The organism is Adhaeribacter aquaticus DSM 16391, assembly GCF_000473365.1.
Classification (GTDB): Bacteria; Bacteroidota; Bacteroidia; order Cytophagales; family Hymenobacteraceae; genus Adhaeribacter; species Adhaeribacter aquaticus.
The window spans coordinates 3278663-3740035 of the sequence record NZ_KI421517.1 but is presented as its reverse complement, the minus strand read 5'-3'; the positions used below and the strand labels follow the sequence as shown (position 1 = coordinate 3740035).

The 461373-nt window shown below is 39.0% G+C and carries 376 protein-coding genes, 3 tRNA genes and 1 pseudogene (2 of these 380 only partly in view); 163 read left to right on the top strand and 217 right to left on the bottom strand.

Annotated elements, in window-relative coordinates:
- Positions 1 to 627, top strand: the end of a protein-coding gene (locus ADHAQ_RS0118755) for an erythromycin esterase family protein (protein ID WP_084523904.1). It extends 768 nt beyond the left edge of the window; 627 of the gene's 1395 nt are visible here — the last part of the coding sequence; its start codon lies beyond the left edge, outside the window; its stop codon occupies positions 625 to 627.
- A gap of 51 nt (positions 628 to 678) precedes the next feature.
- On the opposite strand, the gene ADHAQ_RS0118750 is transcribed toward ADHAQ_RS0118755, so the two are convergent.
- Entirely contained in the window at positions 679 to 2262 is a 1584-nt protein-coding gene (locus tag ADHAQ_RS0118750) for a T9SS type A sorting domain-containing protein (protein ID WP_169728013.1), read from the bottom strand.
- Between the two features lie 559 nt (positions 2263 to 2821).
- Entirely contained in the window at positions 2822 to 3841 is a 1020-nt protein-coding gene (locus ADHAQ_RS0118745; RefSeq protein WP_026464257.1) for a hypothetical protein, read from the bottom strand.
- Positions 3842 to 4565: 724 nt separating this feature from the next.
- Here ADHAQ_RS0118745 and ADHAQ_RS0118740 point away from each other — a divergent pair.
- Positions 4566 to 5093, top strand: a complete 528-nt coding sequence (locus tag ADHAQ_RS0118740) for a hypothetical protein (protein ID WP_157433460.1) — start codon at positions 4566 to 4568, stop codon at positions 5091 to 5093.
- A 260-nt stretch (positions 5094 to 5353) separates the two neighbouring features.
- On the opposite strand, the gene ADHAQ_RS0118735 is transcribed toward ADHAQ_RS0118740, so the two are convergent.
- Positions 5354 to 5815 carry a hypothetical protein gene (locus ADHAQ_RS0118735; protein WP_026464255.1) on the bottom strand — a complete coding sequence of 154 codons (462 nt, stop codon included), beginning with the start codon at positions 5813 to 5815 and terminating at the stop codon, positions 5354 to 5356.
- A 777-nt stretch (positions 5816 to 6592) separates the two neighbouring features.
- On the opposite strand from ADHAQ_RS0118735, the gene ADHAQ_RS27365 reads away from it, so the two are divergent.
- Positions 6593 to 8149, top strand: coding sequence for a DUF3943 domain-containing protein (locus ADHAQ_RS27365; protein ID WP_051360024.1), 1557 nt, complete (start codon positions 6593 to 6595; stop codon positions 8147 to 8149).
- 44 nt (positions 8150 to 8193) lie between these two features.
- Here ADHAQ_RS27365 and msrB read toward each other — a convergent pair whose 3' ends face one another.
- Positions 8194 to 8640 carry a peptide-methionine (R)-S-oxide reductase MsrB gene (msrB, locus tag ADHAQ_RS0118720; protein ID WP_026464254.1) on the bottom strand — a complete coding sequence of 149 codons (447 nt, stop codon included), beginning with the start codon at positions 8638 to 8640 and terminating at the stop codon, positions 8194 to 8196.
- 195 nt (positions 8641 to 8835) lie between these two features.
- On the opposite strand from msrB, the gene ADHAQ_RS0118715 reads away from it, so the two are divergent.
- From ADHAQ_RS0118715 to ADHAQ_RS0118705, 3 genes are all read left to right on the top strand, one after another.
- Entirely contained in the window at positions 8836 to 9267 is a 432-nt protein-coding gene (locus ADHAQ_RS0118715; RefSeq protein ID WP_026464253.1) for a hypothetical protein, read from the top strand.
- A 231-nt stretch (positions 9268 to 9498) separates the two neighbouring features.
- Positions 9499 to 9933: a hypothetical protein gene (locus ADHAQ_RS0118710; RefSeq protein WP_026464252.1), complete on the top strand. Its 435-nt coding sequence runs from the start codon at positions 9499 to 9501 to the stop codon at positions 9931 to 9933.
- A gap of 193 nt (positions 9934 to 10126) precedes the next feature.
- Positions 10127 to 11692 (top strand): protein adenylyltransferase SelO, encoded by a 1566-nt coding sequence (locus ADHAQ_RS0118705; RefSeq protein ID WP_026464251.1) that lies wholly within the window; start codon positions 10127 to 10129, stop codon positions 11690 to 11692.
- A gap of 126 nt (positions 11693 to 11818) precedes the next feature.
- On the opposite strand, the gene ADHAQ_RS0118700 is transcribed toward ADHAQ_RS0118705, so the two are convergent.
- A complete protein-coding gene (locus tag ADHAQ_RS0118700) occupies positions 11819 to 12058 on the bottom strand; it encodes a hypothetical protein (protein WP_026464250.1) in 240 nt (79 codons plus the stop codon).
- A gap of 242 nt (positions 12059 to 12300) precedes the next feature.
- On the opposite strand from ADHAQ_RS0118700, the gene ADHAQ_RS0118695 reads away from it, so the two are divergent.
- Entirely contained in the window at positions 12301 to 13233 is a 933-nt protein-coding gene (locus ADHAQ_RS0118695; protein WP_026464249.1) for a sugar phosphate isomerase/epimerase family protein, read from the top strand.
- Between the two features lie 86 nt (positions 13234 to 13319).
- Here ADHAQ_RS0118695 and ADHAQ_RS0118690 read toward each other — a convergent pair whose 3' ends face one another.
- Together ADHAQ_RS0118690 and ADHAQ_RS0118685 are read right to left on the bottom strand one after the other, a co-directional pair.
- Positions 13320 to 15815 carry a TonB-dependent receptor gene (locus tag ADHAQ_RS0118690; RefSeq protein WP_051360023.1) on the bottom strand — a complete coding sequence of 832 codons (2496 nt, stop codon included), beginning with the start codon at positions 15813 to 15815 and terminating at the stop codon, positions 13320 to 13322.
- Positions 15816 to 16063: 248 nt separating this feature from the next.
- On the bottom strand, positions 16064 to 16585 hold the full coding sequence (locus ADHAQ_RS0118685; protein ID WP_026464247.1) for a DUF4890 domain-containing protein: 522 nt from the start codon (positions 16583 to 16585) through the stop codon (positions 16064 to 16066).
- Positions 16586 to 16862: 277 nt separating this feature from the next.
- Between ADHAQ_RS0118685 and ADHAQ_RS0118680 the strand changes: the two genes are divergently transcribed.
- The gene (locus tag ADHAQ_RS0118680) at positions 16863 to 17558 is read left to right on the top strand and encodes a uracil-DNA glycosylase family protein (protein WP_026464246.1); all 696 of its coding nucleotides are present in this window, start codon (positions 16863 to 16865) and stop codon (positions 17556 to 17558) included.
- A 74-nt stretch (positions 17559 to 17632) separates the two neighbouring features.
- Here the strand turns inward: ADHAQ_RS0118680 and ADHAQ_RS0118675 are convergent, their stop codons facing one another.
- From ADHAQ_RS0118675 to ADHAQ_RS0118620, 11 genes are all read right to left on the bottom strand, one after another.
- Positions 17633 to 18916 carry a M16 family metallopeptidase gene (locus ADHAQ_RS0118675; RefSeq protein ID WP_026464245.1) on the bottom strand — a complete coding sequence of 428 codons (1284 nt, stop codon included), beginning with the start codon at positions 18914 to 18916 and terminating at the stop codon, positions 17633 to 17635.
- A gap of 71 nt (positions 18917 to 18987) precedes the next feature.
- Positions 18988 to 20355 (bottom strand): M16 family metallopeptidase, encoded by a 1368-nt coding sequence (locus ADHAQ_RS0118670; RefSeq protein WP_211240595.1) that lies wholly within the window; start codon positions 20353 to 20355, stop codon positions 18988 to 18990.
- Between the two features lie 174 nt (positions 20356 to 20529).
- Positions 20530 to 21036, bottom strand: a complete 507-nt coding sequence (locus ADHAQ_RS0118660) for a cupin domain-containing protein (protein ID WP_026464243.1) — start codon at positions 21034 to 21036, stop codon at positions 20530 to 20532.
- A 100-nt stretch (positions 21037 to 21136) separates the two neighbouring features.
- Positions 21137 to 21706, bottom strand: a complete 570-nt coding sequence (locus tag ADHAQ_RS0118655) for a hypothetical protein (protein WP_026464242.1) — start codon at positions 21704 to 21706, stop codon at positions 21137 to 21139.
- A 285-nt stretch (positions 21707 to 21991) separates the two neighbouring features.
- On the bottom strand, positions 21992 to 23203 hold the full coding sequence (locus ADHAQ_RS0118650) for a glycoside hydrolase family 88 protein (protein WP_026464241.1): 1212 nt from the start codon (positions 23201 to 23203) through the stop codon (positions 21992 to 21994).
- Between the two features lie 35 nt (positions 23204 to 23238).
- The gene (locus ADHAQ_RS0118645) at positions 23239 to 24456 is read right to left on the bottom strand and encodes a DUF4861 domain-containing protein (RefSeq protein WP_026464240.1); all 1218 of its coding nucleotides are present in this window, start codon (positions 24454 to 24456) and stop codon (positions 23239 to 23241) included.
- A 218-nt stretch (positions 24457 to 24674) separates the two neighbouring features.
- Positions 24675 to 24836, bottom strand: coding sequence for a hypothetical protein (locus ADHAQ_RS26240; protein WP_211240594.1), 162 nt, complete (start codon positions 24834 to 24836; stop codon positions 24675 to 24677).
- Positions 24837 to 25048: 212 nt separating this feature from the next.
- Positions 25049 to 27436, bottom strand: coding sequence for a TonB-dependent receptor domain-containing protein (locus tag ADHAQ_RS0118635; RefSeq protein WP_026464239.1), 2388 nt, complete (start codon positions 27434 to 27436; stop codon positions 25049 to 25051).
- Between the two features lie 5 nt (positions 27437 to 27441).
- Positions 27442 to 28836: an HTTM domain-containing protein gene (locus ADHAQ_RS0118630; protein WP_245590637.1), complete on the bottom strand. Its 1395-nt coding sequence runs from the start codon at positions 28834 to 28836 to the stop codon at positions 27442 to 27444.
- The gene (locus tag ADHAQ_RS0118625; RefSeq protein ID WP_026464237.1) at positions 28823 to 29905 is read right to left on the bottom strand and encodes an imelysin family protein; all 1083 of its coding nucleotides are present in this window, start codon (positions 29903 to 29905) and stop codon (positions 28823 to 28825) included. Before ADHAQ_RS0118625 ends, ADHAQ_RS0118630 begins: the two co-directional genes overlap by 14 nt.
- A 144-nt stretch (positions 29906 to 30049) precedes the next feature.
- Complete coding sequence (locus ADHAQ_RS0118620) at positions 30050 to 31150, bottom strand: DUF4856 domain-containing protein (RefSeq protein WP_026464236.1); 1101 nt, start codon at positions 31148 to 31150, stop codon at positions 30050 to 30052.
- A 626-nt stretch (positions 31151 to 31776) separates the two neighbouring features.
- Between ADHAQ_RS0118620 and ADHAQ_RS27360 the strand changes: the two genes are divergently transcribed.
- Together ADHAQ_RS27360 and ADHAQ_RS0118605 are read left to right on the top strand one after the other, a co-directional pair.
- Positions 31777 to 32604: a hypothetical protein gene (locus tag ADHAQ_RS27360; protein WP_026464235.1), complete on the top strand. Its 828-nt coding sequence runs from the start codon at positions 31777 to 31779 to the stop codon at positions 32602 to 32604.
- 600 nt (positions 32605 to 33204) lie between these two features.
- Entirely contained in the window at positions 33205 to 33969 is a 765-nt protein-coding gene (locus tag ADHAQ_RS0118605) for a ThuA domain-containing protein (protein ID WP_026464233.1), read from the top strand.
- 161 nt (positions 33970 to 34130) lie between these two features.
- On the opposite strand, the gene ADHAQ_RS0118600 is transcribed toward ADHAQ_RS0118605, so the two are convergent.
- The 17 genes and pseudogenes from ADHAQ_RS0118600 to fucP all read right to left on the bottom strand — a co-directional run bounded on the left by ADHAQ_RS0118600 (position 34131) and on the right by fucP (position 50897).
- Positions 34131 to 34691 carry a sugar O-acetyltransferase gene (locus ADHAQ_RS0118600; protein WP_026464232.1) on the bottom strand — a complete coding sequence of 187 codons (561 nt, stop codon included), beginning with the start codon at positions 34689 to 34691 and terminating at the stop codon, positions 34131 to 34133.
- A gap of 148 nt (positions 34692 to 34839) precedes the next feature.
- Complete coding sequence (locus tag ADHAQ_RS26230; protein WP_211240593.1) at positions 34840 to 35271, bottom strand: energy transducer TonB; 432 nt, start codon at positions 35269 to 35271, stop codon at positions 34840 to 34842.
- A gap of 7 nt (positions 35272 to 35278) precedes the next feature.
- Positions 35279 to 35776, bottom strand: a complete 498-nt coding sequence (locus tag ADHAQ_RS0118590; protein ID WP_026464231.1) for a hypothetical protein — start codon at positions 35774 to 35776, stop codon at positions 35279 to 35281.
- Positions 35777 to 36025: 249 nt separating this feature from the next.
- Positions 36026 to 36175 (bottom strand): annotated as a pseudogene (locus ADHAQ_RS29050) (NADPH-dependent FMN reductase); the annotation flags it as partial.
- Positions 36176 to 36248: 73 nt separating this feature from the next.
- A complete protein-coding gene (locus ADHAQ_RS0118585) occupies positions 36249 to 37337 on the bottom strand; it encodes an FUSC family protein (protein WP_026464230.1) in 1089 nt (362 codons plus the stop codon).
- Between the two features lie 63 nt (positions 37338 to 37400).
- A complete protein-coding gene (locus tag ADHAQ_RS0118580) occupies positions 37401 to 38336 on the bottom strand; it encodes a D-2-hydroxyacid dehydrogenase (protein ID WP_026464229.1) in 936 nt (311 codons plus the stop codon).
- 230 nt (positions 38337 to 38566) lie between these two features.
- The gene (locus tag ADHAQ_RS0118575; RefSeq protein ID WP_026464228.1) at positions 38567 to 39247 is read right to left on the bottom strand and encodes a potassium channel family protein; all 681 of its coding nucleotides are present in this window, start codon (positions 39245 to 39247) and stop codon (positions 38567 to 38569) included.
- A gap of 15 nt (positions 39248 to 39262) precedes the next feature.
- Positions 39263 to 41083 carry a TrkH family potassium uptake protein gene (locus ADHAQ_RS0118570; RefSeq protein WP_026464227.1) on the bottom strand — a complete coding sequence of 607 codons (1821 nt, stop codon included), beginning with the start codon at positions 41081 to 41083 and terminating at the stop codon, positions 39263 to 39265.
- 257 nt (positions 41084 to 41340) lie between these two features.
- On the bottom strand, positions 41341 to 42432 hold the full coding sequence (locus ADHAQ_RS0118565) for an SGNH/GDSL hydrolase family protein (RefSeq protein ID WP_026464226.1): 1092 nt from the start codon (positions 42430 to 42432) through the stop codon (positions 41341 to 41343).
- A 56-nt stretch (positions 42433 to 42488) separates the two neighbouring features.
- Positions 42489 to 44141, bottom strand: a complete 1653-nt coding sequence (locus ADHAQ_RS0118560; protein WP_026464225.1) for a UxaA family hydrolase — start codon at positions 44139 to 44141, stop codon at positions 42489 to 42491.
- A 411-nt stretch (positions 44142 to 44552) separates the two neighbouring features.
- A complete protein-coding gene (locus ADHAQ_RS0118545; protein ID WP_026464224.1) occupies positions 44553 to 45932 on the bottom strand; it encodes an alpha-L-fucosidase in 1380 nt (459 codons plus the stop codon).
- Positions 45933 to 45950: 18 nt separating this feature from the next.
- Positions 45951 to 46739, bottom strand: coding sequence for an SDR family oxidoreductase (locus ADHAQ_RS0118540; RefSeq protein ID WP_026464223.1), 789 nt, complete (start codon positions 46737 to 46739; stop codon positions 45951 to 45953).
- Positions 46740 to 46749: 10 nt separating this feature from the next.
- Positions 46750 to 47583 carry an amidohydrolase family protein gene (locus ADHAQ_RS0118535; protein ID WP_026464222.1) on the bottom strand — a complete coding sequence of 278 codons (834 nt, stop codon included), beginning with the start codon at positions 47581 to 47583 and terminating at the stop codon, positions 46750 to 46752.
- Positions 47570 to 48427, bottom strand: a complete 858-nt coding sequence (locus ADHAQ_RS0118530; RefSeq protein WP_026464221.1) for a fumarylacetoacetate hydrolase family protein — start codon at positions 48425 to 48427, stop codon at positions 47570 to 47572. The genes ADHAQ_RS0118535 and ADHAQ_RS0118530 overlap by 14 nt, the downstream gene beginning before the upstream one ends.
- A gap of 96 nt (positions 48428 to 48523) precedes the next feature.
- Positions 48524 to 49288 (bottom strand): SDR family NAD(P)-dependent oxidoreductase, encoded by a 765-nt coding sequence (locus ADHAQ_RS0118525; protein ID WP_026464220.1) that lies wholly within the window; start codon positions 49286 to 49288, stop codon positions 48524 to 48526.
- A 29-nt stretch (positions 49289 to 49317) separates the two neighbouring features.
- Entirely contained in the window at positions 49318 to 49647 is a 330-nt protein-coding gene (locus ADHAQ_RS0118520; protein WP_026464219.1) for an L-rhamnose mutarotase, read from the bottom strand.
- A 2-nt stretch (positions 49648 to 49649) separates the two neighbouring features.
- On the bottom strand, positions 49650 to 50897 hold the full coding sequence (gene fucP, locus ADHAQ_RS0118515; RefSeq protein ID WP_026464218.1) for an L-fucose:H+ symporter permease: 1248 nt from the start codon (positions 50895 to 50897) through the stop codon (positions 49650 to 49652).
- Between the two features lie 177 nt (positions 50898 to 51074).
- On the opposite strand from fucP, the gene ADHAQ_RS0118510 reads away from it, so the two are divergent.
- Complete coding sequence (locus ADHAQ_RS0118510; protein ID WP_026464217.1) at positions 51075 to 51944, top strand: AraC family transcriptional regulator; 870 nt, start codon at positions 51075 to 51077, stop codon at positions 51942 to 51944.
- Positions 51945 to 51987: 43 nt separating this feature from the next.
- On the opposite strand, the gene ADHAQ_RS0118505 is transcribed toward ADHAQ_RS0118510, so the two are convergent.
- From ADHAQ_RS0118505 to ADHAQ_RS0118445, 11 genes are all read right to left on the bottom strand, one after another.
- The gene (locus ADHAQ_RS0118505) at positions 51988 to 53337 is read right to left on the bottom strand and encodes a glycoside hydrolase family 2 TIM barrel-domain containing protein (protein WP_026464216.1); all 1350 of its coding nucleotides are present in this window, start codon (positions 53335 to 53337) and stop codon (positions 51988 to 51990) included.
- Between the two features lie 289 nt (positions 53338 to 53626).
- Positions 53627 to 54985, bottom strand: a complete 1359-nt coding sequence (locus ADHAQ_RS0118495) for an enolase C-terminal domain-like protein (RefSeq protein WP_026462234.1) — start codon at positions 54983 to 54985, stop codon at positions 53627 to 53629.
- Positions 54986 to 55076: 91 nt separating this feature from the next.
- Positions 55077 to 56630, bottom strand: coding sequence for a SusD/RagB family nutrient-binding outer membrane lipoprotein (locus ADHAQ_RS0118490; RefSeq protein ID WP_026464215.1), 1554 nt, complete (start codon positions 56628 to 56630; stop codon positions 55077 to 55079).
- A gap of 41 nt (positions 56631 to 56671) precedes the next feature.
- Positions 56672 to 59806 (bottom strand): SusC/RagA family TonB-linked outer membrane protein, encoded by a 3135-nt coding sequence (locus tag ADHAQ_RS0118485; RefSeq protein ID WP_026464214.1) that lies wholly within the window; start codon positions 59804 to 59806, stop codon positions 56672 to 56674.
- 559 nt (positions 59807 to 60365) lie between these two features.
- A complete protein-coding gene (locus ADHAQ_RS0118475; protein ID WP_026464212.1) occupies positions 60366 to 61736 on the bottom strand; it encodes an enolase C-terminal domain-like protein in 1371 nt (456 codons plus the stop codon).
- A gap of 145 nt (positions 61737 to 61881) precedes the next feature.
- Entirely contained in the window at positions 61882 to 63369 is a 1488-nt protein-coding gene (locus ADHAQ_RS0118470) for a RagB/SusD family nutrient uptake outer membrane protein (protein ID WP_026464211.1), read from the bottom strand.
- 21 nt (positions 63370 to 63390) lie between these two features.
- Entirely contained in the window at positions 63391 to 66798 is a 3408-nt protein-coding gene (locus ADHAQ_RS26225; protein WP_051360020.1) for a SusC/RagA family TonB-linked outer membrane protein, read from the bottom strand.
- Positions 66799 to 66924: 126 nt separating this feature from the next.
- Positions 66925 to 67935: a FecR family protein gene (locus ADHAQ_RS0118460; protein ID WP_026464210.1), complete on the bottom strand. Its 1011-nt coding sequence runs from the start codon at positions 67933 to 67935 to the stop codon at positions 66925 to 66927.
- A gap of 209 nt (positions 67936 to 68144) precedes the next feature.
- On the bottom strand, positions 68145 to 69389 hold the full coding sequence (dgoD, locus tag ADHAQ_RS0118455) for a galactonate dehydratase (protein WP_084523900.1): 1245 nt from the start codon (positions 69387 to 69389) through the stop codon (positions 68145 to 68147).
- A gap of 155 nt (positions 69390 to 69544) precedes the next feature.
- The gene (locus tag ADHAQ_RS0118450) at positions 69545 to 70786 is read right to left on the bottom strand and encodes a mandelate racemase/muconate lactonizing enzyme family protein (protein WP_026464208.1); all 1242 of its coding nucleotides are present in this window, start codon (positions 70784 to 70786) and stop codon (positions 69545 to 69547) included.
- 68 nt (positions 70787 to 70854) lie between these two features.
- Entirely contained in the window at positions 70855 to 71889 is a 1035-nt protein-coding gene (locus ADHAQ_RS0118445) for a LacI family DNA-binding transcriptional regulator (RefSeq protein ID WP_026464207.1), read from the bottom strand.
- Positions 71890 to 72232: 343 nt separating this feature from the next.
- Between ADHAQ_RS0118445 and ADHAQ_RS0118440 the strand changes: the two genes are divergently transcribed.
- The 4 genes from ADHAQ_RS0118440 to ADHAQ_RS0118425 are packed head-to-tail and all read left to right on the top strand — an operon-like array spanning position 72233 to position 76595.
- A complete protein-coding gene (locus ADHAQ_RS0118440) occupies positions 72233 to 73543 on the top strand; it encodes a sialidase family protein (protein ID WP_026464206.1) in 1311 nt (436 codons plus the stop codon).
- Positions 73544 to 73555: 12 nt separating this feature from the next.
- Positions 73556 to 74560: a 2-dehydro-3-deoxygalactonokinase gene (locus ADHAQ_RS0118435; RefSeq protein WP_026464205.1), complete on the top strand. Its 1005-nt coding sequence runs from the start codon at positions 73556 to 73558 to the stop codon at positions 74558 to 74560.
- A 6-nt stretch (positions 74561 to 74566) separates the two neighbouring features.
- Positions 74567 to 75223 (top strand): bifunctional 4-hydroxy-2-oxoglutarate aldolase/2-dehydro-3-deoxy-phosphogluconate aldolase, encoded by a 657-nt coding sequence (locus tag ADHAQ_RS0118430; protein ID WP_026464204.1) that lies wholly within the window; start codon positions 74567 to 74569, stop codon positions 75221 to 75223.
- A 46-nt stretch (positions 75224 to 75269) separates the two neighbouring features.
- Positions 75270 to 76595 (top strand): MFS transporter, encoded by a 1326-nt coding sequence (locus ADHAQ_RS0118425; RefSeq protein ID WP_026464203.1) that lies wholly within the window; start codon positions 75270 to 75272, stop codon positions 76593 to 76595.
- Between the two features lie 78 nt (positions 76596 to 76673).
- Here ADHAQ_RS0118425 and ADHAQ_RS0118420 read toward each other — a convergent pair whose 3' ends face one another.
- Together ADHAQ_RS0118420 and ADHAQ_RS0118415 are read right to left on the bottom strand one after the other, a co-directional pair.
- Positions 76674 to 78176 (bottom strand): outer membrane protein assembly factor BamB family protein, encoded by a 1503-nt coding sequence (locus ADHAQ_RS0118420; protein ID WP_026464202.1) that lies wholly within the window; start codon positions 78174 to 78176, stop codon positions 76674 to 76676.
- Positions 78177 to 78273: 97 nt separating this feature from the next.
- Entirely contained in the window at positions 78274 to 78891 is a 618-nt protein-coding gene (locus ADHAQ_RS0118415; RefSeq protein WP_157433459.1) for a hypothetical protein, read from the bottom strand.
- Between the two features lie 434 nt (positions 78892 to 79325).
- Between ADHAQ_RS0118415 and ADHAQ_RS0118410 the strand changes: the two genes are divergently transcribed.
- The 3 genes from ADHAQ_RS0118410 (at position 79326) to ADHAQ_RS26220 (ending at position 82061) form a co-directional block, all read left to right on the top strand.
- Complete coding sequence (locus ADHAQ_RS0118410) at positions 79326 to 79952, top strand: RNA polymerase sigma factor (RefSeq protein ID WP_026464200.1); 627 nt, start codon at positions 79326 to 79328, stop codon at positions 79950 to 79952.
- Positions 79953 to 80120: 168 nt separating this feature from the next.
- Entirely contained in the window at positions 80121 to 80366 is a 246-nt protein-coding gene (locus ADHAQ_RS0118405) for a hypothetical protein (protein WP_026464199.1), read from the top strand.
- Between the two features lie 309 nt (positions 80367 to 80675).
- Positions 80676 to 82061, top strand: a complete 1386-nt coding sequence (locus ADHAQ_RS26220; protein WP_051360019.1) for an MFS transporter — start codon at positions 80676 to 80678, stop codon at positions 82059 to 82061.
- Positions 82062 to 82099: 38 nt separating this feature from the next.
- Here ADHAQ_RS26220 and ADHAQ_RS0118395 read toward each other — a convergent pair whose 3' ends face one another.
- From ADHAQ_RS0118395 to ADHAQ_RS0118375, 5 genes are all read right to left on the bottom strand, one after another.
- Complete coding sequence (locus tag ADHAQ_RS0118395) at positions 82100 to 82975, bottom strand: NAD(P)-dependent oxidoreductase (RefSeq protein ID WP_026464198.1); 876 nt, start codon at positions 82973 to 82975, stop codon at positions 82100 to 82102.
- Between the two features lie 82 nt (positions 82976 to 83057).
- Positions 83058 to 84377, bottom strand: coding sequence for a sensor histidine kinase (locus ADHAQ_RS0118390; RefSeq protein ID WP_026464197.1), 1320 nt, complete (start codon positions 84375 to 84377; stop codon positions 83058 to 83060).
- Position 84378: 1 nt separating this feature from the next.
- Positions 84379 to 85053: a response regulator transcription factor gene (locus ADHAQ_RS0118385; RefSeq protein ID WP_026464196.1), complete on the bottom strand. Its 675-nt coding sequence runs from the start codon at positions 85051 to 85053 to the stop codon at positions 84379 to 84381.
- A gap of 13 nt (positions 85054 to 85066) precedes the next feature.
- Complete coding sequence (locus tag ADHAQ_RS0118380; RefSeq protein WP_157433458.1) at positions 85067 to 86053, bottom strand: hypothetical protein; 987 nt, start codon at positions 86051 to 86053, stop codon at positions 85067 to 85069.
- 79 nt (positions 86054 to 86132) lie between these two features.
- Positions 86133 to 87470, bottom strand: a complete 1338-nt coding sequence (locus ADHAQ_RS0118375; protein WP_026464194.1) for a hypothetical protein — start codon at positions 87468 to 87470, stop codon at positions 86133 to 86135.
- Between the two features lie 490 nt (positions 87471 to 87960).
- Here ADHAQ_RS0118375 and ADHAQ_RS0118370 point away from each other — a divergent pair, with 490 nt between their 5' ends.
- Positions 87961 to 90084, top strand: a complete 2124-nt coding sequence (locus tag ADHAQ_RS0118370; protein WP_169728012.1) for an alpha-galactosidase — start codon at positions 87961 to 87963, stop codon at positions 90082 to 90084.
- Between the two features lie 75 nt (positions 90085 to 90159).
- Here the strand turns inward: ADHAQ_RS0118370 and ADHAQ_RS0118365 are convergent, their stop codons facing one another.
- From ADHAQ_RS0118365 to ADHAQ_RS0118335, 6 genes are all read right to left on the bottom strand, one after another.
- Positions 90160 to 90621, bottom strand: a complete 462-nt coding sequence (locus ADHAQ_RS0118365) for a DUF4268 domain-containing protein (RefSeq protein ID WP_026464192.1) — start codon at positions 90619 to 90621, stop codon at positions 90160 to 90162.
- A 123-nt stretch (positions 90622 to 90744) separates the two neighbouring features.
- A complete protein-coding gene (locus ADHAQ_RS26215; protein WP_051360018.1) occupies positions 90745 to 91200 on the bottom strand; it encodes a response regulator in 456 nt (151 codons plus the stop codon).
- Between the two features lie 408 nt (positions 91201 to 91608).
- The gene (locus tag ADHAQ_RS0118350; protein WP_026464191.1) at positions 91609 to 92730 is read right to left on the bottom strand and encodes a glycerate kinase; all 1122 of its coding nucleotides are present in this window, start codon (positions 92728 to 92730) and stop codon (positions 91609 to 91611) included.
- Positions 92731 to 92737: 7 nt separating this feature from the next.
- A complete protein-coding gene (locus ADHAQ_RS0118345) occupies positions 92738 to 93994 on the bottom strand; it encodes a GntP family permease (RefSeq protein WP_034256914.1) in 1257 nt (418 codons plus the stop codon).
- Positions 93995 to 94180: 186 nt separating this feature from the next.
- Entirely contained in the window at positions 94181 to 95503 is a 1323-nt protein-coding gene (gene mtaB, locus ADHAQ_RS0118340) for a tRNA (N(6)-L-threonylcarbamoyladenosine(37)-C(2))-methylthiotransferase MtaB (protein WP_026464189.1), read from the bottom strand.
- 221 nt (positions 95504 to 95724) lie between these two features.
- The gene (locus ADHAQ_RS0118335) at positions 95725 to 97482 is read right to left on the bottom strand and encodes an LTA synthase family protein (protein ID WP_169728011.1); all 1758 of its coding nucleotides are present in this window, start codon (positions 97480 to 97482) and stop codon (positions 95725 to 95727) included.
- Positions 97483 to 97810: 328 nt separating this feature from the next.
- On the opposite strand from ADHAQ_RS0118335, the gene ADHAQ_RS0118330 reads away from it, so the two are divergent.
- Entirely contained in the window at positions 97811 to 100000 is a 2190-nt protein-coding gene (locus ADHAQ_RS0118330; RefSeq protein WP_026464187.1) for a glutamine synthetase III family protein, read from the top strand.
- Positions 100001 to 100311: 311 nt separating this feature from the next.
- Here ADHAQ_RS0118330 and ADHAQ_RS0118325 read toward each other — a convergent pair whose 3' ends face one another.
- Both ADHAQ_RS0118325 and ADHAQ_RS0118320 read right to left on the bottom strand, forming a co-directional pair.
- Positions 100312 to 102606, bottom strand: coding sequence for a TonB-dependent receptor (locus tag ADHAQ_RS0118325; protein ID WP_051360017.1), 2295 nt, complete (start codon positions 102604 to 102606; stop codon positions 100312 to 100314).
- A 148-nt stretch (positions 102607 to 102754) separates the two neighbouring features.
- Positions 102755 to 103267, bottom strand: coding sequence for a hypothetical protein (locus tag ADHAQ_RS0118320; protein WP_026464185.1), 513 nt, complete (start codon positions 103265 to 103267; stop codon positions 102755 to 102757).
- 154 nt (positions 103268 to 103421) lie between these two features.
- On the opposite strand from ADHAQ_RS0118320, the gene ispG reads away from it, so the two are divergent.
- Positions 103422 to 105398, top strand: a complete 1977-nt coding sequence (ispG, locus tag ADHAQ_RS0118315) for a (E)-4-hydroxy-3-methylbut-2-enyl-diphosphate synthase (RefSeq protein WP_026464184.1) — start codon at positions 103422 to 103424, stop codon at positions 105396 to 105398.
- A 55-nt stretch (positions 105399 to 105453) separates the two neighbouring features.
- Here the strand turns inward: ispG and ADHAQ_RS0118310 are convergent, their stop codons facing one another.
- The 4 genes from ADHAQ_RS0118310 to ADHAQ_RS0118295 form a co-directional block, all read right to left on the bottom strand.
- The gene (locus ADHAQ_RS0118310; RefSeq protein WP_026464183.1) at positions 105454 to 106044 is read right to left on the bottom strand and encodes a hypothetical protein; all 591 of its coding nucleotides are present in this window, start codon (positions 106042 to 106044) and stop codon (positions 105454 to 105456) included.
- 137 nt (positions 106045 to 106181) lie between these two features.
- Positions 106182 to 107171 carry an SPFH domain-containing protein gene (locus ADHAQ_RS26210; protein WP_084523897.1) on the bottom strand — a complete coding sequence of 330 codons (990 nt, stop codon included), beginning with the start codon at positions 107169 to 107171 and terminating at the stop codon, positions 106182 to 106184.
- Between the two features lie 5 nt (positions 107172 to 107176).
- Positions 107177 to 107629, bottom strand: a complete 453-nt coding sequence (locus tag ADHAQ_RS26205) for an NfeD family protein (protein ID WP_051360016.1) — start codon at positions 107627 to 107629, stop codon at positions 107177 to 107179.
- Between the two features lie 187 nt (positions 107630 to 107816).
- The gene (locus ADHAQ_RS0118295) at positions 107817 to 109055 is read right to left on the bottom strand and encodes an ABC transporter permease (protein WP_026464182.1); all 1239 of its coding nucleotides are present in this window, start codon (positions 109053 to 109055) and stop codon (positions 107817 to 107819) included.
- A 217-nt stretch (positions 109056 to 109272) separates the two neighbouring features.
- Here ADHAQ_RS0118295 and ADHAQ_RS0118290 point away from each other — a divergent pair, with 217 nt between their 5' ends.
- A complete protein-coding gene (locus ADHAQ_RS0118290) occupies positions 109273 to 110481 on the top strand; it encodes an asparagine synthetase B (protein ID WP_245590636.1) in 1209 nt (402 codons plus the stop codon).
- A gap of 89 nt (positions 110482 to 110570) precedes the next feature.
- Here the strand turns inward: ADHAQ_RS0118290 and ADHAQ_RS0118285 are convergent, their stop codons facing one another.
- From ADHAQ_RS0118285 to lpxK, 3 genes are all read right to left on the bottom strand, one after another.
- Positions 110571 to 111179, bottom strand: coding sequence for a MiaE family protein (locus ADHAQ_RS0118285; protein ID WP_245590635.1), 609 nt, complete (start codon positions 111177 to 111179; stop codon positions 110571 to 110573).
- A 132-nt stretch (positions 111180 to 111311) separates the two neighbouring features.
- Positions 111312 to 113177: a putative porin gene (locus tag ADHAQ_RS0118280; protein ID WP_026464179.1), complete on the bottom strand. Its 1866-nt coding sequence runs from the start codon at positions 113175 to 113177 to the stop codon at positions 111312 to 111314.
- Between the two features lie 23 nt (positions 113178 to 113200).
- Entirely contained in the window at positions 113201 to 114235 is a 1035-nt protein-coding gene (gene lpxK / locus ADHAQ_RS0118275; RefSeq protein ID WP_026464178.1) for a tetraacyldisaccharide 4'-kinase, read from the bottom strand.
- A 76-nt stretch (positions 114236 to 114311) separates the two neighbouring features.
- On the opposite strand from lpxK, the gene ADHAQ_RS0118270 reads away from it, so the two are divergent.
- The 13 genes from ADHAQ_RS0118270 to ADHAQ_RS0118205 all read left to right on the top strand — a co-directional run bounded on the left by ADHAQ_RS0118270 (position 114312) and on the right by ADHAQ_RS0118205 (position 128711).
- Positions 114312 to 115409, top strand: a complete 1098-nt coding sequence (locus ADHAQ_RS0118270) for a Nif3-like dinuclear metal center hexameric protein (RefSeq protein ID WP_026464177.1) — start codon at positions 114312 to 114314, stop codon at positions 115407 to 115409.
- Positions 115410 to 115417: 8 nt separating this feature from the next.
- On the top strand, positions 115418 to 116149 hold the full coding sequence (locus ADHAQ_RS0118265; RefSeq protein WP_026464176.1) for a zinc ribbon domain-containing protein: 732 nt from the start codon (positions 115418 to 115420) through the stop codon (positions 116147 to 116149).
- A gap of 42 nt (positions 116150 to 116191) precedes the next feature.
- Positions 116192 to 117664, top strand: a complete 1473-nt coding sequence (locus ADHAQ_RS0118260) for a tetratricopeptide repeat protein (protein ID WP_026464175.1) — start codon at positions 116192 to 116194, stop codon at positions 117662 to 117664.
- 22 nt (positions 117665 to 117686) lie between these two features.
- Positions 117687 to 118985 carry an anthranilate synthase component I family protein gene (locus ADHAQ_RS0118255; RefSeq protein ID WP_051360014.1) on the top strand — a complete coding sequence of 433 codons (1299 nt, stop codon included), beginning with the start codon at positions 117687 to 117689 and terminating at the stop codon, positions 118983 to 118985.
- A gap of 109 nt (positions 118986 to 119094) precedes the next feature.
- Positions 119095 to 120525, top strand: coding sequence for a tRNA (N6-isopentenyl adenosine(37)-C2)-methylthiotransferase MiaB (gene miaB / locus ADHAQ_RS0118245; RefSeq protein ID WP_026464173.1), 1431 nt, complete (start codon positions 119095 to 119097; stop codon positions 120523 to 120525).
- A gap of 142 nt (positions 120526 to 120667) precedes the next feature.
- Positions 120668 to 121951, top strand: coding sequence for a sigma-54 interaction domain-containing protein (locus ADHAQ_RS0118240; RefSeq protein ID WP_026464172.1), 1284 nt, complete (start codon positions 120668 to 120670; stop codon positions 121949 to 121951).
- Positions 121932 to 122456, top strand: a complete 525-nt coding sequence (locus tag ADHAQ_RS0118235) for an LptE family protein (protein ID WP_026464171.1) — start codon at positions 121932 to 121934, stop codon at positions 122454 to 122456. The genes ADHAQ_RS0118240 and ADHAQ_RS0118235 overlap by 20 nt, the downstream gene beginning before the upstream one ends.
- A 67-nt stretch (positions 122457 to 122523) precedes the next feature.
- A complete protein-coding gene (locus ADHAQ_RS0118230; RefSeq protein WP_026464170.1) occupies positions 122524 to 123894 on the top strand; it encodes a hypothetical protein in 1371 nt (456 codons plus the stop codon).
- Position 123895: 1 nt separating this feature from the next.
- Positions 123896 to 124258 (top strand): preprotein translocase subunit SecG, encoded by a 363-nt coding sequence (secG, locus tag ADHAQ_RS0118225; protein WP_026464169.1) that lies wholly within the window; start codon positions 123896 to 123898, stop codon positions 124256 to 124258.
- A 277-nt stretch (positions 124259 to 124535) separates the two neighbouring features.
- Entirely contained in the window at positions 124536 to 124823 is a 288-nt protein-coding gene (locus tag ADHAQ_RS0118220) for a co-chaperone GroES (RefSeq protein ID WP_026464168.1), read from the top strand.
- Positions 124824 to 124901: 78 nt separating this feature from the next.
- On the top strand, positions 124902 to 126533 hold the full coding sequence (groL, locus tag ADHAQ_RS0118215; protein WP_026464167.1) for a chaperonin GroEL: 1632 nt from the start codon (positions 124902 to 124904) through the stop codon (positions 126531 to 126533).
- Positions 126534 to 126763: 230 nt separating this feature from the next.
- A complete protein-coding gene (locus ADHAQ_RS0118210) occupies positions 126764 to 127825 on the top strand; it encodes a DUF4056 domain-containing protein (RefSeq protein WP_026464166.1) in 1062 nt (353 codons plus the stop codon).
- Between the two features lie 382 nt (positions 127826 to 128207).
- Complete coding sequence (locus tag ADHAQ_RS0118205) at positions 128208 to 128711, top strand: GAF domain-containing protein (protein WP_026464165.1); 504 nt, start codon at positions 128208 to 128210, stop codon at positions 128709 to 128711.
- Positions 128712 to 128933: 222 nt separating this feature from the next.
- Here ADHAQ_RS0118205 and ADHAQ_RS0118200 read toward each other — a convergent pair whose 3' ends face one another.
- A complete protein-coding gene (locus ADHAQ_RS0118200) occupies positions 128934 to 129224 on the bottom strand; it encodes a hypothetical protein (protein ID WP_026464164.1) in 291 nt (96 codons plus the stop codon).
- A 210-nt stretch (positions 129225 to 129434) separates the two neighbouring features.
- On the bottom strand, positions 129435 to 130958 hold the full coding sequence (locus ADHAQ_RS0118195; RefSeq protein ID WP_026464163.1) for a malate:quinone oxidoreductase: 1524 nt from the start codon (positions 130956 to 130958) through the stop codon (positions 129435 to 129437).
- 273 nt (positions 130959 to 131231) lie between these two features.
- Here ADHAQ_RS0118195 and ADHAQ_RS0118190 point away from each other — a divergent pair, with 273 nt between their 5' ends.
- Entirely contained in the window at positions 131232 to 131975 is a 744-nt protein-coding gene (locus ADHAQ_RS0118190) for a Mut7-C RNAse domain-containing protein (RefSeq protein WP_026464162.1), read from the top strand.
- A gap of 8 nt (positions 131976 to 131983) precedes the next feature.
- On the opposite strand, the gene ADHAQ_RS0118185 is transcribed toward ADHAQ_RS0118190, so the two are convergent.
- Complete coding sequence (locus ADHAQ_RS0118185; protein ID WP_026464161.1) at positions 131984 to 132748, bottom strand: oxygenase MpaB family protein; 765 nt, start codon at positions 132746 to 132748, stop codon at positions 131984 to 131986.
- A gap of 293 nt (positions 132749 to 133041) precedes the next feature.
- Between ADHAQ_RS0118185 and ADHAQ_RS26200 the strand changes: the two genes are divergently transcribed.
- Positions 133042 to 133743, top strand: a complete 702-nt coding sequence (locus ADHAQ_RS26200; protein WP_034256910.1) for an HAD family hydrolase — start codon at positions 133042 to 133044, stop codon at positions 133741 to 133743.
- 276 nt (positions 133744 to 134019) lie between these two features.
- Here the strand turns inward: ADHAQ_RS26200 and ADHAQ_RS0118175 are convergent, their stop codons facing one another.
- Positions 134020 to 135120, bottom strand: coding sequence for a DUF3810 domain-containing protein (locus ADHAQ_RS0118175; RefSeq protein ID WP_071781186.1), 1101 nt, complete (start codon positions 135118 to 135120; stop codon positions 134020 to 134022).
- Between the two features lie 259 nt (positions 135121 to 135379).
- On the opposite strand from ADHAQ_RS0118175, the gene ADHAQ_RS0118170 reads away from it, so the two are divergent.
- Positions 135380 to 137587, top strand: coding sequence for an ATP-binding protein (locus tag ADHAQ_RS0118170; RefSeq protein WP_026464159.1), 2208 nt, complete (start codon positions 135380 to 135382; stop codon positions 137585 to 137587).
- Positions 137588 to 137761: 174 nt separating this feature from the next.
- Here ADHAQ_RS0118170 and ADHAQ_RS0118165 read toward each other — a convergent pair whose 3' ends face one another.
- On the bottom strand, positions 137762 to 139948 hold the full coding sequence (locus ADHAQ_RS0118165) for a bifunctional alpha,alpha-trehalose-phosphate synthase (UDP-forming)/trehalose-phosphatase (protein ID WP_026464158.1): 2187 nt from the start codon (positions 139946 to 139948) through the stop codon (positions 137762 to 137764).
- Between the two features lie 530 nt (positions 139949 to 140478).
- Here ADHAQ_RS0118165 and ADHAQ_RS0118160 point away from each other — a divergent pair.
- The 3 genes from ADHAQ_RS0118160 (at position 140479) to ADHAQ_RS0118150 (ending at position 143513) form a co-directional block, all read left to right on the top strand.
- The gene (locus ADHAQ_RS0118160) at positions 140479 to 141588 is read left to right on the top strand and encodes an endonuclease/exonuclease/phosphatase family protein (RefSeq protein ID WP_026464157.1); all 1110 of its coding nucleotides are present in this window, start codon (positions 140479 to 140481) and stop codon (positions 141586 to 141588) included.
- Positions 141589 to 141741: 153 nt separating this feature from the next.
- Positions 141742 to 142050 carry a hypothetical protein gene (locus tag ADHAQ_RS0118155; protein ID WP_157433457.1) on the top strand — a complete coding sequence of 103 codons (309 nt, stop codon included), beginning with the start codon at positions 141742 to 141744 and terminating at the stop codon, positions 142048 to 142050.
- Between the two features lie 380 nt (positions 142051 to 142430).
- Positions 142431 to 143513 (top strand): sensor histidine kinase, encoded by a 1083-nt coding sequence (locus tag ADHAQ_RS0118150; RefSeq protein WP_026464155.1) that lies wholly within the window; start codon positions 142431 to 142433, stop codon positions 143511 to 143513.
- A 105-nt stretch (positions 143514 to 143618) separates the two neighbouring features.
- Here the strand turns inward: ADHAQ_RS0118150 and ADHAQ_RS0118145 are convergent, their stop codons facing one another.
- Positions 143619 to 143879 carry a hypothetical protein gene (locus tag ADHAQ_RS0118145; protein ID WP_157433456.1) on the bottom strand — a complete coding sequence of 87 codons (261 nt, stop codon included), beginning with the start codon at positions 143877 to 143879 and terminating at the stop codon, positions 143619 to 143621.
- A 434-nt stretch (positions 143880 to 144313) separates the two neighbouring features.
- On the opposite strand from ADHAQ_RS0118145, the gene ADHAQ_RS0118140 reads away from it, so the two are divergent.
- Both ADHAQ_RS0118140 and ADHAQ_RS0118135 read left to right on the top strand, forming a co-directional pair.
- The gene (locus ADHAQ_RS0118140; RefSeq protein ID WP_026464153.1) at positions 144314 to 145795 is read left to right on the top strand and encodes a sensor histidine kinase; all 1482 of its coding nucleotides are present in this window, start codon (positions 144314 to 144316) and stop codon (positions 145793 to 145795) included.
- Positions 145796 to 145820: 25 nt separating this feature from the next.
- On the top strand, positions 145821 to 146255 hold the full coding sequence (locus ADHAQ_RS0118135; RefSeq protein ID WP_026464152.1) for a response regulator: 435 nt from the start codon (positions 145821 to 145823) through the stop codon (positions 146253 to 146255).
- Positions 146256 to 146259: 4 nt separating this feature from the next.
- Here the strand turns inward: ADHAQ_RS0118135 and nhaA are convergent, their stop codons facing one another.
- Positions 146260 to 147450: a Na+/H+ antiporter NhaA gene (gene nhaA, locus ADHAQ_RS0118130; RefSeq protein ID WP_026464151.1), complete on the bottom strand. Its 1191-nt coding sequence runs from the start codon at positions 147448 to 147450 to the stop codon at positions 146260 to 146262.
- A 103-nt stretch (positions 147451 to 147553) separates the two neighbouring features.
- Positions 147554 to 148330 carry a 5'/3'-nucleotidase SurE gene (surE, locus tag ADHAQ_RS0118125; RefSeq protein ID WP_026464150.1) on the bottom strand — a complete coding sequence of 259 codons (777 nt, stop codon included), beginning with the start codon at positions 148328 to 148330 and terminating at the stop codon, positions 147554 to 147556.
- Between the two features lie 286 nt (positions 148331 to 148616).
- Between surE and ADHAQ_RS0118120 the strand changes: the two genes are divergently transcribed.
- The 3 genes from ADHAQ_RS0118120 (at position 148617) to ADHAQ_RS0118110 (ending at position 153550) form a co-directional block, all read left to right on the top strand.
- Positions 148617 to 149522 (top strand): magnesium transporter CorA family protein, encoded by a 906-nt coding sequence (locus ADHAQ_RS0118120; protein ID WP_026464149.1) that lies wholly within the window; start codon positions 148617 to 148619, stop codon positions 149520 to 149522.
- Positions 149523 to 149731: 209 nt separating this feature from the next.
- Positions 149732 to 150964 carry a multidrug effflux MFS transporter gene (locus ADHAQ_RS0118115; RefSeq protein WP_026464148.1) on the top strand — a complete coding sequence of 411 codons (1233 nt, stop codon included), beginning with the start codon at positions 149732 to 149734 and terminating at the stop codon, positions 150962 to 150964.
- A 357-nt stretch (positions 150965 to 151321) separates the two neighbouring features.
- On the top strand, positions 151322 to 153550 hold the full coding sequence (locus ADHAQ_RS0118110) for an outer membrane protein assembly factor BamB family protein (RefSeq protein WP_026464147.1): 2229 nt from the start codon (positions 151322 to 151324) through the stop codon (positions 153548 to 153550).
- 142 nt (positions 153551 to 153692) lie between these two features.
- On the opposite strand, the gene ADHAQ_RS0118105 is transcribed toward ADHAQ_RS0118110, so the two are convergent.
- The 6 genes from ADHAQ_RS0118105 to dnaG all read right to left on the bottom strand — a co-directional run bounded on the left by ADHAQ_RS0118105 (position 153693) and on the right by dnaG (position 160302).
- Complete coding sequence (locus ADHAQ_RS0118105; protein WP_026464146.1) at positions 153693 to 154379, bottom strand: hypothetical protein; 687 nt, start codon at positions 154377 to 154379, stop codon at positions 153693 to 153695.
- Positions 154380 to 154608: 229 nt separating this feature from the next.
- Positions 154609 to 155811, bottom strand: coding sequence for a bifunctional 3,4-dihydroxy-2-butanone-4-phosphate synthase/GTP cyclohydrolase II (locus ADHAQ_RS0118100; protein WP_026464145.1), 1203 nt, complete (start codon positions 155809 to 155811; stop codon positions 154609 to 154611).
- An 82-nt stretch (positions 155812 to 155893) separates the two neighbouring features.
- A complete protein-coding gene (locus ADHAQ_RS0118095; protein WP_026464144.1) occupies positions 155894 to 157063 on the bottom strand; it encodes a glycosyltransferase in 1170 nt (389 codons plus the stop codon).
- Between the two features lie 287 nt (positions 157064 to 157350).
- Positions 157351 to 157650: a hypothetical protein gene (locus ADHAQ_RS0118090; RefSeq protein WP_026464143.1), complete on the bottom strand. Its 300-nt coding sequence runs from the start codon at positions 157648 to 157650 to the stop codon at positions 157351 to 157353.
- 304 nt (positions 157651 to 157954) lie between these two features.
- Complete coding sequence (locus ADHAQ_RS26195; RefSeq protein ID WP_281172391.1) at positions 157955 to 158326, bottom strand: ion channel; 372 nt, start codon at positions 158324 to 158326, stop codon at positions 157955 to 157957.
- Positions 158327 to 158391: 65 nt separating this feature from the next.
- Positions 158392 to 160302, bottom strand: a complete 1911-nt coding sequence (gene dnaG / locus ADHAQ_RS0118080) for a DNA primase (protein ID WP_026464141.1) — start codon at positions 160300 to 160302, stop codon at positions 158392 to 158394.
- Between the two features lie 208 nt (positions 160303 to 160510).
- Between dnaG and ADHAQ_RS0118075 the strand changes: the two genes are divergently transcribed.
- On the top strand, positions 160511 to 161965 hold the full coding sequence (locus tag ADHAQ_RS0118075; protein WP_026464140.1) for a phytoene desaturase family protein: 1455 nt from the start codon (positions 160511 to 160513) through the stop codon (positions 161963 to 161965).
- A 163-nt stretch (positions 161966 to 162128) separates the two neighbouring features.
- On the opposite strand, the gene ADHAQ_RS0118070 is transcribed toward ADHAQ_RS0118075, so the two are convergent.
- The gene (locus ADHAQ_RS0118070; protein WP_026464139.1) at positions 162129 to 162371 is read right to left on the bottom strand and encodes a hypothetical protein; all 243 of its coding nucleotides are present in this window, start codon (positions 162369 to 162371) and stop codon (positions 162129 to 162131) included.
- 39 nt (positions 162372 to 162410) lie between these two features.
- Here ADHAQ_RS0118070 and ADHAQ_RS0118065 point away from each other — a divergent pair, with 39 nt between their 5' ends.
- The 5 genes from ADHAQ_RS0118065 (at position 162411) to ADHAQ_RS0118045 (ending at position 167258) form a co-directional block, all read left to right on the top strand.
- A complete protein-coding gene (locus ADHAQ_RS0118065; RefSeq protein WP_157433455.1) occupies positions 162411 to 162926 on the top strand; it encodes a hypothetical protein in 516 nt (171 codons plus the stop codon).
- A gap of 147 nt (positions 162927 to 163073) precedes the next feature.
- Positions 163074 to 164177 (top strand): Mrp/NBP35 family ATP-binding protein, encoded by a 1104-nt coding sequence (locus ADHAQ_RS0118060; protein WP_026464137.1) that lies wholly within the window; start codon positions 163074 to 163076, stop codon positions 164175 to 164177.
- Positions 164178 to 164183: 6 nt separating this feature from the next.
- Positions 164184 to 164462 carry a NifU family protein gene (locus ADHAQ_RS0118055; protein WP_026464136.1) on the top strand — a complete coding sequence of 93 codons (279 nt, stop codon included), beginning with the start codon at positions 164184 to 164186 and terminating at the stop codon, positions 164460 to 164462.
- Positions 164463 to 164817: 355 nt separating this feature from the next.
- Positions 164818 to 165708 (top strand): hypothetical protein, encoded by an 891-nt coding sequence (locus ADHAQ_RS0118050; RefSeq protein WP_157433454.1) that lies wholly within the window; start codon positions 164818 to 164820, stop codon positions 165706 to 165708.
- A gap of 5 nt (positions 165709 to 165713) precedes the next feature.
- Positions 165714 to 167258 (top strand): vanadium-dependent haloperoxidase, encoded by a 1545-nt coding sequence (locus tag ADHAQ_RS0118045; protein WP_026464134.1) that lies wholly within the window; start codon positions 165714 to 165716, stop codon positions 167256 to 167258.
- 64 nt (positions 167259 to 167322) lie between these two features.
- On the opposite strand, the gene ADHAQ_RS0118040 is transcribed toward ADHAQ_RS0118045, so the two are convergent.
- From ADHAQ_RS0118040 to porX, 3 genes are read right to left on the bottom strand one after another with little or no spacing between them, the layout of a single operon-like run.
- Entirely contained in the window at positions 167323 to 168549 is a 1227-nt protein-coding gene (locus ADHAQ_RS0118040) for an alanine dehydrogenase (protein ID WP_026464133.1), read from the bottom strand.
- A gap of 1 nt (position 168550) precedes the next feature.
- Complete coding sequence (gene tsaE / locus ADHAQ_RS0118035) at positions 168551 to 168979, bottom strand: tRNA (adenosine(37)-N6)-threonylcarbamoyltransferase complex ATPase subunit type 1 TsaE (RefSeq protein WP_026464132.1); 429 nt, start codon at positions 168977 to 168979, stop codon at positions 168551 to 168553.
- A 9-nt stretch (positions 168980 to 168988) separates the two neighbouring features.
- A complete protein-coding gene (porX, locus tag ADHAQ_RS0118030) occupies positions 168989 to 170554 on the bottom strand; it encodes a T9SS response regulator signal transducer PorX (RefSeq protein ID WP_034257454.1) in 1566 nt (521 codons plus the stop codon).
- Positions 170555 to 170772: 218 nt separating this feature from the next.
- On the opposite strand from porX, the gene ADHAQ_RS0118025 reads away from it, so the two are divergent.
- The 5 genes from ADHAQ_RS0118025 (at position 170773) to ADHAQ_RS0118005 (ending at position 176055) form a co-directional block, all read left to right on the top strand.
- Complete coding sequence (locus ADHAQ_RS0118025) at positions 170773 to 172002, top strand: HD domain-containing protein (RefSeq protein ID WP_026464130.1); 1230 nt, start codon at positions 170773 to 170775, stop codon at positions 172000 to 172002.
- Between the two features lie 25 nt (positions 172003 to 172027).
- Positions 172028 to 173050 carry a UDP-3-O-(3-hydroxymyristoyl)glucosamine N-acyltransferase gene (gene lpxD / locus ADHAQ_RS0118020; RefSeq protein ID WP_026464129.1) on the top strand — a complete coding sequence of 341 codons (1023 nt, stop codon included), beginning with the start codon at positions 172028 to 172030 and terminating at the stop codon, positions 173048 to 173050.
- A gap of 26 nt (positions 173051 to 173076) precedes the next feature.
- Positions 173077 to 174474, top strand: a complete 1398-nt coding sequence (locus ADHAQ_RS0118015) for a bifunctional UDP-3-O-[3-hydroxymyristoyl] N-acetylglucosamine deacetylase/3-hydroxyacyl-ACP dehydratase (RefSeq protein ID WP_026464128.1) — start codon at positions 173077 to 173079, stop codon at positions 174472 to 174474.
- Between the two features lie 161 nt (positions 174475 to 174635).
- Positions 174636 to 175430, top strand: a complete 795-nt coding sequence (gene lpxA, locus ADHAQ_RS0118010; protein WP_026464127.1) for an acyl-ACP--UDP-N-acetylglucosamine O-acyltransferase — start codon at positions 174636 to 174638, stop codon at positions 175428 to 175430.
- On the top strand, positions 175420 to 176055 hold the full coding sequence (locus tag ADHAQ_RS0118005) for an ABC transporter ATP-binding protein (protein WP_026464126.1): 636 nt from the start codon (positions 175420 to 175422) through the stop codon (positions 176053 to 176055). Before lpxA ends, ADHAQ_RS0118005 begins: the two co-directional genes overlap by 11 nt.
- An 80-nt stretch (positions 176056 to 176135) precedes the next feature.
- Here ADHAQ_RS0118005 and ADHAQ_RS0118000 read toward each other — a convergent pair whose 3' ends face one another.
- Positions 176136 to 176864 (bottom strand): DUF4197 domain-containing protein, encoded by a 729-nt coding sequence (locus tag ADHAQ_RS0118000; RefSeq protein WP_026464125.1) that lies wholly within the window; start codon positions 176862 to 176864, stop codon positions 176136 to 176138.
- A 59-nt stretch (positions 176865 to 176923) separates the two neighbouring features.
- Between ADHAQ_RS0118000 and ADHAQ_RS0117995 the strand changes: the two genes are divergently transcribed.
- From ADHAQ_RS0117995 to ADHAQ_RS27355, 3 genes are all read left to right on the top strand, one after another.
- A complete protein-coding gene (locus ADHAQ_RS0117995) occupies positions 176924 to 178174 on the top strand; it encodes a competence/damage-inducible protein A (protein ID WP_026464124.1) in 1251 nt (416 codons plus the stop codon).
- Positions 178175 to 178281: 107 nt separating this feature from the next.
- The gene (locus ADHAQ_RS0117990; protein ID WP_026464123.1) at positions 178282 to 179661 is read left to right on the top strand and encodes a dihydrolipoamide acetyltransferase family protein; all 1380 of its coding nucleotides are present in this window, start codon (positions 178282 to 178284) and stop codon (positions 179659 to 179661) included.
- Positions 179662 to 179717: 56 nt separating this feature from the next.
- Positions 179718 to 180215, top strand: a complete 498-nt coding sequence (locus ADHAQ_RS27355) for a hypothetical protein (protein WP_026464122.1) — start codon at positions 179718 to 179720, stop codon at positions 180213 to 180215.
- 65 nt (positions 180216 to 180280) lie between these two features.
- On the opposite strand, the gene ADHAQ_RS0117980 is transcribed toward ADHAQ_RS27355, so the two are convergent.
- Positions 180281 to 182908 carry a valine--tRNA ligase gene (locus tag ADHAQ_RS0117980; protein ID WP_026464121.1) on the bottom strand — a complete coding sequence of 876 codons (2628 nt, stop codon included), beginning with the start codon at positions 182906 to 182908 and terminating at the stop codon, positions 180281 to 180283.
- A 133-nt stretch (positions 182909 to 183041) separates the two neighbouring features.
- A complete protein-coding gene (locus tag ADHAQ_RS0117975; protein ID WP_026464120.1) occupies positions 183042 to 184508 on the bottom strand; it encodes a nicotinate phosphoribosyltransferase in 1467 nt (488 codons plus the stop codon).
- Between the two features lie 207 nt (positions 184509 to 184715).
- On the opposite strand from ADHAQ_RS0117975, the gene ADHAQ_RS0117970 reads away from it, so the two are divergent.
- Positions 184716 to 185909, top strand: coding sequence for a lactonase family protein (locus tag ADHAQ_RS0117970; protein WP_026464119.1), 1194 nt, complete (start codon positions 184716 to 184718; stop codon positions 185907 to 185909).
- A gap of 60 nt (positions 185910 to 185969) precedes the next feature.
- Here ADHAQ_RS0117970 and ADHAQ_RS0117965 read toward each other — a convergent pair whose 3' ends face one another.
- Positions 185970 to 186563: a hypothetical protein gene (locus tag ADHAQ_RS0117965; RefSeq protein ID WP_051360011.1), complete on the bottom strand. Its 594-nt coding sequence runs from the start codon at positions 186561 to 186563 to the stop codon at positions 185970 to 185972.
- 152 nt (positions 186564 to 186715) lie between these two features.
- Positions 186716 to 188251, bottom strand: coding sequence for a peptide MFS transporter (locus tag ADHAQ_RS0117955; RefSeq protein WP_026464117.1), 1536 nt, complete (start codon positions 188249 to 188251; stop codon positions 186716 to 186718).
- 220 nt (positions 188252 to 188471) lie between these two features.
- Here ADHAQ_RS0117955 and ADHAQ_RS0117950 point away from each other — a divergent pair, with 220 nt between their 5' ends.
- From ADHAQ_RS0117950 to smc, 3 genes are all read left to right on the top strand, one after another.
- Positions 188472 to 189182 (top strand): 16S rRNA (uracil(1498)-N(3))-methyltransferase, encoded by a 711-nt coding sequence (locus ADHAQ_RS0117950; protein ID WP_026464116.1) that lies wholly within the window; start codon positions 188472 to 188474, stop codon positions 189180 to 189182.
- A gap of 16 nt (positions 189183 to 189198) precedes the next feature.
- The gene (locus ADHAQ_RS0117945; protein ID WP_026464115.1) at positions 189199 to 189861 is read left to right on the top strand and encodes a DUF4159 domain-containing protein; all 663 of its coding nucleotides are present in this window, start codon (positions 189199 to 189201) and stop codon (positions 189859 to 189861) included.
- A gap of 325 nt (positions 189862 to 190186) precedes the next feature.
- Positions 190187 to 193714 (top strand): chromosome segregation protein SMC, encoded by a 3528-nt coding sequence (gene smc, locus ADHAQ_RS0117940; protein WP_026464114.1) that lies wholly within the window; start codon positions 190187 to 190189, stop codon positions 193712 to 193714.
- Between the two features lie 79 nt (positions 193715 to 193793).
- On the opposite strand, the gene ADHAQ_RS0117935 is transcribed toward smc, so the two are convergent.
- The 6 genes from ADHAQ_RS0117935 to ADHAQ_RS0117910 all read right to left on the bottom strand — a co-directional run bounded on the left by ADHAQ_RS0117935 (position 193794) and on the right by ADHAQ_RS0117910 (position 199396).
- On the bottom strand, positions 193794 to 195272 hold the full coding sequence (locus ADHAQ_RS0117935) for a glycosyltransferase family protein (RefSeq protein WP_026464113.1): 1479 nt from the start codon (positions 195270 to 195272) through the stop codon (positions 193794 to 193796).
- Positions 195273 to 195374: 102 nt separating this feature from the next.
- Complete coding sequence (locus ADHAQ_RS0117930) at positions 195375 to 195923, bottom strand: 1-acyl-sn-glycerol-3-phosphate acyltransferase (RefSeq protein WP_026464112.1); 549 nt, start codon at positions 195921 to 195923, stop codon at positions 195375 to 195377.
- A gap of 93 nt (positions 195924 to 196016) precedes the next feature.
- Positions 196017 to 196640: a hypothetical protein gene (locus ADHAQ_RS0117925; RefSeq protein ID WP_026464111.1), complete on the bottom strand. Its 624-nt coding sequence runs from the start codon at positions 196638 to 196640 to the stop codon at positions 196017 to 196019.
- 77 nt (positions 196641 to 196717) lie between these two features.
- Positions 196718 to 197479 (bottom strand): patatin-like phospholipase family protein, encoded by a 762-nt coding sequence (locus tag ADHAQ_RS0117920; RefSeq protein ID WP_026464110.1) that lies wholly within the window; start codon positions 197477 to 197479, stop codon positions 196718 to 196720.
- 8 nt (positions 197480 to 197487) lie between these two features.
- Entirely contained in the window at positions 197488 to 198330 is an 843-nt protein-coding gene (locus tag ADHAQ_RS0117915) for an MBL fold metallo-hydrolase (RefSeq protein ID WP_026464109.1), read from the bottom strand.
- Positions 198331 to 198445: 115 nt separating this feature from the next.
- The gene (locus ADHAQ_RS0117910) at positions 198446 to 199396 is read right to left on the bottom strand and encodes an acetyl-CoA carboxylase carboxyltransferase subunit alpha (RefSeq protein WP_026464108.1); all 951 of its coding nucleotides are present in this window, start codon (positions 199394 to 199396) and stop codon (positions 198446 to 198448) included.
- 242 nt (positions 199397 to 199638) lie between these two features.
- Between ADHAQ_RS0117910 and ADHAQ_RS0117905 the strand changes: the two genes are divergently transcribed.
- Both ADHAQ_RS0117905 and ADHAQ_RS28900 read left to right on the top strand, forming a co-directional pair.
- A tRNA-Asp gene (locus ADHAQ_RS0117905) sits at positions 199639 to 199712 on the top strand.
- A 223-nt stretch (positions 199713 to 199935) separates the two neighbouring features.
- Entirely contained in the window at positions 199936 to 200061 is a 126-nt protein-coding gene (locus ADHAQ_RS28900; RefSeq protein ID WP_281172371.1) for a hypothetical protein, read from the top strand.
- Between the two features lie 25 nt (positions 200062 to 200086).
- Here ADHAQ_RS28900 and ADHAQ_RS0117895 read toward each other — a convergent pair whose 3' ends face one another.
- Positions 200087 to 200950, bottom strand: a complete 864-nt coding sequence (locus ADHAQ_RS0117895) for a helix-turn-helix domain-containing protein (protein WP_026464107.1) — start codon at positions 200948 to 200950, stop codon at positions 200087 to 200089.
- A gap of 329 nt (positions 200951 to 201279) precedes the next feature.
- Between ADHAQ_RS0117895 and hxlB the strand changes: the two genes are divergently transcribed.
- The 4 genes from hxlB to ADHAQ_RS0117875 all read left to right on the top strand — a co-directional run bounded on the left by hxlB (position 201280) and on the right by ADHAQ_RS0117875 (position 204846).
- A complete protein-coding gene (hxlB, locus tag ADHAQ_RS0117890) occupies positions 201280 to 201864 on the top strand; it encodes a 6-phospho-3-hexuloisomerase (RefSeq protein WP_034256908.1) in 585 nt (194 codons plus the stop codon).
- 141 nt (positions 201865 to 202005) lie between these two features.
- On the top strand, positions 202006 to 202638 hold the full coding sequence (hxlA, locus tag ADHAQ_RS0117885) for a 3-hexulose-6-phosphate synthase (protein WP_026464105.1): 633 nt from the start codon (positions 202006 to 202008) through the stop codon (positions 202636 to 202638).
- A gap of 389 nt (positions 202639 to 203027) precedes the next feature.
- On the top strand, positions 203028 to 204539 hold the full coding sequence (gene zwf, locus ADHAQ_RS0117880) for a glucose-6-phosphate dehydrogenase (protein ID WP_026464104.1): 1512 nt from the start codon (positions 203028 to 203030) through the stop codon (positions 204537 to 204539).
- A gap of 233 nt (positions 204540 to 204772) precedes the next feature.
- A tRNA-Asp gene (locus ADHAQ_RS0117875) sits at positions 204773 to 204846 on the top strand.
- Between the two features lie 130 nt (positions 204847 to 204976).
- Here the strand turns inward: ADHAQ_RS0117875 and ADHAQ_RS0117870 are convergent.
- The 3 genes from ADHAQ_RS0117870 to ADHAQ_RS26180 form a co-directional block, all read right to left on the bottom strand.
- Positions 204977 to 206473, bottom strand: coding sequence for a calcineurin-like phosphoesterase C-terminal domain-containing protein (locus tag ADHAQ_RS0117870; protein ID WP_026464103.1), 1497 nt, complete (start codon positions 206471 to 206473; stop codon positions 204977 to 204979).
- Positions 206474 to 207126: 653 nt separating this feature from the next.
- Positions 207127 to 208125: an SMP-30/gluconolactonase/LRE family protein gene (locus ADHAQ_RS26185; protein WP_051360010.1), complete on the bottom strand. Its 999-nt coding sequence runs from the start codon at positions 208123 to 208125 to the stop codon at positions 207127 to 207129.
- 226 nt (positions 208126 to 208351) lie between these two features.
- Positions 208352 to 209113, bottom strand: coding sequence for an MBL fold metallo-hydrolase (locus tag ADHAQ_RS26180; RefSeq protein WP_034256907.1), 762 nt, complete (start codon positions 209111 to 209113; stop codon positions 208352 to 208354).
- A 436-nt stretch (positions 209114 to 209549) separates the two neighbouring features.
- Between ADHAQ_RS26180 and ADHAQ_RS0117855 the strand changes: the two genes are divergently transcribed.
- Positions 209550 to 211190, top strand: a complete 1641-nt coding sequence (locus ADHAQ_RS0117855; RefSeq protein WP_026464102.1) for an alpha-amylase family protein — start codon at positions 209550 to 209552, stop codon at positions 211188 to 211190.
- Here the strand turns inward: ADHAQ_RS0117855 and ADHAQ_RS0117850 are convergent.
- The 4 genes from ADHAQ_RS0117850 to ADHAQ_RS0117835 form a co-directional block, all read right to left on the bottom strand.
- Entirely contained in the window at positions 211187 to 212134 is a 948-nt protein-coding gene (locus ADHAQ_RS0117850; protein WP_051360009.1) for a helix-turn-helix domain-containing protein, read from the bottom strand. The two genes, ADHAQ_RS0117855 and ADHAQ_RS0117850, sit on opposite strands and share 4 nt — an antisense overlap.
- Before the next feature lie 329 nt (positions 212135 to 212463).
- The gene (locus tag ADHAQ_RS0117845; protein WP_026464100.1) at positions 212464 to 213024 is read right to left on the bottom strand and encodes a YceI family protein; all 561 of its coding nucleotides are present in this window, start codon (positions 213022 to 213024) and stop codon (positions 212464 to 212466) included.
- A 56-nt stretch (positions 213025 to 213080) separates the two neighbouring features.
- Positions 213081 to 213350 (bottom strand): hypothetical protein, encoded by a 270-nt coding sequence (locus tag ADHAQ_RS0117840; RefSeq protein WP_026464099.1) that lies wholly within the window; start codon positions 213348 to 213350, stop codon positions 213081 to 213083.
- Positions 213351 to 213445: 95 nt separating this feature from the next.
- Positions 213446 to 213967: an NADPH-dependent FMN reductase gene (locus ADHAQ_RS0117835; protein WP_026464098.1), complete on the bottom strand. Its 522-nt coding sequence runs from the start codon at positions 213965 to 213967 to the stop codon at positions 213446 to 213448.
- 381 nt (positions 213968 to 214348) lie between these two features.
- On the opposite strand from ADHAQ_RS0117835, the gene ADHAQ_RS0117830 reads away from it, so the two are divergent.
- Complete coding sequence (locus tag ADHAQ_RS0117830) at positions 214349 to 214660, top strand: hypothetical protein (protein ID WP_026464097.1); 312 nt, start codon at positions 214349 to 214351, stop codon at positions 214658 to 214660.
- Between the two features lie 517 nt (positions 214661 to 215177).
- Positions 215178 to 215687, top strand: coding sequence for a GAF domain-containing protein (locus tag ADHAQ_RS0117825; protein ID WP_026464096.1), 510 nt, complete (start codon positions 215178 to 215180; stop codon positions 215685 to 215687).
- Between the two features lie 92 nt (positions 215688 to 215779).
- Here ADHAQ_RS0117825 and ADHAQ_RS0117820 read toward each other — a convergent pair whose 3' ends face one another.
- On the bottom strand, positions 215780 to 216238 hold the full coding sequence (locus ADHAQ_RS0117820) for a YybH family protein (RefSeq protein WP_026464095.1): 459 nt from the start codon (positions 216236 to 216238) through the stop codon (positions 215780 to 215782).
- Positions 216239 to 216359: 121 nt separating this feature from the next.
- Positions 216360 to 216914: a glycine zipper domain-containing protein gene (locus ADHAQ_RS0117815; RefSeq protein WP_026464094.1), complete on the bottom strand. Its 555-nt coding sequence runs from the start codon at positions 216912 to 216914 to the stop codon at positions 216360 to 216362.
- A gap of 628 nt (positions 216915 to 217542) precedes the next feature.
- Here ADHAQ_RS0117815 and msrA point away from each other — a divergent pair.
- From msrA to ADHAQ_RS29045, 3 genes are all read left to right on the top strand, one after another.
- On the top strand, positions 217543 to 218097 hold the full coding sequence (msrA, locus tag ADHAQ_RS0117810) for a peptide-methionine (S)-S-oxide reductase MsrA (RefSeq protein WP_026464093.1): 555 nt from the start codon (positions 217543 to 217545) through the stop codon (positions 218095 to 218097).
- 281 nt (positions 218098 to 218378) lie between these two features.
- On the top strand, positions 218379 to 219641 hold the full coding sequence (locus tag ADHAQ_RS0117805) for a hypothetical protein (protein WP_034256904.1): 1263 nt from the start codon (positions 218379 to 218381) through the stop codon (positions 219639 to 219641).
- A 341-nt stretch (positions 219642 to 219982) separates the two neighbouring features.
- Positions 219983 to 220267 (top strand): tail fiber domain-containing protein, encoded by a 285-nt coding sequence (locus ADHAQ_RS29045; RefSeq protein WP_084523891.1) that lies wholly within the window; start codon positions 219983 to 219985, stop codon positions 220265 to 220267.
- 118 nt (positions 220268 to 220385) lie between these two features.
- Here the strand turns inward: ADHAQ_RS29045 and ADHAQ_RS0117795 are convergent, their stop codons facing one another.
- The 3 genes from ADHAQ_RS0117795 to ADHAQ_RS0117785 all read right to left on the bottom strand — a co-directional run bounded on the left by ADHAQ_RS0117795 (position 220386) and on the right by ADHAQ_RS0117785 (position 227598).
- On the bottom strand, positions 220386 to 221063 hold the full coding sequence (locus tag ADHAQ_RS0117795) for a hypothetical protein (RefSeq protein ID WP_026464091.1): 678 nt from the start codon (positions 221061 to 221063) through the stop codon (positions 220386 to 220388).
- A gap of 351 nt (positions 221064 to 221414) precedes the next feature.
- On the bottom strand, positions 221415 to 226478 hold the full coding sequence (gene porU2 / locus ADHAQ_RS0117790) for a putative type IX secretion system sortase PorU2 (RefSeq protein ID WP_026464090.1): 5064 nt from the start codon (positions 226476 to 226478) through the stop codon (positions 221415 to 221417).
- Positions 226479 to 226494: 16 nt separating this feature from the next.
- Positions 226495 to 227598: a putative type IX sorting system protein PorV2 gene (locus ADHAQ_RS0117785; RefSeq protein ID WP_245590634.1), complete on the bottom strand. Its 1104-nt coding sequence runs from the start codon at positions 227596 to 227598 to the stop codon at positions 226495 to 226497.
- A 284-nt stretch (positions 227599 to 227882) separates the two neighbouring features.
- On the opposite strand from ADHAQ_RS0117785, the gene ADHAQ_RS0117780 reads away from it, so the two are divergent.
- Together ADHAQ_RS0117780 and ADHAQ_RS0117775 are read left to right on the top strand one after the other, a co-directional pair.
- Positions 227883 to 228221, top strand: coding sequence for a PadR family transcriptional regulator (locus ADHAQ_RS0117780; protein WP_026464088.1), 339 nt, complete (start codon positions 227883 to 227885; stop codon positions 228219 to 228221).
- 4 nt (positions 228222 to 228225) lie between these two features.
- Positions 228226 to 230724, top strand: a complete 2499-nt coding sequence (locus ADHAQ_RS0117775) for a GIN domain-containing protein (RefSeq protein WP_026464087.1) — start codon at positions 228226 to 228228, stop codon at positions 230722 to 230724.
- A 375-nt stretch (positions 230725 to 231099) separates the two neighbouring features.
- Here ADHAQ_RS0117775 and ADHAQ_RS0117770 read toward each other — a convergent pair whose 3' ends face one another.
- Complete coding sequence (locus ADHAQ_RS0117770; RefSeq protein WP_026464086.1) at positions 231100 to 232668, bottom strand: glycosyltransferase family 39 protein; 1569 nt, start codon at positions 232666 to 232668, stop codon at positions 231100 to 231102.
- Positions 232669 to 233441: 773 nt separating this feature from the next.
- Between ADHAQ_RS0117770 and ADHAQ_RS28720 the strand changes: the two genes are divergently transcribed.
- Together ADHAQ_RS28720 and ADHAQ_RS0117755 are read left to right on the top strand one after the other, a co-directional pair.
- Positions 233442 to 233684 carry a hypothetical protein gene (locus ADHAQ_RS28720; protein WP_026464085.1) on the top strand — a complete coding sequence of 81 codons (243 nt, stop codon included), beginning with the start codon at positions 233442 to 233444 and terminating at the stop codon, positions 233682 to 233684.
- Positions 233685 to 234042: 358 nt separating this feature from the next.
- On the top strand, positions 234043 to 235257 hold the full coding sequence (locus ADHAQ_RS0117755) for a hypothetical protein (RefSeq protein WP_026464084.1): 1215 nt from the start codon (positions 234043 to 234045) through the stop codon (positions 235255 to 235257).
- Positions 235258 to 235790: 533 nt separating this feature from the next.
- Here the strand turns inward: ADHAQ_RS0117755 and ADHAQ_RS26170 are convergent.
- Entirely contained in the window at positions 235791 to 236543 is a 753-nt protein-coding gene (locus ADHAQ_RS26170) for a polysaccharide deacetylase family protein (RefSeq protein ID WP_051360008.1), read from the bottom strand.
- Positions 236544 to 236746: 203 nt separating this feature from the next.
- On the opposite strand from ADHAQ_RS26170, the gene ADHAQ_RS28195 reads away from it, so the two are divergent.
- The 4 genes from ADHAQ_RS28195 to ADHAQ_RS0117735 all read left to right on the top strand — a co-directional run bounded on the left by ADHAQ_RS28195 (position 236747) and on the right by ADHAQ_RS0117735 (position 238679).
- On the top strand, positions 236747 to 237022 hold the full coding sequence (locus ADHAQ_RS28195) for a hypothetical protein (protein ID WP_157433453.1): 276 nt from the start codon (positions 236747 to 236749) through the stop codon (positions 237020 to 237022).
- Positions 237022 to 237201, top strand: a complete 180-nt coding sequence (locus ADHAQ_RS28190; RefSeq protein WP_157433452.1) for a hypothetical protein — start codon at positions 237022 to 237024, stop codon at positions 237199 to 237201. Before ADHAQ_RS28195 ends, ADHAQ_RS28190 begins: the two co-directional genes overlap by 1 nt.
- Positions 237202 to 237479: 278 nt before the next feature.
- Entirely contained in the window at positions 237480 to 237794 is a 315-nt protein-coding gene (locus ADHAQ_RS27680) for an integrase core domain-containing protein (RefSeq protein ID WP_071781132.1), read from the top strand.
- 153 nt (positions 237795 to 237947) lie between these two features.
- Positions 237948 to 238679, top strand: a complete 732-nt coding sequence (locus ADHAQ_RS0117735) for a glycosyltransferase family 2 protein (protein ID WP_211240592.1) — start codon at positions 237948 to 237950, stop codon at positions 238677 to 238679.
- Between the two features lie 31 nt (positions 238680 to 238710).
- On the opposite strand, the gene ADHAQ_RS0117730 is transcribed toward ADHAQ_RS0117735, so the two are convergent.
- From ADHAQ_RS0117730 to mce, 5 genes are all read right to left on the bottom strand, one after another.
- Complete coding sequence (locus ADHAQ_RS0117730; RefSeq protein WP_026464081.1) at positions 238711 to 240459, bottom strand: glycosyltransferase family 39 protein; 1749 nt, start codon at positions 240457 to 240459, stop codon at positions 238711 to 238713.
- An 81-nt stretch (positions 240460 to 240540) separates the two neighbouring features.
- Entirely contained in the window at positions 240541 to 241953 is a 1413-nt protein-coding gene (locus ADHAQ_RS0117725; RefSeq protein WP_026464080.1) for a CCA tRNA nucleotidyltransferase, read from the bottom strand.
- A 163-nt stretch (positions 241954 to 242116) separates the two neighbouring features.
- Positions 242117 to 244459: a DUF6311 domain-containing protein gene (locus ADHAQ_RS0117720; protein WP_026464079.1), complete on the bottom strand. Its 2343-nt coding sequence runs from the start codon at positions 244457 to 244459 to the stop codon at positions 242117 to 242119.
- Positions 244460 to 244527: 68 nt separating this feature from the next.
- A complete protein-coding gene (locus tag ADHAQ_RS27350) occupies positions 244528 to 245253 on the bottom strand; it encodes a glycosyltransferase family 2 protein (RefSeq protein ID WP_051360007.1) in 726 nt (241 codons plus the stop codon).
- A gap of 80 nt (positions 245254 to 245333) precedes the next feature.
- Positions 245334 to 245735, bottom strand: a complete 402-nt coding sequence (gene mce / locus ADHAQ_RS0117710; protein ID WP_026464078.1) for a methylmalonyl-CoA epimerase — start codon at positions 245733 to 245735, stop codon at positions 245334 to 245336.
- Positions 245736 to 245861: 126 nt separating this feature from the next.
- On the opposite strand from mce, the gene ADHAQ_RS26155 reads away from it, so the two are divergent.
- Complete coding sequence (locus tag ADHAQ_RS26155; RefSeq protein WP_157433450.1) at positions 245862 to 247049, top strand: IscS subfamily cysteine desulfurase; 1188 nt, start codon at positions 245862 to 245864, stop codon at positions 247047 to 247049.
- 437 nt (positions 247050 to 247486) lie between these two features.
- On the opposite strand, the gene ADHAQ_RS0117700 is transcribed toward ADHAQ_RS26155, so the two are convergent.
- The 12 genes from ADHAQ_RS0117700 to murI all read right to left on the bottom strand — a co-directional run bounded on the left by ADHAQ_RS0117700 (position 247487) and on the right by murI (position 263550).
- Positions 247487 to 249382, bottom strand: a complete 1896-nt coding sequence (locus ADHAQ_RS0117700; RefSeq protein WP_026464077.1) for an amidophosphoribosyltransferase — start codon at positions 249380 to 249382, stop codon at positions 247487 to 247489.
- 2 nt (positions 249383 to 249384) lie between these two features.
- Positions 249385 to 250911 carry an NADH-quinone oxidoreductase subunit N gene (locus ADHAQ_RS0117695; RefSeq protein ID WP_026464076.1) on the bottom strand — a complete coding sequence of 509 codons (1527 nt, stop codon included), beginning with the start codon at positions 250909 to 250911 and terminating at the stop codon, positions 249385 to 249387.
- A 42-nt stretch (positions 250912 to 250953) separates the two neighbouring features.
- Positions 250954 to 252663: a complex I subunit 4 family protein gene (locus ADHAQ_RS0117690; RefSeq protein ID WP_026464075.1), complete on the bottom strand. Its 1710-nt coding sequence runs from the start codon at positions 252661 to 252663 to the stop codon at positions 250954 to 250956.
- Positions 252664 to 252700: 37 nt separating this feature from the next.
- Entirely contained in the window at positions 252701 to 254842 is a 2142-nt protein-coding gene (gene nuoL / locus ADHAQ_RS0117685) for an NADH-quinone oxidoreductase subunit L (protein ID WP_026464074.1), read from the bottom strand.
- Positions 254843 to 254889: 47 nt separating this feature from the next.
- Positions 254890 to 255207, bottom strand: coding sequence for an NADH-quinone oxidoreductase subunit NuoK (gene nuoK / locus ADHAQ_RS0117680; protein WP_026464073.1), 318 nt, complete (start codon positions 255205 to 255207; stop codon positions 254890 to 254892).
- Positions 255200 to 255724 carry an NADH-quinone oxidoreductase subunit J family protein gene (locus ADHAQ_RS0117675; RefSeq protein ID WP_026464072.1) on the bottom strand — a complete coding sequence of 175 codons (525 nt, stop codon included), beginning with the start codon at positions 255722 to 255724 and terminating at the stop codon, positions 255200 to 255202. The genes nuoK and ADHAQ_RS0117675 overlap by 8 nt, the downstream gene beginning before the upstream one ends.
- Before the next feature lie 61 nt (positions 255725 to 255785).
- On the bottom strand, positions 255786 to 256400 hold the full coding sequence (locus ADHAQ_RS0117670; protein ID WP_026464071.1) for a 4Fe-4S binding protein: 615 nt from the start codon (positions 256398 to 256400) through the stop codon (positions 255786 to 255788).
- A 3-nt stretch (positions 256401 to 256403) separates the two neighbouring features.
- Positions 256404 to 257507, bottom strand: a complete 1104-nt coding sequence (locus ADHAQ_RS0117665; protein ID WP_026464070.1) for a complex I subunit 1/NuoH family protein — start codon at positions 257505 to 257507, stop codon at positions 256404 to 256406.
- A 117-nt stretch (positions 257508 to 257624) separates the two neighbouring features.
- A complete protein-coding gene (locus ADHAQ_RS0117660) occupies positions 257625 to 260585 on the bottom strand; it encodes an FAD-binding and (Fe-S)-binding domain-containing protein (protein ID WP_051360006.1) in 2961 nt (986 codons plus the stop codon).
- A 157-nt stretch (positions 260586 to 260742) separates the two neighbouring features.
- Entirely contained in the window at positions 260743 to 261960 is a 1218-nt protein-coding gene (locus ADHAQ_RS0117655) for a glutathionylspermidine synthase family protein (protein WP_051360005.1), read from the bottom strand.
- Between the two features lie 17 nt (positions 261961 to 261977).
- Positions 261978 to 262562 carry a Cj0371 family chemotaxis-regulating polar lipoprotein gene (locus ADHAQ_RS0117650; protein WP_026464067.1) on the bottom strand — a complete coding sequence of 195 codons (585 nt, stop codon included), beginning with the start codon at positions 262560 to 262562 and terminating at the stop codon, positions 261978 to 261980.
- A 169-nt stretch (positions 262563 to 262731) separates the two neighbouring features.
- Positions 262732 to 263550, bottom strand: a complete 819-nt coding sequence (gene murI, locus ADHAQ_RS0117645; RefSeq protein ID WP_026464066.1) for a glutamate racemase — start codon at positions 263548 to 263550, stop codon at positions 262732 to 262734.
- 261 nt (positions 263551 to 263811) lie between these two features.
- Here murI and ADHAQ_RS0117640 point away from each other — a divergent pair, with 261 nt between their 5' ends.
- The 5 genes from ADHAQ_RS0117640 (at position 263812) to ADHAQ_RS0117620 (ending at position 269430) form a co-directional block, all read left to right on the top strand.
- Complete coding sequence (locus ADHAQ_RS0117640) at positions 263812 to 264216, top strand: SPW repeat protein (protein ID WP_026464065.1); 405 nt, start codon at positions 263812 to 263814, stop codon at positions 264214 to 264216.
- A 167-nt stretch (positions 264217 to 264383) separates the two neighbouring features.
- Complete coding sequence (locus ADHAQ_RS0117635; protein WP_026464064.1) at positions 264384 to 265850, top strand: sodium:solute symporter; 1467 nt, start codon at positions 264384 to 264386, stop codon at positions 265848 to 265850.
- A 182-nt stretch (positions 265851 to 266032) separates the two neighbouring features.
- Positions 266033 to 267850 carry an ABC transporter ATP-binding protein gene (locus ADHAQ_RS0117630; protein ID WP_026464063.1) on the top strand — a complete coding sequence of 606 codons (1818 nt, stop codon included), beginning with the start codon at positions 266033 to 266035 and terminating at the stop codon, positions 267848 to 267850.
- Between the two features lie 107 nt (positions 267851 to 267957).
- Positions 267958 to 268467 carry a hypothetical protein gene (locus tag ADHAQ_RS0117625; RefSeq protein WP_071781131.1) on the top strand — a complete coding sequence of 170 codons (510 nt, stop codon included), beginning with the start codon at positions 267958 to 267960 and terminating at the stop codon, positions 268465 to 268467.
- A gap of 96 nt (positions 268468 to 268563) precedes the next feature.
- Positions 268564 to 269430 (top strand): DUF2911 domain-containing protein, encoded by an 867-nt coding sequence (locus tag ADHAQ_RS0117620; RefSeq protein ID WP_026464061.1) that lies wholly within the window; start codon positions 268564 to 268566, stop codon positions 269428 to 269430.
- A gap of 64 nt (positions 269431 to 269494) precedes the next feature.
- On the opposite strand, the gene ADHAQ_RS0117615 is transcribed toward ADHAQ_RS0117620, so the two are convergent.
- The 11 genes from ADHAQ_RS0117615 to ADHAQ_RS26145 all read right to left on the bottom strand — a co-directional run bounded on the left by ADHAQ_RS0117615 (position 269495) and on the right by ADHAQ_RS26145 (position 284032).
- Complete coding sequence (locus ADHAQ_RS0117615; RefSeq protein WP_026464060.1) at positions 269495 to 270691, bottom strand: glycosyltransferase 87 family protein; 1197 nt, start codon at positions 270689 to 270691, stop codon at positions 269495 to 269497.
- A 30-nt stretch (positions 270692 to 270721) separates the two neighbouring features.
- On the bottom strand, positions 270722 to 272410 hold the full coding sequence (locus ADHAQ_RS0117610; RefSeq protein WP_026464059.1) for a sodium:solute symporter family protein: 1689 nt from the start codon (positions 272408 to 272410) through the stop codon (positions 270722 to 270724).
- Between the two features lie 135 nt (positions 272411 to 272545).
- A complete protein-coding gene (locus tag ADHAQ_RS0117600; RefSeq protein WP_051360210.1) occupies positions 272546 to 274987 on the bottom strand; it encodes a PIG-L family deacetylase in 2442 nt (813 codons plus the stop codon).
- A gap of 313 nt (positions 274988 to 275300) precedes the next feature.
- Complete coding sequence (locus tag ADHAQ_RS0117595) at positions 275301 to 277781, bottom strand: TonB-dependent receptor (protein ID WP_051360004.1); 2481 nt, start codon at positions 277779 to 277781, stop codon at positions 275301 to 275303.
- Positions 277782 to 278107: 326 nt separating this feature from the next.
- Positions 278108 to 279475: a HAMP domain-containing sensor histidine kinase gene (locus tag ADHAQ_RS0117590; RefSeq protein ID WP_026464056.1), complete on the bottom strand. Its 1368-nt coding sequence runs from the start codon at positions 279473 to 279475 to the stop codon at positions 278108 to 278110.
- Positions 279475 to 280155 carry a response regulator transcription factor gene (locus tag ADHAQ_RS0117585; protein WP_026464055.1) on the bottom strand — a complete coding sequence of 227 codons (681 nt, stop codon included), beginning with the start codon at positions 280153 to 280155 and terminating at the stop codon, positions 279475 to 279477. The genes ADHAQ_RS0117590 and ADHAQ_RS0117585 overlap by 1 nt, the downstream gene beginning before the upstream one ends.
- Before the next feature lie 241 nt (positions 280156 to 280396).
- Positions 280397 to 281206, bottom strand: coding sequence for a DUF4097 family beta strand repeat-containing protein (locus tag ADHAQ_RS0117580; protein ID WP_034256900.1), 810 nt, complete (start codon positions 281204 to 281206; stop codon positions 280397 to 280399).
- Positions 281207 to 281243: 37 nt separating this feature from the next.
- Positions 281244 to 282083, bottom strand: coding sequence for a DUF4097 family beta strand repeat-containing protein (locus ADHAQ_RS0117575; RefSeq protein ID WP_026464053.1), 840 nt, complete (start codon positions 282081 to 282083; stop codon positions 281244 to 281246).
- 16 nt (positions 282084 to 282099) lie between these two features.
- Positions 282100 to 282909, bottom strand: a complete 810-nt coding sequence (locus tag ADHAQ_RS26150) for a HEAT repeat domain-containing protein (protein WP_051360003.1) — start codon at positions 282907 to 282909, stop codon at positions 282100 to 282102.
- Positions 282906 to 283469 carry an RNA polymerase sigma factor gene (locus ADHAQ_RS0117565; protein ID WP_245590633.1) on the bottom strand — a complete coding sequence of 188 codons (564 nt, stop codon included), beginning with the start codon at positions 283467 to 283469 and terminating at the stop codon, positions 282906 to 282908. Before ADHAQ_RS0117565 ends, ADHAQ_RS26150 begins: the two co-directional genes overlap by 4 nt.
- 185 nt (positions 283470 to 283654) lie before the next feature.
- Positions 283655 to 284032, bottom strand: a complete 378-nt coding sequence (locus tag ADHAQ_RS26145) for a DUF3140 domain-containing protein (RefSeq protein ID WP_051360002.1) — start codon at positions 284030 to 284032, stop codon at positions 283655 to 283657.
- Positions 284033 to 284392: 360 nt separating this feature from the next.
- Here ADHAQ_RS26145 and ADHAQ_RS0117555 point away from each other — a divergent pair, with 360 nt between their 5' ends.
- The 3 genes from ADHAQ_RS0117555 to ADHAQ_RS0117545 are packed head-to-tail and all read left to right on the top strand — an operon-like array spanning position 284393 to position 285992.
- Positions 284393 to 284614 (top strand): CDGSH iron-sulfur domain-containing protein, encoded by a 222-nt coding sequence (locus ADHAQ_RS0117555; protein ID WP_034256899.1) that lies wholly within the window; start codon positions 284393 to 284395, stop codon positions 284612 to 284614.
- Between the two features lie 38 nt (positions 284615 to 284652).
- Entirely contained in the window at positions 284653 to 285501 is an 849-nt protein-coding gene (locus ADHAQ_RS0117550; protein ID WP_026464050.1) for an MOSC domain-containing protein, read from the top strand.
- Positions 285498 to 285992 carry a GNAT family N-acetyltransferase gene (locus ADHAQ_RS0117545; protein ID WP_026464049.1) on the top strand — a complete coding sequence of 165 codons (495 nt, stop codon included), beginning with the start codon at positions 285498 to 285500 and terminating at the stop codon, positions 285990 to 285992. Before ADHAQ_RS0117550 ends, ADHAQ_RS0117545 begins: the two co-directional genes overlap by 4 nt.
- On the opposite strand, the gene ADHAQ_RS0117540 is transcribed toward ADHAQ_RS0117545, so the two are convergent.
- Entirely contained in the window at positions 285989 to 286504 is a 516-nt protein-coding gene (locus tag ADHAQ_RS0117540) for a DUF2062 domain-containing protein (protein ID WP_026464048.1), read from the bottom strand. The genes ADHAQ_RS0117545 and ADHAQ_RS0117540 overlap by 4 nt on opposite strands.
- 226 nt (positions 286505 to 286730) lie before the next feature.
- Here ADHAQ_RS0117540 and ADHAQ_RS0117535 point away from each other — a divergent pair, with 226 nt between their 5' ends.
- The 3 genes from ADHAQ_RS0117535 (at position 286731) to ADHAQ_RS0117525 (ending at position 291008) form a co-directional block, all read left to right on the top strand.
- Positions 286731 to 288641: a DUF2339 domain-containing protein gene (locus ADHAQ_RS0117535; protein WP_026464047.1), complete on the top strand. Its 1911-nt coding sequence runs from the start codon at positions 286731 to 286733 to the stop codon at positions 288639 to 288641.
- Positions 288642 to 288717: 76 nt separating this feature from the next.
- Entirely contained in the window at positions 288718 to 289446 is a 729-nt protein-coding gene (locus ADHAQ_RS26140; protein WP_051360000.1) for a peptidylprolyl isomerase, read from the top strand.
- Positions 289447 to 289463: 17 nt separating this feature from the next.
- Positions 289464 to 291008, top strand: a complete 1545-nt coding sequence (locus ADHAQ_RS0117525; RefSeq protein ID WP_051359999.1) for a PQQ-binding-like beta-propeller repeat protein — start codon at positions 289464 to 289466, stop codon at positions 291006 to 291008.
- Positions 291009 to 291112: 104 nt separating this feature from the next.
- Here ADHAQ_RS0117525 and ADHAQ_RS0117520 read toward each other — a convergent pair whose 3' ends face one another.
- The 6 genes from ADHAQ_RS0117520 to ADHAQ_RS0117495 form a co-directional block, all read right to left on the bottom strand.
- Complete coding sequence (locus tag ADHAQ_RS0117520; RefSeq protein WP_245590632.1) at positions 291113 to 293236, bottom strand: M13 family metallopeptidase; 2124 nt, start codon at positions 293234 to 293236, stop codon at positions 291113 to 291115.
- Between the two features lie 81 nt (positions 293237 to 293317).
- The gene (locus tag ADHAQ_RS0117515) at positions 293318 to 293662 is read right to left on the bottom strand and encodes an MGMT family protein (RefSeq protein WP_026464044.1); all 345 of its coding nucleotides are present in this window, start codon (positions 293660 to 293662) and stop codon (positions 293318 to 293320) included.
- A gap of 162 nt (positions 293663 to 293824) precedes the next feature.
- Complete coding sequence (locus tag ADHAQ_RS0117510) at positions 293825 to 295144, bottom strand: TolC family protein (RefSeq protein WP_026464043.1); 1320 nt, start codon at positions 295142 to 295144, stop codon at positions 293825 to 293827.
- 27 nt (positions 295145 to 295171) lie between these two features.
- Positions 295172 to 298267: an efflux RND transporter permease subunit gene (locus tag ADHAQ_RS0117505; protein ID WP_026464042.1), complete on the bottom strand. Its 3096-nt coding sequence runs from the start codon at positions 298265 to 298267 to the stop codon at positions 295172 to 295174.
- A gap of 8 nt (positions 298268 to 298275) precedes the next feature.
- Positions 298276 to 299409, bottom strand: a complete 1134-nt coding sequence (locus tag ADHAQ_RS0117500; protein ID WP_026464041.1) for an efflux RND transporter periplasmic adaptor subunit — start codon at positions 299407 to 299409, stop codon at positions 298276 to 298278.
- A gap of 439 nt (positions 299410 to 299848) precedes the next feature.
- Positions 299849 to 300526 (bottom strand): response regulator transcription factor, encoded by a 678-nt coding sequence (locus ADHAQ_RS0117495; protein WP_026464040.1) that lies wholly within the window; start codon positions 300524 to 300526, stop codon positions 299849 to 299851.
- A 356-nt stretch (positions 300527 to 300882) separates the two neighbouring features.
- Here ADHAQ_RS0117495 and ADHAQ_RS0117490 point away from each other — a divergent pair, with 356 nt between their 5' ends.
- Positions 300883 to 301230, top strand: coding sequence for an STAS domain-containing protein (locus ADHAQ_RS0117490; RefSeq protein ID WP_026464039.1), 348 nt, complete (start codon positions 300883 to 300885; stop codon positions 301228 to 301230).
- 153 nt (positions 301231 to 301383) lie between these two features.
- On the top strand, positions 301384 to 301701 hold the full coding sequence (locus ADHAQ_RS0117485) for an STAS domain-containing protein (RefSeq protein WP_026464038.1): 318 nt from the start codon (positions 301384 to 301386) through the stop codon (positions 301699 to 301701).
- 12 nt (positions 301702 to 301713) lie between these two features.
- On the opposite strand, the gene ADHAQ_RS0117480 is transcribed toward ADHAQ_RS0117485, so the two are convergent.
- A complete protein-coding gene (locus ADHAQ_RS0117480) occupies positions 301714 to 302802 on the bottom strand; it encodes a M48 family metallopeptidase (RefSeq protein ID WP_026464037.1) in 1089 nt (362 codons plus the stop codon).
- Between the two features lie 408 nt (positions 302803 to 303210).
- On the opposite strand from ADHAQ_RS0117480, the gene ADHAQ_RS0117475 reads away from it, so the two are divergent.
- Positions 303211 to 303633 (top strand): response regulator, encoded by a 423-nt coding sequence (locus ADHAQ_RS0117475; protein WP_026464036.1) that lies wholly within the window; start codon positions 303211 to 303213, stop codon positions 303631 to 303633.
- Positions 303634 to 303673: 40 nt separating this feature from the next.
- Here ADHAQ_RS0117475 and ADHAQ_RS0117470 read toward each other — a convergent pair whose 3' ends face one another.
- The 5 genes from ADHAQ_RS0117470 to ADHAQ_RS0117450 are packed head-to-tail and all read right to left on the bottom strand — an operon-like array spanning position 303674 to position 307696.
- The gene (locus ADHAQ_RS0117470) at positions 303674 to 305011 is read right to left on the bottom strand and encodes an ATP-binding protein (protein ID WP_026464035.1); all 1338 of its coding nucleotides are present in this window, start codon (positions 305009 to 305011) and stop codon (positions 303674 to 303676) included.
- Between the two features lie 5 nt (positions 305012 to 305016).
- On the bottom strand, positions 305017 to 306039 hold the full coding sequence (locus ADHAQ_RS0117465; protein WP_026464034.1) for an ATP-binding SpoIIE family protein phosphatase: 1023 nt from the start codon (positions 306037 to 306039) through the stop codon (positions 305017 to 305019).
- The gene (locus ADHAQ_RS0117460; protein WP_026464033.1) at positions 306029 to 306442 is read right to left on the bottom strand and encodes an anti-sigma regulatory factor; all 414 of its coding nucleotides are present in this window, start codon (positions 306440 to 306442) and stop codon (positions 306029 to 306031) included. Before ADHAQ_RS0117460 ends, ADHAQ_RS0117465 begins: the two co-directional genes overlap by 11 nt.
- Entirely contained in the window at positions 306426 to 306824 is a 399-nt protein-coding gene (locus ADHAQ_RS0117455; RefSeq protein ID WP_026464032.1) for an STAS domain-containing protein, read from the bottom strand. Before ADHAQ_RS0117455 ends, ADHAQ_RS0117460 begins: the two co-directional genes overlap by 17 nt.
- A gap of 11 nt (positions 306825 to 306835) precedes the next feature.
- On the bottom strand, positions 306836 to 307696 hold the full coding sequence (locus tag ADHAQ_RS0117450) for an STAS domain-containing protein (protein ID WP_026464031.1): 861 nt from the start codon (positions 307694 to 307696) through the stop codon (positions 306836 to 306838).
- A gap of 646 nt (positions 307697 to 308342) precedes the next feature.
- Between ADHAQ_RS0117450 and ADHAQ_RS0117445 the strand changes: the two genes are divergently transcribed.
- Entirely contained in the window at positions 308343 to 308591 is a 249-nt protein-coding gene (locus ADHAQ_RS0117445; RefSeq protein ID WP_026464030.1) for a hypothetical protein, read from the top strand.
- 214 nt (positions 308592 to 308805) lie between these two features.
- Here ADHAQ_RS0117445 and ADHAQ_RS28390 read toward each other — a convergent pair whose 3' ends face one another.
- The 6 genes from ADHAQ_RS28390 to ADHAQ_RS0117415 all read right to left on the bottom strand — a co-directional run bounded on the left by ADHAQ_RS28390 (position 308806) and on the right by ADHAQ_RS0117415 (position 311474).
- The gene (locus tag ADHAQ_RS28390; RefSeq protein WP_169728010.1) at positions 308806 to 308970 is read right to left on the bottom strand and encodes a hypothetical protein; all 165 of its coding nucleotides are present in this window, start codon (positions 308968 to 308970) and stop codon (positions 308806 to 308808) included.
- A 227-nt stretch (positions 308971 to 309197) separates the two neighbouring features.
- The gene (locus tag ADHAQ_RS0117435; RefSeq protein ID WP_026464029.1) at positions 309198 to 309518 is read right to left on the bottom strand and encodes a hypothetical protein; all 321 of its coding nucleotides are present in this window, start codon (positions 309516 to 309518) and stop codon (positions 309198 to 309200) included.
- A 343-nt stretch (positions 309519 to 309861) separates the two neighbouring features.
- Positions 309862 to 310044, bottom strand: coding sequence for a hypothetical protein (locus ADHAQ_RS0117430; protein WP_026464028.1), 183 nt, complete (start codon positions 310042 to 310044; stop codon positions 309862 to 309864).
- A 103-nt stretch (positions 310045 to 310147) separates the two neighbouring features.
- Positions 310148 to 310510 (bottom strand): hypothetical protein, encoded by a 363-nt coding sequence (locus ADHAQ_RS0117425; RefSeq protein ID WP_026464027.1) that lies wholly within the window; start codon positions 310508 to 310510, stop codon positions 310148 to 310150.
- Positions 310511 to 310561: 51 nt separating this feature from the next.
- Entirely contained in the window at positions 310562 to 310942 is a 381-nt protein-coding gene (locus ADHAQ_RS0117420; RefSeq protein ID WP_026464026.1) for a hypothetical protein, read from the bottom strand.
- A 244-nt stretch (positions 310943 to 311186) separates the two neighbouring features.
- Positions 311187 to 311474: a hypothetical protein gene (locus ADHAQ_RS0117415; RefSeq protein WP_026464025.1), complete on the bottom strand. Its 288-nt coding sequence runs from the start codon at positions 311472 to 311474 to the stop codon at positions 311187 to 311189.
- 870 nt (positions 311475 to 312344) lie between these two features.
- On the opposite strand from ADHAQ_RS0117415, the gene ADHAQ_RS0117405 reads away from it, so the two are divergent.
- From ADHAQ_RS0117405 to ADHAQ_RS0117395, 3 genes are all read left to right on the top strand, one after another.
- Complete coding sequence (locus tag ADHAQ_RS0117405) at positions 312345 to 312557, top strand: hypothetical protein (RefSeq protein ID WP_026464024.1); 213 nt, start codon at positions 312345 to 312347, stop codon at positions 312555 to 312557.
- 221 nt (positions 312558 to 312778) lie between these two features.
- Complete coding sequence (locus ADHAQ_RS0117400) at positions 312779 to 313195, top strand: hypothetical protein (RefSeq protein WP_026464023.1); 417 nt, start codon at positions 312779 to 312781, stop codon at positions 313193 to 313195.
- 79 nt (positions 313196 to 313274) lie between these two features.
- Entirely contained in the window at positions 313275 to 313691 is a 417-nt protein-coding gene (locus ADHAQ_RS0117395) for a hypothetical protein (RefSeq protein WP_026464022.1), read from the top strand.
- A 32-nt stretch (positions 313692 to 313723) separates the two neighbouring features.
- Here the strand turns inward: ADHAQ_RS0117395 and ADHAQ_RS0117390 are convergent, their stop codons facing one another.
- The 11 genes from ADHAQ_RS0117390 to mltG all read right to left on the bottom strand — a co-directional run bounded on the left by ADHAQ_RS0117390 (position 313724) and on the right by mltG (position 326635).
- A complete protein-coding gene (locus ADHAQ_RS0117390) occupies positions 313724 to 314794 on the bottom strand; it encodes a PAS domain-containing sensor histidine kinase (RefSeq protein ID WP_034256897.1) in 1071 nt (356 codons plus the stop codon).
- A 557-nt stretch (positions 314795 to 315351) separates the two neighbouring features.
- Positions 315352 to 316626 (bottom strand): hemolysin family protein, encoded by a 1275-nt coding sequence (locus tag ADHAQ_RS0117385; RefSeq protein ID WP_026464020.1) that lies wholly within the window; start codon positions 316624 to 316626, stop codon positions 315352 to 315354.
- 230 nt (positions 316627 to 316856) lie between these two features.
- Positions 316857 to 318296, bottom strand: a complete 1440-nt coding sequence (locus ADHAQ_RS0117375; protein WP_026464019.1) for a TolC family protein — start codon at positions 318294 to 318296, stop codon at positions 316857 to 316859.
- The gene (locus tag ADHAQ_RS0117370; RefSeq protein ID WP_026464018.1) at positions 318283 to 321453 is read right to left on the bottom strand and encodes an efflux RND transporter permease subunit; all 3171 of its coding nucleotides are present in this window, start codon (positions 321451 to 321453) and stop codon (positions 318283 to 318285) included. The genes ADHAQ_RS0117375 and ADHAQ_RS0117370 overlap by 14 nt, the downstream gene beginning before the upstream one ends.
- Positions 321454 to 321482: 29 nt before the next feature.
- A complete protein-coding gene (locus ADHAQ_RS26135; protein ID WP_051359998.1) occupies positions 321483 to 322631 on the bottom strand; it encodes an efflux RND transporter periplasmic adaptor subunit in 1149 nt (382 codons plus the stop codon).
- Between the two features lie 87 nt (positions 322632 to 322718).
- Entirely contained in the window at positions 322719 to 323111 is a 393-nt protein-coding gene (locus ADHAQ_RS27345; RefSeq protein WP_051359997.1) for a hypothetical protein, read from the bottom strand.
- Positions 323112 to 323601: 490 nt separating this feature from the next.
- Positions 323602 to 323775, bottom strand: coding sequence for a hypothetical protein (locus tag ADHAQ_RS28185; protein ID WP_157433449.1), 174 nt, complete (start codon positions 323773 to 323775; stop codon positions 323602 to 323604).
- Between the two features lie 188 nt (positions 323776 to 323963).
- Positions 323964 to 324048, bottom strand: a tRNA-Ser gene (locus ADHAQ_RS0117350).
- Between the two features lie 100 nt (positions 324049 to 324148).
- A complete protein-coding gene (locus tag ADHAQ_RS26125; protein WP_034256896.1) occupies positions 324149 to 325072 on the bottom strand; it encodes a YihY/virulence factor BrkB family protein in 924 nt (307 codons plus the stop codon).
- Positions 325072 to 325482, bottom strand: coding sequence for an acyl-CoA thioesterase (locus ADHAQ_RS0117340; protein WP_026464017.1), 411 nt, complete (start codon positions 325480 to 325482; stop codon positions 325072 to 325074). Before ADHAQ_RS0117340 ends, ADHAQ_RS26125 begins: the two co-directional genes overlap by 1 nt.
- Positions 325483 to 325573: 91 nt before the next feature.
- On the bottom strand, positions 325574 to 326635 hold the full coding sequence (gene mltG / locus ADHAQ_RS0117335; RefSeq protein ID WP_026464016.1) for an endolytic transglycosylase MltG: 1062 nt from the start codon (positions 326633 to 326635) through the stop codon (positions 325574 to 325576).
- 140 nt (positions 326636 to 326775) lie between these two features.
- On the opposite strand from mltG, the gene ADHAQ_RS0117330 reads away from it, so the two are divergent.
- A complete protein-coding gene (locus tag ADHAQ_RS0117330; RefSeq protein ID WP_026464015.1) occupies positions 326776 to 327408 on the top strand; it encodes an L-threonylcarbamoyladenylate synthase in 633 nt (210 codons plus the stop codon).
- A 194-nt stretch (positions 327409 to 327602) separates the two neighbouring features.
- Positions 327603 to 329012 (top strand): BamA/TamA family outer membrane protein, encoded by a 1410-nt coding sequence (locus tag ADHAQ_RS0117325; protein ID WP_026464014.1) that lies wholly within the window; start codon positions 327603 to 327605, stop codon positions 329010 to 329012.
- Here the strand turns inward: ADHAQ_RS0117325 and ADHAQ_RS0117320 are convergent.
- On the bottom strand, positions 329009 to 329905 hold the full coding sequence (locus ADHAQ_RS0117320; protein WP_026464013.1) for a lysophospholipid acyltransferase family protein: 897 nt from the start codon (positions 329903 to 329905) through the stop codon (positions 329009 to 329011). The two genes, ADHAQ_RS0117325 and ADHAQ_RS0117320, sit on opposite strands and share 4 nt — an antisense overlap.
- Positions 329906 to 329999: 94 nt before the next feature.
- On the opposite strand from ADHAQ_RS0117320, the gene ADHAQ_RS0117315 reads away from it, so the two are divergent.
- The 5 genes from ADHAQ_RS0117315 to ADHAQ_RS0117295 all read left to right on the top strand — a co-directional run bounded on the left by ADHAQ_RS0117315 (position 330000) and on the right by ADHAQ_RS0117295 (position 337100).
- Entirely contained in the window at positions 330000 to 330629 is a 630-nt protein-coding gene (locus ADHAQ_RS0117315; protein ID WP_026464012.1) for a WbqC family protein, read from the top strand.
- 75 nt (positions 330630 to 330704) lie between these two features.
- Positions 330705 to 333284 carry an ATP-dependent Clp protease ATP-binding subunit gene (locus tag ADHAQ_RS0117310; RefSeq protein WP_026464011.1) on the top strand — a complete coding sequence of 860 codons (2580 nt, stop codon included), beginning with the start codon at positions 330705 to 330707 and terminating at the stop codon, positions 333282 to 333284.
- A gap of 131 nt (positions 333285 to 333415) precedes the next feature.
- A complete protein-coding gene (locus ADHAQ_RS0117305) occupies positions 333416 to 334975 on the top strand; it encodes an acyl-CoA carboxylase subunit beta (RefSeq protein WP_026464010.1) in 1560 nt (519 codons plus the stop codon).
- Positions 334976 to 335146: 171 nt separating this feature from the next.
- Positions 335147 to 336217, top strand: coding sequence for a M42 family metallopeptidase (locus ADHAQ_RS0117300; protein ID WP_026464009.1), 1071 nt, complete (start codon positions 335147 to 335149; stop codon positions 336215 to 336217).
- Positions 336218 to 336296: 79 nt separating this feature from the next.
- Complete coding sequence (locus tag ADHAQ_RS0117295; RefSeq protein WP_342667296.1) at positions 336297 to 337100, top strand: ABC transporter substrate-binding protein; 804 nt, start codon at positions 336297 to 336299, stop codon at positions 337098 to 337100.
- A gap of 52 nt (positions 337101 to 337152) precedes the next feature.
- Here the strand turns inward: ADHAQ_RS0117295 and ADHAQ_RS0117290 are convergent, their stop codons facing one another.
- Together ADHAQ_RS0117290 and aroB are read right to left on the bottom strand one after the other, a co-directional pair.
- Positions 337153 to 338394 carry a 3-phosphoshikimate 1-carboxyvinyltransferase gene (locus tag ADHAQ_RS0117290; protein WP_026464007.1) on the bottom strand — a complete coding sequence of 414 codons (1242 nt, stop codon included), beginning with the start codon at positions 338392 to 338394 and terminating at the stop codon, positions 337153 to 337155.
- Positions 338391 to 339428, bottom strand: a complete 1038-nt coding sequence (gene aroB / locus ADHAQ_RS0117285) for a 3-dehydroquinate synthase (RefSeq protein WP_026464006.1) — start codon at positions 339426 to 339428, stop codon at positions 338391 to 338393. Before aroB ends, ADHAQ_RS0117290 begins: the two co-directional genes overlap by 4 nt.
- A gap of 156 nt (positions 339429 to 339584) precedes the next feature.
- On the opposite strand from aroB, the gene ADHAQ_RS0117280 reads away from it, so the two are divergent.
- On the top strand, positions 339585 to 340775 hold the full coding sequence (locus tag ADHAQ_RS0117280) for a proline dehydrogenase family protein (protein WP_026464005.1): 1191 nt from the start codon (positions 339585 to 339587) through the stop codon (positions 340773 to 340775).
- A gap of 292 nt (positions 340776 to 341067) precedes the next feature.
- On the top strand, positions 341068 to 341778 hold the full coding sequence (locus tag ADHAQ_RS0117275; RefSeq protein WP_425393684.1) for a hypothetical protein: 711 nt from the start codon (positions 341068 to 341070) through the stop codon (positions 341776 to 341778).
- A gap of 144 nt (positions 341779 to 341922) precedes the next feature.
- On the opposite strand, the gene ADHAQ_RS0117270 is transcribed toward ADHAQ_RS0117275, so the two are convergent.
- From ADHAQ_RS0117270 to ADHAQ_RS0117250, 5 genes are all read right to left on the bottom strand, one after another.
- Entirely contained in the window at positions 341923 to 342606 is a 684-nt protein-coding gene (locus tag ADHAQ_RS0117270; protein ID WP_026464003.1) for a hypothetical protein, read from the bottom strand.
- Between the two features lie 657 nt (positions 342607 to 343263).
- Positions 343264 to 343647: a helix-turn-helix domain-containing protein gene (locus ADHAQ_RS0117265; protein WP_026464002.1), complete on the bottom strand. Its 384-nt coding sequence runs from the start codon at positions 343645 to 343647 to the stop codon at positions 343264 to 343266.
- 36 nt (positions 343648 to 343683) lie between these two features.
- Complete coding sequence (locus ADHAQ_RS0117260; RefSeq protein ID WP_169728009.1) at positions 343684 to 344679, bottom strand: Hint domain-containing protein; 996 nt, start codon at positions 344677 to 344679, stop codon at positions 343684 to 343686.
- Between the two features lie 79 nt (positions 344680 to 344758).
- Positions 344759 to 345946 (bottom strand): pyridoxal phosphate-dependent aminotransferase, encoded by a 1188-nt coding sequence (locus tag ADHAQ_RS0117255; protein ID WP_026464000.1) that lies wholly within the window; start codon positions 345944 to 345946, stop codon positions 344759 to 344761.
- Positions 345947 to 345999: 53 nt separating this feature from the next.
- Positions 346000 to 347592 (bottom strand): flavin monoamine oxidase family protein, encoded by a 1593-nt coding sequence (locus ADHAQ_RS0117250; protein WP_342667294.1) that lies wholly within the window; start codon positions 347590 to 347592, stop codon positions 346000 to 346002.
- A gap of 570 nt (positions 347593 to 348162) precedes the next feature.
- Here ADHAQ_RS0117250 and ADHAQ_RS0117245 point away from each other — a divergent pair.
- Positions 348163 to 348630: a RidA family protein gene (locus ADHAQ_RS0117245; RefSeq protein ID WP_084523887.1), complete on the top strand. Its 468-nt coding sequence runs from the start codon at positions 348163 to 348165 to the stop codon at positions 348628 to 348630.
- Positions 348631 to 348785: 155 nt separating this feature from the next.
- Here the strand turns inward: ADHAQ_RS0117245 and ADHAQ_RS26120 are convergent, their stop codons facing one another.
- The 5 genes from ADHAQ_RS26120 to ADHAQ_RS0117220 form a co-directional block, all read right to left on the bottom strand.
- Entirely contained in the window at positions 348786 to 350120 is a 1335-nt protein-coding gene (locus ADHAQ_RS26120; protein ID WP_034256894.1) for an aminotransferase class V-fold PLP-dependent enzyme, read from the bottom strand.
- Between the two features lie 70 nt (positions 350121 to 350190).
- Complete coding sequence (locus tag ADHAQ_RS0117235) at positions 350191 to 351321, bottom strand: FAD-dependent oxidoreductase (protein WP_026463997.1); 1131 nt, start codon at positions 351319 to 351321, stop codon at positions 350191 to 350193.
- 25 nt (positions 351322 to 351346) lie between these two features.
- Positions 351347 to 351793: a hypothetical protein gene (locus ADHAQ_RS0117230; RefSeq protein WP_026463996.1), complete on the bottom strand. Its 447-nt coding sequence runs from the start codon at positions 351791 to 351793 to the stop codon at positions 351347 to 351349.
- A 31-nt stretch (positions 351794 to 351824) separates the two neighbouring features.
- Complete coding sequence (locus tag ADHAQ_RS0117225; protein ID WP_051359995.1) at positions 351825 to 353297, bottom strand: SusD/RagB family nutrient-binding outer membrane lipoprotein; 1473 nt, start codon at positions 353295 to 353297, stop codon at positions 351825 to 351827.
- A 41-nt stretch (positions 353298 to 353338) separates the two neighbouring features.
- Positions 353339 to 356485: a SusC/RagA family TonB-linked outer membrane protein gene (locus ADHAQ_RS0117220; protein ID WP_026463994.1), complete on the bottom strand. Its 3147-nt coding sequence runs from the start codon at positions 356483 to 356485 to the stop codon at positions 353339 to 353341.
- Positions 356486 to 357317: 832 nt separating this feature from the next.
- On the opposite strand from ADHAQ_RS0117220, the gene ADHAQ_RS0117215 reads away from it, so the two are divergent.
- The 3 genes from ADHAQ_RS0117215 (at position 357318) to ADHAQ_RS0117200 (ending at position 360955) form a co-directional block, all read left to right on the top strand.
- Complete coding sequence (locus ADHAQ_RS0117215) at positions 357318 to 357902, top strand: RNA polymerase sigma factor (protein WP_026463993.1); 585 nt, start codon at positions 357318 to 357320, stop codon at positions 357900 to 357902.
- On the top strand, positions 357889 to 358560 hold the full coding sequence (locus ADHAQ_RS27340) for a TonB family protein (protein WP_026463992.1): 672 nt from the start codon (positions 357889 to 357891) through the stop codon (positions 358558 to 358560). Before ADHAQ_RS0117215 ends, ADHAQ_RS27340 begins: the two co-directional genes overlap by 14 nt.
- 289 nt (positions 358561 to 358849) lie before the next feature.
- Positions 358850 to 360955 carry a carboxy terminal-processing peptidase gene (locus tag ADHAQ_RS0117200; protein ID WP_026463991.1) on the top strand — a complete coding sequence of 702 codons (2106 nt, stop codon included), beginning with the start codon at positions 358850 to 358852 and terminating at the stop codon, positions 360953 to 360955.
- Positions 360956 to 361021: 66 nt separating this feature from the next.
- Here ADHAQ_RS0117200 and ADHAQ_RS0117195 read toward each other — a convergent pair whose 3' ends face one another.
- Positions 361022 to 361936 (bottom strand): PorP/SprF family type IX secretion system membrane protein, encoded by a 915-nt coding sequence (locus ADHAQ_RS0117195; protein WP_026463990.1) that lies wholly within the window; start codon positions 361934 to 361936, stop codon positions 361022 to 361024.
- Positions 361937 to 362289: 353 nt separating this feature from the next.
- Here ADHAQ_RS0117195 and ADHAQ_RS26110 point away from each other — a divergent pair, with 353 nt between their 5' ends.
- The 10 genes from ADHAQ_RS26110 (at position 362290) to ADHAQ_RS0117145 (ending at position 370109) form a co-directional block, all read left to right on the top strand.
- The gene (locus ADHAQ_RS26110) at positions 362290 to 363321 is read left to right on the top strand and encodes a hypothetical protein (RefSeq protein WP_051359994.1); all 1032 of its coding nucleotides are present in this window, start codon (positions 362290 to 362292) and stop codon (positions 363319 to 363321) included.
- A 295-nt stretch (positions 363322 to 363616) separates the two neighbouring features.
- Entirely contained in the window at positions 363617 to 364219 is a 603-nt protein-coding gene (gene yihA / locus ADHAQ_RS0117185) for a ribosome biogenesis GTP-binding protein YihA/YsxC (RefSeq protein ID WP_026463989.1), read from the top strand.
- Positions 364220 to 364282: 63 nt separating this feature from the next.
- Positions 364283 to 364693: an energy transducer TonB gene (locus ADHAQ_RS0117180; RefSeq protein ID WP_026463988.1), complete on the top strand. Its 411-nt coding sequence runs from the start codon at positions 364283 to 364285 to the stop codon at positions 364691 to 364693.
- Positions 364694 to 364708: 15 nt separating this feature from the next.
- Positions 364709 to 365212: a DUF5606 family protein gene (locus ADHAQ_RS0117175; protein WP_026463987.1), complete on the top strand. Its 504-nt coding sequence runs from the start codon at positions 364709 to 364711 to the stop codon at positions 365210 to 365212.
- Positions 365213 to 365348: 136 nt separating this feature from the next.
- Complete coding sequence (locus ADHAQ_RS0117170; RefSeq protein WP_026463986.1) at positions 365349 to 365804, top strand: Fur family transcriptional regulator; 456 nt, start codon at positions 365349 to 365351, stop codon at positions 365802 to 365804.
- 36 nt (positions 365805 to 365840) lie between these two features.
- Positions 365841 to 366473 (top strand): peroxiredoxin, encoded by a 633-nt coding sequence (locus ADHAQ_RS0117165; RefSeq protein ID WP_026463985.1) that lies wholly within the window; start codon positions 365841 to 365843, stop codon positions 366471 to 366473.
- A gap of 197 nt (positions 366474 to 366670) precedes the next feature.
- Positions 366671 to 367102: a hypothetical protein gene (locus ADHAQ_RS0117160; RefSeq protein ID WP_157433448.1), complete on the top strand. Its 432-nt coding sequence runs from the start codon at positions 366671 to 366673 to the stop codon at positions 367100 to 367102.
- Between the two features lie 69 nt (positions 367103 to 367171).
- On the top strand, positions 367172 to 368413 hold the full coding sequence (locus tag ADHAQ_RS0117155) for a 3-deoxy-D-manno-octulosonic acid transferase (RefSeq protein ID WP_026463983.1): 1242 nt from the start codon (positions 367172 to 367174) through the stop codon (positions 368411 to 368413).
- Between the two features lie 5 nt (positions 368414 to 368418).
- The gene (gene rsgA, locus ADHAQ_RS0117150; protein WP_026463982.1) at positions 368419 to 369342 is read left to right on the top strand and encodes a ribosome small subunit-dependent GTPase A; all 924 of its coding nucleotides are present in this window, start codon (positions 368419 to 368421) and stop codon (positions 369340 to 369342) included.
- 305 nt (positions 369343 to 369647) lie between these two features.
- The gene (locus ADHAQ_RS0117145) at positions 369648 to 370109 is read left to right on the top strand and encodes a peptidylprolyl isomerase (RefSeq protein WP_026463981.1); all 462 of its coding nucleotides are present in this window, start codon (positions 369648 to 369650) and stop codon (positions 370107 to 370109) included.
- A gap of 161 nt (positions 370110 to 370270) precedes the next feature.
- Here ADHAQ_RS0117145 and ADHAQ_RS0117140 read toward each other — a convergent pair whose 3' ends face one another.
- From ADHAQ_RS0117140 to ADHAQ_RS0117130, 3 genes are all read right to left on the bottom strand, one after another.
- The gene (locus tag ADHAQ_RS0117140) at positions 370271 to 371806 is read right to left on the bottom strand and encodes a sigma 54-interacting transcriptional regulator (protein ID WP_026463980.1); all 1536 of its coding nucleotides are present in this window, start codon (positions 371804 to 371806) and stop codon (positions 370271 to 370273) included.
- Between the two features lie 131 nt (positions 371807 to 371937).
- Positions 371938 to 373035 (bottom strand): vWA domain-containing protein, encoded by a 1098-nt coding sequence (locus ADHAQ_RS0117135; RefSeq protein WP_026463979.1) that lies wholly within the window; start codon positions 373033 to 373035, stop codon positions 371938 to 371940.
- A 185-nt stretch (positions 373036 to 373220) separates the two neighbouring features.
- Complete coding sequence (locus tag ADHAQ_RS0117130) at positions 373221 to 374201, bottom strand: acyl-ACP desaturase (protein ID WP_026463978.1); 981 nt, start codon at positions 374199 to 374201, stop codon at positions 373221 to 373223.
- 414 nt (positions 374202 to 374615) lie between these two features.
- Between ADHAQ_RS0117130 and ADHAQ_RS0117125 the strand changes: the two genes are divergently transcribed.
- Positions 374616 to 375509, top strand: a complete 894-nt coding sequence (locus tag ADHAQ_RS0117125; protein ID WP_026463977.1) for a hypothetical protein — start codon at positions 374616 to 374618, stop codon at positions 375507 to 375509.
- Here the strand turns inward: ADHAQ_RS0117125 and ADHAQ_RS0117120 are convergent.
- The 5 genes from ADHAQ_RS0117120 to ADHAQ_RS0117100 all read right to left on the bottom strand — a co-directional run bounded on the left by ADHAQ_RS0117120 (position 375504) and on the right by ADHAQ_RS0117100 (position 379987).
- The gene (locus ADHAQ_RS0117120; protein WP_026463976.1) at positions 375504 to 376481 is read right to left on the bottom strand and encodes a hypothetical protein; all 978 of its coding nucleotides are present in this window, start codon (positions 376479 to 376481) and stop codon (positions 375504 to 375506) included. The two genes, ADHAQ_RS0117125 and ADHAQ_RS0117120, sit on opposite strands and share 6 nt — an antisense overlap.
- Before the next feature lie 43 nt (positions 376482 to 376524).
- Positions 376525 to 377460: a hypothetical protein gene (locus tag ADHAQ_RS0117115; RefSeq protein WP_026463975.1), complete on the bottom strand. Its 936-nt coding sequence runs from the start codon at positions 377458 to 377460 to the stop codon at positions 376525 to 376527.
- A gap of 68 nt (positions 377461 to 377528) precedes the next feature.
- Positions 377529 to 378485 (bottom strand): glycosyltransferase, encoded by a 957-nt coding sequence (locus tag ADHAQ_RS26105; RefSeq protein WP_034256892.1) that lies wholly within the window; start codon positions 378483 to 378485, stop codon positions 377529 to 377531.
- A gap of 72 nt (positions 378486 to 378557) precedes the next feature.
- Complete coding sequence (locus ADHAQ_RS0117105; RefSeq protein WP_026463974.1) at positions 378558 to 379559, bottom strand: hypothetical protein; 1002 nt, start codon at positions 379557 to 379559, stop codon at positions 378558 to 378560.
- Positions 379560 to 379636: 77 nt separating this feature from the next.
- On the bottom strand, positions 379637 to 379987 hold the full coding sequence (locus ADHAQ_RS0117100) for a sugar 3,4-ketoisomerase (protein WP_026463973.1): 351 nt from the start codon (positions 379985 to 379987) through the stop codon (positions 379637 to 379639).
- Between the two features lie 678 nt (positions 379988 to 380665).
- On the opposite strand from ADHAQ_RS0117100, the gene ADHAQ_RS0117090 reads away from it, so the two are divergent.
- Positions 380666 to 381271, top strand: a complete 606-nt coding sequence (locus ADHAQ_RS0117090; RefSeq protein ID WP_026463972.1) for an IMPACT family protein — start codon at positions 380666 to 380668, stop codon at positions 381269 to 381271.
- Positions 381272 to 381362: 91 nt separating this feature from the next.
- The gene (gene corA, locus ADHAQ_RS0117085) at positions 381363 to 382478 is read left to right on the top strand and encodes a magnesium/cobalt transporter CorA (protein ID WP_026463971.1); all 1116 of its coding nucleotides are present in this window, start codon (positions 381363 to 381365) and stop codon (positions 382476 to 382478) included.
- Here the strand turns inward: corA and ADHAQ_RS26100 are convergent.
- Positions 382408 to 383250 carry a sterol desaturase family protein gene (locus ADHAQ_RS26100; protein WP_071781130.1) on the bottom strand — a complete coding sequence of 281 codons (843 nt, stop codon included), beginning with the start codon at positions 383248 to 383250 and terminating at the stop codon, positions 382408 to 382410. The two genes, corA and ADHAQ_RS26100, sit on opposite strands and share 71 nt — an antisense overlap.
- Positions 383251 to 383350: 100 nt before the next feature.
- The gene (locus ADHAQ_RS0117075) at positions 383351 to 386068 is read right to left on the bottom strand and encodes a hypothetical protein (RefSeq protein ID WP_026463970.1); all 2718 of its coding nucleotides are present in this window, start codon (positions 386066 to 386068) and stop codon (positions 383351 to 383353) included.
- 194 nt (positions 386069 to 386262) lie between these two features.
- Here ADHAQ_RS0117075 and dtd point away from each other — a divergent pair, with 194 nt between their 5' ends.
- Together dtd and ADHAQ_RS0117065 are read left to right on the top strand one after the other, a co-directional pair.
- Positions 386263 to 386715: a D-aminoacyl-tRNA deacylase gene (gene dtd, locus ADHAQ_RS0117070; protein WP_026463969.1), complete on the top strand. Its 453-nt coding sequence runs from the start codon at positions 386263 to 386265 to the stop codon at positions 386713 to 386715.
- Positions 386716 to 386798: 83 nt separating this feature from the next.
- Complete coding sequence (locus ADHAQ_RS0117065; protein ID WP_026463968.1) at positions 386799 to 387125, top strand: nucleotide pyrophosphohydrolase; 327 nt, start codon at positions 386799 to 386801, stop codon at positions 387123 to 387125.
- A gap of 2 nt (positions 387126 to 387127) precedes the next feature.
- Here ADHAQ_RS0117065 and ADHAQ_RS0117060 read toward each other — a convergent pair whose 3' ends face one another.
- Complete coding sequence (locus ADHAQ_RS0117060; RefSeq protein WP_026463967.1) at positions 387128 to 387850, bottom strand: 2-phosphosulfolactate phosphatase; 723 nt, start codon at positions 387848 to 387850, stop codon at positions 387128 to 387130.
- Positions 387851 to 387944: 94 nt separating this feature from the next.
- A complete protein-coding gene (gene gcvT / locus ADHAQ_RS0117055; RefSeq protein WP_026463966.1) occupies positions 387945 to 389033 on the bottom strand; it encodes a glycine cleavage system aminomethyltransferase GcvT in 1089 nt (362 codons plus the stop codon).
- Between the two features lie 181 nt (positions 389034 to 389214).
- On the opposite strand from gcvT, the gene ADHAQ_RS0117050 reads away from it, so the two are divergent.
- The 3 genes from ADHAQ_RS0117050 to ADHAQ_RS0117040 all read left to right on the top strand — a co-directional run bounded on the left by ADHAQ_RS0117050 (position 389215) and on the right by ADHAQ_RS0117040 (position 391616).
- Positions 389215 to 389577, top strand: a complete 363-nt coding sequence (locus ADHAQ_RS0117050; RefSeq protein WP_169728008.1) for a CZB domain-containing protein — start codon at positions 389215 to 389217, stop codon at positions 389575 to 389577.
- A gap of 91 nt (positions 389578 to 389668) precedes the next feature.
- On the top strand, positions 389669 to 391150 hold the full coding sequence (locus ADHAQ_RS0117045) for a sensor histidine kinase (RefSeq protein ID WP_026463964.1): 1482 nt from the start codon (positions 389669 to 389671) through the stop codon (positions 391148 to 391150).
- A 31-nt stretch (positions 391151 to 391181) separates the two neighbouring features.
- Positions 391182 to 391616 (top strand): response regulator, encoded by a 435-nt coding sequence (locus tag ADHAQ_RS0117040; RefSeq protein ID WP_034256891.1) that lies wholly within the window; start codon positions 391182 to 391184, stop codon positions 391614 to 391616.
- 66 nt (positions 391617 to 391682) lie between these two features.
- Here ADHAQ_RS0117040 and ADHAQ_RS0117035 read toward each other — a convergent pair whose 3' ends face one another.
- Entirely contained in the window at positions 391683 to 392279 is a 597-nt protein-coding gene (locus ADHAQ_RS0117035) for a ribonuclease HII (RefSeq protein ID WP_026463962.1), read from the bottom strand.
- Positions 392280 to 392509: 230 nt separating this feature from the next.
- Between ADHAQ_RS0117035 and ADHAQ_RS0117030 the strand changes: the two genes are divergently transcribed.
- The 5 genes from ADHAQ_RS0117030 (at position 392510) to ADHAQ_RS0117010 (ending at position 398222) form a co-directional block, all read left to right on the top strand.
- Positions 392510 to 393301 (top strand): sialate O-acetylesterase, encoded by a 792-nt coding sequence (locus ADHAQ_RS0117030; RefSeq protein WP_026463961.1) that lies wholly within the window; start codon positions 392510 to 392512, stop codon positions 393299 to 393301.
- 188 nt (positions 393302 to 393489) lie between these two features.
- A complete protein-coding gene (locus ADHAQ_RS0117025) occupies positions 393490 to 393798 on the top strand; it encodes a DUF485 domain-containing protein (protein ID WP_034256890.1) in 309 nt (102 codons plus the stop codon).
- Positions 393799 to 393904: 106 nt separating this feature from the next.
- The gene (gene actP / locus ADHAQ_RS0117020; RefSeq protein WP_051359993.1) at positions 393905 to 395482 is read left to right on the top strand and encodes a cation/acetate symporter ActP; all 1578 of its coding nucleotides are present in this window, start codon (positions 393905 to 393907) and stop codon (positions 395480 to 395482) included.
- 114 nt (positions 395483 to 395596) lie between these two features.
- The gene (gene acs, locus ADHAQ_RS0117015) at positions 395597 to 397492 is read left to right on the top strand and encodes an acetate--CoA ligase (protein ID WP_026463958.1); all 1896 of its coding nucleotides are present in this window, start codon (positions 395597 to 395599) and stop codon (positions 397490 to 397492) included.
- Positions 397493 to 397730: 238 nt separating this feature from the next.
- The gene (locus tag ADHAQ_RS0117010; protein WP_026463957.1) at positions 397731 to 398222 is read left to right on the top strand and encodes a hypothetical protein; all 492 of its coding nucleotides are present in this window, start codon (positions 397731 to 397733) and stop codon (positions 398220 to 398222) included.
- A gap of 255 nt (positions 398223 to 398477) precedes the next feature.
- Here the strand turns inward: ADHAQ_RS0117010 and ADHAQ_RS0117005 are convergent, their stop codons facing one another.
- Together ADHAQ_RS0117005 and ADHAQ_RS0117000 are read right to left on the bottom strand one after the other, a co-directional pair.
- Positions 398478 to 400649, bottom strand: coding sequence for a cation:proton antiporter (locus ADHAQ_RS0117005; protein WP_026463956.1), 2172 nt, complete (start codon positions 400647 to 400649; stop codon positions 398478 to 398480).
- Positions 400650 to 400671: 22 nt separating this feature from the next.
- Positions 400672 to 401259 (bottom strand): hypothetical protein, encoded by a 588-nt coding sequence (locus tag ADHAQ_RS0117000; RefSeq protein WP_026463955.1) that lies wholly within the window; start codon positions 401257 to 401259, stop codon positions 400672 to 400674.
- A 557-nt stretch (positions 401260 to 401816) separates the two neighbouring features.
- Here ADHAQ_RS0117000 and ADHAQ_RS26095 point away from each other — a divergent pair.
- From ADHAQ_RS26095 to asnA, 17 genes are all read left to right on the top strand, one after another.
- A complete protein-coding gene (locus tag ADHAQ_RS26095; RefSeq protein WP_245590631.1) occupies positions 401817 to 403094 on the top strand; it encodes a mechanosensitive ion channel family protein in 1278 nt (425 codons plus the stop codon).
- 48 nt (positions 403095 to 403142) lie between these two features.
- Positions 403143 to 403652, top strand: a complete 510-nt coding sequence (locus ADHAQ_RS0116985; RefSeq protein ID WP_026463954.1) for a DUF421 domain-containing protein — start codon at positions 403143 to 403145, stop codon at positions 403650 to 403652.
- Between the two features lie 69 nt (positions 403653 to 403721).
- The gene (locus tag ADHAQ_RS0116980; RefSeq protein ID WP_026463953.1) at positions 403722 to 404606 is read left to right on the top strand and encodes an alpha/beta fold hydrolase; all 885 of its coding nucleotides are present in this window, start codon (positions 403722 to 403724) and stop codon (positions 404604 to 404606) included.
- A gap of 316 nt (positions 404607 to 404922) precedes the next feature.
- On the top strand, positions 404923 to 406875 hold the full coding sequence (locus tag ADHAQ_RS0116975; RefSeq protein WP_026463952.1) for a sialate O-acetylesterase: 1953 nt from the start codon (positions 404923 to 404925) through the stop codon (positions 406873 to 406875).
- A 71-nt stretch (positions 406876 to 406946) separates the two neighbouring features.
- A complete protein-coding gene (locus ADHAQ_RS0116970) occupies positions 406947 to 407888 on the top strand; it encodes an alpha/beta hydrolase (protein WP_026463951.1) in 942 nt (313 codons plus the stop codon).
- A 160-nt stretch (positions 407889 to 408048) separates the two neighbouring features.
- Positions 408049 to 409617: a glucuronyl esterase domain-containing protein gene (locus ADHAQ_RS0116965; RefSeq protein ID WP_026463950.1), complete on the top strand. Its 1569-nt coding sequence runs from the start codon at positions 408049 to 408051 to the stop codon at positions 409615 to 409617.
- Positions 409618 to 409666: 49 nt separating this feature from the next.
- Complete coding sequence (locus ADHAQ_RS0116960; RefSeq protein WP_026463949.1) at positions 409667 to 410593, top strand: Nif3-like dinuclear metal center hexameric protein; 927 nt, start codon at positions 409667 to 409669, stop codon at positions 410591 to 410593.
- Between the two features lie 181 nt (positions 410594 to 410774).
- A complete protein-coding gene (locus tag ADHAQ_RS0116955) occupies positions 410775 to 411353 on the top strand; it encodes a YdeI/OmpD-associated family protein (protein ID WP_026463948.1) in 579 nt (192 codons plus the stop codon).
- A gap of 725 nt (positions 411354 to 412078) precedes the next feature.
- Positions 412079 to 412702, top strand: a complete 624-nt coding sequence (locus ADHAQ_RS0116950; protein ID WP_026463947.1) for a hypothetical protein — start codon at positions 412079 to 412081, stop codon at positions 412700 to 412702.
- Between the two features lie 67 nt (positions 412703 to 412769).
- Complete coding sequence (locus ADHAQ_RS0116945; protein ID WP_425393695.1) at positions 412770 to 413018, top strand: winged helix-turn-helix domain-containing protein; 249 nt, start codon at positions 412770 to 412772, stop codon at positions 413016 to 413018.
- 93 nt (positions 413019 to 413111) lie between these two features.
- Positions 413112 to 414356: a DUF4153 domain-containing protein gene (locus tag ADHAQ_RS0116940; protein ID WP_026463945.1), complete on the top strand. Its 1245-nt coding sequence runs from the start codon at positions 413112 to 413114 to the stop codon at positions 414354 to 414356.
- Positions 414357 to 414423: 67 nt separating this feature from the next.
- On the top strand, positions 414424 to 414762 hold the full coding sequence (locus ADHAQ_RS0116935) for a hypothetical protein (RefSeq protein WP_245590630.1): 339 nt from the start codon (positions 414424 to 414426) through the stop codon (positions 414760 to 414762).
- A 189-nt stretch (positions 414763 to 414951) separates the two neighbouring features.
- The gene (locus ADHAQ_RS0116925) at positions 414952 to 415803 is read left to right on the top strand and encodes a sugar phosphate isomerase/epimerase family protein (protein WP_026463943.1); all 852 of its coding nucleotides are present in this window, start codon (positions 414952 to 414954) and stop codon (positions 415801 to 415803) included.
- 500 nt (positions 415804 to 416303) lie between these two features.
- Positions 416304 to 417179 carry an alpha/beta hydrolase gene (locus tag ADHAQ_RS0116920; protein WP_026463942.1) on the top strand — a complete coding sequence of 292 codons (876 nt, stop codon included), beginning with the start codon at positions 416304 to 416306 and terminating at the stop codon, positions 417177 to 417179.
- Positions 417180 to 417658: 479 nt separating this feature from the next.
- On the top strand, positions 417659 to 420451 hold the full coding sequence (locus ADHAQ_RS0116915) for an outer membrane beta-barrel protein (protein WP_026463941.1): 2793 nt from the start codon (positions 417659 to 417661) through the stop codon (positions 420449 to 420451).
- 170 nt (positions 420452 to 420621) lie between these two features.
- A complete protein-coding gene (locus ADHAQ_RS0116910; protein WP_026463940.1) occupies positions 420622 to 421647 on the top strand; it encodes a carboxypeptidase-like regulatory domain-containing protein in 1026 nt (341 codons plus the stop codon).
- 280 nt (positions 421648 to 421927) lie between these two features.
- Complete coding sequence (asnA, locus tag ADHAQ_RS0116905; RefSeq protein WP_026463939.1) at positions 421928 to 422968, top strand: aspartate--ammonia ligase; 1041 nt, start codon at positions 421928 to 421930, stop codon at positions 422966 to 422968.
- A 136-nt stretch (positions 422969 to 423104) separates the two neighbouring features.
- Here asnA and ADHAQ_RS0116900 read toward each other — a convergent pair whose 3' ends face one another.
- On the bottom strand, positions 423105 to 425042 hold the full coding sequence (locus ADHAQ_RS0116900; protein ID WP_051359992.1) for a DUF5060 domain-containing protein: 1938 nt from the start codon (positions 425040 to 425042) through the stop codon (positions 423105 to 423107).
- 124 nt (positions 425043 to 425166) lie between these two features.
- Between ADHAQ_RS0116900 and ADHAQ_RS0116895 the strand changes: the two genes are divergently transcribed.
- The gene (locus tag ADHAQ_RS0116895; protein WP_026463937.1) at positions 425167 to 426369 is read left to right on the top strand and encodes a hypothetical protein; all 1203 of its coding nucleotides are present in this window, start codon (positions 425167 to 425169) and stop codon (positions 426367 to 426369) included.
- Between the two features lie 173 nt (positions 426370 to 426542).
- Entirely contained in the window at positions 426543 to 427328 is a 786-nt protein-coding gene (locus tag ADHAQ_RS0116890; protein ID WP_084523883.1) for an SGNH/GDSL hydrolase family protein, read from the top strand.
- 182 nt (positions 427329 to 427510) lie between these two features.
- Here ADHAQ_RS0116890 and ADHAQ_RS0116885 read toward each other — a convergent pair whose 3' ends face one another.
- The 3 genes from ADHAQ_RS0116885 to ADHAQ_RS26090 form a co-directional block, all read right to left on the bottom strand.
- Entirely contained in the window at positions 427511 to 427972 is a 462-nt protein-coding gene (locus ADHAQ_RS0116885) for a heme-binding domain-containing protein (RefSeq protein ID WP_026463935.1), read from the bottom strand.
- A gap of 83 nt (positions 427973 to 428055) precedes the next feature.
- A complete protein-coding gene (locus ADHAQ_RS0116880; RefSeq protein WP_026463934.1) occupies positions 428056 to 428712 on the bottom strand; it encodes a YceI family protein in 657 nt (218 codons plus the stop codon).
- Between the two features lie 127 nt (positions 428713 to 428839).
- Positions 428840 to 431515 carry a TonB-dependent receptor gene (locus ADHAQ_RS26090; RefSeq protein ID WP_071781128.1) on the bottom strand — a complete coding sequence of 892 codons (2676 nt, stop codon included), beginning with the start codon at positions 431513 to 431515 and terminating at the stop codon, positions 428840 to 428842.
- Between the two features lie 350 nt (positions 431516 to 431865).
- On the opposite strand from ADHAQ_RS26090, the gene ADHAQ_RS0116870 reads away from it, so the two are divergent.
- Together ADHAQ_RS0116870 and ADHAQ_RS0116865 are read left to right on the top strand one after the other, a co-directional pair.
- Entirely contained in the window at positions 431866 to 432909 is a 1044-nt protein-coding gene (locus ADHAQ_RS0116870) for a sensor histidine kinase (RefSeq protein ID WP_026463933.1), read from the top strand.
- A gap of 2 nt (positions 432910 to 432911) precedes the next feature.
- Complete coding sequence (locus ADHAQ_RS0116865; protein ID WP_245590629.1) at positions 432912 to 433631, top strand: LytR/AlgR family response regulator transcription factor; 720 nt, start codon at positions 432912 to 432914, stop codon at positions 433629 to 433631.
- Positions 433632 to 433769: 138 nt separating this feature from the next.
- On the opposite strand, the gene ADHAQ_RS0116860 is transcribed toward ADHAQ_RS0116865, so the two are convergent.
- On the bottom strand, positions 433770 to 434279 hold the full coding sequence (locus tag ADHAQ_RS0116860) for a hypothetical protein (protein WP_026463931.1): 510 nt from the start codon (positions 434277 to 434279) through the stop codon (positions 433770 to 433772).
- A gap of 375 nt (positions 434280 to 434654) precedes the next feature.
- Between ADHAQ_RS0116860 and ADHAQ_RS0116855 the strand changes: the two genes are divergently transcribed.
- From ADHAQ_RS0116855 to ADHAQ_RS0116845, 3 genes are all read left to right on the top strand, one after another.
- A complete protein-coding gene (locus ADHAQ_RS0116855) occupies positions 434655 to 435236 on the top strand; it encodes a gluconate 2-dehydrogenase subunit 3 family protein (RefSeq protein ID WP_026463930.1) in 582 nt (193 codons plus the stop codon).
- A gap of 93 nt (positions 435237 to 435329) precedes the next feature.
- Entirely contained in the window at positions 435330 to 437030 is a 1701-nt protein-coding gene (locus ADHAQ_RS0116850) for a GMC oxidoreductase (RefSeq protein WP_026463929.1), read from the top strand.
- Positions 437031 to 437053: 23 nt separating this feature from the next.
- A complete protein-coding gene (locus ADHAQ_RS0116845; RefSeq protein WP_026463928.1) occupies positions 437054 to 437938 on the top strand; it encodes a TIM barrel protein in 885 nt (294 codons plus the stop codon).
- Positions 437939 to 437996: 58 nt separating this feature from the next.
- Here the strand turns inward: ADHAQ_RS0116845 and ADHAQ_RS0116840 are convergent, their stop codons facing one another.
- The 13 genes from ADHAQ_RS0116840 to ADHAQ_RS0116780 all read right to left on the bottom strand — a co-directional run.
- Positions 437997 to 439484 (bottom strand): mandelate racemase/muconate lactonizing enzyme family protein, encoded by a 1488-nt coding sequence (locus ADHAQ_RS0116840; RefSeq protein ID WP_026463927.1) that lies wholly within the window; start codon positions 439482 to 439484, stop codon positions 437997 to 437999.
- Between the two features lie 771 nt (positions 439485 to 440255).
- Positions 440256 to 441809: a RagB/SusD family nutrient uptake outer membrane protein gene (locus ADHAQ_RS0116835; RefSeq protein ID WP_026463926.1), complete on the bottom strand. Its 1554-nt coding sequence runs from the start codon at positions 441807 to 441809 to the stop codon at positions 440256 to 440258.
- A gap of 40 nt (positions 441810 to 441849) precedes the next feature.
- Positions 441850 to 445005 carry a SusC/RagA family TonB-linked outer membrane protein gene (locus tag ADHAQ_RS26085; RefSeq protein WP_425393694.1) on the bottom strand — a complete coding sequence of 1052 codons (3156 nt, stop codon included), beginning with the start codon at positions 445003 to 445005 and terminating at the stop codon, positions 441850 to 441852.
- A gap of 752 nt (positions 445006 to 445757) precedes the next feature.
- On the bottom strand, positions 445758 to 447653 hold the full coding sequence (locus ADHAQ_RS0116825) for a helix-turn-helix domain-containing protein (RefSeq protein ID WP_034256888.1): 1896 nt from the start codon (positions 447651 to 447653) through the stop codon (positions 445758 to 445760).
- A 287-nt stretch (positions 447654 to 447940) separates the two neighbouring features.
- Positions 447941 to 448105 (bottom strand): hypothetical protein, encoded by a 165-nt coding sequence (locus ADHAQ_RS28180; RefSeq protein ID WP_157433447.1) that lies wholly within the window; start codon positions 448103 to 448105, stop codon positions 447941 to 447943.
- A gap of 488 nt (positions 448106 to 448593) precedes the next feature.
- Positions 448594 to 450369, bottom strand: coding sequence for a glycoside hydrolase family 9 protein (locus ADHAQ_RS26080; RefSeq protein ID WP_034256887.1), 1776 nt, complete (start codon positions 450367 to 450369; stop codon positions 448594 to 448596).
- A gap of 206 nt (positions 450370 to 450575) precedes the next feature.
- Positions 450576 to 451877, bottom strand: coding sequence for an MFS transporter (locus ADHAQ_RS0116810; RefSeq protein WP_026463924.1), 1302 nt, complete (start codon positions 451875 to 451877; stop codon positions 450576 to 450578).
- Between the two features lie 70 nt (positions 451878 to 451947).
- Entirely contained in the window at positions 451948 to 453348 is a 1401-nt protein-coding gene (gene uxaC / locus ADHAQ_RS0116805) for a glucuronate isomerase (protein WP_026463923.1), read from the bottom strand.
- 64 nt (positions 453349 to 453412) lie between these two features.
- Positions 453413 to 453814 carry a VOC family protein gene (locus tag ADHAQ_RS0116800; protein ID WP_026463922.1) on the bottom strand — a complete coding sequence of 134 codons (402 nt, stop codon included), beginning with the start codon at positions 453812 to 453814 and terminating at the stop codon, positions 453413 to 453415.
- A gap of 162 nt (positions 453815 to 453976) precedes the next feature.
- Positions 453977 to 456874, bottom strand: a complete 2898-nt coding sequence (locus ADHAQ_RS0116795; protein ID WP_051359990.1) for a glycosyl hydrolase 115 family protein — start codon at positions 456872 to 456874, stop codon at positions 453977 to 453979.
- Positions 456875 to 456895: 21 nt separating this feature from the next.
- On the bottom strand, positions 456896 to 458017 hold the full coding sequence (locus tag ADHAQ_RS0116790) for an endo-1,4-beta-xylanase (RefSeq protein ID WP_026463920.1): 1122 nt from the start codon (positions 458015 to 458017) through the stop codon (positions 456896 to 456898).
- 109 nt (positions 458018 to 458126) lie between these two features.
- Entirely contained in the window at positions 458127 to 460283 is a 2157-nt protein-coding gene (locus ADHAQ_RS0116785) for an alpha-glucuronidase family glycosyl hydrolase (RefSeq protein ID WP_026463919.1), read from the bottom strand.
- A gap of 68 nt (positions 460284 to 460351) precedes the next feature.
- Positions 460352 to 461373, bottom strand: partial view of a LacI family DNA-binding transcriptional regulator gene (locus ADHAQ_RS0116780; RefSeq protein ID WP_034257432.1) — the 3' portion only. 22 nt of this gene lie beyond the right edge of the window; the window shows 1022 of its 1044 coding nt (coding positions 23-1044); its start codon lies beyond the right edge, outside the window; its stop codon occupies positions 460352 to 460354.

Below are 461373 nucleotides of genomic sequence, written 5' to 3'. Positions count from 1 at the left end.
AATGCACTGGTGGCTTATAATGGTGAACGCTACTATCGTACCTCTGTAACCAGCAGCTCGGGCTCCTGGAATATTCGGGACAACCACATGGCGCAAACTTTAAAGCGTTTATTGGATTTTCATGGTCCTGATTCGAAAGCTATTATTTGGGAGCACAATACCCATGTAGGCGATGCCCGCTATACCGACATGGTTAATAGTGGCGAGGTAAATGTAGGGCAACTGGTACGAAAAGAATACGGCGAAGAAAATGTTTTTATTGTTGGTTTTGGCTCTTACAGTGGTACGGTAATAGCAGCCGACCGATGGGGGGCACCGATGAAAAATATGGAAGTACCTGCCGCTCCGGAAGGAAGTTGGGAATACATATTACACCAGCTTAGCCCAACAAACAAAATGATTTTCTCTAAAGACATAAAAGAAAATCAATTTCTGAAGCGGCCCATCGGGCACCGGGCTATTGGCGTTGTATATAATCCTAAATACGAATATGGCAACTATGTACCCTCCGTTTTACCCCGTCGGTACGACGCCTTTCTGTACATCGATAAAACCAATGCCCTGCATCCCATAGAAGAGATTACGGTAAGAAACGAACCGCCTGATCTTTACCCATCTGGAAGTTGAGTTTGGCGGATTTATTTTCCTTAAAATTTTAAAACTAAATAAGAGTCCCTTTTACTGGATAATGATTTTTGAGGTATATGTATCAAGGGCCGTAGTACATCTTAAGATATAAATGCCTTTACTTAAATGACCCACTGAAAATTGTTCGTATACCCCTCCCGGTTTATCAATTAATTTGTTATAATAAATTTTTCCGTCCGTTCCGGTTAAGGTAATGGTAGAATTAGCAGGATTAGAGTTACGTAACCTGACCTGCAGCAATTGTCCCTGCTTAACAGGCACCGGGCTTACCTCTAAAACAGGTTCCCTACCTAATATCTCAACCGCTTTTACAGCCGAATACGTAAACGAGCCATCTAAATCAGTTTGCTTTATGCGGTAATAGTTTACCCCTATAATTGGAAGCTGGTCTGTAGTTTTGTAATTAATGGGTTGGCTCGAATGCCCGGCGGCTTTTAATTCTTTAATTGAATAGTAGGTCACTCCATCTTCAGACCGCTCAACGGTAAACTTCTCACTATTAACCTCCGAAACGGTAGTCCAAGATAGGGTTACATTAGTACGGTTTTGCGTTACTTTATAATTAACCATCTCTACTGGTAAAGTTTGAGGTGTGGGAATATAGGCTGCTATATTAAAATCATATAATTGCGGTTCAGTCTTTATAAGGAGTTCATTAATTCGTTCCGATCCTATATAGCCTGTTTCGTTATTTTTTAAAGCTAAACCCTCTATTTGCCCTCCTCCGAATGCGCTACCTAAACTAACCTGCCGGGTATTACAACTTTCTAAATTTTCACCTTTTAAATCGTATAATAACCACATAAATAAATTGGTGGATTGAGTACTTCTATAAAGATTGGGATAGCTTATTAATGCAATATAATTGGGAGCATTGGGTGAAATAACAGCATCTGTTATTAAACCCCCTACCTGAATAGTTTCTACTTTTACAGCTGTCTGAAGATCTGCACCAGGATTAGCTGCTAACACATAATGAGAAGTATTTTGGCTTATCCATTGCTTTGTGAAGAGATGAATTTTATTATCTTTTACTAAAAATGCCTCACAATCAAAATCAGTATTGTTGTTACCTGTTGGGCTTGTACTGTTTTGATCCTCATATTTAAAATATATAGTTTCAACCACTACAGAAGCAGTAGTTGACTGTAAATCCGATTTATTTATCCGGTAAATTTTAAGGTTTGTACGGGTTCCATCATTATTCCCAAAATCGCCAACATAAATAAAATTTTCATCTCCCGTTATAGCTTCCCAATCAACATTAGTTGCGCCTTCCAACGTTACTGTTTGTAAAATAGCACCATTGGTTTCATCTATCCGATAAATCTCATTGCTCCACCCACTATCATTAATAGTCCAGAGTTGGCCATTAGTATAAAATAAACCTGAGTTCTCGTTTAAACTTGCCGGTAATCGGCGTGGGTTTGTTAATGGTTCAGAAGCAGGAGCATAATTACATTGACAGTTATTAGTTGTGGCATTAGAGTCATAATTAGACGCTTTGGGATCAGTACATCCAGATTGGGACCAGCCTTTGAAAGCAAAGACAAGATTAAATACAAAAAGGAAAAAAAACTTCCAGAAAAACTTACCAAAAAATTTATTTAACATCTTTCTCCCTACATTCATAACCTTACCATTATTGACGCTACAACCCAAACAGTTTCATAAATAAAGGCAAAGGTAAGTGACTTTTTTAGGTTAAACCCAATTTTAAATTAAATTTTTTATATTTACATTATTGAATATCAATATATTACAAAATCAGACTCATTAGGTTAGGCGCAACTATCAGGCAAGGAAATTGACCATATTTTACCTTAAAAAATTTAAGGTCTAGTTTAAACCTTCTATGGATTGAAGAATTTATTGCTTCAGGATAAGTTTAAAATGGCAGATTTTTAGTAAAATTTTTAATCAACCTGCTCAATAAAATATAATATTAAAGTTGCTATCAATTTTGGAAGAAGGAAAAAAGATAATTAGTAAAGCAATAGAGAATTAAGCTGAATTTTATCCCCAAAAAGAATTTAGTATCAAGTAAAAAAATCTTATAAAAAAAGTTAAGCAGGAAATCCTTTAAGTACAAGGTCTACCTACTTAACTTCAAATTTAATGTTATAATGCCCCTGTGGTTACTTACTCAGGTAAACCACCTAATATTTAGGTATTATTTGCTGCTAATATAATTGGCTATTGAAAAAGAGTAAAGCTGAGGAGGTTTATTATAAAAAGAGGTAGTTATTTGTTCAGAAGAAATATATCCATTTCCATTGCTTGTTAAGGTAACTCCTTCTATCTGGCCCTGTAGCGAACTTCCTAAATTTAAACGGCGTTTGTTGCCACTAAAGAATTTATCTTCTTGGTAATCCGAGAGCAGCCACATAAATAAATTTGTTAAATCTTTTGTGTAGCCAATTAATACGATTTCGTTTGCATTACCAGCAGAAATACTAGCATCCGTAATTAATCCATCCACGGCGAAAGTTTCTACCGGGTTAGCTACATGAGTTCCGGGAGTGACAGGCAAAGTGTAATGGGTTGTTTTATTACTTTTCCACTGTTTGGTAAACAAGTGCAAAGTGTTTCCTTTAACTACAAAAGCTTCACAATCAAAATCAGAATCATTACTACCAGTAGGCGTATTCATATCCTGATCTTTATAAGAAAACTGAATTACTTCAGCCGGAACACTGCCAGTAGCACCGGAACCAATTCCAGACTTACTTACCCGATAAATTCGTAAATCAGTCCGGTTACCAGCCAGGTTATTGCCAAAATCGCCTATATAAAAATAGTTAGCATCAGCTGTTATGGCTTCCCAATCTGCATTATTGGCGCCCGCAATAGTTATTGTCTGCTGAATGGCTCCATCTTCATTTATTCGGTAAATGGTATTATCCCCGAACTTATTACTTATGGTCCAAAGCTGGTTATTGGTATGAACTAAGCCTGAACTTTGATTTAGGGTAGCAGGCAGGGTTTTAGCATTGGTTAAAAATACAGAAGCACTGTTATAGGCACAACTTCCATCGTTGCTGGTAGCACCTGCCTTGTAATTATTAGCTGACGGGTCGGTACAACCTGGTTGGACTAATTCTTTTTCCTTTTCCGGCTTACTACATCCGGCGGGGAAAAAACCTAATAAAACTAAAAAGCTAAAATATCCTAAAGACTTCAAAACGCTCATAAATTTACAATTAAGCAACCGTTACCTCCTATTCCAACATTAGGCTGTGCTTCTTTTCAGCACTTTAACCTTTCTTTATAAGAAACTATCATTTTCAATAAGATGAAAAAGTCTCATCATAAACTATTGGTTGCAACACAAAAGAAATAAATATTTACCAGATTTAGTTATAATTTTTTCATTTAAAAGATATAACCTATAAATATTTTTCATCTTCGTTTTACTTTATAAGTAAATTTTAAAATAAAGTTACTGTCTAAATTATAAACATGTAAACGTCATTCTACCACAATGTATTACGATTCCCTATTTTCAAATTAATATAGCCAAAATAAAAAACTTTAACCGTCATTAAGTTCTAGGGATATTTAATTTTAAAGGCAAGGGGAGAATGGCCGTTATTTTCCTAAAAAGCAGCTCGGAAAGCTTTTGTGTTACTTTCCTAAATGTATTTGTAAAAGCATTTGTTTTCAGTAATTCGTTTACAAGAAAACCTTACCACTCCAAAAATAAATTAACACCTTAGAACCTGGTATTAATGTTTATATATTCTATTTCACGCTTAAAAGCATATTGTTTTATTTTACCTTCAGGATATTAGTTCACCTTACAAGGTGCTTAAAATTCTTTAACAGGTATATCAAAAAGTTATTTTATCCAGACTGTAAATAACTTAGTCTTTTTTTCGTTAATTTAAAGAATAAATTAGGAAAACTGTAACGACTTGAAAATCTTAGCTATAACACTCGGATTTTTATTTATTTCTATTCCTGCATTTACTCAAACGCTTACCTTAAACGAGTTGCTACGTTTCAGGCAAATGGTGCAACCAGAAGTAAATAAAAAATTAAGTTTTAGAGGCTGGACCTTTGTTTCCGACACCAAACCAGACTCTGTAACTATGGGAAAAGCCGTTTGGGCTTTTAATCCTATAGGCGAAACAGCTACTGCCTGGTGTATTCTATTTTATTCTAATAGTCTTCCTAGCCGAATTATGTATAATTCAAATGGCGGCACTCCTATTAAAACCATTCAGCAGAAAATAAGGAACCGGAAAATGGAGGTAATTGCTGAAGGCACTACCTTACCCGGAACAGCTAATTTAGAAACTTATCAGGATTTTGCTGATAACTTATATGTAATTCGGCTTTTGAAATACAATCAGCCCGGCAACCAAGGCATTAAAATTTATTTAAAAGAAGATTACTTAAAAAATAATAGAAAAGACACCCCAATTAGCTCTTATAGATAAATTACTTCGCACTACCCGTCTACCCTTATTTTTACACTACTTCCCGTTGAAAAAGTCCCCCTTAGGAGGGAACCTCCATTTACTTATAAAGTTGCTTTAAGCAGCAGTAGGTTAACCACCCAAAAATTAAGCCTAAACCACGGCAAATCTTTTTAATCTGTTTTCCATCAAATTTTTTTATAAAATTATCAAGGAGTTACTTCTAATGTAAGATCAAGCTTTTTGTAAATATTTAGTAGGTATATAAATTTATGATTTTTTTAATTTAAAAGGTAAATCAAATTAGCAAAGATTATAACCTCTATCACAAATACTATGGTACTTGCCTTTTCTTTCAGTTTGAAGCCAATAGCCAGAGTTATTAATACCACTACTGGTAGCAATAACCCTGAAAATATTCTTAACGAATAAACTTCTTCTTTACCTGTTTCTAAGTTCTTAACTGAATTTATTTCTTTGAATATAGGAGAAATCTTAACTTGTATTTCCTGCCCCTGCTTAGCCTGCAGACCAAAGCTTTCTGAAATGTTAAAATCGTGGTTTTCCGTCTGAATGTTCCAGGAAATATGATAGTAGCCAGCTGGGTTGTGGTAACTTTCTTTTCTCTGATTAATAGTTTGAATTTTTTCTACTGATATTTCCCCCTTGATAATAAAATCTATAAGCATAGCAATTGCCAGTAGTCCACTAATGACCATAATGGCGCTTCCTATTTTTACCATAAAAATTTATTTAGTAGAAGTACTTTAAAATTCAGAATACCTTAAACACTAAGCTAAAGCAACTTCCCTAAAACCACGATTACAAAAAACTGTTTCTTTTCTTACTGCCAATATATAGAAAAGCTTTATTAATCTTTTTACAGAGAAATATATTGGCTTAGTACATGGGCTGTTAACCAATCCCTATATTTTGACTTTTAAAAGGAAGTACTATCCTGGTGCCTTTCAAAAATGTTCACATTAAAAACTATTTATTTCCCATACTATATTTTTCTACTTTTCAAACGGTTACCTCGTTGGTAGGTGAATGAAGATTTTTCGCTTTCATTCATCATTTTATTTCAATAGAATCCAAGTCGTGAATAGAGCCTTACTATGAAATAAGAATTTAGGAGGCTTTTGGGGAAACAACCTTAATTTACAGAGATAAAAAGCCTTTAAAATACTTTAATATTTTAATAAGGAGTAAAGGCAAACCTTTTCTTTCCTTATTCAAACTATAAATTTAAGTTTATTAAAATAAATACCCGCTTCCCTGCTTTTAGCTATTAATACTGCAATAACTGCGCCTCCATCTGAATTAAAATTTAAATGCATCTTTTCGGTCTAATGTCTTTAAATAAGACTTAAAAATCGGGAGGGATTAATTAGGCCATTGGGTACATCTGAAATTAAGTCATCTACTCAATATAGGTTTTTTCGTATAGAGTTGCTAAAAGGGAGCTGCTTCTAACCAGAATCAAAGCATAATGTATTTTCCAGACATACTTGCAACACATGAAACATAGTTTTACGGTAATTCTTTTCTTCTTATCCGTTGTATTAGTTAAAGCCCAGGTATTTATTACCCCCGACACCATACAACCGGGAAACGGTACCCGGGAAGAACAGTTACGGCAAATTAAAGAACAAAAAAAACAGCTTCTTACTGATACGCCCGGGGCTCCTGAACCAACTAATGCAGGTATGCTGGACTCCACCATATATAATAAATATGGTGATCTAATAAACGATGACCCGATTTATAACAAACGCCAGCCCATCTGGAAACCAACTGTCCAGGTTTTGGGGGTTAATGCCTTATTTATGGGGTATAACCGATACATCGCCAAAGCCGATTATGGATATGTAGATTTTAATACATGGAAACACAATATAAAAGCCGGGCCGGAGTGGGATGTGGATGAATTTGGAATAAATTTTATTGGTCATCCTTACCAGGGCACGTTATACTTTAATGCCGCCAGGGCCCAGGGTTATAATTTCTGGCAGTCTTTACCCTTTGCTGCTTTTGGCAGCCTGACCTGGGAATATTTAGGCGAAAACACACTTCCCTCCTATAATGATTTAATATATACGCCCTTGAACGGAGTGGCGCTGGGAGAAATTTTATACCGGATAAGTTCCAATTTGCTCGACGACCGGACACGGGGCACCGAAAGAGTAATAAGAGAAATCTCGGCCGGCATCATAAACCCGGTGCGGGGCTTGAACCGTTTATTGCAAGGCAAAACGTTCCAGGTAACTAACAAGGAAGTTTATGAAAAAGAGCCGCTAAATATAACTTTGTTTGCTGGCCTCCACCGTTTGAACAATAACCAGGACGATGTTTTTGGTCCTGGCAGGAATAATGCCATGCTAAACGTACAACTGGACTATGGTAATCCTTTTGAAACCCGAAAACGAAAACCTTTTGATTTTTTCCGATTGCGAACTGAGTTTAGTTGGGGACAGGATACCATTGCCAGCAGAATAAATAACGTAACCGGCTACGGCATTCTGTTTGGCAAGAACCGCCAAATAGGTAAACTATCCTTACTTACCGGTGGATTCCAATACTATGACTATTGGAATACCCGAAATTTTGAATTAGGCACCTTAGGATTTGGTGCGGGTCTATTTACTAAATACCCCTTATCCAATCAAATAAACTTATATACGAACGGACATTTAGGCTTTACTCCTTTAGCCGGCAACAGTACCCGCTCGGCCCCAGATGAATTAGGATTGCGGAATTATGTTTTTGCTACCGGTTTCCAAGGTAAAATAGAAAGCACTTTAAGTTTAGGTAAATACGCCACAGCGGCCTTTGTATATTATCATTATTGGCTAAATAACTTTGAGGGGCTGGCGGGAAATAATTCAATTGGTATTGTCAGGCCCCGGGTTACGTTAAGGTTATTTAAAAACGTTAGCTTGGGTTATGAACATTTCGGTTATAGTACCAACCGGACCTTACGGGATTTTCCGGATCAACGCTCGGTTATAACGGAGCAAAAAATCTTTCTCCAGTTTTTTCATGAAGACCGCCAGCGAAGAGGTCGGTATCAATAACAATACTTTTCATGGCTTTACTTAAATAATTATTTTATTTATTATCAACTTTTTAAAAGCACCATACTGGCCGAATTTATGCAATACCTCAAACCTCCTAGTTTAGGTCCGTCGGGAAATACATGCCCTAAATGACCACTGCATACATTACATTGGACCTCTATTCTATTCATATTATAGGAGTTATCAAAAATATATTTGATGGCTCCTTTGGAAATAGGCTGGGTAAAGCTGGGCCATCCGGATATAGCATGGTATTTCTCCTTGGAATAAAACAAATAGTTACCGCATCCGGCACAAACATAAATACCCGGTTCATACAAACGGCAATAAGCATTCCGGTAAGGAGATTCTGTTTCTTTAAGCCGCAGAATCCGAAATTGATCGGGCAATAAAATCTGCTGCCATTGTTCCTCGGTTTTTTCAATCCGTTTTTCAGGTTCCGGATTACTGTATTTGGCATAAGCAATGATATCACCCCAGCGAAGCATAGTATTAAAATTTATAAAATTAATTTTTTAAAAATGCTAACCTTTGTAGTTATATAGCTACTCTTAGTAGCCAAATAAATTTATTTAATTTTTTTGATTGCACCTGTTTCTTCTTAAAGAAACACCTCCATATTAAATAATCGTATTACCAGGAGTACAATCTTTTTTAAACTTTAATTCTTTACTAATACACGCATGAAAGTAACAGGCAATATTACCCAAATAAAGAACAAGCGTAGTAACCAGCATAAGGACATAGAAATCCACGTAGATAAAATAGAATACATTACCCAAAGAAAGGACGGCCGGTATTATCAACCTTTTGACCTTACGGAAGAACTCGAAACGCCACTGGTTATTACCGGAGATTGCTTAGCCAGGACTGAAGCCCCAAATTCGGAAGAAGGAGAACTGGAATTTAAAGTGTATGATAAAATAGAAGAAGAATACGTACTAAACCCCCATAAGCAACTTTTATTATCTATGGTTTATGATTTTGATGAAGACGAAAACATTCTTACTTCCGTAATTTATTCGGTAACTATAGACAATGAAGAATTTAAAAACTTGGAAAATAAACTAACTAAAGAGAAAATTTTTAAAAACAGGGGTACTAAAAGGAGTTAACTAATAACAAGTATTACCGATTATAAATATCTAATACCGGCTAATTGAGCTAAACCAATCCCAAAGTTCAGTATAAACTAGACTTTAACTGTTTATTATCAGAAATTTAACTAAATTTTATATTTATTATATTAGTTTAAAATATCAGGCTTCAAAAAATAACTTTCTAATAAAATATTAGTAATATTAAATATATTTAAAATATGATTTGTATAGTTATTTTATTAGAGGATGCTTTCAAATGCAGATAATCTTTACGAAGATAGTATTGTTCAAATCTTTAATTATAAAGAACTCTCTATTCTTAAATTAGTTTTTAAGAAACAACCCGAACCAGAGCAATTTAGAAATGGGTATCTGCTGGCATTTGATGCAGTTTCCAGAAAAAATATAAAGTTTTGGGTCACCGATGCCAGCAATATTAAAACCATGTTACCTGACAACCAAAACTGGTTAATGCAAAACATGATGCCCTTTTTAAGCTCTAACAGAATTCAAAAGTTTGCAATTATTATTTCTCCGGAATGCTTTGTTATGACCAATCCTAATCGGGTGTATGAAAAAAATAACGAGGAAAGCAAAGCCAAACCAGTTGGTAAAATTAAAATCCACTTTGATGAAGAAGCCGCTTTAAATTGGATTTACCAGGAAGAAATGGCTGGTTAATTGCTTACCAGATTATTTACTACCTCTTCCTTTTCTATAAACAGGTAACATCTGGCCCTTCCTTTTACCTTAAACTCCGGTTAAAAGTCGCAATTATTAATAGAACAAGAAAAGGAATTTGATTCTTTTCGTATATCCTTAACTGGTATAGAAAATACCGGTTTAATATAGTTGTAACTATTACAGAAAGTTCATGCAAAGCTTAAGTTCGAAAATATATAAAAATGAGTTTGTAAGCACCTTTCAAGGCGATGAAAGTGGTGACTCTACCCCACGGCAGACACCGGGTGTATTTTATAGTAAAGTACTACCTACCCCCGTTAAAAAGGTTTCTTTGATAGGCTGGTCAGAAGAACTAGCCCAGGAACTGGAATTGGAAAAGCCCAGCGAGCAGAAAGATATTGACATTCTGGGTGGAAATTTTGTAGCAGAGACCATGGCGCCTTATGCCGCTTGTTACGCCGGGCACCAATTTGGGCATTGGGCAGGGCAGTTAGGCGATGGCCGGGCTATAACGTTAGCTGAACTGGAAACAACGGCCGGCAAAACCTGGGAAATGCAATTAAAAGGAGCTGGCCTAACGCCTTACTCCCGCCGGGCAGATGGACGGGCCGTACTCCGGTCTTCAGTGCGGGAATACCTGATGAGTGAAGCCATGCACTACCTCCGGGTACCCACAACCCGTGCCCTTAGCCTGGTTACTACCGGCGATATGGTGGTACGCGATATGTTGTATAATGGCAATCCACAGGAAGAACCAGGCGCTGTAGTTATGCGGATAGCACCAAGCTTTTTGCGTTTTGGCAACTTTGAAATTTTGGCCGCCCGGAAAGAACTAGAAAACCTTAGGAAACTGTCCGATTGGACAATTAACCGGTACTACCCCCACATCCAGGGCGAAGGCGAAGCTAAAATAATTGCCTGGTTTAGCGAGGTACTGGACCGAACAGCCACCATGATTGTGGAATGGTTACGGGTAGGTTTTGTGCACGGAGTAATGAATACTGATAATATGTCTATTCTGGGGCTTACCATTGATTATGGCCCTTACTCGTTCCTAGATAATTACGATCCTAAATTTACACCCAATACTACTGATTTACCTGGGCGACGCTATGCCTTTGGCAAACAATCGTCTATTGCCTACTGGAACCTGGGGTGCCTGGCCGGGGCATTAGCGCCTTTATTTTCAGGAACCGAAAAACTGGCAGAAGTATTGGACACTTTTGAAAGTAATTTTTATGGCAAATATTTTACCATGATGGGTAATAAATTAGGCTTGGATGAGGTAAAAGAAAAAGACATTACTTTTTTCACCAACCTGGAAAAGTTTCTTACTTCTTTTCAGCCCGATATGACTATTTTTTACCAACTTTTAATAGACCTGCCGCAGGAACTGAAAGACGAAGAAACAGTTATTACCCATTTCCAGGAAAGTTTTTACCAGGAGCTGGATGGTAATGGAAAAGAAAAGCTTTTTGCACTAATGAAGACATATTCGGAGCGTCTAAAAGAAAACACCTCTGCCCCTGAACAATCGAAAGAACAAATGCGCCAGCATAACCCGCGTTTTATATTGCGAAATTATTTACTGCATCAGGCCATTGAAGAACTGGAAAAGGGTGAGAATAAATTATTTCTGGAACTTCAGGAAGCTTTAAAAGCTCCTTATTCCCGGAATGCTGACAAGTTTTTTGCTAAAAGGCCGGGTTGGGCTAATAAAAAACCAGGTAGTTCCATGCTTTCCTGTAGTTCCTAATTAACCTGATCCTGGTTTATATTGATTTAAAAGTCCAGCATTTGAAAAATGTTATAATACAAAGAAGGTAAAATAAAAAAGAGGTGCTGTAAAAATTACAGCACCTCTTTTTTAAATATATAAAAATTAAATCCACCCTTTACGTTCACTAAAATGATTGCAGCCGAAATTGGCGCCGGTAATCATTTCAAAATCCTTGGGCTTATTGTCCACTAAACTAAATTCATGAACCAAAGGCAATACATATTCCGGTTCCATAGCATGCTGGCCGGTTAATTCATCACAAACACCAAAGGCATCAGTTGGTGCTTTTATTTTTTCGGTATCCTGGTTCCAATGACCACAATGATTGCATGTAGCTTCCATATCTATAAATATTTTAGTTCAACATCAAATAAAGTTGTGTATACTTCTTAAAGTAGATATCAGGTTTCAAAAACACGGCTGTTTATTAAACTGATATTTATAAAAATATTAATAACAAGCTGCTAAATGCAAAAAGAGGTTGCTCTCAGGCGAAAAGACTAGCCTTCATGGATTATGAAACTTCTTATTAATTCTGCATATTTAGGCAAAGAACCAATGTCCTTTTATTTATAAATCCACCCATGAATCGCAGAACGTTTAATAAAAAGTTAGTCCAATCAGCTGCCTTATTGAGTGTAGCTTCACCATTATATAGCTTTCAACCAGTTAATAAATCTGTTCGGTTAGGTGGCCCCGTCTTAGATAAATTTACCAATCCGGAAGAGTGGATTGCTATCTTAAAAAACCTTGGCTACCGGGCGGCATACAGTCCGGTAAAAGTTGGGGCCTCTTCTGCGGAAATTAAAGCTTATGAAAAGGCTGCTAAAAAAGAAAATATCATTATTTCAGAAGTTGGCGTCTGGAACAATCCAATTGACCCGGATAAAGAAAAAGCGAAAGCCGCCATTAAAAAGTGTGTTGATTCCCTGGCCTTAGCAGAAGCCATTGGTGCAAATTGCTGTGTTAATATCAGCGGTTCTAAAAACCCAGAAAAATGGGCAGGCCCACACCAGGATAACTTCAAAAAGGAGACTTTTGATGAAATAGTAGAGGTAACCCGAAATATTATAAAAGAAGTTAACCCTACCCGAACTTATTTTGTTTTGGAGGCCATGCCCTGGGCGTATCCCGATTCAGCAGATTCTTATGTGCGTCTGATAAAATCTATCAATCACAAACAGTTTGGCGTACACCTGGACCCCATGAACCTGATCATTAGTCCGCGTGATTTTTATAATAATGGCGCCCTTATTAAAGAAGCTTTCCAAAAGCTGGGACCAAATATCAGAAGCTGTCACGGCAAAGACATTATTTTAAAAGAAGATGTTTATACACCTCAATTGGTAGAGTGTCGGCCAGGTTTAGGCAAAATGGATTATAAAGTATTTTTAAGTGAATTGAGCAAATTAAAAGATGTGCCCTTAATGCTGGAACACCTTCCAACCAACGAAGAATACAAACAAGCTGCTAATTATGTAAGATCTATTGGCGAACAAGAAGGTATTCTACTCTAGATAATAACAAAAGGCTTACTAGCTATAAAAAGGGCTCCGAAAGACAAATGCTTTCGGAGCCCTTTTTGGTTAACATTTAACTGAATTTATTCCTGGTTTAAGTTTCTTTGTTTACCGCCAATTTGTCCTTGGTTTAGCCGGTAATTCAAAGTCAGGTTTATTTGTCTTCGGCGGGCCTGGCCTTCGCTATTGGTATAAAAGTCCCGGCCTAAATAGGTACCATCATTTTCCAGGATCCTTCCTCTAAAAACAGAACGGGTAATGCGCGTATTAAACAAGTCCAATACATTTAAAGTTAGGGTGCCTTTCCTATTTAAAATTTCTTTACTCAGGGCTAAATCAGCGTAATAAAGTGCTGCCCGGCTTCCCTGGGGCGTTTTTTGCGGCGCTTCGTAATTGGCTCTTATCTGAAAGTCCAGATTTTTAGGCAGGTTAAACCGGGATGTGTGGCGCATAAACCAGCTATAGGTATCGCTGCTGATATTTTGGGCTAAATTGCTTCCATCCGTAATAGCCCGGAAAAAATTTAAACTTAAATCAAGTTTCCACCATTCCTTTAAGGCATAATTTCCGGTAAACTCTGCACCAAAGGCATCTTCCGAGATTAAATTTTCCGGCCGCAGCCTGGCCACGGAAATTGAATCGCCCTGGTATTGAACGACCTCCACCCTCCGGATAGTGGCCATTTTATCTATAGTATGGCGGTAATACAAAGACGAGGAAATAGAACCTTTATCAAAGTATTTAATATGGCCTAAATCAAAAGCATTGGTATATTCGGGATTTAAATTAGGATTACCACCAGCAAAATTCCGACGATCGGTAAAGGTATAATATGGGCTCAAATCAAAATAAACCGGCCGCCTGATCCGACGACTGTAGCTTATTTGCAAAGCATTTTCTTTAGGTAAATTATAGGTAAAGTGAGCACTTGGAAACAGATTAGCATAATTTCTTGGATTTTGTTCGTTTGTTTTCCGCAGCGTTGTTTTTACATCGGTATACTCGCCCCGTAGACCAACCTGATAGGAATATTTTTTACTTTTATTTCCCCAGATACCATAAGCTGCATTTATATTTTCGTCGTAAATAAAATAGTTGGTAAATTCCGGAAGTAAGGTAAGGCCTCCTGCTGCATCCTCATCGCCCACCATGTAATCATTTACCATATTGCGGAAACTACTCCGGAAACCAGCTTCGAATTTACCGCCTTCCCCAACAGGTCGCACATAATCTAACTGGGTTAAATATTGTTTCTCGTACTCATCGTTTACCGAGCGTTGCAATACAGCTTTGGAAACATCCCGGTCTCCTCTCGGGCCAAAGGTGTTTTCTGTAAAAGTCTGGTTTGATTTTTCCCAGTAATCCAGGAAACGAAAATCCGCGTTTAATTCATGTCCTTTGCGGGAAAATGTTTTTTTGTAGCTCAAGGCGTATTCGGCATTTACCTCATCTTCATTTTCGTCCTGTTTCCGGTCGGTATATCGTTGCAACTCCTGGTTTGGTTTGTAGTCCTGGTAACGGATATCAGTTATGCGGTTTGCATCGCTTCTCCGGAACATATAGGATGCAGTTAAAATACTGGACTCTGAAAAGAAATAATCCATACCTCCCCGGATGTTATTATTAAAACCGGTTAAGGTGCCTTCGTTATTTTGCCTTAATATGGAAGTGACTTGATTATTTTTAGTAGTTTCCTGGTAAAGTGAGCTCCAACCTGGTGTAACCCGGTAAGCAAGTCCGTAGTTGACAAAGAAGTTTACTTTTCTGTGGCGGTAATTAATGTTAGCCGCTCCCCCATAATTTGTTGGCTGCCCCGTTATTACCTCAAAAGAGCCGTTTAAGCCATTTTTTTGTTCTTTCTTTAAAACTATATTAATAATGCCCGACATGCCTTCGGCTTCGTAACGGGCAGATGGATTAGTAATAATCTCAACTTTATCTATTAAACTACCTTGTAACTGTTGTAAACCCGCTCCACCTTTAAAACTAACTAACCCGGATGGTTTCCCATCAATTAAGATCCGAACGTTTTCACTTCCCCGTAATTTTACATTACCTTCTGCATCTACTGACACCGAAGGTACATTACTTAAAATTTCAGTAGCCGATCCGCCCGCATTAGATAAATCTGTTCCTACGTTAAATACTTTTTTGTCCAGCGACAACTCCATGGAGCTTTTCTGCCCCTGTACTACCACTTCATTTAAGGTAGTGGCGGCCGCGGCCTGTACTCTGAGAGTTCCTAAATTATGCGAAGGATTATCTTTAGTAAGATTAAAAACCGGTGATTTAAATGCTTTATAACCTATAAACTCAATTAATGCATAATACTGGCCCAATGGGGCATCCATTGCAAATTGCCCTGCTTCGTTGGTTATATTTCCAGTTAATAACTTATTATCCGTTGTTTTAAAAATACGAATAGTAGCATACCCCAACGGTGAATTATTCAGAGCATCTACTACTGTTCCGGATATGGCGGCTTTTTTGCTGTTTTGGGCCACTCCCTGTAAAGGATAAAGTAAGGTAAGAAACAGGCAAAAAGTAATAATTCTTGGTAAAGGTAAAAGTAGAAGCATAAATAAAACTAATGTAGTGGACGTAAGCCATTTAATATAAGCTAGCAAAATACAAATGGTTCTTAAGAAAAGCTAAACTTGGTTAACCAGCCCGCCGAATTTATTGCCTAAATGGTCGAATAAAGGGGTAGGCATTCCAAAAATTTCCGCTAATCCAAATAATATTTTGGAGTTTCAATAAGAAGTAAGATCTTAAAATAAAAAAGCCCGGCATAAACCGGGCCCATTTTTACCAAACAACCTATTAATTAACCGTTATTAGATCTTCTAAAACGGTTTTCTTTTTCACCTTCCCGGCCAAAACGGTTTCCGTGATTAGCCTGCATTTGCTTCCGTTGTTCTTCGAATTTCTGAAATTGCTTTTTGCTAACAATGCCTTTAAATTCTTTTTCCCAATCGGCACGCAGGCGTTTCATTTCTTCCTTTTTGTTTTCATTTCGGTTATTGTCATTATTGCTATATTGGCCGCGCATGCTTTCCATTTGCTGGGCATGTTTCAGGTTCAATGCCTGTAGTTTCTTCTTCTGGTTATTATTAAGGTCTAACTTTTGGCTCAGCATATCTGTGCGGCGGTTTGCATGTTCCTCCGGAGATAATTTTTCCCGGCGCTGGTGCTCCCGTCCCTGAATTCTACCTTCTTGGTTTCTTTCCCAACGTGCCTTGCCCTGATTATCAATTTTATTTCTTTTATCATTCTGCGGGGCATCCTGGGCAAATGTGGTTCCGGCTATTGCCAAACCAAACGCTAACATTGCTACAAACTTTTTCATTTTCTTTTATTTTAGGTGTTTAAAATTTTTAAAAGGATCAGGCTTATTTGCCCGAATTACTTACCTTATTTCAAAGCAAATGCCAGAAGTTATTTATTTTTTGATATGCGCTGGAAAGTGGCAGGTTTCTCGACCAATAGCAACTTTATATCGACCGTTGAGGTAAATGAATTGTTCTTTAAATTTTAAAATCAGCCACCTAAACCAACCATTTAAAAGAGAGCCTGAATTTATCACTGGAAAATAAAACTTTATTGTAAAGCATTAACTAAACCAAATGAGCACTTTTGCCGATAGAGTAATAGCATTTAATAAATCCCTACACTTTACCGGACCATTACCGCCAGGCATCCGCATCCTTAATCCCTTTCAGGAGGATCCAGCTATTATTCCTATTTATTCTGAATTTTACCAGAAATATTATCAGGATAACAACGCCAGGCATCTGATTTTAGGCATAAATCCTGGTAGGTTTGGCGGCGGCGTTACGGGTGTACCATTTACAGATTCTAAGCGGCTTAAGCGCGAGTGCCAGCTTGCCTATAGTGGAAAAGAAAGGCATGAACCTTCTTCGGTTTTTGTTTACGATGTTATAAATGCTTTTGGAGGCCCGGCAGCCTTTTATGCTAAGTTTTTTATTAACTCGGTTTGCCCATTAGGTTTTACCGCTATCGGTAAAAATGGAAATGAAATAAATTATAATTATTATGATAGCCGGGAGCTAACCCAAGCTGTAAATGATTTTATTGTTCAAAGTATTCGAAAGCAGCTTGATTTGAACATTAATACGGATGTTTGCTTTTGTTTTGGAACCGGTAAAAATGAAAAGTTTTTAAAACAACTTAATGCAAAACATAAGTTTTTTCAGCAGATAGTGGCATTGGAACATCCGCGGTTTATTATGCAATACAAAAACAAATCAAAATCGCTCTATATTGATAAATACCTTAACGCCTTTGAACAGGTTCTTTAAAGAAATTAAGTCTTTAAATTATTGGTAATTAAAATTTGCCTATCTTAAACTAATTATATTAATTACATGCTTTTTTAGTAAAAAGCTTCCTGGGCAAGTTGTTTATTGCCTAAAAAGGCCCAGCGTATTCCATTGCTATACTTCTGGTACACGTCAAACATTTCTTTGGTACTTACTTTATCTATCTTTTCCAACAATGTATCAGCTAGCTCCCATCCGCCCATTATTTCGGCTTCGCCTAAATATTCTACTAACCGGCTGGCGCTTTCCTGCCGGCGGTAGTAACTTCTCTTTACTGATTTTTTAAGTAAATCCAGTAACTCCTGCGAGATTTCATTTTTTTTCATACGGCCCACTTCCGTTGCCATAGCCAGTAAAGTAGGTTTTGGGTTAGAGGTGCTGGCGTAAATTGTAGAGTAAGCCATCTGATGCACCTTTACATCCGCCCCGGCTTCATAAGATAAATTCTGCCGGTTTCGAACCTCATTAAATATTCTGCCACTTAAAGCATTTATGGAAAGCAAATAGGCCGGAAAATCAGGATGGTTCATGCTGGGAGCATTAAAAACTCCGCAAAAATAGTTGGTAGCTAGTTCCCGGTGTTCGGTTACCAGTTGCTGATCCTGAAATACCGGACTTTTATAAACGTAAGGCTTATAAGGTAGTACTGGTAAATTTGCAAAAGACTCTTTTATTTTCTGTTCTAATTCTTCTTTTTTAAGATTACCGGCAATTACCAAAAACATCCGGTTCTTATTGAGCAGGTTTTGGTAATAATACTGCTTCAGGCTATCAGAAGTAAATTTTTGCAGCGTCTGTTCCGAACCTAATGGGTCGATGGCATAAGGTGTATTGGCAAAGGCCGCTTGTAAGGCCAACTGTTCCAGCCGTTCTTCCGGGTCAGCAACCTGGTTACGAATAGAAGCGATCATTCTTTCTTTTTCAATGATTAGTTGCCGGGCATCAAAGGTTGGATTTAAAATAGCACTGCTAAATAAGCTCCAACCCTGGCCAAAGAAATCTTTTACACAATTTACTTTGATACTCCCATAATCTAATGCTGACCCACCCGCTATTCTTATTCCAAATTCATCGGCCATATCCCGAAAAACTTCTTCCGGGTACTTTTGGGTACCACACCTGGTAGCAGCATAAAGGGCTAGGTTTTCTAAACCAGCCTGGCCAGGTTTTAAATTTGTAACGCCACCCCGGTAAAACATATTCATACTGATGGTTTCTTTCTGGGTAGGCTGAAAAATCACTTTTAACCCATTAACAGTAAAAGAAGTGGTTTCCTGTTGAGCAAAAAGAGACAGTGCAGCTAAGTAAAAAACCAGAATTAAAAAGAATTGCTTCATAAAATATTTACCTGTAACAGGCGCTGGGTTAATTTTCTTTATGGATTAATTTAAAAGGAACCGAATAAAAATTAATCTGCCTTGAAAAAAGTAGTTGGTTTTACCTGCTGGCTCATTTCTTTATTTATAAGGAGCCCCGCTACGTAAGGTTTATTTTTTATGTATTTCCGAACATAATTTTGCAGATCGGCTTTGGTTACTTTATTCAGGTTTTCCTGGTAAGAGGTATAATAATCAATGGAGGCGGATGCCCACCAAAAAGTAAGCGTATGGGCATATTCAGGGGTTATTTCATTTCGCTCAACCTGCTCGGTGGCCAACAATCGTTTGGCCCTTTCTATCTGCTTTTCCGAAAAATAATCGTCGGCATCCCAAAGTGCTAATTGCTTTTTCATCTCAGCTAAACATTCCTGAATCCGAGACGGATTAGGCGTTACGGTAAAACTGATCGGCCCCACGTACTTTTGAGTATAATAATTTACACCCACACTTAATGCCAGACCCGAGGCTTCCAACGCTTCGCTTAGTTTAGAAGCTTTTTGATTTAAGATAAATGAAAAAACATCAGCGGCATAGGTAGCCGCTACATCGTTTCGGGTATCTGGCCCGTGCCAGCTAAACTGAATAACCGGTACCTGGGCTATATTAGATTCTACTACAAAATAATTGGTTTTAGTAAGCGGTTTGAATTCGGGTATGGGCCACTTCTTAAAAGGATCAAATTTGGAAGGTACCCAGGAGGTAAAGATCCTTTCCACCTCCTGAAATGCTTCCTGGTGCTTAACATCCCCGGCAACTACTAAAATGGAATTATTAGGCCAGTAATATTTATTTTTGATAGTTTCCATTTTATCCGGCGTTGCCGACAAAATAATGGCATGGTTGCCAATCACATTCTTACGGGAAAACAAATCGCCCCACAACTGGTGATCAATGGCATCCTTCAAAGCAAAATAAGGATTGGATTCGTGCCGCTGAAACTCCGCATCCACAATTTCATTTTCCTGCCGCATGTCTTCTTTCCTAAACCGCGGATACCGGATAGCCGAATTCATAAATTCCAGCCCTCCCTTTAAATTTTCCTTGGGCAGGGTAAAGTAATAATTTACCAATTCTTCCCGGGTAGTACCGTTATAACTAATATCCAGCTTATTTACCTGGTTGTTATACTCAGCATGAGTAGGATAATATTTATTCGTCTTAAAAAACAGGTGCTCGTAAAGGTGACTTAATCCATTAAATTCCGGAGGTTCCGTAAAAGAGCCATTCTTAACTCCAATTTCAATGGTTACCATTGGTATGGTATGATCTTCCACTACCAAAACTTCCAAGCCGTTAGGAAGCTTTTGAAAAAACATGTTTTCGGGCAGCTGCATCTGGGCCTGGGCCACACCAAAAACCAGTAATAAAATAAAACTAAATAGATATTTCTTTTTCAAATAAGTAAAGGGCAGCATCTAAGACAACAGAATTATTTTAGTTTATGAAATTAGAGGTTAAAGCTTTATTTAACAATATTCTCTTCAAATTAAACAGGGAAAAAATTTACTTTAAGCAAGAATAGGTAAAGAACTGCCTCCGGTATACCAGTAAACGATTACCAGTCCGAAAAATTACCGGCAACATCTATTTATAACATCAGCCTGCTGAGCAAATTGGGAAAGCAAAACCTCTTTTTCGGCTAATTCAAAATCGGCAAAATCAAAACCTGGTGCTACGGTACACCCAACCAAGGCAAAAGTAGTACCGGGTGCCGGCTCTGCCGCAAACCAAGCTCCAGCCGGCACTACAAACTGAAACACCTCTCCTTTCTCCAAATTGTTTCCTAATTGCACCCTGCTATACGTACCATTGAGTTCCAGCACATGTACATACAAAGCACCTCCGGCATAAAAGTGCCAGCATTCATCACTCTTTATTCGATGAAAGGCAGAAAAATCTTTTTGCTCCAGCAGGTAATAAATAGCAGTAGAAAAACTTCGGTCCCCTTTAAAACGGGCAGGTAGCCCGAAGACAGGAATATTTTCCGGTGCTTTATAGGTTTCTTTGTAATAGCCTCCTTCCGGATGCGCTATCATCTGTAACTGCTCTATATAATAAGCAGCTTTTTTTGCGGACATAAATTGTTCTTTATTTAGAACGGTAAATTATAAAACAATAAAGCACAAAGAATAAACTTTGTGCTTTATTGCTGTTGAGGAAAAGGTAATTACTTTCTACCTACTTTTTTAATGCAGCAATTACGCCGCCGAATTTCCGGTTCAAACTATCCTGGGCAATAATAACGTCTTCTTCGTTGCGCATTAAATGCCGGATGGGAGCATAAGAAAATAAATAAAGATACCCATTGTCAAGTTTAACAACGTATTCCGACACAGCTATTTTCCGGCCCCGGCTAACTGATCTTTTTTGCAGAAAAGGCAAACCTTCTGTCTGGCGGTCTACAAAACCCTGATTTTTGATTTTTTCAGTATCTATAGAAGAATATAAACTACCCACGGCTTCGTAAGGGGTCCGGTCCGGTTTATCTACACTACGGGCATAGAATAATACTTTATCGGCTGGCTTTATATCCATTTTTTTAGCGTAACGGTTATAAGTTCGCCGGGTAAAGCCGGTTAAATCATCCTTTTCCATGTCATATACATATTCCCCCGGAAAAGTTAAATTTAGTTTCAGATTATCGTTATTATAATGGCTGCTCTTGGTTACGTTAGGTGGCGAAGTAGTACAACCCAAAAAAGTAACCACAGCAGCAAAAAGGGTAAGTCCAAAAGGAATTGGTTTCATAATTTTATATTAGTGTTTAGAACAAAATTTAAAGATGCCTCTATCTTAACCAACGGTTTTACCAGGAATGAATCTTAACAAAGTTCTCCTGCTATTCCATTTGCGGTTTTAAACCTGCATCTCTGGAAGTATACTGAAATGGTATAAAAAAGATAACTAACCAGAAACAGGTATTACAACCTATTAAATTTAGCCTCCTGATTCTTCACTCTAATACATAAAAAAACAAAAGAGGCACCATAACCTGGTGCCTCTTTTGTTTTTTTCACTTATTCAGTTTACATTTTATTTACCTAGTTCCTGATAGCGTTTCATGGCTTCCACAAAATAATAGTCACCGTAGGTAAGCGGCACATCTATTTCAGATTGTTTTGGGAAATGCCCCACTCCATGTTTCAGAATAAAACCTCCATTTGTCCCTAAAGAGGCCTTATACTTCGGCATCGACAAAGTACGTAACATCGTCTCGGCATCAGCTATATATTTTGCTCCCGTTGTTTTATCTACGTATCCACTTAATTCTATTAATGCTGAGGCGGTAATAGAAGCAGCGGAAGCATCGCGTAACGACTTAGGAATATTAGGGGCATTAAAATCCCAGTAAGGAACTTTATCTTTTGGCAAATTCGGGTGGTTCAGGTAAAAGCCTGCAATATTATTAGCCTGCTCTAAATACTTGGCATCTTTGGTTTCGCGGTACATAACTACATACCCGTATAACCCCCAGGCTTGCCCACGCGCCCAGGCCGATTCATCGGCATAGCCCTGAGCGGTTTTCTTTTCCTTTACTGCTCCGGTTTCAGGATTGTAGTTGATTACGTGGTAAGAGCTATAATCCGGACGGAAATGGTTTTTCATGGTGGTATTGGCATGGGTAAGCGCAATATCCCGGAAGGTAGGATCGCCGGATACTTTAGAAGCCCAGAATAATAATTCCAGGTTCATCATGTTATCAATAATAACAATAAAATCCTGCTTTTCTGAATCCCAGGAACGAATGGTACCGGTAGTAGGCGAAAAGCGGGTAGCTAAAGAGCGGGCACTGTTCAGCATTATTTCTTTGTACTCTGGTTTAGGAGCAATTCTGTTGGCATTACCAAAACTGCAGAACATCATAAACCCTAAATCATGGGTACCTTTGTTATATTGTTCTTTGGCCAATGGCTTCATTATCCGGAGCGCTTCGTTATAAAGCGACTGGTCTTTGGTTTTTTCAAACAGGTAAAGCAACGTGCCCGGGTAAAAACCACTACACCACCAGTCAGAGCCGCTGGTTACAAGCTTATTGGTTTTAGCATCGTAAGAGCGGGGAAATTCGTCGCCGGAGATACCTTTCATCAGGACTTTGTATTGGGCGGCGGCATCTTTATAATTTTTATTAAAAGTTTGGACTAAGTCTGCTTTAGGTTTAAAGGCTGGTTTGGTTTGAGCCTGAACGCCTCCTGCCAGTACTGAACAAACCAAAAGTGTAGTTGCTAAAAAGCTTCTTCTATTCATATTATAGGTAAGTGATGGAAATTTATTTTAATAAATCAGATTATTTTAATTTCTAAAGGCGACACAATTCTTTTAGCAAAATTAGCTAAATATTGGTCCCATTCTTCTTTGGTCTTAAACTGGGCACTTTTAACCCAGGCAAACCCGGCGTAATACACTACTTTTTTATTTTTAACATTACTCATTACGAGCAAATGACTTTGTTCTTTGGCTTTGCTACGGTGGTCTTTAAAACTTTTTACCAGGGCCGGATTTATAACAATGGCAGTACCTAAATAGGAGTCATCCATGGGTTCCCAGTACCGGAACCAGCCCGATTTGGAATCAACTTTCACTTCTCCTTTCTGGTCGTGCAGGGTAATTCCAATGGTACAATTAGGTAAAGGCTTACTGCTTATTAATTCTTCTTCAAAACGAGTAAGGTTACTTCCTAAGTCTAAACTAATCCGTTTTTTTTCCTGTATAGTGCGTCCATTGGCACTCCAGGGAGCATAGGAAAGTTCAAAAACTGTCCGAATAGGTCCTACCGCAATAGTTTTATAACCTGTAAAGTTTTTAGATACATATAAAGAGTCATTTTCCCAGACACCAATCCCACCAATACCGCGACTTAAACCAACATGGTACGGATCGTATCCCTCACCGGTATCTTTGTGATAAGCTCCATTCTGTTCCTGATTATTGCGGTACCATTTATTTATAATAGGATAGCTCACCCGTTTCAGCCAGGCATCCATCCCACTGGTTAAGGTTCCTCCGGGTTTGCCCGATTCAGTTAATTGCTGGGCTACCGGTCCGTAGGTTCGAAAGGCAACCCGGTCATTTTCCCAGGTATAATCATCGGTTCGTTCCGGCACAAAACGAGAATAAGTGGTTAGTTCGCTTTTAGGACGCTGGCTGGCACCATTAGGTGCACCGCTAATGATAAACCTTTGTTCCTGGTTAGCCTTTATCGAAGTCTGGAAAATAATTTCATCCATGACACCATCGAGATTATTATCAATGGTCTGGCTTACCAAAATTTTGTTGGTGGCGGCATTTTTAATGAAAAGATTATCTGCTTCAAACTTAGCTACCAGCCCCTTTACCACGCTTACCGGTATACTAATGGTCTCAGCCTGCCGGTCGAGGTTTAATTTGTTTTTGACAGCAATGGTTCTGGATAAACCTGCATATTGAAAAGAACTTAAACAAAAAGCCAGTAATAAACTACTACCTGCTTTAAAAGCTCTCTTTTTCGTAAAGTATTTCATGAAAGGCTAAACCACTAATTTATAAATTGAACGAAAGTTCAAGTTACAAAATGCCGAGGTAAGTTTAAAATGATATTAACCCCAATTATTAATCACATACAATTAAAGGTTTGAGACAATGGGACCTTTTAAATATTTGGAAAATAAAATTAGTTAAAAGGAAAAAGTACAGACAATAAAAAAGCAGCCCGTAAGCTGCTCTTTAATATTTTCTTTAGTTACGACCAAAGCTCGGATCGCCGGGCTTTTTCATAATCTAGATAGTCGGGAATCAGCATATTTTCTACTTCGTACTCCCGTACATCATTTACTAATTCCTTGTATTCGTTCGCTTCAGGGGTTTTTGGATCTGCATCGTAAATGGTGTTAATCCTTTTCAATGCATACTCATAATCTTGATCTGTTTGAATTTTCATATCAGCCTGTTTTATGAGGTTGTATTAACGAATTGTTAAGATATTGGTTTATATTTTTTTCATGAATTTTAAATATAAAAAATCTTCTTAATATATGAAAGTCAGAATATTGCATTTATTTAAATAATCTTTACCAACTGCCAATTTTGTCTAATTTTAAGATTACATTCAGCACGTTATAATTTAAATTGCAGAGTTAAATAATAGCCTCTAGGGTCAGAAGGTATTATACCGGGTCCTGGGTAGCCATCGGCTCTGCGGGTAAAATACTTGGCATTAGCCAGGTTATTTATACTGCCATATAAGGTAAACCACTTCCACTGGTAACTGGCACTAAAGTCCATTACCTGATAAGCAGGTACGGCCCCGTCTACGGCCGTTGGGGTAAATTCGGCGTTGGTAGCATCGGAGTATTGCTTGGCCACATAGGAATATTGATAGGTAAGATTAAACCGATTATTACCATACGAAACGCCACTCCGGAAAAGAACCGGTGGCACAAATTCCACTAATTTATCTTTTATGGCCGTTTCTTTTGTTTTGATATAACGAGCATCAATTACCGCAAAATTGGTATAAACCGACAGCTTATAACGGCTATTGCCATGGGTGATAGCTTTCAATAAGTCAGCCTCCACCAAACTTTCAAAACCAATGTTCCGGCTGTCGGCTACGTTGGTACGCAACCTATACACCATGTTGTCTTTATCTTTAGTAAAAATGGAGCCAATCCGGTCATTATACCTTAAATAAAAAACGCTTAAGTCGTAGAAAAGCCAATCATTCATTTTTCCTCTTAAACCGCCATCAGCCGTATAACCCGTTTCATCCTTTAATAATGAATCTACCCGGGCATTGGCATTTACTACTCTTAAATCATTAAAATTGATAGAACGATAATTTTGCGAAATATTAGCATACAACTCTACACTTTTGGCCAGATCGTAAGAAGTACCGATGCCAAATAAAGCGAAAGAACGGTTATTCTCTTTATTTTCATTTACCTTAACATCGGGTACAAACCGCATTGGCTGGAAAAAATAACCATTAGCTCTCGTGGATATGTATTCGACCCGGGCTCCTGGTGTTACACTCCATTTATCTGAAAGTTGAAAAATGTTTTCTACAAAACCCGCTATGTTATTTCCCGGAAAACTATAGCTGGAACGGCTTGGTTCTTCCGATAAAAATTTAAACTGAGGCCCCTTACCGGCATCGGCATCTCCCTGGTTGCGGAGCGTTAATCCTTTATAAACCCGTACTCCAGTCAGAAAAGTACTAGGCAACTTTTTTATTAAATCATAACGGTGTAGCAAACGTATTTCAGATCCATAATTGTCGTAGTTATCCGATAATAAATCACGGGGCCCTCCAGGATCGGGCCGATTTATATAATTTAAAATACCTAAGGCTTCGCGACTAGCCTGTAAGTTATAACTCCGCCAATTAAGCTTGGTCCGGTCACTGAAACGGTAATCTAAAGATACGCTAGCTAAATTCCAGTTCACCCGGAACCAATTCCGCTCCCTTACCGATTGTGCCGGGTCAGCTGCAAAATCAGCATCGGTTAAACCTCCGGGCTGCTGGGCCAGGTAGTGCATATAGGTATATTCTCCGGTAATTTTAAGCTTATTGGTAAAGTCATAATCCAGGTGCACATAAGCTGCATTTTGATCGAAGTGGCTATTAGGCCGCCAGCTGTCGCCTTTTTTATATTGGTAGTAAGCGTAATAATTTAACTTTTTAACCGTACCTCCTACACTGTTAAAAGAATTTAAAAAACCAAATGAACCAGTAGTTTGCCGGCTAACCAAACTAAACGGTTTATTAACCGGGCCTTTTTTTAACTGGAAGTTGATAAGTCCGCCAAATTGGGTACCATATTGTAAACTAGCTGCGCCCCGTACAATCTCAATTTTTTCAACGGCTTCGGTAGGTGGAGTATAATAACTTTCCGGGTATCCCAAGGCATCGGCACTGATATCGTAGCCATTTTGGCGCGTATTAAAATTAGAAACCCGACTAGGGTTTAGTCCTCGCCCCCCTATTCCTAACTGCAGTCCCCCGCCATCGTATTCCCAAATATTTAACCCGGCAATCCGGCTATACACCTGCCTCGAATTATTGGTAGCCAAATTCGCATTAATGTTGCCCATATTAATTACTTCAGTTTTTTTGCCGGCATAAATAGCCATGCCTTCTACCTGTCGTAAACTACCAGCTACTTGTTTATTTACATCCGTAATAGTTACTTCCCTTAACTGCGCATTAGCCGAAGTCAAGTTAATAGTGAGCTCCTGATCCTGGTTCTCCAGGTTTACCCGCTGCCGGTATTCTTGGGCACCTATATAAGTTACAGAAATAATGTAGCTTCCACTTTTTAAAGCAGTAAACTGAAAATAACCATTCCCCTGGCTGTTGGTTTTAAGATTACGCGGCTGTAAAGTAATGGAGGCTCCTTCCGTGGGAACGCCCTCTAAAAGAATGGTGCCATTTACTCGCAGCTGTTGGGCTTGGCTTATTAAGGCAATAAAAAATAAAAAAACAAAGGCAAAATACTTCATGTAAACTACTGTTCAGTTTTTATATAAGGCAACACCCACGTATAGTGTTTCCACCCTACTACTTGTTTAGCTAAGTTGACGGTAGAATCTAAGTACAACCGCGAACGCTCGCCATTTAAGGACACATAACTCTCTGCATAAACAGCAGGTTCTTTTAGGCCCCGCCCGGCATAAACAGCCGCCAGGTGGTGCGCATACCTAATCATCATATCCGGTTGGGTACTCATCATTTTTTCCTGTAAAGGGGTAAGAAATTCCCGGTTATTTATTTCATAGGTTTTTCCGGTAGCTGGCTCCTTAATATAGAAGTAAGCAATTCCAGATTTCTCCATGAGCATTACCCGCCAGGAAAACCGGAAACCTTCTTCGTTCCAAAACAAATGGCCAGGGTATAGCAAATAACGGAAAGGAATAATAACCTGTAAAATAAAGTAAAGGCTAAAAACCGTTAAGAAAAACTTTTGGGTTATTGGCCTTAGGGAGTAAACTTTAAAATTTGCTTCCGTTATAAATGGGGAAAAGATTGGCTCTAAACTTTTAAATATGCCGGCATGAAAATTTGAGCTAAAGAAAATAAAGCTGGAAACAATCATGATGTAAGGAAACATGCCTATACCGGGGAAGAACACCGCCGTGGCTAAATGGAAAGCTAACACAAAAAAGTAAGCTACTGGCCTTGTTTTTCGGTTTATCAGGAAAAAGGCAATTCCTAAATCGTATATAGCCCCAAACCAACTAAAAAAATACGCTACCCAAGGTTCATATAAAAAAGGACCAATTAAGGGTAAATGGGTTTTGGCAGGTAACCAGATTCTCAAAGGCATGGCATTCAAAAGCCAGTCTGGGTGCAGTTTGGCAATTCCGGCAAAAAAATAAACCATTCCCAGCTGTAACCGGATAAGGCCAACAGTCCAAAGTGGAACTTGCTCTCTCCTTATTCGCGGAAAGAAAACTACATCCAATGCCCAATACCGGTTGGCCGGTAACCATATCAGCAAAAAACTAATCAGGCTAACAAAATAATAGTGATTTAAATAATTGGTGCTATCAATAAGCTCTACGTAGGTAAACGTAAGAAAAAACAGAACAGCAGCAGGCCGGTAAAATAACCCCAGCAAAATAAGCAGGGAAGAAATGGCCATTATTGTAAACAACAAATGCATCCCGGTATAACCTAAGGGATGCACCCATTCAAAACCCAGATAAGTAAAATAGAAAGAAGGCTCTACGTATAATTCCGTAATCCAGCCATTAAGCCAGAACCGGATTATGCTTGCTAACATCATCCCTCCAAATAAAATCCGGAAGGTAATGAGGGGCGCAATGTGGATTGGCCTTTGTAACCAGTCCCACCAGCCCGGCAGCCCGTTCTCTCTCCTGTTACTGTTAGTCACCGTCACTGTCCTGGTAAGTTATGCGAACACCGGTAGCTGAGGCCACATCCGTTTTAACATAAGTTAACAAAGTTTGAATTTGCCGATAAGCTGCATCTACTAACTCTTTGTTGTTGGTAAAAGCATTAGACATTGGATCCGGTATAGCTTTTAATTGATCAATGGCAGTATCAAATTGCTTTATGACATCAGAATTTAACTGGTCCTTTTTCAAGGCAACTAAATAATCTGAAATTCCTTTGCCGCTGTTATTTCCTGTATATGCTTTTTTTAAACTGTTTAAATTCTCAACCGCCAGGGCTCCTGAAATACCAGCATAATATCCTTCACTTTTATCGGCAAACACGGTACCTCCTGACATTTTACCAAAAGGCCAACCAATGCGCGGACCTTTAAGCTGATCTAATTCAAAGGCAAATTGGTTAACCAAATATCCAATAGGGCTACCCACATCGGTACGGGTATTAGTCACAAACTGGGTTCTATAATTAGAGTTCCACTCCGTAGCTACAGTATTAACTAAGGATTTACTCCGGTTAATTACATCTTGAATGTATTTTTTCCGGTTGTTATTAGTTGCTTCAGTTAAACGCTGAATTGCATTAGGCGAAAACAGCAAATAATCCAGAGCCGGGAAACCTTGCTGATCCAGGACGGAGGTTTGGGCAAAATTGTAAGTCCCGCTATTGATATTATTTTCAATGGCAGTGGTATTAGCCGGGAAGGTATTTAAGAAGTTGCTTAAAAGAACTGTTTCAGCTGGACCTACTTGGTACACAGAAACGCGTTGAAACTGTAGGTAAGCCTCTTTGAATATAGGCTTTAAGGTTTGTTGGTTAGCCGTTGTAGGAGCATTTAAAAAAGCATTAACGGCAGTCTCCAAAGTTTGTAGTTGCCCTTGTAAATTAGTATAACCCGGAATAATAAGGTTATCAGCGTAGTTGGTTAGCATGGCCGTTTTGTCAAATCCATTATCAGGAGTTGGATCAGGCTTATCGTTTCCATCGCAGGCTAAAACTAAAAATACAATGCTTGTTATTAAAGTTATAAAGCCTTTTTTTCCTGTTAAATTCATGATTTGTAGAAGTTAAGTTTTTTTTTATTCTAGTTGAAGACTGCCATTCTAGCTTCTTAAAAACCCTATACTTATTTTTAATACCAAACTCCCGGGTATATTATATACCGGGAGTCTGCTAAAAAACTAGGTTTGGTCAGGATCTTATAAATTATAAGTTGTCTTCAGGATAGTTTGTGCTTCTTTCAGTTTGGTAAAGTTTGGATCATTAACCAAAGTGTAGTAGTTGGATGAAAGAATATCTATCAGTTTTTGTAAATTAGCATCAGTTAGTTTACTTCCTGGCGCGCGGTATTTTAAGGCAAGCACAAAACCATATCCTTCAGATAAAGCATGAAACTGTGTTCCTAAATTACCTACACTGGAAGAGGCTTGTGGAATGGTAACATAAGATAAAGCTGAAATAGCTGCTAATTTTTCCCATGTATCCTGAATTGTTTTAACCTGCTCGTCACGTACTTTATAATCCTTAACACCTATAGCAGCACGGCCTTTCCGGAAAGCTTCAAATAAAACACCTCCTGCTTTTATAGGACGGCCTCTTTCTCTTAAATAACCACCCCACAATAAAGGGCGATTTACTTCAGTACTCGCATAAACTTTAGCAGAATCATAATCAACTGGTATTCCCAAATAACCAAAAGCTTCATCCCATTTGGTTTGCATAGCAGTTGCGCCCTCCGTTACAGTTGTATTGTTTTCATTGCCAATATTTTTCATGATGCTCATGGCTTCTTTAAACAAAAGACTACCCATCATGCCTTTGGCCACCGCCTGGTTGTATTCTAAGCCCTGCGGGCCAACTAATATTTTACCAGTTCCCCGAGGAATAAACCCTGCCGTACCATTAGTAGCCGGTATATCCTTAGAGCTGCTATAAGCTACGTGTTTATTAATAAAATCCTGGAAAACGGGTACATCAGCTGTTTTAGCTGAAAGTTTAAATCCAGAAGTATTTAATGCCGCATTTGTGAAAGGAGCATTCGTATTATTAAAAAGATTATTAGCCTTAGTCTGATCCAAAACTGTGGAGGTACCAGAACCTAAATAAGAATTTAGCTCAACCGCCATTTGCACCTGGCTAGCACCAGCGTTTATACCAGGACTTGAAAAGGCATAGCTAGCTGGAACCGTATAGGCAGGAATTTGATTTTCATCATCCTCTTTACAAGAGGAGAAGCCTGCCAAAGCGGCCAGACCTAAAACAACAAAATTTTTGTTTTTGATTATGGTAAAATTAAACATAGTTTATGTGTTTTATTTAGACTAATTTTAAATAATGCACAAAACTAGAACGGAATTATATACAAGGCAAGTCTTATTTAGAAATATTTTAAATAAACTTTTAGGTATAATATAGTTTACTAAAAATTAGGAGCAACACCTTTTGTTTAGGTTGGAGTAGTTTATCTCTAATAACCTAGAGAGCTCAAAATGATCTTATAAAATTGTCTTTTATCCTTTGAATTTAGTTTAAACACCTCTCTGAGTTAGAATGGCCAGTACAATACCCTTTCCCTTTTTTAAAAAGTAATAGGTTATATAATAAACTATTTACCACCATTTTCATACTTTCTGCAAGAGTAACTTCTTTAAAATTTGGGAAATCTTTTACAGGCAAATGTTAGCTATTATAAAATTATATACCATTTAATATATATTACATAGTTAAAATGAAGTTTAATGCTGTCAAACTTTAATTTTATTATCTGATCTAGTTGGTTAACAGGAAGTTTTCATTTATATTTCAAATAACAAGTACATAATTATTGATGAAGTTTAATTTTTATGGCTGGTATTTTAATTTATAAGGACAGATTATTTTGATTAGATAAATAGGTTGTATAAATAATAAATTTAAAGTAGCATAAATGACCACCACCACCACCATAAAAACCATTTGCCCGCCAGAGGTTTACTCTGCATTAAAAAACACTTATAAACAACTAAAGTTTATTCAAGTAAACATAGCCAATAAAATAATTCCTCATTATTTAGATATAAGGAAAGAGTTTAACAATTATCAAGCGCAGGATAAGAATACAGTAGTTCCAGCTAAATTTAATTGTTTAACCCAGACGCCGCTTTGTGATATCATGAAAATGCAGGGTTCTGACAAAGCACTTTACCAGGGAGAAGGCAAACACAATTATACTACTTTTTACAACGAAGCTTTTGCACCACTTTCTAAAAAGCCAATCCGATTTTTTGAACTTGGGTTAGGGACTAATAATCCAGACATAAAAGCAAATATGGGAAGTGCCGGTCGACCTGGGGCTTCACTTAGAGGCTGGAAAAAGTTTTTCCCATTAGCTAATATTTTTGGAGCCGATATTGACTCTTCCATTTTGTTTGAAGAAGATAGAATAAAAACTTTTTATTGTGATCAAACAGATAGTAGTATAATAAAAAGAATGTGGGATCAACCTGAATTGCAGGAGGACTTTGATGTTATTATTGATGATGGCTTGCATGAATATTTTGCTAACATAATTTTTTTCCAGAATTCCATTCATAAATTAAAGGTAGGTGGCATTTATATAATCGAAGATATATTAAGAACAGAATTAACCAATTGGGAACATACCATAGAAAATTACGCTAAAGAATATCCTAATCTTAGATTTACCGTTTTAAAAATTCCCAATGTTTTTAATACCTGGGATAATAATCTTATTGTGGTAGAGAGGATATTTTAAGGCAAGGAGGACAAAACACTTTCTCCTAAAATCATTATTGGATTTTCAAATCTATGTATTTTAGGGTTGCTTACCTTTTAACGGTGATTTTGTAAACTATAAGATTGTTCTTTTTAATCCTGGCTAAAAAGAACAATCTTATAAGTGTTTTTATATTCAGCCAACCGGATAATTTGAAATGGCTCAACCCGTCCGGAAAAGTTTCGTATATTGTACATTAAAGTTTTCCATTGTTATTACAAAAGGCGTTACAAAGAATAACGCCTTTTGTATTTTCCCACTTGAGCTACCTGTAAATATTCATAAAAGGCATGAAAATGCCACTCTCACAAAAATTACTTTGATGAATATATTTTTTAGTGGTTGATTATAGCTACCCTCCCCCCTGCCACTCTTATTTGCCTTTCAAAAACCTTTTATTTAATTAAAAATATAAAAACTGCTTTTACTACTATACCTATCTTTCAAGTCCAGTTCAAAAAGAAGCGGCTAATCTTCATTTATCACTTCTCTCCTACCTAGAAACACCAATTACCGGTAAAAATATATTCAGGGGATAAAAAAATTATTAACTTCCGGTTTATAACCAAACTAAACCTAATGAACCGTATTAGAATTATTCTACTTCTTTTTGTATTACAATTTTTCGTTGCTTTTAGCACCATGGCCCAAAAGCAATTTAAAGTTTTATTAGTGACTACCACCAAAGGATGGCATCATGAGTCTTTGCATTCTGGCGTATTAGCCGTGCAACAATTAGGCGTTCGCAATTTCTTTGATGTGGTATTATTGGAAGACCCCAACGGATTTACGGATAAATTTTTACAGCAATTTCAGGCTGTTATTTTCTTGAATACTTCCGGCGACATTTTGGATAATAATCAGCAAAAGGTAATGGAAAAATTTATTCAATCTGGAAAAGGATTTGTTGGCATTCATAGTGCCTCGGACACCGAGTACGATTGGGATTGGTACACCAAGCTGGTAGGAAGAATGTTTCATATCCACCCAGCCGTACAAACAGCGAAAATGAAAGTGCTGGATCCAAAGTTTCCTGGCTTACAGGATTTTACTAATGATAAATTATGGACAGAAGAAGTTTATGAATTTGGCCCGGAAAAAATTTCTGGACTTAACTACATTTTAGGAGTAGATGAATCTACTTATAACCCTAAAGCAGATTGGGGACCAAGAGGCAAAGGGGAAGGAATGGGAAAATTACATCCGCTGGCCTGGTACCATAATTATGATGGAGGGCGTGCTTTTTATACAGCTTTAGGCCACTTACCTACTAATTTCCATGATCCAGCATTTCTAAACCACTTATACGCAGGTATATTATGGGCGGCTACAGGTAAAAAATAGCCGACTTTTTTAAGAGCATTTTCAGTCAGGCATTTTTACCTGGTGGAGATGCTCTTTTTTTTCAACAATATTTATTAGTCAGACTAACTCCTAAGAAATTCCAATAACAGCTTTTCAATTCATTATACTAACCAATAAATAGTTTAGGGAACATAAAAGCTTTATTCTTCCAAAATCCTGATTACTTTACAAGGGTTTCCTGCCGCAAAAACACCTGCAGGTATATCTTTGGTAACTACACTTCCGGCCCCAATTACCGTACGATCACCAATGGTAACGCCCGGACAAATAACCACACTACCTCCAACCCACACATCTTCCCCAATAACTATAGGTTTAGCATATTCTAACCCTGAAGCCCGTTCTTTATAATTCATGGGATGCATGGCGGTGTAAAGCTGTACGTTTGGTCCAAACAACGTCCTGCTGCCAATGGAAACTTCCATTACATCCAATACTACGCAGTTAAAATTAAAGAATACTTTGTCTCCAATTTTAATATTATACCCGTAATCGCAGTAAAAAGGAGGCTGTAACCATAAACCTTCTCCAGCATCAGGAATCAAGTCCTTAAGAATTTGTGCTCTTTTTTCTGCCTCGTCTTCCCGCGATTCATTTAAGGCTTTTAATAGTAACCTGGCTTTTACCCTATCCTCAGAAAGTTGTTTATCAAGCGCATCGTATAACTCCCCCGCCAGCATTTTTTCTTTTTCGGTTTTCATAAAGACTTATTTAGCACCAGGGCTACTGTTTATCTAAAATTCTTAGTTTAAAGCCGCAATATTTTAAAAGGTAAAATATGCCACGAGGGAGAGTAAAAGTTTAAATTTTATACCTTCAAAAAATTAGTACCCTACTTATAAACACCTTTTAAAATTCAAACACCTGTTTACAGCGTACTAATACAATTTGGCCATTTTGCCGGCCCGGTTCAAACTTTGGGAAAAGGTTAATTAAACGTAAGGCTTCTTCATCTAACCCATAACCTAATTTTCCAATTACTTCTGGGTCCAGTATACTTCCATCCAGATCTACTACAAATTGCACCACCACCTGCCCGTGAATGTTAGCAGCTTTGGCCTCTGGCGTATAGGTTACATTCTGTCGTAAGAATTTTGCTAATTTTCGCTCACCGCCTGGAAATTGCGGCATTTGTTCAACCCACGAAAAAATTGGCTTTCCGTCCGAAACAGACACTAACATCATTGGTTTAACTGGGCTATCCGGATCTTTCTCTATTTTAATTAATTGAGCCATTAGGCTCAAGGGAAACAGAAAAAAGAAAAAAAGGATTGTTTTCATGAGTAACTTAATTTTTAGCAATAGCAGCCTCCAGTTCTTTGAGGTAGGTTCTAAAAGCTTCATTTAGCTTTTGAAAACGCCGGTCCCTAAACTTTTTACCAATGGTAATACTGGTTGCTTCATCTTCTATTGGGACTAAGATAGGAGGTGCAAATTTGTTATCATACAAGAGGTAATTTATATCTGTTAATTTATATTGGATTTTTTCTTGCTGATAGGTGAGTGTAATGAAGAAAGAATACTTTTTTTTATTAACTTCTGTGGTGTCTTTGGCCATGAATATACCAGTTTCCGTCTCCTCATTGCCTTCTCCAGCTGCATTAGCTGCCCAAGTTCTGGCCCGATTTAAGAATTCCATTTTATTTACTCCCGGTGTTTCTATAAAACCCTGATAAATAACTTTGCCAAACCTGTTTGCCGGAAAATTTTGCAAACCTTTGTATTCTTGTTTTTGAGCAAACGTTAAAAAAGGGAATAGTAAGAAAACAATCATTAAGCCTTTCATATTCAGAATACTAATTTAGTTCGTAAATTAGTTATAGCAAAAGCAAAATCAAAATTTAACTTTAAAAAGTACAATAAAGGCTTAATTGTTTTTTGTTGCTTAAAGATTTCCTTTAATTAACTCCGATTTCGTGCAATTATAAGGGTCTAATTTATCGGATGCAGAAATGCGTTTTAAAGTTTAAATTCTTAAGATATGGAAAACCTAGACTAGAAAAGAACATTGCTTTATACTTTTTAAAGATTGTATTTAAAAAGTATTGAATGAAAATAAGATTAACTTTCGAAAATAGGAATCTAAACCTTTCTTAAGGGCTCCCGAAGTGCTGTGGTTATATTCCGGCGTTATAAAGACATATGCATCAAACGAAGCAATTCTTTCCGACCTCCTTTTGATATGTTCATGGGCGTAATTATTCTACAATGAAATACATTGGTTTTTATAAGTCGCCAAATACTTCCTAAATCTATCTTTACACTAAAGGGTCAGTTTCGGCAGGAGCAGTTAGTTCCGTTTCTGTTTCCGAAACTATTCTGCCTAAATCGGTCAGGATGCTCCCGACATCCCGCAACGTAGCGAGGGATGTAATGTTATACAGGTTGTTCAGGCAATTAGCTTGTTCAAGAACTGCTAATTCAATGGCTTTTTTCAGGCTATGTTGTACCTCCTCTGATTCTTCTACTGCCGCCTGTCCAAAAATTTCAACGCACCTGGCAGTAGCGGCCATGGCCAATTCCAGTTGCTGTACAAATGGCTCTTCTAGTTGGTAGGCATGCTTAAGCTGGATATCCGCTATACTCCTCCGGATGCCCCTAAGCTGAATGGTAATGCTTTCCAGCTGATGGATACTATTGGCCAGGTGAGCAAGCCTTTTTCGTTTGTGCGTGAGCAGAGGGTTATACTTAAGACTTTGCCTGGCCAGGCTCAAGGCTTTCCGACATTCTTCTGCTTCTTCTATCAAAGCCTCTACTTCCGGACGGCCAGTGGTATTTTTAAGCCCAATATCCTCTAACAAAACTATCAAGCTTTGTAAGGTAGCTGCTGCCTGGCTGCTGAAAATTTTAATGTGTTGCTCAACGGCCGGTATTGCATTTTGTGGTATAATTAACGCATTTATTAAAACAGCAATGGTAGAACCCAGTATAGTTTCAATTATTCTTTCGTACGCATACCCTTGGTTGGTTTGGCCAAAAGCAAGCACCAATAAAGAACTAATGGCCACCTGAGATATAATTTGCTGATTCATTCGGAGCGCCTTTGCAATAGACATCCCAATCAGGATAATAAAGAATATGGAGTAGGCATTTACCTGGAACCAATGCCCCAATAACATACTTAACAAAACCCCCACAATAATGCCTATTATTCGCTGATAAGCTTTTTCTACCGAATCGGCCACTGTAACCTGGACAGTAATAATGGCGGCTACCGCGGCAAAAAACGGATATTCAGAATGAATAAATTTGGTAGCCAATAACCACGACAGGGCTGCGGCAAAAGCAGTTTTTACAATTTGTAAGGTAAGGCCAATCTTATTTAATAACTGAAGTAGCTTACTCACCGGGTATCCTCCCTCTGCTTATACCTTTTTTTATATTTATACTGTTATATAAAAATAAAGGTATTACTGATTCAGAAATTGCGAAATATTGGCTGCAATCTTCTCCATTAATAAGGTTCTGGATTCCATACTGGCCCAGGCAATATGTGGCGTTAAAATCAATTTCTCCTGATCTTTAACCTGAAGCAAAGGGTTATTTGCTCGGATAGGTTCTTTTTCAAAAACATCTATGGCCGCACCACCTATCAAACCTTCGTCGATAGCCCTGGCTAAATCTGCTTCGATTATAATTCCGCCCCTACCGGCATTTAAAAGTAAAGCAGTATTTTTCATAAGTTTTAATCGCTCATAAGTAATCAGGTTAGCCGTAAACTGATTTAAAGGAGCATGAATAGAAACAATATCAGAGGTACGCAAAAATTCCTCTAATTCCAGTCTTAAATAAGGTTGCTGATTATTCTGACCGGAAGCAGAAAAATAAACTACTTCAGCTCCAAATGCTGCTGCAATGCTGGCTACTTGTCTGCCAATATTACCCAGTCCAATAACACCAAAACGTTTACCATTTATTTCCCAAAAATTTCTACCTAAATGGGTAAAAATATCACTTTGAGAATACTCACCCTGTTTAACATAATTATTAAAATAAGAGATATTATTCAGCAATTGCAACAATAAAGCAAAGGTTACCTGCGCTACACTTGCTGTAGAATAATCTACAGCATTTAAAACTGGGATACCTCTTTCCTCCGCAGCCGCTTTATCTATATTATTAGTTCCAGTAGCCGCTACACATATCAGCTTTAAATCCGGAGCCTCCTGAATATGCTCCCGGTTAAGAACTACTTTATTAGATATCAAAATATTTGCTTCTTTTATTCGGTTAGCTGTTTGCTCGGGTGTGGTGGTTTTATAATAAGTAACCTTTCCAAATTGTTCCAGTAAGTGTAGGTTAGGCACTTCCCCCATTGTTTTGGTATCCAGGAAAACGATGTTCATATAAGCTTTTTTAGGTGAGTGTATCATCAGGGAAACTTACTTCTAAGTTAGCTAACATACCAAAATATTAGTAGCCTTACAACCTACGAAATATTAATATTATCTAATACTATTTAAGTAAGGGGAAAAGTAATTTATAAAAGCTTATACCGCTGCAGGATTTGTCTGCTAAAAGCTAATCCTGTACCGGTTATAGAAGTGTCTTTAATTAGAAATGAGGATTTAATAATTTACTGAAGCAATTTATCTATATCGTTTAGGTTGCCAAACAAAACTAAAATATCGTCTGGCTCAAAAACAGTACTAGGACTTACTACACCAATGGCAAATGGCTTATTATGGGCTTTACCAAATATATTTTTACCTTCTTTTTCCCGTATTATGGTCACTACGTTTACGTTGTATTTTTTCCTGAAATTGGCCGCTTCTATGGTTTGCCCCACATACCGAGGCGGTACCCTGGCTTCAATTATGTTATAATCTTCTGTAATATCAAATGAATCAATATAACCCCGCATATCAAGGCTTTTAGCTAGCCTTTCGGCAAATTCCTGTTCCGGTAAAATAATGCGGTCCACTCCAATAGCTTCCAGAACAGTTTTGTGCAACGGTGAAATAGCCCGGCCAATCAATTTATTTACTTTTAATTGTTTAAAATTAGCTACTGCCATAACCGAGGCTCCAAAATCTTCTCCAATCCCCACCAGCACAATATCGGTATCGGCAAGAGGTAAGGTACCTAAAGCCTGAATATCTTTGGCATCCATGCAAACAGTATGCGTTATCTCATCTTTGTACATGTTTACTTTAGTCATGTCATTATCTATTGCAATAACTTCATGGCCCATTTCGGTTAATTTTTTTGATAGAGAAGAACCAAAATAACCTAATCCAATAATAATAAACCGCATTTGTTTAACTTTACTTTAAGTGATGATAATACTTTCGGCTGGGTACCGGTAACTCATAGATTTTACCCTGGTAACCATTCCTGCAATCAGGGTAAAAGTACCTATTCTGCCCAAAAACATAGTAATAATAACGACCAATCTACTCATAGGACTTAATTCGGCCGTAATTCCTAAACTTAAACCAACAGTACTATAAGCCGAGAAAGCCTCAAAAGCTACTTTAATAACCTGTTGCTCCGGGTTAAAATACAGAATAAAGAAAGTAGCCAAACCAATAACCAGGAAAGACAGCAACATAACGGCAAAGGCCTGCCGCACCGATTTTGATTTTATTTCCCGTCTGTAAACTTCCAGTCTTTCTTTCCCGCGGGCTATGGCAAAAACATTTAAAACGGCTACGGCAAACGTAGTAGTTTTAATACCGCCGCCAGTAGAGGCCGGTGATCCGCCAATCCACATTAAAAGCAGGTAGATAAGAATAGTAGGCACCGTTAACTGAGCCATATTTACGGTATTGAAGCCGGCAGTACGAGGAGTAACAGAACCAAATAAAGCCGAGACTACTTTACCTACCCCGGTATGCTCGCGCAACGTACTGTTTGCCTCCGTCATGAAATACAGAATAGCCCCTACCAGAATAAGCAGGCCCGTGGTAACTAATACAATTTTGGTGTGTACGGTTAATAAATGAGAAGTATGGCGATAAGGCTCCCGATAAAGTACTTTCCGCTGCCAATTCAGCAAGAACTGTTTTATAACCCGAATAATATTGGTAATTACAGGAAAACCAAGTCCACCAAAAATTATTAACCCAATTATAATAAGTTGAAATAAATAAGCAAAACGGAAATTGAAATCATATAACCCATCTGTTAAGGTTGAAAATCCGGCATTACAAAAAGCAGAAACGGAATGAAAGACAGAAAATCCTACCCGGTCCCTAATGTCCGGTATGGCTTCCGGACTTATACTTAAGAAAACGAATAAAGCGCCGGTAGCTTCTATAAGTAAGGTAATTTTAATAATGTTTACCAAGGTATGCATGGTTTGGCCCAGGTTTTCTTCGTTAACCAGGTTCTGAAAAAATAACTGGCTCTGGAAGGTGGACCTTTTCTGAAAAAATAGCCCAAGAAAACTGGTAAATGTCATTATACCCAATCCTCCTAATTGAATCAGGATTAAAATAATTACCTTACCAAAAGTGGTAAAGTAGGTAGCTGTATCAACTACTATTAACCCGGTAACACAAACAGCACTAGCCGCAGTAAATAAGGCATCCAGAGAAGAAATACCGCCAACTGTGGCCCGTGGCAACATTAATAATCCCGTACCCAAAAATATCAGCAAAATAAAACTACCAATAAACAGCAAGGTGGGGCTAAACTTGGTTTGGTACAAAAAGGCTGATCTGCGGGAAAGCTCAATCAGAAAAATATAGAATATAATGCCAGTAGTAAGAATATTGTGCCGTAAATAGGCGGCTCCCAAGGTACTGGCTGCCGGCAGAATATGAGAAAATAGTTGTGAAACAAAACCTGCCGTTAACCAAAGCACAACAATTACTTCTCCAATAAACCAACCTTTTCTTATACTGGCCCTGTTTATTAAAAAAAGCCGGACTAATAAAACAACCAGGATGCCTAAGGTATAATAATCATAAAAAGCGCTGAAAAAAGGTTTATTTTCCGGGTCATGCACAAAACCCACATCAAAAAAAACGAAAGCCAGCCCACCTAAGCTAAGGTAGAATAAGATATTATGAATATAATGTAATAAGCGGGACCGGTTTTCCTCGAGGTAGTTTAAACTTTTACCTTTGTTGAATCTCTTAAGCATTTAGTAAAAAATAAGGCCTAATCATATATTAACCCAACATTAATATAGTTGCCTGGTCGCAAAAGTATATATACATAAGTAATATTCCTTTCTTAGCCCTATATAACTTTTGAACTCATTCCTTTACATACTATTCCCCAACGGATAAACAAAACGCCAAGACCATTTTTGAGCCTTGGTGTTTTGTTTGTTAACTCCCAGTAAAAAGCTTAAATACGGAATTTATAAGCTCAATTAATAGCTTAAAATTTTCAAATTTACCATTTTATATTCTTTTCAATAAAACCTATCAAACTATCGCCCATTGCTTTTTGCTCTTCTACTCTCGGATGGCCGGGAGTATTTTTATAAGGGAAAAAGTGGGTATACATTTTTTTATCATTCAGGCGGGCAACCGCACTTGTAATGTACCCCGGCCATGGTGCCCCTTCCTTCGTCGCATCCATGTTACCCAGTGCACATATAATATGGGCCTGTGGGTATTTTTCCCGAAGGGCTTTTACAAACTGGTAATAAGCAGTTACAATGGTTTCTTCTTCGGGTCCTTTGCTGCCAAAACGGGCTTTAAACTGTTCGTGCTCGGGCCGGTTTACCAGCCAGGAATCGTTCTGAAACAAATTTACAACTACTATATCGGGCGTATACTGCGCAAAATCCCACTTGCTTTGCGGATCCTGCGGGTCGATGCGATCATACATTTCGGGCATCGTTAAAGGAAACCAGCTAACCGTAATGCCGATTCCACTTTTAGCTATGTAATTCGCTTCGGCATTAAAATGCCGGGCAGTTAAAGCAGCATAGGATAAATAGTTATTCTCAAACTGACCAGCACCCGAATCATTACCGCTGTAATCCAAAGCCCCATAGCCACAGGTTATGGAATTGCCATAGAACTCTATCTTTCTTTTTTTAGCCGGAGGGGCTGCTAATAACTTAGTGCCCTTATCTAACTCCAAACCATAAAACCAGGCGCGGCCTTTATCCCATTCGGTAATCTTGTAAATCTCTAAAGTATGGTTACCTGGTTTTAAATTACTGGCAAGCATATAAAACTTTTTAGCTGTATCAGGATTAATTTTAACTATGTCTTTGCCATCGATAATAATATTATAAAAATTATCGCGGGTGTTATGTTGCATTAAAGCTTTTAACCCAGTGCCTTTAAAATTAACTTTAATAGAAGTACCCGACCAGTAAAGCTCAGCGGCTTTATTTTCTTTTGTCCCTATCCGGCCTTCGTACCTAATGTTAGTGCTTTTATGACTGATAAAATTTTTGGTTTGGGCCTTGGTTTGGCTTAAAAATAATAGCAGAAAAAATATTTGTAGAATGAAAGAATTAAAACGCATTAACTAAGTTTTTATATAAATTAAAGCTTGAATAAAACATTATAAACACCTGATTTTTACAAAGAAACTCCCCTCTTCCAAGGAATAAAATCATCTTGTCCGTGGCGAACCGCAGCTACTTCTATTTCCCCGCTAGCCACCCCAATTACATATTCCAAAATACGTTCCCCAACTTCCTCAATGGTTTCCTCACCCTCTATAATAGTACCGGTATTTACATCCATAATATCACGCATCCTATTAAACAACTTGCTGTTTGTGGCAACCTTTACTACAGGTGCAATGGGGTTACCGGTAGGCGTACCTAAACCGGTAGTAAACAAAACCACATTAGCTCCGGAGGCTACTTCAGCGGTAGTAGATTCCACATCGTTACCCGGCGTACACAATAAGTTTAAACCAGGACTGGTTACTTTTTCCGGGTAATCCAGTACAGCCGTAACCGGGGAGGTTCCTCCTTTTTTAGCCGCTCCCGCCGATTTTATAGCATCTGTTATCAAGCCATCTTTTATATTACCTGGCGATGGATTCATATCAAAACCCGATCCCACGGCTTGCGCCCGTTGGCTATAACTTTGCATTAATTGCGAAAACCGTTCTGCATTTTGAGTATCTACACACCGGTCACTCAGTTCCTGCTCTACCCCGCATAACTCCGGAAATTCCGATAATATTACGGAGCCACCTAAGGCTACTAATAAATCGGAAGTATAACCAATAGCCGGGTTAGCTGATATTCCGGAGAAGCCATCGGAACCACCACATTCCAGGCCAATACATAATTTACTTAGTGGCGCTGGCTGGCGTTCGATCTGATTAGCTAAAATCAACCCCGCAAAAGTTTGTTTTATGGCTTCCGATAAAAGCGCTGATTCTTTACCAATAGTTTGCTGGTCCAGGATGAACAAAGGTTTATCAAAGGCAGCAGATCGTTTTTTAATTTCGTCCTGCAGCATACTAACCTGAGCATTCTGGCACCCTAAACTAAGTACCGTTGCGCCGGCCACGTTAGGATGGGTAATATAACCAGCTAATAAACCGCAAAGTGCTTGGGCATCCTGTCTGGTTCCACCACAGCCACCTTCGTGCGTCAGGAATTTAATGCCATCTACGTTCGGAAATAAGCGACTTGTTTTGGGTTCGCTGTAGTTTACCTGCAGATCAATTTGTAATATTTCTTCGACACTTTTTCCGGCTTTATACAGGTCTACCAATTGCTTAGCCTGCGTTTGGTATACCTGGTTGCGTCCGTATCCCAGATCATTCACCAATGCCTCCTGTAGTACTTCCAGATTCCGGTTTTCGCAAAATACCATGGGTAATACCAGCCAGTAATTTGCGGTACCCACACTCCCGTCGGAGCGCTGGAAACCCATAAAAGTTCTATTTTCCCATTTAGAAACATCTGGCTTTACCCAATCCGTTTTGCGCTCCCGGATTGTAAAGGTATTGGCCGCATGTTTTACATTTGCTGTAGAAATCAAGCCACCGGCTATTATTTCGCTTTGAGTTTTTCCTACCAAAACGCCATACATGAATACCTCCGAACCTCCTGGCAAATCTACAGCGGCAAATTTATGTTTAGCTGGTATGGCTTCTTTTACTAAATATTCTTCCTCCCCTAACCTAACGGTTTGCCCGGCGCATAAATCCGTTAAGGCAACCAGTACATTGTCCTGGGGATGAATTTTTACAATTTGATTTTTCATTTTATAATGTACTATTTCTACTTATTTACTTTTCCTGTATTTAAACCCTTACTTTTGAGCCCAATATTTAAAATATAACCAGCCCGGCAATTTAGAATAACCTGATCAAATTTTATATGTTTTATATAATTAGCCAATTACTTTTCCTGTCTTCATAGCCGCTATTACTAATTCAACATCTTCCCCAGTAGCATTACAACTGCTCATTACGTTTGCTACCCGTTTATGAAACTTCGGATAATTAAAACCAAAATTTCCTTTTACTACTCGATGATGATAAAGCAGCCTCCAGATGCTAAATTTCGAAACGATATATTTTTATCTCCTGAAATTGAACTGGCTTAGTCGGATTAAACTAAAATTTTCATGGGCTGCTTTTCTTGCTAATCAAGATTCAAAAAAACAGTACTGCTATTTAAAATTTGCTACGCGGAATACCCAGGCATGATTACAGGGAATAGTAGCCGGATTAAGCTCCGGTGCTGTAATGGTGAGTGTATTATTTTTTAAATCGTATTTTACTTCCTTATTAGTTCCCAACATATTTACCTTACCGGCTTGACTAATGCCAGGTACTGCAATGGAATTTTCCGGCCATTTGGTGCAGATAACATACAAATCGTTTCCTTTCACGGTATAATAAACAGTTTGATCTTTCCTGTTCTTGGGCCTTTTGTCCCAGGCTGTGGTTCCGTAAATGGCGGCCCCATTTACTTTCAGCCAGGCCCCCATATCCAGCAATCGTTCCTGCATAATTACCGGAATCAGACCATCCGCTTTAGGACCAATATTAAGCAATAAATTACCGCCATTGCTTACCTTATCAATCAGCAAATCTATTAGCTGTTTAGAGGTAAAATAATGGTCGGTAGTTTCGAAGCGGTTGTACCCGTACGAAGTTCCAATACCCCGGCTCTCTTCCCACGGGTGGGTAGCTTTATCCCCAAAACCCAATTTATCTCCTACTAAGTCGTACTCAGTAGTATAGTAATCGCCGTGTTTACTCCGGGTTTCTTTGCCCCAACGGTCATTGACCACTACAGTCTGCTTCACCGGCGATTCGTTGTAAAGCCAGGCTAAAAATTTTTCACTTTTAAATTGGTTACTAGCATAATCCCACTCCCCATCCGAAAAAATCACCTCCGGCTTATAAGCCATTACCAGCTCTTTCATTTGGGGCAGCATATGCTCCTCTACCCATTGGTTAATGGTGGCGGTTTTGTAAAGGGGATGATTCCATTCCAGCAAAGAATAATAAAAGCCCATACGCAAGCCTTTTTTTCGGACGGCTTCCGTTAAATCACCTGCCAGGTCGCGGTGGGCTCCTATGGCTACACTGTTCCACCGCGGGCTAAAGGCGCTGGGCCAAAGGGAAAATCCATCGTGGTGTTTAGAAGTAAGGACTACGTATTTGGCACCCGCTTTCTGAAACAAATCGGCCCAGGCATCGGGATTAAAATATTCGGCCTTAAACTGCGGGGCAAAATCCTGGTAAGTAAAGTTCTCGCCGAAATAACGGTTATGGTGGTCGGTGAATAATTTATTTTTTTGCAATAAGCGGTTCTCGTAATGCTCAGCGTATTTTTCGTAAACGCCCTCTACTTCATTTACCGGGGCATAGGCCGGTACGGAATAAGGCCCCCAATGAATAAAAATACCAAATTTAGCATCTGTCCACCAGGTAGGCGTTTCCCGCTTATCCAACGATTCCCATTTGGGTTTATAAGTTTGCGCTTCTACTTTGATTAAACTTAAATTCAGTAGCAGACCCAATACCAGAAGCTTTTTCATACAAAATAGTTTGTGTTTTTAAGCGTTGGCCAAAGCCCGGTCTAAATGTACATATCCCCCGTCCACATACAACAATTGTCCGGTAGTATGGCTCGACCTTTCAGATAATAAGAAAACAGCCGTATTGGCAATTTCCTCAGCGGTAGTCATCCGGTTTTCCAGCGGAATCTTAGCGGTTATCTCGGCCAGTTTTTCTTCCGGGTTAGCTAATGTCTTTATCCAGCTTTCATATAAGGGTGTCCAGCATTCGGCCACTACAATGGCATTTACCCGAATCCCATATTTTAAAAGCTCCACGGCCCACTCCCGGGTTAGGGCATTGCGCCCGCCGTTCGCAGCGGCGTACCCCGAAGTTCCGCCCTGGCCGGTATCTGCAACTTTAGAAGTAATATTTACAATAGCTCCTTTTGATGCTTTCAGGGCTGGCAAGGCATGATGAGCCATCAGGTAATAATGCACTACATTTTTATGCAGGGAAGCCATAAAATCATTGTAATTACCCTGCTCTAAACCTACTCCATCGTTTACGCCGGCATTATTCACCAGGCCATCAATCCGGCCAAACTGATCCAGCACCTCCTTTACTGCTTTTTCGGATGCCTCAGGTTGGGTTAATTCGGCTACTACCTGGTAGGCGCGGCCTCCGCTGGTTTCTATCGCGGCTACTGTTTTTAGGTTATCATCTTCGCTTCTGCCAACTATAACCGGAATAGCTCCTTCAGCTGCTAATACTTTTACAATGCCTTCGCCAATTCCTTTAGCACCACCGGTTACAATTATTATTTTATCTTTTAATCCTAAATTCATGTTGTATTTTTTAAGCGAGGTTATAAAAAGCCGTTGCATTGCCGCCAAAAAATAAGGCTTGATCGTGCTGGCTAAAAGCAGCAAAATATTCCTGTACAATTCCCAGCGTTTCAGCATAGGTGGCCGCAACCAGGCAAACCGGCCAATCCGATCCATATAAAATACGGTTGGTACCAAAAGCATTTACTACGGTATCCAGGTAAGGCCGGAAATCTTCTTTTTTCCACTGCTTCCAATCTGCTTCTGTTACCAAACCTGATATTTTACAGGACACATTTTCAAAAGCTGCTATTGCCTCCATATCCTGCTTCCAGGGAGTAATATTTCGATCTTTTATATAGGGCTTAGCCAGGTGATCGATTACAAAGCGTTGCTCAGGGAAGGTTGCTACAAACTCCTTTATGTAGGGCAGCTGGTCCGGGTAAACCAGAATGTCATAGGTATACCCAAACTGATTTAATTTAGAGATTCCCTGCATAAACTTTGGGTTTAACATAACCGCACGATCCACCTCACTTTGAAGGACATACCTAAAACCTTTCAGTTTTTTAAATTGGCTTAATTCTGTTAATCGTTCCTCAACATCGTCTCCCCAAAAGTTTACCCAACCTACTACCCCTTTTATAAATTCATGCTGCTCGGCATTAGCTAACTGAAATTTATTTTCCTCTTCTGACTGGTCTGACTGTACCGTAACACAGCCGTCAAAACCATGAGCCTCGAGAATGGGTTGTAATTCAGCGGGTAAAAAATCCCGCTGAATTACAACCATTTCTTCATTTATCCAGGAATCTCTTACCGGATTAAAATACCAGAAATGCTGGTGAGCATCAATTTTTAGCATAAGCTATTACCCGTTGTTTGGCCGAACCTAAACCATCTATGCCTAACTCTACCACATCGCCTGGTTTTAAATAAACCGGCGGATCAAAGCCCAGACCAACTCCAGCCGGCGTACCCGTTGAAATAACATCACCCGGTAACAAAGTCATAAACTGGCTTAAATAATGCACCAGGAAGGGCACGTTAAAAATTAAGTTAGCTGTGGTACCGTTCTGCATGGCGTGGTCATTTACATTAAGCCACAGGCGCAGGTTATTTACGTCAGCTATTTCGTCTTTTGTAGCTAGAAAAGGCCCTATCGGCGCAAAGGTATCGCAGCCTTTACCTTTATCCCAGGTGCCATTCCGCTCCAGCTGAAACTCCCGTTCTGAAACATCATTGTGCAAACAATAGCCTGCTACATAATCCATGGCTTCGTCTTCCCCAACGTAGGAAGCCTTTTTACCTATAACTACAGCCAACTCCACTTCCCAATCAGTTTTAGTGGAGTTCTTTGGGATCATGATATCATCGTTCGGACCCACCAGAGCAGAAGTGGATTTCATGAAAATTATCGGTTCGGTAGGTGTTTTAGCACCAGTTTCTTTAGCATGATCAGCATAGTTTAATCCAATACACACTATTTTTGAGGGGCGGGCAAACGGGCTTCCTAACCGGGTTCCTTCCGGTACAGTTGGTAACTTATCCTTATTTTGACCCACAAACTGCTGCAACCGGTTAAGGCCATCGTTTTCAAAAAACTGTTCAGTGTAGTCTTCTCCAAATGCTGATGTATCGTAAGAAACATCATTAATAATTACTCCTGTTTTTTCTTTATTCAATTCACCAAACCGAATTAATTTCATAGCTTTTTTTAATTAATTTTATTTAAAGTTAAATATTATAATAACTAATACTTTTCACTGATTAACAAGGCGTAAAAATTACGACTTAGAAATTTTTTAAGTATTAAGCGTTACAAATCCGCCGTCTATTTTATAATCATTACCGGTAATAAAAGAAGCTTCTTCGGAGCATAGATAGAGTACCAGTTTAGAAATTTCATCAGGTTTTGCCATCCTGCCTATGGGTTGCGTTTTCGATAATTTCTCAAACATTTCAGCTTCACGACCCGGATAATTTTTAGCTATAAACCCATCTACAAAAGGCGTATGTACCCTACCCGGAGCAATTGAATTACACCGGATATTATCTTTCAGATAATCTTTGGCTACGGATAAGGTCATGGAGGTAACGGCACCCTTGGTCATGGTATAGGCAAACCGGTCCGGAATACCCACCGTGGCGGCCACCGAACCCACATTTAAAATAACACCCCCACCCTGGTTCTGCATCAGCGGTATAGCAGCATATAAACTATTATACACCCCTTTTACATTTACCTGGTAAACCCGGTCAAAATCTTCTTCGGTGGTGGTATGGGCCTGCCCAATATGCGGAATACCAGCACTATTTACCAGAATATCAATTTTGCCAATTCCTTGATATAATTCTATTACCTGTTTCTGGTTTGTTACATCGCAAGGCAGGGCAAATGCTGCTCCTCCAAATTCTTTAATCTCTGCTATGGTTTGCGCAATATTATCGGCATTAATATCCAAAACATGCACTGTAGCGCCCTGGCGCGCAAAAGTTAAGGAAATAGCTTTGCCAATACCACTTGCACCGCCCGTTACTACGGCAGATTTACCTGTTAAATCAAACATAGATTATAAAGCTTCTTTAAGTTTGTAGATTATAATTCAAATATTTTATTCATTAACACCCACTTTTGGCCAGCCGGAGTCCCCGGAATGGCCTGTTGGTATTGCCACATTAGTTCTTCCCACTCCTGTACTTTTGGATTAGCCTTATCCAAAGCAGTTTTCTTATCAAACGTAAAGGCATCATCGGTTTCCATTATCATAAAAAGCCGGTTCTGGAAGCGGTATATTTCCATATTCAGGATACCTGCCTCCATGATACTTCTTTTAATTTCAGGCCATACATTCCCATGCCAGAATTCATACTCAGCTATTAATTCAGCATCATCTTTCAGGTCGAGGGCTAAACAAAATTTTTGCATAATTAATGAGCGGCGACTAAGGTTAACTCTTTTACTTTTAAATTCCGGCTGGCAAAATATAAAACTACTAAAAAACAAGCGGCAGGCACCAGGTAGGCAATCTGGATATTACTACGATCAGAAATATTACCCATGATAAAAGGAAAAACTGCTCCGCCCACTATGGCCATAATTACCAGAGAAGATCCTAATTTGGTTTTTGAACCTAGGCCCCGAATGCTAAGGGAAAAAATTGTAGGAAACATAATAGACATAAAAAATTCAACACCAACTAAAGCATAAACGGCCATTTCCCCAGATAAAACTACTGCCAGAATAGTCAGCAATATATTAACAATGCTATAAATAGCCAGTAGCTTTGCCGGAGAAATAAATTTCATAAAAAAAGTACCCAGAAAACGTCCTACCATAAAACCTAATAAGGCTCCCGACAAAAGAAAAGCAGCCGCTTTTTCTTCAAAACCTGCTACTTGTCCGGCAAAACGAATAAAAAAACTACTGACACAAACCTGGGCACCTACGTAAAAAAACTGCGCCATTACCCCAATCAACAGGTTCCTTTCTTTTAACACGGACCCTGATTTACCTGTAGTTTCTTCTTCTGTTATTTCCGGCAACCTGGTACGCCAAAGTAATAGAGCCACTGTCAGAACCACCAACCCAATAATTAAAAAAGGCAGTTGCACCGCCGATGCCTCCAGATCCAGATAAGCATCCAGTTGAGAGGAGCTCATCTCCAGTTCTTCCTGGGCTGTCAGCGTTCTGCCCGATAAAATAAAGGTTCCACCAATCAGGGGGGCCAATGTAGCGGCCAAGCCATTGAAAGATTGGGCAAAATTTAAGCGTTGGGTGGCGGTATCAGGGTTTCCTAACACCGAAATGTAGGGGTTGGCTGCTGTTTCCAGAAAAGTAAGACCACAGGCAATTATAAAAAGTGCACCGAGAAAAAATTCATAAGTGCGGGTAGCAGCAGCTGGGTAAAATAAAAAAGCTCCAAGAGCAAAAAGTGACAAACCCAAGCTAATACCGCCCTTGTACCCAAACTTTTTCATGAACTGGCCAGCCGGTATAGCTATTAAAAAATAGGCCATATACGATGCCGAGTCAATCAAAGCTGATTGAGCATCTGTTAACTGGCAGGCCTTTTTAAGGTGGGGAATTAAGATTGGATTTAAGTTCAGGGCAAAGCCCCACAAGAAAAACAGCGACGTAACCAGTACTACCGCTAATTGGTTTCTATTTTTTGCCATGGCAGTTGCATTGGTAAATTTAATTAATAGTTGGTGGATTCAAGGTCAGGCTGTAAGCTAATAATAAGTTTCAAATAAATAAGATATACTGGTTTTTTACTCGGCAAATATTATCTTAGTAATAAGCTATTTTAACATAAGTAAAGTATTTTTTATAAAGCGCCTGAATATTTCTGCATGAAGCCCCAACTACTCAAATTATCTCCCGGACCCGCACATTCTTTCAGTGCCAGAGAAGATAAAGTACCTTTCATTAATAACCGTTGGCATTACCATCCGGAGGTTGAACTGGTTCACTTTCATCATGGTACCGGTACGCAATTTGTAGGCGATCATATTTCGAGGTTTAATACCGGAGACATTGTTTTAGTGGGGGCTAATTTGCCGCACTACTGGCGGTTTGATGAATCTTATCTGGAGGAAATTGAAGAAGAAAAAACTTATGCGACAGCTATACATTTTACCGAGAACTTTTGGGGAGAAGAATTCTTACTTTTACCCGAAAATCAGGCCATAAGGACCATTTTAGAAAAAGCTAAACGAGGTTTAGTAATTTTAGAAGGCAACCGAAAAAAAATTGCCCAGCTAATTCAAAAGGTGCACGTTGCAGAAGGACCTTTTCGGATTATGGCTTTAGTAGAATGTTTAACTGCTATTGCCCATTCTGACCAGCTTACCCCACTTTCTTCTATGGGTTTTCAGGCAGAATTATCAGAACCAGAGAATGACCGGCTAAATGCTATTTATGATTACACTTTCGAAAATTTCAAAAGCAAAATATCTTTAACCAAGATAGCGGATGTGGCCAGATTAATGCCCAATTCTTTTTGCCGGTATTTCAAGGTCAGAACAGGTAAAACGTACTCTCAGTTTTTAATAGAAATCCGGATTGGTTATGCCTGCAAATTATTAATTCAAAATAAATTACCTATTAAGCATTTGTGCTTTGAAAGTGGCTTTAACAATTTTACCTGTTTTCATAAAAACTTTAAAGCCATCACAGGCAAAACACCCCAAATTTATCAGCAGGAATACCTTAAACAATAAATGGCTCTTTTTAAGGTAATCAGGAAGTGCCTGGTGCAATTAATTACTTTTGCACGAAAAACGGAATATTTGCCGTAGCCACATTATTATGTCCATCTGCAGCATAAACAAACAACCGGTACGGGCCTTCTTTAGCGGGTGCTTTTAGCGTTGCCCTACCCCCAGCACCTGTAGTAACTTGACCCGGTATAGGTTGCGGCCGGTCTTCCCGATCGCCACCTTCTCCAAAATTGGTTCCTTCTGGCAATAATTCCCAGCGGTAGGTAAGCTTTTCTTTTTCTGGGTCCTTAACTCTAGCATCTGCTATATAATCACCTCCCGCCTTAACATAAATCTGATTGGTAGATTTCTTCCCATCCAGGAGAAAGGAATCTAACCGCGGAGCCTTATTCTGGGGCCATTTCCCGGACCATAAATACTGTATCACATCCACCACTTCAGTTTCTTCGCCTTTTTCCGTAAAAACACCGTACCAGGTGGGCGTCCGTTCTTGCTTTTGCCCCCACAGAAACACGTAAGATCCCAGGCACCGGGTTTTATCTTGCAAAACAGCCTCTTCATAGCGGCTTTTATAACCAGCTGCCTTTTCGCTGCTGGTTTCTTCTACTGAGGCTTTCCAAGGTGTTTGCGGCCCTTCCCAATGACCTACCGGCCCCCATTCGGTGACTACATAAGGTCCGGTCCAACCTGCATTTTCTAAGGTACCGGGTAATTTGCCTAAGCCTCCGTAGGTCTGGAATGATAACAAATCTAATTCGGGGCTTTGAGCCTTGATGCGATCAATTTCCTTTTTGTTTGCCCCAGCCAACATTGTTGTAGCCGGATGATTAGGATCTACTTCATGAATCATTTTAGCAATATTATTTACCGCATCCCAAACTTTTGGGTTGGTATAACTTAGATTTAATTCATTGCCTATGCCCCACATTAATAATGCCGGATGATCCTTAAATTTTAACACCTCTTCCCGTAGTTCCTGAAGCTGTTTAGTTACAGCATCTGAATTATTATAATCAAACCCATGACGTTCTTTTCTTACATTAAGGCCCATAGTTACTGTTAGTCCCAGGCGCTGTGCCTGATCTAAGATTTCCTGCGCATTGGCTGTACTCCAGGTTCTTATTGAATTACCTCCGTATGCTGCCACACGATCCATGTAGTTGGTACCTCCAGCTCCTTTTATGAAATAAGGTTTACCATTCCGAATTAACTGATATCCTTCTGTTCCTTTTTTTACTTCTACTTTAATGGGTTTGATTTGCCTGGAGTTAATTTGATTAATAAATATAGGCTGACTTGGTTTTTGAATTCTACTGCCTGAGTTAGAAGTAAAGGCTTGTAAGAGTGGCAGCAATCCCAACAGCCAAATATTTCCAGCAAAGCGATTTTTCATGGAGTAAGGGTATGATCTATTTTTAATTTAAGGTTTTAACAAAAAGGTAAATAAAATTCAAAACTGAAGCTTTAACCTAATGAAAAGCTTTAATGAAAAGATCTGTTTTGGGATAGTTTTAGGGTAAGTAATCAGGTTAGATTTAAAGTAAAAAGTACCATCGGCTTTAGCACAAAGCTCCTCCCGCGGTTGCTGGTAACTGAATGCTGAACCTACCACAATTCAGGACTCATATACTGGCGCAACAAGAACATTAACCGATGGCACAATTTACTTTAGAATACCACATTTACGGTCTGACGAGGGTACCATCGAACTTGCGCACCTGCCAGTTACCTGCATTATTGGTGATGGGATATTTAGCCGCTGCTTTTTCATTTATTTCCACCCCCAGTCCCGGCACCTCATTCACGCTCATGTAGCCCTTGTTCATGGTGGGGCAGCCCTGGAACACCTCCAGCATCTTCTCATTAAAGCTCACCGCCTCCTGAATACCAAAGTTCCAGGTGGCCAGGTCCATGTGACACTGCGCCGCGTGCCCTACCGGCGAGACATCTCCCGGTCCGTGCCAGGCCGTCTTGATGTTAAACCACTCCCCCAAACGGGCTACTTTCATGGCTGGTGTTATACCACCTATCTGCGAGACGTGGATGCGGATGTAGTCAAACCACTGGTTCACCATGGCCTCTTTCCACTCGTTCTGGTTGTTGAACAGCTCGCCCATGGCAATCGGCACCGTGGTGTTCTGCCTAAGCATCTGGAACCACTTGGGGTTCTCCGGCGAGAAGGGATCTTCAATAAAGAAGGGCCGGTACTCTTCCACTGACTTGATCAGGTGAATAGCATCCATGGGATCCAGCCGCTCATGAATATCATGCAGCAGCTCTACTTCCTCGCCGCATACTTTCCGGGCTACTTCAAACAGCTTCGGCACTGACTTGCGGTAAGCGACCTGGTCCATGTACTGGTCTTTTTCATTGGCAAAACCAGCGGTTTTAAAATCTGGTTTACTCGATATGGCCGTTGCCCCATAACCGCCCTGCTGCACCCGTACATAACGGAAGCCCCGCTCCATGATCCGCTTGGCATCTTCGGCCGTTTCTTCCGGGCTTCGGCCATTGGCGTGGGTATAGCAAGGCACGGCAAAGCGTACCTTCCCGCCCAGCAGCTGATACACCGGCATGCCGGCTCGTTTGCCTTTGATGTCCCACAAAGCCTGGTCCAGCCCGCTCAGGGCATTGTTGAGCACCGGCCCGTTGCGCCAGTAAGAACTGGTATAGACACTATGCCAGGCATCTTCTATGTTATCGGCATCTTTGCCGGTACACAAATCATTTAAGTAGCGGTTGATGGCGGTCACCACCACTTCGGCCCGCTGGGTAAAGGTAGCGCAGCCTAAGCCATACAGGCCCGGCTCGGTAGTATCTACCCGTACGACTACTAAGTTAGAACCTTGCGGAGCGGTGCCAATGGCCCGTACGCTCTTGATGCGGATGGGCTTCATGCCTTTGGCATAGCTTGGCACTGCTTGCTCTGCCTGGGCGCTGCTGCTGTTAAACAAGCCTAATACGCCGGCCCCGGCGCCCAAGCCCAGCTTCTTCAGCAGCTCCCGACGACTCTCTTGTACTTGCTGTTCCTCTTTGTTCATTCTCTATTCTATTATGATGGTGTTTTAAAGGTTTTTGCAAAGCCGATGTCCAGGCTCCGGCCTTACCAGATCAGTTTAAAAATTAAAAAATTTATTTTTTGTCCCACCAAACCCGGGTATCCAATCTGTTTGGTCCCTGCCGCTTAATGGCTTCATTTATATTAGCCTGGTTAACTACTAACTCCGCATCCGGGTAATTAAGTCGACGAATAAAAGCCTCGTTAATTTCTTTTCCTGGATAAGGGTTAGGGGTAAGTCTTGGGTAGCCACTTCTCCGGAAGTTGGCAAATAACTCTGAACCATTCAGGAAAGACGCTACCCAATATTCTGAGTTAATTTGCTCCAGGGCTTTTTCCTGAGAACTCATATCTAATGGATTTGCCTGCACATAAGTTTGGATATCCGCCGCACTGATAACCGCATTTGGACCATATTCTGCAAATTGCTCCATATTTGCTTTTATAGCGTTGGCATAAATAGTAGCCGGATTTCCGGTTGTCCATCCCCGTAAGGCTGCTTCCGCCAGCAATAATTGGGTTTGGGCAAAAGTAACATGAAAAGTAGGTGCCGTAGTCCGGTTTAGAATGGTATTAATATTAACCTGGGAGAAATCCCATAAACTGGCTACTCCCAATTTTGTGTAAGTCTCAGCAATGGTTACGTTGTCATATCCCATGGGCATGCCAACCTGGCGGGCTGGATCGGTAGTTGCTCGGGAGTTTACTTGCTCCGAACCACTTTTTGCTCCTACATACCTAATGGCAATTACTTTTAGTCTGGGATCATTTTTGTTGCGGAGATAGTTGATAAAAGGTTCTGTCAGGTAATAATTGGCTTTTTCCCGGGCACCCAAATGATCGGCCAGCCAGTTTACATAAAGAGCAGTGTGCCTGGTAGCTGCATTATCGGCATTAGATTGCATTACTCCCCCGGCTACTGCCTTCGTTACGTAAGATTTTGCTAATTCCGGATCAACTTTAGTTAAGCGCATAGCCGCCCGCAACATAAGCGAATAACCAAAACGCTTCCACCTGGCAATATTCCCGCCATACAAAATATCAGTAGATTGGGTAGGTTTGGCTGCATCCAAGGCAGCAGAAGCTTCCTCCAGTTCTTTTAAAATGTCTTTATAAATAAATTCCTGCGTATCGTATTTAGGCGTAATGACATTATCTATAAAACCTTTACCTGCTTCGGAATAAGGAATATCGCCATAAGCATCTGTCAGCATCATAAATGTATAGGCTTTCCAGATCCGGGCCGAATTATAAATATTGTAGTTGCTTTCCACGCCTTTGGTCTGCTGCACTACATCCACTATATCTTTTACCACACTTCTATAATACGTGGTCCAGATTCTGGCCGTATTATCTACGTTGTTCTGGTTGTAATTACCTCCGGACAAAGAACTACCAAAAGGCGTTATTATTTGCTGAACAATGGGGAAAGTATAAGACAAATGCACCAGTGTACCAAATCCATCCTGAAAAGAAGTATTGATAATGGCGTTGTTCATTTGAAAGGAAGGTGACAGCGTGGTAGGATCAACCTTATTCGTATTTAGTTCATCAAACCCCTGATCGCAGCTTGAAAGCAAACAAAAAGAAGTCAGTAAACAGCTTATATAAACTTTTATATTTTTCATAAGATGATTTTTTGATAAAACATTACTTAATCCCGAAAGCACTAGAACTTCACATTTAGGTTAAAGCCAAGGCTTCTAGTCATAGGCAAACTTGGCCAGAAATCGAGCCCGGTTTGGTTATCAGAAGCATTGTTTACCTGCTCCGGATCCATGTTTTCGGTCCACTTTTTAAATACCGCCACATTATTGGCTACCGCATTAAACCGGATGCCTTTAATAAATAAATTTTGTGGTAAATGCTTGGTAAAATCATAGCCCAAGGTAACCTGACGTAACTTTACAAAACCAGCATTAAATACAAAATCTTCGAAAACACCATTAGCATTAGGCCATTCGTAGAAAGGCTGAACCGGCGACCTCGTAGTATTTACTTCCCCGCCCGGGTTTACGCCTTGGCCTATTACATACCCTTCGGCCCGACCGACCAAGGTGCGTTTATGCAGCCCATGACGCAGGTAGTTCATGTTTGATCCGGCAATCATTTTATGCCCTAATTTAAAATCGACTAAAGTAGATAAGCTGATGCCTTTGTAAGTAAAGGTATTGGTAATACCGCCAAAGTATCTTGGAAGCGCATTCCCAACGTTAATTAAACCGCCTCTTATAGGCCGGCCGCTGGTTTTATCAAAAACCTGATTACCCTGTGGATCTCTTAAATAACTAAAGGTATACAATTGGCCAATTTGTTTACCCACAACTTGTCTTAAAGTAGTTCCACCGGAACCTCCTACTACAATCATGGTATCGGCCGGAGTTAAGCCCAAGGTTAAAACTTCAGAAGTATTGTAAGAAGCATTTACACTAACATCCCACCGGAAGGCCGGCGTAGCCACCGGAGAGGCAGTCACCAACATTTCCACCCCTTTATTCATGCTTTTGCCTACATTAATTAAGCGGGTAGTATAAGAAGAGGCATCAGATACCTGAGCAGCTAATATTTGGTCTTTGGTTATCTTACGGTAATAGGCAATATCAAAACCAATAGCATTGTTAAACAATTTCAACTCTAACCCCGCCTCGGCTTCGCCTACGCGCAGTGGACGTAAATTGGGATTTGGTATGGAAGAAGCATTGATACCCCCTACCGGCACTACCTGCCCAAATGGATTAGGGAACAGGTTATTGTTAACCCGGTAATACAATGCGTTGGAATATGGTGCTACGTTATCATCGCCCACCTCGGCATAAGCCGCCCGTAGTTTACCAAAAGAAAGCCAGGTTGGCAGGTTATCAATGGCTTGCGAAAACACATAACTGGCCGTAACAGATGGATACAAAATGCTGCGGTTCTGAGGAGCTAAGGTTGAGAACCAATCGTTACGAGCGGTTACGTTCAGGAATAAATATTCTTTAAAAGAGAAAGTTGCTGCCCCGTATAAAGAATTTACTTTTCTTTCAGATAAACTATATAGTGGATCTTTCACCCGTCCGTTCATAACGGTGTATAAACCGGGTTGAACAAAGTCAGTTACGGTAACGCTGTTGTAATCCATTCTGACATAGCGGGTGTTTCCACCTAGCGTTAGGTCAGCACCAAAATTACCGAAGGTCCTGTTGGCTCCCAGTAAAAAGTCGTAGTTTCTTTCCCGGAACCGGCGGGTATCCTGGGTATAACTTCCGTTTACGAAGCCAACCGGTGCCGGGGCAATGGCCGCGTAACCATTAGGCACGTTGTAGTCCTGATCCCGGGTATAATAGTCCTGGGCTATCCGGCCCATCAGGTATAACCAATCGTTGAATTGGTATTTTAAGGATATGTTTCCAAATATCCGGTCGCGTTTGATATTTTCAAAGTGTTGATTAACCGCATAATAGGGATTATTCCGAACTAAAAACCGGGCGAACGGAAATTCATTACCATTTGGCAAAAGCTGGTTTTGCTCCAAGGCCTCAAACGGCATAGAATTAGCCAAAGTCATTAATACCGTTGGCGTAGAAAACTCTTGCCCGTTTACCTGGGGCGGATTCCGGTTATTCTCGTTTGAGTAATTTAAATTACCTTCGGTAGATAATTTTTGAGAGATCTTTTGCGTGAATCCAATATTTATGGTTTTGCGGTTGAATTTAGAATTAGGCACAATACCAGTATTGTCCGTATTATTTAACGACAAACTAAAGCCGCCATTTTCGCCGCCGTTAGACACCCGAATGGTATTGGAAAAGTTTTTACCTACCCGATAAAACTTCCGGATCCGGTTTCTTACCGGTTCATAGGGCCAAGTTTCTCCGTCAAATAATATCTGGGTCATGCCGGGCTCGAATTTTTCGCCAAAGCTCCAAACCCCGGAAAGCGGGTTGGGTGCTGTAGGCCGAACACCGCCTTCTCCCTGGCCATATTCATATTGGAAATCAGTAAAATCTAAAGGCGTATCGGTGGTTAAGTTTGTATTGTATTCAACACCTAATCCTTTTCCGGCTCCCTTGCTTTTGGTTGTAATCATTACCACCCCATCTTTCGCTCTTGAACCATAGAGAGCAGCAGCCGTGGCTCCTTTTAATACCGTCATGGTTTCAATGTCATCTGGGTTGATACTGGATAAACCATCGCCGCCATCTGAATTATTCATTACCCGGTTACCAAAATTTCCACCCAAGGCATAATTAGAATTATCTACCGGCACACCATTGATAACAATTAAAGGACTGTTTTGGCCGGCAAAAGAAGATTGTCCCCGGATCCGGATTTTACTGGTTCCTCCCGGACCGGTAGCCATGGTAGAAATATTAACCCCGGCCATTTTACCTTGCAACCCGCTCATTACATTAGGGGTCCGGTTTATAGCTATTTGGTCGGCAGTAACCGTGGCGGTAGCATAACCAAGGGTTTTTGCTTCCCGCTTAATACCCAAAGCCGTTACCACCACCTCATCCAAGGCTTTGGCATCGGCAGTCATTTTAACATTAATAACGGACCGGCCATTTACACTAATGGTTTGGTTAGTAAAACCAATGTAGGAAAACACCAGATTGGCATTTCCAGGGGCAGTAATGGTGAAATTTCCGTTCGCATCTGTAATACTTCCCTGCGTAGTACCGCTTACCTGAATGCTTACTCCGGGCAAGCCTTCGTTATCTGATCCGGTTACTTTGCCGGTTATTCTGGTGCCATCCTGCGCAAACGTTTGTGTCTGACATAGAAACAACAGAAGCATAATTAGTTGTATAGCTTTTTTCATCATAAGTGGTGGATTAAGGTGAAAATATTAAAACAATAGGCGCACAATAACTTTTACTATAAAATCTTTTGTTTCATGCTGTCAACTGGTATTGCTACAGGTACAGTAATAACTACTTCTACAGAATTAATAGAAAAGCCACTACTGCTCCAGGAAACCTCTATGCCATTATATAAACTGAATATTGTTCTTCTTACAATATTTAATCGATTAAGCAAAAATAATAAAAAATATATCCCCTTTAATTTAAAACCACCTCATAAACTGTACTTTAAAATATATTTAATCGATTAAGCTAAATGTAAATATTATTAATAATAAAAGCAATATATTAAACCATAAATTTTTACATGGTCTCAGCTAAAGGAGAGAAGATTTTCTTAAAAAGGAGGAAATAGCACTATACCTAAACTTTCAACTAACAAGTTATTAAAGTTGTCAGTTTTTGATATAATGCCACTCCTACTTTTACCACACTACTTTAAAATAATAACATTTAACCTTAATTTATTACCCCTAATAAATAGCATATAATTTCAATAGCAGTGATGGTTTTCTATTATGGACGAATGAGTGTTCCGTCTCGTTTACGTACCTGCCAATTACCTGCCCGATTGGAGATAGGGAATTTGGCAGCAGCCTTTTCATTTATATCAACTCCTATGCCGGGCGCCTCATTTACATACATGTAGCCATTTTTAATGGTAGGACTTCCCGGAAAAACTTCTAATAGGGCATCATTAAACCGCACTGATTCCTGGATGCCAAAATTCCACAGCGCTAAATCCATATGCGCATGGGCCGAATGGCCAACCGGCGAAACATCTGGAGGCCCATGCCAAGCGGTTTTTATATTAAACCACTCGCCTAACCGGGCAAGTTTCATAGCTGGTGTAATTCCGCCAATTTGCGATACGTGCACCCGGATATAATCAAACCACTGATTTACCATGGCTTCTTTCCACTCGTTCTGGTTGTTAAACAGCTCCCCCATGGCAATAGGCACAGTGGTATTCTGCCGCAGCATCTGGAACCACTTGGGGTTCTCCGGGGAGAAAGGGTCTTCTATGAAGAATGGGCGATAATCTTCTACAGATTTTATTAGATGAATAGAATCCATAGGATCCAAGCGTTCATGTATATCGTGCAGCAACTCTACTTCTTCGCCGCATCTTTTCCGCACTACATCAAACATTTTGGGAACAGATTTCATGTACGTTACCTGATCCATGAAAGCATCTTTGGAATTAGCAAAACCCGCATCTTTAAAATCCGGATTTTTAGCTAGTGAGGTTGCCCCGTATAAACCTTGTTGTACCCGCACATGCCGGAACCCCTGGCTCATAAATTTAGCTACATTGTCGGCCAATTCTTCAGGTGTTTTGCCATCGCCGTGCCCATAACACGGTACTGCAAAACGCACTTTACCACCCAGTAACTGATAAAGCGGCAGGCCGGCTCTTTTACCTTTTATATCCCACAACGCCTGATCTAGTCCGCTTAATGCGTTATTTAATACCGGCCCATTGCGCCAGTAAGAACTGGTATAAACCGAATGCCAGGTATCTTCTATGTTGTCTACATCTTTGCCGACACAAAGATCATTTAAATACCGGTCTATTGCTGTTACCACTACCTCAGCCCGTTGGGTAAAGGTTGCACACCCTAAGCCGTATAAGCCTGGTTCTGTTGTATCTACCCGCACTACCACCAGGTTTGGCCCCTGAGGAGCTGTACCAATGGCTCTAACACTTTTAATTTTAATTGGCGCTACACCTTTAGCATAGGTAAATTTATCTTGGTCCCGTTCTTTGGCTTCGGCACCTGATATGCCGCCAAATAAACCTAATAAGCCAGCGGCCGACCCTAATCCTAATTTTTTAATACTATCCCGGCGACTAACATCCTGAGGGAAGTCATTTTGATTCATAAGCATTTTATTTCTTTAGCAAAGGTTTTCACGCAGGATAAGCGCTAACCCTTTATTGTGATGGGGTGGATATTATAATTATTAGTTTTATTCTCTCCTGGTTTTATCACTAAAACCAGGAGAGAGCAATTCAACAATCAAAAAACTATTTACCTAAATTTGGATTAACAGAAGTTTCTGAGAATGGAAGCGGAAAGGTATAATCCTCTTTGCTGATAGACCCAATTACAGCTAAATCATTGGGATGCTTATTGGCATTAGCAGCTTCTACCATTTCCAACCGAACCAAATCAAACCACCGGGTTCTTTCGGCTGCAAATTCCCAGGCACGCTCCTGCACCACGGCATTGGCAAATTCCTGCGGCGATAAAGAGCCAAAAGCAATTGGCGCTAAGCCAGCTCTTTCTCTTATCATATTTAAAGCATTATAAGCTAACTGATCAGGTCCTTGTGGTGTTCTGGCCTTAGCTTCGGCGTACATGGTTAACACATGCGCATACCGCATCAGTGTTTCCGGCACAGAAGAAGCCCAGTTTTTAACTTCTCCTTTTATATAAAACTTCTGATAGTATGGATGTTGCGTCTGGCTTTGTTGCCACGAAACGGTAGAACCATCTGCTTTTTTAAAATTAGTTCTAAACGTTACATCTTTTCTTGGCCCAGCCGGGAAATTATTAAAGAAGTTTATTTCGGCAAAGAAGTCATCCCAACCTGATTCCTCACCCGGCATAGCCGACCAGCCATAATTGGCATTGGTTGTAGAGCCTACCCCCATGAAAGTTGATAATTGAAATACAGCTTCGGCAGTTCCATTTTTACCAGGATCATTCTCAAATACCTCAGCGTAGGTAGGTAATAAACTAAATCCATACGTAGCACGGTTGTCTATTACTTCCTTTGCTTTGGCAGCCGCCAGCGCATATTTATCAGTTTGCTTTAAAGGCCATCCGGCTTGAGTTAAATATACCTCTGCCATATACGCTTTTACTGTTCCTTTATTTGGCCGGCCTGGGTTTCTTTTAGCATTAGGCATCATTTTTTCAGCTTCCAGCAAATCAGCCTCAATTAGTTTATAAACATCAGCTGGTCCTGACTTGGTCATGGTTAGCATTTCATCTGAAAACTCAGCTTGCGTAATAAGCGGAATACTACCGTAAAGCCGAACTAACCAGAAATAAGAGAAGGCTCTTAAGAAATAAGCTTCCCCGGCAATAGCCTCTACCCTGGCTTTATCAGCATCAGAAATGGCTACCGTATTTTTATAATTTGCAATTACATTATTAGCGCCCTGAATAGCTTTGTAACAACCGCTGTATAAAGCCTGGGTTCTTTGGTTTGTTGCCGGAACTGCAAACTGATCAAACTCCCGAAAATCTGCTTTGTTACTGGCTTTATGCGTAGTTACATCATCTCCGCCCATAGTAGCCGCAATAGCAGTAGCATGCACAAAGCCGGTTCCCCAGGTATTCTGCAAACCTTTGTAAGTACCGGTTAATGCAGCTTCTAAACCTTGGACCGATTTTAAGGCACCAGCCCCCAATAAGGCTCCGTTGGCCTCTTCTTCCAAATAATCTTTACAACCTGTGCCAGCTAATAATAGGGCAGCGAGTAAAAGTATATTTATCTTTTTCATTTTAATAGCTATTTCAAATGGTTAAAAGGTTAAGTTTAAACCTACCGTGTAAGTTTTGGAGTTTGGATAAGCACCGTAATCAATACCTTGGGCAGTATCTGTTCCGGCACCAATATTGCTCGATTCTGGGTCTATACCTTTGTATTCGGTGATGGTCCATAAGTTAGTAGCACTACCAAAAACCCGGATATTACCTTTATTCCGCAGCAAGGCTGCAGGCACCTGGTATGATAAGCTAACATTCTTTAAGCGGATGAAATCACCTTTTTCAACAAAACGGCTGGATTGGGTAAATACCCGATTGGTAGCACTAAATGCCGGAATGTCAGAAGTTTCATTTGTTCCAGGTATGTACCGGTTTTTAATTTCAGATAAAATATACTGGCGGGCATCACCACTACCCGACATAGCAGCTGCTCTGGTGTAATTCAGCTTATCAATACCAAAAACACCGGTAAAAAACACGTTCAAAGTAAAGGCTTTGTAGTTGAAGATGTTGTTCCAGCCGGCTGTAGTAGTTGGAATACCTTTACCTATAACCTGAAAGTCATCAGTAGTGATCCGGCCATCGTTATTTAAATCTTCGTAACGGGAGTCACCTGGTTTGGCATCATATTTTGCTGCTAAATCAGCTTCATTTGGTTTCCAGGTACCCAAGTACTTAATACCCCAATAAGAGCCTAACGACTGGCCAGGAATTAACATAAACTCATTGGTTGTAGACATACCGGCACCCACGTTTGTACCCTGCCCTATTCTGGGTGCAATACCACCTAAACTAACTACCTGGTTTTTAACTGTAGACATGTTTAAATTACTGGTCCAGGAAAGGCCTTCTTTTTCCAGAATAGTGGCGCCAATGGCAAATTCAAAGCCTTTGTTCTGAATTTCACCCACGTTTATGGTTTGGGTACCACCACCCACGTAGGCTGGTAAAGAACGGTTTAACAGTAAATCAACCGTGTTTTTAACAAAATAATCTCCTTCAAATGTTAACCGTCCGTTAAAGAAACCTAATTCTATTCCTATATCTTTTTGTTTGGTCGTTTCCCATCTTAGGTTTCGATTACCCGGATTGCCTAACTGAATCCCGCTGCTTACCCCTGCAATGCTAAAAGCAACCGGCGCATTGGTATTGTAGCGTGACATGGTAGCATACGGATTGATAGCCTGGCTACCGGTCATTCCCCAGCTGCCTCTTAATTTCAGGGTACTGAATAGGTTTAGGTTTTTAATGAGATCTTCCTCTGCTAGGTTATAACCAACCCCTATTGATGGGAACACACTGGCCTGGTTGCCTTTGGCAAACTTAGAAGAAGCATCTCTTCTAACGGCTACGGTTAACAAGTATTTATCTTTAAAACCATAGTTAATCCGCCCTAAAGTAGAAAGCAAGCCCCATTCATTATAGCCAGAAGTTGGGGTATAAGAACCGGCTAAAGATAAATTGTAATACCCTAGCTCTGGGTATAGTAAAGAGTTTGAAGTAGCAGTAAAGTTGTTATCAGTAAATTTTTGTGCTTCAAATACGGCTACTGCGTTTATACTGTGTACCTCATTAAACGTCCGGTTGTAGGTTAATGAGTTAGTACTTTGCAAGGTAATTTGCTCGGATGAGAAACGGGAAGCGTTAGCATTATTCCGGGTAACAACTAAACCATTAAATGTTTTGTTTTCGCCGTTCAGGTAATTTACCGCATATTGTAAATCTAAAGCTAACCCTTTAATGGGCAACTTATAATTTATACCACCTATAGCATTTATTATATTCCTTTCTACATCCGTGTTCCGGTCGTATAATAAGGCCAGCGGATTAACGGCTACCGAACCAACAGGGTCAGTGGCAGTAATGCTTCCATTAGCATCGCGCGCCGGAGTAGTTGGTGACCACGCTAAGGCTTGTACTACCGGGTTGGCAGTTCCGCTTTGCAAACCAGTATTATGGTTCATTAGCCTAGAACCTGATATATTTAAACGCAGGGACATTTTATCATTCACCTGAGTAGCAATATTAGAACGCAGGGTATAACGCTTGTAGCTGGTATTTTCAATAATACCATCCTGGTTCAGGTAGTTACCCGAAATAAGAAAAGTAGTTTTGTCGTTCCCACCGGAAACGCCTAACTGGTGCTGTTGGCCATTAGCTCTTCTGAAAACCAGGTCCTGCCAATCGGTACCTCTGGGGTTTTGCCGGATATTTTCCATTTGAGCTGGTGTGAAAATTGGACTGGAACCCAAGGCAGCAGATCGGGCATTCGCTGTTTCAGCAAATTCCTGGGCATTTAATACATCCCATCTTTTTATCACCTCCGAGGTAATGGCCTGCCCTTCGTAATTTACCTGCACCCCGCCTTTTTTACCTTTCTTGGTGGTAATAATAACTACCCCATTGGCGCCCCGGCTACCATAAATAGCCGTAGAAGATGCATCTTTCAGCACCTGAATAGATTCAATATCATTCGGGTTGACGGTGGTAAAATCTGCGCCTACAAAACCGTCCACTACATAAAGCGGATCGTTATTGCCGAGTACCGAGTTAGCACCTCTGATACGTACCCGGGCTTCGCCACCTGGTGCCCCACCCGCCTGGGTTACCTGCACCCCAGCAGCCCGGCCTTGCAACACCTGGTCTACCCGCGTTACGGGCTGTTGGGCAAATTCTTTAGTAGAAATAGAAGACAAGGCTCCCGTTACATCTGTTTTGCGCTGGGTACCATAACCAACCACTACTACCTCTTCCAAAGCTTTGGTATCCGGCGCCAATTGCACATTGATAACAGAACGATTATTGATACTAACTTCCTGAGCCGTATATCCAATATAAGAGAAAACTAACACACCATTTTCGGAACCGGTTGGTACATTTAAGCTATAAGTTCCGTTTGGGTTAGACGTGGTACCATTAGAAGTTCCTTTTAAAACAACGGTTACACCCGGGATTCCCTCGCCGCGTTCATCGGTGATTTTACCTGTTATCTGAATAGCTAAATTGTCAGCATCCAATTCCTGCTGTTGTTCGTTTACCAGGCTTTCATATCTTTCGTTTACCAGCGCCGCATCGGGTAAGAGTAATGATGCTTCTTCTTTTGGCGAAATAACATAAAAGTTTTCGCTAACCTTTTTGTACACCAGGTTATGCGGTACCAGTAAAGATTTCAGTTCATTTTCTACAGAAGTTTTCTGGCCTGCTTTTGCCTCCAGAACCACTATTTTATTCTGAACAAACTCGGTTTTAAAGAAAATGTGCACATTGTATTTGCTCCCTACTTCTAATAAAGATTCTTTTAGACTTATACTTCTGGTTTGTTGGGTAGAAGTTCTATCTTTTTTCAGGGGCACGTTGGAGGCTAAAACCTGTCCGTAGCTTGGCTGGAATATACAACTGTATAACAACAAGCAGGAACTCACGTTACGTACTACTTTTTTCATACATTTAAATTAAATGGTGGATAATACTATTGGGTTTGGGGTCTTTTTTATTAAAATTTAAGCAATACTTTTCCAGGGCTATAATTTATAGCCAAAAATCATCTTCATTTATTTATATTTAAGTTATTATTTTGTTATCACCACTTTATCCCCCTGTCGCTGCATTTTCAAATCAAAAGATTGCGTCAGTCCGGATAATACAACATCCAGATTAGTATTAGGTATGGAGCCAGAAAACGTCTCTTTTAAGATAGATGTATCTCCCACAACTACCTGTACGCCATACGTGTTTTCAATCTGCAAAAGAATCTCATCCAATCGCTGATCATTAAATACTAGCCGATGGCTTTTCCAGGAAGAATATAATTCCGGGGCAGATTTCTTTTTAACATACTTCACTGGGTCCTGATCAAATTCTACCAAATCTCCCGGCTTCATGGTAATGGATTCTTTTTTACCCTGTAGATGGAGTTTTATACTTCCTGAATTTAGAACCACCCGGTTACCTGTTTTGCGGTTAGATATATTAAATTCAGTTCCTAACACTTCTACACAGTACTTATCAGGGGTAGTAACAATAAACTTTTGGTTATTTTTGGTATGCGTAACGGAGAAGTAAGCCTCGCCCCCTAACCAAACTTCCCGTTTTGGTTTATTGGCCATATCAGCATCATATCTGATTTCCGAATTAGCGTTTAATACAATATTTGATCCATCCGGAAGTACAATATTTTTTATTTCGCCATACCCGGTTTTGTATACTACTTCTGAACTACTAACCTGGCGGGTAATAAAAAACCCTCCAATCCCTAATGCTAAAATGAGTACTGCTGCGACTTGAAGCCACGCTATTTTATTAAAGGCTTTTGCTGGTCTATATTGCTCTGATATTCTGGTTTCAATGCTTTCTTTTAACTGAGTTTTCACCTCCTGATAAGTTGCAAAAGATGGTTTTTGCACTTTAAAGGTTAACAGGGTAACGAAAGTTTTAGCCGATTCAAACTCTTTTGTCCGATGCGGATTTTCAGCTAACCATTTGCTCCAGTAAGCCTCTAAATCCAGCGTAGGGTTTTTCACCCACTCGATAAATTTGAGGTTGCTTATTAATTCTTCGGTATTGTTTTCCAGAAAATCCATTTAATTCAAAAAGTATCTTTTCTTTATTGGCCTAATAAAATCGATCTTTATAAGTAAGAGCTGAAAATCAGCAGAATGCCTACATAAAATTTCAATATTTTTTTAATAATTATATTATTTAAGGGTTTTAAAAAGTTTTATTTTAAATTATTTAATTTTACCCTTTAATTAATGATAATTTCTTAATAGGTAATTATTAATCTTAATTACTACCAATCCACTACGGAGCCATCACGAGGATCATAACTTTCCGGGTTTTTCCAGTCGTGCCCAATTTTATCTTTCATTTTATCATCATCCAGCACAATCCCTAAACCAGGACCCGTTGGCACCAGTACCGTTCCATCCTTTTCTAGTTTAAAGGGTTTCTTTAGGTAGCCCTCCCCTAACGATACTTGTTCCTGCACCAGAAAATTAGGAATACTGGCAGCTAAATGCAGTCCAACGGCTAATGAAATAGGCCCCATTGGGTTGTGCGGGGCTACTGGCACATAATAAGCCTCTGCCATACCGGCAATTAACCGGCCTTCGGTAATACCGCCCGCATGGCATAAATCAGGTTGTACTATACTAACGGCTCTTTTCTCTAACAATTCGCGAAAGCCCCATTTCGTAAATATGCGTTCCCCGGCAGCAATGGGTAAATGCGTTCCCCGGGCAATATCGGCTAACACATCTACATTCTGCGCCTGGCAAGGTTCCTCAATAAACATAGGCTGAAAAGGCTCTAACTCCCTGATAAGGACTTTGGCTGTTTGGGGCGAGATATTGCCATGAAAGTCAATGGCTATATCCATATCTTTTCCGGCTGTTTCTCTTAAGGCAGCAAAATTATCGGCGGCATATTTAATAAATTTCGGGTTCTCTACTATCCTACCGGGCAGTTCATGCGCTACACCTGTTTTTATAACCGAATAGCCTTCACTCATTCTGTTCTTCATATCGGCTGGGGTACTGGCCCGACCATAAATCCGAACCCGATCCCGGGTAGGCCCTCCCAAAAGTTCATGCACAGGTATGCCCAACAACTTGCCCTTGATATCCCATAAAGCATGGTCTATACCACTTAAGGCACTGGTTAGAATTGGGCCACCGCGGTAAAAAGCATGGCGGTAGATAGCCTGCCAGTGATGGACTACCTGCCGGGGATCTTTACCTATTAAATAGGGCTCTACCTCTTTTATGGCCGTTTGTATCGTAAGTGCCCGGCCTTCCAGCAAGGGTTCTCCTAAACCAACCACGCCAGCGTCAGTATGTATCTTCAGGAAAATCCAGCGGGGTTTTACCAGAAAAGTTTCGAGGCGGGTAATTTTTACTTTTTCCCTGAATTGCACCTGATTTACAGATGAAGCATATACAGAAGATGGCAACATTAAGGCCATGCCAGTAGCTCCCAAAACCGATTGGATAACATTGCGCCGGGATACGGTATGTTTTTTATTTGATGCTTTCATTTAATCTTTAAATTAATGTGGAGGTAAATTTTAAAGAAAGCCTCTTATGCAGGAATTACACAAAAGGTAAGCTAAATGAAAAGAAAGTACTATCAGAATCAGGCAAAAACTGAATCTATTTTCAAAGGCTAAGGGCTATCTCCTTAGCCTTTTATTTACCAGTTGTGGATTGCTCCATCCGGGCTTTGTAGAATTGGGTGCGGGAATTTTGTTTTAGAGGTAACCTCCATAACAAATGTGGCCTTCTTCGGATCAAACTTTACTCCTAAACCCGGGCTCGGATTTAAGTAGAGTTTACCGTTTTTGAAATTTACAAAATCTTCATTAAAATAAGCTGGCCTTTCCGGCTCACCACCGGCAAGTTCAATCATGCAACGCACTGGGCTGCTCGATCCTAAAGCATGCACTAAACTGGCGGTGGCTAATGGCCCCGTAAAGTGAGGTATAATACCTACATAGTGCGTTTCACACATGGCAGCTATTTTCTTAAACTCCGTTATACCACCCGTATTGGGCACCGTCATGCGGATATAATCAATTAAATGGTTTTCAATTAATTCATTTACCTCCCACCGGTCACCGAACTGTTCACCCACGGTTAATGGCACTTTTAGCATCGGTCTTAGGGTACGGTAAACTCCCGGATTTTCGGAACGAATAGGATCTTCTACAAAGTAAGGTTCTAAATCTTCGATGGCGGTACAAATTTTTATGGCTTCCTGCGTGTCAAACCGGGTATGTAAATCTATTGCCCATTTGCCACCACCTCCTACTGCCGCATCCATTCGTTTGCAAAGCTCTATGGTTTTTTTAGCGTTTTCGTAAAAATCAAACTTAGTTTCCCCGTTGCCCCCGGTCGGACCAATCCGGTAAGTACGCAAACCGGCTGCAATACAGTCCCGGGCCCGATCTTCCTCGTTTTTAGCTTTTGATGCCCGGAAACCAGTAGCATAACATTCTACATAATCGCGGGTGGCTCCACCTAATAAATCATAAACCGGCACACCCAGTGCTTTACCTTTAATGTCCCAAAGGGCCATCTCCAAAGCACCCAAGGCGTGTAACTTTTCCCGTCCCGGCGGATAAAACATACCACGGTACACATTTTGCCATATATGCTCTATCCGGAAAGGATCTTCCCCGATCATCATCTGGGCACATTGTTCTATCAAGTCTTTAGAGCCGCCTTCCCCAATACCAATAATTCCGCCATCTGTTTCTATTTCCACTATGCCCCGGGCCTGGTTAAACAGTGGTTTATTATAGCCGGGAGCAGCATAATAGCGGATTTTAGTAATTTTCATTTTAGAAACCGCCTCTGCTTTCATTATAGGGAAACCCGCTAAAACAGCGGCCGAACCTAACATGGCTGATTTCAGAAAACTTCTTCGTTGCATAGTTTAATCAAAAATAGAGTGGATGTTAAATTTTATTAATCGATTAAGCAAAATATTATAAAAAAGCATTAGCTGCTTTCTTTTACCTGAGAAGATTCTCTGGTCATTAATTTGGCTTCCATTAAAACCTGTTTAATGCCTTCCTCCGGGTTCTGCAGCTTCTTGACTAAAAACTCTACCGCTGTTCTCCCCAAATCGTTCATGGGCTGGTGCAGGTAAGTAATCGGACAATAATAAAGGTCAAAGGTATCTCCTTGTCCAAAACTTACAATTCCGATATCAGTTGGCACTTTTAAATTTAATTCATTCAGATATTTCAATCCATTTACGGCCAAACTATAGGTAGCAAATATCATGGCATCTACCGGGTTTTTACCAGCAATCATTTGATCAATAGAAGCTCTTACCTCCTTCTCAATATTTATAAAATTTACTTCTTTCAACCAGCTCTTTTGAGGCTTAATGTCGTTTTCTTTTAAGGCTTGCTGATATCCTCTAATCCGCTCCTGCATGTGAAAAAGATTAGATTTATAAGCTAATAATCCTATACTTTTGTACCCATTTTTGATTAAATGAGTGCCCGCATCGTAGGCTGCTTTATTATTATTTATAGAAACATAATCGGTATGAAGCTCCGGGAAATGCCTATCCAGCAAAACAAACGGCAAATTTCTTTCCTTTAAATACTGAACCTGCTCTTCCGAATTCTCGGCCGATACTATAATAAACCCATCTACTTGGCGGTTGATCATAACATTAATTAAATCCCAGGAATTAGCGGCCTTTTCATCAGAGCTACCTATAATTACGGTATAATTATGTTTTTTTGCTTCGTCTTCTACAATTCGGGCTATATTGGCAAAAAACGGGTTAGAAATATCTGCTATAATAAGCCCAATGGTATGAGTTTTACCACTGCGTAAACTTTTGGCTAAATGATTTGGCTGATAATTCAGTTCTTTAGCAATTTCTTTAATTTTAGCTGCAATTTCTTTTCCTACTCTACTTTCTTTCTCTTTGCCATTTAGGACGTAAGAAACCAATGCCGTAGAAACTCCGGCTTGTTGCGCTATATCTTTTAAAGAAATTTTTTTATCTTTCATTACTTTTAACTTCCCCTATACTTCTAATCAAACATAAGTTTAATCGTTTAAACATCAAAATAATTTTTTATTTTTCCAACGCCTTTACCACCTTTTTCTTCTCCAAATTTCAGTAAAAATTTTCAAAAACGCTTATTACCCTAAATTTCAATTTATTAAATAGAAAAATACGCATTGCGGCGAACTTTAAAATAAATTTTTACTTTGGGTCTATATTATTTAAAAAAGTAATCCAAAATATTTCGATATTAATTCTTTAAAAATTATTTGTTTTAACGATTAAGCATTTTATATTGCCAATGCTAACCATTTGAGTAGGTCCACCACCCAACTAGTATATAATATGATAAAATTAGCTGGCTCCATTTGTTTAACCCTTTTGCCTTTGCTCGTCTCCAGTCAACATTTGCCTGGCCATGAAAGTACTAGAAGAGGCCCGGTATTAGGAACTATTGATTCCAGTACCAAAAAAGACCATTCTTCTAAAATTAATAACCCATTAGGTTCTTCTAAAAATACCAGTAAAACCAATTCATCCACATCAGGAATAAACTTCCAATCTAATGGTAAAACAGCCATTTTTTTACCTAATCCGGGAAACGATTCCAGGATTACAAACCGGAAATTTGAACAGGTACCATCAGTTGTTGCCAGCGCCGATGGCAAGCAACTATATGCGGCCTGGTATTCAGGAGGAGAAGCACCGGGCCCGGGAAATTTTGTAACAATAGCCGTTAGTTTAGATAATGGTAAAACCTGGCTTAACGACCAATTTGTTGTTTACCCAAGTCAGCCTTCCATTAGAATCTTTGATCCGGGACTTTGGCGCGATAAAAGCGGTCAAATCTGGTTGTTTTATGGAAGTGCCGGCAACAACAAAATCTGGGATTCTAAAGGAGGAGTGAATTCGTTAAAACTTAATTGGGACGGTAGTAAAATCACCTATAAGGATCCGAAACTATTAACCTATGGTGTTATCAGCAACAAACCAACTTATATTCCAAAGCAGGACAAAACCTTTTTTGCTGTTTATATAGACAAGGCTTTACCAGAGGATGTAGCCAAAGGCGAACCCTTACCTAAAGATGGTGCCATAATTTTGGCGCACGATTACAAGAAACAAGGACTGGACATTGATACTTTATTACCTTATTCTACCATAGTTGTTCCGGAGGCTATCAGAATTCATGATGAACCGCAACTGGTTCAAACTGGTGAAACAGCGTTTTTAGGCTTAGTCAGGACAACGAAAGGTATATATGCCACCAGAAGTACCGATAACGGAAAAACATGGAGCAATGTAGCGCCCTTTACTGCGGCCGGCCCCACCACATCCAGCAGGTTTTACATAGGAAAACTAAAGTCCGGCAATATGGTATTAATAGCTAATAGCAGTACTACCCGCAATAATATGACGGCTTTTTTATCGAAAGACGGTGGCAAAACCTGGCCGGGCAAATTATTGCTGGATGCCCGGGAGAATGTTTCTTATCCAGATTTAGATCAATCCAGCGACGGGACTATTCATGTAGTTTTTGACCGGGACCGTACCGGAGCAAAGGATATTCTATACTGCCGTTTTAAAGAAGAGGACGTTCTAGCTGGAAGTACCAAAAAAGTTTTCAAAACCCGAATTAATTCTGTCGGAAAATAAAAACAGAGCTGGATGAAAGATTTTATTTTATGCTGTGATTGGGGAACTTCCTCATTCCGGTTAAGATTAGTGGATGTCAAAACCATTCAGATTCAGGCAGAAGTGGTTTCTGATGATGGTATTGCCCATACCTATAACTGCTGGGAAGAAATAGCTAATAAGGATAGGTTAAACCGGGAAGATTATTTCCGGCAACAGTTAAACACGCATATTAAAGCCTTAAGTGCCGGCGTAAATTTTTCTTTAGATCATATTCCAGTGGTGATATCGGGTATGGCCTCTTCTTCGCTGGGTATGAAGGAATTACCTTACGCCACCATTCCTTTTGCCATGGATGGTAGCCAGGCAAGTGTGGCCTATTTTGAGCCCCAGGCTGATTTCCCGCACGAAATTATTCTGATTTCAGGAGTAAAAAGCGACCAGGATGTCATGCGCGGGGAAGAAACTCAATTAGTTGGTTTGATTCATTTATTAGGTTTATCGGGAGTTAACACAGCTACGGCTATTTATATTTTTCCGGGAACCCATTCCAAGCATATTCAGGTACAGAAAAAGCGATTAGTTGCTTTTCAAACCTTCATGACGGGTGAGGTTTTTAGTATTTTGGCTAACCAAAGTATCTTAAAAGATTCCATAACGCCGAAAAGTGACGCTTTAAACCAAGTGGATATAGAGGCATTTAAAGCTGGCATTCAGGAATCAGAAAACTTTAATTTATTGAATAGCCTGTTCAAAGTACGAACCAATCACTTATTTGATACCCTGGACAAACCACAAAATTATTATTACTTAAGCGGATTATTGATAGGAACCGAATTAAAAACTCTGCAGGATAAGGAAGGCCAGTTATTTTTATGTAGCGGCAATAATTTATTTGAATTGTATAAGCTCGCCATGGAAGAGTTAGGGTTAAGAGCCCGCACCCAAACTGTTCCTCCGGATATAATTGAAAAAGCTACTATTGCCGGACAAATAGATATTTTTCAGCAACATAGTCCAGCTATTAAAATAAATTAAGAAGCAATGAATCCATCTCCATTTTCTTGGGATAAATTCAACCAAATGCCTTTGGTTGGAATAATCCGAAATCTTACATTAGAGGAAATTCAGCACATAATTCCACTTTACAAAGAGGCCGGCTTAACCACCCTGGAAATTACCATGAATACTCCCCAGGCAGCAGATATCATTCATTTTGCTTTTGAAAACTATGGCCAGAACTTAAATATTGGCGCAGGTACAGTATGCAGTGAAGAGGACTTAGAAATAGCACTAGCTGCCGGTGCGCAGTTTATTGTTACTCCCATCATTAATAAAAAAGTAATCAAAGCTTCGGTAAAAAAAGGTATTCCAATTTTTCCGGGTGCTTATACCCCTACCGAAATATATAAGGCCTGGACCTTAGGAGCTTCTATGGTAAAGATTTATCCGGCGACGTCTTTGGGTCCGGAATATATTAAAGATTTGAAAGCACCCTTGAATAGGTTAAAAGTAATGCCTACCGGGGGCATAAGCTTAGGCAACCTAAAAGAATTTTTACTAGCCGGATCGGATGGTTTTGGCATTGGTAGTCAGTTATTTGATAAAAAATTAATAAAAGAAAACGACTGGATGGAGTTACAAGCTCATTTTAAAGCTTATGTAAATGCCTACCTGACCGCTAAGCCTCACCAGACTTAGTTAAACTAGCACGCACAAACAGTATCCACCACCAAATAAATTATCTATGCCTTCTACTACTAAAATCTTAGCCACTTCTGCTAAAATTAAGAATTACCGCTGGCTGGTTGTAGTTCTGTTGTTTACCGCTACTACCATAAATTACCTGGACCGGCAAATTATTGGTTTATTAAAGCCGACGCTGGAAAGAGAATTTAACTGGACTGAAACAGATTTTGCCCAGATAGTAATGGCCTTTACTGCCGCTTATGCCTTAGGATTGGTTTTATTTGGTCGAATTATAGACAAGACCGGAACCAAACTAGGCTATGCCGTCACCATTGTGTTTTGGAGTGTAGCAGGCATGTTACATGCAGTAGCCCGCAGTGCCTTTGGATTTGGCTTAGCCCGGATTGGTTTAGGTTTAGGCGAAGCAGGTAATTTCCCGGCTGCTATGAAAGCTGTTTCGGAATGGTTCCCTAAAAAAGAAAAAGCCCTGGCAACGGGAATTTTTAATGCCGGAACCAGTATTGGCGTAGTAATGGCCTTGATACTTGTACCCTGGATATTAAGTAACTATGGCTGGCAGGAAGTTTTCTGGATAACCGGGGCATTAGGATTTGTGTGGTTAGTTTTCTGGCTGATTTTTTACGACGTACCTGCCAAACAAAAACGCTTGTCTGCTGAAGAGTATGCCTATATTACTTCCGGACAAGACGCCGAAGTACCAGCCACTGAAAAAGCATCTATTAAATGGGTCAAACTTTTTACCGTGCCCCAAACCTGGGCCCTGATTGCAGGAAAAGGGTTAATTGATCCCATTTATTGGTTTTTTCTGTTTTGGTTACCTTCCTATTTTGCTTCTACTTTTAACCTGGATTTAAAGAAGCCAAGCTTGCAATTAATGATAATTTATGCAGCCACCACTATTGGCAGCATCTTAGGCGGCTATTTTTCATCCTGGTTAATAAAAAGAGGTATGCCTACCTTAAAAGCTAGAAAAACAGTTCTCCTTATTTTTGCTTTTATGGAAATATCCATTATTCTGGTTCAATTTGTTACTGATATCTGGGCAGCTGTTTGGTTAATAAGTTTAGCAGTAGCAGTACACCAGGCGTGGGCGACCAATATTTTTACCAGTGCTTCTGATATGTTTCCGAAAGAAGCGGTTAGTTCGGTAGTTGGAATTGCAGGTATGGCCGGGGCTGTAGGCGGTATTCTTTTCCCAATCCTGGTAGGCAGTTTATTAGACAGCTATAAGGCCGCCGGAAATTTAGCAGGAGGTTATAATATTTTGTTTACCATTTGTGGCTTTACTTACCTTACTACCTGGCTGATCATTCATTTTCTAACCCGCAAATCTAAAACAGTTGACATAAATCAGTTAGCGTAACTTCTAATTAAATTATATGCTGCCAGTAAAATATGAGGTTTTACCGGCAGCATATAATTAAATCAACAAGAAAAGAATTTATTTCCGGAATACTCCGGAATAATCACTGCCCATATAGGCACCCCATAGCATGGGCTTTCTCACTTCCAAATTTGTAGCGTAACGGGAAATAAACAGCCCTCTTGGAACAGTTGGGTCATATTTTATTTTTTTGAAATTAACACCTAAATGAATTATATCTAGAGATTTATCCTGATCCAGATTACCAATCCAGGGAGTAGCCGCTAAAACAGTTCCCTCCAGCCTATCTGCAATGGTAAATTTTTTATGGTTAAAAAAATCATAGACTTGTAAATAGTTACTGTAAGTGTCTTTGTTATCTACATATTGTATTTCATTAAAATTAAGCAGACCATCTTCCTGACCATCTGCATTAAAATCTGCCACCAAAGGGCTTGAATATTGAAAGCCGGGTACCTTCTCCTGAAATTCAATTTTTCCGGTTTTACCATTCAGCATATACAGAACAGAATTTTCAATATTGGGGTAAACACCTATTCCGTTGTGGGAAAAAACATCAGGTACGGAATCTTCATTAAAATAACCAATACCCGGTGTGGCATAGCCTTCCGTACCCGGAAGTTCAACCTGCCAAAGGGTCGCATCATTTTTCCCATCTAAGGCAAAAATACGCCCCTCTACCCCACTTACTACCACATCCAGAGTTCCATCCAATGTAAGATCTACCAAAACCGGAGGCGCAATAAACCCTTTTTTTTCACTGGAAGCCAAAACCTTTGCGCTGGAAATATCTCCTTTCATGATATCTTTCAGGGTGGTGCGGTAAAGATGTCCACCCATGGTTTCCCCGCCGGTACCAAACAGCACGTTTAGGTTATTGGTTTGGGAATCGTGGAGGCATACCACCGACATATAGGTTTCTTTACCATCGGGTACCTGCACATTAGCTAAAATTTTACCGGTTTTGCTGCTTATAACCAATAATCTGCCTGTAGGACGATTCGGATCATTTGGTGGTACGGCAGGATTACCACCATTTGCAATAATTAATTCTTTTAAGCCATCATTATCCTGATCAGGAACAAACTGAGGCGTGGTAAAGTTAAACCAACCTGCATCTGCCGGATTAGGTGTTGGCCGCTCTGGATAAAAACTCCATAGCACTTTTCCATCCGCACCATTAATAGCCATTAATTCAGCCCAGCGTCCTCCAATAAATACATCCGGAATTGCATCGCTGTTTATGTCCTGAAAAATGGCTGATCCAACAAATTGGTTTCTGCCCTTTACACTCCATAATGTTTCGCCGGTTGCTCCATCAAAAGCGACTACAGCCTTATCACTTGCCCTATTTTCGCGCGCTCCGGCTCCCAATACAATATCTAATACCCCATCCTTATTTAAATCTACTGTTCTGGGCGAAGAAAAAGTACCAATGTCCGGGATATAGGAACTCCAGATTACACCCGCTTCCTCTTTTTTACTAAAAACATCACAAGCGGAAAAAGCAAATATAAAGAATAGGGCAAAAGCTAATTTTCTAAAATAAACAGAAAGCATACGTAAAATTGAAAACCTATGGAATCAGAAAAGGGAAAGGATAAGAATGGATTGGTGACAAAATATTTAAAAAAATAAATATATCTACCTTAACAGGTTAAAGAAAAGAAAGGGATCCTAAAACTTTATTTTTTATAAAGGCGCCATTACTGTCTTGCTGTTTATGAATTATGGTTACTTGCCAAATCTTATTAGCCTCCATTACAAATATATTCGCAAAAGCAAAAGCCTCATTGTCTTTCCTGAAAGCTCCCAGTTCTTTCACTCCTTTTCTTCCGGAAATAAAAAATGGCTGGTGGGAAAATTTAAAATCTTCGTACTCATTGCTCAGTTCGTTCGTCCAGCCCGAAGCAGCTCCTTCCAAATCCAATTTTGAGCTATTTTTATAATCAACCAAATTAACTTTGATAGTCAAATTATTGCCTTCCTGGAAAGTGTATGATTCAAAGCTATTCAGCATTTGCCCAATATCTTCCTCTAAAGGCTTATTGGCTTTTTCCAGATCAACCGGAGAAAGAAATAGTAAGGTAGGCGCATTACCTATTTGCACTTTCTTCCATTGGCGCTGAGCAATCTCCTCCGTACTATTCGGCTCCGTCAGTTTATTAAAAAGGAGCAGGCAGCAAAGTAAAAAAAATAAACCTAAAAGCACCCCCCTTAGCATTCTAGATTTTTTATGACCTTTTGCTTTTGTAGATCTTGTTGAAGTACTCATTTTATGTTTTTATTCTTAGCAACAGCAATAGAAAAGGGGTGTTTTCCTTTAGGGATATAGGATATCCATTAAAAAATCTTTAGCAAATTTGTTATGTGCGTCCCTTTGCTAAAAATAATTATTATTTTCAGTATTAAACCTCTAAGTTTATTTCTCAGAATTTTATTTAATTATTAGCTTAAAATATAATATTTTTCAATAAACGCCTAATTTTATCACTTTACTCTCACCTTACTGCTTATTCCTACTCCTTTATTGTTGCTTTTATAACAAATAATATTTTTTTGCCTTTCATTTAACAAGTTAAGAAATATTGATACCTTTATTTAATTATTAGCCTTAAAGTGGGGCAATTTTTAATTTTTTCTAATTAAATCTAAAATATTGGCTCTTCTTTCCAGGAATGGCCAAGCCTGAAAAGACAAATATTTTAAATGAAAGTTATTCGTAACGAAGAAGAGGAGCAAATCATTTGGGGCGCTTTCCGGAATGGAAGTGAACAGGCTTTTTTTTATTTCTACGATTCTTATTTTAAAAGCTTGTATAGTTACGGAACCCAATTTTCCAAAGACACTTCTTTTATTAAAGATTGTATCCACGATCTTTTTGTTCAGTTATGGGACAAAAGAGAAAAATTAAATGAGGTACAAGCTCCCAAAGCTTATTTATTTACTTCTTTACGGCACCGTATTGTAAAGGAACTCTCCAGTAAACGAAATAGCTTCTTTAAAAACGAAATACCTGAAGATTATAATTTTGAAGCTACCCTGGATTTTGAGAAGGATTTAATTGAATCGGTCACGTCTACCGAAATTCAGGAAAAACTATTAGCTGCCTTTAACAATTTACCCAAACGCACTAAAGAAGCTATTTTCCTGAGGTTCTATGAAAAATTGGAATATGATGAAATAGCAGCAATTATGGCATTAAGTGAGGTTAAATATGCCCGCACCCTAGTATACCGAGGCTTAGCCGAACTGCGGGAATTAATTGGAAGTAAGGCAAAAGTAAACTTGATTGCTATACTTGTCAATTTTATGGCACTCCATGAACATTGTTAAAGCCCCAGAGGAGCAACTCGTAGATTAGGAATTGCCTCAAATATAAAAGCAAGAGTTCCATCTGATCCGGTATGTTGCTCCGGTGCCTTAATATAAGGTAGAAATCATTTGGCTTAATAGTGACCAAAGCAGACGTAGTAGCAGCTACCCAAGAGTTCTTACCTTCCTTTGTCATCACACCTTACACGGGATTTTATTAACGCAGCCTTCCTAATTTATTTCAACACCAGAGTCGTTAGTATTCGGTTTTTTAGTGGCATTACAGCACCTGTTTTCAATCAGAATCGATTTGATTATAACCGGGCTTTAGCTCAAAATCTCGAAGCTTATTATAATTACCAGGAAACAATTCTATCCAAGGACAAAGAAGTGGTAGATAACTTAAAGCAGGTCGAAAATTACACTCAGGCTTAAGAGTTAAGAAAAGAATAAACTGAAATGCTTTTAAATGTTGTGAATACATTTTATCTTCTTTAAGGAGCCACCTATTCTTCTACCCGAAAGCCATTACTGCTCATAGAAGGGTGCTGGAGGCAGAATGAAGACCTACCAATACCCGCAAAACCTTTCTTAATGTGATTAAATTTATAGAAGGCTTTGGGAGGAAGCTGGGAAAAGCAGTTAAATTAAGTTAGAAAGATTTCTATTAAAGGGTTATAAATAAATTAATCCTTTACCTATTGCCATTTGCTCCTATATTTGAATTTTTATTGCCAACTTCCTATGAACGAAACACTAAAAAACGCCACACCTGCAGAACCACTAACTCCAGCCCCACAAAACAGTTTAAAGTTAGTAATCCTAGCTTCCGCAGCGGGCACACTAATAGAGTGGTACGATTTGTTTTTGGCAGTTACCTTGGCCAATACCTTATCCATGCAATTATTCCCGGCTGGAGATTCAAAATTTCTGGAGACATTAGCCATTGTAGCATCTTCCTATTTAATCCGGCCCATCGGGTCTTTATTGTTTGGTAACATCGGCGATAAAGTAGGGCGCAAATATTCTTTCCTGGTTTCGTTGCTCCTCATGGGAGCTGCTACTTTCTTAATTGGCTGCATTCCTACCTATAACCAAATTGGCTGGCTGGCCCCTTTTCTATTATTAATTTGTCGTTTATTTCAGGGATTAGCAATAAGTGGCGAATATGCCGGGGCCACCATTTATGTAGCAGAGCATTCCCCTGCTAATAAAAGAGGCTTTTATACCGGCTTTATTCAAACTACTTCTTCTATTGCGCTTATTCTTTGCCTCGCGGTAGTATTTACTACCCGCAGCAGCATGAGCGAAGCTAGTTTTAATGACTTTGGATGGCGGATTCCTTTTTTATTTAGTTCAGTACTGGTGATAATGAGTTATGTAATTAGGCGGAAATTACACGAAAGCCCGGTATTCAGCCAGTTAAAGAAAGAAGGAAAAACCAGTAACACTCCCGTTAAAGATACTTTCAAGTCCAAGAAAAATGTCGGCCTTATACTGGCAGCTATATTTGGGGGCAACGCTGCGCAAAGTTCTATTATGCAAACCAACCAGTTTGTGGCGTTGTTCTTTTTACAGCGCACTGTTAAGCTTCCGGATACAACTGCCTTATTGATCATTGCCGCCGGTATTTTATTAGCCGGACCATTCTTCCAGATATTTGGTAACCTAAGCGATAAAATTGGGCGCAAAAAAGTTATTCTTTCCGGCTTATTCCTGGGTTTAGTTATTATACCTTTATCTTTTTACACTTTTCTGGAACTAGGTAACCCACAACGGCTAGATACTGTGCAGGAAATTAGCACCCAAACGACCCTATTATTTATTTTAATGGTGTTCCTGATTACCATGGCCAGTGCTTTGGTTTATGGTCCTATGGCAGCTTTTTTACTAGAGCTGTTCCCTACCAGAATACGATACACCAGCATGGGCTTTACCTATAATATTGGTAATGGTGCTATTGGTGGCTCAACCCCATTTATTACAGAACTTATAAAAGCAAGCTTTGTGGTAGGTGCTGCCTTTGCGCCTTATGTTGGTTTGGTTTACCCAATTGCCTTAGTGGTTTTAGGCATTGTGGTTAATATTTTATTTGTTCCTGAAACCTATAAAAACCAATTAACAGACTAAGGTTTTCTTAGTCTGTTAATCCTCCGCTTAAAACCAAACTACTTAATAAGATCTGGCTTTAACAGCTTTACAATTGCTGAAAAATCTTCTTCTCCCAAACCCGACTGCTGGGCTAAAGCATATAATTCTTTGGTAATTTGCAGCGAGGGTACCGCCACCTTTTGTTCATAAGCGGTAAGACTGGCCAAATGCAGGTCTTTTTGCATCCATGCCAATGGAAATTCGGCAGAAAAATCCCGCTTAGTAATTTTAGGTTGTTTGAGTTTTAAAAAAGGGGCTGCAGTTGGTCCGTTTAATAAAGTCTGATACAGCATTTCTTCTGAAATACCCAGAGAAGTACCTAAACTAAATGCCTCGGCAAAGGCAACCATGGCCTGCGCCAACAGCATATTATTGACCATCTTCATACTGGTGCCGGCTCCATTTTCCTCTCCTACATGAATCGTAGCTTTTCCCATTACCTCCAGTAATTCCCGAACCTGATTCAAATCATTTTCAGCACCACCCACATAAAACAACAACTCCCCTTTTTCCGCCGGAATTAAGGAACCAGCTACAGGTGCATCCAGAAAGCGGTGCCCCATCTTGTTTGCATGCAGAGCCATTTTTTTAGTAAAAGAAGGATTAACTGTGCTGCAATCTATCCATAAAGAATTACCAGGTAAGGCTTTTAAAAACCCATCGTACCCTAGAGCCACTTCCTCCACTGCTTCCGGGGTAGATAACATAGTAATAACCAGGCGGCATGCCTGCCCTACTCTTTCCGGAGAATCGGCCCAAGTTGCTCCCCCCGAAACCAATAAATCGGCTTTAGCTGCTGTTCGGTTATAAATTACTAATTCATGACCTGCTTTTTGTAAATTGGCAGCCATTCGGCTACCCATTATTCCTAAACCTATAAATCCTATTTTCATTTCCGTTATTTTGGGTTTATTAAGCTACCTGTAAAATAGAAAATGTTTTTTACGGAAATAAAAAAGAAATAAAATAAGTAAATCAGGCTTTCGGGAAACTGAAACAAAAGGTGGTACCCTGATTCAGAACAGAATTGACGGTTAACTTTAATTTATGGAATTGAGCTACCGTTTGCACAATAGGTAACCCTAAACCGTGACTTTCACCATCCGGGGCATGTAAGCGTTTAAACCGGCTAAAAATATGAGGCACTTGTTCTTCCGGAATCCCAACGCCGGTATCCGTGATACATAATTCATATGTATCTTTTACCTGTTGACCCGAAACCAAAATTTTGCCTTGATTTCGGTTATACTTAATAGCATTATTTACCACATTAAATAACATAGTAAATAATAAAGAATAATTAGCTTCTTTTAATACCCAAGTATCTTTTAAATCCATTTCCAGGCTAATATCTCTTACTTCCGCTCTTTCAGCAATCTCCTCCACCACGTCTTCTGCCAGCTGTTTTATATTTACCGGTTCATTTTTAAGATACTGCTCGTTTTCAATCCGGGAAATAAGCAATAAAGCCTGGATAATACTTTTCAACCGGTGCAGGGTTTTTTGATTATCAACCAGCTTTTCGAGCAAATGCTCAGGCATGGTAGGATCGGATAATAAATTTTCTAACCGGGTTTGTAAGATAGAAATGGGCGTTAATAATTCATGGGAAACGTTACCAATAAATTCTTTTTCTTTTAAGAAAGCATGCTGAATTTGGCCCATCATGCTGTTTATGGTATTGTTCAGGTAAATAAAATCATCAGTAGAGGTACGTAGCTGCTGGGGCTTAAAGGTACCGGGGTGGCCTATCCGCTGCAACCGTTTTACAATTAAAGTAAATGGTTGGAGAATAATTTTACTAAAAGCCAGATCTATAAATACAGTAAGTAAAACAACCGCTACTAAAAAGTAAAGCGCATATTTCTGCAACGTATCACCTCCTTCTCGTATTGTTGCCAAACTACGGCCAATTTCCAAGAGGTACGTCTCGCCGCCCACCATTTCAAAGGTCAGGCTTAGTACCCGATACTCCACAACTTCGTTTTCGACCTTGCGCAAGCTATTTTCTATAGTATCCGCTGCTGTACCAGGATTAACTTCTTCAATAGAAATAAATTCTTCTTTTAGCAGGTTGTAACTACCATATGCCCCGTTATCTCCTTCCGAAATAAATTGTTCAATGCCCTGCTCCTCTATTATTTGGAGTACCCGGTCTTTTTTTTCTTTTAAGCGGTTATCAGTATTACGCAAAGCCACTTTGTGTATAAGAGGCGGTAAAAGCAACACCAATAATAGCAGAATTGTAATTTTGGAGGCAGCGCTAAATAAAGTAAGTTTAGATTGAAGCCGCATGTTAGATAGTTAACCGGTACCCTACGCCGCGCACGGTTTCAAGCCAATCTGTAGAAGCAAAGGCCGAAAGTTTTTTGCGCAGGTTTTTAATGTGCACATCAATGTAATTAGAATCATAATCATCTTCCAAAATATTGCCCCAAATATGTTCAGTAAGCTGTAATCGGGTCAGAATCCGGTTTTTGTGCAACACCAGGTAATGCAACAAATCAAACTCTTTTTTGGTTAAGGCTATTTCTTTCCCATTATGCCCCACTTTACGAGTTTCGGTGTCCAATTCAAAATTATGAAAAGGAATAACAGAGGTTTTCACCTTGAATTTACGCCGGACCACTGCCTGCATACGGGCCTGCAATTCCAGTAAGGAAAAAGGTTTAGGCAAATAATCATCAGCACCCAAACCAAGACCATGTATTCTGTCTTCTAAAGAACCTCGTGCGGTTAAAATTATAATACCAGGATCGTGTTCCAGTTTTTTAGCTTCTGCCAATAAATCTAAACCGTTATAATCTGGCAAACCCAGGTCCAACAAAATAAAATCATACAAATTTACGGCTATTTTCTCCGAAGCATCCCGGCCGGTATCGGCCCAATCGCATTTATAGTGCTCCGTTGACAGAAAATGTACCAATTCGTTTGCTAAGCTTACTTCGTCTTCTACAATTAGTACATGCATAAATTTTATAAAATTAAAAACTATAAGTTAAGTTAAGCTGATAAAAAGATTGGGCCCTGGATTCGTCTCCGGAAAGCTTATTAACAGGGATTAAATAGCGATAGGCGGGTTCTATTTCGAAGCTACCCAAGGTTATAACAACTGGAAGCTTTAAGTCATAATTTAGTAAATTAAATTTACTTTGAGTAGTGGTGGTAGTCGTCGTGGTGGTGGTAGTGGTAGTTCCATTGTTACCATTATTATTTCCATTATTGCCGTTACCATTACCGGGCAGCAGCGGATCCAATACGCCGCCTATAGGATTGTTATTGTTATTATTCCCATTACCATTTCCCTGATTTTTTCTTTCTTCCACCACAGTGGTGGTATAGGTTTCGGAAAACCGTTGAGTACCGCTTATAATACTAATTTTGGGATCAATACCAATTGGGGTTTTTCCTCCCCACAACTTATTTAAACCTAGGTACCGGGAGTTATCCAATACCACAAATACATCATGTGTGCCGCCAAAAATATAACTCGTAGTCAGGCTGGTAAATAAAATATTCCAATCCAAGGTAGCGTTGGCCGTAGCAATATTTGCCACCACGGATTTAATTAAGGGGTTATTTTTACTGAAAATAAACCGGGAATAACTTAAATTCCCGTTAGCCCGCTTACCCATTTTAAAGGTATAGCCTAAAGATAAATCCGTTTCATCAATGGCCTTATCCGTGTTAAACAATTGGTAAGAGGTGGCAGAAGCCCATAACCCGGATTGATGTACATAGGTTAAAGTACCAGCTACGTAAGGATATTTGGTTAAAGTATACCGCCCGTAAAATGAAGAATTATTGGCAGTTTCCAATCCTACGCTCCAGGTACCCTTTTTATAAATGGTATCGGCCTGGATACTTTGTACACCCGGTTTACCTTTTTCCAAGGTCGCATTAGCTTTCACTGCTTTTGGCATTACCCATACCCAAACCAATAAAATCAGGAGTATTAAATGCTTTTTCATTACCATTAGGTTTCTCTTTTGCGAAACCATGTTAAGCAGCTGTTTACTATTTGACAGCTGCTTAACATAGATTATTTAATTATTTTCCAACTTTAATAATGTTGCCTACTTTTACATTAGCTCCATTATTTACTTTTACTGCACCACTAGCTGAATTCACCGTCTGACCAACATTTACCGGACGACCAGCACCTTGTGGCCGACCAGCCGATAATACCCGACCAGCACCGGTTACTCTGGCAGCTGATCCAGTTACGGCACCAGCTTCTACTTTAACCGGTTTGTCCTGGCGTTTAGCGGTAGCCACTTCTTTTACCAAATGGCCATTTGCTGATCCTTCAGCTTCTGCATCATGCGCAACGCCCGAAACCTTTTGGCCGTGGTTTTCTTTTTCAGCTTCTATTTTGTCTTTTTTATTTTTTCTTTTTTCTCCACCATTTTGCTGAGGTCTTCCAGCCTGCACGAAAGCATTACCTTCCATAGCTACTTCATTAGTAAAAGAAGCATTCAGGTCAGAAAACTGATTTACTGTTTCGGATCCCGTATTTTGAGTTGCTCCTACCTGGCCAGCAACTGTTGCTTCGCTTGATTGGTAAATATCAGTCGCCGCATTTTCTGCTTTTGCTTTCGCTTGTTTGCCTTTGCTAAAGAAAAACATACCTGTATTCTGAGCACTTTCAGCTACGGCCTGGCCATGATTTTCTACTGATGCTTTGCCTTGCACAGCCGCATTAATAGTAGTTTGGTGAGCTACATCAGCAGTAGTTTGACCAGTGGATAAAGCGGCATTCCCCTGTGCTTCAGCTGCCACCTGGGTGCTGTTAGCCAGGTTATTGGTATTTTCGACTGTTCCTGCTAAAGTAGCCTGCGTTTCAGTTGCCACTTTTTGCCCGGCTCTTTCTGTTTTCTCAGCCGCTACCCGGCCTTTGTTTTCTAGCGCCTGGCCTTTCGTTTCTGCCGATCCTTTTGTTTTATGTGCTACCTCCGAAACCGCCTGGCCGTGATTTTCTGCGGAAGCTTTACCATTTGCCGAAGCAGAGGTCTCTGTGCTTTGGACCACTTCTATCGTTGCCTGGGTATTATTCTCATTCGTAGTTTTATTTTTTAAGCTTTCTTTTTTGTTTTTGGCGCTTTCCTTCAAACTGGCAGTTTCTTCCTTCATCTCAGCTTTAGCAACTTTCGCTTTAGAAAGACTTTCTTCTTTTGCTAAACCCTGATTATGATTATTTATTGAGGTCTCAGAAGTTGCACTAACAGTAGTTGCCGACTCTGCGCCAGCGTTTACTTTTTTGTGTTTACCGGTGGCCGAAACCTCTGTTTTATGAGTGGCATTAGCATTAACTTCAGTTTTAGAGTTTTGCGCAAAAGCGGTAGCAGTGGTCATCAGAACAGCTACTAAAAGAGTTATTTTTTTCATGGCTTTGTTTAAGTTTTATTAATTAATAAGCCAAAACTATTAAGTCAAGATGAAGAGAAAATGAAGATTTATTTTATTTCTCAAATTTCTTTCTGGTTCAAGCTTTTGCGAATAAAACTGTCGCTCCAAAACAAAATCTACTTTAAAAGCGTGCCTTATTTCTAGCCGAAAGTTAATTTTGGGTAATAACGTCTCTTAAATCCTAATATTTTAGAATTAGATTGTAAAAAGAAAGATGGTAGTTTTCATTTATTTAACTAATTATAATACAAAAAGCACATTTCTAATTTTGTTTATCACAATAGTTAAATCAATCTAATAACTTGCGAACTCTTTTATCTGGTTCCTTTAAAACTTCTATAACCTATTTATTTAGTTCTGATTAATGAAGATTTCTGCTAATTATTCTCAATTAAAATATTTTTTGAGAAAACCATTTTTGCTGTTCCTGCCTATACTTTTATTAGCAAGTACTTATTCAAGGGCGCAAATGACAACTGTTATTCCAATAGAATCTCAAAACAATGCGTTGGCTTTACAAGTTGGTAAAGATCAACGGGTGGGCATTATCTATTTTGGCACCAAACTAAACAATGCCAGCGAATACCAGCATGCTCCTGGTATGTACCACCGGGGCGATGATTATTCTGGTATCTTAAACTCAGCTTATACTCCGGCTGGTTCCCGGAATTTAGTAGAACCGGCTATTCAGGTAACCCACGCCAATGGCAATACTTCTTTGGATCTACAATATGTAAGCCATCAGGTCCAAACCACTGAAAACAATGTTTCTACTACCAGCATTAAGTTAAAAGATCCTAAATACGCCCTTGAGGTTACTTTATATTATAAGGTGTACCGCAACGAAGATGTCATTGAGCAATGGTCGGTGATTAAAAACAATGAAAAAGGAAATATCACGCTGCACAAATACGCTTCTGCCAATTTGTATCTTTCGGCCGATTCTTACTGGTTAAAGCATTATCACGGCGATTGGGCAAAGGAAATGCAAACCGAAGAAGTGCGGTTAACTTCAGGGATAAAAGTACTGGACACTAAATTAGGCACCCGTGCCAATTTATATCAGCCGCCAACCTTTATGGTATCTTTAGACAAACCGGCTACCGAAGATGAAGGCCGCATATTATATGGTTCGGTGGAGTGGACCGGAAATTTCCGGGTAGATTTAGAAGTAGATCCTTTAAATAATTTACGGGTAATTGCTGGTATCAATCCTTTTGCCTCTGATTATTCTTTGGCGCCTAAACAGGAATTCACCACCCCTGCTTTTTTATATACATATTCCGAAAAAGGCAAAGGCGATGCCAGCCGGAAATTACACCGCTGGGCCCGGAACTATCGCATCATGCAGGGCAATGGTTCCCGATTAACGTTATTAAACAATTGGGAGGCTACTTTTTTTGATTTTAATGAGAACAAACTAGCTGAACTAATCCGCGATACTAAGAAGCTGGGTGTAGATATGTTCTTGTTGGATGATGGCTGGTTCGCTAATAAATACCCTCGCAACAGCGACAAAGCCGGATTAGGTGACTGGCAGGAAAACGTCCAGAAGTTACCTCATGGCATTGGATATTTAGTAAAAGAAGCACAGAATAATGATGTAAAATTTGGTATTTGGGTAGAGCCCGAAATGGTAAACCCCAAGAGCGAATTATATGAAAAACATCCGGACTGGGTTATACGGCAACCCGGCCGGGAAGAACATCTGTATCGGAACCAACTGGTACTGGACCTGAGCAACCCCAAAGTACAGGATTTTGTTTATGGCGTCCTGGACAACATCATGACCAAAAACCCAAATGTAGCTTTCTTCAAATGGGATTGTAACGCCGTTATTTACAATGCTCACTCTGCTTATCTGAAAAAGCAATCGCACCTGTATGTGGAATATGTACGGGGTTTATATAAGGTACTGGAAAGATTCAGAGCCAAATATCCTAACCTGCCTATGATGTTGTGCTCGGGTGGCGGTGGCCGGGTGGATTATGCAGCACTTAAATATTTTACAGAATTTTGGTTAAGCGATAACACCGATCCACTGGAAAGAATATTTATTCAGTGGGAATATTCTTATTTCTTCCCGGCAATTTCGCACGACAACCACGTAACGGATTGGGGAAAACAGCCAATTAAATTCCGGACCGATGTAGCCATGATGGGTAAGCTAGGCTTTGATATTGTAGTAAGCCAGTTGGAGCCGAAAGACCTGAAGTTCTGCCAGGATGCGGTTATAACATATAAAGGTATCAGCGATCTGGTTTGGCACGGAGACTTATTCAGGCTGGCTAACCCGCAAGAAAATGATTACGCCTCCCTGATGTATGTAAATGAAGCGCAGAACCGGGCAGTTATGTTTAACTACCAAACCAGCAGCCGTTACGGTTCGGGAACTTTATCACCTATTAAACTAAAAGGTTTACACCCCGATAAAAAGTACACGGTTAAAGAAATAAATCTATATCCGGATACAAAATCAACCATTACTGGAACAACAGCCTATTCTGGTAATTATTTAATGACTATAGGTTTTAACCCGAATTTAAATACCAAAAGAACCAGTGTTATTTTAGAAATAAATGAACAAAAGTAATTTCTGTTAAAACCATAAAATAAAAAAGCTGCAGTAATTTATTGCAGCTTTTTTATTTTGTTGTTTTACCGGTCTTTATTTCAGGTCTTCAAAGCTATACTGCGCATCGCTCCAAAAGGCGTCCAGGGCTATAATGCGAGGCTTTAGAAAAGATATTATAGCTGGCCAATCTTCTCTGTTGAATACATTAACTCCCTCAATTTCTTTGTATATCCGGGTAATGGTTTGGTAATTTTCGTCTTGCGTATGCAGCACCCAGTCCCATTCTTCTCCAACAGTTTCGTGCAACAAACCTTTTAACGCCAGAAACTGGTCGAAAAATAATTCCTGAAGTTCAATATCAGCATGGGTAATATCAATCCCAATGGACGCTGTTCGTTTATCGGCCCGCATCCGGAAGAAAACGCTTTTTACACCGGTTTTATAATTTAACCAATTTACCTTCAGGCCTTCTGCTGATAGAATAGGAGTCATATACTGGCCAAATGCAGTCCAGAAAGCTTGGCGGAGTAGAGAGGCTTGTTCACGCGTATACATGAAGCAAACTTACGCAAGATTTATAGGTTGGATAAATAATTTGTTAATTTAAATCTGCTTACCATAAGTAAGTAGTGATAAAACTATTTAAAAAATAATGTATTTCTTGTCTGAGGGTAAAATTTATTTTACTACAAAAACTTTTTGTTCCAGGTTAAAAAGGTGTTGAAGCTTTTCGTTTGCTCTTAACTTAGAAATAGAAGCATCATTTAATGGTTTGTTTAGAAAATCCACTACCACCTCATATTCCATAGCTCGTTCTAAATCTTCCAGATCTATGGTAGACGATAAAATAACAATTTTAGTATTTGGTAAAATAGGTTGGTATTTTTCACAATATTCATCTAAAAAATCCCACCCATTCATGACAGGCATGTTCAAATCCAGAAAAATTAAGGCCGGAGCTGGTTCTAACCCGTATTGCCCTGCCTCCTCCAGAAAACCTTCAAAGTATTCAATTCCTTCCAGTCCATTTTTTAGCATTATCACTTCTCTTACGAATTCATAACGCTCCATTATAAATTCACAAAGAATAGATGTTACCTCGTCGTCGTCAATTATTAAAACCCTGTCAATCATCTTTGTTAAGTTACTCTAGGTTAGCAGAATAGGAATAATTATACAATTTTTCGTTTTTATTATTTATTCGAACCGGGAGTAGGTAAAAAAAATCTTAATTAAATTTCCTATGTAGTTAGAATAGTATCCATTTGCTTAGGATGCTAATTCAAATATGTCACTCTTATAGATAACCTCCTATTTCTGGTAAGAATGTTCTAATTTATCATTTTTTAATACCAAATTCAAATATATTATAGCATTATTAGACAAATTATTTTCCAAATTACTATTTATTTTTAAAACAACAGCATGTACTAACTATGGGTTTGTTATATTTATTATTTGCTAAACCCTTGAATATATGCAAAATAAAATTCAAAAAATTTTACTATTTTAAAATTAAGGAGGAGGAATATTTAAATATGATTAAAAAAGTACGCGTGTAACTGCAGTTGTCGTTTGTTCCAGATTTAATTTGCCCTTCCTTAAAGCCTCTTCTAAGGAACAAACTTCCGGAAGAATACCAAAAACAGATTTCAACCCTAACTGGTACAACATTTCGTGGTCGCAAACACGTCCGGCAAAAGCAATAACCGGCTTTTGATATTTCTGCGCTAACTTTACTACCCCCGAAATAGTTTTTCCATTTACCGTTTGATGATCAATACTTCCCTCACCGGTAAAAATAAAATCAGCATCCTTTATTTTATTTTCGATGCCCGAATGCTTTATTACCAAATTTATTCCTGGAACTAAAGTAGCTTGTAAGAAAGCCATTAAACCAGCACCGGTACCTCCGGCGGCACCGGCTCCTGGCACTTGATTTATATCGACATTCAAATACTCTTTAATTTTTTCAGCATAATGTTCTAAGTTTCTATCGAGTTCACTGATCATTTCTTCCGTAGCGCCTTTCTGAGGTCCGTAAATACGAGAAGCTCCGGTAGGGCCAGTTAAAGGATTTGTTACATCGCAAGCTACCTCCACCTCCAGCGGCACATTGTTAGTAATTAACCCTGCCGTTTCAATAGTTGTTATTTTACCCAATTCCCGCCCGCCAAAGCCTATTTCCTCCTCGTTCTCATCCAGGAATCGTATTCCTAAAGCCTGCAAAAGACCAACTCCTCCATCATTAGTAGCACTGCCACCAATGGCTATAATGAGTTTTTTTATACCTTTTGCCAGCAATGCTTTAATTAGTTGACCAGTACCGTAAGTTGTAGTAACTAAAGGATTTCGTTTTTCTTTTGGCACCAAATGTAAACCACTGGCACTAGCCAATTCTACTACCCCGGTTTCCCCATCACCAAGAATGGCATATTCACCTCTAATTAAATTACTCAATGGATCAGTTACCTCCTGGTAAAATACCGTACCGCCTGTAGCATCAGCCAAAGCCTGCATTGTACCTTCCCCCCCGTCGGCTAAGGGTACTTGGATACAAACTGCATCAGGTATTACCTGTTTAATGCCTCTTGCCATGGCCTCGCAAGCCTCTTTGGCGGTCATACTTTCTTTGAAAGAATCGGGAGCAAGAATAAACTTCATAGTAGCTTTAGTTGGCAAAAAAGCCAAAGATTAAAGTTGATACAATAGTTAAAACTAAACCAATTAAAGTCTCATAAGGTATTAGCTGCAAACGCTGACGAATATCCATAAAAACACTGCCACTGGAGGCATGGAAAAAGCTGCCATGGGGTAAATGATCCAATACGGTTGCCCCGGCATGTACCATAGCTGCCGCCGATAGAGCCGGAACACCCAAAGATAAAATTGTAGGTCCAAAAACGGTAGAGGCTACTGCCGTACCAGAGGTTGTAGAAGCTGTAGCCGCCGACATGGCAATTCCCGATAAAGGTGCCAATAAAAAAGCAGGCAACCCAAAAGACTGTAACCCATTGGTTATAATATCTTTTAAAGTAGAGTTAGCTATAATACCGGCAATACAACCAGTACATAGGAGCAAAACAGCTACCCCCAAAGTTTTATCTAAACCACTGCTAGCATACTGGCTTATGTTCTTAATCTTACCCATAAATAAAGCCCCGGCAATACCTCCTACTGGCAAGGCTATCATAGGATCAATTTTTATTCCGGTTAGCGGATTTAAGGCTAACAAGGCAATAGCTAAAACAGGACCGGAAATAGCTGCTAAAAAGGATGGCAAATTTTGATGCTGGTAATTTATATGTTCCTCCCCGACCATTTCTCCTTTTTTATTTAGCACTCCCGCCACCAACGCCGAAGCCACTATACCTACTAATGCCGGAACTATTCCAGCCAACATTACGGTAGTTAGTTCTAATTTAAAAGCATCTGCCGCGGCAATAGTATTGGGGTTGGGCGAAATAATATTGCCAGCTTTGCCCCCACCAATCATAGCTAATAAAATAGCTGCCTTAGACGTATGCGTACGCAAACCAAGGGTTAAAGCAATAGGAGCTACTGTAATAACAGCTACATATATAAATACTCCTGAAGCAGTTAAAATAAAAGTAGATAGGGCCAACGCCCATAAAATACGCTTTTCGCCTACCGTTTTAATAATGGTTTCAGCTATGGTAATGGAAGCCCCTGACTCCATAAGCACTCCGGCTAAAACGCCGGCAGCCAAAACCCGCAATACCGCTGGCAGGATATCTTTTGAACCAGCAAACATAAAATTTACGGTATCCTGCATAGACGCCCCGCCCACAACGCCTCCTACCAGTGCACCCGCCAATAAGGCATAAACCGGGTGTAATTTTTTAAGAATTAAAAAAATAGCCAGAGCCAAACCAATTATGGCCCCAAATGACGATATAACCACCATTAGGTAAAAAACTATGCTTTAAAGTAAAACGCTTATTTGGTAATATTTACTAATTATAATTTAAAATCAGCTTTTAATAATACTACTTTAAAAATATAATTAAATGGTTTTACCTGAATTTTTAGGATAAAAAGAAAAGCCTGGCTAATCAGCCAGGCTTTTCTTTTTATGGTAAATCATAATTAATTAATGTTGTAAAACTTCCTGATAAGCTTCCTCTGCTTCCATTAATCCACTAGCATTAATTTCAGTCAGGCATACAAATTTAGTTTCATTTACCAGAATCGGATCGTATTTAGCTACTACTCTAATATAATTTTCGGTAAAACCTTCCATTAATCCATTATGGATGTCGGCTTCAAATAAAACAGTTGTTTTGGTGCCTAAATTCTGCTCGTAGAACAACCGCTTCTTTTTCTCTGATAATATCCGAAGCATATCTGCCCTACGATTACGTTCTTTTACGGGTACCGTACCGGGTAAATCTACAGCAATGGTATTAGCCCGTTCCGAGTATGGAAATACGTGCAGGTAACTTATATTTAAATCATTCAGAAAATTGTACGTCTCCAGAAAATCTTCCTCTGTTTCACCAGGAAAACCTACAATTACATCTACCCCAATACATGCATGCGGCATTAACGTTTTAATCTTCTGGACCCGACTCGTGTACACCTCGCGTAGGTAACGCCGGCGCATGAGCTTTAAAACTTTATCAGAACCAGATTGTAAAGGAATATGAAAATGAGGCATAAACTTTTTAGAAGTAGCCACAAATTCAATTATTTCATCCCGCAGTAAATTTGGCTCAATAGAAGATATCCTGAACCGGTTTATGCCTTCTACTTTATCTAATTCCTGAACTAAATCATAAAAAGTCTCCTTCCGTCCAATTCCAGCCTGTATACCAAAATCCCCTAAATTGACGCCGGTTAATACAATTTCTTTTACTTCAGTTTGGGCTATTTCGTGCGCTGCCTTAATAACATCAGCAATAGCGTTGCTGCGACTTTTACCGCGTGCTAACGGAATGGTGCAGAAGGTACAGGAATAATCGCAACCATCCTGCACCTTTAAAAAAGTACGGGTCCGGTCGCCGAAAGAATAAGCGGTATGAAAGGTAGTGGCCGCACTAATGGGGCTGGCATGTATGGCTGCTTTTTCAGGTTTTTCAAAACCGTCCAGAATATCTACTAGCTGAAACTTTTCGGCGGCCCCCAACACGGCATGCACACCCGGAATTTCAGCAATTTCTTTTGGTTTTAATTGAGCATAACACCCGACAATTGTGATGAATGCATCTGGTGAATGCTTTAAAGCTTCTTTAACCACTTTGCGGCATTTCTTATCCGCATTATCTGTTACCGAACAGGTATTTATGACGTAAATATCCGCCTTCTCCTCAAACGCTACTTTTTCATATCCTCTCTCCTGAAATATTCGGGATATAGAAGAGGTTTCTGAAAAATTGAGCTTACAACCTAACGTATAAAATGCCACTTTTTTCATCAGGCTGCAAAGGTACGAATTTTAGTTTACAGCTCATAATCCACCATCTACCGTTTTAGTATAACACGCATACCCCATGGCAGATAAGTAAAAGAACCTGGCAATTACTGTTTTTTGATTAAAGCTTATAACAATCTAAATCTACAATATATTTAAACAAATTCTTTTCCATATATTAAAACTGCAAACCCCTAAGGATAGGCTGTGAGGTTTATATTTAGTTACTTCTTCAAAAAATCTTCAAAGGAATATTGCATATACGCTTTGCCTCGTTCCAGCTGATGAACCGGAACTTGCGGATCTTTTTCAATTATTTTTTTGGCTATATTGTCAAAAGTAACGGCACCTTGGGGGCTAACAAAACCAAACCCGTCGTTGAACACATAAAAGGCAAAAGAACTGGCGCCTGGATTTAATAAATTTTTACCCCAAACAAAGGACTGAAAAGGCAAATCCAATTGGGCTAAAACAGTAGGTACAATATCTGTCTGAGAACCAATTTTTGAAATTACTTTTCCTTTTTCCATTAAAGCTCCACCCGACAAAATAAAAGGAATTCGGAATTTGGATGGTTTATTATTTGAATCATTGCCCGGAAAACGATGGCCGTGATCAGCAGCCAGTATAAGCAAGGTATTATCCCACCAAGGTTCTTTTCGGGCCGCAGTTATAAATTCCCCTATGGCAACATCAGTATAATAAACCGAATTCTTGAATTGAGTAGCCTCATCGGTACCTTTAAACTTTTCGGAAATAGGAATATCATAAGGCTCATGACTGCTTAAGGTCATGATGGTAGCGAAAAAAGGGGTTTTCTCCTGGCGCAACTCATTTATCACCTGATTAAATAAAACATGATCGTGCACGCCCCACTTAGAGTTATAATCTTTTTTATCGAAGTCGTATTTGCTCCTTAATTTGTCGTAACCGGCCGTTAACAGATAAGACTTAATATTAGCAAAGGCTAACTCGCCGCCGTAAAAGAAACTGCTTTGGTATCCGGCTTCTTCCAGTATTTTATTTAAATGAGGTAGCTTTTCAGTTTTCCGGGGAGTTTTAACAATGGAGGTGGTGGTTTGTACCGGGTAACCACTTAATAAAGCCACCAAGCCTTTTTCGGTTCTGTCGCCGCTGGCATAAATACTATCAAATACAATCCCCTCTTTAGCTAGTTGGTCTAAATTAGGTGTTACTCCAGGTTCCCCTCCCAGGCATCCCACCAATTTGCCTGTATAACTTTCCAGTATGATAAAAATAATATTAGGTCGTTCGTCTTTTAATACTGGCAGCACTTTTCCGGCCGGATATTTATACATTTCTGCTACATATTGCCGGGCGGTTGAATCCGGAAAATAATGGTAGGGATTCTTTAAATCAAAATTCTTTTTGCTTAGGGAATACATCAGGTTCCAGGGCAGGTTAACAGCCGCATGATTGGCAAAAGCTTTGTCCGAAAAATAAACATCACTTTGGTTAACCGGAATTTGCTGAATACCTCCCCGGATTGGAATAATGAGAATAATCAAATAAAGAAAAGAAACACCTATATATATATATTGCCTCTTGTTTGGTAAAGGCAAATTGCGCCAATACCTCCGGAAAAAGAAAGTTGATAGAAGGATTAATATAAACAAAATAGTGGCTAAAAGGAAAACAGGAGCAGTTCCGGCAGATGCCATCATTTCGTGGGGAGTGGCTAAATATTGCAACGGTGTAGCATCTAACCGGAAGCCCCAGGCATTATAAAGCTCCAGATCTATTACTGTAAATAAACCTATGAGAGCAATTAAAAAATACGTGTAAACCCTAATAAGAGAATGTATTTTTAACTGGGGCAGGAACGCTTGAAGCAATAGCAAAAAGAAAGGGAAAACACTTATATAAGCAGCAAAGGAAACATCTAAGCGTAAGCCATAGCCAAAAATCCTGAAAATCTCCGAAGCAGTTAAATATTTAGCCTGAGAAGTATGGTAAGCCACAAAAATTGCTTTGCACCCTACGAAAAAAATTATCCAAAAGAAGAAATATCGTAATTGTAGTAGCCATTTGTTCATCTTAGCACAAAGATACTATCCATACTTTTGAAAAGTGAATACCATTTATTCCAAGGGTTTCATATTTATTGTCTGATTTTGGAGAGATGTTATATTTTAACCACTTTTTTTAAAAATGCCTTTAAAATAGAACCCCCAATTACAATTTTTATGGTAATTTTTCAAAAAAGATAAAAATTTTAAACCTCATTGCTTTTTATATTCAAATAATTACTACTTTTGAAAAACCTAATAAAAAAACATAAATATAATTATGGCAGTTCTTCGTTTTAAAGCACTTGAAATAGCTGAGAATCGTCAGCCGGTTGAAGTTGCTCCTATTTCTCAGAAGATATCTGAATACTATGGAAAAAACGTATTTGGCTTAGAAGCCATGCGTACAACCATGTCTAGCGAGTATTTCAAAAAACTATCCGCTGCAATTAAACATGGTACAAAAGTAGAGCGTAACGTAGCTGATGCTGTGGCTGCCGCCATGAAAACCTGGGCAATTGCCAAAGGTGCTACGCATTACACTCATTGGTTCCAGCCATTAACTGGTGCTACTGCTGAAAAGCATGATTCTTTCTTTGATTTAAACGCTGATGGTCAGGCCATCGAAAACTTTAAAGGTTCTGCCTTAGTTCAGCAAGAGCCAGATGCCTCTTCTTTTCCGAATGGTGGTATCCGGAATACCTTTGAGGCCCGTGGTTATACTGCATGGGATCCAACATCGCCTGCTTTCATCATTGAAATAGGTAATTCTAAAACCTTATGTATCCCTACGATATTTGTAGCTTATACAGGTGAGGCCTTAGATTACAAAGCTCCATTATTAAAAACTTTAACAGCACTTGAAAATGCAGCCGTTGAAGTTTGTCAATATTTCGACCGCGATGTAACTAAAGTTACCGCCACTTTAGGTATTGAACAGGAATATTTCTTAGTAGACAAAGCTTTATATACAGCTCGTCCGGACTTAGTATTAACTGGTCGTACTTTATTTGGTCATGCTCCTGCTAAAGGTCAGCAATTAGAAGACCATTATTTTGGCTCTATTCCTACCCGCGTGCATGCATTCATGGTAGATTTCGAGCAGGAAGCCCACAAATTAGGTATTCCTTTAAGAACTCGTCACAACGAGGTGGCTCCTAACCAGTTTGAGAGTGCACCTACTTTTGAAGATGCTAACTTAGCTGTAGACCACAACCAACTGTTGATGGACTTGATGGATAAAGTTGCTGAACGTCATCACTTCAAAGTATTATTACACGAAAAACCTTATGCTGGTGTAAATGGTAGTGGTAAGCACAATAACTGGGCATTATCTACTGACACAGGTGTAAACTTATTAGGCCCTGGAAAACGTCCGAAAGAAAACTTACAATTCTTAGCTTTCTTTGCTACTACGTTAATAGCCGTTTACAAAAATGCTGACTTATTACGCGCCAGCATAGCTTCAGCCAGCAACGACCACCGTTTAGGTGCCAACGAAGCGCCTCCGGCTATTATCTCGGCCTTCATTGGTTCCCAATTAAACCAGGTATGCGAAGAATTAGAGAATAACTCTAATATAAATATTGACAAAGGAGATAACATGTACCTGAAATTAGGTATCGATAAAATCCCTGAAATCTTATTAGACAACACTGACCGTAACCGTACTTCTCCATTTGCCTTTACAGGTAATAAATTCGAATTACGCGCTGTTGGTTCTTCTGCTAACTCTGCTAACGCAATGACTGTTCTGAACGCTATTGTTGCTGATCAGTTAATCGAGTTCAAAAAGGAAGTTGATGCAGCTATCGAAAAGGGTAAGAAAAAAGAGGTTGCTATTATTGATGTTATCCGTCGTTATATAATCGAATCTAAACCAATTCGTTTCGAAGGTAACGGATACTCTAAAGAGTGGGAAGAGGAAGCAGCTCGTCGTGGTTTAAATAACGTAAAAACTACTCCGCAAGCTTTAGATTTTTATGTTACTAAATCAGCTGAAGAATTATTCTCACGTTTAGGAATTTATACTAAAGTAGAATTACACGCTCGTCACGAAATATTATTAGAAGAATATCTAAAGAAAATTCAGATTGAAGCCCGTGTATTAGGTGATTTAGCTATCAATCACATTATTCCTACAGCTGTTGCTTACCAAAACAAACTGATCACTAACATCAGAGGTTTACGTGAGTTAGGCTTAGATGAAGAATATACTGCTTCTACTTTAGAAACAATTAAAGATATTTCGAAGCATATCGCAATCATTCAAAAGAATGTAGACGAAATGATTGAAAAACGTAAAGTAGCTAACAAACTGGAAGATACTCGCGAGCGTGCGATCATGTACTGCGACGAAGTAAAAGCTTATTTTGATGTAATTCGCTACAGCGTTGATAAATTAGAGTTAATGGTTGATGACGAAGATTGGCCATTAGTAAAATACAGAGAATTATTGTTCACACGCTAATTCTAAGTATCAGAATAAGAAAGGCTCCTCAATTGAGGAGCCTTTTTGTTTTACTAGATTTTTAACTTTTATATACTCTGGTTTTCACCTAATATAAATGTCATAAGCCTTCAACATTTTATTAAAGACAGGAAGGTGACTCAGTGGTTATAGATTTAACCTATGCGTAATTATTCTACAACAAGAAAAGGGTTTATAAAGGATTTATTTTAGGTTGTTATACCTAAAATAAATCCTTTATAAACCCTTTTACAACCCAATCAAAAATATTTTCTTATAAACTCACTTACAAACTTGTAAGGTGCAGTAAGCTATTTTGCCTTGATTAAATACTTAAGTTGTAGGCCAAAAAACAAGTTGCGACCTGGAGCAGCTTGGAAAAACCGGTTACCAAAAGCATTTAAATCATTTCCTAAGCTGTATCTTTTATCAAAGGCATTATCAATACCAGCATATAGATCTGTCTGCCATTGTTGCCATAATTGTTTCCGGATTCCGCCCCGGGCACCTATTATAAAGAATGGATCAGCATAAAAAGTATTGGCATCATTTAGCGGAACCTCCGAAGTATAATTGCTGGTTACGTTTAAATAAAGGCCATGTCTGCTTTCAGCATCTAAACCTGCCGTTAAAACATGATTTGGCGTACCAGTTAACCGATTACCTGAAAAATCCTGATCGTTTTGCTTATAGTTTAGGAACCGGAAATGGCTATAGGTATAAGCACTCCACAGTTTCAATAGACTCACGGTTTGTAATGGAGCTTGAATAAATGCATACGAAAGAGCAGTTTCAATACCTTTCTGACTGGTATTACCGGCATTATTGAAAACGGTTGTGGTACCACCAGCATTACCAAACGGAATGGTACGACTAACGATGGTTTCTTTTAGGTTAAACTGAAAGGCCACTAAGTCATAAACCAGCTTTTGAGAAAACAAATTACCCCGTACGCCGGTTTCATAATTTATACCATTCTCTGGTTTCAAACCTGCATTAAACCCTGCATTAGAAGGCCTAACTTCTGCATCTGTGGGAGCAGAATAACCGGTGCTAATACTGGCATGGGCCGATACTTGCGGAGAAAACACTTTAACCAAACCTACTCTTGGCGAAATTTGCGGATCCAGGTTGTAATTTCTAATGGCAATATTAGAAGTAACGGCATCTGTTAAGCGATTTAGTTCATAGCGCAAACTATTAACACTAGCTCCTAAAGTAGCAATAAAATTACCGGGTAAATCTGCTTCTGCCTGTGCAAAAATAAAACCTTGTTGTCTTACAATTTCATCGTCCAGATTTAACCTGCCTGGTAAGCCTTGGTTATTCTGGTACCGTCTTGAGTTCGTAAAGCTTCTACTCAATTCTGCTCCTAAGGTAAACCGGGAAGCTATATTACCAAGATTAGTAGTGTAAGTTGTTTTGGTTCTGCCGCCATAGGCCTGATTGGTGTTACGCTCATAATCAGCCGTAAATGGATTATTAAAGAAACTAAATACTCCAAAAATAGAAGTGGTATTACTCCAATTTTCGTTAAATTGGTATTGGTGTCCAATTCCAATATTAATGGCATCTAATTTTATATGGGAATTATTAGTTACGTTCAAATCACGGGCCTGACGCGGGTTAGCTTCATACTGTGCCCGGGTAAGTCCGCCTGGTAACTCATAAAACAAATTAGAATAATACGTGTGGAAAGATAACACCTGCTTATTAGATGGGAATAGTTGCCCCGACAACAATAGTACATCCCGGTCCATAGCGCTCTGAGCCCTATACCCTTCCAGCTTTTGCTTTTCGTAACGTACCAAAATCCCAGACTTTTCAGTAGCAGAACTAACGGCTGCCGAGTAACGGCGTAAGCCAAAAGACCCGGTTAAGGAGCCGACATCTACGCTGGTTTCACCTGCCTTAGGTCGTGCGGTTTCTAAAAGGATTGTCCCACCGGTTCCTGCCCCATAAACACTCCCAGCCGGTCCTTTTATCACTTCTATCCGACCAATGGTGGACGCATCTAATAAATTAACCGGAATGGTGCTATTAGCTTCTATAAGCGGTACTTCATTTAAATACATTTTAACGTTTCGGACGCCAAAAGGAGCACGCAAACTACTTCCCCTAATAGAAATCCGGTAGCTACCGGTGGCCCGTTCTTCCATCCGAACGCCTGGCAAAGTATTTAAAGCCGGTACCAACGTAGCTGGACTAAAGCGATTAATATCCCGGGCATTTAAAAGACCAATAGCTCCGGCGGTTTCGGCTAAAGGTCGATTGGTTTCGTAACCAGTTACCACCACTTCCCGCAAGGCCTGATTCTCCGTTGCTAAGGCAATAGTAAGGTCTCTTGATTTTTTGGGTAATGCCAGCCGGCTAAATTTGTAGCCTACCATAGAAACGTAGATACTATCAGAGCCCGTAGGCACTTCTAGCGAAAACCGGCCACTTTCATCTGTAACAGTACCGAGCTGGGTAGCCGAAACGGTTATGGAAGCACCCACTAATGGTTTACCAGAATTCTTATCCTGCACCTTACCTGAAATGCTTTGCTGGGCTGTAGCTGAATAAAAAATAAAACTAAATAAAATGTAAAATAGATATTGTTTCATGAGTGTTAAATTACTAATCCTTCACTACCAAAATATTACACATATAACAAAAGGATCAGGATTATTTTATGGCAAAATTAGCCACCTATTATTAAGCATCAAACAAAAAAGGCTCCTATTGGAGCCTTTCTTTTAATTTTATAAGCTATTAGGCAGCCGCCTTTTTATCAAAAGTAAATTTATCTTTCAATTGCAATTTTAAGATATTCATTTTTTCTACTTTATCTGTTACACCAATAGCATTAAGAAAATCCTGTACGCGGCCACTGCTTAAAGCTTTTTTACTTACTCTTTTTAAAATAAAAGGTACAAGCAAAACAGCCAGGTTTAATGCCACCGTATTAGGTAATCCAAAACGGATTATGAACCGGGCAACTACCCGTTGGATAATTTTATCCAGGACCAGGTCTTTTCCAACCTTAAAAGCAGAGCTTTTAAGGAAATCAACCACCTGATCATAATTACCATTCTTCAATTCGGCCTGTAATACTTCCTTTACAGTATTTTTAGCTACCGTAATCACGTCAATGGCCTGATGGCTTTTTAAACCTATCCTTTTAGCCTGTATCTGTAATCTGTCCCGGACATCACTGTTAAAAAATTTATTTATCATTTTATTTACTTCCCACTTCATAACATTAACAATTAATGCTAAAATCATACCGAAACAGTATGTCGTTAATAATATAGCATTGTTCTAGTATTTTAACAAAGGTAAGGAAGCAGAAATTCAACAAAATGGTCGTAATTTTACCCCGTCAACATTGAACAATCCGGACTTGCTGGTAGTTTAATATAGTAAGCCTCTAATAGCTATGAATAAAAATTATTGCCCTAGCTTAACCCAATATATTCGCAGGACAACCCGGGAAGTTAAGATTGGTGAAATACCAGTAGGCGGGAATAACCCCATTCGGGTGCAATCCATGACCACGGTAGATACCATGGACACCCTGGGCTCGGTGGAACAGACAATCCGGATGGTGGAAGCTGGCTGCGAATACGTGCGAATTACAGCTCCCAGTGTAAAAGAAGCAGAAAACCTGCGTAATATTAAAGCTGAATTGCGTAAGCGCGGCTACAACGTACCTTTAATTGCCGATATTCATTTTACCCCCAATGCAGCCGAATTAGCAGCCCGTATTATAGAAAAGGTACGCATTAATCCGGGCAATTATGCTGATAAAAAGAAATTTGAATTAATAGAATATACCGACGAAACCTATCAGGCTGAACTGGATCGGATTCGGGAACGCTTTGTGCCGCTAGTTAAAATCTGTAAAGAACATGGCACAGCCATGCGGATAGGTACCAACCACGGATCTTTATCTGACCGGATATTGAGTAGGTATGGCGACACGCCACTGGGAATGGTTGAAAGTGCCCTGGAGTTTTTACGGATTTGTGAAGACCTGAACTATTATGATATTGTGCTTTCCATGAAAGCCAGTAATACCCAGGTAATGGTACAGGCTTATAGGCTATTAGCCCAGAAACTCGAAGAAGAAGGCTTGCAGCCATACCCTTTCCATTTAGGTGTAACAGAAGCCGGCGAAGGTGAAGACGGCAGGATTAAATCAGCAGTTGGAATTGGAACTTTACTGGAAGATGGATTAGGTGATACTGTTCGGGTTTCTTTAACCGAGGCACCGGAATTAGAAGCCCCTGTCGCCAGGATGCTGATTGATCGGTATTCCGATCGGGCCGACCACTCCCCAATTAAACCAGTTTGTAATGTACCTATTGATCCGTTCCAATACCACCGGCGCGAGACTAAAGAGATCAATAATATTGGCGGCCAGAATGTGCCCCGCGTAATGGCAGACCTTAGCCAGTTAACGGATGTGCAATATGCCGATTTAAAATGTGTAGGTCATTTGTACTCCATGCTGCTGGATAAATTTAACATGAATGATTTAGGGGCGGACTTTATTTACACCGGAGACCAACCCATTTCTTTTATGTTACCTAACGGCCTGAAGGAAGTAGTAGATTATAAGGCGTGGGTAAAAGCCGGTAGCCAGGAAGAACACTACCCGCTCTTAACACACGAAGAATACGCAGCTACTACTGTACTTCACCCGGAGGTAAACTTTGTTTCCTTTAGCATCGATAATTTAACAGATAAGGCATTGGCCCAATTAAAGGCTAACCCTACCACTGTAATTTTATTATATACTGAAAATAAACATGCCATGGCAGAGCTTAGGAAAGGATTCTTCCGGTTGATGAACAATGGCATAACTAACCCGGTAATTATTAAACGGCAATACACAGATATGCATGCCGAGCAAACCCAATTATATGCATCTACCGATGTAGGTGGCTTATTATTAGATGGCTTTGGCGATGGTATAATTTTAAGTACAGCGTTATTAAGCTCCAGAACAAAAGAAGCCTGGCTTTCCGAAATTGATGGACTAAATAAACTGAGCTTTGGCATTTTACAGGCGGCCCGTACCCGCATGAGCAAAACCGAGTATATTTCCTGCCCAAGCTGTGGCCGTACGTTGTTCGATTTGCAGGAAACTACCGCTATGATTCGGAAGCGAACCGATCACCTGAAAGGCGTTAAGATTGGGATTATGGGTTGTATTGTGAATGGCCCTGGCGAAATGGCAGATGCCGATTATGGGTATGTTGGGGTAGGAAAAGGTAAAATAGCTCTCTACCGCGGCCAGAATGTTATTAAAAAATCAGTACCAGAAGTTGCCGCTGTAGACGAATTGATAGAACTTATTAGGGAAGATGGCAAATGGGTAGAACCGGCTGAAGTTGCCTTTGCAGAATAAATTAAACTCTATTATTTATAAAAAAGCCATTACTAAAAGAAATGGCTTTTTTATTTTAACTTTTATTTCTAGGCTCTTTGTTCAACCAATACCTAATGCCAAACGACAAACTCATTAAACTGGGATAGCCCGGAATAAATGTTGTTGAAAAATCGTATTTATCTGTAAGTCTATAGTTGTATTCAAACTCCCCGGCATAGCCAATAAACTTATGTTGCCATTTATCTGTTGGGGCTCCGTTGAAAAATCCGGAATCCTGGTATCCTTCTAAACTACTCCAGTTCCGGCGGTAAACAAAGGTAGGACCAAAACCACCGTTAAGAGAATGCCTGTTTTTATTAAAAATTACCCAACGCACACCTAAATGGGTGAAACCGCCTAATTGAGCGGCACAATCAGAATATAATGCTTGAATAAATTTAACTGAAAATTTATCTGGTTTAATAAAATGCTCATAACTCACCGTGCCGCCTAAGTTAAAAACCAAATAACCTTTTTTGTCTGGATTTAAAGGCATCAGTGGGGCATTCACATCGCCTTTAGGGTGCAAACTCAAGCCAAAAAATTTAACATTAATATTATTTTGAGCACGGCTGGTGAAAGAAAGTAGAACCAGTAAAAAGAATAGAATCTGAATAAAGCGCATTCATTAAAACTACAGGAAACCAACATTATCTTCTAACCCATAAATTTTGAAAAAGTTATGGCAGAAAGGATGTTTATTGGCCCTGCATAAGGGTAGTACTTAACAGAATTCTTTTCTAATTGTACTCTAGATTACTATTACGATTCTATCAGGCCTGAATTTCCACGATTTCCTTTATCCAATCCTTTTCGTTCTGGTTTAAAAGCTGGTTCTTCCTTCATCCGTTCCATCACCGATGTTATACTACCCACTACTCCGGAAATATCGGCTAAGTCTGTTGGAATGATCATGCTGTTATTTACTTTGGCTAATTTGCCGAACTCGGTTAAATACTGTTCTGCCACCCGTAGGTTTACAGCCTTCATTCCACCTTCTTCGTTTATGGCCATGGCTATTTCCCTGATTCCCTGAGCTGTGGCAGACGCTATCCGTTCAATTTCAGCGCCCCGACCTTCGGCTTCGTTTATGCGCCGTTGTTTCTCCCCCTCAGATACAGAAATCATTTGGGCCCGTTCGCCTTCTGCCCGATTTATTTTTGCCTGCTTCTCCCCTTCCGATTCAGCAATTGTGGCCCGTTTTTCCCGCTCGGCCCGCATTTGTTTTTCCATGGCATCCCGAATGGTAGCCGGCGGAACAATATTTTTTATTTCGTAACGGGTAACTTTAACTCCCCAGGGATCACTAGCTACATCCACGGCATTTACAATAGAGGCATTTATGGTTTCCCGTTCTTCAAATGTACGATCCAGTTCCAGCTTTCCTACTACACTCCGCATAGTGGTTTGGGCAATCTGAATAGCCGCAAATCGGTAATTATCAATACCATAAGAAGCTTTTGGCGGATCTATTACCTGCAAATAAAGAATGCCATCTACCTCTACCAAAATATTATCCCTGGTTATACACGTCTGGGAAGCTACATCAATGGCTTGTTCTTTAAGGGTATGCTTGTAAGTAATTTTATCAATAAAAGGAATAATAATATGAAAGCCTGCTTCCAGGCTACCATTGTATTTCCCTAACCGCTCTACAATAAATACCGTCCGCTGTGGTACTACTTTTATAGTAGATAAAAAAATGATAATTATAAAAATGGCGAGGCCAACTAAAATAATGGTGCTGTTCATGATTATCAGGCGCTAATAGGTTCAACAAATAAAACAATACTTTCTTTGGAGACAATTCTAACTGTAATGCCGCTCCCTATGGCCTCGTTGGCCTGGGCATTCCAGGTGGTACCCCTGAAACTAACCTTTCCGCCAAACGGACCAGGCAATATATCTTGCACTACCAGGCAGGAGTGGCCAATAAACTCATCTACTAGTTCTTTCCCCGCCTGCGGCTGATTCCGCTTCTTATTAAGGATAAATCTTCTCAGAAAAAATAAACTGATAATAGAGGCTACTATAAATACTACTAATTGTACATTGAAAGATAAGCCAAATACAACAGTTACCAGTGCCGTTATCCAGGCACCTACCCCAAAGAAGATTATAATCAGGCCCGGAAGGGCCAGTTCTGCCAGAAGAAAAATCAACCCTACCGTAAACCAAACCACACCAGGATTTTCAAATAATTCTAACATATTTTCATTTAATAGTTAATTAGTAGCTAATACATAGAACAGGCCTATTTTGCCTGTACTCCTGAGGCAAGGTATGTATTTGGTTTTATATATAATATTATTAATTAATATACTTTTTTTAATAATAGGTATAAGGTTAACTGGTATTACAAAACTTTACCAGTCCATGCTAAAGTGAAGCTAATGTTTATTCGTAACGCAACGACTCGATAGGGTCTAATTTTGAGGCTTTGTAAGCCGGGTAAAATCCGGAAATAAGGCCTACGGCAATGCATACTACTAACCCTATAAAAATCCAGAACCAGGGAATAAAAAAGGCTCCCTGACCTATTAGTCTAGCAATTCCATTACCCATTATTACTCCTAATACCACACCTACCACCCCACCAAGGATACAAACCACAATAGCTTCAATAATAAATTGTTGCCTAATTTGTTTTTTGGTTGCTCCCAGAGCCTTTCTTACTCCTATTTCCCGGGTCCGCTCCGTAACCGATACCATCATAATATTCATTAAGCCAATAGAAGCACCCAATAAAGTAATAAACCCAACTAAAGTTCCGCCTATTTTTAAGTAACCGGAAATATCATTTAAAGACTTTAGCATGGAATCGCTGCGTTTAATCTCAAAGGACTCCGGCTTCCCAAGTTTATCTTGCCGAACTTTTCGCATAGTGCCGGTAGCTTCTGCCATGGCGTAATTTATATTGTTATTATTCAGAATGGTCGTTTTTATGTCATAAGTCAAAGCTTCGTATCGGGGCAACTGGTTACCGGTTTCCAACGGAATGAGTACCATTCGGTCGGCCCCTCCCCCCCGCATATTGCTACCGCTTTTTTCTAACTTACCTACCACTTTATACCGCTTTCCTAAAAAATATATATTTTTGTATATAGGGTTTAGATTAGCGAACAATTTTTCTGCTACTTCATGTCCCAAAATTGCCACACTTGCTCCTGTTTTATGTTCTAAAGCAGAAAAAGGTCGGCCCACCACCACATTGTAATTAGCGTTAATCAGATAATTTTCATCTCCGGCAGTAATATTAATATTGGGGTTAGTTTTAACATTAGCATATTTAATAACCGCGGCACCGCCAATATTCGCACTTACACTTACCCGCATATGCTCACCTGTCAGGTCTTTATACTTTCTTGCCTGGAGGTACGTAATGGGTGGGTGAATTTTTTCTGCTCTTCCGCCACGGCGGTACCGGTTTCCGTGGCCCTTGGCTGCTATATCAAAAGAATTAGCGCCAAAACTGGAAAAAGTTTGGTTTATAGAATATTTTATACTTTCGACGGCTGTTAGAATACCTACCAGCGACATAATGCCAATGGAAACAATCAAAGCAGTAAGAATTGTCCTGAGTAAATTACTTTGAATCGACCGCAGACCTTCTTTTATATTTTCAACTAAAATCATAAATTAAAGCAAATTATATACTTATCTAAAACAAGTTATATACCTAACGCAAAAGTATCCGTTATAAGAACCCAAGGTTCAGCTGGTTAAAGGTAGAATCTTATTTTGTAATTCTGAATCATTTTAAAAGTTTGTTTAATTAGCCTCCCAGCTTGATAGTATGCATATCCGAACTTTACTTACCCTGATCATATTTTCTCTGTTGTCAGTAAAATTAATGGCATCAGAAATAATTATACCCATGGATGAGTCCCAGAAAGACCATTTAAAAGCTTATGGAGTGGCCTATCTGGCCATAAAAAACCAGGTTGAGGTAGACTGGCTTCTGAATTACAGAGGAGGAACCTTTGCTTTTCAGCATAACGCCAAACTTGAGAATGAAATGGTGGTTCGAGGTATAAGTTATAGTGTCATTTCAGATGCGCAATATTCAGGTATCCTTTCCCAGATTAGTAATCCGGATGCCAATATGGATATAATGAAGCTGGAGAAATTACCGAAAATAGCTGTATACTCCCCAAAAGCCAAACAACCCTGGGACGATGCCGTAACGCTGGTGCTCACTTATGCCGAAATACCCTATGACGTAATTTTTGATGAAGAAGTAATGAATGGTGATTTGCCTAAATATGACTGGCTCCATTTGCATCATGAGGATTTTACCGGCCAATATGGCAAGTTTTACATACATTACCGAAACGCGCCCTGGTACATAGCTCAGGTAAAAGAAGCGGAAGCTGTGGCTAAAAAATTTGGCTTTACCAAGGTTACCCAACTAAAAGCTACTGTGGTACAAAAAATGAAGGAGTTTTGTGCCGGAGGTGGATTTATGTTTGCCATGTGCAATGCTACCGACACCTTTGATATAGCTTTGGCAGCACAGGGAGTAGATATTGTAGATGCCATTTTTGATGGAGATGGCATGGACCCTCAGGCGCAGCAAAAACTGGATTACAGCAAAACCTTAGCCTTTAAAGATTTTAAACTAAGTCGCAACCCCTACGAAATTGAATTTTCCAGTATCGATAACCAAACCTTTGAACGTAACATAACGCCGGAAAATGACTTTTTTCAGCTTTTTACATTTTCAGCTAAATGGGATCCTATTCCCACTATGTTAACCCAAAACCACAATAAAACGGTTAAAGGATTTATGGGCCAAACCACAGCCTTTAAAAAACCACTAATAAAATCGGATGTTATTGTGATGGGCGAAACAAAAGCGGCCAACGAAGTAAGGTATATGCACGGCACCTTAGGTAAAGGCACCTGGACCTTTTACGGAGGCCATGATCCCGAAGATTATCAACACATGGTAGATGAAGAGCCAACTGATTTGGCTTTACACCCTAATTCACCGGGCTACCGATTAATTCTGAATAATATATTGTTCCCGGCAGCCAAGAAAAAGAAACAAAAGACCTAATAACTAGCAGCTTTTATTTAAGTGCAAAAAAGGAAGGATTTACTATTAAGTAAATCCTTCCTTTTTTGTTAAAACTTATTAACTTAAAGTTAGTGCATCCTATCCGGACGGTGTTCTAAGTTAGCTATAATATCGGCTTCTATCTTCAACAGTTCCTGTAAACGAGCATCTACCACTTCGACAGGCATATATTCTTTGGCTAACTTCACGAAACTCACAAAATGACCTGCTTCCGACACCATCAGCTCATAGTAAAACTTTTGCAACCCTTCGTCCTGAATATTTTTCCAAAGTAATTTAAAACGCTCGCAACTACGTGCTTCAATTAACGCATTTATCAATAAATGGTCCATTAACTGACGTTCCCGCTTATCGCCCTTCCTAATATGTTTGGATAGTTGCACCACGTACTCATCAGGCCGGTTTCGCCCCAAACTAAACCCCCGCTTTTTTAATTCTTCCAATACCCGCTCAAAGTGCCCCCACTCTTCTGCCACCAAAGCCGTCATTTCCTCAACTAACTTCTCTTTGTCCGGATATTTTACAATTAACGAAATACCAGAGGTCGCTGCTTTCTGCTCACAATAAGCATGATCAACCAAGATATCTTCAATATTTTTTTCAGCAATATTTACCCAGCGCGGATCGGTTGGTAGCTTTAATTTAAGGATGGTCTTATTTAAATTCTGTTCTGACACGGTTCAGTAGAAAATTGAATTTTACAAGTTGACTTGGTCTGGATGATTGGGCACTTTTAACATAAAAACTAATTATTAATACACCTGTATTCTCTATTTGTTCTTATAAAAATTTAAATTACGAGTTAGTATCTAATCGAAAAACATCCATTTTAATCCAAATACGAAACTTCTGGGTAAAGCAGTATAATAAGGGGTAGTAAAATAGCCTTCTGCCGGATAACCCTGATTTACATTGGCCATTTTTAAAAAGATATTAAATGATTTAATATCGGCCGTAACAAATAAATCTATTACCGGATAAGTTTTTACCAGGAAGTTATTTTGTAGAAAAAATGTTTGAGTAACCGGGTTAAAAGCATCGGCCCGATAACTATCAGCCGCATAGCCTTCTACTCCAACCTGACCGAATAAAGCTTTTTTAAATAAGAACCCCTGATAATATATCTTAGAATTAGCAACCCAGGTCGGAATACGAATATAAGCGGCATCTGTACGTTTATTATAACTTACAATATTATCCCAATGAAAATTCTTAATGTTGAGGTGATGATGCATCAGAGCCGTATAAAACGATTGCTGTTCGCCTAATTGCTGGGGCACCTTTGATTCATTAAAAATCACATAGTTTTGTAAATTTATTCTGGCGACCTCTCCTCTAAGGGTATTATGAAAAAACTTTACGTTAATGGCTGCAGCTGTTCTGTCCGCAATAATATTCTCAAAATTGCTATCCCATTTATAATGATTAGATCGGTAAAACTGCTGAATAAGTGTTGGCGAATAAGAGCTGCGGCTCTGTGAAACAGTAAGAAACTTAACCCTTACCGATACATTTGCGAGATAATCCTTAAATAATTGGTATTCTGCAGTTGCCGTTACATTAAATATATCTTTTAATTTAAACTGAGTTTCGCCGCCAATAAAGCTCTGTCCAAATTTCCGGTAAAGGCTTTCGCGCTCAATGTGGGCAGAATCAACCTGAAACCGGATGTTGGCATCCCGCCGTTTGGCGTAAAATTTATAAAAAAATAAGGGATGGTTTCCGGTTATGCCCACCGTATGCTCCCACTCCTTATACATGGTTTTATCATTGGTAGCAGTAGGATCTACGCGGGCCAAGGAAGGGTATATAAAACCTATAGCGTTACTGTTACTTAAATTAGTATCATAATATTTATTCCATTGCCGCCTGTAGTCAGAAGTATGGTAAACTTTTAAAAATTCTTTAGCTACATTAAAAAACTGGGTCAGGTGAAAGCTACTGCGTTTTTCGTGGTTAGCGGCAGTAGTTAGGCGGGCTGCCGGATTATCAATTGATAAAACACTATCGGCTGGCGTTCGGATGTCGGGAACCAGAATTCCTCCGGTTTCTGCTTCTTTGTGGTTAAAATTAGCAATGTTGGAGAACAAGTGATACCGGTTATTTGCACTTTGGATATGGGTAAAAAAAGAAACATTTTGGCTAACAATTAAGCGGTCGCGCCGGCCTATTGATCCGATATTTTTATTGGCCCCAATGCGGCTATACGTAAAACCAAAGGTGGCCAGGTTTTTATAACTCCGGGCGTGTTTCGCTTCAAAAATTGTTTCGCCAACAGCACCCTGCACATAAAATAAATGAGAATAAGGCGATTTGGTATCAAAATAATCTATCCGCGATGGGTCCGGAACATACCGATCAAAAATATTTTTTCCCAGCCGGACTCCTATTCGTTGAGGATAACGGTATAAAATAGGTTGGGAAGCCGTACCTATATTTCCTAAATCCTGATGAAAGGTAGTATCTGCGTACCAGTTCCGGGTCCGGTTCATGTTATTTAAAGCCGTATCGATGGGGCTGGTAGTATAATTGCCTCTTAGATAATCTCCTTCATGAAAAATCCGGGTAGTTTTGGTACCATAGATGCTTTGGGTAGAATCATTTAAAATTTGGGCCCAGGAAGCCTGGGCAAAAAGAAAAGCAAAAGATAAAAGTAGTAAACGGAAGTACTTCACGCGTTTGATTATTATATGGCTAATTAATTAGCCTCTTTTGTTATTAAAGCATTGAAAGCTTCCTGACCTGCCAGAAATGCAACTTTTATTGGCAAATAAAAGAATGGTAGTTCTTTAACTTGGTTTCTGAATTCTAGACTATTTAATTTGGTCCAATCTTTCTGCGTTGTTAAAAAACATAAACCATCCCGGGCTTTTAAGGCCGCAAAATTAATAATTTCTGTTAAATCTTCAGGTTTATAGCGATGGTGATCAGGAAAACTAAAATGTTTAACTACCTCAAACCCATTTTCTTTTAAGTACTGCAACAACGGACCTGGCTGAGCGATGCCGGTAATGAGCACAATCTGCTTAGTAAATCCTATCTCTTTACCAAAAGCAACTGGCTTTAAGTACCTGTAAGTGGTAAAATAAACGGGGGTATCTGGCTTACAATACTTTTTTATCTGGTTAGTAATTTCTGTTTGATCCTTTTCCGGTAATCCTTCCGGACATTTACTTACCAAAATGACATCCGCCCGTTTTGCCCCAAACCTGTTTTCACGTAATCGGCCAGCCGGCAGCACATAATCCTGGTAAAACAAACGGTAATAATCTGTTATTAGTATATTTAAACCAGCTTTAACGGGCCGGTGCTGGTAAGCATCATCCAGTAAAACAACCTCTAAATGGGGCTTTATTTGCAAAAGTTTATTAATTCCTTTTACCCGATCTTCACATACAGCTACGGTTACCCCAAAAAATTTTAAATAGTATTGAAAAGGCTCATCGCCAATGGTGGCAGCAGTTGCGGTTTCATCGGCCAAAACAAAGCCGGTAGTTTGCCGCTTGTACCCGCGGCTCAAAATAGCTACTTGCTTTTTCGCCAGCACCTGTACCAGGTACTCTACATGAGGCGTTTTGCCCGTTCCGCCCACAGTTAAATTTCCTATACAAATTACCGGTACCCGAAAAGAAGAAGATTCCAGCACCTGCGCATCATATAACCAATTGCGGGTACAAGTTATCCCGGAATATAATAAAGAGAAAGGCAACAACGGGTATTTTAGAAAATTCATGCAGCATACTTTCAAAAGCAAAATTAGCATTAATTTTATGCATCCGATTATTTAACCTGCAGGTAAACTTAATTCTATGATTAAAATAAAAGAAATTACCTCTTTTTTACAGCAATTAGCGCCACTTGCCTACCAGGAAAGTTACGATAATTCCGGCTTACAAACCGGCGACCCCGAGTGGAACGTAACCGGTGTTTTGGCAACTCTGGATTGCACCTTAGCTGTTTTAAACGAAGCCCTTGAAAATGACTGTAACCTCATTGTTGCGCATCATCCGGTAATTTTTCGTCCACTAAAACAACTAACCGGGCGCAATGAAGTGGAACAAGTTATTATAAAAGCCATACAAAACAATTTAGCTATTTATGCTTGCCACACGAATCTAGATAATGTTTTACCGGGCGTTAATGCCAAAATAGCCGAAAAGCTTGGCCTAATAGAAACGAATATTTTAGAAAAAAAAGCTGGTAATTTACTTAAACTAGTTACCTTTTCACCGGTTGCCGATACAGAAAATATATTGCAAGCCTTACATAAAGCCGGTGCCGGACAAATAGGAAATTATAAAAACTGCAGTTTTAGGGCAACCGGCACTGGTAGTTTCATGCCTTCCGAAAACGCAAATCCTTACATTGGTGGCATAAATCAGCAGGAATATGTAAATGAAGATCGTTTGGAAGTAATTTTTCCGGCGCACCTGAAAGACAAGGTGGTGGCGGCTCTTCTAAAAGCGCACCCTTACGAAGAAGTTGCCTATGATGTGTACCGGTTAGAGAATACAAACCAGGAACTTGGTGCCGGCATGATTGGCTTATTACCTGAACCTTTAGAAGCGGCGGCTTTTATTTCACATCTAAAAAATAAAATGCAGCTGAATGTAATCAGGCATACAGATTTTTTAAATAAACCTATACAAAAAGTGGCTGTTTGCGGAGGTGCCGGAAGCTTTTTAATAAAAGAAGCGCTGAGGCAGCAGGCGGATGTTTTTATTACAGCAGATTTAAAATATCATGACTTCTTTCTGACTGAAGGCAAGCTGGTAATAGCAGATATTGGCCATTATGAAAGCGAAGTTTTTACAAAGGAAATTTTTTATGATACTATTCTGAAAAATTTTTCTAATTTTGCAGTCTTAAAATCCAAAGTCAATACCAATCCAGTCAGATACACTTAAAGCACTACATGGAAAGTACCGTTGCTAGCAAACTGGAAGCCCTAATGCGGCTTCAGCAAATTGATTCTCAGCTTGATGAAATTAGAAGAGTTCGGGGCGATTTACCTGAAGAAGTTCGGGATCTGGAAGATGAAATAGCCGGATACGAAGTACGGGTAAACAAATTCGACGAAGAGATTCAGGGCTTAAATGACACGATTGCTGCCCGCAAACAAGCTATCAAGGATTCTGAAAACCTGATCCGGAAATACGAAGACCAGCAATCGAACGTTAGAAATAACCGCGAGTACGATGCCATTACTAAAGAAATAGAACTGCAACGGCTGGAAATACAAATCTCTGAGAAAAAGATTAAAGAAGCTTATTATCAGATAGAGCAAAAAAACAACGACATTGCCGGCACCAAGCAAAAGCTGGAAGAGCGTCGTAAAGATTTAGACTCTAAAAATGGTGAGCTACAGGTTATTGTATCAGAAAGCGAAGAAGAAGAAAGACAATTATTAGCAGAACGCGAGGCAGCTTCTAAAGCAATTGAAGATCGTTTACTTAGTGCTTATTCCCGGATTCGTCAAAACGTACGTAATGGTTTAGCCGTAGTAGCCGTAAAACGTGATGCTTGTGGTGGTTGCTTTAATACAGTACCGCCTCAACGCCAATCAGACATTGCTTCGCATAAGAAAATTATTGTTTGCGAGCATTGTGGTCGTATTTTCGCTGATGTTGAACAAAAAGTAGCCTAAATGAATTTTAAAGCAATTAGCTTTATATATTTAAGGAAAAGGATGGCAAAAGCCCATCCTTTTTTTTTGTTTTTATTTTTTTTATCCTTTATACAGGTACCAACCCTGCAGGCGGAAACTGAATTCAATCCACAGGTAGCAGCCGCCTATTCCGAAATTTTTAAGTTAAAGATTGATTCCGGCCGCCGGATTATTCAGCAGCAACTCGCTCAGAATCCTACTAACTTAGCCGCCATTCTGGTAGCCAATTACCCTGATTTTTTGCAACTAATTATTACCCAGGATGCCAACAAATACATAACCAGTATAAAAGCACAGGAAAAACGGTTCGAGCAAATAAAGAAAAGTGAGGAAAAAACACCCTACAAAATGTTTGCTCAGGCTGAAATTAAAATACAGATTGCCTTATGCCAGTTCTTTTTTGATGATGAATTAAAAGCTGCCTGGAACATCAGACAAGCATTTTTATTGCTCCAGGAAAACCAGCGGCTATACCCGAACTTTTACCCAAACCAGAAATCGTTAGGTTTACTTCATTTTGTTATTGGCTCTATTCCTGAATCTTATAACTGGCTATTATCTTTATTAGGAATGAATGCCAATGTAAAAACAGGAATAAATTTTATTACCAAAGCTGCCGAAACCAACCAGCCTTTTCAGCAGGAGGCCAAACTTCTTTATCATTTCATAAATGATATGCTTCATCAAAACGATGATCAATCGGTGATTTTTTTTCAACAACTAGCAACACAGCACCCAGATAATCTTCTTTTTTCATTTGTAGCTCTAGGCGTTCTCCAGAAAAATAAAAAGTGCGATGAGGCATTAACGTTATTCCAGAAACGCCCTGCCGGTAAAGAATATTTGGCTATTGATTATATGCACCACATGGCGGCCGATATGTACTTATTTAAAGGCAACTATTTCCAGTCCATTCAAGAAAACCAATATTTTATTAAAAATTATCAGGGAAAGCACTATCTCAAAGATTCTCATTATAAAATGTATCTGGCCGCTACCTTACTAAACGACAGCCATGCCTCCCGCTATGTTGCTTCAATTTTAAAGGTAGGTACTGACTTTGTAGAAGAAGATCAGATAGCTCTTAAATATGCTAAGAATCCTGATAATATAAATCTCACCTTACTCAAAGCCCGTTTACACGCTGATGGTGGTTATTACAAGGAAGCTGAATCTGTACTTAAAAATTTTGACGCTTCCAGAGCCACTAACAATAAAGATAAAATTGAATACTTTTACCGATTAGGAAGAACTTTTCAGGGGTTAAAAAAATACCCGGAGGCAAAAGAAAACTTTCTTAAAACGATAACTTTGACCGGTAATTTACCATTTTATTTTGCCCCTAATGCAGCACTACAACTAGGTTATATGGCTATGGAGAACAAGAACATTAATGAAGCAAGATATTATTTTAAAAAGACTTTGAGTTATAAAGAACACCCTTACAAGCGAAGCTTAGACTCAAAAGCAAAAGTAGCGTTAGCTGCTCTATAACCTGTTTTCTAATTAATTATTTATGTACGCGCAGTACATTTCTTTTCAGTCTATTTCTTTAACTGCAACTACCTTTCGGCAGAAGGCACTGGCCTGGGCTAATCAGTTTCCAGTATGTGCTTACTACAACAATAATAATCTTGCTTATAACTATCAGGGATTTGAACCATTACTGGCTGTTTGTTCTTCCTCCGACAACTTAATCCAACAGGACCAGGCTTTTGAAAGTTTAGGTAATTTAAATACAGAACCTGATGAGTTACTTTGCGGTATTCTAAGTTACGATCTTAAGAACCAGGTGGAAAAATTAACCAGTCACCATTCGGATAAAATTCAGTTTCCTCTGGCATATTTTTTTAAACCTACTATTTATATAAACTTCCATGAAAGTGGGTTTACCCTTACCTCTACCCAGGAAAATCACCAGGAAATAATAAAGCAGGTAATTAATACAGAACAAATAGAAGAGCAGAAACCATTTGGTATTCAGGTTCAACATAAAGTAGACAAATCAACTTACCTTAAAACAGTAGAAGCCATCAGAAAAAACATTGAAGAAGGCGAGATTTACGAGATGAACTACTGCATCGAGTTTTTTGCCGAAAATGTTTTGCTTCATCCCTTACTGCTCTTTCAAAAACTTAACCTAGCCTCCCCCATGCCCTTTGCTGGTTATTTTAAGTTAAATGAAACTTATTTGCTTTGCGCCTCACCCGAAAGGTTTTTAAAAAAAGAAGGAGATAAACTTATTTCACAACCCATAAAAGGCACCATCCGCCGGGGACAAAATAAAGAAGAAGATGCTTTTTTAAAATCCCAACTGCGCAACAATGAAAAAGAAATTGGGGAGAACATGATGATCATGGACTTGGTTCGGAATGACTTAAGTAAATCATGTCAGATTGGATCTGTTAAAGTGGAAGAAATGTTTGGCATCTATAGCTTTCAACATGTTTTTCAAATGATAACCACTGTTTCCGGAAAACTTAAGCCAGAAATAAATTTTGCCGCAGCCATTAAAAATGCTTTTCCCATGGGAAGTATGACCGGAGCGCCAAAAATCAGAGCCATGCAATTAATAGAAGAACATGAAGCTTCCAGAAGAGGCATGTTTTCAGGTAGCTTTGGGTACATAAAGGGAAATGGCGATTTTGATTTTAATGTGGTAATAAGAAGTTTACAATACAATGCCACAAACAGATATTTATCATTCATGGTGGGCAGCGCAATTACCTACGACTCGGTACCAGAGCAGGAATACGAAGAATGCTTACTAAAAGCGAAAGCCATGATGCAGGTGTTACAGGCTTTAACTAATTAAGTTAAACCTTTTATAACTAGAAGCAACTCTTCTCTTTCTCAGAATATTTCCCTGCCATTCTGTCATTTTCAGGTAAACTTTGTATATTTGCAACCTGATTTTGAATGCCATGGATACGCTTTTAACTGATATAGATTTTATAGATAACCGCTCTGCTGAACAAGCCGCTTGTGAAACCAAGGTAAGCCCTGAAACTAGTACAGGAAATACCCGCAAGCTGTATATTGAAAGCTACGGTTGCCAAATGAATTTCTCCGATAGCGAGATAGTTTCTTCTATTCTTCTTAAAGAAGGATTTGACACCACTTCTGACTTAAATAAAGCTGATGTGGTATTCCTGAATACCTGTTCCATCCGGGAAAAGGCCGAACAGACAGTACGGATGCGGTTATCACAAATTAACTCCCTTAAGAAAACCAATCCCGAACTGATTGTTGGCGTGCTGGGCTGTATGGCCGAACGTTTAAAATCTAAGTTTCTGGAAGAAGAAAAACTGGTAGATTTAGTTGTTGGTCCTGATGCTTACCGGGATTTGCCTAACCTTATCAGCAAAGTAGATGATGGCGATAAGGCAGTAAATGTGCTGTTATCACGGGAAGAAACCTATGCCGATATAACTCCTATTCGCTTAAACTCCAATGGCGTAAGTGCTTTTATTTCTATTATGCGGGGTTGCGATAACATGTGTTCTTTTTGCGTGGTACCATTTACCCGGGGACGAGAAAGAAGCCGCGATCCTCATTCTATTTTAGCCGAAGCCCAGGATTTAGTTGCTAAAGGCTACAAAGAAGTAACCTTACTGGGTCAGAACGTAGATTCTTATAAATGGACGTCTGAGGATGGTAAGGAATATGTGAACTTTGCCGGGTTGCTGGAACGTGTTGCCCTGGTTAGTCCTGATTTACGGGTTCGGTTCTCTACTTCTCACCCGAAGGATATTACCGATGAGGTATTATACACGATAAAGAAATACGAAAACATTTGTAAATACATTCATTTACCAGTACAAAGCGGTAACTCCCGGGTGTTGGAATTAATGAACCGGACCTATGACCGTGATTGGTATGTAAACCGCGTGGATGCCATTCGTCGGATTTTAGGAGAAGATTGTGGCATTTCTTCTGATATGATTGCCGGATTCTGTACTGAAACAGATGAAGAACATCAGGATACTTTGTCGTTGATGGATTACGTGCAATACGATTACTCTTATATGTTCTTCTATTCAGAACGTCCGGGTACCTTAGCCGCTCGTAAATTTGAAGATGATATCCCGCTGGAAGTTAAAAAACGTCGTCTGCAGGAAATTATAGACAAACAACGGGAAATATCTTATAAACGAAATTTATTAACTATTGGCCAGGTGCATAAGGTTTTAGTTGAAGGGCCTTCCAAAAAATCCGAGGAACAGCTAAGCGGCCGCAATGACCAGAACAAAGTTGTGGTATTTCCGAAAGGCAATTTTAAAAAAGGCGATTACGCGAACGTCCGGATTACTTCTTGCTCGGTAGGTACCTTAATTGGAGAGCCTGTTCTTTAGTCCACTATCCGCAGCGATAAACACTTGGAAATTATTCTAGGTGGTTATCGGGAAACCTTAAGGCTAAAGCTTCCTAATAAGTGTTTTATTTAATAAAATAAAATCTATGGATTGTGGACCATGGACTATGAACAATAACTGAATGAATCAATCAGAAATACAAAGCATAAAACAACGATTTGGCATTATTGGCAATTCTCCTTTGCTGAATTATGCCATTCAGGTAGCTGTTCAGGTGGCCCCTACTGATATGACCGTTTTAATAACTGGTGAAAGTGGTAGTGGTAAAGAATCTTTTTCTAAAATTATTCATCACCTGAGCCCCAGAAAACACGGACAATTTATTGCTATAAACTGTGGCGCCATTCCCGAAGGCACCATTGATTCTGAATTATTTGGTCATGAAAAAGGGGCCTTTACCGGCGCTACTGATTTGCGCAAAGGTTACTTTGAGGTAACCAACGGTGGTACTATTTTTCTGGATGAAATTGGTGAAATGCCGCTGGGGACCCAAGCCAGACTTTTACGTGTATTAGAAAACGGTGAATTTATAAAAGTAGGTTCTTCTAAAGTACAAAAAACAGACGTACGGGTAGTAGCGGCCACTAACGTAAATTTACTTAATGCGGTTCAGGAAGGAGCTTTTCGGGAAGATTTGTATTACCGCTTAAATACAGTGCCTATTAGCGTGCCGCCATTACGGGAACGGGGCGACGATATTTATCTTTTGTTTAGAAAATTTGCAGCTGATTTTTCAGAAAAATATAAAGTAAAACCTATTACGCTAACTCCCGAAGCAATTTCTGAATTATTGCGTTTCCGATTTCCAGGAAATATTCGGCAACTTAAAAATATTGTAGAGCAAATTTCCGTTTTAGAATATGAGAGTCGGGAAATAGATGCGGAAAAGCTGCGGACGTATTTGCCCCAAGAACAAACTAGTCGCTTACCAATGTTACTGGGGGCAAGCGACAAGGGCATGGATAAAAATTTTTCAGAGCGGGATTTATTATACAAGGTGCTCTTTGACATGAAGCAGGATATGAATGAATTAAAAAAATTGGTTTTTGATTTGATCAATCCGCAACACCACCAGGAAAACGACGACTTCCTGAAAGAACATGGGCACCTTTTTGAAAATCTGAATAATTACGAACCCCGTAACTTTCATACCCCCCATCCGGAACCAAAGGAAAATTTTATTCTGTCTGTAAAAGATTCGCAGGATTATGATGCCCAAAAGGTTGAAGATATTCCGCACGAAACAGAAGATGAGGTTCTTTCGCTTGAAAGCAAAGAGAAAGAACTGATTTTGAAGGCCTTGAAAAAGCATAATAATAAACGTAAATACGCGGCTCAGGACTTAGGTATTTCCGAAAGGACTTTATATAGAAAATTAAAACAATATGATATTGAAGAATTATAAGCAGCTGCTGCTTATTAGTTTATTTACCCTGTTATTTCTTCCCGGCTGTATTACTTATTCTTTTACAGGCACCAACATAGATCCAAGCATAAAGACCATGACCATCCGGAACTTTGAAAATAATTCCGGTCAAGGTCCTGCTTTCTTAACCAACCTGGTTAGCGAACAATTTAGAACTTATTTTCAGCGCAATACCAACTTGAAATTACTTCCAACCGGCGGTGATGTTGAATTAGAGGGCCAGATATTATCGTATAATGTTAGTCCGGCGGCCATTCAGAAAGTAGATGGCAGGGATATTGCTGGGCAAAACCGCTTAACTATAAGTGTAAAGGTACACTATATAAATAACAAAGATTCTAAACAAGATTTCGAACAAACCTTTTCTAGTTTCCAGGACTTTCCGCAATCGTCTAATATAATGCAATTAGATGATCGTTCTATACAAGGAATTGTGGAGCGGGTGGTACAAGATGTTTTTAATAAATCTTTAGCAAACTGGTAATCAGCGAACCACATCAAAAGTAACTTTTGAGCGCTGAAATAAGCGCAAATTATTGTAACTTGCAGCGATGAATAAATCTGCTTTTTTAGATGTGCTGCACCACGTTTCGTCTATTTCTGAACAAGAAGTAGTTGAACTGGAGAAATTGGTTTCTAGCTTTCCTTACTGCCAAACAGCCCATTTATTATTGGCAAAAGCAGCTTATGACCAAGGCAGCATGTTGTCTAATCAGCGGATACGACGTGCTGCAGCCTGTGCCACCAATCGGCAACTTTTAAAAAGGCTCATAAATACTGCCGACACCAATTTGGTTCTGGAACCAATTGCTACTCCGGAGCCTATATTAACAACGGAACCGGAAGAAGTATCTATGCCAACTACTATTGAATTAGTGGAGGCTTTTTCCCAAAATTCAGATATTGCTGAGGTACCAACAGAAGTGGTACTTTTAAATGAAGAGCCTACTTCTGAATTACCTGTAAATGAAGAATTACCTAAATTACTTGTAAACGAAGAACCTGCATCTACTGAATCAGAAGAACTAAATCAGGAAGTCCAAGAACCTATTCAGGAATTACAGGAACCTGAATCTGTTCCGGCTAATATTTTAACGGATAATTCAGCTTTTGAAGATGAAGATAGTTTATTCGTTGTAGAGCATTTAGCCGCAGCTGCTCCGTTGCAGGAATCCGTTACAGATTTTATCAGCACCCTTACAATAAATTCGGGCGGAGAACTGGAGTTAATAAAAGCTGAGGAAGATACCGTTGAACCGGTTTCTGAAATAGCAGTAGTTGCGCCGACTCAACCAGAAACTGTACTTCCCCCCCTGCCCGTTCCTTTAGATGCAGAAGTAGAAATACCCACTGAACCTGTTACTTTACCTAGCTCAACGGAAGGTTTAATACCAACCCCGGTTGCAGAAGAAACGCTTGTCCTGGAACAGCCTAAGCAGGAAGCTTATAAAGAAGAAATAATTTATAAAGTTTTTGATTCCAATGATTTAGGTTACTGGATGGACTCAAGCCGATTAGGAGAATCATTATCGGTAAAAAATGATTTAACTACAATAAGACCTTATTCTTTCCATCCGGAGCTGTTGTTGGAATACAGCAAGCACCATGAAATGGAAATTTATGAGCCACAACCGGAAAGTATTTTAACCAGCCAACTGGATATCATAGATCAGTTCCTGAAACTGAACCCTAAAATAAAATCTATGAATAATATGCGGATAAAACAGGAAGTTCAGGAGGACCTTTCTTCTAAGAGTACCCGCATCAAGAAACCTATGGCATCCGAAACCCTAGCTAACATAATGGCACAACAGGGTAAGTATAAGAAAGCCATAAAAATATATGAGCAACTTATATTGAGAATTCCGGAAAAAAAGCCTTACTTTGCATCTCAAATTGAAAAATTACAAAAACTGACTTAACATGTACATTGCCCTTATCAGTATAATTCTTTTTGTATGTGTACTGCTAATTTTAGTAGTGCTTTCGCAAAACTCTAAAGGAGGTGGTTTATCCAGCCAGTTTGGTGGTGGTACCAGCAACTTAATTGGAGTACAAAGAACCGGTGATTTATTAGAAAAATTAACCTGGGGTTTAGCTATTGCTTTAGTAGTTTTATCTTTAGGTTCTAATATGATTATTGATAAAAATGCAGGGGCAGTACAAGGCAGAAGTGTAAATCAGGAACGTGCCAGCCAGCAAAGTACTGCTCCTATTGCCGCTCCGGCTACGCCACAGGCCATACCAAATACAGCTCCAACGGCAACTGACACAACTAATAAATAATAATTAAGATCATAAATGAGATCCGGTGAATAAGATTCAAACTTGTCACCGGATTTTTTTTTGGCATTGAATTCTTCCAAAGTATTCGTTCTGTGACAAAGTTTCACTTCAGGTTGTCAGATTAATCTTAACAAACACTGAAATTTTGGCTTAAAATGAACTTTTTTCGGTACTGGCACAAGAAATGATAGTAAAGGAACCAGGGCACTTCCCTAAAAAACATCAACCTTACTATTTCAATATTAACTTATTTAAAACTATCAAATAATTAAAAGTTATGGCATTAAACATTAAACCAATTGCTGGAACATCTAACCGGGTGATTGTAGAACCAGCTCGTGCAGAAGAAAAAACTGCTTCAGGATTATATATCCCTGACACCGCCAAAGAAAAACCACAAAAAGGAACTGTTATCTCTGTTTCTGATGAGGATGGCGACGGCAAAAAACCTTCTGTAAAAGCAGGCGACCAAGTATTGTATGGTAAATATGCCGGAACTGAAATTCAGATTGAAGGTGTAGATTACCTGATCATGAAGGAGTCTGACATTTTTGCTGTATTGTAATTTAATATTGAAATCTAGCTTGTTGCTGAAGCAATAGTTAAAATCAGAAAATTAAAATAAACTAATAAATAAAAAATCATGGCTAAGAATATTTCGTTTGAAACCGAAGCCCGCAATAAAGTAAAGGCTGGCGTTGACAAATTAGCAAATGCCGTTAAGGTAACTTTAGGTCCTAAAGGCCGCAATGTAGTTATCGAGAAAAAATTTGGTTCTCCAGCAATTACAAAAGATGGTGTTACTGTTGCCAAAGAAATTGATCTGAAAGATCCTATTGAAAACATGGGTGCTCAGTTAGTGAAAGAAGTTGCTTCTAAAACTGCTGATCAAGCTGGTGATGGTACAACTACTGCAACTGTATTAGCTCAGGCTATTTATGCTGCCGGTTCTAAGAACGTTGCTGCTGGTGCTAACCCAATGGACCTGAAAAGAGGTATCGAGAAAGCAGTTGCTGCTGTTGTGGAGAACCTTCGTTCTCAATCCAGAAAAATCGAGAACTCAAGCGAAATTGCACAAGTAGGTACTATTTCTGCTAACAACGACCGAGAAATTGGCCAAATGATTGCCAATGCCATGGACAAAGTTGGTAAAGATGGTGTTATTACTGTAGAAGAAGCAAAAGGTACTGAAACTGAAGTTAAAACTGTAGAAGGTATGCAGTTTGACCGTGGTTACCTTTCTCCTTACTTTGTAACCAACCCGGAGAAAATGGAAGTTGAGTTAGACAATCCATATATCCTGATCTACGACAAAAAAGTATCTACCATGAAAGAATTACTGCCTGTATTAGAGCAAGTAGTTCAGACTGGTAAACCATTAATCATTATCTCTGAAGATGTAGACGGTGAGGCTTTAGCTACTTTAGTAGTTAACAAAATCCGTGGCTCGTTAAAAATTGCTGCTGTTAAAGCTCCTGGTTTCGGTGATCGCCGGAAAGCTATGTTAGAAGATATCGCTATCTTAACTGGTGGTCAGGTAATTGCAGAAGAAAGAGGTTTTACATTAGAAAACGCTACTATCGATTTCTTAGGTCAAGCTGAAAAAGTTATCATCGACAAAGACTATACTACTATTGTTAATGGTAAAGGTCAGAAATCTGATATTACTGCCCGTATTGGCGCTATCAAGGCTCAGATGGAAACTACTACTTCTGACTACGATAAAGAAAAATTACAAGAGCGTTTAGCTAAATTATCTGGTGGTGTAGCTATTCTTTACATTGGTGCTTCTACTGAAGTTGAAATGAAAGAGAAGAAAGACCGCGTTGATGATGCTTTACACGCTACTCGCGCTGCCGTAGAAGAAGGTATTGTTGCTGGTGGTGGAGTTGCGTTAGTACGTGCTATTGATGCATTAAAAGACGTACAAGTTGATAATGACGACCAATTAACTGGTGTTAACATCATCCGTACTGCTATTGAGTCTCCGTTACGTACTATCGTATCGAATGCTGGTGGCGAAGGATCGGTAGTTATTCAGAAAGTACGTGAAGGTTCTGGCGACTATGGTTATAATGCCCGTGATGACAAATATGAAAACATGTTTGCCGCTGGTATTATTGACCCAACTAAAGTTACTCGTTTAGCTTTAGAAAACGCTGCTTCTATTGCCGGTCTGTTGTTAACTACTGACTGTGTAATTTCTGAAGAACCAGAAGAAGAAAAAGCAGGTGCCCCAGGCGGAATGCCAGGTGGCATGGGTGGTATGATGTAATTATCTCCTTCCCTATATACATAAAAAAAGCCTCAGCAGTAGCTGGGGCTTTTTCATTAGGCACTTTCTCTTTACTATTTCAACAACTAAATTTAAAGCAGAAAATATATTCAAATTTCTGTCTGTTCAGAAACCAATCTTTCCCTCCTTTGGTTTCTAATGTTCCGATACTTTTCATATCCATCTTAATTTGTTACTTTTGTCTGCTTATGAGACTATTACCATTAATATTGTCAGGATTTATATGTTTAAGTATCTTCCCTTTATTTGCTAAGCCTGTCAATTTAAATTCTAAAGAGCTTTCTACTCCTCCCCCACGCATTATTCGCACCTGCTGTTCTTTTGGCTCCGATTTAAAGTTGGCAGTTATCCCGGTAAAAAAAGTAACCCAGATCAGCTATATCAGTAATTTAGGACCCCACCAGTATTTAGGTAATAGTAAAGAAGGAAATGGCATTATATATACCAAACGTGGTGGCTTTATAGACCTGGGGCATTTACGCGATCAGGCCGACTGGACAGCTTATTTGTATTCTTTAATCCTCGAAAATCAGAAGTATGGGAAAACAATTCACCGCTTAGGTCACGAAGGAGGTACGAAAGAATTAAACCTGATTATACCCGCTAATTTAACTAATACTGATGCATTATTATTAGCTGGTCGCATTTCGTATGATTTATCTATATGGCACGAAATTGCTACCTGGTACGGTGCCTCGGTAATTCCTCTATTAACCGAAAGATATTCCAGTTTTTCTATTGAAGATGCTTACTCTAATTTATTGGGAGTAACTCTGGGAATGGAAGCATTAAAAAGTGATTTGCCTTATGAGCAAGCCATGACTGAGCTAATTGCCAAAACCCTTAAAAACTTAGAGGCAGTTTCTACGGAAGAAGATACCCAAGCCGCAATGGAAAGCGTTCATAATATCTGGTGGACCCGTGACAAAAGATTACCTAGTGGAAAGATCTTACTGGAGCGTCAAATTGAAGTTTATCCAAGTTTACAGCCCTTATTATTACCAGGAACAAGTAACGGAAGCCTAGCTACTAATTTTACACTAAATGTGCCTGAACAAACGCAGTCTGGGGAGCCCCTTATTGATTTGTACAGCCTTATTATCAGGCCAAGCTATAAAATACCACTAAAGGCAATTTTCCCGCAGGAGGAAAAGCATTTTATTACGCATAAAGATTTCGGAGTATTGCTACTGCATGTAGAAAAAGAAGCACGCCGGGACCAACAGGTTCCAACAGGGCCCCATACCGCTAATTCCCGGTCCAACTATTAAATACTTTTAACTTTTTACTCCGAAGTAACAGAAAAAAGCCTTGCCCAATATATGGAGCAGGGCTTTTTTGTTTTATAGCAATTGGTATGAAAATTTTAATTGATTATACATCCTGTCCGGCTTATAGACCAATACACCCAAAAAGGATTATAATATTTGTCTTATAAACCAACCTCTCCTATTACATTAGGCAAAGCACTCCTTTTACTGCTAGGGTTATTTTTTAAATCAAAAGTTGTTTGCCTTCACATCTTTTATACATTAAATTCAATAAACAAATAGAATACGATTAATTAGAAACTAGTAATTAATTGTTTAGGAAAATATTTATTACAACTTTAGTTTTATAATTTATAGCTAAACTTTTTTCTTATTTAGGATTATGGAGAACATGCTGGAAGTCCCTTTTATATCAACTAACGATTGGTTGAGGGTTGAAAAATTAAAATCTTTTAAAATTCTGGATAGCCAGCCCGAAGCACCTTTCAATTACATTGCGGCGCTCGCTGCCAAACAATTTAAAACACCTATTGCCTTAATATCGCTAGTAGATAAATACCGCGTATGGTACAAAGCTGCGATAGGCCTGAATAATATACAGGAAGTACCTCGTAGCGAAAGCTTATGCTCTATGGTTATTCTTCAGGAAACCGTAACCGTTTATGAGGATGCTTTAAAAGAGCCATGTTTATTGGCCAATCCGTTCGTAGCTGGCGACTTTGGTTTACGCTTTTATGCTGGTGCCCCTATCAAAACAACAGATGGCTATAGAATTGGTGCAGTTTGTATTATTGATTCCAAACCAAGAACGTTTTCGGAAGCAGAGCAAAAAGAGCTTCAAAATTTAGCAGACATGGCTATGGAAGAAATTACCCTCAGGCTATGATTCTAAATAAAAACACACTTATCTTTTAATAAAAAATTGCACTTTAACTTATAATTAATAACGTTCATAATTTAATAATACAATATTAGTGCTTTGCATAAACAATCATATTCACCTTTTACACCTTAAAACATCACAAAATACATTCCCTTTTCCTTATTCAATAATATAAAAAAAGGCTCCTAATCTAAGAAGCCTTTTTTTATTAATGTCTGTTAAATACTAAGCTGCCATTTTAAATTTTTTCACTTCTTCTACCGGCCCGTATTGTGTGTTCTTAATTATTTTACCTCTTCTTCTCAAATGCACCTCAACCGGAGCCATAAATTTGGTATAATCAGAATTAATTACTTTACCATAAAATGCATCAGCTTCCTGAAAAGCTCCTTTTCCGAATGTATGACTGGATTGGTTCTTATTTACCAAATGACCAGGGATAACATGATAATTTGTGCAAACGACTTCGTAAGTAGGCAAAAACGGTTTTATTACTTTTAGTAAAAATTTATTCATAAAATAGTTATATTACAATTAAAGTGGCTACCATATATTAAAAGGTTAACCTTCTTGTAAAATTAACATTTAATTATGAATAACCGAAACCCTAAAATGTATATTTTATAACTTTTTTAAGTATACATATTATTATATATTTAAATATACCCAATCTTTTAAAAAGAAAAAGGGGGCTATTGCCCCCTTCCAAATTCAAAAAGGTATAATTTATTTTATTGGTTCAGCATTTACTTCCTGAATACCTAAAACTTCGCCGGTCCAGGATCTAACTTTCTGTAACAGTTCCGGATCTTTACTTAAAGATTCCCCATAAGAAGGAATCATTTTTTTAAGCTTGTTCTGCCATTCATCAGATTTAACTTTATCAGGAAAGCAACGCTTAATAAGATCCAGCATAATAGAAACAGCCGTGGATGCCCCAGGAGAAGCTCCCAGTAAAGCAGCAATGGAGCCATCAGCTGAGCTTACCACTTCAGTACCAAATTCCAAAACACCTCCTTTAACCGGATCTTTTTTGATAACCTGTACCCGCTGACCAGCAACTTCCAATTTCCAATCTTCAATTTTAGCAGTAGGCACAAAAGCTTTCAGCGACTTTATCCTATCTTCAGGTGTTTGTCTTACCTCATTAATTAAATACCGGGTAAGAGGTATGTTTTTAATACCGGCAATGAGCATAGGGCGCAAATTATTGGTACTAATGGACTTTGGTAAATCAAAAAAAGAACCGCTTTTGAGGAATTTGGTGGTGAACCCGGCATAGGGTCCAAACAATAATGCCCGCTCTCCATTAATAATACGGGTATCCAAATGAGGTACCGACATGGGCGGAGCTCCCACAGATGCCTTACCATAAACCTTCGCTTCGTGCCGTTCTATAATATCTTTATTTGTACAAACAAGCCATTGACCGCTCACCGGGAATCCGCCAAAACCTTTACCTTCTGGTATGCCTGATTTCATTAGAAGCGGTAAAGAACCACCTCCAGCCCCAATAAAAACAAACTTGGCATTTACTACTTTTTTTTCTCCAGTAGATAACTTTTTGACTTTTAATCGCCAACTGCCGTCTGATTCCTGGCGAAGTTTGGTAACTTCATTGCCAAAGTGTAAATGAACGCCTTCTTTCTTTTGCAAGTTACTTAACATGCATCGGGTTAAGGAGCCGAAGTTCACGTCGGTACCAATTTCCATACGGGTGGCGGCTACACGTTCGCTTTTATTCCTGCCCTCCATTACTAAAGGCATCCAGGATTTTAATTTGTCCGGATCTTCGGTATACTCCATTCCTTTAAATAAATGGCAGCGGGTTAAGGACATATACCTGGTTTTCAAAAACCTGACATTATCCTCTCCCCACACAAAACTCAGATGAGGTATTTTTCTGATAAAGCTACTAGGAATTTTAATTAAGTTATTCTGGATCAGATAAGACCAAAATTGCTTCGATACTTCAAAAGATTCAGCAATTTTTACGGCTTTATTAGTTTCTACTGTTCCATCTGGCTGTTCCGGAGTATAATTTAACTCACAAAAAGCAGAATGGCCAGTACCTGCATTATTCCAAGCATCAGAACTTTCTGCCGCAGCAACATCTAACCGCTCAAATATTTCTATGGTCAGGTTTGGTTGCAACTCTTTAAGCATTACACCCAAAGTTGCACTCATAATACCGGCCCCAATTAAAACTACATCCGGGTTTAATTCGGTTTCGTTATCGTCTTTAATCATAGTATTTCAGTTACAGAATTCACCCGCTCTAGCCTCCGACCATTCTGGGTAATTCCATGTATATGTGTTTCAAAAGGACATAGTTACTTTTAAGATTAAAATATTCAAAAAGATTATTTTAATTTTATTTTGGTCCTATAAATTAAGCCTGATAATCAGGAAATTATTTTAATACAAAATTAACGTTTTAATCACGATTATACGCATTCAAAACACTATCGATTTTTTTTTGCTTAAATCCTCTAAAATATTTTTGCGTTTTAAAGGAGAAATATGGACTCATACGCGAACTTTCTCTTCCATGGATTATTAAATGACTTTTTACCTAAGGGTAAGAAAAATAACTGGATAAAATATTCTTTTAGCAACCTTCCGGCCGTAAAAGATGCCATAGAAGCCATAGGTATTCCTCATCCGGAAGTAGATATTATTCGGGTAAATAAATCACCGGCCAATTTCGCCACCCTGCTTCAACCTGGACAAAACGTAGAAGTCTTTCCTAAAAATCTTAAAGAGAAATGGCCCGAGCCTTTTTCATTGCTAACAGAGCCGCCATTGCCCATCCGGTTTATAGTGGATGTTCACGCCGGAAAACTAGCAAAATCGTTACGCATGCTTGGCTTTGATACTTATTACGACAAATTTTATGAGGATAAGACAATTGCTAGAATTGCTGAAAGTGAAAATAGAGTGGTACTTACCCGAGATATTGGTTTATTGAAGCATAAGGTTATAAAATGGGGGTATTGGCTCCGGTCGCAACACTTAGAAGAACAGTTAGCCGAAGTAGTTAATTATTATCATTTAAAACTTTATTTTCAACCCTTTACCCGGTGCCTGACTTGTAACTCCCCTATTTCCCCGGTACCAAAAGAAGTTGTTTGGGAGAAACTTTTGCCTAAAACGCAATTACACTTCCAGGAATTTTACACCTGTAATAATTGCCACCAAGTTTTTTGGAAAGGCTCCCACTACGACCACATGCTCACTTTTATACAGAAGCTGGAAAACAAGTAAAATTATTTTTAGCCCGGCCTTTTGTCTAAATCATAAATTTGATTTTTATAGGCAGATGGTAATAAAAGTGCCTTTAATAACCCATCTAATTTTATTTTTTGGCTAACCTGGTAAATCGGCAATATGGGACGCAACAAGGAAACCTGTCCTAAAGCTAATAATTGGTTTACCCTTTCCGGAACCACCAATATCTGAGCTTCTGTTAATAGTTTGAAGCGCAAAGCGCCCAAGTGCTTTCTGTACTGCTTAAATAAATCGGCTGTATAGTTACTATGTTGCAAATCTTTTTCTAAATGCCCTTGCCGCATTATAAGCCACTCCGAATAAGTCTGGGGTAATCCTGGGATGCCCATACGGGTGCCAACCTGGTTAAAAACCTGAAATACTTCTTCTTTTTCGGGATAGGTTAATTTCCGTTCCAATACTTCATAAGAAGCAATAGAATAATGAATGAGCATAAACAGCACATCGCGGTAGGCCCAATCCGGAATAGTCGCACCCCGGTTTGTTTCTACTCCGGCATGAATGGCCCGCATTTTATCTATAGCCTGGTAAGCTCCTTCTTTTCCTGAAAAAACAATTTGCCTGGCATAAGCAACCGTAGAAAATAATCGGCCTAACGGGTCGGCTGGTAATCGTCCTGTAAAATAAAGCCAGTCTACTGCTTTGTTTAAAGCAAATTCAGCAGAAGCACCGGCAAAAATAAAAAGAATGGTGTCGCTTTTTCCCCAGATTTCCCGCACAACAGAGTTCTTCGCCACAAAAAATTCCATACCTATTCATAACGAAAAAATCAGAATTTTAATTAAACCTTAAATACCATATTTGACCAATATTAGGTAATTTTTTTGGGAACAAGTAAAAGCAACCCAACATAGTAAAGTATAAAATATTCCCATTTACTACATTACCAAAACCATAATAAACAAAAGATCAATAACACATAAAGCTATTTTATTGCTATATACTTAATTAAAGCCGTTTTTACCGACCAGCATTTAAAGAGAATATTTAACTTCCTTCTAACTATTACATACTTTTACTTCAGGTTAGCGAAAGCTTATTTATGAAAACAAAAACTATTGCTTTTGATGCAGATGATACGCTGTGGATCAACGAAACTATATTTACCTCTACCCGGGCTAAATTTAAAGCTATGATAGCTAAATATGTTTCTGATGAGTTTTTAGACGATAAGCTTTACCAAACTGAAAAAAGAAACCTCTGCATTTTTGGTTATGGCATCAAGGGCTTTACCTTATCCATGATTGAAACTGCTTTGGAAATTACCAAAGAACAAATTTCCGGCCGGGATATTCACCAGATAATGGCTTTTGCCAAAGACATGTTAGTCCACCCGGTAGAACTGATGGCTGAAGTAGAAAATACCTTGAAGGCTTTAAAAGAAAATTATAGACTAATGGTGATTACCAAAGGCGACTTATTTGATCAGGAAACAAAAATTGCCCGTTCTGGCCTTGCCGATTATTTTGACTTGATAGAAATAGTAAGTGAAAAGGACGAACGAACTTACAGGCATATTCTCCACAAACATAATATATCGGCCGAAAACTTTATCATGATTGGCAATTCTGTAAAATCAGATATTTTACCAGTCTGCGCTTTAGGCGGCAAGGCTATTCATGTACCTTTTCACGAAACCTGGACTCATGAAATAGTACCCGAAGAACAGGCAGCTGCTTATTTTTACGACACCATAACTTCCTTGGCAGAGTTACCAGATTTAATTAAAAATACTTGGTCTTAAATTGTTTATTAAGGCTAAATATTCTTCAAAACAATTAAGTTTTCTATGCACTTGTACTACTATAAGTCTTAACTCTTGTATACTACCTACTTTAATTGTGGCACGACAGAAGAGAGAGATTTTAGCCCATTACCCTTCTGAATAAGGTAGTAATTGTTTGAATTTCCAGTTATTGATTCCTAATAATTATAATAAGTTTTTAAACTAAATCAGAAAAAGCTAATTCGCTACTCTTAGGGTTGAACAAGATATAAGCCCAAAACTTACACTTATACATTAAAAGTCCAGTCCGTTTTTCCGGTACTCGCCCAACAGCAACTCCACTACCCTACTATAACTTCTGATACCTTCTTCCTGGTCATTAGCTTTCAGAAACAAATCATGAATGGTATCCGAAACCACCTCAATAGGATTTTTAAAACTTTCCCAATACTTTTTATTTGCTTCTAAATCCTGCTGCACACCTGGGCTTAGCGTTTTTTTAAATTGTTCAAATAAATCCGGATTTTCGAAGTGCAGGCGATTCATGGCATATTTCATGGCCGAATAATTGGCCGAATATTGGAAGGCCGGCTCCGGGTTATACCGGCAAACCAGGTAAGCCACAAAATTTGCCTCATCTTCAGAAGCTACTCCAATCTGGTGCGCCATTTCGTGGCAAACCGTTTCGGGCAGCAAAAATGCCGGCGGGTCCATATTTACATTAGCCTCCCCGGTGAACGGAAAATATATGCCACCAATGCCAAAAAAAGACATTAATTCAGGTACCAGAACGGATTTTACTGCTGGCCGGGAATAAGTAAGTTCCGGGTAAATTTTGCTTATATGCTGGTAACCAGCCAAGGCCTGCTTTAAAATTTGCTCTTGGCTTAGTAAAATCTTCAAAGGTTTGGTTTCGTCTGCAGAAACACGTTTGCGGCTTTCGTTTGTAAGCAGAATTAGTTTGCGGCATAGGTTCACCAGTTCGGTCCCATTCATTTGGTCTGAATTTATCCGGGTGATTTCTTGTATTGGGCGCCTATGGTAATTAAGCCCCCACATTAGGGTAAACAAAAAATAAAACCCTGATAAAAAGGCCACAGACCGATAACTAACAATTCGAAGAAACTGTGAAAGAGAAACCTGCTTATGAAAAATTTTCTGAACCTGCGTAAATAACCAATAGACCAAAAAACCTACCAGACTATAGAACAATAGCTGGCCCACCGGAAAAGAGGTACTACCAAAAATAAAGCGCAAAAAGTGGCTAAGGGATTTATAAAAACCAAATGTATAATAGGTTTCTACCGAAACTGATTTATCAGCAATAATTTGAATTATTAGTAACTGCAAGGGTAAACTAAGCAGCACAAAAATTCTCCAGATTTTTTTATTCACGGGTACTGTATTCTTTTGCAAATATGGCTAACTACAACTTCTTAACAAGGGTTTTAGATTTGTTTAAACAATAAGCTTTATTTATTATAGACATTAGATTGAAAATCGAAATTTAGCCCTTGACTCTAACGAAAACCATTTTAAGTTTTAACAGTTAATGAAACAAATAACTTTAAACTAGTTTAGTAAATTACTAAATAAAAATAGCTACCAACATATTCCGTAGTATCCATCATTAATTCCATTGCTTTCCCTTTACATGCAGAACTACCAAAATCTACAAGTCGATCTTTCTAATTGTGATAAAGAACCTATTCATATTATTGGCCGAATTCAACCACATGGATTTTTATTAATAATTGATAAAGCCACCACTTTGCTGGAACAGGTTAGTCAGAACACTTATACCTTTTTGGATTTAACCCCTGAGCAACTCCTTAATCAGCCCGTAACGCAATTATTTTCTTCCGACGAGGCTGCTTTTATTACGGAATTATTATGGCAGGAAGAACCTGGAAACCCACATTTAATTTCCCTGAATAACCGCCGGTTTTTTTGTTTTATACATGCCTCCGAAGAAAAACTGATATTGGAGGGCGAGCCATTTATTACACTTTCTGATAATGATAAATTAGAAGATAACAACTTATTATCTCAATTAAAACTAGAGCTTAATAAATTATCCCGGTTAGATGAAGTAGCGAATCTGGTAGCGCAAACTATTCTCCAAATCCTGAATTATGACCGGGTAGAAATTATTCAGTTTGATCCGGAGTGGAATTCAGAAGTAATTGCTGAAGCCCTGACTGAAAAGCAAACTTCCTATTTTGGCCATCATTTTCCGGCCAGCGATATTCCTGTTCAGGCCCGGGCTATACTAGAGACCAAACACATACGCCAAATACCAGATGTAGACGCTGCGGCTGTAAACCTGATTCCATATTTTAACCCTAGTACCGGCAATCCAATTAATATACATGAGTCTGAGTTGCGGAACCCCTCAGAAATACATTTAGAGTATCTGAAAAATATGGGTGTAGGTGCCAGTATTTCTTTTTCCATTATGGTTAAGGGTATTCTTTGGGGCATTATTACGTGCCATAATGCAAAACCCGTTTTTGTTAATGTCTGGAAAAGGCAACTTGGCGATCTAATAACCAAAACTTTTGCCAATGTTATTGCTTCCATTCAGGAAAAGCGCAATATACAGGAGTTAACAAATTACAGGTATGTGAAAGACGAACTAGTTGCTCAGATAAGTAAAGCCAATAGCCTGTGCAAAGGTCTTTTAACCGGAAAGTATACTTTATTAGATATTACAGAAGGCACTGGGGTTGCGATTTTTCTTGATAACAAACTTCATACGATTGGACAAACTCCCCCGGAAAAAGAAATAATGGCTATTTTGGAATGGCTTTCGCAGCATAATAAAGACGCCCAGTTTTGTACCCGGGAATTATCAAAAAAAATACCGGAAGCCACCCATTATAAAGAAGTAGCATCCGGTTTGTTAGCCATTGAAATCTCCAGATACAACCTGGAGTATCTGCTCTTTTTTAAACCCGAAATAAAAGAAACCCGCATTTGGGCTGGCAATCCCGAAAAACCTGAATTAGGAAAGGATGCGCGGATCCATCCGCGAAAGTCCTTTGAAAACTGGAAAGAGATAATCCAGGAAAAATCAATGCCTTGGTCTCAGAATGAACAGGAAATTACCCAGATATTACTTAAGGATATTGTGGCCTTACGTCTCCGGAACCAAACCATTGCGCTCCAACATTTAAATGAATTATTGCAAAATAAAAACAGGCAATTAGAAGACTTTGCTCATATAATGTCTCATAATTTACGGTCGCCTTTAATTTCTGTTGATGGCCTGATGGAGTATTATGAGGAAGAACCGGATCTAGATACAGCTTCTTTTGTTATGAAACATATTAAAGCTATAAATAAAAATATGTTTCATACCGTGGAAGATTTGAACATCATTCTGAAAACCCGCATTGATGAACAAGTTCCTGCTGAAGAAATAGATTTATTGCAGGTAATAGAAAAAGAAAAAGAAAATTTAGGTGCGGCTATTATACAAACCGAGGCGCAATTAGAATTTGACTTACAAGTTCCTTACATTACGTTACCTAAAATATATCTGGAAAGCATACTGCACAACCTTATTTCCAACGCTTTAAAATACCGGTCTCCTCACCGGCAGCCTCTGGTTAAAATTAAATCCTGGGAAGATAACCGATCAATTTTCTTATCGGTAAGTGATAATGGCCTTGGGATGGATCTTAAAAAGGTAGAACACAAATTATTTGGTTTGTATAAAACTTTCCACGTCCATGAAAATGCAAAGGGGTTAGGTTTATATTTAACTAAAATTCAGATTGAAGCCCTAGGCGGCGAGATACAGGTAGAAAGTGAGCCTGATAAAGGAACTACTTTTATTGTTTCTTTTAAATTGTAAAGGTGTTTGAAACACCCTTTTTTTCAACAACTGTTAAAACTTAAATAAATAGCTGTAATTCTTGTAGATTAAAAAAAGGTATCAGGTTTAAATTCCCACCTAATACCTTTTTTAATTTATTATTGAGATATATTTTTTTCAACCCTTAAGATCACCTGCAATATCTGGCAATTGCTATTCCTGCAGGTTATTTAAATTTTTTAGTAGTTCCCGAACCTCTTTAAAAGTTTTTAAATGGAACCGGGCTCTGGATCGCGTACTCCCAACTTTGATGGTATAGGCATTTTCGGGCATAACCTGGAAAGTATCTTCATCGGTTCTATCATCCCCTATTGCCACTACAAATTGACTTGGGTACTCTTCCAGCCACCGCGAAGCCGCTACACCTTTATTTACTTCAATGTTTTTTATTTCCACAATTTTGTCGCCTTCCATTATTTGTAAATTCCGATTGGCAACTAAATAACTCAAATGGCTGCTAAGCTCTCCGGCCCGGGTTTCGCCTAAACCCAAATCTACTTTCCGAAAGTGCCATACCAGCGCATAATCTTTTTCTTCCAGTAAAGCACCAGGTGTCCGGTTCACATAAGTTTCCAAAATGGGCCGGATATCCTCTTTCCAGTCATTCTTCAGGTTCTGAATCATTTCCCAAGAAGTTTCGTGCTTTTGCAACCACACCCCATGTTCCGCTATCATATCAATAGGCAAATGCCCTAGCCAGGAGCCCAATGTAGTATGGTCGCGGCCACTTATAATAACCACCCTGTTTTTTTTATCTGCCGCCAGGCGGGTCAGTGTATCCAGCAACTCGGTATCGGGTTGAGCTTTTTGTGGATCACTGGAAAAGCCCATTAAGGTACCATCATAATCTAAAAAAATAAGACGGGAAGTTGCTTCGGCATACGCCTGTTCTAATTGTTTTTGCTTTCCATCTGTTAATAAACTGGTTTTAAGGGATTGTTGCATTTCCTTTATATAGGCTAACCGGTCCATAAAAATTTTCACCCAGTGATGAATATCATATTTCCGGACAGTTTCCTGCATAATGGTCATGTGGGGTTTCTGTTCCGCTTCGGGTGTGGTCAAAGACTGGAAAAGCGCTTCTGCAATCTGGTTCACGTCATTGGGATTAATCAGAATTGCTTCGGAAAGTTCTTTGGCCGCACCTGCCATTTCACTTAAAATTAATATCCCTGTGCCATCTGTCCGGCTAGCTATATATTCTTTACATACCAGGTTCATGCCATCGCGCATAGGTGTTACCAAAGCCACATCTGCCAAGCTATAAAATGCAGATAACTCTTCCAGCGGGAAAGCATGGTAATAATACTGCACCGGGGCCCACGTAATGGTTCGGTAAGCACTATTTATCCGGCCAACAATTTCGTCTATTTCTACTTTTAATTCTTTGTACTTTTCTACCTGGTCCCGGGAAGGAACTACAATCATAATTAAAGTTACTTTTTCATAGAAATCGGGTCTTTCCTTCAGAAATAACTCAAATGCCCTTAACCGCTGCGGAATTCCTTTCGAATAGTCTAATCGGTCTATAGATAATATTATTTTGCGTTTGTTTAAAGCCTTTCTAAACTCAGCTGCAATAGATTTTACCTTGTCGGAAGAGGCCAGTTGGGCATATTTTTCATAATCAATGCCCATCGGGAAAGCATCCACCATTACATTGCGGTTACCAGTTTCTATAAGTCCTTGCGAAGCCGGGTATCCAACAATATGCGTCACCGAACTTACAAAATGTCGCACATCATCATAGGTATGGAATCCTATTAAATCTGCTCCTAACATGCCTTTTAAAATAGCTTTACGCCAGGGCAATAACCTGAACACCTCATAAGAAGAAAATGGAATATGTTGGAAAAAGCCAATGTTAATATCCGGCAGCGCCTCCCGTACCATAGAAGGTAACAACAGTAACTGGTAATCATGAATCCAGATGGTATCGCCCGGATTTGAACTTTTTACAATCTGATCACAGAATTTTTGGTTTACGTTTACATAGGCATCCCAATAGTCTTGCTCGTAAACGGCGTATTGGGAAAAATAATGGAAAGTAGGCCATAAGGTTTCGTTACTAAAACCTTCATAAAATTCTTTAATTTCAGTTTCCGTCAGAAAAACTGGCAGCATACTTTCATGCTCCAATTCCTGGGTTACTATCTGTTCTTCTTCTTCATCCTGTAAGAATAAGCCCGGCCAACCAATCCAGAGATTTTGTCCTTCTTTATATACGGAACCAAGCCCGGTAGCCAGGCCGCCTTCACTGGGTTCAAAGGTCATGCCGCCTTCTGCTCCCTTTTTTACTTTAATTGGGAGCCTGTTCGAAACAATGATTTTTCTAGCCATAAAGTCTAAGATGGCTAATCTTACTCTTTAAATCAAGTTATGTTTCTGGTTTCCCTGTTCCTGAAGCCTCTGTAAGGACCTAAACTTTCAGCTTTTCAGAAACGGGAAAAGACAAAACCACAACCCCTTATTAACTGGATAGCAAAGGAATAAAAATTTTACCAACCTTATTTAATTGTAAAAAATTACAACTCAAAAAAACCTAAAAAAATTATTCTAATTTACTATCCCTACAATCTGCCACTTTACCAGATCCGGCAAACAATTTAATTGAACGTCGGGCTTTTTTAACCGATTGAATGGCCAGAACGAGATAATTTTTTGCTATCTTAGCAAAGCCCTTTTAGTAGCTTTGTAAGGTCTAAACCTATTGTTAAAAAATAAAAACTATTATACCGGTACTGATATAAACTGCTTTAAATTACCTGATTCAAATCCCGGACTTTTGAAAAGAAAGGATCCAGGATAATGAAGTAAGTAAGCAGCGTTATTACCTTTAATAATTAAAAAATATTTGAATACTAAAGTACTTGAAACTTAAAAAGCCTTTTAAACCTTGGTCTTACCGGTTTATTTTACTTTTAAATATTGTTGCAGCCTTTCTTTTAGGCATTTCCATACTGGCTTCTTACATAAGCCCGGCTTTGGCCTGGCCAGTTGCCTTAGTAGGAATAGCCTACGCCTATTTATTAGTTATTAATATTCTGTTTATAATTTATTGGCTTATACTCTTTAAATGGGAAGTGCTGATTTCATTTATAGTTATAATGGCCGGGCTCCCCAATTTAAGTAACCAGGTGCAGCTACAACTAGGCGAGATACCTGTTTTAAAATCTAAAGATGTTTTCAAGGTACTAACTTTTAATACCCGCCTTTTTGATTTATACCGGTGGACGGGCAGGCCAGAAACAAAAGATCAGATATTTATTTTTTTGCAGGACGAGAATGCCGACATTCTGTGTCTACAGGAATTTTATACCTCCACTAAAAGAAAAGGGATGAATAATCTGGATAGCCTGCAACAATTACTGCATATCCCAAATGTTCATGTAACTTATACTAAAATAAAAAATGGGGCCGACTACTGGGGCATTGCTACATTTAGCCGGTTTCCTATAGTTAATAAGGGTAGTATTTTATTTAGAGAAGTTACCAATAACCTATGTATTTATTCGGATATTAAAATAAATGAAGATACTGTTCGGGTTTATAATGTTCATTTTCAGTCTAACAGGTTAAAAAAAGAAGATTATGAGTTTTTAGATCAACCAAACAAGAAAGAAAAAAAATGGTTGGCCACTCGGTCTATCTTGCAGCGACTTAAAACGGGGGCTATTAAAAGATCGCATCAGGTAGATATTGTAGCCCATCATATCAAGAACTCCCCATATCCGGTTATAATCTGCGGCGATTTCAATGATCCACCCTCCTCTTACACATATAATAAAATACGGAATAATTTAAATGATGCCTTTGTAGAAAGCGGCCAGGGTTTTGGCAACACCTATAATGGCTTAATACCAATGCTGCGGATTGATTATATGCTGCACGACAAAAAAATAACCAGCACCCGGTTTGATAAACAAGAGGTAAATTTATCTGATCATTTCCCGCTTTCCTGTTACATGGAGATAAAATAAAGCTAAGAAGGCGAAATTTCATCATCTTTTGCATGGGTAGTTCTACTAAAATAATTAAGTATATATAAATACATTTTTAAGTATAACTACCTACAAAACAGATTTTTAATAAGTGTTAATTTTACAATATATAAAACTTATTAAACTATGGTTATGATATTGCAAGAGAAGGCGTTGGAAATTAAATATGAATTCATCGTTGAAAGGCTGTTAAAAACAATTAAAGTGTATTCAGTGAGCTTTGATGAGTTACCTCAATTGAGTAATGATATTAAAGAGTTAATGGCCAGAAGCAATACCTTTCCTTATTTGATGCGATTAGAAACCATTTGCCATTATTTAGAAATAATGGGTACTAACAAAGTAATAATAAAACTGTTTCATGAAGCTTTAACAGCAGATTGTGTAGCTTTAAAAGAAGATAAATTAGATTTAGCCGGTCCTCAAGTTTACTGGGATTGATAGCTACTTCTATTGAAAACCGTATTTTAATTTATTAAAAAATATAAAAAAAAGCTGCCTTACCGCAGCTTTTTTTGTTTACGTTTTTCAACCCCTTATTGGAATACAAGCATAAATTTTCCTCTTAAACTACTTTTCCTCCTAAACTACTTTTCTTCATATTGATGCTTATTTTGCTTAATCCGTGATTTAAGCAATCAATTTGTTTTTCCCCATTGCCTGCGCTTAGTCCCCTAGCAGCAGAGCTTAAATACATCTAAAGCCAATTACCTTTTTTCGCCAGAACTACGTATTACCCAATCAGAATCTTGAATAACCTATAAACTCCTAACTAATTAGGAATTTATAACACGTACAGCACTATACCTCAACTGGATAGCATGATACCAAACCTTCTAGAACAAATAGATAAGTCCAGCTCCGAAATCTTCTTTTTGTATAACCTATCTACCGGAAAATTTGACTACCTGAGCCAAGCCCTGGAATCTGTTTGGGAGGAGAAAAAAGAAGATATCCTAATTTCCCCTAGCCTTTTACTTTCCCGCATCCATCCCGATGACCTGGAAGCTGTAAAAATGCGCTTTGATAAAGTTTGTAAAGGCTCAGTTTCTAAATTAGAATTTGATCTAAAATTTTCGAAAGAAAAAGAAAAAAGAATTCGACTAGATGCTTATCCGATTGAGGATGAAAAGGGGCAGGTAAAAGCTATAGCCGGCAAAGCAGAAGATGTAAGCCAACAGGCGCAATATTTAGAATACCTGTTGGAGTTTGGCCGGAAGAAAAACAATGTTTTACAGATAATAGCTCATGATTTACAAAGCCCCCTTGCTATTGTTAAAGGTGTTTCTGGTTTATTAGAACTAGATCATCATACTAAAGCGTACGAAGAAGTAGAGAACTATATAAATATTTTAAACCGGGCCTACGAAGACTGCCTTAACCTAATAAACGATGTGCTAAACGATGAACATATTAGCTCAGTAGCTATTGCGGTGAATAAAGAAAGATTTGATATAGTAAATAAAGTAACAGAAGTAGCCGAAACCTTTTATAAATCTAAAATTATCAAAACGGCTATAGAAATTAAGGGTCCCAACGATAAAATAATTGGCGAATTAGATCCAATTAAGTTTGTTCAAATTATGAATAACCTAATTACTAATTCTATCAAGTTTACTCCTCCGGAAGGAAAAATTTCTATTGCCGTTGAGCAGCAAGAATCTAAGCTGATTATCACCCATTCGGATACTGGGATAGGCATACCAAAAGAACTACACCCTTATTTATTTAACAAAAAAGATAAGAAAGCGATGCGTCCTGGTTTAAACGGTGAACAACCAAATGGCGTAGGTTTATCTATTATCCAGGATTTGGTGGAGTTGCAAGGAGGAAATATCACCTTTGAAAGTGAGGAAAATAAAGGCACCACATTTTATCTCACTTTTCCGGTTTTGGATTTTTAATATAAATTAAATTTAAATAAAAAAAGGAGCTACTTAACAACAGCTCCCCTTTTATTGATTAATCTTTCAATTACGATAAATAGCTATAAGCATTCTAGCCTTTAGTTAGTTTGGCAAAGTGAAATTGGAATAGGTCATTACCGATTCTGAATTACTACCAAAAGTATCTGTCTGAAAAAAAGAAGAACTGCCAGTACTGTTAATAGCTGGCCAAGATTCTGTTGCTTGCTGGTTATCGATGGTACCTAAATCTGAACCACACTGGCCACATTGCACAAAAAGCAATTTAAAATTTTGATTATGAGGCCTTTTGTTGATCACCTCTATTGAGGAATTAGTACACTTTGGGCATGTAGAAGTAGACATAACTTAAGGTGGGGTTAGGTGAAACAATATTCTAATATAATAAAATTATTACGAATTACAGCCATTTCAGGAAAAAGGTTAGCTCTCTTTAACCAAATACATCCGGGCTCAACATTAAATAACCCATGAGTCTAATAGTATAAAATCCTAAATTTCAACTAATTAGATATTATACTTTAACTTAATTTAATTCTCTTTTTATAGAAGCCTCTTTTTAGGCTGCTATATATTTTTATTTTCAAGAATTTTTTAAAATGCACCGTAAGTAATTCCCTCATTTCAAGCCAGCTACAGGTCCGGTAGTAGGTGAATCATCTTTACTCATGGCAATTTATTTTGTAATTAAAAGGAATGAATACCATTTTGCACGTAGCTTTGTGCCTTAATAGTTAGTACGATTGGTTGTTTTTAGTTCTGGTTAAACTAAATTAAGAATGAAGTTATCTACCAAATTATTTGCCGGATTTGTAATTATCTGTTTCATTTTCACGGCAGCCTCCATCCTTAATTTCAGATTATCTGAAGATGTATTAGAAAACAGCAGTTGGTTATCTAAGTCACAGGAGGTACGCAGAAGTTCGGCTGCCTTACAATTAAGCATTACCGACATGGAAACCGGAATGCGTGGTTTTTTACTGACTGGTAATGAGGCTTTCCTGGAGCCCTACACGGAAGCGGCCAAAGAGCTTCCTCATATGTTTTCTAGTTTAACCAAACTAGTAGAAGACTCCCCCGAGCAAACTCGCCAAATAAAAAGAATCCGGGAAATTCATTACCAATGGTATAATCATTTTTCTGATCCTTTAATCAGGGAGAAAAGAACCCAAAACTCAAATATTACTTCGGGTATTAAGGAATTAAAAAATGCTGATGATTTACTCAACTTGCAGGGTCGGCAAATGGTAGATGAGATGCGTACGCTTTTCCGGGATTTTAATGCAATAGAATATAAAGTAAGGCAGGAAAGGGCTGATAAGTTGAGTAGCAGCATTAAGCGAACCCGGCTTATTTCGTTTGTTTTAACCATACTTTCTGTTTTTGTGGGGTTAAGCTGGGCGTATTACATCAGCAAAAGTATTACCCGCCGGATTGTAACCATGGTAAAGCATGCCCAAAATATTTCCCAAGGGAAATACCAGGTTCAGATAGAAGATTTCTCCCAGGATGAGCTTAGTAACTTATCTAAATCTCTTAACATTATGGCTTTTACCATTCAATCTACCATTGAGGAACTGGAAGCCAAAAACAAGGAACTAGATCAGTTTGCTTACATTGTTTCGCACGACTTAAAAGCACCTTTACGGGGAATAGATAATGCTTCGAAGTGGATAGAAGAAGATCTGGGAGACAATCTACCGGAAAACGTTCAGGAATACCTGCGGTTGATGCGAACCCGGGTGCACCGGATGGAAAATTTAATTAATGGAATATTAGCGTTAGCCCGAATTGGCAGAGGCAAGGAGTTGCAAGAGGTCGTAAACGTGAAAGACCTTTTACTAGAAACAATTGATCTGCTTTCGGCACCCAAGCATATTGCAATAGAAATACTTACTGAAATGCCAACCATTTATACCGTTCGTTTTCATTTGCAGCAAGTTTTTTCTAACTTAATCAGCAATGCCATAAAATATCATGATAAGCCCAAAGGACTTATTTCCATAAGCTGTCAGGACAATAACCAACATTATAGCTTTTCCGTTACCGATGATGGACCAGGTATCGATGCGGAATACCATGAGCGCATTTTTATTGTGTTTCAGACTTTACAGGAACGGGACGCAGTGGAAAGCACCGGAGTTGGTTTAGCAATTGTGAAGAAAATAATAGACCGGCATGGCGGCACAATAACTGTTACATCTGAACTGGGCAAAGGTGCCACCTTTACTTTTACCTGGCCAAAAACATTTAATAAATAGAATTATAACAATTACTACAGTATAAATGGCCGAAAACGTAAGCTTAATGTTGATTGAAGACGACTACATAGATGAACGAAATGTAGAGCGCGAATTAAAAAAATTAAATATTAACCTTCCTTTGCATAAAGCAAGAAATGGCCGCGAGGCATTAGATATGCTACGAGCTGAAGGCTACTCCCGGATTTCCCCGTTGCCTAGTGTAGTTATGCTCGATATTAACATGCCCCGCATGAATGGTATTGAATTTTTAACTGAAATTCGGCAAGATCCTATTTTAAAAAGTCTGAATGTATTTATTATGACTACCTCCACGGAGGATGTGGACCGGGAGGCAGCCAAAAATTTAGGGGTTAGTGGTTATATTGAAAAGCCGCTTTCCTTTGAGCAGTTTGGTGGGCAAAACGGCGCAACTATAGATACCTTCAGCTTGTTTCTGGATCTTTTAAAATTAAAATAAGTTATTAGGTAGTAAGCGGATCTGGATATATTTTCTTACCTACTTTATGTAAGAAAATATATCCCAGAAGTCCCGCTAACATGGAGGTTACTAATATTGAAAATTTGGCTTCTGTTTGGAATTCTAATTCCGGGAAAGACAAAAGGGTAATAAAAATTGACATTGTAAAACCTATCCCCGCCAAAAGACCAGCACCAATTATTTGCTTCCATTTTATACCTACCGGCAATATACTAGCCCCTGATTTTACTGATAACCAAGACATAAGAGTAATACCTAAAGGTTTACCTAATAATAAACCTACAATTATTCCTAATCCAAGGTTACTGGTTAACCCTTCCACCATACCACTTTCAAACCTGATATTAGTATTAGCTAAGGCAAATATGGGCATTATGAGAAAATTCACGGGTTTAATTAAGCCATGCTCTAGTTTTTCTAAAGGCGATTCTTTAGCATCGGGGGTAGTTGGTAAAGTTAAAGCCGTAAGTACGCCTGCCACGGTAGCATGTACCCCGGAATGATGAATAAAATACCACATAAATACGCCCGGTACTAAATACATAATTATACTTTTCACCCCAAAAAGGTTAAATGCAATAAGTAAAAAAAAGATTCCGGCAGCATAAAGCAGATAATCCAGGTGGAGCTCGGTAGAGTAAAAAATGGCAATCACCAGAATAGCACCTAAGTCATCTACAATAGCCAATGCCGTTAGAAATACTTTTAAAGAAACCGGAACCCTGTTACCTAGTATAGAAAGTACTGCAATGGCAAAAGCAATGTCGGTGGCCATAGGTATGCCCCAACCATTGGCTGTTGGTGTACCACTATTGAAAAGGGCATAAAACAGGGCTGGTACTACCATGCCACCTATAGCTGCAAAGGCCGGCAATGAAGCTTTTTTGAAGGTAGACAACTCGCCTTCTACCAATTCCCGTTTTATCTCTAAGCCAACCAGCAGAAAAAAGATAGCCATTAAACCATCATTAATCCATAGCAAAACAGAATACCGTAAGAACAGAGATTCGGATTGGTAACCTACTTCCTGCGTCAGAAAATTCTCGAAACCAGCTCCCAAAGGAGAATTGGCGATCAGCAGCGAGATAACCAAACAAGCAATTAATATAAAACCACCAGCTGTACTGGACTGAAAAAAGTCTTTAAATACTCTTAGGTTTATAAATTTAACCATTTCACCTCTGTTTATATCTTTTAATATTTCACCTCTTACGTAAAACGAATAATAGATTGTTTTATTTATATATTAGCCAAAGCTTATTTTAGCAAAAGGTAGCTTAAGCTTTTAAATCCCATTCATTATTTAACCTGGTCATAGCAAAGTAGGCTGTCATATCAAATTGACAGGGAACAATAGAAACGAAATTATTAGCTAAAGCCCATTCATCTGTGTCTTCCCCTTGATCCGGATTTACGAAACTCCCGCTTAACCAAAAGTACCGGCGGCCATTCGGATCTACCCGTTCATCAAACTCCTCCTCCCACCGGGCATTAGCCTGGCGGCAAACTTTTATACCCGCAATTTTCTTTTTAGACTTTTTAGGAAAATTCACATTTAAAGCAGTACCTACCGGAATCCCATTCTTTAGCGCTTCGCGGGCAATATGTTCTACAAATTCTTCCGTATGCGAAAAATCAGCGTCATGGCCAAAATCGCATAAAGAAAAGCCAATGGCCGGTAACCCTTCTATCGCGGCCTCAATCGCTGCCGACATGGTACCAGAATACAATACACTTATGCTGGAATTAGAGCCATGGTTAATGCCGCTTACTACTAAATCTGGCTGGCGTTCTTTCAGTACATAATGTTTGGCCATTTTAACACAATCGGCAGGCGTACCCGAACATTCCCATGCCTCTACATCGCTAAAGGCTAATGATTTATCTAACCGTAAAGTGTTACCTACTGTAATGGCATGCCCCATACCAGACTGCGGACTATCGGGAGCGACTACTACTACATCACCGATTTTTTTCATGACATTTACCAGCGTCCGGATACCGGGAGAAGTTATACCATCATCGTTAGATACTAAAATTAAAGGCTTAGGCATATTTTCCTGTTTAATATGAGGTTGCCAAATTAGGCTCCTCCTTTTACTAAAGCAAATCTATCAATGTTACCTTTCTATTCATAAACAGGAAGGACTTACTCATTTTTTACTTAGGGAAGCTCTATAAAAATCCTTAAACAATTACAAAAACCTATTAATCAGCAACGAAACCGTTACAACTTCCAATTCCAGTGGAGTAAGTCCCGAATTCTACCTTAAGCATTTAATTTATCCTGCATATCAAATAAAGTAGTCTTTCCGTAACTCATAAAAATTGCCTTTTTAAATGGTAAGAAATCTGACAGAACAAAGTACTTGCACTTGGGAATGGGTAGATGTTACAGACCCGACAGAAGCTGATTTTATGGAAATCAGCGATAAGTATAAATTACATCCGGCAGCTGTACTAGATTCTTTACAACCAGATCACTTACCCAAATATGAAGTAATAAACGATTCTATTTTTGCTATAATCCGGGTTTTTGATAAAGAAGTAGGTGCTGAAGGAGATACAGTACAGGATTTAACCAATAAAATTGCCATTTTCTATGGCGATAACTTTCTCATTACAGTACATCGTTTGAAATATCCTTTTCTGGAAGAGATTAAAAGAATATTTGTAGATACTGACCAGTGCCTTAAACCTTATGATTTATTTATTCAGTTGGTAAAGGAAGTGCTGCTAACATTTGAAAAACCGGCTTTAAAATTAGCAGCCGACCTGGATTATTTTGAATCTAAAGTATTTTTACGGCGCACCTATAATTATCCGCTTACCAATGGCATGTATTGGTTAAAACGTAAAGCAGAAGTTTCTAAAAGAATTCTTAATTTATCTAAAATTGTGTTGGATAATCTAAGCCGGGAGAAAGAATACGATCCAAATATTCAGGATGCAAAAGACGTTTTTCTTCGCCTGTTAACCATGTACGAAGAAATAGATAACAGCACCAACAACTTACTTAATATATATATTGGTCTGGCCTCGCAGCGCACAAACGAAATAATGCGGGTCCTTACCATATTTTCAGTATTTTTCCTTCCGCTTACCTTTATAGTTGGTATATATGGCATGAACTTCAAGTACATGCCTGAGCTAACCATGCGCTATGGCTATCCGGTAGTAATTTTGGTGATGCTTCTAATAACCATTGGCATATATATTTGGGTAAAGAAAAAGGAATGGCTTTAATTTGTCCTCACATCCCCTTCTTTTTCACCTGATTAGCTCTTTTTGTTTTGTTAAAAATTATTGCCAGTTGCACCTTTAGTAACTTGTATAATTTAACATACTCTTAATAGTAATATTTCTACTTTTGGCAAATAATTATGACTTTTTCCTGACTTCACCAATCAAACCGCCGTAGGTAAAAAGCTTATTTTGCCAATTATTTTGAAATCATGCTGAGCAAGAGATACTTTTTTATTATTCTGATTTTAGGATTACTTTCTACTATAAGTCCTTTCTCCATCGATATGTATTTGCCGGGATTTCCGGCAATTGCCAAAGATTTAAATACCACCATTGACCAGGTTCAGCTTTCCTTGACCGGTTATTTAATCGGCATTTCGCTGGGCCAGTTATTATATGGTCCGCTGTTGGATCGGTATGGCCGCAAGCTCCCATTGTACATTGGGCTTAGTATTTATTTAATTGCCTCTATTGCCTGTGCCCTAAGTACAACAGTAGAAAACTTAATTATAATGCGGTTCTTTCAGGCTATTGGGGGTTGTGCCGGTATGGTAGCGGCTCAGGCATTAGTCCGCGACTTATTTCCTATTGACAAAACAGCTCAGATATTCTCCCTACTGACCCTGGTGATTGCTATTTCGCCAATGATTGCGCCTACGGTTGGGGGTTATGTCACCATGGCTTTCGGCTGGCACGCTATTTTTGTGATATTAGGAGGTATAACAGCCTTAATTTTAATTGCCATTCATTTTGTACTACCTAAAGGGCGTAAACCTGATCCAACTTTATCCTTACACCCTAAAGTAGTATTAGCTAATTATTTTGCCGTTTTAAAACAGCCTCAGTTTTTGGTGTATACCTTGGCCGGAGGCATTGCCACGGCTGCTCCTTTTGCTTATATAGCAGGTTCTCCGGATGTATTCATGAATTTTTATAAGGTAAGTGAGCAGGAATACGGTTGGATCTTTGCTTTCATTGCTTTTGCTATGATTGGCTCTACTCAATTAAACCATATTTTGCTAAAGCATTTTAAGAGTGAGCAAATTATATTGGTTACGCTTTCTTACCAAACAGTAGTGGGTCTGGTTTTAGTATTGGGTACCTGGGCAGGCTGGTATAATAAATACAGTTTATTGATATTGATGTTTATTTTTTTATCGGGTCAGGGACTTACTAACCCAAATGCCTCTGCCCTTTCCTTAGCTCCGTTTTCCAGGCTAGCCGGAAGCGCTGCCGCTTTAATGGGTAGCTTCCGGATGGGAATGGGTGGTTTAGTTTCGGCCGCTGTAAGTGCTTTGCATAATAATACGGCCATTCCTATGGTAGGGATGATGACAGTATGCGCCGTAACAGGTTTAACGCTTTTACTTTCAGGCAAAAAGCTGGCGCAATATCGATCAAGCCATGCTAGCATGGAAGAAGAATCGCCAATTTTGGTATAGGCATTTTACTCCACTTGCTTTAAACACGATGTATAAAGAAGTGGAGTATAATACCTACAACTGTATTTGAAATCCTACTTTCCCCAATCTTGCTCCTTTCTGGAGCCTAAAAAGCTAGGCACTCTGCTTTATAATTTCTTAACTAAGAAAATTAATGATGCTAGCATGTTTACCTACGTCACTTGCCCAAAAAACCTCTTTATTGTTTTTATAAGAATATGAGTAAACCATCGTTTTAGAATAAGAGCAGGTTTTTAAAAAATTGGCTGTAAATATTTTAAGCCTTATATTAGGCGCAATTTATTTTTGAGCTAACATTATTAATATTCTTCCACCACCAAATAACAAATAAAGTAGATGAAGTACCCTTTAAAACCATTGGCAGTCGGGCTACTGCTATTGGGCAGTTGCGTGAACTCCGGCAGAGAAAAAAATGCCTTGAGCACGCAAAAAGATGCCAACTGGGATTCCTACGGTGGCAACAAAGCCGGTAACCGTTATTCTCCCCTCACCCAAATTAATACCTCTAATGTTCAGAACTTGCAATTGGCCTGGACCTATGACACCGGAGAAAATAAAAACCCGAATGAAAGAGGTATAGATATTCAATGTCAGCCAATTGAGGTAAATGGGATTGTTTACGGAGCTACTCCAAAGATGAAATTATTCGCGGTTAAAGCCACCACCGGCGAAGAAATCTGGAAATTTGATCCGTTTGCTGATCCTAACAAAAAACCTAAATTCCACGCTATCCGAGGTGTCTTATATTGGGAAGACGGGGCCGATAAGCGTATAATATATTCTGTTGGCTCTTCTCTATATGCTATAAATGCCTTAACCGGAGAACAAATAAAAACATTTGGTACTAATGGTGAAGTTGATTTACACGTTGGTTTAGGAGACAAAGAAACTTTAGGCCATGATGTAACCAATCTATCGGTTGATATTACAACCCCAGGCGTTATTTATAAAGATTTATTAATTACCGGTTCCCGGGTATCAGAATACGGAGATGCGGCTCCAGGCTATATCCGTGCTTTCAACATCCGGACCGGAGAATTAAAATGGGTATTCCATACCATTCCGCTTCCAGGAGAATACGGCTACGAAACCTGGCCTAAGGATGCTTATAAAAAAATGGGAGGTGCCAACTGCTGGAGCGGCTTAGTACTTGACGAAAAACGTGGTACTATTTTTACCGGTACTGGTTCGGCCTCTGTAGATTTTTATGGTGGTGAACGCCACGGGCAAAACTTATTTGCTAACTGCGTACTGGCCTTAGATGCAGAAACCGGAAAACGTAAATGGCATTTTCAGACGCAGCACCACGATTTATGGGATAGAGACTTACCTTGTCCGCCAAATTTAATGACCATTAAGCAAAATGGTAAAACAATTGATGTGGTAACCCAGGCCACTAAAGACGGGCTGGTATTTGTATTTGACCGGGATACTGGTACACCTGTATTTCCGGTGAATGAAGTTCCGGTGCCTACGTCTCCGGCCTTACCAGGCGAACAACCATGGCCAACGCAACCAATACCAACCAAACCAGCACCATTTTCTCGCCAAGAGGTTACAGAAGATATTTTAACTGACCGGACACCGGAAGCGCGTGCCTATGTACTAGAAAGATTTAAAAGTGGTTTACAAGGCAGCAAATATTTACCACCCAGTACCCAGGGATCTTTATTATTTGGATTTGGAGGGGGCGCCGAATGGGGCGGTACCGCCGCAGATCCGGATGGCATTTTCTATGTAAACTCCAATGATATGCTTTGGTGGTTAAAAATGCGCGATATGCGTGGCGCCAATACAGGCGCTACTGCCACGCGTGGTAAAACCTTATTCAACTCAAACTGTGCGGTGTGCCATGGCGTAGATGGCAAAGGCTCTGGTGGGGGCGATGGTGCCCAGGCTTATCCGGTGCTGACAGATGTAGGGAAGCGCTTAAATAAAGATCAGATTACCTCTATCATTAAAACAGGTCGTGGTCGGATGCCTTCTTTCTCCCATATACCAGATGCTGATCGGGAATCAATCATAAGCTTTCTATTAAATACAGAGAAAACCGGGAATGCTACAGCTTCATCAGCTACTGATTTTCATAATGCCATGCCAACTGCAGCGGCCAATAAAGGTGATGAATTCCCATACGTACCGCCATTCCTGAATAATGGGTATACTCAATTCCGGGATAATGAACGATATCCGGCTATTAAGCCGCCCTGGGGCACCCTTAACGCCATTGACCTGAACACTGGCGAATACTTATGGAAAGTTCCTTTAGGAGAATACCCAGAGCTAACTAAAAAGGGTATGCCAATAACAGGTACCGAAAACCATGGAGGTCCGGTAGTAACTGCTGGAGGGCTGGTTTTTATTGCTGCTACTTACGATGAAAAGTTAAGAGCTTTTGATAAAAAAACCGGTAAAGTAGTTTGGGAGCATAAATTACCCGCCGGTGGTTTTGCTACTCCAATTACATATATGGTAAATGGTAAACAATACGTAGCCATTGCATGTGGCGGGGTAAGGTATGGTACTAAACCTGGTGGCTATTACGTAGCTTTCGCGCTTCCTTAACCTATTATTGCAGCTCTATAAAGTTAAATTCTTTATAAAAAAACAAAATCCAGAAAGGCTTAAAGCCTTTCTGGATTTTGTTTTATACCCTAAAATATAAAATAGAAAAATATAATTATCTAAAAAATTTAATTCATTACACCTATAATAAACTGTTATAATGTCTGACAATAAGAGCCAAATCCCGGGTGTTATTGTAGGAAAGATTATTATTTTTTACAAACTCTTTCATTTCCTTTTCTTTATTCTGGTCGTTAAATAAATCTTCCAGGTCCCGCTTTGGATTACGTAAAGCTTTTATTTTTTTCTCGGGGGTATACAAGTAAAGTAAATCTATAATTATAGTTTGGTAACGAGGGCCATAGTTACTATATCCGTAGGGATCATAATAACGGCCATATCCTGCATACATCGGATAATTGTTGATGGTATTCTGGGTAGTAACCATTTCTCTTTTTACCAACGTATACTGTCCTTCATTAACTAATTCAAAGAAAGCAGGTGCTTTATAATCACTGTAATCGTTGCCCCGGTTCCAAAGAAAAGGTTTAAAGGTTTGGGTATAGCGGTTATTATCATCGGTAACTGTAAAACTAATTACATTTACAGGTGCATAAGCTCCAATGGAGCCATCTTCTAAAGTAATCCGAATAATATCTTCCGATCGATGGTAAGTGATAGGTCCATATAAAGTATCGCCGGAAACAAGCACTATACGGCCCTTCGGCCACTCCTGAATATCTAGGCGTTGTGCAAAAAGCGCCTGAAGAGAAGAATAAAATAAAATAGCCAGAAAGGCTAAAAGACGGAGGTAGCGACGACGAAACATAACTTATACTTTTTTAATTTAATGCCGAAGTTTTACCTCCGGCATTAAACAGTTCTTCCGAGATTCGTTTTGTTCTACTGTGGCTTCTTCCCTTCTGTTTTCTATCCCACAGCCTGAATAAATATACGTTTTTATAATTATATTTGATACAGGCTAAATAGGATTTACATAATATTATATAGTTTGTTCTATTAATTAAAAGTATTATCTAAAACAGAAGTTTTACTTATTATTTTTTTAATATATCGTGGCCCAGCTTATCACGCTTAGTTGTTAAATAACTCTGATTGTGCTGGTTTGGAGCAATTTCTATTGGCACATTTTCTACTACCTCTAGTCCATACCCAATTAAGCCCGTACGTTTCTTCGGATTATTGGAAATTAAACGCATTTTACAAACCCCTAAATCCCGAAGAATTTGGGCTCCTACCCCATAATCCCGTTCGTCCATTCTGAAGCCTAGTTCTAAGTTTGCTTCTACTGTATCCAGGCCTTGTTCCTGCAGTTTATATGCTCTTAATTTATTTAGCAGGCCTATGCCCCTGCCTTCCTGATTCATGTATACAATTATGCCTTTCCCTTCTTCCTCTATCATTTGCATGGCTTTATGTAACTGGGGTCCACAATCGCAGCGGCAAGAACCAAATATATCGCCTGTAACACAGGAAGAGTGTACCCTTGCCAAAACAGGTTCACCTTCTTCCCAGGATCCTTTTACCAAAGCTAAGTGTTTGGCGCCATTGCTCCTTTGGGTAAAAGCATACAAGTCAAAATTACCAAACTCCGTAGGTAGTTCAACGGCAATTTCCCGGGTTATTAAACTCTCGGCCTGTAACCGGTACTTAATCAAATCCTTTATGGTAATAAGCTTTAAATTAAATCGCTTGGCTACTTCTACCAAATCAGGCAGCCGCGCCATGGTTCCATCTTCATTCATGATTTCTACCAATACTCCGGCAGGCTCAAAACCAGCTAAACGTGCCAGATCAATGGCTGCTTCGGTATGACCAGTCCGACGTAATACACCTTCCTTCTGTGCTTTCAATGGAAAAATATGCCCCGGTTTTCCTAACGACTCCGGGTCTGTTTTTGGATCAATAAGTGCTAATATAGTTTTGGCCCGGTCACTCGCCGAAATACCAGTGGTGCAACCATGGCCAATCAAATCAACCGAAACGGTAAAAGGAGTGGCATGCAGAGCGGTGTTTCTACCCACCATTAATTCCAAACCTAACTCCTCGCAACGATCCTCTATTAAAGGACAACATATTAATCCGCGGCCATGAGTAGCCATAAAATTTATAATTTCGGGGGTTACAGTGCGAGCGGCACAAATAAAGTCACCTTCATTTTCACGGTCCTCGTCGTCAACAACCACTACCACTTTACCTGCTTTTATATCGGTTATGGCATCTTCAATTTTATCAAACATAATTCTTCTCCTCTTTAAAGAAAATAAGCTTACTGCTTAAATACGGAACAAAGGTAAGGAAATATAAGTTTTTAGAAATGTATTAGACAACCGGATTAATTAAAGCTTCGAGCCGGCTGGTAACCGTTTCCCAGTCATACTGGGTTTGTACCAGTTTTTGCCCGCTTAACCCCAAGGCTTCTGCCTCATCCGGGTGATGAAGCAAATACAAAATATGGGCTGCAAACCCTTGTTGGGTTTCTGCAATTAAAACCTGCTCCACCTTTTTAGCCCCAATGGCATTATTTACCTGACTGGTTGTTACACAAGGCAATCCCATGGCCATAGCTTCCAAAATCTTATTTTGTAAACCTGATCCTAAAAATAATGGAGCTACAAAAATTTGGGCATCATTATAGGCTTCCCGCATATCCGCCAGGTCGGCAAGAACCTGCACTTTATACGAGGCCAGAGCTTTTACTTCCGGGGCAGGGTTTTTACCGGCAATTAAAACTTTTGCTTCTTTAAAATAAGGCCATACCAATGGCATTACTTTTTTTACCAGAAATACTGCCGCCGCTATATTAGGAGCATATCGCATGTTCCCGGCAAAAAGGATTTGAAAATGGGTTTCTCTTTTATCCGGAATAAAAAACTGGGTATCTACCCCATTGGGTACCACCTGGATGGTATACTTATGGGTATGTTCTATAAAATACCGGTCTTGTTCCGAAATAATAGTTTTATTATTAAACCAGTCAAATAATTCAGATTCAAATTTTCTTAATCGCCTCGACTCCAATACGAAAAAAGGTCGTTGGTAAAAAGGAGCTGTTTTAATACGCCGCTCCATTCCTTTAGACAAAGCATCCATATAATCCAGGGTTTTGGGAATGTGGGTATACTTTTCTACATATTTGGCCATGCGCACTAATTGGCAAAATATATGGTCGGGCTGCTGCTGCTTTACAAGTTTATCCAATTTTTGCTGAGCACCTTTGTTGTAGTAATAAGCTGCCTGCATAGGCAAATTGCCTGGCAAAGCAACTGCCATCCCATTTAAAGCCTTATTATGCGCGATAGGATAAAAAACTACCTCCACACAGTAAACCTCTAAGGCACTTTTGGCCTCCGCAGGTATAGGCTCATCACTTAAAGAAAAAAGAATTATTTCGTGCCTTTGGGAAAGGTGCTTTATATGGTGAAAAGCTCGTAATTTATCTCCTTTATCTAATTCATAGGGTACCCGAGAAGTCAGAAATAATATTTTCATTTTAAAAAATCCGGTACCTTAACTCCTTTATATTCATGTATTTTATTGAAGCTGAAACAAATTAAATCAAATTTGATAATAAATACCTACCCTACTACTCTTTGTTTTCAGTTACGTAGAGCATATTGAATATTTTTATGAATAGGTCTACTTAACCAGTTAGGTTGCTTCAGCTGGACTACCAGGTGCTTTTACATACTAATAGTTACCCATAAAAGTTAAGATTAAAACAAAAAAAACACCGGCTCATAAACCCGGTGTTTTTATGTCTTAATAAAATAAAGTACCTATTTATTTTTTACCCGCACAGTGGTGTTTTTATGATAGGTTCGGTTAGAGCTAGTATTTGTCGACCTGGTGGCTCCTCCGTTGTTTGAACGGGCGGTGGCACTTACGGCAGCACCTTTGTTAGTGTGTGTACCGGAAGGTGTAGCTTTGGCAGTTGTACTAACCCGGGTACCATGATTTACAGAACTTCCCTGTTTTACACTAGTTTTAGTTTTAGTCTTAGTTTGAATGGTTGCGTTTTGTGCGAATGCAGAGGTTGTCAATAATGCCATACCAACTGCTACTATAAATTTTATCATCGTTTTCTAATTTAAGATTACTTTATGGCAAGGCTTTAAAAATATCCCATGCAAATTGTATTATAATCAGTTATTACGATATGTTTATATATTAGTTGGCAAGGCAAAATGTATTTTTTAATAATTATTATTTCTGAAAAATGGTTAAATGTTATAAAAAAAATAAAATATAAAAAATAATACCTTCCTTTTTAGTTTTTATTTAATTCAATTGATTTCAACAACCTTTTTATTAATTAGAATATTTTTATATAAATACTTTAGTAGATTTAGTATTATTTTTAATTTCAAGGTCTAAAAAAGCTTATTTTACAGGGAAACCCTGAAATTTTATAGGTAAGTTCTTCCAACATCGAGATTCTTGACAAGCTTTACTCCCGTTTCGGCCAAATCCACAGACAATAGTATGACCTGTAAATTTTTTAAGATCCTGATCTGTCATATAATTTTTAAAAATATTGCGTAATTCCCCTTCAAAAATATAAGAACTAATGATGGTAATCAGATAAGCAAAAGTGGCCAGATTAAATAATATATAGAAAGAATTAAAAATCTTCCCGCTGGGAGTAAGGTCATGCACTTCCTTGTAACTACCTGTAGATATGGTAAGCACAGTCATGTAATAGGCCTCCAGAAAAGTAAAGCCCTCCATCCACAAATATCCCGAAACACCTATTACAATACTGGTGATCGCTAATCCTTGAGCAATTAAAAGTTTTAATAACTTATTGTATTGAAATATTACCTGGAAACTACAATTCCTAACTGAGAACCTATCTCAATTTCGTACTGCTGCAATGTCTTTAATATAGTTAATTGCTTTGTAACCTCCCCCGGATCTTTTTCTACTTTTAATAATTCCATATTTTCCCGGATCATGTGCTGTACATTACGCCATTTAAGCCTAAGCACGGCCGTATCAGCAGCAAACTGCAATAACTCTACCTCTTTGGGTACAAAAATTTGGTGGGTTTCCCAGTTAGGACTTAAATCGAACCGTTCCGTTAATAAACTAATAGCCTCTTGCCTAACTTCGGCATCCGGATGATTTATAAAATAGTCAGGAGAAACGAAAGGGGAATAAGCTGCGGCTTCCTTAAAAATATTATACAGACGACTGTATATTGGCGTCTTAAATTCAAGATCTTCTAACTGCTCCAGGAAATACGGTAAAAAAGGAGTATCTTCCGGCAATTTGGAAGCCGAATAATTTACTAATAACCGTATAACTTCCCGCTCGTGGTGTAATAAAATAGCATCATCTGAAGTTACGTCTTCTGCTGGCTTAACTTCTGCTACTGGTTCTTCTGCCGGTATAAAACCTGCCGGAACTACTGGCTTTTGCCGTTCCTGTTTTATTAATTTATTATATTCCGTTATTAATACCTGCTCTTCAATGCCAAAAATGGTGGCACATTGCTGAAAAAAAACAGCGCGTTTGATAGAATCCGGAACCTTAGCAATACTTTCCAGAATATCCCGGATGGCTTCTGCTTTTTTAACCGGGTTATGCTGGGCTTCCTGCGATAATAACTCTGTTTTAAAGGAAATGAAATCTTTGGCGTTGGCATTTATATAATTTTTAAACGCCGTATCCCCTACCCGCCGAATGTAGCTATCCGGATCTTCTTTATCCGGAAAAAGCACCACGTTTACATTTAAGCCTCCTTCTAAAATTAAATCAATTCCGCGCAATGAGGCTTTTATACCTGCCGCATCACCATCGTAAAGCACCGTTATGTTCTTGGTGTAGCGCCCAATTAATTTTATCTGGCCTTCAGTTAAGGAAGTTCCGGAGGAGGCTACCACATTCTCCACCCCGCCCTGGCTTAAGGAAATAACATCCAGATAGCCTTCCACCATGTAGCATAAATCCTGGCTCCGGATGGCCTGCTTAGCCTGATAAAGACCATACAGCACATCACTCTTATGGTAAATATCTGACTCCGGTGAGTTTACATATTTAGGCGTTTTATCGTTCGATTTTAAGGTACGCCCACCAAACCCTAGCACCCTGCCGGACACATTGTGAATGGGAAACATGACCCGGGCCCGGAAACGGTCGTATTGCTTATCTTCTTTAAAAATGGTAAGACCAGTACTTTCCAAATATTGTTTTTGGTACCCTTGCGCTAAAGCTTTAGATGTAAGACCATCCCAGGCTTCCAGGCTATAACCCAATTCAAATTTTTTAATGGTAGCTACAGATAAACCCCGCTCCTGCAAATAAGGCATTCCGATACTTTTACCTTGCTCGTGGTTTAATAATACATCCTGAAAATACTCTTTGGCAAAATTGGACAGGATATACTGGCTTTCCCGATCGCTTTGAGCCTGGTTTAATTCCGGCGTTTCTTCTTCCTGTATTTCAATAGAAAATTTGCGTGCTAAATATTTAAGGGCTTCTACATAGCCAATACCCTCAACGTCCATAATAAACTGCACGGAATTACCAGCCTTACCGCAACCAAAGCATTTATAAATTCCTTTGCCCGGCGATACGGAGAAAGAAGGGGATTTTTCGTGGTGGAACGGGCAGGGAGCCCACATGTTTTGTCCCTTTTTCTTTAAGGAAACAAAATCACCAACCACTTCTACAATATCAGCCTGGGCAATTATCTGGTCAACAGTTTCTTTAGGAATGCGCGACATGGAAATTAAATAATCTTAAAACAAAGATAACACAACCAAACAAGATTTCATCTTTAACCCGGCAATTGTACCAAACCCAACTTTGCTAAACTTCTAACCTGACTATTTTCTTTCCAGCTTATATTTTACGCTTTGTTATCTTATAACTGATTTCGGCAATAACAGTATATTTGATCTATTATTCTGCCAAGGCTAACCTTACTTAAGTGTGAAAGTTTTAGAAAAAAAAGATTTTGATGCAGTTGTAATTGGTTCTGGTCCTAATGGGCTTGCTGCGGCCATAACCATGCAGGAAGCCGGACTATCTGTTTTAATACTGGAAGGCAAAGAAACCATAGGCGGCGGTTTACGAACCAAAGCTTTAACGCTTCCAGGCTTTCAGCATGATGTCTGCTCGGCTATTCATCCTTTAGCAGCCAGTTCTCCGTTTCTGGCAAAGTTACCGTTACACCAACACGGATTAGAGTTTATTTACCCGGAATTTTCGGCCGCCCATCCAGTAGATACCGGAGGAGCCGCTTTGCTAATAAACTCACTTCTAGAAACAGCCCGGTTACTTGGTCCCGATGCCAAGGCTTATGAAAATCTCATGCAGCCAATTGTAAAAAACTGGACCGGCTTAGCGCCGGATATTTTAGGTCCATTAACTTTTCCCAAACACCCTATTAATATGGCTCAATTTGGGGTACAAGCTATAAAACCGGCAACTTTTCTGGCTAATCGTTTTAAAACAAGAGAAGCCCGGGGATTGTGGGCCGGTATGGCAGCTCACTCCATGCAACCTTTATCCAAGATTACTACTTCAGCCATAGGTTTGGTGCTAATGGCGGCGGCTCATTTAAACGGCTGGCCTATTCCCCAAGGGGGCTCCCAAACCATCGCTAATGCCTTAGCTTCTTATTTTACTTCTTTGGGAGGTAAAATTGAAACCAATTTTTATGTTCAGTCATTGGTACAATTACCTTCGGCTCATGCTGTGTTATTTGATGTAACTCCTAAACAATTGCTGCAAATCGCAGGGCTAAAATTTTCTTCTCTCTATACCAGACAACTACAAAACTACCGCTATGGCATGGGGGTATTTAAAGTTGATTGGGCCCTGGATGGCCCTATACCATTTACCTCGCCTGAATGTAACCAGGCCGCTACCGTACACTTAGGTAACACCTTAGAAGAAATTGCAGTTGCTGAAAATCAAACATGGCAGGGGAAACACCCGGATAAGCCCTTTGTTTTACTAGCTCAACCAAGCCAGTTCGACTCGTTAAGGGCTCCGGCCACCAAACATACGGCCTGGGCTTATTGCCACGTACCCAATGGATCCACCATGGATATGACGAATGCCATTGAAAAACAGGTTGAACGTTTTGCACCAGGCTTCCGGGACAGGATACTTGCCAAACATACCATGAACACGGTGCAAATGCAGGAACATAACCCTAATTATATTGGTGGCGACATTAACGGCGGTGTAATAGATGTTGGACAGCTTTTTACCCGTCCAGCGTTAAGGCGTTCTCCATACCGCACCTCTGCCAAAGGTCTTTATATTTGCTCTTCTTCTACTCCTCCGGGGGGCGGTGTACATGGCATGTGTGGGTACCATGCGGCCACAAGGGCCTTGCAAGATATTTTTAAGCTTCAGCCTAAAACTAAAATTTAACTTCAATGGCGCTTTACAGTAACAATCCTTCTAAAAAGGATAAATGATAGTAATTTTGCTACGGCCTAATTTACCTGCATTGTAAAAAATTAGGGAAAGCCATGCTGTTTTCTGGTTAATAGCTTCAAATGGGAAATCCTCACTTTATTTAATTTTATTCCATTTAAAAATAATCTATTCTGTATCCTTGTGATCTGGTTATGGTGCTGGAGTGGAGAGAAATACGTGACAAGCTGTCCTTATAAGGTAACCAAGTTTTAAAGAAGCCTATCTGTTCCGGCGAACATTTGGGGATTATATTTACTAATTGAATGGCCGGTTCAAACACGTAATTTTGCCTTGCAATTTTCGATTCTATCAAAGGAAGCACCGGACCAATCTGAACAATACCTATATTTGTAGCCATTAGCTAAGGAGGTATTATTAAAGATCTTAATATTGTATTGTGTTGATTAGATTCTACAGCATTTTTTTATTTTTCAGCCTACTTCTTTCTTATAAAGCCTCGGGACAAGAAGCCCAACCTGTAACCTATCCACGACTTGCCGGATTTGCTGGCCTGGCACACCCAGTAATTACCTTTAGCAAAGAAGGTACTTCTGTAAATTTCAAAGATTTTTATACTGTTGCCATACCAAGTGGCATCCATATCTGGAAAAGCCCTAAAATCGGGTTTTCTTTGGAAGTCACCCCTATGATAAGAGTAGAAAATAACATCAGTAAAATGAATAATGTTATGATCCATCCCGGGGTGCTGGTAGCTTTAGGCAATGGGTTCAATTTTGCTGGTCGGGTTGCCTTTGAAACCTCCGGCAGATACGGAGTAACTCCTATTTTATCTAAAGTTTTAATCAGGAATAAAGGCAGTAATTTTTATGGAGCACTCCCTTTGGCTTTACGGTTTGGCAACGACCAACCTTCTTCTTTAACCTTGGCCGTCATGTTTGGTGTAGCATTTTAAGTGAACGCGCTAAATTTATTTTTAGGAAAATACAGGCTTTATAATGGCTTATTTAAGAATAGGAAAATCTATCAAAACAGAATAGAATAAGCTTTTCTGGTAAACATTTAGTATCTTTGTTAAATTAAATTTATAGCACAAACTACGATGGCTATTACCAAAGAAGAAGTATTAAAAGCTTTAAGTTATGTAGAGGAACCAGATTTAGGAAAAGACCTGGTAACCCTGAACATGATTGAAGATGTAGAAATAAATGGTAAAGAGGTTTCATTTACAGTTATTTTAACTACACCAGCCTGTCCTATGAAAGACTTGATACGGAATGCCTGTGTCAATGCTGTTCATATAATGGTTGATAAAGAGGCCAGTGTTACGGTAAACATGACCTCGCGGGTGACAACTGCCCGTGCCAACAATTCTGGTATTTTAAAAGACGTAAAAAATATAATTGCTATTGCTTCCGGTAAGGGTGGCGTTGGAAAATCAACAGTTACTTCTAATCTGGCTATTGCATTGGCTCAAATGGGTGCTAAAGTTGGTTTAATTGATGCCGACATTTCAGGTCCGTCCATTCCGGTTATGTTTGATACCGAAGAAGAACGACCACACGTTTTCAAATCACCAGACGGAAGAAATCTGATAGAACCGGTAGAACGCTATGGCATCAAAATGATTTCTATTGGTTTCCTGGCTCCTGCCGAAAGTGCAGTAGTATGGCGGGGTCCAATGGCTAGCTCAGCTTTAAAACAATTTATATCAGATGTTGATTGGGGCGAATTGGACTATTTATTAATTGACTTACCTCCCGGAACTTCTGATATTCATTTAACTATGGTACAAACGGTACCGGTTACCGGAGCCATTATAGTAACGACTCCCCAGAAAGTAGCCCTAGCCGATGCCCAAAAAGGTTTGCAGATGTTTAAGCAGCCGCAGATAAACGTACCGGTTTTGGGAATTATAGAAAATATGGCGTACTTTACTCCTGCCGAGCTGCCAAATAATAAATATTACATTTTTGGCGAAGGCGGTGGCAAACAATTATCCGATCGATGGAACGTTCCTTTGCTCGGACAGGTTCCTTTAATACAAAGTATCCGGGAAAGTGGCGATGCTGGTAGACCTGAGGTTTTGAAACCTGACTCACCAGCTGGTAAAGTATTTGAAGAAATAGCCCAGTCTGTTGCCCAACAAGTTTCGTTGCGCAATGCCGGGCTGGAAAAAACCAAAATAGTACCTATTAATACTTAATTAAATATGGTAGATACAAACACAGAAATTGTTTTTTTGGCTCGCGTAGAAAAAGCACTCGACCAAATCAGACCTTATCTGGAAGCAGATGGTGGCAACGTGAAAGTATTGGAATTAACCGATGATATGGTCTTAAAGCTGGAATTAATGGGGGCCTGTGGCTCTTGTTCCATGTCTACCATGACCATGAAAGCCGGTATTGAACAAGCTGTTAAAAGAGAAGTACCGGAAATCTTATCAGTAATAGCTGTAAACTTAACTGAACCCGAAGTACTTTTAAACTAAAATAAAATAACCTTATAAGAAAAACCGGAGGCTACCTGTAGTCTCCGGTTTTTTTGTTTTATAACTTCAGGGTATTTCTACAAATGGTTATGATCATCTAAATACAAAAGCCTTTTTATAGTTGTTTGACTATTACCTCCGCCCACTACTGCTCCCTTATCCGTTACCAACTTCAGCAAAATCAAATAAGAATTTGACCACTTTAAATCTTATTCTACTCCATTCAAATAAAAGCTAAGATAAGCTTTATTATTTCCTATATAATTACAAGCATAATTCTATCACCATTGTTGATCATTTATTTATGCTGAAAACTTTACTCCCAAAAGTTCTTTTAAACTTGTTGTTTTTATGTATGGGTCTTAAACCAATAATTTCCCTTGCGCAAACCGAAACAGATGCTTTAATGATGCCACAAAATAAGTTATGTATTGCCGGGTTGGCTGGCTATTCCAGCTGGACAAACTACTGGGAAGGCACCTTTAAACGTGAAAATGCTAATATGGGCGCGGTATCTACTAACATAACAATGCTGATGTTTAACTATGGCATTAAAAACAATTTAAATTTTATTGTTAATGTACCTTACCTACAAACCAAAGCCTCCAAAGGAACACTTGCCGGGATGCAAGGCGTGCAAGATTTAGGTTTCTTTATAAAATATAAACCTTTTGAGGCTACCTCAGGCAATAGTTTACTCTCACTTTATGTGGTAGGTGGTCTCTCTGTTCCCTCCCACCAGTATAACATTGATTTGTTACCTATGAGCATCGGCCTGGGTAGCAGAGTTGCTTCCGTCCGATTTTTAGGTGATTTTCAATCCGGAAAGTTTACAGCGTCCGTATCCGGGGCGTATTTGCACCGGAGCAATGTTACCATCGACCGCACCGCTTATTTTACCGATCATCAAATAAACTCTTCGGAAGTACAAATGCCCGATGCTGGTAATTTCCAGGTTCGTTCTGGCTATCGGGATAAGCATTTGATTGCAGAAGCCATAGCAGACAATATGACTACTCTGGGCGGTTTTGACATCCGGAAAAATGACATGCCTTTTGTTAGCAATAGAATGAATAGTACCAGAGTAGGTTTGGAAGCCAAATATTATTTAAAAAAGATTTCCGGTTTAGGTATACACGGCAACTATTTTAGAACGGTGCAAGGACGAAATGTGGGAAAAGCAACCAGCTTCATGGCAGGTGTAAGCTATATCTTAAACACGGGGTCAACCTCTAAAATGGACTAACTTTTATGAAAAAAATATTTACTCCCCTTATTGCTTTTGCCTGCCTATGCTCTTTAATTTCCTGTAACAAAGAAATAGAAGAAGATAATGAGCATTATGAAGCTTTACAACCAAACCAATTAGATGCCGATGCGGGTACCTGGAAAACCTTTATTGTTGCTTTGCCATCAGACTTTCCTGTTCCAGCTCCGGCCTCTCCAACTTCTGCTGCTTATCAAACAGAACTGAATGAACTAAAATCTGTCACGGCTAACTTAACCGATAAACAAAAAAATATTATTAACTACTGGAAAGTTGGCAGTGTTTTACGCTGGAACGAAATTATGCGGAAATTGGTAGCCAAACACAATTTACCACCTTACCAAAATGCTGATGGCACCTACCCCGTACCAAGTGCGGCTAATCCTTTTTCTTATCCGGTCTTTCCATTTTCGAATCCGCCCTATGCGGCCAGAGCATATTCTTATGTTAGTGCCGCCCAATATGATGCCTTGGTAGTGGCTTACCATTACAAGAAGCAGTACAACCGGGCTGCTCCTTATAAAGTAGATACCAACATTAAGCCCTTAGTAGCCCAAAACGATTTACCTGCTTATCCATCTGAAGATGCTGTGGTATCGGGCGCAACTTTAGAATTACTAAAGCTATTATTTCCGGCGGATATTGAATACATCAGGAGCAAGGCGGAAGAAGAGAAGAATTTCCGTTTATGGAGCGGAGCTAATGTAAAAAGTGACCTAGTGGCTGGTGATTCTTTAGGCCGTTGGGTAGCCCGTAAAGTTATTGCCCGGGCCAAAACCGATGGCATGGGAACTGCCGGTGGCAACCAGGCTATTTGGACAAAGCTGGAAACAGATTGCCGGGAAAGAGGAGAAACACCCTGGCTATCTCTTGAATCCCCGAAACGGCCACCTATGTTGCCGCTCTATGGTAATGTAAAACCAATGTTGTTTAGCAGCGCCACAGTTGTTTCTTTGCGGCCAGGACCTCCTCCAGCCACCAATAGTCCTAAAATGCGTCAGGAATTAAATGAAGTTTTAAGTTATACTAAAAATCCAACGCGCGATAATATGAAAATTGTAAATTTCTGGGCCGATGGAGCAGGCACCTACACCCCTCCCGGCCATTGGAATGCCATTGCCACCCAAGAGTTTGTAAAGCATAAATACAGCGAGGTGCGTTGGGCCAGAAATTATGCTTTGCTTAATGCCGCTTTAATGGATGCCGCAATAGTGTGTTGGAATACTAAATATTATTATTTCAATGCCCGGCCTTGTCAATTAGATCCAGCTATTAAAACTTTAACTGGCGTGCCCAACTTTCCGGCTTATACATCAGGACATTCCACTTTCAGTGGGGCAGCTGCTACTATTTTAGGGTATTTATTGCCGGCTAAAGCTCATGAATTTACCGCTATGGCCCAGGAAGCCTCTTTGTCTCGACTTTACGGGGGAATCCATTATCGTGCCGATTGCGAAGCAGGTATAGAAACTGGAAATAAAATTGGGCAGTACGCCATTAACCGGGCCAAAACAGATGGTGCTGAATAAACCAGTACTATAAAAAACAAAGAAGCCGCAAAATACTAGCGGCTTCTTTGTTTTTTATGATACATTAATTTCGGACGGCAATCATTAAACTTAATTCTTTGTAGCGCAGATTAAATTTCTTTGCAATAGCCGCATTGGTTAAGCTGCCTTTATAAATATACACACCGCTCCGATAATGTTCATGGGTAAATAACACCTCATTTATACCGCCATGCTTTGAAATATCCATAAAGATTGGAGTAAAGATATTACTTAAAGCATTTGTGGCCGTCCGGGGTACCCGGGAAGGAATATTGGGTACACAATAATGTATAATATCGTATTTCCGGAAGATAGGTCGGCTCAAGGTTGTTAATTCAGATGTTTCAAAACAACCTCCCTGGTCTATCGCCACATCAATAATAACGGAACCTGGATTCATTTGCGCCACTATTCCTTCCGGAATCATGCCTCCTCTTCCGTCCTGAACAGAAAGGGCTCCAATCACAACATCGGCTAATTTAAGCTCCTGATTAAGTACCGCCCCATCTAATGTTGAGGTAAATAAATGCGGACCTATATTTTGTTTTAGCCGCCGCAGTTTATAAATGTGATCATCAAAAACTTTCACTTCGGCTCCTAACCCGATGGCCGCCCGCGTGGCATATTCGGCAACAGTTCCGGCCCCTAGCACTACCACTCTGGATGGGGGCACCCCGGTAATACCACCCAATATTACACCTTTACCTTCATTGGCCGAGCTTAAATATTCCGCAGCAATCAACATTACCGTACTCCCGGCTATCTCACTCATTGCCCGGACAACCGGTTTCGTATCCGATTCGTCTTTTAGTAACTCAAAAGAAACAGCATTTATTTTTTTACGACAAAGACACCCAATGTATTCGCTTGTCAGGCTACCAAATTGTAGGGCAGAAATAAGTGTTTGCCCCGCTCGCATATAATCAATTTCTTCAAATGTAGGAGGGGCTATTTTGAGAATGATATCCGCTTCATAAACTTCTTTAGTTGAGTAAACAATACGGGCACCTGCCTCAGAAAACTCATGATCGGCATACTTGGATGGACTACCGGCACCAGCTTCTACCCATAATTCATGGCCGTTATCGGTTAGCACCCGTACTGCTTCCGGGGTTAATCCAATCCGGTTTTCTTGTAAGGATGATTCTTTAGGGATTCCAATAAAGAGGCGTTTCTTTCGTGTTTCAACCGCCAACATCGATTCTTTCGGAAAAAGCGCCCGACTAGTAGCAGCCAGCGATTCAAAACCCGAAGGAATATGCTCATTCATATTAATTTCTTTTCAACGTAATAGTACGGGCCTCTCCGGTACCTTTCTCTATTAAAACTTCTACAAAATGGTCGGGCAAAACATTTGCCACATTAGAAGGCCATTCAATCAGACAAGTATTACCCGAATCAAAGTATTCTATTGCTCCCATATCCAGTGCTTCAGCTTCATCCTGTATCCGATAAAAATCAAAATGAAATAGGGTTTTACCATCAGTACTTTGGTATTCGTTTACCAGGGAATAGGTTGGGCTGCTAACTGGCTCTTCCACTCCCGCCAATCTGCAAATTTCTTTAATAAGAGTGGTTTTTCCAGCCGCCATTTCGCCCTGAAATAACAAAATTTTATCGTTTTTTGCAAAATTAAGAACTTCAGCGGCTGCCCTTTTCAAATCGGCCAGCGACTGAAGTTCTATTGTAATTTGGTTCATGCTATTAACTTAGCCATTTTTGGCATTAAGCGTAACAAATGGAATAATAATTTCTTCCAAAGATACACCCCCATGCTGAAAAGTATCCTTATAATAATTTACATAATAGTTAAAATTATTTGGGTAGGCAAAGAAGTAATCTTCCAAAGCAAAAACATAAGCTGTAGATATATTCTCTTTAGGCAAGAAAATACGTTCTGGTTTACGCACTACAAAAACATCTTTCTCAGTAAAGCCTAAATTTTTACCATGTTTATAGCGTAGGTTGGTATTCGTATTACGATCGCCAATAATTTTGAAAGGCTTTTTGCACCGTATAGTACCGTGGTCGGTGGTTATAATTAACCTGCCTTTTTTCTCGGAAATAAGTTTCAGCGTTTCAAATAAGGGAGAATGTAAAAACCAGGAACGGGTAATAGACCGGTAAGCCGATTCATCGGGGGCAAGTTCCCGCACCATATTGCTGTCTGTCCGGGCATGCGATAGCATATCTACGAAATTATAAACAATTACATTCAGCTTATTATTTTCTAAGTTATTAAACTTGGCAACTAAGTCTTTCCCTTGCGCAATATTGGTAATTTTATTATAACTAAATTTTTCGTTTATTTTGTTTCGCTGCAGGTTAATTTCCAGAAAGTCCTGTTCGTGTAAATTTTTACCTTCATCATCCTCATCCGAAACCCACATATTTGGATATTTCTTCTGGATTTCTGATGGCAACATACCCGCAAAAATGGAATTCCGGGCGTAGGCCGTAGTAGTTGGCAGAATGGAATAATAAAGCTCTTCGTTTTCAACAGTAAAATAATCGGCAATAATGGGCTCTAATATTTTCCATTGATCGTACCGCAAATTATCTATCAACACAAAATACACCGGAACTGAGCTTTCCTTCATCATCGGAAAAATACGTTCTTTAAATAGTTCGTGCGACATCATTGGCTTTTCATCTGACTCGTTGTTTATCCATTCCTCGTAATTTTCCATGATAAACTTAGCAAAATTGGTATTAGCCTCGTCCTTTTGCATGTTTATTACGTCGGCCATGCTTTTCCCCTCCGTTTCGTCAATTTCCAGCTCCCACCGTACCAGCTTTTTGTAATTTTCGGCCCACTCTTCATAGCTTAAGCGCTCACCTAAGGCCATTCCCAACACCCTGAAATCACGTTGATAAGAGCTATTGGTTTTTTCAGAAACCAGTCGTTTGTTATCTAAAATCTTTTTTACCGATAGTAATATCTGGTTTGGATTAAGCGGTTTGATAAGGTAATCGGCAATTTTAGAACCAATGGCCTCTTCCATTATATGCTCCTCCTCACTTTTGGTAATCATAACCACCGGAATATTGGGGCGTATCCCTTTAATTTCAGTAAGTGTTTCCAGGCCGGAAATTCCTGGCATATTTTCGTCCAGGAATACCACATCAAAATTAATTTCCTGGAATTTTTCAATGGCATCAGCACCACTGCAAACAGGCGTAATGTCATAACCTTTTTCTTCCAGAAACAGAATATGTGGTTTCAAAAGGTCAATTTCATCATCGGCCCATAAAATATTATATCTTTGTTGCATAGTTTTATTAATAGTAGTAGTTCGGTAATCAGGTTTTAGCAATAGCTTAAATCAATATAGTTGATTTTCTTATTTTATAACATTAGCAAACATACGAGTTATTACGATGTTTTATTGTTGTTCATAAAATTGACAAAACTAATACTGATTCTGATTATGGATTATTCCTTAGCTTATTTTATACGTCGACAACGAACAACGGACAACTTAGTTTTAGCTTGAACAAAAAAAAAATATTTAACGACCCGGTTTACGGTTTCATTACCGTTCACTCTGATTTATTGTTCGATATCATTGAACATCCTTATTTTCAGCGCCTTCGCCGCATAAAACAATTAGGGCTCACGGATTTTGTATACCCGGGCGCTTTGCATACCCGTTTCCACCATGCCTTGGGAGCTATGCATTTAATGGAGAGCGCCCTTCAGACTTTGCGTGGTAAAAATACGCCAATATCTGAAAGAGAATGGGAAGCTTCATTATTAGCTATATTATTGCATGACATTGGCCATGGCCCGTTTTCGCATGCCTTGGAGACCTCCATCTTTACCGATGTAAACCACGAAGAAATTTCATTATTTCTGATGAATAAACTAAATGATGAATTTAATAATCGTTTAGATTTGGCCATTGAGATTTTTACAGGCGAATATAACCGGCCCTTTTTCCACCAATTGGTTTCCAGTCAATTAGATGTAGACCGGCTCGATTACCTGAACCGGGACAGCTTTTATACCGGTGTTTCGGAAGGCAATATTGGCTCCAATCGCCTTTTAAAAATGATGGATGTGCACGAAGGAAAGCTGGTAATGGAAGAGAAAGCTATCTACAGCATTGAAAATTTTCTGGTATCCCGGCGGGTTATGTATTGGCAGGTTTATTTACATAAGACCGTTTTAAGTGCCGAGAATATGCTTATCCGCCTAATCGAACGAGCCCGCCAACTGGTTCAGGCAGGTATTGAGGTTCCGGCCAATCCGGCCTTACTATACTTTTTATCTCAGAATATAACCATCGATGATTTCCACCGGGACGATAAAATATTAGATAGGTTTACCAGTCTGGATGATTATGATATATGGAATGGCATTAAAAGCTGGGGCCGCCATCCAGATAAAATTCTTTCTTTTATGGCAGATTGCATGCTAAAAAGAAAGCTTTTTAAAATTATGGTATCTCCTACCCCATTTGATGAAGATATGCTGCTGGGTATTTCTGAACTGGTACAGGAGCATTTTAAGGTAGATGAGCCAGAGGTACGTTATTTAATGATTACGGGTCAGATTAGTAACAGTGCTTATGTTTCGTCCAGTGGTTCGATTGATATTTTGTCTAAATACGGTGAAATAAGAGATGTAGCAGAAGCTTCTGATTTACCTAACATCCGGGCACTTAGTAAAAAAGTGGAAAAGTATTACGTTTGCTATCCGAAAGAAATCGCGGTTTAAAGAAATAGTTTACTAATTTTACAGCATGGAATTTACTGTCGGACAAATAGCTGAATTGCTGGGAGGCCTGGTTGAAGGTAATGCAGCTGGCAAAATCCGGGAATTAGCGAAGATAGAAGACGCCCAGGAAGGTTCGCTAGCCTTTTTATCAAACCTGAAATACGAACCATTCTTATATACCACCGGAGCGACGGCCGTAATTGTAGCTAAAAGTTTAGAATTAAAACAACCGGTTACCACAGCCCTCATCCGGGTAGATGATCCTTATTTAAGCTTTACGGTTCTGTTAGAAAAATACGAAGAGGCTTTAGCGTCTTTGAAAACCGGGGTAGAACAGCCTTGCTTTATAGGCGAAAACTCGACCATTGGCGAAAATCACTACCGTGGCGCATTCTCCTATATTGGCCAAAATTGTACCTTAGGCCATAATGTAAAAATTTACCCACAGGCTTATATAGGTGATAATGTACGTATAGGCGACAATACTACCATCTTTGCTGGCGCCAAAATTTACGGCAAAACAGTAATTGGCAATAAGTGTACTGTTCATGCCGGAGCCGTAATTGGCAGTCCGGGCTTTGGGTTTGCCCCTCAAAAAGATGGTACCTACCGTGATATTCCACAAACCGGAAATGTAGTACTGGAAGACAACGTAAATATTGGGGCCAATACCACCATTGACTGTGCTACATTAGGTTCTACTATTATTCATGAAGGAACTAAGATTGATAATCTGGTTCAGATTGCTCATAATGTGGAAGTAGGTAAACACACCGTTATTGCTTCTCAAACTGGAATTTCCGGCTCCTCCAAAATAGGAAACTACTGCACAATAGCGGGTCAGGTAGGCATTGTAGGTCATATTTCCATTGCCGATAAAACAATTGTAGGTGCTCAATCAGGTGTTTCTAAGAACGTTACCAAATCCGGCACTATCATTCAGGGCTCCCCTGCTTTTGATTACAAACAGAACCTACGTGCCTTAGCTGTATTCCGGAAATTACCCGATCTGGAAAAACAATTATTTGAACTCAAAGAAAAAAAATAACTTTGCCCATTATTTAGAGCAAACGCATGAATGAAAAACAACACACCATCAAAGCTCCGGTAACTGTTTCAGGCATTGGCCTTCATACCGGTGTGATGGCGAACATGACATTTTTACCTGCACCAACTAATCACGGATATAAGTTTCAGCGAATAGATTTACCAGGACAGCCCATAGTGGATGCGGACGTGGACAATGTGGTAGACCTTTCCCGTGGCACTACTATAGAAAAAAATGGTGCACGTATCAATACCGTAGAGCACACTTTAGCTGCCTTGGTTGGAATGCAAATTGACAATGTGCTGATTCAGTTAGATGGGCCTGAGCCGCCTATTATGGATGGCAGTTCTATTGATTTTGTTACTGCTTTTCAGGAAGTTGGTCTGGAAGAACAAAATGCCCTGCGCAATTATTTTGAAATTCCGCAAGGTATATTTTATAAAGACAGTGAACGTGAAGTTGAAATGGCCGCACTGCCTTTAGACGATTATCGGCTTACGGTTATGGTTGATTACCAGTCCCCGGTATTAGGAAGCCAGCACGCTTCAATTACGGATATAAATCAATTCCCTACTGAAATTGCTTCTTGCCGTACCTTCTGCTTTTTACACGAGCTAGAAACCCTGTATAAGCAAAATCTGATTAAAGGTGGCGATTTAAATAATGCCATTGTAGTAGTAGACCGCGTAGTTACAGAAGAAGAATTAGAAAACTTGGCAACCTTGCTGCGCAAGCCAAAAGTGGAGGTAAAAAAGGAAGGCATTTTAAATAATGTAGATTTACGTTATAAAAATGAGCCAGCCAGACACAAACTTTTAGATTTAATTGGTGACTTGGCCTTGATTGGTCGGCCATTAAAAGGGCAGATTTTAGCTGCCCGCCCAGGCCATGCTGCTAATGTGGGCTTTGCCAAAAAAATCAAGAAGGTAATGCAGGATGCGGCCATCCAGAATGTACCCATTTACGATCCAAAGAAAGAATCGGTAATGGACATTAATAAAATTGTCCAAACATTACCTCACCGGTTTCCTTTTGTTTTAATAGATAAAATTATATACCTGGATGGTAACACAGTAATAGGCGTAAAAAACGTTACCATGAACGAGCCCCAGTTTCAGGGCCATTTCCCTGGTAATCCTGTATATCCGGGCGTTTACCAGATTGAGTCTATGGCTCAAACGGGTGGAATTTTGGTTTTGAGTACTGTACCTGATCCTGAAAATTACTGGACCTATTTTCTGGGGGTTGATAAGTGCCGTTTCCGGAGAAAAGTAATACCTGGCGATACCATTATTTTTAAATGTTGGTTACTGGCTCCCATTAAGCGTGGCATTGCCAAAATGCAGGGTCAGGCTTTCGTAAATGGGAAAATGGTGATGGAAGCCGAAATGTCGGCAAGCATAGTTAGAAAAGATAACGTATAAAATAAATTAGGAATTAGAAATTATTGAATTAGAAATAATTAGAGGTTTTGATCCTTTTGATTTCTGAAAGTTAAATTCTTTAAACCTTAGTGCTTAACAGCCTGGCGTAAATTGAATAAAGATTCTAGTTCTGAATTCATAATTTCTAATTTAAAGGAAAAATGAACCAACCTTTAGCATATATACATCCGGAGGCCAAAATTGCAGAGAATGCAGTAGTTGAGCCATTTTCTACTATTTATAAAAATGTAGAGATTGGCGAAGGCACCTGGATAGGGCCCAACGTAACTATTATGGAGGGCGCCAGAATTGGTAAAAATTGTAAAATATATCCCGGAGCAGTTATTTCTGCCGCTCCTCAGGATTTAAAATATAAAGGCGAACCAAGCACCGTTCAGATTGGCGATAATACTGTTATCCGGGAGTGCGTAACTATTAACCGTGGAACAGCCTTAGATAAAAACACTACCAAAATTGGTAGCAACTGCCTGATTATGGCTTATGTTCACGTGGCGCACGATTGCATCATTGGAGATAGTGTAATTGTAGCCAACTCAGTTCAGCTGGCAGGCCATATAGAAATACAAGATTTTGTTTTCATTGGCGGTACAACTGCGGTACAACAGTTTGTAAAAATTGGCGCCCATACCATGATAGGTGGAGGTTCTTTAGTTCGGAAAGATGTGCCACCTTTTATAAAAGCTGCCCGAGAACCTCTTTCTTATGCGGGTATCAACTCGGTAGGGTTGCGCCGGAGAGGTTATACCAATGAAAAAATTAACGAAATACAGCAAATTTACCGCATCTTATTTTTAAACGGATTAAATTACGCAGCGGCTCTGGATAAGATAGAATTAGATTTGCCACCAAGCGACGAAAGAGATGAAATTGTAAACTTTTTCCGTAGTTCAGAACGTGGTGTAATTAGAGGGTATACTCCAAAAGATGCAGATTAAAACCTCCGGTTTAGGCAAACGCTTTAACTACGAGTGGATCTTCCGGAACTTTTCTTATGAATTCAGCCCAGAAAAAGCTTATGCTATTCTGGGACATAATGGTTCTGGCAAATCAACTTTATTAAATATTCTTTCCGGGTACCTTAGCACTAGCGAAGGTACCCTTTCTCATTCCATTAATGGTAAACCAATAGAGGTAGATCATCTTTTTCGGCAATTATCTTTTACCGCCCCTTACCTGGAACTTATTGAGGAATTTACTTTAACAGAATTGCTAAGTTACCACATGCATTTCCGCCAGATGCTTACTAAAGATAAAGAAGATTTAATTGATCGGCTTTATCTGCAGAAGGCTAAACATAAATTTGTAAAAGATTTCTCTTCTGGCATGAAGCAACGGTTAAAATTAGGATTAGCGATTTATACAGATGCTCCTCTCCTGCTGCTGGATGAGCCAACTACCAATCTGGATCAGGAAGGAATAGATTGGTACTTGGAACATGTAAATCAAAACCGTAAACAAAAGTTAGTAATTGTATCCTCAAATATAGAACACGAATACAGCTTTTGTGACGAATTAATTAGAATTACAGACTATCATTATTCCCCTGCTAACAGATCCTAACACCGCATTTTCTTTTATTATTATATAAAAGAAAACGGCAGCTCTATAAGAAGCTGCCGTTTTCTTTATGTTCTTGGTCCTTAGTTTTGCCGGCCAAACACGCGTTTTAGTAATTGGGTAGTGCGGGCAATCGGATTCTCCCTAATATTTGCTTCTTCCTGAGCTACCAGAACAAATAACCCATCAATTGCCTTTTGGCTCGCATAATTAGTTAAATCAGGGTTAACTTTTTGCACCATAGGCACTCTATTATAATTGTTAATTAGTTCTGAATAATATTTAGTAGCATTTACTTTATCTAGAGAAGCCTGAATTTTAGGTGTAAAGGCAAGAAGCAACTGATCGCTGGTAGTGCGCTTTAAATATTGCGTAGCAGCATCTCTATCGCCGGTTAAAATACCCCAAACATCTTTAATAGTTAATTGCCTGATGGCACTAATAAAAATTGGTTTGGCACTAGTTGCCGCATCTTCAGCCGCCCTGTTCAATGATAAAACAAAGTTATCTACTAAATTGCCCATGCCAATACTACGCATGGTGCTTTCTACCCGTCTTATATCTTGTGGGAAAGGTATCCGAATTAAGGAGTTTTTATAATAACCATCTGGTTGAGCCGCTACCGTCGCTCCTTTACTAATACCTACAGTTAATGCTTCTTTCAAACCATTAGCTACTTCTGTATTCGTAAGTGGTCGATTATTATTAACGGCATCGGTAACAGATTTAGGAAATTGAATTCTCTGGGCAGAAGTGCAGGAAGAAAATCCAAAAGAAAAAATAAATAAAGCCAGAAATGTATAGTTTCTCATAAAATCATCTTGTTAACTTTGAATTATTATTTACGCTTTTGCATAAATCGGACCAAAAAATGGAAACCATCTTAGCAGATATAATTACCATAGGAGACGAAATTCTGTATGGTCAAATAGTAGATACCAACTCCGCCTGGATGGGGGCCGAATTATCTAAAATTGGTATCAAAGTTCGGCAAATTACTTCCGTTTCGGATAACCCTGATCATATAATCAGAATTTTAAATGAGGTAAAGGCAAAAACTTCCATAATATTAATTACGGGAGGTTTAGGTCCGACTAAAGATGATTTAACGAAACATACCCTCTGCCAGTTTTTTAAAACAGAGTTACAGTTGCACGAACCTTCTTTAGCCCATGTCACAGAGATATTTGCTTCCAGGGGCCGGGAACTAACCGACTTAAACCGCCAACAAGCCTTTTTACCTGCCAATTGCACACCAGTTCCCAATGTGCTGGGAACAGCGCCAGGAATGTGGTTTGAGCAGGAAGGTAAAATATTTGTATCCATGCCGGGTGTGCCCTTTGAAATGAAAGGCATAATGACCTCCATTGTATTACCAGAATTGGCTGAGAGATTCCCGAATTCTCAACTTCAGCATCGGGTGGTACAAACAACGGGCATTGGCGAGTCATTTTTGGCCGAAAGAATTGCTTCTTGGGAAGATGCCTTACCAGCTAATATTAAACTGGCCTACTTGCCTTCTTTAACGGGGGTACGCTTGCGCTTAACCGGCACCAGTAATGGTACCGATAATTTAAATGAACAGCTGGATAAAGAAGTAGCAAACTTACAAGGACTAATACCAGAGTATATTTTTGCGCTGGGAGAAGTAAAATTAGAAGAAGCTGTAGGACAATTGTTGCGGCAAAAAGGTTTTACAGTAGCCACCGCCGAAAGCTGTACCGGAGGCCATTTAGCCCATAAAATTACTAGTGTGGCCGGCTCTTCTGAATACTTTATGGGAAGTATTTTAGCCTACCACAATCACATAAAACTAAAGCAATTGGATGTTAACGCCGAGGATTTAACAAAACATGGAGCAGTAAGTGAAGAAGTAGTAAGCCAAATGGCGGCCAATGTCCGGCTATTGCTTAACACGGATATTGGTTTAGCTACCAGTGGTATTGCCGGTCCGGGTGGTGGTACTCCGGAAAAACCGGTGGGCACTATCTGGATTGCCTATGCAGATGCCGAAAAAACCGTGGCCCGTAAAATATTTTTTAATAAAACCCGGCTGCTAAACATTGAATACACCAGTATTAGTGTTTTAAATCTGCTCCGTCAGCAACTCATTAAAGCATAAAATTTCCAAAATTTTATACCTTTGGTAATTATTTCGCATAACCAGTAGAAGCTTTTATATAAAAATTAGGGCTTCTTCTTTAAAGTATTAAATAAGCAACTGATTATATGGCTCTTGTAGAAATGTTGATGCCCAAAATGGGAGAAAGTATCATGGAGGGCACGGTTCTGAAATGGCTGAAGAATATTGGTGACACCATTGAAGAGGACGAAGCTGTTTTAGAAGTAGCTACCGATAAAGTAGATACCGAGGTTCCGGCTATAAATGGTGGCATATTAAGGGAGATTTTGGCCCAGGAAGGTGATGTAGTTGCCGTTGGCAAAGCTGTTGCTATTATTGAAACCCAGGATTCGCCTGCTCAACCTTCTCCGGAAGTACAAGCCTCTTCAAACAATGTTTCAAAACCTGTATCAGTTAACGGAAGCTTCGCAGAAAAAATAATAAATGAAGTTTCTGCTCCGGAGGCGGCCCCTGTTGCACCAGTATTACCCTCGCCACTGGAAGGCCGTTTTTATTCCCCATTGGTCATGAATATTGCCCGTCAGGAAGGTATACCGATGCGGGAGTTGGACCTTGTACCTGGCACAGGGTTAGAAGGCCGCGTTACCAAAAAAGATATTCTGACATATATTGAGAATAGGGTCTCCGGTACTGCCGCTACACCTACCCCGGAATCACCCTCAATGGCTACTCCATATGAATCCGTTGCTGCTTCACCGGCTGTTCAGACTTCTGCCGCTCCGGCACCTGCTGTAAAACCAGCCGTATCTGTTAGTGGTCAGGATGAAATAATAGAGATGGATCGTATGCGCAAAATGATAGCGCAGCGCATGGTAGACAGCAAACGCATTGCCCCGCACGTTACTTCTTTTGTGGAAGCCGATGTTACCAATATTGTGAACTGGCGGAACAAAATGAAGGATATTTATAAACAACGGGAAGGTGAGAATTTAACCTATACACCAATCTTTTTTGAAGCCGTAGCCAAAGCCATTAAAGATTTCCCTATGATTAATATATCAGTAGATGGCGATAATATAATTAAGAAGCGGAATATTAACATAGGTATGGCTGTAGCTTTACCATCCGGTAATTTGATTGTTCCGGTTATCAAAAATGCCGACCAAATGAACCTGGTTGGATTGAGCAAAAAAGTAAATGATTTGGCTAACCGGGCCCGCTTAAATAAATTAACCCCAGATGATTTAGCCGATGGTACTTACACCATTTCCAATGTGGGTCCGTTTGGCAATATTATGGGCACACCAATAATTGTGCAGCCGCAGGTTGGTATTCTGGCTTTGGGTGCGATAAAGAAAAAACCGGCTGTAATTGAAACCCCGCAAGGTGATTTAATTGGCATCCGCCAATTTATGATCTTATCCCATACATATGATCACCGGGTTGTAGATGGCTCACTCGGTGGTTTATTTGTGAAACGGGTAGCAGAATACTTAGAGGCATTTGATCCAAATACAACTATTTAATTTTTGAAAAAGCCTGTTTTTACAGGCTTTTCTTTTTACTCTACTTACAAATCTACATGAAGAACTATCTTTTTATTATATTTTTTGCCTTCAGTTTATTTCTGGCTATTTTTTATTATAGTAAATTTTCTTCTGCCCAACAAGCTTTGGAATTAGCTAACCGGCGGGTATTGGATCGGGATACCATGATATTCCAGTTACAGAAAAAAGTCCAGGGACAACTTGGCGTGGACATTAATTCCCAAACAAATGTAAAAGCGCCAGGAAACTTAGGACATTTAAGTACATCTGAAATAGAGAATTTAAAAGGAAAGGGGTTGAAAAACCCAAATGAAGACCTAAAGCAAAGCTTAATAAAAAATCAGCAAAACCTAATAAAAGTGAACGGATCTGTAGGTGGCACGATGAATATCCGGGAGGTACAAATTTTGAACAACCGGTATGCCCTTGCCTATTTCGAGGACGGTCATATTGGTGGCTATATGATGCTCCGTTACGAGGTTAAATCTTCCACGGATATTTCCTGGCAAGTGTTAGATCAATATATCATGTAGGCCTAAAAAAGTAAAATAAAAAGGGAGCTAATTAGCTCCCTTTTTATTTTATAAACAAATCTACATTAATCAAAAGCTGCAATACTTTGCTCCAAAGCTTTAATTTTAGCTTCGGCATCCGCTTTCTTTTGCCATTCCTTTTCCAGTACCTGGGCTGGTGCGCCGTTAACAAAACGTTCGTTGCTCAATTTTTTATCTACCGAAGCCAGGAAACCTTTGGTGTACTCTAGTTCTTTTATTAACCTATCTTTTTCAGCTTCCAGATCCACGGTACCTTCCATTGGGATAAAGAACTCACTACCACCAATTACAAAGTTAATACTACCCTCCTGGTTCTCCTCAACATAAGTTATACCCGTAATATTGGCTAACTTCTGAATCAAAGCTTCAAAAGGTTTCAAAATTGAATGCTCTTGCGTTTTAATTGCTAAGCTAAGTGCTTTGGTTTGCGGAATATTCTTGGAGTTCCGTACATTCCGTATCCCCCCAACAATATCCATTGCTTTCTCCATCCGCTCCAGCAAAATGGTATCTACCACATCTGCTTTGGGCCATTTTGCTATTATCAAATAATCTTTATCGCTCCGCTCTTTTATATCCTGCCATATTTCTTCCGTAATAAAAGGCATAAACGGATGCAGCAGTTTTAAAATACTTTCCAGGAAAGCAATAGTGGCATCCAGTGTTTTTTTATCAATCGGACTCTGGTAAGCCGGTTTAATCATTTCCAGGTAATAGGAGCAGAAATCATCCCACACCAGTTTGTAAACCGCCATTAGCGCGTCCGACATACGGAACTTACTGAAATGATCTTCTATCTGCTCAAAAGCTGCATTAAATTTAGAGTCGAACCATTTTATTGCCAGCTCGTTCGGGTTCTCCAGGTCTTCATTAACTTCCCAGCCTTTTATTAAGCGGTAAGCATTCCAGATTTTGTTACTGAAGTTCCGGCCTTGCTCACAAAGCTTTTCATCAAATAATAAATCGTTACCGGCCGGTGAACTAAATAACATACCAGTTCTCACACCATCGGCACCGTATTGCTCAATTAAATTAAGTGGGTCTGGCGAGTTGCCTAAAGATTTAGACATTTTGCGACCTAATTTATCCCGTACTATACCCGTTAAGTACACATTTTTAAAAGGTACTTCTTTCCGGTATTCCAAGCCTGCCATAATCATCCGGGCTACCCAGAAAAATAAAATTTCCGGAGCCGTTACCAAGTCGTTGGTTGGGTAATAATATTGAATGTCGGCATTATCCGGATCCTTAAACCCATCAAAAACTGAAATAGGCCATAACCAGGAAGAGAACCAGGTATCAAGAACATCTTCATCCTGCCGTAAATCAGCAGTTGTCAAATCAGTATTTCCCGTTTGCTCTTTCGCCAGCGCTAAGGCTTCTTCCAGGTTATGCGCTACAACAAAAGAGCCATCTGGTAAATAATAAGCCGGAATACGTTGTCCCCACCACAATTGGCGCGAAATACACCAATCCCGGATATTATCCATCCAGGAACGGTACATGTTTTTGAACTTTGGCGGGTGTAGTTTTATCTGGTCTTCCATGACACTACTAAGTGCCGGATCCCGCAATTTCTCCATCCGCAGAAACCACTGCATAGACAATTTAGGCTCGATAACCGCATCTGTACGCTCGGAAAAACCTACATTATTGGTAATGTCCTCGGTTTTTACCAGCTGTCCGTTTGCCTCTAATTCCTTTGCTATTTTTTTTCTAACAATAAAGCGATCCTCGCCCACATACAGCTGTGCTTTACTGTTTAGGGTACCGTCATCGTTTAAAATATCAATGCTTGGTAAGTTGTGGCGTTGCCCTAATTCGTAGTCATTCAAGTCGTGCGCTGGCGTTACTTTTAAGCAACCCGTACCAAACTCCATATCCACATACTCATCAAAAATAATAGGAATAGGCCGATTGATTAGCGGCACTAATGCTTGCTTGCCTTTTAAATGCTGATAGCGGGCATCGTTCGGGTTAATACAAATAGCGGTATCGCCCAAAATTGTTTCGGGACGCGTAGTGGCAACCGTTAAATAATTTCCTTCCTCGCCAGCTATCTGGTAATTTATATGATACAGCTTAGAATTTACCTGTTTATGAATTACCTCTTCATCCGATAAAGCAGTTTTCCCGGCCGGATCCCAATTTACCATCCGGATACCCCGGTAAATATTCCCTTTGCGGTACAAGTCCACAAAAACCTGCAGTACTGCTTCGGTTAAGGACTCTTCCATGGTAAAACGAGTACGATCCCAATCGCAAGAAGCACCTAGTTTCTTTAATTGCTCCAGAATGATGCCGCCGTATTTTTCTTTCCATTCCCAGGCATGGGTCAAAAACTCTTCCCGGCTAATATCGGCCTTATTGATACCTTTTTCCTTCAACATGGCTACCACCCGTGCTTCGGTAGCAATAGAAGCATGGTCGGTACCGGGGACCCAACAAGCTTCTTTTCCCTGCATCCGGGCGCGCCGCACCAAAATATCCTGAATGGTATTATTGAGCATGTGCCCCATGTGCAATACCCCGGTTACATTGGGAGGAGGAATTACTACCGTATATGGTTCTTTTTTAGGATTAGGTTTAGACCGAAAAAAGCCTTTTTGTTGCCAATTAGCGTACCACTTTTCCTCTACTTCTTTCGGATTATATGTTTTTGATATTGCCATGTCTGGATTAAAAATAAACGAGCGCAAAAATAGGGAATAAAGCTTTGGGTAAAAAATAGTCCTTTACCAAATATCTAAATTCTGCGATTTTCTCTTTAAGAAGATTATATAAAACTTTTAGTTAAAATTGAGTTTATTCGCTTTCCCGCAATTGCATAATAATAGAGAGCTTTTTGTTATTTAGCTGCTCTTCCAGGCCAACCGGGTAGATATGGGGATTTAAGAACCGGCGGATGGACGGGTGCAATTGGTTTACCTGTTGCTTCGCGTATTCCTGGATAGCTTTTAAAGTTGGACATTCATATACCAACTCACCTGCTTTAAAAACAGGTATCAGTAAATCCTGGTGGGCTATTCCGGCCGTAATTGTTTTGCGTTTGGTTATATCACTCGGGTCTACAATGGTAGCGGAAGTGCCAATGGGTTGTTCTTTAGAGAATATCATATCGGCCACGAAGCCATCTTCATTGTAAAACCGCCGAACTTGCTGAATGCCCGGCGTAGAAATTTTTATTAATTGTTCGGAAAGTTTTAGTTTATACTCCCACTCACCGGTTTTCTTACGTAAAGCAGCCAGTTTATAGACTCCACCCAAAGCAGGCTGATCGTAGGCAGTAACTAATTTGGTACCTATACCCCAGGTATCTATCCTGGCACCTTGCAATTTTAAGCTTTCAATTAAATACTCATCCAGATCATTGCTCGCTACAATGGATACATCAGGAAAACCTGCTTCATCTAACAGCTTTCTGCCTTCTTTACTTAAATAGGCTAAATCGCCAGAATCTAATCGGACTCCCTGTAGTTCTGCCCCCTGCGCCCGTAATTGCTTAGCCACGGCAATAGCTTTTTTAATGCCTTCTATAGTATGGTAAGTATCAACCAAAAAGGTAGCATCGTGCGGAAATACATCAGCATAAGCGGCAAAGGCTTCTTGTTCTTCTTCAAAAGACATTACCCAGCTATGGGCATGGGTACCTTTAACCGGAATATTAAATATTTTACCGGCCAATACGTCTGAAGTAGCTCCTATGCCGCCAATAAAAGCTGCCCGGGCCGCAGACAAAGCACCATCCGGGCCTTGAGCTCTGCGCATCCCAAATTCTATTACCCGGTCTCCTTTAGCAGCATCTACTATACGGGCTGCTTTGGTAGCTACCAGGGTCTGAAAATTTATGATATTTAATAAAGGGGTTTCTACTAACTGACATTGCAATATAGGACCTGTGATGCGCAGCAAAGGTTCATTAGGAAAAACCAAAGTTCCTTCGGGTATAGCGTCTACCTGGCAGGTAAACTTTAAATCACGTAAATAATCCAGAAACCCGGCCTCGAATAAAGGCTGCTGCCTGCTACCCTGTAAACTACTTAAATAAGCCAGATCATCTTCGGTGAATTTTAAATGCTGCAAAAAATCAATGGCGTCGGCCAAACCTGCACAAACTGTATAACCACCCTGAAACGGATTTTTCCGGAAAAATAAATGAAACACAGCTTCTTGTTCTGCCATTTCTTTTTTCCAGTACCCCTGAGCCATGGTTAGCTGGTACAAGTCGGTCAGTAACCCCAACGACATTTCGTAACGGTCATTTAAATTCATGTCTTTGTATTTAAATATTTGCTTGCAATACGCAATTTTAGAAATTAATTTATGATTTAGAAGCGATTGTTTAAGGCACAAAGTTTGTAAGCAAAAATTATATTTACGCTAGCTTCTTAAAAACAAGTAATAACCTTATATTAATTGCGCAGAATATTTAGTTTTGCTTTTCACAACCAAAAGAAATATAGAAATTTTTAAATATTTATGACCGCTAAAAACCACTCCCGCCGCCAATTTATTAAATCCGCCAGTTTAGGTGCGGCTCTTTTACCTTTTATGAGTCCCCTAAGTAGTTTAGCTAATTCAATTTATAAAGGCAATGAAGTTATGTTCTATGTAGGCACGTATGCGAAACCAGACGCTGAAAGTATTTTTTTATATAGCTTAAATACCGAAACAGGTGCGATAAACCGGGTAGCAGCTTTTAAAGCCGGCGAAAATCCCTCTTACTTAACGCTGGATTCTAAACGACGCTTTTTATATGCGGTACACGAAACAGGTAATTATGAAGGGCAAAAAAGCGGTGCTGTTAGTGCTTTCTCTATTGATCAGAAGAATGGCAATCTTATCTTATTAAATACACAAGCTTCCTTAGGGGCATCGCCTTGTTATATTTCGTTAGATAAAGGTGATAAAAATGCCTTAATAGCCAATTATTCCGGTGGCAATGTAGCGGTGTTGCCTATTCAGGCCAATGGCCAGCTTAGCCCTTCCTCTTCTATGGATCAGCACGAAGGCTCCAGTGTAAATACCCGCCGCCAGAAAGAAGCACACGCTCATAGCATTATGTTGGATGCCGCCAACAAATACGCTTTTTCTGCTGATTTAGGAACCGATAGTATTTACCGGTATTTATATGACGCTAAAAATGGAAAAATAACTGCGACCAACCCGCCTGCCGTAAAAGTTACACCGGGTGCTGGTCCGCGCCACATGGCCTTCCATCCCAATGGTAAATTATTCTACCTGATAAATGAATTAGATGGAACGGTAAAGGCTTTTGCCTATACCGCCCAAAACGGCGACTTAAAAGAACTGCAAACTATTTCTACTTTACCCGCTGATTTTTCTGGGCAGTCATCCTGTGCCGATCTTCATGTATCGCCGAATGGTAAATTCTTATATGGCTCTAACCGCGGACACAACAGTATTGTGGTTTATGCCATTGATGCTAAAACAGGTAAATTAACATTAGTACAGCATGTTTCTACGGAAGGTAAAACACCGCGAAACTTTACCATCGATCCGTCAGGCAAAATATTACTGGTGGCTAACCAGGACTCCAACAACATTATTTCTTTTAAAATAAACCAACAATCAGGCAAATTAACACCTACTGGTAACCAGGCAGAAGTACCCTCACCGGTATGCCTGCAAATAACCACTCCTTTTGCTTAGTTTTTAAAGTTATTATGAAAGTAAAAGCGGGCTATAAAAGAAATAGCCCGCTTTTACTTTTTAGGATTCAATATCCGTAATGGTGATGGTTATGTCATGTGGGGCAACTTCATCTCCTCCAAAATATGGGAATAGTTTGTATTTCTGCGGATTATCGTTACATCCCCTTTCCATTTCTACTGTTTCTCCATTTAACCGGAAAATGTATTTATTTTCCAGGCACTCTAACTCATATACATACTCGGTATTTAAATCAACAGCACTAATAAATTGTTCATACCGAACGCCATCCTTATAAGTATAAGCCAAAACTTCCAGGCGTTTATTAAGCCAACGCCATCCAAACCGGGCACTGTTCGTATGATGGGCAGTACGGCAGTCGGAGAAACCGTAAAGCTTGTTTATATCATACTGGTTTACAGGATCCTTACTTAAATAAATAGCAGAATTATCAAATTTTGTCTTAAACTTAATTCTGTTATTACCCAGAAGCTGGATTGTATTATTAGAGGAATGTTCGTTTTTGGGAATCAAATAAATTTTAGCAATTCTTTCCTCTTTTGGAAGTTCTGGATTAACCGGATCAACTTCGCAAGACTGCGAAAACAAAGCAATAGCAAGCAAAGCATTAGCTTTGCGAAAAAAAGTAAACATGTTTCTATAGGATATGTATTTAGGATTAATAAAAGATCAAACCAATCATTTACAGGTTATTTTATTTAAAAATAAATATACAACATCCCTAAATACAAAAAAAAAGCCCCGGCAAAAAACCGGGGCTTTATTAGAAAATTATAATTATTAAATCAATAAATACCGTGCATTTTATTTTTTAATAGCTTATTCAGGCTCATCATTACTAATCCTGCAACAATTGGAATAGCTGTAAAAATTAAAAAGAAGGTGGCCATGGAATAGTCTTCAATAATTGGATCAATGAAACTACCAGTAATACCTGCTAAATAATTAGCAATAGCGGTGGTTAAAAACCAGATACCAAACATTAAACCTACCAATTTTGGCGGAGCCAATTTACTGATGTAAGAAAGACCAACCGGGGAAATACAAAGTTCGCCCATAGTATGTAAGCAATAAGCCATAATCAACCAAACCATACTTACCGAGGCTGTTTTAGCTCCTTGCGGAATGGAACTACCACCATAAGCCAATAAAGCAAAACCTATACCCACTAATATCAAACCAATACCAAATTTAACCGGACCAGAAGGGTTAAACTTGGTTTCCCAAACTTTAGAAAATAAAGGCGCTAACGAAATAATGAAGAAGGAGTTCAGGATACCAAACCAGGAAGCAGGCACCTCTGTAGCCGCTGCCGAAAACTCCCGTTGCAGCATCCAAACAACTAATCCCCAGATAATTACAAAGCTACTACCCAGGAATAAACTGGATAAGGCAATTTTACTAAAGGTTTGTCTGAATAAGTTTAGCAGAACAAAGGTTAATATAATCATAGGCACCACCACCAGAATAGTATTGGCCCATTTAAAAATAGTTGCGCTGCTACCGGATAAAACCCGATCGGTGTAATCATTAGCAAAAATGGTCATGGAGCCACCGGCCTGTTCAAATGCCATCCAAAAGAATATGGTAAAAAAAGCAAAAACTGAAATAACAATAATCCGGTCTCTGACTACCTTACCCGGCACTACTTCCTCTTCCCTACCATTGGACACATTGGAAACTGTATTATTAATTCCTTTCTTTTGGGGTCTGCCGCCAATTTCGCCAAATAGTTTTTGGGCAAAAGCAAATTGCATCATACCAAAAAACATAAAAATACCTGCCAGTCCAAAACCATAGCTCCAGCCTACTTTCTCTCCAATGTAACCGCAAAGTAAAATCCCCAGGAAAGCTCCGGAGTTTATGCCCATGTAAAAAATAGTATAGGCAGCATCCTTCTTTTCCGGATTATTAACGTACAACTGGCCCACAATAGAAGAAATATTTGGCTTAAATAAACCGTTTCCTATAATAAGACCACCTAGGCCCAAATAAAAAAAGACAGGAGTTTCCAGAGCCATACTGGCATGCCCCAGCGTCATGATAAAAGCGCCCAGAATAACAGCATTCCGGTAACCTAATAATTTATCGGCTATTAAGCCACCTATAATTGGGGTTAAGTAAACCAGACCTGTGTAGGTACCATATAATTGCAGGGCATCTTCCCGGTTCCAGGCCCAACCGCCCTTCAAAGCAGAAGAGGTTAAAAACAAGACTAATAAAGCCCGCATGCCGTAGTAGCTAAAGCGCTCCCACATTTCCGTAAAAAAAAGGATAAACAGGTGAGGCGGGTGCTTAGCTCCGGTTAAAGTTTGTTCCATGTATGTTGATTAAATTGAAATATTTTGTTTTCGTGTTCAAGTAAATCTAACAGTTGGGCTTCAAAAACACAAATATTGTTCCTTTACTATAATTAGCTTATTTTAAGTCAGGAATTAAAATATTGATTATAAAGGCACTATTTTTTTTAGAAAATTTAGTCTAACTTTTTAAGTTAATTAATAAATACCAATACTAACTTAGTAGTAAAACTGTTACCAGATGCACCTTTTCTATACTCCCCAAATTGCCAACAATACTGTATTATTAACGGAAGAAGAATCTAAACATGCCCTGCGGGTTTTACGCTTACAAGCCGGGGACGAAGTACAGTTAGTGGATGGGGAAGGCGGCTATTATAAAGCCACAATAAGTGAGGCTAATCCTAAAAAATGCCTGTTACAAATAAAGGAAACTCAAAAAGATTTTGGCTATCGGCCCTACCGGGTAAAAGTAGCGGTAGCGCCTACCAAAAATATAGACCGAATGGAATGGTTTGTAGAGAAAGCCACTGAAATAGGTATTGATGAGATATATTTTCTGAATTGCGAACGCTCCGAACGGAAGAACATTAACCTAGACCGACTGGAAAAAATAGTAGTTAGTGCCATGAAGCAATCTTTAAAAGCTTATAAACCTGTCTTGCATAATATGATTCCTTTCAAGGAATTTGTGAAACAACCCACTGCCGATCAACTATTTATTGCTCATTTAGAAGAACATAATCAGGTAGCTTTAAGTACAATAAAACCTGATAAATCTACTTGTATATTAATTGGGCCGGAGGGCGATTTTTCTCCTAACGAAATAGAATTAGCTTATAAACAAAACATTAAACCGGTAACCTTAGGTACCAGCCGTTTACGGACCGAAACGGCCGCATTAGTAGCTTGCCATACCGTAAACCTATTGCATGAAATGAATTTAGCTTAATCACGTTTAAAGGATTATGAAATATTTACTGACCCTGCTCTTAAGCTTTATTATCGTTTTTTCAGGTGCCGCGCAGCAAGCCAGCTTCCAGATAGCCAAGCTTAAATACAATGGCGGCGGCGATTGGTATGCTAATAAAACTTCCTTGCCTAACCTTATAAGGTTTTGCAACCAAAACCTGAACATGAATATTAATAAGGAGGAAGGAATTGTAGAGGTGGGCAGTGCTGAATTATTTAGTTATCCTTTTGTACACATGACCGGGCACGGCAACGTAGTATTTTCTGATGCCGAGGCCGAAAACCTGCGGAAGTACCTGATAGGGGGAGGCTTTTTACATGTTGATGATAATTATGGCCTGGACAAATTTGTACGCGCAGAAATGAAGAAAGTCTTTCCGGAGTTGGAATTTGTGAAGTTACCATTTAATCATCCTATTTACCACCAGAAATATAAATTTCCCAAAGGCTTACCTAAAATTCACGAACACGACAACAAACCGCCGCAAGGGTTCGGCTTAATCTACCAGGGACGTTTAGTTTGTTTCTTCTCGTATGAAAGCGATTTAGGCAACGGTTGGGAAGATCCGGAAGTATACAAAGACCCTATAGAAAAACATGAGGCTGCACTTCGTATGGGTGCCAACATCTTATCTTATGCCCTGACCAATTACCAATAGCTGCACATATGGCCTAGCTATTATTCCTTTTTTATAAGGACAGCTCAAATAACTTGTTAATAAATTCTGTAGTCGTTCCTATTCTGGTGTATAAATCAGAAATTTGTTTGTATTTTTATTGTTGGAAAGCTTTTGTTTAAAGCCCTCCAGCGGTTTTGGGATGGCTTTAAATGGCCATTTCCTACAACCTGATAAGTACCCCTGTGAAGTTGGTGACTTTAAATCATTACTATTTTAATCTTGCTTCCAAGGGATTATCATCAGGAAAATATTTACTATTTATTATTAGGCTATGCCTCATAAACCATGGCCTCACGACTATTAAATGCAAGTTTCTAAATTAGAGATCAAAGGTTTTAAAAGCTTTGGCGACAAGGTTACCATTAATTTTGATGACGGGATAACCGGAATTGTTGGTCCAAACGGGTGCGGAAAATCCAATATTGTAGATGCGATCCGGTGGGTATTGGGTGAACAGAAGACCCGTAACCTCCGCTCCGATAAAATGGAGAATGTTATTTTTAACGGCTCCAAAAACCGGAAGCCTCAGCAAATGGCCGAAGTATCGCTTACTTTTAACAACACCAAAGGTATTTTACCAAGCGCCTACTCAGAAGTAACCGTTACGCGGAAATATTTCCGTAACGGCGATAGCGAGTACTTACTTAACAGTGTTCCCTGCCGGTTAAAAGATATTAATGAATTGTTTCTGGATACCGGTATTGGCTCCGATAGTTACGCTATTATTGAGCTAAAAATGGTGGATGAACTTCTGAACGATAAGGAAAACTCCCGTCGGCTATTATTTGAGGAAGCAGCTGGTATCTCCAAATTTAAGGTTCGGAAAAAACAAACGCTGAAAAAGCTGGAAGAAACCGATGCTGACCTGGAACGCCTGGAGGATGTACTGTTTGAAATAGGTAAAAACCTGCGATCATTAGAGCGCCAAGCCAAAACAGCCGAGCGATACATCAAACTGAAAGAAGAGTACAAAACCATTAGCCTGGAATATGCGCGGCGGAATATTTCGCAGCACATGCAAACGCTGGAAAAGCTGGAGAACACCTTAAAAGAAGAAACGCAGCAAAAGAGAAACCTGGCTGATGATGTAGACGCCCTGGAGGAGGCATTAGCCAACCAGAAAACGCAGGCGAACACCTTACAGGAAACTTTAACGGTACAGCAGAAAGAGGTAAATGAAAAAACGTACCAGATCCGCCAGCTCGAAAACGAAATAAAACTAAAATCGGAGCGCACTAATTATTTAAAAGAGCGAATTGCTATGCTGCGGCAGCAAATAAGCCAGGACAATATGGCCCTGGAGCAAACCCAGGACACCATACTGGAGCTGCAACAGAATATTCAGTCGGTGCAGCAACAGTTTGTAGAATCTGAACAACAGGTAAACCTGCTAAAACAGGAAATTGCTCAGGCTAATGAGCATAAAGCAGATTTACAAAAGAACTCGAAAGAAATAACCGACCAGCAGCGCGAAAAACAACATGCGCTTTACCAGGTTCGGAAAGACATTGAAGTAACGCAGGTGCAGATTGTAAACCTGACAACGGAACTGGAGCGATTAACGCAGAATAAACTTTCTGACGAAGAAAATGCCGAAAATTTCCGAACCGGCATGCAGGAAATGGAAGAAATTCTGATTGACCGCAAGGTTGACCTGGAAGCCCTGATTGAAAGAGAAAACTCCCTTAAAATAAAACTGGAAGAGGCCGAAAACGAATTACAGCAGTACAAAACAAATCTGATCGACCTGAACCGGAAAATTGATTCGAAACGCAACCAGTACAGTTTAACCAAATCTTTGGTTGATAACCTGGAAGGTTTTCCGGATGCAATAAAATTCTTATACAAATCTAAAAACTGGGAAAAGCCTGCCCCGCTCCTCTCGGATTTAATTGTCTGCCAACAGGAATACAAATCATTGATAGAAAGTTACCTGGAGCCTTACATGAATTTCTTCGTGGTAGACACCATGGATGATGCCATAGAAGCTATTCGGTTACTAAATAATCAAAATAAAGGCAGGGCCAACTTTATTGTATTGTCAGAGATTGAAGATTTGGAAGTAGGCCCTACTGTTTCTACTACAAAGTTAAAAGCGGCCTACGAAGTAGTTTCGGCGGATGAAAAGTACCACCAATTGCTTTACTACATTTTAAACGATGTTTACATTTCGCAGGAACTCCCTCCTGACTTTTACAGCGGTGATCACCGGACTTTTATTTTGCACGACGGCTCTGTTATTAAAAAGCCTTTAAGTGTATCGGGTGGGTCAGTAGGCTTATTCGACGGTAATCGGATTGGCCGGAAACAAAACCTGGAGACCCTGGAAAAAGAACTGGAAGCCCTGGTAAAAGAAGCCGACCTGCTTAAAATAAAAATAAATACCCAGCAGCAGGTAATCCAAAACCTGAAAGGCGAAACGCAGCAGGACGCTATTAAACAGCTGGAAAAAGAAATATCCATTCAGCAACAAGAGTTAATTACAATTCGGATCCGGTACGAGCAGCAAGCATTAATGCAGCAAAACAACCAGAATAAAGAAGCTGAATTAACCGAACGTTTAGAAGATTTTAGATATAAGAGCTATGAACTGGTGCCTCAAGCCGAAATGCTGCAACAGGATTTACAGCGTCTTGAATCGGATTTAAGTTCCTATACTGAATTATTGGCTAAGCACAATGAATTAATTCAGAACGTAAATCAGGTATTTAACGAGGAGAACATTCAGTATCACCAGTTAAAAAACCGGCTGACCAGCTTGCAGCAGGAAGTAAACTACCGGCAAAAGTCGCTGGAAACAGCGCACCAGCGTATTCAGCAACAACAAGACGAATTACTGCGGGCCGAAGACGAAATTGTAGCCTCGGAAGAATTCATTCTGGATAATACCGATAACCTGCACCAAATGCTTTCGGACCGCAAAGAAATTACAGAAACGCTGGACCAACTGGAAAAAGATTTCTTTACCCTGCGCGGTGAAATCGAAAACAAAGACAAGTATATCCGGGAAGTACAACGCAAACGCCAGAACGCCGATGAGATTATTATGTCCATGCAACAGGCGCTTTCGGAAACTCAGATTAAACTGGTAGCCATCCGGGAAAGATTATCCGCTGAATTTAATATAACCGAAGAAGAACTGGTAAATTATACTGCGGAGCCGCTGGAATTTACTAATGAGGAATTGAGCAGCCAAATAGCAACTGTTAAAAGCAAACTGGACACAATTGGCCCAGTAAACTTAATGGCCGCCGAAGCTTACGCCGAAATAGAAACCCGCGATAAATTTATTAAAGAGCAGCGAACCGACTTAATCAATGCCAAAAATATCTTGTTGGATACCATTAATGAAATTGATACGGTAGCTAAGTTGAAGTTTCTGGAGGCATTTAACATGATTAAGGAAAACTTTACGCGGGTATTCCGGTCGCTTTTCTCCGACGAAGATACCTGTGACCTAATTATATCGGATATAAACAACCCGCTGGAATCTAAAATTGAAATTATGGCCCGCCCGAAAGGGAAACGGCCATTAACCATTAACCAGCTATCAGGAGGAGAAAAAACATTAACGGCTATTTCGCTTTTATTTGCGATTTACCTGTTAAAGCCGGCGCCATTCTGTATTTTCGATGAAGTAGATGCGCCGCTGGATGATGCCAATATTGATAAATTCAACAATATTGTAAAGACCTTCTCTAACGAGTCGCAGTTTATTGTAGTAACTCATAATAAACGCACCATGGCTTCTACAGATGTTATTTATGGCATAACCATGCTGGAACCGGGCGTATCAAGGGTTATTCCGGTAGATATGCGTCAACTAGCTTAAGTTTAAGAAAATATATAAAAAGGCAGGGGGTGAATGGAATCATTCACCCCCTGCCTTTTTTATTGAACGGCTTAATTTATCAAATCCGCTTCAGGATTATCAGCTCCTTCCCTCCCAGTAGTTGCTGAAAGCCAGCCTTCAGAAAATCGTGGTTGGTATAATGAACCAAACCAAATTTATCTATATAATGGTCAGTCAGAATAAGGTAGTCTGCTTTATTGGCCTTGGTTAGGTTTAAAAATTCTTCCTGATAAATCTTGCTGTTTACCCGGTTCAGTTCGCCGTAACACATATCCGCTTGGATAGCCTTAAAACCATCTATGTTACCATAAATAAAAGTCATGGGAGCCACAATCTTAAGATTTTTGGTATCTTCCGGTAAATAGGCTTTTACTAGTTTATTAAATTCTTCTGGTTTATATTTTTGATTAGCCAACTCAAAATCAAAATAGGCATGCACACCAAAATAGAAAACAAATGCCACGGCGAGAAACAGCCTAAGTTTTGGGAGGAATTTCTTATTAAAGGCAAAATCTTCGGAATCTTTTTCCTTAAACAAGTAACCCATACCCAACACCAATAGCATAATCAGGTAGGGCAAAATAATAATGGCGTATTTGGTAGCTTTATGGATTGCCAGCAAACCTAAACATATAGTCAGCAGAAAAGCATACCGGCTTAAATTTTTAAAAGGCTTCAGGTAGGCTTGGGTTAAAATAAAAACTAAAAGAAACAAGCCATAAAAGGTAGCCTCCCGAATACTATGAAAATAACGTTTATGCTCAGTTACTAAATTAAGTAGGTATGATAATCCGTAAGGTAGTTTATTAGCCCGGTCGTGCGAGGGCGTTTCGTTAAGCTGATAAAGCCAGAACCGCCAATTATAACCAGAAGTAAAATCAAAAAAATAAACAGCTATTGCAGGTACAGCAGCCATACCAAATAAAATAGCCTGCTGATATCTTTTATTCCAGACTAATAACACAAAGCCCGCCATTGGAAAAATTACACCATTTAAATGGGTAGCTACACAAACTCCCGCTAAAAAACCACTTCCTGCTACTAAGGCCTGTTTATTCTCTTCTTTAAGGGCTTTCTCCAGTAAAATGTAGGAAAGAAAACCAATAGTCATTACTGGTAATTCGGGGCGGAAAACAAAGGCAAATTCATAAAAAGGCCTGTAAATTAACAGTATGATAAGTGCCCCGTAAAACTGTGGAGGCGAAAGTATTTTCTTATAAGTATACCAATAGAAGATCAGGATAAATAAAACCAGGTATACCAGACTTAAGGCTTTTAAACCATAAAGCGAAAAACCGAATAGATTTACTATTAAAGCACCTTGCAGCGTTAACAGCTTATGATGGCACAGAAACCGGATATGCTGGTAAGTAATACCGCGCATGAGCTCGGATTTTACATAACCTAATTTAGCCAACCAATAGGCATGCTCACCCAACCAAGCATCGTCTATGTCCGGCACCCGTTCTATTAAGCCATAAATAAATAGCAGTATGGTAGCTGCAAGCAGAACCTTTAGATAATTAACAAACTTCATGAGAGATCTCCCGGGCAGCAACCATGCTGCTAGAAAGCTTTAAAGCATACCAAAACGGCTAGGTTATATTCTTTGGGAATTGTTTTTTTAAGGCCAGTGAAATTACCTGACTCCATTCTCTGGATACTTCCCTTTTTTCGTCCGGTAAAAATTCATAATAGTTTCCAAGTCGGCATCAAAGTCGCCAGTTGGGTAAACTATTGGTCCAACACCGGCTTCTTTATTCGGATAATCCAGGTAACCTAGTGCAATGGGTACTTTAGCTTCCACTGCTGTATAATAAAATCCTTTACGCCACCGCGGCTGGTATTTCCGGGTGCCCTCGGGGGTAATCAGAATTACCATTTTTTCTGCTTTGTTCAGAATATTTACCATGGAAGCCACCAAGCTATTATTCCGGGACCGGTCTACTGGCAAAGCACCCATTTTGCTTAGTATCCAGCCAAGTGGCCCCACCATTGCTTCTTTTTTAATGGTATATCGTACATCAATACCCATAATATAAAAAGCCGCCCGGGCATAAATTAAATCCCAGTTGCTGGTGTGCGGAGCCGCAATCATGATACACTTTTTAACATCGGCCGGAATTTCTCCCTTAACGTGCCAACCAGAAACCTTGAATATAGTATGTGCTAAAAGTTTTCCAAACATAAGGCAAAGTTACAAGATTGCTATAAAGTAAAAAAGCTAATCATTTTATTCTGATTAGCTTCTTTTCATCATTTCGCCTGTTTATTGCTTTACTTATTTAGGTATGGTCCGGCGGTGTTTCAATAAGTAGGCCGAAATTCCTAATCTAAATTCGGGGCCATACTCTGAGTTATCACTACCTAACTCCCCACCTAGTCTTTGTTTGTAGTAGTTAAAAACTATCATTGGCTCCAGGGCTATTTTTTTGGTTATAAAATAACTGTAGCCTACCCCTAAATCAGCTGAAAACAAATCTTTTTGAGAGCCCTGTTTAATATTATCCAAACCCATTCCTAATCCTACCTCTCCAAATATTCCGTTATTTAAGTAGGCCCGAACAAAAGGACCAAATAGCAAAGTTGTCTCCACGTTCGGGTCGTTCTCATTCTTTTGCTTATTCCAACTATGCCGGAGATTCGCATTTAAGCCAAAAGCCACATCTTCCATAGCAAAATACCCGACTTTGGTATCTAAATTTATTCTGAAAACGGTTCCCTTATTTATATTTTTTTGATCTCCCCGATCGCTGGAATAACCTTTAAAAGAAGTGGTTAAATTACCTCCCAATAAAAAAGTACCTCTGAGCATAAAGGCATCTGATAAACTACTCTGATTTCTTTGGGCAAAGGCGGTGATACTACATAATAAAATAATAAAAACTGTATAAATAAACCTCATAAATGTACGTAATTAGATTTCTATTAAGATTTTTCTATATACGCATAACCTGCAAACAGAATATAACAATTTTTATATTAAGCTTGCATTGCAGCAAAAAGTTTATCCGATAAGGTCAAGGTGTGCTCGTACCCGGCTAAAAACATTTTCTTTGCGTCTTTTAAACTTAAAAGGCTGTAATGTTTTAGGACTGGCGGCTCTATCAGGAAATTACAAAGTTTTAGCCGGGGTTCCACGTTATTATTAATGGCCAGATGAAAAGTTCTTTCCATTACCCCCCGGAAAGACGTAATCTGAGATTGGTGGTCAAATGGATTAACGTGCACGCCAACTATAAAATCGGCCTCTCCTGTTAAACATTCTACCGGTAAATTATTAATCAACCCTCCGTCAATTAAAAAATGCCCTGGGTAGTTTATAGGTTTACAAACAATGGGTACGGCACACGAGGCGGTTAAAGGTTTTATAATGTCCCCTTCCCTGAAATAAACATTGATACCCTGGTTTAAATCAGTAGTGCCAATAATTAGTTTAGGTTTTAATTCCTGGAGGGTTTTGGTGCCGAAATATTCGCTAAATGCTTTTTCTACCTGGTCCATGTTTATGAGCCCGTAGCGACAAAAAGCTGGTCGCATCAGTTTCAGAATATTTCGCTTGCTTATTAAGTCAAAGGCTGCATCGGGCGAATAACCTGCTGCGTAAAAAGCCCCCGCAATAGCCCCCGAGCTGGTTCCTGAAATAGCACTGATGGAAATATTAAGTTCATCAAATGCCTTTAAAACACCCAGATGCGCAAAACCATGGGCAGCTCCACCCGATAAACACAAACCAATCCGCATAAATAAATTTAAATATCAGCTAAAGTAAATGCTTCGGCTAAACGAATTCCGTGGTCGGTATGTTTTACGGTAATGCATTCGTGTTGCGCATCGTGCTCCAGGAAGAGAATATATTCTTTATCGGCTGCTTCCTGCAAAAAATGCGCTTTCTCTTCCAGGGTAATCAAGGGCCGGGTATCATATCCCATCACATAGGGCAAAGGCAGGTGCCCCACTGATGGTAGTAAATCCGCCATGTATACCAGGGTTTTACCTTTATACTTTATTACCGGCAACATCATTTTATCGGTGTGCCCATTTACATATATTATTTCGAATTGGGTAAATGGCGAAGCTTCTTCTATTTGGGTAAAATGTAGTTGTCCACTTTCTGCAATTGGGTTGATATTTTCTTTTAAAAAGCTCGCTTTTTCCCGGGCATTCGGTTCTGTGGCCCATTTATAATGATCGGGATTGGTCCAGTATTTTGCATTAGGAAAAGCTAATTCCAGTTTACTCCGATCAAGGTTAAAATTTATGCTACCACCGCAATGGTCGAAATGCAAATGAGTATGAAAAACATCTGTAATATCATTGGAAGTAAAACCAAGACCTTGAATAGATTTATGTAAAGAAGCATCGCCATGTAAATAATAATGTTTGGCAAGTTTAGGGTCCATTTTATTCCCCATACCCGTGTCAATTAAAATCAATTTAGCTCCATCTTCAATCAGCAAACACCGCATGGCCCAGGTACACAAATTATTTTCATCGGCAGGGTTGGTTTTTTGCCAAATTACTTTGGGCACTACCCCAAACATAGCTCCTCCATCTAATTTAAAAAACCCGGTTTCGATACTGTGTAACTTCATAGCTCTAAATCAATTTTAAGTTCTGCCGCTAGTATATCTAAATTAAAAAAGAAAACCTGTATCCAACTAAATTAAATGTTGAATACAGGTTTTAAAAATGTTTTAAACAGGTCTTTTATAACTCCTGCACTACCCCCATGTTAGAGAATTTATCAATGCGCTGGTTGATACGTTCCAAAGCACTAATGGCTTCCAATTCATCTAAGGTTTTAAGGATATGCTTTTTCAGAGTACTCACCATTTTTTCGGGTTGCGTATGTGCTCCACCCAATGGTTCTTTTATAATACCATCTATCAATTTAAATTGCAGCATATCTTTTGCTGTAACTTTCATTGCATCTGCTGCTTGTTCTTTATAATCCCAGCTACGCCACAGAATAGTCGAACAATTTTCAGGCGAAATTACGGAGTACCAGGTATTCTCTAACATATGTACGCGGTCGCCGATGGCAATACCTAAAGCCCCTCCGGAGGCACCTTCACCTATTACTATACAAATTACCGGCACCTTCAGCATAAACATTTCTTTCAGGTTACGCGCAATGGCCTCCCCCTGTCCACGTTCTTCTGCCTCCATACCCGGAAAAGCACCCGGCGTATCAATAAAGGTAACAATAGGCTTATTAAACTTCTCCGCCATCTTCATCAACCGCAAGGCTTTCCGATAGCCTTCCGGGTTGGGCATTCCGAAATTACGTAATTGCCTTTGTTTGGTATTACGACCTTTTTGCTGCCCAATAAACATAATGGTTCGGCCATCTACTTCTCCAAATCCGCCAACCATGGCTTTGTCGTCCCTAACATTCCGGTCGCCGTGCAGTTCAATAAATTTAGTGGTTAACCCTGCAATGTAATCCAAAGTGTAGGGCCGGTCGGCATGCCGTGAAAGTTGTACCCTTTGCCAGCGTGTTAAATTAGAATACGTTTCTTTTTTTAATTGCTTAATTTTCTCCTCTAACGCCTTAACCGCTTCCGATACATCTACCTGGCTTTCTTCGGCCAGTTTTTTCATTTCGCGAAGCTTACCCTCCAGGGCTGCAATAGGCTGTTCAAAATCTAGAAGCATATATTAATTCCGGATTATCTTTTTGTGGCTACAAAGTTAATTGTTTCTTATTAGCAAAAGTCAATTAAGCCCACAGAAATTATTTTAAAAATTATTTACCTGATTATCCGTTTATTAGCCTAAAACTGCAAAAAAAGTTATGGAAATATAGCTCACGCACTTGCAGGATTAAATTTAACCCTATACATTTGCATCACTTTAAAGGAACAACGCCACTAAGCGCTGCGAAATTAAAGAGAGTTGGTCCGGTAGTTCAGTTGGTTAGAATGCCGCCCTGTCACGGCGGAGGTCGCGGGTTCGAGTCCCGTCCGGACCGCAAAAGCCCTTCAGTAATCCTGAAGGGCTTTTTTACTTTTAACGGTACAGCAAAGCTTTTTCTGCCCTGGAGCAAAAATTTGAAGCAATAAAAAATCTGCTTAACAAGGAATAATCAACTTTTAGTAACGTTTCTCCTTGCCCCACCCTTATTCCCAATTAGTCATTTTGCGTTTTACCGCTTTTCAATTTTTGAAAATTTAGCTAAATAAAAGCGATTCCCTTTGAGTAAAATTGCTGAAGAACTTAACGAAGATAGCTTTACCACCTGTAATGTGGATATTCTAGTCGGTGCAGGTGCATCAGATTTTAACCGGATAAAATCTACCAGCAGTTTAAATAAATATTAACATTCTATTAAACCAAAATCATATTTTAAACAAGCGTGTTCGCTTTAGAAGCAATATGAACTTGTACCTGCTTCTTGAATTCGTCTGGTGTTTGACCGGTGTGCTGTTTAAAGAAGCGGGTAAAATACGGGGGATCATTAAATTCTAACAGATAAGCTATTTCCTTAATAGTATTCTCACTATGAATAATCTGCCTTTTAGCTTGCAGAATAACCCGGTCATGAATCAGTTGCATACCCGTTTTCTGTAGTTTCTCTTTCAACACCTGATTCAAACGCTTGGAGCTGATGCCTATTTTATCCGCGTAGAATTCAATGTCTCTGGTGTGTAGATAATTTTCTTCCAGCAGTAACATGAATTCATAAACTCTTTTCTGGTTAATGTCCTGACTTGTAAATTCATGTTCTTTAATGCGAATTATATTGAGAAGGAATGCCTTAAGCAAAGCCTGAATAATCAGGATACTGTGCTCGTTTTTCTGGTATTCCTCCTCCAGCAGATCATAAACTTTGCAAAGCTGGTCAGAAAGCTCCTTGCTAACGCCAAGGCAAGAGTATTCGCCTTGAATGTTAAAGATCTTGAATACATCCAGGATAAACTCCTTGGCGTCCTCATCCAGCAGTTCACGCTTAAAAGAAAGTAATACGCCCTTTTTGCCTGCTTTATTTAACTGATGAACCCGGTAAGGTGGTAACAGGTAAATCCAGTGTCCTTTTACAGGTTCACCGCCTTCTGGTAAGGCGTGCAAAGGATACTCGTTTTTGAGCCAAACCACTTCAAAAAAGTCTTTTCGGCTGGGGTCATTTAAGTAGCTGGGTGGGCAATTACCCAAGTTTCTAATATAAATAAGCGTTTGATTCAGTTCTTGGCTTAAGATCGCTTCTGTCATATAATTCTTTCCCCCGGGCAATAAAATCAGCATACCAGTAGAACAAAAGGCAGAAAAAATAATTGTCTATTAACCCAAAGTTAAATAATCTGCTGTATGTCTGGTCGGCAAAAGTAACAGATAGTTCCAGAACTTATAGCCGCAATCCCGTCTAAAATTTCTAGCATGTCTAAATAGTCCAACACTATGCGCAATTTGTATAAGCTATTACGCTTTAACTCAGGCTACCTTTGTGTCAGCTTTAAAGAAGGAGAAAACAGCAATTAATATTGTTGCTTCTTAGATAGTTAAAGCAAAAAATAAAGCGAATAAATGAAGAAGCAAAGCATATGAGTGGATCTGAGAGTCGTGATTTGCCAACTACTGTTCAACGAAATATTGAACTGATATTAGAAGAAAACCGAAAAATAGCAGCAAGTATAGATTTTACACAAGTAGCAGCCATTTTGCCTTTTATTCAAGAGGCCGAGAGAGTTTTTCTGGTGGGTGCAGGCCGGTCTGGCCTTTCCTTTCGCTCAGCCGCTATGCGCTTAATGCATTTGGGCCTGACAGTATTTGTGGTAGGAGAAACTACAACGCCGGCTATTAGAAAAGGAGACCTGTTAATTGCTGCCTCTGGTTCTGGTACCACCGGCACCATAGTGAAAGCAGCCGAGAAGGCGGTAGCAGCAGGAGCGAAAGTTGTAGCGCTGTCTACCACAAACAAATCTCCGTTGGCCGTTTTGGCTTCCCATATTATAATTATTCCGGCGGCTCAAAAGCAAGATCACGGTAAAACTATTTCTGAGCAATACGCAGGCAGCTTATTTGAACAGTTTATTTTATTACTGACAGACGCCTTGTTCCAGACACTCTGGGGCTTAGAAGATGCTCCGGCAGAAGAACTCTGGAAACGACACGCCAACCTGGAATAGCTATTCTGAGATACAAAAAGCTTAACATTATATACAAGACTTTTTAGGGATTATCGACTTAATTTTTTTGAGAAGGTAAATTTTATGCTCCTTCTCTTTTCCAATAATTAGAAACAAATTTTAATAATTCAATTTACAATCATGACTAAATTACAAGTAGCAATTGACCTATTAACTACTGCAGATGCTTTAGCACTTGCTGAAAAAGTAGCCCCATATATTGATATTATTGAATTAGGTACTCCGCTTATCAAAAGCGAAGGCGTGGCAGTAATTACGGCCATGAAAAAGGCTTTCCCGGATAAAATCGTTTTTGCTGACTTCAAAACTGCTGATACAGGTGGATTAGAAGCAGAAATGGCGTTCTCTGCGGGTGCTGACTTAGTTACTGTATTAGCTACTACTGGAAATGCTACTATCAAAGGCGCAGTAGAAGCGGCTAAGAAACACGGTAAAGGTGTTGTAGTAGACACTATCGGCGAAGCTGACCGCGTTAAACGTGCACAGGAAGTAACAGCCTTAGGTGTGGAGTTTGTTGAATTACACGCTGGTTTAGATGAGCAGGCACTATCAGGTTATTCAATCCAGGTATTGATTGATGAAGCTTCCCGCGTAGGTGTGCCTGTTTCAATTGCTGGAGGTGTTAACATCAACAACATTGCTGCGGTTAAGAAATCAGGCGTAAAAGTGGCAGTTGCTGGTGCTTCTTTGTATAGCGCTGCAGATCCGGCGGCGGCGGCGAAAGCTCTTCGCGAAGCTCTTGACGCTGCTTAAGTCTTATTTTTATTAATTAATCTCAAGAGGCAAAGGCTATTTAGTCTTTGCCTTTTTTCCTGCCAAATATTTCTGGTAACTCCTCCATAATGTACTTCCTATTTAATTTTAAGGGTCAGATTTTACATTTGTATTACAAATGAATTCTCATTTTTATGTGTCTAAATATAGCCACATAAGAAGCAATTTAATGACAACTTTTATGACGCTTTTTAATTTGAATTCGAAATTGTATTGGTCTTGTATATAGGCCGTAATCGGAAGCGGCGCTTACACTCATGTGCCCGAAGATTGTGAGGGAGTAAATCCAATGTTAAACTTTAATTTTTGATAAAAGAATTCTTTGCTTAGCAGGGAAAGCTTTCTCTTTCTACTAATAATTTATTTTCATGAAATCAGCAAGCAAGGTGGCTCCCACTATAGCTGTAATTTTCGGCGGAACAGGCGATTTAGCAAAACGGAAATTAATTCCGGCTTTTTTTAACCTGTTTCTGGATGGGCAACTGCCTGAAACCTTTGCTTTAATTGGATTAGGTAGACAATCTTCGGACAGTAATGGTTACAAAAATACGCTGAAACAGGCACTTGCAAAATTTTCCAGAAGCGGATCTCCAACGGAGGAAGCTTGGAGTATTTTTCAGCATTCGCTTTACTATCTTCCATCAGATATAAATGATCCTGCTTCTTTCCAGCAGTTGGCGGAGAAAATAAATGAGATTGAAAAAGCTTGGGGGAGCAGATCGAACCGGCTGTTCTATCTGTCTGTAGCTCCAGATTTTATTGAACCTATTACAGTTAATCTTAGTAAAACAGGCATTGCCTCCAATCCGGAAAAGGATAGAATTGTAGTAGAGAAGCCTTTTGGTTCTAATTTAGAAACTGCCCGAGAGCTGAACCAACTGCTTACCCGTACCTTTGAGGAATCGCAGATCTACCGCATAGATCATTACCTGGGAAAGGAAACGGTCCAGAATATCCTGGCATTCAGATTTGCTAATGCGCTATTCGAGCCGCTTTGGAATCGTAATTTCATTGAGTATGTACAAATCTCGGTTGCCGAAGAAGTAGGTGTAGAGGATCGTGGAGGTTATTACGAAGGATCTGGTGCCCTACGGGATATGATTCAGAACCACCTTTTGCAATTAATGTGCATGGTAGCCATGGAGCCACCAGTCACCTTTGAAGCCGAGGAAATCCGTAACCGGAAAGTAGATGTGCTGCATGCGGTCCGACGCTTTTCTAAGGAAGATGTAGGCAAATATGCGGTACGTGGGCAGTATGGCCCGGGCTGGATGAAGAGTAAACAAGTACCAGGTTATCGTGAGGAGAAAGGAGTTAATCCATCCTCCCAAACGGAAACATATGCTGCAGTCAAATTCCGGTTAGATAATTGGCGCTGGCAGGGCGTGCCTTTTTACCTGCGTACCGGCAAACGCATGCAGGAAAAAAGTTCTTCCATTACGGTCCAGTTCAGGCCAGTGGCGCACCTTACTTTTCCAAGTACTATGTCTGAGAACATTTTGCCGAACCGACTCATTATTAACCTGCAGCCGCAGATGGACATACGTCTCCGTTTTATGGCAAAAAAAACAGGTTTAGAAATGGCACTTACTCCAGCCGAAATGGTGTTTGATTTTAATGGCGTAAAAGAAGGGGGCCCATCTCCGGAGGCATACGAAACCTTGTTACTGGATGCCATGCAAGGAGATGCCACCCTATTTATGCGCTCAGACCAGGTGGAGACTGCCTGGGAAGTAATAACGCCTATTTTGGAGACTTGGGAGTCCCGGCCTTCCCTGGAGTTCCCAAACTATGCCACCGGTATGTGGGGACCAGAGAATGCAGAAGCACTTATTGCCCGGGATGGCCACACGTGGACTGTGACGATGCCACCTGCTTGATAGTTTAATCAGGGAATAAAAATAAAAACCATTTGTTTTGCCGATAGCTCTTTTTTAAAATTATATAAGCTTACTAAGCCCGAACAAACGAGGAATATTTAGAACCAAAATGAAGGGTAAAAATTTTATTTAAACAAACCCCAAAAAATTTAAGCATTTTAAAAATTTAATGTTTACCTTTGCATCACTTTAAAGGAACAACGCCCCAAAGCGCTGCGAATTTAAAGGGAGTTGGTCCGGTAGTTCAGTTGGTTAGAATGCCGCCCTGTCACGGCGGAGGTCGCGGGTTCGAGTCCCGTCCGGACCGCAAAAGCCCTTCAGTAATCCTGAAGGGCTTTTTTGTTTTAAATTCTTAATGGTTGAGTTCCCCACTTCTTCAAAACCAACTGCTAATTTATTCACAGGGAAACCAACTTATTTGTTATAAATAACCTTAACTACACCGCCAGCGTTTCTGTAAATTTTTGTCCAAACCGGTCTGTTACTTCTATTTTGATATCTTTAGCCTTAGCTGAAGGTTTGGCAAAAAATAAATGATCGGTTAAGGAAGGTTCTACAAAAGGATGCTTGGCCGGAAGATTTACCCCTAAATGTAATTCTACTGAAAGCGGGTCGAAATTTATTTCCTGCTTCATAGCTGTTGGAGTATTCCCGTTTTCAGACCACGTTACTTTCCATTCCGGATCCCAATTCCAAACATTTACCACTATTTCGTCTGGGCGGGTGGTCACGCTGCCTTTAGGGTACACCCGAAACTGATAGCTTTTATCTTTTCCCACAGACTTATGGTACCACTTAATTTCCGGACCATTTACCTCGTATACTCCATAACCATTCGGCGTACCATCACTACAAATTGGACCCGTCCACCAGGCACCACAAACAGCACCATGGGTGTGCTCAATGGTATTACCCCCTATTACTTTTTCGTTTACATGAGTATGGCCCGACATAATATGGGTATTAAAAGGTTTAAGTAGCCGGTATAGCTCTGCCCTATTGGAAACAACTCCTCCTAAGGCATCTTCCTTTAAATTGTTGCGTCTTTTATGACCGCTGTTTGCCGGAATATGCAACGACACGACAACAGTGGAACCTGGTTTTACAAAACTTAAATCCTGCTCCAACCATTGCAATTGTTTTTCAGTGAGGTAACCAATATATTTTTTATCGCTTCCCACAAAAAACACATCGTCGAGCACGATGTAATGTACTTCTCCGCGATTAAAAGAATAATAAGTAGGCCCGAACAAGTTTTTAAATGTATTGGCCGATCCTTCATCACTCCGGGCAGTAATATCCATATCGTGGTTACCAATTACCTGAAAGAATGGAATACCGCTAATTTCCACCGCTTTTTTATAATCTTCAAATAAGTCAGGTTTATCCCAAACCAAATCACCGCAACCAATAGCATGGAATAAAGTCTGGTTATCATACTGAGCTACCAGGGCTTTTAAATCCGGAGCAGTACTCGTTACCAATGCCTCTGCATCTTGCTTATCAATTATCTGGGGATCTGCCCAAACCACAAAATTGTGCTTGGTATCGTCAACGTTCAATTTTTGTAGTTCAAAATCAGCAGTAACAGCTGTAGTACTGTTTCTTAAAGGTTTAAAAAAACTAGTCATCCCTTTCTGGTTAGAAAACTCGTACCCCCGGGGAATAGAAATGTATACAAATTCAGCAGTAGCATTACTATCTAAAACATAATGGCCGGCTTTATCTGTTAAAACAACGTTATATCCATCGGTAACGGCCACACCTGAAATACCTTTTCCATTCTGGTGTACCTTCCCTTTAATTAAAATTGGGGTTAAATCATATTTCTGAACCTGTAACCTATTACTGGTCTTGGCTTGAACAGCCGAAATAGGTAAACCCAAACCTAAGCCAACCTTACCTAAACTTTGTAAAAATTTTCTTCTAAACATATACTATAAATTATAAACTGCCTGTTTTGGGATTTGAATTTTCTTAGCCCCAGGTAAAAACCTATCTGGTGTGCCTTACACAAAAATTGAAAGTTTAAGAAACAACCCAAAGCTTATTTGGAAGCTCAAAGGTGCCTATGGGCTATTAACAAAATATTAAGGCTGATTTATAGAATTGTAAAGGTTTGAAGAAGTAAGGGTGCTCTAATTAATTTTAGGCACCTTTACCTTTAAACTAAAATATGGGCTGAGAGCCCACTGGAGCAAATAAAACATTAAATATTATTAACGTTTTGATTCATTCAGTCTCAGATAATTAAGGAAAAGGAAATATGGTCAGACCATGTGTCTGCGAACTTAAAACGTTTACCCCCGTAACAGGTGTGTAGCTAACTAATTCTATTTATTAAAAAATTACAACAGAAACTATTCTTATGGGTGTTATTACTTTGTTTGCATTATTAATTATTTGTGGGTTCCAACACCGTAACCAATAACCAGCTTTTTCTTAAAGACCTGATCCTGAAACAATATGCGGTTGCCGTTGTACAGACTCTCCTATAAAGGACTACTTTGGGTAGTCTTTTTTTATGGGAGAAATCTCAATTAATTATTTCATAATTGTCACTTAATAAATAACAATCGTTTTTAATTTACCCCAGAATAGGTACTTTTAAAATATTAAATTCTAACTGTGAAATATCTCCCTCCATTTCATGAATACGCGAAGTGGTGAAGTAGAATTGATTCTGACTATCAATAGTAAAGGTATCGGGCCATTTAATAGCAGTATCCTGTACTAAGGTCTTTAATTCTCCTTCTGGTGTCCGATACATAATGGCATTTCTTTCCAGGTCACCTAAATACAAATTTCCTTGCTGGTCAAATACCATACCGTCTGGTGCAGGTGTGTTGCCTAAACTTTCTATGTATTCCGCAAGAGCCTCCTTATCTAAACTTTCGTTGTTTAAAGCTTCAGTAGGAATACGGTATAATCCATAACCTGTTAAGGCATGGTAATATAAATATTGCTGATCATTAGAAAGCGCTATTCCATCGGCGTGAATGTGCGGTTTCTCCCCCCCTTTTACCCAATGCTGCCCTTCTACCGTGAGCCAGATAGCTTCGGATTTAGTTGAAAAATGATTCTCCAGCAACCGCCTTATTTTACCGGTATTCATGTCCAATACCAATATAGCCCCAAGGCCTGATTCGGTAATATAAATTTTACCTGCCTCTTGGTCTATCCGTAAATCATTTAAATAAGACTTTTCGGGAGCAACGGTTTTGTCAAAAATCCATTTGTTCAGGAGTATATTCGTAGCCAGGTCAAACTCATACAGCATGGCATTGCCTATTACACCTTTCATTTTCGGACTTGCCGGATCCAGCACAAATAAAGAGTTCTTATGAGCAATTACTGATTGGACACAAGTAAATTTATTTTCTTCCGGATGGCCATTCCAGGTATTCCAGCTTTCATCTGGATAGGGTTTATATTCCCCACTAGAGAACACCTCCACTACCGAGAATGGGAGGTTGTCGTGCCAACGCGGAAAATTAGCAAACAACCGGCCGTTTTGGCTTATGGTAACACCGGTAATCTGAACTCCTTTGAAGGAAGCAACTTTAGTTATTCCTGTAGCATCCATAACAGTAGCTTTTGTTTATAATCAGTAGTTCTACTGTTGAGGCTGTATTTTGTTTTAAGAGCTTAAGCCAGCATTTATTGCCAAAATAAGATTTAAGTTGTCTGCCTTTTCTGTTAATACTTCTTCCCGATATTTTATTAATGCGAAGCGAAGCCTTTTCCTTTCAACCCTGTATTTTACAATAAGTCTCATCCAACCCAACTGCTAAATGTATAAGGTCTTCTATTTATGGGTGTAAATTATTTACTTGCTGATAAAAGGATAAATGGTCTCCCCAAACCTCTTTCATTACATCATCTAAATCTCTGAGAATCTTAGAACAATCCCCATTATAAGAAGAGCCGTGCATGGTGGCCAAGGTTTTGGGTCGTAAAGCAGCCAGCTCGTAAAGCATTTGCTTTGTTTTATGGTTGTAAGGCGTGTAATCCATCAACGGACCTGCTTCATAAAATAACAAGGAATGTTTATGCGCTTCCAGTATATCTTTATCTGTAAGGGCTACCTGGTCTCCGTTCTGGTGAAACAAATCAGAACATAATAAAGTCTTTTCAGTTTCTTCAAACATAACCCCAGCATCCCAACCATGAGGCAAGTGGGGCGTTGGAATAAACCGGTATTTTCGGGTACCAGTCTGGAGAATATCATTCCGTTGTAAGGCCAGCGCAGGTCGTATTGCAAAATCGCTCATATTGACTAATGCCCCTACCTCGCTACAAACAGCCCTGGCATTCGGTGCAATTTGTAACCACTCGTTTAAGGCCCCACACTCATCTACCTCAAAATGACTGAAACCTACCCACCTAATTAGCCGGGGATCAATCAATGTTTGTACTGCCTCTAATAAAAGAGGAAACATTTGCTTTAAGCCAGCATGGAAAAGTAATGGCTCGTCGTCCTTTACTAGGAAATGATTAAACTGTAACTGGAAATCAGGAACAAACACTGAAATCCGGTAAACATCAGGAGCGATTTCATCTATTTTATACATACCTAATGCGTTTATATTAAACACCTTAAGGTACAAATTTTTACTATTACTCCTGCTGTTAAACCTAATAAAACTTATTCATTGTGAGCTGTTTAGCTATCCTGTTCGTATCAAGATCAGGCGCCCATGGAGGTACTATAGCCACCAATTACAAAATTTCAGATAGCTACTTGCTGGTGAAAACACCGAGCAGAAGCTGTTTCATCTATTTAATAATAAATCAAACAGCCTCTGCTTCTTGGATTTTATACACATATTATATGATCCTATAAGATTTCTACCTTACTCTGTTAAAGAAGACTTTTGAAACCAATACTATTTCTTTGAAATACTAAACGTTAAGTTAAAAAAACTCTAGAAGCTCAACTTTCTTTTCCCTCTTTACAACTTTTAAGGATCTTTTATAAGTATACCCCCTAAAATAAATTAAAAAAGAATGATTGAAGACCTTTGGTACAAAAATGCCATTATATATAGCCTGGACCTGGAAACCTTCATGGACGGCGACGGCAACGGGGTTGGTGATTTTGAAGGATTATGCCAGCGGTTAGATTATTTACAGGCGTTGGGGGTGGATACCATCTGGCTGGCGCCATTTCAGCCTACCCCCAATAAAGATAACGGCTACGATATAGCTGATTATTATGGCGTAGATCCTCGTCATGGTTCCAGTGGCAGTTTTGTTGAATTTATCCACCAGTCCGAAAAGCGGGGAATGAAGGTTATTATTGATTTAGTTGTTAATCATACTTCCGATCAGCATCCTTGGTTTCAGAACGCACGCACGGGTAAAAACGCCCGCTACCACAATTGGTATGTTTGGTCAGATAAAAAACCATCGGATGCGGATGAAGGCATGGTATTTCCGGGAGTACAAACAACGACCTGGACTTACGACAAAAAAGCCAAAGCGTATTACCATCATCGGTTCTTCGCGCATCAGCCCGATTTAAACATGGAAAATCCGGAAGTAAGAACGGAGATCAGGCGCATAATGGGTTATTGGTTACAATTGGGAGTTGCCGGTTTCCGGGTAGATGCTGTACCTTTTATTCTGGAGACGCCAGCCCCGGGAAGTGCCGAGCCCACTATGAATTTTGAATATTTAAGGGAGATGCGCCGCTTTCTGCAATGGCGTCGCGGCGACGGCGTATTATTAGGAGAAGCCAATGTACTGCCCAAAGATAATGTTCATTATTTTGGGGAAGAAGGCGATGGTATTCACCTGATGTTTAATTTTTATGTAAATCAGCATTTATTTTATGCCTTAGCAAGTGGCGATATTGCATCTTTAACAGAAGCATTAATAGCTACTCAGGAGCTTTTTCCTACCTCTCAGTGGGCTCAGTTTTTGCGAAACCACGATGAATTAGATTTGGGACGGCTAACGGAAGAACAGCGACAGAAGGTATTTGCCCGCTTCGGACCTGAACCCAACATGCAACTGTATGACAGAGGCATTAGAAGGCGCCTTTCAGCTATGTTGGGAAGCCGGGCACATACGGAATTAGCTTATAGTTTAATGTTTTCCCTGCCGGGCACACCGGTTATCCGGTACGGCGATGAAATTGGCATGGGCGACAACCTGGACTTACCAGAAAGAGAAGCAGTAAGAACCCCTATGCATTGGTCAGATGATCCTCAAGCTGGGTTTTCCAAAGCCGACCAATTAATACACCCGGTTATAGAGGAAGGTCCTTATAGTTACTTACATGTTAATGTAGAGGCCCAGAAACGCGATCCGCATTCTCTTTATAACTGGATGGGAGCTTTAATCAGGTTGCGAAAAGAATGTCCGGCAATAGGTTGGGGCAAGTGGCAAGTCCTGAAAACCAATGTTTCTTCCGTCCTGACCATGCATTATAACTGGAAAAACCAGTCGCTTATTATTTTGCATAACTTTGATGAAAAGCCTTACGAGGTAATACTGGACTTAAAACAACAGCAGCCTGAAAAATTAACCGATTTAATGGCTTCTAATCATAGTGTAGCGGATGCCAATGGTTTACATAAAATAACCCTGGACGCCTATGGGTACCGCTGGTTTAAAACAGAAGACCTTAGCTATTTATTCTAATGGGTTGCCGTACTATAATGCTTTGGATTTAAGCCAGTTTTAAGTTTAAAAAACCGGCTAAAATGAGAGGCGGTATCAAATTCCAGATGATCAGCAATTTCTTTTATGCTAAGTTCAGAATAAGTGATCAGGTATTGGGCTTCACGTAACAATCGCCGGTGAATGATTTCCAAAGCACTTTCACCGGTTTCTTTTTTTACAGATTCGCTCAGGTGTTTGGCTGATATGTAAAGCAAGTCAGCATACTCCTGAACGGTTCGTTTTGTTAAGAAATGCTTTTCTACCAATATTTTAAAGGCATGAGTTAATTGGTATTGGCGGTTCATATGCTTAGTATAACTTAGCAAACATGCCTCGCAAGCCCGGTTCATTTCGTAAAGCAGTTGTAAAGCCTGTAAACGAATAATATTTAAATGAAAAGCGCCACCTTTTTCAAATTCGTTATTTATTTTTTCCAGTCCCTGTTTCATGGCCTCAAAGCTGTAACTGTCCAGATCGTAAATTGGAGGATAATCCGGATTCATCTGCAACAAGTTATTTACTACTGAATCGTTGATAAAGCTTTCGTCGAGAAACTCCCGTTTAAAGAGAAACATGTATAATAACAAGCCTTCCGAAGAATCCTCAAAAGAATTAATGGTATTGGGCGAGATTAAATGAATAGTTTGAGGCTTAACCAGGAAAGTAAATTGACCTACCGTTTTGGTACTGGTACCACTTAAACATAAAATTAAGGCGTAGTGATCTGTTTTAATGGGAGTGCCATTTTGAGTTCCCCCTTCATTACTCAAAATAGCAAAATCTCCTCCGTAATTCAGGTTCTGATATTTGTTCATCCCAAAAGTCTGAGGAGCTGCTCGCTTTTGGGATAAATAATACCGGATAGTAGATTTAATATCTAATTTGGGAGCAATTTCCTGCTGACCATTCTGAATATTGATCATGAAGCTGTTTGATATTTAAAAATTAGATGGAATTCCTTTTCTTATTATATCCAGTAGCAAGTAGTCTGGCAGAAGTTTTAAATGTGGGGTTGAAAAGCCCCTTATAATACTTAATATCGGCCAGATAGATTTACTAAACAGCCTACCTGCTACCTCCCACTACCCCTAGAAATACTGGTTATTAATTCTTTTATTTTATAAAATAAGGAGCCTTTCAGGTCAAATTAATTTTTAAAGAACTACAATCCTTTCTTGGTAACAAATTTTAATTGCCCCTCACTACCTCCCCTTATTGTTTTTATGATAAAATAAACAATAAGCCATCTCCGTTAAACAGACTTTTCCTGAAGAGCTTCTACTTCCTGCACCAGTTGAATATTAGCTATCAGTTTTATTTCTTCTCCCAATACCATACCACCCGTACCGGTAATAGGATTGAAAGTAAGTCCAAATTCCCACCGGCTAATGCTACCACTTACTTCAAAACCTGCTCTTGTATTTCCTTCCAGATCCTTGATAATTCCACCAAACTCCGCATCGAGTTCCACTAGTTTGGTGATGCCCTTAATAGTAAGATAGCCCAATAAATGGTATAAATCGCCTTTAACTTTTTTGAACGTAGTTGACTGAAAGCTTATTTGCGGGTGGTTAGTAGCATCGAAAAATTCGCCGGATCTTAAATGTTTATCCCTGGCTTCCAGATTTGTATTAACACTGTTTACATCCAGCGTAAAATGGATTTCGGCATTATCAAAACCCTGATCGCCATAAACAGTTGCACCTCCATGGAAATTGGTAAAGGAACCAGTTAGCTTAGATATTACCAGGTATTTTACCTTGAATTGCACTTCAGAATGTGCAGAATCAATTACCCATTTCGTCATTTCCATATTACTTTCAAATTTAATGTATATACACTTTTACGAAAAAAACGCTTCTGAGATAATTACTGGCCTTTACTCGTAAAAAGATTAGCAACTAAATTATCTCCGCATATCAGGCTAACCAAATCTTCTATTGAATGAATTAGCCCCTTATTAGGAATCTGGATTTGGTATATTTTTTCTATCACTTTCAGGAAGTCAACCACATCCACCAAGCCAAGTTCCAGTTGTTGGAAAGATTGACTAAAAAGTACTTTACAAAGCTCTACCTGCCTATAACCACTTACCAGCTGAGCAAGCTCAAATCTTATTACATTTCGAACATCATACATAGCAAAACCACCTCCAGGTTATATAAAACTAGCATTATTGCTTGTTTAAAATTTAAAGTAAAGGGCAAAGCATCTTAAACACTATACCCTTTAGATTAAAAAGCAATAAATTTATCTATTTGCTCATCCGTAAATTTTACGGTTTCTTCTTTATGTAAATTATTGTTATCGTCTAATTCGGCTTCTACCCCAGCTAAATACATTTTAAGGGGCAAAACGTGTAAATGCATGTGGTTAGCTACTCCGGTAAAATGGTCTACCCCACGCAGATTACCTTGCCGCCCAGAGGATACACCTACCAAAGCTGCTTTTTTATCATAAAAGCTGGCCGGAAACTCACATGCGTCCACAAAGGTTTTAAGAACACCAGAAAAACTGCCATTATACTCGGGTATTACAAATAAAAACTTCTCTGAATTAGATACTGTTTCCTGAATTTTAGCAAACTCCTGACTTCTGTTACCATACAGGTCCGATTCTATTAAAGTACCTGGCAATTCTGTTAAAGAAAGTATATTGGCCTCATGACCTTTTTCTTTTAATCGCTTTTTATAATAGTTGGCAACGCGCAGGGCGTTACTTCCTGGTCTATTTGTTCCTGAAATAATTGTAAGCATATATTTTTTATTGAATGAATTGGTGTAAAAAGAATAACTAAGTATTTCTTTTTTATTCCTAAACTGAGTGCAAAATTACGGCTGAATAAGCGCCTCAACAATTCCTATACTTCGGTAAAAAAGACCAATTCCACGGATGCTCTCTCCCAATTAATAAAGAGATAGTTTTAAGGATTCCTAACTTTAAAACAGGTTTCTATTTAATGGCTCCTACTGGTATTTCTTCAATTAATTTCTTATAAAAACCTCTTTAGAATATAGAAAAACACTAATGAATTAAACAATAAGTATATATACCCTTGAAAATCAGGATTTTTACATAAAATATTTATAAAAGTAAATGCTTAACTTACTTGTAGTTATATTTTAAAAGGGGGTTGTATGAAAAATGACATACAAGAATTGACGGAAGCCAGCTTCACGCCTATAGTAGAGAAGCTTTTAAAAAATATTGAAAATTACTCTTTAAAATTTAGGGAGCTTAAAAAGGTGCACCAGGACATTTTAATTCTTCTGGAAAAGAGTAGCTCCTTACCCTACCTCATGCGGATTAAGGTTTTAGGTGAATACTTAAAAATTATGGGGCACAAGTCTGGCAGCATTAAAATGTTGCATGTAGAGTTTATGAAGGACTTGGTAGAATATAACAAAAGTAAAACAGACCTAATATACCCCACTATTAATTGCAATTAGGAATATTTGCTAAAAACAGGTAATTCCTACCATTCAGTATTGGCATTTCTTCCCAATTTACGGTTTGGTTGAATTTATTTATTAACCATTTTTATCAATAGGCACCCACCCAAACTTAAAAGGATAACTATATTTACTCAGCTTACCAGAGTTGTTAGGATTTCGACGAAATAAGTTAGTGTAGTGAGATCTGCATTAGAAGATTCCTAATTTAAATTTTGTTTTTCATGTTTTCAACTTCCTTATCTATTCTTAAAACAAATATAGAAGTAGGCGGTTAAGCCTTATAAAGTACTTCATAACCGAGGTTAAAACAACTAATCTTTTACTTATAATACTGAATAAGAAAACTTTGTTAATGGCTTGGCGCTGGTGTTTAGCAAATTATAATATTACTAATTAAAAAGAAGTAAAAGCATTATATCAAACGTACTTAAAACTACATTTTACGTAAAGTTTAAATAACAATATTTAAAAGGAATTGTAAATATTCCTTTATTTGATTAAAATTTAAAGAATGGAAAATACCTTTGGAAAACCCATTATACCATCAGATGAAGAAGAGCGGTTGGCTAACCTGCATAATCTGAATATATTGGGATCTTATGATGAACATGGGCCTTTTAAACATATTGCAGCTATTGCTTCGCGTTTGTTTAATGTACCGATTGCCTTGGTTAACTTCGTGGATAAAGATTATGTCCGGACCAAAGCAGGTGTAGGCATGGACGGGGTAACGGAAGTACCCAGAGGCACCAGCCTTTGCTCCCTGGCTATCCTCAATGATAATGTAACTGCTTTTGAGGATGCTAAAGAAGAACCTTGTTTGCTGGCCAACCCTTTGGTAACCGGGGATTTTGGATTACAATTTTATGCAGCAGCACCTTTAAAAACTTCTAGTGGTTATAATATTGGAGCCGTTTGCATTATAGATAAAAAACCAAGAGAATTTTCTGCTTCTGACCAAAAAATGCTGGAAAGTTTAGCTGCTGTGGTTATGGAAGAAATTGAAAAAGATAAACAGTAGATTTAAAAAATATATTCTGTTAAACCAAGTAATTATAGCAAATAAAAGAAAGACCTCTTTATTAATAAAGAGGTCTTTCTTTTATTTGGTTTTTATTGTGTTTTAATGCGTAAAGGCAGATCCTCTAACTGCGCATAATTTAATTTCCAATTACCATCCTCTCCTTTTTTCCATAAAAGAATATAATTACCTTCTCCGGTAGCCATTGGTTCATTAGGAGCTGTAGGCAAAACATCTACCGAAAAAGTACCTCCTTCATAAGCTATTTTAGAATCGGAGCCAGTATTTAAAGAATAAGTTTTTAAATTTCGGATGGTGGGCATCGTTTCGCGCACCCATTTATCTGATACTTCAGCTTTGCCTTTATATTGGGTATTCGCTTGCAGAAACAGCACATCATCTGATAAAAAAGAGATTACTTTATCGGCATCTTTGTTATTCCAGGCACTTATAAATTGTTGATTAAGTTCAGAAATATTTACTTCTTTGTCCATTTTAGAACAAGAAGAAAATAAAACAATCACCAATAAAAAAGAAAGTAAGGTTCTCATAGATTCAGGTATCATTAGATGAATAATATAATATTAGAATATCTTAATATGGGTCTTATACGGTGTTATTAAAAACCCAAGCTAAATTAGCTTGGGTTTTTTATTAGCAGTAGTAAAAAGATTACCAGCTTTTTCTTCTGTACTCGTATTGGGAATAAGGTTTAGAAGGATCGCCAAATGATGGATTTGGCAAATAAGCAGTATTCATTACCTGTGGAATTGGATTTCCGTAGGCATCATACATAGTAGCAGGTTGAGCTGCATTATAGGCAGCATAAGCAGCAGCGGCCGGAACTGCAGCATTTACAGCTTGGGCACTTCTGGAAGACTGATTACGTTTTGCCACAGCAACTCTACTGGTAGACGCTCTTCGCTCAGCAGCTCTGGCAGCAGCAGCTCTGTTAGCAGCGGCTACCCTGGCAGCTTCTTTTCTTTTATTATCGGTATGTTTACCTATGGCATAACCGGCAGCACCACCAACTACACCCCCAACAACACCACCTACAGCACGGTTGCGTTTATGAATTACAGCACCACCCAGCGCGCCTGCACCCGCACCAATTACCGTTCCTTTTGCCTGCGGACTCCATCCCTTTCTATCCTGGGCGTACACAGCACTTGTTAATAAGATGGCTACCATTAAAACCAAACTTAAAATATAACTTACCTTTTTCATGACTGATAACTTAAAGTTAGAATAATAACATACTTGTCTATCAATTTCCAAGTACCGTGCCATTTTATACGGATGAAGAAACTACACCGATCTATACCAATCACTATATTTTTATAACTATTTAATTTTCAATACCTTATCAAATAAACTTTTTTTTTCACCATACGCAATTTTTTATTTATTAGTACCTGAAAAGGATGATTATGAGCTATAATTAGGTTTTTGTTTACCTAAAATATTCCTATAGTTTTAAAATTTTTATTCAGATTATAATTTGATTTTTAGAGCTAGATTTAAGTGATTAATAAATTGTTTAAAATCATGTCCTGGTGTTTTTCAGCATGTAAATTTTAAAATTAATTTTTAGGACTAGTTTCCTTTCTACCCCCCTATATATTAACTCTTGCTATTTATGAATAAATGGTAGCTATATTCAAAGAATAGATTCATAACATTAACTATATGAATACAGGTACCAGAAAGGCTTAGGTTAGGCTTTTACAATTAACTGTTTTTCGGGCTCCCCGTTAAATGATAAAAATAACTAACCTTACGATAATTTTAAGTTAATTAAACTTTAGATTATTTATATCTTAATTTAGAAGCCGAAAACCTGTCCTATTTAATAATGGAAAATACTTTAGAACAAAACCAAAGTCCTGAACTAGCAACCTTTGCCGGAGGATGTTTCTGGTGTATGGTAAAACCTTTTGATACCTGGCCGGGGGTAATAAAAGTAATTTCTGGCTATACGGGAGGCGATTTGCCAAATCCAACCTATGAGCAAGTCTGCTCTGAAACAACCGGCCATTACGAGGCGGTACAAATAACCTATAATCCAGCTCTTATTTCCTACCCTGAATTATTAGCTATATTCTGGCAGTCTATTGATCCTACCGATCCGGGAGGACAATTCGGTGACCGGGGAAGTTCGTACAAAACCGCTATATTTTATCATTCAGAAGAACAAAAACAACTTGCAGTGCAATCAAAAATAGAGTTAGGTAAAATAGGGCCATTTGCTGGTCATCCGATTGCCACGCCTGTTTTGCCGGCTAAACCATTTTATCCGGCCGAAGAATACCACCAAGATTATTACAAGAAAAACCCATCGCACTACAACCGGTATAGCATTGGCTCTGGCCGGGCAGGTTTCCTGGAAAGGCTCTGGCAGAAAAGCTAAAACTAGTTTTCCTTAACATGACATTCTGCCCAACAACCATTAAAGAAAACTAAAGCTTTCTTTAATGGTTGTATTTTACTGTTAATAACCTTTACAAACCCTTTTTAATATTTCTTTCCTAAACCTGCCTACCTTATTAGTTACTGCCAAAGAGTGGCATTGGATTGTATCTTCAATTAAAAATTAAGTAACTGGTTATGAAGTAAATAATTCTATGCTTTTTAATCATTTAAAAGGAAAAAATAGTAAATTTGGTTACACGCGTTACAATCTAAAGTACTATGATAAAACGCATTACTTTTTTCCTGGCTCTTTTTCTTCCTTTGGTCCTTCCTACCAAAGCTTCGCAAATCCTCATTCCTATGGATGAGACGCAGAAAAACCACCTAAAATCTTACGGCATTGCCTATTGGGTACTGCAACACCAGCAGGAAGTGGATTGGTTATTAAATTATAAAGGTGGTTCCTTCGCCTTTAAACACGCTCCTTTAATTGAAAATGAAATTGTAGCCAGAGGGATTACCTATAGTGTTTTATCGGATGCCCAATATCAGGCCATTGTTACCCAAATTAGCAATCCGGAGGTTAATATGGATGTGATGAAACTGGAAAAGGAACCTAAAATAGCCGTTTATTCCCCTAAAACAGCTTTAGCCTTCGAAGATGCCGTTACCTTGGTAATGACTTACGCCGAAATTCCTTACGATTTGGTTTTTGATGAGGAGGTATTAGATAAAAAGTTATTAAAATACGATTGGCTGCACTTGCATCATGAAGATTTTACCGGGCAATTTGGCAAAACTATGGGGCGCCGCAATTTTGCCCGCCAGCAGGCAGAGCGGGAAGAAGCAGAAAGCATCACTAAAAAATATGCCTTTTCTAAAGTTTCCCAAATGAAATTAGGTGTTGTGAAGAAAATAAAAGAATTTGTGGCCGGCGGCGGATTTATGTTTGCAATGTGCTCTGCTACCGATACCTATGATATTGCTTTATCGGCCGAAGGAGTCGATATTGTCAGTTCCCGATACGACGGTGATGACGCTGACCCACAAGCCCAAAAAAAATTGGATTACAGCAAAACATTCGCTTTCAAGGACTTTGTTGTGTTTACCGACCCGTACGAAGGAGAGTTTTCCAGTATAGATAAGCAAAGGCACGAAAGAAGTGTATACCGGGATAACGATTTCTTTCAGCTATTTACTTTCTCCGCTAAATGGGATCCCATACCTACTATGCTTACGCAGAATCATGAGAAAACCATAAAGGGTTTCATGGGTCAAACTACCGCTTTTAAACGAAACCAGATAAAGTCAGAAGTCAACATAATGGGGGAAACGAAATCAGAAAATGAAGTTAAATATATGAATGGTACTGTTGGTAAGGGTACCTTCACCTTTTATGGAGGACATGATCCGGAAGCTTACCAACCTCGCGGAGATCAAAACCCAACAGACCTTTCCTTCCACCCAAACTCTCCCGGCTATCGCTTAATTTTAAATAATATTTTATTTCCGGCAGCTAAGAAAAAAAAGCCCAAGACCTAATATATAAGAACAACACTCAATCGCCTTAGCTTTCCTAAAAATTTAAGTTGACATCATTATTTAGTACAATTATTAAGAAGTACATTAAAATTTTTACCGTTAATTACAAAGCTATTATTGAGGCTTCAAACTAGCTATTAAGCTCATAAATCCGATTAACCAAATTTTAAATTCCTTATAATTATTTTCAAATTCTTAACTCATAACTTTGGGTTATAAAAATATTTATATTTTGTAATCAATTGTTATGAGAACAAATATAATTTTAAAAAGATAATTACTTTGACACCCTTTTTAACATCGGGCTTTTTAGGTTTTAGCCAAAGTCTACTGGATCAGGAATAAAAAAAAATGTAGAACCGGTTCCCAATGCATTAGCTTACCTACAGAAGCTGGAACTGAAAAAATTTGAATACAACAAAGACAAATACAGCAAACTTAAACTTCCGGCAGGTAAACAATATGGTTTTATTACAGAAGATTTTCAGAAGGTATTGCCGGAGTTAGTTAGAACAAAATCGCAATCCATTATAATTGGCAAAAATACCTATCGGAGTGCCACCTTTAAAAATACAGATTTGAAAGGTTTGATACCGATTTTAGTAGCTGCCATTAAAGAACAGTAGGAACAAATTGATGAAATGAAACGCCAGCTTAATACTAAAGCGAAGTAAAGTTTCTAATTTAAAGCATAAACAAGGCAACTGATGTAGTTGCCTTGTTTATGCTTTAAATATTCTTCGATCAGGAAATTTGTTTTTTTAAATTAGCAATTTCCTGTTTCAATTCATCTACTTTATTTACTTCTGTTTGCAAATCACGTTTTATTTTAGTTTCCCTTTCCCGGGCATGTTGCTTATGCTCTTTGTATTCCTGGCTGATTTCTTCGTAAGACTTTATTTTTTCATCTGTAATTTGCTGACTATTCTTGTATAAATAAGCAAATACCGCTGCCAATACAATTAACCCTAAAATAACAATACAGCTTAACACTACATACAATTGTTTATTAATAGCAATACCTAAAAAAGACAGACTGGCTACATCATGTGCCGTCTTTTGAATTTGCTGTTCTTTCTGCGCATTTTCCTGCTTTAATGCTTCTAATTCATTCTCTAATGTAGCAATTCTAGTATTGGCATTCTGTAAGGCCTGCGCCGTAGATTTACCTGCTTGCCGGATTTTGCTTTCCCGTACCTTTAAAGAATCCTGAACGTTTTGCCAGAAATTATCTAATCTGGTAATCCGTACTATTTTAAAATCACGGCTTTCCGGCTGAAAAGCAGAGCGGTTTTTAATGGTATTAAATTGCTGCTGCAAGGTTTGCGGAACAGTAGGTGCACCAGAAGTACCTGGCTGCTGTGCCTTTAAAGAAAAAATCAGGATTAAGAAAAATAAAATACTTAAAGCCAATGCCTTCATAAAATTCTTATTTCTGGGGGGAGGTTCAGGTTAAATTCAGATATTTTAATATTTAATACGTTTTTTTATAAAACTTGATTTAATATGATAGACTTGATTCCACTATTTTCTTTTACAACCAATATATTAAGAATTAGCAAAGCTAATTTATTTCTTAAATATTTTTTACTTCTAAAAAGATTAAGTCCACTTATTAAAGATATAGTAACCCTTTTCAATTTTTAGCTAATTCACCTACTTATCACAAATAAATAAAACCTATGCTTTTCCGAAAGTGCGAAAATTTTTTATAAAGAAAGCGCTACCGGTGGGGTAGCGCTTTTAAACTTATTAATAACAGGTGATATCAACTTACCGTAGGATATAAATTTTCCCATAGTCCTTTTTGAAGGATTTATCAGCGGTAGTACTTGTTTTGCGGTGCTTAAATTCATCTGCGCCGGTATCCATCACTACCCGATATAAATAAACGCCATTGGCCAGTTTATCCCCATATTCATCAGTACCGTCCCAGGCATATTCACTAATATTATTACCAATTTTTAAAGGTCCAAGCTCTTCTTTCATAATTTCCCGTATTACCTTTCCCGTAATGGTCATAATCTGAATTTTCATGTTTTGCGGAATAGTACTACCAGTTAAAGTAAATACAAACCTTGTTTTACTTGAAAACGGATTAGGGTAAGGATAGAAATGCGTAACCGCTAACTCATTAATTACTTCAAATTCAATAGTGTATGGATCAAAACCAGAGGCATTGTTAGCCATATCTTTTCCTTGAACCCGTAGGGAATACTTACCATCCGGTAAATTCTTAGGAGTATATTCTAACCTGAAATCATTTTTCTCATCCGCCGGATACACTTTTATATCACTTCCGGATAAGTTAACCGGAGTATAGGATGTAGCATTAGGCAACTTTATAAACACCTCCATTTGGCTGGCATCTTTAATAAATGTAAATCTATCCTCATCCTTCAAACTCATGCTGATTATTGGGTTGGGCGAAACAATATCCCCATTCATTATGTGCTGTCCATCAAAAACAACATCCAATACCGGAGCTAAATTAGGCCCAATGGTAAAAGGCAGTTCTAAAGTATTATTGAAATAATACTGCTCCGGCTGCAGGTTAGGATTATTTGTTAAAGGGTTTACGGTTAAACGCAGGGTATACCTGCCAGCTAAACCATTAGTGGCCAGCGCAAATGGGAAAGTTACCATATCTCTTCTGTTCAAAGCCTTTATCTTTACGTCTTTGGTAAATCCATTCTGCCCAATTAAAGTAAATCTGGCCACCAGCGAGTCTTTGAAATCATACTCTGAGATATTCTGGAAAGCAAAACGTAGATCAATTTTCCCCTGTCCGGCCTTCGCCCCCAGGTTAGTGTACTTATCTACCCCAATAGTATCTGTCCGGATAATCCCTTCCGGCACACCGGTATAATGCACCATCCATTCTCTAAGCTGAGGAGGAGTTCTGTCTTCAGCATCCTCTACATCCAGGCTTAACCGTAAGTACGGATATTGTTTAGCATCAATGGCCGAAATATCCAGCACGCGGTCCGTTACCTTTTCAAATAGAACAGCTTCATTTCTACCTTCTAAATTAAGGCCAAATACTTTTAACTGGTAGGCATCATTCCCCTTGCCTGAGTTACGTACTGTATGAAAAAGCTTTTGCCAATCAGAAGCCGGACCTATTAAAGTAGATGTAATCGTTCCGCTTATTCCAGGAGCAGCAATGTCGCCGGTTAGTTCTATGGTTTGCATGCCTGCTACTACTCCGTTTTGGTCTGTAGCAGAAACTTCCTGAACCGAACCGATAGCCGCACCCTGTTGACCAATAATGGCAAAAGGACTTCCTGTAGCTAAATCATCAATTAATTTGGAGCCAATTTTTCGAAAAGCTTCCTTTAATGGAGCTGAAAAGCCGGAGAAAGGTACGTTATTTACGGAACCCAAAACTACAAAATAGCCAGCCGGAACCGCCTCCAAAAATTTCCGCAGATTCTCCTGATTTTGCGCCGAACGTAAGTCACTAAATTGGTAAAATGCTCTAGGCGTCTGTCCGCAAAGCATGCCGTTAAATTCTGCTGGCATAATAAAAGCCTCCAACGTTTTGTTGCTGAAAACTTTTATTAAAACGTTCGGATTTCCAAAACCACAGGAATTATCAAAATCCCGTACCCCATTTACAAAAATACCAAATGGCGGGAAAGCAGGACTTACCTGGCCACCACCGGTTCTGATAGAAATAGTTTTCTTAACCGATGAAAATTCCCAGGTTTTATTCTGCTCGTTCAAACTAATACTAGAACCAGTATTTTTTACCAGCTGGCCATACTCACTTTGCGACCACCCCTCCGGACTGGTTGGAATATAGCGGAATGAACTTGTTCCCCAAATGGTATCAGTACCAGCGGCAATTTCTTTAAATCTAAACCTCCAATAATATACCAAACTATCATTAGGTGCCACATTGGGTTTTAAATCAACCTGTACGGACGGATAAATACCGGCATTGACTATCCGGGTCTGCTTATCTGTACTTTTAAATGTTGGTGACGTATCTACTTCAAAATAGTAATCCCGGTTTTGCTGTAACAAATCGGTAGCCTGCCCCATCAGTTTTACTTTTTGTTTATTTACCAACGCAAATTCATGGGGCCACAATGGCCGCACACTGCTGGCCGGAAAGTTATATTGAAATACCCCTTTATTATTGACCTCGTCTAATTCATCAACTTTATTGGTGTGGTCAACAAAAACTTCGAACTGACTTAACCCAGCCCGGTTAACCGGACGGTTGACGTTTACGAATAAAGTATCCTGATTATAAACCGGAGTAGAAAATACAGAATCAATAACCATTTCATTATTTATAGTTATTGAAACAGACAATGGCTCATTTACTGCTTTACCAAAATTTCTTACTGGTATTACCACCTGAAAGCGGTCAGAGGTCGCTGTAATGGGTTCTCCTTTTGTGAAGGAACGCAAAAATACTTTATCCGCTTCAACTGCATAATCTGGCTTCGAAGGACCAACTACGGCAATAGCCGGATCACCTTGTAATAACATATACATAGCAGAAACAATGTACTCGATATCGTTCCGACTTGCTGTACGTCTGGCGGTTTCTTGTACTATTTGTCCAATGGATTTACCATAAAAGTTTGGATTAGTAAAGGCAAGATTATAAAAATTACTGGAATACACATGTAAAGGAAGGTCCGCACCAGTAGATGAATGAGCTAAAAAGTTTATGGCACCTTTTTTTGGAGTAATTATCCAATCCTCGCCAAACGTACGGGAGTTAGTACCTAAAGAAACATTTCCAGATTGACACCCATTAAGCAAGATCATGGGATATTTACCAAAGTTATTATACCCATTTACCGGGTTAGAAACATAACCAATATCAATATCGGCAACAGTTGTGGAAGAATGGCCAAAAAATGTAATCAGAGATAAGCCAGCGTTTACTTGTTTAGAAAGGTTAATAAATGTAGAAGTTTCAGTAGAACCTAATTTACTGATCGTTTGAACATTTGCACCTAAAAGAGGTCCCTCTGCAATACTTTGATAGGTTCTTATATAGTTTAAGAATTGTTGTTGTTGGGAAAATCCGGCCCCACCACTTAAGTGCATTAAATTTTTCCGCCATTCAGCATTCTCGGGTATGGTTTCGTGTTGTTTAACCTTTTCCAAGTAATTGATTATTTCCTCAGATTTATTTGCAACCAGTCGACCGGTAGGTACTCTAGGGAAAAAAGAATCTCTTTGAAAATCAGCAGTAAATATAACATCTGAAGCAGGCGACCCACCAACAGGTACTAAGTCTCTTACACTAAACCTATTCGGGTCATGGCGATAATTTACACCTCCTACATTTTGGTCTAAATCAATTCCTTTACCTATCAAAAAAAGATGCTTCGGTTGCCCCTTATCTATTAAAAAATTCATCAGCCGACGAATAGCGACTGCAGAATGGTCTCCATAATGAAATTGATCATAGACCTGATCAGCATAAAAAACCAAGGTATCATATTTCCCTCCTGCTGTTGAAGCTCTATAATCAGCATAGGCTCGTACCGGATTTGAATAATCAGAAAAGGATTTAGTTAAAGCCTTATGACTAACAATAATGAAATTAGGCTTAGTTGGGTCAAATATTTTAAAGTTTATGGGTTTGGGTGCTATGGGAACAAAAAAACGTGTAACCGGATTGAGCAAAATTTTCCTTTGGTGTCCAGCCCCTCCTCCAAAAACAAAACTTGACTTTCCTCCTTCTGTTTTACCAATTGTTCTTATTATACTTGTTTCATCTGTTATATCATAAGCTACCAGATTTCCCAAAGATGAATCAAAACTTAAGAAAGAATCTGTTGATTTAGTAGAATCTGCTAATGATATAATGGCCTGTTTGCCTGTTATAACATTTTTACGTCCATAGGTTACTTTAATGTAAGCAGGCATAATCAAATCTGCATACTCACCCTGTGCTACTATTGTATTTACTTTAACTCTCACTGTTAAAATTCCGTCAGAGTTAATATCAGAGGGCCTAAGATTAGCTTTAACTTTAGCAAACTCCCAAGCACCAAAAATAATATTTTCAGCAATTGGCCTTTCAGCACCGGAGGGAGTAACAACAGAGATTGTAATGTTGTGGTCACGCAAATATGCCCCAGAAAATCCTAATTCAATTTTAGGGTCCGGAGCATTAGGTTCAACATGTAAAAGTGAGTCTACTCTAAAAGTGGCTGGATTTGCATTAAATGCCCGATTATTAGCGAGTGCGCCAAAACCTGGACCAAAAAAACCTTCTCCTTGGCTAACCCATGGCAAATAACTTATTCCATTATAAAATCCTAAGTTATAGTTACTGGTAAATAGCACTAGTCTTGATTGGATATGGAAAGGATCTTGAGAAAGTCCAGCATTGGATAAATTTTGGTTAACCATACGCCTGCCGCCAGTATTTGAAACAGTTAAGAAATAAGCAGCAGTATCTGTATATAAACTATAATAACTATGTAATTTTTTGCTTGGATCCTTGTAAAGTTCTACATCTGTTTTCCCATCATTGCGCTCTCCATAAAATTCAATATAATCAGCATTGTCTAATTTCCCATCCTCTTCTCCACTCACAAATATAGCCTGTTCCTTACCTCTCCGAAAGATTTGGAAATTACGAGGATCAACATTAGCTAAACCCGCCTGAGAAAGGTAATTATAATCTAATCGATGAATTCCATTTTTTGCAACCTGAATTTTATAGTACTTCTGCGAATAATTTATCCACTCATTCCCATAGGTGGTTTGAGCCATGGATTGATGGCTACCTATAAAGCTCCAGATTAAAAGGAAAAATTTAAATAAATATTTAAAAGTAAAATGTTTACTCATTTTGTTGTACTATGTCTTAATTAAAAGAATACCCTAAAGAAACGATCACCGAAGATAGCCGGCCATTGCTGGAATAATTATTAGTAGGTGTGGTATCAGCTACGCGGGTTAAAGCCAAATCTAACCGAAGGCCATTGGTAGCAATACCTACGCCAAAATTTGGCTGCGTTTTCCAGGTTTGGGTTTGGTCAAAGTTTTTTATTTGCTGCATATTATTTATGCCTGCCCGAACATAAACCAAATTTTCGTAGCTAACTTCTACCCCAACATGCGGATCAACTGAGAGAGCACTGGTTTCAAACAATACATTTCGTCGACCATCAAAAGTAAAATCTAAATCGGCAGCCAGTAAGGCATTTATTTTATTGGTAAAGGTAAAATTACGGGCCACTCCAAATATTAACCGGGGCAATGTTATTTCAATGCTGTTTTTAACTAATAAAGAGTCTCCGGTTATGGCAGCTGTTTGGCTAAATTTTTCGGAATTATGGACCCAGGCATTAAAAGTGGTGGTAATATCTCTGGCCATTAAGCCAAATTGCCAATTTTGCCTTTGTAACTGGGCCCCCAAATCAACTCCAAAGCCATAGGCGTTGGCAAACTGGCCTACATTTCTATAAATGATTTTGGCGTTTCCTCCCAAACGCAGCCCTTTTATCAGTCTACTTTTACGGGCATAAGAAAGCAATAAGGCATAATCAGCTACAGAAAAAAGAGTAATGTTATCATAATTAATGTAGCCATATTCATTAATTAAATTCCGGGTATCAGCAATATCATCTACCCCGGTCCGGATTAAGGAAATGCCAATTGCACTATTGGTGTCTAAGGGCATGGCATAAGATGCATAGTCGTTTTTGACAATACCCGCAAACAGTTCCGAATGCATAATGGAAAGGTTATGTTTTTGGGAAAGATTTAAAAGTCCCGCAGGATTCCAGAAACCAGCAGTTACGTCATTGGCAATAGCCGTTTGTACATTTCCCATTCCTAAGGCCCGGCCACCTATACCTATATTCAAGAACTCATTGCTGTATTTAGGCGCACTTACCTGGGCATTTACTTGTATACAAACTACTACCATTATAATGGCCCATAGCCTGCTTATTTTAAGAAACATATAGTTTAAAGGTGTAGATATTAATCAATTAACAGTAATTAAAAAATGATTTTTATTATTAAAATACAAAGTAAACATATTTAAATCTTCAAACGGAAAATATCTGTATTGTTTGTACTTCCTTTATTTTGCCAACCTTCTGCTAACTAACCGACCGGGGTAATAGTTTCTAAAATTTTAAATAAAAAACTCTTCTTTCATATTAAACAAAAATTTATTTCTCAAGTACCTTGCTTTACATAGTACCTGCTATTATATTTGTTCATTATTTAACCACAACCAGCATGAAAGTAGAAAACACACAGGTGCAGATGCGGAAAGGAATTCTGGAATACTGCATTTTGGAGATAATCTCTCGAGGTGAAGTCTATGCTTCTGATATGCTAGATGAGTTAACGGCAGCCAAGATGATTGTTGTAGAAGGCACGCTTTACCCGTTACTAACCCGGCTAAAAAACGCAGGACTTCTTGATTATTCCTGGGTCGAATCGACCTCCGGGCCTCCCCGGAAATATTATAAGTTAACGGCTATTGGCACCGAGTTTCTGGAGCAGCTCCGGCAGACCTGGAAAGAAGTAGTAGCCTCCATTGAACACATTACCAATAATAATAAAGCATCCTAAAGCCATGAAAAAAAATATCAGCATCAACTTACAAGGCATGATTTTTCATATTGAGGAGGATGGGTATGAACAACTGAGTCAATATTTAGCAGCCATAAAAAAATATTTCTCAGCGTATGAAGGACATGAAGAAATTATTGCCGATATAGAAGCCCGAATAGCCGAAATATTCTTTACCAAACTTAATCCCAGCAAACAGGTTATTACCCGCGACGATGTGCAGGCCTTGATAACTCAAATGGGCAGCGTTAAAGACTTTCAGACGCTGGAAGAAGAACCAGAGGTGGAGTATTCTACTTTGAATTCTGCTAATCAAGGGTATAAAAGTCAGGAAGAACCTACTTCCAGGAAGATCTTCCGGGACGAGAAAAGGAAAGTTATTGCTGGGGTAGCGGCTGGCATTGCCAATTACCTGACTGTTGATCCTTTATGGACGCGGCTGGCATTTGTATTTTTAACTTTTCTTTTTGCTATTCCCGGCGGTGTTCCGGCTGCCCTTATTATATTTATATACATTGCCTGCTGGATAGCCTTTCCTAAGAGTACTGTTTTACCAGAAACTGCTACCCGTAAATTATTCCGGAACCCGGATGATAAAAAGTTAGGTGGTGTAGCAAGTGGCATGGCGCTGTACTTTGGTTTAGATGTAGCTGTAATCCGGTTAATATTTCTTATTTCAGCTTTTCTTGGCGGCGGCGGCTTATTGATCTATATCGTGTTATGGATAATTTTACCTGAAGCCACCTCTTTTACCGATCGGGCCCAGATGCAAGGCAATCCTATTACACTTTCAGGCATTGAAGAATCTCTGAAAACAAACTTGCGGATGAAAGACGAAGATGGCCGGGAAAGTACATTTGCCCGCATTATTCTCTTCCCAATAAGAATGGTAGCCCAAGTCATCCAGGTATTGGCCCGCATCCTTTCTCCGTTGGCTCATTTCCTAGTTACGTTGGTACGTATTTTAGCTGGCGTGTTACTACTATTTATGGCCGGGACCTTCATATTCGCCTTGTTTGTAATAGCCGCCACTGCCTTAAACGTTATCGATGGCTCCTCTTTTCTGGAAATGAACGATGTTCCTTTGGATATTTTTTTTAAGTCCTTTCCTAACTTTGGTATCGTATCCGGCTTTTTCACCTTACTAATTCCTTGCATCCTTTTTTTAATTCTTGGATTAGGCTTATTATTAAAAAGGTTTTTTATCCGACCTTCCGTAGGTTGGTCTATGTTGGCTATCTGGATATTAGGCTTATTTGTTTTGGTATTAGCTATTATTGATTTCCGCAACGATTTCCGGGAATTTGGAGAATTTACTGCCCAAAAAACTTTTCCGGTAGCTACTTACCAAACAGTATTATTAAAAGCACGTGATACCGGAGCTTTCCGGGATGGACGCGCCAATTTAGAAATTCAAGGGTATAATGGTAACGAAATCAGGTTATTTCAAACCTTTTCTGCCAAAGGATTAACCGAATCAGAAGCCATAAAAAATGCACAGATGGTATCTTACCGCAGCATTCAGGAAGATTCCGTTATTACTTTAGATTATAATTTTAAATTTAAACCTAATGCCATTTATCGCGACCAGGATTTATCTTTAAAATTATTATTACCAGAAAATAAAACCCTGCAGTTATCAGAGAACTTTTCCAGTATGCTTCCTGCCGAATTTTTTGATCACGAAGAATATTCGAATGAAGAGGTAGCCCAACACTTGTGGCAGGTAAAAAAAGATAAATTTATTTGCTTAGACTGCCCTCCCATAGATTCAACTTCCGAAGCCAACGAACAGCTTTCCGCTAATGAAGATTGGGATAATGATCAGACAGAGTTGGATTCGCCGTTACAGGATGATGATGAATATGGTGACAACACCCGGACTTATGATTATACTGATTTCAATAAAATCAGTGTTGGTGGTAACTACCATTTAAAAGTTAGAAGAGGATCCAATTATTCAATAAAAGTAAGAGGAGAAAAAGATGCGCTTCGCAACCTGGAAATAAATAATGATGAGGGTGTTTTAAACATTAAATCCAAGAAAAACCTGTTCCGGTTTTCTTTCGGCGATCAGGAACCCGTACTTATTACTATTTCATTACCGGAACTTTATGAAGCTGATTTATCCGGTGCTGTACGGGCCGATATTAAAGGTTTTGACACAGATGAATTTAATTTCTCTTCTTCTGGTGCCGTGCAAACTGCTTTATCGATAAAAGCCCGGCAATTAAACGTGGATACCAGTGGTGCCACTGAAACTGAAATTGCCGGCAGCGGCAACTCACTAAAAATTGATGCCTCGGGTGCCTGTCAGGTAAAAGCAAGTAAGTTTAAAGCGGAAGATGTAGAAGCAGATTTATCAGGCGCCAGTAATGCACGGGTCTATGTTACCAACAAACTGGACGCTGAAGTCTCCGGTCCGAGCCATGTAACCTACCGGGGCAACCCCCAACACGTGAACGCCGATGAATCGGGAATGGGGCGGGTTGAGAAGGAGTAATTTATATTTAACAATTAAGAATATTGTTTTATTTTAGGTTAGGAATAATAGCAGGTACATTGCTTAAGTTCCTAACCTTTTATTTATTTGGGTGATTTAATGAAAACAATAGGAGCTTCTTCAAAAAAAGCCTAGTAATAGCTGATTTGGTTTATTTAAAATATAATCAATCTTATTAACTTATAAAAAAGGCAAGGCCTTCATTATTGGCTAATATACCATTAAAGTCCTAAGAATGGGAGTAACTCAATGCACACTTCACTAACATAAATGATTTAAGGTATTTTTAATTGATAAAATAATAAAAGTAAGATAAATAGCCTAAATAATTTAGTATTAAAGACAGCTTATTTTTTAAGAAAACCCTAATTTAAATTATTTCAACTTGAATACAGACATGATTTTAAATCCGTCAACATTTATAGTATATACTTCTACCTGATATAGATAAGGCTCAGGATGACCACGATAATCAGTAAGAAAATAAGTAGCCTCCTTTAATGGCACATGTTTTAATCTTTTTCTTTGATCTTTATTCAATATTTCAAGGTTTAACCCGCCTGCTCCGCTAGATGCATTAAAATTTACAATAGCATTTGTTTCTCTTTTTAATAAAAATTCTAGTGCTTGTCTATGTGACAAACCCCAATAGTCAAGTTCGAATTTTTGTTGAATATTATTTTTATTTATCAACTCATTAAAATATACATTTTGGTATGGATGGGATTCAATCATAAATTTAAGTACCATCCCCATATTTATCGCAAAAATTCCCCAAAAGAACGGGATTAACTTTTTACCTAAATACCCCATATTATTTTTTAGATACTCATAAGTATTAACGCCCCCTTTAACTACAATGATTAAAAAAAATGGATAAATGAAATATAAATGGCGCCAACCATCATACAAAATTGCATTTATCCATATAACAGCTATAATAGGTATATAAAAAAGAGAGAACGCAAGAATGTCTTGGTTACAAACCTTATTCAAAAATATTTGTTTTATTAAAATAAAATTACCTAAAATAAAAAAGCAGGTATAAATAACAGGGGTAGAAATAAGAATCCACTCTGGGATATAATACCACGGTAAATTATTAAAAGTTAATATTTGTCCGTTAAATAAAACATGACCTATCATACCGTTTCTGTTTAACTTATTAAATATTGCTAAAAAATTATTTAACGGGCTCTCCCATAAATATGGCCAAAGTAGCCAGACAAAAAAAGTTAATAGCAAACAATATGAAGTACTAGCTAGAACAGCTTGTCTTATTGAAAAATTTCTTTTGTTTTGAATCTTTTCCAAGAAAATGAAAACAAAAGTTAGAAAGGGAAAAAGCAATGCCATGATTCGAATATCAATAGCTAAAGCAGAAGTAAAAGCATGATATACCAGATATTTAAATTTCCTGTTCTTAAAATAAATAATGAAGGTGTAACAACATAACAAACTTGCTGTTAGAAATACAATATCCTTCGAATTATAAAAAGAGTCAGCAAAGATACGGGGACTTAAAACCAATAGTGCAGTTCCGAAAAGGCAAATTTTCCAATCATAAAATTTTTCTTTAAGGATTTTGTAGAAAAGAACTACACCAATATAAAAAACAAGAAAATTAATTAGATGGCTTAAAAGAAAGGTATCACGAGTTCCTTTTACACTAAATATTTCTTTAAATAATAAACATGTAAGTTGAAAATGAGGGCTATAAATACGATCAACATATACATTTAATTGAGGAATATTGTTAATATTCTCAACCAAATTTAAACCTTTTGGATAAAAAAGCTGCAACAAATATTTTAAAGTTACTAAGCCTGTCAAACGTTCTGCTTCCTCATCAAAGGATAACCCATAATCTTTATAACAGATTAATCCTATTATAAGGAACATAATAAAAAAGGTCATTACAACAACCTTAGGAATAATACGCATGACTATATAATACTCTTTTAAAGATTTCCTATTCTAAATTCTTCCGGTACTTTTGTTTTATTACTTCCTTTAATATTAATTTACTGTTTAGTTTTTAATATTAAAGGAAGTATTAGAAGTTGATTAAAGTAAATGAACTGGCAAAAGAATAAGGGTGTAAAAGGATTTACGAAGACACTTTAGACCAATCCCTATTCCGATGGCAGTATTAAGCGAAGATAAAATAAATAGATGGATAGTCCCTTATTTAAGCAAAGGGAAAAGAGGAAGTAAATTACAGGTAGCGTCAGCGGATATACTTTAGCGGCTTAAGTTAGGAAGGAATGTCAATGGAGGGAATTAACATTAAAGAATTATTTTCCAATAAAACTATCAACTGGCAAGGGGTATATCATCATTTTAGGAAGTGGGCTAAAGATGGTAGTTTTAAAAGCCTTTGGTAAGGACTGCTTAAAAGCCAGCGTCAGTTGCTATATTTATCATGTGTGCAACTGGATGGCAGCCAAACTATTTGTAAGCATGGCGGAGATATGGGGTAACAAAGCAGAAAAGCAGCCACTATTTGTAACAGTTTGTTTTTGGCAGATAATAAATGACAGATGTTAGCGTGTAGTTTACCCGTATCAGGAGCACATCCTGATTTATTTGAAATAGAATTAATATTTAAGGAATTGTGTTTTTTGTTGAAACAAGCAGGTATCTCAACAGAAGGCTTGTTCTTAAATGCAGATGCTGGATTTGATTCCCATGTATTTAGAAACTTTTGAGCTGAAATGAAAATTAAGGCTAATACTGGTCCTAATCCTAGAAATGGAGAAGCTAAAGTTGATGTTACTTATTTTTATGAAGAATTCTTTAAAAGAAGAAATGTCATTGAGCAGGCTAATGGCTGGCTTGATAGCTTTAAAGCTTTGCTAGTCCGATTTGAAACCAAAGCTCAGCACTGGATTGCCCTCCATTTCTTAGCTTTTACTGTTCAACTTATTCACAAAATAAACAAACTTAACCTTTACTAAACATGTTCTTGATAAACTTAGTTTAAGTAAAAGTATCAAGCTCTGATATTAAATTAATTATTTTATTTACAATGATTTCTTTCTCTCTCATTATTAGAACCCGAGTTGAAGGAACAGGATACGCAAGCCCTGATTAGCAAATTTTTTTGAAAATCGCACAAAATATTATCGATGGAAAAGGATTTGTTATTACAGCTAATGCATACTGATTGGGTTCAATATAAAATATCTAAATTCAATCCCTCCCCGATAAAGGTTTTGTGCTGCTATAGCTTATTGATATTTTAATTTATCACTTTTTTGAAAAACCTATTATAATATTTTATAAGAAATAAAATCAAAGCCTAATTCAATATTTGTGTCTACTTCAGATTTAAAGTTATTAGCATTATTTTTTATTATTGCAGCAGTTATAATACTACGAGTAACTGTAGAAAGTACAGGCTACAGAGACCCGGACTCTAATGCGTTCTTAGAAGTTTCACAAAATATATTAGATGGAAAAGGCTTTTACCATTCAAAAACCCTTCCTATTCCTGAGATAAAAACCTTAGAAAACCAAACCTACTTTGCTATTTGGCCACTTGGTTACCCTATCCTTATCTCCGGGTTTGCTTATCTTCTATCCCTTCCAGTATTTTGGGCTTCAAAGGTTGTAAATATTTTTTTTTTAGGATTATGTTTATTGCTGTTTCGGAAAATGAACAGAGAATACGCCTATTTATTGACACTGATTATGTGTTCTTTTACTTTTATGGAAATATTTTCCTATACCTGGTCAGAACCCCCTTTTATTTTTTGCTTATTATGGTTCGTATACCTTTTATATAATTTCATGCAGGATGAAAACAATAATAAGTATCTAATTCTACTTTTTATAAGTTCTTTGTTATTGTTCTTTATTAGATACATAGGCGGATTTAGCTTTATAATATTAGGTTTACTTAGCACCTGGTTCCTCTTAAAAAAAAGATTTAAACCTGCTTTAAAACTTCTTTCCATAACTATCCTGCTAAGTACTATAGCCGGATTATATTTGTATAATAATTATATACAAACAGGCTACTTAACTGGTGGAGAAAGATTTTTTCCAGACAGAGAAAGCACAAGCTTGTTTGTTTATTATTTATTCGTAGGTCTTTTTAATGAGCTTTTCGTTATTCGAAATTATTATTGGGGGAATAGTAATCCAGATTTACTTTTTTGGGTTACTGCAATCTTTCAATTTTCTATTATGATTTTTATTTACTTAAGATTTATAAAGAGGGAATTAACTAAAATTTCTTCAGAAGATAATTTAAGTATTTTGTTTGGCATAATTGGTTTTATCTACCTTTTTGTATTGATTTTACTTCGTAAATACTCCCCTTTTGATCCCTTCGATTATCGCCTTTTATCGCCATTTAGTATATGTATTTACACAGCCCTTATGCTTTTTCTTATTAATCCAGTAAGATCTACAACAATTAATAAATCTTATAAATTTATTATATTATTCTTTTTTTCTTCACTCATATTGAATTTACCTAAAGTTTATTTATTTGAAGTCTTTCGAAGTCTGATACAAAATTAATGGAGAATAAGCTGGCGCTATAATTATTTATCATTAGGTATTTTACCAAAAGGTTCCAAGTAACAAACTGATAATGGAATAATGAATTTAATTCCATAGATTATAGTAGCACATAAAGGTAGCCACTCAATATATGGACGTTGTAAAACCAAGGCTAAAACTTCATTTTCAAATAAGGATAATCTCACATAAAAAATCAATAGAGTCAAATTTAATTAAATGAACATGTAATTTACCAGCAAAATAAATTTGCAAATTAGTAATACAAGAAGGAAGAAAGAGAAATAATTAATTTAAATGAAAAAGATCATTACATGTAGTTATATTTAAATGTAATACAACAAAAGAAACTTGCATTTATAAGTTAATTAATTGTTAGAATTAGTTGTACTTGGAGAAAGAGTATGTTGATTAAAGAAACAATCCCTTTTAGCCAACCATTTTATATTTTTGCTGATGTAAAATCTTCAATTCATATGAATTTTTCAATAATTTCAATACTCTAACAAATAAAAGCATGCTAGTTTACTAATCTATTTAGCTGTTAAATCTTTGAATCTATAAAATTCTAGTCCTTTTCGTTTGGCTTCTACTAATATAAATTTTAAAAAGTCTATATCTAATTCATAAGAATTGCTAGCTGGAGAACTCATTGGGATATGCCCATAAACCATTAATACCTGGTTATTGTCACTAGCTCTTTTAATTGCATTTTTAATCATCTCTTTCGTTACCTTTCCATTTGTATCAATTCCTATTGCCGATAATGTACGGTCCCCATTAAAGTCATAATATATTTCATCTATTAAAGTTAAATCCTTTTCCTTATTAATAGAAGTTACACTTCTAAGCACATCAAACTTTTGCAACAACATAAAATCAGTAAACCAATACTTTGCCCCATAAGGATAAGCGAATGATTTTATGTTGAACCCAGCCTGTTTCATAGACCTGATACTTGGATTAATTTCATTCTCCAGATAATCCTTATAAGTATTATTTTTTATATAAAACTCAGACACCACATGTAAAGCTCCATGACTACCAATTTCATGTCCATCACTTTCTAGCTGCTTAAGTTTTACTATTTCAGATGCAGTTAATGAGTCAAATTGAGTTATAAAAAATGAAACTTTTGCATCATATTCATTTAATAAATTTTTTATGGCAAACCATTCATCTACAGAGCGGTCATCAAAAGAAATACAGATTCCTGAAGGGGGCAATTTTGTTTCTTTACAAGAGAAAATAAAGAAGACTAAAATGATTATTAAGCTCTTATTCATAGAAACATTAAACTATCATATCATAAATAAAAATCACAATTTTAAAAGAATAAACTTAATGTAAGTAAAAGTGTCTAGTTCTGATATTAAATTAATTATTTTATTTACAATAATTACTTACTCTCTCATTATTAGAATCTTAGTTATCGGCTCCTCTAATCATGGCCAATTAAAATTAGTTAAAACTAATAACTTTAGATGGCATGAAAAAGACCCGCCTTACCGAAACACAAATTATCAAAGCTCTCAAAGAGCATAAAGCCGGCCGCAATGCTCAGGAGTTCAGCCGGGGGTTAGACATCAGCACCTCTCGCCTTTTACAAGTGGCGCCCGCCCTATTCAGGTTTGAAGGTGAAAGAGCTAAAAAAGATGAAGGAGTTGGAGGAAGAGAAAGCCCGCATCAAATGTATGTTTTTCGAACTCTCTTTAGTCCACCGCGCGCTAAAGGATGCAGTCGAAAAAAAAGGTTTAGGACCTGATGAGAAGAAAGCTATCGTGGGATTCATCCTTACTTAGGCTTATAGGACAGTATTACTGCCCAGGAGCAGCTAGCCATACAAACTTAAAAGAACGGGATGATAATCAACTAATACAAAAGTTGCAATGGCTAGTAGAAAAGCACCCGGCTATTGGCTTCTGGTCCTGCTGCTACCGCTAAAGGCGCAGCGACTATACTTTTAATCATTAGAAAGTATACCGGTCCACACTAACCTGCAACTCAACATTAGAAAAAGGCTTTAGAGACGACAGCCAGCGCAGGTGAAGCAGGGCTTATTTACTCCCAAAAAAAGAATTAGGTATGGTCGGTAGATTTTATGAGCGATAGCTTGTGGGATGACCGTAAGTTCCGACTCTTGAATATTATAGACAATTACAACCAGTAAATACTATCCATGGAGGTGGATTTGTTTATTTTAGCCTTAGATAATCCGGGAGTTGGAATACCTGAAAAAGTTTCGGGGACTGCTCCAGATTATCCGGGTGAATAACGGGCCGGAGTTCATTAGCCACAGGTTTGAAGCCTGGTGCAAAGAAAACAGAATCCAACTCTTGTTTATCCGGCTGGGCAAGCCCATGCAGAATGTTTATGCGAATCGCTGCAACGGCAGCATCCGAAGAGAGTTGCTCAACGCTTTCGTGTTTAGAACATTGGCTGAAATCCGGCAAAAGGCGGAAGAATGGGTGTTTAATTACAATCACCACTGGCCCCATAAGGCCTATTATTTTAAAGCTCCAGCTGAATTATTTTAAAATTTGTAACCTGAAATTTATACTTTTAACTGGCCTAAACTTCGGGTGAGCTTACATTACTCAATACATCATATATATAACTTTTATTACTAACCTTTAAAAGTTATATTTATTTAAAATAAAATTGTTAGACGAATTCGTTTTCACCATTAGATGAACAACATTATTTTGAAGTTATCAATTCTTATTCCTGTTTATAACGAGAGTGCCACAATTTCTAAAATCTTAGAAAATATACAAAAAGTGGTGTTAATCAACGGAATTGAAAAAGAAATTATAATAATCAATGATTGCTCCACAGATGAAACTGAACAAGTTATTAATAACCATTTAGATTTAAATCCTACATTGAATGTTCAATATTATAAACATGAGAGAAATCAAGGTAAAGGAGCTGCTCTACGAACAGGAATTCCTAAAGCTACAGGAGAATTTTTAATTATTCAGGATGCAGATCTTGAATATGATCCTCAAGAATACAACCGTTTATTAAAGCCAGTTATCCGCGGATTTGCGGACGTAGTATACGGCTCTCGCTTTATAGGAGCTTGTCCCCATAGAACCTTTTACTTTTGGCATTCTGTCGGCAACAAACTTATCACTTCATTATCTAATTTAGTTACTAACTTAAATTTAACTGATATTGAAACCTGTTATAAACTATTTAATACAATTACTTTACAAACTATTTTATTAAGGGAGAATAGGTTTGGGTTTGAACCAGAAATAACAATAAAAATTTCAAAAATCCCTCAGATAAGAATTTATGAGGTTGGGATATCCTATTATGGCCGAACTTATGAAGAAGGGAAAAAGATAAATTGGAAGGACGGAATAAGAGCTATCTTATGCATTATTAAGTATGGAATTCTAAAAAGAACCTAATTTTATGTAAATAGCAAAATTGATAGTTTCCTTATTGGTCACTTATCACTTCAAATATTTTTATAGATTCATTTTTATAAACTTCTTTCCCTAAAACTAAAGAAAGATTGATAACCTCCTCGTTTAAATTTTGAGACATCACTACGAAATCGTATTTAACAATCCCATTATCTTCTAAATAAATTTTACAAGGCATATTTGCTGTTTTGAAATAATGATTTAAAAATAAAGCATATGGTGCATCTAATACCAATAGTTGTTTAGCATTATTCTTAAGTAACCACTGAAACGTAATTTTTCGTCCTATTTCTTTAGGATTTAATTCTGAAAGTGATTTCTCAACATAATATATTTGGTAGCTACTGTATGCCAATACTATAATACTAACAAGTAATACCTTATATTTCTCTTTTAAGCTTTTCAAAAACCAAAAAGATAGAATAACTGCTACAAAATACAAGTATATAGACTTATAGAAGAGTGACCTTTCCGGTGCAAATGTTTTGTGCAGGAACATAAGACAATAGGGGAAGAAAAAGGAGAATAAACTAGGTAAAGCAAATTTTAAGAATGAGTTCTCTTCTTTGTCTTGATATATTTTTATAGCTGACAAAATAACTATAAATATTATAAAATATTTCCCTAACCGCTCCTGCCCTAAAAGCCATCCTTCTGTATAATTAAAATACTGGGGAAAAGTAGCCCACAAGGTTTCCCATTCCATAGGCCGAACAAACTTATTATTTATTAAAGCATCTAATCCAGAAATAGCTATAACTGGAATATATAATAGAAGAGTAGCTGTACCAATAATTATTATACTTACTAATAATTTTAAACCTTCTGTTTTTCTTCTTTTTATTAAAAAATAAAAAGAAGAAATAAGAAATGTAGAACTAAATGAGTAAAGAAATGTGGGAACCGTATAAAAGCCTAATAGACTTGAAATAATAAATATAAACCAATATAGCTTGTGTTTATTTGGTTTATACATAATCCTTAGCATTGAAAAGAAATTTATAAAAGCCAAAATAGTAAGCAGAAAATATCCTCTTCCAGCAATTGAATAAAATATTCCTACTCCAGAGAAGCTGAAAATTATTATGCAAAAAGAAGCTTTTTCAAAACCAAAATATCTGGCTATAATAAAATACATTAACAACGTTCCACCCGCACTTATCAGAAACGTTGGAAAACGCATTATAAAAATTTCATTACTACTCAAGTGGGAAAAGGCAGTACTAATAAAATTACTTAAGATATGGTTATTGGGAATAGGGTAATATGCCACTACAGCCAAAGGCCCTTCTTTTACAAAACAATCAAATGAGGCAACTTCATCAGTAGTAAAGTAATAACGCTCCAAATAAAAATATCTTACTAATAAGATCAGGATGATTAAAAATATAAAATTAGCTTTGTCAGTAATATGTTGATTTCTTACAAATCTGCAAGATTTATTGATTATATTGTAAAATTGCCGCAAAATTGCACCAAGCTCCTTTCTTACCCAATTTTCAATTGTAATCCCATGAATAAAAAGCAAGGATAAAAATAAAGTTGAAACCCAAATTATACCTACAAGTAATTCATATGGTCTTCTTTCTAGTGAAATTTCAAAATGATCAAATGCAACATTTTTATATCCAACATTATTAAGTTTTAATACATCAGAATAACCTGTTAAAAGAAAAATTAAGCTAAGATATAAACAGATTAAGAATAGAATGAAAACTAAAACTGCTAGAAAATATCTAATGATAACTCTGTTAGTTTCCAAAATTGTTTTTTTTTAGCTGGCAAAATTTATAGAAGCATTTCGGATTAATTGGAGTAGCAAAACTATATCACATAGGAAATATTAAGGTTGCGACAAGCCCATTGCCCTACCTTTTTCCAACAAGAAATTATAAGCTTCCGGATATTCATTTCGAATTTCTCCTTCCAGAATAGCTTCTGTAATGGCATCTTTTAATATGCCAACTTCGCGGGAAGGTTTTAAACCAAAGGTTTCCATAATAACTTCCCCCGTTATTACAGGTTGGAAGTTTCGCAGTTTATCACTCTCCTCTACTTGCCGTAGTTTCTCCTCCACTTCGGTAAAATTCTGCAAATACCGCTTTACCCGATTATGATCCTTGGAGGTAATATCAGCCCGGCAAAGTTGCATCAGGGCATCAATATCTTCCCCTGCTTCAAATAATAATCTTCTAACCGCCGAATCTGTAACCGTTTCTTTCACCAAGGCTATAGGACGCAAATGCAACCGCACTAATTTCTGAACAAAACGCATATTTTCATTCTGTGGTAAACGCAGTTCCTGGAAAAGTTTAGGTACCATGCGGGCACCCTTATCTTCATGTCCATGAAAAGTCCACCCTACTTTTGGCGAATAGCGTTTAGTATCGGGTTTGGCAATATCATGCATAATAGCCGCCCAACGCACCCATATATCCTTGGTTACCTTGGCTACATTATCGAGCACTTGTAAGGTATGGTAAAAATTATCTTTGTGAGAATTGCCATTTATGGTTTCAATTCCTTGCAAATCAGCCATTTTGGGAAATATCTCCTGCAATAAACCGGCATGAAACAACAGCTTAAATCCATAAGAAGGTGTTTCCGACATAACGATTTTGTTTAACTCATCAATGACCCGCTCTTTAGAGATTATCTGAATTCGCTCCTTATGGGCAATTATGGCATCAAAAGTATCCGGATCTATATCAAATTGTAATTGGGTGGCAAACCGGATGGCCCGCATCATCCGCAACGGATCATCAGAAAAGGTAATACCCGGTTCTAAGGGAGTACGTATTACTTTTCGTTTAATATCCTGCATGCCTTCAAACGCATCAACCAAAGTACCGTAGTCCTCCTGATTTAAACTAATGCCTAAGGCATTTATAGTAAAATCACGGCGTTCCAGATCATCTTGTAAAGTCCCTACCTTTACATCTGGCTTACGGGAATGCCGTTGGTAAGACTCTTTTCTGGCCCCGACAAATTCAACTTCCCAATCATCAGTCCGCAGCATAGCAGTCCCAAAGTTTTTAAAAACAGTAACTTTAGGTTTTCCAGGTAAAAGTTTAGAAACTTCTTCAGCTAGTTTTATTCCATTACCGACACAAACCACATCTATATCTTTAGAGGGTCGTTTTAGCACTAAATCCCGGACAAAACCACCAATGACATAGGCCGATACGTTTAGGCTGGCTGCCGCATTGGCTACAACAGGAAAAATTTTATGGTCCGGTAACTTAATAGATTGCATTTATACTCAAATTAAAACTTGCTTATCTCATGAAAAGCAAGAAGAAAACTTTATTACTATTTATAAGAAAAATATATGTGCAAAATTGCGACTTTTATCTTAACAAAATTTTTATTTTTTATTAGTAGATAAGAAGACTAGTTAATCTTTGAATATTATTTAACTATTGAAGAAAATAATTATTAAAAATAACATATTTCTGAGGAGTAATCATATAAATTTTATGGTTACTAGGTCTTACCAGAAACTCATCTGCAATAATATCTTTACCTTCTATAAAAATTCTAATTTTATTATTTGGACTTTGGAGTTTGAAGGAAAAAGAAACGTTGACCCAATCTTTGTATATTTCAATACAATTTGATATAGCTATATCCTTTGAATCCACAATTTGGTTTAACTCATTTGTTTGTATATATTTTAAATTACCTAATGGTGATTTTGCACTAAGATTTACCCAAACTGAACAAACATATTGTTTGTTGCCACTTTTGACATTTGGAACTAATCCTTTATAAAGCTGGAGTGGACCTACTTTAGCTGTTAAAGCTCCTTCCGTAAATAAAAACTTTGTCGATTTGTTATTATTAAATCCAGAATAAATATAGCTTGAGCTTGAATCTGTTGTATAGATAACATTTGTTTTATAAAGGGAGTCTTTTCTTTCCAGGAACTCCTTGTATTCTTTCTCAATATTATTTTCTTTGAATGCAGATAATGGCAATTTATAGAGAGATAAACTATTACTTATAAAAATCAACTCCCCTTTTTGAATTAGATCTTTTTCAAAATATTGAAGATCACCCTTAACTACAATAAGCAAGATTGGTTTATCTGATGGGAAATAATCAATTAATTCCTTTTGAATAATATTGTTACTAAGGAGTTGGATTGTTTTTAATGCTACCTCTAGAGAAGTTCTTGACATCATCCCATTTATTAATGGTAAGCTTGTCTGAATGGAGGCAGCCATTGCAATTGGCATAGCTTTTAATGGTTGAAAAGTAATTTTCTCAGAACCCGCAGTAAAATATGGGAATGGTAAAATAGCCTGAAAATCTTCAGGATTATACCCATTGGTATTTAAAATTTCTTTGAACCGAATGTTTTTAAGCTCTACAAATACATCATTAAATTTATTTATTTCTGAAATTTTGATATTTTCTTTTTTCACTCCAATAAATGCATCGGCAACATTATTTTGGCGCACGAGAAAAGCTGTTTCTGCAATATTAATCTTTGCCTCTATAGCCCACCCTATTAAGATAAATACTAAAAAAAGAAGTGCTAATTTAGGATAGCCCTGAATCCTTAAGAACCTATAAAGTTGATAAAAATAAAAGGCCATATAAACTGAAAATAAATAATAGAAAATCCAGAGAAACCTAGCTAAGACTCTGAACTGCTTTAAAAATGGCAAATAATCATATAGAAATTCTAGTCCAATTTTAAATGGAAAACCTAAGGCAAAAAGAGCAATTGCAATAGCTGGGAATAGCCCCAGGCGTAAAGGAAATGGTAACACTGGCTTAAATATATTATCAACTTTTTTTTGTATCAGATATTTAAACCTATTGATAAAAGTTAAAACCAAACATAAAGTGCCTACCAGGCCAACATAGCCATAACCGTTATTTGTTAGTTTTTTAAATCCTAAAATTGGCTGCAAATAATGTGCAGTAAAAGAATTCCAAGGGTAAAAGATATCTCCAACTTCTCCTCTGAATTCTGTTAAACCCACAGGTGTTTCTGGCCTATCAATTGAAGCATCCGAAAAAAATAAAAAAGCCTTAAAAGCAATAATAGGTGCAACGGCTAGGAAAATTTGGCATGCAGTAAACTTTAAATATCTTTCAAATACTTTTTTATTAAATATTAAATGAAAAACAACCAGTAGTAAACCACTTAAATAATAGTAAGGATGAATAAATCCAATCAAGAAAAACACTAGTGTTATGGGGAGAACACTTCTAGTTCTATTGGTTTTATAAGATTTTAAAATTAATAACCATTGTAATGGTATAACCCAACAATAAGATAAGGCATAGGCCCCGTAGTAGGGCCCAAACATTACATTTTGCTGTGAAAAAAATACAATAATAACGGCTGCAATAAGGCTATACCAATTAGGTAATAAACAGGACCGCAAAATTGCATAAACAATAATACCCCCAATTAGAAATGATGTTAAAATGATATAATTAAAGATGCCTATTAAATGATCGGATATATCAAATAAATACGTATTTATTAATCGTATTGGATAAGCAAATAAAGGTTGATTATCTGTAAAAATTATATGTTCTCCAAAAGGATAATTCATTCCTGAAAATTGAAACCCTTTGTCAAATAATATATAATAAATAAAAGTGTAGTAGTTTTTAATACCATCAAAATATGGTGCAAACAAATAATCATTTGGGTAAAAGATCACCCCCCGAAACAGAAGGCAGACAATTACACTAATAGTAAGTATTAGAACTACAATTGCTTTAAGATTAATCATTTAATGAAAACAGGAAAAACTTCTTTTTGTCAGGGAACTACAACTTGTATATTAGAAGAATGTACCTATTATTTACTTCTTTGCAAAAAGGAAGAAATCACAAACTTAATAAAACTACTACCTTCAGTAAATAATATTTTTAAATCAAATTTACGAAAAGTGACTCCAGCACGCAATTTAACAGGTACTGAAGTTAATTTTATATTTGAGCCATGTGTCGCCAAAAAAATATATTCTAAATCAAAAAGGTATCTTGGAATTACGGTTTTAAGAAAAATATCACGCCCATTTCTATTAAAGCCTTTGATGCCGCATTGGGTATCATTAATAGGTAATTGGAATAATTTATTATTTATTAATTTTAATAATTTAGAAAGTACGGCCCTAAATCCAGTCATTTCTAAATAATAATTTTCATCCCTTATTCCTACCACCACATCATTTTTATCCTCTAATAAGGCATTATAAACCTGAATAAAACTCTCCTCTAAATAAGGAAAATCTACATCTGTATATATAAAGAAGTCATGATTGGCCAGTTCTACTCCTTTCCGCAAAGCATAGCCTTTACCCATGTTTTTAGGCAATGAGATATAAGTGAAATTATCAAGTGAAGCCTTCAACAAGGCTAAATCAGATGAATTAATCCCTTGACTAGATCCGTCATTAACCAGATATAAATGTAATTCTGTAAAGCTTAATAACTTCTTAAGATTATTAAGATATACTATTATCGTTTCAGCCCAATTTGGAAGTGGGTTGTAACAAGGCACAATAATATCTAACTGCCGCACTAAACTTTAAGTTGGTTAACGATTGCTTAAAGTTGGTATAAAATATTAAAAAAGCAGCACATTGAAATTTTTAAAATGCTCTATTTAATCTCTTGCGTAAGCTCTATAAGAATACCATTAGCACTTTTAGGATGCACAAAACATACTAATTTATTATCGGCTCCCGGTTTTGGTATGTCGCTTAATAATTGGAAACCTTCCTTTTTTAAGCGATCCATTTCAGTTAGAATATCCTCTACCTCAAAAGCGATGTGATGGATTCCTTCGCCATGCTTTTCTAAAAATTTAGCTACCGGACTATCCTCATCCATGGCTTCCAATAACTCGATTTTGGTTTCGCCAATTCTGAAAAAAGAGGTAGATACTTTCTCAGACTCCACAATTTCAGTCTTATAGGGCTCTTCACCCAATAATTTATAAAACAAGCCGTTAGAGGCGCTAAAATCTTTTACAGCAATCCCAATATGTTCAATTTTCTTCATTCTGGATCTTTATTTTAACCTAGATATTTTTAGTTTAATTTGGTTAATTTTGTTTCTATAGTAAAACTCATTCAAGCACCCATCTGTTTTCTAATTAAGAATAGCAGTTACTATAAAGAGACAACTATGCTTAAGTTACCTATATACTTAGATAATAATGCTACCACTCCCATTGATCCTCGCGTGCTGGAAACCATGATTCCTTACATGACGGAACACTTTGGAAATGCCGCTTCCCGGAACCACGCCTTTGGCTGGGCCGCAGAGGAGGCCGTAGATTATGCCCGCGAACAAATAGCAGCTTTAATCAACTGTAACCCAAAAGAAATAATTTTTACCTCGGGTGCTACTGAGTCGGACAACCTGGCTATTAAAGGCGTGTTCGAAATGTACGCGTCTAAAGGTAACCACATAATTACAGCCACTACAGAGCACAAAGCTGTACTAGATACTTGTAAACACCTGGAAAAGTTAGGCGGACAAGTTTCTTACTTAAAAGTAAATGAAGCGGGCCTGATTGATTTACAAGAATTAGAAGCCGCTATTACTGATAAAACCATCCTGATTTCTATTATGTATGGCAACAATGAGGTAGGTGTTATACAGCCAATACGCGAAATTTCGGCTTTAGCTAAAAAACACCGGGTGTTATTTATGACCGATGCTACCCAGGCAGTAGGTAAAATTCCGGTTGACGTAGAAGCAGATGGTATTGACCTGCTGGCTTTCAGTGCTCATAAAATGTACGGTCCTAAAGGTGTTGGTGCCTTGTATGTACGCCGAAAAAACCCTCAGGTAAAAGTTACCGCTCAAATGGATGGTGGTGGCCATGAACGGGGAATGCGTTCAGGCACTTTAAATGTGCCGGGTATTGTAGGCTTAGGCAACGCTTGTGAAATAGCCCGTCTGGAAATGGACAAAGATATGGCCCATGTATCTCGCTTACGCGACCGCTTGGAAGCTGGGTTATTAAACATTGAAGAGGCTTTTGTAAATGGGTCGCGGGTACACCGATTACCACACGTGACTAATATTTCTTTTAAATATGTGGAAGGAGAAGGTTTGATGATGGGAGTAAAAGATCTGGCGGTTTCTTCCGGATCAGCTTGTACCTCGGCGTCGCTGGAGCCATCATATGTATTAAAAGAAATAGGTTTGAGCGATGACTTAGCTCATGCTTCATTACGTTTTGGCCTAGGCCGTTTTACGACCGATGACCAGATCGATTATGCCATCACCCACGTGACTGAAGTAGTTAATAAATTACGGAACCTGTCCCCCTATGGGAAAAATTTCAATAAGGCATTATCCTAAATTCAGTAAAATGGCAGAAAAGTTCCATCTCCTTAAATAATAAAACGAAAGCGGTAGCCTTTTGTAGTTGGTGGCAGCGACTCAAGCTGATCTCACCTACCTGGCTTTATTCAGGACCTGGAACCTTTGGATTAGGAAATTGAAGACAGGGGAATAAAAATAATATTGGAGAGGAAGAGCTTTTTTATTTAGCCAGTACTGCGTTCAAATTATCAGGTAAATTAAACGGCAAAACCTTTTTTTAACAACTAATCTGCCACCCAAACCTGCGGGTGCAGCGATGATTTTTCATGTTAGAACACAAACAATATGTATAAATAAAGAAGCATTTTATAAGGCGCTTCTGTATGTTTCTAACATAAGTAAAATGAAAAATTTATTTAATAAAAAGCCCTGGCTACCAGAAGTAACCAGGGCTTTACTTTTGTTTTTATTGATTAATAAGCTCTTACTTCTTTTTTCTCCATAAAATTCATAAAAGCCCGATTTACAACTTTATTACCCCCAGGTGTTGGGTAGTTACCTGTAAAATACCAATCGCCGGTATGATTAGGGCAAGCTTTATGTAAATTTTCTATAGTCTGATAAATTACCTCAACTTCCGCATTTACTTCAGGGGCTCTTACAATTTCTGAAACCTTAGCAGAAATTTCTTCATCCGTAAATAAATCGAAAAGCTCTTGCACAAAGTTTCTACGTTTAAACTCGGCTCGGCCATCTGCAGCCCGGCACTTATCATACACCTCATCCAGTTTATGATCTAAATGACGATCTTCTAACAGCTCCAGCATGGCCCGGAAAGCAACAAACTCTTTCAATCGGGACATATCAATGCCATAGCAATCCGGGTACCGGATTTGTGGCGCAGAAGAAACAATAATTATTTTCTTAGGACCTAAACGATCCAGCATTTTAATAATACTTTTCTCTAAGGTAGTACCCCGTACAATAGAATCATCTATCATCACAATGGTATCAACTCCTTTATTGATTACCTCATAGGTAGTATCATATACGTGGGCTACCAGATCATCCCGGTTGTCGTTATCGGTAATAAAGGTCCGCATCTTGGCATCTTTAATAACCAGCTTTTCAGCCCTTGGCTTTAATGCTAAAATCCGTTCCAGCTCTTCTTCAGACTCTATTCCTTTTTGAATGGCTTTTCTGCGGTAATCCCGTAAATGATCTTCAATGCCTTTCATCATGCCTATCCAGGCAGTTTCAGCTGTATTTGGAATATAAGAAAAGACCGTATTTTTTAAATCGTAATCTACAGCCTTCAGTACCTGCTCGCAAAGCAGCTTGCCCATATTTTTGCGCTCATTATAAATCTCCGGGTCATTGCCCCTGGAAAAATAAATGCGCTCGAAACTGCAGGAGGTTTTATTTTCCTCCGGAAGAATTTCTAATTCCCGGGTTCCTCCATTTTTATTGACTATTAAAGCATGGCCAGGCGTAATTTCTTTTATTTCAGAATACTCAATGCCAAAAGCTGTTTTAATAGCAGGTTTTTCAGAAGCTACTACTACTACCTCCTCATCTATATAATAATAAGCCGGACGAATGCCGTGTGGATCACGTACTACAAATGAAGCGCCGTAACCAGTTAAACCAGCCATGGCATAACCGCCATCAAAATCCTTACAAGCCCGGCGCAAAACACGCTGCAGGTTCAGGTTTTCTTCTATTAATTGCGTGATTTGAGTATTGGTGTAATAGGATTTTTTGTAGTTTTCGAAGAGCTCTTGATTCTCTTCGTCTAAGAAATGGCCCATTTTTTCCAAAACCGTTACGGTATCGCTGGTATGGCGAGGATGCTGACCAATCTCTAACAGGGCGTTAAATAATTCATCAGCATTGGTCATATTAAAATTACCGGCAACTGCTAAACTACGGCTGCGCCAGTTATTTTCCCGAACCATTGGGTGGCAGTTATCAATACTGTTAAGACCGTGAGTTCCATAACGTAAGTGCCCCAGGTAAACATCACCCAGAAAAGGCATGTTTTTCTTTAACCACTCCGGGTCTTGTGCCTTCTCCGGAAATCTTTTCTTAAGCTTGGCTAAAGTATCACTAATCTTCCCGAAGATGTCATTAATGGCGCGGTTTTTAACTGAACGATAGCGTGAAATATATTCTGAACCGGGAGCGGCATCAATTTTAATACTGGCTACCCCTGCCCCGTCCTGACCTCGGTTGTGTTGTTTTTCCATTAACAAGTACAACTTGTTAATGCCGTACATGGCAGTACCGTATTTCTCAACATAATATTGAATGGGTTTACGCAGCCGGATGAGAGCTATACCACATTCATGTTTTATTGCATCACTCATAATTATTTTGAATAAAGAACAACCTGCTCAATTACATTAGTTAGCCAGGAAGGCTGAAAAAATATAAACAGAACGGGGAAAGCCAGTAAGGCCAATATAATATTTTCCTTCAGGAGCATAACCTTTTTTCCTTCACTTAAATTCCTTTTAAAGAAAAGGAAATAAGGAATTCGGATATAATAGAAGAAGGCAACACCTGTTAATAATAAACCACTTAGCAATAGCACTAATAAGAAGCTGTTACCAGTGGCCGCATAGTTCTGCCAAATGTTAGTAAATAATAAAAGCTTACCTGTAAAACCGGCTGTTGGAGGCAAACCCGTAAGAGATATTAAAAATATAATAGCTAAAATTCCTAGAAAAGGATAAGTTTTACCTAACCCACTTAAACCATTTAAATCGGCTACTTCCAGTTTATCTTCAAAAATCTGAACAATCAAAAAGATTCCGAAATTCATAAAGAGCAAAACAGTAAGGTAGAATAAGATAGCACTAATTGAATTATCAGCTAATGCGGCTAATGCAGCCAAAACAAAACCGGCATGGGCCACCGAAGAATAAGCCAATAAACGGCGGGCTTTTCGTTGCCAAAGCGCCGTAAAGTTTCCTATCACGAGCGTAATTAAAGCAGCTCCACCGATCAGAAGGATTAAATCGTCTTGCAGAATAGTGGCTAGATGATTACGTATTTGGATTAAAAACCGGATAATAACCACAAAACCGGCAATTTTTGGGGCGGTTGAGAAAAAAGCTACCACCGGAACCGGCGCGCCTTCATATACATCTGGCGTCCAGAAATGAAATGGTGCCGCAGCTACTTTGAACAAAAAACCGGCAAATGTTAAAAGAAAGACTGCAATAAATATTGGGCTGCTTAAACGGCTTAAGTTCTGCCAAAACAAGGTATCGGTAAAATTTAGAGATCCGCCAAAACCGTACAGGAAAGACATGCCGTATAACATGACACCGGAAGCTAAAGTACCATAAAGAATATATTTTAACCCAGACTCCATTGCATTCCGTTGCTTTTTAATAACGGCTGTAAGTAAATAGGAGGCAATAGAGACTAATTCTATGGCTACAAACAGCATCAGCAGGTTTACCGACTTAGCCATCAGGTTTAAGCCAGTTAATAATACCAGCAGGTAAGCATAGTATTCGCCTCTTCCGGAAAACTTAACTTTTAAATTTTGGTTTAACAGGGACAGGACAATAGTAAAAATACCCGCCACAGAAAACAAAAGGCCAGCATATATAGCCAGCCCATCCGAAATAAGTAACCCTACAAAAAAATGTTTTATAGAAATAGAGGCAATATTATTTAAATCATTTACCTGCACCATTATACTGGCAACAATGCCTGCAAGCGCAACAAATGGGAGCATTATTTTTACCGCTGTAGCTTTAAACAAATCAAGCCCTACCAGTAACAGGAAAAAGAAAGTCAGGATAATTTCCGGCCATAAATAGGCAAAGCCGGATTGAATGTCGGTTAAAGAATTGATTAACGATTGTGCCGGAATGTTCACAGGTACAAAGTTACAATATTCCTTATAAATGCGATTAATTAATTATTTACCTGCTACTAAAATAAACTGAACTAGCTGATTTATAGCAGGACTAATTTTATCCAGTAACAAAGACGGGAATAACCCAAATACCAACGTCAGGACCGCTAAAGGAACCAGCATTAAGTATTCTCTTCTGGTAAGATCCGGCATATTAGGGGTTTCCTGAACTTCGGGATGGACCCAAATTTTACCAAAGAACATCCGTTGTAATGCCCACAGGTAATAAGCGGCCCCCAACAATAAACCACTTGTGGCTACAATAGCCATCCAGCGCGGTAACATACCCGATACTGTAGCCGAGGCAAACGTTCCAAGTAAAACCAACAACTCCGCAATAAAGCCAGAGAAACCCGGTAAGCCCAGAGAAGCAAAAAAGGCTATTACCACTAATACCGTAAAAGCTGGCATAGTAAATGCCAGTCCCCGGAAATGCTGAATCATCCGGCTGCCGGAACGGTCGTAGATTACACCGGTTATAATAAAGAGCATTCCGGATATTAACCCATGACTGAACATCTGGTACATAGAGCCGTTAGCCCCCTCTACAGTTAAAGAAGCCAATCCAATGAGTACAAAACCCATGTGGGAGACCGATGAATAAGCAATGAGCTTTTTTAAATCAGACATTGCCAGCGCACACATAGCACCATAAATAATTGACAAAACCCCAATTCCCCCTATTAAATGAGCATAGTATGCGGCTCCCTCCGGAAACACCGGAAACACTATTCGGAATAAACCATACCCCCCTACTTTCAAAAGTAAACTCGCCAATAAAACCGAGATAGGCGTTGGTGCTTCCACGTGCGCATCGGGTAACCAGGTATGTACGGGCACTACCGGTAACTTAATGGCAAAACCTATAAATAACAGCAGAAATGCCAGTAACCGAACCGGATACCCCCAAAGCTGGATATTTGAGAATGCATGTAAAATACTGCCCGGAATAAAATTTTTCGCCTGGTACATATCCGGAATAGAAAAAGTATGTACTAGTTTATCGCTGGCAAGCGTACCTGAAACTAAGGCTGATTGCACCTGGTTTACAATGGCTGGTGTGGCACCTGATGCGTTCGTAGCCAATCCGGCGTTTACCGCCGTAGCAGCCGGATCAATAACGGAGGTGTATAATCCGATCATGACAATCAGGATTAATAAGGAACCTATCAGCGTATAAATAAAGAATTTGATAGCCGCATATTCCCTTCTTGGCCCTCCCCAAATACCGATCAGGAAGTACATGGGCAGGAGCATAAATTCAAAGAATAAATAAAAGAGGAATAAATCTAAGGCCAGGAAGCAGCCCATTACACTGGCTACCAATAATAAATAAAGAGCAAAGTATGCTTTTACATTTTTCTTAATGGTCCAGGAAGAAACTACTCCTATAACACCCATTAAGCCAGTTAGCAATACCATGCTTAAGCTAATGCCGTCTACCCCTAAAAAGTACTGGATTTGCAGGTGCCCCAGGCTTTGCAAGTTTAAGCTGATCCAGTTTAACTTTTCTACGAACTGGTAACCCTGATCTGTCGTTGCCGAAGCAGTAGGATTAAAATTAAAAAACAGCCAACAGCTTAACACCATTTGCAAAATGGTGGCAACTAAAGAAACTGATTTGATGGCTCCTTCCATCTGCTTAGGTAAAAGCAGAATAAGCAACACCGTCAGTAAAGGAATAAAAATAAGACTGCTTAAAATATAATCCATTTTTCAGATTAGGTCCACCGGAATTCAGGCAGGTGGTTCAAAACGCCAATATATATAGTATTAATAATATCAAGCCAAAAAGCGAAAAGATATAGTAAGACTGTATCTTCCCGTTCTGCATCAATCGGCCGGATTTACCAATTAAACCAGCCAGCCAGGCAATAAAATTTACCAGGCCATCTACTAGCTTCCGATCTATCCAGCCAATAACTTTAGCTAAAATTACCATCATTTTCCCAAAGGCATTTACGCTTCGGTCAATGATATCTTTATCAAAAATAGCCACTTCCTGCGAAAAGCTTAAAAAAGGTCTGATAAAGATGTTTTCGAAAAAATTATTTAAATAAAAATGCTGGTGAGCAACTTTAAGTACACCTGTTTGACCAGCAAATAATTCTTCATTTGTTTTTAGACTAGCCTTCTGATAATTTCTCCAGGCAATGAAAATACCCACCAGCGCTAAGCCTACAGAGATAATCCCGGTTAAAACATGAATGAAACTGGAGGCATGTAAATACTCCGTTATATGGTTTACCATATTGCCGGTTAAGCCCGTTGTACTGCCCAGGAGCTGTTTCAGGCTAAGCCCTTGAAAAAACCAACTACTACCCGCATCAAAAGGATTGGGAGAAAAGAAAAAGGCAATGGAAAATAAAGCTAACAATAAAACTGGCACCAGTAAAAGCCAGGAAGCTTCTTTGGTAGGTGTATGCCGGTAATCTGCTGGTTTAATTTCTAAACGGTTCTTTCCAAAGAAAATATAAAAGCAATGGCGGGCCATATAATAAGCCGTTAGTAATACCGCACTAAATCCGCCAACCGGAATTAAATAATACAGGCTATTCCCACCCATACTTTTGTAACCCGCCCAAGCCCAGGCCCCACTTAAAATAGCATCTTTGGATAAGAAGCCCGAAAATAAAGGCAGTCCTATTAATGCTGCCGTAGCCGGAATATAGGCGTAAAAGGTTAAAGGCAGGACCTTGCGTAAGCCACCCATGTTTCGTATATCCTGGGCATCTACAAATTCATCGGCCTCATAATGAGCTACGGCATGATGAACAGCATGGATTACAATACCAGCATTCAAAAATAAAGAAGCTTTGAAGAAGGCATGCGTTACAAGGTGCAATAAAGAAGCATCGTGCGCTCCTACCCCCATGCCCATTACCATATAGCCTAATTGCGAAATGGTAGAAAAAGCCAAGATTTTTTTTATATCATTCTGGCCACAAGCCGCTATGGCACCCAGCAAAGCTGTAACCGCACCTATTATGGCAATTACCAACAGGGCATCTTCGGTAAAAAATGGGAAACAGCGCGAAAGCAGGTAAACGCCGGCCGCCACCATGGTTGCGGCGTGAATTAGCGAAGAAACCGGCGTTGGACCTTCCATGGCATCTGGCAACCAAACCTGCAATGGGAATTGGGCCGACTTACCCACACAGCCACAGAAAATGCCTAAACCAGCCAAAGTTAATAAAGTATAGCTTAGCGTTTGGCCATCTGCATTTGGAAAAATAAAACCATTATTTTGAGCTATGGCTCCGCTTACCAGATCTTTTAGTATTTGCAGGTCAAAGGTGCCAAAAAAGGTATACAGCACGAAAATGCCGAAAAGGAAACCGATATCTCCTACCCGGTTAAACAAAAAGGCTTTCTTACTGGCATTAGTAGCTGAATCTTTCTCTAACCAAAAACCAATTAATAAATAAGAAGAGAAACCTACTAACTCCCAGAATATAAATAATAACAGCAAATTATCGGAAAGCACAATTCCTAACATGCTGAAGGTAAACAACCCCAGATAAGCGAAATAATGATGGTACCGCCAATCGCCGTGCATATAAATTACAGAAAACACCTGCACTAAAAGCGAAATAAACGTCACGATTACCAGCATAAGAACGCTCAGGTTATCGAGGTAGATACCAGAAGTAAAGGCAACCAGTTGGTTACCGGCACCTCCTAATTCAAACCACGGAAACCGGACATGCACCACTTCTTTCTGCCAGATATGTAGGAATAAAAACAGGGAAATTAAAAAGGAAATCCCGGTAAAAGTAATTGCTAACCAATCGCCACGACGTGGCAATTTTTTACCTCCTAAAAAAAGAATAAAAAAGGTGAATAAAGGCAACACGCCTACCACCAATGCCCAAAGTACAAGGCTATTCATTTCAGTTGGAGTAGTTATGGCGGGTATTTCCTTCAATGAATATCAAATTAGTTTTCATCCTCGTGATTAATCTGGTCCAGATTAACCGTCTGAAAATATTGGTAAACCTTTAATACAATGGCTAAAGCAATAGCTGCTTCGGCGGCGGCAATAACCATCACAAACAGGGAAAATATTTGTCCTTCCAGGAGGTGGGGCTGTTGCCGGTTAAAAGCTACTAAATTTAAGTTAGCAGCATTAAAAATCAATTCCACTCCCATTAAAACTACAATAGCATGGCGTTTGGTAATAACCGCTAAAATGCCCAGGCAAAACAAAACTGCGCCCAGCAATAAAACCAATGTTAGCGGTATAGTATTAGTCATTTTTATCTTCGGTACTAATGTAAGAAGCACCCATTAACGCAATAAGTAAAACCAGTGATACTACCTCAAATGGGAGCGCAAAATTAGTGATTAATTGAATACCAATTGCAGTAATACTACTTTTCGTGGAAACTGCACCTTCCACAGGATTTGCAGGAGCTTTGGGAAGTAAATAATCAGCTGATAAAATTAAATAAGTTAACCCGGCAAATAAGGCACTGGCCACTAACCCACCGCTTATCCGATTCACGGATTGCGATTGTACGGCCTGCCCATTTACCCGATTACTCAGCATGACGCCAAATAAAATTAACACCAACACCCCACCTACATATACCATAATTTGGGTAACAGCAACAAAATCGGCTAATAGCAATATAAAAATAGCGGCCAGAGAAAGTAAAGTTATAAGTAAAGAAAAGGCTGCGTGCAATACATTTCTGGTGTACAGCATAAAGCTGGCACCCAAAATGGCTAAGAATCCGAATAGGTAGAAAAATATGGTTACTAAATTCAATCTTCTATATTTTGATTATTTGAGTAGGTAACACTATTAAAATACAACCCGAAACTTACCACTATTTACTTCCTTGTTGTTTTGCAGCTAAAGCAGCAGCTTTGGCTGCCGCATTCTCAGCTTGTTGTTTATCGTAAAGGGCCTGCTTTTCCTTTGCCTGCTCAGGCGTTAGATCTGAGAAGTGATAAATAATATTTTTTACATCTTCCTCCGGAAAATCATACACTTTGGTCATGGTTAAGCAATCTGTAGGGCAAACTGCGGTACACAATCCACAAAAGCAGCATTTTGCCATATCAATATTAAACACACCAGCATACAAACGTTTTTTGGTACCATCTGAGGTTATACCAATATCTTCTGTAGCTTTTATGGCTTCTATCTCAATGCAATTTACCGGGCATATTTTAGCACAAAGGTCACAAACTATGCAATCATCTATTTCATTGTGCAAGCGGTAACGCCCTACATCCGGCACCGGAATAGATTCGTAAGGGTATGTTAACGTAACCAAGCCATCGGTTTGGTTAAAATAATTCTTATCATCCACATAAGTTGGTTCACGCCGTTTCGTGGCTCCCAAGAAATGCTTAAAGGTTAACTTCAGGCCACTTAGCAAGGCCGAAACAACCGAAAAAAATGAATTATTATATTTATTTGCTGTAATCTCTTTCATGTTTTAAATCATCCATAAACGCCACAAGCCAGCCAATAGAACTAACCCTAAGGTGATTGGAATAAAAATTTTCCAGCACAAGTGCATCAGTTGGTCTACCCGTAACCGGGGATAAGTCCAGCGAATCCAGATTTGGGTATACAACAACACCGAAGCTTTAGATAATAACCAAAAAGCCCCCCATAGGTTTCCGGACCAGGCCCCCAGTGTACCGGTTGTCCAGTCGGCTAGTCTTACGGATCCGATATTGGGTAAAGGGGTGTTCCAGCTACCTAAAAAAAGGACAACAGATACCAGGCACACCAACACCATCATGGAATACTCGGCCAGGAAAAGCGCTGCAAAGCGAAATCCTGAATATTCGACGTGAAAACCGGCTACCAACTCCGATTCTGCTTCCGGAATATCGAAAGGTGCCCGGTTACATTCGGCCAGGGAAGAAATAAAATAAATAATAAAAGCGATGGTTAAAAAAGGCATTCGAACAATATTCCAGGTGGTAAATCCTCCCACATTAGTTACATTGATTCCTAAAGCCTTTAACCCGAATAAATAATTTACTTCTTTCTCTAAACCTGCAAACTGAGGCATTAAAATTCCTTGCTGAAAACTAATTTCCTGCAAATCCAGGGTCTGGCAAATCATGACCACACTTAAAACTGCTAAACCAGCCGGAATTTCATACGAAACAATCTGGCCTACTGAACGCATAGCGCCTAAAACGGCATATTTATTATTGGAGCCCCAGCCAGCCATAATTAGCCCGATAACATCCAGGGAAACAATAGCAAGCAGGTAAAAAATACCAATGTAGGCACCGGATGGAATAACGGAGGGGGTGACCGGAATAACGGCAAACCCGGCTAATACTGCGGCAAAAATTAAAATAGGCGCATATGCAAAAAGCTTTTTATCGGCAGCGGCTGGTATAATATCTTCTTTTTGCAGCAGCTTAGCTACGTCCATCAAGGATTGTAAAATACCATGTGGTCCTGCTTCGGTAGGTCCTAACCGATCCTGAATAAAAGCAGCAACTTTGCGTTCGGCATAGGTTACCACAATTACTATTAGTAATAAAAAGGCAATGCACAATGTTAAGGCAATCATGGCCGTCATAAACTCCTGGTACATTTGCGCGCAAAGTTACCTAATCTATTTTAGAAAACAGCTATTACGGAATAATTGTCTTTCTAAATATAGAATATCCTTTTTGCAACCTTCTTTTTACTTTTGAATTAAGGCTTGATACAAAATTTCGGCTGGATGCAAGGAAAGGCGGCCAGTACCGTCTTTGATCTGGTGCCGGCAACTGGTGCCGGCTGCCGCAATTATGGTTGTTTGTGGTTGTTGCTGCACAGCCGGGAACAATACTAACTCCCCTATTTGCATCGAAACCTCGTAATGCTCTTTCTCATAGCCAAAAGACCCAGCCATGCCACAGCAACCAGACGGAATCAATTCTACCTCATAATTTTTGGGTAACGCTAAAACCTTTTGGGTAGGGGTTACGGCATGAAAAGCTTTTTGGTAACAATGTCCGTGAACTTTTATCTGCCGTTTCTCTTGCGTAAACTGCTCTGGCGTTACAATTCCTTTTTGGGCTTCCTGCCACAAGAACTCTTCTAATAAATAAGTATTCCGGGCAATTTGCTGGGCCGCCAGTTTTAAATCAACCGAAACTAAATCCAGGTATTCATCCCGCAGGGTTAAAATAGCGGATGGTTCAATCCCTATAATTGGCGTATTATTCGGAATTGCCTCCCGGAGCAGCTGCACATTCTGGTTCGCTAACTTCTGCGCTTGCCTTACCAACCCTTTTGACAAATAGGTGCGGCCGCTTTCCATATGTTCCGGAATCTCCACTTCGTAGCCTAAAGCGGTTAATAATTTAATGGTAATTTTACCAATCTCGACATCGTTGTAATTGGTAAATTCGTCGCAGAACAAGTAAACCTTTTTACCGGGAGCAAAGGCCTGAAAATCCTTTGATCGTTGCTTGGTGAATTGCTTAAACCAGCTTCTTAAAGTAGTATTACCCACTTTAGGCAAATCTCTTTCCTGAGCAAAACCTATTATTTTTTTAGTCAGGTTACCCGTAACTCTGTTGCTGATAATAAAGTTATAAAGTTTAGGTGCAAAAGAGGCCAGTTGTTGCGATTTAGTAAAATTACCTACCATGCGTGTACGAAAAGGCACACCGTTGGCATCGTAGTAATGCTGCAGAAACTCAGCTTTCATTTTAGCAATATCCACGCTCGACGGGCATTCCGATTTGCACCCCTTGCAGCTTAAGCACAAATCCATCACATCCTTAATTTCTTCGTGGTTAAACTTATTTGGCTTATCAGAATCAGTTAAAAATTGCCGAAGAATATTAGCCCGGGCCCGGGTAGTGTCTTTTTCCTGCCGGGTTGCCATGTAACTCGGGCACATGGTACCACCCGTTACATGCGTTTTTCGGCAATCGCCGGAACCGGAACATTTCTCCGACAGCCGTAATATTCCTTCCTGTTTCGTGAAATCAAAAATGGTTTCAATTGGAATTACCTGCTGATCGGGCTGGTACCGCAACGCCTCGTTCATAGGCGGGGTATCTACAATTTTCCCCTGGTTAAAAATTCCGTTAGGATCAAAGATTTGTTTTACTTGTTTTAACAACCGATATACCTCTTCTCCCAGAACAAAACCTATGAATTCTCCGCGTAAGCGGCCATCGCCGTGCTCACCGCTTAGCGAACCGTTGTATTTTTTTACCAATACCGCTGTTTCCTTCAGAACCGTCCGAAAGAGTTCTTTTCCTGCTGAAGTCTTCAGGTTAATCATGGGTTCTATATGTAATTCGCCGGCACCAGCATGAGCATAATAAGAAGCCTGTAAATTATATTTAACCATTAATGCCTGCACATCGGCTACATAGGCGGGTAAATCTTCCGGCGAAACGGCGCAATCTTCAATTAAATTTACCGGCTGTGTATCGCCGGGCTGGTTGCGGATTAAACCCAGGCCGGCTTTCCGGACATCCCAGGCCAATTTAGCTTCTGCGCCCCGCATTACCGGGAAAGCATAACCTAGCCCTGCCGCTTTTAAATCAGAAATCAAATCTTCAGCCAGGGCCGTAACCTGTTCCTGCGAATCGGCCATAAACTCTACCATTAGTAACGCCTCCGGATCGCCCTGAATAAAAAATCGGTTGTGCTGATAAGTTGCGTGCCCTTTGGTAAAATCCATGATGAATTTATCGACTAATTCCGAAGCCATGGGTTTATGCTTTAGAATAATCAGGTTAGCCAGCAACGCATCGGTTAAGGTGTTAAAATGCGCACACACCAAGGCATCTATTTTAGGCGGCAGCGGCATAATATTTAATATAGCTTCTGTTACAAAACCTAATGTACCTTCGGAGCCGGCTAACAAATGGCACAAATTAAATTCCTGATTACCCTGCTTTACCAGCAAATCGAGGGCGTAACCTGTATTGCGGCGGGTAATATCTTCTTTAGGATAGTTTTTCTTAATAACCTCCCGGTTTTCCGGGTTTTGCAGTAATTCTTGTAGCCGCCGATAAATTTCCCCTTCCAGGTTATCCTGCTCCAGTTTCTGGATAAGTTCCGCGTATGGTAAAGCTTTAAATTCTGCCTGAGACCCATCACTTAATAAAACTTTAGCTGCAAGTAAATGCGTTCGTGTATCGCCCCACACAATGGAATGCAAACCTGAGGAATTATTGCCAATCATCCCCCCAATCATAGCCCGGCTGGCCGTAGAAGTTTCGGGACCAAACATATAACCGTAAGGTCGCAGGTAAGCATTTAAATCGTCGCGGATAACTCCTGGTTGTACCCGCACCCATCCTTCCGCCACATTAACTTCCAGTACCTGGGTAAAGTATTTAGAAATATCTACCACTACTCCCTTTCCCACCACCTGGCCAGCCAGCGAAGTACCACCTGCCCGCGGAATTAAAGTTACTTTTTGCGTTTGAGCAAATTGAATAAGTACCTTTAAATCGTCAACAATCTTAGGAATAGCAACTGCTAAGGGTTCTTCCTGATATACCGAGGCATCGGTAGCATATACCCTTTTCTGGGCCTGGTGCAGCGAAGAATGATCAAAATATAATTCCCCCTTAAATTTGTCTTGCAACCGAGATAGGGCTTGCTGAAAAGAAGCTTCTGAACTAAACAAAATAGATAGGTTTTAGTGGTTCGGATTCTACAAAGTTAATTATAAAACCTTTTCCTCTTAACTAAAAACCTTATTGGGAAATTGTGGAATTTAAATTCAAACCACCCTAATTATCTTTTTTTTTTAGAGGAGGAATGGGTTTAATTTGTAGTTAGGTTTAACTTAATAAATGCGCTAGAAATTGCGAGGTATTGGTTATAATGCCGGTTGCCCGACGATAACCTATTGCACAGCCTTCGCCGGCCCAAAAAACCCCGGTTTGGTATAAATTACCTGCACCATCTTGTGGAAATTCGCACCATTGCTGGTAAACAACAGGTTGGTTATCAAATTCACCCGGGGTCGATGTTACTGATTCGCCATTAGCCACTACCGTTACATTTTGGCCTTCCCGCCCATAAAAAGGTTTACTAATATACTTTCCTTTTAAGGGCGCAAAAGAGGTTTCTAATAACAAAGGGTTATGGGGGTAATTTTGCCAGAGCCAGGCCAGCATGCCTTTGCTTTGAAGAAGTAAGCTATAAGCAGGATTGGCTATTACCACGGTTCGGGTACGAAGCAAGTTTTCTACATCCTGAATAAATTCCGGTTCTTCCCAGGCTAATTGTTCCCAGGGTATGAGTTTATAAACAAAAGAAAACTTTTGCCATTGCTCCTCCCCTACAGGAGCCCATACTCCTCTATCTTCTCCAACCACTGTTATGGTAATCTGATCTATGGGGCAAAGGTGCACCTGGAAACCTGCTTCCTCGGCAGCCTGGGCCAGCACGGCACAATTGGTTGCATCTTCGGCACTGGCTCCAATATACGTTAATAATAAAGAAGGCTCCAGTTCCTGGTTTACATCCAGCCATTTTTCAAATTGAGTGACCAGCGCTTCGTATAAACCCGAAGCTTGCTCGGCCTCATGTTTGCCAGCGGCGGCTAAGCTAGCCCATTGCACCACGGCAGTTTCCGGAATACTGGTTGCGGTATCAGCATTGAACTCTATAAGTTTAGGTCCTTCCGGTGTCTGAGCCATATCAAAACGGCCGTATAAATGCCAATGTCGTTCATCGTTCCAGGAATGCCGGACGAGGCTCCAAAGATTTGCCGGAATGGCTAATTGCTGTAAAAAGCTATCTGGTAAATCATCCGGCACCGACGCCACCATCATTTCATATAATTCATCGGCAGCCTGTAATAAATCATCGGCCTGAGATTGCGGCAATACAACTGCTTCACCGGGTAAATAATTAGCACACTCATCTTCCAGCACCCAGTCCCAACCTAAGTTTTGCAAAGCTGAGCTAATATTACCTGCATGCGGAATAACCTTTATGTTGTTCCCGGAATTATTTTTTGCCCGAATAAGATCACTGGAGAATACTGCCATACCAATAAGAAACTGGGTTAAGAATAAAATCCGCCACTGCGTCCGGAAAACACCCCGGAGCGGCCACTAGGTGCGGTACGACGATAAGTTCCGCCATTGCCACCCGCTCCCCGGTTCATACGTTGCTGGGAAATATTGTTACGCAGCGTACTGGACCGCTGCATTACATTTGGGTTTGTGTAATACCGCGGGTTAGGCGACATCATCCGGCCGGCCATATAACCCAGGCTACTCCACATTAAAACATTCATCATGCTAAACCCATTATTATGACCGCCCTCGTTAACAGAAGCGTGTTGCTGCATCTGGCGTTGTAAAGCCTCTCCTTTTAAGGTATCAATCTTGCCATCGTAATGTCGCATTATGGCTGCCACCTCACCCGGTCCTGCTGGGCGCTCATCAGAAATGCGCCAATTATCAGGACTAATTTCCGTTAATTCGGTTATTACACCCTGGGAGTTATTTCCGCTAGACCAGTCACTGGTACTACCTTGTTCGGCCTGGTTGCCATTGTTACAAGCCGTTAAACCTAAACAAGAAGCAGTAGCCATAATCAGTACATTCCGCTTCCAGTCGCCTATTCGTAAATATTTCTTTTCCATAGCTTTGATAGTCTACAAACTCTAAATAAGGGTCTACAGCTTCAAATGAGCTTAATAATTTCTTAGAAGTTTCTACCCTTCCATTTAAACGTAATTATTAAACCCTTCATCTAAAATTGTTTTAAATATATTTTACCCTGAACTGCCAATTGTTGCCAGCAACCGCATGTTACTCCCAAAGTGGATATTGTTCCAGACTTACTTCCCGCTCAAAGAAAATTTTAGTAGAAGCTTCAAAAGACAGGGTAAAATCTGAAACGTAAAATTTATGGTCTTTAGTTAAGGCCCCAGAAGCTAAATCTTCCTTTTCCAAAAAGGCTTTTACATCTTCGGCTACAATTTGAGAAGCATCTACTATATCAACTTTCCCTTTATAATACTCTTTAATCTGGTTTTTAATAAGGGGGTAATGCGTACAAGCCAAAATTAAAGCTTCTATGTTCTGCAAATCCGGATGCGACAAATAAGCTTCAATTATACTTTCACTTATATTATTATTAAAGAACCCTTCTTCAATAATATCGGCCAGAAGCGGGGTAGCTACCGAATGCAAAGATATATTTTGGTCAAGGTCTTCTATCTTTCTTTTATATACCCCTGAGTTTACGGTTTGCCGGGTGCCTATTAAACCAATGGTTTTATTGGCATAGTGTTTTCCAATATAGTTTACGGCCGGATCAATAACATTTAAAGCCTTAGCTTTACTTCCCACATATTCTTTTACCAGATCATAAGCGGCGGCCGATGCCGAATTACAAGCTATCAAGATTACTTTACATTCTTGCTTTACCAATAAATCGCAAATTTTTATGGCATAGGCCTGAATGGCAGCCGTTGATTTATCGCCATAGGGCAAATGGGCGGTATCGCCAAAGTAAATTATCTGTTCCTGGGGTAATAGTTTGGTTATAGCCTGGGCCACCGTAAGCCCCCCTATACCGCTATCAAAAATACCAATAGGTTTATTTTGCAGATTCTTTTCTGACATCTTCTAATTCTAAAGCACAAATGTAAACGATTAAATAGCTTTGTCAGATAATTTAAAAAGTTAAAATTCTACCCTCCCAAAGCGTTTATCTAAACTTAAAATATAATTATTTTTATGCAAGCATTGTATTATGATAAATTTTAGGCCATTAACCTATAATTTTATTAATACCACCTAAAACCTTATTTTTTTTCTGGGCGTATAAACCACCAAATACAAAATATTTTTCGATCAAAATTTAAATATAGGAGATCAATAAAAATGAGATTTATATCAACCCGAGTTCATGGGGTATTAGACTACCTAATGGGCGCTTTATTAATAGCTTCACCTTGGTTATTAAACTTCGATAATGGTGGTGCAGAAACTTGGGTACCAGTTATTTTAGGTATTACCATGATTTTACAAGCCTTGATGACTAACTATGAGTTAGGAGCATTTAAGTCTATGTCTATGGCTACCCACTTACGTTTAGACTTCTTTGCTGGTTTATTCTTAGCTGCGTCACCATGGATTTTTGGTTTTAGCGATTATGTTTGGCAACCACACTTAATTTTAGGTTTAATGGAGGTTGCTGCGTCTTTAACTACTAGAAGAGTTCCAGATTTCGTACATTCTCGTAATGTTGTAAATAACCCATTGAACAACACTAGCGACAGATTTTAATTAGCAATTTTTGTTAAATAAAAAAGGCCGGATAAACCGGCCTTTTTTATTTTCAAGTTTTTTATTTAACATAACATATGCACTTGTAACCTATTTTAGTTTTTTTTGTAATGGCGCATTCAGGCTTTTTAATATATTTGTGCAATTCCATTATTCAACATTCTTTTATGTCGCCAGCCTTTATTATAAGCCTAGTAGTCGGCTATTTTTTTGTATTAATAACCATTGCTTTTATTACCAGCCGCAAAAACGACAGTACAGAGAGCTTTTTCCTGGCTAATAGAAAATCGCCTTGGTTTGTAGTGGCATTTGGCATGATTGGAACAACTCTTTCGGGAGTTACTTTTATCTCTATTCCGGGCATGGTAGCCAAAGCCCAATTTTCTTACCTCCAGTTGATTTTAGGGAACCTAGTCGGTTACCTGGTGATTGCTACCATTTTAATGCCTTTGTATTATCGCCTGAATCTGATTTCTATTTATACTTATTTAGAAGAACGATTTGGTTTCTGGTCGTACAAAACCGGAGCTGCCTTTTTTTTACTAGCCCGTACCATTGGCGCAGCTCTCCGGCTTTACTTAGTTGCTGGGGTTTTACAATTAGCCGTTTTTGATGCACTGGGTATTCCTTTTTCAGTTTCAGTACTTATAACCATTGTACTAATTTGGGTATATACTTTCCGGGGAGGGATGAAAACCATTATCTGGACTGATACTTTTCAAACGCTTGCTATGCTAGTTTGTGTTGGCGTTAGTATTGTTCTTATTTCAAAAGACCTTAATTTATCTTTTCAGGAATTGGTAAATACCATTGATACCAGTTCTTACTCTCAGGTTTTCTTTTGGGACGTTAAAGATAGCCGGTATTTTTTAAAGCAATTTTTAGCTGGTGTTTTTATTGCCATTGTAATGATGGGACTGGACCAGGATATGATGCAAAAAAACCTCAGCTGTAAAAATATAGGTGATGCGCAGAAAAATATGTTCTGGTTTAGCATTATTTTATTTATTGTTAATATCTTATTCCTCTCCCTGGGTGCGCTGTTGTATATTTTTGCCAGTACCAAAGGCATTACGTTACCAGCTAAAGGCGATGATGTTTTTCCGTTTCTGGCACTAAACCACTTTAATTCAGTAGCCGGCATTGCTTTTATTCTGGGTATTGTGGCCATTACGTATGCCAGCGCCGACTCTGCTTTAACGGCCTTAACCACTTCTTTTTGTATTGATTTTCTTAATTTCAGACAAAGGCCGGAAGAAGAACGGAAACGTTATAAGTTTTTTGTTCACATCAGCTTTTCGCTGTTGCTCATGTTGGTGATTATTGTTTTCCGAATTATTAATGATGAGAACGTGGTTACCGCCGTTTTTAAAATTGCCGGCTACACCTACGGTCCGTTGCTGGGTCTTTACTTTTTTGGTTTGTTTATTCCCCGGAATGTACGCGACAATTTGGTTCCGGTTATTGGTGTTATATCTCCTATCCTTACCTATATTATTAATATTAATTCAAAAGAATGGTTCTGGGGTTATGAATTTGGCTTTGAAGTACTGCTTCTAAATGGTTTAATAACTATCCTGGGTTTATTATTTATATCAACCAACCGGCCTAAAAAGCTGGTCGCGGTAATTTAAGCTTTTAACGAACGGAGTTAAAATTATTTATCCTTTGCCGATAGCTTAACAAACTAATCAGGATTTACTTATGTTATGAAAACAAGTAAAAGCAATCTAATAATAAAAGGATTGTGTACATTTGCATAAGTAAAGCTGCTATTGGGCAGTAATTATTAGTATTTAAGAACAGATATTCTTCCATGGCAAGACGCGGATTAGGAAGTAACCCCGAAACTGACTCAACTCAGAAAAAACCTATCAATAAAGAAAACCTACAAAAAGGACGACGCATTTTCAGCTACGTTTTTCCGTATAAATTTAAATTTATTGTTGGTTTGGTATTCCTGGCTTTATCCAGCAGTACCTTTATGGTATTCCCGGCTTTAACTGGCAAATTGGTAGATAGTGCAACCGGACAGGCTACCCAACTTATACAAGATATCAACCTGATTGCGCTTGGATTATTTGGTGTGATATTATTACAAGGTATATTCTCCTTTTTCCGGATCTACTTCTTTGCGCAGGTAAGTGAAAATGCCATTGCCGATATCCGGAGGGCCTTATATGCGAAATTTGTAGTGCTGCCCATTCCTTTTTTTGAACAGAAACGGGTGGGCGAAATTACCAGTCGGATCACTTCTGATGTTTCTCAGTTACAGGATTCTTTCTCCATAACTTTAGCGGAGCTTTTCCGGCAGGTAATTACGTTGATTGTAGGTGTTATCATTATTATGGTAACCTCTGTTAAGTTGTCCTTGTTTATGCTGGGCACTTTTCCCTTCTTGGTTTTACTGGCCTTTATCTTTGGGAAAAAAATAAAAAAATTATCTAAAGCAACCCAGGAAGAAATTGCTAAGACTAATGTAATTGTAGAGGAAACGCTGCAGGCCATAAACGTAGTAAAAACGTTTACGAACGAATTATTTGAAATAGGACGCTATAACCGTTCTTTATCAAAAGCTGTGAGTAATTCTTTACGGGCTTCTTATTTCCGGGGCGCTTTTGTTTCTTTTATTATTATTGGCTTGTTTGGTGGCATTGTTCTGGTACTATGGTATGGTGCCTCTTTGGTAGAAAGTGGCGAGTTAACCATTGGCGAACTGGTTCAATTTATAATCTATACCACGTTTATTGGTGCTTCTGTAGGAGGCCTTGGTGATATGTACGGGAAGGTACAAGCCTCTTTAGGTGCTGCTGACCGGATTCTGGAAATTCTGGATGAACCTGTTGAACCTTCTCATATGGCTTTGACTCCAGCCGATGAGAACCTGAAAATAGCTGGTAATATTCAATACCAGCATGTGGCCTTCTCCTACCCTACCCGTCAGGATATTGCTGTTTTAAAAGATATCTCCTTTCAGATAAAAGCCGGAGAAAAAGTTGCGCTGGTGGGTCCTAGCGGCGCTGGTAAATCTACAATTGTGCAACTGCTTATGAAGTTTTACGAATTAAGCGCTGGCAATATTTTAGTAGATGGCCGGAACATTAAAGACATAAACTTAACTCAATTGCGTCAGAATATTGGTATTGTGCCACAGGAAGTATTATTATTTGGCGGTACCATTCGGGAGAACATTGCTTACGGACGTCCGGAGGCTACAGAAGAACAAATTATACAAGCAGCTAAGAAAGCAAATGCCTATAATTTTATTCAAACTTTCCCAGAAGGTTTAGATACTTTGGTGGGCGAGCGAGGTATTAAACTTTCGGGTGGACAGCGGCAGCGGGTTGCCATTGCCCGGGCAATATTAAAAAACCCAGCTATCCTGATTCTGGATGAAGCTACTAGTTCCCTTGATTCTGAATCAGAAAAGCTGGTACAGTCTGCTATGGATGAATTAATGAAAGGCCGGACCAGCATTATAATTGCGCACCGGTTATCTACTATCCGGAAAGCTGATAAGATTTTTGTAATTGAAAACGGACGAATTGTTGAGGAAGGTAACCACGAGGACTTATCGCTTAATGAAAATGGTTTGTATGCCAATTTACTTAGACTTCAGTTTGAATTAAGTTAATAAAGTTAGATTTCATTGGCGGGCCTGTAACTTAATTGTTACAGGCCTTTTTTGTGTTCCTTTAATAAATTATTAGCTTTGGGCACTTTCTAATAACTAAACAATACATGTTTAACCGCCTCTGTCTTTCTCTTTTATTTATACTTTTCTCATCTCCTGTTATTATGGCCCAACAAGGTGGAAATACGCCGGCACCATCGGCCCTTTATGCCGAATTAGGAGCAAACGCTGGCCTATCTCTAAATCTGGATCAAATCTTTTACACCAATGATGGAGGCTTTAAAAGTAGTTTCAGGCTTGGGGCTGGGGTTATCCCAATTAAACTAAATGGCGTAACTTCTGTTATTCCTACAGTACCACTGGAACTTCTGGGGTTTTACGGCAAAGCCAACAAGCACTTTGAATTTGGTGGTGGCTATACCCATCATTTTTCTGGTAATCCTTCTGTTACTAATTCTTACTTAACTGGTCGTTTAGGATTTCGGTATCAAAACTTAAAGGGTGGTAATTTATTCAGGTTCAGTATTATTCCGTTGCTTTATAAAGACCACGATTCAATTGCGCCCGGGCTTACCCTATCACCTGGATTTGGCGTAAGTTATGGTAGAAGCTTTTAACCAATTTGCCGAAGTTAAAATATAAACCCTGATTTTAAATTGGTTTTTAGTAATATTGCAGAGTATAAAACAATGTTCAGTAATAATTACAGCTTTATGAAGAAAATCAGCATTAGTCTAATTCTTTCTTTGATGTTTTTGCTTTTAATGGGCAAATCAGCAATAGCTCAAATAGAAACACCAGCACCAAGTCCACAAGGAACAGTAACGCAACGAGTAGGTTTAACTGATTTTACCGTTAGATATTCCCGCCCAAGTTTAAAAGGACGTACCATGTTCGGCGAAACGTTGCCTTATGGTCAGCCTTGGAGAACTGGTGCCAACGGATCTACCGTATTATCATTTAAAGATGCCGTAACCATTGAAGGTGTTAAAGTACCTGCCGGGGAATATGCACTTTATAGCATTCCTACTGCTAATGAATGGACCATCATCCTAAATAAAAACACCAGTTTTGGAGGAAATACACACCAATATAAAGCAGAAGAAGATGTAGCTCGCTTTACTGTTAAACCAACCAAAACAGCCGTTAAAACCGAGACGCTTACCATTAATTTCACGGATGTAACTCCGGCTACGGCTAACCTGGAAATACTTTGGGAAAATACTTCAGTAAAATTTAAAATTGTTACCGAAGTAGAAAGTAAAGTAATGGCGCAAATTCAGGAGAAAGTAATAAATGGAAAAAATGTAACGCCAGATTTATATGCGGCGGCAGCTGTTTATTATTTTGATAATAATAAAGACAATAAACTGGCTTTAGATTGGATAAAAAAAGCTAATGAGAAGGACCCTAAATTCTGGAACCTGCACTCACAAGCTAAAATACAGGCCAAAAACAAAGACTACAAAGGTGCCATTGCTTCCGCTGAAAAATCAATAGCTCTAGCCAAAGAAGCTAAAAACAACGACTATGTGCGGATGAATGAAAAGCTGATAGCGGACTGGAAAAAAATGAAATAAAAAAGAAACTGGTTAAAATAAATCTATGAAAGAAAAGCCTCCTGTAAAAGGGAGGCTTTTTTATTTACCTGCTTCTCGGAGCATGTTTTAGTCGATAAATAAACATCATTACTATTAATAATACTGTTCCAAACGTGTAAACTGAATTAGCTTCAAGCATTTTAAATAAACCAGATCCGGTTAAGTCCCGGATATTACCACCAATTAGGACACAACCAACTATAATAAGCACCCGCTCCCCGACTGAAAATGTAGCGAAGTAATAAAGTAAAAAAATAACACAGGGCATCGCAAAAAGAAAGGCATTGTAACTGGTAAAAGCAAACAAGGGAATCAGGCTTATTAAAATTGCTAGCTCTGGAAAAATATTATTAGCTAATTGTTTGCCCTTTAACAAGAACCACAACATACTTAACCCAATTAAGGCAACTACTACTAACTGGTACACCCTGATAGTAGTTGGGGAAGTTAAAAGATAATGAATTGGGGTAAAACGGGCAAGAACCGAAAATATAGTATGGTTACCAGAAGCCAGTAAATCTTGTTTAGCACCTAATTCAATGGCTAATTCTTCAATCCAACTACCATACAGGTGCTCAAAACTTTTAACAGAAGGATAAAAAACAAATGGTAAAAGCCCTAGCAGCAAAAGAAATAACAAGGTCCAAATAACAGCTTTAAATTGTTTTTTAAAAATTAAGTAAGGGAAGAAAATCAGACCAAATGGTTTTAGGAATAAGCTAAAACCCAGCAAAAGACCGGTTAATCTAGATTTTCTGGCAATTATACTTTTTATAAGTAGAATATAAATTAGGAGTAAAACCAGGTTAACCTGGCCTAAATGCCATTCCCGGTGTAAATGCGCCCCAACCACTAAAAAGCTTAATAGAATTATGGCATTCGCGCCAGCGGCCTGTAGTTCTAGGGATTTTTCATTCAGGAAACAATAAAGCTGCCGAAGTCCGAGTATGGTAAATAAGGTCAGTAAGACCCAGTAAATAATTTTGGCAATGGAAAATGGGACTACTAAAAACGGAATAAAATATATACCAGCAGTAGGTGAATATTTAAATACATAATGGCCATCTTCCGCAATCCTGTAAAGGGCTTGTCCTTTTACTATTCTACTGGCGGTTTTATAATAAACTTCCAGATCATGCATCCATAACCGGCCATTAATCAGTTCTCCTACTAAAAGCACTAGACTGATAGCACAAATAAAATAAATCCAGGTATTTCGGTTTTGGAAAATGGTAAGCATGCCAAGGCGGCTTTTGGTTTAAAATAAAAATTACTGTTTAGCAGACCGGAGGAATTGGAAGAGGTATCCAAAGAAGATAACCAATAAACAGCCAATAGGATTTAACCAAAGAAAACCAATCTCTGTCCGGATATAAATGAATATTACTAAGGTTTCAGCCACTACCGCGGCCCAAAATACGGCATTGGCTTTTATGTATTTAAAATAAAAAGCCACTACAAAAATGCCTAAAATGGTACCATAAAAAATAGAACCCAGAATATTTACGGCCTGTATTAAATTATCTAATTGCGAAGCCAGGGTAGCAAATAAAATAGCTAAACAGCCCCAAACTACTGTAAAAAATTTTGACATATTGAGGTAGTGCTTATCTGAGCCGCCCTCTTTTACAGATCTTTTATACAAATCTATTAAGCTGGTAGAGGCAAGGGCATTCAATTCGGAAGCGGTGGAAGACATGGAGGCACAAAAAATAACTGCCAACAATAAGCCTATCATGCCTACCGGCATATGCTGCATCACAAAAGTTATGAAAACATAATCTGTATCCCGTGTTTCTGCTTTGGGGTTCACCTCCTTTATCAGGTCTTTTACCTGATTCCGAACTTCCTTTTCTTGCTTATTGAATCCATTTAAATTTGTCTTGGCATTAACAATGGCACCGGCATCCTCAGATTGAATACCCTTTACCAAGGCTTTTATGTGTTTTGTTTTTTGTTTGTAAATGGCATGATGCGTCTGCTCCAGCTTAACCATACGCTCTGCATAGGCCGTTTCGTATACCTTTTCTTTTTCTAGTTTATTAAAATATACCGGAGGCTGTACAAACTGGTAAAAAACAAATACCATAACTCCTATAAACAGAATAATGAATTGCATGGGTATTTTAAGCAGGCCGTTAAACAATAAACCTAACCGAATTTCGCCCATTGATTTACCAGACAAATACCGTGCAACCTGGGATTGATCGGTACCAAAATAAGACATGAATAAAAATAAACCGCCTGTTATACCTGACCAAACATTATAGCGGTCGTTCCAATCAAAAGAGAAGTTTATGAGGTTAAGTTTACCCATTTCCCCCGCCACCTGAATAGCGTCCGGAAAAGAAACATAAGGGGGTAGCAGGTTTACAACAATTATTCCTGCCATTATCATTCCACCCATCATAACGGCCATTTGCTGCTTCTGCGTAATACTTACCGCCCGGGTACCTCCTGAAACCGTGTATAAAATAACTAAAACCCCTAAAACAACATTCGTTAAGTTGATGTTCCAGCCAAGAATGGTGGACAGAATAATAGAAGGAGCATAAATGGTAATACCGGCAGCCAGCCCTCGCTGTATTAAAAATAGTAAAGCTGCTAAAATTCGGGTTTTTAAATCAAACCTACTTTCCAGAAATTCATAGGCGGTGTATACTTTTAGGCGGTAAAAAATAGGAACAAAGGAAATACAGATAATTACCATGGCAATGGGTAAGCCAAAGTAAAACTGCAAAAACCGCATACCGTCTTCGTAAGCCTGGCCCGGAGTAGATAGGAAAGTAATGGCACTGGCTTGGGTAGCCATAACCGATAAACCAATGGTCCACCACTTTTCCCTGTTATTCCCTTTTAAGAAGCCTTCTATATTCTGGGCTCCCCGGGTCCTCCAGATACCATAAACGGTAATAAAAAGAATGGTTCCTAACAGGACCGACCAATCTAATATACTCATGCAAAGTACCGGGTTATGGCGTAAAACAGGATAATCTGAAAAAGTAGCGCACCTATTACAAGCCAGTACATTCCTTTCCAGGATTTAAAAAAAAGAGGTTTATCTATATCTTCCTGTTCGTTTTCCTGCATTCAATTATTTTTTACCTAACGAAATAAAGTTGGTGAAAAGCCGGTAAGCCCCCGGTACTCCTGCCGGCAATTGCCGGAAGAAAGCATAACCGGTATACACAAAATACCCCTTTCCGTACTTAGTAACGAGCAAACCCCCATCCAAAGGTGGGCTACCCGGATCATTCGATGATATTATTGTTTCATACTGGGGATCCCACTGATTGGTAAAATATAAGCCTCTTTCCTGCACCCATCCTTTAAAATCAGCTTCGGTAATTTTATTAGGGAAATTAAGCACCGGATGCTCTGGTTTCAGGAACCGGATAGGAGCTTCTTCTACCGTAACCCGATCTGCGGTAACTTTAAAAGGATAGGGACCTAATTGATCCGTAACCAGCCGGGTATTTACATTATACTGCACGATAAGGGTTCCCCCATCTTTCACATAATCCAGCAAAGTGGTTTGAGCAAACCGTAACCGATCGTTGGTATTATAAGCCCTTACGCCCACTACTACGGCATCAAATTTCTTTAGGCTATTGGCATTTAAATCAGCATCTTTCAGCAAGGTAATGTTATAACCTACCTGGCTTAAGGTAGCTGGTACTTCGTCGCCGGCTCCCATCAGATACCCAATGTCATTTCCTTTAATTTTCAGATCCAGACGGGTTACTTTAGCGGTTGCTTCCGGGAATAATAATTGGGAAGGAATATGGTTATAATTAATTGGTACCAAGCTATTATCAAACGTCTTGCCATTTAAAGTAGCTACTGCTTTAAGGGTGCCTTCACTTTGATTTTTACTCGGGAATACTTTAAAAACTAAGGTTTGCTCCTGATCTTTTTGTTTTAAAGTTACCGGCAGCGACGCTGGTTCGGCGCGCCAGCCGGCAGGCACCTGTAATGCCACTGTTCCGGCTATATTCTCACTTCCCGCTCTTATGGTTAAGGCCACCGGTTTAGGCTGATCATCGGCAAAAACAAATACTTTATCTACAATATTTAAATAAACGGGTGGCGTAACTGCAAAAGGTTTATAAATTTCACCTTCTACCGGATCTACCCGCTTGTACATAACCGGCACAGTATAGGAGAAGGGAATATTATTAATTAATAATGTATAAGTAGCTGTTAAAGCGGGTGGATTTTCTGGTAAACCTATCAGGTATTGGTCAGGTACTGCAAACATACCTAATGTACCTGGCTCCCGTAACCAATAAGGCTGTGAATAAGGCATGGTGGCGGGCAAGGTAATGGTAGCTTTTGCCGTGGCCAATTCTTTTTCTAGTTTCTGATTTACGGAAACTGCCTGGCCATTAGGTTCGAAAACAACTTGCTGCAAAGTAACCGGTACAGTTGAACGATTAACGGCAATGGCATTTAAATTAACTGTTTCGCCAGGGCTGGCCGTTGGCTGTACCACGGTAGCTTCTATAAATAAACCAGCACTTGCTTTTATTACTTCACTTAGCTCCGCTAATTTTAACGTTTTGAAAGGATCATCAGGCAATTTGTCCAATGCTGCTTTTATTTGTAATAAAGCAGGCACACTGGCAGATGGATTGGCTGGGTTAAAATCCTGAATGGCCTTCTGCACTAACTTACCTACAGCCTCGCCTCCTTTTATACGGGTCCAAGACAGATTTACACCTTCAAATAAATCTTTCTCTGCTCTTGCACCTTTTGTATGCTCTAAATAGTCAATAACTTGGTTATAGTTAGCACCGCTACCAAAGCCCTGGCTCTTGTGCATGCTCCGGCTAGTGGCCGCAATTTCTGTATAAGATCTGCCCAATAAAGGATTAAAAGTGCTGACGTCAACTGCTATTTTTCCGGTAGGATCAAACTGGCGGCCTGAACCGTAAAAAAAAGAAGAAGTATTCCACAGTAAACGTTTTGGTTGCCAAACCTGCACGTATTTTAGTTGTTCCGGAAACTTTTTTGGATCGCCGGCAGCCTCAAAAGCTTCCGATGCTAGAATAGCCGAGGTAGTATGGTGGCCATGGGTGCCACCGGGCACCGGCGAGAAACGGGTAATCATAACGTCTGGTCTGAATTTCCGAATGGTCCAGACCATATCGGCCAGCACCTGCTCTTTGTTCCAGATATTAAGTGTTTCCTGGTAATCTTTTGAAAACCCAAAATCATTGGCCCGGGAAAAGAATTGCTTTCCTCCGTCTAAACGGCGAGCCTGGAGCAACTCATGGGTTCTGATAAGTCCAAGCCTTTCTCTTATTTCCGGACCAATCAGGTTTTGGCCTCCGTCTCCCCGGGTTAAAGATAAATAGCCAGTGTTCACTAATTTTTCATTAGCGAGCCAGGCAATCATAGCCGTATTTTCATCATCGGGGTGAGCCGCAACATATAAGGCCGAGCCTAATACATTTAACTTTTTTAAATTCAGTAATATTTCAGCTGAATCCGGTTTTTTAGGAGCTTGGGCATTGGTATTAAAAACTGCCATAAATGCCCATAAGAAAAGAACCCGCTTTCTTACCAAGTTTACTAGATATTGCATAAAAATGCTAAAGGCTATAATGAATTGAAATTAAGGAGCTATGTATTCTCCTTAGAGAGCTTTTGTAGGAGCTAAATTAGACAATAATTTTAGTTTTCTTCCAACTATATAGTCAAACTTTTTGGTTACTGGTTCCATTAATCAAATCTTGTTATCCTTTCCTATTGGATAAGGTAAGAAGGAATTGCAATTACCTAAAAGTAAAAAACCACCAGCTAATTTATAACTGGTGGTTTTTATAAGTAATGCTCCTTTTATATTAAAAAGGAATAATAACCTTTACACTCATATTGCGGCCCATGTTGTAAATACCGTAACGGCCATTTGGTGAAACCTGATAATATTCAAAATATTTCAGACGGTTTAAGTGCGATTGGTAGGCCACATCAAATACGTTATTTACCTGTAAGAAAAGTTGCGCCATTGTTCTGCCAGATTTCTGTTTGATGTTACCACCAAAACCAGTATTAATCAAGGTATAACCGGCTGTTGGTGTTTCAGTATTATCTACCGCATAAATTCTATCCTGTCTGGCATAAGAATCCAGCTCAACCCGTGCATAAAGACCAGTGAACATACCAACAGATTTACGTAACGTTCCTCTTAATTCTGACCGGAAGTGTAATGGCAGAATAAATGGCAGGTATTTAGCATCATCGCCATACAGTCTGGATAATTCTTCATTTTTATTGATTCCGTTAACATAGGCAAGGCTGTTGTTAAAAGCTAACCATTTTAACTTTTCTGGATGTAAATTCAGCGTTACCTCACCACCGTATAACTGCGCTTTAGACTGCTGATACTGATAAGTCATGTTACCCTCACTATCCAAAACCGGATTCCCGCTGGCATCGCTTACTCTCGATTGAAAGATATAGTTTGAAATGCGGTTATCAAATAATTCTATGCTGATATCCAGGTTTTTCAGGTAAGCCAGGAAGCTAATATCTTTTTGCAAGTTAAACTCCGGCACAAATTCCCGGTTTCCTAAGTATCTAATACGAGCTCCTGGATCAAGTCCATTTGCGCCCACTTCATTAATGTTTGGAGACCTGTAACCGCGGGCTACATTTGCTTTAAATAATAACCGCTCCGTTAAATTATAAGTACCGCCTACGCTTCCGGAAACACCGTGGTACTGATTTGTGAAGCCTGGAAACTGGTTATAAGCGCCCGGGGTATCATCGTCTACTTTTCGGCCAAAATCAGCATCATTGGTACTGGTAAAAAAGTTATTCCAGGTCAGGTGACGGGTATCATATCTTACCCCTCCAGAAATATCAACTTTGCCAAAAGATCTTTTCGTAAATACAAATGTTCCGATATCAAACAAATTATAATCCGGAATTGGATAATCTGTAGCTAATCCACTTCTGTTTCTTTGGTACATACCATTTACACCTATGGTAGTTTCAAGGGCATTCCAGGTTGGCATGTTGTACCGGAAATCATAATTTACAGTATTCAATTTTAAATTCAATGCTGCTTCATTCGGATCTACTGCCGATAAAAATTCCCGGCGGTAACTTTGCTGAAATCCTAAAGTAGCATTAAGGTTTCCCTGTCCAATTATATATTGGTTATGGGTATATACCCGGAAATGCTGAATCCGCTGGTGTAAATCGCCAACTTTATAGGATTTAAATCTTTCTTCCGGAACAAAAGGTCGGTTTTTGATATCGTCCTGGGCACCATCATAAATTGGATAAGTAAATTTACGGGTTAAAGAATCGCGGCTACCATCCGGTATTTCCTGAAAATTATTATATAGGGTAGCAGAAACCTGAGAAAATCCCCAATTCTTATCTACCCGGGCGGTACCAGATAAATTATATTCCCGAAAACCGGTGCTGTAAACATAACCATCAACCGAATTCCGGTAATCATGTGCTCTTTTTTGCGATCCGCGCAAATAATAACGCCAGCCATTTTTAGAATATGAAGTACCTAAAGAGGTAGCAAACATACCGTTATTGCTGTGGTAGTCAGCCAGGAAGTCACCTTTTGGCACCCCATCAACCCCTTTAGGAACCGCTGGTATCATGTTAATTACACCCGCTAATGCATCTGAACCATAGGTTAAACTAGAAGGTCCTTTTACTACTTCTGCTCTTTCAATTCCGTATTGGTCAACTTCTGTTCCGTGCTCATCGCCCCACTGCTGGCCTTCCTGACGGATACCATCGTACATATTAAGTACCCGGTTGTAGCCTAAGCCCCGAATAAATGGTTTGGAAATATTGGGACCGGTGCTGGTAGCACTAACACCAGGAACACCTTTTACAATAGCATCAATAATATTACTGTTAACATTAATATCAATTTCTTTTTTAGAAATAGTAGCAATCGGAACCGGGCTTTTCTTCACTTCAGTTGCTCTGGAAACGCCAGTTACTACTACTTCGTCCAGTTTAGAAGTTATCTCCTGTAACACAATATTTACAGTAGCCACACCACCAGGAGTTACGGTAACCGGTACTTGCTGCGATTGGAAACCTACACTGGAAGCACCAAGCTGATGAACACCAGCCGGCACATTTTTAATCTCAAAAACGCCAATATCACTGGATGTTGCTCCCATCTGAGTACCTACCACTCCAATTGAAGCATAAGGAAGCGGCTCTCCGTTTGCAGTAATTTTACCTTTAATTGTACCTGTTTGGGCAAATGCACTACAAGCACTAAAAAGAAATAAAAAGAAAACAATAAAATGTAATAAGAAGCGTTGTCGTAATAACATAAAATAAATAATGTTTAATTATTTGGCGGATTGGAATTGCAATTTGCTATTAAATACGCAACTTCAATGTTAGGAGGGCGTTAAAAAAATATTAGAATTTCATTAGAATTTTCAAATTCAACTAAAAAGACTACTTCACCTTTTGTATTCTTTTGAAAATTCAAAAAATAGAACTACCCTAATCTTTTTAAGATTTTTCAATCATTTTCCTTCTCCGGGAGGTGCAGTCAAACTATAGCACTATAATAAATCAACGCTAATTTTTATTTTTTATCATTAGAGTAGCCTTATAATTTTATTAGAAATCCATTAGAACCTGTTGATCTTTATAACTGTGGGAGCTCCATCTCAAATGTAGTACCCTTGTTAATTTCTGATATTACTGAAATTCGACCATTATGAAGGTTAATGATTTTCTCAGTAAGAGATAATCCAATCCCATGTCCGTCAGAATAGCTTTTATTGTTACCCCTGAAAAACGGGATAAAAATATTATTCAGATCAGTCGGCGATATACCTATACCATTATCAATAAATTTTAGAATGATTTTGTTATCAGCAAACGAAATAACAATTTGACATTGCTTATCAGCAGAGAACTTACAGGCGTTCTCCATTAAATTTACAAATGCTACTTTTAACAGGTATTCATTCCCTCTAACTGAAATATCCCGGTCATGCTCAAATTCTTTTTCGAAATGAATATTGATGTTGCAGTTATTATGTAGCTTTTGCAACTGCTCCTGGGCATCTAATAATAACTCATCTATTCGGAATTCTTTAAATGATATTTTGGCAGGATCGTAGCTGGCCTTAGCTAAATCTAATAAACTACTGGAAAGTTTGGCCAATTTGCGTGCATCCGAAAGGGAGTCGTTTATTACCTTTTTATATTCAGCTATACTGCGCTCTTTATTCTCGGAAAGTTCTAATTCCGTAATAATGGCCGCCAGCGGAGTTCTTATTTCGTGGGCTATGTTAGAAACGAATTCTTTATAAGCATCAAATGATTTTTCTAACCGGTTGAGCATTTGGTTGAAGGTGATAGCCAGTTCAGAAATTTCGTCTTTCCCGCTTCCTTCATTTACCCGTAAATCTAAATTAGTGGCGGTTATTTCTTCTACCCGATCCACCATTTCTGTTACGGGTCTGAGAGCTTGCTTGGCAAAATACCGTCCGCAGGCAATAACCAGTATCATAGATAAGCAAAAAGTAATAATTAGGGTATAAATTAAATTTTCCAGCTTTTCAAAACCAAATTCATCGTAGGCCACTGCCGTAACTACATAAGTTTTGCCTTCATTTACGATGGTAAAACCTATAGCCTGGTGCCGGTTTATTACAAACCGAATTTCTTTTTTCCTGATAATTTCATTAATTAATTCCTGACTCTCTACAATAAAATCTTCATCGGCAGCATCATGGTAAATCAGGTTAAAGTTAGAGTCGAAAACACCTATTTCTTCACTAATCTCATAACTGGAAGCACTTTTATAAATAAGTTGCAAAACCTCTGGCTTTACCTTAGTCACTAGCAATAAATTTACCTTTGTAATAGCCTGCCGTTTCAGCTGTTTAAAAAAATCGTCTTGCCGGTCCTTTTCATAGGAAACAAAAATAGTAATCGCAAATAAGAATAATATCCCGGCGAAAATGAGGGAGAATAATAAGGTTAATTTATTACGGATAGACATTATTCTGCTTTCAGAATGAAACCCATTCCTGGCTTAGTATGAATGAGTTTTACCGGATAGTCTTTATCTACCTTTTTCCGGACATAATTAATGTACACATCTATAAAATTTGTACCAGTGTCAAAAGTTGTATCCCATACTTTCTCCGCTATTTCGATGCGCGAAAGTACCCGTCCACAATTTTTCATCATGTACTCCAGTAGCTTAAATTCTTTGGGAGTTAAATTTATTTCTGTTTTATTGCGGGTAACTACTTTGGTACGTAGATTCATTTCCAGATCAGCCACCTTTAAAATAGTAGTACCGTTATTTCCCTGACCTGTATTCCTTTTCATTAAAGCTCTAATCCGGACATGCAGCTCCCTAAAATCAAAAGGCTTTACCAGGTAATCATCCGCGCCAGCATCAAACCCTTCTACTTTGTCGTCTGTCCGACCCAGAGCGGTTAGCATAATAATGGGAATATCCGGTTTTACCGAACGTATCTCTTTACATAAATCTATCCCGTTTATTTTAGGAAGGATAATATCTGTTATTATCAATTGGTAATCCTTATTAATGGCCAACTTCCGGCCGATTTCGCCATCATAGGCAATTTCTGCAGCATATCCCTGTTCCTCTAAACCCCTTTGAATAAGTTCAGCCACGCGTTGGTCATCTTCAATGATAAGGATATTCATGTTAGACAAATAAAAAAATACTAGAATCTTAAATTATTTCGATACTTCTAAAGTTTTGGGCTAAGAAGATAATTATTGTAAAGGGACGCCGGTGCGTAAAACTTAAAATTTTGTTTAAAAATAAGCTACCCTCAATAGCTTTTCAAGCAATACAGGTAATTATTTTCCTATTATTTATAATAAAATAAAAAACCTACTTCATTTGGAGTAGGTTTTTTATTTTAAATCCCAGGTTCTATACTTATTTGTTTTTCCGGATGTAAATATTACCGTTAAAGTTCTTGAAAAGCAATTCAGGTCCACCACCGTTTATTTTGCCATATAGCCACTTATCCGTCATTATTCTTCGGCCATTTCGGTCAAACTCTTCCTTACTGGCTGGTTTATTTACCGGCATATCAAAATCCGTATAAATATCACCGTTATCAGTTTTTAGTTTGGCATTAAACTGAGCATTTGCCGGTAAGCTTACATCTATTTTGCCATTAAGGCTGCTAAAGGCCATTGGCACATTAGCCGCTACTCGTCTGAAATTAGCAATTATGTTACCATTTATGGTAGAAGCTGAAGCTGTTCCGGCTATATTACTCATTCTAATATTGCCATTAATGTTATTCAAACCTAATTCACCTTCCAGATCTTCTACTAAAATATCGCCACCATTTATAGTTTTTAATTTAACTGAAAAATTAGCTGGTACTTTTATATCCAAATCAACGGCTCTGGCAGGCCCTGTTCTTATGGTAACGACATTGTTATCTTCCATTACTTCTAAACCAGAAATTTGCGGCAACCTTCTTAACCCTTCTGCTTCCTCTCTTACGGGTGGCCGGTGGGGTTCGCCGCGGGTAGCATAATTTATTTCAACCTCCTTGCCCTTATAACCAGTAACTTTAATTGATCCGGTTATAAGATTTATATTTAACCGACCTGGCTGGCCGGGCTTGGTTAAGGGCACTTCTATTTTTTCGGTTGCCTGAGCCATACAGGCTGTAACCAAGCCCATCAGGAAATAAACAGCCACCAAAATTCCTTTAATAACAGTTCTCATGTATTTCAAATATGTAAGGGTAATCAGAATTTTACCTCTAGTTCTTTTTTAAATAAATATTGCCATTAAGGGTCTCAAAACTTAAAGTAGGTCCTCCCTTTCCAGCTTTATATTGCTGATTTTTATCCACCCGGTAGACTGTGCCCCCAGAACCATTTTGGTTTTTTATTAATCTTACCGGCATTAGTTCCACATCCGACAAATCAGTATAGAATTCTCCGTGCATAGTTTTAAAAGTTACATTTGCATCCAGTTTAGGCACATAAGTTACTTTTACTTCCCCATTTATAGTTTTGAATTTAGAATCTGCTGTTGGGTTTTGGGCAAATATTACTTCCAAAGGACCGTTAACGGTTGATGCGTCTACTGAACCTGTAGTGTTATTAAGTTTTATGGGACCATTTACATGTCGTGCTTTAATATTTCCGGTTACTTTATGCACTTCCACCTCCCCTTCATTCACAGTGGCTATGTTTAAATTAGTTTTAGCCGGCACTTTTAAAGTAATATCCATATTAAAATGGTAGGCTACATTATTTTGCACACTCCTGTGCGTCCGGCTCCTGTAAATAAAAGGTGCTTCTAAGTAAATATAAATGCTATCGCCTGATTCTTTAGTAACCAGTTGCACCTCCCGGAGCCCCTTCTCAACCTCCTTCAGGTCCTTATCCGAAATCCTTTTTTGAGCTTCTAGTTGTACTTTATCGCCGTTATAAGCTTCTACTTTTACCGAACCATTAATATTCTCTACCATTAGTACCTGAGGTCCTTTACCCGAAGCAAAGCTGAGCGTTTTCTTAATCGTTTCGGTTTGAGATTGGGCATAACTTGTTAGGGCCAGAAGCATGAATAGCCCGGCTAAAATTTTCTTTTTCATAAAGCCTTTGGTTTATTTAAATTAATACCTGAATGCTCTGTTCTACTTTTTGCTTTACTGCCTCATTTAAATCTTCTTTTTTCAGGAGTTTCTTAAGCTGTTGTACCGATTCTTTTTCCTGCATGGCTACCATTACATCAGCTAGAGCCAATTGAACCAACGGGGAATCTTGTTTCGTTATGGCCAGTACTAAGCCTTCCCGGGCAACCGGGTCATTGGCGTGCTGGTACAGCGCCTCAATGGCAGCCAACCGTACATTAACATCCGGATCCTGGTTTAATGTCTGCAACAAGGCATTAATTACTTTATTATCAGCCTTTTTAAAATCACTCGTCAGGTTTACAGCTTTTAAGCGATCAGTAGCTGCAGGTTGTTTAAGCAGCGTCAACATCATCATTTTCTTCATCTGCTGCATTTCTGAGGTTAGCGTAGCTAGTTTTTCTACTTCCTGCCGCTGCTCCCGGTTAAACCAAAAGCCTAATGCTACACCTAAACTCAGCACAATACAACTATAAGCTAACTTGCCCAATGATACTTCCGCACCAATATTTTTAAAAAAATTTGTTGCCAGTTGCTGCCAGCGGTTAGTTGCTTTTTGTTTGTGCTTTTCTTCTGCCAACATTTGATAGAAATTACTACGCAGGCTGGCACTGGGAGCTGGTTCTGGTAATTGCTCCATTTTAAGCCAAAAGCTTTTAATATCGGCTAGTTCCGTTGCCTGCACCTGTTCCTTTTCCAGAGCCTTTTCCAGGTTCTCCTTATCGGCTTCCGAAGCAGTATTAGCCATAAAATCTGCTAATAATTGCTCTAATTTTTCATCCTTCATACAATCTCCTGCCTTTCCAGTTTTAGGTAAATATTTTTAAGTTCGTCCAAGGCTCTAAACGCCCTTACTTTGATGGCACCTTCGCTACAACCATATAATTCAGCAATTTCTTTATATTTTAATCCCTGGTAGCGGCTTAATATTAATATTTCCCGTTTTTCCAGCTCTAATTGGTTTAATGCCAGTTGCAGCAAGTGCATTTCTTCTTCCTGCCGGGTCTGTTCCTCCACTGTAAAATCATCCTGCAACTTATTCTCTAAATGCGTAAAATCATCTGAAAACCCCAGGCGTTTATTTTTCTGATAATAGTCGGCATGCACGTTCCGGGCCAAATGGTACATCCAGGTTTTAAACTCCCCGGCACCCGTATAAGTGTGTCGGTATTTAAGCATTCTCAGAAATACATTCTGCACCAAATCTTCACTTACTTCGCCTTTGCTTGTTAGCCGGTAAAAGAAACTATACAAAGCCCGGTGGTACCGTTCGAAAAGCAAGCCCAGCCGATCCGTATCGCCGTCTTTTACCTTAAGCATCAAAGCAGAGTCAGAAATAGCTTCCAAGTAAATCAGTGGTTAATATTTAAAAGCAAAGAGGGACACTGGAGCAAGTTAAAATAGTTACAGAAAAATAAGCTTTTTTATTTCAACCTGTAAAGTATTTTAATTGCCATATTGTTTTTCAGGTAGTTATAACACAAAAAAGCCCTGAAAAAATATTCCAGGGCTTTACGTTCTTTGGTAGTCAATTAATTTTCTAAAACTTTGGTCGGGTCATGGCCTAAGTTCATGAGGGCATACCGCCAATTAGAAACTAATAAGTCTTCTTCTAATGGTTTCTTTTTATAGAGGTCATTTATATGGTTAGTCACTCTTTCCATACACTCATACTCTCCTTTTGTAAGCATTACTTTTCGTTTAGAAAGAACCTTAATAATTTTAAGTGAAGTTTTTTTATCAATAATCAAATCAGGATCTGAGCTTCCTTCCGCAGGGGCCTTAGAGGTTTTGGTCTCCAGCCATTTTCCAAGTTCTAGCGCCGACATATTTACCAAAGTACGAAACTCGGCATATACATCTTCGCGGGTTTTAACAACCGTGTTGGCAAACTTTAATAAGTGAAGCATAATGGTAGTAATTTTGTAATCATTCCTAATTCCTTTCTAGGTTTTACTCTCCTTTTTTACTTCATATTTTTATTTAAGTTTAAAATAATACAAATTTTATTTAGATAAATGCAGAACACACTCCTTATACCTTCCTGATAATCAGTAAATAACTCAATGATTTCTATCCAGTGGCAACTAGTTTTTCCTGTTTTACACTTTTCTATTAACCTTAAATCAAATGAATTACCGCTAATCTGAGGTCGGGAAAGCGTAATCCTGCTTGCTGACTTAGGTAAAAAGAGGAGCCGGTCAAAAAAAGATGGATGTTGTTTTTTGCTACAGGTTTCTATCTTTGTAAATAGAATACTTATAAAAAATATGAAAACAAAGCTAACAGTAAACAACAACGGTTCTTTGAAAATCGAGGGCGACTTTGAAATTGTAGATAAAAATGGCAATGTTTATGGCTTAGGTGGTCGTACAGTTTTATCGTTATGCCGGTGTGGTATGTCTAAAAACAAACCATTCTGCGATGGTGCGCACAAAGGAAACTTTGACCACAATGCCGAGGCTTTTGATTTACCTCCTAAAGCAGTATAACTAATACCCTTAATCAGTAACATCCGCTTTACCCAGGCATGACAGCAACTTTAAACTTAAGCCAGATAAATATTTATCCCATTAAATCTTTGGGCGGCATAAGTTTAACCAGTTCTTTAGTTGAACCCCGCGGTCTGCAATACGACCGCAGGTGGTTACTAGTAGATGCTACCGGGGAAGCATTAACGCAACGGACTCTTCCTGAAATGGCGTTGTTGCAGGTTCAGCTCCTGCCTAATGGCTTACAGGTTTCTCATAAGACCAAGTCTTTAGAGGCTATTTTTATTCCGTTTGAACCAATTACTTCTCAACCACTTTGGGTAAGAATCTGGGACGATACCTGCCTGGCGCAAGAGGTAGCACCTACCGTTTCTGACTGGTTTTCAGAGGTACTACAAAAGAGTTGTAAGCTGGTTTATATGCCCGAAAAAAGTAAAAGGCAGGTAGATCTAACCTATGCCCGGGCTGGCGAAATAGTAAGTTTTGCTGATTCATTCCCTATTTTACTTATCGGGCAGGAATCTTTGGTAGATTTAAATAACCGGCTGCCAGAACCAGTACCCATGGACCGATTCCGGCCAAACCTGGTTGTTACCGGAAGTTTTCCTTACGCCGAGGATAATTGGAAAGATTTTACTATAAACAGCTTTCCATTTAAAGTTGTCAAACCTTGCGCTCGTTGTAGTTTAACTACCATAGACCAACAAACTGGCCAAAAAAGTAAAGAACCTTTACGCACTTTGGCTACTTACCGGAACTCTAATAACAAAATTTTATTTGGGCAAAATGTTCTTCCGCTTTCGCCTGGCGCTACCATTCAAGTAGGCGATCAGCTAGAAATACTTAGTTACCATACAACTGTTTCGGCAGTAGCTTCCATAACATGATAAAAATAGAAGTTGTACCAGCCTCTCCTGCCCAGATTCCTGCCATTCAACAAGTAATAGACGTAACTTGGGAGCCAACTTACCGGAGCATTCTTTCTCAGGAACAAATTGTTTTTATGTATGAAGAAATTTATACCGCCGAAGCACTGGAAAAGCAAATGCAGGAAGGACAACAGTTTTTAATTTTGTATGAAAATGCTATTCCTTTTGGTTTTGCCTCTTACTCAGCTATACAGTTCAATACTTATAAGCTAAACAAAATATATGTACGGCCGGAAGCACAAGGCAAAGGATATGGGCAGGTATTAATCAAGCAGGTTGAAAAACAAGTAATAGAACAGGGCGCGCAAACTCTTATTCTTAATGTAAACCGCTTTAATTCGGCCAAGACATTTTACGAAAAGCTGGGTTTTGTAGTACAAAAAGAAGAAGACATTGCTATTGGCCCTTATTGGATGAATGATTATGTTCTGGAGAAAAAGCTGACCTAGTTAATAGAAACTACTTCTACTTCATCTAAGCTAAACTTACGCATCGTTTTTTTAAGAACAGGTAAAATTACATAATACAAGGTTGCCGTTAAAGGTGCACTAATAATTAGCCAAGCCACTATACCCAACAAATTAGCTAGCCAAATTTTATTAAGAGCCATTAACCAGTCCTGCTTTAGTAAGCTGACAATTTGCTCATAACTAAAGGCAAAATCGCTGGAGCCAAAAATGGCGATACCCATTTTTATAAATGGCACATATAACAATAAATGAAAAGGGGCCATTAAATAACAAACCAGGAGCAGGGCCGGAATATTTAACTTTAACCGTACTCCCAGAAAGGCGCACAATAAACTGGCTGGCCCAAATAAAGGCAATATTCCTATAACCGAACCCAAGGCAAAGGTTAAGGCCAATTTATGAGGAGTTATGCCCATTGTGAGCAAGGCCAGCAACGGCGACACAAACTTGCGCCTTATATAGTGTTTTGATCTAATCAGGTAAAGAACCATTATATTTTAGCAGAAAACGTTCAGAAGATTTGGCTGTTATAATATATCCTTTTAACAATATTCGTTCCAGAATTGCTAATCAGGAACATATAAGAAAAATAAATACTAATTCTGATTTCTTTCTGAACAATCAGAATAAATTATTTCTTTCCTGAGTCAAATAACTTAAATTCCGATTCCGAAGATTTTTATCTTTTATTATTCTGTAACAAGCCAAAAACACTTTATGTTTAACAGTACTAATATTTTAATTATCCTCTGTACTGGTATTGTTATTTTTCTTTTCCTGGTTATCCTAAAAAAGCTAAGCCTTCTCGTTCAAGAAATAAAGACTTTACGTGAAGAATTAAATAAACAAAAAGAAAGTTTAACCTTTTCTGGTTCACACCTTTCGATTACCAAACCTGCTGAAACAGCCACTACTTCAACCCAGGCTAAAGGTAAAGTTAGCCGGAACAAGTTTTTCTTCCTGCACCAGCGGGATTGGGAAAAATTTATTGGTGAGAACCTCATAAATAAAATAGGTATTGCAATTCTGGTACTGGGTATTGGTTTTTTTGTACGTTTTGCCATTGAGCAAAACTGGATAAATGAAGTGGGCCGGGTACTAATAGGTTTAGGTTCTGGCGCCTTGTTATTGGCCGTTGCGCACCGGCTCCGCCACGGCTATCAGGCCTTCAGTTCGGTATTAATTGGAGGTGGACTTGCTGTCCTGTATTTTACTATTGCCCTGGCTTTTCATCAGTATCACCTTCTATCTCAACAAACTGCTTTTCTGTGGATGGTGGGCATAACGGGTTTGTCTGTTTTTTTGGCTTTACTTTATAACCGGAGGGTTTTAGCCATACTGGCTTTATTAGGAGGTTTTACAGCACCTTTTATGACTAGTGCCGGAGGTAGCAACTACGTAGTGTTATTTGTTTACATCTTGATTCTGGATATAGGCATGCTGGTTTTGGCTTATTTTAAAAGGTGGAGCAACATTACCCTTATCGCCTACCTGGCTACCGTAATTTTATTTTTAGGTTGGCTATTTGCGGGGCTACCCCATACTAACCCTGCTTCTTATTTTAATGGCTGGGTATTTTCAGTTTTATTTTACCTCATTTTCCTGGCCATGGATATAATCTATAAATTAGGAAGAGTACGACATTATTCAAACCTGGAAATCTGGTTATTATGGAGTAATACAACACTATTTTATATTATAGGAATTTACCTGCTCAGCCACCTTAATGCAGGTGCTTATCTGGGAGTTTATACCGGTGCCTTAGCTATTTTAAATGCCGGTACGGCTTGGCTGTTGTTTACCAAAACCCTTACCGACCGGAAAGTTATATTTCTTTTGGGTGGTGCGGCCATAAGCTTTATTTACTTAGCTATTTTATTAGAACTACTTTTCCAACTCCGGACATCTGTACTTACCAATGAGGTTAAACTATTTATAACTGTTATTTATCATTATTTATTTATCGGTTTGTTATTGCGCTATGGTAATCGGATTTTAACCATACTGCAGCTAAAATGGTTATTAATGCTGGGGTTATTGGCGGTATTAAGTTATTTCTGGCTGGCTTTATTTATAGTACCAGATATCCGGAATGCCTATATCCAAGGATCCTCAACTGGCTCCGGTCCCTTCTTGCTCCATTATGCCTCACTAATTTTAATTATTATTTTACTCATCCAGGGCAATCTGCTAACCAAAAGTATTTACCAACCTAACCATAAACTTCAACCAATACGCCTCTGGTTTACCTGTGCCGCTGTAGTATTTTTATTAAGTACCGAACTCGATCATATAGTTGCATTAACCACTTTCGGACCAGGCCAGTCTCTCCCCAAAACTTTAGCCCAAAACCACCGGATTGGGTTTGCCATTTTGTGGGGAATCCTTTCATTTGGGTTTATGTTACTTGGAATGCAAAGAAAAATTAAAAGTCTGCGCCTCATTTCGCTAACTCTGTTTTTCATTACCCTGCTAAAATTATTTTTATTTGATATCCGCACCATTTCCGCCGGCGGACGCATCACCGCCTTTATATTATTAGGGATACTTTTACTAGTTGTTTCGTTTTTATATCAGAAACTGAAAGGGTTAATTTTAGAGGAGGATACAAGTAATAAATCCTCTTAAATTCATAACCAGGAGAATTTATATTGATATTTAGGGCGAATCCTTATATTTGAGTTTGATAATTTTTTAATTTAGAATGCCTTCAACTATCCGACTTTTTATAGCTATTTTTTTCTTTACTACAGGCCTTTTTCTTGCTGGTTGCCAGAAACAAGAAAAGCTTAACTTGCCTCCACTTACCAACAGAAATGTAAAAGAAGAGCTTATTAAGTTTGGGAAAGAGAATCCTGAAACAGAAGTATTAATTAGTACTAGCCTGGGTGAAATAAAAGTTAAACTTTATACAGAAACACCCCTGCACCGGGCCAATTTTATCCGGCTCATTAAAATGGGATACTACGATAATAAAGTTTTTAACCGCGTAATCAAAGGCCACATGGCCCAGGGAGCCGATTCAAGAGACGAGGCAGAAAAGAAGCGGGTAAATATAGGAGAATATGGGATACCTTCTGAAGTAAATACAAAATTTTACCATAAGCGGGGTGCATTGGCCATGGCCCGTTACGATGATGAATTTAACCCGACCAAAGCCTCCTCTTCCGATAACTTTTATTTAGTACAAGGCACCGTGGCTACTCTTTCAGAAATTCAGGATGTTGAACAACGGTATCATATAAAATATACCCCGGAGCAAATTAAAACCTATACTACTATCGGAGGGGTACCTACCCTTGATTCTAAATACACGGTATTTGGAGAAGTAACAGAAGGACTGGAAGTAGTAGATAAAATTGCCAATTTTAAAACCGATACCCACGATTGGCCAATTAAAGATATTTACATGACCATGAAAGTACTGGATTAATGTAATCTGTTAAAATTATGCCTGCTATTAAATTAAATCCGCACCGGAATCTGGTCTTTAATAAGCTCCGTTTTTATATAACAGTTGCAGTAATAGCAGGTATTTTTGGGATACTTTCCTTCAATAAAAAAGCCCGAACCAGCTGGACCACCCAAGTTAAAAATATTGGCACCTTTTCCTCAGCCCGGGCAGTAGATTTAAACAAAGATGGCACCCTGGATATAGTTATTGGAGCCGGTGCCGAGGAAAATTATCCTACTGACATTGGTGCTATGGCTATAGATGGCAAGAATGGAAAAATACTTTGGCAGGTACCTGGCGTAAATCAGTTTGTTGGATCTGCCGCTTTGCAGGATATAACTGGCGATGCAGTACCGGATATTTTTATAGGTGGCAGATGGGCCGAACTGGTTGCCATAAATGGAGCTACCGGAAAAGTTATCTGGCGCTTTTTACCAGATAGAGAAAATCCGGACCCCGGCGATACCGGCTGGTTTAATTTTACTACGCCCCAATTTATACCAGATCAGGATAATGATGGCCACAAGGATTTATTAGTCGCTAATGGCGGAGATGCCCGTATAGAACCATATGACCCCGATCGGCCCGTTGGTCGATTACTTGTATTCAGCAGCAAAACAGGAAAAATTTTAGCTGACGCCCGGGTGCCCGATGGCAAGGAAACATACATGTCTGTAGTTTGCTCCGAAGCACAGGCTGATGGCCAGATAATGGTTTTATTTGGAACTGGAGGAGAGACATTGGGAGGTCATTTATTTAGAACAACGCTGCAAGATATTATGCGGGGTGATTTATCTAAAGCCAAAGTTTTGGCCACCAATGAAAACAAAGGGTTTGTAGCGCCGCCGATTTATGCAGATATTAACTTAGATGGTATATATGATATTGTTACCAATGCAGTAGATGGGCAATTGTTAGCCATAGACGGGAAAACGGATGGCTTGCTTTGGCAGGTAAACTTTCCTGGAACAGAAGTATATTCTATGCCGGCCGTTGGTTATTTTAATAATGATTCTATACCTGACTTTTTTACCAGCTTCGCGGCAGGCGTCTGGCCTTTATACTCCCATTCCATCCGGTTTATGGTAGATGGTAAAACCGGTAAAGTAATGTACCAGGATAAAATAAAAGGATTTCAGAATGCCTCACCGGTTGTAGCAGATTTAAATGGCGACGGATTAGATGAGGCAATAGTAAACCAGGGCGTATCTAAACCTTCTGCGGCAGGCACAATTTATAACAGCCATTTACTTGCATTTGATTTTAAACGAAACCGAAAATATGCGATTGGCGATTCCATCAAAGGAAACAACATCGCATCCACTCCCTGGATAGGCGATTTAGACAACGACAACTATTTAGATATTATATACAACGCCGGCAATTTTGACAGGCTTAGTACAACTTTAGAGTTCTCCATGGCTCGGCACAGCACTAAAATTAAAATAAAGAAACCAGTTATATGGGGAGCTTATTTAGGAAGTGATTATAGCAGCGTATTCCGCTGTTCACCTAAAACTGTGTTTTATTCCGCAAAGTAATTTTTTTTAACTATTGTTCTTGCCTGAATCTGGTTACAGATTTAACTTCAATAAAAAAGCCTTTTCTAATAGTAGAAAAGGCTTTTTTATTGAAGGAGTTCGCTTTACCAGATTCGTACGCGTTCGTCTCCTCTTACCATTTTATCGCCGGGTTTGCAACCAAAAGCTTCGTAAAACTGGGGCATATTACTTAAAGGGCCTACTGTTCTGAAACGTGCTGGTGAGTGCGGATCTGTAAGTACCTGCTGATTAAAATACTCATTCGTGGCATTGGTACGCCAGGATTGTGCCCAGGAAAGGAAGAACCGTTGTTCAGGGGTAAAACCGGCAATTTTTTCTTTGGATTTACCTTTTAAAGCTTTTTGCAAAGCGGTATAGGCAATGTTTAACCCGCCAATATCGGCAATATTTTCACCCATGGTTAATTTGCCATTTACATGAACACCAGGTAATATTTCATAGGCACTGTATTGCTTGTCTACCAAAGTAGTGCGTTCTTTAAACTTTTCAGAGTCTTCTTTTGTCCACCAGTCCTTTAAATTTCCCTGCGGATCGTATTGGCTGCCCTGGTCATCAAAACCATGAGTAAGTTCGTGTCCGATAACAGCCCCCATGCCTCCATAATTCACGGCATCATCGGCTTTAGGATCAAAGAAAGGAGGTTGTAAAATACCAGCCGGGAATACAATCTCATTCATCGACGGGTTGTAATACGCGTTCACTGTTGGCGGCGTCATAGCCCACTCAGTCCGATCTACTGGTTTGTTAATTTTTTCTGCATTAAACTGAAAATCAAACTCATTGGCTCTCATTACATTGGTTACATAAGGGCCACGCTCAACAGTAAGGCCAGAATAGTCCCGCCACTTATCCGGGTAGCCAATTTTAACCTCAAATGCATCTAATTTCCGCAATGCCTCCTGCTTAGTTTTTTCACTCATCCAATCCAGGTTCCGGACATGTTCCTGAAAAGCCGACCGCAGGTTTTCGACCATCGTTAACGCTTTTTCCTTCGCTTCCGGCGAAAAAGCTTTCTCTACGTATAACTGCCCCAGTAACTCACCCACTCCATTATCAGTTGCCCGCAACACTCTTTTCCAGCGAGGCTGCATTACTTTTGTACCGCTTAAAACTTTGCTGTAAAAATTAAAATTTTCCTGAACAAATGCCTGGTTTAAGTAAGGAGCTGTGGAGTGAATAAGGTGCCAGCGTAAATAAGTTTTCCAATCGGCTAGCGTATTAATTTTTAAGGTATTATTAAGTTCTTTAAAAAACTCTGGCTGCCCCACCACCACTTCTTTCGCGGCCTGTAACTTCATTTGGCCCAATAAATAAGTCCAGTCCAAGTTAGGCGTAGTTTTTTGCAATTGGGCAATTGTCATTTTATGGTAGTTACCATAAGGATCACGTAAGGCTACTCGGGTTTTAGAAGCTTTTGCCAGCCGCGTCTCCATAGCGAATACCTTATCTGCATTCTTTTTGGCAGTAGCCACATCATCGCCCAGCAACGAGAACATATTCTGCAGGTGCTTCCGGTACTCCTGCCGGATATACTGGGATCTTTGATCCTGAGTTAAATAATAATCCCGATCAGGCAATCCTAAACCACCCTGGTATAGATTTAAGATATACTGCGTGCTGTTCTTATCGTCCTGAGCCACATAGATAGAAAACATACCACTAGACCCTTTTCTTTTAAGGTGGGCAACGGTAGCCAGTAAACCTTTTTTATCTTTTATTGCCTGAATACGAGCCAGCTCAGGTTTTAAGGGAGCAAGGCCTGCCTGTTCTATAGCAGCCGAATCCATGCCAGAAGCAAAAAAATCTCCTACTTTCTGAACAGAACTTCCTTTAGTGGCATTAGTTTGAGCAGCGGCATCTTTTAGAATAGCATGAAGTACAGCATAATTACGATCATTAAGTTCATGAAAACTGCTCCAGCGGCTTTCAGAAGGGGGCACCGGGTTTTTCTTTAACCACCCGCCATTGGCGTACAAAAAGAAGTCGGCACAAGGGTTTTGAGTAGTGTCCAAATTTGCAACCTCTATACCGTACCCCATATTCATAGGTGCTTTTTGAGCGGTAACTGTTGTGGCTTGTTCGGAGTTGGCAGTATTGGTTGGTTGCGTGTTTGTGGTGCTACATTGCATCAGCAAAAGGCCGCCAATTGCAAATACACTATTCCGCCAGCTATATTTTTTATTCATAATAGGTAAAACAAATTTCATTTCGCAAAAATATACGTTTAATAGCTTTATAAAGAATAAATGTGGTAAAGCCAGCCTTGGTAATTCTAAATTGCCTGATTTTTAAGCTAATTCCTTTCTCGGATCCCAAAATAAATTTTTAAAATCCACCACCTGGTCATTTTCTACTTTTATACCTTCCCGCTCCAGGTTTTCCTGCATGGCATTGGGCGTAGCAAAATGTTGCTTTCCGGTAAGCATCCCATTTCGGTTAACTACCCGGTAAGCCGGGATATTTTTATTCTGAATGTGAGAACTAATAAGCGCCCACCCTACCATTCTGGCTGATCCTTTACTTCCTAAGTATTCAGCGATGGCACCATAAGAGGTTACTCTACCTACCGGAATAAGCTTTACTACTTCAAACACATTTTCAAAAAAACTATAATCGTCTTTCTTTTTTTCCATGAAATATGAAATAAACTTGCCTTGCTTCTTAGTAAATACTAATAAATGAAAATTTAGGATAAATTAAATAAAAAACGAGCTGTTATTTCCCGTGGAAGTAACAGCTCGTTTGAATAATAGGAACAACTTGAAGTTATATGATCTATGGAAAGAGAGATCTTTTTAATTTAATGTTAAAGATCCCGCAATTTCTTTCAGACCAACCTCACCCAGCTTAGCCTGATATAAGGCATTATTTAAACGTACTGAAGCATTGATATAGTTTAATTGGGCATCACGTACCTCAACTGTAGTAATGCTACCTAACCGAAATTTCTCTAAAGTTATATCCATGTTTTGTTTGGCAATCTTCTGGTTACTCTCCTCTAATTTAATTAAAGCCAGGTTGGTCAAATACGTTTGGTAAGAGGTGGCCAGCTGAGTATGTAAACTTTGCTTAATTCTTTCTAAATCCAATTCAGTATTTCTGATATTAATAATGGCATTCTGCTCATTCCTTCTCTGGAGGAAACCATTGAAAATATTTAAGGAGGCCGTTACACCATAATTAAATCCACGATTATTTTGAGACTGCACTAATCCAAAACCATTTTGAGAATTAGCAAAATTATACCCGGTATTAACCCCGATTCGAGGCAAACGGGCTCCCTTTACAATATTTAAGTTTAACTCCGCAATACGTTGACTAATAATGGCCGCTTGTAAAGATGGGTTTAGTTTTAAAGCTCTATCTGTTAACTCTGCTAAGGTTAACTGCTGGTTAATGGTAATACTATCCTGTACCAGGAAACTTATGCTAGGATCCCGGGCTAGAACTTCATTAAGTAATATCTGTGTATTACGATAGGATTCTTGTTGCCGTAAATAATTTGTGGTATCGGTATTTAAATCTACCTGCGCATTTAAAACCTCCAACCGGGCCGCCTTACCAATTACAAACCGGTTCTGGGCAGTTCTAACCCGGAACCGGGAAATTTCTATAGCTGTTTGTAAGGCCTTTAATTGTTGCTGCTGAAATACCAGATTATAATAATTATTGGTAACATCAGCAATCTTGGACAAAATAACAAGTTGCAAATTAGATTCCCCCAGGCGCTCGAGTTCTCTTAACTGATTGAATCGGGCAAACATAGAAAAGCCATCAAAAACTGTCCAGCTAAGTGCAGCTCCGTAGGCTAAATTGTTTGATTTGGCTCCTGTTCTAACTTGCGGGGCACGATTTGCATCAAAAAAGTTGGTTGTACCACTTTGAACGCTGTTATTATTTGTTACCGTTCCATTTATTACAGGTAACATTCCGGCATTTCCTCGGTTTACATTGTTTTCAGCTATTTCTACATTATTAGCCTGTATTTTAATATCATAATTTCTTTCTAAGGCTATTTTTACTGCATTTTCGAGCGTTAATATTTCCTGGGCACTGGCTTTGTTAAATCCTGTTAACAAAGCCAGTACCAACAAGAAAACATTTTTAAGATTCATAATTTAATTTCAGATTATCAATTCTACTTAAGCAGCTTTTTCGTAAGCTTCAATATTGTCAAATTCAGAGCGGTGTTTACGTTCCCGCGACCACATAGAATAAATTGCCGGGATGATGAATAAGGTAAGAATTAAAGAAAAAGTAGTACCTCCTACAATTACCACCCCCATACCTACCCGGCTCTTTGCTGCTGCACCCAGCGCTAAAGCAATGGGTAAAGCACCCAGAGCAATTGCCAAACTGGTCATTAAAATTGGCCGAAGTCGGGCTTCAGAAGCTTCTAAGATGGCTTCCATTTTAGGTTTCCCTTCTTCCCTAAGCTGGTTGGCAAATTCTACTATCAGAATACCATTTTTAGTTACCAGACCAATAAGCATAATGGTACCTATCTGGCTAAAAATATTCCAGCTCTGACCAAATAACCATAGCGAAAGTAAGGCTCCCGCAACCGCCATCGGCACGGTTAAGATAATAATCAGTGGATCTACAAAGCTTTCAAACTGTGCAGCTAAAATCAGGTAAATCAGCAACAGCGCTAAACCAAAGGCAAACATGGTGTTAGAACCACTTTCTACAAAGTCCCGCGACTCCCCTCCTAAATCGGTGGAAAAGGTTTTATCTAAAACTTTATTTCTGATACGGTCCATGGCCTCTATTCCATCTCCAATACTCATGCCTGGGGCTAAACCCGCCGATACCGTCGCCGCCATATACCGGTTATTGTGGTACAACTGTGGTGGGCTGCTACGCTCCTCCATGGTTACTAAATTATCTAATTGAATTAGCTGACCGGAATTACTTCTTACATATAAAGAGGTTAAATCTAGCGGGGCATCCCGATCGGCTTTCTCAAACTGACCTATAACCTGGTATTGCCGGCCATTCATCATGAAATAACCAAACCGCTGACCACTTAAGGATAACTGCAAAGTTTGTGCTACATCAATTACCGAAACGCCTAAACTTTGTGCTTTTTCCCGATCAATAGTTATACTTAACTCAGGTTTATTAAATTTCAGATTTACATCTACGTTACTGAATGTAGGGTCTTTGCTGGCCTCATCCATAAATTCAGGTATTTTTTCCTGTAATTTCTGAAAGTTAGGCGCCTGAATAATGTATTGAATCGGCTGGCCGCCGCGGCGGTTTACTGAGATAGTAGGTTGCTGCGTTACCATGGTACGTGCCTCCGGAAATTTTTTGGTTAACTTAGTCAGGTGATCTAAAATTTCCTGTTGAGATCGCTCCCGCTCATCTGGTTGTGCCAGTGCTAACCGGATAATACCGTTATTTACACTACCGGCACCACCAAATCCGGGCGATGTTATTACTAAACTAACTTTCTTTTCCGGTACAGAATCATTTACCATTTCCGTTAATTCCTCCATAAAACGCTCCATATATTCATAAGAAGCACCCTCGGGAGCAGTAGCTCGTACCATTAACATACTCCTGTCATCATACGGAGCCGTTTCTTTTAACAGATTAACATAAAAGAATACAATCAAACCAATACAAGCCAAAATGATAGGAAAGCTTAACCATCTTCTTTTCATGAATGCTGACAATGACTCACTGTAGCTGGAATTCATTCTCTCAAAGTACGGCTCTGTTAACTCATAAAACCGGGAACGTTTATGGACCCCACCTTTCATCAGGTAGGCATTCAGCATTGGAGTAAGGGTTAAGGAAACAAACGCTGAAATAAGCACGGCTGCACCAATTACTACTCCAAATTCGCGGAATAAACGTCCCACAAATCCTTCCAGAAATATTACTGGTAAAAACACCGCTGCCAATGTAATGGAAATAGAAATTACCGCTAAGAATATTTCATTAGATCCTTTCACGGCCGCCTCTATCGGCGACATACCTTCCTCTACTTTTTTGTAAATATTTTCTGTAACTACAATACCATCGTCCACTACCAGACCAGTCGCAAGTACTATTGCCAATAAGGTAAGTACATTTATAGAGAAGCCGGCCAGGTACATGATAAAGAACGTTGAAATCAAGGAAACCGGAATATCTATCAATGGCCGGAAAGCAATACCCCAATCCCGGAAAAACAAATAAATAATGGCAATTACCAGGATCAGAGAAAGCAATATGGTTTCGGCTACTTCCGTAACTGATCTTTTAATAAACAAGGTATTATCCATGGCTATATTCAGATTCAGATCTTTAGGAAGCTCTGTTTTGAGTTTATCAAATTGCTTATAAAAGGCATCGGCAATTTCCAGGTAGTTGGTTCCGGGCTGAGGAATAATAGCTAATCCAACCATGGGCATACCAGATTCTGTCATTTTATTTTCCAGGTTTTCCGGCCCCATTTCGGCACTACCTAAATCGCTGAACCGAATAATTTTATCACCATCCGTTCTGATAATTAAGTTATTAAACTGCTCCTGAGAAGACAAATTACCAAGCGTTTTTACAACCAGTTCTGTATTTGCTCCGGTAACCTTACCTGATGGCAACTCCACATTTTCCCGGTTAAGGGCTGTTCTTACATCACCTACAGTTAAACCATAAGAAGCTAACTTCATGGGATCTAACCAGAGGCGCATGGCATACCGTTTCTGGCCCCAAATCTGAACACTACTAATGCCAGGTATGGTTTGTAATCTTTGCGAAATTACATTCTCGGCAAAATCACTTAACTCCAATGGCGTGCGGATATCGCTTCGTACCGTCATGGTAATAATTGGTTCCGAATCAGCATCTGCCTTAGAAACTACGGGTGGTGCATCAATATCCTGAGGTAAGCTTCTTATTGCCTGCGATACTTTATCACGTACATCGTTAGCCGCTTCTTCCAAGTTTTTATCCAGGTTAAATTCAATATTAATGTTGCTCGAACCTTGGTTACTGGAAGAAGAAATATTACGAACCCCATCAATGGAATTAATTGCTTTTTCTAAAGGCTCCGTAATCTGAGACTCAATAATATCTGCATTTGCACCAGAATAATTGGTCCGCACCGAAACAATAGCAGGGTCAATGGATGGAAATTCCCGGACGCCCAGGAATGTATAGCCAATAACCCCAAATAAAATCAGCAACAAGTTTATTACTATAGTAAAAACCGGCCTTTTAATACTAGTGGTTGATAAACTCATAACACTACTTAATTTTTTGGTAAATTGGAAGCTACTCTTACTTTTACTGGTGCACCATCCTTTAAGGTTAATATTCCAGTGGTCAAAACCGTATCACCAGCATTTAAGCCGGACGTAATCAGAATTTCTTTTGCCGTACGGGTAGAAGCCACTACCAATACTTCTTTTGCTTTACCATCTTTAGCGATAAATACTTTTTTACCTTCCTGTACCGGAACAATGGCCTGGGTTGGAACTAAAATAGCATCTTGGATTTGGTTTAGCGGCAACTCTATGGTGGCAAATGCTCCCGGGAAAAGAGCTCCATTCGGGTTAGCCGCCCGGGCTCTTAGTTGTAACGTTCGGGTAGCGGTAGCAATTCCAGGTTCAATAGCGTAAACGGTGGCAGTATATTTTTCCGGAGAGCCGGAAACTGTAAAACTAACCTTCGTGTTCAGGCTAACCTGTGTTGCATATTTTTCCGGCACCGTAAAAGTAATTTTTACCGGATCGCTGCTTACTAAGTTTGCTATCACCGTTTCAGGAGATAAATACGCCCCCTCCGAGATATTGCGTAAACCTATGCGGCCGGAAAACGGTGCTGTAATTACTGTTTTAGCTAATTGGGCCCGAATTAACTGTGATTGTGATTGCGTAGAACGGTATTCAGCGGTAGCAATATCGTGTTCTTCCCGGCTGATAGCTTCTTTGGCTAATAAAAGCCGTGCCCGTTCAGCATTTTCTGCCGCTAAATTCTGCCGGGTAAGCGCCTGCGCTAATTGTGCCCTTAACTCCGAGTCATCTACCTTCACCAAGACCTGACCTTTCTTTACCTTACTGCCTTCCTGAAATGTTATGCTGCGTACCAACCCTGAAACCTGGCCTCTGATAGCTACTTGCTCATTTGCTTCTATAGAACCCGTTACCGATAAGTTATTGGAAAATTGCTGTGGTTTCAAAATGATCCCATCAACCCGCATGGCTCCCCCTCCTGGTCCTCTTCCGGGCCCACCCTGGCCTCCTTTGCCTCCGGTTGCAGCCATTGCTCCTCCCGGACCACCTGGCCCGCCTTTCCCCTGACTTTTATTCTGGGTAACCCGATAAACTATTAATGCTCCAAAAACCAGGATTAATAGAGTATAGATAACATATTTGATTTTCATAATTACTCGTGGCGTTCTTTAATTTACTTGCAATAAAATTTAATTGTATTCTTACTTCCGGTGGATTAGGGGACAGGTTTCGCTGAGGGTTATTGGGTACTACTTCATGTATTTTAAGTTTTTAATATTCCAGGTTGTTATCTTTCTCTCTTAGATAAATTTTAGTGAAAAAGGTTTAATAGTATATGCCTGTTTATTTTCAATACAAGTTACAAGTAGATTCTGTATCAATTCTGAATTTTACTTATCAAATATTAAATTGTTCTATATAAATTTCAAACTATCTATTTATCCGGAATTTTGAACTACAGCAGGAAAATCAGGAATACAAAAGGAGGTAAAGAAAAATGCTAAGAAAGCATCCAGGGAGGTGAATTAATAATATATAAAGAGAAATAAAAAAAGGCTAAAAGTAAATTTTAGCCTTTTCTATAATGGATTAACTAATTATACCCTTACTAATGGCATATTTAATTAAGGCAGCCGTATTTTTTGCTTTAGTTTTTTCTATGATATTCTGGCGATGCGTTTCAACGGTACGCTTACTGGTAAATATTTTATCTGCTATCTCGGCATTGGTTAACCCATCAGCAATTAACTTTAATATTTCTATTTCCCGTTGCGATAAATCACGGGTTTGTTTTTCTTCGGATGAAACTGGTTTATAACCCGGGTTCTGCAGCTTCTTTAAAAGATTTATAGAAATAGCAGATCCTATAAACTGGCCACCACTGGCCACTATTTTAATAGCACAAATCATTTCATCCCGGCCCGTACTTTTTAAAAGATAACCCGAAGCGCCAGCATCCATTACCTTGGCAATGTAACTTTCATGATCCAGCATCGATAATATCAACACCTTTAGGTTTTCATATTTCTCATGAATATAAGCCGTGGTATCAAAACCATCCATTTCAGGCATATTTATATCCATCATGATTACATCAGCAGCTGTTTCAGGAAGCAAATCTATTAATTCGCGACCCGTGCCAGCCTCTGCCACTACTTCAATAGTTTTATCATCTTTTAATAAAGCTCTTATGCCATCCCTGATGATTGTGTGGTCATCTACTAATATTACCCGAATAGTATTATTCCCTTCGTTAAAGTCCGTCATATTCAGCTTACATTATAGTTTTGCTTGTATTGCAAAACCTATTTATATTGTTAAAACCGGTTATTCAAATTATTCGCTCCATCTTCTACTGGCAAATAATATTAGTTATTAAACCTAATCCACCCAAACATACCTTTTAATAAAGCCAGAAAATACAAATAAGTACGGAGACTTCATGTTTATATACGGATACCTGTATATAAAGTAGGTATAAAAAACCAGTATTTACCCTATTTACTGCTAAAAATCAATTATTTATCTTTGTAAAACATCTTCTGATTATTTCTTATAAAGTAAACTTCTTTATGAGGTTCTAGTGGGAAAGATATTTAACAATTAAATAAAATTGTATTGGTATGGATATTTCATTGCGTATAGAAGATCATAACTTCATTTTAAAATTGAAAGGAGATTATGATGCCTCAGCTTCCCAAAAATTAGCCACGGCTCTGGAAGAAGGGGTACGGAGCTTTTGCAGCAATATCATTCTAGATTTAGCAGAATTAAAATACATTACTACTACTGGCCAGCGTACTTTGGTATCTTATTTAAATAAAATACAGAAGCTGGATATGCAACTAATCCTTTGTCAGGCAAAACCAGATGTAGAATATTCGCTAAAAGAATCTGGTTTAATACGACTATTTAAAATTGCCTCTTCCATTCGGGAAGCTAAAGCCGCCTCTACTCCATTTGCTGTTTAAATATTAAGTTTAATTAACTTTAACTTAATATTTACTTTCCTGATCAGCCTTCTTTTTTTACTTTCTTTCCACTACTCATAAAAACCTTTCTTTCTATAAAAAGAAAGGTCTATAGCCTTTACTGTATTGGCTAAAATACGTAAACTCTATTATATGGAACTTTACCACGAAATAAAAGAAGAAGCTTATGTTGTTATTTTGGCGGGCACCTTAGACGGCACCAATGCCCCTGAAATTGATATTGCGCTAAAAAAGGCTATTAAAAGTCAGAAGAAGGAAGTGATTATAAACTGCCAGAATCTTAAACACATCACTTCTGCAGGCATAGGCATATTCTTATCTAATTTGCCCGTTATTAAAGAGCAAGGAATGGAGCTTATTTTCCAGGGAATGAATGCCAATATCCGGAAGGTATTTGCCATGCTTGGGTTAGATTCCTTACTTAAGATTTCTGAGCCAACAACATTTTAAAATATATAAGTGTTATTGCTTTAACCTCTTCCAATAATAAGCTAAAGAATCATTTGTACTTACTGGGTAGGTGTCTCTTTTTATTAGCTGGCGCACATAAGTAATACGGTTATCCAGTAATGGATGCGTACTAAACCATTCTGTCTCTCCCGTAGCCCCCTCCGCTTTCAGGTGGTTAAACAAATTCACCATGCCATGCGGGTTAATTTTATTCCTTTTTAAAATTTGATATCCAGATAAGTCGGCTTCTTTTTCCAGTGCCCGGCTATATTGTAAAGATTTCAAGGAATTAGCATTTTCTATTATCAGAGCCGAAAGTCCACTTAAATCACCCAAAATAGTAGATAAAAATACATACCCGGATAAGCTCTTGAAAATTGTGCGGGTTGAATGTTTTAAATGGATGTGACTATACTCATGCGCTAATAGGGCTGCTAACTCTTCTGGTTCCTTTAAGATATCTATAATTCCGGCATGCACTACAATAAATCCACCGGGTAAGGCAAACGCATTAGCCTCCCGATCATTGACCAAAACTACTTTAATTGGATAAGCGGCATTCAAATTTAAATGCTTAACAAAAGCCTTTAAATAAATTGTCTGCTCTTTATTAATATTAGCTGGTGAAATGGTACGTTCAAAAATTTCCTGCCCTATTTTCCTTTCGTAGGTAGCGGGTACTCTTTTGGCAGCAAAATCGGCTGCAGCCGGTAGGCCCCAAAAATATAAAACTGGAATTGAAGCTATAATAAGTAGTGCTACAATCCAAATCCACCAGGTACTATTAGCTTTAGGGGCAGGCGGTGCATTATAGGTTATTTTTGGCTGATAATAATAATCATTATATAAAGTAAAGAAAAGCGGATCCAGCCCTTCCAAAGATTGCAGAGGATAATCGCCATACCTCAAAATGGTTTTACCTGAGTCAGGCGCAGATTGCTTTGTAATCCGGTGTACTTGCCAATAAAGCGTAGTGGCCAGGGTAGCATGTTGTTCCTGGTAAGTTATTTGTAAGGCAGCAGGCGTAAAAATTACTTTGGCCGGGTAAGGCTGAGAAGATTTCCCGTTAAAATATATAGCTTCAAATGCACTATGGAGCATATTTCCTATTTTAATAGATGGCGGCTCAGTTTCAGTTTATCAAGAAATAAATTTTTACATAAACCTAGGAATAAAACTTTACCTGATTACTTCCCGCTAAAGTTACTCAGTCAAGACTTCTTTTCAATTTAATAGGTAAATTACTCCTAGGTTCTTATTTGTAATAATTTAAACTTTTCATTTATGGAATACCAATATTATTAAGGTTGTTAAATATTATTAGTACTACTTATGCAGTGGTTACGCTTACTTTAATGCTACAATTCCCCGAATAAAATTTAAAATTTCCTATTCTTAATATTCGTATCTTTTGTATTACCTTTTTATAATATATTTATTTACCATATTAGGAACTTAAACTATATAATAATAAGTTATTCCTGGGCACGGACTACTTAACATCTAAATATGTCACAATTATTAGACTTAATTCTGCTGGTGGATGATGATGAAACTACCAACTTTGTTAATAATCGCTTACTCTCCCGCATGAATATAGCTCGTGAAATAAAAATTGCTAAAAACGGACAAGAGGCCATTGATTATTTAAAAGATTGTGAAGCACAAAAACAAATTTGCCCGGACCTGATTTTTTTAGATATTAAAATGCCGGTAATGGACGGGTTTTCTTTTTTAGAAACATATGAAGCAGCTGGCTTGGGCAAAAACAATCAGGTAATTATTATGATGCTTACCTCATCTGCCAGCTTTTATGATCTGGAAAGGCTTAAAAATTATAAATTTGTAAAACAACATATTTCTAAGGCTTTAACCGAAGGAGATATTAAGGAAATTTTACAGCAATACTTTGCAAACCAATCCAATAATTAAGTAAAGCCTTTATCAAAGGCTTTATCTGAGTAATTAAATTTTAAATAACTTCATCTATTGGCCAGGTAAATTTAAAAGTGGTACCGTTTCTACCCTTTGATTCTACCCATATGGCCGTTTTTTTAAGCTGGATTATTTTATCTATTATAGATAAACCTAATCCTGTACTGATATTCCGGTGTAAACTACCTGTTTCATAAGCTTTAAAAATAGTTTCCTGTTCTGCCAGTGGAATTCCGGGACCATTATCAGCCACCGAAAATTGCAACAGCCCCTCTTTAACCTGATAATCAATAAAAATATACCCTTCTTCTTTATCATTATACTTAATAGCATTGCTGATTAAGTTGCTGAAAATTTGTTGCAGATAAATTTCCTCGGTAAACAAAGTTGGTAGCCCAGGTTTCACAGCAACTTTAATATGAGCCGGAATAGAATGGGAATGAAGCAAGTTCTGGATCAGAATATTTAAATCTACTTTTGTTTTAGGTATACTTTGTTTCCCGGCTGTTGAATAAAGAAGCACATCATAAATAAACTTCTCCATCCGGGTAGCCTGGGCTTTAATCATACCGGCCGTTTTACTTATATCATTAAAATTATCCTCGGCTATATCTTCTTCAATAATTCTGGCCAAAGAATAAATATTATAAATCGGCCCTTTCAGATCGTGCGAAACTATATGTGCAAACTTATCCAGCTCCCTGTTTATAACAGTAAGTTTCTCATTACTTTTATCCCGCTCCTGAAGCAAAGTAGAAATTTCGTGATTAGATGTTTGCAACTGGGCATTTAAGCGCCTGATTTCTTCCAGTTGGTATTCCGTTTCAATATTTTTTAACCGTAGCTGATCCAGCAGCTCAATCAGCTGCATATTCTGCGTTTTTATTTCAGCATAAGGCGATATATCACTTTCTTCTTTAAAGTGCTCCAGCCATCCTTTTATAATGGCTTTGTTTATAGGTGGATGATTATGCGGAATTTCTTTACGTAACGTAACCCGGGTTCCCTTTTCGTATTCACTGTTTATAGCAAAATATTCAACCAGTTTGCGGGAGTTTAGAATCCCCCACCCTTTCAAACCTTGTGGTTGCGCATGTTGCTTTAGCAGCTCCTCTACATTACTGATTCCTCTTCCCCGATCAGTAACTAAACCTTCCAGGTAAAGATGCCCATCCGTTTCAACAATGCTATATTTTATAATTCCCTGCCCTACATGTTCCAACACATTACGCGAAATTTCAGAAACGGCTGTAGCAAATTTAGTTTGGTTAGCAAGAGCAATACCACAAAAAGTTGAAAGTTGCATGGCCCTTTTATAGGCCAAAACAATATCCAGCTCATTTTCCAGCTTTATCGTTAATATATCTCGCTCCATTTCCTTTAGCCTCTGGTTCTACCAACCAAAACCAGTGTATCGTCTGTTCCCCGTTTAAAATCTTTATACAATAGAGCCGCTATAACACTGGTATCGTGCCGTTGCAAATCTTTGTAACGGGCTAAATCCCACTTGCTTTTTAATCCGTCTGAATGCACCACCAACAACCCTTGGTTAGACCAGGGAATCTGGTGGTTGTTTATGGTATTGGGTATATTATGCCCTAAAATTCCGTTATAAGATATAATGCTTTTAGTCCCGTCTGCTCCGCTAAAAAACCGGCCGGCTATGTTCCCGATTCCGCAATAAGTAAGGGTTTGGTCTTTTAAATCAATTAAAGCAACATTAGCTACCGCTCCTCTGGTTCTTTTTATAGAAGCATGCAAACTCCGGATCAGGGAAGAAGGAGTCTGGTTTGTTTGCTGTAAAAAAGTTTCAACGGCCCCCTGGCTGGCCTGTTGGGCAAACTCGCCGTGTCCTAAACCATCAGCTACTAATAAGTAACACGTGTTGATGCTTTCGTACATAGCCCAGCCATCCCCGCAATCGGTTTCTCCAGTTTTGGGCACCATTACTACCCCAATGTCAAACCTCTTAATTTTGCCTGCTTTGGGCTTTTGCCGACTCTTATAAATCCGGGATAAAACCACTGTACCTACCCCCCGGGAAGAATACAAGTCAAATTCATCTGAAATTCTTTTAATGGCGCCCAGTCCTTCTCCATGTGTTCCGACGGTTGATACGCCATCTTCCAACATGCGCTGTGGGTCACTCATTCCTGGCCCCTGATCTATACAAATAATTTCTAACCCACTGGCTTTTTCTCCAATAGGTTTTACCAGAATTTCACCGTTTACAGCCTCGTGTTTAATCAGGTTCGAGGCCATTTCCGAAATTATTAAATTTATTTTACCAACTTCAGATTCTTTAAAACCTAAACCTTCAGCCAGTTTAGCAATATCACGTTTAACAATATTCTGAAAACTTCTATCCGTTAAGGTAAAGCTTACATGCGGTTTAAAGTCCATTTTTCCAGCGAATGATCGTAACTGTGGTTCCCTTCCCTACTTCGCTTTTTAAATCGAATTCATTAGATAAACGTTTTGCACCTGGTAAGCCCAGACCTAAACTTTTACCGGTAGAGAAGCCGTCCTGCATAGCTTGTTTAACATCTTTAATGCCCGGACCTTTATCTGCAAATGTTAACCGGACGCCTTTAATATTGTTTCGGACAACAATTTCCAAAATGGCCTCGCCTCCATTGGCGTAGCGCAACATATTCCGGACTAATTCGCTGGCTGCCGTAATTAATTTAGTTTGGCCAACCAGGCTCATGCCTATTTTTACTGCATATTCTTTGGCTTTATTTCGGAAGAAAATAACATCCGGTTCTCGTAGAATGGTTAATTTTTCTTTAGTTAAGGTCATCATACAGATTTTCCTCGTCTAGTGGTAAATAACCAATTTTACTTCGAAGAAGCTCCATACCTTTTTCTACATCTAAAGCGGTGTACACACCTGTTAGCGTTAAGCCTAATTCAACTAAAGTAATTGCCACTGCAGGTTGCATGCCTACAACAACTGTTTCAGCATCCATTATTTTAGACATAGAGGCAATGTTGCCCAGAATTCTCCCCATGAAAGAATCTACAATACTCACTGCCGAAATATCTATTAAAACGCCCCGCGCCTCGGTTTTACTTACCATGTTTATCAGATCATTCTCCAGGGCCAAGGCTAACCGATCATACAAATCAACCTGTATGGTAACGAGTAAAAACTCGCCCATTTTTAGAATAGGAATTTTATCCATCACTTCCTTTACTAAATAATACTTTTCTTTTCGCCCCTTCTAACTTCTACCCCTAACATATTAAAAGCTAACTTAAGGGCACTGGCTAAGGAGGCTTTTGTATTAATATTGGATAAATCTATTCCTAAATGCACTATTGTCTGAGCGATTTCTGCCCGTATGCCACTAATGATACATTCGGCTCCCATTAATCGGGTAGCACTTACTGTTTTTATTAAATGTTGAGCTACTAAAGAATCTACGGTAGGAACGCCAGAAATATCCAGGATAGCAATTCGGCTGCCTGTTTCTACAATCATTTGCAACAGGTTTTCCATTACAATTTGCGTACGGGCGCTATCCAGGGTTCCGATAATTGGTAATGCCAGAATTCCATCCCAAACCCGGATAACTGGCGTTGAAATTTCATTTATTTCATCTGTCTGCCGTAAAATAACTTCTTCTCTACCTTTTATGAAGGTTTCCATGGTTATGATACTAAGCGTATCCAGCAGATTATTTATTATTACAGCTTCCTGGTAAAGCAAGGCCGGATCATTGGCAAACTCTTTATCCATTATTGAGTAAAAAGCTCTTTTCAGGCTCATTACAAATAAACTTGTTTCGCGAGGCGAAAACCCCTGGCGGGCCCGGGTAATGGAAAGCTCACTTATAATATCAACAACTGGCTGAAAAACATCTGAATCCGCGTTAAATTCTCCAGAACCCAACGCTTTTAAAAGTGAATCCAGTAATTCTTCTGATTGCTTTCCTAACTCTTCATTTGTTATCAAATCATCTCTAAGAGTACTATCGGCCAATTGGTTATGCATCCAGGCTTCTAATAATTGCTTTTTATTCTTTTTAAGGAAGGAAGCGGTTTTGGATTTCATGTTGATATTCAATATTTCTTCGGTTACACTATGGTAGCAATACGCTATAACAATTGAGCATAAAAGTAAGGATTAATAGCCTTTTAACTACACCCAGCCAAAGTTATTTTTATGTATAAAAATACTAATTTAAACTCAGCTTAAATACTGATACCTGGTTTGACTGATTTATCTTTTACCCAAATGAATAATAAAAGTGGTGGTAGACCTGGTTTAAATTCTAAAAAAATATCACTTAATTTTTGCCAGGTGGTACTTCAGCTCATAGTTAAATTTCATCCTTTTTGTTCAGGTTTAGTTTTAAATCTTAATACAGATTTCCCCTAAAATACCGGCTCTAAAATATGCACCAAAACCATATTTCTTGGAGCTGTAATATTGGTAGCGCTTGTTCTTCAACCCACTGTTTCAGCCAATCTTAAAAGTAATTTTAACTTTATCCGGTCACTTTCCTTTTTTACTCGTTAACACTAATTTCATCCATAACCCATTAGAATTCAATTTTAAACAAGATTAAAAATTTCACTACCATCTCTAATTAACCTAAATCAGGTTATGGTTTGGTATAAATGCTATTTACATCTTAAACGAGAATCGGATTAATATAATATGGTTTAGTGGTGTAATTACCTATCAATAACTTTCAATGAATGTAATAAATAAATATTGGGAAGCAGATGAGGCAGCACCTCATCAACAGAATTTATATGGATCTATTGACCTGGAAGATGAAAGATCTGAAAAAGAATTAATAGCTAGTTATTATCCCCTTATGGAAGCATGGAACTGGGAAATTTACATTTACAACAATAAACCAGATATGCGGGAATATGGTACTTGCAGAACGGAAGAAGAAGCCAGGAATACTATTAGTCACTATATCAATCTTATTTAAGCCTAGTATCAAAAAATATAACTACACCTAATAATTCAAAATACTGGTTTATTATACCAACTGTTACGGTATATAAAGAATATAGCTGTTTGCCAGATGGAAACTTATTTAGGTTATTTCTATAGGGGAAAAGACAAGTTTAGTTTAATATTTTTAAGGTTTCAAACTATGAAATTCTTATTTAAATGATTTCATAGAATGAAGACCTAAAAGTTTAACCTTTTAATAACTCCCGTTCAAAATAAACTAATTCCTTTTGGTTCGGATTTTCAGGAGAAGTGCAGTAATAGATGCGCTTTGCAAATCGTCTTACTACTAATTTAAGATTAGGATTTACTTTGGCGTAAACCAAAGATCCTTCGGGATATGTGTTTTCCATTTAAATAAATACGTTCCTTAAAATTATAAGGGCATAATTAAATAATTTAGTTTCGGAATAAGGAAACTGGTGCTCGTCAAAAAGATTTAAAAGGTTAATGGAAATTATTTAAATCCTAAATTCTTTAAAAGAAAGCAAGGATTGCCTATTCTGTTTGTTACCTTTTATAGAGGAACTGAAGCTTATAGCAGGTTCAGTTTTTTTTGAAGCTCCGTATAATAAATAACTTAATAATTCAGGTTCTTTAATAATTCCAATCCTGCCCGAATGGGTTTTATTATATCGGTAAAATTACCGACGCTTCTTAAAGTAACTTTATCGTTATAAATAATTATTCTGGCTAAGCCTTGATTGATGTAACTGGTGGCCTGGTTTTTAGTTAAAATAACATGCGCCGATACACTTTCCTCTTTTAGGTTTTCTATTTCATTTAAAATTTGAAAACATAAATTCTTAATAGCATTTACATTAGCCTCACTCTCTGCGGTAAGGTTATATAACTCATTGCTTAATGCTTTTATATTTTTAAAAACTTTTTCAGAGTTCATTTTCAAAAACAAGGATAGTGTTATCAACAAAAAACTATTCTCCTAAAAAACACTTAAATGAAATAGCAAAACCTGGAATTGGAGATGGTAATATACGCAACAATCTAAAGTACAAGGTTACCCAAACAAGAGCGTGAAAACCAACATTTTTTGCCTCGCCAATATAATTACAGGCTTACCTTATTCCCCTAAAATATTATTAGACCTCAATAAAAGCCTTATCAAATCATTATATATAAAGTGCAAATCAGGAAAACTTGTATTTCAAACTTTTGCAATTCTTACCTATCGCTTACCTACGTGCTTTTTTTTAGGAGTAGTTTTAACTATTACTTAAATAAAACTATTTGTTCTCAACTTGTGAGGAAGGATTTGGAGCAGCATGCCTTTCTGTACTTTTCTTTTCTGCAAACAGGTACCACGCCAGAAAGAAAATAAACACCAAAATAGTTATGATGGCGGCAGGAATACTAATGCCGGACCTTGACTTTTCTGGCTCCCTTTTGCTGTTAGCATTATTCTTCATACTTCAGGTAATTTTTAGCTGGTTAAAATAGATACGCAAAATAGCCCCTTTACGGGGCTATCGGCTCATAGTTTTATTTTAATTATTACTGGTAAGTAAAGAATTAATTATTATTAGATTTGTTACTGGCTCGTTCTGCTTTTTTTGCTTGTTTATCAGCATTATGGCGAGTTCTCTGTGCCCTGGCTTCTGTTCGGGCCGCTAGCTTAGCTTGTTTGGCGGCATCAGCAGCATCATCTTCAATCCGATCGGCTTCTCTGGCATTAGCTCTAGCTGTCTTTGCTTCCGTTTTGGTACTTCTTCTTAAATCAACGGCTTCGTTCAGTCGTTGTTTATCTTCATTTTCCTGTAGAGTTTTTGCTGCAGTTTTAGCTTGAGCAGAATCAATGGTCTGGGCAAAAGAGGTTGTACTTAGAAGTAGGATTGCTCCCAAAATAATTGATAAAAAATAGGCCTTGGCTTTCATATTAGTTTTATAAATAATTTTAATTGTTGAAATGACGTGGGGTTGAATGAATTAATTCATTGATGGGGGAGCAACTTTTTCTATATCAAACATAAAATATAGAAATTTCCGGGATTTAATTTGGGGTATTTCTTCTTCACCAATATCTTTTAGTGTAACCTCATAATATTGATTCTTGATACATATTGTATGTGAATTATCCTGTTCCAAATCAAATGCATATTCTGGTGTATTAGCCTCCATAAAAGAAACTAAAACCCGCCGGATATGGGCCTCCGGATGAGCGGCGTCTAATAGCACATCTCCCAATTTTGGGGCTCCTTGTATTGTCATACCAGAATTTATATAAGGCGCATGCACCATCACTGACAAATCGCCTAACTGCTGATAATTGGGAGCAAAAGGATTAAGAACTAATTTTAAGGATTGCATGATTTTTACGGAAAAAAATAAAGAGATTATAAATTAATTAAAGCACATAAACGACCTTGCCAGGATAGCGGGGAGTGGAGAAAAAGTAAGTTACCTTGTAATTTAGATAGACCAGTTTTAATTCTAATCAGAAGTACCTAAGAAAATAATGCTAGCTCTTTAAAATGAAATTTTATTACTTTTTAAGTGTCCACGATAAAGTAAAGAAATAAAAATAAGGTTTAATTAAGGTGAATAAGGAAGGCTAGTTGTTTCCCCAAACCTTTTGGTAAGCCGCATCGCATTCTTGGCGAATGTTTGTGGGCAAATTAGCATTTGATTTATAGTCAAATCTAACATACTCAAATTCGTGGCATAAGGAATAGTAATTTTGAATCCGGTCAGGAGTTTGCAGGGATAGCTCTTGAGATTTCTCTTTAAAATACAAAAAGTATTTCTCTTCTATTGCAAGTAATGAAACCAAGAAAGTTTCTTTCTTTTGAGTAAAGTCAAGTTCTTTTCTTCGGCTAAACAATTTCTGGAGGAGTCTCATATTTTTAAAATTATATTTTATATTATTACATACGCAGGAATAAAGAATTAAATAATTTTTATATCATTTATTATTTTACTTCGTAATTCCCGCTGCTGATTATGGCAGGAATACTTGATTTACCAAACAAAACGAATTTTGAATTGCAGACTCTATTTTTTCTTATAAAAGATACAAGTGGTGATTTGCCTATAAAAAGGCCTTTGCCATGAAGAGATTAATACCTTGAAGGGATTAATAAGGAGTATTTGTATTTTAAACAACTAGTCCTCGCCACCCCTGTTTTGATAATTGTATAGTAAGAATGCAAAACCAAAGTAACTATTCAATTAAATGGGTAACCTTATTAAAGCTAAATGCCAATGTGGATTAGACTCAAAAGCAATTTATCAGGGAACAGGTTTCAGATACCTTGAAACAGGTAAAATAATAGAACCTGCCATTTAAACCCATAAAACTAAGCTTTAAAAAGCTGGCTAAACACCTGTTTATCATTACTTAAAAGGGTTTTGGAGTTGTCTACCATGCCATTTGTAGTTGATATGTGTTAAAACTGTTTATAAGCTAAATTTAAGGTGTCTTGCAAAGGGGGAAACGTGTTAAGCATTTCTGAAAAAATGCCCTTGAAGGAGTTCTAAACGCTTCGGGAAACCGTTTAAACTACCAGGCAATCAACTTCTTTTAGCACCGCGAAACGGTTGTCTATTATAAAATTATGAACCTATAACCTCAAAAAAGTGTACTATTAAATAAAATCTATTTATTAAACCCGCCTTTTATTTTCTATAACTTTTAGAAGGTACAATAGCTAGTAAGATTAATTGGATTTGCAGTAAAGGAATATTCCTTTTTGCAGCCTTTAGCTATTTAATGATGCTAGCTCACAATAATACCATTAATACAGCTCTTTTAAATTATTTAACTAATGAAGATGCTATCCGCGCCCAATACCCAAATTCCTTCATCATTTTATTTGAAAGGCAGATTTTAGGGCCTTATCAGTCCGTTACAGAAGCTTATCGGGTAGCTTTTGCAAAGTTTGAACTTGGTACTTTTATCGTTAAATATTGTGGTAAACTCTAATAAATACTGGTTTTAAGTCCTAACCCAGTAGAACCTAACCTTACACAATAAAAATAAGCTGTTTTCAAGTGTTTTACTAAGGATTCAAGGCGTGTTTAAATTTCCGAAAGAATGCCAATAGCTGCCATATAAACGATATGGCAAGGCATTTAAAGCCTTATTACACAAATGTTAATTCCTAAATATTTTATATCTTTAAGGGCTCAATACCTAATCCCACAATGGTCTTATACCAGAACAATTTTATTGTACTAAATTACGAGCCTACTACCGATATTCTTACGGTAGATTGGCCTCAAATTGAAAGCTACTTACTACACGAAGTAGAAAGATCTTTGCAAACTTTAGTAGACTACGTGCGGAATTACGATGTCAAACGCCTTTTGATTGATGCGGGCAAAGCTACTTCTTCCCCAGAATTAGTAGATTCGTCTGAATACAAAAGAATTATTATGGAGTTTGCGATTAACTTAAACAAAACGCGCTTACAAAAGTCGGCCAGAGTAGTTGCCCTTGATAAGAACAGGGAAACAAAAACACAAAAAGTAGCGGCAGAAATAGTACAGCAGACCGGATTTGCTATTCAAAGCAAAAACTTCGATACCAGAGCCGAAGCAATGGCTTGGTTAAAAGCTTAAAAATCAATAATTTATTCAAACTTAAAAATCTGGATTTTCCTAAGGTAAATACTTACCTTTGATTGGTAATATCCTGAAAATGTTAATTTTAAAGAACAAATTACAAGTACTTGAGTACGAACCGGCAAACAATATTTTATTGGCAGAGTGGCCTAACCATGAAGATTATTCCCTGCCAGAAGTAGTTCAGACATTAGAAACGCTAGTAAAATACATTAGGGAGTACAACGTTAAGTATTTGGTAATTAATTCAACACAAGTAAAACCAAATTTCCAAATAACTGGTCTGAGGGAATTTAAAGCAGCTATAGTGGAGCTGGTTTACAATCTTTCCAAAACGTCTTTAAAGAAAATAGCCCGAATAGCCACCAATAATCCGGAACGGGAAATACTTGTACGAAATCTTGCCCATGAAATTAGCCAAGGGTTAGTATTTGATTTCCAAATAAAAGAATTTCTAAGCCAAACCGAAGCAAAAGAGTGGTTATTGGGTTAATAAGACCGCGTAAGCCAGTAAATCAACTGCACTTAAGTTTTAGGAAGTTCAATAAAAAAGGTGGTACCCTTATTTTCTTCACTTTCAAACCAGATTTGTCCATTATGCCATTCCACAATAATTTTGATTATGGACATACCCAGACCATTGGAAGGCTCACCGTTAAGCCCCGGTCTGCTGGCTTTCGTAAACTTATCAAACAGTACATTGTGGTATTTTTGGGGTATGCCAATGCCGTTGTCTTCTACTTTAATTAAAACGGTTTCTTCCTTTTCTTCCAAACTAACGCTTATCACGCCCTTCTTTGGCGTGAACTTAATAGCATTGGAAATAAGGTTATTAATGGCCTGTAATAGTTTAATATCGTCAATTTCGACGTAGATTTCCTTTTGGTTAGGTAAGAAATAGAAGGTTTTAGAAATTTCTTTTTCCGATTTCTGGTATTGCTGCATTATTTCCTTTAGCCGGTCAACCAAATTGGTTCTTCTTTTAATGACGTTGACTTCGGCTGTTTCTAAAAATTCCGCCGAAATCAAATCCCTAATTAGCAAAACCGCGTTGGAACTGGTCTTCCCGATCAGGTTCAATGCCTGGTTTACTTCTTCATTCCCGTAGCTTTTAACATCATCCAACAATACACCAGAAAGGGAGTTAATTATGGCCATGGGTTCTGCCAAGTCATGAGCCAGAATATGCAGAATAGAGTTTTTTTTGTTGGCGTACTTCTTTAAGTAGTCGTTGTACTTCTTGTGGGCGGTTATATCGTCCAGGTACCCAATAATCTTTTGCTTGCCCCCTTCCTCTGATAACAAGGGTGTCAGGCAAACCCATTGTTCCTTGTTTTCGGGCAAGGTTATTCTAAATTCAATGTCTTTATTTTCTTCCCCTTTCATGAGTAGCTTGCTCATGACCAGCACATACTGCCTATCTTCTGGGTGAACTAATTGCAAGAGCGATTCCGGGGAAGTAGGTACGTCTAGGGTTAAATTGAAAGTAGCTTCAAAAGTACTGTTGAAATAAGAAAACTTATTTGCCACGGTTTCATAGACAAAAATTGCTTGCCTACTGTTGTTGGCTAGAAATTTAAACGTAGCTAAATCCATACTGATAGGAGATTAGATCAATAATACAAGTAAATAATCTTACAAGCCAAGACCAACAGTTACGGATATGGCAAAAAATAGATGTAAAGCGTTTAAGTCATTTAAATGAACAAAATATTTAGCCTAGCCATTTAGTCCACAAGCCTAATTCAGGCATTTATTGGCAGGATTGAATTCCAGCCTGTGGTAAACTCCATAACAACTTGTTGAGGAAAGACCAGGAGTGTTGGGCATGCTTGAAAAGGTTTTATAAAGTTTAAGACTAATAAGCAGAATTTGATGCAAGAGTTAGGTGAAGAATTAGGGAAGGGTAATCTCGTCTAAATAGGGTTCTAAGGCTGCTGTGCTGGTAAATCCCCGGACCATTTTTCCTTTGTTTTCTTTCGGACTAAACCAAACTTCCGCTTAGAATTTGCCCATGTCAGAGAGTACCAATTTGTATGCCGGCATTGACCTAATTGCCAAACATTGCCCATGCCCCTAAACGTAGGGCAGTCGGCTCGTTTAATCTTTGCGTAAAAAATGATACAAAACCATACCAGCACATTCGGGAGTATTTAGGCAGGTGGTTTGATTATTATTTTATCAATTTTACTACCATCCCGGTCTACTATTTCCATTTCGTATTCTTTATATTCAAATTTTTCTCCGGTTTCGGGTAAGCGACTTAAGTAGAAAATCACAAACCCAGCTAAGGTGGTATATTCGGAAGATTTTGGTATCAAGTCTTTTTTTAACGCTTCATTTAATTCCCGAATCAAAATACTTCCGTTAACCAAATATGAATTGTCTTCGCGTTTTATTATTTCGGGTTCATCAGTCTCATCTACATCCGGAATATCTCCCACAATTGCTTCTAAAATATCATGTAAGGTAATAATGCCTTCAGCTGACCCAAATTCATCCACCACAATGCCCAAATATTGTTTATGTTTCCGGAATAAAGCTAAAACATCGCGTGCAAACATGGTTTCGGAAATGAAAATTGGCCTTTTGATCAGTTCAAGCAAAGATTTTTGCTGCTCTATCATATTTTCATAAAAATCTTTGGTAGATAAAACACCTATAACATTGTTGAACTCACCATCGGAAACCGGAAATTTAGAATGAGCACTAATTCGGATCTTTTCCTTTATAGAACCAAAAGGTTCATTTAAATCAATCCACTCGGTATCTAAACGGTGGGTCATCAGGCTCTTGGCCCTCTGACCAGAGAAATGGAATATATTTTGGTGCAATTCCGTTTCATCTCGTCGTAATACACCTTGTTTACCAGCTGTTTTAATGATTTGTCGCAACTCCTCTTCTGAGATCTTTTCTTCTGCTGTTTCTTTAATGCCCAAAAGCTTAATAACTGCTTGGGTAGAAACCGAAAGTACTTTTACAATGGGCATAGTTAGCTTGGTAAAAGTTTTAATAACGGGTGCCACCCCAAGCGCTATACTTTCGGCATGGCCCATTGCCAGGGTTTTGGGAATGAGTTCACCGATGACGATGGAGAAATAGGTAATAGAGCCAATAACAATAATAATGGCCAGTGTATCGGCGTAAGGTGCGAGCAAGGGTACATTATTTAACAAAATTTGCATATCATCAGACAAAGCTGCCCCGCCGTAAGCACCCGATACAATTCCAATTAAAGTAATGCCTACCTGAACCGCCGATAGAAAATCTTCTGGTTCCTGAATGAGCTGTAAAAGTTTTTGGGCATTTTTATTGCCTTGCTGGGCTTTTTGTTCAATCCTGTTTTTCCTTACCGATATAATGGATATTTCGGATAGAGCAAAGAACCCGTTTAGAAGGGTTAAAAGAAAAATTACAATTATTTCCATGCGTTTGCGCTTTCTATGGGTACTGCTTTATACAGCATATAAGGATGAAAAGTGCTTAAAGTTTTCAAAAACTAAGGATGGGAACTGGCTCTTTGAATTACCTGATAACATTGAGAATATTTTAGGAAAATACAAATTCAGGACCTGCAAAAAAATATAATTTAATTCAGGAGAAAGACCTAGATAGCGTTAGGTTCTTCTCCTGAATTAAATTTTGGCAATATTATTACCTACCGCCAACCTCCGCCTAAAGCCCGGTAAAGATTGATGGTTGTTTGAAACTGTCTTTTTTTAGTTGAAACCAGATCTATTTTTGCTTGTACTGCTTTTTGCTGGGTAATCAATACCTCTAAATAATTCGCCCGGCCTCGCTTAAACAGTTCCGTGGATATAGCAGTGGATTCATTAACAGCGTTTACTTCCCTGCTTTTTTCTTCATAAATTTCCTGTAGATTTTTGAGCACCAGCATTTGGTTATAAACTTCCAGGTAGCCCGTTAAAATAACCCGTTGGTAATTATACAAAGCACCAATCTGGTTGGTATTAGCCTTAATAAAACTCGCTTTAATAGCGCTTCTGTTCAGGAAAGGAAAAAGCAGATCCCCGAACAACCCATAAGCAAATGACTCCGGACTTTGAAACATTAAACTTGTTTTAAAAGCCTGAAAACCCACCGAACCATTCAGATTTAGAGTAGGAAAAAACATCGCCTTAGCCGCTTGCACATCCGCTTTACTTGCGATCAGCTCGTATTCTGCCTGTTTGATATCCGGCCGGTTCTGCAGTAAAGCACTTGGTAAACCTATGTTTACCTTTATAGGTTGCTCTTGGTTAATGATGGTTTTATCCCGTAAAATTGGTTGCGGATACCGGCCCAGCAAAAAATTTATGCGGTTCTCATTTAAGCTAATTTCCTGTAAAATTTCCAGCCGCGAACCTTTTAAATTATGGAGGTGGGTTTCAAATTGTTTTACTGCTAATTCATTGGCCGCCGCCGCCGCTTTCTGAGCTTTAATCATTTCCAAAGCTTGTTCCTGCAGGCTAATAGTTTCCTCGGTGATCAATAACATATTATCCAGGGCTACCAAATCATAATAAGCATTGGCTATCTCGGCAATCAGGTTAGTAGTAATAAAATTCTTTCCTTCTATACTGGCCAGATACCGGGCAGTAGCTGCTTTCTTTTGGTTTTGCAGTTTTCCCCAAATATCCACTTCCCAGCTGGCTTGTAGTCCTGCAAAATAATTGGGCAGGTCTTCCGGGATTATCCTATCATTATAAATTTCCGTGGTTTTATTACCGGCTCCATCCATGGTGTATAACCCGAACCTTCTCAGGTTACTACTTACTAAACCATTTACTTTAGGACGAAGAACTCCCTGGCTAAAAAAAATATCCGATTGGGCAGCTTTAATCCGTTGCAAAGCAATAGCCAAATTCCAGTTATTCTGAACAGCTGTATCTATCAGTGCCGCCAGACCTTTATCCTTAATGATTTCTTTCCAGGTAACATGGGCTACATTCGCAGTGTCAGAAGAAGCTGGGAAAGTGGCTGGTAAAGGCCTTATAAAAGTACGAGTTGCTGTTTCTAATTTTTGCCAGGGCTTACAGCCGCCAAGCAACATTAGTAAAAAGAGAAATATGGTACTTGAATATCTAATGAGATACATGTTTGATTTCTTCTGTTAAGGATACTTCTTCTGCCTCCTCCTGAATCCTGTATTTTTCGGCAATGGTGGCAAATACCACATATAACCCAGGAATAATGACTACTCCGAATACAGTACCAAAGAACATACCGCCGGCTGCCGCGGCGCCAATGGTTTTGTTACCTACCGCGCCAGCTCCTGAGGCAAATAAAAGGGGAATTAACCCGGCAATAAAGGCAAAGGAGGTCATTAAAATAGGGCGTAACCGTGCAGTGGCTCCCGCTACCGCGGCCTGAAAAGGGGTTCGGCCTTCCTGTTGTTTTAAATTGGCATACTCTACAATCAGAATAGCATTTTTACCCAGCAAGCCAATAAGCATTACCAGGGCTATCTGGCCATAAATATTGTTTTCTAATCCTAATAGCTGCAGGAAAAAGAAAGCTCCAAATACCCCGGTAGGTAAAGAGAGGATTACCGGTAAAGGCAACAGGTAACTCTCGTATTGGGCCGAAAGCAGCAGGTAAACAAAAAGTAAGCATATAATAAAAGTATAAATGGTTTGGTTACCTGATAATACCTCGTCCCGCGTAATACCGGCCCAATCAATGGCGTAACCTTTAGGTAACTTTTCTTTAGCTACTTCCTGGATAGCTTTAATGGCGCTGCTGCTACTGAACCCTTCGGCAATCTGGCTGTTTACTTCCGCTGATGGAAACATGTTATAGCGGGTAACCTGGTCTACTCCATTGGTTCTTTCCAGCGTTACAAAAGCTGATAGCGGTACCATTTCCCCGTTGTCGTTTTTCACATAAAGCTTTAACAGGTCTTCCGGATTGGCCCTGTATTCCGGTAAGGATTGCACCATTACCTTGTACATTTGCCCGTATTTGATGAAGTTGGTCGCGTATTCGCTGCCTAACATGGTTTGTAAAGTACCCATAGCATTCTCCACCGAAATACCTTTTTGAGCCGCTTTATCTTCATCTAGGCGCAACAGGTATTGTGGAAAGCTGGCATCAAAAATGGTGAAAGCCGAGGCCAGTTCGGGGCGTTCTTCTAAATCCTTCAGGAACTCCTTCGTTACAGTTTCCATCTTTTTATTATCATCGGTGCGGGATTTATCCAAGAGCCGTAATTCAATGCCACTGGAATTACCGTAACCCGGCACGGCAGAGGGCGGGAAAAACTCGATGGAGGCATCTTTAATATGACGAGTCTTAGCAGAAAGCCTTTCTATCACCTCATCAACCGATTCTTCTCGCTGGTCCCAGCTTTTCAGATTAATTAAAACAGTACCGTAAGTGGCCCCCGTACCATCCGAAAGAATATTGGTGCCAGCTAAAGTAGAAACCGATTCAATGGCTTCAATCCCGTTGCAGGACCGTTGTATTTCATTTACCACGGCTTTTGTCCGTTCTAAGGTTGACCCGGCCGGCGTGGTAATGCTGGCGTAAAACATGCCTTGGTCTTCGTTGGGAATAAACCCGACCGGTAATATTCGGCTGATAAGGCCCGTGCCGGCACAGAATATTAGCAGCATAGAAAAGGTGATAATTTTCCGGTTAATAATCAGGCGCAATAAGCGCTGGTATTTGGTTTCCAGGTTATGGTACCAATGGTTAAAACCACGAAAGAACCGGGTAAGTAAATTTTGCTTAGGAGCATGCTGGTGCGAGTTTTTTAGGAATAAGGCACAAAGCGCTGGGGTAAGCGTTAAGGCGCCAATACCCGACAGCACAATGGCTATAGCCATGGTTAGGGAGAACTGCTTATAAAATATGCCTACCGGGCCGGTCATAAAAGAGGCCGGAATAAACACCGCCGACATAACCAGGGTAATGGCCATAATGGCTCCCCCAATTTCTTTCATAGCCATTTCCGTGGCCTTACGCGGACCATACTTGCCGGACTCCATTTTGGCATGTACCGCTTCCACAACCACGATAGAGTCATCTATTACAATACCGATGGCTAACACCAAAGCAAATAAGGTAATCAGGTTCAGCGAGAACCCTAACAGGTTCATGAAAAAGAAGGTACCTATTAAGGAAACCGGCACCGAGATAGCCGGAATAAGCGTGGAACGGAAATCCTGTAAAAAGAGAAATACCACTAAAGAAACCAATAAAAATGCCTCTATCAACGTTCGGATCACTTCATGGACGGAAGCATCCAGAAAACGGGAAATGTCATAACTGACTTCATAATCCATTCCCTGTAAGAACACCGATTCTTTCAGCTCGGCCATTCTTTCCTTCACCTTGGCTATAACTTCCCGGGCGTTGGAACCCGGTAATTGTTTCAGGACAAGGGCGGCGGCTGGTTTCCCGTTTAATTTAGCTTCCACGTCAAAGTAAGTGGTACCAAATTCTACATCCGCCACGTCTTTAATGCGCAGTATTTCGCCTCCTTCATTAGTCTTGATCGGAATATTGGCGTACTGCTCTTCGGTATTATAGCGGCCGGTATATTTAATTACGTATTGTAAAGTCTGGGCTGTTTTATCCGAGCTTTCACCTACTTTACCGGGGGCTGCTTCTACGTTTTGTTTTTGCAAAGCGTCCACAATATCATTGGTCGAAATTTCATAGGCCAGCATTTTATCGGGCTTAAGCCAGATGCGCATGGCATATTCTTTCGCCCCTAAAATATCGGCCAACCCAACGCCCTCAATACGTTTTAATTCGGACAGTACGTTAATGTCGGCAAAATTATAGAGAAACTTTTCTTCCAGCTTGCTATCGGTGCTAAAGATGTTGACATACAGTAGCATGGCGTGTTCTTCCTTTGCGATTTTGACTCCGGTTTTAATTACTTCGGCAGGTAACTCGCCCATTACCGCCGACACCCGGTTTTGCACATTTACTGAAGCTACATCGGGATCGGTACCGGATTCAAAAATTACCTGCACTACCCCTACCCCATCGTTTCCGGCTTTGGAAGACATATATTTCATACCCGGTACGCCATTAATGGCTCGCTCCAACGGTACCAGGGCAGCCTTGGTAACAGTTTCGGCATTGGCTCCGGTAAATTCAATGGTTACGTTTACTTCGGGAGGTGCAATGCTGGGGAATTGTGTCATAGGTAATTTCAGCAACGACAATATTCCCAGCAGAACAATTATCGTAGAAATTACCATAGACAAAACAGGTCTATGTATAAATTTGGCTATCATATTAACTGTGTTTTAGCTTGAAAAAATACCTATTGTTGCGCCAGCAATTGTGGCATAGTGGTTTGGGGGACAAACTCCGTATTAATTTTCTCGCCTTCTTTTACCCGTTGCAGGCCTTCATACAGGATTTTATCCTGGGGAGATAAACCCGAAGCTACCACATATAAATGCGGTAAGCGAAGCTTAGGCACAATGGTTCGTAACCGCACAATGTTATTATGATCAACCACATACACAAAGGTTTTATCCTGAATATCGAAGGTAGCTTTTTGTGGTATGATTAAAGCATTTGCCAGCTTGATTTCCAACCTGATTTTACCACTGGAACCGTGTTTCAGCAATTGTTGCGGGTTAGCAAAACGGGCGCGAAAAGCCAGGTTACCGGTACTTCGGTCTATTTCACCTTCTACAGTTTCAATTTTACCTGGTTGGGGGAATACATTGTTATTGGCTAAAACCAGAGTTACTTCCTTATTTTTATTTATTTCTTTACTCTCAATAAAATCAAGGTACTCTTTTTCTGAAACATGGAAATAGGCAAACACCTCCAGGTTGTTGGAGATGGTAGTTAACAAGGAACCTTCTTCTACCAAACTACCGCTTTTATTGGGTATGCGGTTTATCCCCCCGCTAAAAGGGGCCCGCACCTGAGTAAACTCCAAGTTTAATTTTGCCGTCGCCACAGCCGAACGGGCCTCCTCCATTTTGGCTTGGATGGCTTCTAATTTGGCCTCCGCCTTTTCCAATTCGGTTTTCGAAACAATATTTTTCCGAACCAGCTCTTTTGTGTTTTTAAGCTCTACTGCGGCAAACTTAGCTTCGGCAATTGCGCTTTTTAACTGGGCATTGGTTTTATGTAAATTCTGGCGGTAAGTATGGTTGCTAATGGTAAAAAGCAATTGGCCGGCTTGTACCGATTTACCTTCATCCACGTGGATCTTTTCAATAAAACCAGGTATTTTGGCCCTGATCTCTACATTCTGAATGGACTGTATTTCGGCCACATATTCTTTGGTATAAACAGTATCCAGCACTAAGGGCTGGGTAATGGGAAACTTTTCTTTAACCTGCGTAGCTTCTTTCTTATTGGCAGAACAAGAGGTAATCAATAGTAAACATAAACCGGCCAAGCTCGCTAAAACAGCGCGAACTACCGGTTTAAAAATATAAGTTTTCATATTTTTAAAGGATAAACTGAAATAAAAAGGAAATAAAAATCCTGTTAGCCTTCGGACCGGAGGCTAGCTGGCAATTAGAAAATCAGTTTAAACTTCGGGTGGAGGGGAGAAGATATCCAAATACCTTTTGGAGTAAAAAGGCAGGGTATAATAAGTGATTTCCTGAAGCTGAGAAGCTTTATATTGAGGAGGAGTTTTAAAAGAAATATGGTGAAAAAGAAAATCGTCTAGATCAACCTTCTTTAGTAAGACACTGTTGCCATCCGGATCGTCAAGTTCATCTTGTTCCGCAACCGCATTTTCAAAACCCAAAGCTTTTTCCAAAACCAGCTCCACCAAGCTTTCAATATCATTGAATTCAAGGTTTTCGGGAACAGAATCAGGATCAAAGTCGGGCGCATCAATACTAAGATTGAGTATGTGCAAGGCAAGCACAAACCAGAGGTATTTGAAAAATGATTTTCTAATTGCCTTGAACATAATCTATTTATAATGCAAGTTTATAAAAATAAGCGCATAATCTATAAATATTAATTAAGAATTAACCTTTTAAATTAAAATCTACGAATGATTGGCAGGCTTTTTTAAATAGATATTTCAAGAACTATCCTTGGCTCCCTATTACTAAGGCTTCTTTTTATCTAACCTGTTTGTTCTCTGGAGCTTTTTTATGAACTTGGTGAATAGTTAATCAGCTTATATCCAAGTATTAGATTTTATCTCCTTAAAAAATTAGTTAATGAAGTAGTTTGCATTCAGAAATCGAAACAGGTTACAACTGGTTTAGTAAAAAGGTTGAAGCCACTTTTTGTGCAAAATGTGTGCAAATAAGAAAGCCACCTACAAGCCTCATTTTACCAATAGCTAATTATCTGGTTACCCCACTTGAATTTTAGCCAAATACCTACTACTTAAGAGGCAGCGGGAGTTTATTCCAAGAGTTTTTTTATTATTTGAAAAAATCTTCATTTCAAGCCTGCTGCATATACTGTTCTTTATAGGAATCAGCCAACATAACGTATTTGGGAAAATCCTTCTCTGATTTATGGCCGGAAAACTTCCGAACAACCCGTTCCAGAATATCCATTATAAGTGAAGTGGAATTAAAATCTTTCGAGGTAGGCGGTAGTTCAGAACCTGCCATTTGGGTACTTACTCCACTATTGCAAAATTACCAAAGTGTTTGAGAACCTTAACAGGTTCATCTAATTCAATAAGCTGGCCTATTTCCTTCAATAACTCCCAAAAAAGAAAAGATTAGAACTATCTGTCCGAAACTAAACAAAAAGCCCTGTAAGTTATTAACCTACAGGGCTTTTATCAATTTACTTGCAGAGAGAGAGGGATTCGAACCCCCGGACCTGTTACAGTCAACGGTTTTCAAGACCGCCGCATTCGACCGCTCTGCCATCTCTCTAAGGTGGTACAAAAGTATAAGATGAACTTAAATAATCAAAATGTTTAGCAATAAAATTTTTGATTATTTGTCATAAATTTCAGCTAAAAACCCTATCCTATTAACGTTCAAGACGTTTCGTTACCGTATCAATGCTAATATTTATTTCAAAACCCAATATTAATATCATTGAAACAAAATCCAACCAGATCATTAAGCCTACCAAAGCCCCTATCGATCCGTAAAAATGGTTATAAGTATCAAAAACACTGACGTATAACGAGAATAACCAGGATACCAAAAAGATTAGAACAGTAGCCACTACCGCTCCTAGGGAGAAAAAAGGCCATTTATCCTGAATAGCGGGCACATAATAATAAATAGAACAAGTAGCTACCAAAAACAAGAATATGACCACTATGTATTTTAACAATACAATTAAGGCGTAAGTAAACCGCTCCGTTACTATTTCATAAAATACCAGCACATCTAGTATATAAGTACCAAAGAAAATGGCAGCAATAGCAGTAATTAAAATAAAAGAAAGCGCAAAAGTTAGCAGCGTGGCAATAAGCCTTTTCTTCAGGTAAGTTCGTTGCCTGAAAGTACGGTACTTTTTATCAAAGGCATCCATCAAGGACATGATCCCATTAGTGGACAAAATAAGTGCAAATAAAAAGTTTACTGACAACAACCCTCCCCGCGGAATATTTACTATATCCTCAATAGTACCTGCCGTAGCCGCATACATTTCCTTAGGCATAAAATCCTGCAAGAAGTTAAGGATGGAAACATTTAAATCCGGGATAGGAATATACGGAATAAGTGTAAAGAGGAATATAATGGTGGGGAACATGGATAACGTAAAGTTAAAAGCCATGTACGAAGCCCGCTTGGTAACAGAATCTAACTTTAATTCATGTATAAGTACATCCGTAACATCATATAAATTGGCCTGACCGTTGTTTAAACTAAACTTTTTCAGGAACAGGATAAACTTACGGTAAGATTTACGACTTTTGACGTACTTATCTGTTAAACTCATTAATGGTAATAACTTTCGAGTTTATTAATAATATAATCTGGTATCGCAATGGGCCGGGAAGTTTGCATATCTACAAAAACCATAGTGGTTTCCCCTATATTTAATAATTGCCTGGCTTCATTATATACCTCATATTCAAACAAGATACGGGCCCCGGAAGGTTTATTTTTTAACATCATTTTTATGGTTAAAAGATCATCGTACCGGGCCGGGCGCATGTACTTAGTCCGCATCTCCAGTACCGGCATCATTACCCCTTCCTTTTCCATTTCTTTGTAGTTAATCCCTAAACTCCGGAAAGCTTCGGTACGGGCTACTTCGTAATAAGCTGCAAAATTACCGTAGTACACATAACCCATTTGGTCAGTCTCGGCATATCGTACACGTATCTGTACTTCGTTCTGATACATTAGTTAAAGTTTAATATTATAATAAAACCGGAAGTAGCAATTCAATAACATTGTCTTCCCTATTTTTGCCCGCATTTGAATCTGGCAATGCTTATTTCATAATATTACGTTGGGTTAAGGCTGCCTGGTACCGGCGAGCATTTTGCAAGTGCTCTGCTTCAGTTGCGGCAAAGGCGTGGTACCCGGAAAAATCTTCTTTGGCACAGAAATAGATATAGTTATTCTTCTCTGGATTCAGAACTGCATCTATAGCATTGATTGATGGCAGATTAATAGGCCCCGGCGGCAAACCTTTGTATTTATAAGTATTATAAGGCGAATCTTTTTGTAAATGCACATTTAAAACCCGGCGTATACCAAAATCGCCTACGGCATATTTTACGGTAGGATCAGCCTGCAAGGGCATTCCGATTCGTAGCCGGTTTAAGTAAACCCCGGCAATCCGGCGTCTTTCATCAGCGTGCTGTTCCTGCTCAGCTTGTACAATAGAAGCCAGGGTAGAAACGTCTGCTTTAGACAATCCTAATTTCTGAGCTTTTGCTTCCCGCTCCTGGGTCCAGAAAGCATCATACTCTTTTTTCATCCGCTTCATTAATTCTTCAGCCGATGTATTCCAATACATTTCGTAAGTATTCGGAATAAACATGGTCATAATGGTAGTGGTATCAAAACCTAAGCTTTTTACATACTTCTCACTGGACAATAGAGAATCCAGTTCGGTTTGGCTCGCAGATATATCCTGGCTTAACTTTTTGGTCAGATCCTTTTTCAGGCGCACATTAGTAAAAGTCAGCTTTACCGGCGACTGGCGACCTGCCCGTAGATCTGAAATCAATTGGTAATTGGTAGCTCCGTTCTTTAACTCGTAATGGCCAGGCTTAATTAATTTCGGGTAATCCATCAACTTAGCTAAAAACCGGAATGATAGTTTATCTACAATTACATTTTCCTTATTTATAGAATCCATTACCTGTTCAAAGGTGGCTCCTTTCGGAATCCGGATGTACGCCCGGCTACCTTTGGTATCTACATTGCCGGTATAAACTATCTGGTAAGCGTAATAAGAAAAACTAACGAATAAAAATCCGAGTACGGCAACAATCTTAAGTGAGAGGTTTGATTTCTTTTGTCTTTTCTTTGGCTGGGTTGTCATACCACAAAATTAATAACTAATTACACATCCATATCAAGCCCACTGCTTTTCGTATAAAATTATTTACTTTGAAGCGGGATAATTTATTAGAACCTTATTAGGCTGGTTTAAGTAAACTACCTCATTATAAAAATATTGCAATGGCAACCGCAGAATATTTAAAAATACACCCAGATAATCCGCCTTTAAGTAAAATTTTAAAAGTAATAGAGGTGCTGCAGAAAGGCGGCATTATTATTTACCCCACCGATACTATTTATGGCATGGGATGCGATTTGCATAACACCCGGGCCGTTGAAAAGCTATGCATGTTAAAAGGCATAAAACCAGAAAAAGCCAATTTGTCCTTTATATGTTCAGATTTAACGCATATTGCAGATTATGCCCGCAATATTTCTACTTCTATGTATAAGGTTATGAAGAAGGCCTTGCCCGGACCATTTACCTTTATTTTGGAAGCAAGCTCTAAAGTACCAAAGCTGGCCGGCCTAAAGAAAAAGACAGTAGGAATCCGGGTTCCGGACCATAAAATTCCGCTCACACTGGTAAAAGAGTTGGGTCACCCTATTATCTCTACTTCCATCAGGGACGAAGACGAAATCATTGAATATTCCACTGATCCTGAGCTAATTTATGAAAAGTATAAAAATGTAGTAGACCTGGTAATTGATGGTGGATTTGGTAATAATATACCCTCTACCGTCGTTGATTGTATAAGTGGGGAATGCGAGGTTGTAAGGCAGGGAGCTGGCGATATAGAAGCTTATATATAACTTTAACAATACTTGCCAGAATTAATAAAATTTAATTCCTTATCTTACACCTTAATTTACTACCCAAAGAATAGAATTTTACTTGTTTTGATTACTATATTTTTCCCCCAGCTTTTTTCCTGGAATATTTTTCCTGGTAAATATTTCTCCCCTGCCGTTCCTAATAGGATTCTAGCCTTAATTTTCTAACCCAGATGAAAGCAACATTTTGGAAGTTAGCAGCTTTGGCCTTTATTTGGATTTTATCGGTGCAAGAAATTAAAGCCCAGGTAGCCGATACTATTTACCAGATTCGAAAACTGGAAATTACCGGCAACCGCAAAACCAAGAATTATATTATAACACGTGAACTGGATCTGGTGGTAAACGATACTATTAGCAGCCGTACGCTAAGATCCAGATTAGAGCGTAACCGACAACGGGTATACAACACTAGGTTATTTGTTTATACCCGGATAAAACCAACCTTTGATGGTGACCAGGTGGACATACAATTAGAGGTAAAAGAAAACTGGTACATTGGGGGAGGTGTGGTGTTTAAATTAGTGGATCGTAATTTTAATGAATGGTGGAACGACCGGGACCGGGACCTGAATCGGGTTATTTATGGGGCATCTCTCAGCCACGCTAATTTCCGGGGCAGGCGGGAACGTCTTCGGTTGGTTGGGGAAACCGGATTTTCTGACCGCTTCCAGGCCAGTTACGATATTCCTTATATAGATAAAAAACAGCAAACCGGGTTATTTATACAAGCTAAATACCGCGGTTTTAAAAATGTAGCCTACAACATCGCCAACGACAAACTTCTATTTACCAATAAGCTTGAAAGAGACATTAAAACCCAAATTGAAGGCCTGGTACAAATCAGGAAAAGATGGGCTTTTAACAGCATTCATCGGTTAGAACTAAGCTATGCCTATGACCATATTGCTGATACACTTTTGAAACTAAACCCATTTTACCACCGGAACCAAAAAAATGTGCAGCGGTATATGCAATTAGCTTACCTCTATACTTACGACACCCGGGACAATGTAAACTTTGCGGTGAAAGGTGAAGTAGTTGAAGGATCAATCCGCAGGCGCGGCTTATTACCTAATGATAATTACAACAGTTTAGAAATAAAAATTGGCGGTGCTTATTACCGACTCATCACAAATCGCTGGTCGTATGGGTTAATGAGTAAAGCGCAGGTTACTTTTCCAAGAAATATACCTTTTAACCAGATTCGAGGCTTAGGTTATAGCGACGAGTTCTTACGGGGCTTTGATTTATATGTAATAAACGGAACGTCCTTTGCTTTGGGGAAAGCGGACCTGCGGTTTAAGTTTTTTGACAAAATTATACCGGCCCCTTTTATTCCAGTTAAACAATTTAATACGCTGCCACTAGCTACCTATATTAACTTTTTTGCCGACGCCGCCTATGTAATTAACCCCTTTGCACAGAGAGAAATAAATAATAACCTATCTAACCAACGTATTTCCAGTGCAGGAGTAGGATTAGCCATTGTGGCCTTAATGAACACAACTATCCGCATTAATTTTTCCAGGAACAGCATCGTTCAAAATAATGTATTTGTTAACCTGCAAAAAGATTTTTAAATAGTTACAGGCCGGTTATGCTTCCAGCGCCGGTGCGACCATAAATAATCCGCCGGGTATTTATTTATCCATTTTTCTAAAGTGCGGGCATACGCTTCTGTTATTGCATATTCAGATTCTTTTTTAGTTACCCCCTGATCCTGCAGGAGCTCAAATGAAAACATATAATGCCCCCTACTTACCCGTTCCACAGCAATAAAGATGACGGGGTATTTAAAAGAATCGGCCAATTTGTCTGCTCCTACATAAAAGGCAGTGTCCTGATTCAGAAAAGTTGTCCAGTACTGGATTTCTCCTTTAGGTGGTATTTGGTCGGAAAGCAAGCATACCATGCGTGGTTCCTGCCGATTTCGAATCATATGGCGCAGTAATTCTTTCATTTTAACCGGAGTACTACCCATCCTGCTCCGCAGAAAGCGCATGTATTCTTCAAAGAAAGGGTTATTTAATGGTTTATAGACCCCATCTACACCTTCAGTATAAAATAAGGAAGAAGAAGCTAACCCCCACTCCCAATTGCAGGCATGTGACCCTAAAGCAATAATAGTATGACCATTATCTAAGAACGGACGCAATAGCTCCGGATTTTTATAACTTACCCGTTTCCGTAAGCCTGCTTTAGAAATGGTTCCAATTTTCAATATTTCAAATATAATATCGGCCAGGTTATGATAGAATTGTTTGGCAATAGCTTTGATCTCTGCTTCTTTTTTATGGGGAAAAGAATTGTATAAATTTTGATAGACCACCTTTTTACGGTAACCAATTACATAATATAGAAGCACATATACTATATCTGCAAAAAAGTACAACACTGGAAACGGCAAACTGGATATGCCCTGCAACAAAAACCAAAGTGGATAATCGCGCTTGCGCAGCTGAGGTTTTATCATGAGAAAATTTGCTTCTAAAGAAAGAATTTTATAAATTAATATCGATTTCAATTAAAAGCTGCTAATATAGCGAAAGTCTTGCTACGCTTATTACATGATATTTTTAACTGAAATACAATACAACCCAAGTGTTACCTTTTTTCAGCACGTTTTGCACGCTGAAAAAATTTTAATTGAACAACACGAACATTACATTAAACAAAGTTACCGGAACCGGTGCCGCATTTTAACGGCTCATGGGCCAAAAGATTTAGCTATTCCGGTAAAGAAAGGAAATCGGAAAACAAAAATCACCGAATTAGAAATAGATTATTCACAGAACTGGGTAAATATACATTGGCGCAGTATTTGCTCTGCTTATGGCAGTGCACCGTTCTTTACATATTACAACGATTACATACAGCAAATATATGAACAGAAAATACCCTTGCTGTTTCAGCTTGACTTAGCCTTTTTGCGATTTTACCTGAAATGTTTAAATATAAAAAAACCGGTAATATTCACAGATACGTATATGCCTGCATATGCTACCGAAGTGGCTGACTATCGGAATAAAATACATCCAAAATTAAATTCTGCCATTTTGGATATCAAACCCTATAATCAGGTATTTGGCAAACAATTTGTACCAGACTTGAGTATAATTGATGTATTGTTTTCGCAAGGCCCGGAAGCCCTAAGTTACTTAGAGGTTCCTTTGCCGCCAACTGAACATTTGCCCTAGACAATTTGTTTAAAATAAGCGGCCGGTTGTATCAACAACCATCATTAAACTTACTTTTTAAATATTTTTATATAAATGGAAGCTAAATTTTCAAACCGAGTGAAAGAGGTAATTTCTCTTAGCCGTGAAGAAGCTATTCGACTGGGGCATGACTATATAGGTACAGAACACTTATTATTAGGCATGATTCGAGAAGGCGAAGGTACGGCTATAACCTTGCTCAAAAAACTTGGTGTTTCAATAGACGAATTAAAATATGCGTTGGAGCAAGCTACCCGCAATACAGCTTCACAGAATACCAGCATTACCGGTAGCATTCCGCTTACAAAGCAAACTGAAAAAGTACTTAAAATAACGTACCTGGAGGCGAAGATTTTTAAGAGTGATATTATCGGTACGGAACATTTATTGCTCTCCATCCTCCGGGATGAAGATAATATTTCATCTCAAACTTTAGCCAAATTTAACGTGAACTACGAAGCAATAAGAGACTCGTTGGATTATCAAAACAATAATCCAATGGCATCGTCTGATACCGACGACGATGGCGACAACGATAAATTATTTGGCAGCTCCAGCTCTTCTAAAGGAAGTGGTACTGCTAAAAAGCCAGGCGAAAAATCGCGCACACCAGTTTTAGATAACTTTGGCCGTGACTTAACCAAGTTAGCCGAAGACGATAAACTGGATCCGATTGTTGGCCGGGAAAAAGAAATAGAACGTGTGGCTCAGGTATTAAGCCGCCGTAAGAAAAACAACCCGATTCTGATTGGTGAACCAGGTGTTGGTAAAACTGCTATTGCCGAAGGTTTAGCACTGCGCATTGTGCAGAAAAAAGTATCGCGCGTGTTATTTAACAAACGTGTTGTTACCTTAGATTTAGCATCTCTGGTAGCTGGTACTAAATACCGTGGTCAGTTTGAGGAGCGTATGAAAGCAGTAATGAACGAACTGGAGAAATCTCCGGATGTTATTCTGTTCATTGATGAGCTACATACCATTGTAGGTGCTGGCGGCGCTTCTGGCTCACTGGATGCATCTAACATGTTTAAACCGGCTTTAGCCCGTGGCGAAATCCAATGCATTGGCGCTACTACCTTAGACGAATACCGTCAGTACATTGAGAAGGATGGTGCTTTAGCCCGTCGTTTCCAGATTGTAATGGTAGACCCAACCACACCGGAAGAAACCATTCAGATTCTGAACAACATTAAAGATAAATACCAGGATCACCACCATGTAATCTATACCGATAAGGCGATAGAAGCATGTGTGAAGTTATCTGACCGGTATATGAGCGACCGTTTCTTACCAGACAAAGCTATTGACATTCTGGATGAAGCTGGTGCGCGCGTACACATCAATAATATTGTGGTACCAGAGGATATCCTGAAACTGGAAGAGTCAATTGAAAATATCAAAACGGAGAAAAACCGGGTAGTTAAATCGCAGAAATACGAAGAAGCTGCTCAGTTACGTGATAAAGAAAAGAAATTGCTTGACCAGTTAGATGTAGCGAAAAAAGCTTGGGAAGACGAAACTAAGAAAAAACGTTACACCGTGAAAGAAGAAAACGTGGCTGAAGTAATTGCCATGATGACTGGTATTCCGGTAAAACGAGTTGCGCAAAACGAAGGTCAGAAATTACTGAGCATGGGCGATGAGCTGAAAGGCAAAGTTATTGGTCAGGACAAAGCTATTGCGCAATTAGTTAAAGCCATTCAGCGTACTAGGGTTGGTCTGAAAGATCCGAAAAAGCCAATTGGTTCGTTTGTATTCTTAGGTCCTACCGGAGTAGGTAAAACCGAGTTAGCCAAAGTATTAGCTACTTATTTGTTCGATAAAGATGATTCTTTAGTAAGAATAGATATGAGTGAATACATGGAGAAATTTAGCGTATCTCGTTTAGTAGGAGCGCCTCCAGGTTACGTTGGTTACGAAGAAGGTGGTCAATTAACAGAGAAAATCCGTCGCAAGCCTTACTCAGTAATTTTATTAGATGAAATTGAGAAAGCGCACCCGGATATTTATAACCTGTTGCTACAGGTACTGGATGATGGTGTTTTAACGGATGGTTTAGGCCGCAAAGTAGATTTCCGGAATACCATTATTATCATGACCTCAAACATTGGTGCCCGTGATTTACAAGACTTTGGAGCAGGTGTTGGTTTTGCAACCAAAACCCGCCAGGATAACATGGATGAGATTATGAAAGGTACTATCGCGAATGCGTTACGTAAAACTTTCTCGCCAGAGTTCCTGAACCGCCTGGATGATGTAATAGTGTTTAACTCGCTGCAACGCGAAGATATCCACAAAATCATCGATATCTCGTTGGGTAAACTGTTCAAGCGGGTGGAAACCCTTGGCTTCAGAATTGAATTGACTGATAAAGCAAAAGATTTTGTAGCTGAGAAAGGATACGATCCAAAATATGGTGCTCGTCCGTTAAACCGGGCCATCCAGAAGTATTTGGAAGATCCGATTGCGGAAGAAATTCTGAAAGCACAAGTGAGCCAGGGGGATACTATTATTGCCGATTTCGAAGATGGTAAGGAAGAGTTAACTTTCCGTTCAGAAAACAGAGGGAATGCTAATCCACAGCCAGAGGAGTCTTCGGAAACTAAACCAACTGACTCTAAAACTGGAGAATAATAATCTATAATAAATTAAAAGGCTGACCTGTAAGTCAGCCTTTTTTTATGCCCTACCAGTAATAATTTGCAAATTAGTATAGCTATTTTTATATATTTATATCCTATAAATTAACCACAACCAGGTACTACATGTCAGAGTCTAAAGGGTTAAGCAAAACAGAAATTTTAGAAAAGAAGAACGCGCAGGCTATATTAGGAGGAGGCCAGGCTCGGATAGAAGCACAGCATAAAAAAGGTAAACTTACCGCCCGGGAACGTATTGACCTCCTGCTGGACCCTGACTCCTTTGAAGAAATTGGCAAGTTTGTCATGCACCGGGCAAAAGATTTTGGCTTAGAACATCAGCATTATTTAGGCGATGGAGTAGTTACCGGGTACGGCACCATAAACGGAAGACTCGTTTATGTATTTTCTCAGGATTTTACCGTTTTTGGTGGCTCCCTTTCCGAAACCCATGCTGAAAAAATAGTAAAAATAATGGAGTTGGCTATGAAAAATGGAGCTCCCATTATTGGTTTGAACGATTCGGGAGGAGCCCGTATTCAGGAAGGAGTAGTTTCATTGGGTGGCTATGCCGATATCTTTTACCGCAACACATTAGCTTCAGGTGTTATTCCACAGATATCGGCAATTATGGGACCATGTGCCGGTGGGGCTGTGTATTCTCCGGCTATTACGGATTTTATATTAATGGTAGAAAATACCTCATATATGTTTGTAACCGGACCCAACGTGGTAAAAACTGTTACGCATGAAAATGTAACTTCAGAAGAACTAGGTGGGGCCAGCACCCACAGCACCAAGAGTGGCGTTACCCACTTCTCCTGTAGTAACGAAGTTGAATGTATTCAGAACATTAAAACCTTATTGAGTTACATTCCGCAAAACTGTGAAGATACTACCCCGCTCCTGCCCTACGAAACAACAAACGACGAATCCAGAGATATTTTGAACACCATTTTGCCAGAAAACCCCAATCAACCTTACGATATGCGGGAAGTAATTGAAGGCATAATTGATGAGAATTCATTTTTTGAAGTGCACAAAAATTTTGGCGAGAATATAGTGGTAGGTTTTGCCCGCTTAGCCGGGAGAAGCATTGGGATTGTGGGCAACCAACCCGCTGTTTTAGCTGGCGTACTTGATATCAATGCCAGCACCAAAGCCGCCCGGTTTGTTCGTTTTTGCGATTGCTTTAATATTCCTTTGTTAGTACTCGAAGATGTTCCGGGCTTTTTACCGGGCACCGACCAGGAATGGCGGGCTATTATTACCAACGGAGCTAAACTATTATATGCCTTTAGTGAAGCTACTGTTCCTCGTATTACTGTAATTACCCGCAAAGCTTATGGCGGAGCTTATGATGTAATGAATTCAAAGCACATAGGAGCCGATTTGAATTTTGCCTGGCCCACAGCCGAAATTGCGGTAATGGGAGCTAAAGGAGCCGCTGAAATAATTTTTAAAAAAGATATTGCTGAAGCTCAAAATCCGGAGGCAACATTGGCGGAAAAGATAGAGGAATACCAGGAAAAGTTTGCTACGCCTTATCGGGCTGCTTATCGTGGGTTTATAGATGAGGTAATTTATCCGGCCGATACCCGTAAAAAATTAATTAAAGCTTTTAAAATGTTGGAAAATAAAGTGGTCAATTTACCCCGCAAAAAGCATGGCAATATTCCATTATAAATAATCCTTTTAGGTTTTAATCTGGCTACCAAGTTATTACCAGTATCCAGTAAATTCTGGTTAGTTGTGTAGCTATCTTAAATAAAGTTGCGTATTACCACAAGTTCTTTAAATAAATTTACGAATAAATAAAATCCATATGCCTGTATATTATGGGCAGCAAACGAGACTATGCGAAAAGAATCTTTTGAATTTTTAGAAAAGTATCTGAACACGGCCGCTCCTACTGGTTTTGAGGCGGAAGGCCAGAAAATCTGGTTAGAGTATATCAAGCCTTATATTGATGAATACTTTGTAGATACTTACGGAACAGTAGTTGGGGTTATTAATCCGGAGGCTGAATATAAAGTAGTTATTGAGGCACACGCCGACGAAATTGCCTGGTTTGTTAATTACATTACCGATCAGGGTTATATTTATGTACGCCGCAATGGGGGTTCTGATGCTTTGATTGCTCCTTCTAAACGTGTAAATATTCATACAGCCAAAGGCCCGGTAAAAGCCATATTTGGGTGGCCAGCCATTCACGTGCGTAAAGTAGATCAAGACAAAGCTCCGGCTATTGAAACGATCTTCCTGGATTGTGGCGCCAGCAGCAAGCAGGAAGTAGAAGACATGGGCATCCATGTTGGTTCGGTTATTACCTTCGACGATGAGTTGATGGAAATGAATGAAAAGTATTTGGTTGGACGGGCATTAGATAACCGGGTCGGAGGTTACATGATTGCGGAAGTGGCACGCATGCTGAAAGAGAACGGCAAAAAATTACCCTTCGGCTTATATATTGTAAATGCCGTACAGGAAGAAATTGGGTTACGCGGAGCCGAAATGATAGCGCAGCGCATTAAACCAAATGTGGCTATTATTACAGATGTAACGCACGATACCCAGGCCCCTATGTACGACAAAAAAGTAAGTGGTGACCTTTTCTGCGGCAAAGGCCCGGTTGTTACGTATGGCCCGGCTGTACAAAACAACCTGCTGAACATGATTATTCGGGTTGCACAGGAAAAAGAGATTCCATTCCAGCGGGCATCTGCCACCCGGGCTACCGGTACTGATACCGATGCATTTGCTTATTCTAACGAAGGTGTTGCTTCTGCCCTGATTTCACTGCCTTTAAAATACATGCATACCACTGTTGAAACTGTACATAAAGAAGATGTAGATAATGTATCAAGACTTATCTATGAATTCTTATTGCAGTTGGAAACCGGTCATGACTTCCGTTATTTAAAATAAACGACTAACCTATAATGAAATCCTGTTTAAAGTTATTCTTAAACAGGATTTCTTTTTTATCCTACTAAATTTTAATTCGTTGGATGCTATCAAAACATTAGTAATAGACCAAATGGGGCACCAGGTATTAGCTCCAGCCATACCCAAGCGTATTGTTTCCTTAGTACCTTCTCAAACCGAACTATTATTTGATTTATGCTTATCGGATAGAATTGTAGGGGTAACTAAATTTTGCATCTATCCTGCTGAAAAGGTAAAAACTAAAACCATTATTGGGGGCACCAAAAACTTTCATTTCGAGCTCATTCATCAATTACAACCAGATTTGATTATTGGTAATAAAGAAGAGAATTATCAGGAAGGAATTTTAGAACTTCAAAAATGGTATCCGGTTTGGATGAGTGACATTTACAACCTGCAGGATGCTTATAAAGCCATTAAGCAGATTGGCCAGGTAACAGATACTGTACCTGCCGCCAAAAAAATTTTAGATAACATCCAAAGAGGATTTAATCAGCTTAGGCCGCAAGCTAATATTCCGGCTGCTTATTTTATCTGGCGAAAACCTTATATGAGCATAGGGAGCCAAACGTTTATCCAAGATATACTGGCTAAAGCAGGCTTTCACAACATATTTGGGCATTTAAGCCGTTACCCAGCTATCCAGGCTGTTGAACTGAAAACAGCTAACCCAAAAGTAATTTTATTATCTTCCGAACCTTATCCCTTTAGCCAAAAGCATATAAAAGAGTTTCAGGAAATTTGCCCCGAAGCGATTATCAAATTAGTAGATGGAGAAATGTTTTGTTGGTACGGCAGCCGGTTACAATATGCTGCTGCCTATTTAGATAATCTACGGAAAGAAATAGAGAAATTGCTTTGAAGTATTAAGACTACCAGAGGAAACTGGTTGAAATTTCCCCTGGCATCTACTTTTACTTATTTTGTTCTTCTAATGTAAAGCCCATGGCAGTTAAGTTTTCCCAATACCTTGGGTAAGATTTACGTACCACATGAGGTTCATCAATAACAACAGGATGCAATAAACCAAGTGGAGCAAACGCCATAGCCATTCTATGATCTTCATAGGTATGGAATATTGGTGTTTCCTGAATTGGATTAGCTGGTTTAACCCGGAATACCCCTTCGCCTACATCTTCAAAATCACCACCAATTTTTTGCAGTTCATTTTGTATGGCAGCAATCCGGTCGGTTTCCTTTATCCGCAAACTCTCCAGACCACTCATATTGGCTTCCACACCTTTAACTGCACAAATCACAGCGATCGTTTGAGCTAAGTCAGGACAATCAGAAAAATCAAAAGCAAAATTTTGTATCTTTTGTGTTTTGGTTAGCACTACGCCATCTCCCTTAAAGGTGGTTTGCACCCCTATATTCTGCATGATTTGAGCAATAACGGCATCGCCCTGGAAAGAGTGCTGGCGAAGACCTTTCAGCTCTACTTGAGCATCTTTAGCCAATGCTACCATGCTGTACCAATAACTAGCACCCGACCAATCTGACTCTATCGTATAAATTGCTTTTCCGTATTGCTGGGCAGGCACCTGAATTATATTGCCTTCGAAGGTACTTTGCGCACCAAAATGGTTCATCAGGGCCAACGTCATCTGGATGTAGGGCCGCGAACCTACTTTACCAGTAAGCTCTAAAGTTAAACCATTCGGGAATAAAGGCGCCACCATTAATAAAGCCGAAATATATTGACTGCTAATATCGCCCCGCACCTGCAAGGTAGCCGGATAATCTTTATTGTTGTCTATGCCCCGGAAAGCTAAAGGCGGATACCCCTCCTGACCCAAATAATCTATCTGGGCACCTAATTGGCGTAAAGCATCCACCAAAATACCAATGGGCCGCTGCAACATGCGGGGAGTTCCGGTAATGGTACTCTGCTTACCGGTTACTGCCAGATAAGCCGTCATAAAACGCATTACGGTTCCGGCATCCTCCGCATTTAATTCACCCGTAGCCTGATTTAATAATCGGGTAATAACTTGGGTATCATTGGCTTCAGAAAGATTTTCTAGTTTAGAACCAGCCCCGGATAAAGCTTCAATGATTAGCGCCCGGTTACTTTCACTTTTAGAAGCCGGTAAGGTTACCGTTCCGTTCAGGATACCGGTTGGATGAGAAACTACTAAACTTTTGGAATTCATAAACTGCTATAATATTGGATGGACTCCTGTATGTCTTCTACAGTAATGGGTTGGTCATAAATTGCTTTTCCAATTCCATCCAGTAAGGTACATTTAATAATCGACCCTGTATTCTTTTTATCTTGTAAGGCCAAATCGGCAATTGCCGGTAAATCTTTACCAGCTATAACTACTTTTTCATAAATAGAAAAAATAAAGCTTTCTATTTCCGTTTGCTCCTGCTCAGTTAATAAACCTTTTTTTCGGGACAGGTAACTTTCACAGATCATTCCTGCGGCAATAGCTTCGCCGTGAAGCAAGGCATTTTCATCTTTATTTAGAAAGAACGTTTCAATGGCGTGACCAACTGTATGACCAAAATTCAAGATTTTGCGCAAGCCTTTTTCCAGCGGATCAGCCTTAACTACTTCAGCCTTTATAGCTACTGATTCTTCTATCAGGCCAGACCAATCTTCAGTAAAAAGCCCTATATACTTTTGAACTTCAAAAGATTCTTTTTTGGCAATTAGCCAATGTTTAATAATCTCGGCATAACCAGATTTTATTTCGCGCGGAGATAAGGTTTGTAAAAATTCAGGATTGATAAAAACTTTTAAGGGTTCCTGAAAAACACCAATATGGTTTTTAAAACCCATAAAATCGATACCTGTTTTGCCTCCTACGCTGGCATCAACCTGCGATAACAAAGTTGTGGGCACCTGCACAAAAGAAATCCCCCGCTTAAAAACACCGGCACAGAAACCTCCCATATCTCCTATTACACCACCCCCCAGGTTTATTAACAACGACCATCGGTTTAATTGCAGGCGCGTCAGGTGTTCCCAGATAAATTCGCAGGTACGTAGGTTTTTATGTACCTCTCCGCTTTCTACCACTATAACCTGGTGTTCAGGCAATATTTTCTTAACTGCCGGATAACAGTGAATGTGGGTATTAGTATCAGTGAGTACTACTATTTTATCGAAAGCTTTATTCCGGGCAAAGTCAGCTAAAGCTGCTAAAGATTCTTTGCCAATATGAATATTTTCTAACAAAAGACGCAAATTTTAATTATGCCTTAAAATTAGAGTTAAAATTTAGTTTTATAAAATTTTTGTTTCTTTCATTATCGTAATTTTACCTGCCAAACGTAATAGTCCAAATATCAAATTAAGTATACCTCTTAAAACTATTAGCTACTCTATATTTTCATGACTATAGATAAAACTGTTTCTTTTGACGATACTGCTATTGCTTTTGCATCCAAATCAGACCAGGAACTTTTTAAAATGTATGGTTTGTTTGCCACCATGAATAATAATTTATTGGTAAAAGCCGGCGGAAGCCTGGTTCAGAAAGCCTTTAAATATGGCCTACCAATAAAATTTTTAATTAAGCCTACCATTTTCAAACAATTTTGCGGAGGCGAAAATTTAGCAGAATGTGATACCACCATTCAAAACCTAGCTAATTCTCAAATCGGAACTATTCTGGACTATTCGGTAGAAGGAGAGAATGATGAAGATAGCTTTGACCGCACCTGTCAGGAAATACTGGCCACCATTGATAAAGCTCATTCCTCAGACGCAATCCCATTCTCGGTATTTAAATTAACCGGCATAGCCAATAGCACTCTATTACAGAAAATCCAGGATAAAAAGGCACTTACCCCAGAAGAAGAAGAAGCTTTTAACCGTGTTAAGGTTAGAATGAATATCATCTGCGAACGGGCACATGCTTATAACGTGCGGGTTTTGGTTGATGCGGAAGAAAGTTGGTTTCAGAACACCATTGATGACCTGACTTATACCATGATGGCTAAGTACAATAAAGCACAAGCTATTGTTTACAATACCTACCAACTTTACCGCCACGACCGGCTAAACGTGATAAAACGGGATCTGGAAAATGCAAAAGCCAACCATTATTATTTAGGAGCAAAACTGGTAAGAGGAGCTTACCTGGAAAAGGAGAATCGGGTTGCCCAACAAAATAATTATCCTACTCCAATAAATCCCAGTAAAGAAGCCACTGACAAATTGTTTAATGAAGCCTTACAATTTTGTATAGAACATATTGATCGGATTGCCATTTGTGCCGGAACACACAATGAGGAAAGCTGTTACCTCCTGTTAAATTTAATGACCAGGTACCAGATTAAACCTAATGACTCCCGGATTTTCTTTTCACAACTTTATGGCATGAGTGATAATTTATCTTACAACTTAGCTAAGGCAGGTTATAACGTAGCTAAGTATGTACCTTACGGACCAGTGGAGGCCGTTTTACCTTATTTATTACGACGGGCAGCAGAAAACACGGCCATAGCCGGGCAAAGTAGCCGTGAATTTAACTTAATAAGAAAAGAAATAGCCCGCCGACGCCAAAACTTCAGAAAATAAATTTCATTTCTAGAATATTGATAACTTCACAATGTTTACAATTTTTCAGTTTTTAACTTATTAATAGGGTCCTTATCTAAAACTCCTCAACTTAAAATTATATAAAATTCAACAACCTTGCTTTCCTTTTAAAAATCTTAATAATTAAAAACACCAGTTACAACTGTTTAAAATTTGTCTTTGTAACTAATTAATTACCACCCCGTTTATTTTTCTATATCACAATCACCTCCTTTTTAAATCGGAGGCGACCGATTATAGAAACTCTTAACAAAATACTAAAACTAAAATTATGGAAAACATAACAGGTAGTAATTCAGGCAATGCCTTCGACAACAACAACTCCAATATGGGAGGAATGAACAACGATAGAAACAATCCAATTGTATCTACCAGCAATGTTTCAGGAAGTTCAATGTCAGGCAGTTCAATGGGCGGTAGCGATATGAATACCGGTATGTCTGGAAACTCTATGTCGGGTAATACAGGAAGTTCCCGCATCATGACTGGTATGTTCCGCGACCGCGAAAGCGCTGAAAGAGCATACAACACGTTGCATAGCCGTGGCTATTCTAAAGACGATGTAAATTTGGTAATGTCTGACGAAACCCGTAAAAGACATTTTGGTGATAATGATGGTCATTCAGACCTTGGCGATAAAGCTTTAGAAGGAGCTGGTGCTGGTTCAGCAATAGGCGGTACTTTAGGAGCAATTGTAGGAGCCGTAGCAGCTATTGGTACTTCGGTAGCCTTGCCTGGTTTAGGTTTAATTATTGCTGGTCCGTTAGCAGCAGGTTTAGCCGGTGCCGGTGCCGGTGGTTTAACTGGTGGTTTACTGGGCGCTTTAGTAGGTTCAGGTATCCCGGAAGACCGGGCTAAAGAATATGAAAGTGGTGTAAAAGAAGGAGGCATTGTAATGGGTGTTACTCCAAGAAACGAAGAAGATGCCACTTATTTAGAGAATGAATGGCGGAACAGCAACGGTGAATCTATTTACCGCTAATTGTTGATCCGACATAAATAAAAAAAGGGCTGCTAAATCTAGCAGCCCTTTTTTTATTTATGTTGTTCTTTATAAATACTTGTTAATTAATTTAAAAATCAACTTGAACTATAATTTTGAAAAAGTTGAGAATTGTAAGTAAACCTATAACCGATTAAGGTAACGAACCATTTGTAATAAGGCTACCGGATTCTTATAAGACAGATTATGTTTATTAATATACGCCTCCATTGATTCTTCCTTTTCCTGAAATATGTTCTCCATATCTTTCTTAGGATTCTTAAGCGGGATAAAATTGTTCTCTGGAGTAAGCAAATAAAATAGATTTAGTTTAGCTATCTGGTAAGTATCTCCTTTATAATAGGCGCCATTCGTTTTGTACGGTTCGTAGTACCTCCCCATAGAAGTATAAGCTGGAACCGGATCCAGGTTTCTGATTGTAAATACCGATCGGTTTATTAAGGTATATTTTCCCTCGGCTAGAACTTCAAAAAAAGTTAACTTTTTATATGAGTTTACCTGACCTTCTTCTGACCAATTAAAGGGTTTATAAGTTTGAATGATACCTTTATCTCCGTTAAAAACTTTAAAACACTTTACATTAACTGGTGAATAGATCAGAATTTCCCCATCTGCCAACGTAACCTGAACCAAATCCTTGTTATGGTAATAAGAAATTGGTCCAACCAGCGTATCACCAGTGTTTAAAATAATTTCCCCCATAGCCCAGTCTTGTTTCTGAAGGCTTTGAGCACTTACGGGCATTAAGCAACTTAATATTACTATCAAAAGTGTACCATTTAATAAATGGCTAAGTTTAAGTAACATGTTATATCGTATTAAGAGCGTAAACTACCTGGTTCATCAGGCCTGAATAGTACTTTAATACTAATCAGGTTCTTTATTTCCGGTAAAATTATTACTTTATACGATACAAAAAATAAGGGTTTTAGCTTGTAAATGAGCAGTTTAAAAAAATACTATTTAAAATATAGCAATACAAGGTCTTTAAAATCAAATATTTATATTTATTAGTTAATATTCTGAAACTCAATCAAAAATTTACACTTCATATAAAATCCATGCTTTTCATAAATTAATTAATAAATATTTTTACAATCACTGCTATTCCCTACCGATAAAATACTTTCACTAAAGCTAATTTGTAAGGATATATCGTCATTATTTGTATTGAGGAAAATGACATAACTTCTTGTAGTTTAAAACCAAACCAAGTGTAATTAACAGGTTCAGTTATACATAGAGTAAGGTAAATAAATTTAAAAAAAAGGTGTGTAACCCCCAATTACAATTTTGGGCATTCCACACCTTCACCTTTGACTTTGTTTAGTTTGTTATATTTTTATTCCAGCGTTTTTGTTTCTAAAATTCACCTTTCATTGTTTCTCAAACAGGTATCTAAGTGTAATATATTAGAATGCTGTTTGATATAATTACAGAATTAATTACTAATAAGAAGCCTATTTATACCTTGACAGATTCATTTAAGGAAAAATCAAGGTTAAGGTTTTTTACCAGTCGTCGTAATTCATAATATTGCTTTAAAAGCTTCTCGTACCTGGGTTCGCTCTCTTTTAACGCCTCCCAAGGAGGTATGACTTCCTCTTCTAATTCCTGTTTGTCTTTTAGGTACATCTCTCCTTGGCCGGTTAGCAGCCAATAAACATTAAGCTCCGGGAACAGCTGCACTAAAGTTTTAAGCTGCTCTATCGAAAGGTTTTGCCGTCCGGCTTCTATATGCGCTACTCCCGCTTTACCAAGGTTTAATAATTCTCCAAATGCTTCACCAATTAATCTTTTAGACTTCCGAAAAGTCTTTAATCTTTCACCAATAGTACCATTTACCATATCTTAAGGATTTAAGTAAAACATATTTCCTGAAATTTATTTCTGCATTACCATCACATCATTCATCATGAAGGTAGTACCGCCACTGGCATCAATGTTATATACTTTCTGAACACCTCCGGCATATTCCATTTTTTGCAATACCGTATGCACGGTGTAGTTACCAGTCTTATTATCCAGGCAAAGCACCTCCTCCCCAGCTGCAATTTCACCTATTTTGCGATTACCTTGTTGGGTAAGCATGGGGTGGTTAGGAGTTGCTTCCAATATTTTACTTGTTAATTTTATTTCTTTACCTTCTTGACCTGCTTTTTCAGTAGCAGAAACCACCACTAGCCGCGTAATAGCATAATTTTTGGCTTCGTGGGCTATCAGACCTTTTACTTCCACTTTTGTTGTTTTTTTAGTTTCTGGATCAATGGTTAAGACCTGGTCTCCGGCTTTTACCTGATGCAAAAACTTTTTTTGCCCATTTGCCATGGCCACCAACTGGTCACCGGGAAAACAGATATCGTTGCCGTAGGTGGCCGATTCCACTTTCATGTCTTTACCCTGGTTTAAAGCTTTGTACTCCTGAAAAGAAAGCTCTTTGGAAAGCACATAGGAAAGTTTCAAAACAAAGTTTTTTTCTTCTTTATCAATGGCATGTATGTCTTCAAAATACTGTTCCCAGATTTTGCCTTCCGTTTTAAAGCCTGGCAATAATGCCCTGTATTGTTTTCCTTTTTCGTTGGTATAGAAAATCATCGTACCTAATTCTTGCATGCCATCTTTGGCTAACAACCGATAAAGATCTATGCGTTTTTTCAATCCATCGTCGCCAGTAATAAAATAAGGTTTCCGGCTTTCATACCTATCTAAAATATATGCATTTTCGAATTTTACATAAGTTTCATTATCAAGATCTTTTATAGAAAAGCTTTTTGCTTTTTGATATTCCGATAAAGTTAAAGCCCGGGAGTCATCAACTGGTTTAGCCTCTGAAATACAAAGACTTCCAACAAACATTAGCGATAATATACTTTTGCGCATAAGGTGTAGATTTTTAAGTAAATAAATCAATTTGTAAACCTCAGGCCGCTTCATAAACCGGCCTGAGGCAGGTTATTTTTTAGGACACTTGCCGGAAAGCATCGGCAAAGGCTTCCATCTCGTCCATTCGGCCTATACTGATGCGGCACCAGTCTTTACCAGAGAACTTCCATTGTCGCACCCCAACGCCTCTTTTCATTAATTCTGCCACAAACTTTTCACCATCCATTTTTAGCGGGAACATTACAAAGTTGGTAGATGAAGGGATATACTCATAGCCTTCTTTTTTCAGGACATCATATAAGTACTTTTTAGAAGCCAAGGTCTTTTTTAAAGCATCCTGTAAAAATTCTTTATCCTGATAGGCGGCCAAAGCAGCCATTATAGAGGTAGCAGAAATACTAAACCCGCCAGCAGTGTAATTACTTAAAGCTTTTACTAATTCTGGTTGCGCCACTAAGTAACCCACCCGCAATCCGGCAAAGCCATAAAGTTTAGAGAAGGTACGGGCTACAATAACATTCTGGCCTTTATTAATACAATCCATTACAGAAGCAGCCTTCGGATCGGGCAAATAATCGATATAGGCCTCGTCTACAAAAACAGGTACTTTTTTAGAAACCCGCTCACAAAACGCCTTTAGTTTGGCTGTATCTACAACTGTTCCGGTTGGATTATTAGGGTTACAGATGTACATCAACGAAGTGCTGCTATCCACCTTTTTTTCCATAGCGTCCAGGTCTAGCTTATGATCGGCAGTAAGCGGCACTTTGGTCCAGACGGTACTAAAATCTGTGGCACTTCTGGGTAAACTGGCATAAGTTGGATCGCCGGAAACAATATTAGACCCATTTTTCTCGCTGTAGTACATGGCAGCGGCCAGTAACAAGGGCGAAGATCCGGCTCCCATTAAAATATTTTCAGGCTTTACCCCTTCGTGCTCAGCAATTTTGTTTACCAGTTCTCGTGTATAAACACTTGGATATTGATAACTATTATCTAAAGCCTCCATAACGGCTTTTTTAGCTTTTGCCGAAGGCCCGAATGGATTTTCATTAGCATTTAATCTAGCTTTTAGCGGTGCAGGAGCCGCTAATACCACACTTTCATCAGTTGCCAGGTTATAACTTGCTTCGGCAATTTTTTTTCGGGTAGAACGGGAAGGCAAAGCCAAGAGAGAATTGGATGCTCCAGAGAATAAAGTAAGTCCTCCGGCTAATAGCGCACTGGATTTTATCCAGTTACGTCTGTTCATTGAAGATGCCATAGTAGTAGTTGTTTAGATGTAAAAGTGTTTGATATAAATTGAGTTATTGATTATTAGCCTTTATTGGTGGTGGTAGGATATTGGACGGACTGCTCGGTAACCCGCCCGTGCAGGGCTGTTACCACACTTCTGGCTGATTCAAAAGCGCCAGCCATCCAGGCAGTCAGGTAGGTGGTATGTTCTCCGGCGAAGTAGACGTTTTTATCTGGTTTTAGAAGCGCCGGATAATGCGATTTCCGATCTTCACTGCTATAAACGGCCCAGCCCCCCATATTATATTTGGTTTTGTGCCAGCTTACAGAGAAGGAATTTTCGAATTCTTGTTTGTATTGTGGATGAATAAGGCTTCCTTTTTCTAAGGCAAATTTTTCTCTTTCTGCCATAGACATTTCGCCTACTCTTTTAGCTTTATCATTAAAATTGTAGCAGCCAATGAGCACTCCTTTTTTACCCAGGTAGCCGTTTGATGGATAAAATATTTGAGTTAAGTCGTTATTGGTGTGGGTAATCCCACCAAAAATATGTTCATCTTCTTCCCAGAAACGTCGTTTAAACTGTAAGCCGATTTTTCCGGTTTGAATGTAAGGAACAAAATCAATGGCTTTACTTACTGGCGATGAGAAGTTGTGATCGATGTTACTTAAAACGGGCAAAGGCAATGTACAAATACATAAATCACCCAGAAGCTCGTGTTCACCGGTTTTGTCTTTATAAATAACCCTTACCCCATCCGGTAAATTATGCACTTTCTTTACTTCAGCCCCCAATTTTAATGACGGACTAACTTTCTTTTCCAGCGCTTTGGCAATATTATCCATACCACCTACCGCTTGGAACATAGTCATTTGCAGTTCATAGGTATATTCTGCTACGTTATAGAAATCCGGATCCAATAATCCTGACTGTATAATATCCACTAGCTTATGCGGATCGGCCAGTTTACCTGATTTTTCGCCAGCTCCGGGCGCCTCCAAATAACCCCGGCGTGCAGATGCTTTATAAAGTTTATCAATATCCAGGCCGCCTTCAGCCCGCAGGTATTCAATTACTTTAGCACCATCTTCTTTACTCATGGACATATCAAGTTTGTCCTGATCCAATGCTTTGGCCAGTAATTCACTCGTATATCCCCGCATATCATTATGAATTTCTCGGGCCCTAACTTTCTGGTTAGACAACCTTCCTTTGCCTTCGCTGAAATAATATGTGCTTTCATTTACGTTATTGTAAACTTCAATAGGCACTCCTAATTCCCGGCAATAATGCAAGGTAAGTTTATGGTGATGCGGGATCCGGGATGGGCCGGCATTGAAATACATACCTTCATCGAAATTAGACGTGAGAATTGGTCCACCTTCTTCCTGGTTTGTAGAGCCCTTCCGGACACTAAACACCCTTCCTCCTGACCGGTTACGGGCTTCTAATATAGTGGTACGATAACCTAATTTATTTAATTCGTAAGCTGCCGTCATCCCGGCTAAGCCTCCACCTAAAATAACAACATGTTTTTGTTTACCGGTACCTGTTAAAGAGAAGGCATGGGCAGGAGCTGCTGGCATTAAGCCTAAGGCCATTAATGCCGGATAAGCTGTTCCGGCTAATACAGCACTTTTATTTAAAAAGGATCTTCTTGATATTTTTTCCACCTAAATACAATTAAATATTTATCAAAGTATCTAGGCTAAAGGTATATTTTTTACATGATTTATACCAAACTTTTACTTATTTTTAAAGTTACACTTATAAAAGTATTCACTTTTGTAAAAAAGTGTACAAATTTGAACATTGCATGCCCATTTTTTACCCCAGTAATTGAATATGATTAAATATTTAACAATGGATATAATAAGGATTTTATACAATTTTTAATTTTCTACTTCTTATTTTATAATAATGACCAGTTAACTATTGATAAAACTGCACTGGATAAATAAAATACTCTTAAATAAATGACCTATTTTCTCAAACAGCAGTTAAATGAGCAGAAAAAAACGGGACAATTTGTTAAGTTCAGGTTAGTTTTCACTAAATTGATTTTGTAAGTAACCTTATAAAGTCAAGGAAGCACATTTAAAATAAGCTTTATAAGGAAAACTTTTTTAACCTCTGCCAACCACTCCTACCATCACCATCACCTACCCATTGCATTCTTATCTACTTTTAAACCTTTTTACCTCTGAGACCAACCTCTTAATCCTTTAATTTTATTAAACCTTATGCGCTATTCTTATTTATCTATGTTGGCTATTTGTTTTTACTCAACGGCCATTTTCGCTCAAAATCCAGCAAAACCAACTTCCCGAAACAAAAAGATTATTCGGTCAGATCAGGCACCGCAACCTATCGGCCCTTATAGCCAGGGCGTAATAGCCAATGGCCTGCTTTTTATTTCAGGACAATTAGGCATTAACCCGGAAACAAAAGTTCTGCTAAATGAAAGTTATGAAACCGAAACTACGCAGGTAATGGAAAACCTAAAAACTATATTAAAAGCTGCTGGTCTGGATTTTAAAGACGTAGTTAAAACCACAATATTTGTGAAGGACATCTCCCAATTTGCCAAAGTAAATGAAACGTATGGCAAATACTTTGTTTCGGAGCCGCCAGCCCGAGAAACGGTTCAGGTGGCCAATTTACCTGGTAATGCCAACATCGAAATATCCATGATAGCAATAACAAAATAAAAGTTATTAGAAATTAAAAAGAGGTTTTAGCTAACTAAAACCTCTTTTTAATAATTTAATTATGTCTCCTCTCCTTAAGAGGATTACCTATCACCAATTAGCCCAAATCCAGAAAAAATTACAAGAGAATATGGGTTTTAAATTACCAGTTTTTTCTAATTCAAACTACTACGGGAGGTGGCCGCTACATTTTCTTTAGCAATAAGATGAATGGTATTTACCAATCGATCTAAATCTTTTAAAGGAGTGTAAACATGGGGTGTAACCCGAACACCACTAATATTTTCCCACACAGTAGCAGATGTATGAATTCTGGCTTTTTTAAATAATTCAGCAGCTACCTGGCCAGGTGACATTCCTTTAATAGCGAAGGTAGCCAAGGCACCGGAAAATTCGGGGTTTAACGAAGTTTGGGTAGTAAACCCCGGGATATCCAAGCATTTTTCAACCCAATAGTTTTTAAGATAATGAAGCCTTTTTTGCTTTCGCTCATCACCAATGGCATTATGAAAATTTATAGCCTGACCAATGGCCATTTCTGTAGGAAACGAACGGGTACCCAAACGTTCAAACTTGCGTATATCGCTGCTATTGGGATCTTCAGCCGCCAAAAGCGTCCAGAGTTCTTTAATACGAGATTGCTTTACATAAAGCATTCCGGTACCAAAAGGCGAACTTAACCATTTATGCAAACTGGTACCATAATAATCACCTTCCAGGTCAGGTATCTTATAGGCTATATGAGCAAAAGAATGCGCGCCATCTATTACTACCTGAATAGCGGTATTAAACTTTTTAGCTGCCCGGCTTATTAAAGCAGCAGGCATAATCTGCCCCGACCAATTAATCAGGTGTGTAATCATAATCACCTTGGTTTGAGCGGTAAAAGCTTCCTGATATTTTCGTACGATTAGCTGATTATCCTCAATAGGCAAATCAAGGTTAATAAATTTAAGAACAATACCCTCCCGCTTCTCCCGCTGTTTCCAGGCATTAATCACATTAGGATAGTCTTGTTTAGTTAACACCACTTCATCTCCCTTCTGGAGATTCAAACCAAAAATTATCGTTTCCAGCGCTTCACTGGCATTACGGTTTATAGCAATTTCTTCCGGGGAGCAACCAGCTAAATCAGCAAGTTTTATCCGCACCGACTCCCGCCCCTCGTCTAAGGTACGCCACATATAATAGGAAGGCGCTTCATTACTTAATCGGTTGTACTGATCCAGGGCATTTTGCACCACAATTGGTTGCGGACTTACACCCCCATTATTTAAGTTAATCACATTAGGCGACGAGGAATAAGCCTGTTGAATAAAACCCCAATAATCTTCCCGACTGGTTACGTCTTCTGCAGGTGCTACTTTAGGTGCAAACAACTGTTGCTCTTTACCCAAAGCTGCGAGACCAGTTGGCAAGGTAACCAACCCGGCTATACCACTTAATTTTTTTACAAAGCCTCTTCTGTTGGAAGTAAAATTTAAAGCCATAGGTTACTATTTAAAGGTTGGCAGAATTATCTTTAAACCCAGCAACTGATTTTACTGGAGTAGCAAATTATTAGCCCCGCATTTGCTGCATAGCTTCATTTATAGCCGCTACCACTACTTCCGTTTGTTTAGGATCGGGGGTAGTATTCCAACTGCCCCGAATTGCATTGCCTCCTAATACAATACCGTCTTTTCGCGGAATGATATACCCATGCGGTGTAGTGAGACGATAATTTATTTCTGGCTGCGGAATTAAAAAAGAAAGCTGACCCGAAATAGGCATTAACTCTTCGTCACCAAATAAAGCCTTTGACCCCAGACCCGTACAATTAACCACACAACGTTCTGGTAATGCATCCACATCTTCTAACGTTTTAAATTCCCTGATCTTAATTTTACCGCCATAACTAAAAAAGTCATTAGTGAGCTTTTGCAAATAAGAAGGGATATTGAACATCATAGTAGGTTGCACGGTAACTGCATCCGCTTTAAAAGGATGCTCGCGCCGGGATAAAACCCTTCTGGCCGGCAATTGACCTGGAACAGACAATACAGGAGCCTCTCCTTTTACAGATGCACTGGATAATAAACTATAATTATCAATCCAGGTAACCAAATCGCCTAATCCTAATAAATTCTGATACGCCTGAAATGAATAACGGCAAGCTTGTTCCCAGGTACTTTTAAATTGAGGTGTAATGCGATCTTCTTCGCAGAGCAAATGAGATGGCGACCACGTACCGGTTGCCATACTGGAGGTAATTTTAGGCCATAATTCTTTTGCATAAATGGTTACCTCTTTTCCCATTTCTTGCAGCAACCGGGCCGAGGTAAGTCCGATAATGCCACAACCCATAATAGCAATCTGTTTTTCTCCGGTAGCCGCCGCATTTGCGGCAGCTATATTCCCGGTCCCCCAGGAAAGAGAAAATCCACTTCCGCCATGACCATAATTATGAACAATGGTTTTTGACCCCAGCTTTTGCACCTCCAGACGAGGCCCTGAAAGCCGGTAAGGCCGGAGGCCAACGGTTTCTTTAATCACCCTATCCAGCGACACCTTCACCCTGGGCAAATTACGGGCAGTGCCAGATGATTCCATGTTCCGGTAAATACTGTTACCCGACGTGCAGGAACTGGCACCCATGGCTAGCGCCAGCCCCAATGCACCGGATTTATATAAGAAGTCACGACGATCCATCCAATTAATTGTTTAAGAAAGCGATTTACTTAACTGAAACCCGCATTAATTTAGCAAAACCTTGCCCTTTAACAGATCCGCTCCACTCCAGGCTAACGGCGTTACCCGCTTTTGGAGTAGCAACCCCTAACTCTGACCAGGTTTTACTTAAAATTGCTTTTCCCTTTTGGTCTGTAGTAATGCTGGCAATAACATTATTATTTAACCTAACCGTAACAGCCAGGTTAGAAACCGGGATTGAATCAATGCCGACAGCATGGTTTAAGATGCCGCTTTTATCTAATTCATAAAAAGTTGCCGATACATTAACTGCTTCACCTGGCAAGAAAGTTGATCCGTTGGTAACAACCAGCACCGGAGAAACCACCCGGTCAACTACCATTTCTTCTTCTTTCTCACAACTCATGAAGGAGAGACTTAAAACTGCCAAGGCGGCAACTAAAAATGTTTTATAGGATGCTATATTTTTCATGTTTTTATCTTTAAAATTGAATATTCCTGATTTATTTTTCTACCCACCACATTTTAGTTTTCAGGTTATCGGTACCGCCATTCAACTTAATACCCTCATCTAATTTTTGTCTGTTCAAAGAGTATTCTGTTGAGGGATACTGCAGGCGGGTAGGCATAACACCATCATTCATGAATATAGCACGGGGGTCAGCCGGTGGTAACACAGGATATCCGGTTCGCCTGTATTCGGTCCAGGCTTCAATACCCTGGCCAAATAAAGCAATCCATTTTTGAGTAAGAATATTTTCTTTAGTTGCAGGGCCAGCAGTAGCCAGGTAAGTAGCTGGCATAGTTAGTCCATATTGCGTGAAGGAAGCAGCAATAGCTTTTTCGTAGAACTCCTGAGCACTCCCGGAAACATCGCCATCCAGGGCAGCTTCGGCCAAAGTAAACAGCAGTTCAGCATAACTCATCACCACACTTGGCGTGCTTGTTTGCAAGAAGTAAGTGCCAATTTTAGCACTACCAGCCAAATAAGTAGTTGCAATAGCATCTGGCAAGCCATTGGGCACACCCACATATTTACCTGCTACCGGCTGACCAAATACGGTTAAACGGGGATCATTCAGCGACTCTAGCTTATCAACCAAGGTTTTACTCAGGTTCCAGTCGGTGCGGCTTTCCTGCACCATTACCTGGTTCCATTCATTATTACTAGGCAAACCATTAGCATTAGTAAGCACGGCATAATCCGTATTACCCGTAAAAATCGGATACTTAGCCGGATCGCCCATTATTTCGGCCATTACCGCCCGAGACTCACTTGGCTTTTTGGCTGCCTGTCGGTTTGCCAATTTCAAGCGAAGCGAATTAGCAAACTTTTTCCAGCGCAGAATATTACCATTGAACATGATATCACCAGAGACAGCCGGACCACCAACTACCAATTTCTCATTAGCCGTTTTCAGATCATTGATTAAACCGGCATAAACTTCTTCCTGCGAATCATACTTGGGAGTATAAATGGGCGTGCCGGCGGTTCCCTGCAAGGCTTCACTGTAAGGTATGGCTCCGTAAACATCTGTAAGAATGGAAAGCACCCACGAACGCATTACTAAACCAATACCTTCGTAATTAGTATTAGGCTCAGCTCCATTAGCTCCCGCCTGAATGATAATCCGCTGGAAGTTAAGGAGCGCATCATTATAGAAACCTTTCCAGTTATTGGTATAATAAGCCGGGCTCATGTTGTAGTTATCACCCTCATCTGAGTAAATATTACGCGCCAGGTATTGCACCCATAACATACCACCGTCCAGGTTTATCCGTTCAAAGCGGGCACGGTGCCCCCAATACCGGTCCACGCTGGATTCTATACCGGCTGGCAACAGAACCGACGAACTAACGGCTGAAGGTTTGTTAGGACTAATATTCATTTGCTCGAAATCTTTTGTACAAGAACTTACCACAAAGATCCCGGCAGAAATTACAACTGCTTTCTTGATGTTTTTATATATCTTCATTTTCGTGTCTCTTAATTTAAAAAATAGACCAGGAACTGCGCTTAGAAACGAATATTTAAGCTGGCACCTATACTTCTGCTGCTAGGTAAAACACCGTAAGTAAAACCTTGTGCATTACCACCGTTAGCATCTACTTCCGGATCAATGTGAGGTGTATTTTTGAACAGGATGGCTAAATTGCGACCTACTAAAGTTATTCTGGCAGATTGTGCTTTAATCTTATTGCTTAAGAAGGATGGCAACTCATACCCTAAGGACACCTCTCTTAATTTCACATAAGAAGCATCAAATATGGCGGATTCGTGGTAGGTACGCGGATTGTTGTAGCTATAGAAAAGCTTTCCATCTGCTATCACGTCGTTAGGCACATAAACAGGAGCCTCCGCAGTTCCAACATTCTTTACGCCTTTACCAATCACACCCTCTTCCCTGCCAATCGCAGTTTCTGCGTATTGACCAGTCCAACGAGCTGTTCCGGTACCTTCATCAAAAATATCACCGCCTTTGCGAACATCAATCAGAGCGCTTAAAGTAACACCTTTAAAACTTAAGGAGTTTGAGAAACCACCTATCCAATCAGGCTGCACATTACCTAAAACTGCCTGACCGGTAGCTACCTGAGGCAAACCGTCTTTATAGATAACTTGTCCGTCCGGAGCCCGCTGAAATGCAGTACCATAAAACGTACCGTAAGGCTGGCCAACCCGAGCTTCTAAAGATGTACCACGAGTAGTGTGTAAGGTATAGGTAGTTAAACCTTCTGCTAAGGCAACCACCATGCTGCGGTTACGGGCAAAGTTTAGAGCCACATCCCATTGTAAGCCATTTTCTAACTTAATTGGGGTACCGGTTACCATCAATTCTACTCCTTTGTTAGTTACCTCACCTGCATTCAGGAACCGGCGGTTGTAACCAGTTGCTTTAGATATTTCTACCCCCAGAATCTGGTCTTTGGTGCTTTTTGTATAATATGTTGCATCGATGCCAATTCTACCACCCAGGAACCGGATATCTGCTCCAACTTCCTGGCCCGTAGTAATTTCTGGTTTTAGAGTAGCATTATTTATATCAGTACTTTCACCAAAGCTTGGGATGGCGCCATTCCAAGGTGATTTGGCGTCATACAATTGGTAGAGCTGATAGGGATCGGCATCATTCCCGACTTGTGCCCAGCTTGCCCTGACTTTTGCGAAAGACAGCACGTTGTTCCTGATTCCTAATAAGTCCGTTACAACACCACTCAGGGAAACTGATGGATAGAAGAAAGAATTATTAGTTAATGGCAGCGTACTGGACCAATCGTTACGGCCGGTAACATCTAAGAATAAGGAGTTACGGAAACCAAATTGTGCCGCAGCAAATAAACTTTGCACATTAAATTTCTGGATTTCGCTGGCGTTTATGTTCGGGCTGGCATTGTTATTTAAGGTATAAAGCCTGTCAATTACCAACTGATCTACCTGAGCATAATTGCGTTTGTAATAATTTTGGCGATATACACCACCAGCCTGTCCGCTAAAAGAAAAGTCCTGACCAAAATCCTGCTTATAAGTAAGCATCATGTCGTGGTTGGTTTCCTGGTTGCGTAATACTTCTTCGCTGTATTGGCCGGCCCGGAAGTTTCCGTTCGAAACCCGGGCAAAGCGGCTTACATTTATCCGGGTATCACTCCAAACATCGGTACCACTTCTAACCATTAAGCCTAATTTATCAGTAAAAGCATAAGATAAAGACATGTTACCACGCAGCCGATCCTTATCATTGGCATTTGTTAAGAATTCCTGCTCGTAAAAAGGATTAGTAAAGAAGGTATGTTGCCAGTTTGGAGGAAGATTATCACCAGGACGTTGAATATGCACCCCGGCGTAATCACGCCAGTTTTTTAACTGATCCCATGAAATGCTGCGGTGTGCCCAGATAAACTCCTGTCCTGATTGGTAGGAACGGTTATCAGATCCTGATTTAACATATTCGCCACTTACTACGGCTTTTAATTTAGGCGTTATATTATAGGTAGTATTTACTTCAATGTTGTTTCGTTTAAAATCATTATTAAACATGATTCCTTTCTGGTCTAACTGACCAAGCGATAACCGGAAGCTACCTTTATCATTACCACCAGTAAGGGCTACACTATTGGCGTAGGTGCTGCCGGTTTCCCAGAATTCTTCCCAGTTGTTAGGATGAGGAGTTAAAGGAGCTACACCGGTTCCAGTATACCATTGCCGCACCAGCCGGCCATCCATTGGGGCGCCCCAGCTTTCATCTGTACCAGCCGTTCCGGACAACGGCGCATTAGCACCATACGCTGCCCGATATTGCTGAACTTCAAGCGGATCAGTGATTGCACCGCTTCTTCCGTTTGTATACCAGGTACGGTTACCATTACCACCTCCATAAATATTCTGGAAGTTTGGTTTTACCAAAGGTCTTTCAAAAGTAGAGCTGGAACTTATCTCTAAACCCAGACCTTTAGTACCGGCACCGTTTTTAGTGGTTATTAAAATAACTCCATTCGCTGCCCTGGAACCATAAAGCGCCGCAGCATTAGGACCTTTTAACACCGACATAGAGGCAATATTTTCGGGATTTACCTCTGAAATACCTCCCCCATACCGGTTAGAATTTGATTGCTGAATTGGAACACCATCTATTACAACCAATGGCTGATTATTGCGGCTTACCGACCCCATTCCCCGGATTACGATATTGGAACTGCTACCAGGCCCGCCGTTACTATTAACCTGCACCCCGGCTACCCGGCCAGAAAGCGCATTTGCCACGTTAGCAGATTTTACCTGTGCTAACTTTTCACCACTTACTTCCTGAATAGTGTATCCTAAGGCTTTTTTCTCTCTTTCTATACCAAATGCTGTAACCACCACTTCGCCTAGTTGTTTAGCATCCAAACCTAACGCTACATTTAAGGAAGTTTGATTACCGACGGAAACCTCTTTGGTTAAATAACCAATAAAAGAAAACACCAAAGTACTATTAGGAGCACACTGGATAGTATAATTACCATCTACATCAGAAGCTGTTCCAAGATTAGTACCTTTTACAAGCACCGTTACTCCTGGAAGCCCATCGCCTCCAGCCTCTGAAATTTTCCCGGTAACTTTTAAATTTTGCGCTATTGCCTGCGTAACAAACAAAATAGCGAGAAAAGAAAGTAGAATTTTTCTCATAAAATTTCATTTAAAATCCTCACTGTTTTAGAAAATAAATAATGTACAAGACTTTTAACCTAAAATTCTTAAGGTTAAAAAACTGCGGGTTTAACTTTAATCTTTAACAGGCCTATTGTTAAATATTTGTTAGATTTATATTTACATAGTTAAATTTTTTTAACCATAAAGACAATTTTTTTGAAAAATTTACAACAGGAGCAAAAAGTTAAACAATATGTAAGGCTTGATTACAAAGATTCCTTTATAATTACTTTTTAACTGACAAAATTTAAAGCAGTATTCTAGCCTTTTTTAGTTTTTCTAAAATTCCCGCTCATTTTTTGATTGATAAATTTAAAATATGATCGATTTACCTCTATTACCCTTTGTTTTTTTCCTCATTAAAACAAAAGCTTACTCATCTAAGCTACTTTAAGTAAAAACCAGATGTTTATTAACACCTTATTTAATTTAGGTGATAAGGATTCTAATAAGATGTGCTAAATGTAAATGCAGGATAAATTGGATACCGGCCAGAGATTTAGAAGCAATAATCTGGGAGCGCTTTGTGTTTTTTAAAAAAACCTTATAACTAATACAATAACCCGAACAAATAATTTTGAATTAGAACTTTGTATATTAAAGGACCCTTAGTTAAGGATTTTCAAGGTCAACCTTAATAACTAGTTTAGGCGGGAAATTAAAAAAAGAACACAAATAGTAGGATTAAACGAACTTTAGGCGGACAGGAACAAGAAATTAGTTACCAGGGGCTAAATCTGAAAATATTCAGAAAAATCAGTTCTTCATTATGGAATTCGGCAGCAAATTGCATCCTTAAGATAAAAGCATGTTGTTCAGGCGTAGCAATAAGAAATCTTTGTATTCCGATCAGGAACTGATTAAAAAATATCAGGCAACAAAAGATGTTTCTTACGTAGGTGAGCTTTACCAACGATATACGCACTTAGTATTTGGTGTTTGTCTTAAATATTTAAAAGATGAGGAGGATGCCAAAGATGCCACTATGCAAATTTTTGAGAAGCTCCTGCAGGCGCTAAAAACCCAGGAAGTTAGTAAATTTCAAAACTGGTTACTGGTATTAGTCCGCAACTACTGCCTCATGGAATTACGGGGGCGCAAAAGCCGCGAAAACAAATCTTTACTTTACCAGCTACCAGACTTTGAAGGTTCTTTTGATTTAGATAACTCAGCAACATCAGACTTTGAGGAGAAAATTACCCATTTGGAATCTGGTTTAAGGCTTATTCCTGAAGAACAAAGAATTTGCCTGGAGCTCTTTTACCTCCAACAGAAATGTTATCAGGAGATTGCGCAAATTACTGGATATAACATTAGCAAAGTAAAAAGCTACATTCAGAACGGGAAAAGGAATTTACGAATTTACCTTGAAAAGCATCATGACCACTCCTAATATAACTCCCATAACGCCAACCGAAAATCATCTCTCAACGGATCAGATTTACCGGTACTTGGAAGGCCAATTACCGCCTGAACAAATGCACCAATTAGAAAAACATGTAATAGATTGCAACTTGTGCCGGGAAGCAATGGATGGCTTATCCTTAATTCCGAAGCAGATAGCCCAACCTTTTATTTTTGATATAAACCGGCACTTACATAAAAATACAACCCGCCGAATTAAACACAGAACTATAGGAGACATAAAAAACTGGGCGCTTACTACAGCTATTTTGTTTTTATTGATATTTGCCGGTACTGTAGTTTGGTATGCCGCCAAAAATACCGCTTACCAAAACTCCAAAACTACAAACAATAATTATACAGCCCCTGTGCCCGTTGTAGGAATGGAGGCTTATAAAACTTACCTAAAAGATAGTTTGCGGTACCCAACTATTGCAAATCAGCCTAAATCACAAGGTATAGTAGAATTACAGTTCACCATTAATCCGGATGGCAGTTACTCCCAAATTAAAGTTTTAAAAAGCTTAGGTAATGCCTTTGATGCAGAAGCAATAAGATTATTAAAACAAGGCCCCAACTGGAAACCTGCTTATCAAAATAAACAAGCTGTTTCCCAAACCACTATTTTAAAGGTACTTTTTCAGTAGAACAATTAATTTTATATGGTTTGTTCTATATATTAAGTAAAGATTTTTGTTTACCTTATGCCGCCTAAACTTATTATAGTTATTGCCTACAAAGAAATAACTAATTCGTTTAATTGTATACCTGTAAATAAATGGTATAAAGGCATAAAGAAAAAAGGCAATTATCTTCATAATTATATGTAATAATTCCCCCAAAGTTTAAGAATTCACGTACAACCAAATTGGTTGCCCACTAAATATTAGGCACTAATTTTGTGTATAGACAGGTACAAATTAATTACAATACAGTATGTTTTCTTTAAGATCTAAAATAACTATTTATATTTCTATCCTGGTAGCAGTGGTAGTTCTGGCCTCCTTAAAGTTCAACCGGAACTCCGAAAAAGCTGTTGACAAAAATAGTTTGCTGCTTCGGGTAGTAATGCAAGGACTTAATACGGCTCACTTTCAGCCTGAAAAAATTGATGATAACTTTTCAAAGAAAGTTTTTGATCTGTACCTAAAGCGCCTGGACGTAAACAAAAAATTTTTAACCCAAGCTGATATTACCCAATTAATGAAATTTCAGACTGATATAGACGATCAGGTGAAACGAGGTTCGCACGATTTTTTTGAGCAAACGACTCTTTTGTTTAATACCAGAGTTAAAGAAACGGAAGGCTATTATAAAGAAATTTTAGCTAAACCATTCGACTTTGAAAAAGAGGAATCTATTGAGACAGATCCAGATAAAATGTCACGTCCGACCGACAAAGCTGCTTTAAGAGAAGCTTGGCGTAAATATTTAAAATACCAGACTTTGGGCCAACTTACCGAAATGATGGACATGCAGGAAAAAGCGAAAGAACGGGGCGACAATAAAGATGCAAACAAATCATTTGCTGAAATGGAAGCTGAAGCTCGTAAAAAAGTTTTGAAAACGTATGAGGACTTTTATAAGCGATTGTCTCAAAACAGCAAAGAAGAGCAGTTTTCGCTTTTCATGAATGCCATTACTAATACTTACGACCCACATACAGAATATTTTGCTCCTGATGATAAAGCTTCCTTTGATATAGAAATGACTGGCCGGTTGGAAGGTATTGGTGCTTCGTTACAGGAAAGAGATGGCTTTATTAAAGTGGCTGAAATTGTACCAGGTAGTGCTTCTTACCGCCAAGGCGAATTAAAAGCTGGTGATATAATCATCAAGGTAGCCCAGGCTAATCAGGAACCTGTTAGTGTAGAAGGCATGCGATTGGATAATGCGATTAAACTCATTCGTGGTAAAAAAGGTACTGAAGTTCGCTTAACTGTAAAAAAACCAGACGGTACTATTAAAGTAATTCCAATTATCCGGGAAGTAGTTATCATTGAAGAAACCTATGCGCAATCAGCTGTAATCAACAGTGATAAAAAAATTGGCTACATCCGGTTACCTAAATTTTATGCCGACTTTAGCCGTAGGGGTGGCCGTAATAGCGGTGAAGATGTACGCAAAGAAGTAGAAAAATTAAAACAAGAAGGTGCTTCCGGTATTATTCTGGATTTACGTACCAATGGTGGTGGGTCCTTATCGGATGCGGTAGAAATGTCTGGCTTGTTTATTCCAAAAGGCCCGATCGTGCAAGTTGAAACCAGTGGTTCCGCACCACAGGTTTTAGAAGATAAAGATCCAACTGTACAATTTGACGGACCACTTGTAGTGATGGTGAACTCTTTCAGTGCGTCTGCCTCCGAAATTGTGGCAGCAGCTATGCAAGATTACAAACGAGCCATTATTATCGGTAGCCCAACTTATGGTAAAGGCACAGTACAACAAGTATTTGATTTAGATCAGGCTATACAAGGCGGAGAATATTCTTCTATGAAACCATTTGGGTCGTTAAAACTAACAACGCAGAAATTCTATCGCATTAATGGTGGTGCCACTCAATTACGGGGTGTAACGCCTGATATTATTCTTCCGGACTTTTACAGTTTCTTAAAAGAAGGTGAAAAAGACCAGGACTATCCATTACCATGGGATGAAATTAAACCGGCTAATTACAAGCCTTGGAACCCTTCTTTTAACATAGCTTCTGTTAAAGCAAAAAGTCAGCAACGGGTAAGTACGCATCCGAGCTTTGTGCAGGTGACGCAACAGGCTGAAAGAATGAGAAAACGGATGGAACAAAGCAGTCAGTCTTTAAAGCTTACTACCTTCCGGGCTGAACAGAAAAAGTCGCGGGATGAAAGCAAGAAATATGAAACCTTGGAAAAATCTATGGCTGGTTTAACTGTTTCTCCGCTACGAGTTGACTTAGCACAGGCCAAAGACACCTTAGCAGCAGGTCGTTATAATAAGTTTGCTAAGAATATCCAGAAAGATATTTATGTAAACGAAGCGGTTAATATTGTAAAGGATCAGTTCTAAAAATAATTTAGTATAAAAAAAAAGCACTGACTTAGATAAGTCAGGGCTTTTTTTTTATACTAAAATCTAAAACTTTATTCTTAAGCTACCCTCCACATTATTCCGGTAAAATCCTTCGTAGCGCGATTGAGGTACATCTGTAGCTACAGTCAACATAAATTTATTATTAATCTGAATACCCAACATACCAGTCCAGGGAGTTATTTTATCATGGGTACCTCTATAGGTCAATCCTAAGGTTAAAATTTTAAGGGTGGCAGTAGTATTAACATCAAACTCTGATTTATATCCACTCATCAAAGGCTTCCGCATCAGGAAAGAAGGAGTTAAAAACAAGTTATTTCCAAAAGTGAATTTATAACCAGCTGTAGCTAATATTTCACGCATATCTTTCCGGGTTGCATTTCCTTTTAAATTGAAGGTCGGTTCTAAAATATTAATAACAGAACTGCCGGCAAAAAACTTACCTGCATTTAGCCAAAGCCCGGCATCTACATCGGGCCGTAGCTCACTATCATTTCCAGCCATTTTAGGAGCAGCCGGGTCCAATTGGCGCCATTCTTCATAGTTTATATCCAAGTACTTGGCATTTAACCGAGCTCCTATTCCTAACTGAGCCACCTCTCCTATTTTAAACCTTTTAGCATGAGCTAACCCAAAAATGCCTCGCCTGAAAGGCAAACCTCTTTCAAAAGCTACAACCATTCCTAAATTAGAGCGAAGATGATTTTCACCAGATGGGCCATGAAAACTTAAAATACCGCTTAACGGCGCATTCATTTGGTTTAAGGAAGCTTGTCGCAGTGAAAAATTAGCTTCCCTCATATCTTCAGAACCAGCAAAAGCCGGATTCAAATAAAAATAGTTTTGCTGGTAAAGGCGGGGTAAATTAGAACGATGAAGCGTTATATCGCTTTGGGCAAAGAGACTTGTACTTGCTAAAGTAAAAGCAAGTAATAAGACAAATCTGGAAATTAACATTCGTTAGTAAAGTAACAGTTTAGGAATAAATTGTTTATAAGTTTAATTAAAAAAAAAGTACAATTTAACAAATACCCTGATTTTATTTATCTGTAATTACAATTTGTTTAAAATCAGATTCCTGGAAAATCGTTGTGATTACTAACACGGCTTACTTAATAATAGGTTCCAAAACCAAAATTCTCCGCTTTTTTCTTATTAATTCCACCTTGTTTTATACCGGCTAAATTTTGTTAAAATAATTTCATATACACATATTAACCAACTGATTATCAATTTTTTATTTTCATCAATACCACTACTTATTCTATCAATTTTGCAACTAAAACAGTGGTGTTTTTTGTTTATTTAATATGAAAAAGGTAGTGGACGAAACTGTAATTCCTTTCTTAACAGAGGAGATAACTAAACAGGATGAGGTATGGAGAAAATCCATACCAGCACAAGTATTTTTAAATTATTTTTTTGCCATCAATTATCATATTCAGCATAGCAATGATATCTCTTTACATAATTTAACTTTCTTCCGCGAGCATCAGGCAGAGTTAAATACCAAAGATCTTGAAGCAGTAGGGAAATTATTAGTAACCAGTTGGAGTACAGAATATGCTTTACGAGCTACCGCCGAACTGGGCAATGAGGACTACTTGCGCCATGCTTTACATTGGACGTTCCCCCAAGCTTATTATACCATATTTGCCGGGCTTCAGGCATTTTTATATACTCTTAATATCAAAACCAGTCATGCGGAATTAATAAGACGAGAAGTTGGCCGACTGGTGGTTCGGAATGCTTACCCAAGAGCCGTGGGGTATTATGCTGCCGGGTCATACAATGACTTCTCCATGCACCGCCTGCCTCTGGCCGGGCACAAACCAAGTTTACATATTCCGGAGAAGGAAATTGATGCCCAGGCTCAAATTGGCCAGTTTTTGCGGACTACCCGTAAGCTTCAGGCCCAAACCATTAGGAATCAGGTGCAGAATAATAGTCAAAGTGCCTTGAGAAGCCCTAAAACCGGCAAGATTTTAGATAAATGGAATAAGACGCATTGGCAGCAAATAACTTGGCGAATGGGTTATACAACTTTATTTGATTTATTAAGTCGCTTAAGGATTTCGGCAAGCAATAAAGAAATAGATCGGTTTGTTGAAGCAGATATTGATTTTAAACTATTTCATGAATCGCTCCTGGAAATTGTAAGCTACTTAAATGGCTTACACGAAGGTTATGTAGCCAAAGCCATTGGTTTAGAAAAGTACCAGGAATTAGTAGCAGGCTTACCGGCCCATTTACAAAATAGTTTTGTACAATACCGGTTAAGCGAAAAAGTAGCGCCTTTATTTGGTAGTAGCCATACCTACCAGCTAAGCAAGGCAGCATAAAGAATCAATCTTTTTTTACTACTGCATATACTGAAAGCATTTTCTCTTGGAGGAAATGCTTTTTACTTTTCAGCAAGTGTATCCAAACTGATCCTTTAAATTTGCATAGTCAAGTTCTAAAAAAGCAGCTATTAAGCAGCCTCCTGAACCAGGTAAACTTGTAGCAACAATTACGTAAACTGTATTTAAATAATTTTAAAGTCTTAAAAATAGAACCAGGTTGTATACCTTTGTTCTCTACGAAACGGTATAGCCTGTTTTAAACGTAATACTTTTAGCCTTTCCATTTACATAAATGATTATAAAAGACGCCATTTTTATTGCCAGCAATACTGCTGTAGATAAATGTCCGGAAACGGACTTACCTGAGTATGCATTCATAGGCCGATCAAATGTAGGAAAGTCATCTTTAATAAATATGATAACCGGTAAAAGTAAGTTGGCAAAAACATCTTCTTTTCCGGGAAAAACACAACTAATAAACCATTTTAAAATTAACGACGAATGGTATTTAGTAGATTTACCTGGTTACGGCTGGGCTAAGGTAAGTAAAGAATCGAGAGAGAAGTGGGGTAAAATGATTAAAGCCTATTTACAGAAACGGCAGAATTTGGCTTGTGTGTTTTTACTTATTGATTCCCGGCATGAACCACAAAAATCGGATCTGGAATTTATAACTGTTCTGGGCAATTTAGGAATACCTTTTGTTTTAGTTTTTACCAAAGCAGATAAACAATCAGTTAATAAAACACAGGAAAATTTAGCTTTTTATAAAAAGAAATTGCTGGAATCTTGGGAAGAATTACCGCCAATATTCCTGACTTCCTCATCCGAGAAAAAAGGCCGGGATGAAATTTTGGATTTCATTGAATCAGTAAATGCTGATCTGAAGAAATAATATTAATTTGGCACCAAAATTGGGAGCTTGTACGTTATGCACGTGTTTAAACTTAAAAACAATATGAAAGTTAAAATCTCCGCTTTGTTTGCTATTTTATTTTTTGTAGCGGTAGCTGCCTCAGCTCAAACGGCGGCAACTGGTACAGCAGCCCAAACAGTAAAAATTCAGAGCCCTCCTGTTACCGATAAAGTATTACCCGCAGCCGAACATTATGAAGGCGGACAAGCTGCCCTATATGCGTTTATAAACAAAGAAATGGTTTACCCGCCTATGGCCAAAAGAAACCGTATCTCTGGCCAGTGCATCGTAAGTTTTACCTTACAGGAAGATGGTTCTACCGCTAACCATAAAATTATAAAAAATGTAGGCGGTGGCTGTGGCGAAGAAGCCTTACGGTTAGTAAAACTTTTACAATTCAAAGCACCTGGTTATAGCCTAAATACCAGTCTGCCTATTAACTTTAAACTTTAACCTTAACTAATATTTATGCCTGTTGATTTAAAAGAAATTGCTTCCATTGCGGGTATGAGCGGCCTATACCGCATAATCAGCCCTTCACGCAACGGAATTGTAGTAGAAGCATTAGATGAAAAAGCAAATCGTTTTGTTGCCCAGGCCAAACATCGGATTTCTTTATTAAGCGAAATTTCTATATACCAGGACGATTCAGAAGAAACTATTCCGCTGGCTCGCGTTTTTGAGCTAATTCGGGAAAAGCATGGGGAAGCGGTAAGCATAACCAATAAATCATCTAACGCTGAACTAACTTCCTTTATGGAATCAGTTGTTCCGAACTATGACCGGGAACGCGTATATATGTCGGACATTAAAAAGCTGTCAGGCTGGTATAACATAGTAAGTAAATTTGTTCCTTTTACAGAAGCTGAAAATACTACAACTGCTGAAGCGGAGGCACCGGGAGCTGAAACAGAGCCAGTAGCCGCTGAACCAGAAATAAAAGCTAAGAAAGCTAAAAAGTCCTCTGAATAGAGGACTTTTTCATTTCTATACCCTGCCTCATTTTAAATATTAACTTTAATTTAATTATTCTGTTTTGCTTTCTTAAAAATCTGCCCTTACCTTTGTAGCAAAATTTCTTAGTTAAGAAATATTCTTATTTAAGTTGATGCAGCAAAACATTCTTTCAAGACAGGAATTACGGAACCAGCTTATAACGGTAGGCCTTAAGGCTACCCAACAGCGGATTGTAATTCTGGAGGCTTTGGAAGCTTTGCACCCGCACCATCCATCGGCCGAAGCCGTTCACCAAAAGCTTCAATCCGAAAATCCTGGAATTTCATTAGGAACAGTTTATAAAACGCTGGATAGCTTTGTTGAAGTTAACTTAGCTAAAAGAGTGCTTTCGGAAGGTAGCCGGCGCTATGATTTAACGGATAAAGCACACGGACATATTTACTGCACCAACACTAAAGAAATTATTGATTTTTCTGATCCTGATCTGGAAAAACTAATGGAGACCTATTTTCAGCAAAAGAATTTCCAAAACTTTAAGGTTAGTACCATTTCTGTTCAAATAACAGGATCCAAAACCAACCCAAACGACAGCGTTATTATTTCTTAATTCATAATAAATTTTAAACTTAAAGCATATAGAACTATGGCAGTATTAGTAGGAAAAAAAGCTCCTTCTTTTAAAGCAACAGCCGTTATCAACGGTGAAGAATTTGAAGAAAACTTCTCTTTAGATCAATATTTAGGTAACAAACACGTGGTTTTGTTTTTCTGGCCTTACGATTTTACTTTTGTTTGCCCTACTGAAATTCTGGCATTTCAGGAGCGTTTAGCAGATTTCGAAAAACGTAATGTAGCAGTAGTGGGGGTTTCTATCGATTCTCACTTTACTCATTTTGCCTGGTTAAGCACACCAAAAGATAAAGGTGGAATTCAAGGTGTTACTTTCCCTTTAGTAGCCGATACTTCAAAAACAATTGCTACTAATTTCGACGTATTAGCCGGAGAATATTCTTACAACGAAGCTGGTGAAATGGAATTTATTGGTGAGCCAGCTGCTTACCGTGGCTTATTCTTAATCGATAAAGACGGTATAGTTCGTCATCAATTAGTTAACGACCTTCCACTAGGCCGTAACGTAGATGAAGCGTTACGTATGGTAGATGCGTTACAACACTTCGAAGAAAAAGGTGAAGTTTGTCCTGCGAACTGGGAACAAGGCAAAGATGCTATGCAAGCTACACGTGAAGGTGTATCAAACTATTTAGCTAATCACTAATTGATATAAATTTAATAAAGAAGCCTCCTCTGGTTAGGAGGCTTCTTTATTTTTACTCCATTCATTTAAATTAGTAAAAACCGTCGATTTGGCACATTATCACTCATTTTATGCTTATTCGGATTTTACTGTTTCTATCTTTTCTTAGTCTCTCCTCCCCTGTATTTTCCCAAGGCCGAAATACTATTTTTGTTGAAATGCTGGGAAGAAATATATTTGGTCCGGCTTTGTTGTACGAAAAGAGTTCTGCTGCTGCAAGGAAGACTAATTTTCACGTTGGCGGTGGAGTAGGTTATATATGGGATCATGACTCCCGGATTCCTACGCTCCCTTTATTTTTGGGGGCTCATACGGGCCGAACCCACAATAAATTCGAATATGGTATTGCTGGTTTTGTTCCTTTAAAAGACTATATAAATGTGCAGGTTAATGAAGGCTTGGGCACCTACACCAAAGATTATATTATCCCGGTAACCTTATATTTTGGTTTTAAGCACTACCCGAAAAACAATAATGGCCTTTTTTATCATGTAAACCTGCAACCGTTATTTACTCATCAGATCATGCTCCCGGTACTGCCCAGTGTTGGGGTTGGCATTGGCTATTCTTTTTCTAAAACCAAAGAATAAATACAACCATTGGTGCTCCTTTTATTAATGCTTTCTATTTTTACTTAATTTTATCAAAAAGTAAGCTGATTGTCTAAACTACTATATCAAGTTGGGGTAAATTTTTATTCCTTGCTCCTGAAGGGCATAGCACCATTTCATGCCAAAGCCGCTAAAATGGTAGCGGGTAGGCTAAATATTTTTAAACAATTAGAAGCTAGCTTTAAGGAGAATCAGGATCCGGTAGTTTGGTTTCATTGCGCTTCGCTCGGCGAGTTTGAACAAGGCCGGCCTTTGCTCGAAAAATTTGCAGCAACCTATCCAGGATATAAAATTTTGCTTACTTTCTTTTCTCCTTCCGGCTACGAGATTCGGAAAAATTACCCGGGCGCACACTATATTTTTTACCTTCCCCTTGATAATCCGGCTAATGCCAAACGCTTTATAAATTTAGTTAAACCTAGTTTAGCAATCTTTGTTAAATACGAATTTTGGTTTAATTATTTGAACCAGCTACACCAACGTAATATTCCGGTTATTTCAGTATCGGCTATATTCAGACCGGAACAAATATTTTTTAAGCCTTACGGGGGCTTTTACCGGAATACATTGAATTTATTTACCCATATTTTTACTCAGAACCAATTATCTGCAGATTTGCTTCAGACAGCAGGTATAAGCCAGGTTACCGTAGCCGGAGATACCCGCTTTGATAGAGTTTTACAAACTGCTGCTGCTGTTAAAGCTATCTCATTAGTAGAGCATTTTAAGGCAGATAAACCTGTATTTGTGATAGGTAGTAGCTGGCCTCATGACATAGAAGTGCTCCTGCCATTTATTAAAAAATATGCCGGGGCCATTAAATTTATCATTGCGCCCCATGAAATTCATGAACAGGAATTAACTCAACTGCTTTCTCACCTGGAGGGTAAAGCTATCCGCTTTTCCAAAGCTCTTACTCCTGATATTGCTAACTACCCGGTATTATTAATTGATAACATAGGTATGCTTTCGTCACTTTATAGCCATGGCACTTATGCTTATATTGGGGGGGCATTTGGCAAAGGACTTCATAATACTTTAGAAGCAGCCACATTTGGTTTGCCTCTTTATTTTGGACCTTCATACCAAAAATTTCAGGAAGCGATAGATTTAGTACAACTAGGTGTTGCTTTTCCTATTCAATCAACCACGGAATTGGAGGATGTATTTACTCCCATTTATCAAAATCAGGAAAAAAGAAAGGCTATTTCTGAAAAAGCAAAAACCTACGTACAAAACCAGGCCGGTGCAACCGACATCATTCTTCACCACGTAAAAACATTGATTTAAGAATTATGAAAGGTATTGTTATAAAATCTACTGGTTCGTGGTATGTAGTTCGGGATGAAAACGGACAATTGCATCAATGCCGATTACGGGGAAAATTTAAAATAAAAGGAGTCAAGGTCAGTAATCCTATTGCTGTCGGTGACCGGGTAATTTTTGAAACAGAATTACAAGGAGATAATACGGCCGTAATAACGCATATCGAGCCCCGGGACAACTACATAATTAGAAAATCAACCCATAAAACGGCTTATAGCCATATTATAGCCTCTAATTTAGATCAGGCTTTTCTGGTTGCCACGTTAGTATCGCCCAGAACTTCCTTTGGTTTTATTGATCGGTTTTTAGTAACTGCCGAAGCCTATCATATTCCGGTTACTATTATTTACAACAAGGTAGATTTATATAGCGAAGATGATCAGGCCTATCAGCAAAAGGTAGCTAAAATGTATGAGGCTATTGGTTATTCAAGTATTTTCTGCTCTGCTCATTCAGGTATTGGTATTGACCTGATCAGAGAATTAATGCAGGACAAAAAGAGCTTATTCTCTGGTCATTCGGGAGTTGGCAAATCCACGCTCATCAACCTACTTGTTCCGGATCTGGACCTTAAAACCTCCGAGATATCTGCTTATTCCGACAAAGGTGTTCATACCACCACTTTTGCAGAAATGTATGAAGTAAATCCATCTACTTATATAATTGACACCCCCGGTATAAAAGAATTAGGGCTGGTAGATATCAAAGAAAATGAATTAGCCTCCTTTTTTCCTGAAATCAGGAAGTTAATGAGTGATTGTAAATATAATAACTGCCGACACGTAAATGAGCCAGGTTGTGCGGTGATACCAGCTGTAAAAGCCGGTAATATTTCACTTACCCGATACGAGAGCTACCGAAGCATGCTGGCAGAAGGAGATAACCGAAAATAGCCGTTTTACTTAATCTTAATCTCTTAAATTCTATCCTATACATAGGAACTTAAACCTTGAATTTATTTCTTGTGCGAATTAGTAGGTATCCTATTTTTCTCCTTTTAAGGGTACATATCAATTACCGTGATTTTTAATTTGTATAAACTTTTAGCGAAAGCGCAATCGAACCGATTCTTTCATTAATTTGTTTAAAAGCAAAATAAAAGGGTAAAATACTTTTGCCTAGTAAGTGATACTTTCGCCTTAAGTAAATTATTTTAACTTTGTGCCCTTCAATATTAGTAAACAATTAACATTAATATATGTCAACAGCAGAAATCCATACCCAGAAAGGTGTAATGAAAGTAGAATTCTACGATCAGGATGCCCCTAATACAGTAAAAAACTTTAAAGATTTAGCTCAACAAGGCTTTTACAACGGTTTAACTTTTCACCGGGTTCTTCCTGATTTTGTAATTCAGGGAGGCTGTCCAAATTCTCGCGAAGGTGCGAAAGGCATGGCGGGTACTGGTGGTCCTGGTTATAAAATTGACTGCGAATTAACAGGTGGTAACCAATTCCATGACCGTGGAGTTCTTTCAATGGCTCATGCTGGCCGCAATACTGGGGGTTCGCAATTCTTTATTTGCCACAGCCGTCGTAACACCGCGCACTTAGACCGTAACCACACATGCTTTGGCAAAGTTGTAGAAGGTTTAGAGGTTATCGACCAAATTAAAGCTGGTGACCGTATTGAAAAAATTGTGGTTAACGAAGCTGAATAGTTTTATTAGCTCTTTTAAACTATTAATTATTAAAAAGGGGTATCTGTGATCCAGATACCCCTTTTCATTATAAACTCAATTCTCAATTTTACTTGAACTATAGTTTATAAAAATAAAAGGGGTAGCCGAGATAGCTACCTCTTTTATTTTTACCTTTATTTCTAGCTTCGGTAAGCATCATCCTCCTCGTCGTCCTCTTCTTCCCCAAAGGTTGGCATGGTAAACATACTGCTCAACAAGTCTTTAAACTGAGTGCCCGCCGTTAGTTTATTCCTGCTAATCAAACTATGCTCTGCTAAACCATGCAAGCAAAATTCCATTAAAAACAGTTTAGTTTGATCATCGCTGTGGCTATGATACTTTTCCACTAAACCCACCAATCCGGGTACACTGTTCAAATTTTTATTATAATCGGCCACCGACATATCGTTTAAAACATCTATGGTATGCCCTTCTCCAAACCAATCCGTGATTAATTTGTAGGCATTTTTATCTTTTAGTTTCTTTTGCTTATCTGGCTCTGGAAAATAATTCAGAAATTGTGTTCGGATGGCTTTTCCCATTAATTTTTGTGCCACAATAGAAGGTCCTTCCTGTTCCCCTTCGTAAACTAATTCTACTTTCCCGGTTACAGCAGGCACCGCTGCCAGAAAATCCGAAACCCGGATATACGTATTGCTTTCCCCATTAATTAAAGCTCGCCGTTCTGCTGCGCTAAGCATACTTTCGTATGCCGATATAGTTAACCGGGCCGATACCCCACTTTTAGCATCCACAAACTCACTTTCACGAGCTTCCATGGCTACCTGCTCTATTAAATCAGCTACTAACTGGTTGGTTTGTACCAATTGTTTCTGCTCTTTCTTAACCTTTGCTTCTTGCAGGGTAATTTTTTTACCTATCTCAATTGATTTTGGATAGTGGGTGATAATCTGGCTATCAATACGGTCTTTCAGCGGGGTAACTATACTTCCCCGGTTCGTGTAATCTTCCGGGTTAGCTGTAAATACAAATTGAATATCCAAAGGTAAACGCACTTTAAATCCCCGAATCTGGATATCGCCTTCCTGTAAAATATTAAATAATGCCACTTGAATACGAGCTTGTAAATCGGGCAATTCATTTATAACAAAAATCCCGCGGTGCGAACGTGGTATTAAACCAAAATGGATAACCCGTTCATCAGAATACGGCAATTTTAAAGTTGCTGCCTTTATAGGATCCGCGTCACCAATTAAATCGGCTACCGAAACATCGGGCGTAGCTAACTTTTCCGTATAGCGCTCTAACCGGTGCAACCAGGTAATTGGTGTTTCATCCCCCTGTTCACTGATTAAATTTCGGGCAAATATAGATAGCGGTTGTAAAGGATCGTCATTCAACTCTGAACCAGCCACTACCGGTATATACTCATCCAGCAATTCTACCATCATCCGGGCCATCCGGGTTTTAGCCTGCCCCCGCAACCCTAACAAGTTTATATGGTGCATGGAGAGAATGGCACGTTGCATATCCGGAATTACGGTTTCTTCATATCCCCAAATACCAGGGAAGACTTCCTCCTTATTGCGAAGTCTTTCTATTAGGTTATCCCGAAGCTCTTGTTTGATTGATTTTGATTCGTAACCGGCAGCTTTTAACTGGCCTAATGTATTTATCTGTAAAAGGTTTTCTATTGAAAGGTCCTTATAGCTCATGTGGTTCGTATGTAAAAGGTGTTACGTAAAGACTTTACGCTATTAATTTAAAAAAAATAAAATAATCTGAATTAGAAGTTAGCTTCTTTCGCTGGAATCATGAGGCTAATAATTTAAAATCGGATCTTAACTTATAAGGATTTACGGCGGTTTCTACGATAATCTTCAAATATTAAATGTCCTAACCCCTTTAAGCTACTATAATAGGCGGTCCCTTTATTTACCTGTGTAAACTCATCTACAAATTGTTTCAAGTAAGGATCAGAGGCAATCATAAAAGTGGTAATAGGAATGTTAATGCGTCGGCATTGGGCTGCCAGATTTAAGGTTTTATTTACCACTTTCCGGTCCAGGCCAAAGCTGTTCTTATAATATTTTAAACCTTCTTTTAAACAGGTTGGCTTACCATCGGTAATCATAAAAATTTGTTTATTAGGTGTTTTCCGCTTCCGCAGAATATCCATGGCTAATTCCAGGCCGGCAACTGTATTGGTGTGGTAAGGTCCTACATTTAAATACGGTAAATCCTTTACGCTAATTTGCCAGGCATCATTGCCAAAAACTATAATATCCAAGGTATCTTTCGGGTACTTCTGCGTTACCAGTTCCGCCAAAGCCATCGCTACTTTTTTGGCAGGTGTAATGCGATCTTCGCCGTACAAAATCATGGAATGCGAAATATCTATCATTAACACGGTAGAGGTTTGCGTTTTGTGCTCCCGCTCCGTTACTTCCAGATCTTTTTCAGTTAAAAAAAATTCCCCTAACCCATGATTCAGCTGCGCATTGCGGATGGAATCGGTCATCTCAATTTGGTCTAAAGTATCACCAAACTGAAATTCACGCCGATCGGTGGAGCTTTCGTCGCCAATGCCGGTATGTGGGGTATTATGATTACCTTTACCACCTTTCTTAAGTTTACCAAAGATTTCTTCTAACGCACTTTTTCTAATTTTCTGCTCGCTTTTGGCTGTAATTTTTATTTCTCCTTTTTCTCCGCCATCATCAATATAGCCTTTGGCTTTTAAATCTTCAATAAAATTACCCATGCCATAATTATCATCGGTTATATTATATTGTTTATCCAGTGAATTCATCCAAGCCAGTGCTTCGCCCACATCACCCGATGTAAGTGTTACCAGCTGCATAAAAATTTCGAGCAACCGCTCAAAATCACTTTTATCAGCTTGGGGCAGTATATATTTGGTAAATTGATATCCCAGAGACATGCGTATTCAGTTTTAAGTTTTAACCAGGGAACCCGACAACTGTTTAAGTAAATTTATAAAAACAGTTTTAGTTTAAACGAGTATTTAATTTTTATGGTATGGTAAAATTTATCCTATTTGCTTAAAAAAACGGGAGCCCGTCTATAATTTATAAACGGGCTCCTGTTTTTTTAGCTTATACTTTTTTATCCTTCAATCCAACGGAATTTGTATTCTAATTGTGGCACCTTCATGCGTTCTGCCACGCGCTTTAAACGATCTGGTAAGGCCATAACATAATCACGGGCTTTCTCACCGGCATCGTTTAATCCGGTAACACTGGAAATTTTCCAATCAGCAATTAATTCCTCCAGAATATTTACATAATCATGGGACGTGTACACGCCAATACGTTGCGCTGCATCTGTGAAATGACCAAAAGTTTTACCAACTTCTACTCCTAGCTCGCGCATGTAATGGGCTGGCATCACAATTTTTTTCCGCATCATATCTTCAAAAGCCAACATCATTTCGCTTGGATCAACTTCAAATACTTTATCTACAAAAGATTTATACACTTTTGCGTGACGGGCTTCATCTCCGGCTATATAACCGCAAATTTTAGCTAAAACCGGATCACCTTCGCGTTTAGCAATTTGTGCAACCCGGCGGTGCGAAATTTGTGTGGCCGTTTCCTGGTAACTGGTATAAACAAAACTGCGATATGGATCGTGACCAGTTTGAATATCGAAACCATCGGCAATCAGATATTGGGTGGAAGCTTCCATTTCCCGCATGTTTACCCGGCCAGATAAAAACAAATACCGATTCAATAAATCACCATGACGGTTTTCTTCCGCAGTCCATCCCCTATTCCATTTTGTCCACGCACTATCCCCATGAGTTGGCATATCGGTTATAGAAAATAACCAGCTCTCATAGGTTGGTAGAGCTTCTTCGGTAATCGTGTCACCAATTAAAACAGCAAACAAATCGTAAGACAAAGACATTGCCCTTTCGCGAAGTTGCTTTACTTCGTCAAAGAAGTTTTCCAATCGACTATCTGGCAATAAATCTGCCGGTTGCCAACTCTCCTCTACTGTTTTTAAAAAGGTTGATATATTTTCCGCGACATAAGTTTCTAAATATTTTAGAACTTCAACGCGTGTTGAGATAGCAGAAATCATTCTTTAATTAAATATCTATGAAAATTCAAATATATTATATTTTTACCGAATCCATTCTTTCAACAAATAATTAATTAAAATATTTTAAGCAAAGGAAAGATTCATAAAAGATATTACGTTCATGTTCAAGTTAAGGATTCTTTCATTTTATAAAATTTAGAACATTGACAACCGTTATTGTATAAATTTTGATATAAATTAGAGGAAGACTTTTTTCATTAAATCCTTGAATTTTACATTATAAAAAAATTTACTCACTAGCTACTAATTATATTGTTACATATATTCATTATTCATAGCTATATAACCTATTTAGTAGCAAAAGAGGTAATCAAATATCATCAATTGGATAATTCAAATTGCTGTTTCCTTTACGAAAGGGGCTTTAGACCTTCTTCACCTACCGCCGACTTAATGGAAGTTGAAATACCGTTTACTCATTCTCCTAATAAATCTTTTCCTGTTCGTTATGCTTTTTGGAAAGGCTGGCAGGAGCTTTATAAATTTGATCAGTATTTAAAACATTTAACAAAGGATAGATTTTTTTTACTTTATACTAATCAAACCGGAATAGATTATATCCTTCTTTTTATCACCCATAAACATTGTCGGGGTTTTAGCTTTCTAGAAGAGGGTACTAATTCTTATCATAGGTTGGATATTATGAATCAAGAAATAAATCCAGCAGGTTATTCAACTTTAAATTATAAAATATTAATGCTATTTAATTACAAAGGCCGATTACCCTTAAGTAAGTATTTCTTTGCAAAAGGCTATAATTTTGCGTATGGTATTTCAAATTATTCTTTCCCACAATTTAAAAGAAAGATTTTATTGCCTTCACCTTTCGTAAACGAAGATGATCTACCAGCTTACAAAAATATATTAGTGTTTGATGGAATGGGAGAGTTAGGGCTTGTTAGTAATGAAAGTATACTTTCTTCCTTAACTGAATTTATTAAAATGTTAAAATCAATGGATGTGAATGAATTTTGGGTAAAATACCATCCTGAACAAGTACGCAATCAGAACACATTAATTCTTTACAAAAATTTTTTTAATACCTTTTCTTCTAATTTTACTATTCATGAGCTACCTCAGTCTATAAGTTTGGAATCTATAGCAGGCAATTGCAAATTAACAGACGTTAATTTCTTCGTATTTTTAAGTTCAATAGGACTTTATGCTGCTCAATCCGGAAGAAAAGTATATTCGTTAGCTAATTTGGTTCTAAAACATGAGCCTAATTACAAAAAATTGATTGTTTCTTTACCAGATGTTTATAAAGAACTTATTACTTTTTTATAATGATGATTTCTTAAACATTTTTTTAAGAAAATTTATTTGTATTATTTTAAATAGATTTGTTAAAAATTTAAATTTGTTATAATATAAAATATTGTAGTATTGAGGATAAGCTCCAAATCCTTTAAAGAATTTGCCTAAAGTTGGTACCATACCTCCCTCAAACTCTAGAGTTTTAGAAGTTTCAGCATTATTTTCTATAACATGATTTAAAATAAAGCTTATCCCATTGTAATAGCGACCTGTTTCGTTAGAGCTTGCAAATTGATAAATTATCTTGTTATGAAATATATAAAAAAAAGCGCCTGCACAAATTGCATTATTATGAAATATATAATAGATTTTGCCTAACCCTTTATTCAAAGCTACTTGAATAAGTTGCCGCATGATATTATAATCATTAGCGGAGATCTCAATATTAATTTTGGAAGCAGTATTCTCCTTAAATAAAATTAAAAGAGGTTCAATATCAATAGAGAATTGTATTTGTAAATCATTCTTCTTTGCTTTTTTGATATCTCCCTTCAATCCTTTTTTGTAATCTTTGTATAAATCATTGTAAGGTTTATTTAAATTTAAATTATATGTATAAGCTTTTATATAAAATTGATCCTCTTTAAAAAACGTAGTATTAGATATATTAAAGTCATAGGTAGCAATATAATTTGTTTTAGATAAAAAAAAATTAAAAAACTTTTGAAAATAAACAAAAGAAATTGTTGGTATAGTTGATATAATGCCTAATTGATGGGTATGCCAACTTTGGTATACGTATTTCAGACCCCACTTTTTCTTATAAGGCAACGGCATTACTGTTACATAAACTTTGTCTTCCTCATCTACAATTGCATCCCATTTTTTATAAACAATATCTAAATACCAGGATAAGGCATATATACAACTCTCACCAGAATCAATGATACAGTCATCCCATTTAGTTTTATCAATATTAGGATGTGAGATAAATTTTATCATCTATCTAAAAATAAAACAATCAATTACTAAATAGTAACTGTTTTTAAATTGTTATTCTGTAGATATCTTGAGGAAGGCTATGCGCGCCATAGCTTTGTTTATTTTGGATTAAGCCTGCGTTTAAATCAAATGCATCAGATCCTGGAGATATACCAAAATTTATATATTTTTTTTCTTTATGGAATGTTTGAATAAGGTGATAAATTAAGAAATCCAAAGCATGTAACTCTTTCCCTAGGTCATTAGTTGCAATATATTGCAAATGGACAACCTGCTCACTTAAATAGACTACACATCCGCCAACTATCCGACAATCGAAAAATGCAGCTAACAGTTTTATATTAGACGGGAAAATAGTAGCTAAATATTTTAATTCTTCGGCAGTATGGGTAGGTTTAACCCCATACTTATCTTGTAATATACTATCAACTAATTTCATGAATTCTTGAAAATCAAGACTTTCATGGATCTTTAAGTTGCTTTTTAATGCCTGTTTTAAACTATATTTGCGCCCTTTACTATAATGGATTTTGCCTTGCAAGTCTATACAAGATGTCATATTTCTTTGAATAAGATTTGCACCGCACCGATACAAAGCATAGTTATCTTCAAGAGCTAATATTTTGTGAAAAATAAAAGGAATAGCTTTATAAATAAGACTTACAAATTTATTGATTCGCAGATAGTTTATCAGAGACTCAAATACGTGAAGATAAGTATTTATATAAATCCGCTCTTTAATGATTAGGCTACCAAAGGTTAATCCACTATGTGAAAAGGCTTCATTTCCTTTTACATTCATTGGGAAAAGTGCCAACAATTGTTCTTCATCATAAATCATTAAAGAATGATCCTCAAACCTATCTTGATGATATTCTAAATAATTTCTGTCAAATAAAAAAAGACCATTTTTTGCTTTAGAATTAAAATCATTCCATTCTTTCTTATTTAAGGGACTATATCTAAATATTTTAATCATTTGCTAATATCACCATATATTGTTTCTTAAAATCTGATGCTACTTTAATTGAATTTATCTAAATAATTTTATTTGCCATAATAAATTTTGTAATAAAACCTTCTTATTACTCCTAATCTAACTCGATTTTTGTTTAATAAATATAAACATTTATAAACCATTGGTAGATGAGTTAACTCCTTTAATAATAAAAAAAGATTAGTACATTCCTTAAAGTTTTCTGTAAAAAAAGCCTGTTTTATTTCTGATTTAACTCTAAAAATTAAAGCCTCTTTTTCTTCCTTGTTTCGTATTAAAGATTTTGCTTTGCGGCATATCTTAACAGTAGACGCTAATTGTTTGTCACCAGGCTTATATTGCTTACATGAAAGAGAATCAACATGTATTCTTCTTTTTGTTAAAATTTTATTGAGAAAGTAAAATTGGTATTCTTGCGCAGAACGGACCCAAATATCAAAATCTTCATAAGCAAGGGTTGAATCATAACCACCTAATTTGCTTAATAATTCTCGTTTAAACATTAATGTAGGCGGACACAAAAAAGTTTTCCGCAAAATATGTGTAAAAACGTAACCCGAAGGTGGTGGCGATTTAATTTTATTTATCCTATTTCTTTTATAAAAAAAACCTTTATGTAAAGATGAATTATCTATTAATTCAGCATCAGTATAAATAACTCCATAACTTTCATCTAACCTTTCAAATGCATATACTTGCTCAGCAATCCGATTCGGCAAAAGTACATCATCAGTAGAAAAATCAATTATGTATTTACCTTTACTTTTTTCAAAAGCTTTATTAAAGGATTTACAATTACCTATATTTACTTGGTTTAATATTAACTGACACTTTGGGTACTTTAATTTAAATTCTTTTAATAATTCAACACTATTATCGGTACTTGCATCATCTACTATAATAATTTCTAGATTAGAGTAAGTTTGGTTAATTATTGAAAAGAGAGCTTCAAGGAGAAAACGTTCATGATTAAAGCATAGACAGATAACTGAAACAAGCGGCCCCATTTAAATGTTGAACTTAAAATTAATAGGTGTTAAAAACTGTTTTATTTTTTCTTAAATTTTTTTTCTTAAAATTTAACCTGCTTTATTGTTTGGTCTTAAAAAATGAAGAACATGTTGATAAAATAACATTCGTGCCTTTTTTATAATATTTAAAGGAAATGGCAAATTTAAATACCTAATTTGAAAATATGGACTTTCTTTCGAGCCAAAGCCTTTATATACGTGATTGATAGCCGTTTCAGTAGGATGGCTTTCAAAATCCAATACATAATTTTGATCAGAATATTCTTTTGCTATTTTGTCTATTATTAAGGTCCGCCCGTTGTTTTTTCTACCAGATTTAGATGCAGCACTAAAAAGGTAAATAATTTTATTTGCATAATTAATAAATAACCCTCCAGAATCTAGCTCATCAAACTGATTATAAGTATAATAAACATCACCCATACCCTTTTCTTCCAAAACTTTATAAACCTGCTTTAATATAACATAAGCGTTTTCAGACACTCCTCCATTTATTTTATTAGCCACTTCATCCTTGAATAACCGTATGAGCGGATCAATTTCAATACCTGTCTTTAAAGTCAAATTCGCTTTGAAAGATCTATTAAGATTTAATTTTCTATCACGATCATAGCCTTTAAAAATTCTACCGTAAGATAAATTTAAATTTAAATGGTGTGTATAATATTTATTTATTTCCAATTTTCGATCAATTGGAAACTTTAATTTTTTTGAATTTTCGGTATTAAAATTATAAGAACTTATAAGGGAATAACGTTTAAGCAATTCATCAATAAATTCATCATATTTTAAATTTTCACTAATAGAAAAAATTCCTAACTGCTGACAAAAAAGAGGTTGATACAAATAAGTAATACCAAATTTAGTAGCCTCCGGTAAAGGCATAACTGCATAATAAGAATCTCCTCGTTCCAAAATTAAGGCTGACCAAGAAGGTGCTACAATATCCAAATACCACGATAATGCATAAATTATACGCTGATTAGACGCTTCTATACAGAAATCCCATTTTTTATAATCTATCTCCTTATTTAAAAAATATTTTAGCACAAGGTTTAATCCGTTTTTAATGAATCTTTATAACCAGCCTGAAGAAAATCCTGGAAACTATTTATGTAATTATCAGATTAGTAATCTGTGGAGGCAAGACATAAAAGAATAGCATCTTCGGAAAAAGATAAAGTTCTCCAACATTTCGGCGGAATATATAAGCCATGGTTAGGCTGATGCAAAATAAATTCTGACTTCCTCCTGGTAAGTGTTTGAATTTGAACAGTGACATTTCCTTGTATGGCAATTAAGATTTCTTCTGTTTTATAACCAGCATGGCTGCCCCTTGTTTTATCTGGATTTACATTTTGTACCCAAAAAACCCGCTTCACCAAAAAAGGCAACTTTTCTGCCATTTGAGTAGAAGTTAATAGTCCTTTTTCAAGCTCATCAAACGAATCAAATTTTAATAAATGAGGCTCTATCATGTAATTTTAGCTTTTTATTATAAATGGAAGCCATTAAATTGTTTTCTAATTCTGAATCCTTTTTGTACAGAGTTCCCTCTCAATTTCTAGACTTAGTTATAACTTTAAAGTACAGAGTAAAGGCTTATTCGAACTTTTCTCCTTAAGCGCAATCAAAATCGCAGGAGATTGGTATCCCTTTTAATCGGTTTGGCAATAGGCAACCTCCAGGAATAAAAGCCCCTCCTTCTAAATTAGAAATAGCCTTAAAACTAAGCAATACGAATAGATTAGAAAAATAAATTTTTTAATGAGGTAATGCAATATTATTACGAAAAAGCTTTAAAAAGCTATGCTTTGCAGCGCCTATTTAAAAGCTGAATCCAAACATGGAATGAGGCTCAACCAAAAACTTATAATACTGGTAATAATTAAGCAGAGAATACTAATACCTAGTTAATTTATAATTTCCTTCTCAATTTTATTCTTGATTTCTGCTTTTTTATTATAAGTAAGACCAATAAAAATCCTTCCAAAACTATAAAACTCCAAATCCAGAAGAATAAAATTTATAACATAAAAACTATGCTAAAATTATCTTGGTAAATATACTGCCGCTAAAATTTATGACTTTAGCTGGTAAACCTATAAAACGTTTAAAAGAAAAAAATTACCTTTTTTTAACTGGTATTAATTTAAATGAAGTCTAATTCTTCCGACACCTACCTAACTATCGCTGCTCCCTCCCAAGGTTTATACAAAGAAAAAGGCAGCAAATTTATATCGTTTGCTTACCCTATACAATCAGAAGAAGAGATTAAGAATATTCTAGGGCAACTAAAAAAAGAATATTATGATGCGCGTCACCATTGCTTTGCCTTTATGCTAGGGACAAATGCAACCCGCTACCGAGCTAATGATGATGGGGAACCAAACCACTCCGCTGGCGATCCAATTTTAGGACAGATCCGTTCGGCCGGAATAACAAATGTTTTAGTGGTAGTGGTCAGGTATTTTGGTGGTATAAAACTTGGGGTTAGCGGGTTGATTTATGCCTATCGCACAGCTGCGGCAGATGCTTTAGCGAATGCAGAAATAATTGAAAAAATAGAAATGGATACTTTGACAGTTAGTTTTGATTATGAGCAAATGAATACCGTAATGAGTGTCATTAAAGATTTAAAACTGGAGGTACTAACTCAGGACTTTGAACTAAATTGCCGGCTGGTTATTGCCAGTAGAAAAAATATAACTGATCAGGTAAAAACAAAATTAAATGGGGTTGCAGCAGTAACACCTGTTTAACTAATTTACCTCATTTATTCTTAACATTTCTTTCTTAACTATATGCCCTTGGCTGCCGTTTTCCGTAAACTTCTGCTACTTATGAGCTTTTATGAATAGACCTAAAATTCTTAAACGTACTATTGCCAATGACAAAGTAGGTAAACAACCCGGCTATTTATATGTGCCGGCTGGGGCATTCAAACCACGTTTATTTTTAATTTCCTTTGATGAACATTTTTTTGAGGAAAAAGAATTTGCTACTTATGAAGAGCTTAAATCAGCTTACGACTCTTTACCAGAGGCCAGGCATTGGATAGATATTAGAGGTTATGGCGATCTTGCATTATTGGAAAAAATAAAATTTGATTTTGCCATTCACCCGTTACAATTGGAAGATGTTATTAATGATTATCAGCGTCCAAAAATGGAAGAAAAAGGTGATCACCTTTTCATTGTTTCCCGGATGATTTCCTTTACATCTGACAAACGAGTAGATGATGATCAACTTTCCATTTTCACTGGGTCTAATTATGTGCTCACCTTCCAAAGCGACTACGAAGATTGCCTGAATGTATTTCGGCAGCGCATCCGCACCGGAAAAGGTTCTACCCGAAAAAAGCCGGTCCTTTACATGGCTTACGCTATAATGGATGTTATTATAGATAACTATTTCCCGGTTCTTTCGGAGGTAGGTGATTACCTGGAATCGTTGGAAGATTGCTTATTTGAAACACCAGATAAAAAAACGCTGAATCAGATTATTAATGTAAAAAGGGAAATTACCAAAATCCGTCGGATTGCCTGGTCAGAACGGGATAAAATAAATGAAATGCTTCGGGACGAAGATCTGGTACCAGAAGATTTACGCATTTACTTTAAAGATGCTTATGACCACACAGTGCAGGTACTGGACTTAATTGAAAATTATAAGGAAATGACCGGTAACCTAACTGAATTGTACCTTTCTAATGTTAGCAACCGCATGAATGAAATCATGAAGGTACTTACTATAATTTCCAGCATTTTTATTCCTTTAAGTTTTATTGCCAGTGTTTACGGGATGAACTTTTCCCGCGAAAACCCAAATGGTGGTACCAATCCATTGAATATGCCGGAGTTGTACCAGCCCTATGGCTATGTTACTTTGCTAACGATTATGGGCGGGCTGATAATTTTTCAGCTGTTCTTTTTCTGGCGGAAAGGCTGGCTGAGTCGGTCTGGTTAAAGGTGTCATCGGATTTAAGCTTTGCCTTTTCTATCAATTGAAGCAATGTTTTATCGTAATCAGCATGAGTTGTTTTAAATACCTCGTCCCAGATGCGGGTATACAAACCATAATTGCCTTTAAAATATTTATGGTGCATGTTATGATTGGTTGAGGTATTTAACCATTTTCCTAAATTGCTTTTTACTAACCATTTTGGGTACAGTTCATAACCTAAATGCCCATATACATTAAAAAGGGTCATAATTAGCAGGAAAGCCAATATAGCATATTGATGTATGGGTATTAGAAAAGCTATAACAAAGATAATACTACCCTCCACAATTGCCTCCAGCGGACTAAAAGCAAAAGCAGCCCACGGAGATGGATTAGTTGACTTATGATGCGTTAAGTGAAATAACTTAAACAACTTGGGGTGATGCATCATTCGGTGAGTCCAATAAAAGTACAAATCATGGAGCAGTAAGGCCAGGAAAATACTTAGAATAAAATACCCCCAGCCATAGTTTGAAATTTCGCTGTATAGTTGGGAATGGCCCTTTACTTCAGGCTGCAATAAAACAACACCTATTAAGGAGAAAAAAACAAAGGTTAAAAAGGAGTAGGCAATTTCCCGGTAATAATCTCCTTTTTCCGGAAACAGCTTTTGAATGCGCAGCCTGCTAAATCTTTGCTTATATAGAATATAAAAGATCAAAAATGCCGGACCGGCAATAAGCAGATAACGTAACGTTAAAACAAGGTAAAACAAAAAGAAACTTTTGCTTTCCATATCAATTACAGCTTTAAATCAAACACAAAAAATCTGTCTTAACAACAATTTGTGTACGTAATTAATTTCTGCGGTATTAAAGAATTTTGCTTACTTAATTTTATTCTGTTCGAAAAGTAAATTGCCTTACTTCACGCCCTGGAGCCGTAAATAAATAATACAAATTACTTATAGCATTAAATCGTACCACTACTTTCTGATCGTTATCTACAGGTTGCTGCCCTATAAGTTTAGCTTTATAGTTATGGAGGTACGTTTTCCGCGGACCTGTTTCGGTAAGAGCATAAATTTTATTAAGTGGCCCAAAATCAAAGTATTGTACTTCTTTGCGCGATGATGTAACAAAATTCTTTTCCAGCAGCAACTTACTTCCTTGCTGATCATAGATACTAACTTTGGCCCCCATATGCCGGGCGATAACAAATGATTTACCTTTTGCGTCCGGAACTAATTCAAAATTTTGTCTTGAATTTAAAGCTCCTATTGATTTATTAGAAAGCAATTCTCCTGTGAGGTTAAACGTTACCAGCTTCCCATTCTGGGTTACTACGGTAAATTGGGATTTTCTAAACGAATTGCCTACATTAATAAAACCAGAGGAAGCAAGTGGTGCATTAATGGTAATGGGGAAACCAGGATAAACCTCCCCTTTGGAATTAAAAGCATAGATATACCCATTTTTTTGCAAAGTAATAATTACATTCCTGCCATTAATTTTAAAGTGTTGTGGGTTAGCGGCCAAAGCTGTTTCAAGGTGTTTACTTTCCCAACCTGGGGGGGTATTCCCGACATTATCAAACATGTACAAATTTCCTTGCTGGTCTCCAATTAAAAACTGAAAATCCGCAGTCTGATTAAAATTAAATACCGACAAATTTTGAATTTGTACAGAATCGGGTAAATGAAAAGGAAAATTCTCTGCCTCCGATCCATTTGCATCTATACAATGTACCTGGGTTTGGGTAGCAAAAAGAAATCTGGGGCGATTATCCTTAAATAACAACTGGTAAACAGGACTAACTAAAGGTTCATATAACGAATCTGACCAAGCTATTTCCCCGGCACTATTTATTTGGTGCATCGTAAAAGCTGAATCCTGAACAAGAATTACAGGCAAGCTAGTGGCTGCTTCCGTTTGTGGTTCTAGCGGCCCAGTAAGTAGTTTACTTTTAAACAAGACCTGATTCCGAACCTCAAAAGTAGCCAGTGAAGCTTTGGCAACTTGGTCATTTTCCGGACGAGCAACTATTAGGGTGGTATAATACTGGTTTTCTTTCTGTGCAAATTGCCAGGCTACCTGGTCAAATTTGCGGATAATGCTTTCGTGCCTCAGTAAACTTGCCCGTTGATTTTCCTCCACCTGTTCCTTTAATAGATTCCAGGCTAAAGCAGCATTAAAATATAAACTAAAATTCGTTTCCTGTTGAGTTTGTTCTAAAAATCCTTTTTGGGCTTCATCTTTATTCCAAACATTTTCAGTTTTTATATCACTTAACACACCCCGTAATGCCGGTGCATTGGGAGCAAATAAATAATAATCTCCCACTTGGGCTACATAACATTGCTCAAAACCACTGGCTAAAGAACCAAATAGCAAAAAAGGTAAATCAGGAATAGGTAAGGCCTTTAAAGTAAAACCGGCATAGGATTCAGGATGGATGGGGGCGCCGGTTTCTTTTATTAGTTGATTTAACAAAGCCCCGGTTTTTCTTGTATCGCTGGCCCGAGCAAAAATTATTTTTTCGGTTTTAGCATTAGTTTTAACTCCTGCCACATAAGCAATTGCCACCTCCTTGGCAAAAGAATTTGCTAAACTATCGGTAAGGATAGGCTTATTACCTGATTCGTTATCTTTACTATTGAAATGTCTTATTTTTGTTACCTTATCCAGCCCAAAATATAATAACATAGCCGTACGAGACGGCATAAGCCCCTGCAAAGAAAAGGGCTGAGGGCTTTGGTTCTTAACCTGATTATAAAATGAATCTGATAATATTTCTGGGTTAGAAAAACCATTTAAAAACAATTTACCCCGCTGGTCTTTTAATTCCAGCATGCTGTTACGGCATAAACTGGATAAAAAACTTATATCGGGCTGAATTTCATTTTTAAAGAAAATATTGAAGAATGCCGGTAACTGCTGGTAATTAATAAAAATGTGCGCGAAAACATCCGGCTGGGCTAAATAGTTAATGTTTTTATAATCAACAGCCGGCGATTCTAACTGGCCGCGGTCAATCTTCCGGATTATTTCTTTTATCAGATCCAGATTTGCACTAATAATTAAATTATTATGATAAGAAAAATAATAAAATGAATCGTTGTTCTGTTGATTTACTATGGAAGTAATTTGGTGATTTTGGTAAGAAAGAACCTGTTCTTTAAATGCTTCGTTTTTACCAATATTTTCTACCAGTGCTCGGACAAAACGGTGTTCCCCAACTGTGTTTACCGGAATATAAAATACAAAATCAAAATTCTCCTTATTAACCACATGCACTGAAGTAAGTAAGGTTTTTCGTTTTAAAAATCTGCTGGCCCCTTCATTCCTTCCGGAAAGGCTATCCAGAATAGCAATGTTTTCTGTAAGAGCCTCTATGGACCGAACAGTAGAAAGGTTATCCCAGATATCGCTGGTCTGAATTTTCCGAAGTAGTTGGCTATGGTTTTGTGATTCTACCACAAATACAGCGTCTTCGGGTACTAAGGTCCAGAGATTAACCTTTTCCTTCGCTTCTGTCCATTTGGTGTAGCCATAAATCCCTGCCACCGCCAGCAACACTATTCCCAGGAGATAAAATAAATATTTTTTCGGCATTCAGTAAGTTAAGTGGCCTACAAAAATAACTAAATTCGGCAAACCAAACCTTAAATTAATATTGGTATTTTACTAAACTCGAAACTAGTGTTGGTTAATCTTAATTAGGTTCAATTCTTAAGAATCAGATTCTTGTAAAATTGTTCAACTAAAAAAAACTATAGTACTTTTACTGCCGAAAAACTAGAAAGAACATGAAACTAGTGATACAGCGGGTAAGTGAAGCTTCCGTAACCATAGATAATCAAGTAAAAGGGGAAATTGGTTCGGGATTATTAGTTCTGGCAGGTATTTCGCCGGACGATACTAGTGAAGATTTACAGTGGCTTTCTAAAAAGGCGATTCAGCTTCGTATTTTTAATGATGAGACTGGTAAAATGAACAAGAGCATACAGGAAGTGGGCGGAGATATTTTATTAATTAGCCAATTTACTTTACAGGCCAGTACTAAAAAAGGAAATCGGCCTTCTTACATAGGTGCAGCCCCTCCCAACATAGCCATTCCATTGTACGAACAGTTTATTCAGGTATTGGAAATTGATTTAGGAAAAGCTATTCAGACCGGTATTTTTGGAGCCGATATGAAAGTAAGTCTGGTTAATGATGGCCCAGTAACTATTATAATAGACTCGAAAAACCGGACTTGATTTTGCCAAATAATTCTACGGGTTTAAACAAGAGTTATTTTAGATAGCATTTTTATAGAAATACATTTTACTAAACATTATATATGACTTTACAGGAGGCACAGGATTTAGTAGATACCTGGATTAAGAAAAATGGGGTTCGTTATTTTAATGAATTAACCAATATGGCCATTTTAACAGAAGAGGTAGGCGAAGTAGCCCGTATAATTGCCCGCCAATACGGCGAGCAATCATTTAAAAAAAGCGATGAGGGCAAAAATTTAGGTGATGAATTAGCTGACGTACTTTTTGTTTTAATATGCTTAGCTAATCAAACTGGTATAAACTTAACAGAGGCCTTGGAAGCTAACCTGCAGAAAAAAGCTATCCGTGACAAGGACCGGCATCACCAGAATGAAAAACTGAAATAATTTTAGTTAACGATTTCTTTTTCCAGTACCACCAAACTATCATCAGCCAACACTGGAACCACTACATATAAATCTTCCTGTAAACAGTACTCTATATCTTTAATAATGTCCAGGTTTTTGAGCCTTTTTACGTGCGAAGACTCCGATAAAAAAGCTATTTTATCCTGCTGAGCCAGGCGATATAAATGGCGTGCGGCCAGGGTAGCATCATTGGCCGGGGTAAAAGTTTCAGCTAACCGGTCAGCTACCCCCCCGGCAAATAGAGTATCTTCCAAATTAAAGTTGCCTTTCCAACCTGCACACACTACTAAGGCATCCTTTTGTTCTTCCTGAAGGTATCGGGCCACACTGCCTAAATTAAGGAATGCTCCGGCTATAACCTTATCCGCTGCCATCGAAAGCCTGATAGCATGTGTACCATTAGTGGTCGTCATTATTAAGGTTTTCCCTTTGATGTGAGGTTCCATATAGCTAAAAGGCGAATTTCCCAAATCAAAGCCTTCTGCCTTCCGACCATCGCGCTCTGCAGCTGTTAAAAATCCTTCCTGCTTTTGGTTTAAGCAATCATCTAAAGAACTTACGGGCACAATTCTTTCTATACCGTGGGCAAAGGCCGTTACCATAGAAGAAGTAGCCCGTAAAATATCTACCACTACTACTACTTTCCCTTTTAATTCATATAAGTGAAGAAGCTCCGGACTTAAACAAACATCTAATGAAGGCATAATTTTATTTTTACTGTTCATAGGCCATTGCCCACGTTATTTTATTAATCTGCTATACAAAACCAAGGATATTCTTAGACCTTTTTATATACTCTTAACCCTTGTAAAAAGGCATTTTTACAACTTGTGCTTTCAAACTCTTGTTTCGCACTTTTATGTATATTTCGGTACCCACAGCACTATAAGGTATTTGTACATATCCCATTCCTACTCCTTTACCTAAAGAAGGCGATTGCGTACCCGAAGTTACTTCCCCTATTTTTTCACCAGCTGAATTTACTATTTCGTAATGGGCGCGCGGAATACCTTGTTCCTGCATCTCAAAACCAACTAATTTCCGTTGTACGCCTTGTTCTTTTTGCTTTTTCAGGTTTTCGGAGTTGGTGAAGTTCTTGGTAAATTTGGTAATCCAGCCCAATCCGGCTTCTAACGGCGAGGTGGTATCATCAATATCATTGCCATACAAACAGAAGCCCATTTCCAATCGCAAGGTATCGCGGGCACCTAAACCAATAGGTTTAATACCAAAAGGCTGACCGGCTTCCATTATTTTATTCCAAACTTCCTGGGCATCTGCATTAGGTACATATAACTCAAACCCACTAGCTCCGGTATATCCGGTGGCTGAAATAAGCACATCTGGTACCCCCGCAAATTCTCCTTTTTCAAACGTATAGTACACCATGGCACCTAAATCAACAGGAGTTAAAGATTGCAGCGCATCTATCGTATGGGGGCCTTGCACGGCAAAAAGAGAAATATCGTCTGAAATATTTTTAAGCGTTACCCCTTCCGTGTTATATTTATTTATCCAGGCCCAGTCTTTTTCTATATTAGAGGCATTTACTACTAACATGTACTCTTCCTCGTCCAGCCGATAAACAAGTAAATCATCAACAATTCCTCCCTCTTCGTTAGGGAAGCAAGAATATTGGACTTTATTGCTGGCCAATTTGGCTGCATCGTTGGAAGTAACCCGTTGAATCAAATCTAATGCGCCGGAACCCTGCACTAAAAATTCGCCCATATGCGAAACATCAAAAATTCCGACCTGCTTCCGAACGGTATGATGTTCATCTAAATCAGAGCAATAGCGAACCGGCATATTGAACCCGGCAAAAGGAACCATTTTTGCACCAAGTGCAATATGTACATCGTTAAGAGCTACTTTTTTTAATTCCATGCAAAGTTTAACTAAAAGAGGTGCAAAAGTAGACAATTTAGGCCGGTTGTAAAACAAGATTCTTTCAATGAGAGTAGGTTACCCTCCTGCATTTAAACATTTAAGAACTTTAATAGTAAAAAGATTATCTGTCTTATTTGTAAATAGTAAGTTAAAAGCCTACGGGAAGAGCTACTCAAAAATGGAAAACCTTGATCAGGAATTTAAATTAGCCTTAACCAAACATCTTTTGTTTAAGTCTAAAGTAAAATCATTTCTATACGGTGCCGATATAGCATTAAACCCCATCCTGGATCAAAGGCAATGTAATTTTGGCATTTGGATAACCCAAATTGGCTTACCCAACTATGGCCATATTACAGAAATGGTTGAGTTGGCACGAACTCATAATAAAATTCATGAACACGCAATCCAGCTTGTTAACCTGAAAAAAGCAGGAAAAGAAGAGGAAGCCATATCAGGTATTCCGGAATTAGAAAAAATAGCGGATAAATTGCTTGATCTATTAAAAAATATTCAGATAATAGCAGAGAAGAACGTTTAGATTTGTTGAACCTTTATAAACAGGAAAAATAAAATTTCTTTTTGCAAACATGGAATATTTCCCAATTTGCAACCAAAGCCCGACTTATTGAATGAAGCTATCTACCAAGTTATTTGCTGGATTTGTAATTATATCTATCATATTTACCTCTGTTTCTATTTTTAACTTCCAGTTATCCGAAGATGTTTTAGAAAACAGCCGCTGGGTAGCTCAATCACAAATAGTAGTAAGAAATTCTTCTGCCCTGCAAAGAAATATTATCGACATGGAAACAGGAATGCGGGGTTATTTACTTACCGGAAACGAAGCTTTCCTGGAACCCTACCAGCAGGCAGCTCGCCAATTGCCGGCTATGTTTCAAGAGCTTAGAACCCTGGTACAAAGCTCACCGGTCCAGAAGCGCCAGATAGACCAGATAGAACTTACCCACCGGCGCTGGTTCAGGACATTTGCCGAAAAACTAATTGCTCAGAAACGCAATAGTACCCATTTGCCTACGGCTGGTTTACAAGTGCTACGAAATGCTGATGATGCCATGAATCGTGAAGGACGCGAGATGATGGATACCATGCGGCAGCTTTTCAGGGGTTTTAATGCTATCGAATACCAGGTACGGGAGTCCAGGAGAAACCGCTTAAATCATAGCATAGGTCTTACCCGGAAAGTTTCAACGTCGCTTACCATTATTTCAGTTTTCTTAGGTATGGGATGGGCCTATTATATTACCCGCACTATCTCCCGCCGCATTATGACCATGGTAAACCTGGCCGAAAAAATTTCTCAGGGCAACTATAAAACCCAGATTGAGGATGATTCCCGGGATGAGCTGAGTTACCTTTCCAAATCGTTAAACAAAATGGCTAACACCATTGATACCACCATTACCGAGCTGGAAGCGAAAAATAAAGAACTGGATCAGTTTGCTTATGTAGTATCGCATGACCTGAAAGCGCCATTACGTGGAATAGAGAATGCTTCGCGCTGGGTAGAAGAAGATATGGGTAAAGAATTACCTGGTCATGTGCAGGAGTATTTGCTGATGATGCGAACCCGGGTTCACCGGATGGAAAACTTAATCAATGGTATTTTAGCATTAGCCAGAATAGGGCGGGTAAAAGAAGTGCAGGAAGTGGTGGATGTACAGCAACTAATACTGGAAATCACAGACCTTTTAGATCCGCCCGAACATATAAAAATTTTAATAGCGAGTCAGATGCCGGTACTTTATACCGTTCGCGTTCATTTACAGCAAGTTTTATCAAACCTGATTAGCAACGCCATCAAATACCACGACAAACCCCAGGGCCAAATCTTAATTAGTTGCCGGGAAGACAAACAATATTATGCCTTTTCCGTTACAGACGATGGACCCGGAATAGATCCTGAGTATCATGATCGTATTTTTGTAATCTTTCAAACCTTGCAAGAGCGGGATGCTATGGAAAGTACTGGTGTTGGATTAGCTATTGTAAAGAAAATAATAGATCGACTGGGAGGTACCATTAAAGTTCAATCTCAATTAGGAGAAGGTGCTACCTTTACTTTTACCTGGCCAAAAGATCGCATGAAATAAAACAAATATTAAAGCCACCATTACCCTTTTTATGAATACTGATGTTAGTATAATGTTAGTCGAAGACGACTATATGGATGTGCGGAATGTGGAGCGTGAATTAAAAAAAATTAATGTTGATATACCCTTATATACCGCTCGGAATGGTCGGGAAGCCTTAGCCATGCTACGTGGTGAAGGCGTGCCTCAGATCAACCCATTACCAAGCGTTATCATGTTAGATATAAATATGCCCCGCATGAATGGGCTTGAATTTTTAGCAGAACTTCGGAAAGACCCCATTTTAAAAGACTTGAATGTTTTTATTATGACCACCTCGTCGGAAGATTCTGACCGAATGGCCGCTCAGAACCTACACGTAAGCGGATACATAGAAAAACCGCTGACTTTTGATAAGTTTGGGGGCAAGGATGGCTCAACTATTGATAGCTTTAGTTTATTTCTGGATTTGCTGAAATTAAAGTAAATGCTGATAACGCCTATAACGAAAAAGCCTGCTCAAGTGCAGGCTTTTTCGTTATACTAGAACAAGTTAAAATATTTCTATCTGATCAGGTAAAAGCCGGAAAGTTAAGCGGTGAAAAGGAGAAGAACCGTGTTCCTGAATGGCTTGTCGGTGCTTTTTAGTGGGATAACCATAATTATGTTCCCAGCCATAATAAGGATATTCCTGACTTAAATTACTCATTAAATCATCCCGGAATGTTTTAGCCAGAACAGAAGCCGCCGCAATAGAATAATATTTTCCGTCACCTTTAACAATACAGGCATGTTCAATATTGGGATATTGCTTAAACCTGTTCCCGTCAATAATTAAAAATTCAGGCACCTGTTTTAGCTGATCCAAAGCTTTATGCATGGCCAGGAACGAAGCATTCAGAATATTTATCTGATCTATTTCTTCATGCGACACCTCCCCTATTGCCCAGCAAACAGCTTCTTTGCAAATTTCCTCCCGCAGCATTTCCCGTTGCAGTTTTGTTAATTGTTTAGAGTCGTTCAACAATCCATGATGATAATCCGGTGGCAGTATAACAGCCGCCGCCACAACCGGACCAGCCAGGCAACCTCTTCCGGCCTCATCTAAACCAGCTTCTAAACTTTTACCACTATAGTTTGCCGAAAGCATATTCATGAATCTATTATAAACGCTTAGTTAAGTAATTAACAATAAGTAATATAATTTGGATAATACTTGTATTGCTTTAAAAATAGCCTTACACAAAAGTACTAACTCCATATGAATAATGGCTCAATAATGCTTTTTGGTTAATACTTTTTATTTTACCAGCCATGACTAATTAATACTTTAACTAAAAATTCTTTTTATTTCATAAATTAAAACCCTAAATCCACCCTATGAAATACACCTTACACTTTCTTTTTCTTCTTTTGATAACTGCACCAGTTTTTGGCCAACGGAATTCTAAACCCGATCCTAACTTTCATTTATACCTTTTAGCAGGCCAATCGAATATGGCTGGCCGGGGTGTGGTTGAAACCATTGACACCACTACCATCCAAAATATCTTGGTTTTTGATAAAAATCAGCAATGGAAAAAAGCCAAAGAACCATTACACTGGGATAAACCAACCATTGGTACTGGTCCGGGTTTTGCATTTGGCCGGGAAATGGCCGCTGGTGCAGGTAGAAAAGTTAAAATTGGTTTAATTCCGGCTGCCCATGGCGGCTCTTCCATTACGGCTTGGGTAAAAGATGGCTACCACGACCAAACCAAAGGTTACCCGTACGACGAAGCCCTGGAACGAGTAAAAGCAGCCCTGAAGGACGGCGTTTTAATGGGCATTATCTGGCACCAGGGCGAAACAGATTCAGAAAATCCCGAAGATGAAAAACTGCACCTGGAGCGATTAGTAGACTTAATTTCCCGGTTCAGAACAGAGTTTAAAGCCCCGGATTTACCTTTTGTAGCCGGAGAACTTGGCCATTACCGGCCCGAGTACCAAAGCATGAACAAAGTGCTTAACCAATTACCTAACCAGGTGCCAAATACAGCCGTAATTAGTGCCGAAGGTTTGGTACACAAAGGCGATAATACGCATTTTGACTCAGCCTCGGCCCGTGAATTAGGTAAAAGGTACGCCAGTGCCATGAAAGGCCTGCAAAACAATTTAAAAAAGAAGAAGTAAGCTCTAACCACAAACTGACTTACTACCTATTAGCAGGGGCATTGAGTCACTTCAGAATATATTCTCTATTATATATTTTGAAGTGACTTTAGTTTTACTTACTTTTTGAATTGAAATTTACTTGCGCAAAGATCATAAAGATTGTTCTCTGCGTATATTTCAAAAGTAATATCTACCACAAACTAATTATGAGCTTATCAAATTCAAAACATCACACTGTTCTGCAAAGTCAGGAATTTAAAAAGTTAGTGAGTAACCGTTGGACATTTTCTCTGGTACTAACTTTAATTATTTTATTTGTTTATATCGGTTTCTTATTACTGGTAGCATTTAACAAGGAGCTATTAGGTAGTAAAATCAATACGCACCTTACTTTAGCTATTCCGGTTGGCATAGGTATTATTATATTGGCTTGGGTATTAACCGGCATTTATGTTTACTGGGCTAACAACACCTACGACAAAGCCGTGCAGGATATCAAAAGCAAACTATCCTGATATCAGTAATTCTTTTTAAAGATTACATAGCGGAAGTTGGTAGACCAAACTTCAGCCAGACCTGCTTACACAAATAAAATTTAAACTTAGATTTCTCAAAAATAAAATGGCTTTCCCCCTTCTTTTACAAACAACTACCGCTCCGGTGGCCTCCACGTTAGGAACGGCAAATCCGGTTTCCATTCTTATGTTTTTCTTGTTTGTATCCGTTACCATGTACATCACTTACTGGGCGGCCAAGAAAACAAAAACCGGTTCAGAATTTTATGCGGCCGGGCGCAGTATCTCAGGCTTTCAAAACGGGCTGGCACTGGCCGGGGATTATATGAGTGCTGCTTCTTTCCTGGGTATCGCCGGTATGGTGGCCACCAGGGGCTACGATGGCCTTATTTATTCGATTGGATTTCTGGTTGGCTGGCCCCTTATTATGTTCTTAATTGCGGAGCCGCTTCGAAATTTGGGAAAATATACTTTTGCCGATGTAGTGGCTTACCGGCTCCAGCAACGCCCCATCCGGATTGTTTCTTCCATTGGCTCTCTTCTTACGATTGCTTTCTACCTAATTGCCCAGATGGTAGGTGCCGGTAGCTTAATAAAAACCTTGTTTGGTTTGCAATACGAAATTGCGGTTTTAGTTGTAGGTATTGTAATGACCGCCTATGTTTTATTTGGCGGCATGTTGGCTACTACCTGGGTACAAATTGTTAAAGCGGTTTTATTATTGAGCGGAGCCACCATTCTGGTAATATTATCCCTGGCTCAGTTTGATTTTAACCCAAACAATTTATTTGATTCTGTAAGTACCCAATACGGCGACTCAATGTTGGCCCCAGGCGGTTTTATTATCAATCCGTTTGATGCATTATCGCTTGGTTTGGCTTTAATGCTGGGTACTGCCGGTTTACCACATATTTTAATGCGTTTTTATACTGTTCCAGATGCCAAGGCTGCCCGGAAGTCTGTGTTTGTGGCTACTGGTTTTATTGGTTATTTCTACCTGCTTACTTTCCTGATTGGCTTTTCTGCCATGGCCCTGGTAGGAAAACCAACCATAGAAGAATTAGATAAAGGAGGCAATATGGCAGCTTTATTATTAGCTGAGCGCATGGGAGGAACAGCTTTTTTAGGTTTTATAGCTGCGGTAGCTTTTGCCACTATTCTGGCTGTGGTTGCCGGCTTAACCTTATCCGGTGCTTCCAGTATTTCCCACGACTTATATGTACACGTATTTAAAAATGGTCAATCGGATGAAAAAGGCGAAATAAAAGTGGCTAAAAATGCTACAATTGCCTTAGGCATACTTTCTATTTTATTAGGATTAGTGTTTAAAGGGCAAAATGTGGCATTCATGGTGGGCCTGGCTTTTTCTATAGCTGCCAGTGCTAATTTCCCGGCCTTGCTTATGTCCATTATCTGGAAACGGTTTACTACCCGAGGTGCCGTTTGGAGTATTGCCTCGGGAGCTATTCTTTCTTTGGTTTTAATTTTGCTCAGCCCTACCATCTGGGTAGATATCCTGCATAACGAAGAAGCTATTTTCCCGTTAAAAAACCCAGCATTGGTTTCTATGTCGGTAGCTTTTGCCGTAGGCATAATAGTTTCCTTGCTTAAACCAGAAGCGTCTGCTGCAGAAAAATTTGAGGCCGAAAAATTACGGACGTACTTAGGCGTTGGCGCTGAATAAGCAATATTAAATTATTTTACTTCGTATATAACAGTACTTTAATTTCAACTTTGGCAAACTCGTATTTCCTGTTTTAGGGAATACGAGTTTCCGATTTACAAACACGAATAAACTATGAATTACACCATCAAATCATTTGAAGAATATCAACAAGTTTACCAGGAAAGTGTACAAAACCCGGAGGCCTTTTGGGCCAATATAGCTGAGCAATTCGTCTGGAAAAAAAAATGGGATAAAGTACTGGATTGGAACTTTGAAGAACCAAATGTAAAATGGTTTGTTAACGGTAAACTTAACATTACCGAAAATTGTCTGGATCGGCACCTGCAAAGCCGCGGCAATAAACTAGCCTTAATTTGGGAGCCGAACGATCCAAAGGAACGCTTCATTCGCTACACCTATCGTGAACTCCATGAGAAAGTGTGTCAGATGGCTAATGTACTGAAGAATAACGGCATAAAGAAAGGCGACCGGGTTTGCATTTATCTGCCCATGATCCCGGAGTTGATGATCAGCGTCTTGGCCTGTGCCCGCATTGGCGCCATTCACTCTGTAATATTTGCCGGATTTTCAGCAAATGCTATTGCCGATCGTGTTCAGGATGCCCAGGCTAGTGTTATTATTACTTCTGATGGCCTAAACCGGGGCACTAAACAAATTCCGGTTAAAAGAGTTATCGACGAAGCCCTGGAAGGCAATACCAGCGTACAGCGGGTAATTGTAGCAGAACGGCTGGGCTGGGCTGTAAATATGGAAGATGGCCGTGACGTATGGTTACACGAAGAGTTAAAAAAGGTAGATAAAGATTGTCCGGCTGAAGAAATGGATGCCGAAGACATGCTTTTTGTTTTGTATACCTCCGGCTCTACAGGTAAACCTAAAGGGGTAGTTCATACCTGCGGAGGCTATATGGTCTGGTCAGATTACACGTTCCGGAACGTATTCCAATACCAGGAAAGTGATATTTACTGGTGTACTGCCGATGTGGGCTGGATTACGGGTCATTCTTATTTAGTTTACGGTCCTTTATTATCTGGCGCTACAACTGTCATGTTTGAAGGTATTCCGACTTACCCGGATGCTGGCCGGTTCTGGCAAATCGTAGATAAATTTGGCGTAAATATATTCTATACTGCCCCAACGGCTATTCGTTCGTTAATGGCGGCAGGTCTTGATCACGTACTTTCCTATAGCCTGGACTCTTTGAAAGTGTTAGGATCAGTAGGCGAGCCCATAAACGAAGAAGCCTGGCACTGGTATAATATTCACGTTGGGAAGGAACGCTGCCCGGTAGTAGATACCTGGTGGCAAACTGAAACGGGCGGCATTATGCTATCTGCTTTGGCTGGTATAAGCCCATTAAAACCTAGCCATGCCGGGCATCCATTACCAGGTGTTCAACCCATTTTAATTGACCAGAACGGTCAGGAAATTAAAGAAAACGAGGTAGAAGGTTATTTATGCATGAAGTTCCCGTGGCCAGGTATTATCCGGACCACCTACGGCGATCATGAACGCTGCCACCAGAGCTATTTTGCCAATTATCCGGGCTTATATTTTACCGGCGATGGCGCCAAACGCGATAAAAATGGCATGTACCGCATTATAGGTCGGGTAGATGATGTAATAAATGTATCGGGCCACCGGTTTGGAACTGCTGAAATTGAAAATGCCATTAACCAGCACAAAAAAGTGGTTGAAAGTGCCGTAGTAGGTTTCCCGCACGATATTAAAGGACAAGGCATTTATGCGTATGTAATTTGCGATGAATTGCCTCAGAACCCAGACCACATGCGCGCTGAAATTATTGAAAGTATTGTGGAGCATATAGGCAAGATAGCCAAACCCGATAAAATTCAGTTTGTAAGCGGTTTGCCTAAAACCAGGTCTGGTAAAATTATGCGCCGCATTTTACGTAAGGTGGCTGAAGGTGAAACAACTAGTCTGGGCGATACCTCTACCCTGCTTGATCCGAATATTGTGGATGAAATTATTGAAGGTGCATTATAAGGACTAACTTAAGTAAAAAAGGCTGATCAACATCAGCCTTTTTTTATTCCTATAAGTATGCATGCTGATCATGTTTTTAAACCAAAATTTCAGGGCTTTTGCTTTCCTATACTATTTTATTGCGCAATTTTGCAACATAAATCCTAAACTTACTATATACCCATTTACCAGACTTTTGATATAGCGAGTTTGCAAATACTGTTTTGCTTTTCTATTTCAAACAAAAGAACCTAACACTATGAAAAAATTTACACTTACTTTATTAGTATTCTTTTTGTATCTGACCGTAAATGGTCAGTCGCTCCGTAAATTAGACCAGAAGTTTGGTTTCCGGGATGTAACTTTTGAAACAGACTTATCTTCCTTTAAGAACCTGAAGTTAGTAGAGGAGTTATCCGAAAGCGTAAAAATATACCGGCGTCCTGACGATAAAAAGGTGGTTGGAAGTGCCAATTTATCGGATATACAATACCTGTTTAAGGATGGCAAGCTTTCGTCTGTAATGCTCTTAAGTAAAGGGACCCGGAATAACCAAAATTTATTAAGTTATTTAAGATCTATGTATGGCAAGGGTAACCGACCCGATCCTAAAAAAGCAAATTATTTTTGGTATGGTTTAAAAACTACGGTTTCCTATGCCGTTGATCCGGAAACAGGACAAGCCCGTGCTTTTATAGACAGCAAAGAAGACGAATATTTAGCTAAACAGAAAGCAGCAGAAAACAATTAAACCGGCTTTTTTTATAGGTTTTACATTTTAAATAGTGTAAAATAATGCCCTAAGTAATAACAAGCTATTTTGAGATAATCTGTAATTCTTAAGAAGTACATTTATTCATAATAGGCTTAAACCATCAAACGCCCTGGTTGCACCAGGGCGTTTGATGGTTTATTGGAAAAGTGAAACTATATTTTTCACCGCTCACGTCAACTTATTTCCACAAAACAAAATCCAAGAAACTGGCCGGTTTAAATAATCCGGAATCTAATAAATATCATCCTTACTCCTTTTTCTTTCGCCGGTAGTAAAAATATTCCGCATGTATTTTCCTGCTTTGTCCAATAACTCTGCATTTTCTTCCAGCGGCTTCAAATCAGAATTCGTTATACCTTCCAACTGTTGCGGATACAAAATTATATAACTGTTTTGCGCAAAATATTTAGTTAAGTAATAAGGTAACTTCTCAGTTTCTTCATCATAAGACAAATACCCTTTGCGGGAGCATATAATAATAAACAAATCATCTGACTTTACTTCGCGGGTAAATACCAAAAATTCTTCCCAGTTTTCAAACAATTCGAAAGCTATTCCCAGCGGTGCATTATTTCGCTCATTTACTTGTTTTAAAATATTAGTAGTATCCGAGTTGGCGTAAATAAATAAGGGCAAACCGGTTTCTCTACCAATAGTTTGTATCCGCTTAAACCAATGCTCAAATCCTTCCTCATATTCAGCTTTTGGCGGAACGGCAACTACAATTCGTTTTAAGGTATTTATAGGCTGAGCAGCCTTATAAATAAATATGGTTTCGGGGGTCCGGCTCAATATTTTTTCGGTTACATGCCCAAAAAAACCATCCCCACTGCGCACTGATTTATGCATACCAATAATAACATCAGTAATATTATGCTCTTTAATGGTATATATAATTCCGTTGCTAATATTTAGATCAAACCGGTTAATAGGCACAATAGTGTTGTCGGTAGCAGCTGCTTGCTTGATTACCATGTCCATCATTTTTTTACCTACGGCCTGATTATTTTCCGGGCTATCTTTCTCGTTTCTGACATGTAAGGCATAAATAGGTGCTTTGCTTTTATGCGGTTTTAATAGCATAGCCAAATCAGTTAAGTTATGCACGGTATCAGGATAAGCCAGTGATATAAGGATTTTTTCCTTAGGTTCATCTTCAGTATCTTTCTGTTTCGAGTTCTCCACTAAAGCGATTCTTTGAGAAGCTTTTTCTACAGAAAATGAGCTAATAGTACAGGTTACCAGAATCATTAAAATGGTACCATTCAATACATCCTCATTTAATAACCTGATCGGCTCGCCAGAAGGTGTTTCTCCCAGAATAACATTGTAACCAACTAAAACAACGGCCAGGGTTGCTCCCACCCGCGCATTACTCAAGCCAAAAATCAGTTGTTTTTCGTCTCTGGATAATTTAAATGTTTTTTGGGTAAACAAGGCGGCCAGATATTTACCCAATACTGCCAATACTATCATAACAGCAGCTACCTTTAATGCACCCAGCCCTTTAAATAAAACACTAAAGTCTACTAACATACCTACCCCAATCAAAAAGAAGGGGATGAATAAGGCATTGCCTACAAACTCTATCCGGTTCATTAAAGGCGAGGAATGAGGAATAAACCGATTTATAGCCAAGCCGGAAAGGAAGGCCCCGATTATAGCCTCCAGGCCAGCAACCTCTGCTAAAAAGGAGCCGAGAAATACGATAGCCAATACAAAAATGTACTGCGAAATATTATCATCAAATTTTTTGAAAAACCACCTGGCTATCGGCGGGAAAATAAAAAAAACAACAGCAGCAAAAATTAAGGAAGATACCGCTAACCGGATCCAGAAGGCACTGCTGATATCGCCTTTAAACATCCCGACAATAGCTGCTAAAACCAGTAAAGCCAGGATATCGGTTATTATAGTACCGCCAATGGTTAAGGTAACGGCTCTTATGCGGTTAATACCGTACCTACTGGTAATAGGGTAGGCCAGTAACGTATGAGAGGCAAACATACTAGCAAGCAGAGCCGAAGCTGGCAAACTAAAATCCAGTAAATAATAAGCGGCAGGTATTCCCAGCATCATTGGAACCAGAAAAGTATAAATACCAAAAACCAAGCTTTTAACTCTGTTCTTTTTAAACTCCTCCAGGTCTATTTCCAACCCGGCTGTGAACATGATATATAAAAGACCTACTGTGCCAAATAACACAATACTGCTGTCGCGCAAAAGTAAATTTAGGCCGTAAGGTCCAATTACAATACCTGCTACAATAAGCCCGATAATAGGCGGAACTTTTATTTTGTTAAATAAAATTGGTGCAAAGAGAATAATGAAAAGCACCAGCGAGAAAATAATTACCGGGTTCCGTAAGGGCAATTCAAAATTTAATTCACTTAATAAGATCATTCCTATAAATTATGAATTTATACTAAACTTTTTTTAACTGTAAGGCATAAACAATTTTACAGTCTCCGGTCCTAATTATGTCTCGGTGGCCTTCCAGGGTAACCTGATCTACTAAAGATAACCTTACCTCCATCTTGGTGGCAGGTGCAGCCGATGTTTGTTCTACATTCTGCGTTAGTTCAAGCACATTATTTCTAAAAGTGCCGGTATAAATTCTTACCAGGTTTTCATTTGCCATAGCTCTGGCAATTACATGATCGTTCTCAAAGGAAATCTCCCAGAGTTCTGTTTTGGTATCGCCTATAGCCGAACCCGTACAAGTAGTGGCTGTACAGATCATTTGAACATTCCATTTACCAGCAAAAACAGGATTAAACTGCCCTCCGGCATTAAGTGTGGTACTGTCCTGCTGCTGAGATGCAGTCAGCTGCTCGGCTTTAGCTTGTAACTCTTGCTCTTTTACTTGCAACGCTTTTTCTTTTTCGGTTAACTCCAGTTCTTTTTGCGTTAGATCAGCTTCTTTTTTCTTTAAAGCATTTTCCCGGGTCTGCAGATTACAGCTGGAGAAAACAAAGGCTAGAATTAAGTTAAAACAAAAAATCCATCTCATGGGCAGGTACGTTTATTAGGAGTAAAAGCAGCGTTAAATTTTACTGAATTTCCAGAAAGTAGCAAATAACTAAATAACGGGCTGATATGTATGCCAAATCTTAAATATTAAGATTAAAAAATAAATTTCTGGCTAAGGCCTGCAGAAATACCTGTTCCTAAAAACACCAAACCCAGGCCTTTCCCAAAACTCCTTTTTAAATACGCTTTAGCCGTACCTGGTGTTATGTTTCCTTTTTGAAGAGAAAAGAAACTTATAAAAACACAGTAGAAGTTAACAATCACAATAAGAAAAATCTTTTTATAAAAGTTACCTCCTCTATACTTGCATCCTTTTCCCGGCTACTAAACCGTATATTCCACACATCTTTCCCCTAATTCATTATAAAATAACCTATTTTAAATCTCCGGGTATTATGGTTTAACATCCAACAGTTAAGTATTTAACTTAATTACCTGCTTATGCCTTCATCCAGGAAAAATAAATTATTCGGGAACGATAAGAACACCAGGGTATCTCCCGGCAGGAAAAACCTTAGCCCGCGAGGAACTAAGCCAGTGATCCCTAGGAGAAATTCCAGGATCCGCAAAAAAAGGATTAATGCCAGTTCGGCAATAAAAGGCGCCGAAAATAAACTTAAAAATTTTCGGCAAGCCTCAATCCTTGCCGTAGCCATTACTGGTTTTATGATGCTTTTTTTTACTCCAGGTGAGGCTGGTTTAGTCCAATCCGACTCCTCGATTACTGAAACCAGTGCCGATACGATGCTCCTTCAAGAGACAAATCCAACTGAACCTGGCGCAACCACTCAGGATGACGTAACCTCCCTTAGCAGCCAGGAAGCCACCAACGAAGCGTTGGGTGCTTTGCAGAACCTTTGGAATAGCTTTTTTTATAACCTGCCCAAAATTTTGATTGCCCTGGCAACCTTAATTTTAGCCTGGCTTTTCTCTTGGTTAATTAAAAAAATTTTACAACGAGTATTAGGAAACTGGGCCAGTTCCAGTGCTATAATCTCCCTAATTTCAATTTCTGTTTGGCTACTGGCTATTGGTGTGGCCTTAAGCGTAGTCGCCGGCGACATTCGAGCTTTAGTCGGATCACTTGGATTAATTGGTTTAGCCTTGTCCTGGTCACTGCAAACCCCCATCGAAAGCTTTACTGGTTGGCTTTTAAATTCATTTCAAGGATACTACCGGGTTGGCGACCGCATACGGGTAGGCGAAGTTTTTGGTGATGTTTACCGTATCGATTTTTTAACCACTACCGTTTGGGAAATTGGCTCACCTTTTCAGGCCAGCTTTGTACATGCGGAACAGCCTACCGGCCGCATGGTTACCTTTCCTAATAACGAAGTTTTAACCGGCACCATTACTAACCTAACCGGCGACTTCCCGTTCGTTTGGGACGAATTATCCGTAACAATAGCGAATGAATCGGATTTACCGTTGGCCGTAAAGGTATTGGAAACTGTAGCCAAGGAATTGCTGGGCGATTATATGATAGAACCAGCCCGGCAATACGCACAACTCTTAAAGCGTGCCCGGCTCATAGATTATATATCTGATAAACCTCAGGTCTACGTATCAACGGAAGATTCCTGGACGAGCATAACAATTAGGTATTTGGTTGGAGCCAGGGACCGGCGAAAGTGGAAAAGTGACTTAACGCTGCGGGTAGCTCAGGAATTAGCTAAACCCGAATACAGTGGCAAAATTATTTCGGTTTACCCACGCCAACAGGTGCAAGTAATAGACTCTTCCGGTTTACCGGTTGCTCTATTCCCAAAACCAGCAGACGACCATAATAAATCTGACTTAAAGGCGGATGCATAACAAAAACGAATCAGAAGAATTATTTTAATCATCAAAACCAAATAGATTATGCTCTATGATAATCTTCCGCAGCTTATAAAGATCATAGTGGTAGGTTCTCTTACCTATATAGGTTTGATTATTATATTAAGAATTACAGGCAAAAGAACCTTAACCCAAATGAATGCCTTTGACTTTATTGTTACTGTTGCTCTAGGTTCCACATTAGCTACCGCAACTTTATCTAAAGACACACCATTGGCCGAAGGTTTAACCGGCTTAGGCCTACTGATTCTGCTTCAGTTCCTGGTATCCTGGCTATATGTTCGTGTGCCATTTTTTAGTAGACTCATTAAATCAGAACCCAGGCTTTTGTTTTACCAGGGCGAATTTAAAAGCAAAGCTATGCAACATGAACGCATAACCCGGGAAGAGTTACTCCAGGCTGCCCGCAACCAGGGTATTCTTTCATTAAGTCAAATAGAAGCTATTGTGTTAGAAACTAATGGCAAATTCAGTATCATAAAAACAGGCGAAGAAAAAGATTACTCCACGTTAGAAAACGTAAGAGCAGACTAATAAATAATAACTTACTCTGGTCGTAAATTAAACCAGAAGCCTATTTTATATATAAGGTAGTTAAAGGAAATGGCACTAACAGTAGACGAGGTAATAAAAAAGCATCAGGAATCAGGATACTTTTTCGATTTAGATGGAGTACAAAGCTTTGCCTTGGATTTTGGGTCGGGCGAACCGGTTTTGTGCTTGCATGGTGTTCCCACTTCTTCGTTTCTGTACCGAAAAGTAGTTCGGGAATTAGCTGATCAAGGCATGCGGGGTATTGCTATTGACTTGCCGGGCTTAGGCTTAGCTGATCGGCCAGAGTCTTTTGATTATTCTTTCCCGGGATTTGCTAAATTTTGCAATAAAGCCATAGATGCCTTGAATTTACCTAAATTCCATTTAGTTGTTCATGACATAGGTGGTCCTATAGGGTTTGCCCTGGCAGCGCAACTTAAAGGTCGGATTCTTTCTCTTACTATATTAAATACCTGGATTGAAGTAGATACTTTTACCAAACCCCTGCCTATGCAACCCTTCGAGAAATCAGTTCTAGGAGAAGCGCAATTACACCTCCTTACCCGAACCACCTGGCATCTTGGTTTCTCAACCTTAGCGGTAGCCGACTCCAAAGATATTCCAACACCAGAAATACATGCTTATGTAGATTTATTGAAAAGGCAGGACGGAGGCAAAGCTTTTCTAAAAATAATGCGGAACTTTGAAAAAAGCCGGGCCTATAAAGAAAAATGTTACCGCGCCGTTCAGAATACTCCTTACCCTGTTCAGATAATCTGGGGCAAGGAAGACGCAGGTTTAACCTACGACCGGTATGGTAAAGAAATTAAAATGGCTACGCAACTAAACCATGCCCACCAGTTATCAGCCAAGCACCTGTTGCAGGAAGATAAATGGAAAGAAATAGCTTCTTTAATTGTTCTTTTAGCCGAAAAAAACCAGCTTAAAAATTAATCTTATGTTTTCTTTCTTTTGCTTTTCCTACTTATAAGAATCCTGTTGCTGTTTTAAATAATTTCAGCCTTTCTTCAATTTAAGTTTTTAGTAAAATTAACTCTTTAGTATAAATAAGCACATCCATTAAAGAATCAACAGAAAACCTATAAGTTGGCTAGCAAAAAAAACTTGAACTGTCGATAAAACAGGTCTAGAATTTTATTTTCTGTATTCTTTTTGTAATATTTACAATTAGTTAAAATACATTTTACATTTAGAATTTGTATTTTAACTTAATACTTATCGACAACTTTAAATTTTACATTACTCCACCATGAAATTACAGGTAAAATTTATTACCATTTTAACTGCTTTCTGTTTCCTGCTATTTATCAACGTCTCATATGGCGCTGTTAAACTTCCTCAGTTGGTAAGCGATGGCATGATCTTGCAAAGAAACTCTAAAAACAAAATATGGGGATGGGCTGATCCGGGAGAAAAAGTTACGGTTACGTTTAACAAAAAGACTTACGCTGCTACTACGGGCCAAAATGGGGAATGGAGCATAACACTTGCTCCTATGAAAGCAGGCGGCCCGTACACTATGAATATTAAAAGCAGCAACCAAATATCAATTAAAGATATTTTATTTGGTGATGTTTATTTATGCTCCGGCCAATCCAATATGGTACACCAAATGTCCTTGCATAACATTACCTATGCTCAGGATATTGCTACGGCCAACTACCCACAAATAAGACATTTCTGGATTCCTACCGCCACCAACCTGCAAGGACCGGCTAAAGATTTACCTGCCGCATCTTGGAAATCAGCCAACCCGCAGGATGTAAATAATTTTTCGGCGGTTGCTTATTTCTTTGCCCGCAAACTATACAACCAGTACCGTATTCCTATTGGTTTAATTAATGCCAGTGTGGGGGGTACGCCCATAGAAGCCTGGATAAGTGAAGAAGGTTTAAAAGAATTTCCAACTCCCCTTTCTACCATTAATCGTAACCGGGATACCAGTTATGTAAACTCCTTAAACCGTAAGGCCTTGGCTGTTGCTAATGCCAGCCGGCAAAAACCGGAGCAAGACAAAGGACTAATCGGAAAAATTAAATGGTTTGAAACCTCCTATGAACCTAAAGGATGGCGTAACATTAATATCCCGGGCTATTGGGAAGACCAGGGAATAAAAGATCTAAATGGCGCAGTGTGGTATCGCCGGGAAATAGACGTGCCGGCCTCCATGGCCAACGTGCCAGCAAAAGTTCATTTGGGCAGAATTGTAGATGCCGACATTTTATATATTAATGGACAGCAGGTTGGCAACTCCACTTACCAGTACCCACAAAGAAGATATACGTTACCGGCCGGTACATTAAAACCCGGTAAAAATTTATTTGTGGTAAGGGTATTGAACAACAATGGTAAAGGCGGTTTTATACCAGATAAACCTTATTTTGTAGAAGCAAACGGGCAAACATTAGATTTAAAAGGAACCTGGCAATATAAAGTAGGTGATGTGTATCGCCCGGTGAGTGGCGGATTTGGCGGCGGATTAAGTGCCCAAAACCAACCGGCTGCTTTGTATAACGCCATGGTAGCACCAGCCATTAATTATTCAATAAAAGGAATTCTCTGGTACCAGGGCGAAAGCAATGCCGGAAATCCAGTTGAGTATAAGAAGCTGCTACCTGCCCTGATTTCGGATTGGCGAAACAAGTGGCAACAAAGTAATCTTCCGTTCCTGTATGTGCAGCTGCCTAACTTTATGGAAGTGAATTATCTTCCTGCCGAAAGCAACTGGGCCATGATGCGGGAAGCAGCCTTGCAAACATTATCAGTACCTAATACGGCCATGGCTGTGACCATTGAATTAGGCGAATGGAATGATATTCACCCGGACAATAAAAAAGATGTAGGTGAACGATTAGCCTTAGCTGCCCAAAAATTAATATACGGTGATAAAAAAGTAGTTTCGTCCGGGCCGCTTTATCAAACTTCTAAAGTTGAAGGCGATAAAATTATTCTGAGCTTTTCCAACATAGGCAGTGGCTTAATTTCTCAGGATGGTGAAGAACTCAGCTGGTTTGCCATAGCCGGTGCCGATAAAAAATTTGTCTGGGCCCAAACCCGAATAGAGGGTGATAAAGTAGTAGTTTGGAGCGAAGAAGTTAAAGAACCAAAATTTGTTCGCTACGCCTGGGCCGACAATCCGGATGGCGCCAATTTATATAACAAAGAAGGCTTACCGGCCTCTCCTTTCCGCACCGACCAATAATGCTGACCAAATTTTTTATTGCTTTTACTGGTTCCTGATCCTTAACGAACATAGGTTTAAATAAGCTGGATATGCGGTTTTTATTTGTATTAGCTTTAGTTGTCGGATTAGTAAGTTGCGGGCATAACAAAGTTCTGGGACAGGATTTCATTTCTATCTGGCCCCAGAATAAGATACCCAATTCCAAAAACCTGCCCCTGAAAGACAGCATTGCCAATGATAGGTACCAGCGGGTAATGGTACCGGGTATGCACGCTTTTTTCCCGGGCAAACAGGAAAATAAAGGAGCCGCTGTGGTTATTTGTCCCGGCGGCGGCTACAGCTGGCTGGCCTATATTATTAGTGGTACCCAACTGGCAAAATGGTTTAACACCATGGGCATTAGTGCCTTTGTGCTTAATTACCGGTTACCGCATTCTCCTGATTTAATTCAGCGGGAGACTGCCCCACTAATGGATGCCCAGCGTGCCCTCCGTTACATAAGAGCCAATGCCGGCAAATGGAGCATTAATCCCGATAAAATTGGTATTTTGGGTACTTCTTCAGGCGGGCACCTGGCTGCTACCACCGGTACTATTCAGGAAGATTTTTCTGCTATTAAAGATAGCCTGGATCAGGTGCCTTTTAAACCAAACTTTATGATTCTGGTATCGCCGGTAATTGATATGAGCACCCCCTGGGCGCATGCCGGAAGTGTAAAAAACTTACTGGGAGCAAATCCGAAGCAAAAGTTAAAAGAGAAGTTTTCTGTACAACTGCAGGTAAATTCCCTTACTCCTCGTTGCTTTTTAATAAATGCGGTAAATGACAAAGTGGTTCACCCCATGAACAGCACATTATTTTATGAGGCTTTATTAAAAAACAATGTTCCGGTAAGCTTTCACTCTTTTAGCCAGGGTGGCCATGCCATTGCGCTTAGAAATAACCCCGGCTCAACAGAGCTGTGGACGAAGCTTTGCGAAATGTGGTTGATAGAATCGGGAATTATACCGGAGAGGTTGCCAGGAAAATAATATATTGTTTTTTTTATAATTTTAAGTGTAACCGATTGCATTTTAGGAAACAATTTTGCTTAACTTGTTAAACAGTAAGCTTTATAGTATTAGCCAGCTACCACCACAATAGAAGTTAACTTTTTAAACTAATCCCTACCACCATAATTTTTATTTTACCATGAAAAAAGTCTTAGTTCTTTCTCTCGCCTTAGCCGCTTCCACGGTTATGGCTCAAAATGCCCCTTCCGGCTCCGCCGGCAAATACCCGCCCGTCATAAACTTTACTACCGAGCAGGACCACCAAAATATGATGCAGCAACTGGGCATTAAGGCACTGCGACCTGGCCCAGGTGGCGATGAAAAAGCACCCAACCATGCTAATTACGATGAATCCAAAGCCAATCCCTATCCTAATTATCCGGAGCTTTTAACCATGAAGAATGGTAAGAAAGTAACCTCTGCTGATATGTGGTGGAAACAAAGAAGGCCTGAAATTATAGAAGATTTTGAAAAAGAAGTGCTGGGGCGGGTACCTAAAAATGTACCAAAAGTTACCTGGAAAGTGGCCATTAGCGAAAAGGAAATGGTTGGCCGGATTCCGGTAGTAGCCAAACAATTAATTGGCCACGTTGATAATACAGCATACCCGTTGCTGGACGTAAACATAAACATGACCGTTGTAACACCAGCTAATGCCAAAGCACCGGTACCTGTATTAATGATGTTTGGCCGAAGTGCTTTACCTGCTCCGGTGCAACCGCCAAAAGAAAGTTTAGATAAGATAAATGCTGCTCTTAAAGATTTACTGATCAAAAGTGATCCTTCTTTACAAGCACTATTTGACCAATATCCAGCTTATAATCCAGTAGTAGCTAATCCGGCTCCATCTCCTTTTGGACCTTTTCCGGCTCCGGGAGCCCAACCTTCCGATCCGCCAACCACACAACAGTTATTGGCTGCCGGCTGGGGCTATGTCCTGATTGAACCAGCCAGCATCCAGGCTGATAACGGGGCCGGCTTAACGAAAGGCATTATTGGATTGGTAAATAAAGGGCAGCCACGCAAACCTGAAGATTGGGGCGCTTTACGAGCCTGGGCGTGGGGTGCTTCACGTGGCTTAGATTATCTGGAAACCGATCCGGCAGTAGATGCTAAAAAGGTAGGCATTGAAGGCGTATCGCGCTATGGCAAAGCTGCACTGGTTACGCAGGCTTTTGATCAGCGCTTTGCCCTGGGCTTAATTGGCTCTTCCGGCGAAGGCGGCGCCAAACCTCATCGTCGTAATTTTGGTGAAGCCGTAGAAAGTTTAACGGGGTCCGGTGAATACCACTGGATGGCAGGTAACTTTCTAAAATACGGAACTTCGGAAGGTAAACTTGGGGCAAAAACGGCTAACGATATTCCGGTAGATGCGCATCAGCTAATTGCTTTATGTGCGCCCCGCCCAACCTTTATCAGCTATGGCATTCCGGAGCAAGGCGATGCTAAATGGTTGGACCAGCAAGGAAGTTATATGGCAACAGTAGCGGCTGGTACGGTTTTTAAATTATTAGGGGCCCGTGATTTAGGTGTTGGAAATGATTACAAAACAGCTAAAATGCCAGGCGTAAATGTAAGTCAACTGGACGGTGAATTGGCTTGGCGCCAGCACGATGGCGGCCACACCGATGCACCCAATATTAAATACTTTATTCCGTGGGCTAACAAAATGATCAAACATACTAATTCCGTTTCGGCCAGCCGGTAATTTTCATTATCAGGTTTTAATCCTTATTAAGATATTATAAAACATTAACATGAAAGAAAAAAACAAATATACTTATACAGGCCGGCGTGAATTTTTAAGTACCGTAACCAAAGCTGTTGGTACCTCTATGGTGCTGGCGGTTCCGGGTATAAGCCTCGCCGAAAACCTTTGGCTGCCTGAAGCCTCCTATACCGTTAAACAGGTTATTGATATTATTTTAAAAGAAATACCGGGTGCTCCGTTCGAAAGAACCGTCGACCAATTAAGATCAGGTAGTATGGACCAGGTAGTAACTGGCATTGTTACCACTACTTTTCCTACCCTGGAAGTCATTGAAAAAACGGCAAAGGCCGGCGCGAATTTAATTATTGCTCACGAAACTCCATTTTATAACAATAACGACGAAACGGACTGGCTGCAGCAGGACGATGCATTTAAGTACAAAATGGAGCTGCTAAATAAACATAAAATTGCTATTTGGCGCTTTCATGACTACTGGCACCGGCATCGGCCAGATGGCATTGCTATTGGAACCCTAACAAAGTTAGGCTGGGAGAAATACTATGACTCCAATAGTCCCAGAATGATTACCTTACCAAAACCTATGCCGCTGAAATCTATCGTGGCTCTAACTAAGGATAAACTGGGAATTCCCAATGTGCGGGTAGTTGGCAATTTAGATCAGCTTTGCAGTACCGTTTACCTGGCGTTTGGCTACATGGACAGTAAAATGCAGATTGGCGTTATTCAGCAATCCAAACCAGATGTGATTCTGAGCGGCGAAACCCGGGAATGGGAAACGGTAGAACGGGTACGCGATGGGCAATTGATGGGGCAAAAAACTTCCCTGGTGGTTTTAAGCCATGCGGTAAGTGAAGAAGCCGGTATGGAATACGCCGTAAAATGGTTACAACCCAAAGTACCCGGAGTTAAAATAACCCATATTGCAGCCAAAACTCCTTTCAAATACATTTAAGGTAAGTTTAAAAATAATTCTAGGTTAACCCTATATTAACTAAGAGTTAAATTTCTTCCTTAATTATGAAAATAGCCCATAACTCTTTGGTTGTGGGCTATTTTTTTATTATTATTTTGTAATTATTAATTTTATAAAAAAACAACCTTATTTATTGTCTTACAAAACTTTATAAAATTACATGAATCCAAAAGTCGATTTTTATTTTAGTGAGGGCAAAAAATGGCAGGAGGAACTGGAGCAATTAAGAACCATTGTTCTTGCCTGTGAGCTGACAGAAAAATTAAAATGGGGGGTTCCTTGTTACCTATATCAGGATAGGAACTTGGTTTTAATTCATGTTTTTAAAGAATATTGTGCGCTTTTGTTTTTCAAAGGAGCTTTGTTGAAGGATCCCCATCACATTCTAATTCAACAAACAAAGAATACACAGGCAACCAGGCAGATTAGGTTTACCCATGTAAAGGAGATAATTGAAAAAGAATTTATTTTGAAAACTTATATTCAGGAAGCTATTGAGGTTGAAAAAGCTGGTCTGAAAGTTCAATTAAAGGAAGCCTCAGAATTTGAAACGCCGGATGAATTTCAGGATAAATTAACTGAGATGCCGGCCTTACAAACAGCGTTCAAAATGTTAACGCCAGGACGGCAAAGAGCTTATTTACTTTATTTTGCTGCCCCCAAACAATCCAAAACCCGGGAGTCCCGAATTGAAAAGTGTATACCTCAAATACTTATTGGCAAAGGCTTACATGACTAGCTTAGTCAATAAATTAATTAATAAAAAATAAGAATTTAGGAGTAACCCATTATCATAAAAAGACTAATACAAGTAATAGTCATTAAATCAAATAGAAGAAAACAGAGGGAAAGATATGCTTATAAAATTATATTCTTGGTTAACAAGGATGTAATTAATGTTTCAGGCAAAGCTATTACTTGCTTTGGTTATTCAGTTATTACGTAAGGTTGAAAGATTTTTAAAGAAAAAATAAATCAAATTTGGAAAACTATGAACTACCTTGAATTACTATTAGGCACCCTCATTTCAGGATTGTTCGCTTTTGCGCTGACAAAGAATTTAAATCGAAAAGGATTGGGCAACGCAATATTAAGATTTGAAATATTGATAGGACTTATTGCGGGAATTTTCTTGATTTTTAAATCTATTACTTGAGCCTTTGTTCTAAACTTGCTAATAGGATCCAGTTTTGAGCCTAATTAAAACCAACCGGTAAATCTTTGGCTGATTCAACAAGAACCAATAGCAGCGCCAAAATCTATTTCAATTTACTTCTCACTTAGTTACCGGATTTAACTACCTAATTTGCTCAGGAATACAATAAACAAACATCAACAGCCAGCCTTATCTTATAATTTACCAAAAGACGACACTAGGTAGGCAAAATAATTTATAAAAAATTAATCCCTTATTCATGGCAAAACGTTAAATCTATTTAACTTTGAATTACAAAGTACTTTAAAATGAATCAACAGGAAGAACAATTAGCAGCGCTGCACGAGATCCGCAACATAATGGATCGAACTTCGCGGTTTATTTCGCTTAGCGGCCTTTCCGGTATTTCGGCTGGTCTTACGGCTCTTGCCGGGGCGGCAGTTGTAAAATGGTATTTAGGTAAGCATGATATTGCTTATCGCGAAAACTATAGCCTTACCCTAAGCCAGGACGCTATTCAGTTTTTGGTCCTGGTGGCTTTTGTGGTACTGGTAGTGGCGCTGGGATTAGCCTTTTTTTTTACCATCAGAAGAGCTTACAATAACAACCAGCTAACCTGGGACAGTAAATCGCAACGCTTGCTGGTAAACCTGGCTTTACCATTAGCAGCTGGCGGAGTATTTTGCGGCGTGTTGCTTTACCATAATTTATTATACTTAGTAGCGCCTGCTATGCTTGTTTTCTATGGCCTGGCCTTGATAAACGGTAGCAAGTATACCATTAGCGATATCCGGTCTTTGGGTATTTGTGAACTGGTGCTGGGTTTATTGTCAAGTTTTTTTGTGAGTTATGGGCTATTGTCGTGGACGATAGGGTTTGGGGTGCTGCATATTGTGTATGGAGCTCTGGTATATTTTAAATACGAACGATAGACACCTTTTGAAAGCGTATCTTGAAAATATAAATAAAGCCTTTGAAAGCAGGGCGCGATTGGGCATTATGTCGGTACTGATGGTGGAAGAAAGGGTAGATTTTAATACTCTGAAAGAAACGCTGAAGCTAACCGATGGCAACCTGGCTAGTCATTTACGAGCTTTGGAAGAGGCAAAGTATCTGCAAGTGGAAAAGCAGTTTGTAGGCCGAAAACCCCAAACTACTTACCAGGCGACCGAAGCGGGCCGCGAAGCATTTAAAAGTCATCTGGATGCTTTAGAGCAACTTATTTTAAGTAACCGCCAAGGCGATTAATTTTTTTACATTTTTACTTTGCATTTCAAAGTACTTTTAAATAAAACAACTTTTATCTCTAACGTTTTCAATCAATCCTAAAAATCAAAAGCCATGCGTAACGAAATACTATCAAACCTGAACAACGCCAGACAACTTGAGAAGTTGTACCGGGAAAACAAAGCCACCTTTAAGCGGGAATTCAGCACCCTATCTTCTGAGGTAAAAGATAATAATTTGCTTAATTTTTGGAACGAGCGTCTGCAATACGAATCTGACGACATTTCGTGGGGCTCCAGGAAAGAATTCTTGTTTGTGATATTTGCGTCATTAGTGGCCGGATTGTTAGCCAAATTACCTGCCATCCTTTCCATTAGTGAAGAGTTCTTCTATCCCCGCAATATCGGCTTTCTGGTATTCCCGTTTTTAGCCGCTTATTTTACCTGGAAAAATAATTTGGGAGTAAAACAAATTGCTTTTATAGTCGGTGCCCTACTAGCCGGTTCAGTCTATATTAACTTACTGCCCAATAACCCTAATAGTGATACCCTCTTGTTAGCCTGCATCCATTTGCCTTTGCTGCTTTGGGGCATACTAGGCATTTCTTTTACTGGCCATGAGGTTCAAAATTTTAAGAAGCGGCTGGATTACTTACGCTTTAATGGTGACTTGGCCGTCATGACCGCTCTCCTGGTTATTGCTGGAGGAATAATGACGGGTATTACAATTGGTTTATTCTCCCTTATTGGGTTCCAGATTGAACAGTTGTATGCTGAATACGTGGTGGCTTTTGGTTTACCAGCCGTGCCAATAATGGCAACTTACCTTACCCAAACCAATCCTCAACTGGTAAACAAAGTATCGCCGGTAATCGCCAAGATTTTTAGTCCGCTGGTACTGGTCATGCTGGTAATTTATTTAAGTGCCATGATTTTTTCTGGAAAAGATCCCTATAACGATCGGGAATTCCTGTTACTATTCAACCTGCTTTTAATTGGCGTAATGGCTTTAATATTCTTCTCTGTAGCCGAAAGCTCTGCAAAATCAAAATCCCTTTTGGCCGAATGGGTACTTTTGCTATTATCGATAGTAACGGTGGTCGTGAATGGTATTGCGCTGTCTGCTATTTCGTTCCGAATTTCGGAGTGGGGAATTACGCCCAACCGGGTAGCGGTGCTGGGCGGTAATGTTTTAATATTGGTGCATCTGCTTATGGTAACTGTAATGCTGTTTAAAGCTATTACGAAGAAAGCAGCCCTCGGCGAAGTAGGACGAGCCATTGCGTTGTATCTGCCAATTTACTTTATCTGGGCGTTGGTAGTAGTATTTACCTTTCCGCTAATTTTTGAATTCAAATAAAAATATCACCCTCCTTCTCCAGGCAGTAAGAAAGAGAATGCCACTTTAAAAGTTTTTTAATTATAAAATGCAAAAAGTTGAAATGAATAACAAATCAAAAACCATCATGAATATTAAAGTTTTAGTTGGAAATTTAATTAGTTGGTTGATTGGATTCGCTATTTTGGCAATAGGTGCCGTAAATATTTTCTGGGGAAACGACCCTGGTTTTGGTGCTTTTTTACTGCTTCTTGCTTTAATTTATTTCCCGCCAGTAACTGCCATTCTTAAAAGTAGATTCGGCTTTTCTATTAGGCTGGGAGTAAAAATACTGTTGGCCCTGTTTATTGTTTGGGCAGCGTTAGGCGTAGGCGAATTATTTGATAAGATAGACATGATGATGAAGGATTTAAAACACCTCATCTAGGGCTCTTCCCTTACATAGCGGTCATAAAAAGATAGATATGTAAATCTCTTTTTATGATATTTGTACAAGATGGTTTTTCACTAAAAACAAATATTTTACTCCTTTATCACCAATCGGCCAAGAAAATTGGGGCGCTTATCAAAGTTTCGCTCAGAGAAATAAATCTTTTAACTATTAAAATACTTATAAATGAACGTTAGATTTGGTGCTTCTTTATTATCCTGGATTCCTCCTCGCTGGACACCCGAAGGCGGACTTTACGCTATTGAGCAAACTGCCCAAGCCGGATTTGATCTCCTTGAAATTTTGCTTCCGGTTTCAATGGAATTTAATTCGGAAGAAGTGAAAAAGCAATTAAGAAGTAACAGATTAGAGGCGGTATGTAGCTTAAATTTACCATCTAACTGTCACATTCCTTTTTACCCCAAACAAGCCACTTTTTTAATGAAACAGGCACTCGAAAAAACGGCTGCCCTGGAAGTAGATCTTTTATGTGGCGTGCTTCATTCGGGTATTGGAGTGTTTAGCGGAAACGTACTCACACCTGAAGAAGAAAATATAATTTGTGAGGTTTGGGCAGAGGTAGCCAACTATGCCCAAACCTTGGGTATAACCATTGCCATTGAGCCAATAAACCGGTATGAAAGTTATGTTTGTACCAGTGCGGCAGAAACATTGGCTTTAATTAACCGGGTAAATATGCCCAACCTGGCGCTACACCTCGATACCTTCCATATGAATATAGAAGAAAGTAATTTCTATGACCCGGTAATTGCAGCCGGAACTCAACTTAAACATGTGCACATGACGGAAAGTGATCGGGGAATGCTGGGCGAAGGCAACGTACATTGGGATGATTTATTCCGGAGTTTAGTAGCTATTAATTTCAAGGGCAACCTGGTGCTTGAAAACTTTTCTTCTCAGATACCGGGAATGGCTACCGCTGTTTCTCTCTGGCGCTCCTCAAAATACAATGCTCAGGAACTAGCCACTAAAAGTTTAGCCTTTATGCAAAACATGGCAGCCAAATACCCATCTTAAATAATATAAACCTATTCTATTATTAACTGATATTAAGTAAAAGCAGAAAAAATTATAGAGAAAGAGGAGCATCCAGGGGTGTAAGAAATTCTTTATAACCCAAAAGGTCATCATGATTAAAGTCAGCCTTTTGGGTTATTAACCGGTAATGCTTTTATTGCACTATTATAAATTATTATAAATTGTCTAACGGTTGAAACTGAACAATTTTAATAAATATAAAAGCCTTTTGAATTATATGAAAATACTTCACCATTGGTTATATCAAGACTAATAATTTGGGGTACTACCGGCCCTCCTTAAAATTAAGATATCTGGTATACTTAAAGTATCTATTAAGATCAAAAGTGTCATATATAAATTACCCATCGCCATCTATTAAAAGCTGATAGAAATTTGTTAGGAATAGTGAATGCAACACCTAACCCAATTTAAATAGAACACTTGCTTCGCTGTAGACTTTGCATATACGCGGCCTGTACCATTTATAAAAATTGAAAATGAATAAAATATTTAAAATTCTTGGAGCTGTTGTACTCCTTTTGATTGTTTTTGCATTTGGTGCCGGCTTCTATTTTTACCAAACTAATCCAATGGTAAAAGCTATTGTAAACAATGACGAGTCAAAGCTTTATTATTTTCCGGTAAAGGAAATGGAAAGCATGAAGGAAATGAAATATATTGAGAATGTACTTAGAGTAGAAGATTCTTTAAACATTTACACCTATCATTTTATACCACCAACAAAAGAACTTAAAGGAGACATTTTCTTCATCCATGGTGCAGGTGGAAATGTGAGTAGGTACCGTCATTTAATTAAACCACTTCTAGAAAACGGGTTTAGAGTGTATGCTGTCGATTGGCGAGGCTATGGAAATTCAAGTGGAAAGCCTAATTACAAAGGAGTTTTAAAAGATACCGAGACTGCCTTTGCCGACTTTAGGAAAAGAACGCTACAGGATAGCTTAAAAACAATAGTTTACGGAATGTCTCTTGGCGGACAACTTGCCGTGAAAATAACTAAGGATAATCAAAGCGAAATAGACGCGCTCGTTCTTGATGGAAGTATTCAATCTGCTCAACAATTGGCAATAGATTACGCTCCTGTTCAATTTCTAAAAGAAAAAGCAAAAAAGAATCCTGCAGATTTTAATCAGGATTATGTGGCTATTCGTGATATACAAGATATCTATAATACACCAAAGCTGATTATTCACAGCCAGTCAGATCATGATGTTTCCTTTAAACAAGGAGAAAATTTATTTAAAGCTGCTAAGGCGCCAAAAGAATTTTGGATAACGAAAACGGAACACATCATGACGCTAAAGGATCATCCAGACCAGACCGTTCAAAAAATTAATGAATTGATTCAGTAGCTAACCCTATAAAAGCTCTGCTATTTTTATTACTAGTTCAGAAATACCTGCCCATTTGCCGCGTCTGTTTTACCTGCCCATAATCACCTCCTCACTATTATTTATGCGGACCCTTGGGTATCAATAAAGGGTAAAAGCATTTATAATCCTTGCCATATTCAGTGAGGTTGTAGGTTACCCGCATCCTTATTTATGATATATTCCGCAGCTATGATTACCATTAAATGCTTTTAATCTAAATAATAACAATAATTATTATAATCTTTTCTAGAAATCTCCTGCAAAATTAGTTAATTGCGAGTGGCTGTTTAAGTATTTGGCTTTAAGCTACTTCGCAAAAGCCAGATCATCTGTTGGCAAATCTCCGGGCATTCTTAATTTTTCGCTTACCATTTATTTTATTTGAATTTTGCTATTAAATGCCTCCTGACAATTAATAACATAAGATTGTTTTTCAAGATTACATAGCTATCCCATTCATGAAATTAGCCCACCTTGTTTTTCTTTTATTTGCCTTTCTAGCTATTTCTAAAGGCGTTTTTGCGCAAGCTACAAAAGGCGAGATAAAAGGTAAAATAATGGAAGGGACGAGTAAGAAACCGTTGCCTTATACTACGGTGGCGGTTTACCGGGCACAGGACACTACGCTCCTAACCTTCCGGGTAAGCGACGAAAAAGGTAATTTCCGGGTTCCTGGATTGCCTTTGCAAATAAATCTGCGGGTTGTTGCCTCTATGGTCGGGTTTGCCACTTACCGGAAAGAATTTATGCTTACGCCCCAGGAACCCGTTATAGATATTGGCGAAGTAGCAATGGGCGAATCTAATCTTTTGAAAGAAGTAGTGATTACGGCCGAAATTCCGCCCGTGGTGGTTCGGAAAGATACGTTGGAATTTAATGCGGCTTCCTTCAAAACCTTGCCTACTTCTTTGGTAGAAGATTTATTAAGAAAAATGCCCGGTGTCAATGTAGATAGTAACGGTAACATAACAGTAAACGGCAAGGAGGTAAAGAGAATATTAGTTGATGGGAAAGCGTTTTTTGGCTCCGATCCCAAAATTGCCACCCGCAACCTGCCCGCCGATATTATAGATAAAGTGCAGGTAATGAACGATCCCGACGAATTGCGGGAAAATCCTAATTTGCCTGCTAACCAAATTCCGCAGGTCATTAACCTGACGTTTAAAAAAGGAATAAAAAAAGGATTGTTCGGAAAACTATATGCCGGAGGTGGCAGCCGGGAAAGGTACGAATCGGGTGGTATACTTAATATGTTCCGGGATACTACCCAATTAAGTCTGATAGGCTTTTCTAATAACCTGAACCGTCCGGCGTTTGGTTTTGAGGAAATATCCCGGATTGGCGGGTTTAACCGATCCGGCATTACCTCCGGGATGTCGCGGAGCGATGGCGGATTTGCGCTGAATGGTATTTCTTTTGGCGGTACCGGCGAGGGCATCCAGCAAACTTCGGGGGGAGGCGGAAATTTTAATACGGTAACCGGTAAAAATCTGAAAGTAAACCTCATGTACTTTTTTGGGAACATGAATAGCAACTTGTTTCAGCGGAGTAATTCTGAACAATTCATAAACGATAATATTATTAGATCCGGAAGTATCCGGGAGCAGTTTACGAATAGCAATACCCACCGGATACAAGGGCGTTTGGAATGGAAGTTTAACCCGGGTACTATTTTGCAAATAACTCCTCATATTACCTTAAACCAGAACTTTGCTAACCAATTGCGTTCTAACAGCACCGAACAGAATACCCTTGGAAGATTAAACCAAAGTACAAACCAGGAGAAGAATAATAATAACCTTAATAATTACGCAACTATCCTGTTCTTTAATAAAAACTTTAAAAAAGCCGGTAGGACTCTCAACTTCTTTGGTAACTATTATTATGAAGACAATGTAACCGACCAGTACAATAAGGCTACAAATGAATTTTACAGGCCTCAGGTATATACTACCTTCCTGGATCAGCTGCGGATAAATGACCGGCCAAATATATTCGTAAAACAAGCAGGTTATTATTCCGAACCTATAAATAAAACTTTAACAGCTATCATGCGGTTCCGGGCAGAATATATAAAAGATCGGAATGGGGTAAATACTTTCCAACGGGAACCGAACACACCAAATTTTGATGAACCCGTACCCGATCTAACAGATTTTGTGAACCGGCAGGCTTGGCGATGGGCTCTAAACCCTTCCTTGCGGTGGGCCTGGCCCCAGAAAAGAATGGAATTTATGACCAGCCTGGACTTTTATGATGTGCGGGTAAAAAATACTTACCTGCGAAATCCGGAGATAAATCAAAGGTATTTTTATGTATTTCCAGCCTTTAATTTTAACTGGAAAGATTTATCTATAAACTATAGCAACTCCGTGGACGAGCCTCCCGCCGTAGATTTGCAAACGGTGCGCAATAATACCAACCCGTTGTTTTTACAATTAGGCAACCCCAACTTAACGCCTAATATTAATAATATGATTAATATTTTTTACCGCAAGTATAATACACAACGGATGCTGACCTATAATTTTAATATTTCTGGCAGAAGAAGTCAGGATTATTTTATTCAGGAGCGCACCTTAAGTCCGGAGGGAATTCAAACATTACGGCCGGTAAACATAGATGGGGTTTGGGCAGGTAATGTATTCACCGGCATACGCAAGGACTACAAGTTTAACGATAAAAATCAATTCTCTGTCGGGTCAAATCTTTATATGTGGTACAATAGGTCTTTTGTTCTGCTAAATAATGAGAAGAGCGAGTCGAATATCTGGAATCTAACTCCAAGCCTGGATAGCCGGTTGAACCTGGATAATAAGCTGGAGTTTGGCCAGAATTTTTCTGTAACCCGACAGGTTAGTTCTTACGAAAATAACGTTTTTAATAACCAGCAGCTGACTTATTATACCTGGCGATCAGAATTAGTTGTTCGGATGCCTAAAAAGTTGGTTTGGGAAGCAAATATTAATTATCGCAACAACCCTAATGTGCCACCTGGTTTCCAGAAAAGCTTTACATTTCTAAATGCCGGCGTTACTTATTTGTTTATGAAAAATGACCGGGCTCAGCTAAAATTATCGGTTTATGATTTGTTAAACCAAAACGTAGGATTTTACCGCTCCATCCGGGAAAATATTATAGAAGATATTCAAACCACTATATTAAACCGCTACGGTTTGCTCACCTTTACTTATAACATTCGCAATTTTAGCGGTAAAGCAGGTGGAACCAACACCTTATTCAGGTTCTAAACTTATTGACTTACAAGAATTGGTTGAATAGACCCAATTTAATATTTAATATAATTAGGTGAAGCCTGGTTATAATATTCTTTGTTAAAAGGTAATTTAGTGTTTTTTCGGTAGATGACGATCCCATTACCCGCAAATAATTAATTTGAAAGGTCAGCCCTTAATATATTATGATGGCATTATTTTCTTCCTATAAAAATCGTCTTATACAACGGCTGGCCCTGATAATTCTAACAGTTGCTTTTACCCCAAACTTCCTTTATGGCCAAACAGTTATAAGCGGAGAGATTTTAAATAAGAACACTCGGGAGCCTGTTTCTTATGCCAATTTAGGAATAAGAAATTCAAACGTTGGCACCATTTCCAATGAAAACGGTAGCTTTTCTATTGCCATTCCTTCCGGGCTAACAAATGATACCTTAGTTTTTTCGGCTATTGGCTATGAAAGAAAACAATTCCCGGTTGGAAATTTTAGATCAGAAAAAGCATTTACAATATATTTAGAAGAAAAGATTAACCTGCTTTCTACTGTAATCATAACCCCGGGGAAAGAAAAAAAGAAAGTTTTTGAATTAGGGAATAAAGCAATTTTGGGAGGCAATTTAGAAACTGATACTACTTATGCCGGGCGAGCCATCTCTTTATTAATAGAAAATAAAGGGATTAATTTTCAGGGTCTATTATTTCCTGCCTACCTGGAGAAAGCTCGTCTGTATATCCTCCGCAACAATTTAAAGTCTTTTAAATTCCGGGTTCGGGTAAATGAAGTTGATGGCTTAACAGGCCAACCAGGAAATGATCTTTTACAGAAAAGTATTGTTGTTCAATCCTCCATAAAGAAAGGTTGGTTGGAGTTTGATCTTTCCGAATTAAATTTACAAGTGACAAAACCCTTTTTTATTACGTTTGAACAAATAATAGATTTACAAGACAGGGTTGGTATTGCCGATGGATACCGGGAATATATGCACAAACACCCCAAAGAGATTCTTACAGATACCATTGAGTTTGAAGGCAAAAAACAATTACGCCAAACAATTACAAAAAAGGGAATTAATTTGCCTGGTACTTTTATAGCCTATTCAAATTCGGCATTCGGGCTAAAAAACTATGTTACATTTTTAAGGGAGACTAGTTTTAGCCAATGGCAAAAAATGCCTTTTATTGTAACAGCTACCGTTTTTCTAAGTAATTAACGTATTTTAAAAAAGGTTAAAGTTAAATCAGCGAATAAGTTTTCAACCTATAGATGCAAATTTGCATTACGTTCACCAGGACAGGTAATTTTTAATTGGCCGGTAAGGCTTAAGTATATTACCTTCAAAAGCCTTACGGCTCTTTACTTACGTCCTATAAAATAGAAATTTGACAAAATAGAATAATCATAATAAAAAATCTCTTATTTTGTGAGTTGCAAAAACTGGCTTTTACCTGATTGCAATAAATTATACTTGATTTAACTACTTAAAACATTTCATGAGTAACCAGTTATTTATTCCACCTAATTACAAGCCCGTTTTAAATACCACTCGTACTGAGAAAGCCATAAAGCTTACAAAGGATTTATTCGAGAATCAACTTTCTGCTGAATTACGTTTAAGACGGGTCACCGCACCGCTTTTTGTTCTGAAAGGTACCGGCATCAACGATGATTTGAATGGAACGGAACGTCCGGTTAGTTTTCCAATAAAATGTATGCAGGAAACCCGGGCCGAGATTGTACATTCACTTGCCAAATGGAAACGGTGGAATTTAAAGAAGTTGCAGATAACGGAAGGGTTTGGCTTATATACTGATATGAATGCCATTCGGCCAGACGAAGATTTAGATAATATTCACTCTTTGTACGTTGATCAGTGGGATTGGGAACGGGTAATTACCCCCGAAGAAAGAAACCTGAAATTTTTAAAGCGGGTAGTGCGCAAAATTTACTCGGTGATGAAAAGAACAGAGTATCTGCTTTATGAAGAATATCCTGAACTGGTGCCGCAACTACCCGATAACATAACTTTTATTCAAGCCCAGGATCTGCAAGACCAGTACCCCGGTTTAAATTCTAAAGAAAAAGAGGACCGGGCAGCTAAGGAATTCGGGGCCATTTTTGTAATAGGCATTGGCGGCGCTTTGGCAAACGGGGAAAAACACGATGGCCGAGCGCCTGATTATGACGACTGGACCACCCCCTCTGAAGGTAACTATAAAGGACTTAATGGCGACATAGTTGTTTGGAATAATGTATTACAGCGTTCTTTTGAGCTTTCATCCATGGGTATCCGGGTTGATGCACCAGCGCTCCTGAAACAATTAGCCATAGCTAACTCCGAAGACCGGGCAAAATTAATGTGGCACCAAATGCTGCTTAACGGCGAATTACCCCAAACCATAGGCGGTGGCATTGGCCAATCGAGGTTATGTATGTTTTTTCTGCGAAAAGCCCATATTGGGGAGGTTCAATCCAGTATCTGGCCTGAATCTGTTATAGAAGTCTGCGAAAAAAATAATATTCCTTTATTCTGATTTAGCTTAAGAAATTCATGCTAGCTCAGTAAATTGAAATAAATTTCCTTGGACCTAATTATTTTAGCGTAAAAAAAAGAGCTGCATTTGGTAACCAAATGCAGCTCTTTTTTTACCTTTTGGTACAAAGGCCCGCTTATCGGTTCGCCTTTATTTTTGCAGCCCAATCAGTTGCTGATAAATTTGAACCGTCCGGGAAGTTAGGTAAGGTCATAGTTCCTTTCCGGTCCGATTTAATAGTTTGAGCAGCTTGCCACTCCCCGGTTCTGGTATTAAACCACTGGAAAGAATAAGTAGTATTATTTTTCAATCCGCTTAGAGTCGGTAATTCGGCTTTATTTTCTAAATAGATCAACCCAAAATCTTTCTCCGGATTAATCATCATCAGGGACCAGCCATCTAACCCACGGATCGAGCTACCTTTAGCTTTTTGCGGATGGAGGTGCTGGTGGTAAGGGCGCAGTTGCTGGTAACGGTTGCCTTCGGAAAGTATAAATGTTTTCAGGTGCTGCATCTGGTTGCCAGATTCGTATTTCAGGGCATCCCAAATCTGGGGCCGGGCGCCGGCCGGTTCTCCGGTAGAGGTGACATCGTAAGCTGCGGTGCCGTGCACATGCCCGGCTAAACCACCGGAAAGAACAGAACCATACATTTGTGCCCGGGCAAAGTAATTATCCCGATCAGAATTAGGTGGAGGTGTTTCGCCGCCCGGCTTATTTATTTCGTGTTTCCACCCCGTATAATAAGGTTCAAAGTTAATAGCCGGATAGGCCGGTTTCAGGTTGAAGAGGGTATCCATCGGACCATAAAAGCCATGGTCGCGTGGTTTGTTACCAACGCTGTGCATATTAAGCCACGGCACCTTATTTCCGTGCCCAAACGTAGTGAAAGTAGAGTGATCGATCAGGGCGGTGGTTATTTGGCCAAAAGGTGCCGGTCCGTACTTTTTCAGATGGTAAGTCAGGGCTTCATTAAATTCCTGTGCCGTTAAGCTAAAGTCTTTGGGAATCCAGTCGAGGTGAATGCCACTGAATAAAAAATTATTGGCACCATACCGGGAAATCAGATATTGTACATAGCGGGCATAGCTTTCGTTAAATTCGAAATAAGCCTTCCAGGATGGCCCCGCATCCCGACGAATGGTTTCCAGCAAAGGCACAAACCCCTGCTCCGCCATGTACTGCATTTTTTTATCCAGGCTTTGAAAATAAGCCGGGTTTATCCGGTCAAAATCTGAAACACCTTTATGCTTCTCCGACATAGCGAAAGGTAAGTTACCTAACTCGTCGCGCATGTTCTTAGACGTATAAGTACCCCAATAACTCAGACCACCCGAAGCATCAGTTCCCTGACCGGCAGCCACGTCATAACCAAATTTTTCCCAGGCATTGCGGACAAAAACACCGTTTTCATCCTTATAGGTGCTGGGGTTCAGATCAGATTCCCAATTAGGAAAAGCGGCAATCATACTTACGGAGTTAAACCCCTGATTTTTCCGGTAATTAACGGCATCTTCAAAACCAATACCGGGACTTGGTTGGTAGCCATTAGTGGTAGCGGCGTTCCGGAAAGGCAGGCGCCAGGTCGTACCAGCCAACCAGGTATCGCCTACCATAAAAAACGGACTACCATCGGCATATTGTAAGGCATGGCCATTAGGCGTAGCCCGCACAAAACCGCGGCGGTTAGGGTTTTCTTGTTTCTCTTGTTCTGTCCATTCTATGGCCGTAAACTGGCCGGTCTTGTTGGTTAATCCGGCATCTGTACTTTGGTTAGAGCCACTGGTCCATTGCCATTGGCCCGGCCGGGTTGCTACCACCCGCACCTTGAAAATATTATTACCATCCCAAAAGCCATAAACTCGCTTCGAGAATTCAGGGCCTTTTAAATCTACCCATACGGTGACATCCTTATAATAATTAGAATAAGTTTTATCTGCTTTCAGAACTATTTCCTGCATTTCCCAAACATGCGGGTTGGCAGAAGTAGAATTTTGAAAAGCAATAGCCTGCAAACTGATTGACCAAATAATCAGGAGGGCAAGTGCGTGGTGGAGTAAGCTTTTGATATTCATTAAAAACAGTTATAATGGATTTGAAAAGTTTATGGATTGTAAATGTATAAAATGTTGAAAGGAAAAAGATTATAAGAATCAAATTATTCCTATTTTTCCGATCACATTCTAATCTGTAGTAAGTATGCAAATAATAAAGAAAGCTTTTAAAATTTGTTTTTTGTTTCTCCTGGTTACAAAGGTGTGTCAAGCCCAGTTTATAGATAATTTTGATAAAAAGACTTTAAAAGGTTGGTCTGCTTTTACCGGTGACGGCACTGCCACCATGAACTTTGTGCAGCAGGAAGGTGGTTATGCCTCTATTTTAGTAGATGCTACCAAAGATCCGCTTAACATCTGGTATGCTATCACCAAACGAAATGTAGCACCTTTCCTCAATTTAAATAAACTAAAGGGGCCCGACACGGAATTACGGGTAGAGGCCCGGGTGCGCATTTATAATGCCCCCCACCGGGTAAACTTTATGGTTAACACCCAGCGCACAACAGACTTTCATCATGATTTAATGGAGTTTGAATTGCCGGATAATAACTGGCATGTGATCAGTATGACCACCAAAAACTTAGACGCGGTGCCGGGAGACTCCTTGTTCATTCAATTTAACGTTACAGATTTTGGTTATGACAAGTATCAGGTAGATGTTGATTACATTAAAGCCGATATTATTAATGTTAGAAAAGCAGGCCCGGATAAAGGCATCCAAATTCTGTATCATCCTCCCATTCCGGCCCTTACCACCTTTTCCCAACATCTGGAGGTTAAACAGGATGCTTTAATAAATTCTGAATACCCGGAGCTTAACCTGAAGGACTGGCAGGTACGGGAAAAAGAAGGCGATGCCCAGGTACTGACCGTGACAGCAAATCAGTGGGCCATTTTACGGCTGGATCTGGAGCAATATAAAAATGCTAAAGCCGAAGGAGCAGGTTTATTGGAACTTACTACGCAAGCCGTGGCTACCGGCGGAAATTATTTTGATGTATATGGCCAGCAGCTTGGAGAAGAGTTTCCGCGGGTGCGGGTAATTGAAATTTTTGGCGGGCCAGCCGATTGGGACCAGAATAAAGTAAACTACAACAATTTTATGCGGGGAAAGCCTTATGCCGACCTCTTTAATACCCAAATGATTTATGACATAGAGCTGGACAAAACACCCGGGAACAAAAACTTTATTACCATTTCCCAACCTGTTATGCAGCGCTTACTGAATGGCACGACCAAAGGCCTACTTATTCGTCCACTAGGGGCCATCACGGCTTCATTCTATGCTTCAGAACACCAGGCAGGACAAATGGGACCAAAGCTGCATTTCAATGTTAAAAAATAAAAACAGATCAGTCAGAACCAGTTCTCTTAACACAGAAATTGATATATCATTAGCCGACAAGGAAGAAGCTAGCTGAATCAATAAGTTTGTTTCGTATTATCAGCCTCCAGTCCCAAACAAAAGTTATAGTTTAAAATTGAAATTATCTACGTACGCCCTTTGCTTAAAGCCTGATGTCAGCGAATCTTAATAACCGTCGGAAATTTCTAAAATGCGCTACCCTGGCTAGCTTAACGGCTGTGGTAGCGCCAACCGTAGCCTTTAAACCCACTACCTTCCTCCCGGCTTTTTCAAATAAACAGGACCACTTAACAATCTTGTTTCAGGGTGATTCTATTACTGATGGCAATCGGGGCAGAAATACCGATCCTAATCATATTATGGGACATGGATACGCCTTTAGTATTGCCAGCCGGGCCGGCGCTATGTTTCCGGATAAGGCTTTAGCTTTTTATAACCGGGGTATAAGTGGCAATACCATTTCGGATTTGGAGGCGCGCTGGCAACAAGATACCTTAGCGTTAAAACCAGATGTATTAAGTCTTTTAGTTGGCGTGAATGATACCGAACGGGCTATTAAACTAAAGGATGACGAAGCTACTAAAAGATACGAAGCTGGCTACCGAAATTTACTTGATCAGGTAAAAAGCCAGAATGCAGATTGTGTGCTAGTATTATGTGAGCCTTTTATTTCTCCGGTAGGAAGAGTTAAAGCTAACTGGCAGGCCTGGCAAAACGAAATGCAGCAAAAACAGGCGGTGGTACGAAGTTTAGCAAAGGAATACCAGACGATTTTTGTTCCCCTGCAAAAAGTGTTTGACGTCGCCGCTCCACGTGCATCTGCTGATTATTGGGTATGGGATGGTATTCATCCAACAGTAGCTGGCCACGAGCTCATTGTTCAGGAGTGGCTAAAGCAAGTAAGCAAAAAACTACCCCTGTTTAAAAAGGTAGTTTAATTTAATTTTGAATCAGGTTAGATGAATATTTTTAGCGCCTCATAACAAAATAAACATGGGCCTTCCTGAAAGAAGGTAAATTATAAATAACCAAAAAGAATTCTGGTGCTAGTTACTGCCCGGATTTGCGTTACCAACCCAGTCTCCGGGCATAGAAAAGCCCTCCGGCCTTGGAAAGCAAATTATTCGGCAGTAACGCCTAACTTTTGCCTTTCTGTTTTCACCCAATTGATTAAAACATTTTTCTGGTCTTCAGAAAGTTTAGCATCGGTGTGCATGGACAGGTAAGCCGGCAGCGGCATATGACCGTCTTGTACCATTTCTTCTACCTCTTCCAGTTTATGATCCATTTTCTTTTTGTCGTACTGGGCAAAATCAGAGAAATTTAATTCATCCTTTCCTTCCTCTATGTGGTTTTGCAGCCAAAGGCCCACCGGATTTACATGCGCATACCAGGGATAGCGGGTATTATTGGAATGACAATCATAACAAGACGTTTTTAGTATATGCATGACATCCGCAGGTACATTCACAAAATGCGTTACATCCTGCGGTGTTTCGGCCTGACCTTTATTTTGGGCCGGACGAATAAATTGAATAGCTACAAAAATGAAGAGGAGTGCAATCAAGATCTTTTTTTTCATAGTTTACCTTTATTTTTTTGGATAATATACAAAAAAAAGCCGCTACCCCAAGGGCAGCGGCTTTTTTTAAATTTTACTCTTTTTTATTTAGCAGAAGCCATTTTATTAGTACCAGCTACCAACTTTACATCCAATGAAAATGTATCTTCAATGATTTTATCGGCAGCTGTTCCAATAATAGCCGCCCGGTATTTTATATCATATTTCAGACGATCTACTACAACCTTAGCCGTAGCTTCGGCCGCATTCCCATTTATTTTAACAGTTGCCGGAAAGGAAATAGGATGCGTGGTTCCCTTGATTGTTAAATCGCCGGTAATATTATAATTAACCTCGCCTGCTTTTGCTCCGGCTATAGGTGTAGCTTTTGTAATCTTAAAAGTTGAGTTCGGATTTTTTTCAACAGAGAAGAAATCTTCTGATTTTAAATGACCCATTAATTTGGCAGAACCATCATTGTCCGAAATGGTAGTCATTTCCATAATAAAATCGCCCCCAGCAAGCTTATTCCCTTTTACCAGTAAAGAACCACTGGCAATCTTTAAGGTGCCATTGTGCTCCCCCCCTACTTTCTTAGCATTCCAGTTAATGACACTGGCCGATGTATTTACCGGTAAAATAGTACCAGCCGCTTTATTTTCGGTTTTTTTACCCGCCGGATGCGTTGTTTCTCCTACAGAAGGATTAATCAGGACAAGCACTAAAGCAATAGCACTTAAGGTTAATCGGATTGTTTTCATGGGATGATGGTTTTAAAGGCCTTTAATTATTCTGGTACAACAACAATAAACAACTAATATAGTGTTGATTATAAACAAATTCTAATTAAATAAATCTTAAATTTTATTTAAAGGAAATTTAATAGGATTAACGTCCCCAAGAACCGCCTCCACCGCCGGCTGGTCGTGCACCAGGAGCACCAGCCCCAGGTCGAGCTCCCGGACCTTGTGGCGCAGGAGCAGCACCACCTGGACGAGGAGCTGGCGCACCACCAGGAGCAGCTTGTGCCGGGGCACCACCACCTTGTGGCTGTCCGCCTTCCATGCCACCGCCATTATCACCTTCTTGCTTCAAATCATCGTTACCCACAGATTTTTTGTTTCTTCTCCGTGGCGCATCCATGCTCATTTTGCCAATGCTGTAACTAAAGTTTACTCTAAAATTCAGATTGGTTCGCTCATTAACGCTTATTTGGCTCAGGGTTGGTGAAGTTATTTCGCTTCTTATTTTAATAGAAGTATTAAAGAAGTTTTCAGCCCCAATACCTACGCTGCCTTTTTTATTCTTAAGGTCTTTTTTAATGTTTAAACTATACATCCCGAATCCTCCCTGAAACCCTTGCAGCAAGATCTGACGGCCCCGGTAAAACCCAAACCCTTGTAATCCCCAGCCCTGACCCAGGTTATAGTTACCCATTAAACGGGCACTTGGCACCCAACCTTCATTATGCGCATTTAAATCAGAACTTGGATTGTTATTGTTTAAAACAGCATAATATACATCAGTACCTCCGTTTATCCGCAACTTGTTAGATAAATCCAGGCTACCAAATACGCTAAAACCATAAGCATTTTCTAAACCAATATTATCAAAGGTAGTCCGGATGGTATCGCCGGCCAATGGTTGCCTGATACTTTGTATGGAATTATTAGTATTACGAGCAAACGCTGTAAAATAAATGGCTGCACTCTTGATGTAGGTATTATAACCAAGCTCCACGTTGTTGGTATATTCCGGACTCAGGTTAGGATTACCTTCTGTAAACTGCGTTGTATTAAAAAACTGCCGGTTCGGGTTCAGGTATTGCAAAGATGGTCGCTGAATCCGGCGATTATACGCCAGTTTTACCGAATTGCCAGCCTTTAATTTTTTAGAAACATTTACACTTGGCACCAGCACCCCATAAGACGGGATGGCAATGGTTCCCTGGTCAGAACTTCTGAAGTTGGCATTAATGGATGTATACTCGTAACGGCTACCTGCTTTAATGCTGTAATTGTTTTTAGTAGTTAAGGTATAAGCTAAGTATCCGGCCATTATATTCTGATTATAAGTAAAGCTGTTGCTGGCGCTTCTTTTATCATCCACCACAAAAGGGCCATTTCCGGTAGCAATTAAAGTGGTGTAGTTACTGGTTACATTCCGGATAATTTCTTTACCGCCCACTTCTATTAATTGATTTTTACCAATTGGTGTTTGGTAATCTATCCGGACAGTATTTTCCTGGTTAAAGCTTTTATTATCGTTCCGGGTATGGTTTGGTACCGTCTGACTATTAAATGTCATGTAATTTAAATAATCGCTGTTGCGGTTATTGCGGCTAAACTGGGTTAATACACTTAATTCCCTTTGTGGTTTGTCAAAGGTGTGGGTATAATCCAGGTTCACATCTATCGTACCGGAGTTGTCTTTGTTTCGGATGTTCTGTACCGATTTCCCGGTTATATCATCGCCCTGATAACGGGTAATGGATAAGTCATCCTGTAGGGTTCTTCCGTTCCGAATCCCGTAATTTACCCCGGCACTTAAAAAATTCTTTTTGTTTATATCATAATCCCAGCCAAAACTATACCGGCCAAATATATTGTTATTCCGGGTATCTGCGGTTTGAAAGGTTCGGCCATTGGGTGTAATCTGAGTCATTTCAAAACTACCCGGTGTATTGTAATTAGATCGGCCAAAACCGCCTAAAGAAAAGCCCATTTTACCAGTCCGGTAGCTTCCCCGCATGCCTAAATTAGAACCCCGTAAGCCAGCACCGGTATCCAGGTTTAAGGTACCGCCCCGTAAAGTATTCTTTTTAGTTACAATGTTTATAATGCCACCAGAACCTTCCGCATCGTACCGGGCCGACGGAGAAGTAATTACTTCCACCGACTTAATCATGTCAGCTGGAATTTGTTTCAGTGCATCTGCAATGCTACCTGCCGTAATAGTAGAAGGGCGGTTGTTTATCAGAACAGTTAAATTCTGACTGCCTCTAATGGAAACATTTCCATCCATATCAACCGATAACATAGGCACTTTACGTAACACATCCGTAGCATCACCGCCCCGGTTAGAAATATCGTTTTCGGCATTATATACAGTCCGGTCTACTTTCTCTTCAATTAAGGCCCGTTGCCCTTCAATTGTTACTTCTTTTAATACCTGTGCACTACCATTGACTTTGATAGCCCCCAAATTTACATCTGAGTTCCTATCTGCTACCCGTACATTATCAATGTTACGGGTTTCGTAACCAACAAAAGAAACAGCTACCCGGTAAGTACCCGGACCTACTTTCACGATTTTAAATTTACCGGCATCATCACACAAAGCGCCATCCAGAACTTTACCGGAAGTTGGATCTAATAAGGTAACCGTAGCATAGGCTACAGGTTGCTGATTAGCAGCATCTAAAATAGTTCCAGAAATACTGCCGTTACCTTTAGGCGCTGTACTGGCTGCATTAGTAATTGGTGAAGATCCGCCGGCAGGTGTTTGGGCCTGGGCAAACCAGGTTAAGCAGGCAAAAGGAAAAATTAATAAAGACTTTTTCATAAAATTATTATTGCAATGCTGTTTAAGACCTGAGGTCTTTTATATTATATAAGCTTATCTCCCCTGCTAATTTGACCGCTCTTAAACTATTATTAATCAATAGATCTTTAATAGTTAATTATACAGCAAATAAATAGCTTTTTGATTAAACAATTTTTACTACTAGACCAATCCGGATGAATATTCGACAATCCGGTCCTTTTCCTGATTCTTCTGATAAACCATGAAAAAAGCTGTTTTGTCGAGTGAAAACTCCAAAGGGTATAAAACTTGGGTTTATGGCGGGTTAATTTATGTTTATCTATTACCTTTAAATCTGTACTTCTAAACAACTACTCCTAAAGGAGCTTATGCAGTCTTTTATAAATCAGAGAAGAGTACTATTACTACATCTTTCCTTTTGGTGTGTTTATATTTCTTTTTCGCTTTACCAATTAAGCCAGTTTCGTCATGGGCGCGGTATCGATTGGACACAGGGCCTGGAATATATTAGTATCCAGCTGTTATTTAATGTTTCGATAGCCTATTTAAATTATGCCATCCTGTTACCGCGGTTTCTGGAAAGTAAAAATCTGTGGCGTTATTTTGTAGAGTTTCTGGTGCCGTTTGCTTTTCTGGTTACTGCCCGGATTTATCTGCAACGGTATTTAGTAGATGGTTTAAGTCGTCAGGAATGGTTTTTTTATTCGCCGCTGTTTACGGTGCAAGTAATTTTCATTACGTTGTTTATAGCCATTTTTGTTGGGATGCTGCGCTTTGCCAAAGATTGGTTTGAATTTGAAGCAAAGAAAAAAGAAATAGAAAATGAGAAATTATATGCCGAACTAAACTTTTTAAAAGCCCAGATTAACCCGCATTTCCTGTTTAATACCCTCAATAATTTATATTACCTGGCCTATACCCAATCGCCCAATACCACCGAGGTTATTGCCAAACTCTCGCAAATGATGCGGTATATGATTTATGATTCCAATTACCCAAAGGTGCAGCTAAGTAAGGAAATAGAATACATGGAAAACTACATCAGCCTGGAACGGCTTCGCCTGAACAACCAAATTCCGATACATTTTGAGGTGACAGGTAACCCTGATCAGTTTTTTATTGTGCCTCTGATTTTTATAACTTTCCTGGAGAATGCTTTTAAACATGGGGTAAGCAACAATCAGGCAGGTTGCTGGGTAAATATTTCTATTGATTTAAAGGGCAAGGAATGCTGCTATACCGTAGAAAACAGTAAAGTTACCGCTACCAATTTAGTTGCCGGCAACAAATCAGGCATTGGCTTACAAAACGTGCAACGGCGCCTGGAATTAAGTTATCCAAACCAATATACCCTAAAAATAGAGGATTTACCTGATCGTTTTTTTGTGCAACTTAACCTTACTTTGGCATAAATATGAATTGCTTAGTTGTTGAAGATGAACCTCTAGCCCGGAATCTTTTAGTAGATTATGTTAAAAAAGTACCCTTCCTGACTTTAATAGATGCCTGCGCCAATCCCTTAAGCGCCATTGATATCCTGCAAAATCAACCCATCGATTTATTGTTTCTGGACATCCAGATGCCGGAAATAACGGGCATTACGTTACTCAAGATTCTGCAAAAAAAGCCACTTGTAATTTTAACTACTGCTTATTCTGAATATGCTCTGGAAGGCTATGAACTGGATGTAGTTGATTACCTGCTGAAACCCATAACGCTGGAACGCTTTCTGAAAGCCGTAGATAAAGCTAACCAGCGTCATACTGTTGCGCAACCTATCCTTTCGGCTTCTCCTGCAGAAAATCAGCAACCATTTGTGTTTGTAAAGGATGGCACTAAACTGGTAAAAATTAGATGGAATGACATCTTATATGTAGAAGGGCTTAAGGATTATGTGGCTATCCATACCCGGCAGCAACGTATTGTTACCTTACAACGATTAAAGAACTTGGAAAATCAACTGCCCCCGGAAAAATTTATCCGGGTGCATCATTCGTATATAGTAGCGTTGGAAGGCATAGAAGCTATTCATAAAGATAAGGTGCAGATTGGAAGCAACTATATACCAATTAGTGATTCGTACCGGAAATTATTTAAAGAATTTATTGATCGGAACCAAATTCATCCGGAGTAAACTTTCGGCGGTAATGCTTTAATGGTTTTTGGATGGTAAGGTATTGCGGGTGACGTCAGATAAAGAATACCATGCCTTTATTAGGAAAAATAGAACTTTTTACCTTTGTTTTGCAGCTATAAAAAGAAGCATTTAAAACTATTGTGGGTTTGTTTTCATCAGGCCAGCAGTTTTTTTCTCCCGTTTCGCTTCCTCCTGTAAGGGTTTACTAAAAAGAATAACGGTAGCTTCACCTGTCTCTTTATTTTCTTGGTAAGATAAATTTGTTTTTTTACCTGACCAGGCATAAGTAGTTCCTAATTTACCGACTGGTTTTCCTTTACCATATTCCTTGTTCAGGTAAGCCAACATTTTTTTGTTAGTAGTAGGTCCTTTTGTTTTGATCAAAATAGAGCTTAACTTATTCTTGTAGAAGAAATACCAGATTGTCTGAAGCGCTACTTCATCTATTTTCAAATCATCCCCAATTTTCTCGTAAACTTTAATATTGCCCTGGTCCTCTACCATATCCAATTGAGCAAAAGAACTAATATCAGCCTCTAATTTGGCTTCCTTAAAACCGTACCGTTCATCTAATTTTGTATGCTGCTGCCCAAATGCAACTATGGTTATCACTAGAAATAATCCTGTAATTAATTTACCCTTCATATTTTTAACCTATTATAATTTACCAAAACAGTTTTCTAAACTTTATTAAACTACTAAAATCCTATTAGTAATCAGCCAATACTTAGGCAACAGGCAATATATACCAGCTCGAGTTTGAGATATACGCAGAAAAACAAAAAGATTTATTCTGTAAAAAGAAGAAGCAAAGACAACAATCAATAATTAACAACTTGGTAAAAAGCACATTATCAGAGTTTCCCAAATTTATATTATTTCAAAATTTTGAACAGCAAGCCAACTATTAATTATTGGCTTTCATTTTCCTTTTATTTTGAAAATACTTCAGGATTGGCACGGTATTTTCCCTTATAATTATTAATTTGCCAATACTAAACACCATTTTAATTAAATCGAATGAAGCGAAGAGAAGCCATCTTAACAGTTACTGCCTTAATGGGTGGAGCCTTATCTACTCCGGCCTTAGGTGGTTTGCTGTATGGTAGCCGAAAAAAAATACTAGGCAATTCTGCCGGGGTACAAGTAGCCATTTCCGACAACCAGAAACGGATGATTGGTGAAATAGCCGAACTTATCATTCCTACTACTTCTACCCCTGGGGCTAAGGCGGCTAAAGTGCCTGAGTTTATAAACCTGATGGTTGCAGATTGTTATTCTGAGAAAGATCAGCAATACTTTTTAGCTGGTTTAGATAAATTCGATAACACAGCAAAATCTACTTATGCCAAAGGATTTTTAGCCTGTTCCCAGGAACAGCAAATAGAATTGCTTAAAAAAGCTGAAGCCGAAAGCATAGCTCAGCGCAATACAGCCGGCACGCATTTCTTCCGCACCATGAAAGAGCTAACTTTATTGGGTTATTTCACTTCAGAAATTGGTGCTACTCAGGCCCTGGATTATGTTCATATTCCGGGCAGATACGACGGTAACATGACCATTGTACCTGGCAAACCAGGTGCCAAGGGCTGGGCGCTTTAATTATTCTGGTACTACAAATATCCTTGCTGGTTTTTAGGATTTGAGTTTCCCCTCCCTTTTTAAACACACCAGCCTGCAAACTAGATTTCAATCATGTTTATAAACGGAAAAGCAAAAGAAAAAAACACCTATGATGCCATTGTGGTTGGCTCGGGCGTAAGCGGTGGTTGGGCCGCAAAAGAACTAACCGAAAAAGGTTTAAAAGTATTAATGCTGGAGCGTGGTAAAAATATAGAACACGTTAAAGATTATAAAACAGCTTTAAAACATCCCTGGGAGTTTTCGCATCGGGGCAGAATTACTCATGCCCAAAGCGAATCGCACCCTTACTTAAAACGCGATTATCCATACAACGAAATGACGGAGAATTTCTGGATAAACGACCAGGAAAATCCGTATTCAGAGAAGAAACGATTCGATTGGTTCCGCGGTGATATTGTTGGTGGTAAATCCATTATGTGGGGTCGGCAATCGTACCGCCTGAGCGACATGGATTTTGAGGCTAATGTTAAAGATGGTATTGCCGTTGATTGGCCGATCCGCTACAAAGACATTGCTCCCTGGTACGATTACGTAGAGAAATTTGCGGGCATTAGTGGTCAGGCAGAAAACCTTCCGCAATTGCCGGATGGCCAGTTTTTGCCACCCATGGAAATGAACTGCGTGGAAAAAGAAATAAAAAAAGGTATTGAAGCTAAATTTCCGAACCGCCGCATGACCATGGGCCGGGTAGCCAACCTAACTAAACCGCATAATGGACGCGGCAATTGCCAATTCCGGAATATGTGTAACCGGGGTTGTCCGTTTGGCGGCTATTTCAGTACTCAGGCTTCTACCCTGCCGGCCGCTCAGGCTACCGGCAACTTAACTTTACGTCCGGATTCGGCAGTAAACTCGGTTATTTACGATGAACAAAAGCAACGGGCTACCGGCGTAAGAGTTATTGATACCAAGACCGGGGAAATGACAGAGTATTATGCCCGTATTCTTTTCATTAACGGCTCCACATTAGGTACTACCTTTGTTTTATTAAACTCTATATCAAGCCGGTTCCCGAATGGCTTGGGTAACGATAGCATGCAGTTAGGCCATAACCTGATGGATCACCACTTCCGTACCGGTGCCAGTGGTGAATTTCCGGGTATGGAAGATAAAACGTTTTTTGGTCGTCGGCCGAATGGTATTTACATTCCGCGCTACCGCAATATTGGCAACGATAAACGTGATTACATCCGCGGTTTTGGTTACCAGGGCAGAGCCAGCCGCGATAGTTGGGAGCGGGGTGTAGCCGAAATGGGTTTTGGACCAAATTTTAAAGAAGCTTTAACCAAGCCAGGCGCCTGGAAAATGGGCTTGGGCGGCTTTGGTGAGTGTTTACCTTACTACGAAAATAAAGTAACCCTTAATACTGCCGTAAAAGATAAATTGGGGCAACCTACTTTACTGTTCGATGCTGAGTTTAAAGAAAACGAAATGAAGATGCGGAAGGACATGGCCAATGATGCAGCCGAAATGCTGGAAGCCGCTGGTTGTAAAAATGTTAAAGCTTACGATAACGGTTCTTATCCGGGTATGGCTATCCACGAAATGGGTACTGCCCGTATGGGTCGGGATCCGAAAACGTCTGTTCTGAATGGCTTTAACCAAATGCATGCCGTGCCGAATGTTTTTGTAACAGATGGCGCCTGTATGACTTCGGCCAGCTGTGTAAATCCGTCCCTTACTTATATGGCTCTTACGGCTCGCGCGGCTGATTATGCAGTAAAAGAGATGAAGAAGGGAAACATTATCTAAAATTAGATCATCAAACCAATAACATGACCAATTTACGTCGTTCATTTTTGAAAAAAGCCGCCGGTACGGCTGCCATGGCTACTCTGGGAAACTCATTAGTTAACCGGCTAGAAGCAGCTGATTCTGCTATGGGAAGTAAGCTCAAAGGCAAAATTAATCACTCCGTTTGCCGCTGGTGTTATGATAAAATTCCGTTAGAGGATTTATGTAAAGCTGCCAATAAAATAGGTTTAACCTCTATTGAATTGGTTGGTCCCGGCGAATGGCCTACCTTAAAAAAATATGGTTTAACTTCTGCCCTACCGCAGGGCGCCGGCATGGGTATTGATAAAGGATTTAATAATCCGCAGTACCACGATGCGCTTATTAAAAGTTATGAAGAAGTTATTCCGCAGGTAGCGGCGGCCGGGTTTAACCAGATTATTTGCTTTTCTGGCAACCGGAAAGGAATGGATGATGAAACGGGGATGAAGAATTGTGCTACTGGTTTAAAACGCCTGATGAGTACAGCTGAAAAGCACAACGTAACCCTTGTAATGGAATTACTGAACAGCAAAGTAAACCATAAAGATTACATGTGCGACCATACCGCCTGGGGCGCTTCTCTTGCCGATATGGTTGGCTCGGATAAGTTTAAATTACTGTATGATATTTACCACATGCAAATAATGGAAGGTGATGTAATTGCGACTATTCGCAAGTACAACAAATATATTTCGCATTACCATACCGGGGGCGTACCTGGCCGCAACGAAATAGATGAAACCCAGGAGTTATATTACCCGGCCATTATGAAAGCTATTTTGGAAACCGGCTACAAAGGCTTCGTGGCCCAGGAATTTATTCCAAAACGGGAAGACAAACTAGCTTCTCTGAAACAAGGGGTACAAATTTGCGATGTAGCTTAAAAAAGTAATAATAAAAGAAAAGGCCAGCAAATGCTGGCCTTTTCTTTTACTTTAGATACTAACTCCAAAGTCTATCGTGAGAACGTTTCTCATTCCATTCCGGAGTTGGACGGAAGAAGCTGTTATCCTTCGGATCTAAATGTTGTTTCATTACTTCTTCGTTTAACTCAATACCTAAACCTGGAGCTAAACTTGGCACATTTGCATAACCTTTCTCAATCAGTTTACGACCATCAGTTGTTTTTACCATAGTTGGCCACCAGGCCGAATCTGGTGAGTGGTGCTCCAGCGCCAGAAAGTTCTGAGTGGCCGCGGCACAATGTACGTTTGCCATGAATGAAATAGGTGTTCCGGCAAAGTGCATAGCCATAGCCACACCACCTTCTTCGGCATAATCACCAATTTTCTTAGTTTGCAAAATACCGCCAGAAGTAGCTAAATCCGGGTGGATAATATCCACTGCATGGTTGTCTACCAGCTTTTCAAAATCTTTTTTATAATAAATATCTTCGCCGGTAATAGTTGGCGTTTCCAAGGCATTAGTAATAGTTTTCCACTGCTCAGTCCGGAACCAAGGCACCATATCCTCTAACCAGGCCAGGCGGTATTTCTCAACTGCTCTGCCTAAACGAATGGAATTATTCAGGTCAAAGTGGCCATAATGGTCAGAAGAAACAGGGATTTCATACCCTACTATTCCTCTTACTGTTTCCACAATATTAGCCATTTCTGCTAAACCTTTGTCGGTAATTTGGATGGCCGTAAAAGCATGTTCCGTTAATGCATAAGGTGTATTCCCCCATTGCGAACCTGCCCCACCCCAGAAAGCGGTATTTACGGTAGAGCCCTTCTTCCCTTCTAAAGAACCAATAGACAAGTCCATTTTTAACCAGGTAAATCCTTGATCCTTAATCCTTTTTCGAACATTTTCTTTAAATACAGACATGTTCTTATCTTCCGGGGTATCGGCATATAAACGAACTTTATCGCGGTAACGGCCACCTAATAACTGCCAAACCGGTACGCCATAAGCTTTACCAACTAAATCCCAAAGAGCCATTTCTATTGAAACCACACCACCAGACTGACGAGGACCTGAGCCACCAAATTGTTGGATAGATTTAAATATTTGTTCAACATTACAAGGATTCTGACCTAAAATCCGGCTTTTCAACAATAAAGCATACCGCTCATCACCACCATCTCTAACTTCACCTAAACCATAAATACCTTGGTTAGTATCTATCCGAATAATTGGGCAACGACCAGCAGTACCGGTTAATACCACGGCATAACGCACATCGGTAATTTTCAAATCGGCCGGGTTAGAAGATCGGTTAACCTGAGAAGTAGCCTGTGCCAGCGTATCCCCAATACCCATACCCATCATGCCAGCTAAACTCAACCCACCTAAAGCTGTTTTCTTTAAAAAATTCCGCCGATCGGGTTTAGTGGCCGGATTATTAATTTCTGCCTGTATAGCGGCAGCCTGTACCCTTTCATCTGCTTTATTGGCAGCAACAATTTGTTGAATAATACTCTTCATTTGCTTGTTTGTGAATGTAATTTATTGGTGTAATCAGAATATCCGGTACTAAGTAATAATTTAACGGCTTAATTTATTGCTCAATTCTGTAGACATTTAGGTTTTAAGCAGCTTAAAATAAATTTCTACATCTAATTATCTTTCCTGCTTTTATTCATAGTTCAGGGTTATCCTTCCCCATAGCAGCTTATAGCTGGTCATATCAACGTAATTAAAATAAGTCCCAGCGAATGAAGTACTCCCTTCAGTTCCTTATTATTAGTCCTACTTTCAAAATACTTCTGAGGCATTTAAAGCAAAAGATATAATTAGTATTCACTTCTACTTTTATAACTAACACAATTAATTAAATGCTGGGGAGTAAGTTAAAATTTCTATTAGTTTAACAAAACTAGGATATAAAATAGTAACAAGCGCGCCCTTTTACAAATGATTCCGAATCGCACAATACTTGTCATTATACATTGACTATCAGCGATTTAACAACAATAAAAAGGCTCCCTTTTAAGAAAAAGACTCCAGAACCATATGTTTTCCATCACCAAACCAATATGTAATCTTCTAGAATAAATACTTCTTCCCTAGCAAATGTCGAAGCCACATTACCTTAGCTCATTAATTAATTTTATGCTAAAATGAAGTTATCTGATCAGGTAATGCCTTAAGTAATTTTAAAAATTTTGAGTTTTGAGTCTTAATTTTACTCAAGCTAAGAAAACAAAAAAGCCCCAGTCTTTAGCAAGGGCTTTTTATAGTAATGGAATCTATTTTTTAATTCCACTCCGGAATGGTCATATCATTGGCAACAGCAGGATTGGCATTGATCTCAGCTGCCGGAATAGGAAGCAGAACATGTTTATCCTGGAAAGGCTGAATACCCAGCTTAGCTTGTTTTTCGGCATTAATGGTTTGCTTGGCTATTCCCCAACGAATTAAATCAAACCAACGCGATTGTTCACCTGCCAGTTCTATCTGCCGCTCCCGGCGTACAATCATCCGAGCGTTTTGCTGGCTACCCAACGTGGTATATTCAAAAGCATTCACTCTTTTTCTAACCCGGTTAATGAGCGGCCGGGCCAATTCTACCTGATTGTTTTCAATGTAAGCTTCGGCTAGCATTAACAACACATCGGCATACCGTATAACCTGCGAATTAATAGGACTTTGTGACTGTACTGTTTTTTCCTGGAACTCATAAGGCTCGTATTTCCGGAACCGATAGCCTTGAGTTTTCTCATTCGGATTATAAGCTATTGGTCCATTAGGGCAGGTGTTACAGTAATCAGGATCGCCACCACTAGCTGCATCCCCATAAAAGGTCAACTTTCCTCTTGGGTCGGTATAGGGCTGGCCCGTCTCGTCCTGGTATTTAAAGTTTTTTACAATTGCATCCGAGATAAATACGTTTCGCCAATCGTTAAATCCATATTCCTGTGCCCTGCGGGTGTGGGTTGTTTTCGCATTAGTACCCTCCACAGCATAATTATAACCGCTGCCCGGGAAATATCTGTGAGGAATATCAAAGATAGTTTCCTTGCTGTTTTGGTTCTGATCGCTAAACTGGTGATCGAAGCTGGGATTCAGGTCATAGCTAAAAGGAGCCGTTGTAAGTTTTACCAATTCCTGAGCAGCCAAATCAAACTTTTTCTGATATAAATAAGATTTACCTAACATAGCAATGGCAGCACCCTGTGTTGCCCGACCTCTATTGGCACTGGCATAAGTTACCGGCAAATCTTTAATGGCAGCTTTAAATTCATCTTCTACAAATTTCCAACCTTCTGCCACGGCAACCCGAGGAGCTGCCGAAACATTGGACTCCTCAAAAGATTTTCGGATAGGTACCCGACCCCATAAATTAACCAGATTAAAATAAGCCCAACCCCGTAAAAAGTGAGCCTCAGCCAGGTACTGCTTTTTAAGATTTTCCTCATTGGCATTTGCGGTTTTCCAGGCTCCTACCTTATCTAATACCAAATTGGCTCTAAAACCCATCCGGTATAAAGAGGCCCAGGTTACCGAATGAATGGTATTGGCCCGGTCATAACTAAAATTTGCATACTGAGCCAAGTCGCCGAGTAATGGGGCATCCCGTTCAGCATCGTTACCAATTAAGTCTAATAGAAAATACCATTCCCGGTAATACATGCCGGCATGCAGAAATACTGCATAAGTGCCAATTACTGCCTCGTTGTACTGAGATTGCCCTTTAAAATAGGTATCTAGATTATAAGCATTCTCATTTTTTATATCTAAGCTTTCGTCTTTACAGCTGGCCGTGAATAAAGAGGCTGCCATAAGTAAAACGCTAATTTTCTTTTTCATATTTGTATTTTAATAAGTTGAAAACTATATCTAATATGAACTAAAAGCCAACCTGAAAGCCTAGCATGAAGGTTCTTGGCTGTGGATATTGTCCAATATCAATACCTCTGGTAAAAATAAAATCACCTTCGGTATCCGTGTTAGAACCAGATATTTCCGGATCGTAACCTTTGTATTTGGTTATCGTGAACAGGTTCTGAGCGGTGAAATAGACCCGAAGGCTAGAGATGGTATTGGCCGTTAAAGGTTTGATTCTGGCTTCCGGAATGGTATAACCTAAAGTTAAATTACGCAGGCGGGCAAAAGAACCACTTTGCACAAATCGGGTAGATGGCCGCAGGTTTAAACTACCGGTAATGTTCTGGCCAGCCCGAGGTACATCGGTAACATCTCCTGGTTTTTTCCAACGACGTAGTATTTCGGTTGTTGAGTTGAAAGGACGGGTCATACCTTCTGTCCAGTAGCCCAAGGCATTAACAATATCCACGCCGGCTACTCCTTGTAAAGAAGCCATTAAATCGAAGCCTTTAAAACCTAAGTTTAAGTTGGCACCATAATTCCATTTAGGGTTTGGATTACCAATGTACTTTTGGTCGGCATTGGTTACCTGGCCATCTCCATTCAAATCTTTAAAAATGATATCACCCGGCCGTAAACTTGCCTGATAGGTACCCCCTGGAACACCTTTAGAAACAGCCATGGCATTGTATTTATCTACATCAGCTTGGTCAATGGCGACGTGATCCACCACAAAACCGTAGAATGCCCCAATAGGACTACCTGGCTCTGTACGGGTCCAGGAAGCTACAGCCTGATAACCTCCTGATAAAATAGGCGATTTAATGATATCTCCTAAAGAAGTAACCTGGTTTTTGTTGTAAGCCCCATTTACCGATAAGCCATAGGTTAGTTCGCCCACATTATTATTATAAGCAGCCTGTAATTCTACTCCCCGGTTATAAGCCGAAGCAGCATTAGTCAGAATAGCCGATTGTGTTCCCTGGGTACCGCCATAGCCCGCCGAAGTTGGCAAGGGCACATTTACCAATAAGTCTTTACTATTCCGGTTATAATAGCCCAAGCTAAAGGTCAGTTTATTGCTCAGGAAGGCAGCATCAACCCCAAAATCAGTGGTGGTGGTTTCTTCCCATTTCAGGTTTGGGTTATACGGTACCGCCAACGTAGATCCTTGCACTAAGCCTTCATCGGGCCCTAAAGAATACACCACGTTGTTACTGTTCTGATTTCCTTTCCATACTAATGGCATGTATACATAAGGCGGAATATTGGCATTACCGGTTCTACCCCAGCTGGCCCGTAATTTCAAGTCAGACAAGAACGGAACTCCTTTCATAAATTCTTCCTCGGATAAGCGATAACCCACGCCAACGGATGGGAAATAACCTACCCGGTTTTTAGGCCCGAAAACAGAAGAAGCATCCCGGCGAGCCGTAGCAGAAAAAATATATTTATCTTTCAGGGTATAATTAATCCGGGCAAAATAAGAGTTAAAAGCCGGTTGGGAGTTGGCCTGCGCCGAAGTTAAAGTAGGGGTAGCGGTCATACCAATCTGATGGATTTCATCATTCGGTAAATTTTCGCCCCTTAAAGCAACGGACCGGAACAAACCGGTTGAGCGGTAAGAATTACCAGCTGTTAAAACAAAACTATGGTCGCCTACTTTTTTATTATAAGTAAAGTAGTTTTCGATTATAGGGTTAACCCGGTAACTGTATCCTTCGTTTACGGAGCTTGGGAACGTCAGCTGCGCATTCTGGTAAATAGGGTTGAAGTTGTAATCCTGGCTAAAGTGCACCCCAATTCCTAATTGCGAACGGAATTTTAATCCTTCAACAATATCCAATTCCCCAAAAAACTGCCCATATGTGGTATAGTTACGGTCTCTTCTATCGCGTAAACTAGGTTCAACTAACGGGTTTTGGGCATCATTCAGATCTGTAACAGTGGTAACTACGGCAAAGCCTCCTAAATTTGCCGGATCATAAATGGGGGAATAAGGCGGCATCCGCAGACCTGCAACAAAGCTAGGCGTTACGCCCTGGGTAACAGAATACCGAACGTTTACCTGCTGACCAAACCTGATTCTCCGGCCCACATTTTCCTGCAGGTTTACCCGCACGTTAAATCGCTGAAACTTTAAGCCAATTACGGAGCTTTCCTGACTTGTATAACCAGTAGAAATACCATATTTAACATTTTCAGTTCCCCCATTCAGGCCAACGTGGTGCTCAGTTACTTTGGCTGTCCGAAACATCTCCTTTTGCCAATCGGTTCGGGTTTGGAGCACGTCAGGGGTATTTAACTTTGCCGGAAGGGCCGTATTGGTATTAGCAGCAAATTCTTTTACAAAATCCACATATTGCGGGGCATCTAAAAGGTCTAGTTGCCGCCAAGCTTTGGAAACCCCTACGTACCCGTTATAAGTAACTTTTGGGGCTCCGGTTTTAGCCGTTCGAGTGGTAACAATTACAACCCCGTTAGCGCCCTGGGCACCATAAATAGCAACCGACGAAGCATCTTTTAAAACTGTTATATCCTGAATATCATAAGGGCTTAAGGAATTAAAAGTGCTCTGATCGCTTTGGATACCATCAATTACATACAGAGGAGTTGTACTGGTAAAGGAACCAGCTCCCCTTACTATAATTCTGCTACCAGAACCAGGCAAGCCACTATTATTCACGACCTGTACCCCGGAAACTTTTCCCTGAATCAGCTGCGAGGTATTACTTACTGCTACATCGCCAAAGTCTTTCCGGGAAGCTACTCCTACCGCTCCTACTACATCTTTCTTTTCCTGCACCCCATAGCCAACTACTACTAATTCCTGCAGGGCTTGAGAATCATCGGCCAGAGAAACATTTTGGGCTCCTGGCCCCCGATAGGCTACTTCTTTGGAAGTAAAACCAATATAGGTAAAAACAAGCGTACCTGGCTGCTCCGGTACACTTAAAGAATAAGTGCCATCTGCCCCGGTGGTGGTGCCATTGGTAGTGCCTTTTACTAATACGGTTACGCCAGGTAAGGCCTCTCCTTTATTGGAGACCACTTTACCGGTAATGTGCCAATTAATCAGGCTTTCTGCATGTAGATTTGTTCCATAAGCGTTGTTTGTTTTTAAGTCCCTGGTTTTAATTATTGTAGCCTCTGCACTGGCATTAAAGGCACAAACCATTAATAAACCAAAGACTGACTTCTGCCAATCATTAGATTTTTTTTTCATTTTGGTGGATGTTTAAATAGAAAATAAAACTGTGGTAATAATGATCTTGAAATGAGTTCGTGTGGATTTGTGGGGCGGAAATAGGTTTACTTTTGTTTAACCATAGGCAAATAATTTAAAGATTAAGTTTATCTATAGATATGTATTTAGTACAATATCCCCAATTTAAGATATAGCACATTTCGGTTTTTAATAGTATTAAATTTTTTCAAATAATCAAATACAATAAATTATATCTTTTAAAATATTACCCGTAAAAAAGATTAAAATTAAAAACCCGCTACTAACCTTTATTTTTTAAAATTTTTTCAATAAACCCCTGTTATTTATTTATTTTAGAATTGATTCTTCTGCTTCATGTTAAGGTTGGGTGGCTCAGATTTAGAAAATAAGTTAACCAGAACAGAAAATGCTGTATACCTATGAAAGTGGCTGCCTCCTGCCACTGGTCTAACCAAAACATTTATTCATCACTGCAAATTATTCATTTGCAACCTTATACAAAATAATAAAGGTGCCATTTTCCTAAACAGCGGCTGACATAAGAGCTGATTTTGCTTAAAAAGCAAAACAATATGGTAACTAACGGCAAGTTGGAATAAGTCGTAAAAAAAAGAACCCCCAGAACTCTAAAGTCATGATCCTGGCATAACCTTAGCTTTTACAGCAAAAAAAATAAATATTGCCTGTTTCTTGATAATATCCTAAATATCTTCTTTTGTCAGGTTAAAGTACTCGCTGGGAGATTGATTGGTGATGCGCTTGAAGGAACGATTGAAAGCACTCTTGGAATTAAATCCAACTTCAAAGGCAATGGCCAATAAGGTATAATTCTTAAATCGGGGAATTTCCAAGCGTTTTTTAAATTCTTCTATCCGATAAGTATTAATAAAATCAAAGAAGTTTTTGTTATACCCTTCATTGATAACCCGGGAAAGTATGTAAGGTTGAATTTTTAACTTAACAGCTAATTCATTTAAAGTAAGTTTTGAATTAGTATAAGGTTGATGCCGCTCCATATAAGTTTCTAGCTTTTGTTTCAGCTGCAGTAAGTTCTCGTCTATTGGTTCTTCTGGCTTTTTTTCAGGTACTACACGTTCTACTTTTACCTCTTCAAGTGGCAGATTCTCACTGGTTCCAAAAACTGAAATTGGTTCAGGGAGCTTAAAAACCTCAGGCTGATGAACAGCAAAGTAACCTAATAAATAAGAAGTTGCCGAAAAAATCAGCCAAATGCCCGCCTGGCTCTTCTCCGTAATGGCCAGTACATCGGCCGAAAAAACTTTACCGTGCACAAAGACTAAAGCCGTAAATAACCATAAACCCAGGCAAACGGCCTGAATAATCATTACCGAATTCAGATAGTTCAGGTTTTCTTCGTAGGAAAACCGGGTTTCGGCCTGGTCTTTAAATAATTTTAGGTTCTTTTTAATAATCAACCAATAGTAGCCATTAATACCTAAGGCAATGGCCTCTGTTCCTACCAGAACCAGCTCCAGATTAGGTTCGTTATTTACAATGTAAAGCATTAAGTCCCGTTGGTCCATCAATAAAAAGGGCAGGTAAATAACTAGCTGCACCAACACCAAACTAAAATGGAGCCACTTTATATTGTTAGATTCCTCAGAGTCGAACAAAAGATTCTGTACATAAAAATAAAAAAGGGGCGCATAGCTAAAGAAAATAAAATCGGGCAGTAAAAGTAACTGCGGAAAAACATGATCAATAGCACTATTGCCTCCTAATACCCGAATGCAGATAATGAGCGAAGTAAGCAGCAGCAGCAACACCAGCCACTTATTAGCTTTGCGGTTATTATTTTGTATGGTTGGAATAACAATAGCCAGCAAAAAACCATTGAAGGCAGCACACAACAACAAAATATCAAAAATTGAAAAGGAATGCAACGTCTGCGGAATATCCTGCCAGCCCTCAATGTCCACTTTGGTTTCGGTTTGCCCAATTTCTTCCCCGCGTTTTATATTCCGGTTTGCAATTGGCTTACCATTTTTTTTACCTTCTACTGATTCCCAGTTGCCGCGGGTAAATTTGAAGGATAACGGATCCTCATCAGAATACACACTTATTCGGTAGGTACCGTCGTATTGTTTTCGTAACCGATATGATTCGTCGCGGGGATTCCAATTATTAAAATTTCCGGCAATGTATAAGGTGGCATCGTGCGGCGTATTTGTTGGTATTTTTTCCACAACAAATCGGTAGGTAACTCTATTTTTCCAGCCATCTATCTGGATTTGCACTAGTTTAGGATTTGATTCCTGGGTTACATCATAAACCCGGTTGCTTCGGTGCCCTCCCTGCTTGTTTCCCTCTACAATGGTCCAACTCCCCTGCGTTATCTTGTATTCGAAATACTGGAGAGAATCTGGCAACTCTAAGTAAAATATACCCCTGGCATCTTTCCTGAAAGCATAAGCCGGATCACCAGGACTCCAGCCATTCAAATCAGAAGCTAAAAATAATTTTCCTTCTGGTATCAGTAATTTAGGTAGCTTAACTATTTCTAGTCGTATTTGGCCATACCCAACTTGGATACCAAACAAAAAAAGAATAAGAAAACTCTTAAACACCCGAAGCATAGAAAGAAAATTATAAGCAATTTTTCTAAAGTACGAATTAAGCTAGATAATTCTATTGCTGATCTAAATTAAAATAGGGTACACCTTTAGCTCCATCAGGAAATACTTTTTAAATTTTCTGATGGAGCTACAGCATCCTGAAATAACTACTTTGTATGTTTTATGATCTAATGCTTCTTAGCCAGGTAAACTTCCATGTCCTGTTTGGTAGCCGCTATCTTCTTGGGGTATTTGCCTACCCAGCTTCTCAAATCATTCTTGATGGCATCACTCCAGTCACCATAAATCTAACCCGCTGGATACTTATTCTGATTTAGCAGCACCCGCTCAAACTCATCCCGCAAAGTGGTTAAGGCTTTTACTGTTTCCGGTGTGGAGCCATAGTGCACCTGGGAACTGGCAAAAAAACTTAGAAAAATAAACGGAATAATCAGGAAATGTTTGACTTGCATTATTAGTTTAATGTAGTAGCAACGGGAGGATATTTTAGTTAAGTATTAATAAAACCGGCAAGGTTAAACCCCCTAGTTGGGGAATACCCTTCTCAATAAGCTAACAAAACTAAAGTACTCTTCCCCTACAAGCGCACCACTTTCCAAAGTTGCCCCAAAGCGCCTCCTTTCCTCTAACACACTAATATACAATTCTAAATAAATCTCAAAAGTATCCTTATAATAAAAGGACACCAATTTACAAGATTAACAATAACAGCTAATGCTGAATAAAGGAGCAAAATAGAATTCTTTGACAAAGAAAAAAGGTATTAAGGCTATAAGCAGGCTTGCTCAAGCCATTAATGAATGGAGTAATACGGAGACAATAAAATTTTCAACCTGTCCACCTTAACATTATGCTCAGCTAGTGGAAGGAACTGAGGCCTAATAATAAAAGAGCCCCAACTTTAAAGAAAGCTGGGGCTCTTTTTTTATTAGGCAAGGACTTATTTTTTAGCTAAACCAACTTTCCCTTGCAGGGCTTCGATAGCTGATACCAGGTAAACAAAAGGAGAATTCCAGTTAATGGCAATCTCGTTTGAGGCATACGAACAACTTTCATCTAAATACATTTCATCCGGAAAAGTAGAAGTATAGCCTTCGCACTTGTCTTGCTTATTGGCTATAGCATTGGTACCTCCGGAAATTAACCCTGGCACCGGCTCTACAATGCCATCGGCTACTGAAGAACGGTGGTGCGGGTTTATAGTAGATTTTTCACCAAATCCTGTTAAAAATGAATAACCTACGGCATTCCGGCCTAATAAATAATCCAGGTTAGAAAGGGCACCGTCAATATATTTCCGGTTACCAGTAAGTTTATAGGCCTGGATTAAAGCAATGCCTTGGTTAGAAGCATTGGAAGTACTTCCCCAGTTGTACTCTTGCGTAGTTTTACCAAATACGGTCCGGTAAGTACGCTGAGAAACGCCGTCTAGCAATCCATCAGCAAAACTCACAATCCGCTTTTTAATTTCTGGTATGTCCTTAGAAGCCGCCGGTGTTAAATTCTTTTCAAAACGAGCCAAAGTATAATAACCTAATAACCGAACTTGTGCCCAGGAAGGTAAAGGCATATTGGTATCCGGCAGCATATTTACAGCTGTATAATAGCTATCTTTTTTAGTAGTAACATATAGTTCAGCGGCGGCCCAGATAAATTCGTCACTAAATTCCCGATCCCCATAAGCACCTGTGGTTACATCCGGATCAAACTGCTTGTTTATGGCATCCTGATCATAAATTACCTTTGGGTTTTTCTGCGCCCATTCAAAAGCCCGCGTGGCCGCTCTTAAACAAGAATCCGCCAGACCCGGAAACTCCCGGTTAAACCCGCCATAAACCCGGCTGGCCTGCGCCATTACTGCAGCAAAATCCAAAGCAGCTGCAGTGCCTTTCTGCACTACATATCTGTCTTTAGTGGCTTCATGCGGCATAATCATAGGATCAAATGAAGGATTGGTTAACTTGTGGTAAACACCTCCGTCAGTAGGATCCTGCATGGTCAGCATCCACCGCAAATTCCACAGCACCTCGTCTAAATGATCCGGCACCGTATTTTTACTTTCTGGTATATTTAGCTTCTGATTTTTATAATATTCCGGAAAATCTTCATAAGCCGATAACAGGGTACCCATGGTAATGCCACTATTTACAATATACTTATTATAGTCACCTGCATCAAACCAACCTCTGGTAGAATAAATAACTGTACCAGCCGGACGTTCCGGAGAAGCGGCAGATGGGTGTACAATGGCTTTACTGGTGGCATGCCCTGCCGGCCGCGCCCATTTTCCAGCAAACTCAGGCTTCAAATCCATTGACATGCGTTGGTAATAAAACCCTTTCATAGCGGCATCAGCTACTTCTTTATGCACATTAGGTTTAATATCAAATGTATACGAGTATCCAACGTTTGGAATTTCCACTACATAAGAACCAGCTTGTTTAAAACCCGAAAAATCAGCCACGCGGGTTGGTTTTTTAGAGAATTCCCCTAACTTGGTTGCTGAAAGGGTGCCGGTAAAAACGGTTTTAGAGCGGTCCTTAGTTTTAACATAAAATTTACCGCCTTGGTTTTCGCCCACCACAACGGCCATTTTAGGCCCTTCCGGATAAAAACCAATTTGGTTCAGACGTATATTTTCCGATAATTTTTGAGCATTAGCCAATGTTCCCATAAAAAGGAGCATTGAAAAAATTGAAATTTTTAAACGCTTCATGTTTAAATTTAATTTGGTGGTAGATTATTAATTTACGCTGCCATAAAAGCCCCTAAATATAGCGAAAATCCGGTTGTTTTAGCTAAACTGGTTTTTTAACTAACCAAATATGATTGCTTTTTATGTTTTGTTGAGGTAAATATTCTTACGCACAAAAAAGCCCACCTTTGGGAGGTGGGCTTCCTAAATCTTTTTAGCTCAATACTTTAAAGCTTTACCATCTCCATTTTAGGAGCCAATAAGTGCATAATAACCCAGGCCAACAAGTAAGCACCCCCACATATGAAAAACATAATATAATAACCAACTTCCAATTGGCCCAGGGCTTTGTAATGGTCAAACAACATGCCAGCTGATTTAGAGAATATCACTCCTCCTAAAGCTCCCACCATACCACCAATACCCGTTATGGAACCTACTGCCTTTTTAGGAAACATGTCGGAAGTAGTGGTAAATAAATTGGCACTCCAGGCCTGATGGGCAGAAGCCGCCATACCAATTATAATTACGGCCCACCACATGTTGTAGCTTCCAAAATATTGGGCAAATACCACCGGTAAAACGCAAAAAGCATAAATTAACATAGAAGTTTTTCGAGCTTTTGGCACCGACCACCCCATTTTAATAAATTTTAACGGCAGCCAACCACCAAAAATACTTCCAAAAGACGCTACGGTATAGGCAAAAGCCACGGGCAAAGCTGTAGCGGTACCTGTTAAATGGTATTCAGCATTTAAAAAAGCCGGTAACCAAAACAAATAAAACCACCAAACCGGGTCAGTTAAAAATTTACCCATAATGAATACCCAAGCCTGCCGATAACCTAACAACCTTAGCCAAGGAACTTTGGGTTCCGTATCTGCTTCCTGGTTTGATACCTCATCAGTATCACTATGAATGTATTCAAACTCTGCTTTAGATAAACGCTTATGACGGGAAGGAATCTCGTACATGATAAACCAGAAGAACAACCAGATAAAACCAGCCGCCCCGGTAAGAATAAAGGCCCATTTCCAGCCCCATTCTGCGGCAATAAAGGGCACCGTTAGCGGAGCAATAATAGCCCCAATGTTGGTGCCGGAATTAAAGATACCGGTTGCCAATGCTCGTTCCCGTTTAGGAAACCATTCTGCGGTTGTTTTAATAGCAGCCGGAAAGTTACCGGCTTCAGTGATTCCCAATGCTGCCCGGGCTACAAAAAAACCAAAAGTAGATTTTACCAAAGCATGGCCTATGGCCGCCAGACTCCAGAAAATTAAGGATAGCGCATATCCCATTTTGGTCCCGATTTTATCAATAAACCGACCTACTCCCAGCATACCCACGGCATAAGATATCTGAAAAGCCACTACCAGATTTGAATAATCAGATTCAGTCCAGTTAAATTCAACTTCCAGGTCAGATTTTAGTAAACTAATAACGGCCCTGTCCAGGTAGTTAATGGTAGTGGCAAAAAATACCAAGGAACAAATGGTCCAGCGGTAATTGCCTACTTTGGTTTTACTCATACATTATAATTTAATAGTGTGGTGGATTTTCAAGGTTATTTTAATTGTTATCTACGAATAACAGAAAGCCTTAAAAATTAAAATAGTTTTTAGCATTGTAGTAGCAAATATCCTGAACTACTTTACCAACCCAGGCTATATCGTTTGGCAATTCGCCATTCTCAATATCATCGCCAAATAAATTACATAAAATCCGACGGAAGTATTCGTGGCGCGGAAAAGACAAGAAGCTTCTGGAATCAGTTAGCATTCCTACAAACCTACTTACCAAGCTCATGTTTGATAAAGTATTCAGTTGATTTATCATGCCTTCTTTCTGATCCAGGAACCACCAGGCTGAACCCCATTGCACTTTACCCGCTACCGAACCATCATTGAAATTACCAATCATAGTGGCCATTAATTCATTGTCAGCCGGATTTAAATTATACAAAATGGTTTTGGCTAATTTATTTTCTTTATCCAGCTTATTCAAAAACTTGGATATAGCCTGGGCCTGACTAAAATCACCAATAGAATCCCAACCGGTATTTGGTCCAATATCCTGTAACCGGCGGGTGTTGTTATTGCGCAATGCACCTAAATGATACTGTTGCACCCACCCTTTTTCGTGATCCCAAATAGCAAACTGAAATAACATGGCTGACTTAAACTTTAGTATCTCCTGAGAAGAAAGCTCCTGATTGGCTCTTATTTTAGCAAATATTTGGCTTATTTCAGTTTCAGTATAATCTTCGGCATACATTTGCTCCAATCCATGGTCAGAAACTGAACAGCCGTTTTGAGCAAAATAATCGTGCCGTTTCTTTAAGGCATCCAGGTAAGTCACATAGTCTGAAATAGTAGTATTACTTACCGCTTCTAATTTAGCTATATAAGCATTTAGGGTTACCAGGTCCTCTGCATTCATAGCATTATCGGGCCGGAAAGCAGGCAAAACTTTTGTTTCAAGGCCAATTGCTTTAATTTTTTGGTGGTGCTCTAAGGAATCAATGGGATCGTCGGTGGTACAAAGTGCTTCCACATTTGCCATCCGCAGTAATTTCTGCACGCTGTAATCCGGCGTTTGAAGCAGTGCCGAACACTTTTCATAAATTTCCTGAGCATTATGCTCTGAAAGGTTATCGCTTATTTTAAAATATCGCTGCAACTCCAGGTGTGACCAATGATAAAGCGGATTTCTTAATGTATAAGGCACCGTAGCAGCCCATTTTTCAAATTTTTCCTGATCGCTTTTTCCCCCGGTTATGTAAGCTTCATCTATCCCGTTGGTCCGCATAGCCCGCCATTTATAATGGTCATCAGATAGCCAAATCTGGGTAATATTTTCAAATTTCCTGTCTTCGGCTATTTCATTTGGAGGCAAATGATTGTGATAATCTATAATCGGCAAATCTTTTGCAAACTCGTGGTATAGCCGCTGAGCTGTTTTAGTATGTAATAAAAAATCCTCGTCTAAAAACTTCTTCATACGTTGGCTGGTAAAACCACCAGCTTATAAAAATATATTCTGTTGTACTACAATTGGCTTATGGTTACTGTATTTCTTTGTCAGTTAACATAGGCACTCCTCTTTTACAAAACTGAATGGCTAACCCCCATGGATCCCGCATCATAACCAGGTGCGTTCCGTCCTCAAACTGCTGATCTGACTCAACGCTAGCACCGGCCGCTTGCAGGCGCTCTTTATCTGCAGAAGGGTTTTCAGAAACAAAAGCTAAATGTACCAAAAGCGGGTTCATGGTCCGGAAAGGCAGCACCTCATCCGGCGGATTATTATAAATCTCTATCATTACCCTTCCACTATCATCGGCCATAAAAGTCATGTAAGGCGCATCTTTTAACTGTTTTACAATCTTTAGCCCCAGATGCTGCACGTACCAGTCAGCCATGGCAGTTGGATCTTCTACATTAAGCGCAAAATGTTCAAGTTTCATACTTATATGATGTGAATATTTTAAATTTTTATGAATGGCAATATCTTATTAATCCGGCTATTTTAAAACTTTATGGGCTACTTAATATTAAGTAGCCCATTGTTTAAATATTCCTAAGGGTCAGTTTATAAAATGACCGTTTTATCTTTTAAACTTTAGTTTTTACCTAAAAAAACTCTCGGGCGGTCCCAGATAACTTGGCGGCACACCAGTTGTCTCTACCACTAATTTTTGAAGCACCACACCCGGGTCAACCATCCAAAACTTAACAACATGCGCACCGGGCTTAGCTAATTGGTGCTTGGTTGCATGGATCATAATATTATTACCTACCCATTGTTCCCAAGTTTGGTTAGTCATATCGGTATGCAGGTTAACTATCTGGGGCTCCTCCTCATCTATGGAAACAGCATAACGCAGCCCATCAATATTGTGATTTAAGGTTGGGGCAAAATAAGCATGTACTTTTATGGGTCCTTCCGAAAAAGTATTTATGCGGTATTCCAGGGCCGGACCGTTACCTCCAGGCTTTTGGGCAGGCGCTGTTACTGGCAAAACCGTCATAGCCGAGAGGGTGCGTCCTAAATCCGGAATCCGCTTCCATTTTACTTCCTCGGTATTTACGGCTTTGGTAAAGTGCACAGCCTCCATCGAAATATACCCGTTGCTTTCTACAAAACCCATTACTGCCTCGGGTTTTAAATTGGCAGGTTTGTTAATAGTAGCTTGTACCACCACCTGCACATCATCTGGCCCAGTGATAATAATGGGAACCTGCTGTTTCCCTGTTGGAGCTTTTGCCCAATCTACACTAACTAATACCCGATGGTCCCTTTCTACTCTACCTCCCTTAGAAGATAACTGCAGCCAGGATGCTCCCGGTTTCACGGTAAAATCAAAAGCATTTTGCCCCCGGTTAAATATGTCAATGAAATAATTTTTCTGACTAAATGGTGTTAATTCTGGTAGTGTTGGTTTTGTTTTTTCTGCTGGCCACCAGGCTTCTGAACCCTCAATGGCCATACCCATATTAGCAGCATACAGGCGGAGATTTTCAACCTTAGGAACCTCATCTTTTTCTGGCTGTTGCCAACTAGTATAACTAATGTGGGTTTGGTCCATCATGTGGTTCCATTTGCCGTTGGCCATTTTTTTGTTGTAGAAAAAAGCCAGCTCCTGATCTTTAGCAAAAAGAGCATTAGCCCGGACAGCCAAATCATTGGTACTAGCGCGGCCTTGTTTAGCATAAAGCCGGTTCTTGCCCACCGTAACCCATAATTCATTTAAGTTAGCACTGGCTTTAACCGGATATAACACCAGTTGATAATAAGCATCCTTCTGATTTTCCGGCAAAGTCTGGTAAATTTTCTCGGCCCGTTCGGCTAACCGGTTATATTCGGTTACAATTTTTTCGGCTTCCCTAAAATTAACCAGACTATAGGTGTTGGCCGCTAACATTTCTGGTTTTCGACGGCTATTGTATTTGGCATATTTCGCCAGAATATCGGCTATGGCGGTCGCATTTGCTGGTCCAAACTGATTGGCAGCCCAGGCACGGGTGTAGTCCCCTAATTGATTGGCGGTAATTTTATCAGGATTCCAGGCAAAATCTAGAAAAAACTCAATTGGGAATTCAACTGGTTTAATATCCCCTACATTTACAATCCAGATGCGGTCTACTCCATGCTGGTAAGCCAGGTTCATTTGCTCCCAAATACGCGGGATAGGATTGGTATTAAGCCATTTATAATTTCTGGGACCTCCTACATAATCGTAATGATAATAAATACCATAACCGCCCGGTCTTTTGGGTTCACCTATTTTGGGCAGTTTGCGGATATTTCCCCAATTATCGTCGCAAAGTAATAAGGTAACATCATCTGGTACCCGCATACCTTTGTCGTAATATTCCTGCACCTCTTTGTATAAAGCCCAAAGTTGTGGAGTAGCCGACGCGGGTTTTCCGGTAACATCTTCTATTATTTTGCGCTGATCAGAAACAATTCGCTCTAGCAGCGCAATGTTACTTTCCCTCGACATGGGTTCATCGCCATCACCCCGCATCCCTAATGAGATAATGCTTTCCTTCTCTCCCATTCGTTGGATACCTTGCCGCCAAAACGCTTGTAGTGGTTTCTTATTGGTTTGGTAATTCCAGGCACCTTTGCCATAGCGCCGCCATTCATCGTGCGCACGCATTAAAGGTTCGTGGTGGGTGGTTCCAATTACTACGCCATACTCATCTGCTAAAACCGCATTTTCCTTATCATCGTCGTAAAAGGCACTGCCCCACATGGCTGGCCAGAGGTAATTGCCTTTCATGCGCAAAATCAATTCAAATACTTTTTCGTAAAATTGCGCATTAAAACCACCAAACTTCTCTTTAGACCAACCAGTTAAAGCAGGAGCTTCGTCGTTTATGAAAATGCCCCGGTATTTTACTTTTGGCTCACCTTGGGTATGCTGGCCTGGCAATACAAATAAATTGGCTTGTGGTTTAACGGGTACATCGGCCCAGTAATACCAGGGCGATACGCCAATTTGGGCTGACAAATCAAACATACCATAAATAGTACCTCGTTTATCGCTACCAGCAATTACCAGGGCTCTATCTACTCCCGGCATTGGCTTTTCTACTACCTGTAACAGGAAGGTTTCCCATTTACCGGCAATTTCTGTTACATTTAATTTTTTCTCCTTTACCAGTTTATCAATTACCGGGTTTTTACCTATAGTACCTATCAAAATGACTTCTTTGGCAGCAGGCACTTTATCTGTTACCAGTTTAGGTTCATTACTGGTTACACTTTTAATATCCGACTGCAAAGTTTTTGCCACCCGTATCACACCGGGAAAATCCTGCGAACTGACAAATAAAGGTGCTGGTTTTCCGGCAGAGGCCAAGGTAAAACTTCCGGCTGCTTTTTTTCCCGATACATATCTCTCACCGGTTATTGCCCTGGCTTCAGAAAAAGAAGCCAGAATTAATCCTGATGCAAGCAGCAATACCGTAAGCAGCCGGGTAAAATAATTTAAATTAGTTTTGGCAAATAACCCCATGCTAAACTGAGAGAAAATACGCTATTTCTTTTTTACAACATTAACTACTGCATTAAACGCAGGTTTTGGTTGGTAATTGCGGTCGAACAACATTGGATAACTGGTACGTCCGCGCATTGGCCAGTTGTTTAACCAGGAATTCGCATCGGTTACACCCCAGAAAGTAATGCGGTCAATTTTATCGCGGTGTTTGTGGAACAAAGCAAATAAATCAGCATAACGTTTGGTCAGTTTTTGTTCTACTGAATCTGGCAAGCCGTTTTTATATACGTTATACTTTTCCTCGAAATCAAAATTCTGCGCAATATCAGCACCTTCCCGGCGGCTTGGGTTTGGCAACACATCAATATCTAACTCGGTAAAGTTTACCTTAACACCCAATTTAGAGAATGCAATAATACTGGCTTCTACTTCCTCCAGTTTAGGGGTATTTAGACCGTAGTGTCCCTGCATACCAATAGCATGCACTTTAATACCTTTAGCCTGTACTCCTTTAACTAACCTTATCACTCCCTCCCGCTTATCCTTCTTATACAAGCTGTAATCATTATAATATAATTCAGCTTTCGGATCGGCTTTATGGGCCATTTCAAATGCTTTAGCAAAAACATCTTCACCTAATATTTCCAGCCATTTTGTTTCCCGGAAAGTACCGCCTTGGTCATTTACGGCCTCATTTACTACGTCCCAACCTTGTATCCGACCTTTATAACGGCCCACTACCGTATTTATATGGTCTTCCATTCTTTTTAATAAAACTTCTTTGGAAACCTGTTTACCTGCGGCATCCACAAATAACCAGTCAGGCGCCTGAGAATGCCAAACCAGGGTATGACCAATGGTAAACAACTTATTTTTATTACCAAATTCTACAAATGCATCAGCCGGTTTCCAGTTGTATTCACTTTCCTTTGGGTGAATAGGTCCAAATTTTAAATCGTTTTCCGGCGAAATGGTATTAAAATGTTGCTTTACTAAGGCTATTCCTTTCTCATCACGGCCGGCGGTATGACGACCATTAATAGCGGCACCTACCATAAAACTGTTTTTAAAAACATTTTTTAAAGCAGGAACATCTTTTTGTACAAATCCGAAACTGGCGATTACCAAACCAGCGGCGGCTACAAACTTTGAAGTATTCATAAGTAATTGGTTGGGGTGGAAATTAAATTAAGTTTTAAATTAAATGCTAGACTAAAGTTAATATTGTATCTTTTACAATATTAACCAATCTGTACTTATAAGCAAATAATTAAATACCCGGCACAAACTTTGGATCTAGGTTCATGTAGTATTCCAGCGTTTGTTCTGGCTTTGGCAAATTGGCTGGAATAGGTCTTTTGGAGAATGTCTGGAAATAAAGTACACAAGCATCCCGCCACCAGCGAGCCTCTTTTTCCTGAATGCTCAGGAAAGTTTTTACATGTTGGAAACGTTCCTCATCTACGTGGCTTTGTTGGGTATTCCAGGTCTGTTGCATTCCTTTTACGTCTTCAGCTCCTTTGTAGTACCGGTAAACAATTTCATCCCAAAGCGGACGACCTGATTTGGTTTTGTAATCCCATGGCAAATGATGAAACCACAATAAAAACTCTTCCGGGCAGGTTTTTACATTACCAAACTTCTTTTGAACCGGCGGAAAATATTGACCTAAAGCATTACTACCGGATGCGGTGCGATCAAATCCAACTCCTTTTTCATCAGCCTTATGATAATAAACAGATGTCCAGTCGGCCCGTTGTTTATCTTTTATCCACGGTCCTGGCCCGTAGTGGTGGCTCCAGCCCATAATGTGGTGCAAACCCAGCGGGGTCATATAGTTCACCACAATTTCTCTGGTGTCCATCATCATTTTGTTAACCGGAGCTAAAAAGTTATTATCATTAGTAAAAGTCATGCGTAGCCATTCGTCAGCAATGGCTTCTGAACTTAAGGCATGGTCCCAGGCTAAACGGCCAAAAGCATACCAGTTAGCTTGCCCAAAATGATGGCCGGTCCAGTTACGGTCGTTACCAATATTAGAAACGCCGGCCATACCCGTAATTTCGTATTTATGCAAGGTACCATCCACTACTTTGGCTACCGTTGATCCGGCACCTTTCGCATAGGTATCTGCATCCAAAGTTTCCTTAAACAACGGTGCCTGGTAAAATAAATGAGTTCCCTGCCCCAGGTATTCCTGCGTAATTTGAAACTCCATCATGAGAGGGGTTTTAGGCATTGCACCAAATAACGGATGGAACGGCTCCCGTGGTTGAAAATCAATGGCTCCATTTTTAACCTGAACCATCACATTTTTCCGGAAAGTACCATCCAGTGGTTTAAATTCATTTACCGCTTGCTTAGCCCTGTCGTCTGGCACTTTATCGTCGTAAACAAATGCTCGCCAAATAACAATACCTCGGTTCCCTACGGCATCAGCCATCATATTGGCACCATCGGCGTGATTACGACCATAGTTTTGCGGTCCAGGCTGTCCCTCTGAGTTGGCTTTCACTAAAAATCCACCAAAATCAGGAACGTGGGTATAAATTTCATCAGTTTTAGTTTTCCACCAGGCTCTTACTGCCGGATCAAGCGGATCGGCAGTTTTTAAACCACCTATTTCGATTGGGGCACTGAACCGGGCAGTTAAGTAAACTTTTAATCCGTAAGGGCGGAAAGCATCAGCCAGAGCCGCTACTTTTTCTAAATAAGGTTTAGTTAATACCAATGCATTGGCATTTACATTGGTAAGCACTGTTCCATTAATACCTACTGAGGCATTAGCCCGGGCATAATCAATGTACCGCTGATCAATATAATCTGGTAGCCGATGCCAGTCCCAGAGGGAGAAGCCGGCATATCCGCGCTCTACCGTCCGGTTTAAATTGTCCCAGTGATTAAGAACCCGAAACTGGGTTTTAGGAGCATTGGTAATGGCTAATTTGCTTATGTCCTGATTGGTTTGCAGCAACCGCAGGAAATGAAAGGCTCCATAAAGTGCACCAATGTCCGTGTTGGCGGCCACAACCGTAGCTTTTTTGCCATTAACGGTAGTAGTTAAGATCAAATAACCTTCTTTCCCTACTTTATTCAATCTATCTGTCAGGCGTAAAGCAGAAATTAATGGCGTTGCAGTTGTTCCAACCACTACCGCATTATCTTTAACCGGCTGCATGCTTTCCGGCGTTTGACCTAATAATCCCTGCAATCCATTGCCCAGTTCTTTTTTGATTACTGCCGCAGCAGGTGAATTTCCTTCCACTATTACCTGAGTAATCAGCTGCCGGTAGTTAGAAAGTTTACCAGTATCTTTTATCAAATCATAACGCTGCCACAAGCGGTATCCATCATCAGCAAAAACCGCTGTTGATGCTTTCAGCAAAAGCACTAGGCACATTAAAAAATAAATTCTCAGCTTCTTCATTTTATTTAGTTACACTGCTTAAAACAAGCTTATTAAATTAATTACCTGATAAAAACCTATTTAAATAATTACAAATTTCGTAAAGAGGATTCCCGGATAATCAGGTCAGACCGGAGAATAATGGTATTAGTACTAATTATATCCATTACGCCATTTAAGTGATTTATTAGATTTCGGGCGGCTACTTCTCCCATCTCGTAACCTGGATAATTAACCGTAGTTAAATTTGGTTCTATTACCTTGGAAATAGGATCATTATTAAACCCGACTACCATGATATCTCCAGGCACTTTGATTTTTTCCTTCTTCAAGGCTTTAATCAAGATTACTGCACTTGTATCATTGGCCACAAAAATTCCATCTGGTCGTTCCGGCATACCTAAAATGGTAGTAATAGCCTCCTGTAAATCTTCTTCCTTATTTATATTAATGGCGAGAACATTATCCTTAGAAAAAGGAATTTCATTTTCCATAAGGGCCAACTTAAAACCTTTCAGCCGGTCGGCGTAAACATTCCGGTTTAAATTACCTGTAATGTGTACCAGCTTTTTTGCTCCCTGCGAAATAAGGTGCTGGGTTACTTCATAACCTGCTTTAAAGTTATCTATTACAATGCTGGTGCAATTTTTATGCTCAAAAACGCGATCGTAAAAAATGAGAGGTATTCCTTTATTAATAAAGGGCTGAAAATGTTCAATATTGTTAGTCTCATAGGCTAACGATACTAATAAACCATCTACCCGGCTATTAAACATGGTCTTGGCATTTGCCGCCTCTTTACCTGCTGCCTCCAAGGATTGGCTTATCAATAAAGTGTATCCGGCATCATTGGCTACTTTTTCTACCCCGGCAATAACGGAAGAATGAAAGTTACTGTTTATGGTTGGAAGAATCAGACCAATGGTATTGGTGCGTTTCTTCCGAAGATTGCTGGCAAATGTGTTCGATTGATACCCTAAATCTTTAGCAAGTTGTACTATCTTTTTTTTCGTATTACTCTTTACAGCGGGATGATCATTTAGACCACGACTAACAGTAGCCGGAGATATATTTAGCTCCCTGGCAATGTCGTAAATAGTTATTTCTTTTT

Bases quoted from the DNA above. Each gene is read 5' to 3' on its own strand.
- ADHAQ_RS0118750 (WP_169728013.1), bottom strand. From the start codon at position 2,262: ATGTTAAATAAATTTTTTGGTAAGTTTTTCTGGAAGTTTTTTTTCCTT.
- ADHAQ_RS0118745 (WP_026464257.1), bottom strand. From the start codon at position 3,841: ATGAGCGTTTTGAAGTCTTTAGGATATTTTAGCTTTTTAGTTTTATTA.
- ADHAQ_RS0118735 (WP_026464255.1), bottom strand. From the start codon at position 5,815: ATGGTAAAAATAGGAAGCGCCATTATGGTCATTAGTGGACTACTGGCA.
- ADHAQ_RS27365 (WP_051360024.1), top strand. From the start codon at position 6,593: ATGAAACATAGTTTTACGGTAATTCTTTTCTTCTTATCCGTTGTATTA.
- msrB (WP_026464254.1), bottom strand. From the start codon at position 8,640: ATGCTTCGCTGGGGTGATATCATTGCTTATGCCAAATACAGTAATCCG.
- ADHAQ_RS0118715 (WP_026464253.1), top strand. From the start codon at position 8,836: ATGAAAGTAACAGGCAATATTACCCAAATAAAGAACAAGCGTAGTAAC.
- ADHAQ_RS0118710 (WP_026464252.1), top strand. From the start codon at position 9,499: ATGCTTTCAAATGCAGATAATCTTTACGAAGATAGTATTGTTCAAATC.
- ADHAQ_RS0118705 (WP_026464251.1), top strand. From the start codon at position 10,127: ATGCAAAGCTTAAGTTCGAAAATATATAAAAATGAGTTTGTAAGCACC.
- ADHAQ_RS0118700 (WP_026464250.1), bottom strand. From the start codon at position 12,058: ATGGAAGCTACATGCAATCATTGTGGTCATTGGAACCAGGATACCGAA.
- ADHAQ_RS0118695 (WP_026464249.1), top strand. From the start codon at position 12,301: ATGAATCGCAGAACGTTTAATAAAAAGTTAGTCCAATCAGCTGCCTTA.
- ADHAQ_RS0118690 (WP_051360023.1), bottom strand. From the start codon at position 15,815: ATGCTTCTACTTTTACCTTTACCAAGAATTATTACTTTTTGCCTGTTT.
- ADHAQ_RS0118685 (WP_026464247.1), bottom strand. From the start codon at position 16,585: ATGAAAAAGTTTGTAGCAATGTTAGCGTTTGGTTTGGCAATAGCCGGA.
- ADHAQ_RS0118680 (WP_026464246.1), top strand. From the start codon at position 16,863: ATGAGCACTTTTGCCGATAGAGTAATAGCATTTAATAAATCCCTACAC.
- ADHAQ_RS0118675 (WP_026464245.1), bottom strand. From the start codon at position 18,916: ATGAAGCAATTCTTTTTAATTCTGGTTTTTTACTTAGCTGCACTGTCT.
- ADHAQ_RS0118660 (WP_026464243.1), bottom strand. From the start codon at position 21,036: ATGTCCGCAAAAAAAGCTGCTTATTATATAGAGCAGTTACAGATGATA.
- ADHAQ_RS0118655 (WP_026464242.1), bottom strand. From the start codon at position 21,706: ATGAAACCAATTCCTTTTGGACTTACCCTTTTTGCTGCTGTGGTTACT.
- ADHAQ_RS0118650 (WP_026464241.1), bottom strand. From the start codon at position 23,203: ATGAATAGAAGAAGCTTTTTAGCAACTACACTTTTGGTTTGTTCAGTA.
- ADHAQ_RS0118645 (WP_026464240.1), bottom strand. From the start codon at position 24,456: ATGAAATACTTTACGAAAAAGAGAGCTTTTAAAGCAGGTAGTAGTTTA.
- ADHAQ_RS0118635 (WP_026464239.1), bottom strand. From the start codon at position 27,436: ATGAAGTATTTTGCCTTTGTTTTTTTATTTTTTATTGCCTTAATAAGC.
- ADHAQ_RS0118625 (WP_026464237.1), bottom strand. From the start codon at position 29,905: ATGAATTTAACAGGAAAAAAAGGCTTTATAACTTTAATAACAAGCATT.
- ADHAQ_RS0118620 (WP_026464236.1), bottom strand. From the start codon at position 31,150: ATGTTTAATTTTACCATAATCAAAAACAAAAATTTTGTTGTTTTAGGT.
- ADHAQ_RS27360 (WP_026464235.1), top strand. From the start codon at position 31,777: ATGACCACCACCACCACCATAAAAACCATTTGCCCGCCAGAGGTTTAC.
- ADHAQ_RS0118605 (WP_026464233.1), top strand. From the start codon at position 33,205: ATGAACCGTATTAGAATTATTCTACTTCTTTTTGTATTACAATTTTTC.
- ADHAQ_RS0118600 (WP_026464232.1), bottom strand. From the start codon at position 34,691: ATGAAAACCGAAAAAGAAAAAATGCTGGCGGGGGAGTTATACGATGCG.
- ADHAQ_RS26230 (WP_211240593.1), bottom strand. From the start codon at position 35,271: ATGAAAACAATCCTTTTTTTCTTTTTTCTGTTTCCCTTGAGCCTAATG.
- ADHAQ_RS0118590 (WP_026464231.1), bottom strand. From the start codon at position 35,776: ATGAAAGGCTTAATGATTGTTTTCTTACTATTCCCTTTTTTAACGTTT.
- ADHAQ_RS0118580 (WP_026464229.1), bottom strand. From the start codon at position 38,336: ATGAACATCGTTTTCCTGGATACCAAAACAATGGGGGAAGTGCCTAAC.
- ADHAQ_RS0118575 (WP_026464228.1), bottom strand. From the start codon at position 39,247: ATGCGGTTTATTATTATTGGATTAGGTTATTTTGGTTCTTCTCTATCA.
- ADHAQ_RS0118570 (WP_026464227.1), bottom strand. From the start codon at position 41,083: ATGCTTAAGAGATTCAACAAAGGTAAAAGTTTAAACTACCTCGAGGAA.
- ADHAQ_RS0118565 (WP_026464226.1), bottom strand. From the start codon at position 42,432: ATGCGTTTTAATTCTTTCATTCTACAAATATTTTTTCTGCTATTATTT.
- ADHAQ_RS0118560 (WP_026464225.1), bottom strand. From the start codon at position 44,141: ATGAAAAATCAAATTGTAAAAATTCATCCCCAGGACAATGTACTGGTT.
- ADHAQ_RS0118545 (WP_026464224.1), bottom strand. From the start codon at position 45,932: ATGAAAAAGCTTCTGGTATTGGGTCTGCTACTGAATTTAAGTTTAATC.
- ADHAQ_RS0118540 (WP_026464223.1), bottom strand. From the start codon at position 46,739: ATGAATTTAGGATTAAAAGATAAAATAATAATTGTAACCGGTGGTGCT.
- ADHAQ_RS0118535 (WP_026464222.1), bottom strand. From the start codon at position 47,583: ATGCTAAAAATTGATGCTCACCAGCATTTCTGGTATTTTAATCCGGTA.
- ADHAQ_RS0118530 (WP_026464221.1), bottom strand. From the start codon at position 48,427: ATGAAATTAATTCGGTTTGGTGAATTGAATAAAGAAAAAACAGGAGTA.
- ADHAQ_RS0118525 (WP_026464220.1), bottom strand. From the start codon at position 49,288: ATGTTTGATTTAACAGGTAAATCTGCCGTAGTAACGGGCGGTGCAAGT.
- ADHAQ_RS0118520 (WP_026464219.1), bottom strand. From the start codon at position 49,647: ATGCAAAAATTTTGTTTAGCCCTCGACCTGAAAGATGATGCTGAATTA.
- fucP (WP_026464218.1), bottom strand. From the start codon at position 50,897: ATGGCAAAAAATAGAAACCAATTAGCGGTAGTACTGGTTACGTCGCTG.
- ADHAQ_RS0118510 (WP_026464217.1), top strand. From the start codon at position 51,075: ATGAAGCCCCAACTACTCAAATTATCTCCCGGACCCGCACATTCTTTC.
- ADHAQ_RS0118505 (WP_026464216.1), bottom strand. From the start codon at position 53,337: ATGAAAAATCGCTTTGCTGGAAATATTTGGCTGTTGGGATTGCTGCCA.
- ADHAQ_RS0118495 (WP_026462234.1), bottom strand. From the start codon at position 54,985: ATGAACAAAGAGGAACAGCAAGTACAAGAGAGTCGTCGGGAGCTGCTG.
- ADHAQ_RS0118490 (WP_026464215.1), bottom strand. From the start codon at position 56,630: ATGAAAAATATAAAAGTTTATATAAGCTGTTTACTGACTTCTTTTTGT.
- ADHAQ_RS0118485 (WP_026464214.1), bottom strand. From the start codon at position 59,806: ATGAAAAAAGCTATACAACTAATTATGCTTCTGTTGTTTCTATGTCAG.
- ADHAQ_RS0118475 (WP_026464212.1), bottom strand. From the start codon at position 61,736: ATGAATCAAAATGACTTCCCTCAGGATGTTAGTCGCCGGGATAGTATT.
- ADHAQ_RS0118470 (WP_026464211.1), bottom strand. From the start codon at position 63,369: ATGAAAAAGATAAATATACTTTTACTCGCTGCCCTATTATTAGCTGGC.
- ADHAQ_RS26225 (WP_051360020.1), bottom strand. From the start codon at position 66,798: ATGAAAAAAGTAGTACGTAACGTGAGTTCCTGCTTGTTGTTATACAGT.
- ADHAQ_RS0118460 (WP_026464210.1), bottom strand. From the start codon at position 67,935: ATGGATTTTCTGGAAAACAATACCGAAGAATTAATAAGCAACCTCAAA.
- dgoD (WP_084523900.1), bottom strand. From the start codon at position 69,389: ATGAAAGCATCAAATAAAAAACATACCGTATCCCGGCGCAATGTTATC.
- ADHAQ_RS0118450 (WP_026464208.1), bottom strand. From the start codon at position 70,786: ATGCAACGAAGAAGTTTTCTGAAATCAGCCATGTTAGGTTCGGCCGCT.
- ADHAQ_RS0118445 (WP_026464207.1), bottom strand. From the start codon at position 71,889: ATGAAAGATAAAAAAATTTCTTTAAAAGATATAGCGCAACAAGCCGGA.
- ADHAQ_RS0118440 (WP_026464206.1), top strand. From the start codon at position 72,233: ATGATAAAATTAGCTGGCTCCATTTGTTTAACCCTTTTGCCTTTGCTC.
- ADHAQ_RS0118435 (WP_026464205.1), top strand. From the start codon at position 73,556: ATGAAAGATTTTATTTTATGCTGTGATTGGGGAACTTCCTCATTCCGG.
- ADHAQ_RS0118430 (WP_026464204.1), top strand. From the start codon at position 74,567: ATGAATCCATCTCCATTTTCTTGGGATAAATTCAACCAAATGCCTTTG.
- ADHAQ_RS0118425 (WP_026464203.1), top strand. From the start codon at position 75,270: ATGCCTTCTACTACTAAAATCTTAGCCACTTCTGCTAAAATTAAGAAT.
- ADHAQ_RS0118420 (WP_026464202.1), bottom strand. From the start codon at position 78,176: ATGCTTTCTGTTTATTTTAGAAAATTAGCTTTTGCCCTATTCTTTATA.
- ADHAQ_RS0118415 (WP_157433459.1), bottom strand. From the start codon at position 78,891: ATGAGTACTTCAACAAGATCTACAAAAGCAAAAGGTCATAAAAAATCT.
- ADHAQ_RS0118410 (WP_026464200.1), top strand. From the start codon at position 79,326: ATGAAAGTTATTCGTAACGAAGAAGAGGAGCAAATCATTTGGGGCGCT.
- ADHAQ_RS26220 (WP_051360019.1), top strand. From the start codon at position 80,676: ATGAACGAAACACTAAAAAACGCCACACCTGCAGAACCACTAACTCCA.
- ADHAQ_RS0118395 (WP_026464198.1), bottom strand. From the start codon at position 82,975: ATGAAAATAGGATTTATAGGTTTAGGAATAATGGGTAGCCGAATGGCT.
- ADHAQ_RS0118390 (WP_026464197.1), bottom strand. From the start codon at position 84,377: ATGCGGCTTCAATCTAAACTTACTTTATTTAGCGCTGCCTCCAAAATT.
- ADHAQ_RS0118385 (WP_026464196.1), bottom strand. From the start codon at position 85,053: ATGCATGTACTAATTGTAGAAGACGAAGTAAGCTTAGCAAACGAATTG.
- ADHAQ_RS0118380 (WP_157433458.1), bottom strand. From the start codon at position 86,053: ATGAAAAAGCATTTAATACTCCTGATTTTATTGGTTTGGGTATGGGTA.
- ADHAQ_RS0118375 (WP_026464194.1), bottom strand. From the start codon at position 87,470: ATGAAAAAAATAACTCTTTTAGTAGCTGTTCTGATGACCACTGCTACC.
- ADHAQ_RS0118370 (WP_169728012.1), top strand. From the start codon at position 87,961: ATGACAACTGTTATTCCAATAGAATCTCAAAACAATGCGTTGGCTTTA.
- ADHAQ_RS0118365 (WP_026464192.1), bottom strand. From the start codon at position 90,621: ATGTATACGCGTGAACAAGCCTCTCTACTCCGCCAAGCTTTCTGGACT.
- ADHAQ_RS26215 (WP_051360018.1), bottom strand. From the start codon at position 91,200: ATGATTGACAGGGTTTTAATAATTGACGACGACGAGGTAACATCTATT.
- ADHAQ_RS0118350 (WP_026464191.1), bottom strand. From the start codon at position 92,730: ATGAAGTTTATTCTTGCTCCCGATTCTTTCAAAGAAAGTATGACCGCC.
- ADHAQ_RS0118345 (WP_034256914.1), bottom strand. From the start codon at position 93,994: ATGGTGGTTATATCGTCATTTGGGGCCATAATTGGTTTGGCTCTGGCT.
- mtaB (WP_026464189.1), bottom strand. From the start codon at position 95,503: ATGAAAAAAGTGGCATTTTATACGTTAGGTTGTAAGCTCAATTTTTCA.
- ADHAQ_RS0118330 (WP_026464187.1), top strand. From the start codon at position 97,811: ATGGCAGTTCTTCGTTTTAAAGCACTTGAAATAGCTGAGAATCGTCAG.
- ADHAQ_RS0118325 (WP_051360017.1), bottom strand. From the start codon at position 102,606: ATGAAACAATATCTATTTTACATTTTATTTAGTTTTATTTTTTATTCA.
- ADHAQ_RS0118320 (WP_026464185.1), bottom strand. From the start codon at position 103,267: ATGATTTTAGCATTAATTGTTAATGTTATGAAGTGGGAAGTAAATAAA.
- ispG (WP_026464184.1), top strand. From the start codon at position 103,422: ATGAATAAAAATTATTGCCCTAGCTTAACCCAATATATTCGCAGGACA.
- ADHAQ_RS0118310 (WP_026464183.1), bottom strand. From the start codon at position 106,044: ATGCGCTTTATTCAGATTCTATTCTTTTTACTGGTTCTACTTTCTTTC.
- ADHAQ_RS26210 (WP_084523897.1), bottom strand. From the start codon at position 107,171: ATGAACAGCACCATTATTTTAGTTGGCCTCGCCATTTTTATAATTATC.
- ADHAQ_RS26205 (WP_051360016.1), bottom strand. From the start codon at position 107,629: ATGTTAGAATTATTTGAAAATCCTGGTGTGGTTTGGTTTACGGTAGGG.
- ADHAQ_RS0118295 (WP_026464182.1), bottom strand. From the start codon at position 109,055: ATGATTTTAGTTGAAAATATAAAAGAAGGTCTGCGGTCGATTCAAAGT.
- ADHAQ_RS0118290 (WP_245590636.1), top strand. From the start codon at position 109,273: ATGGCATCAGAAATAATTATACCCATGGATGAGTCCCAGAAAGACCAT.
- lpxK (WP_026464178.1), bottom strand. From the start codon at position 114,235: ATGAATTTTCTAAAATACCCGTTGTTGCCTTTCTCTTTATTATATTCC.
- ADHAQ_RS0118270 (WP_026464177.1), top strand. From the start codon at position 114,312: ATGATTAAAATAAAAGAAATTACCTCTTTTTTACAGCAATTAGCGCCA.
- ADHAQ_RS0118265 (WP_026464176.1), top strand. From the start codon at position 115,418: ATGGAAAGTACCGTTGCTAGCAAACTGGAAGCCCTAATGCGGCTTCAG.
- ADHAQ_RS0118260 (WP_026464175.1), top strand. From the start codon at position 116,192: ATGGCAAAAGCCCATCCTTTTTTTTTGTTTTTATTTTTTTTATCCTTT.
- ADHAQ_RS0118255 (WP_051360014.1), top strand. From the start codon at position 117,687: ATGTACGCGCAGTACATTTCTTTTCAGTCTATTTCTTTAACTGCAACT.
- miaB (WP_026464173.1), top strand. From the start codon at position 119,095: ATGGATACGCTTTTAACTGATATAGATTTTATAGATAACCGCTCTGCT.
- ADHAQ_RS0118240 (WP_026464172.1), top strand. From the start codon at position 120,668: ATGAATCAATCAGAAATACAAAGCATAAAACAACGATTTGGCATTATT.
- ADHAQ_RS0118235 (WP_026464171.1), top strand. From the start codon at position 121,932: ATGATATTGAAGAATTATAAGCAGCTGCTGCTTATTAGTTTATTTACC.
- ADHAQ_RS0118230 (WP_026464170.1), top strand. From the start codon at position 122,524: ATGAATAAATCTGCTTTTTTAGATGTGCTGCACCACGTTTCGTCTATT.
- secG (WP_026464169.1), top strand. From the start codon at position 123,896: ATGTACATTGCCCTTATCAGTATAATTCTTTTTGTATGTGTACTGCTA.
- ADHAQ_RS0118220 (WP_026464168.1), top strand. From the start codon at position 124,536: ATGGCATTAAACATTAAACCAATTGCTGGAACATCTAACCGGGTGATT.
- groL (WP_026464167.1), top strand. From the start codon at position 124,902: ATGGCTAAGAATATTTCGTTTGAAACCGAAGCCCGCAATAAAGTAAAG.
- ADHAQ_RS0118205 (WP_026464165.1), top strand. From the start codon at position 128,208: ATGGAGAACATGCTGGAAGTCCCTTTTATATCAACTAACGATTGGTTG.
- ADHAQ_RS0118200 (WP_026464164.1), bottom strand. From the start codon at position 129,224: ATGAATAAATTTTTACTAAAAGTAATAAAACCGTTTTTGCCTACTTAC.
- ADHAQ_RS0118195 (WP_026464163.1), bottom strand. From the start codon at position 130,958: ATGATTAAAGACGATAACGAAACCGAATTAAACCCGGATGTAGTTTTA.
- ADHAQ_RS0118190 (WP_026464162.1), top strand. From the start codon at position 131,232: ATGGACTCATACGCGAACTTTCTCTTCCATGGATTATTAAATGACTTT.
- ADHAQ_RS0118185 (WP_026464161.1), bottom strand. From the start codon at position 132,748: ATGGAATTTTTTGTGGCGAAGAACTCTGTTGTGCGGGAAATCTGGGGA.
- ADHAQ_RS26200 (WP_034256910.1), top strand. From the start codon at position 133,042: ATGAAAACAAAAACTATTGCTTTTGATGCAGATGATACGCTGTGGATC.
- ADHAQ_RS0118170 (WP_026464159.1), top strand. From the start codon at position 135,380: ATGCAGAACTACCAAAATCTACAAGTCGATCTTTCTAATTGTGATAAA.
- ADHAQ_RS0118165 (WP_026464158.1), bottom strand. From the start codon at position 139,948: ATGGCTAGAAAAATCATTGTTTCGAACAGGCTCCCAATTAAAGTAAAA.
- ADHAQ_RS0118155 (WP_157433457.1), top strand. From the start codon at position 141,742: ATGATATTGCAAGAGAAGGCGTTGGAAATTAAATATGAATTCATCGTT.
- ADHAQ_RS0118150 (WP_026464155.1), top strand. From the start codon at position 142,431: ATGATACCAAACCTTCTAGAACAAATAGATAAGTCCAGCTCCGAAATC.
- ADHAQ_RS0118145 (WP_157433456.1), bottom strand. From the start codon at position 143,879: ATGTCTACTTCTACATGCCCAAAGTGTACTAATTCCTCAATAGAGGTG.
- ADHAQ_RS0118140 (WP_026464153.1), top strand. From the start codon at position 144,314: ATGAAGTTATCTACCAAATTATTTGCCGGATTTGTAATTATCTGTTTC.
- ADHAQ_RS0118135 (WP_026464152.1), top strand. From the start codon at position 145,821: ATGGCCGAAAACGTAAGCTTAATGTTGATTGAAGACGACTACATAGAT.
- nhaA (WP_026464151.1), bottom strand. From the start codon at position 147,450: ATGGTTAAATTTATAAACCTAAGAGTATTTAAAGACTTTTTTCAGTCC.
- surE (WP_026464150.1), bottom strand. From the start codon at position 148,330: ATGCCTAAGCCTTTAATTTTAGTATCTAACGATGATGGTATAACTTCT.
- ADHAQ_RS0118120 (WP_026464149.1), top strand. From the start codon at position 148,617: ATGGTAAGAAATCTGACAGAACAAAGTACTTGCACTTGGGAATGGGTA.
- ADHAQ_RS0118115 (WP_026464148.1), top strand. From the start codon at position 149,732: ATGCTGAGCAAGAGATACTTTTTTATTATTCTGATTTTAGGATTACTT.
- ADHAQ_RS0118110 (WP_026464147.1), top strand. From the start codon at position 151,322: ATGAAGTACCCTTTAAAACCATTGGCAGTCGGGCTACTGCTATTGGGC.
- ADHAQ_RS0118105 (WP_026464146.1), bottom strand. From the start codon at position 154,379: ATGTTTCGTCGTCGCTACCTCCGTCTTTTAGCCTTTCTGGCTATTTTA.
- ADHAQ_RS0118100 (WP_026464145.1), bottom strand. From the start codon at position 155,811: ATGTTTGATAAAATTGAAGATGCCATAACCGATATAAAAGCAGGTAAA.
- ADHAQ_RS0118095 (WP_026464144.1), bottom strand. From the start codon at position 157,063: ATGAAAATATTATTTCTGACTTCTCGGGTACCCTATGAATTAGATAAA.
- ADHAQ_RS0118090 (WP_026464143.1), bottom strand. From the start codon at position 157,650: ATGATAAAATTTATAGTAGCAGTTGGTATGGCATTATTGACAACCTCT.
- dnaG (WP_026464141.1), bottom strand. From the start codon at position 160,302: ATGTCGCGCATTCCTAAAGAAACTGTTGACCAGATAATTGCCCAGGCT.
- ADHAQ_RS0118070 (WP_026464139.1), bottom strand. From the start codon at position 162,371: ATGGCTACAAATATAGGTATTGTTCAGATTGGTCCGGTGCTTCCTTTG.
- ADHAQ_RS0118060 (WP_026464137.1), top strand. From the start codon at position 163,074: ATGGCTATTACCAAAGAAGAAGTATTAAAAGCTTTAAGTTATGTAGAG.
- ADHAQ_RS0118055 (WP_026464136.1), top strand. From the start codon at position 164,184: ATGGTAGATACAAACACAGAAATTGTTTTTTTGGCTCGCGTAGAAAAA.
- ADHAQ_RS0118050 (WP_157433454.1), top strand. From the start codon at position 164,818: ATGGGTCTTAAACCAATAATTTCCCTTGCGCAAACCGAAACAGATGCT.
- ADHAQ_RS0118045 (WP_026464134.1), top strand. From the start codon at position 165,714: ATGAAAAAAATATTTACTCCCCTTATTGCTTTTGCCTGCCTATGCTCT.
- ADHAQ_RS0118040 (WP_026464133.1), bottom strand. From the start codon at position 168,549: ATGAATGAGCATATTCCTTCGGGTTTTGAATCGCTGGCTGCTACTAGT.
- tsaE (WP_026464132.1), bottom strand. From the start codon at position 168,979: ATGAACCAAATTACAATAGAACTTCAGTCGCTGGCCGATTTGAAAAGG.
- porX (WP_034257454.1), bottom strand. From the start codon at position 170,554: ATGCAACAAAGATATAATATTTTATGGGCCGATGATGAAATTGACCTT.
- lpxD (WP_026464129.1), top strand. From the start codon at position 172,028: ATGGAATTTACTGTCGGACAAATAGCTGAATTGCTGGGAGGCCTGGTT.
- ADHAQ_RS0118015 (WP_026464128.1), top strand. From the start codon at position 173,077: ATGAATGAAAAACAACACACCATCAAAGCTCCGGTAACTGTTTCAGGC.
- lpxA (WP_026464127.1), top strand. From the start codon at position 174,636: ATGAACCAACCTTTAGCATATATACATCCGGAGGCCAAAATTGCAGAG.
- ADHAQ_RS0118005 (WP_026464126.1), top strand. From the start codon at position 175,420: ATGCAGATTAAAACCTCCGGTTTAGGCAAACGCTTTAACTACGAGTGG.
- ADHAQ_RS0118000 (WP_026464125.1), bottom strand. From the start codon at position 176,864: ATGAGAAACTATACATTTCTGGCTTTATTTATTTTTTCTTTTGGATTT.
- ADHAQ_RS0117995 (WP_026464124.1), top strand. From the start codon at position 176,924: ATGGAAACCATCTTAGCAGATATAATTACCATAGGAGACGAAATTCTG.
- ADHAQ_RS0117990 (WP_026464123.1), top strand. From the start codon at position 178,282: ATGGCTCTTGTAGAAATGTTGATGCCCAAAATGGGAGAAAGTATCATG.
- ADHAQ_RS27355 (WP_026464122.1), top strand. From the start codon at position 179,718: ATGAAGAACTATCTTTTTATTATATTTTTTGCCTTCAGTTTATTTCTG.
- ADHAQ_RS0117980 (WP_026464121.1), bottom strand. From the start codon at position 182,908: ATGGCAATATCAAAAACATATAATCCGAAAGAAGTAGAGGAAAAGTGG.
- ADHAQ_RS0117975 (WP_026464120.1), bottom strand. From the start codon at position 184,508: ATGAATTTAAATGACCGTTACGAAATGTCGTTGGGGTTACTGACCGAC.
- ADHAQ_RS0117970 (WP_026464119.1), top strand. From the start codon at position 184,716: ATGACCGCTAAAAACCACTCCCGCCGCCAATTTATTAAATCCGCCAGT.
- ADHAQ_RS0117965 (WP_051360011.1), bottom strand. From the start codon at position 186,563: ATGTTTACTTTTTTTCGCAAAGCTAATGCTTTGCTTGCTATTGCTTTG.
- ADHAQ_RS0117955 (WP_026464117.1), bottom strand. From the start codon at position 188,251: ATGGAACAAACTTTAACCGGAGCTAAGCACCCGCCTCACCTGTTTATC.
- ADHAQ_RS0117950 (WP_026464116.1), top strand. From the start codon at position 188,472: ATGCACCTTTTCTATACTCCCCAAATTGCCAACAATACTGTATTATTA.
- ADHAQ_RS0117945 (WP_026464115.1), top strand. From the start codon at position 189,199: ATGAAATATTTACTGACCCTGCTCTTAAGCTTTATTATCGTTTTTTCA.
- smc (WP_026464114.1), top strand. From the start codon at position 190,187: ATGCAAGTTTCTAAATTAGAGATCAAAGGTTTTAAAAGCTTTGGCGAC.
- ADHAQ_RS0117935 (WP_026464113.1), bottom strand. From the start codon at position 195,272: ATGAAGTTTGTTAATTATCTAAAGGTTCTGCTTGCAGCTACCATACTG.
- ADHAQ_RS0117930 (WP_026464112.1), bottom strand. From the start codon at position 195,923: ATGTTTGGAAAACTTTTAGCACATACTATATTCAAGGTTTCTGGTTGG.
- ADHAQ_RS0117925 (WP_026464111.1), bottom strand. From the start codon at position 196,640: ATGAGGTTTATTTATACAGTTTTTATTATTTTATTATGTAGTATCACC.
- ADHAQ_RS0117920 (WP_026464110.1), bottom strand. From the start codon at position 197,479: ATGCGGATTGGTTTGTGTTTATCGGGTGGAGCTGCCCATGGTTTTGCG.
- ADHAQ_RS0117915 (WP_026464109.1), bottom strand. From the start codon at position 198,330: ATGAAGTTACACAGTATCGAAACCGGGTTTTTTAAATTAGATGGAGGA.
- ADHAQ_RS0117910 (WP_026464108.1), bottom strand. From the start codon at position 199,396: ATGCTTCTAGATTTTGAACAGCCTATTGCAGCCCTGGAGGGTAAGCTT.
- ADHAQ_RS0117895 (WP_026464107.1), bottom strand. From the start codon at position 200,950: ATGACAGAAGCGATCTTAAGCCAAGAACTGAATCAAACGCTTATTTAT.
- hxlB (WP_034256908.1), top strand. From the start codon at position 201,280: ATGAGTGGATCTGAGAGTCGTGATTTGCCAACTACTGTTCAACGAAAT.
- hxlA (WP_026464105.1), top strand. From the start codon at position 202,006: ATGACTAAATTACAAGTAGCAATTGACCTATTAACTACTGCAGATGCT.
- zwf (WP_026464104.1), top strand. From the start codon at position 203,028: ATGAAATCAGCAAGCAAGGTGGCTCCCACTATAGCTGTAATTTTCGGC.
- ADHAQ_RS0117870 (WP_026464103.1), bottom strand. From the start codon at position 206,473: ATGTTTAGAAGAAAATTTTTACAAAGTTTAGGTAAGGTTGGCTTAGGT.
- ADHAQ_RS26185 (WP_051360010.1), bottom strand. From the start codon at position 208,125: ATGGATGCTACAGGAATAACTAAAGTTGCTTCCTTCAAAGGAGTTCAG.
- ADHAQ_RS26180 (WP_034256907.1), bottom strand. From the start codon at position 209,113: ATGTATAAAATAGATGAAATCGCTCCTGATGTTTACCGGATTTCAGTG.
- ADHAQ_RS0117855 (WP_026464102.1), top strand. From the start codon at position 209,550: ATGATTGAAGACCTTTGGTACAAAAATGCCATTATATATAGCCTGGAC.
- ADHAQ_RS0117850 (WP_051360009.1), bottom strand. From the start codon at position 212,134: ATGATCAATATTCAGAATGGTCAGCAGGAAATTGCTCCCAAATTAGAT.
- ADHAQ_RS0117845 (WP_026464100.1), bottom strand. From the start codon at position 213,024: ATGGAAATGACGAAATGGGTAATTGATTCTGCACATTCTGAAGTGCAA.
- ADHAQ_RS0117840 (WP_026464099.1), bottom strand. From the start codon at position 213,350: ATGTATGATGTTCGAAATGTAATAAGATTTGAGCTTGCTCAGCTGGTA.
- ADHAQ_RS0117835 (WP_026464098.1), bottom strand. From the start codon at position 213,967: ATGCTTACAATTATTTCAGGAACAAATAGACCAGGAAGTAACGCCCTG.
- ADHAQ_RS0117830 (WP_026464097.1), top strand. From the start codon at position 214,349: ATGAAAAATGACATACAAGAATTGACGGAAGCCAGCTTCACGCCTATA.
- ADHAQ_RS0117825 (WP_026464096.1), top strand. From the start codon at position 215,178: ATGGAAAATACCTTTGGAAAACCCATTATACCATCAGATGAAGAAGAG.
- ADHAQ_RS0117820 (WP_026464095.1), bottom strand. From the start codon at position 216,238: ATGAGAACCTTACTTTCTTTTTTATTGGTGATTGTTTTATTTTCTTCT.
- ADHAQ_RS0117815 (WP_026464094.1), bottom strand. From the start codon at position 216,914: ATGAAAAAGGTAAGTTATATTTTAAGTTTGGTTTTAATGGTAGCCATC.
- msrA (WP_026464093.1), top strand. From the start codon at position 217,543: ATGGAAAATACTTTAGAACAAAACCAAAGTCCTGAACTAGCAACCTTT.
- ADHAQ_RS0117805 (WP_034256904.1), top strand. From the start codon at position 218,379: ATGATAAAACGCATTACTTTTTTCCTGGCTCTTTTTCTTCCTTTGGTC.
- ADHAQ_RS0117795 (WP_026464091.1), bottom strand. From the start codon at position 221,063: ATGAAGGCATTGGCTTTAAGTATTTTATTTTTCTTAATCCTGATTTTT.
- porU2 (WP_026464090.1), bottom strand. From the start codon at position 226,478: ATGAGTAAACATTTTACTTTTAAATATTTATTTAAATTTTTCCTTTTA.
- ADHAQ_RS0117785 (WP_245590634.1), bottom strand. From the start codon at position 227,598: ATGTTTCTTAAAATAAGCAGGCTATGGGCCATTATAATGGTAGTAGTT.
- ADHAQ_RS0117780 (WP_026464088.1), top strand. From the start codon at position 227,883: ATGAAAGTAGAAAACACACAGGTGCAGATGCGGAAAGGAATTCTGGAA.
- ADHAQ_RS0117775 (WP_026464087.1), top strand. From the start codon at position 228,226: ATGAAAAAAAATATCAGCATCAACTTACAAGGCATGATTTTTCATATT.
- ADHAQ_RS0117770 (WP_026464086.1), bottom strand. From the start codon at position 232,668: ATGCGTATTATTCCTAAGGTTGTTGTAATGACCTTTTTTATTATGTTC.
- ADHAQ_RS28720 (WP_026464085.1), top strand. From the start codon at position 233,442: ATGAAAATTAAGGCTAATACTGGTCCTAATCCTAGAAATGGAGAAGCT.
- ADHAQ_RS26170 (WP_051360008.1), bottom strand. From the start codon at position 236,543: ATGAATAAGAGCTTAATAATCATTTTAGTCTTCTTTATTTTCTCTTGT.
- ADHAQ_RS28195 (WP_157433453.1), top strand. From the start codon at position 236,747: ATGAAAAAGACCCGCCTTACCGAAACACAAATTATCAAAGCTCTCAAA.
- ADHAQ_RS28190 (WP_157433452.1), top strand. From the start codon at position 237,022: ATGAGAAGAAAGCTATCGTGGGATTCATCCTTACTTAGGCTTATAGGA.
- ADHAQ_RS0117735 (WP_211240592.1), top strand. From the start codon at position 237,948: ATGAACAACATTATTTTGAAGTTATCAATTCTTATTCCTGTTTATAAC.
- ADHAQ_RS0117725 (WP_026464080.1), bottom strand. From the start codon at position 241,953: ATGCAATCTATTAAGTTACCGGACCATAAAATTTTTCCTGTTGTAGCC.
- ADHAQ_RS0117720 (WP_026464079.1), bottom strand. From the start codon at position 244,459: ATGATTAATCTTAAAGCAATTGTAGTTCTAATACTTACTATTAGTGTA.
- mce (WP_026464078.1), bottom strand. From the start codon at position 245,735: ATGAAGAAAATTGAACATATTGGGATTGCTGTAAAAGATTTTAGCGCC.
- ADHAQ_RS26155 (WP_157433450.1), top strand. From the start codon at position 245,862: ATGCTTAAGTTACCTATATACTTAGATAATAATGCTACCACTCCCATT.
- ADHAQ_RS0117700 (WP_026464077.1), bottom strand. From the start codon at position 249,382: ATGAGTGATGCAATAAAACATGAATGTGGTATAGCTCTCATCCGGCTG.
- ADHAQ_RS0117690 (WP_026464075.1), bottom strand. From the start codon at position 252,663: ATGGATTATATTTTAAGCAGTCTTATTTTTATTCCTTTACTGACGGTG.
- nuoL (WP_026464074.1), bottom strand. From the start codon at position 254,842: ATGAATAGCCTTGTACTTTGGGCATTGGTGGTAGGCGTGTTGCCTTTA.
- nuoK (WP_026464073.1), bottom strand. From the start codon at position 255,207: ATGACTAATACTATACCGCTAACATTGGTTTTATTGCTGGGCGCAGTT.
- ADHAQ_RS0117670 (WP_026464071.1), bottom strand. From the start codon at position 256,400: ATGAAAGAGATTACAGCAAATAAATATAATAATTCATTTTTTTCGGTT.
- ADHAQ_RS0117665 (WP_026464070.1), bottom strand. From the start codon at position 257,507: ATGATTGCCTTAACATTGTGCATTGCCTTTTTATTACTAATAGTAATT.
- ADHAQ_RS0117655 (WP_051360005.1), bottom strand. From the start codon at position 261,960: ATGGCAGTATTCTCCAGTGATCTTATTCGGGCAAAAAATAATTCCGGG.
- ADHAQ_RS0117650 (WP_026464067.1), bottom strand. From the start codon at position 262,562: ATGGAAAAGAAATATTTACGAATAGGCGACTGGAAGCGGAATGTACTG.
- murI (WP_026464066.1), bottom strand. From the start codon at position 263,550: ATGTCAGAAAAGAATCTGCAAAATAAACCTATTGGTATTTTTGATAGC.
- ADHAQ_RS0117640 (WP_026464065.1), top strand. From the start codon at position 263,812: ATGAGATTTATATCAACCCGAGTTCATGGGGTATTAGACTACCTAATG.
- ADHAQ_RS0117635 (WP_026464064.1), top strand. From the start codon at position 264,384: ATGTCGCCAGCCTTTATTATAAGCCTAGTAGTCGGCTATTTTTTTGTA.
- ADHAQ_RS0117630 (WP_026464063.1), top strand. From the start codon at position 266,033: ATGGCAAGACGCGGATTAGGAAGTAACCCCGAAACTGACTCAACTCAG.
- ADHAQ_RS0117625 (WP_071781131.1), top strand. From the start codon at position 267,958: ATGTTTAACCGCCTCTGTCTTTCTCTTTTATTTATACTTTTCTCATCT.
- ADHAQ_RS0117620 (WP_026464061.1), top strand. From the start codon at position 268,564: ATGAAGAAAATCAGCATTAGTCTAATTCTTTCTTTGATGTTTTTGCTT.
- ADHAQ_RS0117615 (WP_026464060.1), bottom strand. From the start codon at position 270,691: ATGCTTACCATTTTCCAAAACCGAAATACCTGGATTTATTTTATTTGT.
- ADHAQ_RS0117610 (WP_026464059.1), bottom strand. From the start codon at position 272,410: ATGAGTATATTAGATTGGTCGGTCCTGTTAGGAACCATTCTTTTTATT.
- ADHAQ_RS0117600 (WP_051360210.1), bottom strand. From the start codon at position 274,987: ATGGCAGTTTTTAATACCAATGCCCAAGCTCCTAAAAAACCGGATTCA.
- ADHAQ_RS0117595 (WP_051360004.1), bottom strand. From the start codon at position 277,781: ATGTTATTACGACAACGCTTCTTATTACATTTTATTGTTTTCTTTTTA.
- ADHAQ_RS0117590 (WP_026464056.1), bottom strand. From the start codon at position 279,475: ATGTCTATCCGTAATAAATTAACCTTATTATTCTCCCTCATTTTCGCC.
- ADHAQ_RS0117585 (WP_026464055.1), bottom strand. From the start codon at position 280,155: ATGAATATCCTTATCATTGAAGATGACCAACGCGTGGCTGAACTTATT.
- ADHAQ_RS0117580 (WP_034256900.1), bottom strand. From the start codon at position 281,206: ATGAGAACTGTTATTAAAGGAATTTTGGTGGCTGTTTATTTCCTGATG.
- ADHAQ_RS0117575 (WP_026464053.1), bottom strand. From the start codon at position 282,083: ATGAAAAAGAAAATTTTAGCCGGGCTATTCATGCTTCTGGCCCTAACA.
- ADHAQ_RS26150 (WP_051360003.1), bottom strand. From the start codon at position 282,909: ATGAAGGATGAAAAATTAGAGCAATTATTAGCAGATTTTATGGCTAAT.
- ADHAQ_RS26145 (WP_051360002.1), bottom strand. From the start codon at position 284,032: ATGCTTCACTTATTAAAGTTTGCCAACACGGTTGTTAAAACCCGCGAA.
- ADHAQ_RS0117555 (WP_034256899.1), top strand. From the start codon at position 284,393: ATGAAAACAAAGCTAACAGTAAACAACAACGGTTCTTTGAAAATCGAG.
- ADHAQ_RS0117550 (WP_026464050.1), top strand. From the start codon at position 284,653: ATGACAGCAACTTTAAACTTAAGCCAGATAAATATTTATCCCATTAAA.
- ADHAQ_RS0117545 (WP_026464049.1), top strand. From the start codon at position 285,498: ATGATAAAAATAGAAGTTGTACCAGCCTCTCCTGCCCAGATTCCTGCC.
- ADHAQ_RS0117540 (WP_026464048.1), bottom strand. From the start codon at position 286,504: ATGGTTCTTTACCTGATTAGATCAAAACACTATATAAGGCGCAAGTTT.
- ADHAQ_RS0117535 (WP_026464047.1), top strand. From the start codon at position 286,731: ATGTTTAACAGTACTAATATTTTAATTATCCTCTGTACTGGTATTGTT.
- ADHAQ_RS26140 (WP_051360000.1), top strand. From the start codon at position 288,718: ATGCCTTCAACTATCCGACTTTTTATAGCTATTTTTTTCTTTACTACA.
- ADHAQ_RS0117525 (WP_051359999.1), top strand. From the start codon at position 289,464: ATGCCTGCTATTAAATTAAATCCGCACCGGAATCTGGTCTTTAATAAG.
- ADHAQ_RS0117520 (WP_245590632.1), bottom strand. From the start codon at position 293,236: ATGAAATTTGTTTTACCTATTATGAATAAAAAATATAGCTGGCGGAAT.
- ADHAQ_RS0117515 (WP_026464044.1), bottom strand. From the start codon at position 293,662: ATGGAAAAAAAGAAAGACGATTATAGTTTTTTTGAAAATGTGTTTGAA.
- ADHAQ_RS0117510 (WP_026464043.1), bottom strand. From the start codon at position 295,144: ATGAATCTTAAAAATGTTTTCTTGTTGGTACTGGCTTTGTTAACAGGA.
- ADHAQ_RS0117505 (WP_026464042.1), bottom strand. From the start codon at position 298,267: ATGAGTTTATCAACCACTAGTATTAAAAGGCCGGTTTTTACTATAGTA.
- ADHAQ_RS0117500 (WP_026464041.1), bottom strand. From the start codon at position 299,409: ATGAAAATCAAATATGTTATCTATACTCTATTAATCCTGGTTTTTGGA.
- ADHAQ_RS0117495 (WP_026464040.1), bottom strand. From the start codon at position 300,526: ATGACGGACTTTAACGAAGGGAATAATACTATTCGGGTAATATTAGTA.
- ADHAQ_RS0117490 (WP_026464039.1), top strand. From the start codon at position 300,883: ATGGATATTTCATTGCGTATAGAAGATCATAACTTCATTTTAAAATTG.
- ADHAQ_RS0117485 (WP_026464038.1), top strand. From the start codon at position 301,384: ATGGAACTTTACCACGAAATAAAAGAAGAAGCTTATGTTGTTATTTTG.
- ADHAQ_RS0117480 (WP_026464037.1), bottom strand. From the start codon at position 302,802: ATGCTCCATAGTGCATTTGAAGCTATATATTTTAACGGGAAATCTTCT.
- ADHAQ_RS0117475 (WP_026464036.1), top strand. From the start codon at position 303,211: ATGTCACAATTATTAGACTTAATTCTGCTGGTGGATGATGATGAAACT.
- ADHAQ_RS0117470 (WP_026464035.1), bottom strand. From the start codon at position 305,011: ATGGAGCGAGATATATTAACGATAAAGCTGGAAAATGAGCTGGATATT.
- ADHAQ_RS0117465 (WP_026464034.1), bottom strand. From the start codon at position 306,039: ATGGACTTTAAACCGCATGTAAGCTTTACCTTAACGGATAGAAGTTTT.
- ADHAQ_RS0117460 (WP_026464033.1), bottom strand. From the start codon at position 306,442: ATGATGACCTTAACTAAAGAAAAATTAACCATTCTACGAGAACCGGAT.
- ADHAQ_RS0117455 (WP_026464032.1), bottom strand. From the start codon at position 306,824: ATGGATAAAATTCCTATTCTAAAAATGGGCGAGTTTTTACTCGTTACC.
- ADHAQ_RS0117450 (WP_026464031.1), bottom strand. From the start codon at position 307,696: ATGAAATCCAAAACCGCTTCCTTCCTTAAAAAGAATAAAAAGCAATTA.
- ADHAQ_RS0117445 (WP_026464030.1), top strand. From the start codon at position 308,343: ATGAATGTAATAAATAAATATTGGGAAGCAGATGAGGCAGCACCTCAT.
- ADHAQ_RS28390 (WP_169728010.1), bottom strand. From the start codon at position 308,970: ATGGAAAACACATATCCCGAAGGATCTTTGGTTTACGCCAAAGTAAAT.
- ADHAQ_RS0117435 (WP_026464029.1), bottom strand. From the start codon at position 309,518: ATGAACTCTGAAAAAGTTTTTAAAAATATAAAAGCATTAAGCAATGAG.
- ADHAQ_RS0117430 (WP_026464028.1), bottom strand. From the start codon at position 310,044: ATGAAGAATAATGCTAACAGCAAAAGGGAGCCAGAAAAGTCAAGGTCC.
- ADHAQ_RS0117425 (WP_026464027.1), bottom strand. From the start codon at position 310,510: ATGAAAGCCAAGGCCTATTTTTTATCAATTATTTTGGGAGCAATCCTA.
- ADHAQ_RS0117420 (WP_026464026.1), bottom strand. From the start codon at position 310,942: ATGCAATCCTTAAAATTAGTTCTTAATCCTTTTGCTCCCAATTATCAG.
- ADHAQ_RS0117415 (WP_026464025.1), bottom strand. From the start codon at position 311,474: ATGAGACTCCTCCAGAAATTGTTTAGCCGAAGAAAAGAACTTGACTTT.
- ADHAQ_RS0117405 (WP_026464024.1), top strand. From the start codon at position 312,345: ATGATGCTAGCTCACAATAATACCATTAATACAGCTCTTTTAAATTAT.
- ADHAQ_RS0117400 (WP_026464023.1), top strand. From the start codon at position 312,779: ATGGTCTTATACCAGAACAATTTTATTGTACTAAATTACGAGCCTACT.
- ADHAQ_RS0117395 (WP_026464022.1), top strand. From the start codon at position 313,275: ATGTTAATTTTAAAGAACAAATTACAAGTACTTGAGTACGAACCGGCA.
- ADHAQ_RS0117390 (WP_034256897.1), bottom strand. From the start codon at position 314,794: ATGGATTTAGCTACGTTTAAATTTCTAGCCAACAACAGTAGGCAAGCA.
- ADHAQ_RS0117385 (WP_026464020.1), bottom strand. From the start codon at position 316,626: ATGGAAATAATTGTAATTTTTCTTTTAACCCTTCTAAACGGGTTCTTT.
- ADHAQ_RS0117375 (WP_026464019.1), bottom strand. From the start codon at position 318,296: ATGTATCTCATTAGATATTCAAGTACCATATTTCTCTTTTTACTAATG.
- ADHAQ_RS0117370 (WP_026464018.1), bottom strand. From the start codon at position 321,453: ATGATAGCCAAATTTATACATAGACCTGTTTTGTCTATGGTAATTTCT.
- ADHAQ_RS26135 (WP_051359998.1), bottom strand. From the start codon at position 322,631: ATGAAAACTTATATTTTTAAACCGGTAGTTCGCGCTGTTTTAGCGAGC.
- ADHAQ_RS27345 (WP_051359997.1), bottom strand. From the start codon at position 323,111: ATGTTCAAGGCAATTAGAAAATCATTTTTCAAATACCTCTGGTTTGTG.
- ADHAQ_RS28185 (WP_157433449.1), bottom strand. From the start codon at position 323,775: ATGGCAGGTTCTGAACTACCGCCTACCTCGAAAGATTTTAATTCCACT.
- ADHAQ_RS26125 (WP_034256896.1), bottom strand. From the start codon at position 325,072: ATGAGTTTAACAGATAAGTACGTCAAAAGTCGTAAATCTTACCGTAAG.
- ADHAQ_RS0117340 (WP_026464017.1), bottom strand. From the start codon at position 325,482: ATGTATCAGAACGAAGTACAGATACGTGTACGATATGCCGAGACTGAC.
- mltG (WP_026464016.1), bottom strand. From the start codon at position 326,635: ATGACAACCCAGCCAAAGAAAAGACAAAAGAAATCAAACCTCTCACTT.
- ADHAQ_RS0117330 (WP_026464015.1), top strand. From the start codon at position 326,776: ATGGCAACCGCAGAATATTTAAAAATACACCCAGATAATCCGCCTTTA.
- ADHAQ_RS0117325 (WP_026464014.1), top strand. From the start codon at position 327,603: ATGAAAGCAACATTTTGGAAGTTAGCAGCTTTGGCCTTTATTTGGATT.
- ADHAQ_RS0117320 (WP_026464013.1), bottom strand. From the start codon at position 329,905: ATGATAAAACCTCAGCTGCGCAAGCGCGATTATCCACTTTGGTTTTTG.
- ADHAQ_RS0117315 (WP_026464012.1), top strand. From the start codon at position 330,000: ATGATATTTTTAACTGAAATACAATACAACCCAAGTGTTACCTTTTTT.
- ADHAQ_RS0117310 (WP_026464011.1), top strand. From the start codon at position 330,705: ATGGAAGCTAAATTTTCAAACCGAGTGAAAGAGGTAATTTCTCTTAGC.
- ADHAQ_RS0117305 (WP_026464010.1), top strand. From the start codon at position 333,416: ATGTCAGAGTCTAAAGGGTTAAGCAAAACAGAAATTTTAGAAAAGAAG.
- ADHAQ_RS0117300 (WP_026464009.1), top strand. From the start codon at position 335,147: ATGCGAAAAGAATCTTTTGAATTTTTAGAAAAGTATCTGAACACGGCC.
- ADHAQ_RS0117290 (WP_026464007.1), bottom strand. From the start codon at position 338,394: ATGAATTCCAAAAGTTTAGTAGTTTCTCATCCAACCGGTATCCTGAAC.
- ADHAQ_RS0117280 (WP_026464005.1), top strand. From the start codon at position 339,585: ATGACTATAGATAAAACTGTTTCTTTTGACGATACTGCTATTGCTTTT.
- ADHAQ_RS0117275 (WP_425393684.1), top strand. From the start codon at position 341,068: ATGGAAAACATAACAGGTAGTAATTCAGGCAATGCCTTCGACAACAAC.
- ADHAQ_RS0117270 (WP_026464003.1), bottom strand. From the start codon at position 342,606: ATGTTACTTAAACTTAGCCATTTATTAAATGGTACACTTTTGATAGTA.
- ADHAQ_RS0117265 (WP_026464002.1), bottom strand. From the start codon at position 343,647: ATGGTAAATGGTACTATTGGTGAAAGATTAAAGACTTTTCGGAAGTCT.
- ADHAQ_RS0117260 (WP_169728009.1), bottom strand. From the start codon at position 344,679: ATGCGCAAAAGTATATTATCGCTAATGTTTGTTGGAAGTCTTTGTATT.
- ADHAQ_RS0117255 (WP_026464000.1), bottom strand. From the start codon at position 345,946: ATGGCATCTTCAATGAACAGACGTAACTGGATAAAATCCAGTGCGCTA.
- ADHAQ_RS0117245 (WP_084523887.1), top strand. From the start codon at position 348,163: ATGCGCTATTCTTATTTATCTATGTTGGCTATTTGTTTTTACTCAACG.
- ADHAQ_RS26120 (WP_034256894.1), bottom strand. From the start codon at position 350,120: ATGGCTTTAAATTTTACTTCCAACAGAAGAGGCTTTGTAAAAAAATTA.
- ADHAQ_RS0117235 (WP_026463997.1), bottom strand. From the start codon at position 351,321: ATGGATCGTCGTGACTTCTTATATAAATCCGGTGCATTGGGGCTGGCG.
- ADHAQ_RS0117230 (WP_026463996.1), bottom strand. From the start codon at position 351,793: ATGAAAAATATAGCATCCTATAAAACATTTTTAGTTGCCGCCTTGGCA.
- ADHAQ_RS0117225 (WP_051359995.1), bottom strand. From the start codon at position 353,297: ATGAAGATATATAAAAACATCAAGAAAGCAGTTGTAATTTCTGCCGGG.
- ADHAQ_RS0117220 (WP_026463994.1), bottom strand. From the start codon at position 356,485: ATGAGAAAAATTCTACTTTCTTTTCTCGCTATTTTGTTTGTTACGCAG.
- ADHAQ_RS0117215 (WP_026463993.1), top strand. From the start codon at position 357,318: ATGTTGTTCAGGCGTAGCAATAAGAAATCTTTGTATTCCGATCAGGAA.
- ADHAQ_RS27340 (WP_026463992.1), top strand. From the start codon at position 357,889: ATGACCACTCCTAATATAACTCCCATAACGCCAACCGAAAATCATCTC.
- ADHAQ_RS0117200 (WP_026463991.1), top strand. From the start codon at position 358,850: ATGTTTTCTTTAAGATCTAAAATAACTATTTATATTTCTATCCTGGTA.
- ADHAQ_RS0117195 (WP_026463990.1), bottom strand. From the start codon at position 361,936: ATGTTAATTTCCAGATTTGTCTTATTACTTGCTTTTACTTTAGCAAGT.
- ADHAQ_RS26110 (WP_051359994.1), top strand. From the start codon at position 362,290: ATGAAAAAGGTAGTGGACGAAACTGTAATTCCTTTCTTAACAGAGGAG.
- yihA (WP_026463989.1), top strand. From the start codon at position 363,617: ATGATTATAAAAGACGCCATTTTTATTGCCAGCAATACTGCTGTAGAT.
- ADHAQ_RS0117180 (WP_026463988.1), top strand. From the start codon at position 364,283: ATGAAAGTTAAAATCTCCGCTTTGTTTGCTATTTTATTTTTTGTAGCG.
- ADHAQ_RS0117175 (WP_026463987.1), top strand. From the start codon at position 364,709: ATGCCTGTTGATTTAAAAGAAATTGCTTCCATTGCGGGTATGAGCGGC.
- ADHAQ_RS0117170 (WP_026463986.1), top strand. From the start codon at position 365,349: ATGCAGCAAAACATTCTTTCAAGACAGGAATTACGGAACCAGCTTATA.
- ADHAQ_RS0117165 (WP_026463985.1), top strand. From the start codon at position 365,841: ATGGCAGTATTAGTAGGAAAAAAAGCTCCTTCTTTTAAAGCAACAGCC.
- ADHAQ_RS0117160 (WP_157433448.1), top strand. From the start codon at position 366,671: ATGCTGGGAAGAAATATATTTGGTCCGGCTTTGTTGTACGAAAAGAGT.
- rsgA (WP_026463982.1), top strand. From the start codon at position 368,419: ATGAAAGGTATTGTTATAAAATCTACTGGTTCGTGGTATGTAGTTCGG.
- ADHAQ_RS0117145 (WP_026463981.1), top strand. From the start codon at position 369,648: ATGTCAACAGCAGAAATCCATACCCAGAAAGGTGTAATGAAAGTAGAA.
- ADHAQ_RS0117140 (WP_026463980.1), bottom strand. From the start codon at position 371,806: ATGAGCTATAAGGACCTTTCAATAGAAAACCTTTTACAGATAAATACA.
- ADHAQ_RS0117135 (WP_026463979.1), bottom strand. From the start codon at position 373,035: ATGTCTCTGGGATATCAATTTACCAAATATATACTGCCCCAAGCTGAT.
- ADHAQ_RS0117130 (WP_026463978.1), bottom strand. From the start codon at position 374,201: ATGATTTCTGCTATCTCAACACGCGTTGAAGTTCTAAAATATTTAGAA.
- ADHAQ_RS0117125 (WP_026463977.1), top strand. From the start codon at position 374,616: ATGGAAGTTGAAATACCGTTTACTCATTCTCCTAATAAATCTTTTCCT.
- ADHAQ_RS0117120 (WP_026463976.1), bottom strand. From the start codon at position 376,481: ATGATAAAATTTATCTCACATCCTAATATTGATAAAACTAAATGGGAT.
- ADHAQ_RS0117115 (WP_026463975.1), bottom strand. From the start codon at position 377,460: ATGATTAAAATATTTAGATATAGTCCCTTAAATAAGAAAGAATGGAAT.
- ADHAQ_RS26105 (WP_034256892.1), bottom strand. From the start codon at position 378,485: ATGGGGCCGCTTGTTTCAGTTATCTGTCTATGCTTTAATCATGAACGT.
- ADHAQ_RS0117100 (WP_026463973.1), bottom strand. From the start codon at position 379,987: ATGATAGAGCCTCATTTATTAAAATTTGATTCGTTTGATGAGCTTGAA.
- ADHAQ_RS0117090 (WP_026463972.1), top strand. From the start codon at position 380,666: ATGAAGTCTAATTCTTCCGACACCTACCTAACTATCGCTGCTCCCTCC.
- corA (WP_026463971.1), top strand. From the start codon at position 381,363: ATGAATAGACCTAAAATTCTTAAACGTACTATTGCCAATGACAAAGTA.
- ADHAQ_RS26100 (WP_071781130.1), bottom strand. From the start codon at position 383,250: ATGGAAAGCAAAAGTTTCTTTTTGTTTTACCTTGTTTTAACGTTACGT.
- ADHAQ_RS0117075 (WP_026463970.1), bottom strand. From the start codon at position 386,068: ATGCCGAAAAAATATTTATTTTATCTCCTGGGAATAGTGTTGCTGGCG.
- dtd (WP_026463969.1), top strand. From the start codon at position 386,263: ATGAAACTAGTGATACAGCGGGTAAGTGAAGCTTCCGTAACCATAGAT.
- ADHAQ_RS0117065 (WP_026463968.1), top strand. From the start codon at position 386,799: ATGACTTTACAGGAGGCACAGGATTTAGTAGATACCTGGATTAAGAAA.
- ADHAQ_RS0117060 (WP_026463967.1), bottom strand. From the start codon at position 387,850: ATGCCTTCATTAGATGTTTGTTTAAGTCCGGAGCTTCTTCACTTATAT.
- gcvT (WP_026463966.1), bottom strand. From the start codon at position 389,033: ATGGAATTAAAAAAAGTAGCTCTTAACGATGTACATATTGCACTTGGT.
- ADHAQ_RS0117050 (WP_169728008.1), top strand. From the start codon at position 389,215: ATGGAAAACCTTGATCAGGAATTTAAATTAGCCTTAACCAAACATCTT.
- ADHAQ_RS0117045 (WP_026463964.1), top strand. From the start codon at position 389,669: ATGAAGCTATCTACCAAGTTATTTGCTGGATTTGTAATTATATCTATC.
- ADHAQ_RS0117040 (WP_034256891.1), top strand. From the start codon at position 391,182: ATGAATACTGATGTTAGTATAATGTTAGTCGAAGACGACTATATGGAT.
- ADHAQ_RS0117035 (WP_026463962.1), bottom strand. From the start codon at position 392,279: ATGCTTTCGGCAAACTATAGTGGTAAAAGTTTAGAAGCTGGTTTAGAT.
- ADHAQ_RS0117030 (WP_026463961.1), top strand. From the start codon at position 392,510: ATGAAATACACCTTACACTTTCTTTTTCTTCTTTTGATAACTGCACCA.
- ADHAQ_RS0117025 (WP_034256890.1), top strand. From the start codon at position 393,490: ATGAGCTTATCAAATTCAAAACATCACACTGTTCTGCAAAGTCAGGAA.
- actP (WP_051359993.1), top strand. From the start codon at position 393,905: ATGGCTTTCCCCCTTCTTTTACAAACAACTACCGCTCCGGTGGCCTCC.
- acs (WP_026463958.1), top strand. From the start codon at position 395,597: ATGAATTACACCATCAAATCATTTGAAGAATATCAACAAGTTTACCAG.
- ADHAQ_RS0117010 (WP_026463957.1), top strand. From the start codon at position 397,731: ATGAAAAAATTTACACTTACTTTATTAGTATTCTTTTTGTATCTGACC.
- ADHAQ_RS0117005 (WP_026463956.1), bottom strand. From the start codon at position 400,649: ATGATCTTATTAAGTGAATTAAATTTTGAATTGCCCTTACGGAACCCG.
- ADHAQ_RS0117000 (WP_026463955.1), bottom strand. From the start codon at position 401,259: ATGAGATGGATTTTTTGTTTTAACTTAATTCTAGCCTTTGTTTTCTCC.
- ADHAQ_RS0116985 (WP_026463954.1), top strand. From the start codon at position 403,143: ATGCTCTATGATAATCTTCCGCAGCTTATAAAGATCATAGTGGTAGGT.
- ADHAQ_RS0116980 (WP_026463953.1), top strand. From the start codon at position 403,722: ATGGCACTAACAGTAGACGAGGTAATAAAAAAGCATCAGGAATCAGGA.
- ADHAQ_RS0116975 (WP_026463952.1), top strand. From the start codon at position 404,923: ATGAAATTACAGGTAAAATTTATTACCATTTTAACTGCTTTCTGTTTC.
- ADHAQ_RS0116970 (WP_026463951.1), top strand. From the start codon at position 406,947: ATGCGGTTTTTATTTGTATTAGCTTTAGTTGTCGGATTAGTAAGTTGC.
- ADHAQ_RS0116965 (WP_026463950.1), top strand. From the start codon at position 408,049: ATGAAAAAAGTCTTAGTTCTTTCTCTCGCCTTAGCCGCTTCCACGGTT.
- ADHAQ_RS0116960 (WP_026463949.1), top strand. From the start codon at position 409,667: ATGAAAGAAAAAAACAAATATACTTATACAGGCCGGCGTGAATTTTTA.
- ADHAQ_RS0116955 (WP_026463948.1), top strand. From the start codon at position 410,775: ATGAATCCAAAAGTCGATTTTTATTTTAGTGAGGGCAAAAAATGGCAG.
- ADHAQ_RS0116950 (WP_026463947.1), top strand. From the start codon at position 412,079: ATGAATCAACAGGAAGAACAATTAGCAGCGCTGCACGAGATCCGCAAC.
- ADHAQ_RS0116945 (WP_425393695.1), top strand. From the start codon at position 412,770: ATGTCGGTACTGATGGTGGAAGAAAGGGTAGATTTTAATACTCTGAAA.
- ADHAQ_RS0116940 (WP_026463945.1), top strand. From the start codon at position 413,112: ATGCGTAACGAAATACTATCAAACCTGAACAACGCCAGACAACTTGAG.
- ADHAQ_RS0116935 (WP_245590630.1), top strand. From the start codon at position 414,424: ATGCAAAAAGTTGAAATGAATAACAAATCAAAAACCATCATGAATATT.
- ADHAQ_RS0116925 (WP_026463943.1), top strand. From the start codon at position 414,952: ATGAACGTTAGATTTGGTGCTTCTTTATTATCCTGGATTCCTCCTCGC.
- ADHAQ_RS0116920 (WP_026463942.1), top strand. From the start codon at position 416,304: ATGAATAAAATATTTAAAATTCTTGGAGCTGTTGTACTCCTTTTGATT.
- ADHAQ_RS0116915 (WP_026463941.1), top strand. From the start codon at position 417,659: ATGAAATTAGCCCACCTTGTTTTTCTTTTATTTGCCTTTCTAGCTATT.
- ADHAQ_RS0116910 (WP_026463940.1), top strand. From the start codon at position 420,622: ATGATGGCATTATTTTCTTCCTATAAAAATCGTCTTATACAACGGCTG.
- asnA (WP_026463939.1), top strand. From the start codon at position 421,928: ATGAGTAACCAGTTATTTATTCCACCTAATTACAAGCCCGTTTTAAAT.
- ADHAQ_RS0116900 (WP_051359992.1), bottom strand. From the start codon at position 425,042: ATGAATATCAAAAGCTTACTCCACCACGCACTTGCCCTCCTGATTATT.
- ADHAQ_RS0116895 (WP_026463937.1), top strand. From the start codon at position 425,167: ATGCAAATAATAAAGAAAGCTTTTAAAATTTGTTTTTTGTTTCTCCTG.
- ADHAQ_RS0116890 (WP_084523883.1), top strand. From the start codon at position 426,543: ATGTCAGCGAATCTTAATAACCGTCGGAAATTTCTAAAATGCGCTACC.
- ADHAQ_RS0116885 (WP_026463935.1), bottom strand. From the start codon at position 427,972: ATGAAAAAAAAGATCTTGATTGCACTCCTCTTCATTTTTGTAGCTATT.
- ADHAQ_RS0116880 (WP_026463934.1), bottom strand. From the start codon at position 428,712: ATGAAAACAATCCGATTAACCTTAAGTGCTATTGCTTTAGTGCTTGTC.
- ADHAQ_RS26090 (WP_071781128.1), bottom strand. From the start codon at position 431,515: ATGAAAAAGTCTTTATTAATTTTTCCTTTTGCCTGCTTAACCTGGTTT.
- ADHAQ_RS0116870 (WP_026463933.1), top strand. From the start codon at position 431,866: ATGCAGTCTTTTATAAATCAGAGAAGAGTACTATTACTACATCTTTCC.
- ADHAQ_RS0116865 (WP_245590629.1), top strand. From the start codon at position 432,912: ATGAATTGCTTAGTTGTTGAAGATGAACCTCTAGCCCGGAATCTTTTA.
- ADHAQ_RS0116860 (WP_026463931.1), bottom strand. From the start codon at position 434,279: ATGAAGGGTAAATTAATTACAGGATTATTTCTAGTGATAACCATAGTT.
- ADHAQ_RS0116855 (WP_026463930.1), top strand. From the start codon at position 434,655: ATGAAGCGAAGAGAAGCCATCTTAACAGTTACTGCCTTAATGGGTGGA.
- ADHAQ_RS0116850 (WP_026463929.1), top strand. From the start codon at position 435,330: ATGTTTATAAACGGAAAAGCAAAAGAAAAAAACACCTATGATGCCATT.
- ADHAQ_RS0116845 (WP_026463928.1), top strand. From the start codon at position 437,054: ATGACCAATTTACGTCGTTCATTTTTGAAAAAAGCCGCCGGTACGGCT.
- ADHAQ_RS0116840 (WP_026463927.1), bottom strand. From the start codon at position 439,484: ATGAAGAGTATTATTCAACAAATTGTTGCTGCCAATAAAGCAGATGAA.
- ADHAQ_RS0116835 (WP_026463926.1), bottom strand. From the start codon at position 441,809: ATGAAAAAGAAAATTAGCGTTTTACTTATGGCAGCCTCTTTATTCACG.
- ADHAQ_RS26085 (WP_425393694.1), bottom strand. From the start codon at position 445,005: ATGGTTTGTGCCTTTAATGCCAGTGCAGAGGCTACAATAATTAAAACC.
- ADHAQ_RS0116825 (WP_034256888.1), bottom strand. From the start codon at position 447,653: ATGCTTCGGGTGTTTAAGAGTTTTCTTATTCTTTTTTTGTTTGGTATC.
- ADHAQ_RS28180 (WP_157433447.1), bottom strand. From the start codon at position 448,105: ATGCAAGTCAAACATTTCCTGATTATTCCGTTTATTTTTCTAAGTTTT.
- ADHAQ_RS26080 (WP_034256887.1), bottom strand. From the start codon at position 450,369: ATGAAGCGTTTAAAAATTTCAATTTTTTCAATGCTCCTTTTTATGGGA.
- ADHAQ_RS0116810 (WP_026463924.1), bottom strand. From the start codon at position 451,877: ATGAGTAAAACCAAAGTAGGCAATTACCGCTGGACCATTTGTTCCTTG.
- uxaC (WP_026463923.1), bottom strand. From the start codon at position 453,348: ATGAAGAAGTTTTTAGACGAGGATTTTTTATTACATACTAAAACAGCT.
- ADHAQ_RS0116800 (WP_026463922.1), bottom strand. From the start codon at position 453,814: ATGAAACTTGAACATTTTGCGCTTAATGTAGAAGATCCAACTGCCATG.
- ADHAQ_RS0116795 (WP_051359990.1), bottom strand. From the start codon at position 456,874: ATGGGGTTATTTGCCAAAACTAATTTAAATTATTTTACCCGGCTGCTT.
- ADHAQ_RS0116790 (WP_026463920.1), bottom strand. From the start codon at position 458,017: ATGAATACTTCAAAGTTTGTAGCCGCCGCTGGTTTGGTAATCGCCAGT.
- ADHAQ_RS0116785 (WP_026463919.1), bottom strand. From the start codon at position 460,283: ATGAAGAAGCTGAGAATTTATTTTTTAATGTGCCTAGTGCTTTTGCTG.